Here is a 461,373-nt window from a genome sequence, read left to right as displayed (position 1 = left end):
GAACTGAAGGTATGACACATCCAAATGTGACTAATTATACAATTGATGCTATTTCAAGTGATTTGCCAGAATTAGGAGATGAAATTAATGGCTTGGTCTATTGTCCTGGAAGCATTAATTTAAAACCTATTAACAGATTGTCTTTAGACGATTTTAGAAAAGATTTCGAAATTAATGTTATTGGAGCGGTAAGAATAATTCAAAATTATATCAAACAATTAAGAAATAGTGATTCTAGTGTAGTTTTATTCAGTACGGTTGCTACAAAGTTGGGAATGCCATTTCACGCAAGTGTTGCCGCAAGTAAATCCGCTGTAGAGGGTTTAACAAAATCATTAGCAGGTGAATTTGCAACTAAGGTAAGATTTAATTGCATCGCTCCAACAGTTACTGATACCTCTTTAGCTGAAAAGCTTCTTAGAAATGATAAACAAAAGGAAAACATGGAAAATCGTCATCCTTTGAAAAAATATTTACAAGCAGGAGAAGTTGCAAATTTAGCTTCTTATTTACTATCTGAGCAATCAAATGCAATATCAGGTCAGGTTTTTCCAATTGATGCAGGAATTATAAGCTTAAAATTATAATATGAAATATCTATACGCCTTATTATTTATGATACAATTCACCCAAGATAAAACGGTTTTATTCGATTTTGAAAAAGGTTGTAATATTTCTAATTGGCAAATAACTAATGATACAGTTATGGGAGGAATTTCTTCCTCCCAAATTTATTTAAATGATGCCGGCAATGGTGTTTTTACCGGTATGGTGTCAACCGATAATAACGGAGGCTTTGCTATGACTAGATATCCTTTATCTGTCGATTTCAATTCTTCATCGAAGTTCATAGAATTAAGAGTTAAAGGAGATAACAAGAAATATCAACTAAGACTTAAATCTAATAGATATCAGCGTTATTGGCACATACAGACTTTTAAAACTTCTAACACTTGGGAAATAATCAAAATACCATTAGAAGATTTTTATGCCTCTTTTAGAGGATATCGATTAGATATCGATAACTTCAGTGGAAATAAAATCAAAGAAATCGCAATCCTCATAGGAAATAAAAAGGATGAAAAATTTAAACTAGAGATTGATTATATTTCAGTTAATTAAATCTTCCAAGTAAATTTAAAGGTAGTTCCTTTTCCTTCATCTGAATCAACAGTTATTGTACCTTGATTTTTAGCGACCAATTTTTGAACAATGGCTAATCCAATTCCTGTGCTGGTCTCATCATTTTTATCGAGCTGACTGAACATTTCAAATATTTTTGAGTGATATTTATCATCTATTCCTGGTCCATTATCTTTTACAGAGAAAATATATTCGCTATCCGTTGTAATTGCTGATATATCGATACATGCTTTTTCCTTGTCGTTATATTTTATAGCATTGCCAATTAAGTTTTGAAAAACATGCTCTAATTCTAATCTGTTTGCAAATACTTGAATATCTTCATCTGGTAAATGAAAAGTACTACTGTCTGAATAATTTAAAATTTCAATTAGTTCGATTAGTAAACTATTTAAGCTAAATATTTCTTTGGACTTTTTTCCTTTAGCAATTTTTGAATACTCCAATAATCCGTTAATTAAAGAATCCATTTTTAAAACTCTACCTTTTAGCAATTCAAAATGTTTCTTTGCATTTTTATCTAATTCCAAATCTAAATCTTCTTCAATAAAAGTGATAAGACTGTGCATAGCAACTAATGGCGCTTTTAAATCATGAGATACAATATGATTAAAACTATCGAGCTCGGCGTTGTAATTTTCCAGTTGTATTAAGTTTTCTTTTAGTTCCTTATTGACATTCGTTAATTCATTGGACTTACGTGAAATTTCTATTCTTTGATTTATTGCGAGTTCTCTTGATAATTCTAATTGAACAAAAGATCTTGAAAATCGAAACATTAAAAGCATCGAAAGCATTAAAAAAACTAAAACATAACCGAAATTCACGTAAATGATAAGATTTTCCAACTTCCCAATAAAGATAAATATGTGTAAAAAGAAAACTATTAAACCAAGAAGAACCCCCGAAATTAATAAAATTGAGTCGTGCTTTTTTTCTTTAATAGATTTGATAGTTATATAAAATGCGTAAAGAATATTCAACAGCATATAAATTAAAAAGGGTAAAACAAACTTTGTAAAATGTGGAGCAGGTAACACAATTACTAGAAAACTTAAAGTATAAAACCCAACTATTAATATCTTATAATACAACTCATGCGTGTAGTCTTTAAAAATAGTATTAAAAAAAAGGCTAACCGCTGTTCCAGAGTAAAATAATGATATATATTCTACCTTTGTTAATAATGCCCAACTCATTGTGGGAAACAATTCTGCTAGAGGAGCATATCTACTGCTTAATGCCATATATGACAAAGACACACAAGCAATACCTATATAAAATATAGCTTTGTCCTTATTCCAATAAAAGAAAAAGAATAGGAGAAAGAATAATCCTATAAAACCAAGGCACCCAATAAATAACATATCCGCTATTATTTTGTTACGGTTTTTGGAATTAAGATATGAACTTTCGGCAATTGATAAAGGTTTATCCAAACCACCTTTATTATGATAGAAGTTTACCACTTGAATAATTATCTCAAAATTTGATTCGTGAATATCTAATGGAATTGTTTGACGATATCTTCTATGAAGTACATCGTTTCTTACATTAGTTACTTTTCCAATTTCAGAAATTAGTTTTCCATTAACCCATGTTTTTGAAGCAGCATAAGCTGGTGGTATAAAAATAGAAGAACTAGGTCTATTTAATGGTAAGGTAAATCGTAATCTATAAGTGGCATAACCAAAAGAAGGTAAGTGCTTTTTATTTAGTTTAAAGAGAGTCCAACTCTTTAATTCAACTATACTATCTGGTTTCGATAACTCTGAGAAGTCTTCAGGTTCAATTAATTTATTCCAATAAAATTCCCATCCCGAATCAAGTAATGTTTCGGTATTTTGTGAAACAACAGGATTTTTTGAGTGTTCTTGTGCTTCGCCTTTATGAATTGAACTGATACCATACCCAGAATGATTAAAAAATAAAATAGATATACAAAAGAGCGTATACCATAAAAACGTTGAGTTTAATCTATACATCAAGAAGAGTCTGTAATAACAATTGTATAATTCATATTAAATTACAATTTAGTTAATATTAATGACTTAGTGAAATAAGAATTGCAAACTTTTTTTGATACAAGTAAGTGTTTTCATAGGTTATTTACATTGGAAAAATCTTAATTATATACTTTTTTACAGTTCAAATTGAAATAACGATGTTTCAAATTAATTAGTTTCCATGACTTGTTAATTATGCAGAAATTTGATTCATAACCAAAGCTTAAAACTTACACTATGACAACATCAGAAATATTTTCAATGGCAAATTTTATAGCTATTCCAATGTGGCTATTATTAGTTTTTGTGCCGAAATGGAAAATAACAAGATTTCTTATTGATTATAAGTTAATTCCTATAGCACTATCACTTGTATATGCTGTTTATATTATTCATTATTTAAGAACCGAAGGAATGATGGATTTTGGTAGTTTAAATTCTGTAATGGGTTTATTTACTAAAGAAAATGCTGTTTTAGCGGGTTGGATTCATTATTTAGTCTTTGATTTATTGGTTGGTATATGGATTGTTAATCAGAATAATAAATATAACATTCATCAACTTTTAATCGCTCTTTGTTTATTTGGAACTTTTATGTTTGGACCAATTGGTTTTCTATTATTTATGATTATGAAATCTTTAAAAAACTCTGAAAATGAAATATCTTAAAACAATTATTAACACAGTAAAAAAAGAAAGCCCAATACTATTCAGTATTGTGTTGATACATTTATTCTTTGCTATTATAGCCACTGTAGGATTATTGATCGATGAAAGGACATTGTTGGGAGTAAACGTATGGATTAAACCTTTAAAATTCTTGATATCAGATGCTGTATTTTTACTGACTTCTGGATATTTAATTACGTTCTATCCTTATTCAAAAAAGAAAAGGAATATTATAAATAATATTGTTTCATTTACGATTTTCTTTGAAACTGCAATAATTGTGATGCAAGGTGCTAGAGGAGTTCCATCGCATTATAATCAATCTTCTTTATTTGACGGTATTTTATTTGCAATGATGGGAGTTTTAATTGGTATAAATGTTTTAATTATGCTATTAATGTTAATTGATTCTATCAGGCTAAAGCTTAGAACTCATAAATCAATTCAATTAGGAATTATTTTAGGATGGATCATTATAATAGTAGGAAGTTGGATTGGTGGGCAAATGATAAATCAAATGTCACATAGTGTTGGAATTTTAGATGGAGGAGAAGGGTTGCCATTTGTAAATTGGAGCACAATTGCTGGAGATTTAAGAGTAGCACATTTTTTTGGGTTACATGCCATTCAAATAATACCTTTATTTGCAATGATAACCTCAAAAAAAATGAAATTTACTATGAACAAACAAATATTATTAGTTTTATTTTTTGGATTTTTATATGCAAGTTGGATTGGTTTTACATTTTATCAAGCTAAACAGGGAATTCCATTATTAAGATTATAAATCATGTTAATATTCAACAAAAAAAAACGAATACAATATTTAGGTTTTAATGACTTTTGGTTCAGTTTAATCGGAATTTTAATTCTAAGTTTTATAACCGACTATTTATTTAGCAAATCGTTTATCAGATTACCATTTTCTATTGCAATTTGGAGTTGGAGTGTTTCATTATTTTATACAGTTTGTGATTGGATAATTCTTAGAAGTGTTTTAATATTTTTGAGAAAGAAATTTCCTAATTTTAAAGATGATACCAAGAGAATTATCTTATTTATATCGTCAATAATTATTGTGGTTACCTTAGTTGACTACCTTGGAGGAAAGTTTATTAAATTCTTCTTTTCATTACTAGGAGATAATATAAATCATACAACTCAATTAAGAATTTTACTCCCAGTTACTATTATTACAACCATGACAATGGCTATTTATGAAGCCATATATTATTACATTCGGTTAAAGAAATCTATTCGTGAAGAAGAACAAACTAAACAAATAATTATACAGGCACAGCTTGATGCACTTAGAAATCAAGCGCAGCCACATTTTCTTTTTAATAGTTTAAATACTTTGAGAGATATTATAGATCAAGACCCTAAAGAAAATGCTAAAACATTTGTAGATAATTTATCGAATGTTTACCGTTTTATAATTGAGTCAGGAAACTCGAATTTAATTTCTTTGGAGAAAGAAGTCAAATTTGTTAAGGCATACATTCATATTCAAAAGGAAAGATTTGGTGATAATTTAAAGGTTTATTGGAATATTCCTACTCAGAATTTACATCAACTTATTGTTCCAATGAGTTTACAGCTTTTAACGGAAAATGCTATAAAACATAATATAGTATCAAAATCAAAACCGCTTGAAATTTATATTGCACTTACAGATAATAAAATATCAGTTTCCAACAATATCCAATTAAAATCTACCAAACTTTCATCTACTAAAATTGGATTGAAAAATATTGAAAAACGATACAGTTTAATTACTAATATACCTGTGCAAATCGAAAAGGATAATAATTGTTTTAGAGTATTTTTACCTCTACTAAAGACATCTGATTTAAAGTGCTAGTTATGAATATACTTATTATTGAAGACGAACCAAGAGCTGCTCGACAATTAGAAAATCTACTAAATGAAAGTGCTTTAAATTTCAATGTACTGGATGTAATTGATTCTGTGGAAGAAGCTATTTCTTGGCTTAAAATAAATAAAAATCTAGATCTAATTTTTATGGACATTCAATTAGCGGATGGCTTAAGTTTTGAAATATTTCAGCATCTGGAAGTAGAATCACCAATAATTTTTACTACAGCTTTTGATCAGTATGCAATTCAAGCATTTAAAGTGAATAGTATAGATTATTTGTTGAAACCAATTCAACGAGAGGATTTAGACGCCGCCTTAACTAAATTCAATAAAACAAATTCTTCTAACACTATTCAACCAAAAATTTTAAAACAGCTTCTTGAATCCGTGCAGGAACCACAATATAGGTCTGGTATATTGGTAAAAGAAGGTAGTGGATTTGTTCAAATCAAAATATCAGAAATTCTTTATGTGTATTCCGAGAATAGCATCTCATTTGGAGTTACTCATAACAAACGATTCATAATAGATGAAACAATTGATCAATTGTATTCTTCTCTAAATCAATCTCAATTTTATAAAATTAACCGTGGACAAATTGTTTCAAAATCGTCAGTTGAAAAATTAAATCCATACTTTAATCATAGAGTTAAACTTTCCATTACTAATCCGAGAGATCAAGAATTTATTGTAAGTAGACAAAAATCCAGTGATTTTAAACGATGGTTAAACTCCTAATTTTAGTAGAGTAAAGAATTAATTTTACTTTAAAATTGAATGAATACCATTTTTTAATTTGTATAAAGCCATAATCTCTGTTTCAGTAAGACTTCTATTAAAAATTGACAATTCATCCATTAAACCAATATATCCCAGTCCTAAATAGATATTAGACTTATTGAGTTCCCAAGTAAAAGGAGTATCAATATTTACTCTAGTTCCTTTTAACTCACCATTCATATATAAAGATGCTTTTCCTTCTTTAGTGTTTAAGCCAGAAAAGTTAATTAAAATGTGAGTCCATTGACGAGTTCCAAATGGAGGGTTTTTAACTCCAGTTAATCGCTTATTAAAAATAGGATTTTCATTATCTGGTCCTTCTGGATTTGGGTTCCAAACATTTCTATCACCAATTACTCCTAATCTAAAATCACGAGGGTTTTCCTTTGTGAAATCAACCCAAATTGCAGCATCATTATAACTCACATCTGTAATTTGAATAGGATCACAATAGCCTGGTTCTAAATCTTTAGCTGGATCTAAACTTAGCCAAAACGAAATAGCTCCATTCCAATTAATTGAATCATAAGAAATATTCTTTGTACTAGGATAATAGATATAGCCTTTACTTCTTTCTGTAAAAACTAAACCTGATCCAAATTTTCCTTTATTTTCTTCAAGTTTAATATCTGGTTTATGCAGTCCTAATTTTGCTGAATCAACGCTGTTTCTATTAGGAGCTGTATACATTTCGGCATCTCCCAAAGCAAAGTCAGCTTTAACACCATTATCAAAAGAAGCATAAAAGGTCAATGATTTTTTTAATTCTAAATTTGTTGTATTCACTACTTTTTCTTCATTTTTATTTGTGTCTTTCTTTTCTTGTTTGCAAGAATAAAAAATAGATATAGATAGTATTGAAAGTACAAGAATTCTAATCGTTGCTAAACAGTTGAACATGGCATATTTGATTTTAAAGATAGTAATCAAATGTACTAATTATAAAGTGTAATTTATTTATGAAAGTAATATATAACAATTTCAAAGGTCCTGTTAAATAATTGTTTGTTTTGAATTTAGAGTATATTCTTTAGTATTTTAGAGGCACAAATAAAATCTGAAAGCGCATACTTATGAGAAAATTACTTCTTATGGCTTTTTGTATTACAATGAATTTACAATACACAGAAGCTCAAGATAGAATCACAGGTGAACCATTTGCAACTCGTTCTGAAGTTTTAGGACAAAATGGAATGGTTGCCACGAGCCATCCTTTAGCTACACAAATTGGTTTAGATATCTTAAAAAAAGGTGGTAATGCAATTGACGCTGCCATTGCAGCTAATGCTGCATTAGGATTAATGGAACCAACAGGTTGTGGAATTGGAGGTGATCTATTTGCTATAGTTTGGGATGGAAAAACAAAAAAGATATATGGCTTAAATGCAAGTGGACGTTCACCTCAAAAATTGACTTTGGAGTATTTTGAAAAAAATAACATGACTAAAATTCCATCTCACGGACCAATTCCAGTGAGTGTACCAGGTGCCGTTGACGGATGGTTTGAACTTCACAATAAGTTTGGATCTAAACCAATGTCTGAAATATTAGCTCCTGCTATCAATTATGCGGAGAATGGTTTTCCTTTAACTGAACTAATTGCATGGTATTTACAAAGAAGCATTCCTTTTTATAAATCTAAAAATTTCCCAAACATTACTGAAACCTATATCACACAAAACGGAGGGAAACTGCCTAACGAAGGAGAAATTTACAAGAATCCATATTTAGCAAACACATATAGAAAAATTGCTAAAGGCGGAAGAGATGCTTTTTACAAAGGAGAAATTGCTAAAACTATTGGTAAGTTTATAAAAAACCAAGGAGGCTTTTTATCTGCAAAAGACTTAAATAAACATAAATCTGAATGGGTAGAGCCTGTTTCTGTAAACTATAGAGGTTATGATGTATGGGAATTACCACCAAACGGACAAGGCATTGCGGCTTTACAAATGTTACAAATCCTAAAAGGATATGATTTTTCAAATATCGAATTTGGTAGTACAGAACACTTACACCTTTTTACGGAAGCTAAAAAATTAGCTTTTGAAGATAGAGCCAAATATTATGCAGATATGGATTTCTTTAAAGTTCCTGTTACCGAATTACTTTCAGATTCATACGCTGAGAAGAGAAGAGCTCAAATTGGGAAACGAGCAGGAAAATATAATGCGGGTAAAATTTCTGCGGGTGAAACTATTTATATGACGGTTGCAGATAAAAACGGAACAATGATTTCATTGATTCAAAGTAATTATAGAGGAATGGGATCGGGAATGGTTCCTCCTGAATTAGGATTTATGCTCCAAGATAGGGGAGAATTATTTAGTTTAAAAAAAGGGCAAGCAAATACCTATGAACCAAACAAGAGACCATTTCATACAATTATTCCTGCTTTTATTACTAAAAATGGAAAACCTTTTGTTAGCTTTGGGGTTATGGGTGGAGATTTTCAACCCATGGGGCATACTCAGATTGTTATGAATTTAGTAGATTTCGGAATGAATTTACAAGAAGCTGGAGATGCACCAAGATTTGACCATACTGGCGGCGCTAACCCAATGGGAGAAACAACTACGAATACTGGAACCATTCGAACAGAATCTGGGATTCCTTACACAACAATTCGAGGATTAATTGACAGAGGTCATCGAATTGGCACTGTTAGAGGAGTTTATGGTGGATATCAAGGAATCATGTGGAATGATAAAAATAAAGTATATCATGGAGCTTCTGAAAGTCGTAAAGATGGACAAGCTGCAGGTTATTAAAAATATAAATTTATTATAACGGAAAAGCGACCTTGATTACAAGGTCGCTTTTCTTTGTAAAAATTGATTGAATTATCTTCTTTTTGATTTATACTTTAGATCTTTTGCTTGAATTTGCTTTATCCAAAGTTCCTTTCCATCCTTATCTAAAATTTGAATACTAAGCACTCTTTCCTTTCTTGGGCCACTTACTTTGAGCATTCCAAAATTATGTTGACCAACAAGAGTTTCTTGAAGTTTATATACATTTAACTCTTCTTTATTGGCGTGTGCCCCCGCAGTTAAAGAAGAACATGTTAGGTCGTATATAGGATACACTCTATTACTTTCTTGCATTTTACTTAATGCTGTATGATGACGATCACCATCTAGGAAGATGACTCCTTCGATTTTCGCTTCACGAATCTTCTGAATTAAATAAGTACGTTCGTTCTGATAAATAGCATGATTTTCATACATTGCTTCAGAACTAATGAATTGTCCACCAACAGCGATAAATTTAAATGGGGCTCGACTAAAAGTCAATGCATTAATTAACCAATCAATTTGTTCTTTACCTAGCATTTGACGCTCTTCTGTTTGATTGTTATTTGCGGTTCTATAATAGCGATTATCCAATAAGAAAAAATCTAAGTCAGCCCATTGAAAATACCCTGTTATCCCTCCTTTATCAATAACATCATAATTTGGATTTCCCCAAAATAATTTAAAGATTTCAGAGGCTGTTTTTTTCATTGGAAAACTTCCGTCAGCATTGTTGGGTCCGAAGTCATGGTCATCCCAAATTGCATAATGATGTGTTGATGCTAATAATGGTTGAAGTTCTGGTAAAGATCTAGTATGTGTGTACCTATGAAGAAAACCTGTTCGTGAATCCCAATCAACTTCTCTTAAATATGTATTATCACCTAACCAAAGCATGAAATCCGGTTTCTTTCTATGGATTGTAGTGAAAATTTCATGTTCACTCCCATAAGGTTTTCCAGGTCTATCAACTTCTTTTTCGTTTACATAATTACAACTTCCAACAGCAAAATTCACCTCAGGTGGATCTGTTCTCCATTGCCAAAGCGTTTGCGCTTGAAATTCCATTGGATAATCTCGTTTTATCCTTCTACCATTAACAAATACTTCATAGGTATATTTCTTTCCTGGTTGAATTTCATTTGCAATTAATTTCGCAACGAAACCAAATTTCTTTTCAGTTGTATATTTTTCTGTTTTAAATCTCTTTTTAGGTTCTTCTTTGTTGAAATACTCAAAATGTACTTCGGCTGCTTTTTTAGTCTGCACCCATAATAAAGCTTCCTTCATTGAAGAATAACCAACCATAGGTCCAGATTGAACTAAATCTTGAGCTATAATCGTCAAACTGTTCATAAATAAAATAGCTACAAAAAATATCGTCTTTACCATCTGAATGTATTTAACTAGTTAATTAAGTAATTGAGCAAATATAATAGTACTGAATTAACTAATGTTTTTTAAATCTTAAGAAATTCATAATTATATGAGTAACTGTAGTAACCGTTCAAGTTTTAAAGCAGCAATTACTATCTTTATAAAACTTAAAATCTAACCCAAATGAAACTAATTAAATTTTTTACAGTATTAATTGCAATTGCAGTACTATTTTCGTGTAAAAATGAAAACAAAAAGAAGGAAGAAAATTCTGCAAATTTGAAACAAGCAATAGTAAACGTTAAAGGTAAAGAAGTAATCTATGCCACTGATTCAACAAAATTAAAGGGATATATTTCTTTTGATGAAAATGTAGAAGGAAAAAGACCTGGTATAGTCATAGTGCATGAATGGTGGGGACATAATGATTATGTTCGAAAACGTGCAGACATGTTAGCCGAATTAGGTTACACTGCTATTGCCATTGATATGTATGGTGACGGAAAACAAGCAAGTCATCCTGAGGATGCTGGTAAATTTGCAAATAGTGTAATGTCTAATTTACCCGTGGCAAAAGCACGCTTTAAAGCAGCGTTAGATCTATTAAAAAAGCATGAATCTGTGGATGTTGATAAAATTGCTGCAATCGGATATTGTTTTGGCGGTAGTGTTGCTTTAACAATGGCTAATACTGGAGAAGATTTAGATGCTGTTGCCGCTTTTCATAGTGGAGTGCAACTTCCTGTAATGCCAAACAAAGAATTAAAAGCTCGTGTATTAGTATGTAACGGAGCTGAAGATCCATTCATAAGTCCTGAATCAGTAAAAGCATTTACTTCTGCATTAGATTCTTTAGGAAAAAAGTATGAATACGTTTCTTATCCAGGAGCAAAGCATAGTTTTACCTCTAAAGAAGCAGATGCAAATGGAGAAAAATTCAAACTTCCGCTAGCATATAATGCTGAAGCTGACCAAAAATCTTGGGAAAGTTTACAGCAATTGTTAAAAGATGTTTTTACTAACTAATCTTTATTAATCAAATAATTTTAAGAATCTTTTATTCATGAGAAAAACACTCATTGTCTTTTTGAGTATTTTTTTGAGTACGAATCTTTTTAGTAATGCTCAAAAGAACAAAAACAAAAAATCTGAATTAAGTAAAATCAGTATTTCTGGATTAAAATGGCGTAATGTTGGTCCAGCTTTAACATCAGGACGTATAGCCGATTTCGCCTTCAACCCTAAAAATCCGTTTGAGTATTATGTGGCTACTGCAGCTGGAGGTGTATGGAAAACTGTAAACTCGGGAGTTACATATCAACCAATCTTTGATTCACAAGGATCATATTCCATTGGATGTGTTAGTGTTGACCCTAACAATCCCAATATTATATGGGTTGGAACAGGAGAAAATAACAATCAACGATCAGTCGCCTATGGAGATGGTGTATACAAATCTCTAGACGGAGGAAAATCTTGGAAACATATGGGACTTAAGAATTCTGAGCATATCGGAAAAATTATAGTTCATCCAGAAAATTCAAATATTGTCTATGTCGCTGCAATTGGTCCGTTATGGAGCAAAGGTGGAGACAGAGGTTTATATAAAACTGAAGACGGTGGTCAAACTTGGAAATCTGTTATAAAAGTAGATGAACACACTGGAGTAAACGATGTTGTTATGGATCCTAGAGATCCAAATGTTTTATATGCATCAACATTACAAAGAAGACGTCACGTCTACACTTATGTTGGTGGTGGACCAGGATCTGGTATGCACAAAAGTGAAGATGGGGGAGAAACTTGGACCAAAATTAACAAAGGACTACCTGGTGTTGAATTAGGAAGAATTGGATTAGCAATTTCTCCTGCAAATCCAGAAATTATTTATGCAATTGTAGAGGCTGCTAATCGTAAAGGTGGTTTTTACGCTTCTACAAATAGAGGTGCAAGTTGGGAAAAACGCAGTTCCCATGTAACAAGTGGTAATTATTACCAAGAAATAATTGCAGATCCAATAGATGAAAACACGGTATATTCAATGGATACTTGGATGGCAGTAACTCATAATGGAGGAAAGAGTTTTGAATTAGTTGGAGAAGATACTAAGCATGTTGATAATCATTGTATGTGGATTAATCCAAACAACAATAAACATTGGTTAGTAGGATGTGATGGGGGTATTTATGAAACCTTCGATGGAGCTAAAACATGGGACTTTAAAAAGAATCTTCCTGTTACTCAATTTTATAAAGTTGCCGTAGATAACGATGCACCATTTTACAATATTTATGGTGGAACTCAAGACAATTTCAGTTTAGGTGGACCATCAAGAGTATTAACCAATCACGGTATTCGTAATTCAGAATGGTTTATTACAAATGGAGGAGATGGTTTTGAGTCTCAGATAGATCCGAATAATCCAAATATTGTGTATGCGCAATCTCAATATGGAGGGTTAGTACGTTACGATAAAAAAAGTGGTGAAACTGTAGGAATCAAACCTAAAGCAAGAAAAGGTGAGAATGCCTATCGTTTTAATTGGGACGCACCTTTAGTTGTGAGTAGACATGTTCCTGGAAGATTATATTTTTCTGCCAATAAAGTATTTAAGTCAGATGATTATGGAAATAGTTGGGAAGTGATTAGCGATGATTTATCTCAACAAATTGATAGAAATACTTTAAAAGTGTATGACAGAGTAGTAAGCATGGATGCTGTTATGAAAAACGGATCGACTTCGCTTTTTGGAAGTATCGTTGCCTTTTCTGAATCTCCATTAAATAAAAACTTGTTAGCTACTGGAACCGATGATGGATTAATTCATATTTCTGAAGATGGTGGACAAAACTGGCGTAAAATTTCTAAGATTTCTGGAGCACCAGAACAATCTTATGTAAATAGTGTATTCTTATCTAGACATAATGAAAATATAATTTACGTGGCTTTTAACCATCATAAATATGGAGATTTTAAACCTTATATATTTAAATCAACAAATAAAGGTAGAAGCTGGAATCCGATTCAGTCTAATTTACCAGAAAGAGGAAGTGTTTATGCTATTGAGGAAGATCACATCGATAAAAACTTATTATTTGTAGGAACTGAATTTGGTGCATTCTTTTCACCAAATCAAGGATCAAACTGGAAACAGTTAAAAAAAGGTTTACCTACAATTGCGGTTAGAGATATTGCTATTCAAGAACGCGAGAATGACCTAGTTCTGGGTACATTCGGACGTGGATTTTATGTTTTAGACGATTACTCTGTTCTTAGAACTATTGAGAATGCTAAACCTACCGAAAAAGCTAAAATATATCCAATCAGGACTGCATTAATGTGGGAGCAAAGTAGTCCTTTAGGTTTACCTGGAAAATCTTTCCAAGGTGATAATTTCTATACTGCTGATAATTTAGGTCCAGAAGCTTTAATCACATATTACTACGATTCAAGCTACAAAACCTTAAAAAGTAAGCGTCAAAAGAAAGAGAAAGAGCTTACTAAATCTGGTTCGGACACTCCCTATCCTTCATACGAAGCTTTAAAGGCGGAAACTGACGAAACCAAAGATGAATTAGTTTTTGTTATTAAAGATTCAAATGGAAAAGTAATTAAAAAGCAATTTAAGCCAGCAGTAAAAGGCGTTCAAAGATTTCACTGGGATTTAAGATATACACCGCAAAATCCTATTAATTTAAGAAAATCATCTTTTTATAACCCTTTCAGTGGTAAAGATGAAGGAACATTGGTTGCTCCTGGACAATATACAGTTGAAATGTCTTTATACAAAAACGGAGAACTCACTAAGCTAAGTGATCCAGTACGTTTTGAGGTTAAAGCATTAAACAATGTAGAAATGCCTGCTAAAAACCGTGCAGAGAAAGTAGCATTCCAAAAGGATTTAGCAAAGTTACAAGCTGATATGGGAATCATTAGAAATTTAATGTCTGAATCAAATAATAAATTACGTTATATCAAAGTTGGTATTAAAAAGTCTGAACAACCAATTGGATCGTTAATGACAGATGTATTAAATATCGAAAAACAGTTGATAAAAGTAAGACTTTCTTTATATGGTGATGCTGTTAAGCGTAGATTAGATATTGATCAACCTTTACCTGTAGCTAATCGTTTAGGAGCAATTGGATATGAGCAAAAATATTCAACTGCGACTCCAACAAAAACACATCGTGATAATTACGAAATAGCTAAAGATGAAATTATTGTTCTTAAAAAGAGAGTAGAGCAGATTTATAATATTGATATCAAAACATTAGAGAAAAAATTAATTGATTTAGGAGTTCCTTACACACCAGGAAGAGGTTACGAGCCTAAAAATTAGATATAAAAGTATACTTAACATCTTAACGAATACGATTATCCTTATTGGGTAATCGTATTTTTTTACCTAGCTCTAAGTTTGAATATTGAGTCGAATATCCATTGATTTAATTTTGTTTATTGCTAATTAACAATTTTGTAATCAAATAAATCGAATTGTAAATCATTTGTAAATCGAAAAGTAAAATGCGTTTAAAAGAACAACAGACGATTCAAGAAGAAGATGTGTACATTAGAAATTGTTTTATAATTAAAGGAAAAGTAATAAACTTTTTATACGATAGGAGATGGGAATTAATATGTTATTTTTTTTAAAAAATGTGATAGAACGATTAATTGTTTAAGTTTATGACATAAAAATGTCTGCTAAGTCTATTACAATGGGACTTGAAAACCTTAAGTTGAATAATTCATAAACGAAGTAACAAATTACTAATATACAAGGTTGCATAATCAAATAAAGACAGGTTAGAAGTTATTCAAGAAGGAAAATTATTTGAATTTAGATTATTTTTTTATGTTCAAATAATTAAAAAATATTAATAATTAATTTCTCTGGAATTGTGTTATTTCATTGGAGCTTTACATTAAAAGATAAAGAATAAGTTTTGGTAGAGAAAGATTTCCTTTTCCACTATGCATCAATTCACATTTTGAGGTTAAGAAAAAGAAACAAACCAAGTGATTAATTAATAATATTTTTTTAAGGAGTCTTAAAATAATTCATCCTAACATTATTCTTTTTGAAAAATAAAAAACCAGAATTACTATTACTAATTTATCGTAAAACTACGCTCTAAAGTAGGAGTTACCTTTTGTTCTTGTACATCTCTATCAAAGAGACGTTCTAAGTTATTCCCAGCTAAATCTTCTATTAACTTATTACACTTTAAAACGTACGTATTAGGTTTCCATTTATGAAATGGTGTAAAAATAACTTTATTGTTATTGCTATCGATAGTAAAAACACCTTCAATTTGTTTATTATTATATAGTATAAGATTATTAATTAAACTACCATAATCTAACTTATCATTTAAATGTATAACTAATTCATCTTTTGTATTTCTTTTTGGAGGATTCAATTTCCAATTATTTATATCGGGTTGAGTCCTATCAGCCTCAAAAACTTCAAAGGAAAAAGTAAAATTAGACCTCATTGGAATTCCTTTCGAATCCTTTAAATTTCCATCAATCATTAATGTGTATGATTTACCAATTTCTAAAACTTTTCCTAAATGTTTATTTGGACCTAAATCTCTTTTTTGTCTTCCTGGTTCTATCCATAGAGTAAGGAGTTTTCCATCATTTGAAAGCAAAGGATTTTCTAATGGCAAAAATGCTCTATCTACCTTTTTTTGAGTTATATTATCTATTAAGGAAATATGATCGTAGATATTCGTTGGATTTACAGGTTTTGAAAACTCTACATACCATTTTAATAAATTTGATGGAAGTTCAGAATAATTAGGATATAAATTTTTAACACCAAGAATCTTATAATTAGATTCTAAAGGAATAGAAAACTCATAAAGTTTCCTACCATAAACTACGGTATAATTAGTCTCTACTTGAAATGGAAGTAAAGGAGAAAACGTTAATTTATCTCCTTGTCTTTTTATATTTCCTATAATAGATTTTCTATTATTTATTTCTTGTAAATTTTTAAAAGTACCTTTATAGACTTTAATAACATTTTGCACATCAGTAGTTACAACTTTTATAGACGTTCTATAAAAAGAAAACTTTGGAGATTGTGAAAACAACTCCAAAGTCATTATAAAAAATAATAGTGTTATTAATCGCATTAAATTGTGGCAATTAAAGTATTACAACCAACGGTTAGAACTTGTTTTTAAAGCTAGTTTACCGTTAGCTTCTCTCTGAATAAAAACAAATTGCGTATCATTCAATTTATCTAATTGTTGAACATTAACAAAAGGTAAATTAATAAAATCAACACCGCTCGTTCCTGCACGTTCTTTAACACGAGTGTTCACAGAAGTATTAAACGCTTCAATATCTGAAACTTTAATTTTCATTAAAGCTCTATTGGAATTTGCCATTAAAATATAGCGTTTTCCATCTTTAGTCATTTCAATAATATCTAAAGGAGTATTCCAATTTCCCAATTCCGCTACAGTTCTTCCTTTTGTGTGTGCACCAGGGTTTAAGCTATTCATAGGAAAAACAACTAATGGTGTGCACGTATAACTTGCAATTATATGTGGTTGATTGTTTATGGTTGTCGTCATGAATGTCTTAATCGGGGCATGGGTTTCATACTTTCCATGAGCCGCATGGTAAATCTCTAATGAACTATCTTTTTGATTATTTGTAAAAGGAAATGGAATTGATCTAAACGTTGACGCAAATTCAGCATTATTTAATCCTGAAATCATTACTTGTCCATTACCATATTGAATATCCGTAATGGCTAGTCTTCTTAAAGGTCTTCCTCTTCGATCTTTAGCATCAGCTTTGATTACATTTGATACGGCTGTTTTTGAAAATGAAACAGAACTTAAAGACACATTTTCCAATGTATTATTATTAACAAGGAAAAGAAGTGATTTTCCAGAGCTATGTTGTGCTCCTAAATACACATTTTGATTTACAGGATTTACAACCAGATCTATAATTTGTAGCTGATCACTATCAGCACCCAATAAATCACTTAAAAGAGATTCAATATCTTTTATATATAACTTCTTGTTTGTTGCTTTTTTGGCTGAACTCATATCAACTGCAACAATTTGTGAATTTTCACTATCTCCTAAAAATAATATTCCGTTTGGGCCAAAAGTCATGGCATTTATTGAACCTATTTCTGGATTACCCGTTGTAAAGTCTTTTGTTAATGAGTCGTTTGCAAACGAAGGTAAACAAAACAACCCTACTAGTAGTGTTAGTATTAATTTTCTCATGGTTTGATTTATTTCTACCAAATTTACGGATAACCTAAGGCCTTAATCGTGAAAGAAATGTTAAGGTTTCTCAATGTAAGAGTATTTAACATGCTCAAACAAAATTGTTTAATTCTATAATAAAGAATTAAAGAACTTAAATAATTCCTTTATTTAAATCAAAATTATATTTTCGTATAACTTGAATTTTAATTTAACATGTCTAAACTTCCTAATACTTCAGCTAGTATATTTTCTGTGATGTCACAACTGGCAAATCAGCATAATGCTATCAATTTATCTCAAGGTTTTCCAAACTTTCCCATAGATAATAGGTTATTAGAAATTTCTGAATGTTTACTCAAAGAAAATATTCATCAGTATACTCCAATGGTAGGTTTACCGTCATTATTAGATAAATTAGCTGGGTTAACTTTAAAGAATTATGGTAGATCTATTGATACTTCTTTTGAGTTATTAGTAACTTCTGGAGCTACACAAGGTATTTACACGGCAATAAATGCATTAGTTGCATCTGGAGATGAAGTCATTATTTTAGATCCAAGTTATGATAGTTATGAGCCATCTGTATTGGTAGCAGGAGGGAAGCCAGTTAGAATTTCTTTAAATGATGATTATTCTCCAAATTTCAATAGAATTGAAGATGCAATTACTTCACAAACGAAACTCATTGTAGTAAACAATCCACACAATCCTACGGGGAAAATTTGGTCAAAAAGTGATTATGAAAATCTAGAATCAATACTTGAGAAACATCCAAACGTTATCTTACTGAGCGATGAAGTCTATGAATATATTTCATTTAAACATCCTCATATTTCAGTAAATAGTAGACCTAAATTGAGAGATAGAGCAATTATTGCTTCCTCATTTGGAAAATCGTTACATGTTACTGGTTGGAAAGTCGGATATTTAATTGCTCCTGAACACCTGATGAAAGAAATTAAAAAGGTACATCAGTTTTTAGTTTTCAGTGTAAATAGTATTTCACAACATGTAATTTCAGAGTATTTAGACATTGTTAATTTTGATGAAGTTGCAAAAATGTATTCAAATAAGAGAACTTTATTTCGAGAAGCTCTGAAGGATAGTCGTTTTGAAGTACTGCCATCTGAAGGAACATACTTTCAAATCGTGAACTATAAAAATATTAGTACTAAGAACGATTTAGATTTTGCGAGAGAGTTAGTCACTGAACACGGAGTTGCTGCAATTCCGATCTCAGTTTTTTACGAAGATGCTACGGACAAACATATGTTACGTTTTTGTTTTGCAAAAACAGACGAAACGTTACTAGAAGCAGCAAAAAAGTTGAGTAAAATATAATTTATCCACCTGCAAACGGTGAAAGAATAGCAACTTCATCCTTATCTTCAAAAGAGATGTCAATATCCTTTGAAACAAGATTATGATTTACAGCAATTTGAATGTCCTTGGTTAGAATATTGTATTCATTTTCAAGATAAGATATTAATTCAAACAAACTTTGCTTTTCCATACTAATAGATTCATTGGTCTTATTAGTTTTCTCAGCTATTTCTCCAAAGTATTTTATTTCCATATTTCTAAATTAAGAATAATTTTACTGCGGCGATTGTTAAAACTCCGGCTAAAACATATTTTAATACAAATCCATTAAATTTTTTACTTCCGTATAAAGCACCTAGACTTCCACCAATTACAGCAATTGGTATAAAAAACCATGCTTCATTTGGAATCACACCACCTTTTAAAATAAAACCTATAATTCCTGATATAGAATTAACAAAAATAAATAGAGCTGAAACAGCGGCAGCTTGCTTCATAGTTCCCCATCCTAAAAGTATTATAACGGGACTTAATATAATTCCTCCGCCAATACCAATCATTCCCGAGAACAGACCTATGAAAGCTCCAATAAGTAAGGACAATCTCAAATTATTTTCTGTGATACTAGATTTCTCCTTTCCAAAAACATTTAACATTTTTAAAATAGCAAAAGCTAAAAACACTCCTAATATTTGCTTATACAAGGTAGCATTTATAGAAATATATCCTCCTACAAATGCCATTGGTATTGATGTTAAAGCAAAAGGATAAAAAAGATTCCACTTAAAATGATTGTTTTTCTTAAAAAACCAAAATGATATTCCAGAGACAAAAATGTTTAGTAATAAAGCTGTCGGTTTCATTACAGTAATTGGAAATGCAAATAAAGCCATTAGGGCCAAATAACCACTAGCACCACCATGGCCAACGCTAGCATATAAAAAAGCTACTATTGCAAGAATTACAAAAAATAGAACGAGAACGTCCGCTTGAATAAACGCCATTAAATCAATTTTATATATTCAATTTTTTGTCCTTTTTCAATTAGTGTTTCATCTTTAGGTACTACAAGTAACGCATTACAAACGGCAAAAGATTTGAGCATTGAAGAAGCTTGTCCGTCTAGTAAAGTTGCTTGACCATTTTCAACAGTTCCTTTTAAAAATAACGTTTTACCAAATTTATTTTTAATGTCTGAATTTAGAATTGCTTTTTCTTTTGGTAAATATGGATTTGAATAACCTAAATGAGCTTTTAACAGAGGAAGAACATACATATAAAAACAACTTAAACTAGATGCTGGATTTCCCGGCAAAGCAAAAACTTTAGTTGTATCATTATATCCGAACCATAAAGGTTTTCCAGGCTTTTGATTTACTTTGTAAAAAACTTCTGCAACTTCGTTATCATGTAATGCCTGTTTTACAAAGTCGTAATCACCTACAGAAATTCCACCTGAAATTAAAACTACATCAGATTTTTTGAGTTCTATTTTAATAGTTTTGAAGATTGCTTTAAAAGTATCTTTAACCTTAGAAATACGAACTTTTTTAATACCTAATTGTTTCAGCGCAAGTTTTAAAGTAATAGAATTACTATCATATACTTGACCTTCCTTTAGTTTTTTTCCAACTTTTTGAAGTTCATTTCCTGTGACTAAAATACTAACCTTTGGCTTTTTATAAACCTGTACTTTAGTAATTCCTAAACCGGCTAAAAAGCCAATGGCTCCTTCATTTAAATAAGTTCCAGTTTTTAAAGCAACATCGCCAATTTTTATTTGATTTCCCAAAGGTCTTACGTTAGCGCCTTTCTCTGGAAGGGTTGTTATCTTAAGATTATCACCTTTTCGTTCGGTATGTTCTTGCATTACAACAGTATCAGCATCATCGGGAATACGTGATCCTGTAAAAATTCTAATAGCTTCATCATAGTTCACGGGGAAATTTTCATTACTTCCTGCTGGAACTTCACCAGACACTAAATAATCGTTATTATTTGAATGCACAAAGGCGTAACCATCCATCGCAGACTGCTTAAATGGAGGCATATTAATCGGGGAAATAATATCTTCTCCTAGGATGTATCCTAAGGTTTTTTCAATTGGCTTTATAACCAAAGGCATTTTCGAAAAATGATTTTCAATATGTTGTATTGCTTCGGAAACTGAAATCATAGTGTTTTATTAATCAAAGTTTGATAGTCATTTTGGGTGTCAACATCAAATAAATCGATATTTGAGTTTATTGTAAAAATAGGAAATTCATCACTGTTTAAAATATTTGAGGCACCTTTATCACCTTCTAAATTTTCCAAAAGAGTAAAATGTTTTTTAGGAAATAATGCTGGAACACCTTTTCGTGAGGGGTAGTTCGAAGCAATAATAAAATCCTGAGAACTTTTCCATTTCTCGATAATTTTCTGGAAATAATTAATTTGTATGTTTGGTTGATCTCCCAAAACAATTAAGACAGCATCGTAATCTAAGTTTTTAATATGCCGAATACCTGAAGCTATGCTTGTTGATAATCCTTTTCTATAATTTGAATTAGTTAAAATAGTCAAATCATATTTAGCTATGGATTCTTTAATTATATCTGCATTTGACCCGAGTATACAGTAAATGGAATTATTATTTAATAAAAGTATTTTTTCAATTACTGTGCCTAATAATGTAGTATTCCCTACAGACAATAACTGTTTAGGACTTCCCATTCTTGAAGAAGACCCTGCTGCTAAAATTAAAGTGGCGATTTTCATGAAATTACGCGTGAATTTTACCCGTTAAAGTTCGCAATGAAACAGGAGTTTTCTTCCTTGTTATTGCTAATATTTCTGATAAAATAGATAATGCAATTTCTTCTGGGGTAATTGCTCCAATATTTAATCCTGCTGGACTATAAATCGTATCTAAAAACTTTTCTGACAGGTCTGTAGTATAATGAAATAATTCATTTTGTAATTGTTCTCTTCTTTTCGCAGATCCTAAAATTCCTATATAAAATGGATGTAAGGGTTCAAGTTTTATAAGATACTTTAAGTCCTTTACGTAATTATGATTCATCAAAACTACAGCTGTTTCATTATCAACTGACAATTCTGCAATTTCAGGAGAAACTGCAATAATAGAATTTGCACCAGGAAAATCAGTGAGTTGTTTTGGGTCTTTTTCCGAAGTAATCACATCTACTTCCCAACCTAATAAGCTTGCAGAAGCACAAAGTTTTACAGCATCATGTTCTCCTCCAATTATTAATAATCTGAAACAAGGTTGTAAAGTTTGCTGAAATATTTCATGTGTGTCAAAAGTTTCTTCATTTAGACTAGGAGAGAAGGAGTACGAGTTATTTTTTAATTTTATCATAGAACCGATATTAAAAATGTACTCATCTTCTTTTTTAAAAGATGAATCTATTTGAAAAGGATCTCTATTTTTTAACGAAACTTCAAAATCCTCGAAAAACTCTGGAGATAGATGAAATGGTTCTAAAAGAATGTATAAGATTCCTTCACATCCTAATCGATAACGACCATCATAGGTGATTACTTTTGAATTACTTGTTTCAAATACTGATTTAGCTCTTCTTTGCACTTCCTTTTCAACACAGCCGCCACTAACGGCGCCAACCATTTTTCCATCAGAAGATAACAACATTCTAACTCCAGGTTTTCTGTAGGAGGAACCTTCTAGATATACAACGGTAGCCAAAACATTCTTAATTCCTTTGTTTTGATTTGTTATTGCTTGATTTACAATGTTTTTAAATTCGTGTGTCAAAATGATTTATTTTCTTTAGAATTGAGTTTTCTATTTTGTAATCTAAGTAGAAAAATACATAAAACTAAGATAATTTTAAAGGAAGATCTGTTAATCTTTTCCCAGTTAGTCTTCTAACTGCATTAGCTACAGCTGCGCCAATTGGTCCCATTGGTGGTTCTCCAACTGGTAATGGAATATCTACTCCTTGTATAAAATGAATATCAATTTCTTTTGGAGCATGTTTCATTAAAGCCATATCATAAGGACCGTAGATCGTCGGAGAGAGTTGACCATTTTCAAGAGTCATTTTTTCAAACATAGCACCGCTCATTCCCATAATTATAGATCCTTCACATTGTGCTTTTACTTGATCTGGATTTACGGTTACACCACAATCGAAAGCACAAACAACTTTGTGAACTTTAATTTGACTATTTTCTATTGAAACTTCCACAACATGGGCAGAAGGCGAATTTGCATCTGTAGACGCTGCGAATCCTTTAGCGATTCCATTTGAAGGTTTATCATTATAGTTGCCTTTTTCAGCCGCAAGTTTAATAATATCATATAGTCGTTTTTGATTTCCCTCGTTGCTAATACTAGCTAATCGAAATTCAACTGGATTTTTTCCTGATTTAATAGCCATTTCATCAACAAAACTTTCAATTGCAAAAGTATTCGCCAATAAACCCAAACTTCTCCACCAACTTGTTGCAAACGGTAAGGTTGTATGCCACTGAACTGCTCTATGATTTGGAATTTTATCATACATAATATTACCACCTCGCATTGCACCGATATCTGTTCCTAAGATTGAATTGACAGCATTTGGAAATAGAATAGATCCTGTAGCAACATCTCCACTTGCATAATGATGTTCTAAACTATCTAAGAAGCCTTCAGAATTTAGTTTACCACGCATTACATGATGAGTAGGAGGTCTAAATAAATCATTTTGAAACTCTTCTTTCCTTGTGAAAATGTATTTAACAGGTTTTCCTACTTCTTTTGATAATTGAACAGCTTGAATCGCATGATTTGTATTTAATCGCCTACCAAATCCACCGCCTAAGTAAGTAGGAACAACATTCACTTTTTCTTTATCAACACCTAAGGCTTTCGCAACATATTCTTGGGTTTTACCTGGAACTTGTGTAGAAAGTATAATAGATATATTCCCATCATTATAATCTGCAAGAGCACCGTTGGGTTCAATTTGTGCGTGAGCTCCAATAGGACTTGTAAATGCTATGGAAACTGTGGAATCATCATTTGGGTCAAGTGCATTTCCTTGTTTTTGGGTTATCATTTCGTCACCTTTACCGACTTGTAATAATCCACGAATTTCTTCTTCAGTCCACTTTTTAGATATATCCCATTCTACGTCAATTTCAAATTTAGCTGCTAAAGCTTGCGGATAACTTTTTGCCACTACGCCAACCCAATCATCTATTTGAACAATTTTCACGACACCTGGCATATTTTCTGCCTTATTTGTACTAGCGCTTTTGAATTTAGCTCCAACAGTATTGGAACGAATTATTGTAGCATGCAACATATTTGGCATTTCAGCATCTAAACCAAAAATAGGATCTCCAAAAACCTTTGCATTTAAGTCAATTCTACGAATTGGCTTTCCTATGAACTTGTAGTCTTTCATAGGTTTTAAATTTGGAGTGTCTGGAACGATCCATTCCATAACACCTTCAGCAATTTCAGCATAAGTCATTGATTTACCTCCGCCGGAAACAATTCCATTTTTAGTGGTTAAGGTAGAAGGATTTACATCTAACTTTTTAGCTGCTTCAATTTTTAACATTTCTCGCATTGTTGCTGACAATTCACGCAAAGGTTTCCAGAGTCCTCCGACAGATAAACTTCCACCTGTACTTAAGGCATCAATAACACCTGTCTTCGTGGCTGCTCCGATCACCTCGATTTGATTTATGGCTACATCCATTTCATCCGCAATCATTTGTGCAAAACTTGTAAAGGAACCTTGTCCCATTTCAACTTTTGGCGAATGAAAAATAACTTTATTTTCTTTTGTTAACTCAAACCATAGGTTAGGTTTTGTTCCGCTTCCAATATACGAAGGAGGAATAGTTTCAGTCATTTCAAGAATAGATCTTCTTAAAGGGTTTCTTAAAACATAAGTCCCAACTGCCAAAACTCCTAATGTTCCTAAACCACCACGAACTAAAAATTTACGACGAGAAATTCCTTTGTTTTGTTGTTTTGTATTACTCATAATCGAAAAATTAGTTGGTAATCGTGTTCTTTATTTCGGCTGCACGATGTATTGCTTTTCTCATTCGATAATACGTTGCACAACGACAAACATTAATTATATTTTGGTCGATATCTTCGTCTGTTGGGTTTGGAACTTTTTCTAATAATGCTGCTGTAGCCATCATGAAACCAGGTTGACAATAGCCACATTGAGGAACTACTTTTTCAATCCAGGCTTGTTGAACAGGATGCGGATTTTGAGGTGTTCCTAAACCTTCAATAGTTATTACTTTTTTTCCTTCTGCAAATTTTACCGCATAAGAACATGAACGAATTTCTTCACCATTAATCATAATTGTACAAGCTCCACAAGCCGCTTTACCACAGCCAAATTTAGTTCCTTTTAAATCTAGAACATCTCTAATTACCCAAAGTAAAGGTGTGTTGCCATCTTCAATATCGATAGAAGTAGGTTGATTATTTATTTCAAATGAAATTCTCATAAAAAGGGATTTAGTCATTATTATGGATTAGATGGAATTATGGCTCCGTCTTTAAACCATTGTTTTACAGCTTTTATATATTCATCCACAGGAACAGGAGGAGGATTTCTTTTAGTTCCATCGGCACGTATACCTGGCTCCCAAGCCCAAAGAACTAATTCGTGTTCGGTTAAATGATGCATTAATTCTTCATGATTTCTTCCTCCATTTCGTTTAGGATCTAGCATTGATTCTGCAATCTCATTTCTAGTTACGCCTTCCCATTTCATACTTTCTGGAGCTAATGACCATCCTGGAGCACCAGGAACTCCTGAATAATTATTATTTTCTGATTGGTGACAAGTAGTACATTTTGTTGCTTGATATCCTAAATTATTTTCTCCACGAGACATGCCAAAATAATGAGGATGTGCATCATCTCCTTGTTTTGGAATATTATCATTTGGGTGACAATTAACGCATCGAGGACTCATTAATACGTCCATCATTTTAGTGTAATTGTCATTGTTGTTTTTTGAAGAAGCTATTTCTTTTGAAACAAGAACATATACTGGCGAGTTGTTTAAATTAGAAGCTAAAATTATTCCAGTAAGAAGTAATAAAGGTATTACAAGTAATTTTACTGATTTCCTCATAAGTAGGTTGTAGTTGATACTTAAAAATACAAAAATTACTTTAAATCAGTTGTTTGAGTTAGTTGTTTGAAATCGTTCAATTTTGTGAAAAGAAATCGTTATGTAAAATAATGATATTTCCAACTGTATCAATTCCTCCTACATTTCTGTAGTTGATATTTGAAAATGATTAGATGATATTTTTTGATTTTATACTGTACTTCTATTTCTAATCTTTGATTAAAATAATTAGTGAAGAAAAATCCAACTTATTTATCAATTTCTTTTTAGTTGGTCCGAGATGTACAATATTTAGGTTCAGTATATTTCCTTTTATAATTTTATATTGTTCTAAGCAATATCTGTATATAGTCTTCATGTTGGGACAAATGATATTCTATAATTAGGATAACAAATTTGTGATACTATAAGTAATTTGTTTCACAAGAGACAGCCAAGTGGTTATGAACAATTTAATCCATATAATAAAACATGAATGATACAAGAAAACAACATAAACTTGTCGAAAAACATGAAATTTATCCTTTACATTTCATAGAAAGAGTTACTATCTTCGGAAATTGAAGTTTCTTTATTTTCAATTAATTCTTTTATATTTAGTTCAATAGTTTTTGAAATAGAGCCGATTGGACAATCTGTAGGTCGATTACTAAATGGATCTTGAACATTTTTTGCAATTTTTTCTAACAGCAAAAAAGGAATTGAAATTACGATTAGAACAGGAATTCCAATCCACATTTTGAAATTCATAAAAGACAACGATAAAAGAAACAAAAAGACAAAGATGAAGAATCTTAATGTAAGTCTATATGTTTTTGGGAAAATTGTTTTTTTTATTCTTTCCGCTTTTCCCATTGATTCACATAATCTGACAATAGTACTATCGATTTGCATTTGTTGAAAGTCGTTTAAATTGCCGTTTTTGTGAAGATTATTAAGGTCATTAGAATGCTTGTTAAGAATAGAAAGAGGAAGGTGATTATGACCACGTAAAATGTCTTTTTCATCTTCAGGAACATATTTTACAATTGAGTTTTCTGGATCTTTTTCTCGCAAATTATCAGCAAACAAATAACACCAAGCTATTTGTCTTAATGCCATTTTCGTAACTGTAGCTTTCGCATTCTGATTTGTGTAATTTAATAATTGAGTAACAAAAGACCTTGAATCATTTACAATTGCTCCCCAAATTTTTCGTGCTTCCCACCATCGATCATAAGATTGACTTAATTTAAAAGAAAGTAAAAGAGTAATTGATGTGCCTAAAAATCCACTAAAAGATAAAGGTAATTCAATTTTTAAATATTGTTGTTCTAGCACATAACTAGCTGATACAAAACAAGCAACTAAAACTATATCCCATTTAATAAGGTTAAACCAATATTTTAAGGGTACTCTCTTTTCTAAAATCATAATGTTAAATAAATTGTTGATGCTAAATGTAGTAAAATCAAATTTGTTTTGAATAGAAAATTTTTGTTGATAACCTATAACATTGTAGCGCAATATAAGAGAGGATAAAATTGGTTTGCTTTTGACTATAAGAATCGTTTTAATTACACATAACTAGTTTTCAAAGAAAAATTCATTTACAATACGTAAGAACTTAATCTGACTCTTTTAGTTTCTAACTTGATTATATATTTATTTCTAATAAGTAGAAGAAAAAAAATAAAATGTAGAGTTATGCCATTAAATTTAAAAACCATTAAAAGAGGGTTAAAATGTACATTTAAAAATTTTCTAGTCAAAAAGTATTTTTCATTCCGTATGAAGTGAAAAAATGTTAACCGAAAATGTAGCCATATTAAAATGTAGATCACTTATTATTTAGAAATGGAATTGTAGACTAGTTTAATAGCAATTATATTCCTGAGAAAAAATCATTATATCGGTTTGAAATTCATTGTATTCTAAAATAGCTATAAATCCAACTAAAAGTTTGTAGTTAATTCAAGGGCTGCCACATTTGATATTTAATTGGGAATTGTTTTTTTGGATAATTTATGTTGGTGTTTAAATCAAAGTAGATAGAATCAAAACTAAAAACTATATTTAGTTAAAGAGCTTCAAATTTTCCATTTAATGGTAGATTCAATGCTCATATTCCGTATTTTTTTGATAATAAATTGTGCTAAATAGTATAAAAATGATTTTTTCTATGAAGGGTTGTTAATTGAGATATAATTATACCATTAACATTAGCTTATTTTATTACTCATATTACAGCTGGAATTAAAGGAATATTAGCATACTTTAAAGCTCGTCTTTTTTTATCCAATTTACGTCATTTAGAATGTTTCATCTAGTTTTAATTTTGTGTCATTATTAAGACTAAATAAAAATAATGATTATAAACGAAGCTCCTCCTTTTAAAGAATTATCACTAAATAGTTACTTATTTAATGATGAATCTCTTGCATTATATGAAGAGTATATTTCCAAAACATTAATTTATGTCCAAAAATATTTGGCAAAGCGAAAGTTTTACAAAGGTGATGATATTGAGGAAATCAGGAGAAATAAGAAGAAAGCAAGATTAACAGATATCAATTCTTCCAGTCCAATTCATAAAGCATTAGAAGAATTAAATGAGTTGTACTTAGAAAATGCAATTGCATTCCATAATCCTAATTATGTTGCTCACTTAAATTGTCCAATTACCCTACCTTCAATTGTTGCAGAATTAATTGCGACAACTGTTAATACGGCAGTTGAAACTTGGGATCAAAGCACTTCGGCAACTTTTATAGAGCAAGAAGTAATTCGTTGGATTTGTAATGAGTTCAAATTTGATGAATATTCAGATGGTGTTTTTACTAGTGGTGGTACTCAATCAAACTTTATGGCATTATTAATGGCAAGAGATCATTATGCCTTCGAAAAATTTGGAATCAACATTAAACAAAATGGATGGTCAGAACAAGTAAGTAAGTTTAGATTCTTTTGTTCTGAAAAATCACATTTTAGTATAAAGAAAAATGCCGCACTTTTAGGTATGGGATATGACGCAGTTGTTCCTATAAAAGTTGATAGCAGAATGCGCATGGATACTGAGGAATTAGTTCTTGCTATAGAAAAAACCAAACAGGAGGGAAATATTCCAATTGCGGTTGTAGCTACTTTAGGAACAACGGATTACGGAAGTTTTGATCCAATAAAAACGATAGGGAAAATTGCAAAAGAACAAGATCTTTGGTTGCATGTTGATGGAGCTTATGGTGGTTGTTATGTATTAACAGAGACTCATAATCACTATTTTGATGGAGTTGAATATGCAGATTCTATCACCATAGATTTTCATAAAACATTATTCCAACCGGTAAGTTGTAGTGCGTTTTTAGCAAGGAACAAAAAACATTTTCAGTATGTTTCTTACTATGCAGACTATTTAAATCCTTTAGAAGATAAAGATTCAGAAAGACCTAATTTAATTGAAAAGTCTATTCAAACCACAAGACGGTTTGATGCTTTAAAAGTTTGGTTAACATTAAAAACATTAGGAACAAAAACTATTGCTTCTTACTTAGAAGAAGTACATCATTTAGCAAAACAGGTGTATAATAAAATGCTTAGTAACCCAAATTTTGAATTAGCACATGTTCCTGAATTAAGTACAGTTGTTTTCAGATACAAAAACTCCGAAGCCGATCATGAACCTACGCATAATGAAGTGAATCTACATATAAAAAATACTTTATATAAAACTGGAAAAGCATCTATTGCAAGTACTAAATTAAATGGAAATATCTATTTAAAGTTCACATTGTTAAACCCAAAAAACACTATTAACAATTTATTGAATATTGTAGATATGATTGAAAAAACAGGTAGACTTTATCAACCTAAAACTGAAGCATTATGAAGCAGAACAATGTAGCTGATTTTATTGCAATTGGAGTTGGTCCTTTTAATTTAGGATTAGCTTGTTTAACAGAACCTATAGAAAATTTAAATGGAATTTTTCTAGACAAAAAAGAAAGTTTTGATTGGCACCCAGGAATGTTGCTGGAAAACACAACATTACAAATTCCGTTTATGGCTGATTTGGTAACCTTGGCAGATCCTACCAATAAATTTAGTTTTTTGAACTATATAAAAGAGCGGGGGACAATGTATTCTTTTTATATCCGTGAAAACTTTCTGTTATTGCGTAATGAATACAATCAGTATTGTCAATGGGCTATTGAAAAGTTATCTAATGTTTATTTCAATACGGAGGTAATTCATATTGATTACGAAGAAGAAAGTGGTTTTTATATCGTAACCAGCAATTGTACAAAAACTCAAGAAATTAAAATTTATAAGTCAAAGAAGCTGGTATTTGGTACTGGAACACCTCCATATATTCCTGAATCTTGCAAGAAATTGAAAGAAAAAGCTATCCATTCTTCTCAATATTTAGATTTTAAAGAAGAGTTGCAGAAGCAAAAGAAAATTACAGTTTTAGGAAGTGGACAAAGTGCAGCAGAGATATTTTATGATTTATTACAAGAGGCAGATTCGAGAGGATATGAACTAAATTGGATTACACGTTCACCTAGATTTTTCCCGCTTGAATATTCTAAGTTGACTTTAGAAATGACATCACCTGAATATGTAGACTATTTCTATAATTTACCTGACGAGAAAAGAGATGATTTAATTAAAAATCAAAAGCATTTATATAAAGGAATTAACAGCGATTTAATTGCTGCAATTCATGATACGTTATATACAAAGAGAGTTACTAATAAAGTCCCATTGAAGGTATCACTCCGTACTAATTCTGAATTAATTAAAACACAATTATTAGAGGATTCGATTCAGTTGGATTTACATCAAATTGAGCAAGACAAGTATTTCAGACATATAACTCAAGGTTTAGTTTTAGCAACTGGATATACTTATCAACTTCCTGATTTTGTTGATGGAATTTTAGATAGGATTAAATGGGATTCTAGGGAACGCTTCGATGTAGGAAGAAACTACAGTATTGATATTTCAAACAAAGAAATATTTGTTCAAAACGCTGAGTTACATACACATGGTTTTGTGACTCCAGATTTAGGAATGGCGGCTTATAGGAACTCTTATATTATCAAAGAACTTACTGGAGTTGAACATTATCCAATCGAACAAAAAATTGCTTTTCAACAATTTGAAGTTCATGAAGATGAAGAAATACCAGTAACTATTTTAAATGAATATGAAACTTAAAACTTTTTTAATAGTTATGACGTTGGTTGCTGTAGTTAGCGATTATCTATTGCATCCATTTTATCCTCAATTTTTTGAATTACGTTTTGGGATAGAGAATCCTGAATTGGTAGGTTATTATTTTGCTGCAATTTGTTTCATGGTAATGATTGCATTTCCGTTTTGGGCATATGTTTCAAAAAAAGTGTCAGAATTAAATATTTTGGTTTATACACAGTTTGTAGCAGGAATTCTAGCTTTACTTTGTTTTTATACAGAATCATATATAGCTTTTTGGATTATTTCATTAATCATGGTGATTTTTAAGGGTAGTTATTTATTGGTGTATCCCTATATATTAAAAATTATCACTAAAGAGGAACATCCAAGTACAATTGGTCTTTTATCAGTAGTTGTCCATTTAGGAGGAATTCTTGGCGCTGTTATTGGCGGATTGACAGTAGATTTAATTGATCCTAGAAATATATTTCTAATAATGGCTTTGGGAGATTTTGTTCAAATGGGAATGAGTATCTATTTATTAAGAAGTAAAAAATACGCAACAGGTTTAGTAGTTTCCGAAGAACTAGAATCAAAAGAAGAACGTTTTTTACCTAAAGGATTTATTCTAAAGTTAGGAATTATTACTTTAATTTTATATTTCAGTGATTTTCTAATAAGACCATTTTTCTCGCTGTATTGGGAAAGTTTCTCAAGTTTTAAAACTAAACTTGTTTCAGGTACAATTTATGCTATTCCTGGTTTTATTGCTCTAATTGCCCTTTGGATAAATAATAGAAGAAAAACAAGTGATGGTTACAAAGGAATTATAAATGCCTTATTTATTGCTTTAATTGGACTGTTTTTGCAAGGAATACCTTCTGAGTTATTTGTGATTTCAGGAAGAATTATTTATGGTTGGGCAATTTTTCAAGGTGTAGTAAAATTCGATGTGTTGTTGTTTGAATTAAGTTCCCCGGAATCTTATGCTATTGATTATAGTAAAATTCACTTTTTCCAAAATTTAGGCGTTTTATTAGCTTCCTTGAGTGTAGGAATTGTTGTAGAGGACTTTGGACTACAAATTCCATTTACTATCGCATTTATGGGATTCATAATAACACTACTGTTATATTTCTTTGTTTTTAAGTCTGTTAGAGTTCATCATAAACAACTAGCTAAAAACTAGAGCATGATAGAAAATCTTAATTTTAATAAAGAATATAAAAGTTTTGGAAATATTGAAATTAGACCGTTCAATATAGAAACTGATTCTGATTTTTTGCAATCATGGGTCACTCAGGACTATGCAGTTTTTTGGGGAATGCAAAATGCTTCTTTACAAGATGTAAAAGAAGAATATACAAAATTACAGGAACCCGAACATTATAATGTTTTTGTAGGACTTTATAATAATAAACCAGCATTCGTTTTAGAAAGATATGATCCTAGAAAGGATATAATTGGTAAATTTTATGAGGCTAAGTATACTGATTGTGGAATACACATTATAGTTGCACCTCCAACAAAAACAAAAATTGAGAATTTTACTTGGTTCATGTTTAGAGCTATAATGGATTTTGTTTTTACAAACCTTATGGTCTACAGAATTCTAGTAGAGCCAGACATAAGAAATAAAAAAATGTTTGCCTTGTGCCAGCGAATAGGTTTTCAATTAGATAAAATTATTGAATTACCTCATAAAACAGCACAGCTAGCATTTTTAACTAGAGAAAATTATCAACAAAAAATCAAATCTCTTTTACCTTCAAAAAGAAGTACTATGAACACAATAGATAACGTGGTTTCCCCACAACAATCAACTCATCATATACAGCCTACAGCATGGGAACAAGCTAATCGTTTATTAATTAAAAAAGCATTATGTGAATTTTCACATGAGTTATTAATTGAACCAGTAGTTCAAAATGATTTAGAAAATGGTTACAAAGAATTTATAATAAAGGCTGACGATAATAACATTATTTATTTTTTTAATGCAAAGCCCTTGGCGTTAAATCATTATATGATTGATGACAACTCGATCAGAAAAACTATCAACAATCAAGTAGCTGAATTAGACGCAATTTTCTTTATTAAAGAATTTAGAAAAGCATTGGGAATTGCAGACGAAAAAATGCCTATTTATCTTGAAGAAATTATCAGTACCTTATATGGTAGTGCTTTCAAAATAACCAAAGGAAATCCGACTGCGAAAGAATTAGCTATTGCTGATTTTCAAACTATTGAACAATCAATGACTGAAGGACACCCAGGTTTTGTAGCTAATAATGGAAGAATTGGATTTGACAGTACAGATTATCGCACTTATGCACCAGAAGCAGGAAACTCGTTTTCTTTGTTATGGTTGGCTGGTCATAAAAGTAAAGCAGTTTATGCCGCGATTGAAAGTTTACCCTATGAAAAATTAATCCTTCAGGAATTAGCTGCTGCAACAATTGAGAACTTCAATGCAACCATCAAGGAAAAAGGTTATAATCCTGAAGATTATTTGTTTTTACCGATTCACCCATGGCAATGGTTTAATAAACTTGCGAATATATTTGCTCCTGAAGTGGCAAAAGGTGATCTGATATGCTTAGGCTATGGACCCGATCAATATTTAGCTCAGCAATCTATTCGAACATTATTTAATACTAGTAATCCCCAAAAATTCTATACCAAATCTGCCCTATCAATCTTAAATATGGGATTCATGAGAGGACTACCTCTATATTATCTTGGAACCGCACCTAAGATGGCAGTTTGGTTGGAGAATTTACTATATAGCGATTCTTATATTAAAGAAAACGGATTTAGAATGCTTAGTGAAATTGGTTCAGTAAGTTATGTTAATCCGTACTTTGAAGAATTTGGTCCACATAATGATTATAACAAAATGTTAGCTTCATTATGGAGAGAAAGTCCATACTCTAAAGTTAAGAATAGTCAAAAGCCGATTACAATGGCAGCCTTATTACATATTGATCATCATGGTAATGCTCTTTTACCCGAAATGATAAAAGATTCTGGTCTTTCAATAGATGACTGGATTCGTAAATATTTACAGGCATATTTAAGTCCAATGTTACATTGTTTCTACTATTATGACTTAGTATTTATGCCTCATGGAGAAAATATAATTCTTGTTTTAGAAGATAATATTCCAGTATATGCTTTATTAAAAGACATCACTGAAGAAGCCTGTATTTTAAGTACAGATGTAGAATTACCAGAGCATTTAAAACGGATGTATGCACCTGTTCCCGAAGATGTGAAGTTATTATCAATTTTTACAGATATGTTCGACGGTTTTTTCCGTTTCCTATCACCAATTTTAGAAGAACATGCAAACTATAGTGAAAATAGATTCTGGGAATTAGTTGCTGAAAATATTTCTGAATATCAAGATAAATTTCCTGAGTTAGAGCAAAAATTTATAAAGTATGACTTGTTTGCTGATGATTTCAAATTATCATGTTTAAATAGATTACAATTAAACAATCATAAACAAATGATTGACTTAGATGATCCGGTTGCTCTATTACAATTTGCTGGAAAACTTGTAAATCCGATAGCTCAGTTTAAAAATCAAGAAGTATAGTATGATTTCAACGAATCAAATAGTATTTAGCAGGGAAATTGAGAAAATAGGTACAATAAGTATAAGACCTATTCAATTAGATTCTGATATCGATATACTTTTCAGTTGGGTCACAAAACCATATGCAAAATATTGGGGAATGTTAGGACAAACTATAGATGAAGTAAAACAATCATATCAAGAAATTGAAGATAATAATTATCATCATACTTATATAGGATTATTAAACGAAAGACCAATTTTTTTAATGGAGAGATATAAAGCTTCACAAGATATTATAGCCTCTCATTACAAAGCTCTAGATGACGATTATGGAATGCATATTCTAGTTGCGCCAGTTGAAAAAAGAATACCAAATTTTACTTGGGAAGTTTTTAGAACTGTAATGGAATACTTCTTCAGTTTGTCCTTTGTAACTAGAGTAGTGGTAGAACCTGATAAAAACAATAATAAAATTCATTTGTTAAACAAGAAGGCAGGCTTTGTATACCATAAAGAAATAGAATTGCCACATAAAGTAGCGTCATTAGCTTTTTGTACTAAGAAATTATACCAAGAAGCAATTAAGAAAATTTAAAATGTTTGATACTAATATATCACATTTACAACCTCACATTTGGGAAATTGTAAATCGTAATTTAATAAAGAAAGCTCTTAGCGAGTTTTCACATGAACTGATACTTAAACCAGAATTTTTAAAATCTGAGAATGGTTGGAATCGTTATCGAATTACTTCTGATTGTAAGCAATTCACTTATGAATTTAATGCTAAAAAATATCTGTTAGATCATTGGTATATCGACAATAAAAGTATTACTAAACGTGATGGAAATACATATAACAGATCTCTAGACGCATTGTGTTTTATAACAGAGTTTAGAAAAACATTAGGTATACCTGATCAATTCTTAGGAACATATTTAGAGGAAATTACAAGTACATTATTCGGGGCGGCCTACAAATTGGCTAATGAGAAATTTTTAGCACATGAGCTATACAATAAAAGTTTTCAAGATATTGAACATGCCATGACTGAAGGTCATCCTTGTTTCGTTGCCAATAACGGTAGAATTGGATTCAATACTAATGATTATCACTTATATGCACCTGAAACAAATAAACCTTTTCATATAGTTTGGATTGGAGTTCATAAAAATTATGCTTCTTTCACAGGTGTTAAAGATTATGATTACGACAGTCTTTTACGTATTGAATTGGGAGAGGAAAAAGTTTATGAATTTTCTCAAATAATTGAGGACATGAATTTGGATAGAAACAATTATCTATTCATGCCTGTTCACCCTTGGCAATGGACAAATAAGATTACTCATGTATTTGCTGCTGATATTGCACAGAAGAATATAGTTTTTGTTGGAGAAAGTGAAGATGAATATTCGGCACAACAATCTATACGAACACTTTTTAATTTAACAAATCCAGAAAAATTATATACAAAAGGAGCTCTATCTATTCTAAATATGGGATTCATGCGAGGATTGTCTCCTTACTATATGAAAAGTACCCCACCAATTACTACTTGGATTACCGAACTTCTTTCAGAAGATACATACTTGCTGGATAATGGTTTTTCAATGCTCGGTGAAGTCGCCACGATAGGATATAAAAATCACTATTATGAAGTTTTGGGCAAAACTAATCCTCATAATAAAATGCTCTCGGCACTTTGGAGAGAAAGCCCAATTACTAAAATATCTTCGAATCAACGAGTATTAACAATGGCCGCTTTATTGCATCTTGATTCTGAAGATAATTCATTATTATCATCCCTAATTGAAAATTCTCCATGTGGAGCTACAAATTGGATTAAAAATTATTTAAGAGCGTATTTATCACCATTGTTACACTGCTTTTATCAATACGAATTTGTGTTCATGCCTCATGGAGAAAATATAATAATCGTGCTTGAAGAGCACACTCCTGTTTATGTGCTAATGAAAGACATTACAGAAGAAGTAATCGTGTTCAATACAAAAATGGAATTACCTGAACATGTTGACCGATTATTCACAGAAACGACAGATACAATGAAGGTATTATCAATTTTTACCGATGTTTTTGATTGTTTCTTCCGATTTATGGCTGAACAACTAGAAACCCAAATCGGATTTTCAGAACATAATTTCTGGCAGCTGGTAGCAGAGTGTATTTATGAATATCAAGATAAATTCCCTCAACTCAAAGAAAAATTTGAACGATACGATTTATTTGTTGATGAGTTTGACCGTTGTTGTTTAAATAGATTACAGTTAAGTAACACCAGACAAATGTTAAATTTAGCTGATCCTATTGAGAGTCTAAAGTTAGATGGGACCCTTGAAAATCCTCTAGCTAAATTCAGAAAAGAAAGAAAAATTTCTAACTCTATTTCAGTAACTGTATAAAATGAATTTTGAAGAATTATCACAATTAATTAAAGAAAGAAAAACAACTTATGCTTATGATTTTTCAGAGCAAAAAATTAGTAAAGAAACTATAGAAGCTGTTGTATCAAATGCTCTATGGGCTCCTACACACAAACTTACACAACCCTGGCGGTTTGTTGTTCTAGAAGGTCAACATAAACATGAATTAGGCCAATATATGGCGGACTATTACAGAAAACGATATACAGAAGAAGAGTTTTCTAACGAGCGTTATGAAACTACAAAATCATATGCAAAAAATGCCACATTACTTGCCTTAGTATTTCAACCTAGCAAAAGAGCTCAGCTTCCTGAATGGGAAGAGATAGCTGCTATATCTTGTGCTATTCAGAATATGTGGTTGAGTTGTACAGCCATAAAATTAGGTTGCTATTGGGATACCGCAGAAGCTACAATGGAATATGGTAAATGTATACGATTAGAAGAAGGAGAAAGATTTCTTGGAATTTTCTTTATGGGACATCTTAAAGCAGATATAGAATCAGGAAACAGACGAAGAAAGCCTTTATCTAAGAAATTAAGTTGGATAAATTCATAATTACTGAAAAACAACTAGATACTAAATGGAAAAACAAAATAGAGTTAGAGTAGTAGACTTTGGAAGAGGACTTAGTGTATTAATGATGATACCAATACACGTATTAATGCTTTTTGCTACCGTTGATACATGGGAAAACTCATTTACAGGAAGCTTTGGTCAACTTTTAGAAAGAGGATCACCTAGTTTTCTTATTGCTATGGGGATATCTTTCGCTTTTTCAAAAAAATCAAATAGAAACGGAATACTAAAAAAGGCATTACTCATCATTGCTCTTGGTTATGTATTAAACTTTCTACGATTTATTGTTCCTATTTTATTTTTTGGTGGTTTCCCACAGAGTTTTGTAGAGGCAAGTGGCTTAGAAATGAGCAATATCAAAGTAATGATGGATTATTTATTAAAAGGAGATATGTTTCAATTGGTAGGGCTTTCCTTATTTCTAATTGGTTTATCCTATAATTTCCTAACAAAAAACAAATATGTTATTATTATACTTTGCCTTGCAATACTATGGTTATCAAAAACTGTAAGTGGTATTCAATTAGGAATTCCAGTAATAGATTACCTATTAACCTTAGTTTGGGGTAATAACTTTGATGTATACTTTCCTTTATTTCCTTGGATGGCTTTTATTCTTATAGGTCTTTTCTTAGGTTTAAATTATCAAGAAAAGAATAATTATGTTAATAAGGGATTAGCACTACCATCATTATACATAGGCCTTATTTTTGCTATCATTGGAAAATTACTTTGTGATTATAATTATGAATATCATTTTGGTGATTACTATCATTTAGGTCCTGGTGGGGCTCTTGGTTTAATGGGTGTATTACTAGTTATGCTATGGATTATTTATCACATTGAAAGATTATTGCCAAAAGATAATTTAGTCTCTAAATTGTTCTTCTACTGTAGTAAAAACGTAACAAAATTCTATATACTGCAATGGGTTCTAATTTATTGGCTACTTGCTTTCACTAGTTTTTCTATGTGTAGTGAATTGACTGTAATCTCAATTATTATTGGAATTAACATTGGGACTTTTGGATTACTTTATCTTTTAAATAAAGCTTTAATTTCAAGGAATGAAAGGAAAAAGAGAACGTTACAAGCTACTATTTAACATGAAAAAACACTTATTCTTAATACTGTTAATAGCTTTTCATATTAAAATTTCTAGTCAATCAAAACTAGCAGGTAGTTATGGATTAGATTCTGATGTTCAAGAATTTTTGAATGTCATTCATTCTTATGAGGGACTACCATTACAAGATTTGGAATTGGAAATTGGAAGGAAAGTTATGGAAGGAATGCAACAAGATTCTATATTGAATTTTGATAAAATAATTTTTGAAAAACAAACGATAACTATCAATCAAAAATCTGTTAAAACAGTATTTGTAAAACCGAGAAATTCTCAAAAGGAAATATTACCTGCTTTAATCTATTTTCATGGCGGTGGTTGGGTTTATAATAGCTTTGATACTCATAAAAGATTAATGCGTGATATTGCGCTTAGAGCAAATATTGGAATTGTATTTGTCGAGTATTCAAGAGCTCCTGAAGCTAAATTTCCAATTGCAAATGAAGAAGGGTATTTAACTGCTTTATATCTATCCAAATATGGAAATAAACATGGTCTAGATCCAAATAAAATAAGTGTGGGCGGAGATAGTGCTGGAGGGAACATGGCTGCTGTAATCAGCTTAATGGCTAAAGAAAGACAAGAATTTGAATTAGTCTCACAGGTATTAATCAACCCAGTAACGGATACAAATACCAATACAAAATCATATGAACAATTTTCAAAAGGACATTATCTTTCTAGAGACATTATGATATGGTTTTGGAATCAATATGCTCCAGATAAAAGCCAGCACTATTCAAGTAAAATTGCTCCTTTAAAAGCTACAAACGAAGAGCTAACAAATTTACCTCAAACATTATTGATAACTGCCGAGTATGATGTTTTAAGAGATGAAGGTGAAGCATATGCTAAAAAATTAAGAATGGCTAAAGTCCCTGTAACTTCAACAAGATATGGAGGAACAATTCATGATTTTGTTGTGTTAAATGCTTTGAAAGACACAAATCCTTCTCGGGCAGCATTAAATCAAATATGTGATTTCCTTAGAGAAACATTTTTAACCCCCGAAACCAATAACCTAAAATGATAAAGACGTATAAATATTTTGATATCGATTATTATCCAGAACATGAATTACTGTTGTGGAAGATTAAATCCGATGGTATCCCAAACTTCTCACTAGAAGGTTTAAAAGAATTTACAGCTTTTGCAAATGACTTGAAGATGATTTTAGCTGATAATGGATATCCCCTAAAATATATAGCTTCATCTTCCATGCATCCAGAAGTTTATAATATGGGAGGAGATTTACCATTCTTTTTCGAGAATATTATAAATCAAAATCGTGAGGTATTAACGGAGTATGCACATTTGTGTATTGAGGTTATTCATAATATCTATAATAGTTTTGGTCTTCCTGCAATTAGTATTGCTTTAGTTGAAGGAAATGCATATGGTGGCGGCTTCGAATGTGTTGCAGCTCACGATATTATATTAGCAAATAATGATGCAAAATTCTGCTTACCAGAAAATAAATTTAATCTTTTTCCTGGAATGGGAGCTTATAGTTTTCTATTTAGAAAGCTAAACTTCAAAACAGCATCAGACGTTTTATATAATGGAGATATTTATGACGCTTCTCAAATGAAAGAACTAGGGTTAGTAAATCAAATATTTAAAAATAACAGAGGAATTGATAGACTGGTTGAATATATCAATAAAACCAGTTATAATTTCATTTATAATCATCACAAATGTTTAAAAAGAGTTTTCCCTTTACAAAAAAGTGAACTAATCGATATAACAGATATATGGGTAGATGCTTGCTTAAATTTAGATAATAAAAGTCTACGGAGAATGGAGTTAATTATAAATGCTCAAAATAGAAAACTAAAACAAAAAGTAATTAAATAAATATTTTAGATATAATAGAATATGAACTTATTAGACGTTGAATCTTTTGCTATTCAGTTACAACACATGAGCTTTATTGTTCTCGTGTTAATGATTGTGGAGTGGGGGATACTTATTTTCTCTAATTATATCGAAAGTAAAAAAGAAGGTGTTGTTAGTATTGTTTCTTATCTGATACAAAGTATTCCTTACTTTTTACTTTCTAAGGTACTAATTGTTGGGGTTATGTTCGGACTATATAACTTTCGAGTATTTGAACTCGGATTTGAGTGGTATTACTGGATTTTAGCATATTTATTATACGATTTCACTGTTTTTTTTATTCATTTCTTGGGACATAAAGTAAGATTTCTTTGGTGCATTCATGGAGTTCATCATACAGCAGAAGAAATGAATTTAACTGTGGTTGCAAGAGGATCTATTTTTGATGTGTTTTTCACTCCATTTAATTTCATTTGGTTACCGATTTTAGGTTTTCATCCATTTATGATATTTGTAATTGAACCAATTGCGAGATTATATGCTACATTAACTCATATTAGTGAAAAATATGTAGGTAAGCATAAATGGCTAGAATACATTTTTGTTACACCTTCGGTACATCGTGTTCATCATGCGAAAAATCATATTTATTTAGATAGAAACTACGGTGAAACCTTTAGCATCTGGGACAGAATTTTTAAAACATTTCAGAAGGAAGTCGACAATGAAAGAATCGAATATGGAATTATGCACGATGAATTAAATAGTGAGAGCTTTTGGCACGTTCAATTTTTAATGTGGAAAGAACTTTGGTTCGATGTTAAAAATGCTCCAACAATTATTGATAAAATTAAATACGTACTAATGCCACCTGGATGGAACCATATTGATGGCGGGAAAAGATCAGAAAGTTATAGAGAAGAAGCTTGGAAAAAAAAAGGAATTAAGAACTAAACGGTATTTCGATATTGTTTCGGAGTCTGTTTTACGATTTTTTTAAAGGCTGCTGAAAAATGGGTTGGATTCTTATATCCGACTAATTCGGCAATTTCATAGATGGGTTTTGAGGTTTTAGAGAGTAATTTCTTCGCCTCAACTATTCTTTGCTGTAAAGCAAAATCAAAAATTGTGGTTCCAAAATTCGACTTAAATTCTTTTTTTAATTGAAACTCATTTAAAAACACCTTCTTAGAAAGTTCTTGAATAGAAATTTGAACGTCTAAATTATTTACAATAAAATCTTTGGCTAAATGAACTTTTTTCAAAATCGTTGAATTCTTTAAGCCCGAGCTTTTACTATCAAGACGTAACATTAGTAATTCTAAAACTTTAGATTCTAAGAACAATCTTTTCAGTAAACCGTTTCTATTATCTTCTAATAATTCATTTACGATTTGCTGCGTTTTATAATCTAATTGATTAGAAAAATTATTTTTTAAGTTACGTACATCATAATCCTCGTATATTGGGAAGTCCTTGTCTAGCTGATGTTTTTGAATAAAAGCATCTGACATTTTAATAACAATTTCTCTTATCAGCTTTCCTTTCGGGTAAACTACACAGCCATTGGCTAAGTTTATAAATGAGATACAACTCTCTAGTTCTTCTTGTATTAATTCAATATTAGATTGTGGCAGGGAAATCACTTTCTCGCCATTAAGTAATATCGAAAAAATAAGCGCATTAGTTTTCTGTTCACCTCTAACTTTAATATCAGATGAAAATAAAACCTCTCGATGTCGTATCATTAAACCATCGAAATTCCAACTCTTTACAAATCCAGAACCAAAACTTTCTTTTACGATATATTCTTTGGTTGCTAAACCACAGTGATTATTTATACTTTTAAGTATCAAAATCTCATCTAAAACATATTTATTATCGATACTAATATCAATATCAATAGTATACATAGCTCGTCATTTTTTATCCCAATTACGTCATTTTGTAATCACTATAGTTGGTAGTTTTGCACTTGCAAAATCAATTATTTATACTAATTCTAAATAATTAAAGTTCTTGGGGAACATAATTCCAACAAAAATAATATATAATAAGTCTAAATAAAAATAAATGAAACGATTTATACTTTCATCTTTGCTATGTTTTTATAGCTTAATCAATTATGCCCAAATAAGCGGTAATGTAATTGATAATAATAATCAACCATTAGTCGGTGCAACAGTTTTAGTTAAAGGAACACTAAATGGAACAGATACTGATATTGATGGTAATTTTAAAATTGAAAATATATCTGGTCAACAAACATTAGTTGTTTCTTCAATTGGATATAAAACAAAAGAAATAACCATAACTGCACCTAATAATTCAGTGTCTATTATATTATTTCAAGGAAACGAGATCCTACAAGAAGTAGTTGTTGCAGGTAGAATTAATAAATTCTCAAGAAAGAAAACTGCTTATGTTTCAAAACTTCCTTTGAACGATTTAGAAAATGCACAGGTTTATTCTACTATAACGTCTGACTTATTAGAGTCCCAAATTGTTACCAACTTAGAAGACGCTTTGAACAATTCAACTGGTATAAGTAAATTATGGGAAGCTACTGGTCGTGCTCCAGGAGAAGGAACAGGTTATTTTTCTGTAAGAGGTTTTGCAACTCAACCCAAGTTAGTTGATGGAATGCCTGGATTCACTTTAAGTGCATTAGATCCTTCATACATTGAAAGAATAGAAGTTGTAAAAGGTCCATCTGCAACATTATTCGGAAGTACAGAAACTTCTTTAGGTGGTTTAATTAATATTGTTACTAAAAAACCATTCAAAGGAGAAGGAGGAAGTTTATCTTACACCGCAGGATCATTTGGTTTAAATCGATTTTCTATTGATTTTAATACGCCAATGGCTAACAGTGACAAAACATTCTTAAGAGTTAATGCCACGTATTTAACGCAAGATAGTTTTCAAGATGCTGGTTTTAAAAATACATTCTTTGTAGCTCCATCAATCACCCATCGAGTAAATAATAGATTAAACTTATCATTCGGATTTGAGTTTGCGCAAACTTCCCAAACAAACCCATCTATGTTATTCGTTAATAGGTTGGGTCAAGATCGTTTAAATGCAATTCTTACTCCTTTTGGTGTAAGTGCTCAAGTTCCAACAAATGTTGAAGAATTAAATGTTAATCCAAACAAATCTTTTACATCTAATGATGTTGAATTAAATACAATTAACTTCAATACAAGATCTATTGTTGATTATAAAATTTCTGATCAATGGACATCACAAACTATATTTGCAAGCAGTTACGCTTCAACTAAAGGATTTTATCAATATAACATTGATGGTGGAGCAGCTGGATTATTGCAAATTTCAGGAGCTCTTGGAGCACTATTGGCAGATCCAACTTTAAATGCTGCTTTAGGTCCTGTGGTGAACCCTTTAATAAGTGAAGCAGTATCGTTAACTGCTACTCCTTCTTTTGCTCGAATTTTTGATAAAAGAAATGCCAATGCCACAAATTTAAATTTACAACAAAACTTTATTGGAGACTTTAAAATTGGTGATTTTAGAAATCGCTTTGTTGGAGGATTAGATTTCGTGGATAGATCTCAGCATTCAAGAAATAAAAATGGTAGTCCAGTAATTGATGAAAATTCTAACTTAGGAAATGTGCTGTTTTTCTTGGAAAACCCATTGTTTTTCGCTCCTGTTGATCCAGCAACGGTTAGTTTTTTAGGAGCTGTTGCAGGCCAAGTTAGAGATGGGTTCGCTGGTTTTCCTTATTATGACGCTTTCTTAGATGCACAAGGAAATGTAAAATCACCTGTATTTACACCAAACGCAAGTTATAGTGTTTCGGCTTCTGATTTAGAAAATGTATTTAGAAATGTTCCAGTAAATGATATCAAAACGAACTCAAGAACTTATGCAGCTTATGTTTCTAACGTTATTAACGTAACTCCTGAGTTAACAGTTAATTTAGGGCTTCGTGTAGATCACTTCGATCAGGATGGAGATACATCTACAACCAATGACGATTACACAAAAACAACTTTATCTCCAAAAGCTGGATTAGTATATCAAGTGATTCCAAATGAATTATCTGTATTTGGTAATTATCAAACTGGATTTGTTAATAAGGATCCTGTAATTGCTACAATTACTACAATTAATCCTACAACTGGTCAGCCAGAAACAAATGTTGAAGTCCAAAACTTTCAACCGGTAAAAGCAAATCAATTCGAAGGAGGAATTAAAACAAATTTATTCAATAACAGATTCAATTTAGGAGCTTCTTACTACCATATCATTGCCAATAATATTACAACAACAGATCCAATGGCATTTTTAACAACTGCCCAAATTGATCTTAAAGAAGTTGTAAGTAAAGGAGTTGAGATTGAAATGAATGCAAATCCTTTTAGTGGTTTAAATATTAGAGGTTCATATGCATATAACGACAGTAAAGTTACTGATGCATTCAGTAGTATCGCAGAACGAACAATCATTGATCAAAACGGTCAAACTGTTGTACAAAAAGGAAATGAAATAACAGAGTTATTAAATAGAAGACCTGAAGAAGCGGGCCCTCAACATAATTATAATTTTTGGGTAGATTACAGATTTGGAGAAGGAACATTCTTAGAAAATTTCGGAATTGGAGCAGGATTTAATGGAGCGTCTGAACATCTAACAATCAATAATGCAATCTCTGGAACTTTTGAATTACCTAGTTATACGGTTTATAATATGGGTGCTTACTATGAAGCTAAAAAGTTTAGAATTGGATTTAAAATTAATAACCTAACAGATAAAGTGTATTATAAAGGTTGGAGTACTGTTAATGCGCAACCATCAAGAGCATATTTAGGTTCTATTAGCTATAAATTTTAATGTCCTGTAATTAATAATTTGAATTATATAATGTGTTAACCACCATAGAACTCTGAGTATATATTCAGAGTTTTATGGTTTTAAAGTTTAAAAATGATAACACTAATCACTCTTACTAATTTAGTAGCATGTTATGCTTTTTATAACACATCTAAACGAGCATTGTTAAATAGAACAACTTTTTTGGGATATTGGTTTCAATCAAATAATAAAATTTCAAAGTTTGTTGGTATTACTTTGATATTAATTGGTATGTTATTGTCTGTTTTATATTTAGGTGTTACCAGTGGGATTTTATTTTTTTTAATACTTTTTATAACAGTTTTAAGTCTCTTAATAATAGTTATTCCTATGAAAATAGTCAACATTGATAAAATTCTATTACTATTACTATTAGGAATTTTTACTGAAATTATAATTGCTTATGCCAGCTAATCCAAAATATTTAAATCCATCACCTTGGCATCAGTTTGCTAAGATTTCAGCTGGAGTATTAGGCGGTTATCTAATTACTGCTCTGTTTCACATGTGTTTACCTTTATGGTTTCCTTATCCAAAAGAAATTCTAATTAGTTCAGTTTTCACTGTATTTATTTTGTGGGCAATTCTACTTATTGTTCCTTTTTTATTTCGAAATGGCTGGAAAGTTTGGGGATTATATCTTTTACTTATGATTGTTTTATATATGATTTATCATTTTGGAAATCAAAATAATCCGTTCTTATAATGAGTAAAAGAAATTATAATGTGTTTTTCAATACACATACAGTAAGTGGTATTGTAATTAGTGTTGCTCTTTATGTTATATTTTTCACTGGTGCATTTTCATTATTTAAGGAAGAAATAGAACTATGGGAAGCTCCTAAAACCGAGAAACGTTCTTCTAAAGCAAATATTAACGTTGATAGCGTTTTAAATCATCTAGATGAAAAATATAGTTTAAAAGGAAGGGATATTCAGTTAAATCTTGATGTTAAGGGAAATACAATTTATAGCTTTTTAGGTGAAGTAAAAGATTCAACGGTAGCTAAAAAAGAAGTTCATGGCGAATTTTTATATATCAATACCGAAACTTTAGAAAAGAGAACATACGAGGAGAATTACAGCTTAGGAGAATTTTTGTATCGATTGCATTTTTTTGCTCAAATACCTTATGTAGGTGTATATTTAGCTGGATTTGTAGCGCTTTTCTTTTTGTTTGCCATTGTTACAGGTGTTATCGTTCACTGGAAAAAGATAATTCCTAATTTCTACCATTTCAATCCTAAAATAGCCTTAAAAAGAGTTTGGACCGATGCACATACCGCATTAGGAATTATTGGATTACCTTATCAATTCATTTTTGCTGTAAGTGGTGCTTATTTTGCACTTAGTATACTTGTTTTACTTCCTGCGAACTTTCTATATGGTGGTGATCAGGGCAAACTCATTGGAGATATGCGTCCTGAAAGAAAAGTTGTAAAATGGATAGGAGAGAAGGATCATCATCAAAATGCTATTGGTTTTAATACTGCATTAAATCAAGTTTCAAGCGAGTGGAAAAACTTCCATATTTCACAATGTTTTATAAAAAACTATGGTGGAAAAAATATGCAGTACGTAATTACTGGTGAACTTGAGGATCAAGATCGTTTCGTTGGTATTGGAAGAATGGTAATTGATAGCTATTCAGGTGATATTTTAGATAAGAAAATTCCCAATGAATTAGATTATCTAGTAGATTCTCAATTTGTAATGAGTAGACTACATTTTGCCAGTTATGGTGGAACTCCATTAAAGATTATATATTTTGTTTTGGCATTAATTACATGTTTTGTAATTATAACAGGAGTTTTAATTTGGATTGAAGCTAGAAACAAAAAAAGTAAAACACTCAAACAAAGATTGTATACTACGAAAGTCGGACATATTTATCTTGCCATTTGCTTGACGTTGTTTCCTGTTACAGCTTTATTTTTTATTATTGTCAAAATACTTCCAGAGGTTTATGAAACTCAAAAAATGAGTATTCTATATACCTGGTTTTTTGGTGTTTGGCTTATACTCACTTTATACTATCGATTTAAAAGAAATAATTATTTCACTAATAAAACCACCCTTTTAATCGGTGGAATTCTTGGATTTATAGTTCCCGTAGTTAGTGGATTAGTTTCTAACAACTGGATATGGAAAACTTATGCTAATAAACAATTTGAAATCTTTACTATTGATGTTTTATGGTTGTTTTTATCTATAACAGCATTATTAATTTACTTCAAAATTAAACCATCTATAAAAGAACAAAGTAGTTATTCGAAAAATCCGATTAACTATAAAAACTTAAAAACTCTCTTAAAACAAGAAGAGAACCGAACTACGATAAACCAAAATTTACCAATCAAAAAAAACAAAAATTTTATTACTATGAGAACAAAAGTTATTTCATTGTGGACTCTTTTAGTCATTGGATTCATACTTCATCACGTTTACGGAATTGCCAATGTTTATTTTCAAGAATCCTTAGTATTAGAAGGATCAAAAGGAGAAATTCCAAGCTGGGCACATCAATGGAGAATTATATTGGAAGGAATGGCATTTTTATTTGCTGTTTTAACCGTTTCTCTTTCACAAAACTGGTTTAAATGGACTTCATTAATTTGGGCGTTCTTGTTGGGTTTATTTAATGTTTATCATTTTATAACAGCCTTAATTTATGAACCTTCGAATATTTCAGAGATTTTAATATTGCTTTTAATGGCAATTGCTAATGTATTTTTAGTACAAGAATTATTAGTATGGAAATCTCATGTATCTTCTCACGAGTAGAAGATAGAATTTTACGAATTTAAAAACCGATTTAGTTGAATCTGAATCGGTTTTTTTGCTTTAAATCAATAACTTATTCAAATTTAACTTATACGTTTTCCCAATAGGAATCCTAAAATCCCGAATTAAAATTCGATTACCTTCAATTTCATTTATATGATTTTTTGCTACAATAAAAGACTTATGAACCTGAAAAAACGCATCAGTAGGTAATAAATCTAATACGTCTGAAATCTTTTCTCTAACTTTTATTTCTTGTTCAGTTGTTGTAACTCTTACATAATTGCCGGTGGCCTCAATAAAGAGAATTTCATCTGTTTTCACCTGAACTAATTTTTTATTCGATCGTAAAAACAAACTGTTTGTTTCTTTACTAACATTTACATTAGAAACTGTTGTAGTTGATCCTTCTATTTTATTAATGGCTTTTATAAATCGATCAAAACCAAATGGCTTCAATAGATAATCAATAATATTAAGTTCGTAACCTTCTAATGCATATTCTTGATACGCAGTTGTGACAATTACTTTAGGAGGATTTTGTAAGGTACGCAGAAACTCAAACCCTTTTAATTTCGGCATATTCAGATCCAAAAAAATCAAATCCACCTGATGGTTTCGCAAACATTCCATAGCTTCTATAGCATCATAACAATGCTGCACAAAAGAAAGATTTGGCAAGGCATCACAATATCCTTTTATAATATCATGAGCAATATGTTCATCATCAATTATTATATATTTAATCATAATTGTATCGAAAGTTTTGATGAGTACACTTCATTTTCAATCAAAGTTGAGTATTCATGCTTTTTCGGGTATGCTAATTCCAACCTTCTTTTTAAATTTTCTAATCCAATTCCTTGAACCGATTTGTCTTCGGAATCAAAGTTATTTTGAATACTAAAGGTAACCTTATTCTGAATAGTTTTAATAGCGATAGTTACAAAAGCATCATTACGTAATACTTCAACTCCGTGTTTAAATGCATTTTCAACTAAAATGATAAACAATAAAGGCATTATTTTCAACAGATCATTATCAACATCAATTTCGAATTTCAAATCAATGTTTTTGTGATAACGCATTTTATGAAGTTCAATATAATTGTGAATAAAATCTATTTCCTTAGCTAAAGTTACATACTCTTTTTGTCCTTCATAAATACTGTAACGCATCATATCAGACAACTTTAAAATCAAGGCTTTTGCTTTTTCGCTGTCTTTATCTACCAATCCATAAAGGTTATTCAACATATTAAAGAAAAAGTGCGGATTTACTTGAGATTGCAAATGCATTAACTCCGTTTTAGCTTTTTCATTCTTAAGATTGATAATGAACTTTATATTCACAAACAACCAATGCGCTACTGCAATACAAACTGAAATAAAGTATAAAAACAAGAATTCTATAAATCCTTCTATTTTACCAAATACATCGTTAAATAGAACAATTATAACTCCAATTACCAACAGTAAGAAACGTATGTTTCTCAATGTAAATAGCTTTTTGACATGTTTAATTTTTGTAATCACAATTCAATATTAGGTAATAAATCTAGTGCAGACAAATAAGTTGATAAACTATCAAAAATCAGTTATAAAACTTCTTATTATTGGGACAAACGTACTTTAAACTTTCTAAATAACAATTCACATTCAACTCTTTCTAATTCTTCCCTAAAACTTTAAAGAATTTGAGATTCCAAATAGGTTTGGCATATAATTTTAAAAGTCAACTTATGGAACTCGTTATAAAAAACGTAAGTAAAACCTATGATAATGGTGTAAAAGCATTGCAGAATGTATCTCTAGAAATCCCTAAAGGGATGTTCGGATTATTAGGTCCGAATGGAGCTGGAAAATCTACTTTAATGCGAACGATAGCCACATTACAAGATGCAGATCAAGGAGAATTATCATTTAACAACATTAACATTCAAAACGATAAACACTCACTTCGAAAAATACTTGGGTATTTACCTCAGCAATTTGGAGTTTATCCTAAAATGTCAGCAGAAATTTTATTGAATCACCTCGCTGTTTTGAAAGGAATTACCATCAAGAAAGAACGCAAAGCAATTGTTGACGCATTACTTCATAAAACCAACTTGTATGAGGTACGAAAACAAAATTTAGAGGGATTTTCTGGTGGAATGAAACAAAGATTTGGAATCGCACAAGCTTTACTGAACAATCCGAAATTATTAATTGTAGATGAACCCACAGCAGGTTTAGATCCAAAAGAGCGAAACCGATTCTATAATTTGTTAAGTGAAATTGCAGAAAACATTGTCGTCATTTTTTCAACTCATATTGTGGATGATATAAAAGAATTGTGTTCGAATATGGCTATTATGAATAGAGGAGAAGTAGTTCTTACAGGAAAGCCATTAGAACTGATTCAGCAATTAGAAGGAAAAGTATACCAAAAGAGTATTAAAAGAAAAGAATTGGAACACTACAAACAGGAATATCATGTGATAAATGATAAACTATTTCTAGGAAAACCAATAATTCGTGTGTTCAGTGAAGTACATCCAGGAAACGGTTTTATTCCTGTAAAGGCAACTCTAGAAGACTTATACTTTTCAAAAATCAACAATTAATCTTTTCTAATTATGTGGTACGAAATATTCAAATTTGAATTAAAATATAGAGTTAAAAGACCTGAAACGTATGTGTTTTTAGTTTTTCTACTATTGTTTTCCATGGTAGGTGTAGATTTTATTTTTCAAGGTGTTGATTTAGGAATTATGAAAAAAAACGCTCCATTAGTCATTGGAAAAACTATGGGAGCAATTACTGGAATATTTATGATTCTTGTATCAATGATTATGGGAGTTCCTGTATTGAGGGATTTCCAATACAATACCGAATCCATTTTATTTGTAAATCCAATTTCAAAAAGAGATTATTTACTTGGTAGATTTTCAGGTTCATTTGTCATTTTACTTTTCATTTTTAGTGGGGTTTTATTTGGAATAATGATAGGATCTCAAATGCCATGGCACAAAGCTTCTGAAATGTTAGCCTTTGATCCTTGGACATACATACAAACATTTATAGTAGTCGTTTTACCTACGTTATTTTTTGGAGCTTGTACCTTTTTTGTAACAGGAATGTTAAGCAAAAACCTAATGGTTGTTTACACACAAGGAATTATATTATTTGTAATTTTCTTATTAACCAAGGCGATTACGAATGAATATTTACAAGGAATTTTCGATCCTTTTTCACTAACAACTCTAACACAATATTCTAAAGATTGGATTAACGCCGAGCGAAATATGATGTCAATAGCTTTTAATGGTATTCTATTGCATAACAAGGTTTTTTGGAGCTTAATTGGAATTTTAGTTGCTATTTATGGTTATAGAAAGTTCTCTTTTAGTCAATTAGTTAGAAAGACGAAAAAGAAGGAAAAGAAAAGGGAAGTTCACGCAAACAACTCAACTGTAACTACTATAATTCCAAGTATTTCATTACAGTTTAGCTTGAAGTCTAGATTGATTCAATTAAAAGAATTGACCAAATTTTATACGCTATCTATTCTTAAAGAAACAGCATTTTGGGCGATCGTAATTTGCGGAATTATAATTATTTTGATTAACTCAATTAGTTTAGGAACTGTTTATGATGTTGATAGTTACCCTGCCACTCATTTTATAATGGCCGAGTTACAAGAAATGTCAATGTATTTCTTCATAATTATTTTACTTTTTTATTCAGGTGAAATCATTTGGAAAGAACGAACTATCAAACAGAACGTTTTAAGTGATGCCACTCCCATTCATAATTTAATAACACTTGTTTCCAAACTTTTAGCTCTAAATGCTATTTATGTTTTTCTTATGCTAAGTTTAATTTGTACTGGGATTCTGTTTCAACTAAGTCAAGGGTATTATCAGTTAGATTTACATGTATATTTTACTGGATTCTTTATTGAAATTTTACCTTATCTGTTTTTATACACCGTTATAACCTTCTTCTTTCAAATTACAAGTAAGAATAAGTTCATTGGAATTTTCCTAACCTTACTATTTTTCATTGGTAATATCGCTTCTGAATACTTTGGTTTTAATCATAGTTTATACAAGTACGGTGGAAAAACATTAGGAATATATTCAGAAATGAATGGTTACGGACATTTCTTAAAACCCTATTTATGGATTAAAACGTATTGGATCGTTTTTGCTGGATTACTTTTAATCCTAAGTTCTTTAATCATGAACAGAGGAACTGAAATTAGTTTATGGAAACGTATTAAAAATATGAAATCAGAAATGACAAAATCTATACAAATCCTTCTGATTTCATTGACAACGCTGTTTATTCTAATTGGATCATACATTTTTTACAACACCAACGTTTTAAATGAATATTGGACTAATGAAGAAGAACAAACCTTTCGTGCCTCATATGAAAAAGAACTGAAACAATTTGAATATAAACCCCAACCGAAAATAACGGATGTAACGTTGAATCTAGAGTTATATCCTGAAACAAGAAGTTATGAAGTAGATGGAAATTACACACTGAAAAATACTTCTACTGAAACAATCAGCGAAATTCATATTCAAAAAAGAATTGCTTCTCATTTACAATTAAAAAATGTGAAATTCGATAGAGATGTAGTTATTAATTCAAAATATCAAAAGTTCCATTATACTATTTACCAATTACAGAAACCTTTGAGTACAGGTGATTCTTTAAAAATGAATTTTACGCAAACGTTTTATCCCAAAGGCTTTGAAGAGGACGGATCAAAAGGAGATGTAATTTATAACGGAACATTTTTTAATAACAATGTATTTCCAACTTTAGGTTATAACAAGAAATATGAACTTTCTGATGACGAAATACGAACAAGTTATGCATTACCCCAAAGACAAAGAAAAGCTGAGATAAACGATATTAATGAACTTGTAAATGCACGTACGGGAAGTGATTCAAATGGAATTTTACTTGACATGACTATAGGAACTTCAAATTCACAAACTGCTGTTACTTCAGGTAAGTTAGTTAAACATTGGAAAGCCAATAACCGTAATTATTTTCACTATACCAATGAGAATCCAATTATCAATTTTTTCCCAATTGTTTCTGCCGAATATGAAGTTAAAAAAGATGTTTGGAAATCGAATAATACTAAGGTAGATTTAGAAATTTATCATCATCAAAATCACACTTATAATTTGGATCGAATGCTTCATGGAATGAAAGCTTCTTTAGATTATTTCAGCTCGAATTTAAGTCCTTATCAATATCAACAATTAAGAATTATGGAATTCCCTAGATATGCTGATTTCGCACAATCTTTACCAAACGTAATTCCATTTTCGGAAGCTATGGGATTTGTATTAGATATTGATAATGAAAAGGATGTGGATATGGTATTTTATATCACAGCACATGAAATTGCACATCAGTGGTTCGGAATGCAAATAGAAGCTGCAAATGTAAAAGGACAAAATTTTGTTTTAGAAACATTAGCTCAATATGGAGCCATTATGGTTTTACAGCAAGAATTTTCTGAAGAGAAAGTACATCAGTTTCTAAAGTTGCAAAAAGAACGATACCTAAATGAAAGTTGCAAAGCTATTGCAGAACCAACGCTAGCTCTTGTTGAAAACGAAGATTATGTGTATTACTACAAAGGTGTATTAGTAATGTACGAATTACAAAAACTAATAGGAGAGGAGCAAGTTAATAAAGCCCTCCAAAAGTTTTTAAAAGATTGGAATACACACGATGGAATTATAAAAACAAATACAAATCGTTATCCAACTTCTGAAGATTTATTAGAGTATTTTGAAGAAGTTACTCCAAATAATCAAAGATTAATCTTACATGAGTTACTCAGAACAACCAATACCAAACTACTAAACCTTAAATAATAAATAAGCAATGAGGATTATAATAAACAATTCTATAAAATTCATTTTTATCCTCATTTTGGAGCATTAAACTAAATAGATTTTTATAGTGATGAAGAACAATTTGTTAGGTACTGCTTATTAGATTTTATTCTTTTTGCAGTTGCTAAATGTCTAATAGTATAATCAATTCACTTATATTTAAACTATTAATTATTAACCATCATATAAAATGAAATCTAATTTATCTAAATTCAAAAAGTATCAAATCAATAATCCTGAATTATTAAAAAGTATTGGAGGGGAACTTACACCATATCAAGAATGCATGTTTCTTGCAATGATTGGAGATGATGATTTTGATAAAAATCAGAATAAGTGGCAAGATATATGTGCCAAGCAATATGGAAGTCCAACTGCTAGTATAAGCAATTAAAGATTTAAGAAAAACTCATAATATTACTCGTAATTTGTGAGTTTTTTTCTGTTCTTAAAACCACTATTATACCTATAGATAGGTATATAATAGATCAAAAAGATTAAATACTTTTACAATTAATAAGTTTAACTATATCCAAAAAACTTCCTATGTCACAAATTACATTAAAAGAATTAGTTACTAATAAGCGATTAGCTTCTTTAGAACTGCAAGTATATAATTATGTAAAAGAATCACAAAAATCGATAAAAGAAATAGAACGTGGTTTTCAAGGTCTTGCTAGTTCTAACACAATTAAAAAAATTATAGAAGTCTCTCCATTTATCGAGAAAGATAATCAGCAAGTTACTATAAACAGCACAAGTAATTTAGCAACAATAACTTATGATTTTATACCAGATAGTCCAAGCGCTGAGTTATTTTTATCGGGTATATCTTGCGTTAAAGGATCAGGTAAAACAAAAACTAATATTCCACTTTCTATTGGTACTTACGACATAACCATAAAAGTTATAGTTGAAGGCGTTGGAAATTGGACCTTAGATATCAAAAAAATAGAGATCACAACACCAGGTAAAGAGCATGAACGTAAATTAGAAGGCAATCCTCTTTCAAATAATGGAACTTATCCTGAGCAAATTCATTTTACAGACTTAAAATTATGAAAAAGTTAATTTTTACAATTCTCATCGTTCTCTTTCTATTCGAAGTTAAAGGTCAATCCTTATCACAAGATTCAGAAGGATACAGCACAATTATTTTACCATCAACTAATTTCAACTTAGATGTAGCGGATAAAAAAGCTAACTTTAATATAAGTTCTTATCTAAATAAAAAAGGAGAAAAACTTAAATCAACTCAAGCAGGTTGGTTAATTGGTGGAGAAATTAATGCAGAAGTTGAAAATGAAATAGGTTCATTATTTTCAGGAGGTGATATTGCTTCTAATGCAGAAATCAATATTCTTTTCGGTAGAAAATGGTTTGGAGAAAACGTTCCAGAATTAGGTGAAAAATTGAAAAAACTTCGAAAAGGAAGAAAAAATTTACAGAATGAAATTGCTTTATTTAACGATAGATATGATGCATTTCTAAAAGACTTATTAGACAATAACAAAATAGACTTTAAGCTTTCTAAAATGGTTCAGTTTTATGTTTCTACTACAGATGAGAATCGTGAAATTTTGGACAAAAAGTTAGATTCGATACAAAAAGGAATTGCAAACGGAACTATCCTAGATCGTGAAATAAGTAATGACTCCTATGATAAAATTAAAAAATATAATATTAAAGAGCATCAAAATAATATAAAGAAAAATAGAGTAATTAGTGATTCTATCAATGTTTTAGAAAAAACATATAGGTTCAGTTTTAAAAAATTATTTATTCGTAGTGGAATTAGCGGAACTAACTTTAGATATGATTTAGGTCAAGATTCAACGACCGTAGATTCTAGGTTCGAAAAAAGGAATTTTGAAGGTTGGAATCTCGAGGTTGGATATAATATACAATATATGCAAGATCATTTCTTCGGTTGGAGTTATGAAATCAGAAAAACTAATAATTTAAGCGATTTAAAGGAACGAGAATACACTTTAACTAAGGTAGATCCCACAGTTACAGATGGTACTTTTAGTAATTCAACAAATGTGAAAGCATTTTCAGGAACTTTTGATTCTTTCAATAGACATTCATTAAATTTCGATTACATCTGGGTGACTCCAATTAAAAAAGATGATAAGAACTCTAATACCTTTTTATCTTTAAATCCCTACTTTAGACATCGCATATATGACAATAGCCTAAAATTTAGAAATAATACTGTACTGGGAATCGCATTAAATGTATTTAATAGTGAAAAACAAAAAATAATGGGTGGTATTTCTATACAAACCAATGATTTATTCGGAGTTCATGCAAAAGACGAATCAGTTCTTGGAGATCGCATAAGTATAGGTTTAGTGGCCAAATTTTCATTCTCAGGAATTAAATTAGATGATAAATAATTAAATATTATGTTCATATAAATGGAATAATAACTTAGAAACTAATTCTAGGTTATTATTTTGTAATAACATCACAGGTGTTTTATTTCTTAATCACCTTGATAATCTTTTTGGAATTTTTATGATGAAGATTTACTAGGTAATTTCCTGAACTAAGATTTTTAATTGAAGTTCCATTCTCAGGATCTTCGATTTTTCTAACCAATTTACCATTCATATCATATATTTCAATTAAATCAAGTTCTACTTTACTGTTAACTGTTATAATATCATTTGTTGGATTTGGGTACACTTTTGTTGATTCTGATAAAAATTCGTCTATAGAAAATATACTCCTACAGTTTTTTGTTCTTAATTCTTCATGACAATCAGCTGCTAAATATTCGTTACTAGAAGCTAAACCAAATATATTATTGGCTGGTACTTTAATCGAAGATATAGCAATTTCTCCTGTTTCTAAATCTACTGTGTATAAGTTTTCCCAAGGATAATTCAAGTTTGTAAAATATACTTTATTAGATTTGCAATTGCTAAAAACATTAGTAATTCCGAAAGATACTCCAAACAAATCGGAACACGCAACTTCTGATATTAAACCACTCTTTAAGTTATAGGCCAAAATTCTCGAATAAGATTCACTTCCATCAATTGGAATGATACTATTTGGGAAAATTATATTCCCTTTATACAGCGTTAAATCACCAGGTGTTCCAAGATCAAAATTACTTATGAGCTCAACTGCTTCAGAATTTACATTATAGCGGTACAAAGATTTTTTATGGATGTAATATAAATCTCCAGAACCTGCATAAACCAACGAATTACCATACATTCCTTCTGTATTGGGTAGAACTTCATGTGTTCCTTTTTTAATTTCAATTAAACCATTTGCTGTAATTCCATAAATTATACCTTCTTCAGATATTGCTATATCATTTGTAGTAACATCTGTACTTGTAAAGTATGAAAATGTATCTTCTCTATTTAACTTATAAACATCACCTTCCGAATTAATCATATATATGGTTTGAGAAAAAATTACGGAAGTGTGCAAAACGGTAACTAAAACTGTAACTAATAGGGTTAACTTTTTCATGAGATTATATTATTTGGTAATTATTTAATAAAGATGAAAGTAGTTGTTACACACATTTTATGAGTCCAGAATTTTCCAAAATGCTGAAAATTGGATAGATTTTTAAGGTATTTTTAAAACCTTCTCATTTATCAAGAGTTTCAAATTTGGATACTATTGATTTTTTTGTTTCTTTGATTATAATTACAAGACATTCAATTCGTTAATATCATATTTAAACGATATTGAGAATATACTTTCTCAGAAATTTCAAGTCTATACATACCAAATCAACCATGAGTATAAAAGCAATTATAGTAGACGACGAAAGACATAGTAGGGAAACTTTAGAAAAGTTATTAGATTCTTTTTGTAAAGATATATCTGTTATAAAATCTGTCGATAATATTAAAGATGCCATTCAAGCCATTAACCTTGTAAAACCTGATGTAATATTTCTAGACATAGAATTACAAGAAGGAACAGGATTCGATATTCTTACTGAAATCGATTCTATTAATTTTGAGGTTATATTTATTTCTGCATTCGAACACTATGCTTTAAAAGCAATAAAATACAGTTCCTTAGATTATCTTTTGAAACCAATTGATTCCGATGAACTTATAATTGCTGTAGAAAAATTAAAGCGCAAAGACAATATTGTCTACAAAAAACAATTAGAAGCGCTTTTACACAATTTACAGCACCACACTAAACTGAGTAAAATTTGCCTAGCAACAAGTGGTGGAATTGAATTTGTTGCGATTGACAATATCATTTACTGCAAGGCGGACGGATCTTACACAACATTTTATTTGAAAAATAAATCCACCATAATTGTTAGTAAGCATTTAAAAGTCTACGAAAATCTCTTAGTAGATCATCAGTTTATGAGAATTCATAATCGATTTTTAATTAATCTTAGAGAAGTAGAAGGTTATATGAAATCAGATGGAGGTTATATTTTAATGAGTAATCAAGATCATTTAAGTATTTCAAATAACAAAAAAGATACCTTTCTTAGTGTTATGAATCAGCTTAGCTTTTAGTATGTTAAAGCAGTTAAAATATCCTTTCTTTCTTTTTTATTATTTATCGGCTATAGCAATCTTAAGTCTTAATAGTCAAAATGCTGAATTTTATAAGAGTGAGAAAATTCCAGTTACCGTTTTCAAAAGCGATTTAGATACAATTTCTTTTAAAAATTTAAATCAGTCAGATCAATTGTTTGTTCCTTTGAAAGAGTTACCTAAAACAGATAATGTAGGAGCTTTGTTTTGGATTAAGTTAGATTTTAGGCAAGAATATGAACAATTACAGAACGATACAGTTTGGTATTTACGATTTCGTGGTTTTGGGTATTGCTCATTATTTTTTTCAGAAAATGGAAGAATTGAAGAGAAGAAGTTAGGTTTATTTCAAAAAACTATCGAACGTGAATCTGTATTATATAATTCTGGAATCCCTTTTAATTCAAACTCATTAATTGATAAGAAATTTCTGTATTTAAAAATTAAAGGATTAATAAGCATTGATCCACTTAAAAGCTTTCAATTCCATTATGTTTCCAAGAAAAATGAAGAATTAAAAACTAAGCTTTATAGTTGGAATGATTTAAAAACCCTAATTCCTAAGTATCTTTTCTCTGGAGTATGTTTAGTTCTTTTTATCCTAACCTTATTTTTCTATTTACTGTCTAGGAAAAGGGAGTTTATATATTATGCATTCTATATTTTCTGGTTATTTGTTTATCTAAATGGTAATGTATTTCGAACGAATAATATATTTTTCGGTGGGAATAATTTGTTTAGTTATTCATTTCAACAAATTGCCCAAGTTTTCATAAATCTTTGTTATTTACTTTTTGTCAAACACTATTTAACTACAAATTCTAATTATCCTAAACTACATCGAATCTTACAATTTGTTATTTATATTCTTATTGTTATTATAATTCTTGATGTTAATTTTTTACTTTTTGAAAATATTGTCATGCATGTAAATATGATGAATATTCAACGCTTAATTATGGCGTTATTCGGCATATGTGGAATGTTATACTTAGCATTCAATGCGAAAAATAAACTGGCTTATTTTGTAGTAATAGGATCGTTTTTATATATGTCTGGAGCATTGGGCTTATTATTTCTTAAAAACCCTTTATTTATGATCTTTGGGGCATTTTTAGAGATTATAATTTTTACATTAGGATTGGTTTATAAAATTAATCAAGAACAACAAGAAAAGCTGTATTTCCAAAAAGCTTCATTTATCAGCAATAACAAGGCTTTAAGAGCACAAATGAATCCACATTTTATTTTTAATTCCTTAACTTCTATTCAACATTTAATCGTTTCTGATAAAAAGGAAAAAGCCATGCAGTATTTAAATAAATTCAGTGCGCTTACTAGAGGTGTTTTAGAAAGTACGATGGAATCTACAATAATATTATCCGAAGAGATTACACTTCTTAAAAAATACATTGATTTAGAAGCACTTCGATTTGATGCAAATTTTGAATATTCTATTTCTATTTCAAACACCATTGATGTTGACGCAGTTGAAATTCCTATGTTTATTGTACAACCTTTTGTGGAGAATGCAATTAAACACGGCTTGTTGCATAAAAAAGAAGGCGCCAAAAACATTAAAATTCATTTTGATAAAACCGATGCTCACATCATCTGTACTGTTGAAGATAATGGGAAAGGAAGGCAACGTTCTTTAGAAAACAAAACTAAATATCAAGATACTACTAAATCCAGAGGAATTAAAGTAACTACTCAAAGATTACAATTGCTAAACCCTTCTGAAAATAATCCTATCACGATCATAGATAAGCACAATGAGCAAAACCATTCAACTGGTACAAGGGTAATTATAAAAATTCCTACTGAGTTGTAATCTAGAAATTACTTATCAATTGAAATCACTAATCCATCAATCCAAAGTATAAAGACATCAATTGATTCATCAAGTTTGAGTTGAATACTTATAACTTTAAGTGAGTAATTTTTTACTAAAAAAATTAATAACCATTTAAATAATCAAAACTCAAATTATGATTAAAAAGATTTTAAATTTAGAAAACGTCAAAAAGCTTGAAAAGCAAGAGCAAGAATCTATTAATGGTGGCTATATTCTAGGAATATATTGTGGTACAGGTCATCCTTATTGTTGTAGAACGTGTAATGCACAAGGATCTCCGGGAGGGTTTCTATTTAGAGGAATTTGTAATTGCTTTTAAAAATGACAACTAGATTCTTGATATAATTTTAATGCATGCCAATTAATATTCCCCCCAAAATTGGCATGTGTTCTTAGTTTAAATTTTAAAAAATATACTCTTTATTCATCCATCCATAATTTAAAATTTGTAACCTTTAATTTACTTATAATTATATGAGATGAATACTCTTGATGCAACATCAGTTTTAACTTTCTATGTTCAAAAGGAGTGGCATATTTTATAGCTTTTTTTGCGACAATACATTGTCTGTTAGCTCTGAAAAATAACTTTGGATTTAATTGTTGTTCTAGCTTTTCTAATGTTGTAGATACTTTAAACACTTTATTATCTATAGTTTTGCAATATAACAACTGATTTTCAATGTAAAACACAGCAATTTCTTCAACTTTTAACGGAATTAATTGATTCCTGTAGTGTACAAGAAAAGATTTCTTATACATATGAGATTTAGAAGATTCTTTTATCTCTTTCAATGTTTTAATCAGCTTCGAATTGTTATCTATAATAATCTTATCACGAGTATATAAGTTTTGATATTTTAAAATTGCTTTCTCTAAACGAACCTTTTGAATGGGTTTCAATAAATAATCAATGCTACTGTATTTAAAGGCTTTAAGCGCATATTCATCAAAAGCTGTTGTAAATATTATGGGGAAATTAGGAGTAATCTTTTCTAAGATTTCAAAAGAACTGCCATCTGCTATTTTAATATCGAAAAATGCAATGTCTGGAGATTCGTTTTGCTCAAACCAGAAAATACTATCTTTTACTGTTTCTAATACAGTTAACACCTTAATCTCTGGATTCACTTCAAATAGTAAATCACAAAGATTTTGAGCTACACTTGTTTCGTCTTCAATAAGTACTACATTCATGTTAATAAAGGAAGTTTAACAGAAAACAAATCTTCTTTTTTCTCAATATAGATCTCTTTCTCTGCAATTAATTTATATCTATTATTCAAATTCATCAATCCTATTCCAAAGCTTTCTACATTTTCTTTTTCTATTATATTATTTTCAACATAAATGGATTTCTCTTTATTGTAAATCTTTATCTGTAAAGGATTCTCTGAAGTAATAATATTATGCTGTAAGGCATTTTCACTCAATAATTGAATCGACATAGGAGGGACCTTATAGTCATAGTTATCCTCAGATATCTCGATATTAATCTTTAGTTTATCTCCAAAACGTTTTTGTAACAGATCCGAATACGATTCAATAAAATCGAGTTCTTCTTTAAGCGTAACTACATCTGTTTTGGCTGAAGACAGTGAATATCTGTAAGTATTCGAGATATCATTAATAAATTCAAGACTTGCACTTTTCGATTCATTTCTAACGATTGAACTCAACGTACTTAAAGTATTGAAGAAAAAATGCGGACTGATTTGCTCTTTCAAAGCAGACAATTCAGCAGTAGATTTTTCCTCTTTCATTTGAATTAAATTCATTTCCATTTCTCTTGCTTTTTCCATTCGGAGCAACATATACGGAGCCACAATAGCAATAATTAAAACCAAAGAATGATTGATTAAATAATCCTTTAAATAAAAAACGGATAACACCAAGTTAGGATGCGTTTTTGTAACGTATTTGAAAATAAACATATCCATTGCTATAAAAGCTATAAATAATATTAGATTACCTAGAATTATTAGAAAAACAGAATTATTTCGAAATAGCTTTTCTTTCCATGAATAATTATAAAAAGCAAATACGAATAACATTAATAATTCTGTAGCTACACCAACAAAACCAATGCGAACTGTGAAGTAATACTCTTCTTGATTCGCAGGTGTTGGATCTTTCATTGTATATAATTTATGGAAATGATTAAACAATCCAACGTTAGCTAAAATTGTAATTACAAAAGCCGAAATTATTATTACCCAAATGTAATTGGTTTTTCTTTTCAAAAGTTAGGTATTTAACAATGTTAATTTACTATAAAATCATTTATGACTTTAATTTCATTATACTTTTTGTAGATACCCAAAAGATACTTCCTTCTCTGTTAAAGAATAAATATTTCCCGTCAGGAGATAGGCGAGGAGCGAATTCTATGGTTCTGGTATTAATTAAATTCCCCATATTCTTTGCTTTTCCCCAATTGCCTTCTTTATCTTTAAAGCTGATATATAAATCAACAGAGCCAAATCCTCCAGATCTGTTTGAAGAAAAAATAATAAAACTCTCATCAGGAGCTATTGTAGGATCATAATCTCGACTTTCGGAATTGACGTTTTTACCTAAATCTACAGGTTTCTGATACTTACCAGCTTTATACTTGGAAAGTACAATATTACTTGTTCGATTTGGACCGGTAGAATAATATAAAGTTCCATCATTTGAAGTTGTTGGAAACCAATCGTGATGTTCATTACTGTTCACTTCATTACCTAAATAGATTGGATTACTCCAAGAATCATTCTTACGTTTTAACATCCACATATCACAATTAGCTCGAGTAGAATCATTCTTTACAATTGGTCGATCTGTACAATAGTATAACGTATTGTTATCAGCAGATAAAAACGGATCTATTTCTCTGTAATCGCCATCAAGTTCTAGAGGTTTTGGTTGTGTCCAAATTCCATTTTTTTGTTTGGTTACGAATATAGTTCCTCCATGATATCTCCAAGATTCAACAGTGTAATATAGTTCATTTCCATCTGAAGTAAATGTTGGACTATGCACAAAATTCTCAGTAGAAATAAAGCTTTTTGCAAATACTAGCGGAATACTATCTGGCTGTTTTTGTCCCAAATATTCTCCTTTAAACCTATACTTTGAGACCTTTTTTAGATCTGCTCCTTTAGTAACTAAGTATTCTGCAATTTTAGGATTATCCTCTCTAATTGCTAAAGCTAAAGGTGTGTTTCCATAATTATTAATAGCATCAATTTGGGTGTTATCATCTATAATTTTCTTGACTACTTCCAAACTCTTATTCAAAACAGCTTTATGGAGTAGGCTAGAACCTAAATTCACATCTGCTTTTGCTGTAAGCAATAAATCAACCAATTCTTTATTATCAGATTGCACAGCATTATACAAAGGAGTGAGATTATCTCTATTCACCGTATTTACATCAGCATCCTTAGCAAGAAGTGATTTTACCATATTGATATTTCTTCTTAACACAGCATACATTAAAGGAGTATCTCCAAATTTATTCGTTTCGTTAATTTGTATTCCACGTTCAATCAAAAAATTAAACATGGCTTCTTGTCTACAATATGTTGCAAAATGTAAGAGGTTAGAAGCATTTTTACTTTTAATATTAAGGTCTACCGTTTTTAATAAGGAGTCCACCTTTTTTATATTTCCATCACAAGCATGGTTAAAAATTGTTTTTGTTTGTCCGTTTAGTAGAGTAGAGGTTGCAAATACGAGTATGGCTAAAATTATTCTGTTCATTTGAAAATTATTTGTAGTCATAAAACTACAATCAAATGCATTTCAACTATTGAAAATTAATTTAAAGTGGACAATTATAACCTTTAAATGGACTGATTATAATCTAGAGTTTTAACAATTCATCGTTACATAAATAAACAAGTTGTTTTATTTTTGCTTCTGACTTATTTAAATCCCGAAATTTGTTAGAAAAAAGACGTCAATTACCACATAGCCAAGTTGTGGATCCAGATTATTTCATTTTCTGTTTAGAATCAGTTTTAGATGTGGAAGTGGAAAGTATCACACCAACTCAGCAAAAATTAGAAGAATTAACTATGGATTTTGGTATTGCAAGTATTTATAAAACCTGTGATACTATTGAAGGGTTAGAAGAAAGCTTAAATACATTGGTGTTAGACGATCATAATTTTCAAAATTATGAAATCATTTATTTAGTAATGACTGGCGAAGCTAACAGTGTTTGCTTAAACGGTTATTTATATAATCTGCAAGAAATTGCTGAAATTTTTGAAGGGCGGTTGAATGATAAAATTTTACATTTCGCGAATTCAAAAGTTTTGGATTTAGATGAAGACGAAGCTCAATACTTCCTGGATATAACAGGGGCAAAAGCCATTTCTGGCTATGGAAATCAGTTTAATGGAATTGCCAGCTCAAACTTAGATAAGGTTTTCTTCAACTTATTTAATGAGGACGATAATATGTTCGAAGTTGTTGAGCAACTGCATAGAAAACATTACAAAATGTGCAAACTCCTTGATTTTAGATTATATTATTAAAGAACTCTTGAATAACAATCAATAAAAAATGAATATTTTAAATTTAACAGTTTTATTTTCTAGTGGAGCCTTTTTTTTCTACGGTATAAATTGCCTTATATCTCAGAAAATGAAAGATGAATTTCATCGGTTCGGTTTAGCTAAACAAAGAATATTGACTGGATGTTTACAACTACTAGGAGCGCTAGGATTACTATTTGGTTATTTCTTGTTAACACCTTTGATATTTATTTCGTCAATCGGTTTAACAATTCTTATGTTTGCCGGATTTGCAGTTAGATTAAAAATAAAAGATTCCTTTATTGAAGTATTACCATCTTTACTGTTTGCATTTTTGAATTTATATATTTCTATTGCATATTATCATATTATTTTTAGCTAAATAGTTTAATAATATGCAATGAATAAACACATTGTTAAAAATAAAGCTGCTGGAAACGATTTAAGTAAAGGGTCCTTTATTTTAATATGCATAAATACCGAACCTAATAAAAGAATTGCCAATCCTAAAGCTGCATTTTGTTTTAACACTGGAAACCAGATAGCTAAAATTAACAAAATGGCTAAGGTAACTTTTAAAACACCTATGACGTAACAAAAAGTTTTTGATAAACCATATTCCTCAAATTCCTCTATAATACTTGTTGCATTACCTCCTCGCCATTTGGTGGCCTTATTATTTTGTACTAGCCACACATTTAGAATACTGACACCTACAATAACTTGAAAAGCGATAATTAAATAATTCATAGTTGTTTGAGTTTTATACTCTCTAATTTAATTAATATATCTAAAAAAAACTAATTTTTACTGTTTCATTATTTGTTATCGTTAAAGAAATTAAGTCAAAAAGTATTAAAAACTTAATTTTTTTGTTAAAAAATCAAGTTTTTAAAACACCAATAAAATGAATTAATAATAACATATTATATCAGAAAATATCTTTAAGATCTGACAAACTTTGAGATTAAAAAAGATAAGCTTATCGTAAATTTATTAATGTTCGGTATGTATTCAATACTTCTCCTAATAATTTACAACGCTGAGATAGTTAACGCTCCACTAACAAACATTATTTTTTAAGTATTATAGTTAGTAGACTTCAAATTTTTATTACAGTTAAATATGAATAAAGTGTAATGGATAAAGTAACACTAATTACCTTTGCAAAAATTATATTCATGTCTAAAAGTTTTACCGACTTAGGAATTCTTCCTGAAATCCAACAGAGTTTAAATGATTTAAAAATCTCTGTTCCAACAGATATCCAACAAAAAGCGATACCTACGATTTTAAACAAAAACGAAGATATAGTCGCCTTAGCAAAAACAGGAACTGGAAAAACTGCAGCTTTTGGATTACCATTACTTCAATTAATTGACACAAATAATTCCAATATTCAAGTAATTATATTGGCTCCAACAAGAGAATTAGGTCAGCAAATTCACGCAAATTTGGTTTCTTTCGCTTCACATATTCCTTCAATAGCTATTGAAGCTATTTGTGGTGGAACTCCAATAAAACCACAAATTGAACGACTACAAAAAGAGACGCATATAGTTGTTGCGACACCAGGAAGATTAGTTGACTTAATAAAACGTGAAGCGATTAACATCAAAAATATTTCATATTTTGTTCTCGATGAAGCTGATGAAATGGTCAGTGCATTAAAAGATGGACTAGACACAATAATCAAAGAAATACCTAAAAAAAGAAGAACATTATTGTTTACAGCAACGCTTTCAGGAGCGATCAAACAATTGATAAACAATTATATGTCTAAAGATGTTATTCAACTTGAAGCCGATATGGAAACTATTGGTCATCAAGGAATAAAACATCAATATGTGGTTGTAAAACCCATAGAAAAACTAGAAGTTTTATTACATTTTTTAGCTTCCAAAGAAAGAGAAAGAGGAATTATATTTTGTAAAACCAAAGCGGCAGTAAATAAACTAGCAAAAAAATTGGCGATTAACAAATTCTCTTCTGGTGCCATTCATGGAAGCTTAACGCAAGGAATTCGTGATCGGATTATGGAACAATTTAGAGCTGGACATATTAATATTTTAGTAGCTACTGATTTAGCTGCACGTGGTATAGATGTAAAAGAAGTTTCTTACGTTGTAAATTATCATTTACCAGACACTTATGAAACGTATGTACATAGAAGCGGACGAACAGCAAGAGCAGGAGGAAAGGGACTTTCTTTAAGTGTTATTCAAGAAGAAGAAATTGAAGAAATTCCTGAGTTTGAAGAAGAATTAGGTATTACTTTTCGTCAATTTAAAAAAGCTGATGCACAAAGTATAGAAGAAAACAATACCTTGTTATGGGCAAAAAAAATCTTTAAAACTAAGCCCAATAGAAACGTTTCAGAAGAATTTAAAGATAAAGTTAAAACGGTATTTCATCATTTGACTAAAGATGAATTAATTGAAAAAATTTTGGGCTATCATTTGGCAGAAATGAATACAAATAAATTGAAACAAGATTCTCAAAGAAATAAGAAATAGTTATGGCAAGTAGCATTAAACAGCAGCAGGATATATTAGCTAAACTGAATATTCAAGAGTTAAATCCGATGCAAGAAGAAGCTTTAGCTGTTATTGAAAAAGAAACAAATACCATACTACTTTCTCCAACGGGGACTGGTAAAACGTTGGCGTTCTTGTTGCCATTACTAAAGACTTTAGATGCCAATAATCCTGAAATACAAGCCTTAATTTTAGTGCCTTCGCGTGAATTAGCAATACAAATAGAACAAGTAGCGAGAAACATGGGATCTGGTTTTAAAATAAATGCTATTTATGGAGGAAGACCAATTGCTAAAGATAAAGCAGAATTACAGCATTTACCTGCAATTTTAATAGGAACACCAGGAAGGATTTCTGATCATTTTAGTAGTAATCGTTTTTCTAAAAATAGTATAAAAACAGTAGTTCTTGACGAGTTTGATAAATCTCTAGAAGTTGGGTTTGAGAATGAAATGAGAGGAATTATACATCAAATTCCTACTCTAAATAAAAGAATACTAACTTCAGCAACCCAAGGTGTTGAAATTCCAGAATTTGTTGGTTTAGTTAAACCTAAAATTATTAACTATTTAAAAAACAAGAAAGATTCAAAATTAGAGATAAAGACAGTCGTTTCATTAAAAGCTGATAAAACACAAACGTTAGTGGATTTATTACTACATATAGGAAATAAGCCCGGTATTATTTTTTGTAACTTCAAAGATAGTATTGCCAAGGTTAGTGATGTTTTGCAGAAAAAAAATATTCATCATACATGTTTTTCAGGAGGAATGGAACAGAGAGACCGTGAACGTTCTTTAATTAAATTTAGAAACGGAACTTCTCAATTATTGGTTGCAACCGATTTAGCAGCGAGAGGCATTGACATTCCTGAGTTGAAATATATCATTCATTACGAACTACCCATGGCAATTGAAGAGTTTACCCATAGAAATGGTAGAACGGCTAGAGTAAATGCTGAGGGAATAGCTTATGTTTTACATTCAAAAGAAGAATTTTTACCCGAATTTATAAAGAAAACAGAAGCAATAGATATTACGGAAAAAGCAAAATGGAAACCTCAATTTTGGACAACTTTGTTTATTTCAGGTGGAAGAAAAGATAAAATATCAAAAGGAGATATTGCAGGACTTTTCTTTAAACAAGGAAACTTAAATAAAGAGCAATTAGGCATTATCGAGTTAAAGCAAGATTGCGCTTTTATTTCTGTTCCGTTAAATATTGCAAACTCATTGGTTGAAAAATTGAATAATTCGCGTTTAAAAAAGAAAAAAGTAAGGATATATCGTATTTAAAATCAATATAATAATTAGTAGTTAAATACAGACAGTTTAAAAAAATGGTAGTATTTTTGAAAAATAAATCTAAATAAAATAAAAACACATTACATTCAAATGATTACAGGTACAGTAAAATTTTTCAACGATTCAAAAGGTTTTGGTTTCATCACAGAAGAAGGAAGTAACAAAGAACATTTTGTTCACATTTCAGGATTAATTGACGAAATTCGTGAAGGTGATAACGTTGAATTTGAGCTTAAAGAAGGAAAAAAAGGATTAAATGCAGTAAACGTTAGAGTTATCTAAACTAGTTTACAAATAAAATTTTGTAAAAGTTCATCATTTATTGATGAACTTTTTTTTGATTAAATATTTAAGTAACTCCCCAATAATAAGCTAGGATAAAGCGTAGGAGGGAAGCAAAACCTATCTGGAATTTAATAGTTTATATTTGATAATTATCATACTTTACATCAATCTTTTTAGGAAGTTTGCGTACTATTATTTTAAATATCTTTAAGCTTATTTGTAAAAGTTAGAAAAATGGCTAGATAAAATTTTAGTTAGTATTTTTAGTTTTAACATTCAACAAAAAGCTTACATCTGCTATAATAATCAAAAGTATTATGAAATTTGAAGTATTTAAAAAAAGAAAAAATTGGTTACGGTTAATTGCTTCCGTAATACTTTTACCTATACTATTTGTTATTGTTACAGTATTATATATCAATGCTAAACAAAATAGTATTATTAAAGATCATATAGCTGAGCTTAACAAAACTCACAAAGGTTTTATTGATATTGGAGACACGCACTTATCACTCTTTAGTAATTTTCCTAATATTTCTTTTAAAGTAGACGATCTAAAAATAAACGAAACTAAAAGTCATAACTCACCGGTTATTCTTGACGTTAAAGATATTTACGTAGGTTTTAATTTGTGGGATATTTTAGAAGGAAATTATACTATTAAATCACTAATTGTAGAAGAAGGTTTCTTTGACATTGTAATTCATGAAGATAAAAGTCTAAATCTGTTAAACGCATTAAAATCCTTTGATGAAACAGAAAGTGAAGAGCCGATAGATTTTAAACTTCAAAAAGTCAAATTGCATAATTTAGATATTCATAAAAAAGATGAAGGTCAAAATACTGACTTAGAAACGTTTATTTATGAAGCTGATGGGGGTTTTAATATTGATAATGAAGTTATTTCAGGACATATTGATACGAATTTTGAAATGAACTTAATTCGTAATGGTGATACTACCTATGTAAAACACAAACACTTTGATGTTCATACAGATGTTAGTTTAAATAAGGATACTGGATTGCTTACTATCGAACCTTCAGGAGTAACTATGGAGCACGGTGATTTTGAGTTGGAAGGAAAAATAGATACAAAAAATGATTTTGATCTTGATCTTATTATAAAAGGAGCGAAGCCAAATTTTGATATGCTTATTGCCTTTGCTCCGGAGGATCTTATCCCTGTTTTAGAACGTTATAAAAATGCAGGGAAAATTTATTTTAATGCAGTAGTTAATGGATCCATACTTAATCAACAAGCACCTTTTTTTGATGTGAATTTTGGTGTTAGTGAAGCTTTTTTAGAAAACACGAACAAAGGAAGGCGAGTAAATAATATTGGCTTTAAAGGACATTTTACGAATGGTAAAGAACGAAGTGCTCGCACCACAACATTCTCGCTTGAAGATATGACTGCCAAACTTGGAAAAGGAAAAATTCTAGGAAATGTCGTGATCAATAATTTTGATGAGCCAGAGATAGATATGCGATTGAATACAGATTTTAATCTTGAGTTTATAGCCGATTTTTTAAACTTAAGTGAAGTAGATATTGCATCTGGGAATGTTTCCTTAAAAATGAATTTTCATGATATTGTAGATATTAATAACCCAGAACTAGCGCTCAGCAGGTTAAATCAGGCTTATTATAGCGAGTTAAAGATTGATAGCCTTAGTTTATCTTCCAAAGATCTTCCTGCACCATTAAAAAAACTGAATGCACATATAGAAATGAAAGGGAAAAAAGCGACTATCAATCAATTTGATATGCTTTTAGGTAACTCTGATATTTCAATAACTGGGTATTTGTCAGATCTACCTGCTATTGTGCATCATACAGATACACTTGTCGTTACGCATTTAGATATTAAATCAAACCTATTAGATATTGCTGAACTTACACGATTTTCTGCTACGGATAGTATAAAAACCGGTATAGATGAGCAAATTAAAGATGTAACTGCTGGATTTTCATTTAAATCCTCAGCAAAAGCTTTTACCGAAAGTAAATATTTACCGAAAGGAGAGTTCTTTGTGGACAGTCTTAACGCAAAACTAAAGCATTATCCGCATAAATTCCATGATTTTCATTTAGATGTATTAATAGATGATAAAGATCTTAAAATCAAAGATTTTACTGGTTTTATTGATGATTCTGATTTTCATTTTAACGGATTGGTACATAATTATGGTTTTTGGATGCAAAAAGAATTAAATGGAGATGTAGATTTAGATATTACGTTAACTTCCGATCTATTACGCTTGGAAGACATTTTCTCGTATCAAGGTGAAAATTATGTTCCTGAAGAATATAGACATGAAGAATTTGAAAAGCTAGAATTACATGTGAATTCTAGTATGCATTATAAAGCATCGGCATTACATTCTATAGATTTAGAATTAGACAAGCTAAATACCAAAATGCATGTACATCCTTTACGTTTTGAATACTTTACAGGTGATTTTCATTATGAAGATGATCATCTTGTAGTGAAAGATTTTATCGGTAAAATAGGAAGAACTTCTTTTAATATAGGTTTGAACTATTATTTAGGAGATGATGAAACGATTAAAAAACGAGACAATTACCTTAGTTTCAAAGCAAATTATATTGATTACGATCAGCTATTTCCTCCTGATAAACCAACAGAGAAGGCAACTATAACTGTAAAATCAAAAACGGCAGATGTTCCTGCACACGCAGATGCTTTTAATTTATACGAGCTACCATTTACGGATATGAAATTTGATGTTGATGTAGATTATTTTATGTATCAACGAATTCGTTTACAAGACATCAAAGCAAAATTACGTACAACTCAGAATCATTACATTTATGTAGATACCTTACATATGAATGCCGCTGGAGGTAATTTTAACATGTCTGGTTATTTTAACGGTAGTAATCCAAAGAAAATTTACCTGAAACCGAATATAAAAACTACTAAGATTGATTTGGATAAGTTCTTATTTAAGTTTGAAAATTTTGGACAAGATCATTTGGTATCCGATAATTTAAAAGGACATGTGTCTTCCAACATAACTGGAAAAATTAGAATCTATCCTGATTTAGTTCCAGATTTAGATCAATCTGAAGTTCATATGGATGTAAAAGTTTTTAATGGAAAATTACAGAATTATGAACCTATGAAATTGTTGTCTAGTTATATGGGCGATAAAAACTTGAACAATATCAAATTTGATACCATTCAAAATCATATTGATATACACAACGGACGTATAACGATTCCTAACATGACTATTGAATCCACCTTAGGACATATGGAATTATCTGGAACACAAGATTTGAATAATAATATTGAATATTACTTAAGAATTCCTTGGAAAACTGTTAGAAAAGCGGTTTGGTATAAATTATTTAAGAACAAAAAAAATAGTGGAACTAAAGAAGAAGAGGATGAAATTATAGAAGTTGATCCTAATAAGAAAATAAGATATCTAAACTTAAAATTACATGGAACTGTTGATGATTTTAAAGTGTCCATGAAGAAGAAACCTAAGAAGAAGTAAAAGGGATAATTTATATATTATTAAGTTGCAGAGTAAGTTTACGTTGGTTAATAAAATGTAAATATTCCAAATTTTAGTAGGAATTATTATTTAGTGTCCGTAAATTTGTCCGTGTCCGTAAAAACGTCCGCAATTAATATATGGCTACTATAAATTTCTATCTTGACAAATCTGATAAAAAAGGATTTTCTCCAATTCATTTAAGAATTAATTGTAATTCTGAACAAGTAAAATTATCAACAGGAGAAAAAGTACAACAGGATGACTTTGATAAAGAAACACAATCTGTAAAAGAGAACTCTGAAAGAGCAACAGAAATAAATTACTACTTAGCCTATTTGAGAGATAGAGCGGATGAATTATTAAATAATTCATATAAAAAAAGTTACACGAATAAAGAATTAAAATTAAAACTAACTGGTTTTGTAAAAGCATATAAAGAAAACCATAATGTAAATATTGTTCGAGAGCAAGTTTCTTTATACGGCAAACCTTTTACGTTTGTAGATTTATTTGCAGGAGCGGGAGGATTCAGTGAGGGCTTTTTACAGGCTGAACATAATAATAAGTTTTTTGATTTTTTGCTTGCAAATGATATTAATGACAATTCTGAGCTTACTCACGTAGTTAGATATAATCATCAATTAGGTTTAGATGCTGATTTTTTATGTCAAGATATTACTGAGCCTGATTTTTTAGATAATTTACTTTCCAAAATAAATGGAAAGAAAGTTGATGTTGTATGTGGTGGGCCGCCTTGTCAAAGTTTTAGTTTAGCAGGAAAGAGAAAAAAGTTTGACAAAAAAGACGATTTATTTTCACACTATTTAGAGGTAATCAAAGTACTTCAACCTAAGTATTTTGTGATGGAAAATGTGAAAGGAATATTGACTAAAGAGAAAGGAAAAATAAAAGAATTAATTATAAAAGAAATTAATTCTATTGTTGATATTAATGAAATTCCTCGTCTATCGTCCTTTGTAAAATCTTTAAAAAAGACAAATCTTGATAATAGTTTCTTAATTGATTGCTTAGTTAAAAGAATTGAAATAGAGCAATTCATAGACTCTAAAGCTGAAGAAGTTAAAGAGCTATATATAAAGACGATTGATTCAAAGTTTAAGAAACTAACTCCGAATATTGCTGACTATAAAACTAGTAAAACTGATGAAAGAATAAGTACTATCAGACACGGATTTAATCTTTTAGTTAGAAATAAAGAATGGGAAAAATTAAAAAGAGATATTATTCGAGAAAAAGACTTTTGCAATATCGATAATGATTACTTCATAGATTCTTTTACTCAATTTCTTACTGAGATAGATTCAAACGAAATTATAAATAAAATAGAAATTGCTTTTAGCAAACTAAATATTGCTAAAGACTATAAAAAAGCCTGTGATGATATAATAAATGCTTTAAAAATTTATGTATTGAGCATTGACGATTGTCTTTCATTAATACGTGATTATTGCAATGAAAACCAAAATAAAGAATTAGGTGTAATAATTAACGACATAAGGCTTTATAAGATTGAAGCTCCATTTGTAGCAAATTCATCTAACTACGGAGTTCCTCAAAATAGAGAACGAGTATTATTTATTGGGTGCAGAAAAGACCAAAAATTCATATCAGAAATTCCAGCAACAGTAAAGGAAGAAGAAAAAGTTTCTGTATTTGAAGCTTTATATGATTTAGATTTTATCGGAAATAACGAAGAAGCACATCAATATCAACTGGTTGATATTTCTAAGCAGTATAATGGTACAGCTAAGAAAATGAAAGGATTATTAAAAAAACGTTCCATTGATGGTAAACCAATAAAAACTAAAGGTAAAACTTTTGCAGAATGGAGTAGGAGAGGTAGACTAAATGGGAGATTTGAAAAATCAACCAAACCATTTTATGTAAGAAATGAAGAGGCTCTTAATAATGGAGAAAAAGTATATGATATTCTTCATAATCATAAAACTAGCAATCAAGGTAAAGATGTCATCAAAAGACTTGACATAATTTTGAAAGAGGGGGATTATAAAAAAGCTAAAGAAAAGTTGAATGAATGCGGTTTATCTTCAAATAAAAGGAATTATAATGTTCTCAAACCAGAAAGTCAAAGCCCAACGGTAATGACTATTCCTGATGATTATATACATTACAATTCTCCAAGAGCTTTAACTGTTAGAGAAATGGCTAGACTACAATCGTTTGATGATTCTTTTGTGTTTCAAGGAAAACGCTCAACAGGTGGTAATAATAGAAAATCTGAATTGCCACAATATACTTTAGTTGGAAATGCAGTACCTCCATTAATGGCGAGAGCTGTAGCTTTGGAAATTCTGAAGAATATTAGATAATATTTACCAAAAATTCTTAATGGCTTTTAATTCTGAAAACCACTCGTTATATGACATAACTGTTTGACTCTTTTTTAATCTACAATCAATTGCGTGTTCAAAAATCACAAATTTGACTCCATTTTTCTTAGCTTCTTCTAATTTATTATCAGATAAACTATCAGGGCCTAATTTTTTACCAAAATTCGCATTTCCTATTGCAGTACAAGCTCTATTTCTTGTATCGGCAGGCATCTGAGCAAATGTTAATCTAAATCTATCATTTGATGTAGTTTGACAAGCGACAGAACAGCAATTTTTTGGTTCATCCTTATAATTATCAATATCAGGAAAGAAAAAATCAAGTTTACACCCTTCTTTTAAAACGTACTCTCTTTGATAATCTTTTTTAAATTCAAAACCGTGTTTTCCTAAGAGAAATGATATATGATGCATTAAGCTTGAACCTGAACGAGAAACTCTAGATTGTCTATTAGAATCAGCAAGAGCAATAATTACATTCGTAACACCTGAAAGAATCTTTGTCGGCTCAGCATTAGTCAGAGATAATTCTTTGTATTCATCAATTACTGACCTAAGTACTGGAAATTCTAGTTCATTGGCTTCTATATCTGCATAATCTATAAAACCTTCTGTTATTAATTTTTGTTTTTCAAGATATATCTCGTACTCCAACGCCAAAAGATTGTCTAATGCAAAATCTACATTTTCGTATGAGTCAAACTTAGAACTATATGCTTCTTGAGCAAGTTCAGACATTCTCACTGTATCTGGTAAGTGAACTTTACGAATTCTTTTTATTAGACCTTTATTTCCCTGTAATTCTTTTTTTATATTTTCAAATGAATGATTAGTCATTTATTGTAATAGCTATTATTATTCCTCTTTTTTTAATTTAAGTTCCTTACAGACTTCTTTAAGTATTTCACAAGGGTCTACATCAATTGCTAAAGCTATAAGATATAATTCATCAACTCGTAGTTTAGTTCGATCATTATTAGCCAACTCACTAAGTCTAGTTTTACTAATTCCTGTTTTTCTTGAAACATCGGAACGATTAACCGATTTTCTTGCTAAAAACAACCCTAATTCTGTCATTAATTTCCTGATTTATGGAACATAAATTTATAGAATAAGATAATTCATTCCGATTTTATGAATAATTGATTTTAATTTTATCCGGATTTCAGTATATTTGTTCTGATTATCGGAATTTTCAATTCAAATCCAAGAATTATGCCAAGCAGAAAATATACTAAAGGTCAATTAGAACAAGTGGTTCATACACAATTAGACAATCTAAATGCAATTCACGATATAATTAGGATTATGAAACTCCAAAATGAATTGATAAAAAGTGTTAATAAGAAGCTTAAGGATGAAGCCTTGGATTTTAAAAAAAGAGTGAATTATGGAACAGGAAAGTTTGAATAAACTGTTAACTCGTAATATTATGTAAAATAGAATTTATGTTTTTACCCTGATGAAGCGTTGGCAAAACGGCCTCAGAAAACTTTGGTTCAAACAATAGGTGATGAGCGCGCATATTTTAGAAGGTTAGCAATACATATTCTTGATAATAACAAGGTTTAAAACAATTTCTAAACAGTCTCCAATGTTTTCTAAAATATAGCGATTGAGCCGTATATTATTTCCAAAGTTTTCTGCAGTCTTGATTTTTTTGTTTCTTTTTGTATCAAGACAAAAAGATATGCAAACTCTAAAAATGTTTAATTATAGTTCTGTAGTGAACAAGTGTATAGAAATTATCTCGCAGAGTAATTTTATACTCTTGCGGAACGCTTTACGAGAATGTCGTGGAAAAAATCTTGCGGGATTTTATAGAATTATAGCTTTCAAATGGCAAAACCACATATAAATTAAATCACAAACAATTGTCCTATAATTTATATTATGTTAAATAAAATATTTTAAAACCTCTATTCTCACGTTATTTTGCCTTAAATATGATTTCGTCTTCAAATGCGAAAATATTCCCCTTTTCGATGTCAAAGTTTGTATTTAATCCTGTGAACAAACTAAACGCAGGTAAAATCAATTCTGTATGATTCACATAATAACATGGCAATTTTAAATATTGTTTCCCACGAATTTTTAATTTAACACCAGGATGAATATGTCCAGAAATTATAAATTCATTTGCATCTGCGTGATCCACATCGTGTTTAAAAGTGATATTTTGAATCTTTAATTCATTTACGACCGTGAAATTTAAATCTTCAGAAACCAATGAATGAATTCTATCATGATTTCCTTTGACTAATATTTTCTCTAATTCTGTATAATCCGTTAACCATTCTTTAAATACGGTAATATTTGAATTATACTCTGCATGAAATAAATCACCAACTACAACTAACTTTTTAGGTGAAAAATAATCTATTAACGCTGCTAATCGTTTTAGGTCTTTATGCAAAACACTATCAGATATAGCAATTCCATGTTGTCTGAAATGTGCTGTTTTTCCAATATGAACATCCGACATAATCAATGTTTCTTCTGATTTCCAATAAATTACTCGTTGATTTGTTAGCGTTAAACTCGTTCCACCAAATTGAATTTCCTCTGTTAAAATGTTCATTGAATTAACTTATAATGCTGATTTTGAAGTCTTTTTACTCGATCTATTAATTTCTCATTACTCATGGTATCTCGTAAACTGTCTACTTTTATTGGGAAACTCAATGGTGTATAGCCACTCGCCTCTTTTAAAATGATGTTACTCTTCGCAATTCGCTGAAAAGCTTCTTGTAATCTGGCTTCTTCTAATTGTTCGTTAAATACTTCGGTATATGCTTGTCGTACTAACAAATTATTCGGTTCGTGATCTTCTAAAACTCTAAATATCAAACCAGAAGATGATTGTAAACTTTTATTCGTCTTTCTTTTTCCAGGTTGTGATTGCACCACTAACCCAGCAATTACGGCAATATCTCTAAATTTTCTATTCGCCATTTCTGAAGCATTTACACTGGCAATTGCATCTTGCATAAGGTTTTCTTTAGAAAGGATCTCTTTAATATTCAATTCATCTACAGGAATTTCTTGATCACTTAACAAATCAAAACCATAATCGTTCATGGCAATAGTAAAAGTAATCGGTTTTATTTTACTAATTCGATAGGCAATTAATGAGGCCATAATTTCATGTACTAATCTACCTTCAAACGGATAAAAAAACAAATGAAATCCTTCTCGAGTTTTAATCTTTTCTACTAAAAACTCATCGGATTTTGGAATATGAGAATTACTATTTTGCGCTGTTAATAAAGGATTTAAAAACTTTAATTCTCGTTCTCGAATTCCAGGTTCTAAAGCATCATTTAGTTTTAATCGTAAATAATGACTTAGGTAGGAAGTTAGTGGTAACCTCCCTCCTTTCCAACTTGGCGTAATTGCTTTTTTAGATGAACTTTTACGCACAAAAACAGTCATTTCTTTGATATGAACAATCTCTAAAACTCTACCTGCTAGTACAAACGGAGTTCCATTTTTTAGTTTTGAGATGAAATATTCTTCAATCATTCCAACAAATCCGCCTTTCATAAATCGAACTTTCAACATTGCGTCACTCACAATAGCACCAACATTCATACGGTGTAACATACTAATTCGTCTACTTGTTACTTTGTATAACTCACTTTCTTCATCAAAGACAACTTTATGAAACTCTTCGTAGGTTTTTAACGTATTTCCACCTTTGGTAATAAACAACATTGCCCATTTAAAATCTTCTATCGATAATTGTGAATACGCATGCGTTTGCCGCAATAATTCAAAGGTTTTTGTGTCGTCAAATCCTTCTCCAACGGCTAATGACACTAAAAACTGAACTAAAACATCATACGATAAAACTACTGGAGTTCTAGATTCTACATCTTTACGTTTTACGGCTTCTTTTAATGCAGAAACTTCTATTAATTGTAAAGAATGTGTTGGTAAACAATATACTTTTGAAACTTCATAAGGAGAATGACCACTTCTTCCCGCTCTCTGTATAAATCTTGCAATTCCTTTTGCCGAACCAATTTGAATAACACAATCCACAGGTTTAAAATCGACTCCTAAATCTAAAGAAGATGTACAAACAACCGCTTTGAGTAGTTGATCATTAGTGGCATCTTCAATCCAGTTTCTCAGTTTTTTATCAATAGAACCATGATGAATAGCGATTTGTCCAGCTAAATCAGGATCAGAATCTAATAATAATTGATACCATAATTCAGACTGACTTCGTGTATTGGTAAAAATTAAAGTGGTGGTATTCTCGTAAATTATAGGCAACACTTTTTTAATCATATGTGCTCCTAAATGTCCGGCCCAAGGTAAAACTTCCACTTCATCTGGTAATAATGAAACAATTTTTAGCTTTTTCTTTTCTTTAGAGGTTATGATGGTTGTTTTTACACCCGAATAAGGAATCAACACTTCTTTCGCTTCTTCCAAATTTCCAATCGTCGCTGAAATTCCCCAAATACGAACCTTTTTCGACAATGATCGTATTCTAGCCACTGCTAATTCGGTTAAAACGCCACGTTTTGTAGATAACAGTTCATGCCATTCATCCACAACAACACATTGTATGTTTTTAAACCATCTAGAGTTGTTTTTCTGCGTAAACAATAAATGCATGGTTTCTGGTGTCGTCAACAGAATATCCGGCATTTTTCGTTCTTGTTGTCTACGGACATTTTGAGGCGTATCACCATTTCTTACCGAAGCTACCCAATCTAAACCAATCTCATCAATCGCAGTTTGCATCGCTTTTTGTAAATCTTTTGCTAGAGAACGAAGCGGACTAATCCAGAGTAATTTACATCCTTTTTTATAGGAATCTGGATTGTTCAAATAATCAATAACAACCGCCAAAAACATCGAATATGTTTTTCCAAAACCTGTTGGAGCAACTACTAAACCACTATAATTATTGGCATATTTTTTCCAAGCTTTCAATTGAAAATCAAAAGGTGAAAAGGATTTTGAAGCCATCCAATCTTCGATAATTTGGTAACCACTGGTTTCTTCTAATTTTCTCATTGCTTGAAAATTAAATCTTTTACCGATTCAATCGTATCGATTTCATCTACTTTTTTATCTCTTCTCCAACGTTTTATTCTTGGAAAACGTAAGGCAACTCCAGATTTGTGACGATTGCTCAAAGCAATTCCTTCAAATGCAATTTCAAACACTAACTCAGGTTTTACTGTTCGTACCGGTCCAAATTTTTCAGTCGCATTCTTCGTTACCCATCTACTGATTTCTGTAATTTCTGCATCTGTTAATCCTGAGTATGCTTTTGCAATGGTAACCAATTGATCCTCTTTTTTAACAGCAAACGTATAATCTGTATACTTTGAACTTCTTCGTCCACTACCCTTTTGTGCGTAAATCATTACAACATCAATAGTTAACGGATCAACTTTCCATTTCCACCAAGTTCCTTTTTTCCTTCCAATATGATAGGTAGAACTCTTTTGCTTTAACATTAATCCTTCAGAATTCAACTTTCGAGATTCATTTCGAATCGCATTCAAATCGTTCCAATCTTGAACATGTATCGTTTCTGATAGTTTTACATTCGTCGAATTATTATGTTCAAAAAGACTTTCCAATTGAAGTCTTCTAGAAGATAAAGGCGTTTCTCTAAGATCTTCTTGATTCAATTCCATAATATCATAGGCATAAAATCCAATAGGAACTTCTTGTAATAACTTCTTACTTATGTTTTTACGATTCAATCGCTTTTGTAAATCATTAAATAATAACACACTGGAATCCTTTATCGCCAAAATTTCACCATCAATTACAAAATCTCCTTCCCAAGTTTGAAATGCTTCAATTAACTCAGGAAACTGATTCGTAACCAACTCTTCTCCTCTACTCCAAATGAATATTTCGTTATTTCGCTTAACAAATTGTCCACGAATTCCATCCCATTTATACTCTACTTGCCAATCCTCAATGGTTCCTAATTCGTTCAATTCTTTCTCTAAACTATAAGCCAAGGCAAACGGATAAGGTTTTGAATTATCATAATTAATATGCGCTCCAGAAAGCAGTTCATTAAAAGTAATAGTGTTGATATCCCAATTCCCTATAATGCTATGCATCAATTGATTTACATTTGTATTTGTAAGTTTTGCTAAAGCATTTACCAGTGTTTTTTTAGATACACCAATTCTAAAACTTCCACCAATCAACTTATTAAAAATCAAACGTTCCTGCGGTTGTAATCCGTTCCACGCTTCGAGCACATACTCTTTTTTCTCTTCTTCTGTTTTAGGTTTTAATGCTACCAATTCGTCCATCCATTCATATACCGGTTTTTCAATAGAATTCGATGGATCAGGTAATAACAAGGCCAAAGTTTCCCCTAAATCTCCAACAGTACTGTAACTCTCTAAAAAAAGCCATTCTGGAATTTTGGAAATTTCCATACACCAGGCTTTCATTAATGAAGATTTTACAGGCCTAGAAGGACGTTTCCCTGTAAATAAAGCAATCATCCACAACTTATCTTTATCCTCAGCAGTTTCAAAGTAACGAACCAACGCTTCAATTTTAGCATTGGTTTTATTCGTTATTTCGATACTATTGATAAGTTGCGTAAAGGCTTTCATTTATTATGATGCTGTTGTTTCTACTGTCTTTTTTTCTTCTGAATTGATTTGTTCTTCTCCGTATTCCGTAATTACTTCTTCAGATTCAATTCCGATTTCATTTAAATACCTAGAAAATGAAGCTTGTGAACCATGAGTCACATATACTTTTTGTGCTTCTGAAGATTTAACCGCTTGTAATAAACCATCCCAATCCGCATGATCACTAACAACGAATCCTGCATCAACACCGCGCCAGCGTCTATTTCCACGAATTTGCATCCAACCAGAACAAATGGCAGTTGCTGCATTCGGAATTCTTTTCAATAATTTACTTCCCAATAATGCTGGTGGCATGATGACAATCTTGTTTTTCATGTCGTCTTTCTTAAAATTACCATCCAATCGAATTGTTTTTGGCAAAGTAACTCCTGAAGTTTCTATAGCATTATTAATATGATGAATGGCATTGTGTACATAGATTTCATCAAAATCTTCCAAGAGTTTCATGATTCTTTGAGATTTACCTAAAGAATAACCAAAAAAGACACTGGTTCTATTGTTGGAGAGATTCGTCTGAACCCAATCGTGAATTTGAGCTTTTAACAGATGCTCTGGTTGCCATTTATAAATCGGTAAACCAAACGTACTTTCAGTTATAAATTCATGACATTTTAAAGATTCAAAAGGTGTTGTTAGTCCATCTTCTTTAATTTTGTAATCTCCAGAAAACACTACAACTTTACCTTTATATTCTAAACGAATTTGACAAGAACCAATAATATGTCCTGCTGGATGAAAACTAACTTGTACACCATTTATCGTTTTAGGTTCATTATAATTCAGAGTTTCTACAGAGATATCCGCGCCAATTCTGTGTTTGATAATGTTTTTCGTCAGCGTATGACACAAATAATGTTTCATTCCCCAACGTGCATGATCTGCATGTCCGTGTGAAATAATTGCATAATCCACAGGATACCAAGGATCTAAATAGAACTTACCGGGAATACAATAAATACCTTTATTTGTGAATTTGATAATTTTCATGTTTAACAAATTTAAAAAAAGATTAAACAAAAAATAGTTTTGTGAGTAATTAAATTTGATTCTTATCTGAATATGCGATTAAAACCAATAAATATACTGCGTCATTACGAAGAAGAATAACGACGCAGTCTGTACATTGGAGAATTCTTGATTTATTTCCGAATATACAGGTTACTTAATACCGTTTAATTCTATTCACAATTACGAATTTACTTTGTTATTACGAGGAAGAATGACGAAGTAATCTGTACAATGGACTTTTCTAATCTAATTTTGAATATAAAGATTGCTTCTTTCCGCCTCACTCCATTCGCAATGACGAATTTACTTTGTCATTACGAGGAAGAATGACGAAGTAATCTGTACAATGGGCTTTTCTAATCTAATTCTGAATATACAGATTGCTTCTTTCCGTCTTACTCCAGTCTCAATGACGAATTTACTTTGTCATTACGAGGAAGAATGACGAAGTAATCTGTACAATGGGCTTTTTTAATCTAATTCTGAATATACAGGTTACTTCATACCGTCTTACTCCAGCCTCAATGACGAATTTAAATTGTCATTACAAGGAAGAATGACGAAGTAATCTTTACCATTGAGAATTCCTGATTTAATTCTGAATATACAGATTGCTTCATTCCGCCTCACTCCATTCGCAATGACGAATTTACTATGTCATTACGAGGAAGAATGACGAAGTAATCTTTACATTGGAGAATTCTTGAATTAATTCTGAATCTACAGGTTACTTCATACCGTCTAATTCTATTCACAATTAAGAATTTACTATGTCATTACGAGGAAGAATGACGAAGTAATCTTTACCATTGAGAATTCCTGATTTAATTCTGAATATACAGATTGCTTCATGCGGTCTAATTCTATTCACAATGAAAAATTTACTATGTCATTACGAGGAAGAATAACGAAGTAATCTTTACATTGGACTTTTCTAATCTAATTCTGAATATACAGATTGCTTCATTTCGTCTTACTCCAGTCGCAATGACGAATTTACTATGTCATTGCGAGGAAGAATGACGAAGTAATCTTTACCATTGAGAATTCCTAATCTAACTCTGAATATAAAGATTGCTTCTTTCCTTCTTACTCCGGTCTCAATGACGAAGTAATCTTTACATTGGAGAATTCTTGATTTAATTCTGAATATACAGGTTACTTCATACCGTCTTACTCCAGCCTCAATGACGAATTTAAATTGTCATTACAAGGAAGAATGACGAAGTAATCTGTACAATGGACTTTTCTAATCTAATTCTGAATATACAGATTGCTTCATTTGTCGCATTCCATTCGTAATGAAGAATTTACGTTGTCATTACAAGGAAGAATGATGAAGTAATCTGTACAATGGACTATTTCTGATTTAATTTTGAATATACAGATTGCTTCATTCGTCGCATTCCATTCGCAATGAAGAATTTACTATGTCATTACGAGGAAGAATGACGAAGTAATCTTTACAATGGACTTTTCTAATCTAATTCTGAATATACAGATTGCTTCATTTCGTCTTACTCCAGTCGCAATGAAGAATTTACTTTGTCATTACGAGGAAGAATGACGAAGTAATCTTTACAATGGACTTTTCTAATCTAATTCTGAATATACAGATTGCTTCATTTCGTCTTACTCCAGTCGCAATGAGGAATTTTAAAATGATTTCTTTTTAAATAAAATTAGTTGAATTAATAAGTCTATTTGACGAAAGAATTCTCATTTTTATACTTTTGAACTCGCATGCATCCAAGAAATATACATAAGAAATCATCTTACGATTTTGATAGTTTAATCAAAGTTAATAACGCTTTACAAGAGTTTGTGACGTTAAATAAACATACAAATTCACTAACAATTGACTTTTCAAACCCTAAAGCAATTATAGAATTAAACAAAGCACTATTAATTCATCATTATGGATTGGCAAACTGGGAGCTTCCTGAAGGGTTCCTCTGCCCTCCTATTCCTAGTCGTGTAGATTATATTCATTATGTGGCGGATATAATTACCAATGAACAAGAACCAATAAAAGGACTAGATGTTGGTGTTGGTGCCAATGCCATTTACACTATTTTGGGTACTCAAGTATATAATTGGCAAATGGTAGGATGTGATATTAATGCTCAAAGTATTGAAGCAGCAAAGCAAAATATTGATTTTACACCTAATTTAAAGGACAAAGCAAATATCATTCACCAAAGGGATAATGCTAATATTTTTAAAGGAATTATTCAGCAAAATGATTATTTCCATTTTACGATGTGCAATCCTCCATTTTATACTTCGGAAGAAGATGCTTCGAAAAATGCCAGTCAGAAGCTCAAAAATTTAGGTAAAGGAGCCTCAGAATTAAATTTTGGTGGGCAACATAGCGAATTGTGGTGTAATGGCGGAGAAGCGCTGTTTTTAAAACGTATGATCAAACAAAGTGCTGATTTTAAAATGCAAGTAGGTTATTTTACAAGTTTAGTTTCAAGAAAAGAGAATTTACCAAAACTTGAAAAACAATTGAAAAAATTAAAAGCTAACTATACTATAATTCCAATGGAACACGGAAATAAAAAAACCAGACTTATCGCCTGGTCGTTTATGAAAAGTTTTAAATATTAAAGAGATTACTTCAGCCATTCTGCTGGCTTACTAATTACGTCATTAATTTGGACGTCATTGTGAAAAACGAAATATTATTGAGTTTTGTAGTAATCTAACTAAATATCTTTTGTATCAAGTTCTTTCAATTTTCCACGGTACTCAATTTTAAAGCGACTAGAGCTAAATACATTAATTTTAGCCGACATATTGTTGTAAATTAAAAGATTGATATTATAAGTTTCTGTTGACGCATTCTTATCTTTAATTTTAAAGCTAATTTTATAATCTCCAGCTTTTGTTTTTGTCATGGAATAATTTTCAGGGACATCATTAAATTCAATTCCTCCTCCATTTGATCGAGAGTACGCAGCTCCCATTTGTCGTTCACCATAATACGGTAAACTAGCACGAACAGAATCTTTTTTAAATTCAAAATATTGATTATGTCCTGTGATGTCAATCATACTTGCCGTGCTATTATTTGGAAACATACCTGCATTTTGCGCACTAATCATAGAACTCGTCACCGTTGGGTATGCCCATTCAGAATCAATCTTAAATGTTTTGGTAGTAACAAGTTTTTCAACTATTCGTTTTTGCTCTTCTGAAACAACTTTTTTGGCTGAAGAACATCCAATTAAGCAACTAATGCAGAAAAAAAATAAAAAAATGGTTCTCATGACTTCCTAATTTTATTAAAAATACTAAAAAATGAAATATGCACTCGAAAACTAAGTGTTAAAATCGCTAATTTATTTTTGGACGTTATCTTTATTTCTTTAGATAGATCGGGTGATACCTTCGAAGCTTATAAAGGTATCATTTAAGAAAGATAAACTGTTAAACCAACAAGAAATGATACAACTGTTATTGTAAGCTTATCTTCTTCAATCGGCTTTATATTTTTTTGACTTTTTGAAGTTTATACAAATTACTTAATTGTACTACTTTGCATTTTTGAATTCATAAAATATCTCTGATTTTTTTTGAATTGTCGCATTTAGTAGTATTCTGAAGTTAATTAGAAAAATATCAGTTTCTAACTATTTTTCTTATCTGAAATTAAATTTCAATTTTTCTTGTAGAAAACATTACAATAATTATTTTACAAATAAATAAGGATTTAACTATGTTTAATTGGTAGGTTTTACAAATAACTAAACTTTAATTAGATTAATCCGAAAATCTAATCTATCGTAATTTTTTTTTTAACCATATTTAAAAAGTAAACAATCTAAATTACTAAAAAAATTAACCCGTTAAAAATTGACTTTTTTGATTTTAGCTAGACATTTTTTTTTATTATTATTTTTTACACCACGTTATAGTCGATAAAAAAATTCTAGGCTAAAAAATATGGATAACTATACATAAACACACTTCCAAATATGATAATTGTATTTGTACTAAATGAAAAAAAACAATACTAAACATTACCTCATTAAGAACTTATTCTTCTTCAATATCTTTTGTCAATTTTAAATTTGAAACGAAATACGTGATAAACTTCTATAAACACTGAGTAAATGATAATTTTGTCAGAGTAAATTATCAGAAAATAAAAAAGAGAACGTTACAAAACGCTCTCCTTATTAAATTAATTAACTTTAATTTCAAACAATATTTTATTTTGTTAAGACATAAAACTCCCAAGGTTTTAATTCTATACTTTCTTTGCTTTTTAAAGAAACTTTATTTCCTGAATTGTAATCTGTAAAATTTCCATCAATTTGTATGGTTACAGATTGTTTTTCTTTAGATAAATTTCCAATAAATACAATAGCATCATCTGCCTTTGATCTAGTGAATGCTAATACATTTTCATTGTTTACCTCAAGAGTCTTGTATGCCGCACTTTCTTTACCTCCGTTAAGTGCAGAATTTCCTTGTTTTAATGAAGCAAGTTTTTTCAATAAACTCCACTCCTTACCTTTTGTTTTTGGAATTGAATCCTTCTCAAAGAACTTTAATCTATGGTTTAAACCATATTCTTGACCAGAATAAATTAATGGCATTCCTGGAACTAAGTAACTTAATGTTGTAAATAAACCAGCACTTTCACCCATTCTCTCTTCAATAGTCCCATTCCATGAGTTTTCATCATGATTTGTCACGAAAGTCATTAAGATATCATCTGTAGCATATCTCTTTGCATCTTTTTCATAGTTTGTATGCCAAGCAGCAACCTTTTCTTCTCCTTTTGCAATATGATTCATCGTATGGTGACGATCCCAACCATATGCCATATCAAATAAGTTACCTTCGAGTAATTCAGGTTCCCAAGCTTCTGCTAACATGAAAATATCTTTCAATTTTCTCAGTTCAGGTACAGCCTCATGCCAAAATGATGTTGGTACCGATCCAGCTACATCACAACGGAAACCATCAATATTTTCTTTAGTGATCCAATATGACATATCGCTGATCATTTCTTTTCGTAATTCAGGATTATCATAATTTAAATCAGCAACGTCTGTCCAATCCGTTCCGTCAGGATGAATAACTTCTCCATTTTCATTTTTTGTATAAAAATCAGAATTCGTTATTAACCAAGTATGATCCCAACCTGTATGATTTGGCACCCAATCTAAGATTACATAAATCCCGTTATCATGAGCTGTTTTCACTAATTTCCTGAAATCTTCAATTGTTCCAAACTCCGGATTGATTTTTTTGAAGTCAGAAACGGCATAATAACTTCCCAAATACTTAGCTCTTTCTTCTTCTGGAAATTCAGAAGCGAACTTACTGTCTTTTCCTCCAGTAGCTTTACGCTTTGTTTCAGAAATTGGAAATACAGGCATTAACCATATAATCTTTACTCCTAATTCCTTTAACTGAGGAATGTCTTTCGTAAACGCATCAAAAGTTCCTTCTTTTGAATATTGACGAATATTAGCTTCGTAAATAACTGCTGTTTCTAGCACCTCATTTGTAATAGGCTTTATTATGTTTTTATCTTCAGTTTTTGTCTCTACTTGTGCTGTTGTTTCCTTAGTTTCTTGTTTACAAGAAATCATGGCAGCGACAACTGCCATTGCAAGAAGTTTTTTCATTTGAATTGTAGTTATTGTTTTAATAAACTTATTGCGAAACCACCACCTTCGGCAAGTTTTATCGTAAGTTTAGAATCTTTTGTTATTGTTTGTTTTTCTATATCAATTGCAGTTGGATTATCATTCCAATGAGCATCATTTCCATCTTTATAAATTACTGCATCATAAGTTACTCCTTCATCTAGAAATTTGAAATCTATTGTGATTTCCCTTGAGTTTTCATCTGTAATACTTCCTACGAACCAGTTTTCTGTATTTCGTTCTTTACGAGCAATAGTGACAAAATCACCGACTTCACCATTTAAAACTGTAGTCTTTTCCCAATCAACACCAACATCTTTAATAAATTGAAGTGGTTCAGGATTTGCTTCATAATGCTCAACCAAGTCTGCCGCCATTTGCACCGGACTATAAATAACCACATACAAAGCCAACTGTTGAGCAAGTGTTGTATTTACCTGATTTGTTGTTCTGTATTTATCAAACTTGATGTTAAAAATACCAGGAGTAAAATCGATTGGTCCAGCTAACATTCTTGTAAAAGCCACTATTGGAAGATGTTCAGGAGGATTTCCACCATCTGGTGACCAAGCATTAAATTCTTGTCCACGTAAACCTTCTCTAGAAATTATATTAGGATAGGTTCTTCTTAACCCCGTTGCTTTTATAGGTTCATGAGCATTTACGGCCACTTGATATTTTGCCGCTTTAATCGCTGCTTCATTGTACTGATTTACCATGTACTGTCCGTGATGATATTCTCCTTTTGGAATAATTTTTCCAACATATCCTGATTTCACAGCATGCATTCCATACTTTTTCATTAACGAATATGCCGTATCCTGCTGTTTTTCGTAGGTTTGAGTTGCTGCAGAAGTTTCATGATGCATAATGATTTCTACACCTTTTTCTTTGGCGTATTTTGTTACTTCATCTAAATCATAATCTGGATATGGAGTTACAAAATCAAATACTCCTTCCCTATCTTCAAAACCAATCCATTCTTCCCAACCCGTATTCCAACCTTCCACAAGAACCCCCTTAATATTATTCTTAGCGGAAAAATCGATAAAACGTTTTACATTTTCTGTAGTTGCGCCATGTTTTCCGTGTGCTTTTCCTGTATCAGTCCATTTCCCATTGACTTTCTCCATACCATAATCCCACGAAGATTTTCCTAAATGCATTTCCCACCAAACACCTGTATATTTCATTGGAGTAAACCAAGAAACATCACCTATTTTATTAGGTTCGTTTAAGTTAATTATCAGATTAGATTCGATTAATTCTGGTGCGCTTTTTGTAATCTGAATAGTTCTCCAAGGTGTTTTAAAAGGGACTGCTTGTTTCACTTTATAATCGCGATTATTAGAGCCAACCAATATACTTTTTAACGAAAGTTCATTAGTATCTACTCCTAAAGTCATTCCTGAATAATTTAACAAACTAGCTTCATGAAAACTTAAATGTATTCCATTTGAACCTACCATTGTTACTGGTGTATTTACCGCTTTATTAGGAATTGAAGTTTGAGCAAGAGCACTATTAACTGGATAATTATCAGTGTCAATTTCTGAAAGTTTCGTTGTACTATACAAATGCTCGTAGATATCCCAATCTCCTGGTATCCAAAATGTTTTGTAATCCTCTGTAAGTTTGAAATTGGTATGTTCTTCTGTGATATAAATATCTTTCAGATTATCTTGTTCTGGAAATTCATATCTAAATCCGATTCCATCGTTATAAACTCTAAAAACGATATTAAGTTTTCTTTTTAACTCAGAACTCTCTTCTAGTTCAATTTTTAGTTCGTTGAAATTATTGTCTACATTTAACTGTTCTCCCCAAGGCATCTGCCATGTTTCTTTGAAGGACCTTGTCGCTGATTTAAGGATAATAAAATTATTATTTAAAGCCTCTTGATCCTTTAAATCAAAACCAAGCGAAGATGGTTTTATAATTATTTTTCCATTAAAAGAAACTGTATACTCCGGTTGTCCAGACTTATTTAAATTAAATTCTAAATTCAATTCAGAATTCGGTGAAGTAACACTTTTGTCTGTAACTGCTTTCTGACAGGAAATAAAAACTATTAAAAAACAGATAAACAGCACTTTTAACACAATCCTCATTCTCTATTTCTTCTCTAATAAAACAATTGAATATATAGTCGATATATTCACTTTTCCATTTTTAACCTCTGTTTCCTTATTTGAATATGCATCACAAATTAGATCACCATCTTTAAATATTGTAGATACATCGATAATTTTCTCCCCTGTTGGTAATTCTAAACCAATAACAACTTGGTCAGAATAATCTCCTTTTTCAAAAGATCTAGAAAAAACATGAGGAGTTCTTGAAATCATTTTGTGCTTTCCAGCACCAACTGATGGATGATTTTTTCTAAATTGTCCTAATTTCATCCAATGAACTAAAACTTTCTGCTTTTCTTGATCATCTTTTAACTCCTGCCAATTCATATTAGAACGTAACGTAGCGTCTCCAATAGTTCCATCGACAACAAGACTTCTTGCTGATTCATCTCCATAATAAACCTGAGAAGCTCCTGGAGTTAATAATAGTATTGTTCCCGTTTTATATGGTGATTCACGCTTCGGATCAAAAGGTTGTCCATCGTCATGAGACGACAAATAATTCAATATACTATACTCCTTCAAATTAGTGTTAAGCAGACTATCATAACGATTAAAAACATCTGCTAAAGCCATTTGCTTTGCATTCCACTTAATCTCAAAATTGATTAAGCTATTAAAACTATTATCGAAATAATTTACTTTTTTATCTCCAAAATCAAATGCTTTACCCGAGCTAATTCCGTAGTTATAAACTTCTCCCACTAAATAGAAGTCGTTAGTATCTAATACTTTGTCGGCATTATTTCTCTTCCACGTTTCAAATGCATAATCACATTCTTTTCTAAATTCTTGCCAAACAGACTCTTCTGTGTGTTTAACCGTATCAACACGATAACCGTCAATTCCAAATTCTGTAATATAGTCTGTTAACCATTTCATGATATAAAAACGAGGAGCTCTTGGATGACCAGTTCTTTTAAAAAATTCATCCAATTCTGCCACTTCCTGCTCATATCTTCCCTCAGCTTTCCATTTTTCAACTAATTGAGGAGGTAATTGAACTTCTTCATTACTCTCAGTCTTAATATCTGGTAAATTCTTTACCAATGTACAGGTAACGGTATTTTCGTAGTTGTCGTATTTACATTGAGGTTCAGTTCTAACCCATTCAGAAGGCCAAACAGGATCTTTCTCTGTAACTGGACCTGTGTGATTTATTACAGCATCTAACAATATCCTGATTCCTTTGCTATGAGCAGCTTCAACAAGATTATTCAAATCTTCTTTTGTCCCATAATTCGGATCAATAGCTGTCCAATCTTTAGTCCAATATCCATGAAAACCATAGGTAACTCCTGTACCTTCATCAGTTCCACCATGTATTTGTTCCACAATTGGAGTCATCCAAATGGCATTGATTCCTAAATCAGTAAAATAACCTTGATTTATTTTTTCCGTAATTCCTTTTAAATCACCACCTTCGAAACCACGTAACTTTCCAGTTTCCTTAGTTCTGTCAAAATTTATATCGTTTGTTTTATCTCCGTTATTAAATCTATCTGTTAATAAAAAATACACATTTGCAGCCTCCCAATAAAAAGGTGTTTCTTTCTTTTCTAATACTACTTCCTCTTTTTGACCTTTACAACTTTGTAATAATAAACCTGTAACGACCAGTAATATGACTCTTCTCATACTATAATTTTATAGTTAATTTAGTTTGTTCGTTTTGTTTCCAAGTAAATGGAATTCTAAGCTCATTAGATGTTGAATTCCAGTTGAAATCAACTCTTTTTCCTTGAACTTTAACCTTCTTAGGTTGTTTTGTTATGTTATGAATTATGAATTCGATTTCTCTAGATGAGGCTTTATAATTTTCACCAGATTTTGAAGTAAACTTGAAGCTTAATTTCTTATTTGAAACCTTCGATTCAAAAAGCATTAGTTCATAATTTTCTTTCTCTATTGACTTATTAGTGTTTCCATCATCATTGAATAAATTTCGTTCACTATTTTCGATAGATTTGTGATGATAATAATGTAACTTGAAGTTGTTTAATGAATATTCATCTGTATTTTGAATTACATCAATCATAGGAATAAAACTTCCCGCTCTTACAAATGTTGGAATTGAGGTTTCTATAGTTTTTTCCTTTTGAGAGGTCTTGATAGTTATAATTTCATCTGTATAAAAATTAAACCATGTTGTATTCTTTGGAAAATAAACTTCTACTTCTTTTGCCCCAGAATTTAAAATTGGAGTGATTAAAAAATCATTTCCCCACAAATAACTTTTTGAATTCTCAAATAAATCCATACTTGAATCTTCAAAAAACAAAGGACGCATCAACGGTTTTCCTTCTGAATGGTTTTCGTAAGCTAAGTGATAATTATAAGGAAGTAATTGATAACGTAATTCAATAGATTTTTTAGCCAATTCTCTTACTCGACTTTCTCTAAAAACAGGTTCACTAGGAACTTCTTCCTGAGCATGTGGTCGGAAAATGGGTTGGAAAACTCCATATTGCAACCAACGAGTATACAACTCATCATCTAAATTTGCACCAGCAAAACCTCCTAAATCTGAATGCATATATCCTAATCCTTGTATTCCCATTTGTAAACTAATTTCAGGTTGACTTTGTAGTCCTCCCCAAGAACGATTTACATCTCCAGACCAGGGAATTAAACCAAAACGTTGAGAACCTGAGTAACCAGCACGCATTAAAATAAATGGACGTTCATTTGGGAATTCTTTAGCATACCCTTCCTGTATTAATCTTGCCCAATCGTGACCATAAATATTGTGAACTTCATTTGCTGTTCCTGTAGCATGTAATAGTTTGTGAGGATGAACTTCTGGTTCACCTAAATCTCCCCATAAACCTTTTACACCAAGATTGGCAATATCTTTATAAATATTCCAGAACCAATCTTTTCCTTTTGGATTATAAATATCTACTAATCCTGTATTTCCAAAGTAGAAATCAAATTTAAATGGCTTGCCAAGAGTATCTTTAGCCAAAACATCTTTCTCAACTGCTTCATTCCATTTTTTTGATGTTGTTAATACAAACGGTTCGGTAATTAGAACGGTTTTTACACCATCCTTTTTGAAGTCTGAAACCATTTGTTTCATATCTGGAAAAGAGTCTTTATAAACTTCTAAATTCCCCATGGTTCCCTTGATGTCTTTTCCAAACCAATATAAATCTAGAATTACCGCATCTACAGGAATTTTATAATCCTTAAACTTCTGAATAGTTGATCTTGTTTCTGTATCTGAATGATAGCCAAATCTACTTGAAAAGTTACCTAATGCCCATCTTGGAGGCAAAGGTTGTTTACCAGTCAAATTCGTGTAGTTTTTTATTAAATCTAACCATGAATCACCAACGATAATTTGATACGTTTTTCTTCCTGAGATAGTTTCATAAGTTAGAGTGTTATTATCCTTACTATCTAAATCTAAATATCCTACGGGTGCATTATCAAAATGAAGCATATACTTTTTAGAAGAAATAACAATTGGCATTGTATAATTCATCAATTTAGAATCCGATTCATATCCGTAATGTGCTCTATTAAACAACGGTAGTCGATTTCCTCTACGATTCATTCCTAAAGCTCTTGCTCCTCCACCAAATAAAACTTCATCTTTGGTAATATTGAACTCAATTTTCTCCGTTTGATCAGCAATAATATTACCACTTACCATCTCCATAGGTTCATGTTCACTTTTAAAATATCCTCTCCTCTCTGATATTAAGTTCTTTCCTCTGTAGGTGTAAGAAATTTGAAAAGGTTTAGTTAAAACATTAATGACAAGATCTTTTGTTCCGAAAGAAATTGTATTTCCTACATATTTATAGCTGATTTTTACTTTTCTAGGTTTGATGATTACAGCATGGGAATCATCAATTAATTCCTCTCCATTCGGAACAAAACTAGTTTGTAATATTTCAGAATTAAAGAATTGAAAAACGTATTTACCATCATTTGTAGTTACTGAAAAAATGCCATTTTCTTCATTATGAGATATATATTTTCTTTCAGAATTTTGACTATTTATCGTAATAGTGAAGACTAACGATATCAGAAATAAATAAATACGTTTCATGTTTTAGTTAAGCTAAATTTGAGATTATATCCCCAATAAAAAGGTTAAAGGCTGATCTAATCTTACATTCCAAGAGTTCTCAGAGTGATCGGCTCCTTCAAAAAATATGTTTTTAGAATTTATTTCGTTGTATCCTTTAGATTCCAAAATTTCATCAACTTGAGAAGCATATTTTGGATAATACGCATCCAATGTTTTATCACCATAATCAAAGTATAACTTTTGATCTTTCGATTCAGGTAAATTAATTTTCATGTATTCGAAAATTGCTTTTGGATATGGGTTATCTGCCATTGGCATTGAACCAATCCAGTGTGTTGAAATACAAGCCGCACCTCCGAAAATAGTAGGATATTCACTTATTGCATACATTGACATTAAACCTCCCATACTCGAACCCATAACAAATGTGTGTTCTTTATCAGTATACACAGAGTATTTCTCATCGATTAATGGTTTCAACTCATTTACCAAGAAACGTAAATAATCATCTCCGCTTAATTTAAACTCAACAGCCATTGGAATACTTTTCAATTCGGCTTGCTTTTGTGCGTCTATAAAATCAAAAGCTTTCTTCGGAAATAAATCTAACCAGCGAATATTGCTAATATTATGAATTGCTACCACAATAAAGTCTTTAACTTTCCCTTCCTTTTGAAGGTTTGTAGCCCATTCATCTACTTTCCACTCTTGTTTGTTCCAGGTTGTTTTTGCGTCAAACAACATTTGTCCATCATGCATATATAGAACGTTATATTTTTTATCAGCAGAATAATTATCAGGTAACCAAACATCAACTGGACGTGGTGTAATATAACTAGAAGGGAATAATTCTGCTCGATATAACGTACCTCCTGATAATTCTACATTATCAACAGGATTAAACTTTACAGTTGGCTTTTCAACCACTATTGACTCAGTATTCTTTTTAGCGTCGTCACTTTTATTTTTACAAGCGACCATAAATAAACTTAAACAAATACTGATTTTTAATAATTTCATAGATTATAATTTAGTTGTAAATAAATAACTTCCTTTATGATTTAAAGTTAGTGTATTTGACCAAGTTATTGTTTCTCCTGTAAAAACATTTTTCAAGACTTTACCGTCTAATCCTAATTCTTTGAATCTATCTAGTTTTAAATCAAAAGGCTTTTCATTTTTGTTTAAAATATGAACGATAGATTCATCATCAGTGTATCTTGATAAAATGTATGTGTTATTTTCTGGTGCAAAATGCATTGTTTTACCATTATGGATTGCCTTAGAGTACTTTCTAAAATTCATTAATTTAGAAATATACGTTTGCATTTCTTTTTTTTCTGAAGCCAAATTTTCACCTGTAAAAGCGTTCACTGAATCACCTTTCCAACCACCTGGAAAATCAGTTCTAATTAATCCGTGATCACCAGGTTTATCGAAATCATTCATCAAAATTTCGGTTCCGTAATACATTTGAAAAATTCTTGGAATAACTGCTAAATAGCTTAGTGCCATTTTTGTGTTGGTAATATCCCCATCTAACTGAGTAAATATTCTACTCATATCATGATTATCAGGAAAAACCATGATGTCTAGAGGACGTTTATAATGAAAATCATTAGCCAAAGCAACATAGATTTCTTTTAAACCAGTCCCCCATGTTTCCGTATTTTTTAAACCAGCAACAATTTTTTCTTGCATGGCAAAATCCATTGTAGAACGTAGATTAGAATCATAACAATCTGTATTTTGTTGACCATCTTGCCAATATCCAATTAATAATGGGTTTGAAGACCATTCCTCTCCTACAATATTAAAATTTGGATATTCTTTCATAATGGCGCCTGCCCAATCACTCATGAAATCTTTATCCGGATAAGGATAAGTATCTTGACGAATTCCTCCAAGTTCAAGAAACTCAATCCACCAAATACTGTTTTGAATAAGGTACTTAGCCATAAAAGGGTTTCTTTGATTTAAATCAGGCATTCCTTTTACAAACCAGCCATCTGTCATTTCTTTTTTATCAGTTGTTGATGCGTAAATATCTTGATTTATCGTTCTCCTGTGAGATGAATGTTTTACTATTTCACTACTCCAATTTTCTTTGTTTTTCTCATAATATTCTTGATAATTCACCCAATCTTTAAATGGTAAATCTTTCATCCACCAATGTTCTAATCCACAATGGTTTGCAACTTGATCCATGATGAGCTTCATTTTGGTTCTTTGAAAACCTAATGCCAATTGTTTATACTCATCTAAAGTTCCAAATCTAGGGTCAACTTGATAATAATCAGTAATCGCATATCCATGGTAAGAACCATTAGGCATATTATTAGTCAACAACGGTGAAGACCAAACTGCAGTAAAACCCAAATCCATGATATATTTAAGTCCGCGAGCAATTCCTTCAATATCACCACCATGTCGAGCATAATTATCATTTCTATTGATACCTTTTTCGTTTAAATTATTAAAAGAATCATTTTTTGGATTGGCATTCCTGAATCTATCAGGTGTTATTAAATAAATTGCATCTGAACTATTGAAACCTATAAAATCTTCCGATTTTTTAGTTCTTTTTTTCAGTTCATATGTTTGAGTCAGTTTCTCTCCATCTTTTGCTTTGAAAAGGATATTAAACTTGCCCGGAGTTGCTGAATTTTTAATTAATAAATCTAAAAACAAATAATTAGGACTATCTGCTTTATTAATTTTTTCTAAGTAAATATCTTCATTAAGAATTTCTACACTATAATTTGAAATATTTGGATGTTTTACCAAAAGTTGAAGCGAATTATTTTTAAAACCTGCCCACCAAAAAGGCGGCTCGATTTTCTCTATTTCATTCGCTTCAACTATTATTGATTTATAAGTAAAAGACTTAGTTGTCTTTTTCTCACAAGATAACATTAAAAATATGATTACTATTGCTGATGCTAAAACGATTCGTTTCATAATATTTTTAATGTTCTTTTAGTTTGTTATTTAAACCGTTACTAAGTTATTTGGAGAAATAGTAATACTTTCACCATTTACTTTAATATGTAACTCATTATCACCATCTAATTCAAAATGAGTCTTACCTTGGTTTACGATTACTTTTAAAACTTGATTTCTAAAATTCACTTTAAAAGAATAACCTTTCCATTGTTTTGGAATTTGTGGCGTAAAGCTTAAACTTCCTTCTTCAACTCTCATTCCACCAAAACCTTCAACAATACTCATCCAAGTTCCTGCCATAGAGGTGATATGAAGACCTTCTTCTACTTCTTTGTTGTAATCATCTAGATCTAAACGAGAAGTTCTTAAATAGAATGTATAGGCTTGGTCCATTCTTCCTAGTTTAGCAGCTTGAATACTGTGAACACAAGGAGAAAGTGAACTTTCATGAACTGTAAATGGTTCATAGAAATCAAAATGCTTTTCAAGTTCTTCTGTAGAGAAATGATCTTCGAAGAAGTAAAATCCTTGTAAAACATCTGCTTGTTTAATGTAAGGTGAACGAAGAATTCGATCCCAACTCCATTTTTGATTAATTGGACGCTGCGATTTATCTAAATTTTCAACAGTTACTAAATCTTTATCTAAAAAACCATCCTGTTGTAAAAAAACTCCATATTTATCAGAATATGGGAAATACATATTCTCTGCTACTCGTCTCCAACTTGATAATTCTGCCTCACAAAGAGTAACTTTTTCAACGATACGTTTAAAATCAAAAGGATATTCTTCTTTAACCTTTTCAATGTTATCTAAGGCATAATCAATACACCACTTTGCGATGTAATTAGTATACCAGTTATTATTTATATTGTTTTCATATTCGTTAGGACCAGTAACTCCAAGCATTACATATTTTTGCTTGTCTTCTGAGAAATTCACTCTTTGATGCCAAAAACGTGCAATTCCAATAAGAACTTCTAATCCTTTTTCTGGAATATAACTGTAATCATTTGTAAATCTGTAATAATTAAAAATAGCAAAGGCAATAGCTCCATTTCTATGAATTTCTTCAAAAGTAATTTCCCATTCATTATGACATTCTTCACCATTCATAGTTACCATTGGATATAATGCCGCTCCATTCGTAAAGCCTAAACTTTCAGCATTTTCAATAGCTTTATCTAATTGGTTATATCTGTATGTTAAAAGGCTTTTAGCAACTTCTTGGTTCTTTGTTGCCATATAAAATGGTAAACAATACGCTTCTGTATCCCAATAAGTACTTCCTCCATATTTCTCTCCAGTAAATCCTTTTGGTCCAATATTTAAGCGTGCATCCTTACCTAAATAAGTATGATTTAATTGCATAATATTAAATCGAATACCTTGTTGAGCTTTTACATCTCCATCAATAGTAATATCAGCCATTTCCCAAATGTTAGCCCAAGCTTGTTTTTGTTGATCTAAAAGGTTCTGATATCCTAAATCAACAGCCAACTTTAACGTGTTTTTTGCAGCTACAATTAATTTATCTGATTCATGATTTCTATCAACAACATATCCTCCAAATTTGTGAATTGTATATGTTTCATTAGCTTTAACGTGAGCTGGGTAGTAAAAAGAAACTTTAGTTTCTGAAGATTCTGTTTTTGGAAGTGAACTTTGTTCTTTGCCATTCACGAAAACCTTAGACTCCATAAAAGTACACGTATGAAAATTAGTTTTCATCGTATGTGCTTCTATAAATGCCTGTGAAGAATCTTCTAATACATTAGTAGTATTCCAGAATTGATCATCCCAGTTACTATCCTCATTATGGATCCCACTATCAAGATAAGGTTGAAAGGTAATTTCAACATCATTTGCAATTGGAGTTACATTATATTCAATAGCACCAACTTCATCTAAATCGATACTTAAAAAACGTTTTGTTTCTACTTCAACGATAATATCATTTACTAAGGTCGCTTTGAAACTTCTCGACAACCAACCCTCTTTCATATTCAATTCACGTCGGAAATCAACAATCTTTTTACATGTATGTAAGTCTAATTGAATTTCGTTAACAAATACGTTGATTCCAATCCAATTTGGAGCATTAAGTACTTTTGCAAAATATTCAGGGTATCCATTTTTCCACCATCCTACTCTTGTTTTGTCTGGATAATAAACACCTGCTATATAACTTCCTTGAAAAGTTTCACCAGAATACTTTTCTTCAAAATTTGCACGTTGCCCCATGGCTCCGTTACCTATACTAAATAAACTTTCTGAAGATTTTACTCTGCTTTCATTAAATCCTTCTTCGATAATTGACCATTCATGTGGTATTATATAATCTTGATTCATCTCTCTCTCGTTATTTTATTTTTTGGGGAATTATTGTTTGTTTATTAATTGTTTTAAAAATTCTATAGAAACCTCCGAAAAGTCTTTAAAAACAAAATTAGCTTCATTTAAAACCTCTTGGTCTCCAATACCTATTGATATCATGTCCGCTTTGTTCGCTGCTTGAACTCCGGCAATAGAGTCTTCAAAAACAATACACTCATTTGGTTCCATGTCTAAATCTTTTGCTGCAATTAAAAAGACCTCTGGGTCTGGTTTAGCTTTAGAAACATTGGTTCCGTCAACTATACTGTCGAAAGATTCGTATAAAGCGACTTTCTTTAGAATTTTTCTAGCATTTTTACTTGCTGAACCTAAAGCAATTGGTTGTTGTTCTTTTTTCAAGAAAGTAAGTACTTTGGGAACATCAACAAGAATTTCGTTCTCCTTCATGGTTTCTATACATGATAAATAATCTGTATTCTTCTTGTTCATTTGGTATTGAAAAGCTTCATCAGAAAGAGAAATTCCTCCCCAATCCAAAATCTTTTCTAGTGATTTTACTCTACTTACACCTTTCAATTGCTCATTTTGGTGTTCTGTAAAATCAATTCCTAAATCATTAGCCAATTTTTTCCAAGCTAAAAAATGGTACTTTGCAGTGTCTACGATTACACCGTCCAAATCAAATATGAATCCTTTTTTATTCATTTTCTACTTCGTATGTAATTGCTTTTTTATTGGTAATAAGGAAATTTGATAAACCAGCTAATACAAGACAAATTCCTGCAATAGTCATTGCGTTTATTGCTTCTTTTCCAAGTAAGTTTGATATGAATACAACTCCGCCAAGAGCTGCTACGATTTGAGGGATAACAATAAACATATTGAAAATCCCCATTATCACTCCCATCTTTTTAGGATCAACAGAACTTGACAACATTGCATATGGCATAGATAAAATACTTCCCCATGCAAATCCTATTAAAGTGAATGATAAGTATAAGTATTCCTCCGTAGGAATGAATTTCATCATTAAAAATCCAACCCCGCCAAGAATTAAAGAAGTCATATGAACATATTTCCTATTAATTCTTCTTTTTGAAGTGTATACTACTAATAATAATGCAAAAACCATTGAGGACAAACCATAAGTTCCCATGTAAGAACCTACTGAATTTGAAGCTTTTTGAAACTTAGTATTCGCTAAATCATAAGCTGCTTTCTGCTCAACATTTGACAAGTCAAATTCTTTTTCTACAGGTGCAGGAGCATCAAATACATGTTCGGTTAATGCTGGGTTTGCCATACTCCACATTGTAAAAAAGGCAAACCAACTAAAAAACTGGATTACACCAAGTCTCTTCATTGTAATGGACATACTTCCTATGTTGTTTAAAATATCTGGAATGAACTGATTTTTCTTTTCTTTTTCACGCTGAAACTCTTCCATATCTTCCGGGGGATATTCAGATGTCGTAAAAACTGTGTACAGAATACTCACTAAAAAAACAAATGCACCAGTCGCAAAAGCCACCTTAACAGACATCGGGACTACACCTTTAGCCGCAGCATCACTGACACCTAATGCAGAAACAAAACTGGGTAAATTACTAGCAACCCATGTTCCTATTCCAATTATTAATGTTTGAACTACGAAACCATAAGATCTCTGAGATTCTGGAAGTTTATCGGCAACTAAAGCTCTAAAAGGTTCCATGGAAATGTTAATAGAAGCATCCAAAATCCATAAGAAACCAGCAGCTACCCACAATGCTGGAGAATGTGGAACAAAAAACAATGCTATCGAGCTTAATACAGCACCTATTAAAAAATAAGGTCTTCTCCTTCCCCACCTTGGACTCCAAGTTCTATCACTTAAATAACCTATTATGGGTTGAACAACCAAACCTGTCAAAGGTGCAGCAATCCATAACAAGGGTATATCGTCCTTTGCGGCTCCTAATGTTTGAAAAATTCTCGACATAAATCCACCCTGTAAGGCGAATCCAAATTGAATGCCTAAAAATCCGAAACTCATGTTCCATATTTCTAGGAAACTTAATTTACGCTTGTTCATTATCGTATTAATTAATTAATAGTACGATAAGCGCTAAGACTTATCATTTTTTTGCAGAAAAGGTTATTGATAAGCCTTGTATATGTCCCAAAGATATAAAAAAATCTTTAGGCCGTTGAATTTTTCTACTACAACGATTTACTAGATTCCCTAACTTTAATGTTACTTGAAATCACTTTTGTTTGAGGTGAACGTTGATTTTCTCCGTTTTCAATCTGATCAATTAATAATTCTGCCGCTTGTTCTCCCATAGTTAGTCCATGCTGCACTACAGTTGTAATTGAAGGAGAAGAATATTCAGAAATTAAACCATCTGTAAACCCAATTATAGAAACGTCCTCAGGTATTCTTTTACCTTTTTCCTTTGCAATTCTTATGGCAATTGCTGCATAAATTTCATTAACCGCGAATATTGCATCGATATCCTGATCAAATAATACTTTTATTTGAGTGTAAATATCATCTTCTTCATCAACATTAATAACTAAGTTTTTATCTATTGAAACCCCGGCCTCTTTCAATGCTCGTTCATATCCTTGGTATCGGTCTAATCCTACCGTAACATGTTCCGGAGTAGTGACAATACCAATTTTAGTACATTTCGTGTTCAATAAATGTCTTGTCGCCTTATATCCAGCTCCAATATCATCAACAATTACTTTATCACAACGAATAGAATCATGAACTCTGTCAAATAATACTAAAGGAACTTCATTACTTATTAACTGGTAAAAATGTCCTAATTCCTTATTTCTAAGTGTTTCTTTGGCAATTGAAACTATTAACCCATCGACACTACCATTAGTTAAAACATTAATAGTCTCTTTTTCTTTTTCTTGATCTTCATTAGAGAAACAAACCATAATATTATAACCTCTTTCATTTGCAACTTTTTCGATTCCACTAATAACCGTAGAAAAGAAATGATGTACTATTTTTGGTAAAATAATACCTATTACTTTTGTTTTTTGATTTCGTAGTTGTAGTGCTAAGTTGTTCGGTCTGTAATTATAGTAATTGGCATAAGCTTTAATTCGTTCCTTTGTTTCGTGACTAATTTCATGACTATCACGTAAAGCTTTTGAAACTGTAGAAGTAGAAACTCCTAATTCCTTGGCTATAATTTTAATAGTAATTTTTTGTTTCATACATAGAGGTTAAAAAGAGGTTAACGTATCGTTTAAAAAGAGAGTTTGGATATATCTCAAAAAACCACTATTTTAATCATTGAAAAAACAAAAATACTGCAGTTTTTTTATTTATGCTTTAATAAGCTGATTTAACTCTAATTTTAACACGAGTATTTTACAAAATTCATAAAAATTTTAGTGAATATTACGAATACATTAAGTTAAAGTCAGAAAGTTATTAACACGAAATCGTTTTCGTAGTGTTTTCAATGGCTTGAGGAAGGTTTTAATAGCTATATTCACCACGCAGAACAAAGGTTATTGATATAACAAATAATTCAAATTTCACTTATTTATTTAAGAATTTACACATGAATAAAACTAAACAATTACTCAGCTTAACGCTATTTCTTTTTTGTTTGTTCGCCCATGCCCAACAGACAATAACAGGAACCGTTACTGAGAAATCCACTGGAGAACCTTTACCTGGTGTTTCTATCATCATTAAGGGTCAAGTAAAAGGCACAGAATCAAATTTTGACGGGAATTACGTAATCAAAGATGTAAAATCAACTGATATTCTTGTTTTTTCTTTTGTCGGTCTAAAAACAAAAGAAGTTTCTGTTGGGAATTTAACTACGATAAATGTTGAATTGGAAGATTCAGCACAGGTACTAGAGGAAGTTGTTGTTGTGGGTTATGGTACAACTACTGTAAAAGATGCAACTGGTTCTGTTGAGGCCATTACGGAAAAAGAATTTACCAAAGGTAATATTGTTACACCGGAGAATTTATTGAGTGGTCGTGTTTCAGGAGTTGACATTAGAACGAGTGGAGCACCTGGATCTGGTTCTCAGATAACTATTCGTGGAGGGTCTTCTATTAGCGCATCTAATAGTCCTTTAATTGTAATTGATGGATTACCAATTGAAGAGAACAGTGTTGCAGGATCGAGAGGAGTTTTAGCTAACATTAATCCAAATGATATAGAATCATTCTCAGTGTTAAAAGATGCTTCAGCGACGGCTATTTATGGTTCTAGAGCGTCAAATGGTGTTATAATTATCACAACTAAAAAAGGAAAATCAGCTTACACTTTAGATGTTGATTATCAATATACATTTGGAGAAGTATTAGATAGAGTGAATGTTTTCTCTGGTGATGCATTCAGAAGTATTGTACAGCAACAGCGTCCAGGTGATGTTGGTTTGTTAGGAAATGCTAATACAAACTGGCAGGATGAGATTTTTAGAACTACGGGATCTTCTTTGATAAACGCTACTGTTAAAGGTGGAATACTTGGGTTTATTCCAACTCGTTTATCTGTTGGATTTACGACACAGGAAGGTTCTTTACTAACTTCTCAATTTGACAGAAAAAATGTTTCATTATCAATGAACCCTTCGTTCTTTAATGATCATTTAAATATTAACTTAAATTATAACAGAAACTTCGAGGATAGTAGATTTGCAGATTCTGGACAAATTGGAGCAGCATTACGTTTTGACCCAACACAACCGGTATACGATTCAAGCTCTCCTTTTGGTGGCTTTTATGAACATAGAAATGGAAACAACTTATTAAACACGACTAAAAATCCAGTAGCAGCGTTATTATTAGCGAATAGCCGCGGTAAAGTTTTTCGTCATTTTGGAAACTTAAATTTTGACTATAAATTCCATTTTTTACCTGAATTAAGAGCAGTATTAAACTTAGGTTTTGATAAAGCCGAAGGTGAAACTAGCTTTTTAAGTAATTTTAACTATGGAAGAGCTGCAGATATAAACTTATTGTTTGCAGGTGTAAACTCAACTGGTTTTTCTGAAAGAAGCAATAGACTATTAGATGGATATTTAAATTATAAAAAAGCATTTGATAAAGTTACTTTAGATGCTACAGCTGGATATTCTTATCAAAAATTTGAAGAATTTGGCGGAACTTCTGGAAATATTTTAGATCCGGCATCATTTGCTGATACATTCACTGCCACAGATGTTGTGAATATTGGTTTCTTTGGAAGATTAAATGTAGACTTCTTAAATAAATACTTATTAACTCTTAACTACAGAAGGGATGGTACTTCCCGTTTTAGCGCTGACAACCGTTGGGGTAATTTCGGAGGTGCTGCATTTGCGTGGAAAGTTAGTAATGAAGATTTCTTAGCTGATTCAAATGTAATATCTGATTTAAAATTAAGAGCAAGTTACGGTTTAACAGGACAACAGAATTTACCAAACGTAAATGATGTCTATTTAAGTAGATATCGTTTTGGAAATCAAAACTCTCAATTCCAGTTTGCAAATAATCCAATTAGAGCAATTATTCCATCTGTAATAAACCCAGATTTAAAATGGGAAGAAACTACAACGTTAGAATTTGGTTTAGACTACGGATTATTTGACAACAAATTTTCTGGATCTTTGAACTGGTTCAACAAAGTATCTGATGATTTATTATTTAATGCCGCCTTACCAGATGGTGTAAATTTTGCTAATAGTGTAATTCAAAATATTGGAAAATTAGAAATAAACGGTATTGAATTCTCATTAAATGGAGATATTTTAAATACTGAGGATATCAATTGGAATTTCAACTTCAATGCTACTTATTTAGATAGAGAAATTACGGAATTAGCAAACGGACAAGATGTAAGAACTGGTGGTACAGCTGGTGGTACAGGAAATACAATTCAAATTTTAAGAGAAGGATTCGCTCCTAACTCTTTCCACGTATTTAAACAATTGTATGACAGTGCTGGTAACCCAATAGAAGGTGCTTATGCTGATTTAAATGATGATGGTGTAATCAATGATGATGATCGTTATTTGAAGGAAGATCCATCTGCCGATTTAACTTTTGGTTTCCAATCTAACTTTAATTACAAAAACTTCGATTTATCTTTCAATTTAAGAGCAAGTGTTGGTAACTATGTTTATAATAATGTAAATTCTGCCAGAGCACAATTGGCTTTATTACAAGATAATGAAGTATTAGGAAATATTCCTACCTCAGTATTAGACACTAATTTCATCAATACTTCTGATGTTATTAATTCAGATATTTATCTTGAGAATGCATCATTCTTAAGAATGGATAATATTACCTTAGGGTATACTTTCGATAGACCAATTAAGAAATTTACTAAGAACTCTGTTAGAATATGGGCAGGTGTTCAAAATGTATTTATTATCACTAATTATAGTGGTTTAGATCCAGAAGTGTTTGGAGGAATTGATAACACAATTTATCCAAGATCAAGAAATTTCATGCTTGGTGCTAATGTTAAATTTTAATTCAGTAGAAAAATGAAAAAATATTATAACAAAATTTTTACGGTAGTATTTACCTTCATTGGATTAACATTTATTTCTTCTTGTACTGATGATTTAAATATTACTCCTGAAGATGATCAAACAGTTTTAAGTGAAGAATTATTTAAGGACGAAGGTGCTTATAAAGAAGTATTAGCTGGTGTTTATGCTAACTTCTCATTAACTGGTGTTGATGGAGCTGGAAGTTCTAATATTCAGGGATTAGATGCAGGTACTAGTCAGTATGGACGAACTTTGATGTATCTTCAAACCTTAGCTGCAGACCAAATGATTTGGTCTTACGAAAACGATCCAGGTGTACGCGAAATCCAAAGAAATATTTGGACTGCTGCAAACCCTTTATTATATGGTATGTTTGGTAGAGCAAGTGTATCAGTTGCATTAGCAAACAATTTCTTAAGAGAAACAACCGATGCCAAGTTAGATGCTCGTAATGTTTCTGCTGCTGTAAGGAGTGATATTATTACTTACAGAGCAGAAGCACGATTAATCAGAGCTTTAGCATATTATCATTTAATGGATTTATTTGGAAAAGCAGGTTTAGTAACTGAAAACGACCCTGTGACTAATTTCAATTCTCCACAAGCTGAAAGAGCGCAATTATTTGAATTCATTGAAACTGAATTAAAAGCTATAGAGGGAGATTTATTAGATCCTATGGCTAACGAATACGGTAGAGCTGATAAAGGTGTTGCTTGGATGATTTTAGCGAAATTATATTTAAACGCTGAAGTGTATACAGGAATAGATAGATTTACTGATTGTGTAGACTATTGTAATAGAATTATCGCAGGAGGATATTCTTTAGCTCCAAACTATTTAGATTTATTTAAAGCAGACAATAATGTAAGTGCAGCTACAAATGAAATCATTTTCCCAATTATTTCTGATGGACTAACTACACAGAACTTTGGTCCCACTACTGTTATGGTTAATGGAGCAGTAGGTAGCTTGGAGAAAAACGGAGTTTCTCTTGGTGTTGGTGAAGGTGGTTGGGGAGGTGCCATACGTGTAAGAAAGCAATTTGCTGACTTATTTAACGGAGGAGCTTTTTTAACTGATACAAGAAACACTTTAATCACTCAAGACAGAAGTGATATTATTACTGACATTTCCGATAGAGACGAAGGATTTATTATTGCAAAATATTCGAATGTTGGATCAACCGGAACTCCAGGTGTAGATCAAACTTTTGTTGATACTGATTTCCCTTTATTTAGATTAGGAGATGTTTATTTAATGTACGCTGAAGCTGTATTAAAAGGTGGTTCTGGAGGAACAATAGGACAAGCTTTAACTTATGTAAATGCATTAAGAACAAGAGCGAATAACCCACAACAAATAACAGTTACTGAATTAACTGAGGAATTTATCTTAGATGAAAGATCAAGAGAATTACATTGGGAAGCTCATAGAAGACAAGATTTAATTCGTTTTAACAAGTTTACAGGTGGTAATTATAATTGGGCTTGGAAAGGAAATGCAAGTAACGGAATTGCAATTCCATCACATTTTAATGTATATCCTATTCCAGCGAATAGTTTGGCTTCAAATCCAAACTTAACACCTAACCCTGGGTATTAATCAAAAAGATAGAACTAATATGAAAAATATATATAAATTAACTTACATCACGATACTTACCTTAATGGTAAGTATCGTAGGATGTGATGATACAACCGATACATTTTCGGTTTCAGATAATCCTACTGCCCCAGTTTTACAAGGTTTAAATATTTCTGATATTGAACTTGATCCAGTAAATACTTCTACTCCTGCTCTAACACTTAGTTGGCAGAGTGCAGATTACGGACAACAAGCTGCTGTTGTATACAATATAGAGTTTGCAAATGATGAAAACTTTACAAATCCAGTTACAGCTTCATCAGTAACGGGTGAAAACGCTGTAACTTTTTCCATGGCCGAATTAAACTCTGCTGCTGGTAATGCAGGGTTAAATCCGTTTGAATGGTCAACTTTACACGCAAGAGTTGTGTCCTCTTTAGGTACTCAGAATGCCGTACCTTCAACGTCAAATAGTATTAGTATGAATGTTTATCCATATTTCAATTATGTATTCGAGGATTATTATTTAGTTGGAGATGGTACTTCACCAGGATGGGACAACAATAATAATAACCCAGCATTATATAGAGATGCTAATGACGAAAATTTATTCACATATACAGGATACTTTAGTGATGGACAATTCAAAGTTCTTGAAACAAAAGGATTATGGCAACCACAATGGGGAACTAATGATGGGACTAGCATTGAAGTGAATCCAGGTGGTGGAAACGATCCTGAAAGATTCCCAACAGCAGGAGATGCTAATATTACTCCTGGTTTCTATACTTTCACTATTAATTTTGCTACTAAAGATTTTTCATTTGTACCATTTGATGCTTCAGGAATCACTAGTCCAGGAACTTTAACAGCTCAAGGATCTTCTCTAAACACTGCTACACCATTATCTGCTTTAACTTTTGATGGACATATTTGGTATGCAAGTGCAGTACGTTTAAAGCCAGGTAATTTTCAATTTGCAACAGATTCAGGTGCATTATGGGGAAGTAATACTTCATTCTCTGGAGTAGCTACTAGTGGTGGTGCAAGTATTCCTGTAATTGTTGAAGATGATTATGATATCTGGTTCAATGATTTAACAGGTCAGTATATTCTTGTTCCATTAAATCTATAATTTAAATTAAGGAAAGATGAAAAAAATTATAAATAAAATTGGTTTAGCATTAATCGCTACCGTTTTCTTATTAGTTTCTTGTGAAACTGAAGAAAGTTTAAACTTAACACAAGCCGATCCTGCATTTGAATTAGAAATGCCTGGAATTTCTAGTGTATTTTTAAATTACTCTTTACCCGATAATCCAGCTTTTACAGTTACATGGAAAGATGAAGTTACGGGAAGTAGTTCTTATGAAATAGAAATGTCTACAGACGAATCTTTTTCTAATCCGAGTAGTTTGGGTACGTCATCTGAAAAAGCTTTTTCAATGACTGTTGCAGCATTTAACGATGCTATCAATAATGCTGGAATTACAAATTTCTCAGATGTTCCAGTTTATTTAAGAGTAAAGGCAAGTGAAACTGTAAGTAATTCAGTTTTATTGTTAGTTACGACTTATCCCGTAAATCCTGCATCAGTAGAAACTGGATTATCAGATGGAGATACATTTACTTTAACATTAGAACAAAACGATGAAAATGCTTTAGATATTACAATTAATGATCCTATTCTAGATTCTAATTTAGGAGTTACAGTTGAATACTATTTAGAAGCAGACACTGAAACTGGTACTTTTGATAGTCCAGTAGAAGTAGCTACAGCAACAAATAATAAATCAATTACTGTAACACATGCGAAATTAAATTCGGTGGCTCAAGGATTAGGAATTGCTCCTGATACTACAGGGAAAATACAATTGAGATTACGTTCAGTAATTACAAATTCAACAAATGATGTTTTAGAAAGAGTTGGAAATCCAATGACAGTTTCTATAACTACTTATTTAACAGTTTTAGATTTATCTACAACATGGGGAATTGTTGGTTCTGCAGCGAATGACTGGGGAGCGACTCCTGATTTACCATTCTTTAAAACGGATGTAGATGGCGTTCTTGCTGCTTATGTTACTTTAATTGACGGTGAAATTAAATTTAGAGAAAATAATGATTGGGCAAATAACTTTGGAGATAACGGAGCTGATGGTTCAATCGAAGCTGGTGGTGCTAATATTGCCGTAACTGCTGGATCCTATAAAATTACATTAGACTTTAATAATAATACGTACACTATTGAATCATTCTCTTTAGGAATTGTTGGTTCTGCCTATAATGACTGGGGAGCAAGTCCTGATTTCATGTTAGAATATGATCAATACTCTGATGTATTTAGAGGAATTGTTACTTTATTAGATGGTGAAATGAAGTTCAGAATGAACAATGACTGGGCTGTTAATTATGGAGATGATGGTGCTGACGGAACTTTAGATGATGGAGGTGCTAACATCACAACTACGGCAGGAAACTATATTGTTACTGTTGATTTAAATGACAAAAGCTATACATTAGAACAAATTGATAACATTTGGGGATTAGTAGGTGGTGCATATAATGACTGGGGAGCTACTCCGGATGCACAATTTACTAGAGATTGGTCTCGTCCTTTCGATGATATTTGGATTTTAAATGATGTTACTTTAATTGATGGTGAATACAAGTTCAGATCAAATAACGATTGGACTGTTAACTATGGTGATAATGGTGGTGACGGTGTTTTAGAAGAAGGTGGGGCTAATTTATCTACTGCAGCTGGAACATTCTCATTCGTTCTTGATTTTTCAGATCCAGCGAATCCAACATATACGAAACAACCTTAAAAAAGTTTATAAATATATGTAATAAAACTATCCATACACTAATATACTAGTTATGGATAGTTTTTACGTTTAACAAAATAGAAAATGAAAAAAATCTTTATACTCTTATCATTTTTAATCCCCTCTATTTTAATTGGGCAACAACAAAACGTTACGTTTTCTGTAAGTCCTAGTACATTTAACGAAGACGAACAAATTACAATAACTGTATCTGATGTCAATCCTGCATCTTGGGGTGTTACCGATATTTACTTATGGTCTTGGTCATATGATACAAATGATGGCAATATTATAGACTCACCAACAAACGGTAGTTGGACAAATTCAAATGAAGCACAAAAGCTTACAAATAATGGCGATGGTACATACTCTATAAGCTTTACTCCTACTACATTTTACAATAGAAGTGGTATTGGTAGAATTGGAATGTTAGTTAAAGCAAAAGATGGAAGCGGTGATAAAAAGTCTCAGGATAAACTATTCGAAGTTGGAAAATTCCAATTAACACTTAATACACCTGTATCGTCTTCTACGATTATTAATTCAGGAGATAATGTTTCTATTTCTGCGACTTCTTCATTAGTTGCTAATTTTAATTTAAAAGCTAATAATACTTCAATTGATACTAAAAATAGCATAACTAATTATAGTTACAATGCTAACGTTACAGAAAATACTACTTTTGAATTAGATGCTACAAATGATGGAGATAAGAAAACAGTTTCGTTTGAAGTAATAGTTAGGCCAACTGTTGTTGAAGAAGCCTTACCAGACGGACTTAAAGATGGATTAAACTTAAATGAAACAGATCCTACTACGGCAACTTTAGTATTTTATGCTCCAGGTAAAGAGTTTGTTCATGTTATTGGTGATTTTAATGACTGGCAATTAGATAATAATTACTCAATGAAAAAGGATCCATCTAATGATAGATTTTGGATTGAGTTAACAGGTTTATCCTCACAAACAAATCATATGTATCAATACCTAATTGATGCAGAAATAAAAGTTGCAGATCCTTATTCTACAATAGTCTTAACTGAAAGTAATGATCAATTTATTGATGCTGTAACTTATCCAAATCTTCCAACGTATCCTACAGAAAAAACAAATCATGCTGTCACCTTATTTAGAACTGGTGATACTCCTTTTAATTGGGAAGTAACAAATTTTGTAAAACCTGCTAAAACTGACTTAGTAATTTACGAATTATTAATTCGAGATTTTGATGCTTTACATAGTTTTGATGCTGTTAAATCTAGATTAGATTATTTACAAGATTTAGGTATTAATGCTATCGAATTTATGCCAGTAAGTGAATTCGATGGAAATGAATCTTGGGGTTATAATCCTTCTTTTCATATGGCATTAGATAAATACTATGGAACAAAGACTGCTTTTAAACAATTGGTAGATGAGTGTCATAAAAGAGGAATTGCGGTAATTTTAGATATAGTTTACAATCATGCTACAGGTCAAAATCCTTACTACAGAATGTGGAATACAGACGATGGGAATTATGGAGGACAAGCTTCTGCTGATAGTCCTTTTTTCAATGAAACTCCTCGGCATTCATTCAACGTTTTTAATGATTTTAATCACAGTCAACAGGCAACTAAAGATTATGTAAAAAGAACTACTCAATATTGGATTGAAGAATACAAAATAGACGGTTTCCGTTGGGATTTAACAAAAGGATTCACTCAAAACTGTACAGCATCAGATGAAAGTTGTACAAGTGCTATGCAGGCAGACCGTGTTGCAGTTTTAAAGGAATATGCAGATTATCAATGGGAAATTGATAATGATTTTTATGTCATATTTGAACACCTTGGAACAAATCAAGAAGAAACAGAATGGGTCAATTATCGCTTAAGTGAAGGTAAAGGAATTATGATGTGGAGTAATTTAAATCCTAATTATAGTGAAACTAATATGGGTTATCACGACAATGGAAAATCTAATTTTTCATGGATTAATTATAAAAATAGAGGTTGGACAACTCCTGCGAATATTTCCTACATGGAAAGTCATGATGAAGAACGAATCATGTATAGAAATTTAAACTTTGGAAATTCGAACGCTTTTTATGACACTCAAGAATTGTCAACAGCTTTAAACAGATTAGCTGGTGCTGGAGCATTTTATTTTACGGTTCCTGGTCCAAAAATGATTTGGCAATTTGGTGAGTTAGGCTATGATGTTAGTATTGATTTTAACGGAAGAACTGGAAACAAACCAATTCGTTGGGAATATGCAAATGATACAAATAGAAAAAGTTTATATGATACTTGGGCAAAATTAATTGCATTAAAAAAGCAAGAAGATATTTTTAGAACAAGTAATTTTACTTTAGATGTAAATGCATCAACTGGAATTAAAACAATTCATTTAACTAACGATAATAGTTCTGATGATTTACAATACGTTACAATAATCGGTAATTTTGGAATCACTGAACAAGCCGCTATTCCAGGTTTTCAACAAACTGGAACTTGGTATGATTTATTAGATGCAAATACCACTATGGAAGTCACTAATGTAAATACTAGTATGTTGCTACAGCCAGGAGAATTTAAAATATTTGCTAGTTCTGCAGTAACACTATCTGATAGCGATATAATTCTAAATAATAATAATTTAACATGTTATCCTAATCCAAGTAGCTCCTTTATCAAATTCAACAAGGAAGTAGAAAATGTTACTATATATGATATCTCAGGAAAACAGGTTTTGACTTTTGAAGGACGTTATTATCAAAATAATAATTTCGACATCGAAGGCTTATCTCGAGGCTTATATTTTGTTAAAGGAAATACGAACGAAAAACAATTCACACTTAAATTGCTGGTGAAATAAATTCCATTAAACACTGAAGGCTCTTTATTAAGAGAACCTTATCCACAAAAAAGGAGTAATAGTTTATATTACTCCTTTCTTTTTATACATTTATTAACTTTACACATTAAAAGTCTTGAAATATAGCATGCATCATTCTCTTTTTATCGTTGATGCTTTCTTCTAATGAAATCATAGTTTCAGTTCTACTTACACCGTGAATTTCATCAATTTGATAAATAATATCTTTTGCATTGTTTGTATCTTTCGCACGAACTTTACAAAAAATATTATACTTACCAGCCGTTACATAAGCAACAGTAACATTTGGAATATGACGTAAATTATCGATCACGTGCTGCGTCATAGAAGTCTTTTCTAAGTAAATACCTACGTGTGCAATAAACGAATATCCCATTTTTTCATAATCTAACGTTAATGTAGATCCTTGAATAATTCCCTCATCCTCCATCTTCTTAACACGTACATGAATTGTACCTGCTGACACTAATAACTTTTTAGCGATATCTGTAAATGGAGTTCGAGCATTTTCGATTAGTATATCTAAAATTTGATGATCGATTTCATCTAATACAAATTTCTTCATTTTTAAATTTTATTCATAGTATTCGACAAAAATATAAATTATTATTAGTAAACACTAATACCAAGCGGTATAAAATTTAATATTTAATAAAAATTTAATGTCCGAAAACGATTTCGTGGTGACCATAATACTCTTCTAAATTACCTGTTTTCTCCTTTTGTAATCTAGAAGTAAGTTGATTATCTATTAATTCATCTTTATATAAAAAACCAATATCATTACCATTTGGTTTGCGATGTATAACATCTAAAAATGATTTCTCGTTATTAGGAATTGAGAAATAAGATTCATGCTCTGTGAAGTTATTACTCACTGCAATATGAAAAATTCCTTGTAATAAAGAATAAAAATTAAACTTTCTTGTTTTTTCCCTCTTGTAATCATCAGGAAAATGACCCGCTTCAATTAATATAGTATTATGACCTAATTTTTGAAAATTATCTCCCGTTGCTGTTGGGTAAAATTCATCTGTGTATCTTCCAATGTGATTAGGTATTATTTGTTGTAATAATTCATTCATTGCAACAATTACATTCATCGTTTCTTTTCTACCTTTCGTAAGTTTCCTTGTAACTTCTTCTGAGGGAGCTAAAAAAGATATGGTAGCAGGATTTCTAGTTCCTTCTACTCCAAATATTGTTCGTTGATCATGTAAATTAAAACAGAACTTCGGATTGAAACTATCTAATACCTTCCTTAAAATTTTGCTTTCACAAGCTTTTTGATCAACAGCATCTCTATTTAAATCTACATTATTTGAATTTACTCTTGTATAAGCCAGTGCTCCATCAGGATTTAACATTGGTACAATTTCGATAGTGCAATTTTCAACAATCCTTTGAACAATCTCATTATCGGGAAATAATTTATAAAAATTTAAAAAATCAAAAATAGCTTTTGTACCAGTACTTTCATTTCCATGCATCTGACTCCAAATTAAAATCCGTTTTTTTCCATTCCCGATTTTTAATTTAAAAATGTCTCTTCCCTGTTCCGACTTACCAATAACTTCCCTGGAAATAGAGTCATCCAATTTATCATATAATGGGCGAACATCACCAAGAGTAATCCATTTCCCGAAAAGCTGTTTCTCTTTAACTTCTGAATAGCTATTTTCTAAAAAATTTATATCTAGTAAACTCATTTAATGTTATATCATTTTAAAATGAAAACCATTCTTTAACTAGTTTCTTTTCAACTGCTTCAACCGATTTATGAACGTAATCATTTTTTATAGGATCGTAATCATAATCCAAAGACCATTCTTCAATATTTTGACGTAATTCAACTAATGAATCACAGATAAAACCTAATTCTTTATTCGTAATTGTAGGATGAATAGATAATCGTACCCAACCTGGTTTTTCTAAATTACAACCTTCAAGAATTTGGTTGGAAATGGATTTAGAAGTTTCTTTATCTACATTTAATAAGAAATGACCGTACGTACCAGCACATGAGCATCCTCCACGTGTTTGAATTCCAAATCGATCATTTAATAGTTTTACAACTAAATTAAAATGGTACTTTTCAAAGTAAAATGAAAAAATACTCAACCTATCTCTGTGATCAGGAGCTAAAATATGTACATCTTTCAAAGAATCTAAACAATCAAACATAACCTCGTTTATTTCATCTTCTCTATTTTTCATATTTTTAGTTCCCATTTGATCTTTTAATTGCATTGATAACGCAATACGAATGGTTTGTAAAAACGCTGGTGTACCTCCATCCTCACGAGTTTCAACATCATCAATATAATCATGTTCTCCCCAGGGATTTGTATAAGTAACCGTTCCTCCTCCTGGATTATCAGGAATCACATTTTTATATAATTTCTTATTAAAAATCAAAACACCAGAACTACCTGGACCACCTAGAAATTTATGTGGAGAAAAGAATACAGCATCTAAATATTCATCTTCGTTTTCTGGATGCATATCTATATCTACATAAGGAGCTGAACAAGCAAAATCAACAAAACAAAGTCCATTATACTTATGAATTAATGCTGCTACTTTATGATAATCGGTTTTAATTCCAGTAACATTAGAACCACCTATAATCGAAGCTATTTTAATCGGTCTGCTTTCATATTTTTTTATTACTTCTTCAAATATTTCCAAACAAACCAAACCTTCTTCATTACAAGGAACAACTTCAACATCAGCGATTGTTTCTAACCAAGATGTTTGATTCGAGTGATGTTCCATGTGACTTACAAAAACTATTGGTCTTTTTTCATCAGGAATCTCGGTGTAATCCTTAAGATTTTCAGAAACCTTTAACCCTAAAATTCGTTGGAATTTATTTACAACACCAGTCATTCCAGAACCTTCGGTTATTAACACATCATCATTCGAAGCATTTACATGACGCTTTATAATGTTTCTAGCTTCATGATAGGCTAAAGTCATAGCCGCACCTGAAGTTGAAGTTTCTGTATGTGTATTCGCCACAAATGGTCCGAATTCATTTATTAATTTCTCCTCAATTGGCCTGTATAATCGTCCACTTGCTGTCCAATCGGTATATATCAATTTTTTGACACCATAAGGAGTTGTAAACTCTTGATCAATACCGATGATGTTTTTTCTAAACTGTTGGAAATATTTTTCTAAACTCATGTCCATCAAATTCTAGTTATACGAATTTCTGTAATTTTTTTGAATAATTACTAGCATGTTTCATATTTAACACCCTAGTAAAATGATATAGTAATAAAAATTCCCGCACAAAAGCGGGAATGAATTAAATAATTTCTTTTATTTCTGTTATGAAGCGTTCTGCCAAATTATCTGCTTTTTCTTGACATTTAGCTTCTGTATAAATTCTAATAATTGGCTCTGTATTAGATTTACGTAAATGAACCCATTCTTCCTCAAAATCAATCTTCACACCATCAATTGTGTTAACATCTTCATTCTTGTACTTATCCGCCATTGTTGCTAAAATATTGTCAACATTGATTTGCGGTGTTAGTTGAATCTTATTCTTACTCATAAAATAACTAGGATAAGAATCTCTTAAAGCTTTACAAGAAATTTTCTTTTTAGCTAAATGAGATAAAAATAATGCTACTCCAACTATAGAATCTCTTCCATAGTGTGATTTAGGATAAATAATTCCTCCATTTCCTTCACCTCCAATTACCGTATTAGTGTCCTTCATCATTTGAACAACGTTCACCTCTCCTACTGCACTTGCCGTATATTTCCCTCCATGAGCTTGAGTAATATCTCTTAAAGCTCTTGAAGAAGATAAATTTGAAACCGTATTACCACCTTTCAACTCACCTAATACATAATCAGCACAAGCCACTAAAGTATATTCCTCCCCAAACATAGAACCATCTTCACAAATTAATGCTAAACGATCTACATCAGGGTCTACAACAACTCCTAAATCCGCTTTTTCTTTCACAACTAATTCCGAAATATCAGTTAAATGCTCTTTTAAAGGCTCTGGATTGTGTGGAAAGTGACCATTAGGCTCACAATATAATTCAACACACTCAACATTCAGCTCCTTTAATAAAGCTGGAATTGCTATTCCACCAGTGGAATTAACTCCATCAACTACAACTTTTAAATTAGCGTTTTTGATTGCTTCGACATCTACTAACTCTAACTCTAAAACTTCATGGATATGCTTTGCTATATATTCATTATTCTCTGAAACTGTTCCTAAAGAATCAACATCAGCAAAGTTATAATCATCATTTTCAGCTATAGCTAAGATTTGTTTTCCATCTTCACCATTTAAAAATTCTCCTCTTTCATTCAATAACTTCAGGGCATTCCATTGTTTCGGATTATGTGAAGCTGTTAAAATAATTCCTCCATCAGCCTTTTCAATTGGCACAGCTACTTCAACCGTTGGTGTAGTAGATAATCCTAAATTAATAACATCAATTCCTAACCCTATTAAAGTATCTGAAACCAAGCCACTGATCATTTTACCAGAAATACGGGCATCTCTACCTAAAACGATTGTTATTTTTTCCTTTCCTTGATTTTTATTTTTTATAAATGTACCATAGGCCGCTGCAAATTTAACTGCATCAATTGGAGTAAGATTCTCTCCTGTTTCGCCACCTATTGTTCCTCTAATTCCAGATATGGATTTTATTAATGTCATTTTAATTCATTATTTAGGCAAATATAAAATTTCTCTTTCATATGGCGGAAAATATATGCTAAGGAATCAAAGAAAATAAATAGTTAAATAAACTTATATTTGGCTTAAAATATAAAAATCAGTTATGGAAAATATTATATCTTACAAGGAAAGTTTATGTTCTTTTTGTAAAAAACCAATTCAGTCAGATGTGGTATTCTGTTCACATTGTGGTCATCCTGAAAACGGCACTGATAAGGAAAGAGCGCAATTCTTTGCTAAAAGAGCAATAGCTAAAAAAAGAAAGATAGATGCAAAAAATAAAATTTCATCTGCTAGAAATACTTTATTTGTTTTAGCTGGAATGATGGTTCTTTTTGGAATCATTAATCACGGTAATTCTAATAGTGTTTTAGACTTAGGAATCAACTTATTTTTTGCATTTATGTATGTAGTCCTTGGTTTTTGGTCAGAACAGAAAGCTCTTATAGCTCTATTAATTGGACTATTCTTATATGTAACACTAATCGTAATTAATGCAATAATAGATCCTGTTACCTTGGTAAAAGGTATAATTTGGAAGGTGATAATTATTTCGTATTTAGGGAAAGGTATTTACTCAGCATTAGAAACAAAGAATAAAGAAGATAACTCTTTTTAAAAATGGAGTTTTGCAAAAAATGTAAGCAAGAAGTTAGTTCACAGGATAACTTCTGTCAGTATTGCGGCAACTTAATAAACAAAAAAACAAACGAGTATAATCGTGAAGTTTTAAACTCTATAATTGGTTTTTACACGATTATAATCTGTTATATAGGTTTATCCAGTGTAATTTACTTAACATATCCAGAGAATATTATAACAGAAATTATTGTTGAGACTATTTTTATTGGAATTGTACTTGTGTTTTGTGCATATAATTTAAACGAGATGATTTCTCTCTCTAAAATACCTCAAATTAATTTGCGCTTCTTTACAAAATTACTACCTCTAACAATTCTCTTTTCTTATTTGATTTACTTTGGAATTGGTGGATTGAACGAATTACTTTTTTTTGAAGATAGTCTTAATTTAATTTATCAATATACTTATACAGGGTATCCCTTGTTTTGGAGTATTATTTTTATAGCTATAATCCCACCAATTTTTGAAGAACTAGCTTTTAGAGGGTACTTATTTAATCAACTTTCTAAGATTATTTCAATTGAACTAACCATAATAGCGACAGCAATTTTATTTGCTTTGGTTCATTTATCTTTTATCTCAATTATTTGGATTTTCCCATTTGGACTATTTCTGGGATATTTAAGAAATAAATATAATTCATTATGGATTCCAATGTTAATTCATTTTGTACATAACTCTATTGTACTAATGACTGATTATTACTATTACCATAAAGAAATTACTGAAATTATATAAAAAAAGACGCTAGGAAATCAACGTCTTTTTTTATTATTATTTAATGCTTAAAGTCTAAACATTACACCTGCATTTAGGAATCCTCCTGAATCTACACCAGAATAAGAAGCTCTTAACGATATCTTATTATCTAATTTATATTCAAAAATTGGTCGAAAATAAAAACCATTGCTAGCATTATTGATTCCAATGGCATATCCCATATCTAACCCTAAATCAATTTTGTTAGTTGCGTGGAATCGCCCCGCACCAGCTAATGGTAATATAATAGAATTACCTGTTGTTATAACCACTAAACCAGTTGCTGCACCAACTTCGAATTTAGTATCTACATCAAACAAATAATCAACATCTCCCCCTATAACAAAAGAAGAATTACCATTCCCTGTAGTAAATCCGATATTGGCACCAATTCTTAGATCACCATCTTGAGCGTTTGCTGTAAAAGAAATAGCCACTAAAGCTACAATACATAAAATTTTTTTCATCATTATTTAGATTTTTAAATTAAGTTATGAGATAAATACAATTCCAAATGAAATCATATTTCATCATTGAGTTAAACAATATAAGCGAAATAGATATATACGAGAAATATTCTTAAAAAAAAACCACTACAAATTGTAGTGGTTTCATATTTCGTATGAAGAGAGGATTATTTTCCTTGCTCCATTTTTTTCTTTAATTCAGCTAATCCACCGATATCACCTAAAGTAGTTTTTTCGTTTTCTTGGGCTTTCTTAGCTGCAGCTTTTACATTTCTTTGCTCTTCTTGTCTGAATATAGAAGTGTGAGAAACAACAATCTTACGATACTCTTTACTGAATTCAGTTACCATAAATTCAACTGTATCTCCTTTCGCTAATTTACCACCATCTTCTTTTTCTAAGAAACGAGAAGGTGCAAATGCTTCAATTCCGTCTTCAAAAGTAACTGTAGCTCCTTTATCATTCTTTGCAGTAATTGTACCTTCAAACTTAGATCCGATAGTATACTTAGCTTCGTGAGCATCCCAAGGATTTTCTTGAGTTTGCTTATGCCCTAGGTTTAATTTACGATTTTCAACATCTAATTCTAATACTTGAACTTTTAATTTATCACCTACTGTTACAAATTCAGATGGATGCTTAACTTTCTTAGTCCAAGATAAATCAGAAATGTAAACTAATCCGTCAATACCTTCTTCTAATTCCACGAATACTCCAAAGTTAGTATAGTTACGAACAGTTCCTTCGTGAGTAGATCCTACTGGGTACTTCGTAGTAATGTCAGTCCATGGATCTGGATGTAATTGTTTCATACCTAAAGACATCTTACGCTCTTCTCTATCTAAAGTTAAGATTTGAGCTTCTACTTCGTCTCCTACTTGTACGAAATCTTGAGCTGAACGTAAGTGAGTAGACCAAGACATTTCAGATACGTGGATTAATCCTTCAACACCATCTTCAACTTCAACAAACGCACCATAATCAGCTAAAACAACAACTTTACCTTTTACTTTATCTCCAACTTTTAAGTTAGAATCTAACGCTTCCCATGGATGAGCAGATAATTGCTTTAATCCTAACTGAATTCTAGACTTGTTATCATCAAAGTCTAAAATAACAACGTTTAACTTTTGATCTAATTCAACAACTTCACTTGGGTGATTAATACGAGACCAAGATAAGTCAGTAATGTGAATTAATCCGTCAACACCTCCTAAATCAACAAATACACCATAAGAAGTTACATTCTTTACAACTCCTTCTAATACTTGTCCTTTTTCTAATTGACCGATAATTTCACGTTTTTGCTCCTCTAAGTCAGCTTCAATTAACGCTTTGTGAGAAACTACTACATTCTTAAATTCGTGGTTAATTTTAACAACCTTGAATTCCATAGTTTTTTCAACGTATTGATCGTAGTCACGGATAGGCTTAACATCAATTTGAGATCCTGGCAAGAATGCTTCGATTCCGAAAACATCTACAATCATACCACCTCTAGTTCTACACTTAACAAAACCGTTAACGATTTCTCCAGTTTCGTGTGCATTGTTAACTCTATCCCAAGCTTTAATTACACGTGCTTTTTTGTGAGATAATACTAATTGACCAGAAGAGTCTTCTCTTTTATCAACTAATACTTCTACTTTGTCACCCACAGCTAAATTAGGATTGTAACGGAATTCATTTAATGAAATAACTCCTTCTGATTTAGAGTTAATATCGATGATAGCATCACGATCAGTAACACGAACAACTACACCTTCAATAACGTCACGCTCGTTCACGAAACCAACAGTTCCTTCTAAAGCTTTTTCGAATTCTTTTAATTTAGACTCATCAACTTCATCAATACCTTCTTCGTATTTATGCCAGTTAAAGTTTGCTAAAAATTCTTCTGGGTTTACTGCTTCAGCAGCTTTTTTAATTTCTTCAGACATGTCTGAGAATAATTTTGTATCTTTTTGTTAGTCAGATTTTTAACGATACCAACGCCAAGAGATATTAAACTTAAAAATATTATTTAAACCTTTTTATAATCTGTTCTCGTAAAAAGGAGTGCAAATTTATAAAAAACTATTATAATTTCCTAAAATGTTTTGTAGTTAAGTATTTTACATTTGTAGAATATACCTTTATAATTTTATTAATTCATCTAGGATAAATCTGTAAGTAAGTAAAACACTTATATTTTGTTTGGTTAACCCTTTTAAATTTGGTGTTAACTTACCAATATCTCTTAAATATTGAAATCCAATTTCATCTGGGGTATCATATAGAGTACCCCAATCTAATCCTAGCAAAACATTATGTCTTTTGAATTTAAATCTAGTACCCACTACAAAATGTATATGATTTCCATCCAAAATAGTATTTCTTAATTCTTTGGCCGTAACTGGTTTATTTTTATATGCAAAATTGTTTGTACGTAAACCTCCTGATAGTTCCAACTTGTCATTCAACACATGAGAATAACCCACTCCGATATTAAAAACATCTTTATTTCCATTGACCCAAGAGATTTTTCTAGAACCAGAACTTATAGTAGCAACTTTATATTCGGAAATGCCAGAATAATAATCAACATTTAACCATAATTTGTTTTGTTTTTTGAACGAATAGCTATACCCAAGAGAAAACTCCCATGGAGTTTTTATTGCTGGAGAAAGATTATTATCTAAAATTTGCTCTCCTATATTTTGAGTATTGTCTATATTGGTTAGTGTTCTTGTATAATAACCTCCTTCTAAGATTCTTAGATATTTCGGAGTTGTTATAGTTAATCCAATATCGTGTTGATCCGTATCGTATAAAAAGCCAAGTTTTGTTATAAAACCTGTATTATCAAAGCTACTTGTTTGTTCAGAATTGAAAAAACTATCTGTATTGTTATTATTATTGACTCTATCTCGTTCTTCTATGATTACTCTATTTTTATATTCAAAATTAGTAATACTCAAGAATTGACTAACACCTACATATATTTCTGGAGTAATTTTAAAACTTGTTCCTGCGCCAAACCAATCATCTTCACCTTTATATTCGTATTCAAAATACTGGGTGTTTAGTATGGTATTATTTATTTCTTCTCTTTTAGCATTAAAAGAATCGGACAACTGACTTTTACTAATTTTTATAAAGGCAAAATCTAACTTATCTAATTTAAATTTGAAAGATATTAAAGATGGTTTTAAACCATAATTTTCATTTATTTCACTTTTTTCATTTATTCCCCAAAAATTGTTAAATCCAAAAGTTCTTACAGAAGGTTGAAATAAAGAAATACTTACTTGAGACGGCACTTTATGTATTCCTGCAGGATTATAAAATGTCATACTTTCATCATTTGCTCCTGCAGTAATTGATCCACCAAGCATAGCTCCTCGTATACCGAATTGTTCAGTATTGTATAAAAAGTTTTGTGAACGTACAAAACTACTCGATGTTATAATTAAAAGGAGACTAACTACATGTGATATTTTTACTTTCATATGATGAAAAATAAATTAGGGTTACCTATGAGAAATCATTTATTTACCAAGTTTTTTTATTTCCACTTTAAACATATTGGTAAACATTTCAAAAATAATCGTTGCATCTTTCTTTCTAACAGATATTATATATTGGCAATTTAATTCTAATTTTTGATTCAAAATTTCTAGTTGATTCTTTTTAATTACTTGTTGAACCTTGTTCATCATATCGTAACCGAAAATTACTTTAAATTGAATATCTATCGTTTTTTGAATAATCTCAGACTGCTCCAAAGCCATTTTTACGGATGTTCTGTAAGCGTTAATCAATCCACCTACCCCTAATTTTGTCCCACCAAAATAACGAACAGAAACAATTAAAACATTCGTAATATCAAAAGCTTGAATTTGACCATAGATTGGCTTTCCCGCCGAATTACTTGGTTCTCCGTCGTCATTCGCTCGAAAGGAAACTTTCTCAGTTCCTAGCTGCCATGCATAACAATGATGACCAGCATTCGGATGTTTCTTTTTTAATTCATCCAAACATTTTTTTATATCATCTTCGGTTGTAACAGGAAAGGCATAACTAAAAAACTTACTATTTCTATCTTTATATAGTATTTCTTCCGAAGGTTTTTCCAATGTTTTGTAAGTGTCTTTTTCTGCCATCTATTAATCCTTAGTAATTAAAATAATACTAATTACTGCAAGCAATATACCTATCCAATTCTTATTCTCTAATTTTTCTTTGAACAAAAACAAACCAAAAAGAGTAGTCAACAAAACTATACTCACGTTATTTATGGTAAAAAGCACAGAACTTTCGATTCCCTCTATCTTTAAGGCTCGTATTAAAAACTCAATTGAAAAATAATTAGGAATTCCTAAGGCGATACCGCCAAGGATACTTTTCATTTCAAATTTTTCTCTTTTAACCAAAATTTGGTAGATTAAAAATAGAATTCCTAATACAAAGGCAATTCCAAAAATGTATGCAGAAAAAATAGACACACTTTCTTCTGGGACAAAATGTAATTCTGTGTACTTCAATAACGTATCAATCGCACCTGAACCTAAAAATAACATAATAGGTAGTACCAACGAACTTCCTTCAAAACTCTGAGAGTGATTACTTTTCACAGAAGTTAAATACACGGCAACTAAAGCCAATAATATTCCAATAACTTTAACTAATGTAATACTTTCGTTATACAATACAATTCCAAAGATAATTGGAATAACAACAGCCATTCTACCAGAAACAGAAGCTACTGATAGACCGTTTTTTTGCGAAGTAATAGCCATAACATTGAAAATTGTTATAAATAAAAACCCCAAAAAAAGTGCACCATAAAACCAATCTTGTTGTGAGATTGAAGTAATGGAAACCTTTACATCTGAATACGTATAACCAATAATAAAAGCAACAACATAATTTACAACTATTGCTTGAAATGTATTTATTTTAAAAATATCGAATAGTTTAAATATTACATATAAACTACTCGAAATTAAAACACTTAAAATTAAATAAATCATACTAAAAACTCCTCTCTTTTAAGTAAATCAATAACATTTTCCTTCACTCTATCAATCGTCCAAGTTTTGATACCTAATTTTTCAGCTGCAGCAGTATTGTCAAGTGTATCATCAATAAAAATTGTTTGTTCAGGAACTAATTTATTCTCATTTAAAACAAACTCATAAATATCTGAATTTGGTTTTCTCATGTGAATTTCATGTGACAAATAAAATTGCTCAAAAGAGTTTTTAAATTCTTGATACAAATTCATTCCCCAATTATTCTGAATCCAAGAAATATGTAAATCATTGGTATTACTTAAAAGAAATAATCGATAGTTATTTGAAGCGGCTAGCTCCTTTAAAAACTTTAAACGATCTAATGGAAAATCTAATAAGATAGCATTCCAAGCCTTCACAAGATTCTCTTTATCTATTTTAAATTCATTATGAAAATATCCTACAAACTCTTTCGTTGAAATCAATCCCATTTCATAATCATAATAAACTTGTATCATTTTTTCAGAAATCTCCTCTACTCCTAATTTATACAACTCTTTATAAGTTGCCTTCTTATCTAAATTAATGAATACATCACCAAAATCAAAAATGATATTTTTAATCATTTATAAACGTCCTTAATGTGTTGTTTGTTAATTGTTCTTCTTTTTCCAATTTAGCATTTAAAATCGGAGCCTTAATTCCGTCTTCAAAAGTATTATCCCCGATAAAAATTCGAGCCTCATCCCAAAGATTATCATCAATAAAAGATTGTAAAGTAACTGCACCACCTTCAATAATTACTGATTGTATTTTATGTTTTGATAAAACTTCCAATATTTGTTTTGGAACATCAGACTCGAAATTAATCCTTTCATAAACTAAGTTTTCGTTTGTACTTTCTCGTTCAAACTGACTTACAATAATAGTTTTTATTGTTGTATCATAAATAGATAAATCTGAACTTAACTTAAATGTTCGATCTAAAACTATTCGAACCGGATTTTGACCAGTCCAGCTTCTAACGTTTAGCTTTGGATTATCTGTTAACACAGTATTTGTTCCAACTAAAATTGCCTGTTCTTCTGATCTCCATTTATGAACAAGTTGTTTTGCATATTCATTTGAAATCCAAACAGGTGTTTGGCTTTCTCTATATTTTGGAGCGATAAATCCGTTAGCTGTTTCTGCCCATTTTAAAATTACAAATGGTCTTTTTTTATTTTGAACTGCAAAAAAACGTTTGTGATGTTTTTTACATGCTTCTTCTAACACTCCTACAACAACATTGCATCCATTAGATTTTAATCTTTCAATACCCTTTCCTGCCACAACACTATGAGTATCTACCGTTCCAATAACAACATTTCTTATTCCTTTTGAAATAATTAAATCGGAACAAGGTGGTGTTTTACCAAAATGAGAACAAGGTTCTAACGTTACATAAATAGTAGATTTAGAAAATAATGATTCATCTTTTACAGAGCGAATAGCGTTTACCTCCGCATGAGGTCCCCCATAAGGACTAGTAAAACCTTCACCAATAATTTTGTCGTTATACACTACTACTGCTCCTACTGAAGGATTTGGACGTGTACTTCCAATTCCTCTTTTGCCTAGTTCCAGGCAACGTCGCATATATTTTTCATTAAAACTCAATCGCTATATTTTAATTTTTACTACTTGTGTTTTGTCAACAATATAAGTATTCGAAAACCCTAAAACTTTGTATTTAATATTTCCTTTAAACTGAACATTCACTTTCTTATTCAGTAATGTATTTATAAGTCCACCGAGAAGACCTCCTTTACTTTTATCAAATACTTTGTCAGCTGGAATAATGACGCTTAACGGAATAAAAAATTCTTGATTTGCAGGAACTTTAAATTCTTCAGAAGAAACATTTGCAACTTCTGCACCGTCTAAAAAAACCTTGATTTCATCTGTTGAAAGCTTCCCTCCTATATCATTCTCATTTTTGAAAAAAGCTTTGGCTTGTAAATAAATGGTATCTCGTTTCAAAGACAAAAACTGAATATCGTCAACTTTAATGAATGTAGGTTTCTTCTTAACAGAACAATTCAATAAAAAAACAGAGATAACAATAAGATATAGTATGTTCTTCATTTGTTTTCTATACTTTTGAAATGCCAAAAATACCATTTTTACATTGATTATATGAAGCTAAAAGACTTCAGAACATTTTTCAACAAAGAACTGTCGAATTTATATCCTAAAACTGAAATTGATGCTTTTTTCTTTAGAACGATTGAGCATACTCTAAACTTACAATTAACAGATGTTTTCACTAAACAAGATCTTTTAATCACTGATGATAATATGACTGTTTTGAAATCTGTTATAGAAAGACTTAAAAAAGAAGAGCCTATTCAATATATTTTGGGAGAAACAGAATTTTATGGATATACATTTAAAGTAAATTCTGATGTTTTAATTCCAAGACCAGAAACCGAAGAACTAGTCAGTTGGGTAAAAGAAACGGTTGAACATAAAAAAACTAAACTTTCTATTCTTGACATTGGAACTGGTTCTGGGTGTATTGCTATTTCCATTCAAAAGGAATTACCAACTACTAAGGTTACCGCTTTTGATATCTCTGAAAAAGCACTGGAAACTGCAAAGAAAAATGCCGAACTAAACAAAGTCAATGTAAATTTTATACATCACGATATTCTTTCTAATACTACTATTAATGACAAGTTTGATGTTATTATTTCAAATCCTCCTTATGTAAGAGAACTCGAAAAAGATGAAATAAAAAACAATGTTTTAAATAATGAACCTCATTTAGCGTTATTTGTAGATGATAATAATCCATTATTGTTTTATAAACGAATTGCAGATATTGCTTTAACTAATTTGAATGAAAATGGAGTTTTATTTTTTGAAATCAATCAATATTTAGGGAAAGAAACAAAACAAATGTTACTGGATAAAGGATTTAAAAATGTAGTTTTAAAGAGTGATTTATTCGGTAACCACAGAATGATAAAGGCTAATTTTTAAAAGTATTCTTATTTATGGAAAATAATTTTCAAGAAGAGTTAGAAAAATTAAAAAAGGAAAACGAAGCTTTACGAAATGAAATGAGTAAAGCCTCAGAGAAAAAAAAACGTAAACAAGAACGAACCAAGAAAACATTGTCTTGGACTTGGAGTATGTTCGCTGGTGCATCACTAAAAAATAATTTCAATCAGTGGTTTACAGAATTTCACACTCAAGAAAGGGTTTCACCGAATACTTCAGCAAGTTTGTTAACTTCTCTTGTTAGAAGGTTTGTAAGAGTACGTTTATTAAGTGTAATTCTGCTTTTATTTTCAATATTTCCTTCATTAGTTTCTTTATACATCTTAATAAAACAAAATGAACTAATTAAAACGCAAAACTTACTAGTTGAAGGCTCAAGAAGATCTTCCTACAGTTATCAATTAGCACAAGTTTTAGATGATATTGATGACGGTTACTCAACAAAAACAAGAAGAAGAGTTATCTCACTATGTAATGTTTTAAAGCCATACAGGTATTTAGACGAAGATGGACAAACCACAGTTTATTATAGCCCAGAACGTACGCAAGTTTTGATTTATTTAATCAACTCAAAAATGACAAATGCAGAATTGAGTGTGTTATTTGATAATATAGATTTTTCTTATTGCGATTTACGAAACGTAGATTTATCTGGTAGATATTTATCCGGAATCAATTTATCACATTCCAATTTAGAAAACTGTGAATTGAATACGGCCAACTTAGATAATGGTGATTTTTCCTACGCTAATTTGAAAAATGTTCAATTTTCTAATGGTAGAGCTAAAAATACTTCTTTTCATAATGCCGATTTAACAGGGGCTAAATTCACCAAAGCTAAAGAATTATCTGGCGCAGATTTTACAGATGCAGAAGTTGATGATATTAGTTTTAATCTCTCAGATATAACTAAAGCTAAAGGATTATAATAAACAAAAAGCGACTGATTTTTAGTCGCTTTTTTTATGTCTTTCAAAAATGGTTGAAGATTTTACTTAACTGTAACAGTAACTCTGGATATTAAAAACACTCCTAAATTGGAATTATCTTTTGTTAAATCAAAATTCATGTATAAAATTCAATAAATAATAAGTTAACAACATTGGAAATTTATCACCGATTTTCCTACAAAATTTTATTGGATATCATCCTCAAAAGTTAATTATAATCTCGAAAATTCTTGGTGCATGAACCGAAATTACACTATTCACTATATTATATGAAGATGAAGTTGTATTCACTTTTCCTTTTGCCTCTATATTTCCGCCTATTCTTGTTTATAAACTTATTATTATCAAAACTTTAAAAGAAATCTTATACATCTCAAATAAAGAGTAATAATAGCTTTTTCTACAAAGAATATTAGATACTAGAAGTGATGGAAACCCATATGTTTTTAGTGATATATTCGTTAATTCAAACACATAATCAACATCTAATTCAATTTCAACTTTATCATAAAAAAATTATACTCTAGTAATTTGTATGTATGATTATTCTTCATCAGTTCCTTTTAACATCGGTATGAATCCAATGCATTTTCATGAGTCATTAACGCATATTCTCCGATAGTACAAACATAAAATAGAGTTTGAATAGTAATGCTTGTAATTAATAGTATTACTGCTGTTTTTTTGATTGATAAGATTTGTTTGAAAAGTAGACGAAGAATTCCTAAATATTATGAGTACTTTTGGTGTTACTTGATAATAATTTTTTCTTTTTTGAATTCAAAAATTTTAAATACTGAAGTACAAGATTTTATAGATTATAACTTGAATCAAGATATCTCCAAAATCATATTTAAAGGTAGTCCTTTTTCCGAAATTACTATTCAGGAGCTCGCTAATCAAATAACTGCAAAAAAGAAAAGCGAGCGAAAATTACCTACTTGGTTTCAATGCAAAAACATTTATTATCCTCCTAAAATCTCAATAGAACAAACATCTTCTGAAATTACAGCGAAATATAAATCCGAAATTGTGAAAGGAGAATCTCTTATTGACTTAACTGGAGGTTTTGGAATTGACTCTTTTTATTTTTCAAAAAGAATAACTCATGTAACTCATTGTGAAATAAATTCTGACTTATCCAAAATTGTAGCTTGTAATTATAATGTGTTAGGCGTCAATAATATTGAAACCAAAGCAACAGATGGAATTAGGTTTCTTGTAGAGCAAAATGGAATTAAATTTGACTGGGTATACATCGATCCATCTAGGAGAGACGATTCAAAAAACAAAGTTTTCCTTTTAAAAGATTGTGCACCAAATGTTCCAGAGGAACTAGATAATTTATTTTTAAAAACAAATAATATTCTTATAAAAGTATCTCCAATTCTTGACATTACTTCAACTATAAGAGAATTGAAATACGTAAAAGAAGTACACATTGTAGCTATTCAAAATGAAGTTAAAGAATTATTATTCGTTTTAGAAAAAAACTTTTCTAATGATCCAAAAATAATTGCAATAAATATTAAAAAATCAAATATAGAAGAGTTTGAGTTTAATTTATTAGAAAAGAATTCAACAGGTTCATACTCTATGCCTTTAAAGTATTTATACGAACCTAATTCTGCGATATTGAAATCAGGTGGTTTTGAAATTGTTACTCACAAATTTAACGTAAATAAAATTCAACAACACTCACATTTATACACTTCAGATAAACTTACTAATTTTCCAGGTAGAAGTTTTTTAATTGAAAAAGTAATTCCATACAATAAGAAGGAAATAAAAAAACATTTACCAAGTAAAAAAGCAAATATTACAGTTAGAAACTTCCCAAAAACTGTAGCTCAAGTAAGAAAAGAAACTAAACTATCAGACGGTGGAAATATATATATATTTTTTACTACACTTAACAATGGTAGTAAAGTCATGATTATCAGTGAAAAAATTAATTAGAATTTAGTATATTTGAAATGGTTACATCTTTTATGAAGAGTAACTACTAAGAGTGTTTAAAGGGGGAAACACGGTGAAGCCTTGATTAAAGTCAAGGCTTCAAACCCCTTTTAAAGACATTTTCCTCCCTATTCCGAAAAGATTTGTATTTTAGCTCAATAGAATTATTAAAATAGACCAATCATATGCCTTTTTTAAATGATCAAGAATACGAAGACTTACAGGAACAAATAAAGATTCTTAATTCAAAAAATGAGGATTTAGAAACCCAACTTTCCGAAAAAGAAGAAGAGCTAGGTGATGTTAAAAGTACGGCAAGAAATAGAAATATCTTATTAAGTTTTTTATCTGGTGTTTCAATTGCCGCTGCAGTCTATTTTTCTCAAAATCAATCAGGCAGTAATTTGGAAGTCTCAGAAATTAAAAGAGCTGAAGCAACAAGAATATTAGATAGTATTGCTGATGTAACTGCAGATAGTGACTACAACGATGACTTGGATGTTGATGCAAATGAGGGAAATAGTTCCGAAAGTGAAATTAGTAAAATCAAGACAAATATTGAGAACGAAATTGTTTATTCGGTTCAAATTGGAGCTTTTACAAATAAAAAGTATCCTTTACTGTCTAAAACAATCGCGGGTACACTCTCTAATGAAGAGTACTTAAGATATTCAATTGGTTTATTCTCTACATTGAAAGAAGCTCAAAATTTTAGACGTCAGTTGTTAAGATTAGGATTTGATGATGCCTTCGTTGCTTCTTACATAAACGGAGAAAGACAAGAAATTCATAAACCTTATTAAAAATTAATAATGGTAAATAACATACCAAGAGCGCTATTGTTAGTTCTAACATTTAGCGTTCATTTTTTTTACGCTCAAAATGAAAATTTAGAAAAGAAAAGTCAAATTAGTTTTGCTCAATTAGATTTTCTTTCCATTGATATGCCAAACGCAAATGAAGCAAATATGGACTTCACTGGTATTCATTATAATGTAATGCTAAACAACTGGAGCTACGCTGGACTTGGTTTTTATGGTGCCGTTGGTGGAGAACGTGGTGGTTTTTTTACTCTTGGTTTAAATGTAGGAGTTAAAAAAGAGATTTATAAAAAACTTTTTGTGGATGCTGGATTACATTTCGGAGGTGGTGGTGGTGCCGCAGCTCCTGATGGAGGTGGCGCATTCATTTTGCCGCACATAAATCTAGGTTATGATTTCAAATACTTTTCAATTTCAGGTGGATGGAGTTATATTGATTTCTTCGCTGGAGGTGAGATTAAAAGTAATCAAGTTTATGCGTCTCTTCAAATCCCTCTAAATTATGATTATTCAAATTTTAATACTAGACAATTAGAACTTGACACGGAAAGTTTAAAAAACACAGAATGGGATAAAAAATCTCACCGCATTAGCGCTATGGTTCATCTTAATAACCTCTCAGTTAAAGGTGATTCTAAATTTGTAGATGGAAGTTCTATGGATGGTAGAACAATGAGATTAGCAGGATTTGAATTTACATCATATGTAAGTGACGACTGGTTCTATTTTATAAAAGCAGATGGTGCCTATAGTGGAATACCAGCAGGTTACATGGATATTTTCATTGGAGGTGGTTATCATTTATCAATGAATAAAAACAGAACGAATATTCAAGCTAAGTTCGGAATTGGTGCCGGTGGTGGTGGTGGAGTTGATACAAAAGGCGGCTTCTTAATTTATCCAGATCTTTCTTTAGAACAAAAAGTGTATGATAATTTATACTTTTCGATAAATAAAGGATATTTAATGAGCCCTGATAGTCACTTCCTATCTTCTACCCTAGGTTTCGGATTAAAATATTATGTAGAAAAAGATGGTATCCAAACTGAAAATAGTTCACAAAATAAAGCTGTATTCAAAGGAATTCAAACCATCTTAAAGCAGGATTGGTATTTAAACGCAAGTCGTAATGGCGGATTTGAACAAGATATGCATCAAATTTCGTTACAGATCAATGTGTTTTTTAACAAATATATTTATGGAGCTGGTCAAACTTCCTTTGCAAACTTTGGAGATGCAGGGGCTTATGCCGAAGGAATAGTCGGGTTAGGTGTTCAGTCTAATAATTATTTTAATAATAGATTTAGTATTTTCGCTCAAGTATTGGGTGGAGCTGCAGGAGGTGGTGGAATTAGTACAGGTGAGGGTTTAATTGTTAAACCAAGTGCTGGAATTAATATAAAACTAACAAATTTTTTAAACTTAAGAGGTGGAATTGGTTATGTGAAAGCTAGAGGTGGTTCGTTAAGCAATATCTTTGCTAACTTTGGTTTGTCCTACAACCTCTCATTTTTAACCTTAAAATAGATTTCATTTAAGTTATCTTTGTACCCTTTGGACGAAATTGATCTATGCAAAAAAATATAAATATTCAAAATAAGAAGGCTCGTTTCGAGTACGAAATTTTAGATAAATACACCGCAGGAATTCAACTTACTGGGACTGAAATTAAATCTATTAGACAAAGTAAGGCGCGAATTACTGAAAGCTTTTGTGAATTTAATGAAAGAGGAGAGTTATTTGTAGTCAATATGTATATAGAGGAATATGCATTTGGACATCATTATAACCATAATCCAAAAAGTGAAAGACGTTTATTATTGAATAAACAAGAGCTAAAAAAATTAGCTAGAGAAGTTGAAGCAAAAGGAAATACTATTGTTCCTCTTCGTTTATTTATTAATCAAAATGGTTGGGCTAAATTAGAAATAGCCTTAGCTAAAGGAAAAAAGACGCATGATAAACGTCAATCAATTAAGGACAGAGATAGTAAACGAGATTTGGCACGTCTTAAAAAGAGTTTCTAATACATGTTAAAAGAAAAGCTAGCCAAGTTTAATATTATTCTTGCATCAGGATCTCCAAGAAGGCAACAATTCTTTAAAGATTTGGATTTGAATTTTGAAATCCGAATAAAAAGCGTAGACGAAATTTACCCAAATCATCTTGAAGGATCGGAAATCACTGATTATATAGCAGATTTAAAAACTGTTCCTTTCAAAGATGAATTAAACACCAATGACTTGCTTGTTACATCTGATACAATTGTTTGGCTAGATAATAAAGCTCTTGGTAAACCTAAAGATTACCATGAAGCTTTTAAGATGATTGAAAGTTTATCAGGAAAATCACATCAGGTAATAACCTCAGTAAGTCTTAAAAGTAAAAATTTTCAAAAAGTATTTAATGATACCGCTACTGTATACTTCAGAGAACTTACAAAAGAAGAAATAGATTATTACATAAAGATGTATCAACCTTATGATAAAGCAGGCGCCTATGGAATTCAGGAATGGATCGGAAAAATAGGTATTCATAAAATTGAAGGAAGCTACTTTAATGTTATGGGATTACCTGTTCATAAATTATATAAAGAATTGATGAATTTATAAACGTCATCTTTATTAAAAGTTTATTTTTGATCCGAATTTACAACACAACAATGAAAAAATATACATACACAGAAAAAAAAGACACTCGATCTGGTTTTGGAGATGGTTTAACTGAATTAGGAAAAACAAATCCTAATGTAGTTGCTTTATGTGCTGACTTAACAGGTTCATTAAAAATGAATGAATTTGAAAAGAACCATCCAGAACGTTTTTTTCAAGTAGGAATTGCTGAAGCAAATATGATGGGTATTGCTGCTGGTTTAACTATTGGTGGTAAAATTCCTTTTACAGGAACTTTCGCTAATTTTTCTACTGGACGTGTTTATGATCAAATTCGTCAATCAATTGCATACTCTCATAAAAATGTGAAAATTTGTGCATCGCACGCAGGTTTAACTTTGGGAGAAGACGGTGCAACACACCAAATATTAGAAGATATTGGTTTGATGAAAATGTTACCAGGAATGACAGTAATCAATACTTGTGATTACAATCAAACGAAAGCAGCAACTATAGCTATTGCCGAACATGATGGCCCTGTATACCTTCGTTTTGGTAGACCAAAAGTTCCTGTATTCATGCCAGAAGATCAAAAATTTGAAATTGGTAAGGCTATTAAATTAACCGAAGGATCTGACGTTACAATTGTCGCAACTGGACACTTAGTATGGGAATCTTTATTAGCTGCCGAAAAACTAGAAGAGGAAGGAATTTCAGCTGAAGTTATTAATATTCATACAATTAAGCCATTGGACGAAGAAGCTATTCTAGGGTCTGTAGCTAAAACTAAATGTATTGTAACTGCCGAAGAACATAATAAATTTGGTGGACTTGGAGAAAGTGTAGCTCGTTGTTTAACTCAAAACGCCCCTACTCCACAAGAGTTTGTCGCGGTAAATGATAGTTTTGGTGAATCTGCAACACCAGCTGAATTAATGAAAAAGTATAAAATAAACAATGAAGCTGTTATAGAAGCAGTTAAGAATGTTTTGAAAAGGAAATAATCAATCAGAAAAAACGTTTTTATACAATTACTCAAATTAAAAGATTATGAAAAAACTAATTTTAGCGTTATGCTTAATCTTCGGTGTTACTCAATTAGCTGACGCACAAATTCATTTTGGTATTAAAGGAGGAATCAATTATAATTCTGATTCCTTTATTGATTCAGCTGATAATATTATCAATGGAAATGCTGAAGGTCGAACTGGTTACCATGCTGGTATTTGGTTGCGTTTTAAACTTCCAGTAGTTGGCTTGTATATTAGACCTGAATTAGTATACACCTCATTAAAAAGTGAAGTAGACTTTAGAACTGCAACAAGTTCTCAAAAAGTTGGATATGATTTCCAAAAAATTGATATTCCTGTATTGTTAGGTAAGAAATTTTTTAAAATCGCTTATGTTCACATTGGCCCATCGTTCCAATATTTATTAGATGGTGATTTAGATATTGATGCAGTATCAAACCTTAAATCTGACGGTTTTACACTTGGTATGCAACTAGGTGGTGGAATTGAACTAGGAAAATTCGGAATTGACGCTCGTTGGGAAAGAGGATTTTCTGATATCGAATCAAATTTCATTTCAAATGTTGCAGGAACACAAAATTTTGATACAAGAGTAAACCAAATTATATTCGGTTTATCATATAGATTTTAAAATAAAAGAATCTTAAAATTATATTTTTAAAATGAAGCAACACAAAAGTGTTGCTTTTTATTTTTTCATTATACGTTACTAGAATAAGTTGACAAAAATTAACTTAAAATAAATAAAATAAAAAATCAAATAAAATAGCTCTCCTATTTAATTAATTATTTTTAAAATCTATCAATCTATTTCTTTTTAAGACTCATCTATTATATTTGATTTGAAAAATTGTTTTTGACATTCAATAAATATGTCTTTCACAAACTATCTTACTTATATCCATAATTTATTCTTTATAATTCGATAACAATAAGAGGTAAACTAACAATTATTAAAACTTCACGGTTTAATTATTATCAATGATATTAATAGCTAAAAAAATATATCTAAAGCAAGTATAGATTATTAAAGTTTTAATTAATAAATAAAAAAAAGCAACACCAAAGTGCTGCCCATATTTTTGAAATATACTTTTCTATTCGTTCGAAACACGAATATTTGGGTTCAAATAATCTGGTAATGTAGGATTTTCAGGATCACTAAAATCATTACTTGGATCCCCATCTTTATTAGCATCTTCATTTCTTGTTAAAACGCCATCTCCGTCATCATCATTATCAGCAAAATTAACGATACCGTTTTCATCGGTATCATCGTTCCATGGTTTTCCGTCACCATCGATATCCTCTAAGATATTCGCAACTCCGTCTAAATCTGAATCTGTATTTTCTACAATATCATTCAACTCTACATAAAATAACAAACTCTCATTTGGTAAAATCGTTCCTCTACCAGCATTTCTATATGCCAAACCTGATGGAATGAATAATATAATCTTTCCTGTTCCAGTAAAAGTTAAAGGTTCATTAGGCAAAGTAACATTAATACCACATTTAATATTAGGAATGCCGTAAGTCCAACCTCTAATTACTCCTGCTCCTAATACAAACCATAAATTGTTGTTGCTGTCAAAATCAGTATCATTTAAGGTAGAACCATTCAATATCCTTCTTCCTGAATAATTAACTAATACTGAATCCACGACTGTTGGAAAATCCTTAGACGAAGTTCCTTGTTCAATAGTGTAGGAATATAATTTATAATCAATATCAACATCATTAATTGTCTCTTCCACATCTTGTGATACTAATTTAGGATCATCAAAAAGAGCTGTCTGACCGTCTTCTAAAGGTTTTACGATCCCTTCAGCAGTATCATAATAATGACTTTTAAAAAAATTTACAAGAGTATCATTATCTCTAACTGCTTGAGCAGCAAAATCAAAATCATCAACTGGTGCTACTCCATCACTTCCGCAAGCATACGTTAAAAGTGAAATAATTCCTATTAAAAAAAGATGTCTAAATTTTATCATTAATCGTAATTTTGTCGCGCAATTTACCATTTTTATAACTTTGTAAAAAGCAAACGCAAAAAAATTAACTTTTTGTATGAGAATAGATAAATATTTATGGTGTATTCGACTTTTTAAAACTAGAAGTATCGCCACAACTGCTTGTAAGAAAGGGCAGGTAAAAATCGAAGAGAACACGTTAAAACCTTCACGAGAAGTATATGGTGGGGAAATTATTATAGTTCGAAAAAATCAAATTAATTATAAGATTAAGGTTATTGATATTCCAGAAAGTCGTGTTGGAGCTAAACTTGTTGATTTATACAGAAAAGATTTAACTCCTAAAGAAGAGTTTGAAAAAACAGAATTATTAAAATTTGCTAAGGACTATTACCGCAAAAAAGGTACTGGAAGACCCACAAAAAAAGACCGAAGAGATATTGAAGATTATTATGATACTAATGAAGAAGATACTTAAATTTGCATTATGATAGACACGAACAATATTATTTTAAATAATACCGAGATATCTCAGAAGATACGGAGAATCGCATATCAAATTTATGAAGTAAACTACAATGAGTCTGAATTAATAGTTGCTGGAATAGCTGATAATGGATACTCATTAGCAGGAAAAATTGTTTCCATTATAAGGGAAATATCTGACATTCAGGTTTCTCTATGTAAAGTTAATATGGACAAGAAAAATCCCTTAGGTCCTATTTCAACTGACATTAGTTCAGATTTATACCAGGATAAATCAGTTATTTTAGTTGATGACGTTTTGCATTCAGGGACTACTTTAATATATGCTATCAAACATTTTCTCGAAGTACCTCTTAAAAAGTTTAAGACAGCTGTCTTGGTTAATAGAAACCACAAAAAATACCCTGTAAAAGCTGATTTTAAAGGGATTTCTTTCTCTACTTCTATTAAAGAACATGTTGTAGTTGAATTTAAAGATGACGAAATTATTGCATACCTAGAGGAGTAACATTTCCAACTCCTCTATTGTTTTTTTTACACTTTTGTTATTAGTGAGTAATTTAATTTTTGCTTGCTCATAAAAAAAACTTCTCTCAAATAAATGCTTAGCTATAAATTCTTCCAATTCATCTGTTGGAATTTTAGAAACAATAGGTCTGTGATCTTTTTCAGCAATAAGCCTGTTATAAATAGTATTTACAGATAACTTTATGTAAACAGATTTCACATCTTCATGACTATTGATTAAATCCATATTTCCTGCATAGCAAGGTGATCCCCCTCCAAGCGACAAAATAAATTCATCTTGTTTAGCTAAAATTTCCTTAATAGCTTCATGTTCTTGAAGTCTGAAGAAAATCTCTCCTTCATCATTAAATATGTCACTTATGCTCTTTTGAAACTTATTTTCAATGTAATCATCCAAATCAATAAATAATAAATTCAGTTTTTCAGCCAAAACTTTACCTATAGTTGACTTACCACTAGCCATATATCCTAATAAAACAATCCTCATAAATAGAAATAAAGCAAATATCTATAAAAAAATATTAAAAAAGTTTTTTTTCATTTGAAAACCCTTGTATATTTGCACTCGCTTTGAAAAAGGTTAAGACCGGGTAGCTCAGTTGGTAGAGCATCTCCCTTTTAAGGAGAGGGTCCTGGGTTCGAGCCCCAGCCCGGTCACAAAAAAAAGAGTTAAGCATAGGCTTAACTCTTTTAGTTTAAGCGCATATGGCGGAATTGGTAGACGCGCTGCCTTGAGGGGGCAGTATTCTTTATGAATGTGGAAGTTCGAATCTTCTTATGCGCACTTTAAAATAAAAATAAACTTCAAACCATTAGCAGTCAAAATGTTAATGGTTTTCTATTTTTTCAATGTCCATTTATATTCTAATTTTTTTAAAAAATATTCTGATTTAAAAGATTATTCACTATCTTTATTTTAACAATTATCCTCCTTCCCTCGAGATCTCAACAGGAGATCAATAAGGCCTTTCATTCCTGAAAGGTCTTATCTTTTTAACTATAAATCTTTTGATATTACTTTTACATATAATTAACTATTATACTAGTAAATATGCGTATTATTGCAGTATGCGTAAATGTATCCTTATAATCTCAATTTTATTTAGTTCAATTTGTCTTTATGGTCAAAATAAACTTAAAGGACAAATAATTCATTCTGAAACCAAAAAGGTGCTTAGTGCAGCACATATATTAAATTTAAATTCTGTAGAAGGTACCATTACGAACGAGAAAGGTCTTTTTGAATTAATAGCCAAAGCTAATGATACAGTTCTAGTTTCATATTTAGGATTTGAATCCATAAAATTAAAAGTAACGAATGATTTATTAAAAGGAAATGAACTTGTTATTTCTTTAAATGAAAAACCTGAAGAAGTTAAAGAAGTTATTATTAACTCTACCAAATTAATTGGTGTTTTAGAAGTCGATGTAAAGCAGGTTCCAAAAGATCGTTTTACTAGAATCCATTTAAATGGTTTAAGGCAAACATATGAGGTAGGACGACCACAAAAGATTTCTTCTCCAATTGCTAAACTTCTAAATCCTGTTGATTTAGTGTATGGATTATTTGGAAAAAAACCTAAACAGCTTAAAAAATTACAGAAACTTAAAAAAGAGGATGATCTCAGGAAAATGCTGGCTGGTAAATTTGATCGAGAGGTTATGATGGAATATTTAGAAATGGACAAACAACAATTATCTAAATTACTTGGTGATTGTAGCTATTCTGAATACTTTATTAAAAAAGCCAGCGATCTACAAATGATCGAAGCTGTTCTAAATTGTTACGAAAAATATAAAGCTATTAAAAAGGGAAAAATTGAAAGGGATAGAATTCCCGATAAAAATTAAGTCTATTTAGACATAACCTAACACTCTTTACATAATCATTATATCTAAATGATGAAAAATTTACTCTTTACCCTATTTAGCTGTTTTATAGTTATTTCAGCTCACTCCCAAGAAACTTATTATAATGATGTCAATTTAAATTTGACTGGTGTTTCTCTAAAAAATGCTCTTGCTACTAAGATCATTAACACACACACAAATCCTTTGGATTACACGCCAGGAATTTGGAACGCCTCGAAAGTTACAGATGTTAATCCTGAAAACAATACAGAAGTTTTATTAATTTATGGATATAGCTCTTCTGGAACTACTGCTAGAACCAGAGGGATTGACCAAAATGGAGGTAATAATGGTGATTGGAATCGAGAACATGTTTTTGCAAACTCTTTAGCAAATCCTGATTTGGATGCAGGAGGAAATAATGGAGCTCCGTATGCTGATGCCCATAACCTTCGCCCTTCTGACCCGCAAAGAAACTCTAGTAGAAGTAATAAAAAATTCGCTGGAGGATCTGGAAACTCAGGTTCAGTTACAAACGGATGGTACCCTGGAGATGAATGGAAAGGTGATGTTGCACGTATTATAATGTATATGTATCTGAGATATGGAAATCAATGTAAACCAACATTTGTCGGTGTTGGTGATTCTTCTCAAACTCCTGACGATATGATCGATTTATTTCTTCAATGGAATGCTGAAGATCCAGTTTCAGATATTGAAAAGCAGAGAAATCCATTTCATGAAAATACTACCAATACCTATGCTCAAGGAAATAGAAATCCGTTTATTGATAATCCTAGATTAGCAACCAGAATCTGGGGAGGACCAGAAGCTGAAGATATTTGGGGAATTTATTCAACAAATGACACAGAAGCTCCTACTGCTCCGACAAATGTAACAGCAAGTAATATTACAACTTTTTCGATTGATGTATCTTGGAATGATTCATCTGATAATATAGGTGTAACAAATTATGATGTATATGTAGATGGTATTTTAACATCTAATACTACTAATACCAGTATTACTTTAAATAATTTGGATTCGAATACAACATATTCAATTACAGTAAAAGCAAAAGACGCTGCAGATAACGAATCTCCGTTTAGTGCTGCTATTGCTCCAAAAACATTAGAGGATACTGAAGCACCTTCTACTCCAACAAATATTGTCATAAGTAATGAAACTGATACAACATTAAAAGTTACGTGGGCTCCTTCTACAGATAATACCGCAGTGACAGCATATGAAGTTTACGTTAATGGGATTTTAAATGCAGAACCTACAACGAACACGTATACAATAAATTCTCTTACTGCTTCAACAACTTATAGTATCCAAGTATTGGCGAAAGATGGTGTTGATAATAAATCCCCATTAAGTACAGCTATAAATGGAACAACAACAGATGGAGGTACTGGAAGCGCTAATGAATTATTCTTCTCTGAATATGTTGAAGGTTCTAGTAATAACAAAGCCTTAGAAATTGCAAATGTTACCTCTAGCGCTATTGATTTAAGTGTTTATAGTATTAAAAGAAATGGTAATGGTGGATCAAATTGGTCTGCTCCTCTTAATTTAACAGGAACAATTGCCGCTGGCGACGTATTTGTTATTATAAATGGAAGCGCTGGACTTCAAAAATTAATTGATGAAGCAGATTATGTTCATCCAAATAATAGTAGTACTAATAATGGTGAGCCAATGAACTTCAATGGAAATGATCCTGTTGGATTATTCAAAAATGATGTATTAATAGATATTATTGGACTCTTTAATGGCGGAACAGGAAACTTTGCTAAAGATGTAACTTTAAGACGTAAAAGTAGTGTTGTCAATCCAAATACAACTTTTGATAAAGTTAATGAATGGGAGGAACTCGCAAGAGATGTGGTTGACAATATTGGTATTCATGGTAGTGCTACAGCAAGTGTTACAGATAATCTTCTAGAGATAATCTCAATATATCCAAACCCAATATCAAACAATACAATATTCATAAATAATAATTCGAATATTCTTATTAAAGAAATTATAATTTATAATATAAACGGACAAGAAGTATACAGAACTTCAAAAGATGTAAATAATAAAGAAATAAAAATCAAAAAGTTAAGTTCTGGAACCTACTTTATAAAAATAAATAGTGACCTCGGAATATTAGCAAAAAAACTTCTAGTGAAGTAGAAAATAAAAGCAGCAAATTTTGCTGCTTTTTTTACACTCTTAATTCAATTAAAAAAGTAAATTTGTAGCTTTTAACAACACAACCTAAATAACACATAATGATTCATTTCTTTGGAAACATAAACAGTAAAGTCTTTGCTGTTCAAACATCAAAAGAATTAGCAACGGAAGATATTTCAAAACTTACATGGTTATTTGCGAATAAACCTAAACTTGATATGGCGTCTATTGACGCCTTTTTTGTTGGGCCTAGAGCAGCTATGATTACTCCTTGGAGTACTAACGCTGTAGAGATTACGCAAAATATGGGGATTAAAGGAATTATACGCATCGAAGAATTTGATGCTGTAGATGATGATTTTACAAATTTCGATCCGATGATTTCTCAAAAATTCAATGCTCTTAACCAAGAAGTTTTTACTATAAATATTACACCAGAACCTATCTTAGAAATTGAAGATATTAAATCTTATAACGAACAAGAAGGTTTAGCATTGAGTGATGAGGAAATTGATTATTTAAATGAAGTTTCTGAAAGAATTGGTAGAAAATTAACTGATTCAGAAGTGTTTGGGTTTTCTCAAGTAAACTCAGAGCACTGTCGCCACAAGATATTTAATGGAACTTTTGTTATTGATGGAGAAGAACAACCTACTTCCCTATTTAAAATGATTAAGGAAACATCAAAACAGAATCCTAACGATATTGTTTCAGCTTACAAAGATAATGTTTCGTTTATTAAAGGACCAAAAGTTGAGCAATTTGCACCGAAGTCTGCAGATAAACCAGATTATTACGAAACAAAAGAATTTGAATCTGTTATTTCATTAAAAGCAGAAACTCATAACTTCCCTACTACTGTTGAACCTTTCAATGGTGCAGCAACAGGTTCAGGTGGAGAAATTAGAGATCGTTTAGCTGGAGGAAAAGGTTCTATTCCTTTAGCAGGTACAGCGGTTTATATGACATCATATTCCCGCTTAGAGGAAAATCGTCCCTGGGAAAAAGGAATGAATGAGCGTGATTGGTTGTATCAAACTCCAATTGATATTTTAATTAAGGCTTCAAATGGAGCTTCTGATTTTGGTAATAAATTCGGACAACCTTTAATTTGTGGATCTGTTTTAACTTTTGAACATGAGGAAGAAGCACGAAAATTAGGTTTCGATAAAGTAATTATGCAAGCCGGAGGAATCGGATATGGTAAAGCTGAGCAAGCATTAAAAGATACTCCAAAGAATGGTGATAAAATTGTAATTCTTGGTGGTGAAAATTATAGAATTGGTATGGGAGGAGCAGCTGTTTCTTCTGCTGATACTGGTGAGTTTTCTACTGGAATTGAGTTAAATGCAGTTCAACGTTCTAATCCAGAAATGCAAAAACGTGCAGCAAATGCAGTACGTGGAATGGTTGAAAGTGAGGAAAACTTAATCGTTTCTATTCACGATCATGGAGCTGGTGGACATTTAAATTGTTTATCTGAATTAGTTGAAGATACGGGTGGTAAAATTGATTTAGATCAATTACCTGTTGGTGATCCTACTTTATCTGACAAAGAAATTATCGGAAATGAATCTCAAGAAAGAATGGGATTAGTTATTTCTGAAGAAAATATTAATACATTAGAGAGAATTGCTGAAAGAGAAAGATCTCCTATGTATACTGTCGGTGATGTTACCAATGATCATAGATTTACCTTCGAATCTCAAACGAAAGGTAATAAACCAATGGACTTGGCACTGAACGATATGTTCGGAAGCTCACCAAAAACTATAATGAACGACGTAACAGTTTCTAGAAACTATGGCGAAGTAAATTATTCTAAAGAAAATTTCTACGATTATTTAAACCAAGTATTACAATTAGAAGCAGTTGCTTGTAAAGATTGGTTAACAAATAAAGTAGATCGTTGTGTTGGTGGTAAAGTTGCGAAACAACAATGTGTGGGTCAATTACAAATTCCTTTGAACAATCTTGGTGTTATGGCTTTAGATTTTAAAGGAAAAGAAGGAATTGCTACTTCTATTGGCCACTCTCCTATCTCGGGTTTAATTGATTCTACTGCAGGAAGTTTAAACTCAATTGGAGAAGCTTTAACTAATATTATTTGGGCTCCATTAAAAGATGGGTTACAATCAGTTTCTTTATCAGCTAACTGGATGTGGCCTTGTAAAAATGAAGGTGAAGATGCAAGATTGTATAAAGCAGTAAAAGCAGTTTCTAAGTTTTCTATTGATTTAGGAATTAATGTTCCTACCGGAAAAGATTCTTTATCAATGAAACAAAAGTATCCAAATGAAGATGTAATTTCTCCAGGTACTGTTGTCATTTCTGCCGCTGCAAATTGTAATGATATTACAAAAGTAGTAGAACCTGTTTTCCAACAAAATGCAGGAAGTATATACTACATTAACTTATCTCAAGATACTTTCAAATTAGGAGGAAGTTCTTTCGGACAAGTAATTAATAAAATAGGAAATGAAGCTCCTACAATTAAAGACGCTTCATTCTTTAAGAAAACATTCAATGTAATTCAGCAATTAATTAAAGACGATAAAATTGTTGCTGGTCATGATATCGCTTCTGGTGGTTTCATTACTACATTACTTGAATTATGTTTTGCTAATACAAATACTGGAGCCAACATCGATTTATCTGTATTAAATGAAGAAGATTCTATTAAATTATTATTCTCTGAGAATAATGGAATTATTATTCAATCAAAAGATGACTCTATAGAATCTATCTTAAATAAAAACACAATTGAATTCTTTAAAATTGGTTCAGTTGTAGAAGCAGATAGATTGAATATCAAGAATAACGAAGATTTATATTCATTATCTATAAGTGAATTAAGAGATACTTGGTATAAAACTTCTTATTTATTAGATCAAAAACAAACAGCTAATAATTTAGCAGAAGACAGATTTAATAATTATAAGAATCAACCTTTAGAATACACTTTCCCAAAAAGCTTTACGGGAAAGCTTCCTAAAGTTGATGGTTCATCGACAAGACCTAAAGCTGCAATTATTAGAGAAAAAGGATCTAACTCTGAGCGTGAAATGGCTAATGCAATGTATTTAGCTGGATTTGATGTGAAGGATGTTCATATGACTGATTTGATTTCTGGAAGAGAAACTCTTGGAGATATTCAATTTATTGGAGCTGTTGGAGGTTTCTCTAATTCAGATGTTTTAGGTTCAGCTAAAGGTTGGGCTGGAGCTTTCTTATATAATGAAAAAGCAAATACCGCTTTAAAAAACTTCTTCAATAGAGAAGATACATTATCTGTTGGTATTTGTAACGGATGTCAATTATGGATGGAATTAGAATTAATCAATCCAGATCATGATGAACATGGAAAAATGGTTCATAATGATTCTCATAAACACGAAAGCTCATTTACATCTGTAAAAGTTCAAAAGAACAACTCTGTAATGTTATCTTCATTAGAAGGTACTACTTTAGGGGTTTGGATTTCTCATGGTGAAGGTAAATTCAATTTACCAAAAGAAGAAACTGAATACAATATTGTCGCTAAGTATGCCTATGAAGGATATCCACATAATCCTAACGGATCAGATTTCAATACTGCAATGATGTGTGATAAGTCAGGTAGGCATTTAGTTACTATGCCACATATTGAAAGATCTACATTCCAATGGAATTGGCCTTACTATCCTGAAAATAGAAAAGACGAAGTTTCTCCATGGTTGGAAGCATTTGTAAATGCGAAACAATGGATAGATAAAAAAAATGAGAAGTAAACTACATTGTTTACAATCTTAAACAATATTAAGTGCTCAATTTCTTGAGTACTTTTTTTTTGAACTAAATAAGTGGGTTTACGTATGTAAACAAGTATTTATTGTATTATCTACATATCGATTTTCTATAAGAATATCTAGACCAGACTATATAATTAGGCTTAAAGCTCACAATAATATTTGTAAGTCAATATAAATAATCTTTTCGAAATAATTATCAATGGAATGTAATGTTTAAGACTAATTCTCTCCGATAATACCTTCAATTCATTTGAAAATAAAGCCTCAATTATCTCAATCTGGCTGATCTGATCCACTATTTACATTTGTAACACACAATAAAACTCTTGAATCCTTTAAAACTAAAAATTACATTTGTAAACAATCAAAAACCACTTCTATATAGTTTTTTCTTATAATAAAATTTTAATGTACTGTTTTTAAGTCTTTTACAAATTTTTATTTGATGTATTACTTTAATATTTATACTTGTTTGTTTAAAATATATTCAATTTTACTTGTTTACAATTATAAAATATCTTATGTTTACATTATTAAACAAATATATTGTTTACATTTGTAACATGATAGACCGACTAAAACTAATATTAGAATATTACAATTTGAGTTCGTCGAATTTTGCAGAAAAAATTGATGTACCCCGATCAAGTATATCCCATTTATTATCTGGGAGAAACAAACCAAGCTTAGATTTTATACTTAAGGTTGATAAGGCTTTTGAAGATGTAACGTTAGATTGGCTATTATATGGTAAAGGAAGTTTTCCTAAAAAATCTGATGAACCTACTTCTCCATCATTATTTAACCAAACGGAAAAAAAAGAAAGTAAAACAGAAATATTAGAATCTCAGCCGATAATTAAAAAACAAGATGATTCCGTTACAAAACTAAAGAGATTAATAAAAGTTATTCTTCTATATAGCGACGGAACATTTGATGAATTTGAAAAATGATTTTTCGTTAATCATTATTTTAATAATCCCTAAGTTAAAAAAAGTAAGTCTGTATGTTAATACAGACTTATTTATTTATTTGAATATCGAAACTATAAAATTTCAAAAGAAATCTTCGAAAATTATCCTAGGTTCAAAATCAATTATTCGGGAATATGTACAGATCAATTTCAAATACGCGATTCTCATAGACGTTGAAAATTACTCAAAAAATAAGAATTAGTTATTATTAAAATTAAAAAAATAGATTATACTTATTCTTTTGTTTTTTGATTTACATCGACAATTACTTGGTAAATCCATCCAATCAATAAAGTTTGTTGAAAATTAGAGAATATCAAATGAAACAGATCAATCATTATTTTCAAACAGACTTATTTCTTTTAGATTTCAATCTAGAATTTAAAATCCATAAAATTACTTAACACATTTTCAAAATTTATCCTGTGTTCAAAATTAATTATTCGGGAAAATGTACAGATCAATTTCAAATACGCGATTCTCAGAGAATAACAAAATCAATTTAAAAATAACAATTACTTATTGTAAAAATTATAAAAATTGATTGTAATTAATTTTTTGCTTTACGATTTACATTGCCATTTTACCAGCAATTCCAGTCAATAAAGATTTTTAAGAAATTAGAGGCTATTACATAAAACAAATGAGTCTGTATTTTCATACAGACTCAATTGCAAAGTAATAAATAATTAAAAATATTGGGGGTTAATCTAATCGATCAAAGCAAACCTCCCTATTATGACACAATCGATTATGTTTTATTAGTTACACTCTTTTTTAAGTTTAAGTGTGTTTTGTTGATAATCTACCAAATGAACTTTCTCATTATCATCAAACGTAACTATATATTCATCAACTAATTGCGATGGTAAATCAGAAGAGTTAATTACAACTCCAGTAGATCCATCATTTAACATCATCACATCCCACTCTCCGCTGTAGTTTGCTCCATTTCCTTCTGCAACGAATGTTCCGTCTTCTTTAAAATCAAAGAAAATTGGAAATTCTTGTGTTACATCAACACCATCTAATTCAAAGTAATACACATACCAAGCACATTCTTTCATCGCATTTTTAACTCTTGCAACTTGATTTCCAGATCCTGAATTATCATCACAAACTCTTTCTAATTTCAAAGTATGCTCTTGCTCACCTTGAAGCACCATTTTATCATCATCTAATCTTGCTAATAAGTAGTAATCATTAATATCTCCCGTTAAAGTTTGCGATGATAAAGTAATTGCAATTCCTCCTGTTGCTATTTCCTGAATAACCCAAGTTCCTTCGTGTAAATCCTGATCATTTCCAGTTGTCATAATAAATGTCCCATCTTCTTTAAAATCAAAGTGATAGTCGTGATATTGAGCAGTTAAATCTTCACCACCTACTTTTAAATAGTACATATACCACTTACATTCTTTAATAAATTCTTTAACCGCTGGTAAATTAGAATTATCTGGACAATCTTTAACTAACTTAGTGAAGTTACCTGCAGCGTCAGTCATTTCTAAGAAGTTATCTCCACATTCAACAACTTTCCAGCTTCCGTTAAAGTCTTGGAAATTAGAATCTAACTGAACATAAGCGTAATCTCCATCTTGTGTAACTGTCCAAGCTCCACTCGCTTCTTCAACTCCATTTGGATTCGTAACTACGAAAGTAAAGTCTTCATTAAATTTAGCTTTGAAACCTGAAGCTCCATTATCATTTCTGATTTCCCAGAAACATTCTTTTAAATTTCTCTTGATAGAATTCACATCACAATCTAAATCATCATCTCCATAATCATAGTCATCATCTTCATCACAAGAATCTTTTGCTTGATTAATTGTACTGATTAATTCTTCATTATTATTCACCGCTACTGTAGAACCATCAGCTAATACCATAGTAACTGGGAAATTTAAACTTGCCAATGTATTATCATCTAAGTTTTCAATAAATACATATAATTCTTGATCGTTATTTATCTTCTTAGTTTCAATTACATCAAAAGAAGTATTAAAAATTGAAATTGAAATAGGATACTGAAAATCAATACATTCGATATCATCATCTGTTTCATTTTCACCAGCACATAATTGAATTAACTCTTCTAATTCTGCTTGGCTATTAATTGTAGTTTCAGTAAAATCTCCTGAAATAATTGTAATTGGATATTGAATATCTAACTGATCAATATCATTATCGAATTGATCGAAAATATCTTCAATTTCTTGGAAGTCATCTTGAGAATCAATGATGATTTCAATATTATTAACTACTACAGTTACAGGTAATTTTACCTCTAAACAGTTCGCTTTATCAATAATATTATCTACTGAACCATCATTAGTTGCAGTTCTTGACATTAATTGACTAATTTCTGAACTTGCTTGAAACGTTTGATTATCATTAGGTTGCGAAATATCAACAGCTTCTTTCTGACAAGAGAAAAAACTCATCAACATAAAAGCTGATATCGCTAAAAATTTTAACAGTTTAGGATTGTTTGAAGTTTTCATGATTATCATTTATTTTTTTTAGGTTTAAATTATTAAATGAGGCCTTCTTTATTCTGAAACAATTCTCTTTTAAAAATTCCTACCCTGCTATTCATTTTTTTTTAATTTTAGAGAAATTTTTAAAATTTTAATGGAAAAACCTATAGACAAAGACATTTGTAATGAAACACTTTTCTCGTCTTTCTTTAATAAATACTCTAAATCACTTTATACTTTCCTCTATTATAAGTTTGGAGAAAAATTGAATCCCGAAGATAAGGTACAAGAGGCATTTTTAAAAGTTTGGCAAAACTGTCATAAAATTACCCCAGACAAAGCGAAGAGTTTTTTATATACTACAGCTAATAATTTGATGATTAATCAGGCTAATCATGAAAAAGTAAAATTAAAATATGCTGAAATTCCCCAAAAAAGTCATACCAACGAATCTCCTGAATTCGTTATGGAGGAAAATGAATACTTAGATAAAACACAAAATGCGCTTTCTAATTTAACTGAAGCACAACGTGTTGCGTTTATGATGAATCGTATTGAAGGCAAGCGTTTTAAGGAAATTGCTGAGATTTTAGGGATATCTGTAAAAGCCGTTGAGAAGAGAATTTACGGGGCTTTGAAGAAATTAAGAGAAGATATAAAAGAATTATAATAATATAAGGGTAGGAATTTTAGAAACTAACCTGTTATATTTTTGAGCGTTATTATGGAGAAATCAGAATTGATAAAAAAATGGTTGGATGATAACTTAAATCCAGAAGAGCAAAAACTATTTGAAGCTCTTGAGGATTATAATGAATTGATTCAACTTTCGGATAAATTAAAACAATTTAAGGCTCCTGATTATAAATCAGATGGAGTACTTGAAAATATTGTGGCGACTAAACAATCGAAAAAAGGTAAATTAATTTCGTTTAATTTTATAAGTAAAATAGCAGCGATTTTTGTTATTGGATTTAGTTTGTTTTACTTTTTTAAAGACAACGACACCAGGATTAATGCACAAGCTGCTAACAAAATAAATGCAAAACTACCTGATAATTCTGAAGTAAGAATTAATGCACTTTCTTCAATTTCTTTTAATGAGAAAACATGGAAACAGAGTCGAGAAGTATCTTTAAAAGGAGAGGCATTTTTCAAAGTTGCTAAAGGATCCAAGTTTAATGTGCATACCAGTAATGGAACTGTAACTGTTTTAGGTACAGAGTTTAACGTTAAAAATAGAAACAATGATTTTGAAGTTATTTGTTATGAAGGTTCCGTATTAATTGAATCTAATAATATTTCAGAAATCTTAGCACCAGGTGATTATTTCAAATCAGGTAAAGTAATTAGTAACAAAATAAATACTAGTGCTCCAAGTTGGATTAATAATGAAAGTAGTTTTACAAGTGAACCTTTTATTAAAGTTTTACAAGAATTTGAAAGGCAATATGATGTGAAAGTTAAAGTTAAAAATATGGATACTTCCCTCCTTTTTACTGGTAAATTTATTCATAATGATATTGAAACAGCTCTAAAAGCATTAACATTACCATTCAATTTAGTTTCTGAACAAAACAACAATACTATAATATTAAAAGGTGAACCTAAAAAGTAGACTGTTTTTATTGCTTTATCTACTGATTTTCAACTTCTTTACTTCTTTTCCTCAGCGACAAACACAGGATAAAATTCCGCTCCGTGAGGTTTTAGTAGTACTTCAAAAGAGGTATGAAATTAGTTTTTCGTACGCTGATAATACAATAAAGAACAAGTACTTAAAGCTTCCAAAAGAGAATATTTCACTTTCGAAAGCTCTGTCTTTCATAAGAGAAAATACAAAGCTTCAATTCGAAAAATTAAACGACTCTACATTTGTAATCAGAAACACAAAACAGCAAAAATCAAAACGTAACTTCATCGAATTTGAACCTCTTGATGAAGTTTTAGTTCAAGGTTATTTGACTTCTGGAATTAGTAAAAACTCCGATGGATCAATTGATTTAGAAACAGATAAACTAGGAATACTACCTGGTTTAATTGAACCAGATGTTCTACAAATAATAAACTCATTCCCAGGTGTAATTACTGTAGATGAAAGTATTTCCAATATCAATATTCGCGGTGGAACTCACGATCAAAATCTAATTTTTTTTGATGGAATACGCATGTATAAATCTGGTCATTTTTTCGGCTTAATTTCTGCATTTAATCCGTATTTAGATTACGATATTAATCTTTCTAAAAGTGGAAGTAGTTCAAAATATGGAGAAAGTATTTCGAGTGTGATTGACATGAAATTGCCTGATAATGTTAGTGAAGAAACAAAAACACAATTCGGAATCAATATGATCAATGTTGATATTATGTCTAGAATTCCACTCTCACAAACAACAGAAATTCAAATTGCTGCAAGAAGATCTGTCACAGATTTCATTAAAACTCCTACGTATAATCAGTACTTTAAGCGTGCTTTTCAAGATTCTAATTTAAGTGCATTGCTAAATAATAATAGCGTACTAGTGAAGGATGAAAACTTTAAATTCCATGATATTTACAGCAAGTTTATTTGGGATATTAGCAAAGACGATAAACTTAAATTAGTATTTCTTAATATTGAAAATGATTTATCTTATAATCAAAAATTAACAGGATCAACTGGAGATTTAGAAGTAAGCAGTAAATTGAATCAACAAAGTTTTACATCTGGAATTACTTATGAAAAACAAATTCATGATGATTTTAAAGTTTCAGCTCAGAAATATTTCACTCACTACGATTTATCATCAAGCAATGCTGATATATTAAACGATCAGAACTTAATTCAAGAGAATATTGTTCAAGATAATGGTATAAAGATCGATGCTAGATATAATTTCAATAAATCAGCCTCTTTTCTTTCTGGTTATCAGTTCTCACAAGTTGCAATTAGTAATTTAGAAGATGTTGATAAACCAGAGTTTAGAAGATATATAAAGCAAGTTTTACTATCTCACGCTTTATATGGTCAATTTAATTATACAACAGACAGAATTCAGCTTAAAACAGGAGCACGATTGACTTATTTTGAAAAGTTTAACAAGTTCTCTCTAGAACCTAGAATCACCTTTAATTATAAGTTTGTAAATAATTTCAATTTATTAATTACAGGAGAACTTAAAAGCCAATCTGTATCACAAATTATTGATTTACAGGAAGATTTTCTTGGGATTGAAAAAAGACGTTGGGTTTTAGCAAACGATAACGAAATCCCATTAATAACAAGTAAACAAGCTAGTATAGGTGTTTTTTATAAAAAAAATGATTTTCTTATAAGTGGTGAATTTTATTTAAAAAATGTCAATGATATTAGTGCGAGAAGTCAAGGATTTCAAAATCAGTTTCAATTTGTAAATGATATTGGAAACTTTAACGTTAAAGGTTTTGACTTTCTAATTAACAAACGATTTCAAAATTTTAATACCTGGATTAGTTACAGTTATAATGTAAACAATTATGAGTTTGCTAGTTTAAATAATGCAGAAAGCTTCCCAAATAATGTAGATGTTCGAAGTGTTATAAATATTGCAGCAAATTATACTTACAATGATATTAAAGTTGCTCTAGGGTTAAATTGGCATACCGGTAGACCATATACCAAACCATTGCAATCAGATAATTCGATTATTAGAACAATCAATTATGATAATCCAAATAGCTCACGTTTAGATGATTATTTACGATTTGACGCTTCATTACAATATCAATTTAAGATAGGAAATACTCGTGCTTCCTCAGGTGTTTCGGTGTGGAGTGTTTTAGATAAAAGAAACATTTTAAATACTTATTTTGATTTAGACAATAATCAAATAAATCAAATTGAAAATACTTCTTTGCGCATTACACCAAATGTAAGTTTCAGAATTTATTTCTAATGTATAGTGCATAAAAAAAACACCATCAAGAATGACAATGTTTTTTTCTATATATTTAACTTTTTTGCTTTTTAAGTGAGCATTCCTCCGTCAACAGATAATGTTTGACCTGTGATGTAAGCACTCATATCAGAAGCTAAAAACACACATGCATTTGCAATATCTTCGGGAGTTCCTCCACGTTTTAAAGGAATTTCATTTCTCCAACCTTCAACTACTTTCTCGTCGAGTTTAGCAGTCATTTCTGTTTCAATAAAACCAGGAGCAACTACGTTACTACGAATATTTCTTGAACCTAATTCTAAAGCAACAGATTTAGAAAATCCAAGAATTCCTGCTTTAGAAGCTGCATAATTCGCTTGCCCTGCATTTCCTTTTAACCCAACAACAGAACTCATATTAATTATTGAACCCTTACGTTGTTTCATCATTGGACGGATTACTGCCTTTGTTAAGTTAAAAACAGATTTTAAGTTTACTTCAATAACTTTATCAAAATCATCTTCAGAAATTCTCATTAATAAATTATCCTTTGTGATTCCTGCATTATTTACTAAAACGTCAATCGTTCCGAACTCTTCTAGTACGCTTTTAGCTAAATCTTGGGCTGCATCAAAATCAGCTGCATTCGATTGAAATCCTTTAGCTTTTACACCTAACTCAATTAATTCGTTTTCTAAAGATTTTGCAGCATCTACAGATGAACTGTAGGTAAAAGCTACGTTAGCTCCTTGTTTCGCAAACTCTAACGCTATTCCTCTACCGATTCCCCTAGTGGCACCAGTAACTATAGCTGTTTTATTTTCTAAAAGTTTCATTTTATTTAATTAGTTGTTTGTAAATATAAAAAGAATTCCCGCTAAAAAACGGGAATTAATGTTATGTATAAATATTTAAATGGCTTATCCTAAAACCTTTGCTACCATCTCTCCTATTTTAGCTGGTGATTCAACGACGTGAACTCCATTTTCTGCTAAAATCTTCATTTTTGCTTGAGCAGTATCATCAGCTCCTCCAACGATTGCTCCAGCATGTCCCATTGTTCTACCAGCAGGTGCGGTTTGACCAGCAATAAATCCAACAACTGGCTTACGATTTCCGTCAGCTTTGATCCAACGAGCAGCTTCAGCTTCTAATTGACCACCGATTTCTCCAATCATTACGATTGCTTCAGTCTCTTCGTCATTCATTAATAACTCTACAGCTTCTTTAGTAGTGGTTCCAATAATTGGATCTCCACCAATACCAATTGCAGTAGTAATACCGTAACCTTGTTTTACTACCTGGTCAGCAGCTTCATACGTTAAAGTTCCTGATTTAGAAACAATACCTACTTTACCTTTTTTGAAGATAAATCCTGGCATAATTCCAACTTTAGCTTCTTCTGGAGTAATAACTCCTGGACAGTTAGGTCCAACTAAAGTACAATCTTCTTTAGCATCAATATAAGATTTCACTTTTACCATATCTGCAGTAGGAATTCCTTCAGTAATACAAATAATTACTTTGATTCCTGCCTCAGCAGACTCCATAATTGCATCAGCTGCAAATGCTGGTGGTACAAAAATAATAGATGTATCTGCTCCTGCTTTATGCACTGCTTCATCAACAGTATTAAATACAGGTTTTCCTAGGTGTTCTTGTCCGCCTTTACCTGGTGTTACACCACCAACAATGTTAGTACCGTAATCAATCATTTGACCGGCATGGAAAGTACCTTCACCTCCTGTAAAACCTTGTACAATAATTTTTGAATCTTTATTTACTAAAACGCTCATCGGTTTGTTTTTTATTTTATAGTGTAGCAAAAATAGTTTTTTAATTGAGTTTAACCAATTAAATTATTGTTACTTTTTATCTTTCTTTACTTCGTTTTTAACATGGACGATTTCTCGCATTTTTTGTCGATATTCTTCTTGTGGTGTCCCGAAATAAATTCCCTTTTTAAGTGATTTCATCACACCTGTTTGCGCCATAAGAACTGTTCCTTTTTCAATTCTTAATCCGCTCACTATTCCTACCTGCCCCCAAATGGTTACTTCATCTTCTATTACAGTACAACCAGCAATTCCTGTTTGTGCTGCAATTAAACATTTTTTACCAATAATTGTATCATGACCAACATGAACTTGATTATCAATTTTCGTTCCCTCTCCAATTGTCGTGTCTCCTGTAACTCCTCTATCAATAGTACAAGAAGCTCCTAAATCTACATTATCTTCTATCACAACTCTACCTCCAGAAATTAAGGTATCAAAACCTTCTGATCTTTTCTTATAATAGAATGCGTTACTTCCTAGAACCGTATTTGAGTGTATCGTGACATTATTACCAATTACAATATCATTATTAATGGAAACATTAGCATGAATAATACAATTTTTACCAATTTTCACATTTTCACCAATAAAAACATTTGGTTGAATAATTGTATTCTCCCCAATTATTGCTGAATCGGCAATACTATTTTTAGAAGCTATAAATGGATTGAAATGTTTTGTTATTCTATTAAAATCTCTAAATGGATCTTCAGAAATTAATAATGTTTTTCCTTCTGGACACTCAACTTCCTTATTGATTAATATAGTAGTTGCCTTTGAATTTAATGCCTTATCGTAATATTTAGGATGATCTACAAATACAATCTCTCCTTCTTCTACGACATGGATTTCATTGATTCCTGTGATTTCAAAGTTCGGATTTCCAACATAATGTAATCCAAGAAGTTCTGAAATTTGCTTTAGTGTTTGTATCGTTTTAAATTTCATGACATAAAAAATCCCGCTAAAGCGGGATTTACTATTTTAAAAAGTTACGCTTTTATTCTCTCTGAATACGCTCCTTTTTCAGTATCAATTTTAATTTTATCTCCTTCATTAATAAATAAAGGAACATTAACTCTAGCTCCAGTTTCAACTGTCGCAGGTTTTGTTGCATTTGTTGCTGTATTTCCTTTAACACCAGGCTCTGTATGAGTTACTTCTAAAATCACATGAGATGGCATCTCTACTGATAAGGGCATGCTATCTTCCGTATTAATTAAAATTGTAACTACTTCTCCTTCTTTCATAAATTCAGAACCATCTACAACTTTTCTTTGTAAAGTAATTTGGTTGTAATCATCCGTGTTCATGAAATGTAAATCATCTCCCTCTGCATATAAATATTGAAATTTATGAGTTTCAACACGAACATCTTCAATTTTGTGACCTGCAGAAAATGTATTATCAATTACTTTTCCTGTTGTTACACTTTTTAATTTAGTTCTCACGAAAGCAGGTCCCTTTCCTGGTTTTACATGTAAGAATTCTATTATTTTAAATATATCACTATTGTACTTAATACAAAGTCCTTTTTTAATATCTGAAGTTGATGCCATTTTTTATTGATTAATTTGCATTGTAATATCCTTTCATTATACCTCTGTGAGAATCTTTGATGAACTGTACAATTTCATCTCTCTCTGAAGTTGCTTCCATTTCTGCTTCGATAATTGCAATTGCTTGCGAATTATTATAGTTTTTCTGGAATAATATTCTGTAAATATCTTGAATCTCTCTAATTTTATCTGTTGTAAACCCTCTTCTTCTTAAACCTATAGAATTAATACCAACGTAAGATAAAGGTTCTCTAGCAGCTTTAACAAATGGAGGTACATCTTTTCTTACTAATGAACCACCAGTTACAAAAGCATGATTACCTACAGATGCAAATTGATGCACAGCAACCATTCCTGCTAATACAACATTGTCTCCTATGGTTACGTGTCCAGCAAGTGTTGAGTTATTGGAAAATATACAGTTATTTCCAACAATGCAATCATGAGCTACATGGCAATATGCCATAATGAGACAATTGTCACCAATTACGGTTTTATGTCTGTCAGAAGTACCACGATTTATTGTAACACACTCTCTAATGGTTACATTATTTCCAATTTCGACAATAGTTTCCTCATCATTAAATTTTAAATCTTGCGGAATAGCGGAAATAACTGCTCCAGGGAAAATTCTACAATTTTCTCCAATTCTAGCACCTTCCATTATGGTTACATTAGAACCAATCCATGTACCAGAACCAATTTCAACATTTGCATGAATCGTTGTAAAAGGTTCTATTACCACATTTCTAGCTATTTTAGCCTGAGGATGTACGTAAGCCAGAGGTTGATTCATATTATTTTACTTTACTTATTTGAGCCATTAATTCTGCTTCTGCAACTAACTTTCCGTTTGCATAAGCATAAGCTTGCATATGTGCAATACCTCTTCGAATTGGCGTTATTAATTCACTTTTAAATATTAACGTATCACCTGGAAGTACCTTTTGTTTAAACTTTACCTTATCTATTTTCATGAAATAAGTTAAGTAATTTTCTGGATCTGGCACAGATTTCAAAACTAAAACTCCTCCAGCCTGAGCCATCGCTTCTATTTGAAGAACTCCAGGCATTACAGGCGCTCCAGGGAAGTGACCAACAAAAAAATCTTCATTCATTGTCACATTTTTCATACCAACTACATGCTTATCAGATAATTCTAGAATTCTATCAATTAATAAGAATGGTGGCCTGTGAGGTAAGACATCCATAATTTGATGAATATCCATTAAGGGAGGTTGATTTAAATCATAAGAAGGAACATTATTTCTCTTCTCTTGTTTAATAATTTTAGCTAATTTTTTAGCAAATGTAGTATTAATTAAATGACCTGGTTTGTTAGCTATAACTTTCCCTCTAATTCGTGTTCCAACTAGAGCTAAGTCACCAATTACATCGAGTAATTTATGTCTTGCTGCTTCATTAGCCCAATGTAATTCTAAGTTATCCAAAATTCCATTAGGTTTAATTTTAATGTCGTCTTTATTAAAAGCTTGTTTCAACTTTTCCGTTGTTCCTTCAGAAAGCTCTTTATCAACATAAACAATTGCGTTATTTAAATCTCCTCCTTTAATTAGATTATGATCTAAAAGCATTTCAATCTCATGAAGGAAACTAAATGTTCTTGCTGAAGATATTTCTTCTTTAAAATCAGAAATAGTATTCAAAGTAGCATTTTGTGTTCCTAATACTTTGGTTCCGAAGTCAACCATAGTAGTAACCTGATATTCTTCAGCAGGCATTAGGATAATTTCACTTCCAGTGCTTTCGTCTTTATAGGAAATTATTTCTTTTACTATATACTCTTCTACATCTGCATCTTGTTCTTCAATTCCAGCTTTTTCTAAGGCTTCGATAAAATATTTTGAAGATCCATCCATAATTGGAGGTTCTGATGCATTAATTTCGATTAATAAGTTGTCGATATTTAGACCTACAGCTGCCGCTAATACATGTTCTGAAGTATTAATTTGTACTCCATTCCTTTCCATATTAGTTCCTCGCTGCGTATCTGTAACATATTCAGCCTTCGCCTCAATTGTTGGTGCACCCTCTAGGTCTACTCTTTTAAATGCGAAACCATGATTCGTAGGAGCTGGCTTAAATGTCATTACCACTTCATTACCAGTATGCAGTCCTACACCCGATAATGTGATTTCATTTTTAATGGTATTTTGTTTCTTACTCATTTCGGTTTTTTAGAGAATTTAATTCCTTCTCTATTCTATTTAGTGTTGTTATTGTTTTCGGTAAATTTTTAAAATGAACGTATGATTTATTCCAATCAGAATATCCAAACGCAGGCGAACCTTGAACAACATCTCCATCCTTTAAATTTCTTCCAATACCCGATTGAGCCTGAATTTTAACGTTATTACCTATGGTAATATGTCCTACAATCCCAACCTGTCCACCAATCATACAATTTTCTCCAATCTTAGTAGATCCAGCAATACCTGTTTGAGAAGCAATTACTGTATTTTTACCAACTTCCACATTATGTGCAATTTGAATTTGATTATCCAACTTCACACCTTTTCTAATAACTGTGGAACCCAAAGTTGCTCTATCAATTGTAGAATTTGAACCAATATCTACATTATCCTCAATTATAACATTTCCTGTTTGTGGAACTGCCTTATACTCTCCATTTTCATCTGGAGCAAAACCAAATCCATCAGAACCTATTATACTTCCTGAATGAATTTTACAATTGTCTCCAATAATGGTTTCTGAATAAATTTTAACACCCGCAAATACAACACAATTGTCACCAATTGTAACGTTATCCCCGATATAAGAATTAGGATAAATTTTCACGTTATTTCCAATTTTTACATTTTCTCCGATGTAAGAAAACGCTCCAATGTATTCATTATCGCCAATAATTGCTGAATCGGACATGAAATGAGGTTCTTCTCTTCCGACTTTATTATTTTTTACTTGATTATAATATTCTAAAAGTGTGGAAAAAGACTTATATGCATCGTCCACTTTTATCAACGTAGTTTCTATATCCTTCTCAGGAACGAAACTTTTATTTACAATCGTAATAGAAGCTTTTGTAGTATAAATATAACTGTTATACTTTGGGTTTGCTAAAAAGGTTAACGATTCCTTTTCGCCTTCTTCTATCTTAGATAATTTAGATACTACCTCATCATGGTTACCTACAACTTCACCTTGTAAAATCTCTGCTATCTGTTTTGCTGTGAATTTCATTATGTGCAAAAGTAATTATTTTTTTTGTTTAAGGTTGCTTTTGAAAATATAGCCCCTTAGAATTTTTTAGGATAGCAACAATAATATTTAACAACTGGCTTCGATAAAGTCTTTAAATTAAGATGATCAGAAGCTTTAAGGATGTCTTTTGTTTTTCCATTTTTATTTAAAATTTTTATTGGTTTTTCAAGGTCATAAGTTTGATTTGAAGCTGTATCCAAGAAAACAAAGTAATCTATATGTTCCTCGTTAATATCAAATTTTTCTTGAAGTTTCACTTTTAACTTTTCTATTTTTTTCTCAGAAAAAGGTTTGTCCTGAATTTCAATACAGAACAATTTTCTTTCAATAATCATCTTAGATAAGTTAGACAAAACAATATCATCATGGTAACACCATTGTTTCATTGAAGCAAACACATCATAATCATCTAATCTCGAAAACACCTCTAATGCTTCATCACTAAAATTATGATCTGTGATTGCATTATACAGGAAATAACGTAATGATTCCGTAGTTGGTAATTCCTCTCCTTTTTTCGCTAATTCTTTCGCTCTCTGTAATACTTTCACCAGTAATGTTTCAGCAGATAAAGAAGTTTTATGTAAATAAACTTGCCAATACATTAATCTTCTTGCTATTAAAAACTTTTCAACAGAGTAAATACCTTTTCTTTCAATTACTAATTCATCATTTTTTACATTCATCATTGTAATTAAACGATCGGAAGAAATATTACCTTCTGTAACCCCTGTGTAAAAACTATCTCGTTTCAGATAATCTAATCGGTCAATATCAAGTTGACTAGAGATTAATTGATTAAAAAATTTTCTTTCATATTTACCTTCAAAAATATTAATAGCTAAATTTAACTGACCACTAAATTCCTCATTCAACTTTTTCATAAACTTTAAGGAAATTTCTTCATGGGTAATTTCATTAACAATACTATATTCTAGAGCATGCGAAAACGCACCATGACCAATATCGTGCAATAAGATAGCTATGCTTAGCGCTGTGGCTTCATCTTCTGATATAGAAACATTTTTCGTTCTTAAAATTTGAATAGCTTTCTGCATTAAATGCATACAACCGATGGCATGATGAAATCTTGTGTGATTGGCGCCAGGATACACCAAATTTGTAAGTCCCATTTGACTCACTCGTCGTAATCGCTGAAAATAACGATGCTCAATAATATCAAAAATTAAAGAATTTGGAATTGAAACTAATCCATAAATTGGATCATTAAGAATTTTAAGTTTATTCGTTTTAGAAGTCGTCAATCGTTAATATTTATGATATTTACTTCAAGCAAAAGTAATTAAATATAAAGAGGCTTCTCGGAATTGACCGATTTATTTTAAATATTTTGTTAGATATTGTCAACTTTAATAAATTCTTTAGATAACGAGAAGTATATTTTTCGTTCTTTTACACTAAACGATCTTTTTATTCGTTGATTTTTTTTAGTAAAAAACATATGAGAAAAATAGACATACTTTGGGTTGATGATGAAATTGATTTATTAAAACCGCATATCCTTTTCCTTGAGAAGAAAAATTATAATATAGAAACTTGTACAAATGGAGCTGATGCTGTTGATTTGGTTGGTGAAGAAAGTTTCGATATTGTATTTTTAGATGAAAATATGCCTGGAATTTCTGGACTGGAAACACTTAGTCAGATAAAACAGCTACAACCAAATCTTCCGGTTGTTATGATTACTAAAAGTGAAGAAGAGTATATTATGGAAGAAGCAATTGGTTCTAAAATTGCCGATTATCTTATAAAACCTGTAAATCCAAATCAGATATTATTGAGTTTAAAAAAGAACTTAGACCATTCCCGATTAGTATCTGAAAAGACGACTCATAATTATCAACAAGAATTTAGAAAAATAGCTATGGACCTAGCTATGGTAAATTCATATGAAGAATGGATTGATTTATACAAAAGACTAGTTCATTGGGAGCTAGAGCTTGAAGGTATTAATGATTCAGGAATGTTAGAAATTCTAGAAAGTCAAAAATCAGAGGCCAACTCTCAATTTTTTAAATTCATAAAGAAAAATTATCAAGATTGGTTAACTGGCAATGATAAACCAACCATGTCTCACACTTTATTTAAGGATTATGTTGCGCCGAATATCGATAAAGAAAACGGAACATTATGGGTGGTTATTGATAATTTACGATACGACCAATTTAGAGTAATAGAACCGTATATCAATGAGTTTTATAAGAAGGAAAATGAATATTCTTTTTACAGTATTCTTCCTACGGCAACTCAATATGCAAGAAATGCAATATTTTCTGGTTTGATGCCTTCTGAAATGGAGAAACGTTATCCAAATTTTTGGAAGAATGACACTGATGAAGGAGGTAAAAACTTATTCGAAGCAGAATTCCTAGAAGAACAAATTAAGCGATTAAACCTAAATCTTAAACATGAATATTATAAGATAACTTCTTTAAAAAATGGAAAAGATTTAGAAGAAAATTATAACGGAACTAAACAAAACGATTTGACTGTTGTAGTTTATAACTTCGTGGATATGCTTTCTCATGCTAAGACGGAAATGGAAGTAATTAAAGAATTAGTTGGTGATGATAAAGCCTACAGATCACTAACTGTAAGTTGGTTTAAAAACTCACCTTTGCTTTCTATCATTCAAAAAGCAAAAGAATTAGGACAAAAACTTATTATTACCACGGATCACGGAACAATTAATTGTAGTAATCCAACAAAAGTTATTGGTGATAAAAATATTAGTGCTAACCTACGATACAAAACTGGAAGAAGTTTAACGTTCGAGGAGAAAGATGTTTATTCGGTAAAAAATCCAAAGGATATTTTTTTACCGAGTGTAACTATAAATAGTCCTTTTATTTTTGCCAAAGAAGATTTATTTTTCGCATATCCAAACAATTACAATCACTTTGTTAAATATTACAAAAACACTTATCAACACGGAGGTATATCATTAGAAGAAATTATTATACCTTGCGTTGTATACAATACGAAATAAGTGTTTTTTATGAATAAAAATTATTCTTTAGAGCAGCTACATGAAATTGCTGAAGAAGTTATTCAACTTTCCAAGCATAAAGTATTATTATTTAACGGTGAAATGGGTGTTGGTAAAACTACACTTATTAAGGAAATTTGCTCGCTTTTAGGAGTTCAAGATACTATTAGTTCTCCTACATTTTCTCTAGTAAACGAATATATGACTTCCAATAAGGAAACTGTTTATCATTTTGACTTTTATAGGATAAATAATGAAGAAGAAGCTCTTGACATAGGAGTTGAAGATTATTTCTACAGCAATAATTGGTGTTTAATAGAATGGCCTAATAATATCAAAAATTTATTACCTTTAAATTCCGTTAATATAAATTTAACGTTAAACGCCGATAATCTAAGAAATATTCAACTCAACTATAATTAATGAGCTTATCTCCTTTCACTAAAGAACAATTATTACCACAGCCAGAAATGCTTGAAATAAAAAAGCAAAAAGGCGAATTATTTATTGGTTTACCTAAAGAAACGCATTTCGAAGAAAAACGAATTAGTTTAACACCTGATGCTGTTGCTGCATTGGTTGCACATGGACATAGAGTTGTTGTTGAGACTGGTGCTGGAGAAGGAGCTAATTATTCCGATAGAGAATATTCAGAGGCTGGAGCCAAAATATCATACGATATTAAAGAGGTTTTCGGTTGTAATTTACTCGTGAAAGTTGAACCACCATCACTGGATGAAATAAAATTGATGAATCCTCAGGCTTTTTTAATTTCAGCTTTACAATTAAAAACTCAAGATAAACAATACTTTAAAGCATTAGCAAAAAAAAGAATCACTGCAATTGCTTACGACTATATTAAAGACGAAGATGGTGTTTTTCCAATTTTAAAATCGTTAAGTGAAATTGCAGGAGCAGCCGCCATTCATATTGCTTCAGAACATATGACAACAGTTGGTGGAGGTAATGGACTTTTATTAGGAAATATTAGTGGTGTTCCTCCCACTGATGTTGTTATTCTTGGTGCAGGTACAGTTGGAAAATGTGCAGCAAGAGCTGCTATTGGTTTAGGTGCTCGAATAAAAGTGTTCGATAATTCGATCACTAAATTACGTCGTTTACAAGAAGCAGTTCCAGGTCCAATATACACATCTACATTACAACCAAAATCATTACTAAAAGCACTAATGAGATGTGATGTTGCAATTGGGGCAATTCGAGGTATCGATAGATCTCCAATTATTGTCACGGAAACAATGATTGAACAAATGAAATCTGGTGCTGTTATCGTTGATGTTTGTATTGATCGTGGAGGATGTTTTGAAACTTCAGAAGTAACAACACATAGTCAACCTACATTTTTAAAACATGAAATTATTCATTACTGTGTTCCAAATATTCCTTCGAGATATTCAAGAACAGCTTCAGTTTCAATAAGTAACATTTTAACCCCGTATTTATTAAACATTGCTGAAGAAGGCGGTTTTGAAAATGCCGCTAGGTTTGATAAAAGTTTACGCAATGGTATGTATTTTTATCATGGTGTTTTAACAAATAGAACAGTTGCTGACTGGTTTGATTTACCATACAGAGATATTAACCTGTTGATTTTATAAATTATTTACTTTTTTAAGTATTTTTGTGGTCTAAATTGGAACCATGCAATTACTAAAGAGAATCGGATTTTACATGATCGGCCTAGCATTAGGAACTTTAGCAGTTTCTTTCTTTTGGAAGAATAAAAAAGTAACTTTTGAATATGGCATGGACGCTCGCACTCTTAAAACAATTCGAATTAGAAAACGTCTGTTCTCTGAGGAAGCTATGAAAACAATGCAAATGCATAAAATAGATACTGCTCAAATTTCTTTGATTCTAAGAAAAGGAGATGTTTATTTTGGTAAAAGTAAACCTAGACAAAAGCCATGTGCTGAATATTATGTTACCGGAGAAAATCTAGATTTATATATTATCCGTTGTGATAGTACAGCAACTATTGATAAAGTATTTATTAAAAGTAAGTAGCTTATTGGTGATATTATTTAACAATATAATGTTATTGTTTTTTAGTAAATCTTACACTGCAGCTTCTTGTTTGACTTTTGTTTTATAAATACAACTTTCTTTTTTTAGGTAACTAAGGAAATTCAAAATTCTATTTTTGGTTATTGATTATCATTATGATCAGAAATTTAAAAAATTATGATACATCTGAAGCCTTTGTTTTCTGCAAGGTTTCATTTCTTAAACATGATTTAAATTTTTAATCCCTTAAATTATAAATCTTAAATTAGTATTATATTACTCATCTGTGGAGTTGTACCCTCTAAAAAAATAATTTTATTTCCTTCTTAATGCGTAATTTACATTAAAACTAAGTTAGCATGATTTAGAAAAACCCGTTAATGAAATCAAAAAGTAATTTTTAAAGACGTGTATTTTTATCAAACTTCTTTTTAGATTTCTTCTGAAATTAGAATTTTTATTTCTCATTCTATCTAACACAAATAAAAAAACGCATAAAACTTAATTTTTGCGTCCAATTGTATCGTTTCAAAATTGAATCTGTAATAAAATTACTGATATTATTTATACCTATACTTAATTAGCTACATCACTAGTAAATTTTATCCTCATTAATCGTAATTCTTCATCATCAAAATCACCATCAAACTCATCTAATGCATCTTGTATTTTATCTGTATCAGCTTCCATGAAGTAATCATAAATTTCCTCTTGCTGATCTTCATCTAATAAATCCTCAATGGCGTAATCAATATTTAACTTAGTTCCTGAGAATACAATAGCTTCCATTTCCTTGATTAGCTCATTCATTTCTAATCCCTTTGACTTCGCAATATCGTCTAGTGGCAACTTCCTGTCTGTATTTTGAATAATATACAGTTTTAAACCAGAGTTAACTCCAGTACTTTTAACAACCAAATCATCTGGTCTAACAATATCGTTATCTTCAACATACTGAGAAATTACTTGAATAAAATCTTTACCATATTTCTTAGCTTTACCTTCACCAACGCCGTGAACCTTTGAAAGTTCATCCAAGTTAATTGGATATTTAAGTGCCATATCATTTATGGAAGGATCTTGAAATACAGCGAAAGGAGGCACACCTAATTTTTTGCCTACTTGTTTTCGCAAATCCTTTAAAATATGTACTAACTTCTGATCTGTTCCAGCATTGTTTGCTTTAGCATTGGTAATAATAGAGCCATCATCTCCTCTCTTGTATTCATGATCTTCTGTCATCATAAAAGACTTTGGATGTTCTAAATACTCTTTACCCTCTTTAGTTATTTTAATAACTCCATATTGCTCAATCTCCTTACGGATTAAATCGACCACAAGAATTTGACGAATTAAAGCCATCCAATAACTGGAAGTTTTATCTTTTCCGACACCAAAAAATGGTTGTTCAGTAGTTTTATGAGATTTTAGAAGAGCATTTTCTTTTCCAATAAGCGTACTAACAATATCTTTTGCTTTGTACATCTCATTTGTTTCCTTTATCACTCTTAGAATAATGGCTACTTCTGCTTTTGCTTCATGCTTTTTCTTTGGATTGCGCATATTGTCATCCATATCGGCTCCTTCTCCATTCACTTCATCAAATTCTTCTCCGAAATAGTGTAAAATATACTTTCTTCGATTCATTGATGTTTCAGCGTAACCAACAACCTCTTGCAATAAAGCATGCCCAACTTCCTGTTCAGCAACAGGTTTATTCGCCATAAATTTTTCAAGTTTCTCTATATCCTTGTAGGCATAAAATGTTAAACAGTGACCTTCACCTCCATCTCGACCAGCTCGTCCTGTTTCTTGATAATAACTTTCTAAACTTTTAGGAATATCATGGTGAATTACATATCTCACATCGGGTTTATCAATACCCATTCCGAATGCAATAGTAGCAACAACGACATCACAATCTTCCATTAGGAACATATCCTGATGTTTTGCACGAGTTTTTCCATCAAATCCTGCATGATAAGGAAGTGCATTAATACCATTTACTTGCAGAACTTGAGCAATTTCTTCTACCTTTTTTCTACTTAAACAGTATATAATACCTGACTTACCTTCATTTTGCTTTATGAATCGGATGATATCTTTTTCTACTTCCTTGGTTTTAGGACGTACCTCATAGAATAGGTTTGGTCTATTAAATGAGGCTTTAAATACATTGGCATCTGTCATACCTAATGTTTTTAAAATATCTTCCTGAACTTTTTCAGTAGCTGTAGCTGTTAAACCGATAACAGGGACATTATCAATCTGCTTTATAATATTTCTTAAGTTACGGTATTCCGGTCTGAAATCGTGTCCCCATTCAGAAATACAATGAGCTTCATCAATAGCTACAAAAGAAATCTTTTGCTGCTTTAAAAAGTCAACATATTCTTCTTTTATTAAAGATTCTGGTGCCACATAAAGTAGTTTTGTAATACCATTTGAAATATCTGATTTTACCTGATTGATTTCAGATTTGTTCAAAGAAGAGTTTAAAACATGAGCAATACCATGTGTTTCAGAGATGCCCCTGATAGCATCTACTTGATTTTTCATTAATGCAATAAGTGGGGATACTACAATTGCTGTACCTTCCTTCATCAAGGCTGGTAATTGGTAACACAAAGACTTACCTCCACCTGTCGGCATAATAACGAACGTATTCTGATCGTCTAAAATGCTTTTAACCACATCTTCTTGTAGTCCTTTGAAATTATTAAAACCAAAGAACTTTTTTAAAGCATCGTATAAATTCATTTTCATATTGTTCCCGAAAGGTAAAGTTAAAAAATCAAACTAATACACAAAAATATTTACATAAAAGTTAGAAATAAGTTTCTTCTTAAATGAAAGTTCTAGTAGCTAAAATATTCCTATTTTTACAGCTTGGAATCAAACTTTGTTTTACTTGAAAAATTCAAACTTAATTATATCCAGAGCAAAAGAAACTATTCTACTCCAAAGTAATAGTATAGCTAATTTAACTAATTTTTTGGATAATTCGTTTGCTGATGCAGTTAACTTCATATTAAATTCAAAAGGAAGGGTGATCATAACAGGAATCGGAAAAAGCGCCAACATTGCAAATAAAATTGTCGCTACTTTAAATTCTACTGGTTCCCCAGCTATATTTATGCATGCTGCAGATGCTATTCACGGAGATTTAGGAAATATTCAAGAAGATGATGTAGTTATTTGTATTTCTAAAAGTGGCAATACTCCAGAAATTAAAGTGTTAGTTCCGCTAATTAGAAGCGCTAAAAATAAAATAATTGCAATTACTGGAAATCCTGAATCATTTTTAGGAAAAAATGCCGACTTTGTTCTAAATTCTCATGTAGAAAAGGAAGCTGACCCAAATAATCTTGCTCCAACAAGTAGTACAACAGCTCAACTTGTTTTAGGAGATGCTCTAGCTGTTTGTTTATTAGATTTAAGAGGTTTTACCAACAGTGATTTTGCTAAATATCATCCAGGTGGAGCATTAGGAAAAAGATTGTATTTAAGAGTATCTGACTTAGTTAAAAACAATCAATTACCAAAGGTTTTAGTTTCAGACAAAATCGCTAAAGTAATTGTTGAAATTTCTGAAAAGAGATTGGGTGTTACAGCAGTGGTTGATAGAAATAATAAAATTTTAGGAATTATTACGGATGGAGATATTCGAAGAATGTTAAATAAAACAACAGATATAAATAGTTTATCCGCTGCTGATATAATGAGTTCAAATCCAACAACTATTGATATCGATGCTATGGCTATTGATGCTCTTGAAGCATTAGAAAATAATAGTATTTCTCAAATATTAGTTACTGACAATAATAATGAATACGTTGGTGTTGTTCATTTACATGATTTAATTAAAGAAGGTATTTTTTAGTCATGGCAGAAAAAGAAATGTCATTTTTAGACCATCTTGAAGAACTAAGATGGCACGTTATAAGGAGCTTTTCCGCAATATTTATTATTGCTATCTTAGTTTTTGTATACATTAAAACAGTTTTTGATACCGTTTTATTAGCTCATTTAAAACCTGATTTTGCAACTTATAAATTTTTCTGTAATGTTTTTTCAACCATAGGAATTGACAGTAGTTTCTGTGATATACAATTCAAACAAACGCTACAAGCTCTAAATCCTACGCAACAATTAATGACTGCAATTTGGTCATCATTAATATTAGGGTTCATTCTTGCATTTCCTTATGTCTTGTGGGAGATATGGCGATTTATTTCACCGGGGTTACTTGATAATGAACGAAAAAAGTCTAGAGGTTTCATTTTTTGGGCTTCTTTCCTATTCTTCTTAGGAATATTATTTAGTTATTATGTAATAATTCCAATGTCAGTATATTTCTTTTATAACTTTACTATTGGAGATGCTGTGGTGAATAACTTCAAGCTTGATGCTTATATTGGTTTAGTTACAAATACTTTAATTGGGGTAGCTATTTTCTTCGAGTTACCAATAATTATATTTTTCCTATCTAAAATTGGTTTAATTACACCAGCATTTTTAAGGAAATACAGAAAACATGCTTTGGTAATTGTACTCGTGTTGGCTGCCATCATTACGCCTCCTGATATTGCTAGTCAAGTAATCGTTTCCGTTCCGATTATGATATTATATGAAATAAGTATTTACATCTCTAAATATGTAATTAAAAAAGAACAACAAAAGAATGTCGAAAAAAGTCCAAGAGTTCAATAATTATCGTTCTAAGATGAACGAGAAAATTCTTTCTTCTGATAACAAAGTTATTAAGAGAATTTTTAACCTTGACACGAATGCGTATGCAGAAGGTCATTTATCAGTAAAAACAAAAGAATTGTTAGGTTTAGTTGCTTCAGCTGTTTTACGTTGTGACGATTGTATTGCATATCATCTGGAAACAGCTCATAAAAATGGAGTGACTACAGAAGAAATGATGGAAACAATGTCTATAGCAACGTTAGTTGGTGGAACTATTGTGATCCCTCATTTAAGAAGAGCTGTAGAGTTCTGGGAAGCCCTTGAGGAAGAAGTTTAATACGTTTTTAAGACGCAAATTCATAAATTTTAAGCACTTTTAAAAAAATTATATTTTACAATAATCATGAAATTAAGAGCTGATAACATCCAAAAAATCTATGGGAGTCGTAAGGTAGTAAAAGGAATTTCTCTTGAAGTGCAACAGGGAGAAATTATTGGATTACTTGGACCAAATGGTGCTGGGAAAACAACATCTTTTTACATGATTGTTGGTATGGTAAAACCAAACGATGGTAAAATTTATCTAGATGAAAATGAAATTACCGAAGATGCAATGTATAAACGTGCTCAAAAAGGAATTGGATATTTAGCTCAAGAAGCTTCTGTATTTAGAAAACTATCTGTTGAAGATAATATTCTATCGGTTTTAGAATTTACTAATAGATCCAAAGAACAAAGAAAGAACAGACTTGAGGAACTTATTGAAGAGTTCAGTTTAGGTCATGTTCGAAAAAATCGTGGAGATTTACTCTCTGGTGGAGAACGCCGAAGAACTGAAATTGCAAGATGTTTAGCATCAGATCCTAAATTCATCTTACTAGACGAACCTTTTGCTGGAGTCGATCCAATTGCAGTGGAGGATATTCAAAGAATCGTTGCTCAATTAAAAAATAAAAATATCGGTATTCTAATAACAGATCATGATGTTCAGGCTACTTTAGCCATTACAGATCGTTCCTACTTAATGTATCAAGGAGGTATTCTAAAGGAAGGTATTCCAGAAGAATTAGCAGCTGACGAAATGGTGAGAAAGGTATATCTTGGAAAAGACTTTGAATTAAAGAAAAAGAAGTTTAATTAACAGCTTCCTTTTTCATATTCTTTACCATTGACATTGCTACATATAACAATATCACTATTGGAATAGCAATAAACTTTAACACTACTAATAGTAAAAGTGATAAGAGTAAATAAATATATTTTATACTATTATTCTTGAAAGAGTAATCTTTAAACTTCAAAGAGAATAGCTTTACTTCAGAAACCATCAAAATACTTAGTAAAATCGTTATAACAATTAAAACATATTTATGATGTATAATATCTTGAATTATTTGGTTAGAAGTGTATTCTGAAATTAAGGGCAACGAAAGAACAAATAGGTTCATTGCTGGAGTTGGCAATCCAATAAAACTATCTGATTGCCTTTCATCAATATTAAATTTAGCCAATCTATATCCTGCAAACAAGGTTAATAATAAACCGATTGCTTCGTAAGTAAACCAGTTATCAATATTTAATCCCATATCTAAAGCGGCATCCCAAGAAGAAATTCCTAGATCATTATAATGGGAGCTGTTCAACATATACTGAACCATAACAATTCCTGGTACTACCCCACTTGTTACCATATCTGCTAAACTATCTAATTGTTTACCAAATTCTCCTTGCACTTGTAATAATCTGGCAACAAAACCGTCAAAAAAATCGAATACTATTCCAATACCAACTAAAATTGCTGTGGTATAAAAATCACCTCTTACTGCATAAATTGCTGCGATAGTACCGCATAATAAATTACCTAAAGTGATTATATTTGGGATGTGCTTTTTAATATTCATGTTTTCGATAGATTATTCGTCTAAAATATGAAATAGATTTTTTTAAACAATTAATTCAACTAATAGATTTAGAATGCCACTACTCGAAAGTCAATTAACCACTAAGTTTCCTTTTAGAAACCCGCACGTTAACACACTTTATAAATTTTTTGCTAACAAAGAAAAACCAACTTATGAACGAAAAAGAATTACAACCTGGGATCAAGATTTTATCGATTTAGACTTTTTACTGTCTGATTCATTCTCTGCTATTTTATTAATTCACGGTTTAGAAGGAAGTTCTGAGTCGAGCTATATAGCATCAACGGCAAATTACTTAAAGGATAATGGATATGATGTCATTTCTATGAATTTAAGAAGCTGCAGTGGTGTAGATAATAATATTTTGAAAACATACCATGCTGGTAAAACCGATGATGTCGAATTTGTTATAAATTACTTAATCGAAAATTACAATTACAATAATATCGTTTTATGTGGTTTTAGTTTAGGAGGTAATCTTATTCTTAAATATTTAGGAGAATTCAGTAAAACCATTCCTCCTAGCGTAAAAGGAGGTATTGCAGTTTCTGTTCCTATAGATTTAACAAGTGCTCAGGCTGAATTAAGTAAACTCAAAAACAAAATTTACATGAAGGAATTTCTTAGAACATTAAAATCTAAAGTTCTATTAAAAGCTGAAAAATTCCCCGAATTTAATCCTAATAAGAAATTAATTGCAAAAGCTTCATGTTTTAGAGATTTTGAGGAAATATATACAGCACCAGTTTTTGGTTTTAACAGTCCTGAAGATTATTGGGAAAAAGCAAGTAGTAAACCATATTTATCCAAAATAAATCAGAAAGCTTTGTTGATTAATGCAAAGGACGACTTTTTCTTATCTTTAGATTGCTACCCTTATGAAATTGCAGAAAATTCAGAGAACTTTTATTTAATGACGCCTAAATATGGTGGACATGTTGGATTTGTTTCAACATTTAATGATGAAGTATTTTGGATTGAAAATCAAATTATAAGTTTTATTCAGAATCAATTAAATACATACTCTTAATACAATAACTAGTTAAATTATCTGTTATTTCACAAGGAATTAAGATATTTGTTCTTTAAATAATTTGAGATCTTGAGAATCAAACTACTATATTTTTTCTTATTTGCTTCTATTCTTTCTTATAGTCAGTTTAGAAACTATTCAAATGAATTCTTAAATATTGGTGTTGATGCTGCTGCATTAGGAATGAGCAAAGCGGTCGTTGCAACAACTAATGATGTTAATTCAACTTACTGGAATCCTGCTGGTTTAGTAGGAATTGAAGATTATCAAGGATCATTAATGCATGCTTCTTATTTTTCGGGCATTGCCACTTATAATTTTGCTGGTTTTGCAATGCCAATTAATAAAGATAGCTCCGTAGGATTATCAATTATAAGATTTGGTGTAGATGATATTCTCAATACAACAGAATTAATTGATAGCCAAGGTAATATTGATTTTAATCGAATTAATTTGTTTTCGGCTGCCGATTATGCTTTAAATGTGAGTTATGCCCGAAGAATGCCTTTAGATGGATTTACTATTGGAGGAAATGCCAAGATAATTAGAAGAATTATTGGTGATTTTGCAACGTCATGGGGTTTCGGTTTTGATTTAGGAATTCAGTTTGAAAAAAATAGTTGGAAGTTTGGTATAATGGCCAGAGATATTACCACCACTTTTAACACTTGGACTATTAACGAAACAGAATTTGAAAAAATTAGAAATGCTATTCCTGGTCAGAATCAAGAGCTACCTGAGACCACTGAAATTACGAAACCAAAGTTACAAGCTGGACTGGCAAAAACTTTTAATATTGGGAGATATTTTCATTTATTAACCGAGTTTGACATCAATATGCGTTTCGCTGAAACAAATGATATTATTTCTACATCTTTTGTTAGTATAGATCCAGCTTTTGGTTTTCAATTGGATTACGATGAATTAGTTTATTTACGAGTTGGTGCAGGTAATTTTCAAAATGTGCGAGAATTTGATAATAGTGAATCTTTATCTGTTCAACCAAATTTTGGATTAGGATTTAAATACAAAGGAATTCAGATAGATTACGCTTTAACCAATATAGGAAGTGTAGGTAATGCATTGTTTTCGAATATCTTCTCAATTAAAATTGATTATAGTTTTTATCGCTAATTATGTTTAAAAAACACTTTCTTCTTTTACTTTTCATAACTCAATTTAGTTATTCTCAAAAAGTACAGCTATCCGTTTATTCAGAGATCAGCATCATTACTTCGGGTCCTGGAGATAATTTATATGAGAAATTCGGACACACAGCTATTCGAGTAAAAGATCCTCTTCTAAATCTTGATTTATTGTATAATTACGGAATTTTCGATTTTAGTGACCCAAATTTCTATACAAATTTTGTAAGAGGTTTCATGAAGTATAAACTTGCTAGATATCCTTTTCATTATGCTTTAAAATCGGCAAAAGAAGATAAAAGATGGGTTAAACAACAAGTTTTAAATTTAAATCAACAAGAAAAAACAGAATTTTTCTATTTCTTAGAGAATAATGCGAAACCTGAAAATGCCAATTATTTTTATGATCCTTTCTTTGATAATTGTGCTACTCGACCAAGAGATCTTGTAAAATCTATTTTAAAAAATAAACTTTTATTAAATGAGGATTTCGCTCGTAATCCTAAGACTATTAGAATTTTGATGAATAAAAAAATCCATCCTAATTCTTGGGGAAGTTTTGGAATTAATATCGCCTTAGGGAATAAATTAGATAAAATTGCTACTCCCGAAGAATATCTATATTTACCTGAGTACTTATACTTAGCTTACAAGAATTCTAAAATAAAATCTGCAAAAGGTGAAGAAAAATTAATTACAAAAGAAACTACACTAATAGAATTTGAAAATAAAGAGGTTTTATCAGATAGTTTTAGTCCGTTTCTAGTATTTTCGATTCTTTTTATTTTAGTTGCTATAATTACTTATCTAGACTACAAAAAGCAACGTCAATCAAAATTTTTAGATTTTCTCCTGTTATTCAGTAGTGGATTAGTGGGAATTTTAATTGTATTTCTATGGTTTTTCACAAATCACTCAACTGCTCCTAATAACTTTAATTTTTTATGGGGGTTTGCTCCAAATCTTATTGTATCTTTCCTTTTCTTAAAAAGGAAAAAGCCGAATTGGATACACCGTTATTTTAGTTTTATAACAATTCTTTTATTATTTATACCTATAATACATTTTACAAAAATCCAGCAATTTACGTACCCAATAATTCCATTAACCGGATTACTATTTATTAGATATATATTTCTTTACACGTTAACTCAAAACAAAAAATTGAATGGGTATTAATTTTGTTTCGTTTTTTACAAGAAACTTTGAATTGCGAGCACATAGCTATTTAAACCAAAACCACTTATCACACCTTTCGCGTTTCCAGCTATGTAGCTAACATGTCTAAAGTCTTCTCGAGAATGAACATTTGAAATATGTACTTCAACCACTGGAGTTGAAATTCCCTTAACAGCATCTCCTATACCAACGGATGTATGTGTGTAAGCAGCTGCATTTAATATAATTCCATCATAATTAAAACCAACTTCATGTAATTTATTAATGATTTCACCTTCAATATTAGATTGAAAATACTCTAATTCAGTATCAGGAAATTTACTTTTGAGCTCTTCGTAATACTCTGTAAAAGTTTTAGAACCATAAATTTCAGGCTCTCTTTTTCCCAGTAGATTTAAATTTGGTCCGTTTATAACTATAAGTTTTTTCATAATTCTTTTTAAATTGTAAGAGCTGTTATCTCCAAAGACGTTAAATAAGATTCCTCAACCAACATAACCATGTTTCGGTCCACTTTTAACACCTAAATAAAATAAGTTGATATTAAAATTTTGATTAGTATTATACCCTCACCTTGCTTTACATAAATTCCACCTTAATCTATACTAGTATACAACAATAGCATAAGTCGTATTTACAAATACTAAAAATCAACTCATTCAGTATGAAACTTAACTGTTCGATCAATTGATAATTAAAATAGTGTTTCAGGTTTAACTCCGTTTGTTTCTTAAGCTAAAGAATACATAAGATTACCACTAATTCAATATTTACTCCTTCAAAAACATGAAAGAAGTAATTCAAATCTAAGCCTTTCGCTCCGTTTGAAAATTTTTCAAAATTTCCAATTTTTACTCAACCATTAATTGCCTCGTTAAACTCATTTTACTCAACTACAAGTGTTGCAAGGAATGAACAAAGTAACAGAAAGAGCGTATTATTTTCTAATATAGGTAATATAAAAAATGAATCTAATTAAAAACAAAAAAGGAGTAGTCTTACTACTCCTTAGGATAAATATTTTTGAGGACTAAAAGTATAAGGCAAATCCAATTAAACCTTGAAAAAGACCTTCATCTTCTACATCTCCGTCCATTCCTATGTTATATCTTAACGCAGGTTTGATACTTACATTTTCACCTAAAAATATTGCATAACCAGCCTGTAAACCTAACCAATTTACACTTGTTGTATCATTATCTGTTCCTGTAATGTCAATTCCAATTGGAAATCTTCCGTCTATGTACATTTCTGCACCGACTTTATAAACAAGGCTGGTATTTTCGTTAGCGTCTTCAGAATAGCCTAACCCTACTTTAATAGCAATATCATCTACTATAAAATACCCTCCATCTAAACCAACAGAAAAACTAGTTGCTTCATCTTGAGATGTAAAAGAAAAAGAAGTATTACCAGTTGTTGCTGAACCAGTATTGGCTTCGATAACAAATTTTCCCTTAGCAGTTTGACCACCTTCATCTTGTGCTTTAACAGTTAAACAAAACGTTACCAAAGCAATAGTAAGTAAAATTTTTTTCATAAATTTTGAATTATAATTATAAGTTGTGAAACAAATATAATGTTATTTTATTTGACAACCATTTTCAATGATTTCACACGGATTTAATTACCTAATAATTAGATCATAGACATTAGTTTTTTTGCATAAAAAAAGGAGCTCGAAAGCTCCTTTTGTTTTCATAATTTCTATTAAACTTATTAGAAAGAATAATAAGCACCTAATCCGATATTAGCAACAGATCCACCGTCTAAGCTAATACCAGCATAAGTAGCTTGTAAAGTTATGTTCTCCATAACTTTATAACCTACCATAGGTCTATAATAAAATCCACCATCATTTCCTTCGTCAACACCTATAGCAAAACCTAAATCAGCTCCTACTACGAATTTGTCAGAAAGGTTATAACGACCTGCTGCAGCAACTGGTAAAAACGCAACATTAGGTACGTCAAAACCATTTACTTCTTTTCCTAAATACTGGATGTAAGAAAATGAAGCTCCTAAGTTAAAATCTTCAGATAAGTTAAATAAATAATTTACCTCTCCTCCGTAAGAAAAAGAATATGCATCTCCTGCATCTCCAATTGGTAAAGCGATATTACCTCCTACATTTAAAGTACCTTCTTGTGCATTAGCAGCAAATCCGAATACTGCGATAGCAATTGTTAAAAGAAATTTTTTCATAAATTTTAATTGTAATTATAATTATAGAAGTGCGAAAGTAGGTGGATTTATTCCTTCAGTAAAGCTTTTTCTTACTTTTTTTATGTTAAAAAAACTTAAGTATTATAAGACAAGTAGTTACTTTTTTTACATTAAAAAAAGGAGCTCGAAAGCTCCTTTTGAAAATATAATGTGATTATGGTATTATAATGCGAACATGGCTCCTACACCGAGATTAGAAAAAGAGCCTCCTGTAACACTAATACCTGAAAAAGTTGCCTGTAACATAATTTTTTCAGAAATATTATAACCTACCATTGGTCTGTAATAAAATCCACTTTCGATTCCTTCAGGGCTAAGACCAATCCCATATCCTAAGTCAGCACCTAAAGTGAACTTTTCTGATACAGCGAAACGACCAGCAGCAGCTATAGGTAAGAAAGAAACATCCTCAAGAGAAACAGTTCCAAATCCTGGTACATCAACATCTTGCCCAAAATAGTTTACAAAACCTAAAGAAGGTCCTACTTTAAAATCGTCTGAAACTGGAAATAAATAGTTTACTTCAGCACCAATAACAAAAGAATAACCATCACTGGAATCACCAACAGGGAAACCTAAGTTAACACCTGCGTTTAATTCTCCATCCTGTGCGTTAGCAGTAAATCCAAAAGCTACTATAGCAATTGCTAGTAAAAATTTTTTCATAATTTTAATTTTATAATTATAAGTTTGCTTAACAAAAGTAACCTTATTTTTGAAATAACAAAGTATTTTTAAGGATTTTACATGAGTTGGAAAGCTAAAATTGTAGATTACAAGCATTATCTAAAAATAGAAAGGGCTCTATCTAATAACTCAATTGAAAACTATGAAAGAGATGTACAAAAGCTAGTCAATTTTATAAATCAATTTGAATTAGACTTCTCTCCTCTATCTATAAGAAAAGAAGATATTCAGCAATTTATTTATGAGATTTCAAAAGTAATTAGTCTCAGAACACAAGCTAGAATTATATCTGGATTGAGAAGTTTCTTTGAGTATTTGGTATTTGAAGATTATAGAAAAGATAACCCTTTGGATTTAATAAAATCTCCAAAAATTGGAAGAACATTACCAGATGTTCTATCAAATGAAGAAATTTCTAAAATTATACAAACAATAGATTTAAGTCATCCACAGGGTGAAAGAAATAGAACAATTTTAGAAACCATGTATGGATGTGGTCTTCGTGTAAGTGAATTAATTAATTTAAAGCTCTCTGATTTATTTTTTGAAGAAGGCTTTATTAAAATTAAAGGAAAAGGAAATAAGGTACGATTTGTACCAATTCACAGTTCAACGATGAATTATATTCATATTTATCTAAACGAAATAAGAAATAAATTAATTCCAGCTAAACAAGATAGCGACATTCTTTTCTTAAATAGAAGAGGAAAACGTTTAACACGACAAATGATATTTATAATATTGAAGGACCTATGTACAAAGGCTAATATAAATAAAAATGTTAGTCCACATACTTTAAGACATTCTTTTGCAACTTATTTACTGAAAGAAGGAGTCGATCTTCGAGCAATACAACAATTATTAGGTCATGAAAGTATTACTACAACTGAAATCTATGTTCATTTAGATGCTTCGTACTTAAAGACAGTAATTGAACAGTTTCATCCGAGAAAAGAAATATGAGGAAACAAAAAATGGCAAGCTACCTACATCACACCGCTACGACCTAATACCCTTGCTGCGTTCCCGCCCTGGGGGATTCAAAGGGAGCTGGTTGTGTAGAACTTGCCGAGGCAAATTTACAATCATTTTTTTAATCTAAACCAAAAAAGTTACATGAAATTTTCATGAAAATTTTGTAACGTTTTTAAAACATTGAATACTAACAAGATGTTTTGTATACTTTTTTTAATAAATTAACTAATCAAATTAACAACAAATGGAAAATCAAGTAAACAGTAAGAATATTATACTCAATTATGGGGTAATTTATGGTATAATCATCGTATTTGTCAACTTAATAATTTACGCTTCAGGAATGTTATTCGACACAACTGCAGGATTTTTATCTTTGGTTATTACTGCACTAAGTCTTATTACAATAATCGTATTAGGTATTAAAAAGTTTAAATCAGAAAATCAAGGATTCCTTTCTTTTGGACAAGCAATTAAAGTAGGTATTGGTATTGCTGTTTTAGGTACTTTAATTATACTTGTTTATCAACAAATTTTCAATAATCTCATAGAACCAGAATTTACACAACAGGTCCTAGAAAAGACTGAGCAAGCTCTTTACGATGCTGGATTAAGTGATGAGCAGGTTGAAACACAACTTGCTATTCAAAAGAAAATGTCAGGACCATTAATTTCGAGTGCGATGGGAATTCTATTTTGGACATTTATTGGATTTGTTATATCAGCTATAGGTGGAGCGATTATGCAAAAAAGAGAGGAGGACACTTTTTAACAATATTAAAATTGTAACTTTACGGCTTTATATGTACATGTAATAATTATTATGAATATATCGGTAGTAATACCACTTTTAAACGAAGAAGAATCTTTACAAGAATTATATGATTGGATTGCACAAGTTATGCAGTCCAATCAGTTTTTATATGAAGTTATTTTTATCGATGATGGAAGTACCGACAAATCTTGGAGTATAATTAAATCTTTATCAGAAAAAAAACAGGAGGTTAAGGGAATTCGTTTTCAAAAAAACTATGGAAAATCACAAGCCTTAGATGCTGGGTTTAATGCAGCTAAGGGAGATGTTATCATTACCATGGATGCAGACTTGCAAGATAATCCAGAGGAAATTCCAGAGTTGTATAATTTGATTATCAAAGATGATTATGATTTGATTTCTGGGTGGAAAAAGAAACGTTATGATAATGTTGTAACTAAGAATATTCCATCTAAATTATTTAATTGGGCAGCTCGAAAAACTTCTGGTTTAGAATTAAATGATTTCAACTGTGGTTTAAAAGCTTATAAGAAGCAAGTAGCGAAAGCTGTAAAAGTAAATGGTGAAATGCATCGTTATATTCCTGTTTTAGCAAAGAACGAAGGTTTTTATAAAATTGGTGAAAAAGTTGTTCAACACCAAGCAAGAAAATATGGCGAAACAAAATTTGGGATAGATCGATTCGTAAATGGCTTTTTAGATTTAATTACTATATCTTTTTTATCTAAATTTGGAAAAAGACCAATGCACTTTTTCGGTTTATGGGGAACTCTAATGTTCCTTGCTGGAACTTCAATGGCTTTTTATGTTGGTATTGTTAAATTATATAGACTTTTTAACAAAATACCTTCTATTTTAGTAACTCAAAATCCATGGTTTTATATTGCCTTAACTTCAATGATATTAGGTACATTGTTGTTTTTAGCCGGCTTTTTAGGAGAATTAGTTATTAAGAGTAATCCTAATCAAAAGCACTATAAAATCAAAGAAAAACAAAATTTATAACCACTACCAAAAAATTATTAAATGGAAGAAATCTTACAGAAGGCTAAACTTTGGTTGTCTTCTACTTTCGATGAAGATACAAGAAATGAAGTGCAAAATTTAATTAATTCTAAATCAGAAGATTTAGCGGATCGCTTTTATAAAGACGCAGAATTTGGAACGGGTGGTATGCGAGGTATTATGGGATCTGGTACTAATCGTATCAATAAATATACTTTAGGAAAAGCTACTCAAGGTTTATGTAATTGTCTTCATAAAGCATACCCAACTGAGGATTTGAAAGTTGCCATTGCTTACGATTGTAGACACAATAGTAAAGAGTTTGCCAAACTCGTAGCTGAAATTTTATCTGCAAATAATATTAAATCTTATGTTTTTGAAGATTTAAGACCAACACCAGAATTATCTTTTTGTGTAAATCATTTAAACTGTCATGCAGGAATCGTTCTTACTGCATCTCATAATCCTCCAGAATATAATGGTTATAAAGTATATTGGACAGATGGAGGTCAAATTGTTCCTCCTCAGGACAAAGAAATAATTGCAGAAGTTAATACATTAGATTATTCAGAAATTAATTTTGATAAAAATGAAGAACTAATCTCATACATCGGAGAAGAAGTTGATGAAGCTTTCTGGGATGCTTCTATCAAGAACGGAACATTTGACGTAAAAGGAAGAGAAGATTTAAAAATTGTATTTACCTCGTTACATGGAACTTCAATTAAGTTAATTCCTGAAGTTTTAGAACGTGCAGGTTATACAAATATTCATGTAGTTGAGGAACAGGCAGAGCCTAATGGCAATTTCCCTACGGTTAAATCTCCAAATCCAGAAGAGCCAGAAGCTTTAGAAATGGCGATAAATTACGCTAATAAATTAAATGCTGATATTGTTATTGGTACAGATCCTGATAGTGATCGATTGGGAATTGCTATTAGAGATTTAAATGGAAATATAAAATTACTAAATGGAAATCAGACCATGAGTGTAATGACAGATTTCTTAATTAAACAATGGAAAAAGCAGGGGAAACTAAATGGCAAACAATTTGTTGGATCAACAATTGTCTCTACAAATTTAGTAAATGATATCGCCGCCAGTTATAATGTTGAAACTAAAGTTGGACTAACTGGTTTTAAATGGATAGCCAAAATGATTAAGGATTATCCTGAACAAGAGTTCATCGGTGGTGGAGAAGAAAGTTTTGGGTTCATGGTTGGTGATTTCGTACGTGACAAAGATGCTGTTACTTCTACCCTACTCGCCTGCGAAATTGCAGCTGATGCAAAGAGTAAAGGAAGTTCTTTTTATAAGGAATTATTAAATATTTATGTAAACAATCGTTTTTACAAGGAACATTTAGTTGCATTGGTTAAAAAAGGAATGGATGGAGCCACTGAAATCAAACAAATGTTAGTTGATTTACGGAACAATCCAATGACAGAAATTGATGGTGAAAAAGTAACTTTTGTAGATGATTATAAGAGCTCAATTCGTAAAAATATCCTTACGGGTGAGGAATTTGAAATAAATATTCCAAAATCAAATGTTTTAATTTACGAAACTGAAAAAGGCACAAAGGTAGCTTGCAGGCCAAGTGGAACAGAACCAAAAATTAAGTTCTACATAAGTGTTCAAGACGATTTAGCGAATGTAGACAGTACCGATAAAGTGGAACGGTTATTAGACGAACGAATATCAAGAATAAAAAAACAATTAGGAGTTTAAATGGAATACTTCCAAAAAATTTTAAAATACGCGAATCCCTATAAAAGATTCGCGTTTTTAAACATCTTTTTTAACATATTATATGCTGTTTTCTCAGCACTTTCATTCATTGTTATTATGCCTTTGTTAAAAGTGCTATTTGGTGATGAAAAAAGGACAGAAGCTATTAAAAAACCAGTTTATGAAGGTTTTACTCAAATTAACAGCTACGTAAATCAAAGTTTAAGTTATTATACAGATCAGTTAGTTCAAAAAGATGCATCTAACGCCCTTTTCTTAGTAATTGGATTAATCGTAATAACATTCATTTTAAAAAATATATTTAGCTATCTAGCCTTTTATTACATCACTTTCTTAAAAAATGGTGTATTGAAAGATTTACGTAACGATTTGTACGATAAAACTATATCTCTACCAGTATCTTACTTTTCTGAAAAGAAAAAAGGTGATATAATGGCTCGAATTGGAAATGATGTAATCGAAGTTCATTACTCATTTTTATCAATCTTAGAGTTAATTTTCAGAGACCCTTTAATGATTTTAATTTCAGTAGGAATGATGTTAGTTTTTAGTGTTAAACTAACAATTTTCATTTTCGTATTTATTCCTGTTGCAGGTTTTATTATAAACATTATAGGAAAAAACTTAAAGAAAACATCTGATAAAGTTCAAGGTGAGCAAGGTATATTCTTGTCTATATTAGACGAAACACTACAAGGCTTAAAGGTTATTAAAGGATTCACAGCTGAGAGTATCTTCAATAAAAAATTCCAAAACTCTACGAGTCGTTTTGAAAAATTAATGAACAAACTAATGATTAAAACACAATTGGCCGGACCTGTCAGTGAAATTTTAGGTGTTACTGTATTTTGTGTTATAATATGGTATGGAGGACAAATTGTATTAATTGACAAAACAATAGAAGGAGAAACATTATTGAGTTTCCTTGGTTTAGCATATAATATAATTACTCCAGCAAAATCAATTTCTAAAGCAAGTTTCACTATTAAGAAAGGTAATGCTGCAGCTGATAGAATTCTTCAAATTTTAGAAACCGAAGATGAGTTAGAAGATCTACCAAGCGCTCAAAATAAATTGACCTTTGATAGTGATATTGAATTTAAAAATATTTGGTTTAAATATCAGGATGATTATGTATTAGAAGACTTTTCTTTAAAAATTCCAAAAGGAGAATCTGTTGCTTTGGTAGGACAATCTGGAAGTGGAAAATCTACTTTAGCGAATCTAATTACCCGTTTTTATGATGTTACTAAAGGTGAAATTCTAATTGATGGAGTTAATATTAAAAACCTGACAAAGAAATCGTTATTAAACTTAATGGGAATTGTTACACAAGACTCAATTTTATTTAATGATTCTATTAAAGAAAATATCAAAATTGGTGATCAAAACGCAAGTGATGAAGAAATTCATAAGGCTGCTGAAATCGCCAATGCCTATGAATTCATCAAAGATCAACCTGAGCAATTCGATACTAACATTGGTGATAGTGGAAATAAATTATCTGGTGGACAGAAACAGCGTTTATCTATTGCGAGAGCTGTATTGAAAAATCCACCAATTATGATTTTAGATGAAGCTACTTCTGCCCTAGACACTGAATCAGAAAAACTCGTACAATCTGCTTTAGAAAACATGATGCAAAATCGTACTTCTATGGTTATTGCACATCGTTTATCTACCATTCAAAATGCTGATAATATTGTGGTTTTACACAAGGGAAAGATTGTTGAACAAGGGAAACACGATGAGCTACTAACAAAAAAAGGAGAATATTACAAGTTAGTTACTATGCAAAATATTGATTCTTAATTATGAAGGAATATTTAATATTCAACATCATCTATAAGTGGAAATATTTATTGGCCATCTTAAAATCTAAATTTATCAAGATTGAAAATAAAACATTTATTGATACTTTAGTTTATGTTGCCAGAGAGGCCGACAAGTCGTGGATTTTTGGAACCAAAGTTCGGAAACTTTCCCAGCATTCAGGTTTAAATGCATCACCCTATTTCCATGCTAAATTGAGAGATTTACCAGATTCAGACGGATATTACTTTATTTACCCTCATTATTTTTGCAGAGCAATGCGGCATAATCCTCAAATTCTGAGGAAGAAAAACATTGTTATGTTTACGCATGCACATTATACCACTTCTTATTCGAAAACTCATATTGCTTGGTGTTTGAACTTAGCTGACAAAGTAATTTGTTTAAACTCTCAAGTAAAACAAGATTTAATTGAAATTGGAATTAAACCAGAAAAATTAGAAATTATACATATTGCCTCTGATCCAGATTTTTTCTATTCACATGAAAGAAATGGCGGAGATGTTGGATTCTGTTCAAATTTTGGAGAACGTAAAAACCCAGAATTAGTTTATCAGATTATTAAAAACATGCCAGAAAAGCACTTCCATATTTTTGGGAAAAATTGGGAAAAATTTGATAAGTTCAATGAACTGAAAAAACTACAAAATTTTACTTACCATAATAATCGAGACTATTCAGAATTTCCAGATTTATATGCAAAAATTGATACGTTTGTCTCTCCATCTCTGTTAGAAGGAGGACCAGTTCCTATTTTAGAAGCTATGCTTTCTAATTGTGTTCCTGTGGCCTCGAAAACAGGTTTTTGTCCAGATGTCATAAAGCATGGAGAAAATGGTTTTTTATTCGATTTAAATGCTTCTCATGAAGTTGTAATTCCTTTGATTAAAAAAGCAGATGAAATCAAATTAAACATCAGAGAAACTGCCTTAGAGTACTCTTGGGAAAACTGTTCAAAAAAGATTGATGACTTGTTTAAAAACGCATAAGAAAACCACTCAAATTTGTCCTAAATAATGCAATTAAGATAATATTGGATATTTAAAAAATAGCCGTTTTTACTTTTGTTTCATTATAATTTATGAAAAATGCAAAAACGATTTACTTTAATAGCAATTTTATTTTCTATTTATTTAAAAGCTCAAATTTCCTCAGATAAGTCTTCAATTTCACTAGGAGTAGGTCCTTATAAATCCGAAAAAACAGATGGTCTAATTGCTGCTCAACTTAGCTTACAATTCTATCACAAAAGAAATATTTTAGGCCTTAACCTGGAATATGGAGGCCAGATCGGACAAAATCCTAATAACTATATTACTTCAAATTTACTATATGGAAGAGATATTAAAATTGCTAATTTCCTAAATATAGAATTAATTTCAGGTATAGGATATTATAGTTTTAGTCTCAATAATTATGCATATAACAAACAAATAGAAACAATTAATTTTCCAGTAAGAATAAATCTAATTTTTGACTTATATCGAAACTCTATCTTCAAAGGAATTAAATCAGGATTAGGCTTCGGGTTTAACCTAAATAGTGAAAATATAACTGGTAATGCTCTAATTTTACTTCAAGTTAACTTCTAACCCTAAACTTTTTGCCTTTTCAAACATAAATTTGTGAGAAGCTTCATATTCATTTGGAATTATTCCTTCTAAAATTGCTTCTTTAATCGCCTCTTTAATTTGTCCGATTTCACGACATGGTTTTAAGTTAAATGTTTTCATAATTTCTTCACCAGTGATTGGAGGCTGGAAATTACGAATACGATCACGTTCTTCTACTTCTTTAATTTTCTGACGAACGATTTCGAAATTCTTATGATAACGTCTAAACTTCTTTGGATTTTTAGTTGTGATATCTGCTTCACATAAAGTCATTAAACTATCAATATCATCACCAGCATCAAAAATTAATCGACGTACAGCAGAATCTGTAACTTCAGAAGCTAATACTATAGGTCTTGAACTTAATAAGACCATTTTTTGAACAAACTTCATTTTGTTATTTAATGGCATTTTTAAGCGCTTAAATAACTTGTATACCATTTTAGAACCAACAAATTCATGAGAATGGAACGTCCAACCATTTCTTTTATCAAACTTTTTCGTTGGAGCTTTTCCTATATCATGTAATAAAGCAGCCCAACGTAACCAAATATCTTCAGTGTGTTTAGAAATATTATCTACAACTTCTAAAGTATGATAAAAGTTATCTTTATGTGTTTGCCCTTCTACTTCTTCTACTCCTTTCAAAGCGATTAATTCAGGTAGAATTTTATTTAATAAACCTGTTTTCTCTAACAATAAAAATCCGATAGAAGGAACTGGCGAAGCCATTATTTTATTTAATTCCTCGACAATTCGTTCTCTTGTAATGATATCAATACGATTTACATTTTTAGTAATGGCATCTAATGAGCTTTTTTCAATTGTAAAATTCAATTGAGAAGCAAAACGAACAGCGCGCATCATACGTAGAGGATCATCTGAATAAGTAATATCTGGATCAAGAGGAGTTCGAATGATTTTATTGTCCAAATCATTAATTCCACCAAAAGGATCTAATAATTTTCCAAAAGATTCTTTATTTAAACTTAATGCTAATGCGTTAATCGTAAAATCTCGACGATTTTGATCGTCTTGTAAACTACCTGTTGTAACTTCTGGATTTCTACTATCTTCATGGTAAGATTCTCGACGAGCACCTACAAACTCGACCTCAATTTCTTTGTAACGTAACATTGCCGTTCCGTAGGTTTTAAAAACTTGAACTTTTGGTTTATTCGGTAATAAACTTGCTACTTTTTGTGCTAATTCAATCCCGCTTCCAACAGTAACAACATCAATGTCTTTTGCGTTGCCTCTTCGTAAAATAAAATCTCTTACAAAACCACCAATTACATAACTTTTTAGTTGTAATTCTTCTGTAGCTTGTGTAATGTATTCAAATATTTTATTCGAAATTGCTTCTTTGTAATACTTCTCTGGCATAAACTCTATTCTCGGATCACTATAATTTCTTCTCCTTCAATTTTTAATATGGTTGACGACCTTTTTGAAACTTTGTTTTGCTGCAAATTTACTATATAATCTACGCTATCCAAAATTACTTGTTCCACATCTATAAAAGACTTGGGTGTTGGGTTTCCACTCAAATTCGCAGAAGTTGAAACAATCGGTTTATTAAATTTCTCAATCAATTTTTCACAAAATTCATTTTGAACTACACGAATAGCTATAGTATTATCTTCTTTATTAATAATATTAGCTGCGATACCTTTAGGATTTCTGTAGATAATGGTTGTTGGTTTTACTGCTTTATTTAAAACTTCTATAGCTTGAGCTGGAACATTTACGTACTCCTGAAGCATTTTTAAAGAATTAACCAATACGATTAAGCTTTTGCTTTCTTCTCTATTTTTAATTTTATAAATCTTTTTAACAGCCTCACTATTCGTTGCATCACATCCTAATCCCCATACAGTATCTGTTGGATATAAAATTGTATTACCGTTTACTAAATGTTCTAGTGTTTCTTCAATCATAATCTATAAAAATTAATTAAAAAAATCGCGGTGCAAATTTAAACATATCTAATCTATTTTTCTATTTATAACTCAAAACAAGAATTTTGAAAACTTATTTCTACTATTCAAAAAGTCTGAATAACTAAACTCTGTAAATTCCTTATGTTTGTGAATGAAAAATTTCGCTAATGCAAAAACACCAAATTAGTGCCGCTCTGATTACTTTCAATGAAGAAAGTAATATTGCTCGTACACTAGAAAAACTTTCTTGGTGTGATGAAATTGTAATTGTAGATTCATATAGTACCGATTCAACAGTTGATATTGGCAAGGAATATGGAGCAAAAGTATTCTTTAAAAAATTTGAAGGATATGGAGAACAAAAACGTTTTTTAGTTGAACAATGTCGAAATCATTGGATTTTATCAATTGATGCTGATGAAGTTCTAACTGATTCATTGATTAATGAAATTAAACATGAATTTTCAAAAGAAACTCTTCCATATAAAGCCTACTATTTAAATAGAAAACATGTTTACTTGGGTAAAGTGTTTAAATATGGTTATTTAAAAAATACACCTGTACTTCGTTTATTCAATAAAAATTATGCCAATTTTTCTAATAAGAAAGTTCATGAAACAGTAGTATACAAAGGTAAAAAAGGACGATTTAAAAATATATTTTTTCATTATACAGTTGATACTGTTGAACAAATAAATTATAAGAAAAATAGATACGCAACTTTAGTATCAGAAGAGTATTTTAATAAAAATAAAAAGGTAAACCTATTATTATTACTTTTTAAATATCCATTAGCATTTTTTAAAGAATATTTTATTCGAGGAAATATTTTAAACGGATATGAAGGTTATGTTTGGAGTACTTATATCGCAGAATATAGCGTTTTAAAATATTTGAAACTAAGAGAAAGGAATAAAAAAGCTAAGTCTTAGGACTGTAAGAACTCTTTAACTTTATTCTGAATTAAAGTACTATTGAATTCATTTTCTATTTTCTCTCTTCCGTTCTTCCCCATTCCATCTATTTGGTCTCTGTGATTTAAATACCATTCAATTTTATCACAAAAAGCCTTAAGATTTTCAAATGGAACTAAGAACCCATTATTGTTGTTTTCAACTATTTGAAAATTACTACTGATTTCGAAAGCTATGCAAGGCTTTTCACATAACATTGCTTCTGCCAGTACATATCCAAATCCCTCCCATCGCGACGGCAATAAGAAAACATCTAAACTACTCATGAAACTTTTAGGGTTATTTATAAAACCTAAAAATTTAATTTCACTATCTAATTTTTCTTGAGCTACTTTATCTTTTAATTCTTTCTCTAACTTTCCGTCACCTCCAATTAACATTTTGAAATTCAGATTTCTTTTTTTCAATTCTTTAGCAACTTCTATTAAAAAAGTTTGATTCTTTTGATAAACCATTCTTCCTAGATTACCTAAAACAATTTCTGAATTTTCTCTCTTGTATAGATTTCTGAATTGTAAATTATCAAAGCTTGCTATATCAATAGCATTCGGAATAACCGTAATTTTTTCTATTGGAAATAAGGCTGAATTTTTAGCATTAATTGTTTTTTTAGTAGCTTCAGAATTAGCTAATACTTCAGTTAAAACATTTTGAAAAAAATAACGGTTTATAAAAGAATTCTTAATTGGTATTGCACTTCCTCTTCGGTAAATAATACGATTTATCCCAGCCTTTCGAGCCGCTAATCCTCCTAATTTCATATCTTCAGAAGAATTCATGACTACAGTTTTAACATGATGCTTATTATAAAATCTAACAACTTTATTCACCTTCGAAACATTTACGTAGCTAAAATTTGAAACGCTAATTTCTTCGATAGGAATACCTTTTAATTTTAATTTTTTACTTAATTCGCTGTTAGGAGAAACTATTACTAAAACTTTTTCACCTTGAGAATGTAAAAAAGATGACATCTCAAAATGCCACTTCTCTCCTCCTCCCCAGGTTTTGGTTGAATTAAAAAAACAAATAGTCTTAGCTTCGCTCATCTAAAATAGATCTATAAAGTTTCATAACATTGTTGGCAATAACATCATCATTAAATTTCTGTACAAATGTATAACCTTTGTCAGCCATTTCATTCTGTAAACTTTTATCATTTAAAATATCTTCAATAGCTTTAGATAATTCTTCTGAATCATTTGGGTTTACATAACATGAATTTGGTCCGCCCGTTTCAGGAAACACACCTCCTTTTGTTGTAATAACAGGAGTTTTAGAATATAAAGCTTCAATTATTGGAATACCAAAACCTTCAAATATACTCGGGTAAATAAAAATATTTCCAATTTGATAAATAGCTGCCAATTCCTTTAATGTGACTCCTTCTAAAAAGTGAACTCTATTATTAAGTTTATTCTCATTTATATAATTTTCTATTGTTTTATAATATTCAGTTTTCCTTCCAACAACTACTAATTCGGTATTCAAATCCTTAATAGCTTTTAAAATACTGAGTAAATTTTTTCTTTCTTCAATCGTTCCAACATTCAGAATAAAGTTTTCCGGTAGATTTAATTTTTCTTTTACTCTTGTCTTAAAATCATCAGAGACTTTTTCTTTAAAAACTGAATGACACCCTTGATATATTACTTGAATTTTTGATGCTTCAACTTTCAAAAATTTAATGATATCGTTTTTGGTCTGTTCACTAATTGCAATAACCTTGTCTGCCTTTTCCGCAGCATATTTAAATTTATTGAAGTGAATCTTTCTATCAAAAAATGAATATAATTTAGGATAACGAACGAAAATTAAATCATGAATAGTAACTACCGTTGAAATTTCAGTTTTTTCAATTCCTCTTGGCATTTCTCCAGATAACCCATGATATAATCGAATTTGATCTTTTTTTAATTGTTTAAGAATCGGACCTTGCCTCCAAATTGATGAAAATTTCTTCCAAAAATTTGATTCTGGAAGTTTCTCCATTACATTTTTAAAACCACTTAATCTATCAATTTTCTTAGGTTTTGTATTGTAAACTAAGTATTCGTTATCAGAAAAATGAGTAGCAAGAATTTTCAGTAAATCTCTACTGTAATTCCCAAGTCCTGTGGCATTATGAAATGCTCTTTTTCCATCAAAACCTATTTTCATTTACGAACGTTTTTCTAGACCGTTTAAACAAACATAATTGTCGGCTTCAATCTTTTTTCTTAGTAACTCTCTATTTTTTTCAACTCCTTCATTTGAATAACTTCTTTCATGATGTAAATGGTAAACAATAGCTTTATTTTTCATTGATTTACTTCCAATTCCGTTTCGTTTCAGTCTCCATTCAATATCAGTGTCTTCTCCAACAGCAGCTCGAATGTAATCTTCATCAAAACCGTTTACTTCAACTAAATGTTTCTTTTGAATGCCCCAATTACAACCGAGTAAGCCTTTATCTTTCATTGTTAGAAGTAAACTTTTGTTTCCTAAATAAACAGCTTCTTTTTTCTTCCCCGAATCCGATAGAAAAACTGATATACCTTTTAAAGGTGATAATGTTTTATTTTTTTGAATGTTCTCGGTAATTTTTTGACCCAACATAACTCTTCTTCCTTTCAACATTACATTTTCTTCAGAATTTTCAATATAAGCTTTTACGAAATGTTCATGTGGAATACAATCTCCATCGATAAAAACAAGTGTCTCAGTGGTAGAGATTTTAATTGACTTATTAAGCATTTGGTTTTTTCTAAAACCATCATCAATCTTCTGATTTACGTGAAGAATTTCAAATTTGCTTTTTTTTCTATTTGCTTCTAAAAACTCAATAGTGTCTTGATTATTATCATCTTCTGAAACAATCACTTCAAAATCATTTGAACTCTGATTATTCAGTGCTTCTAAGATTAATTTTAAATTATCTAATGCTTTGTAATAAGAAATAATAATTGAAATTTTCGCCATTTGAAACCAAAATAAAAGAGACCAAATATAAAATTATATTCGGTCTCTTTATAAATATATTTAACTATGATTTTTAAACGGCTACATCATATTCTCTAAGAGCGTCGTTTAAAGAAGTTTTCTTATTTGTACTTTCTTTACGTTTTCCGATAATTAAAGCACATGGAACGTTGTATTCTCCTGCAGCGAATTTCTTTGTATAACTTCCTGGAATTACAACAGAACGTGCTGGTACTATACCTTTCATTTCTACAGGTTCATCACCAGTAACGTCAATAATTTTTGTTGATGCTGTTAAAACAACATTTGCTCCTAGAACAGCTTCACTTTCTACTTTTACACCTTCAACTACAATGCAACGAGAACCGATAAAAGCATTGTCTTCTATAATTACTGGAGCTGCTTGTAAAGGCTCTAAAACTCCACCAATTCCTACTCCACCTGACAAGTGAACATTTTTTCCAATTTGTGCACAAGAACCTACTGTAGCCCATGTGTCAACCATCGTTCCTTTATCAACGTAGGCACCAATATTTACATAACTTGGCATTAAAATAGTTCCAGCTGAAATATATGCCCCATGACGAGCAACAGCATTTGGTACTATTCTAATCTCTTTTTCTTTATAGTTTCTCTTTAATGGAATTTTGTCATGATATTCAAAAATTCCAGCTTCTAAAGTTTCCATTTTTTGAATTGGAAAATATAAAACAACTGCTTTCTTCACCCATTCATTTACTTGCCATCCGGCAGCTGTTGGTTCTGCTACTCGTAATTCTCCTAAATCTAATAAATCCACAACTTTTCTTATAGTAGCAATAGTTTCTTCTTCTTTTAACAAGTCTCGGTTATCCCAAGCTTTTTCTATAATTGAACGAATTTCTGTCATATTTAAAATATTTTGAACAAATATAAATCAGTATCTATTTTTGAATTGCGAAAATACATTTTTTAAACAGAAAACATTTCCTTGTTTAAAATGAGTATTTTTGCCAAAAATAAAATAATTTGGCGCGAATACTTGCTATAGATTTTGGATTAAAGAGAACGGGAATTGCCGTTACTGATGAATTACAGATAATTGCCTCTGGTTTAACTACCGTTCCTACTGAAAATTTAATATCATTTTTAAAAGATTATGTATCTAAAGAAAATGTAGAACTTTTTGTTGTTGGAAAACCTAAACAAATGGATAATTCTGATAGTGAAAGTGAACAGCTAATTGTTCCTTTTCTTCAAAAGTTATCGAAGGAAATTCCAGCAATTACTATTGAACGTGTTGATGAACGTTTTACGTCTAAAATGGCATTTCAAACAATGATCGATGGAGGGCTAAAAAAGAAACAACGAAGAAATAAAGCTCTGGTTGACGAAATTAGTGCTACAATCATTCTACAATCATATTTATATAGCAAATAATTTATAGAAATAAACGTTATTCGTACTTTTGCATGCAATCAAAAAATTAATTTGTTTATGATTTTACCAATTGTTGCATACGGTGATCCTGTTCTTAGAAAGGTAGGAAAGAAAATCGATAAAAATTACCCGAACCTTACCGAACTGATTGCCAACATGAAAGAGACAATGTACAATGCTTCAGGTGTTGGTTTAGCTGCTCCTCAAATAGGAAAAGATATTCGTTTATTTATTATTGATGCATCACCTTTTGCAGCAGATGAAGATTTGAGCGATGAAGATCGTAAAGTATTAGAAGGATTTAATCGAGTATTCATAAATGCACAAATCCTTGAAGAAGATGGAGAAGAATGGGTTTTTAACGAGGGATGTTTAAGTATTCCTGATGTTAGAGAAGATGTTTGGAGAAAACCAACTATTACAATTGAATATCAAGATGAAAACTTTGAAACTAAGACAGAAGTGCTATCTGGATTAGCTGCTAGAGTTTTTCAACATGAATATGACCATATTGAGGGAGTTCTATTTACTGATAAACTATCTTCATTAAAGAAAAGATTAATCAAGAAAAAATTAGAAAATATTTCAAAAGGAAAGATTCGATCTGACTACAGAATGCGCTTTCCTAAATTAAAAAGATAATTATATACATGGAATTTAGTAAAATTATAGCTGTATCTGGTAAACCTGGATTATTTGAAATTTTGTCACAAACAAAAAGTGGTGTTATCGTAAAATCTTTATTAGAAGACAAACGTATGCCAATTACAGCAACTCACAATGTCAGCTTATTAGAAAATATTGCCATTTTTACATATACTGAAGATATTCCTTTGGCTGAAGTTTTTAGCAATATTGCCAGTAAGGAAAATGGTAAAGAGGCTATTTCTCATAAAGAAAGTGCTACTAAATTAACCGAATATTTTTCTGAAGTTTTACCTGAATATGATGAAGAAAGAGTATATACTTCAAATATTAAAAAAGTAATTCAGTGGTATAACATTTTAGTGAAAGCTAATTTCGATTTCTCTACTTTAACGCAAGAGGAAGTTACTACTGAGGAAGAAGAATAGCATATGTTAAATTCTCGTGAACAACAATTAGAAGCTTTCAACCGTCTTTTAGATATAATGGACGATTTACGTGAAAAGTGTCCTTGGGATAAAAAACAAACACTTGAAAGCTTAAGACATTTAACAATTGAAGAAGTTTACGAATTAGGAGATGCTATTTTAGATAACGACTTAGAAGAGTTAAAAAAAGAATTAGGCGATGTGCTTCTGCACATCGTTTTTTATGCTAAAATCGGAAGCGAAAAAAAAGCTTTTGATATAGCAGATATTGCCAATGCTATTTCTGATAAGCTCATAGACAGACATCCACACATTTATGGTGATGTTTCTGTAAAAAATGCAGAAGAAGTAAAACAAAATTGGGAAAAGCTAAAACTTAAAGAAGGAAAAAAATCTGTATTAGAAGGAGTTCCTAGAAGTTTACCCGCATTGGTAAAAGCAAACAGAATTCAAGATAAAGTTGCTGGCGTTGGTTTCGATTGGGAAGAACCGCAACAAGTTTGGAAAAAAGTCCAAGAAGAATTAAATGAATTGAACGCAGAAATTAACCATGGTAATCAAGATGACATTGAAAAAGAATTCGGAGATGTTTTGTTTTCTATGATTAATTATGCACGTTTTATAAAGGTAAACCCAGAAAACGCACTAGAACGAACGAATAAAAAATTTATAAACCGTTTTCAATATCTTGAACAAAAAGCTAAAGAAGCTGGCAAAGAATTGTCAGATATGAGTTTAGCTGAAATGGATGTTTTTTGGAACGAATCCAAAACTTATTTTAAGTAAAACACATGAATGTACTTTTTGTTTTAGGTGGTGGTAATTTAAACACACAAATTGCTCAAGTTGCTTTGTTTCTTGGTTTAAAAGAAAAAGGAGTAAACATACACTTAATTGGTCCGATTGCTGACGATGTTCGTGAGTTTATAACTTCGCAAAATAAAAATGCTACTTTCCTTAACTTGCATCCAAAGAAGAAAATAGATTCGGAATATCAAGAAGCTTTTTCTAAATTTATTTCCGAAAAAAATATTCAATTAGTTCATTTTATAAGTGGAAAAGCAGCAAGAAGCGGATTGATTGCTTTGCGCAAACATCCAAAAGTTAAAAGTGTTATCTATTTTGGTTCTGTGAGTTTACATTGGTACGATCCGAGTTCATACCTTACATATTTACATCCAAAAATAGACGCAATTATAGGTAACAGTAATTTTGTTTACAATCATGTGAAAAATCAACTTTTTGGGAAACATAAGAATAAAGCAGTGAGAATATTTAAAGGGTATAGTTCTGAGTGGTTTGCTGAAGTTAATCCATTTGATTATACAAAAATTGGAATTCCTAAAGAAGCTACTGTAGTTTGTTCTATTGGAAATCACAGAAAAGTGAAAGGAACAAAGTACTTTTTAGAATCTTCTAAGTATTTGAAATCTGATCAAGAAATACACTATGTATTAATCGGAGAAAACACAGATGCTCCACATCTTGACAGTATTCGAAATAATAGTAAAATTAGCAATCGTATTCATGTGCTAGGAAAACGAAACGATGTTCCCGATTTACTTGCTGGTTGTGATATGTACGTTCAAACTTCTTTAAGTGAAGGATTCGGTCGGGCAATTAGTGAAGCTATGAGTATTGGAAAACCAGTAATTATGACTAATGCTGGGGGATGCACAGAGTTAATTAATGAAAACTCTGGTATTGTAGTTCCTTTAAAAGATTCTAAAGCTATTGGTGAAGCAATTTCTAAATTAGCTAACGAAAAAGAGCTTTGTAAACAAATGGGAATAAATGCGAAGAATAGAATTTTAAATATATACAGTATTAAACGTACTGTAAATGAAACATTAGATTTATATAAAAAATTATTAAGTGAGTAATATTGTAATTATAACTGGAGGAAGTAAAGGAATCGGAAATGCTTTAGCAAAGAAATATAGTTCCGAAAATTATATTGTTTATTCTCTTTCAAGATCAATTACAGGAAATAAAAATCTTAAAGAAATCTCAATTAATCTTTTAGATTTTCACTCTGCTACTAGCAGTTTCAGCTTATTACTGGATGAAATTAATCTTCAACATCCTAAATCAGTTACCTTAATAAATAATGCTGGTCGATTGGGAGAGATAAGTAATTTAGAAAATATTCCGAGTGATGATATTAATGCCTCTATCCTCTTAAATACAACGATACCACTTGCCTTCTCTGGCATATTTATAGAGAAACTTAAAAATTCAAATTGTATAAAAAAAATCATTAGCATTTCATCAGGAGCGGCTACAAAACCATATAACGGCTGGAGTGTTTATTGTAGTTCAAAGGCTGCTTTAGATATGATGACCGCAACGATAGCACAGGAACAAAGTGAAATATCAAACGGAGTAAAAGCATATGGTATTCGTCCTGGAGTTGTTGATACAAATATGCAGACTCAAATACGAGAAACATCTATTGACCATTTCAAAAATGTACAGAGATTTATTGACTTAAAAGAGAATAAAGAATTATATACTCCTGAATTTGTTGCTAAGCGAGTTTACCAATTAGATACTTCAAACAAATTGGTTAATGGGGAAACTATTGACTTAAGAAACGTTTAATTTTTTTCTTTAAAATGAATAATTATGGCTTTAACAGAATCTAACAATCTTTCAATTGGAACAGTCGCTCCGAACTTCGAATTATTAAATACTAAAGATAATACAACCGTAAATCTTTCTGAAGTAAAAGGATTAAAAGGAACTGCTATATTTTTTATATGTAACCACTGCCCTTTTGTTGTCCATGTAAATGAGGAATTAATAAAGTTGGCAAATGATTATTCTAAAAAAGGGATTTCTTTTATTGCGATAAGTAGTAACGACGCCAATAAATATCCCCAAGATGGACCGGAGAAAATGAAAACGCATGCCGAAAAAGTTGGCTATCCTTTCCCATACTTATTTGATGAAACTCAAGAAGTAGCTAAAGCTTATGATGCTGCTTGTACTCCAGATTTATATTTATTTGATGATGAATTAAAATTGGTGTATCATGGTCAACTTGATGATTCTCGACCAGGAAACGAAAAGCCTTTAACTGGTAAATATTTCAGAAATGCAATTAATAATCTTTTTGATCAAAAGTCTCCTATTGAAAATCAAAAACCAAGTATCGGTTGTAATATTAAGTGGAAATAATTCAATTATAATTGAAAGATAATAACTCCATTGTAAACTTGTTAGTCTAAATTACTTTTTCGTGAATCAAATTAACATATGTTTATAAAACTACTCTATTTATTGCATTATTGACAAAGTGTTGATAAAATTTTTTGTGGTTAGGGATTTAATTATGTAATTTTAAATTGTAATCCCTAAATCCCCTAAACATGTATAAAACTATATTTATACTGCTTGCGCTTATTTGTTTCAATTTTTCTTTTAGTCAAAACAAGGATGCTATTTTAATTAAACATGCATTAGAAAAAGCCCAGAGAGAAAACAAACACGTATTTATTAATTATTTATCCTCTTCTTGTAAACTCAGCAAAAAAATGGAGACTTTGATGAATACAGAAACATTTCAAAAGGTTTTTAATACTAATTATGTCGTGGTGAACATAACTGTGTCTAAAGAAGAAACTTCAGAATTTGTTAATTGTTCTAACCCAGTTAAAACTTTCGGGAAAAGTAATTGTAAACCGATACAATTCCCTTTCTGGTATGTTTTAAACGACGAAGGTAACATAATAGGGACCTCGTTTATTGATGGAAATCAAAACATTGGATATCCAACGAAGAACAATATGGAAAGTTTCTTAGCCATAATTAAGACTACTTCTGACTTTACGAAAATAAACTTAGAATTGCTTAGTAATTTTATCCAGAACAAAAAAGATCAACAATTGTACACAAGTAAATAATTTGTATTTCAATCAATTATTAACTAACGAAGAACCCCTTTTTATAAAGGGGTTTTTTATGTTTAAGAAAAAAGTTCCATAATTGGGAACACATTTTCTTTACAGTTTTTGTGCATTTTTGACTTTTTGCTTTGTCAAAGCGATATCAATTACTTCGCTCATTTCAGTTACATAATGAAACTTTAAGCCTTTTAAGTAACTTTCTTTAATTTCATCAATGTCACGCTTATTATCAGCACACAAAATTATTTCCTTAATATTTGCTCTTTTGGCTGCTAAAATCTTCTCTTTAATTCCGCCAACAGGCAGCACTTTTCCTCTCAATGTAATTTCACCTGTCATAGCTATTCGGTTTTTCACCTTACGTTGTGTAAATACCGATACTAGTGAAGTTAACATGGTAATACCAGCACTTGGTCCATCCTTTGGAGTCGCTCCTTCTGGCACATGAATATGTACATCATAATTATCTAGGGCTTCAGGTTTAATACCAAACGCTTCTGATTTAGATTTTATATACTTCATGGCTATTGTTGAAGATTCCTTCATTACAGTTCCTAAATTACCTGTAATAGTAAGATTTCCTTTACCTTTAGAAAGAATTGATTCTATGAATAAAATGTCACCACCAACACTTGTCCAAGCTAATCCTGTAACTACTCCAGCAGTATCATTATTTTCGTACTTATCACGTTCTAATCTTGCTGGGCCTAAAATTGCCTCAATATCATCATTAGATAATGCAACGTTATATTCATCCTCCATTGCGATTGATTTTGCTGCATAACGGACTACTTTAGCTACTTGTTTTTCCAATCCACGAACTCCTGATTCTCTTGTATAACCTTCAACAATCTTTTCGATTTGAGTTTTTCCTAATTTTAAATGTCCATCATTTAATCCGTGCTCTTTTAATTGTTTAGGTAATAAATATTTTTTGGCAATTTCAACTTTCTCCTCAATAGTATAACCCGTAACATTAATAATCTCCATACGATCTCTTAATGCCCATGGAATTTGATTTATATTATTTGCTGTTGCAATAAATAGAATCTTTGACAGATCATAACCAACCTCCAGGTAATTATCGTAGAACTCAGTATTTTGTTCAGGATCTAAAACTTCTAACATTGCTGAAGATGGATCTCCTTGATGACTTTGACCTAGTTTATCAATTTCATCTAAAACGAAAACAGGATTTGAAGTTCCTGCCTTTTTAATATTTTGAATTAATCGACCAGGCATCGCTCCTATGTAAGTCTTTCTATGACCACGAATCTCAGCTTCATCCCGTAAACCACCTAAAGACATACGAACATATTTTCTACCAAGAGCTTCCGCTACAGATTTACCTAAAGATGTTTTACCAACTCCAGGAGGTCCGTACAAACAAATAATAGGCGATTTCATATCTCCTCTTAACTTTAAAACAGCTAAATGCTCAATGATACGCTCTTTTACTTTTTCAAGTCCAAAATGATCTCTATCCAAAATCTTTTGAGCCTTTTTTAAATCAAATTTATCTTCAGAATATTCTCCCCAAGGTAATTCAAGTAATAACTCTAAATAATTTCTCTGTACACCATATTCTGCCATTTGAGGATTCATTCTACGAAGCCTATTTACTTCTTTTTCGAAAACCTCTGCTACTTCTTTCGTCCATTTTTTCTTCTTCGCTTGTGAACGCATTTCTTCCAATTCTTGATCGTGAGAAACCCCTCCAAGCTCTTCTTGAATAGTCTTTAATTGCTGATGCAAATAATATTCTCTTTGCTGTTTATCTAAATCAGATCTTGTTTTAGATTGAATATCGTTACGTAACTGAAGTTTTTGTAACTCTTTATCTAAGTTTTTTAACGTTAATAAAGCTCTTTCTTTTAAACTATCTTTCTCTAATAAAACTTGCTTCTGACCAACACTCAAATCCATGTTAGATGAAATAAAGTTCACTAAAAATGAGTTAGATTGAATATTTTTAATTGCAAATGAAGCTTCTGAAGGCAACATTGGATTTTCTTTTATAACATCTAATGCTAATTCTTTAATTGAATCAATTATCGCATCAAACTCTTTCTGATCGTCGATAGTTCTTTCTTCTTTAGCTTCCGAAACCTTTGCCTTCATATAAGGCTCTTGTTGAATTAATTCGTCAATTTCAAAGCGTTTTTTACCTTGTATGATGACAGTAGTATTACCATCTGGCATTTTAAGAACTCTTAAAATCTGAGCAACTACACCTGTATGGTATATATCATCTAACGTTGGATTTTCAACTTCACTATTTCGCTGTGCAACAACACCTAAAGTTTTGTTTCCTTTATTCGCATCCTTAATTAACTGGATTGATTTGTCCCTTCCCGCAGTAATAGGAATTACAACTCCTGGAAATAATACAGTATTTCTTAAAGGTAATATTGGTAATTCACTTGGAACATCTTCCTTATTGATTAACTCCTCGTCTTCTGGAGTTAATAATGGAATTAATTCAGAATCTTCATTTATCATATCTTGTAAAGACAAGTTGTCTAAATGTATTATTTTGGATCTACTCATATCATGTTTATCTGTCAATATGACATTAATATCTTAATTCAAATTTCTTTAAAACCGAAGGAAACAGCTCAAAAACCTAACAACCAGTCCTTTAAAATAAAAAAACACTTTCCTTCGACTTAAATAAGTCAATAGTTATGCCAATATTATACTTTTTAAACATGTAAACTGTAACATATTTTTCAAAGTTTCGTCATACATTTAACATGAAAACTACAACTATGAAAGCAAAACTTATATTTACCTTATTAATTACGGGATTCTTAATGAATTGTACTTCTAAGAAAAATAGTTCTGAATTTATTGAAAATACATCAGGACGCTATTTTTTTAATGCTGATGAAGTTATTGAAGTAGTTTTCAAAGAACAAGAATTATATTTAAATTGGAGGAATACTGATTTAAAACCATTGAAACTTAATGATAGTATGTTTTATGCACGTGAATTAAACGAGAAATTGATTTTTAATTCTAAAGAAAATAAAATTGTTTTAGCTGAAAAAAGAGAACATAAAGGAGAAAAATACATTTTTCTGAAACTAAAAGAAGGTGAAAAAACACCTAGCGAGTATTTAGCAGAGAATAATTATAACCTAGCTTTAAAGGGTTATAAGGAAATTCAACAAAGAGATAGTTTAAATCGTTTGATCCGAGAAAGAAACCTAAATAGAACAGGTTACAGATTTATTAGAAATAATGAAATCGAAAAAGCTATAAATATTTTTAAAATTAATACAGAGTTATACCCGAATAGTTCAAATACATTTGATAGTTTAGGTGATGCTTATTTAAAAAACAACGATACTTTAAATGCAATAGATAGTTACAAAAAGGCCTTAAGCATTAATCCTGAGAATAGAAGTTCCAAGAGAAATCTAAAAGAACTAACTGATAAAAAATAGAATGGAGAACTTACGATATCCTATTGGAAAACCAAACATTCCCAAAGAAATTTCAGATAGAAATATTAAGGAATGGATTGAAATAATAGAGCTCTTTCCACGTAAATTAAAAAAGTTAGTATCTAATTTGTCAGATGATCAACTGAATACTAAATATAGGAACGAAGGATGGACAATAAGACAAGTTGTTCATCACTGCGCTGATAGTCATCATAATTCTTACACAAGATTTAAATGGACCTTAACGGAAAATAAACCAATTATCAAAACCTATTATGAGGATCGATGGGCTGAGTTAAAAGATTCAAAAGACGGACCCATTGGTTTATCAATAAACTCTTTAATAGCATTGCATGACAAATGGGTTTACTTTCTCAAATTATTAACTTTTGAAGACTTAGATAAGTATTTTATTCACCCTGAAGGAAATGAAATAGTCACCCTCAAAGAAAACATTGGGATTTATGCTTGGCACTGTAATCACCATTATGCACACATTGAGCACTTAATTAAACGTAAAAATTGGTAGTTATTTAGATTCTGGTAAAAGAATAAAAATTGCAATTCCGACAAAAACCACGATTTGAAGCCACTTTAAATATACTCCTACATTCTCATTCTTCTTTATGAAATCTGAAATAGCACCTGCCAAAATTGCTATTAAAGAAAATATGATAAAAGAAACTAAAATGAAAATTCCACCTAAAACATAAAACTGAACTACTGTCGATGTACTCTTTGAGAAAAGAAATTGTGGAAAAAATGCTAAAAAGAAAATTGTAACTTTTGGATTAAGAATATTCATCCAAAATCCAGTTTTAAATAACTCTAACGTTGATTTTTTTTCTACATTTTCAGTAGAAAAAGCAATTTTTGCGTCGCTATTATAAACTACATAAGACAAATAAAGTAAATAACCTGCCCCAAATAATTTTATTAATAAGAATATATTTTCATTTGCCTTAATAGCTTCTGAAACACCAAAAGCAACTAATGTCGTATGAATAATACACCCTGTCATTAAACCTAAAACAGTAGCTATTCCAAACTTTTTACCATTTACAATACTTTGAGTTAATACAAAAATATTATCTGGTCCAGGAGAAAAAGCTAAAGCCGCAGTGGACAAAGCAAAAGAAAATAACGTTTCAAACATAAGTTAATTTCTTTTTAAAATAGCCTTGTTTATTCTTTTAATCAACGATGGTCCCTCATAAATAAAACCAGTATAAACTTGAACTAAATCCGCTCCTGCATTTATTTTTTCCAATGCATCTTTTTCTGAATGAATTCCTCCTACTCCAATTATTGGAAATGATTTATTTGAATTATCTGCTAAATATTTAATGACCTTAGTACTCTTTTCTTTAATAGGTTGACCACTCAAACCACCATTTCCAATTTCTTTTAACCTTTCTTCGGAAGCCTTTAAACCTGTTCTATCAATAGAGGTGTTTGATGCAATTACACCATCAATTTTAGTATCAGCAACTAAATCAATAATTTCATCTAATTGATGTGTATTTAAATCTGGTGCAATTTTTAATAAAATTGGTTTTTGAGCCGATTTTGAATTGTTAATCTTTTGAACTTCAGTGATTAATTCTTTCAAATAATCTGCATCTTCTAACTTTGCATGACTAGATACGTTTGGACAACTTACATTTAAAACAAAATAGTCAACATAAGGATGTAATTCTTCAAAACACTTTGTGTAATCAGCTGTATAATCCTCAGGATTTGTAGCTGTGTTCTTCCCTATATTTCCTCCAATAATTACTTTTCCTTTATTTTTCTTTAACTGAGAAATCGCAGCTTCCAATCCTTCATTATTAAATCCCATTCGATTTATAATTCCCTTATCGTCTTTCAATCTAAATAAACGCTGTTTAGGATTTCCTACTTGACCTTCAGGTGTAACGGTTCCAATCTCTATAAAACCAAATCCAAAATCAGCTAGTTCATTATATAAAACCGCATTTTTATCAAAACCAGCTGCTAGTCCAACTGGGTTTTTAAAAGTTAAACCAAATAAATTACGTTCTAACTTCCTATCCTCAACTTTGTACAAACCTCTAAAAATTGAACTTACAAAAGGTATTTTGGATAAAAATTTAACTAAAGAAAAAGTGAAATAATGAATCTTTTCAGGATCAAAAAGAAAAAATATTGGACGGATTATTAATTTATACATTTGGTTTTATTTTATAAAAAAAGCTCCCGAAAGGAGCTTATATTATCTTAATTCTGCACCAACATTCTTTTCGAATGTTTGCTGTAATTTTTGCATGATTTTATCAATCTGTTTGTCGTTAAGAGTTTTGTTTTCATCTTGTAACACGAAACTAACAGCATATGATTTTTTACCTTCAGGTAAATTCTTTCCTTCATAAACATCAAATAGGTCAACTTCTTTTAAAAGTTTACGTTCTGATTGGAAAGATAAATTATAAAGCTCCTTAAATTCAACTTTTTCATCTAAAAGTAAAGCTAAATCTCTCTTTACTGCAGGAAATTTAGGTAAATCACTCACCTTAATCTTCTTTTTACCAACCAATGGTAAAGTTACATCCCACTTGATATCAGCAAAAATAACTTCTTGTTTGATAGAAAATTCTTTTAAAATAGAACGTTTAACAACTCCAAAATCTACTAACTTAATCTTACCTAAACTAAGTGTTAAACCTTCTGAAAACAAATCAGATTTAACTGGTGAAGTTTTTAGATTTGTAAGTCCTAATCTTTCAAAGAGACTTTTAATAACACCTTTCAAATAAAAGAAATCCGCTAGCTTATTCTCCAATTTCCAAGTGTCTTTAGCTCTATTTCCTGTAATGAATAATGTCAAATGCTTTTGTTCTTCATATCCACTTTCGAACTTGTGGTATGTTTTACCAAACTCAAAAAACTTTAAACTATTGTTCTTTCTATTAATGTTGTATGCAATACTTTCCAATCCACTAAACAATAATGACTGACGCATTACTTTTAAATCACTACTTAAAGGATTTAACATTTCAACATTAAAGTTTCCATTTAAATCATCAGATAATTCAATGTAATCCTCTTTTGTTAAAGAATTAGACATAGTTTCATTGAATCCCATAGCAACCAATTGATTAGCTATAGTATTCTCCACTTTCACTTGTTTATCGTCATCAAATGAAATTGAGGCATTTAACTTATGAGAAAATTCAATATTATTATATCCATAAACTCTTAAGATTTCTTCAATAATATCAGCTTCTCTTTGAACATCAACTCGATAAGAGGGAATTACTAAGCCTAATCCAGCTTCTGTAACACTGTTAATCTTTATTTCTAAAGAAGCTAAAATCTTCTTTATCGTTTCTTTTGGAATCTCTTGACCAATTAATTTATAAACACTGTCAAAAGACAAGAATACTTCAAAATCGTCTACTTTCTCAGGAAAGAAATCTAGAATATCAGAAGATAATTTTCCTCCTGCATATTCTTCAATTAATAACGCAGCACGTTTTAAAGCGTATTTTGTTTGATTAATATCAATTCCTCTTTCGAAACGGAAAGATGCATCTGTATTTAATCCATGACGCTTTGCAGTTTTTCGAATTACAACAGGATTAAAATATGCACTTTCTAAAAATATCGTTGTCGTATTTTCGGTAACTCCCGATTTTAAACCTCCGAAAACTCCACCAATACATAAAGGATTATCCTCAGCATCACAAATCATAATATCTTCAGAAGACAACTCTCTTTCAACTTCATCCAAAGTCAAAAACTTTGTGCCTTCTTCTAAAGTTTTTACTACGACTTTATTTCCTCTTATTTTTGAGGCATCAAAAGCATGTAAAGGCTGACCTAATTCATGTAATACATAATTTGTTATATCTACTACATTATTTTTAGGAGCGATACCAATAGCTTTTAATCTATTTTTAATCCACTCAGGTGAATCTTTTACTTCAACATCAGTAATTGTAATTCCACAATATCTAGGAATTAACTCCTTGTTTTCAACCTCAATATCGATTTTTAAACGTCTCTCATCAACATGGAAATCAGAAACTGAAGGAGAAATTAATTCTAGATTTATATCTTTTTGCATTAATCCTGCTCTCAGATCTCTTGCAACACCATAATGACTCATAGCATCTGCTCTATTGGGAGTTAGACCTATTTCAAAAACATGATCTTTTTCAATTTTAAAAACTTCAGCACAAGGAGTACCAGGAACTAATTCTTTGTTTAAAATCATGATTCCATCATGACTCGCTCCAAGACCTAATTCGTCTTCTGCGCAAATCATTCCGTGACTTTCTTCACCACGAATCTTTCCTTTCTTAATTTTAAAACCTTCCCCTTTCTTATCATATAATATCGTTCCGATTGTAGCAACAGGAACCTTTTGGCCAGCATCAACATTTGGTGCTCCACATACAATTTGTAAAGGTTCACCATTCCCTAGATTTACGGTAGTAATTTTTAATTTATCGGCATTAGGGTGTTTTGCACATGTTAAAACTTCTCCAACGACAACACCTTGTAAACTTCCTTTAATATTTTCTTTTAACTCAATACCTTCAACTTCTAATCCTAAATCTGTTAAAAGTTCTCCTATTTTTTCGGGAGACCAATCTAATTGTAAAAATTGTTGTAGCCAGTTATATGATATCTTCATGTTGTTTTTCCTCTTTTGGCTTGCAAATTTACACTTTTATATAGAATTATTAAGGAATTTTCTCAGAGATAAGATTTACATTCCTAAGATAAAATAAAGTGTTATCCATAAATGTTAATAACTCGCTAACACATAACATTTAATTAACAATACATTAACATTTAACGCAGACATTTGAATTGTTTTAACAAAATATAAGATGAAAAAATTACTACCCTTACTCCTACTGATAATATCGTTATCAGTTAAAGCTCAGATTCCAACCTATTACAATGATGTCAATTTAACATTAAATGGATCTGCTTTAAAAGATCAACTTGCTACAAAAATCATCTCTACACACAACATTTTCTTAAGTTACACTCCAGGTGTGTGGGATGCATTAAAACAAACTGATTTAGATCCAAATAATTCTAGTAAAGTACTCCTAATTTATGGTTGGAATGATTCTGACTCTAACAATACGAATGATAGAACTAGAGATAGAGATCAAAACGGAGGGAACTCTGGAGATTGGAACAGAGAACATGTCTACCCAAAGTCTTTAGGTAATCCAAATTTAGGAACATCTGGAGCTGGAGCAGATGCTCACAGTTTACGCCCTTGTGACGGTTCAAGAAACTCTTCTAGAAGCAATAGAAAGTTCGCCGCTGGTAGTGGTGCTGCTTCTTATATTACTCCAGAAGGAAATTGGTATCCAGGTGATGAATGGAAAGGAGATGTTGCCAGAATGATGATGTATATGTATTTACGTTATGGTAACCAAACTTTACCTACAAATGTTGGTGTTGGGAGTTCTGTTCCTACAGATACTAATATGATTGACTTATTCTTACAATGGAATGCCGAAGATCCTGTGTCTGATTTAGAAAAACAACGTAATCCTATTTTACAAGTTGAACAGGGAAATAGAAATCCATTTATTGACAATCCAGCTTTTGCGACTCAAATTTGGGGAGGTCCACAAGCTGAAGATTTATTTGGAAATACTGGTGGTGGGAGCGATACACAATCTCCTACAACTCCATCTAATTTAGTTTCTTCTAATATCACACAAAGTACCGTTGATTTAGCATGGTCTGCTTCAACAGATAATATTGCCGTTGCAGGATATAGAGTTTTTAGAAACGGAACTCAAATTTCAACAACGCAAAACACTAACTATAGTGCCCCTGCCTTAAGTTCAGGTGTTACTTATTCATTTTACGTAACAGCCTATGATGCAGCAGGAAATTCTTCTAGCAATAGTAACACAGTTTCTGCGACAACTCAATCTGGTGGAGGTTCAGGCGTAGGAAATGCTTCTGATCTATTAATATCTGAGTATGTTGAAGGTTCCTCATATAATAAAGCTATTGAAATTGCTAACTTTACAGGAGTTTCTGTTGACTTATCTTCTTATTCGTTAAGAAAAGCAACTAATGGTTCAGGAAGTTTTACTAGTATCTTAAACTTAAATGGTCAGTTAGCTAATGGAAAAGTTTATATTGTTGCAAATAATAGTGCTTCTTCTGCAATCACTAGTGCTGCTAATATTACTGAAAATAGTGTCACTACTTTCAATGGAAATGACGCTGTTGGTTTATTTAAAAACGGTGTATTAATTGATTTAGTTGGAAACCAAAATAGTAGTGCAACATTTGCACAGGATGTAACTTTAAGAAGAAAATCAACTATTACTGCTCCAAATAGCAGCTTTATTACTTCAGAATGGGATACATTTACAATTGATACATTTTCGGATTTAGGAACTCACACAATGGATACTGGAACAGCTGATACAACTGCTCCTTCTACTCCATCTGGATTAATTGCTTCAAATACTACTCAATCATCAACAGATTTAGCTTGGTCTGCATCAACAGATAATATTTCAGTAACTGGTTATGAGGTATATCAAGGAAGCACAAAAATAGCTACTGTAACCTCTACTAGTTATACTGTGAATAACTTAACTGCCAATACTAGTTATAATTTCTATGTTAGAGCTTTTGATGAAGCTGGGAATGCTTCAAACTCAAGTAATACAGTTGGTGTAACTACATTACCAGAACCATCTTCAAATGGAGATCTAATTATTTCCGAATATGTAGAGGGATCATCAAACAATAAGGCAATTGAAATTGCTAACTTATCTGGAGCTACTGTAGATTTATCTGAATATTCATTAAGAAAAGCTACAAATGGATCAGGTAGTTTTTCAAGTGTATTAAATTTAACTGGTCAATTAGCTGATGGTGATGTTTATGTTGTTGCCAACTCAAATGCAACTGCTGTTATTTTAAATGTAGCTGACATCACTGAAGCAAGTGTTACTACTTTCAATGGAAATGATGCAATAGGATTATTTAAAAACGGAGTTTTATTAGATTTATTGGGTGATCCGAATAGTAGTGAAAACTTCGCCCAAGATATTACTTTACAAAGGTTTTCTAGTATAATTACTCCAAATGATGTATACACCACTTCTGAATGGAATGTATTAAGCACTAATACTTTTAGTGGTTTAGGTAACCTTGATAATGGAGGAGGAACTGATCCTACTGGACCTGTTGTATTATCTGAATCTTACTTTGAATCGGGATGGGATAACTGGACTGACGGAGGAAGCGATGTGGCTAGATATTCCGGTTCTAGATCTTTTGAAGGACTTTTCTCGATACGTTTAAGAGATAACTCAGGAACTGCGTCTGCAATGACTTCTGAAACTTTTGATTTAACATCTTTTGAAACAGTTGAAGTTGATTTCTACTTTTATGCCTATAGTATGGAAATCGGAGAGGATTTCTGGTTAAGATATTACGATGGTAGTTCTTGGCAAACTGTTCAAGTTTGGGCTAGAGGAACTGATTTTAACAATAATACTTTCTATAATGCAACAGTTACATTAAACAAAATGAACTTTAATTTTGCTTCGGGTGCTCGATTCCGATTACAAGCAGATGCATCTGGAAATAAGGATTACATATATATTGATGAGATTACTATAACAGGAAATTCCACATCCACGATGGGTAAATCTTCAAAAGTTGCTTCTAGTTCGTCATTAACTGAATTAAATTTTCTTAACACAGATGATTACAACGATAATAATAGGGATTTAAAAATCTATCCAAATCCCGCTATTGGAAAATTTTTGAATATCAAATTACAGGACACACAAGATGAGGATATGACATTTAAAATTTCTTCCGTTTTAGGACAAGTAATTATTAGTGGAAATCTAGATGAAAATTTCATCAATATTGAAAATCTTAAAACTGGAGTTTATTTATTGGAAATTAATGATGGTGAAGAAGGAATAATTAAGAAGTTTATCAAGAAGTAAAGATCAACTATATGAAATTAAAAACTCGGAAGTTAGCCTCCGAGTTTTTTTATCAGTTATATTAAAAAAATTATTTGATTGTAATTAAAATAGTGAAGTAATAATTTCTTTAATAGTTATTCCTTCTGCTTCTGCTTTATAATTCTTGACAACCCTGTGGGATAAAATAGGAACTGCAATAGCCTGAACGTCGTCAATATCTGGGGAATATTTTCCATTTACCGCTGCATATGCTTTGGCTGCTAGAATAAGATTTTGTGAAGCTCTTGGACCAGCTCCCCAATCAATATAACTTTTTACTAAATCCGTAGCTAAATCTGAATTTGGCCTTGTTTTACCTACTAATGATACAGCATACTCTACAACATTATCAGCTACAGGAATCTTTCGAATTAACTTTTGTATTTCAACAATTTCAGTTGCACTAAATAACGCATTCACCCTTTGTTCATCAACAGAAGTTGTACTTTTTACAACTTGAACTTCTTCTTCAAAAGTAGGATAATCTAAATTGATAGAAAACATAAAACGGTCTAGTTGTGCTTCTGGTAGAGGATATGTTCCCTCCTGTTCAATTGGATTTTGTGTTGCTAGTACAAAAAATGGTAAATCTAATTTATATTGCTTTCCAGCAATGGTTACAGATCTCTCCTGCATAGCCTCTAAAAGTGCAGCTTGTGTTTTTGGAGGTGTTCTGTTAATTTCATCCGCCAAGATTATATTAGAAAAAATAGGTCCTTTAATGAACTTAAACTTTCTAGTCTCATCTAAAATTTCACTTCCAAGAATATCGGAAGGCATTAAATCAGGAGTAAACTGAATTCTATTAAAATTTAAACCCAATGAACTAGAAATTGTATTAACTAACAATGTTTTTGCCAGTCCTGGAACACCAATTAATAAAGAATGGCCTCCACAAAATATGGAAAGTAGGGTAAAGTTAACAGCTTCATTTTGCCCTATGATAACTTTACCAATTTCTTGTTGTAATTGGATATACTTTTTTACAAGTTTATCTACTGCTGCAACTTCAGACATATTCTTAGTTTTCTTTTTTCCAGTTAGCTTTAAAAGTACATTTTTTATAGTCGTTTCCTAACTTAACATAGGTTTCTGTAATCTTTTCCTTAGACCATTTTTCTATCGTCTCTTCTTTTTTCTTTGCTAATGCTAATTGCTGAATTTTAACATAATCTTTGATCAAATCAGCTTTATGAGTATCAGTTCTATTTCTCATTAAAATAAGCATATACATTTTCTCTTGCGTACGAGTTTCTTCATAAAAAACATCAGAATATTCTCCTGTTTTTAACTCATTAACTCGACCATATAATGCAGGATCCATTCTAGTTAATTCCCAAGTAGGCTCACTTGTGTAAGGATTGATGTATAATCCTCCGTTATTTTTTGTCGCCTTGTCTTCAGAATAATTACTAACCGCATCCTCAAAGGTAATTTTACCATCTACTAAATCCTTCTTGATTCCTTCTAACTTTTCCTTGGTTTCTTTAAGCTTTTCATCGGTAACTTCTGGAATAATTAAAATATGAGATACTTCTCTGGCCTTTCCCCTGATTTTATGAAGAAGGACAATGTGATATCCAAAATCAGTTTTAAAAGGTTCCGAAATCTCTCCTTCATCTAAAGAAAAAACAACCTCTTTAAACTCCTTAATAAACTGTGTATCCTTAGTTACTGGACCTAAAAACCCACCATTTTGGGCGACACCTGGTTCGTCAGAATTTATAATAGCCTTTAGTTTAAAGCTTGCTCCATCTTCAATAATCTGCCTTCTAATTTCAGTTAATTTATCAATTACTCTCTTATTTTCTTCCTCTGTAGGTTCTGCTTTTAAAACAATCTGAGCTAATTCAACTTCTGCAGCAAACTCCGGTAAATCTTCTGCGTCTCTTAAACCATTGTAATACAACCTTACTTCTTCTGGGGTAACATCAACATCTTCTGTTACTTTAGCCTGCTCTCTTTCTATAAGAACGTTTTCTTTTTGTACTCTAGATAATTCCTTTTTTAAATCTTCAAGATCGTTAAAACCGTAAGCAGCAACAACCTTTTCAATAGTTCCATATTCTTGTGTAAAATATTGAATACTTCTTTCTACTCTCGAGTCAATTTCAGCCTTGGAAACCGTAACACTATCTACAACTGCATGATGTGCTAATAATTTTTGTTGCATTAACTCCTCTAACATTTCGCAATCAGAAAACTTTACTTTTCCTTCACTACGTAATTCAACTTCCTGCTTAAATTTATCAATATCTGAATCTAAAACAATATTTTTACCAACTACTACGGCAACACCATCAATTTTAACATTTTGTGCACACAAACTAAGTGTTGAACACATTATAACAAGTGAAAAACTAATACTCTTTAAATTCATTATTCTTAATTGCATCATTAATCAACGTTTTTTCTATATCCCTAACTAATTCTATCTTACGTTTATGTAAGATTAATTGTTTAATATTATTTTCAATATAACTTAGTGGAGCAATGTCGTTTCTCAGCAAAACATTGTTCACAGCGACCAAATATACTCCTAAACTGTCTTCCTTCTTTATGAATTTTGATTTTTTTAACAATTTTTCTTTTGGTTCGTATCTAAAAGGTGGAATTTTTTGAAGAACATTATCATAAGTAATCCAGGAAGAGTCTCTCAATTGATAATCTTTAAAATTAATTGTTAAAGACTCTAAATCTTCTAAATCTTCTTCTTCTTCAGATTTAAATTTATCTATGGCTTCCTTTTTATCTAAAAAGTCATTTCCAAAGTACACGTATTTTATCTGCAATAACTCTTCGTTAAGTTTGAAGTTCTCCTTATTATTTTTATAGTAATTTCTTATAGACTCATCACTGATGACGGTATCCAATTGTTGTTTTATTAAACTTTCTTTGTAACCATTTATGTACAAGCTTTCTCTGTAAGCTTTTATCAATTCATCAATTTTATTATAATTTACTTCAGAAATATTCTCTTCAGCCTTTTGCAATAATAATTGTTGTTTCGCCCAAGTATTAATATAACTCTTGGCCAAAACAATACTATCACTTTCTAATATTCCTTTTGGAATTACCTCATTTAATTCCGATAAGTATAAGTTGGTTTCTCCAACTGAAGCAATTATTGGTTCTTCACGCTCTTCTTTTTTTGAGAATACATCTAATGATTTAATTTGCTCACAAGAACATAAAATAACAAGAATAACTAAAAATAAAGCAGACTTTTTCAAACTCATTATTGATTATATGATTTCTTTAGTTTCTTTATCTCTTTACTCTTAATCTTAATTTTATTTTCTTTTCTTAACGTTTTTACCCAATCATCTTCCAGAAATCTTTGATAATCATTAATCACTTCACCCTTAATTTCTGCTAATTCTTTTCCTTTATATTTTGATTTATTTTTTTCAAAGTACATTGTTAGACCTTCATCGTCTTTTTGAGAAGCATCCCAAATTTTAGTCTTCATTAAGTCAAATAGCAATAAACCATCTTTATATTCTTGAAGCGTATTCTTATACTCTGGATATATATATTCCAGGTTATCCTTGTAATAATTTAATACACTATCATCTTTGAAACTTTCCCAAAGACTTTCAACACTTAAATACTTTTTATTTTTTATATAGTTTAAAAATTGTAAAAAATTAATGTCTCTATTTTCAATACTCAAAATAGAATTTTGCTCCTGCTCTTCTGGAAATTCAAAATCTCTATCCTGAATTACTTGATTCAACAATTGTTTATTAACGGATATTTTATATTTCGATTTTAAATCACTAATCAACTTATTAATTGATAATTTTCCTCTGCCGCTAGTTCTAATTCTTGCTTCTAGTTGCGGTTTTAACTCTTCAAAAGTCTTAACAGGATAATTTTTAATCAACTTTACAATGTGCCACCCATAACGAGTTTTAAAGGGTCTACTAATCTCTCCTGATTTTGTCAATTTAAACACTTCATTTTCAAAAGATGGAACCATTCTTCCTGAAGTAAATCTAGGTAATACTCCCCCCTTTACAGCTGATCCTTTATCTTCTGAATATTTCTTAGCTAACTCCGAAAAATCATTGCCTTCTAGAATTTTTTGATAAATTGAATCAACTTTTGTTTTTGTAGAATCATTCATATCTCTGATTAATATGTGTGCAACTTCAAAAGCTCCTTTTGATTTTCTTTTATCTGTAACTTTCAAAATATGATAGCCGAATTTGGTTTTGAAAACTTTAGAAACTTTACCAACTTCGGTTTTATAAGCAGCCTCTTCGAAAGGGTAAACCATTCTAAAAGCTGAAAAGTAACCTAGATCTCCTCCATTTATTTTAGCAGAAGGGTCATCAGATATTTTTTTCGCTAATTTTTCAAATGGAACACCTTCTTTAATTTTTGTTACAATTGAATCCAACCTTTTAACCAGTATAGTTGTATCAATCTTCGTTTTATTTTTGGGAGGAGTTATTAAAATATGACTAGCTCTAACTTCATTTATAGTTCTATCATACGCTTCTTGTAACATGATTTTCTTAAAATCTTCATCCTGTAAATAAGGAGTCATCAATTGATTCTTATAACTCTTATATTCACTAATATATGTTTTAGAAGTGTCTAATTTCAACTTGTAAGCTTCATTTAACTTTAATTTATAATTTATAAAAAGATCTAAATTCTTGTCAATGCCTTTTTCACTATCATTAATCTGATCTAGATTTTTCTCATAAATTCTTTTGAACTCTGAAACATAAATAGGTTCATCGTTAATAGTTAATAAAACTTCGTCTTTCTGAGCAAAACTGTTTACTCCTAAAAACAAAAAAACAATTGCGATAATGTTATTTTTCATAAAATTATAATGATATGATTCCTTCAATTTTTTCGGCGTCTTTGTAATATGAAATAATTTCGTCAGCACTTTTCATTGTGATATGAATTGAAACGCTCACATACTTTCCTGTTCTCGACTTTTTGGTGTTAATTACAGCACCTCCTTTATTAAATAAATCTTGAACTTGATTTACTTGATTTCCATTAGATGGAACGATAAATTTGTATAAGTATTTTGTAGGAAAGGTAGTTGTTTCCTCTAATTTTGCTTTTAATTTAATATAAAAAGAGTCTCGCTCCGACATGTATTTTTATTTGTGTGATTATTAATTTATTCGAGATAGGAAATATTCAAAAAAAATTATTAAGAAAACAAAATTACACTATTTATTACATATAACTAACGAAACTTCTATTTTTGCCCCATGCAACAAAAAATTGTTTTCATAGGCGGTCCTGGAACTGGAAAGACTTCGGTATTAAGATTTTTAAACCGCCAAGGCTTCAAATGTATGCCAGAAATTTCGAGAGAGGTAACTAAAAAGGCTCAGGAAGAAGGAATTGAACAATTGTTCTTAACCGACCCTATTTTATTCAGCACCAAATTATTAGAAGGAAGAGAAAAACAATATATTGAAGCTGATAATTCGAAGGACAGAATTGTTTTTTTTGATAGAGGAATTCCAAGCATTCATGCTTATATGAGATATTTTAATACAGAGTTCCCTTCTGTTTTCATGGAAAAAAGTGAACAATATCGTTACACAAAAATTTTTCAGTTTCTTCCGTGGAAAGAAATTTACAAGTCAGATAATGAGAGATACGAAACTTTTGAACAGTCGGAATTGATTAGTAAATACCTTCATAAAGCTTACACAGAACTTGGTTATGAAATTATTAATGTACCTTTTGATAATGTTAGAAATCGTTGTAATTTTATTTTGAGTCACATGTAAAATGTCAAAACCAAAAGACTTATTAAAAGAATATTGGGGCTTTTCATCTTTTAGACCCAAGCAGCAAGAAATTGTAGACAGTATTCTTGATAAAAACGATACGGTAGCTTTATTACCAACAGGTGGCGGAAAATCAATTGCTTTTCAAGTTCCTGGTCTTGTATTTGAGGGAGTTTGCATTGTAGTTTCTCCTTTAATTGCTCTTATTGAAGATCAAGTTTCCAATTTAAAAGATCGCGGTATAAAAGCTACCCAAATACCTTCTGGCTCTTCTACAGATGATATTGTTCGTATTTTTGACAATATAAAATATGGAGGATACAAATTCTTGTATTTGTCACCTGAAAGAATTCAAACCAAACTAATTCAAGAAAAATTAAATGAATTACCCATTTCTTTAATTGTTATAGATGAAGCACATTGTATTTCTGAATGGGGACAAGATTTTCGTCCTTCTTACACGAAATTAAATATTTTAAGAAAATTAGCTCCAGAAGCAAAAATTGTAGCTTTAACAGCCACTGCAACGAAAAAAGTATTGACAGATATTGTAACCATTTTAGAATTAGAAAATCCTACAATACTTCAAGAGTCTTTTTACAAAGAAAACCTTTCCTTAAATGTAATTTATACAAATGATAAATTAACTAAACTTCATAGAATATTCGAGAAAAATCAAACACCAAGTATTGTTTATGTTACCTCAAGAAAGAGAACTAAAGAACTTTCTAAATATCTTAATCAAAACGGATTTAAAAGTGGGTATTATCATGGTGGATTAAACATAAATGAAAAAAAAGATGCTTTTGACTCCTGGATGAGTGAAGAAAAACCCATTATGGTAGCAACAAATGCATTTGGAATGGGAATTGACAAAGCTAATGTTGGATTAGTAGTGCATTATAACATTCCAGCTTCGTTAGAAAACTATGTTCAAGAAGCGGGAAGAGCCGGTAGAAATAAGAAGCAAGCTTTTGCCTTAATGTTAACTAATGATTCAGATATTCAAATATCAAGGGAAATCTTAAAACGAACACAACCTAGTATTCAAGATTTAAAAGAAATCCATAAAAAACTATATCAACATTTTCAAATTTCCCTGGGAGAATCCAATTTGGAAACGTATAAATTTAATATTCTAGAATTTTGTAATAAATACAATTTTATCCCAGCTAAAGCATTCGGTGCTTTCCAAATCTTAAATAATTACGGCATAATTGAATTCAATCAAGGTAAAAGAAAAACATCGACCATTCAATTTTTAATTAGTAGTAATCAGTTAATACATTACAAAGAAACAAATCATCTTAGAAAAAAGATAATTGATATTATCTTAAGAATGTATGCTGGATCTTTTGAAAACGAAGTAAAAATAAATGAATTTGAAATTGCTACTAATGCTAATATAACTTCTTTTACAGTTATTGAAATTCTTGAAAAACTTGAAAATGAAGGAATAATAAAATATCAAAAAACCAATACAGATAGTGAAATTGTTTTTCTTGTTCCTAGGGAAGACGATAAAACTATTAATAGAATAAGTAAAAATGTCTTTAACTTTATGAAGCACCGTTTTCAAAAAGCTGATAATATGATTTCTTATATAGAAAATAAGGAGGTTTGCAGAAGTATTCAAATATTGAATTACTTTGGCGAAAAGTATGTTAAAGCTTGTGGACATTGTGATGTTTGTCTCAATAAAAAAAAGACTCATAAGAAGGACGTTTCTATAAACATTATCAACCTTTTAAATAAGAATCAACCACTTTCATTAAAAGATATCAGCGGTCAATTACATTACACAGAAAACGATATTTTAATACATTTGCGAAAGTTAATTGCTGAAGAGATAATATCAATTACAAATACTAATACTTACTTTTTAAACTAAAATGAAAGATTTAAGAATTGTTTTTATGGGAACACCTGATTTTGCGGTGACCATCTTAAAAAAACTTATTGAAGATAAATATAATGTCGTTGGAGTAATTACTGCACCAGATAAACCGGCAGGTAGAGGAAGGAAAATAAATCAATCAGCAGTAAAAAAGTATGCTTTATCTCAAAACTTACCGATACTACAACCTACGAATTTAAAGAACCAAGACTTTTTAAAAGAACTTCAGGATTTAAATGCGGATTTGCAAATTGTAGTTGCTTTTAGAATGTTACCTACTTTAGTTTGGAAAATGCCTAAAGAAGGAACTTTTAACTTGCATGCGTCATTATTACCAGAGTATCGTGGAGCCGCTCCTATTAACTGGGCTATCATAAATGGAGAAACTAAAACTGGAGTTACTACATTTTTTATTGATGATAAAATTGATACTGGTGAAATTATTTTAAAAAGAGAAATTGATATTAAAGAAGATGAAATTGTAGGTGAATTACATGATCGATTAATGCATTTAGGAGCAGATTTAGTTACAAAAACAGTAGATCTAATTGCTTCAGGTGAAGTAATTACAACAAAACAACCTGAGTTAGAAGAAAAAGCTGCTCCGAAATTATTTTCAAATAATTGTAAAATAAACTGGAATAAGTCTCTTTCTGAAATATACAATCATATTAGAGGATTAAATCCTTACCCCGCTGCTTGGACCAATATAAAAAACGGTGAAGAAGAAATAAGTGCAAAAATATATGCTGTTGAAAAAGAAAAGGCTGATCATGATTTGGAAATAGGTAAAATTGTAACTTCTAAAAAAGAATTAAAGGTTGCAGTAAAAGACGGATATTTAATAATTAAAGAAATAAAACTTTCAGGTAAAAAATTATTAGATATTCCAAGTTTGTTAAACGGTTTTACCTTTGAAGAGAATGCAACAATGCTGTAGCCCTTTATTCACGTGGCATTAGAGGATTTTAACTATTTTTCTATAGGGTTATTAACAAATTGGTATAACTTATTAACAAAATCTTGGTTTTTCACACTCTAAACTTGCGCAATATCCCATTAAATCTATATTTGTTGGGCATTAATGCAACAAAACATTAATTAATTTTAAAAATCTATAAATTATGAACAAGTCTGATTTAATCGACGCAATGGCTGCTGACGCAGGAATTTCGAAAGCTGCTGCTAAAGCTGCTTTAGATTCATTAACTTCTAATGTAACAAGCGCTTTAAAAAAAGGTGATAAAGTTGCTTTAGTTGGATGGGGAACTTGGTCAGTATCTAAAAGAGCTGCTAGAAACGGAAGAAACCCACAAACTGGTAAAGAAATTAAGATCGCTGCTAAGAATGTTGTTAAGTTTAAAGCTGGTGCTGGATTAAGCGATTCTGTAAACTAAGAACATATAGTTTAGAATATACTGAAAACACTCGATTTTTATCGAGTGTTTTTTTTATTCTGTAACAATTCAAAAAATGATGTGTCTTTATATTAAACGAAATAAAAATATAACATCATGAAATATATAATTTCTTCCCTAGCCTTATTTGTAGCGTCAGTTTCTTTTGCTCAAAAAACAGTGAATGCTTCTGACATATTGAGCGATATTAAAAATGGAAAAAATATTAATATTAGTAATGCAACTATCGAAGGTGTTTTAGATTTAACTTACATGGACGATGCTTTACCTTCTCTTCCTAAAAGGAAAAGATGGTGGAATAGCGGTGGATCAAATACTGTTGAAAAAGATATTTCAGGAAGCATTTCTTTTGTAAACTGTACTTTTAAAAATGATGTATTAGCTTACATTCCTCATGAAGAAAGTGGTTACACTTTTATAGCAAATTTTGAAGATTATGCTATTTTCAAGAATTGTACTTTCGAAAGAAAAGCCATGTTTAAATACTCTGATTTTGATGAAAATGCAGATTTTAGCGGATCTAAATTTTTAGAGGACAGCACTTTTAAATATGCTGAATTCTCAAGAAATATTTCTTTTGCAAACACTTTATTTGAAGAGCCAGCTACGTTTAAATATGCAGATTTTAGAAACTTTGTGAGTTTTGCTAATTCTGTATTCAAGGAATCAGCAACTTTTAAATACACTAAGTTCAAAAATGGGGTTTCTTTTAAAAATGTAAAATTCGAGGAAGACTTGAATTTAAAGTATACTAAGGTTGATGGAGAATTCAATATTCAAAATATGGAAGTTGGCTATGATATTGATTCTAAATACACGAAAATTAACGGAAAAAGTTTTAGTAAATATTTACTAAAGAGTAAATAGAGCCTATACCCGACTGACTACTATTTATAAAAAAAAAGAAGTGCTTAATTAGGCACTTCTTTTTTTAGTTTTTTACTTCCTTCGTACAATTCATACCTTACAAAGCGGCAATCTAAATCACCATTTTTTATAGGAACTCTTTTGGAAGTTCTTAATCCTACAAATTTCAATGCTGAAATATCTGAGGTTATTAACCAAGCTGTGGAATTTGGATAACCATGTTTAAGTGTATCGCCAATACTTCTGTAAAATTCCTCAACATTGATATTTAAACGCTCTCCATAAGGTGGATTAAATAATATCGTTGTTTTACCAAACACTTCTTTCTTAGAATTAAAGAAGTTAACATGATGTACACCGATAAACTCTTCTAAATTCGCATTAATAATATTTTGTCTTGCTTTTTTTACTGCTGAAGGTGCTTTATCAAATCCCATTATTTTAAAATGAGAGTTTCTTATCTTTTTAAGAAGGGAATCTTGAATTACAAAATATAAATCCTCATCATAATCTTTCCAGTTTTCAAAAGCAAAATGCTTACGATTAATATTTGCAGGAATATTATTGGCGATCATGGCAGCTTCAATTAAAAGTGTACCAGAACCACACATTGGATCAATAAAATTCTCTTCCCCTTTATAACCTGATAATAATACCAAACCAGCTGCTAAAACTTCATTAATAGGTGCAATATTCGTTGCACTTCTATACCCTCTTTTATGTAAAGAATCACCAGAACTATCTAGAGAAATTGTCAACCACTCTTTATGAATATGGATATGAATTTTTACATCAGGTGTTTTTAAATCAACATTTGGGCGCTTCTTATATTTAAACATGAAATAATCAGCAACAGCATCTTTTGATTTTAAAGAAATATAATGAGAATTTGTTGTGAAATTTCTTGAAAATACAACCGCATCTATAGCAAATGTTCCATCAACATCTAAAAAACGTTCCCATTTAATACGCTGAATTGCCTCATATAAATCTTCTTCATCGAAAACCTTGCTTCTTTTAATTGGCTTCAAAATACGTATAGCGGTTCTTAAAGCAATATTGGCTTTATACATAAAACCTTTATCTCCCCTAAAATAAACACTACGAATTCCTTCTTTAACTTCTCTTGCTCCTAACTTCCTGAGTTCATCAGCCAAAACGCTTTCAAGTCCAGAAATGGTAGTAGCTACCATTTTAAAATCTTTATCCATTCATGATATTTAAGGCTACAAAAATACATTTAAAACTGTAAGTTTTCATTACTTTTGCGTCCAACTTATCCTTATGAAGACAAAAGATTGGTTTACTTCGTGGTTTGACACACAATATTATCATATACTTTACAAGCATAGAGATGATAATGACGCGCAACTTTTTATGAAGAATATTACAAATTATTTAGAGCTTCCTAAGAATTCTCATATCCTAGATTTGCCTTGTGGAAAGGGAAGACATTCTATTTATTTGAATACCCTAGGATATCGTGTCACAGGTGGAGATTTAAGTAAAAATAGCATCGAATATGCCAAACAATTTGAAAATGAATCACTTTATTTTGAAGTTTGGGACATGCGTAAATCACTGGAGCACAAATACGATGCTGTTTTCAATTTATTTACAAGCTTTGGATACTTTGACGATGATGCCGAAGATTTAAAAGTTTTAAAAGCAATGAAATCAGGTTTAAAAGAATCTGGTGTTATTGTTCTTGATTTTTTAAATGTTCAAAAAACTAAAAAGAACCTTGTTGAAAAAGAAACTAAGGAAATTGATGGAATTATCTTTAATATTGAAAGAGAAATAAAAGATGGCTTTATTTTAAAGCACATTTCTTTCTATGCAAATGGAGAAATACAATCGTATACTGAAAAAGTCAAATTTTTGGATTTTGATAAGATGCAATATTATTTTGAAAGTATTGGTTTAACAATTATAAATACTTTTGGAGACTACAATTTGAACAAATTTGATGAGGATAACTCGAGTCGATTAATCTTGATTGCAAAATAAATGACTTACTTTCTCTTAATTGGATCAGTACTTTTAGGTGGTGCATTTGTGCTCTACAAAAAACCTAATAAACTCTACACTAGATTATTATTATCCTTCAGTGGGGCATACTTATTATCGGTAACCATATTACATTTACTGCCAGAAGTTTACTCTGGAAATCAAGATGAACATCGGCTTCATACTTTAGGTATTTTAATTTTAGTTGGAATTTTAATCCAATCTGTTTTAGAATCTTTTTCAAAAGGAGCAGAACATGGACACGTTCATTTACATTCAAGCACAAATTCTTTTCCATGGCTACTTTTCGTAAGTTTATCGTTACATGCATTTTCAGAAGGATTACCTATACATAGTGCTAATGACAATTTGTTATGGGCTATAGTTGTCCATAAAATTCCTGTAGCTATTATTTTAACTACCTTCTTATTACATTGTAATTTCTCAAAGACAAAAACTTTTACTTTCCTTTTTATGTTTAGTTTAATGAGTCCTTTCGGTTACTTTTTAGGGGAAAACAACACTTGGTTTCAACAGTTTAATCAAGAAATAACAGCTTTAATAATAGGGGTGTTTTTACATATTTCAACAATTATTTTATTTGAAAGCTCAGAGAACCATAAATTCAATTTTCAAAAATTTGCGGCTATTCTTTTAGGTATACTTCTTACCATTTTTACTTTACATTAAAATTATCTACTTATATTTAGAGAGATAAAATTACCTAGTTGTAGGTAATATTAATCTATATCAAATTTTTATATTTAAATGTACTAATTTTAAAATTATGAAAAACAAAATCAAAAACACCTTACTAATATTAACTTCTATTTTAACACTTTATTTTGGCTACTCCATTTTTGAGAGACCCAGTAATATAGAAGAAGATGTTTACTATAATATCAATCCTTACTTATCAGAATTTCAAGTACTACATACTACTAAAACTTTCGGTACAAATTACGCAATATTAGGTAAATTTGATTGTAAAAATGATTCAATTAAGAAAGCCCAATTTAAAATAGCAAATTTTGGTGGGCCAGTAAACTTTTATCTAAAAAAAGTGACGTTTGATCCAGAAACTGATTTTTTTACCTTTGATATTGGGGTATCTTTATTTTCAAAAGAAGACACAGCATTAACATCTAATTGTAGTTTTGTTTTTAAATCCGGTGAGGAATACGATAGTCATATCAAAATCCATACTCTTTTTGGTGTCATAGATGAAACCAATTACCTAGATGACAAACCTAGTAGAGACAAGTGGTGCTGTGGAAGAATGTGCCGATATATGTATACACCTGAGCAAACAAATTAAGATTGAGAAAACTTTTACTCATAATAATTTATTTAAGTTTTACTCCTACCAATTGTCAAAATTTTAAAAATCGTATCGATAAACTTTATAGATACGATTTAAATTTTGAGGGAAATAATATTGAATCTTTGTTTTTAAGATTGCAAGCTGAATTAATCGCTAATTCCAATTTTGATAGCATTCTGAAAATAAAATTAAAGAATACCATTACCAGTAAAAAAGATTCAATTTTTCTTTATTTAATAAAAGGTGATAGTATTAGAAATGAAATTTACTTTAAAAAAGAATCGAATGCATTTCAACAATACTTTAAGGCTTACAAGAAAGCTCTTGAAGTGAATGATTCAACATTAGTTTGTGAAAGCTTAAATAGAATTAATAAATACTGTATTACTTTTGAAAATAAAGACTATTTAAAGTATTTTAATCATTATTCTGATGAATATTTATCCTTTGCAAATACTGACCATCAAAAAGCGAGGGCTAAGTATTTTAGGCTTTCATATATTTTACAGAAAAATTTTAAAACAAAAGGAACATTACCGAAAAATATACTTTCTCAGTTTCATGAGAATATTCATTTTTGTAAAAAAACAAAAAATCTATTTATTGAAGCTGAGTTTTATAATCTAATAGGTGTTACTCATGATGTCTACTTTGAAGAACTCGATAGTTCTTTATTTTATTATAGAAAAGCAAGGAATATTTATAATAAACACAGAAACCTACAATTTTTTAAAAATAAGTTATTTGATTTACTGATAAATGAAGCTTTTGTAAATAGTAAAAAGGATAGACTAAATAATTCAAATGATAAACTTCAAGAAGCATTTAACTTAGACATAAAAGAAATGCGATATTTAGGTGCTATGAAAGCTCATAAATTAGCCTCTAGAAACTACGAACTTTTAAAAAAACACGATAGTTCATTATTATCTCTGAAAAAAAGTAATATACTTCGTGATAGTATTGAACTATTAAGGAATGCAGCAACCGTTTCTTTTAATACAGAACAACATAAAGCGCAGGAAAAAGAAAAAGAGAATTTAGAATTAAAGGCTAAAAGAAAGCAATATCAATTAATCTTTGTTATTGGTGGAATTTTTATCGTTTTGGGAAGCTTAATCGCTTATTTGAATCTTAAGAACTCACGTAAAAAGCGCTTATTAGCTGAACAACAAAAAGAATTAGAAAAACAAAAAAATCTGACTCTTTTAAAGGAACAAGAAATAACTACAATTAATGCAATGGTAGAAGGCCAAGAAAAAGAACGCATTCGTATTGCAGAAGATTTACACGATAATATTGGTAGTGTTTTAGCAACCCTAAAGCTTCATTTCGAAAACTTAAAATTAAATAGAGAGAAAAAACATTTCAATCAAGAAGAATTGTATAATAAAACTGAGAAGTTAATTGATGAAACTTATTTAAAAGTAAGAAGTATTGCTCATGCAAAAAACGCTGGTGTTATTGCCAATCAAGGGTTATTGGTTGCCATAAAAATAATGGCTGAAAAAATTTCGTCTGCAAATAAATTGAAAATTGAAATTGTAGACTTTGGTCTAGATCAGCGAATTGATACCAGTAGTGAAATAACAGCGTTTCGAATCATTCAAGAATTAATTACCAATATTATGAAACATGCTGAAGCCACAGAGGCAACTATTAATATATCTCTATTTGAGGATAATTTAAATATTATTATCGAAGATAATGGTAAAGGCTTTTATCCTAAACACATAAATTATGAAAATAGTATGGGAATCGGATCTATTAAAAAAAGAATAGAACATTTGTCCGGAACATTTCAAATTGATTCCGTTATAAACAGAGGAACTTCTATTATAATTAATATACCTACCTAATACCCATTTGTAAGTATTTATATGACCTACTCATTTTCTATATTTGATTAAAAGAACGATTAACTATGATAACAATAGCTATGGCTGAAGATCATCAAATGCTAATTGATGGTGTGAAATCATTTTTCGAATACGACGAAAATATAAATATAATTGGAACTGTTAATAATGGTGACGATTTAGTAAAACTTGTACTTTTAAAACAACCAAAGTTGGTAATTACGGATATTCGAATGCCAAGAATGGATGGAATCGAAGCAACTAAAATTATAAAAACCAAACTTCCTCACATACATGTTTTAGCATTAACAATGTTTGATCAACCAGATGCCATAAAACAAATGCTAGACGCTGGAGCATCAGGTTACTTATTAAAAAATTCTGGAATTAAAATGCTCTCTAAAGCTATTACCACGATCTCTGAAGGAAATACTTTTTTTGATCCTAATGTTGCCTTTAATTTTATGAATAACTACATAGATCAAAATGTTATGGTAGGAAGATCTGACAAAGTAGTTCTTTCAAATAGAGAAAAGGAAATCCTTCAATTAATTGCAAACGGACATACATCTAAGGAGATTGCTGAAAATTTATTTATAGCAAAAACCACAGTAGATACTCATCGTAAAAACATGATTCGAAAATTGAATTTAAAAAATGGAAATGAGTTGGTTAAATATTCAATTGACATGAAATATCAATTCTAAAATAACTCCTTCTCCTCTACTTCATTTGTCTTCAATAATAATCTAAGTATCAATTATTAATTTTATACATTAGTACATTATTATTTTTAATGATGTCGAAAAGTATTTTCTTCGTAGTTTTTATTCTTCTTTATTTATCTTGTAATGACCAAGTAAGAGATAGTAGGCAAGCGAAAACTAACTTAATAGAATTACAACAAAAATCAACTAAAAATAAAGATTCTGCCTATTACTTTCTAAAGAAAGGAGTTGAACTCATTAAGCATTTTCCTGAATTGTCTGATTCTTTAAAAGCGGAAAACAATTTTGCGCTAGGCGCTTACTTTTATGGCAAAGGGATAATGGACAGCGCTGCTCATTATTCTCATAAAGCCACTGATTTTAGTGGTGATTCTTTACAATACGATCGTGAAATAGATTACTTCTACCAAAGTTGGTATGTGTATTATTCTCAAGGAAAATATGGCGATTGTATTTCTATAGTCAACAAATTAGAAAGCTTATTGGATGACAAAGACTATAATAATCAAGTGTTTGTTAACTATTTATTTGAAAATACGTATAAAGCGAATGAAGACTTCAAACAAGCTATCTTTTACAATAAAAAACAAATAAAAGCGTACAGTAATATTCCTAATACCATGCCCTCTGTTAGAGAAGCAATAATATTTCAATCGGAATACGAATATCAATTAAAAAATAAAAATAGAGCTTTCAAATTACTGGACAGTTTACTTAATATTGAGAATCGTTTAAATGAAACCACAAAGTATAACTTGTACAACAGATATGGCATTCAAACCTTTGATGAAAATAAGTTCAAGACATCATTGGATTTCTTCATTAAAAGCTTATATCATCTAAAAAAAGTTTCTAAAAACAGAACTTCAGCAGATCAAAAAGCTCGATTATACTATAATATATCTGAGGCTTATTTCGCTTTAAAAAAATATAATAAAGCCTATACCTATCTAGATTCTGCCTTTTATTTAAATTCTAAAAATGATAATGAAACGGTCTTGAGGAGTATCTTACAAAAACAATTAGAATTAGCAGTAGTAACAGATAAGGATCCTACAAAACTAAGTAACAGTCTGGATAGTATTTTTAATTACCAAAAGGATCAATACACGAAAAAATATAAAGAAGATTTAGTTGCTTTAGAAAAAGCCTTAAAAAAGGAAAATGAAATTTTAGCAGAAAAAAAAGATATTGAAATTAAAAGTATTAAACGGTTATTTACATTAGTCATAATAGTTTCGATCCTAATTATTTTGAGTATATTCTTTTACAGACAACGAATGTATAAAGTCAAAAAACAAAGCTTGCAGATGCAACAGCGTTTATTAAGATCACAAATGAATCCGCATTTTACATTTAATACCTTATACACCATTCAAAATTTAATTAAGGACACGCCTTTAAAGGCTAAAAATTACCTTATAAAGTTTTCTAGATTATTACGTTTAATTTTAGAAAATTCAACTCAAAACTATGTGCTTTTTAAAGATGAACTGAAAGCTTTAAAAGAATATTATGCATTACAACAAGTACGATTCCCTGATAAATTCAATTTTTATATTCAATTGAATAATTTAGAGGAAGATAGCTTTATTTTCATTCCTCCAATGCTTATACAACCTATGATAGAAAACAGTATAGAACACGGTTTTAATGGCATTAATTATAAAGGAAAACTTGTATTAACTCTTACACAAAAGAAAAGTTTTCTTGAATGTAAAATTGAAGATAATGGTCGTGGTTTACAATCTAAAAATTTAGAAATTAAAAAATCCACTTCATTGGAATTAATACATGATTATTTAAAAAAATCAACAGGAAAAGGAATACAAATTACTGATAAAAATACACTAAACACGAACGAAACTGGCGTAATTGTATCTTTTAAAATCCCATTTAAATTGACTAAGAATGATTAATGTTATTGTTATTGATGATGAAAAACTTGTAAGATCAGATATAATTGATCGGTTAACCTCAAACTTTCCTAAAGAAATTACAATTGTTTCTGAAGCTTCTAGTGTCGCAGAAGCTAAAATTGAAATAGAAAAATATAATCCTGACTTGTTATTATTAGATGTTGATTTAGGAGATGGAACGGGTTTCGATGTGTTGAAGCAAATTAGAAACAAAAATATTCAAGTAATTTTTATCACAGGATTCGATACTCATGCAATAAAAGCGATAAAAGTTGGTGCATTAGATTATATCCTAAAACCTGTAGATGATGAAGAATTCAAAACAGCAGTTAAAAAAGCGATTAACAATATGAGTTCTGACAATAACATTGAACAACTTATAAAAGTATCAAACGACTATTACAACGGTTTAAATAAACGTATAATTCTTAGAACCTCAAATACAGTCTTCGCAATAAATGAAGATGATATTCTTTATTGTAAATCTGATGGAAATTATACCACTTTTTATACTATTTTGTCTGAAAAAATTGTGGTTTCAAAATCCATGATGAAAATAGAAGAACTTCTATCAGAAAGTACATTTGTTCGCTGTCATCAATCGTATATAGTAAATAAAAACAAAGTTGTTAAGTATCAAAAACAAGGATTTTTAATACTAAAAACGGGAGATAAAATTCCAGTAGCAGCAAGAAGAAAAGAATACACACTTCAAAAAATTTTTTAAATTCATTTACAAAAATGAAATTTTCAGTAACGAATATGAAATTTTAGATTACACTAGCATTTTTCGCAACTGTTCTATATTTATTTTCGTTTCATACAATAAGTTAAATTCCATATAAATGAATCTTAAAAAACCTTTATTATTCCTCCTTTTTGTTGCCTTAAGTTGTAATAATGAAACCGAACTAATTGAATCTGAAAATAAATTTAACTCAAAACAAGAATCAGTTGCGCGTGGTTTAATGCATCCCACTTCTCAAGAAAATGATAATTTTGAAAAAACATTACAATGGGTTTCTTTTATTAGTACTAGAGCAATAATGAATAATCCGATATTGAGAATGGAAATGTATTCGATTCTTCAAGGGAGGAATGCTGTTTCTATACAAGAGTTATTAGGACCTAATGTCAATTCTAATTTTAAAACGAAGTTTATTCAAGAATTAGAGAACTATTCAGGGTCTAACAATTCGAATCAAATTGTACACAATACTCTTCCCGGAATTCAAACCCCTCCTCGACCGATAAAAACTTGCGAAGACAATTCACAAATTTGTTCTTCTCCATATCCAGGAGATCAAATTTTCGATATCTTCTGGAATGAAATATTGGTTGATCATTGCATTGAATTGTATTTCCCAAAAGGATTTAGTCCTTTAATTTCAAATGTTGATAATAACTCTATTACATCAACTGCCCATCCACTAAACACTAGTAACTTTAATGATGGATTTAAACACAATACAATTATTACAGATGATACTGACATTTATGGTGTAACTACAATTAGTACAATTAATACATCTTATTTAAATACTCCTAGAGATTTTGTTATTGTTGCACGACCAGTGCGCACCATTAGTAAATGTAAATATGATGAGTATAATCTCAATTTTTTAAGTTTTTTACCTTAAATTTAAAATACTAAAATAATATAAGAAAGCTACCGATGGTAGCTTTTTTTGATTCTATCAATTTGTAAATGATTGTAAAATCATTTACTTAAAAATTACCTCAACGAATTTGAAAAAAAGAGATACGCTTTTACAATCACTATTGTAAAAGGCTTTAATCTTCACAACCTTTACCTTAATTAACAAAATAAATTATTCTAAAATGAAAAATAACATTTTAAATTTCGGAAAAACATTAAGTAAAGTTGCCCAACAAGAAATCACTGGAGGAAGATTTACTATAATAGATCCAAGGCAAAAATGTATCAGGTTCTGTAAAACAGCAATGAACGGAGAAAGATGTCAATACGATCACTGTGGAATTTTAGTTTGTGATGGTAATGGAGGATATAACGAGGCTTAATATTTAAGTTAAAAAATCAACCAAAAAAATTAAGGATTGTAAGAATTTCTTCTTGCAATCCTTTTTTATTTACCTATTACTAGGTAAAGGCTGTACTGAAAAATAATTTATTTTTAAGCGTTACTAACTAATTTAATTTTCCATGAATTCAAGTAAACTTTTACTTTCATTTTTAATCTTATTTTCAATAAGTGCATTTAGTCAAACTTCAACAAATACTAAAAAAAAGAAACCCCAAAAAACAACAACGTATTATTATAAAAATTCTAATGGTATAGGCGAAATAGGGCGAATAAAACCAAAATCAACTTTAGTCCTAGGGTCTAAAATAAAATTAAAGGAGATAGATAGTGTTGGTATTAAAACCATAGGAACTCAAGCAGCTATTATTATTGTTAAGGAAGTAATTAATCATATTGGTACTGTCGTATATAAGCCTGAAAAATTTGCTAAAGAAAATAGCGCAGAACAAAAATTTATTTCTTTAAAAACAACTATTGACTTTAAAAAGTTGGATAATGAAAAACTTTACTATTTCAATCATAGCGAAAAACCTGATAGTAATAAGATAGTTATTGACTCTATGAATCAAACTTTTGAATTTTCAATCCATAATAATCCAGATAATGATCAATTCAAAATTCTAAAATTTGATGGTTATTTATATAAGTACACTGGTGTTAAATTAAAAAAGAAACACCATAAGGTAAATGTACTTCTAGATTTTAAAGTTAATTATTTTGACGAAGATGGATTTCTACAAAGCATTGATTTAAAAACAATCGAATTAAAAAAAATAACACCTGGAGGAGCAAAAGCAAAATTTACGCCTACAAAAAATGATATTTACAGATTTATTTCAACAAAATATCAAATTGCATCAATACAATTAACCGTGAACGAAGTTAACGCAAAAAAGAAAACATGGGACAAATGGTTAAAATTGTATAACGACAATAAAGATAAAATTAAGGATGCAATTGTAGATCAAATAGAAGGTGATGATGAAGAGGAATGAGTTCATTCCTCTTCTCTATTTACCAAATCCATAGAAAATGCGGGTAAGCAAATCGCTATGTACTCGCATTCTTCTTTAAAAGGGTTAGAGTACTGAATTCTTACATTTTTCTCGATTTTAATTGATTCTCCCGCTTCCAAAACAACGGTGTCTCCATCCACAATAAATTGCTTCTTCCCTCTAATAATATAAGTATACTCCTCAAATTCTGGTGTTTGAAAAGGTTCACTCCATCCTGGAGGTGCAACCATATGTGCAATACTTATTTTAGTTTCTTTGGTAGTAGCATTCCCAAAATGCTCTTCTATTAATTTCCCATCTGTTGTTGGAATCACAAATGGTGACTTTTGAATAGTATATTTTTTCATGTTAAAAAGAAAATATGTGTAACAAAAATAAAAAATGGAATACCAATTGTGCTATATAGAAGAAATAAATTAATTATAACTAAACAGCTAAAAAACGGCGTAGTTTTGCTACATTTGTCGCGTTTTTCTCAACCAACTTTTGAGAAATGACAAGTTGACATTTAATATTTATCGATGGAAGAAAAAAAATTTGACTTTAACTCTTTTATAGGAATGTTGTTATTAGGAGGGATTCTACTTTGGTGGATGAATTCTAATAAACCTGCAGTTGAAGAAGAACAAACTGAAACAACACAAACTGAACAAACAGTTGCGAAAGAAACAAGCACACCTGTATTAACGGATAATACAATTGCTAATGATTCTTTAAAACAAATCGCTTTACAAAATCAATTGGGTGCATTCGCTTATGGAGCGGCTAAAACAAATGAAGGCGATACTACAATTGAAAATGAATTAGTAAAATTGATTGTTAGTAATAAAGGTGGTCAAATTAAAGAAGCCTTAATTAAAAACTACAAAACTTACGACTCTTTACCACTTCATATTGTAAAAGATAAAAATGCATCTTTTAATATTACTTTCGGTACTACAGATAACAGAATCTTAAATACGAAGGATTTATTATTTAATCCCGAATTAACTAAAAATGGAGAGAACACAATTCTTTCGATGAAATTAAAAGTCTCTAAAACTAAATTTTTAGAATATCGATACGAGATTAAACCAAACGATTACAGAATTGGATTTACAGTTCGTTCCCAAGGCTTAAGTAATGTTATTAACACTGGACAACAAATTAACTTAACTTGGGATTTACAAGCATTGCGTAAAGAAAAGAGTATGCGTACAGAAAATATGTATTCATACTATTATTATAAAGAAGATGGAGATGTTGAGTATTTACAGATGAAAGATGATGAAGTAGCTAGTAATATTGACTGGATAGCCTATAAGCAACATTTCTTCTCAGCTGTTTTATCTACAGAAACTCCTTTTAACGACGCAAAATTAAAATCAGTTGATTATTTAGGTGAAGATCAGGATTCTGTTTTTACTAAAACTTATAGTTTAAATACACCTCTAGCTTTACAAAATGGGGAATTAAATTATAACATGGAATGGTTCTATGGACCAACTGAGTATAATTTATTAAAAACATATAAAGGAACTGACTTAGCAGAAATTTCTGATTTAGGTTGGGGAATTTTTGGGTTTTTGAACAAAACCGTGTTTTACCCTGTATTTAACTTTTTAAAAGGATTTATTGGAAACTACGGTCTTATCATCATTTTAATGACAATTGTTACAAGAATTATTTTATCGCCTGTACTTTACAAGTCTTATTTGTCCAGTGCAAAAATGAAAGTAATTCGTCCGGAAATGGAAGAAATCAACAAGAAATATCCAGGAAATGAAAATGCAATGAAACGTCAACAAGAAATTATGGCGGTACAACGAAAAGCTGGAGTAAATATGATGTCTGGATGTATTCCTGCATTACTTCAAATGCCGGTATTTTTTGCTTTATTCAAGTTTTTTCCAACGAATATAGATTTTAGACAAAAAGCATTTTTATGGGCTAACGATTTATCATCTTATGATATTGTTGCTAAATTACCTTTCGAAATTCCTTTCTATGGGGATCACATCAGTTTATTCCCAATATTAGCTTCTATTGCAATCTTCTTCTACATGAGGATGAATCAAAGCCAACAATCGGCGATGCAAGCTCCTCCTCAAGAAGGTATGCCTGATATGAGTAAAATGATGAAGTATATGATTTACTTCTCTCCTATTATGATGTTATTCTTCTTTAACAACTATGCAAGTGGATTAAGTTTGTATTATTTTATATCTAACTTACTTACAATCACAATTATGCTTGTAATTAAGAACTATGTAATTGACGAGGCGAAGATTCATGCTCAAATTGAAGAGAATAAAAAGAAACCTGTAAAAAAGAGTAAATTCAGGGAACGTCTTGATGCTGCTATGAAACAAGCTCAAGAACAGCAAGAAGCTCAAAAGCGCGCTACAAAAAACAGAAAAAAGTAAAAGTTAATATATCTTACGAAAAAGCTGCATTTGTTATGTTTAACAATGCAGCTTTTTTGTTTAACACACTTTTAACATCAAGTAAATAAACCTTTATAGAACTTCGCAGTCAAATTGTAATTAATTAACAATCATTACTGAAATGAATAAAATTACTATTCTATTTTTACTTGTTTGCTCCACCATTTTTGCACAAAATGACTCTAAAGTTAGTGTAAGCGGAAAAATTATAGAAGCAAGTACTAAACAGCCTTTAGAATATGCAACCTTCATTCTAACGGACATAAAAACAAAAAAAGTAACAGGAGGAGTTACAGATTTGAAAGGTAACTTTTCTATAAGCGTTCCTAAAGGACTTTATGATGTAAAAGTTGAATTTATTGGTTTTAACACCAAACAACTTCCTCAAAAACAGCTTTCAGAAAACATTAATTTAGGTATTATTACACTTTCTGAAGATGCAGAAGCTCTAGATGAAATTGAAATCATTGCTGAAAAATCTACAGTTGAGATTCGTTTAGATAAAAAAATCTATAATGTTGGAAAAGACATGACGATTAAAGGAGGAAATGCATCTGATGTTTTAGATAATGTTCCATCTGTAAATGTAGATGCTGAAGGAGCTGTGAGTTTGCGTGGTAATGAAAATGTTAGAATTCTTATTGATGGTAAGCCATCTGCTTTAGTTGGTCTAAATGGAACTGATGCTTTACGTAATTTACCATCAGATGCAATTGAAAAAGTTGAAGTTATTACATCACCATCTGCAAGGTATGATGCTGAAGGAACAGCGGGAATTTTAAACATAATTTTACGTAAGGGAAAAATAACTGGATTTAACGGTTCATTGAACTCAACAATTGGTAATCCTGATTTACTTCAACTTGGTGGAAATATAAATTATAGAACTAAAAAATTTAATATTTTCTCTAATGTAGGATATCGTTACAGAAAAGGTCCAGGGAATTCTCAAAGTTTCTTTACAAATTTTGATGATACAGGAGCCATTACAGACTACCGAAACGAAGATAGAGTATTTGATAGAAGAAGTAATAATTTTAATGGTTCTATTGGTTTAGAATATTACTTAACTAAAAATAGTTCTTTAACGGGAACCGTATTTTACAGAAAATCTAAAGATGATGATATTGCTACCAACTTTACTGAATTCTTTGATGCAAACTTGACAAGAATAGATACGCAAACAAGAATAGAAAATGAAAAAGAAGACGGAGTTGACAAGCAATATTCTTTAAATTACACCAACAATTTCGATGGTAAGGGTCAAAAATTAAATATTGATTTACAATATGGAAATAGCGATCAGGATGAACCTGCTTTAATTACAGTTGACGATGTTTTAAATGAGCAGAACTCACAAATAACAAGTACGGAAACTAAACTATTACAAATTGATTATGTATTACCACTTGGTGAGAAAAGTCAATTTGAAATCGGACACAAATCAGATTTACAGGATTTTTCTTCAGATTTTAGAGTTCGTGATGGTAATGGAAATGTTCTACCTGAGGATCCTTCAAATGCTATTACTTTCAAACAGAACATTTATGCCTTCTATGCGCAATATGGTAGTAAAATTAATAAATTCTCATACTTATTAGGTTTACGTTCAGAAATAACTGATATTGATTTATTAGTCCTTACAAGCAACCAGTTTTCTGATAAAAACTATACCGAGTGGTTTCCTACTATAAATTTTGGATATGAATTAAATGAGAATGATAATTTCACTCTTGGATATGCCAGAAGACTAAGAAGACCACGTTATTGGTTTTTAAATCCCTTCGAAAGTAGAAGTTCTGCCACGAATGTTTTTAGAGGAAATCCTGATTTAGATCCGACTTTCACAAGTTCTTTTGATCTTGGTTACAATACGAGAATCCGTAAATTTAATTTAGGAGCTTCTCTTTATTATCAATACTCTACTAATATTATTCAACGTGTTTCAATATTAGAGGAAAGAACAATTTTAGGCGTTCCTACGGATATTACTGTAAGACAACCTGTAAACTTAAACGACGAAACTAGATATGGTTTTGAGTTTACAACAAATTACAACCCTAGTAAAAAAGTTAGATTGAGTGCTTCTTTCAACTTTTTTAAATTTAATACAGATCCATTTACGTATGTTTATACTGCAGCAAATGGTAGTGAAGTAACTACAGAGTTAGATGAAGTAAATGAGAGTAGTTGGTTCACTCGTTTTAATGCTAGAATTACTCTACCTGCAAAAATTCAATGGCAGACTCGTATATTATATCGTGGTCCACAATCTTCTGCTCAATCAGATAGAGAGGGTATTTTTTCAACGAACTTAGCTTTTAGTAAAGATTTGTTCAAAGAAAAAGCAACTCTTGTTTTAAATGTTAGTGACTTGTTTAATACACGTAAGAGAGAAAGTATTACATATTTAGGAGAAAGAGAAAACCCAAGCTCAATTGTTGACGGAGCCTTTCAATGGAGAGAACGTCAGATATCTTTAAACTTTACATATAGATTTAATCAAAAGAAAAAAAGAGAACGTCCAGAAAGAGAATATGACGGTGGCGGTGAAGGATTTGGTGGATAATATATGGATTTATAAAAGTAAAAAGGCACACAAATTGTATGCCTTTTTACTTTTATTCTAATAATTTTCTTATCCTTAAAATATAATCTTTAGCATTTGTATTGGTAGCATCTGAAGCAAAAGATTTTTCATAATTTACTAATGCTTTTTTATAATTCTTATTCTCAAAATATCCTTTGCCTAGACTATCATATACGTAAGGATTTTCCGGAAATTCAGATACCATTAACTCAAATACTTTGATAGCATCATCTACTCTATTTTCATTTAATAATTGGTAACCTATAATATTCAAATCTCTAGCTTTCGAAAAATACTTTGAACTATTTAAAACCTCACTTTTGTAGTTTGCTATTGCTTTATCAGTTTCTTTAATAAAATCTTTTTTTAAAGTAGAAACTAAATTAATTTGAGGGAACTTTATCAAATCAGACTCTATTCTATCATATAAATTTGCCCAATCATAAAAAGCTTTTTCTGAAGTATTATTTACGATTAAAATCAATCCATAATTTGTATCAGGACAAATAAGTAAAACACTTTGAACTCCATCTGAAGTTCCAGTTTTCTTGTAATAAAATCCTTCTTCCTCTGCTAAATCAACATCCCATAAATAATCCGTTTTATCTCCTTCTCTGTCTGAATACAACTCTTTTGTGGATTCTTTGATTAATGGATCTTCGCTTTCTAATTGAAATTTCATAAACTTAATCAAATCAGGTAATGTCGAAATCATGGCCCCTCCTGCACCTAAGAGTATTTTTCTTGTTTTTGGAGCTTGATTTCCTTTATCATTATAACCTGTTATTAAAAATCTGCTTTCTTCTCTGCAACCTTCTAAATATGTGTCATTCATTTCTAAACTTTTCAAAAAAGATTCCAGTATGTTCTCAAAAGAATCTTTATAAACCTGTTCTAAAATGTATGCTATTAACTCAGAGCCAACAGAGTTATAGGTATAAAAAGTCCCTGGCTTCTTATCAAGTTCTACTGTTTTTAGTTCATCAAGAAATTCATCTATAGAATACTCAATTGGTTTAACTTCATATTTACCCTCAGATACGTCATTCCAAATCTTATCTAATTTTGGAGGTCTCCTTTCTTTGAACCCAAGAGTATGGGTTAATAGGTTTTTTATCGTAATAGGGATTCCTTCAAATTCTAAATTTGGATATTCTCCTTTTAAAAAACTTCTAATATCATCATCTAATCGAATCTTCCTCTCGATAACTGCTTTTGCAACAAGAGATCCTGCAAATACTTTTGAAATTGAAGCTATTTCAAAATGAGTACTATCATTAGGCTTTCCTTGATTTTCATTAATCTTGCCATAAAAATTATGATACGTCTCCCCATTCTTGTACACCGCAAGAGAAATAGAATTTACATTTCCTTTCTTCAGTGTTTCATTTGCATAATCTTCAATAAATTGTTTTTGTTGAGCGAAACTAGATTAACTCTCTATATTCTCCTTCTTTTCTGACTTTGGAGTTTGGAAACTTATTATTATCAAACTAATTAAGAACAGTACTATATTTTTCATAATGTAATTTTGATTCTTATAAATAAAAAAAGCCCGCAAATTTGCGGGCTTTTCATAATATATTTTAAAACTACTTTCCTTCAGCAGCTTTCTTAGCTTCTTTCTTTAATTTTAAGTTTTCCCAAATAGTTCCACCTATCCAATAAGGAACTACAAACGTTAGTAAAAAAATTAACAACCAAAAACCAGTTGTAAAAATAAACATGAATAATACTAATCCTGAAAATTGTGAAAAATCTAACATTTAATTTTGTAGTAAATAATTATTGAGACAAAAATAATATATATTTTCTTTATTATCTATCATTTTTATGAAATATTTCGACAATTATTTAAAGTAACAATTCTACTAGTTTTATTAACTTTGAAACCATTTATAAATTAATATTACAATAATGGAATATAGAATTGAAAAAGACACAATGGGTGAGGTAAAAGTACCTGCCGATAAGTACTGGGGAGCACAAACTGAGCGTTCTAGAAATAACTTTAAAATTGGTCCTGCTGGAACCATGCCTTTAGAAGTTGTTTACGGTTTTGCTTATTTAAAGAAAGCTGCTGCTTATACTAATTGTGAATTAGGTGTTTTAGCTGAAGAAAAACGCGATTTAATTGCACAAGTTTGTGATGAAATTTTAGCTAAAAAACACGATGATCAATTCCCGTTAGTTATTTGGCAAACTGGTTCTGGAACTCAAAGTAACATGAACGTTAACGAAGTTGTTGCAAACAGAGCTCATGAAATTGCTGGAAAAAAAATTGGTGAAGGTGAAAAAACGATTCAACCAAATGATGATGTAAACAAATCACAATCTTCAAATGATACATTTCCAACAGGAATGCATATTGCAGCGTATAAGAAAATAGTAGAAGTTACTATTCCTGGTGTTGAGCAATTAAGAGATACTTTACAAAAGAAATCTGAAGATTTTAAAGATGTCGTAAAAATTGGACGTACGCACTTAATGGATGCTACTCCCCTAACCTTAGGACAAGAATTTTCCGGTTATGTAGCACAATTAAACTTTGGTATAAAAGCTTTACAAAACTCATTAGCACATTTAAGACAATTAGCTTTAGGTGGAACTGCTGTTGGAACGGGATTAAATACACCTGCTGGATATGACGTTTTAGTTGCCAAGTATATTGCAGATTTTACTGGTTTACCATTTATAACTGCTGAAAATAAATTTGAAGCTTTAGCTGCACACGATGCTTTAGTAGAAACTCATGGAGCATTAAAACAATTAGCTGTTTCTTTAAATAAAATAGCAAACGATATTCGTTTAATGGCCTCTGGTCCACGTTCTGGTATTGGAGAATTAATTATTCCTGCAAATGAGCCAGGATCTTCTATTATGCCTGGAAAAGTAAACCCAACACAGGCAGAGGCTATGACTATGGTTTGTGCTCAAGTTATGGGTAATGATGTTGCGGTTACCGTAGGAGGAACTCAAGGTCACTATGAGTTAAACGTATTTAAGCCAATGATGGCTGCTAATGTTTTACAATCTGCCCAATTAATTGGAGATGCTTGTATATCCTTCGATGTAAATTGTGCTGCTGGAATTGAACCTAATTACGGAAGAATTAACGAATTAGTAAATAACTCTTTAATGTTGGTTACAGCTTTAAATACTAAAATTGGTTATTACAAAGCTGCAGAAATTGCTAATACTGCTCACGCAAACGGAACTACTTTAAAAGAAGAAGCTATTAATTTAGGTTACGTTACAGCTGAACAATATGACGAATGGGTTAAACCAGAAGACATGACTGGAAGTTTAAAATAGAAACTACCACATTTGAATAGAATATAAGAACCACAACATAAGTTGTGGTTTTTTTAATCAAATAAAACCACTGAAAATCAAACTAATAAAACAAACACAAAACAAATTTTTAATTAAGTTTAAATTATTGGCATGCTGTTTGAACGTATGGAACCGATAATTAAAAAACAAAACTTATGAAACTAAGAATACTATTAATATCAACTATGTGTCTCGTTGTTTCATCATTTGGACAAAAGAAGACGAAATACGAATCATTCAAGAATGAACTTACTCAGAATAAATATACAATAGAAGCAGTTTTAGATAAAGCGTTAAGATATTCTTCTAATAACGATATCTACGTTTCAGAATTACTTGACGCTTGTAAATATTTTTCTAGCGATAGACAAAAATTTAGAGTTTGTATGAATGCATATCCGAGAGTAATTGATAAAAGAAACTTTTTTCAAGTTTATGATCTTTTCAATAGCTTTTCTTTCGCTGTTAGGTTATATCATAATACTCAAGGAAACCAAAACACTATTTCAACAATTAATTATCCAAATGCGGATTATTACCATGGTGTTACAACAAATGCTTGTAATCAACCTTTGTCAGAATATCAATTCAGAAGTATTTTAAATGGAAGAAGAAATAACTCGAATTTAAACTTAAGAGAATTGAAAGATATCATCTCTAGAAATTGTTTCAGTACCAGTCAAATTATGAAACTTACAGAAACTTTACAATCGAACAGAAGCAGATTTGAACTATTACAATTTGCCTTTCCTTATTCATTTGATTTAGAAAATTTCTATTACACGGAACAGTTAATAAATGAGAATTATATAAAACAAAGATTAATCAGATTTATTGATAGAGAAATCGCTCAAATTAATCAGCAAGGATCTAATTTTAGTAACTGTAGACCTTTATCTCAAAATGAATATAATTATGTATTAAATTCTATAAAAGATGAGAATTTTAACAAAGAAAAACTAAAATTAGCAAAGCAACATTTTGAACGTAACTGTTTTTCAATTAATAGAATTAAAATTATTCTTAAAGAGTTTAGTTTTGATAAAGACAAACTAAACCTATTAAAAATAAGTTATCAAAATTGTCCTGATAAGGATCAATTTTATAGATTAAAAGAAACTTTAAGTTTCTCTAAATATAAAAGAGAATTTGATCAATTTTTATTAAATCGATAAAATTCATAATTCCACTTCATAAATAAAAACCACAACGAAATGTTGTGGTTTTTTTATTTCTATAACTGAATTACCAAAATTTTCATTGTAATAAATAAAGAGTATTTCCAGCTAACAAAAAAACAAAACACTCTTGTTCAGTTCTTTATAAACTTAATGTCATCTCTTTTTTTTAACAAATACAAAAATTAAAATAAAATAACTCGTTAAGGTTGGGTAAAACTATGGTTCCAACGTACTACAATAAATCACTTTATATAATAAACAAATTAATTCCACCGAAACACATGAAAAAATATCTTGTTCTATTTCTACTATTTTCAGTTATTTTTATTTCTTGTTCAAATAATGAAGAAGATGAATATGTAGATATCATAGCTGATAATCCAACAGATGATATCAATATTTTAAGTCTTCCAGCAACACCTTTTAATTACGCCAATATTGTCTTACCGAATTCATTTCAAAATAACGCTGTACGAAATGAGGATAACACACCAATTAATAATCCTATAACAGATCACGGTGCTACTTTAGGTAGAGTTTTATTTTATGATAAGAATCTTTCGAAAAATAGCACTATTTCTTGTGCTTCTTGTCACGTACAAGCGAATGGATTCTCTGACCCTAACAAATTCAGTACTGGATTTGAAGGTGGTTTAACTGGTAGAAATTCAATGGGATTAGCCAATGCTAGATTTTATCAAAATGGACGCTTTTTCTGGGATGAAAGAGCCGAAACTTTAGAAGAACAAACCTTAATGCCTGTCCAAGATTTAGTAGAAATGGGATTAACACTTACAGAACTTGAAGATAAACTTTCACAGGAAGAATATTATACTTCATTATTCACAAACGCGTTTGGTGACGCAACCATTACTAGCGAAAGAGTTGCCTTAGCATTATCACAATTTATTCGTTCCATGGTTTCTTTTGAATCTAAATTTGATGAAGGGTTAGCACAGGTTAATAATATTATAAATGACTTTCCAAATTTTACAGCTTCAGAAAACAGAGGAAAAGCGCTTTTTATTAGTAACCGTTCACGTTGTTTTGATTGCCATAATACTACAGTTTTTGTTGGAGACGCTCCAAGAAACATTGGCTTAGATTCAATTATTACAGATGGAGGTGCTGGTGGAGGAAGATTTAAAGTTCCTTCATTAAGAAATATTGAATTAACAGCTCCATATATGCATGACGGTCGTTTTTCTAATCTAGAACAAGTAATTGAGCACTACAATAGTGGTGTACAAAACAGTCCTAACTTAGATAACAGATTAAGACAAGGAAATGGTGTACGTCGCTTAAACTTATCCGATGCCGAAAAACAATCTTTAGTTGATTTCCTATTAACACTTACAGACAATAATTTTATTACTGACGAGAAATATGGCAATCCTTTTATTGAATAAAATAATCTGTCTTCTATTAAAAATCAATTTAAAACTCAGTAAAATTAAAAAACTCTAAAAATTAAGTGTCCTTTATTTTAAATCCAATGATTATTTCACTCTTCCTTTAAATTAAAGAAAAACGTGAAGTAATCTTATTTTTAGTCAGAACACAAGTTCATAAACATAAAAATTACTTTTTTGAATTCTCTGATTACAAAAACAGCAATCCTCAAAAATTATTCTATATTTACTTGCATCAATTTGGACACAATGAAGAGCAATTTCTCTGTTTGCGAGGAACATGTTTATGATAACTTATATAATACTCATGCTGAAAGTTTGAGAAACCATCTATATTTTAAGTTTGGAGATTTAAATCAGGCTGAAGACATTGTTCAAGAAGCTTTTATTAAACTTTGGCAAAAATGTAGCAGTGTTATTTATGAAAAAGCAGCAGCTTTTTTATATACTGTTTCTAAAAACTTGTTTATTGATGTGATTCGATCTAAAAAAGTAGCATTGAAATTCGAAAAAAACAGTATTACTACACATGATCTTGAGGATCCTTATTTTCATTTGAGGACAAAGGAATTTCAACAAAAATTAGAAACTGCAATTTCTGAGTTACCAGAAAAACAAAGAGAAGCTTTTTTATTAAATAGAATTGAAAAACTAACTTATAAAGAAATAGCTGAACGACTTGAAATTAGTCAAACCGCTGTTGAAAAGCGTATTTCCAAAGCATTAATAAAACTTAAAGAAATAACTGAATTACAAAAACGTTCGATATAAAGTTGGGTAATTGAACTTATAAAACGTTCTAAAATTGAATAGCAAAATGTTTAAGCGTGAATAAAAAATTACTTAAAGATAATTTAATTGCTAAATGGCTAGATAATAGTTTAAGTGAAGAGCAAAGAAAGGAACTGGAAAGCTCTAGAGAACTAGATGAGCTTAAGATTGTTTTGGATGAAATTGATAATTGGAAAGTTAAAAAATTTGATACTGAAAACGGTTTAGCCAAACTTAAGGAACGAAAAAAACTCGTCATTGCTCCTACTCCTCCAAAGAAAGCTAACATTACTAATCGTTGGTTACAAATCGCTGCAAGCCTGCTAATTTTATTAAGCGCTGGGTATTTTTCATGGGATCTCTTTTTTATTCAAACCATTACAATAAAGACACAAATTGCAGAAAACAAAACTGTTGAGTTACCTAGTGGTTCTAAAATAAAACTGGACGCACTATCTGAAATATCTTACAAGGAAAAAAACTGGAATGATAATCGAACTGTACATTTAGATGGACAAGCATTTTTTGATGTTTCTAAAGGATCTTTGTTCAAGGTAATTACAGATAGAGGAAATATTAATGTTTTAGGTACACAATTCAATGTAAATACTTCTGATACTGCTTTTGAAGTAATCTGTTATGAGGGTAAAGTAAAAGTAACTTATGAAAGTGACGAGTTAATTTTAACCAAAGGTAAATCTGCACTCGTTCAGAAAAATCAACTAAAAGAAACAACTCATGTAAATACAGCTCCAAACTGGACGAATGGTTATAGTAAATACAATAAGACTAGCTTACCTGATGTCATTAAAAATTTGAAAAAATACTATAACATAAATATCCAATTACCTAAAAAGTACGAACATTTAGAATTCTCAGGAACTTTAACTCATAAAAACTTAGATACGGCATTAGAAACTTTATTTGTTACTATGGAAATAAAGTATGAAATTGGTAATGATAATACCGTAATATTTGAATAAATGAATTTGAGATTTTTCTCTTATCAATTACTTTTTTTTATTTGTTGTTTAGCCATATCTAACGCTCTTTTAGCACAGAATAGTAATCGTATTACACTTTCAAATAAACTGTATCAAATTGAAAAAAAATTCAATATAAACCTTTCTTATAATCATACCTTCTTTAATACTATTCTTTTAGAGGATGATTTTAACTGTGCAAGTATTTCAGAATGTATTACCATAATTGAGGGGAAGATTCCGGTTAAATTTGAGAAAAAAGACACGAATTACCTAGTTATTCCTCTTCGAAAAGATTTCAGTTTTTCAATCATTGAAGATGAAACGAATGAATCTATTACTTCTTTAGTATATCAAATTCAGAACAAGCCGAAACAAAATTTAGAACTTTCCAATGAAGTTTTTACACTTAAAAATATATTTCCTTTAGATTCAATACATTTAGAATCCTACTTTCATGAAACTATTCATATACAAGCAAGAGATTTAGAAAGAAATACTCCTTTGAAGTTCTACACTAAACGATTTCGTTTAGATGAAATTGTTTTAACGAATTATTTAACTAAAGGTATAGACTCAAAAATTGGTGATCATAGTATACAAATTCAAACTAAAAGATTAGGTTTATTGGCGGGAGAAACAGACGGTGATATATTTAATGTTATCAGTAATATTCCTGGCATACATTCACCAAGTGGAAAATCGGGAAATTTGAATTTTAGAGGTAATACTTATGATCAAAATTTAGTTCAAATAGATGACATTCCTATTTACCATTCAGGTCATTTTTTAGGCGCAATCTCACCTTATAATGCGGCTGTAATAGATAATATCGAAATCCAGAGAAATATGCTACCTGTGAAATTTGATGGTCGCGTTGGAGGTTTAATTAATATGAAAACTAAAAATAAAATTCCTAATAAAAATAGTTATGAAATTATAGGGAATACTTTATTTACAGGTATTGCGGTGAACACAAAACTAATAAAAGATAAACTTTCACTTTTAGCTGCATACAGAAGGAGTTACCCAGGATTTAATTCTCCTAAGTTAGAAACCATTTCAACATTAATATTTCAAGGTAGTCGAATTGAAAATGTTGTAGGCTCTACAAATCTTGATATTGGTTTTTCGGATATGAATATAGCTCTGAATTATAAAATCAATGAGCGACATTCTGCATCAGTAAGTTTTATAAATATTGAAAATGATTTATTTGCTGAAGTAAGAGAAGTGCAAAATCCAAATCAAACTGATTTTATAGATTTAGACTTAGATAACTGGGGAATAACAGGTAAATGGAAAGCACAACACTCTGATAAATTTAATACTGAATTAAGATTTAGTAAATCGAATATGCGTATTAATAACATTAGTGAAGGATTTAACCGAGATCAACGTAACAGTTTACTTAAATATGAAAATACAATTACTGATACCCGTTTTATCGCAGAAGCCAGTTATAATTTTAATCAAAACACAAAACTAGATGCTGGTTATAATGTGATTAACCATGAATTGACTAGAAATGAAATGGAGCAAGAAAATAATCTGGATGTAAGAAGAGATCAAAAAGCAATCATTCATTCAACTTACCTTTCATTACACAAAAACTGGAAAGATAAATTAGATGTCAATTTGGGAATTCACAATAATTACTATGTTCCATCTGGTGAGTTCTTCATGAACCCTAGGCTTACAGCTAGTTATGCCATAAACAATAAATTATATCTAAAATCTTCTTTTGGAACTTCAAATCAGTTTATACAAAAGAAATTCGTAAATGATTTTGATGATTTTAATATTACCAATCAATTTTGGTTTTTACCAAATAGAGAAATTGCTCCTTTAAAAGGAACACAGTTTATGGTTGGAGTTGTATTGAATAAAAAAAAATGGTTAATTGATTTAGAATTTTTCACAAAAAGATCGAATAATATAACATTAAAAATAGAAGATATTCGCGGAAGTATTTCAAGTATAGGTGCCGATATATTTGTAAAAAAGAAATGGAATAATATAGAAGCATGGGCTAGTTATTCTTTAAGTAAAACAGAAACAACCTTTCGACGCACTACTTCGGATGCCTTTTTCGACCAGCGACATATTTTAAACTTAACAAACTTGATAAATGTTGACCGATGGAAATTTGCAGTTTCTTGGCGTTATTTCTCAGGAATGCCCGTGATTTATCCTGATGATCCTAATATTGATACTTCTAACTTATCACTTTCAAATCGTTTTGACGGGTCTCATCAACTAGATTTTTCTTCTTCTTATACCTTCTACAATACTTCTAAAAGTTTTAAAACAGTAATAGGTTTATCCATCTTAAACGTTTATGACCAAGATAATACGGTGAATATTTTTCAAAACCCGACTCCTAATACATTTCGAAAAACAAGTGGCTTTGCTCCTAATCTTCAAGTTAATTTTTCATTTTAACGAAGTAGGTATTTCATACTACATGGAATAATTTAAAAACTGATTACTTTTAAAAAAATAAGAACTTTAATAATAGCAAACCTTCACTTAAAACTAAATCATGATGATAACACAAAAAAGTTTTTAAAACATAGGTTGGATAAAACCATTTCAAATGTACAATAAACTAATGCATAAAATATTACTTTTGGTTTAGACCTAGGTTTGATGAATTAGCTATAACTTGAAAACTCTAGCTAAAATCGATCTGACGCCAATAAAATTTTAAATACTAATTGATAATTAATATTTAAGAAGATACAATTGAAGGGTTGCAATTAGGATATCAAATCATATAATCTTAATTTTTAAAATTTATATTGAATTGAAGCCTTTAAGAAAAACGGTGTTCCTGGTGTAAAGTGAATCTCTTCTACTGGATTAACTTCATTCTGTAATCTCGATTCTGTTGCGAATTGAGTTTCATTCCAATCTACATCAAATAGATTCTGAACTTGAACTCCCAAACTTACATCTTTCCAACGGTAACCCATATTTAAATCTGCAACAGTATAACCTTCTGCAACAATAGAATTATCCTTATTCGCTGGACGATCATCGATATGACGAATATTTATTCCTCCATAAAATCCATCTTTAAAGTTTACATTTATTCCACTAACTAAAGTAAAATCTGGAGCTAATGGAATAAAATTTTGTCCGTCAGGATCATTAATTGATCTTGCATGAGTATAATTTGCATCAACGCTCCAGTATAGCCAAGATAATGGCTGGTAACGATAACTTACATCAATTCCTTGACGTCTTGTTTCTCCACTCGGTTCTACAATTCCAGCATCCCCAACGTAAACAAATTCTTGTTCTACATATAAATACCAGTAAGCTAAATTGAAAAACATTTTCGATGTTGGCTTCCACACTAAGCCAGTATCAAAACCATAAGTTGCCGGTAAAATCTCTCTACCTTCTTCAGCTACTACTACCCTAGTATCATTTGAATGAAATCCTTTACCCGTTTTTACATAAAATTGTAAATTATCTAAATAATCATAAATAACATTAAACTTAGGACTAATTATTGCTTTTGATTCTTTCTGAGTTTCATATTGAGTTTGCAAGGCATCGTTATATTGGAAATTAAAATAGTCTAATCGAGCAGATGGATTAAATGTCCATTTACCAAATTCTATAGTTGTACCAATGAAACCACCTAAGTTAGTCTCGTTAATATCTCCAAATTGTATTCTCTGAAGTGTTTGACGACGATTCAATGTTCTAGATAACTCGTTACCAAAGCTTCTGTCATTTCTTAAACTGATGCCCGCATTCCAATGTCCATTAAATTTATCTCCTGAAAATACCTTTTTATATTCACTCGAAACTCCAAAAATTGTTCGATCCTCCTTTTGTTTTATTTGATCTCCATTTACAGGATCTTCAAGGAAAAAAGTGAAATTAGAGAATAACTGGAAATCATATTTACTGATGTATCCAAAACTTTTCAACGTTTCAGAATCGCTTATCATTTTATCATAATTAATTAAGATATTACTTCTAGACGTATTACCTCCTTCAGTATCATCAATTGCTCCAAAGCGGGTAATTAACCCTCCATCAACTGCTCTTTGCGGAATCTGTCCAGAAGCATCCCATTTACTAATAAAGTGAGATAGAGTAACTCCTAATTTATCCGTTGGGTTTAAATATCCTGAATACTTTCCAAAAACGTTTATTCTACTAAAATTCTGAGGACTTTCAAAAGCTCCATCTGTTGCTAAATATTCTGTAGAAATATATGCATTATGCTTGGCCCCATTCAAAACATTAAACATTCCTAACAAACGAAACGTATCAAATTGCCCTCCTTCTAGTTTTATAGAACTTTTATCTAATCTTTCTTTGGTTTGAAATTGTACATAACCTGCTGTTGTAAAATTTCCTTTGTCTTCATAATATGCTCCTTTTCCAAAATCAATTTTATCTACAGTTTCCGGAATTACAAAATGTAAATCAGAATACCCTTGTCCATGCGCATGAGAAACCATATTCACAGGTAAACCATCTACAGAAAGATTAATATCAGTTCCATGGTCTATATCAAAACCGCGTAAAAAAATCTGTTCAGCTTTACCTCCACCAGCATGTTGACCGATAAATAAACCTGGAACTTTGTTTAAAATTTCCTGAGAGGAATTAACAGGATTTGTTTGAATATCTATATCTATTATTAAATTTAAAATATCTACTCTTGGTGCTAATACTACTTCTTCAAGAGCTATTGATTTCAACTTTAACTTAATCACTAGTTCTTTAGTTAAGCTTTTAACTACATATGATTTGCTCTCAAATCCTATGTGAGAAAAATACAGCGTGTCTCCTATGGAAACGTTTTCAAGTATAAAACTCCCAAACTCATCAGAATGGGAATGCTTATCTGCTTTTTTATTTAAGATGTTAACCTCTTGAAGTGGTTGGTTTTTATCATTTACAACCTTTCCTTTGATCGTTTGAGCTATGAGTGTAATAGAGAAAAAACACGATACAATCGTGTATACTATTGTTTTCATTTTCAGGTAATATTTGATTAATAGAACTAAAGAAACCATCCCTTAAAAATTATGATTACTATAGGATACTCACTTACTATTTTATCATAATCTTGTAGACAATTAACTCTTTGTAGTTAACTGGCGAATCTACAAAACAACCCAAATCAAAGTCTCATAAAACTGTTAAAAAAAATATTAAAAAGGCACCTAAATGTTAAATAATATAAGCTTTACTAATTACTATTTACATTAAATCCTAAAAAGGAGACACCCATTACTAAAATGGACACGTTCGGGGATAATCCCTTATAACATTCACGTTTTAAAATTTAATTTTAAAACTAATTATTCTCAAAACTTTAAACTGCAAAATCAATGGAAAATTCTATAAATGATAAATCATCAAAATGTTGGAACTGTGATGGTGATATTGAAATTGTAACACAACGTCTAAAAGAGATGTTTGTTGAAATGGGACAAAAAACACGAATTGAAAGAGGGCAAAAACCTGCAGAAAGAGCTGTTTTTAGAAAACAACATGGAATTGCTTATGGTAATTTTGTTGTTAATAAAGATATTGAAGAACGCTTCAAACTAGGAATATTTGCTGGAAATTCTTACGAATGTGCTGTTCGATTTTCTAGTGACACTACTCCTACTTCACCGGATTTACATTCTACTTTGGGTGTTGGACTTAAACTTTTTGGAGTGGATGGTGAAAATATTTTAGATGGTGGAACAAATGCGGATTTCATTATGCAAAATATTGATCGATTTTTTGCAAGAGACGCGCAACAAATGTGTAGTTTCACAACGGCTGGTGTAATTGATAGAGATTATGATTCTTATATCGAAAAACATCCAGAGCTTGCTGCAATTCTTCAAGCAATGACTAAAGAAGAAGCGAGTGTTTTAAGTGCAAGTTACTGGGCGATACTTCCTTTTAAATTAGGAGATAACCAAATTGTAAAATATCGTTTGGTTCCAGAAAATACATATAAAGGAACTCCGTTTAATGAAAATGATTACTTAAAAATCGATCTTGAAAAACGTTTACTACAAGGTGATGCTACGTTCAGATTTGAAATTCAATTAAGAACAAATCCTGAAACAATGCCTATTGATGATGCTCAAGTAGTTTGGAGTACTGAAGAAAGTCCATACATCTGTATAGCAAAACTTCATTTACCTCAACAAAACGTTGCTGCTATCGGTCAGGCAGAATTCGATAGTAATTTAGCTTTTAATATTTGGAGAACATTATCTCAACATGAGCCATTAGGATCAATCGCAGAAGTTAGAAAAGTTGTTTATGCTGCAAGCGCAGAAGCTCGTCATCAAGCGAATGGAGAACTTTTAGAAGAGCCAAAAGAGCGAAATCCGGAGTTTCAAGGAAATACTGATGAGAATGATGATTGCATTATAACTGCTGGTATTTATCCACCAATAGGAATAATGAGGGTTGGAAATAGTCAAAACGAATATTTCCTAGGACCATTAACAGATGAACCTATCGCACAAGAAGACCCTTACGCTTATAGAGATGAATTAGGAGCTTTAAAAAGACAAGCTGCACAATTTAGAATCTATGGTTTTAACGCTGCTGGAAAAGCTATAAAAGAACTAACCGCTGAAAATGCAAATATCACATGGCATTCACATTTAGCGAATCAAAAAGCATCTTGGTATCAATTCCAATTGGCATTAGATATACCTGAAGCTGCCGATGCTCCACCTTCATTTTTAAGAAATATAAATGTTCCAAATCGTGAAACCTTATTAATTGATGGTGGTGCACAATCTATTTCTGGTACAAATATTCAAGATGGACCAATTTTCGAAGGTGAGTTTTTATCTAAAAAAGTGTATTTAGGTGAAATGAGAACTGACGAAAAAGGAAGACTAATCATGTTGGGAGGTCATGGAAAATCTGAAAACATAGACGGTGATATCGCAATTACTTTTGCCAATAATGAAGGATGGTATGATGATACTTCTGACGGACCAATTACTGCCGAAGTTGAATATAATGGAACAAAATTAAAGGTTGATCCTGCCTGGGTTGTTTGTGCTCCACCAGATTATGCTCCAATGCAAAAATCGGTAAGAACAATGTGGGATTTAATGAGAAGTGTTGCTGTAAAATCTGGAATGTTAACAAGACCACAACGTCCTTCTTTTACAAAAGATATATTACCAATATTTCAACGTATGACAGATTTACAATGGGTAAATGCTGGATTTGCTGGAGCTTTTGGATGGGGAGGACAATTCAATTACACTTCGAAAGAATGGGTTAAGAAGCTTGGGAATCCATCTCCAGCCTTTTTAGAAATGAGAAGAACTATTTCTAATAATTTTAGAAGAATTGATGTTACTGGTGCTGAAGCTCCTCAATTATGGCCTTGGTTATATGGAGATGCGATTAGTATTCCTTCAACAGGATCTGTGCGTCAACATGCTACTTTATCAGAATTACAATTAGAGTTTCTAGATCAATGGGTAACTGGAGATTTTGATGCTGATTATATGGATACAGAAGGTTGTCCGTTTCATGAACAACAAAAAACCATAGATGATTTACCTGTTCATGAACAGCCTGATATGTTAACTAAAGCTGCAATGGATTTTTGTTTAGCAGATGCATTCCATCCTGGTTGTGAAATGACTTGGCCTATGCGTTCCTCTGGAATGTATATGGCTCCGTTTAGAGTGAAACATGCAAAAGCTACTCCCCCTGTAAATAATGTTTATTACGGACCAACAATGAATAGTGATACATTAACCTTGGCAAAAGGTCCAATATTAGGAGGACAAGTTGCTGGTGGAATCACACGTTGGATGGCAATTCCTTGGCAAACGGATACTGCAAGTTGTAGAGATGGATATACTACAACTTATGATCCGTATTTACCTACGTTTTGGCCTGCAAGAGTTCCTAATAATATTTTAGATGAAAAACGATACGATCAAACAATAGATAAAAGCTTAGCTGAAGAAACTCGTATGGAAGCTTTTGCGGATAGAGCCGATTGGCTGAGTGATCTTCCGTTGGATGGCGCTGCTCCAAACTACACGAATCAAATTAACAGCATGGTTAAGTATTTTGATAAACTTGCTGTTGTTCAAAAACGACCTGGAGTTTTAAATGATCCAAATTTCCCAGAAGAAATGCAAGTTGGAATTACGCCTACTCCAGAACAAGAACAAGCTTTACTTAGAGCTACTTTAGATGATTTAATGATTACATCAGGAATTGAAACATTAAATAATGACTCTAAAGATTTACTATTATCTGCAATGGATAATTTGTCTCACAAAAATTTACTGAATGAAGAATTGCTATTAAAACGAACTCAAAATGATTTAATTACTCTAGTGAAAAATGAGTTAACTAAAGACTATACTCAGACACCAAATATTATTCAAATGATAAGCTTACTAGCTTCAAAGTTGCATACTATCAATAGAGTCAAGAGTAATTCTCATCAAGGTATAATTCCTAAGAAAACAACAGTTGGTATTCCTGAAAAAATGACTCGTTTCTCGAGGTTTATTCCAAAATAATGAACAATTGTACTATGAACATAAATCATAATACAGAATTCTTAATTATAGGTGGCGGCATTGCGGGTTGCATTGCTGCCATTTCTTTATCTGAAACCTATAATGTAACATTAATAGATAAACTAAAAGAACCAGTAAATAAAGTTGGAGAATCTTTGGCTCCAGCTACACACCGTATTTTTAATGCTCTTGGATTTTCTTTAAATGATAATCAATATAAAAACTTATTTCTAAATAATTTAGGAATGCAATCCTACTGGGGAAGTGATCAATTACAAATACTTGATCATTTGAGAAACCCAGATGGATTATCTAAAAGTGTTGACCGCAAAAAATTAGGCAAATTTCTAAGAGAAAAAGTCTTGGAAAAAGGTGTAAATGGATTTTGGGGATATCGATTATTCAGCAGTGAGTATTCTAACCAAAAATGGAAGATTATTTGTAAAAAGGATAATCCTAAAAACAGAACATCAATTACTATTGATGCTAATTTTGTATTAGATGCTACAGGCAGAAATTCTCATTTTGCTAGAAGTTTAAGTATAAAAAGAACACATTTTGATTCTTTAATATCTTGTTGGTTAACAGTACCAAATACTTCTAAAAACACTATGAGTTCTATTATAAGTGATGAATTTGGCTGGTGGTATTCTGCGGTTTTACCGGAAAACAAACGGGTAATTTCTTATCAAACAGATTCAGATATATTTGATAAAAAAGTATTCAAAAACTTTAACTCATTTTCGCAGCTTTTACGAAAGAACAATACTATTAATAAACTAGTAGAGCATGATACTGACGAAGTTGAATTTCATGGTGTGGTAAGTGCTAATTCTACAAAACTAAATACGGTAGTTGGTCAAAAATGGTTGGCATTAGGTGATGCTGCTATAAGTTTTGATCCTTTGTCTTCTCAAGGAATGTTTAATGCCATGGCTAATGCCATGCAAGTTTCTGAATTATTGAAAACATATCAACTTTCCGATTTATCCGACTCTGAAAAAATGGATCAATTTTCAAAACAATATAATTCACAAATAGAATCCGTTTGGGCGCACTATTTAAAACATAAGAATATTTTTTATGGAGCAGAAACACGTTGGATAAATTCGATTTTTTGGAAAAGAAGGCTCGAAAATGATTTCGTATTATAAAATCTGCTATTTTTGTTGCCCTTTTTTCTTTAAAATAAAAACATGAATACACACGAAGAATATATGAGCGAAGCAGTAAAAGCTGCTTTAAGAGGAATGCAAAACAATGAAGGTGGTCCGTTTGGATGTATTATTGTTAAAGACGGAGAAATTGTTGGTCGCGGAAATAATAAAGTTACATCAACAAATGATCCTACAGCACATGCAGAAGTTACTGCCATTAGAGATGCTTGTAAAAACTTAGGAACTTTTCAATTAGACGGTTGTATTGTATATACCTCTTGTGAACCTTGTCCGATGTGTTTAGGAGCAATTTACTGGGCAAGACCAGATAAGGTTTATTATGGAAGTAATCAAGTGGATGCTGCCAATATTGGATTTGATGATGAATTCATTTATAAAGAAATTCCTTTACCATACGAGAAAAGAAGTATTCCTTTTGAACAAATAGGAAGAGATATCGCATTAGAGCCATTTCAAAAGTGGTCAGAAAAAGACGATAAAATCGAATATTAAAATTTATAATCCTTACCTTATTGGTAAGGATTTTTTATTTCAAAGAAAAAGAAATGATTGTATTAGAAAACGATAAAATTAAAGCAAATATCGCATTATTTGGAGCAGAATTAACTAAACTTTATTCAAAAGAAACTCAATTAGATTATCTATGGCTCGGGGATCCTAAGTTCTGGAAACGCCACGCTCCTATTCTATTTCCTATTGTTGGAAAATTAAAAGATCATACCTATTATGTTGCAAATAAAGAATATCATTTACCACAACATGGATTTGCTCGCGATAACAAATTTGTAATTATTTCTCAGTCTGAGAATAAAGCACTGTTTGAATTAGCTTTTTCTGAAAAAACCTTAGAAATATATCCTTATAAATTTAAGCTACAAATTACCTATGAATTGAAGGCAAATATTTTGGAAATAACCTATCAAGTTATAAATATTGATAAACAGTCTATATTCTTTTCAATCGGAGCACATCCAGCTTTTAAATGTCCAATAGTAAATGATACTTCATTTGCTGATTATTATATAGAATTTCAATATCAAGAGAAACCTCTTCAATATTCATTAAATAAAGAAAATGGATTACGAATAGAAAAGCCCGCATCTATAGAATTACCTACTCAACTTTCTCTTGATTATACTTTATTTGAAGATGATGCTTTAATCTATAAGAATATTAAATCGAATATCATTTCATTACAATCTTCGAGACATAAGCATGGAATTAACTTTCATTGCTCAAACTGGGAATACTTTGCCTTTTGGACAAAAAAAGATGCGCCGTTTATTTGTTTTGAGCCATGGATGGGAGCAGCTGATTTAGAAAATACGAATCAAGACTTTACCAATAAAGACGGAATTATTGAATTACCTGTAAATAAAGAATTTAAGCAGCATTATGCTATTGAGTTATTTTAATATTTTATGATATTTGAAATTAATCTTTAATGAAACTTGTTTCGGTTTCTCCATCTGGTGATATATCAAGAAAATTACGATTTATCCAAAGAACACCATTACCTTGTTTTTCAAAATTATTTCCTAACTCGTTATAATTATACCATTCACTAAATTCTAAAATACAACTATTCTCAATTCGTTTCCAATTGCCTATATGTTTCAATTCAATGTCTTTCTCCCTATAAATATGTTCAAATGTTCCATCCTTGTTCAATAACAAAAAATTCTCAGCATCTAGATTGTTTTCACATTTATATATCCCATATACTTCATTAGTACAATCCCTTAAGTCAAGACAACCTGACATAGGAAAAATTAGAATCAAAAAGAGTAAGTATTTAAATCTCAAAATATGACAACTTTATAAATAACGCTCTTTTACAACATTTAAATGGTGTTGTTGATGACCAGCCAGAACCATTCCTAAGGCTCTCACAGAAATCTTATTTCCTGAACCTGTTCCTGTTTTTAGTAAATCATCGTGAGTAAAACTTTTAAATAATTGAATAGTTCCTTTTCTTAAAACATCCATTTCATCTAACAATTCGTTATAATCTCTTTGCTGTGCAACAGAATTAACAACAAATAAGTCCTGGTCAAAACCCGGTAAATCTTGTTGATCATTTCTTGCAAAACTCAGTGCACGATAACAAAAAACACGTTCAGTATCAATAATATGCTGAATAAGTTCTTTTATAGTCCATTTTCCCTCAGCATAAGCAAAGTTCTCTTTTTCTTTTGAAATGTTTCTAAGTGTGTTTTCAAAATCAGTTTGTGCTGCTTCTAAATTCTCTATAATTGAATTTTATTCTGGTAATAATGAAATAAATGGTGTGTAATACGGTACGTATTCTGTAGTTGGTATCATTTAAAAATATTTGTTCCAACTAAATTAATCAATTTCCCAAGATTACAATTAAAATTCCAGCTATTCCTAGAAATACACACAAAGGCGAAAAATACTTTGAATCATTCTTAGCAAATTTTGTTCCTTTTATTTTTTTAAAGAAGCCCACATATTTAAAATCACCTATAGCTCTAATAATAAAAATTGAGGAAAAAATAATTACCCCAAATTCTTTCAAAAACTTTGGTAGAAAAGAAACCTTATAAACTTTAGCGGCGTCTGCATAAACCAATGCAACTAAGAATAGAAATACAGCTACTAAAAAAGTTAAGAAAGGTGGTGCTTTGAAAACTTTATTTTCATTTTGTGCTGTAGGAATAACTCCACCTAAAGCATAAACCCCTCCAAAAGCCCAATACACATGCAAAAGTGATAAGACTAAAAATATGAAACCACTTGTAATCCCTAGAAAAAATACCATAATAATTCGTTTTTTAATGTAAGTTTGTCTTTACTCAAAGTTAAAAAGCTTTTATGGTAACAATATTGACAAATATCAAGGAATTAATTCAGGTTAGAGAAAGTAATATTCAGAAAGTCTCTGGTGAAGATATGAAGAGTCTTCCAACTCTTAAAAATGCGTTTTTAGTAATTGAAAATGATAGAATTGCTGATTATGGTACAATGAACAAAATTCCTTCTTATCAAAGTGCTATGATTGTTGATTGTAAAGGAAAAATGGTATTTCCTTCTTGGTGTGATAGTCATACACATATTGTTTATGCTGGAAATAGAGAACAGGAATTCGTCGATAGAATTGATGGATTGACTTACGAAGAAATTGCCAATCGCGGTGGTGGTATTTTAAATTCAGCAAAAAAACTACAAGAAACTTCAGAAGAAGAATTGTATGAGCAATCGAGTAAAAGACTAAAAGAAATCATAAGTTTAGGAACTGGTGCAGTTGAAATTAAATCTGGTTATGGTTTAACTGTTGAAGCTGAACTAAAAATACTTCGCGTAATTAGAAAGTTAAGAGAAACTTTTTCTTTACCCATAAAAGCAACATTTTTAGGAGCACATGCCTTTCCATCTGAGTACAAAGAAAATAAAGAAGCCTATATTGATTTAATTATTAACGAAATGCTACCTGAAATAGCTAAGGAGAAATTGGCTGATTTCATTGATGCTTTTTGTGAAACTGGATATTTTTCAGTGGAACAAACAGGAAGAGTAATTGATGCGGGTAAAAAATACGGATTAATTCCAAAAATTCATGTGAATCAGTTTACCTCTATTGGAGGATTACAAGTAAGTGTTGCTAAAGGAGCTTTATCTGTTGATCATTTAGAAATAATGACTGAAAGTGATATTGAAGCTTTAAAAGGAAGTGATACAATGCCTGTAGCGCTACCTTCTTGCTCTTACTTTCTGAGTATTCCTTATACTCCAGCAAGAGAAATAATGAATGCTGATTTACCATTAGCTTTAGCAACGGATTATAATCCTGGTTCAACTCCTTCTGGTAATATGAATTTTGTAGTTTCTACGGCTTGTATAAAAATGAAAATGACTCCGGAAGAAGCAATTAATGCAGCAACTATAAACGGAGCATATGCAATGGACTTATCTAACGAAGTTGGTTCTATCACAAAAGGAAAAAAAGCAAATTTCTTTATCACGAAAGAAATTCCTTCATATGGATATTTACCATACAGCTTCGGTTCTAATGTAATTGAATCTGTATATCTTAACGGAAAACGTATCTAATCATGTTACAAACTTTTTCTCAAGAAAATATTAATGAGTTTGTTTCCACTAGAAATGGAGAAACAAAATTGGGTGAATATGTTCAATGTATTTCTAATAATAAGAACGTTGAAGACGAATTGAACAGCTCAAATGCCAAATTCGTTATTATTGGTATTCCTGAAGATATCGGTGTGCAGATGAATTATGGAAATCCTGGTGCTCATACAGCATTTATTCCTGCGTTAAAAGCTTTACTGAATACACAACAAAATCAGTTTATAAATGGGACTGAGATTTTGGTACTAGGATATTTGGATTTCTTGAATGAAGTTGCGAATTTTAATCCTTCCGATCGAAAAAAGGGAAATGAACTTGTTGAAGCCATAGATACTGAACTTTCGAAATGGATTAGAATAATTTCTTCAAGCGGAAAAACACCGATTATTATCGGAGGTGGACATAACAATGCTTATGGAAATTTAAAAGGATTATCTGAAGCAAAAAAAGATGCCATAAATGTGGTGAATCTTGATGCACATACTGATTTAAGAAAGTTAGAAGAACGTCATAGTGGGAATGGGTTTTCGTATGCTTTAAAAAATCAATTTCTCGATAAGTATTTCATGTTTGGTTTACATGAAAATTATACTCCACAATATATATTCGAATACATACATGATCATATTAATTTAGATTATAACATGTATGAAGAAATGGAAGTGTATCAAACTACATCTTTTAATAGTGAATTGCAACGAGCTTTAAACTTTGTTTCTGAAAAATCATTTGGTATTGAAATAGACTTAGATTGTATTCAATACTTTCCAAGCAGCGCAATGACTCCGAGTGGTTTTACTCCGAAACAAACAAGACAGTTCGTAAATTACTTTGGAAAACATGAAAACGCATCTTATTTACATATATGTGAAGGAGCGCCATCTGTTTCTAATGAAAATACGGCTACAACTCAAGTTGGGAAATTTATAAGTTACTTAATTACAGATTTTATTAAGGCTACAAACTTTGGACAAAACAAATAGTTTACTGGATGTCAAAATTTTAAAAAGTTCTTTTTTTGAAGTTAATTTTGATAATCAATAAATATTTTGTTACCCTTAAATTAAAAAAACTATAATACTTAAGCATATTTAAAAAAAGCTTACTATATTTAAAATGGTAAGTTTTTTCCCTAAAATTGAAACTTTGCATAGGAAAGTCTTTTTTTTAATTATAATAGTTACTGCTCAGTTTCTATGTACCTCATTATGGTTCGCAGGTAATGGAGTGATGAGTTATTTAATAGATGAATTTAATTTATTAGAAAACTCTTTAGCAAATTTAACTTCAGCTGTTCAACTTGGATTTATTTCTGGCACCTTAATTTTTGCATTACTCAATATTGCAGATCGTTTTTCTCCTTCTAAAGTATTTTTCTTTTGTTCATTAATTGGCGCCTTATTCAATTTAGGTATTATGATTAATTCTAATACTATTGTTAGCTTAATCGTATTACGCTTTTTTACGGGGTTCTTTTTAGCCGGAATTTATCCAATTGGGATGAAAATTGCTGCAGATCATTTTAAAAAACAACTTGGGAAATCTTTAGGTTTTTTAGTTGGTGCTTTAGTATTAGGAACTGCTTTTCCTCATTTATTATCCGTTTTAAAAACATCTTTTCCTTGGGAATCAGTAATTGCGAGTACATCAATTCTTGCTGTTTTAGGAGGAGGTGCTATTTTAGCTTTTGTGCCTGATGGTCCTCACCGAAAGAAGAGCTCAAAATTAAAATTAGGTGCAATAATCCAAGTATTTAAAAACAAACCTTTTAGATCTGCCGCTTTCGGATACTTTGGTCATATGTGGGAATTATATACTTTTTGGACATTTGTTCCTATAATTCTTAAGATGTATAATGATTCACATGCTAATGATACAATTAATATTTCCTTGTGGGCATTTATAATCATTTCAATTGGAAGTATTGCATGTGTTAGCGCAGGTTATCTATCCTTAAGATGGAAAGAAAAAAGTATTGCAATGATAGCATTAAGCATCTCTGGAATTTGCTGTTTAGTGTCTCCCTCTATTTTTTACCTAAATAAAGTATCACTGTTAATATTCTTATTAATTTGGGGGTATACTGTGATAATGGATTCTCCCTTATTTTCTACTTTGGTGGCAAAAAACGCGGATTCTGAAATTAAGGGAACTGCCTTGACTATTGTTAATTGTATTGGTTTTTCATTGACAATATTAAGTCTACAAACTATTAATATAATTGGAAATTATATACCTAAAGAATACTTGTTCACTGTGTTAGCAATTGGACCAATATTCGGGTTGATAATGTTATCGAAAAAATTAAATTAAACATAATAACTATAACGTATTTACTATCTTTGAACAAAAAGTATAGTTTAAAGTTAAATTTAGTATTAAAAATGTAAGCTATTTATTTACAACTGATTAAAAAATATAAAATAAAAGCACATCAAGCTAGTCTATTAAATGCTATATTACTAATCGTTTTATCTTCTTGGGGATATTTTTCTTCAGAAACACCTTCTATTACTGCTATTATTCCTGCAATAATTGGAGTAATTTTATTTTTATTAAATAAAGGAGTTAAAAATGAAAACAAAGTAATTGCACACATTGCTGTTTTATTAACTTTATTGATTTTATTCGGTCTAGTAAAACCTCTAACAGGTGCTTTAGATCGTGGAGATAATCTGGCGGTAATCAGAGTTGTAATTATGATTGTAAGTACCATATTTGCAATGGTATTTTTTATAAAGAGCTTTATTGATGCTCGAAAAAATAAAGAAGCATAAAATTTTCTTCTAAAAAAATTAAAAGCCATTGTTTAGCAAGACAATGGCTTTTTTATTCCATTAATCTATCCAATTTTTAAAATCTTTTACTCGCTCTCTACTAACTATAATTTCTTGTTCATCATAAGAATGCAAAACAAGTTTTAATCTAGAATTACTATAAGCTACAATATCTTTTATAGCATTAATATGAACAATAAATGTTCTATTTACTCTAAAGAATACCTCTGGGTTAAGCTGATCATGCCAATGTTCTAAAGAATGATCTATAAGGTAGTTTCTATTTTCACTTGTATGAATGTAAGTAGATTTATTTTCAGAATACAAACATTCTATATTATCAGTGTGTATAATTTTAATATGTTGTCCGATTTTAATAGTAAAACGTTTCTTATACTTTCTATCAATCGGATTTATTAAAAGCTTACGAATTTCATCAATGTTCACTTGTAAACTACTTTCCGTAGGCTGTTGCTGCTTATACTTATCAACAGCAACTTTTAACTCATCGTCGTCGATGGGTTTTAATAAATAATCAATAGAATTTAGTTTAAACGCTTTTAACGCATATTCATCATAAGCAGTGGTAAAAATAATTGCCGACTTCACAGGAATTTCTTCAAAAATCTCAAATGACAAACCATCTGATAATTGAATATCTAAGAATATCAAATCTGGATGTTCATTAGATTCGAACCAATTTAATGCTTCCTCAACAGAATGCAACATGGTATTCACCTCAATATCAAGATGATTTAACATTCTATTTAATCGTCTTGCTGCTGGCTTCTCGTCTTCAATGATAAGTACATTCATGATAATCTGTTTTGTAGTAAGCTTTTTTAAAACTATAAAATTTTATCTAATTTTATTTATTTGTTTTTCAATTTGTCTTTCCTCCCAATCTTTTCCAAGAAAAAAATTCATTCCAAATAATTTAAACGCTTGAATTACAATTGCAATTCCCCAAAAAAACCATACCGTATAGATATTCAAATCATATATAGGTAATTCAACGGTTTCTCCGTTTGAGAGGTTTTTAGAAATTTTTAAAATTGATATCATCAAGTTAACAGCTGCATAAACAATTAGATGTTTATAAAACTTCTTAAGATCTTCTAATCGATTTTTTGCAAGTAAATACTGAGTTTCTTCTATATGATTTTCTGCAAACATAAATTATTTCTTTAGTAATTTTTGATCTCTTCTATTGTCTACTTCCATCAACTCTCTGATTTTCCTTTCTTCCCAGTCCTTAGAAATTACATTTCCAAAACCAAAAACCCCTAACCAATGAAAACACAAACCTATTCCCCAAAATATCCATGTTGAATATGCTCCAAAATGTGTAATAGAATCTATAAAACTATTTCCATCTTTCATTAATCCGAAAACAATAATTGCTGTTAAAAAGATATTTACGCCAACATATGAAGCTAAATGTCCGTAAAATCCTTTAATATCTTTCACTCTTTTTTTCGCTTTCAAATAGCGTTGTTCTTCTGAATAATTTGATTTCATTATTGATTATTTTTGTTCATTAATTCACGAATCTTCTTTTCTTCCCAATCTTTCCCTAAAAGGTTTTCATTAAATGCTAAAAACCCATGAATTCCTATAGCAGCACCCCATCCTAATACCGAAAACCAAAACCATTGAAACTGTGGTGATGTTAGTAAGTTTACCGCAATAATTATCGGAGTATTTAAAAGGAAAAGTGTTAAGTGAATATAAAAACCTTTAATTTCTTTGACTTTCTTTTTTGCTTTTAAATATTTATGTTCTTCTATGTATTTATTTTCCATTTCTATAATCTTGTTCCTTTAATTCTTTAATTTTTATCTCTTCCCAATCTTTTCCTTAAAAGATTTTATATCCTTCAAAAGTTTGAAGTGCATGCAGTGCTTAACCTTCTCCCCATCCTATTATTAAAAACCAAAACCAGTGTTGCTTAGATGTGAATTTTAAATTGATTCCTATGATTACTGCAATATTCACTACGTAAACGAAAAGGTGACTATAAAAGTCTTTGATTTTCTTTACTCTTTTTTTGTGCTCTAATATATCTCAACTCATCTTCTTCCCTTCTCATCACTAGAATTTATCTTTCCTCATTAATTCTTTGATCTTCTTTTCTTCCCAGTCTTTTCCTAAGAACAAGCTATAGTTATAAGCTTCTAATCCGTGGAATAAAACTCCGATTCCCCATCCAATAATTGGAAAATAAAACCAATGAAATTGTGGTGAAAAACGTAAGTTAATGAAGATGAATATTGGAATAAATATCAAGTACGTAATTAAGTTTTGATAAAATTCTTTCATCTTTTCTACTTTCTCAACTGCTTTTATATATCTACTATTTTCAAAATCGTCTATAATTTTCATTGTATTGTTTGTTTTAAGTAACAGTGGCAAACTCACCGTAAATATTTTGTTGTTATTTTCAATATGCACCTCTTCTTCAGAAATCAAACCATATCTATCAGCAATATTTTGTAATCCAACTTTGGTGCTTTTCTTGCCAATAGCTTCTTTTGGGTTGACATTATTTTGAATTTTTAAATATCCTCGATCTTCAAATATTGAAATCTTCAATGGTTTTGAACTGGAAACTACATTGTGCTTTACAGCGTTTTCTAGTAATAACTGCAACGATAACGGAACTATTTTCAACTCACTATTACTCACCGAACTTGGAACCTCAAATTCTAGTGCATCTTCAAAACGCATTTGCAATAATTCCATATATGTTTTCGCAAATTTCAGTTCCTCGGAAATAGGAATTAACTCTTTATTTCTCTGTTCTAAAACGTATCGATAAACTTTAGAAAGTTTTGTTGTAAACTTCTCAGCTTGCATTGGATTCTCTCCAATTAAGGAAGTCAATACATTCAAACTATTGAATAAGAAATGTGGATCAATTTGACTCTTTAATGTTTCAAACTTTGCGGTCTCAGTTTTTGCTACAATTTGTTGTTGTGTTGTTTCCTGATTCAATGTTTTTTTCCATTCATTCATGAAACTTTTCGCATGGAAAAACGCTGCAACACCAAGAGAAAGAACTATCGCGAATAAGTGAGCAAATAATAGTCTATCACTGAATAAAACATTAAAATCATTATTAAAAACTAAGACATACTGGATATAATGAATTAAGAAAACTCCTAAAGTTGTATAAATTACTGTTGCAATAATTCCTGCCCAAACTCTACTATTTGTTTGTTTGACCCAATCCCATTTTCCATTTAAAAATTCATTTATAACACCATTACCTAAACCCAGAATAAAAGAGTATAAAGCTGAAAACAAAAAGACTATACTTGCTCCTCTTACACTAAACTGTCTGTTAATTAGAGTGAATAAAACCCCAAAAAATAAAGTCATTTTTAAACAAACAATTAAGTCTTTTTTAAACTCACTTCTAAAGTAATTTGCTATACTCATATTCCAGCTTTAAAATTCTATTATAATCTAATATCTAAAGATACATCTTTATCAGAAACTGTAAATTTTGCATCATCATATCTTGGAGGCCCAAAGTTCATAACATTGTTTGATGCTCCATAAGCTTCCATAGGCATTCCATTTGGTTGAAAATCCATTTTACCATTTTCATTTTTATCATGAAAACAAGTAATTGCATACTCTCCTTCTGGAACATTCTTAAATACGATTTTACACTTTCCGTTTTCAATTTTACTTTCTGCGACTAGAAGAGGTTTTTTAACCATAAATGTTTCTTTATTATGCAAACCAAATTTAATTGATCCTTTATCAGAAGTTGCGTTTGAAATAGTTACTGTAATAGTTTTTGTGTCTTGCATTACGTTCGTAAACAATGTTGTTAATGCTATAGTTAATGTGACTAAAATTTTCATTTGTTATTAATTTTAAGTTTAATTACACAACAAAGATGCGTACATATTGTAGCATCTAAAACTAAATGGTACCGAGTTGTAATTTTTTCATGACGAATTGTATTTTTTTCAAATTAAAGTTTTGTGTATCCATTTTTTTTATATTTTTGAAACATGCATTTAAACAATAAGACAAATCAAATTTACATTCGCCGACGCCGCCCCGTGCGACGCAGCTAGTTATTCTGACTCAAGAATCAAGTAATATTTGAACCATCTTATAAATCCAATTATGCATTTTACAACTACATTTTACACTTTACCTTTAGAAGTTATCACAACAGATAACACCATTATTGTACGACGCTTTTTCCCACGCCCGTAAGGGCAATTCTACTTTTAGAACTTAGGTGAGTCCGGTTCTCTTTCAAACCCACAATTAAGAAAAACAAAATAATTAAACATCAAAAATAATGGAGATCATTATTGCCGATATTTCACATAGTGTTTATGCACAAGAAATCTGCGAAACTATTGAAAATGCTGCTAAAATCAGAGGAACCGGTATTGCCAAAAGAAAACCAGAATATGTTATTTCGAAAATGAAAGAAGGAAATGCTGTAATCGCTTTAGATGGTAAAAAATTTGCCGGATTTTGTTATATCGAATCTTGGAGTCACGGAAAATTTGTAGCCAATTCTGGATTAATAGTACATCCGAACTACAGAGGTCATGGTTTATCTATAAAAATCAAACAAAAGATTTTTGATCATTCTAGGATGAAATTTCCAGAAGCTAAAGTATTTAGTATTACAACAGGATTAGCTGTAATGAAACTAAATAGTAATTTAGGTTATAAACCCGTTACCTTCTCCGAACTTACTACAGATGAAACCTTTTGGAATGGATGCAAAACTTGTGTGAATTATGATGTTTTAAGAAGAACGAATCAAAAAATGTGTTTATGTACTGGAATGTTATATGATCCAGCTACAGAAAATAATAGTCAGCCTAAAAGAAGAATTAAAGAAAAAACATTCTCTAGGTTGAAAAGCATCAAACAACATTTATTCTTAAAAAAAGAGAAAAAATGAAAAAATTAGTATTAGCATATAGTGGAGGATTAGATACCTCGTATTGCGCTGTTCATTTATCAAAAGATAAAAACTTTGAAGTGCATGCTGTTAGTGTAAATACAGGAGGATTTACTCAAAACGAAATACAAAATATAGAAAATAAAGCATATGAATTAGGTGTAAAAACCTACAAAAACATAAATGCTATTGATAATTACTACGAGAAAGTAATTAAATATTTGATCTTTGGTAATGTTTTAAAAAACAACGCCTACCCTTTATCTGTAAGTGCAGAAAGAATTATTCAAGCCATTGAAATCATCAATTATGCAAAGAGCATTGGAGCTCAATATATTGCTCATGGAAGTACAGGTGCAGGAAATGATCAAGTTAGATTCGACTTAATTTTTAATACACTGGCTCCAGAAATTAAAATCATTACACCAATTAGAGATCAAAAATTAAGTAGACAAGCTGAAATTGAATACTTAAAAAGTCATGGTGTTGAGATGAAATGGGAAAAAGCAAAATATTCTATTAATAAAGGCTTGTGGGGAACTAGTGTTGGTGGAGATGAAACCTTAACCTCTCACCTACCTTTACCAAATGAAGCTTTTCCATCTCAACTAGAAACCACAACTGAACAATCCATTTCAATTAGATTTAAAAATGGAGAACCAATCGCTTTAAATTCTAAAGAAGGGGATCCATCAACAATTATTGAAGAACTAAATAAACTCGCTTCTAAATTTGCAATTGGTAGAGATATTCATGTTGGAGATACTATTCTTGGAATAAAAGGTAGAGTCGGTTTTGAGGCTCCTGGAGCGTTAGTACTTATAAAAGCACATCATTTATTAGAAAAACACGTGCTAACAAAATGGCAATTACAACATAAAGATTATATCGCGAATTGGTATGGAACACATCTCCATGAAGGATTATACTTAGATCCTGTTATGAGAGATTTAGAAGCCTTATTAGGTAGCAGTCAAAAACATGTTACAGGTGAAGTATTTATTACTTTAAAGCCATATCATTTTTCTTTAGATGGAATTACTTCTCAAAACGATTTATTACAATCAAAATTCGGAAGTTATGGTGAAATGAATAATGCTTGGACTGCTGAAGATGCTAAAGGATTCATAAACATCTATGGAAATCAAACTAAAATCTTTCAAAACACCGTAAATCATGATTAAAGTTGGAATTATAGGTGGTGCTGGCTATACGGCTGGAGAATTAATAAGATTATTAATACATCACAAAGAAGTAGAAATAGATTTTGTTTTTAGTACTTCCAATGCCGGAAATAAAATTAGCCACATACATCAAGATTTAGTGGGAACTACAGAGCAAAAGTTCACAGATTCAGTAAATACACAAGCAGATGTTGTTTTCTTATGTTTAGGACATGGAAATTCAGGGAAATTCTTAGCACAATATGAATTTTCGAACAACACTAAAATCATTGATTTGAGTAATGAGTTCAGATTGGTAAACGACTCGGAATTCCAAGGAAATTCGTACATCTACGGTTTGCCTGAACTTCACAAAACTGAAATTCAAAAAGCAAAGTATATTGCGAATCCTGGTTGTTTTGCTACTGCAATTCAACTGGCTATTATTCCATTAGCTCATCACAAGTTAATCAAAACAGACGTTCATATAAACGCTGTTACAGGAGCAACGGGCGCTGGAACAAGTTTATCTAAAACAACACATTATACTTGGAGAGATAATAATTTTTCATATTACAAACCTTTTACACATCAACATTTAGGTGAGATTTATCAAACTATTGAGCACTTAAATGGAAACAATAATAATAAGGTATATTTCTTACCTAATAGAGGAAACTTTTCAAGAGGAATATTTGCTACGGTGTACACCAAATTTGATGATTCTTTAGATACAGCAATTGAACTCTACAAAGACTTTTATAAAGATGCCGCTTTTACTTTTGTTTGTGATGATTTTCTTCATCTCAAACAGGTTGTAAACACCAATAAATGCTTACTTCATTTACATAAACATGAAGATCAATTATTAATTACAAGTTGTATTGATAATTTATTAAAAGGTGCCTCTGGACAGGCGATTCAAAATATGAATTTGATGTTTGGGTTTGTGGAATCAGAAGGATTACAACTAAAAGCTAACTTTTTCTAAACTATTGAATTATGAAAATAGCAATCATAGGAACAGGAAATTTAGGAAAATCAATAGCCAAAGGTTTAATTATTAATAATGCTATTACAACCCTATATCTAACTAAAAAGAATATTCAAGAAATAGAGGAATTCAATGGATATGGAAATGTTACGGTAACAACTAATAATCTGGAAGCAGTTCAAAATTCTGATATTTTAATCTTTGCCGTTCAGCCAAAACACTTTGAAAGTATTTTGAATAGCAGCAAAGATTCGCTAACGGATAAACATGTTATTATTTCTACAATTACTGGATTTTCAATTGAAAAGATTGAAGCTGTTGTAGGTCAAGATCATCATATCATTAGAGCAATGCCAAATACTGCCATTGCGGTTGGAAAGTCAATGACTTGTTTATGTGCAAATGCAAAAGGAAACAATCGTATTGAATTGGCCAAAGCTATTTTTAATAGACTCGGAAATTCAATGGCAATCTCAGAAAACTTAATGCAATCGGCAACTGTTGTTTGTGCAAGTGGAATAGCTTTCTGGATGCGTTTGATAAGAGCTACAACACAAGCTGCAATCCAATTAGGTTTTGATGCGAAAGAAGCTCAAGAATTGGCCATGTTTACAAGTGAAGGTGCAGCTAATTTACTTATAGAATCTGGAAATCATCCTGAACAGGAAATAGATAGAGTTACTACTCCTAAAGGATGCACTATTGAAGGACTAAATGAAATGGAACACAAAGGTTTAAGTTCCTCATTAATTCAAGGGATGGTAGCATCATACAATAAAATTAACACGATTAAAAAAGAACAAATATGAGTTTATTTAATGTTTACCCATTATTCGATATTACACCTGTAAAAGCTAATGATGTTTACGTGTACGATGAAAACGGAACACAGTATTTAGACTTATATGGTGGACATGCTGTAATTTCAATTGGTCATTCACATCCTACTTATGTTGAAAAGTTAACCAAACAGCTTTCCAATATTGGTTTCTATAGTAACTCAATTCAAAACCCGTTACAACAGGAACTAGCAAATAGATTGACTGTACTTTCTAATTGTGAATCTTACGAATTATTCTTGTGTAATTCAGGTGCCGAAGCAAACGAAAATGCAATTAAATTAGCTTCTTTTCATACAGGAAAACACAAAATTGTTGCTTTTAAAAATGCGTTTCATGGTAGAACTTCTGCTGCAGTTGCCGCAACTGATAATACTAAAATTGTAGCACCCGTAAATGCGCAACAAGCGGTAGAATTTATTGAATATGGAGATGTCGCTTCTCTGCATGATGTATTGGCTAAAGGAGATGTTTGTGCCGTAATTACCGAAATTATTCAAGGTGTTGGTGGATTAGATGAGGCAACTACTGAATTCTATAAGACAGTTACAACTTTATGCAACACATATGGAAGTTTATTTATTGCAGATGAAGTTCAATCTGGATTCGGAAGAACAGGAGATTTCTTCGCTTTTCAAAAGCACGGAATTGAACCAGACATTATTTCTATAGCTAAAGGAATGGGCAACGGATTTCCTGTTGGAGGAATACTTATTCATCCGAAAATTAAAGCCTCTTTTGGTTTGTTAGGAACAACTTTCGGTGGAAACCATTTAGCATGTGCTGCTTCATTAAGTGTTTTAGAAACCATAGAAAAAGAAAACTTATTAGAAAACGTAAAAGAAATTTCATCTTATTTTATAAATAAGGTTCAACAAATATCAGAAATCAGAAACATAAAAGGTCGGGGATTAATGCTTGGATTGGAGTTTGACTTTCCAATAGCAGAACTACGGAAAGATTTGATTTTTAATCATCATATCTTCACGGGAAGCTCAAAAAATCCGAACCTACTGCGTATTCTTCCTTCATTAACAGTTAAGAAAGAACATGTAGATGTATTTATAAATGCATTAATAAAAGCATTGACCAATATCACTTCTAATATACCCAAGAAGTAGATATTTCTAAAGATTAACCGTCATTGCGAGGAGGCAATGACACTAACCATTAATCATTTGGACATGAAAAAATATACTGATATAAATGATATAATCAACATATCGCAAACTATAAACGAAGCAATTCAAATTAAAAAAACTCCTTTTAAACATAAAGGTTTAGGAGTTAATAAAACACTAGTCATGTTATTTTTCAATGCTAGTTTAAGAACTAGACTAAGCACTGAAAAAGCAGCTAAAAACCTTGGAATGGATGTAATGTGTTTGCAAATAAATAATTCTTGGAATTTAGAATTTGAAGACGGAACTATTATGAATCTTACTACTTCTGAACATATTAAGGAAGCGGCAAAAGTTATTGCTCAATATGCAGATATTATTGCTGTAAGAGCTTTTCCTACCTTAAAAAACAAAGATCAAGATTACGCAGAAACAATCATTACAAGTTTTACGAAGTATTCTGAAATTCCTGTTGTGAATTTAGAAAGTGCAACGGCTCATCCTTTACAAGCCTTGGCTGATGCTATCACTATTAACGAATTTGCTAAAGACAAAAAGCCTAAAGTAGTTCTTTCTTGGGCTCCACATCCGAAAGCGTTACCTCAATCAGTTGCGAATTCTTTTGTAAATATGATGCAACAATTAAATGTTGATTTTTCTATAACACATCCTGAAGGTTATGAACTAAATTCAGATATTACTAAGAATACAACAGTAAATTACAATCAAGAAGAAGCTTTAAAAGATGCCGATTTTGTGTATGTAAAAAACTGGAGTGCTTATGGCGATTATGGTAAAATACTTACTCAAGATGACAATTGGATGATTACCCAAAAGAAACTCAATGATGCTAAGTTTATGCATTGTTTGCCTGTAAGAAGAAATGTGGTTGTTGAGGATGCTGTCTTAGATTCAGAAAACTCAATTGTTATTGATCAAGCGAATAATAGAACTTACGCAGCACAAGTAGTTCTGAAAAACATTCTTGAAAACTTATAATATGAAGTCTCTAAAAATTATAAAAATTGGTGGAAATATCATCAACAATAAAATTCTCTTGAACGAATTTTTGGATGACTTTGCTAAACTCAATTCACCAAAACTATTGGTTCATGGAGGAGGAAAATCAGCCTCCGAACTTTCCATTAAAATGGGAATTGAACCTAAAATGATAAATGGTAGGCGGATTACAGATAACGAAACATTGGACATAATCACAATGGTTTATGGTGGAAAAATCAATAAAAACATCGTTGCTCAATTACAAGCAAGAAATTCAAATTCAGTTGGTTTTTCGGGTGCTGATGGAAACAGTATAGTTGCGATTAAACGTCCAGTTAAAGATATTGATTATGGTTTTGCAGGTGATGTCACTCATGTAAACACGCAAACAATTACTATTTTATTACAAAACGATATTTCACCTATTTTTTGTGCAATTACTCATAATAAAAACGGACAGTTATTAAATACAAATGCAGACACCATTGCATCGGAATTGGCTATTGCTCTATCCAAAGACTATAAAGTTTCTCTTTATTACTGCTTTGAGAAAAATGGAGTTTTAAAAAGTATTGAAGACGATGATTCGGTTATCGAACACATTAACAATCAAAAATTTGAACAATTAAAAAAAGAAGGTATTATACATGACGGAATGTTACCAAAAATACACAATTGCTTACAATCCATACAAAAAGGAGTAGCAACTGTACATATTGGAAACAATAAAATGCCTTTTGAACAGGATATAAAATGTACAACATTTCAACAATAATGACACAGAAAGAACTTACCTATAGTGCTATTGATTTACTGAAGAAACTCATAGAGATTCCTTCATTTTCTTCGAAAGAAGATAAAACAGGTGATTTATTAGCCTATTGGTGTACTATTCATAATATTGAATATAACAGAAGTAAGAATAATGTTTGGGCAGTAAATAAATACTTTGATGAAAGTAAACCCACAATTCTTTTAAACTCGCATCATGATACGGTGTATCCAAATAATGGATATACTAAGGATCCTTTTAAAGCCATTGTTGAAGATGGAAAATTATATGGATTAGGAAGTAATGATGCTGGAGGATGTTTAGTTGCTCTTTTGGCGACGTTTAGTTATTTCTATCATCAAGAAAATTTAAAATACAATTTAGTGTTTGTTGGTTCTGCCGAAGAAGAAAGTAGCGGGCCAGATGGTTTAAATAGTATGTTATCAATTATTCCTAAGATTGATGTTGCAATAGTTGGTGAGCCAACGCAAATGCAACTCGCTATTGCAGAAAAAGGATTAATCGTTTTTGATGGAAAAGTTAATGGAACTCCTAGTCATGCTGCTCATCCAAATTCTGATAATCCAATTTACAATACTATTGAAGTTTTAGAATGGTTCAAAAAATATCAGTTTGATAAAACTTCAGAAGTTTTAGGTGATGTTAAAATGACAGTTACTCAAATTAATGCTGGAAAACAACACAATGCAGTTCCTTCCGCAGTTGATTTAGTTATAGATGTTAGAGTAAACGATAAATATTCTAATCAAGAAATCGCTGACATTCTAGAAAAAGAGGCTCCTTGTGAAATGAAGCCTAGGAGTTTACGATTAAATTCATCATCAATAGACAAGAATCATCCATTGATTAAAGCTGGAATAGCAATTGGTAGAACAACATATGGTTCTCCTACCCTTTCGGATCAATCGGTATTAAGTTGTCAATCTGTAAAATTAGGCCCGGGAGATAGTACGCGTTCACATACTGCTGATGAATTCATTTATATGGATGAAATTAAAGAAGGAATTGATATTTATATCAAAATTTTAGAACGAGTAATAAAGTAAATTAACGTCATTCTATATGAAGAATGAATGAAGGAATCTAAAGATTGCTTCAAGTTTAAAACTTTCGTAATGACTAACACATATAACAAATGAAACTTTGGAAAAAAGAATTTTCTTTGGACAAAGCCATTGAAAACTTTACTGTTGGAAACGATAGAGAAATCGATATCCATATAGCAAAATACGATGTAATAGCTTCAAAAGCTCATGCAAAGATGTTAGCATCTGTAGGTATTATTTCATCGGAAGAATCAGAAGCTCTGATTAAAGAACTTAATTTGATTTTACAACAAATTGAAAACAATGAATTTATCATAGAACAAGATTTTGAAGATGTTCATTCTAAAATTGAATTTGAACTCACTAAAAAACTCGGAGAAACTGGTAAAAAAATTCATACTGCAAGATCGAGAAATGATCAGGTTTTAGTGGCTTTACAATTATATTATAAAAATGAATTATTAGCTATTATTGAACAAGTTAAAACACTTTTCAACACACTTATTTCATTAGCTGAACAATATAAGAACAAGTTACTTCCAGGTTATACTCATTTACAAGTAGCAATGCCATCTTCTTTTGGTTTATGGTTTTCAGGGTATGCAGAAACGCTGTTAGATGATATAGAATTACTAAAATCCTCACTTAAAATTGTTGATCAAAATCCGTTAGGCTCAGCTGCCGGTTATGGTAGTTCTTTTCCTATTGATAGATATATGACGACGGAAGAACTTGAATTTGCAGGGTTAAAATATAACGTAATTGCCGCTCAAATGGCAAGAGGAAAAAACGAAAGAATTATTGCTAATTCTTTAGGAAACTTAGGGAATACCTTGAGCAAATTTTCTATGGATATTTGTTTGTATATGAGTCAGAATTTTGGCTTTATTACATTCCCTGATGAATTAACCACCGGAAGTAGCATAATGCCTCACAAGAAAAATCCAGATGTATTTGAATTGGTTAGAGGAAAATGTAATCAAATTCAAGCTTTACAAACAGAAATGCTCTTACTTACTAATAATCTACCAAGTGGTTATCACAGAGATTATCAATTGCTTAAGGAAAATATGATGAATGCTTTTGAAAATATGAAGACTATTTTAGACATTTTCAATTATAGTATTAATCAAGTAATTGTAAAAGATGTTGATATGAATGATGAGAAATACAAATACCTTTACACCGTTGATAATATCAATACATTAGTTACAAATGGCATGACTTTTAGAGATGCTTATTTAAAAGTAAGCAGTGAAGTAGAAAATGGAACTTATGTACCTGATGCTTCAGAAGATCACAGTCATATAGGTAGTATTCATAATTTATCCCTAGATAAAATAAAGAAAAAGCTAGCTGCTAAATTTTAGTTAAAGTTATTTATCTGAATATTTCGTCAACATATTTAAATGTACTTTGGGAAAAATCAACAATCATGAAATCGATCATCTCAGGGTACATTTTTTTATTCCCTTTCATATGCTTTTCTCAAACAGAGAAGGTTCTTCCTATAGACGAGTCTTTTAAGCAATTTATTAGCTGTAGAGATTTTACACTTTCATCAAACGGTAATGAAGCCTATTTTACAATTCAAAATTTAAATGAAAGCAAAGGAGCGATTGTAAAAGCTAAAAAAATAAATAATACTTGGACCAATTTTGAAATTGTTTCTTTCTCTGGAACTTATAGAGATATTGAACCATTTCTTTCTCCAGATAACCTAAGACTATATTTTTCTTCGAATCGTCCTCATGGAAAAGACAATCAGCAAACGGATTATGACATTTGGTTTGTTGAACGAACATCAGTTAACTCAAAATGGTCTCAACCTAAAAATATTGGAGCTCCCATAAATACGAAACACAATGAATTCTTTCCATCATTAAGTACGAATAATAATTTATACTATACTTCAGATCAATTTACAGTTACGACAAAAGATGATATTCTTTATGCAAAATGGAATAACATAAAATATGAAGAACCTTTAAAACTAAATGAAAATGTAAACGGAAAAGGTTATGAATTCAATTCATTTATTTCTCCTGATGAAAATTTCTTAATTTATACAGTTTATAAAGCTAAAGATGGAGTTGGTAGTGGGGATTTGTACGTGAGCTTTAAGGATAAAAACGGACAATTTACTGAACGACAAAACCTTGGCAAAACAATCAACTCCTCTAGAATGGATTACTCTCCTTTTTATGATGCAACTTCAGAAACACTTTACTTTACCAGTAAAAGAGATAATACGAAGGATATTAAAACCGCTGACTTCAAAAGCTTTCAAGAAATGGCAGAAAGTTATATGAACGGACAAAGTAGAATTTATAAAGTGAAAATTAACCTTAAATTATTAACAGAAGACTAATCTTTCTTCTTAAACATTTCAATTAAAAATATATTTCCAAATAACATTGTAAATGCATAACCAATATCTTCTATGGGAATTGTTACTAGACGAATTCCTAAATTTTCATCATTATTATACCAAACCACAGGCTCTTCCAGCCCGGTTCCTGTTAAAACTCCATTTACAATGAAAAAAGGTATTAATATGATTAAAAATGCAATGTAGAATCGTCTTAAATGTTCAATTCCATAAAAAAGGCTTATAATTAATAAAGCTATAAGAAATAAATAATTCACTGTAGTATACGCCTTTCCAAAATTGTATATTAAAATTGGAATAAGAATTACAATTATTGTTATAGTAATTGCTCTTGTAATTTTGGATGGAATTAAAAGTTTGGGTTTAAAATACTCAAGTGAATAATGAATGAAAATACTTGCATATGGAATACAAAAAAAGAACATCCACTCTTCTATTGGCATTCCAAATAGTAAATAAGGTAAGTGATAATCTGGATTAAACCCCCAAACTCCATTCTGAGTAAATATGGCATCCCAAATTAAAAATACTGTAGCTACAATTGTTAATGATAATAAAACAGCCTTCCAATGCTTGATAAAGCGCATATTTTTTTCAAAAGAATACAGTAAAGGAATGCTTAAAGAACCTAAATTAAGAAGTAAATACAGGTATATCACTATTTTAAATATTCTTTAAAATACTTCATAGGAACATACAACATCCCAAAACATTGACTTTCGTGTTTACCCATATTTTTGTGGTGGATTTTATGAGCCTTACGTAAAGCTTTAAAATACCAATTATCAGTTTTATCGAACCACTTAAACCTTCTGTGGATTAACACATCATGAATAAGAAAATATGCTACGCCGTAGCATAATATACCTAAACCAATGAAAAATAAAAAGTTTAATTCTGGTCTAATTCCAAAGAAAAACAACATCATACTCGGAATAGCAAAAACAATAAAGAATGCGTCATTTTTTTCAAAAACATGAGGATAGCCTGGTTGATGATGATCTTCATGTAAAAACCATCCGAAACCATGCATTACGTATTTGTGTGTACACCAGGTGATTCCTTCCATTAAAATAAATGTACCTAATGTAACTAATGCAAAAACAATCATTAAATAAGATTTAGTTTATATTTTACATAACTTCTTGCCAACAAATTTATCTTCATTGGATTAGAAATCCTAATTCTTGTATCCATAATTTTAGAAGAAGGAGTTGCTTTTAATTTAACCAATAACTTTTTGTAATATCTATAAGCCATATACACTCCGAACTTTGCTTCCACTGGTAATTGTAAAATTCCATTAGAAAAGGCGAATTCAAAATCAGCTTCTATTTCTTTAACAATTTCTTGTTTGGATGCATTATCCAACTCTTTTAAATCTATATTTGGAAAGTACGAACGATTTAATAATTCTACATCGTCTTTTAAATCTCTAAGAAAATTAACCTTTTGAAAGGCAGAACCTAGGCGCATTGCTGGTTCTTTTAACTTATTATATTTCTCCTCATCACCTTTTACAAAAACTCTTAAGCACATTAAACCTACAACATCTGCTGATCCATAAATGTATTGATTATACTCTTCTTGTGTTTTATATTCAGTTTTTGATAAATCAGCTCGCATACTGCGCAAAAAAGCTTGTACCAAATCATCAGTGATATTGTTTTCTTTTACAGTATGGATAAAAGAATTCAAGATTGGATTTAAGCTTATTCCTTGATGTAATGATAAATAATAATCTTTCTCAAAACGATCTAACAATCCCTCCTTATCATAATCATGAAATGTATCTACTATCTCATCTGCAAAACGAACAAATCCATAAATATTATAAATATGATCCCTAATAGATGGAGCTAACATTCTTGTTGCCAAAGAAAACGAAGTACTGTAGCTAGTTGTCACCAACTTGCTGCATTTGTAAGAAACATTGTCGAAAATACTTTTCATTAGAGGGAAGTTTTAAGAATTAAATCTGACGCTATTTTACCAGAAATCAATGATGGTGGAACGCCGGGCCCAGGAACTGTTAATTGTCCCGTAAAATATAAATTTTTAACCTTTTTACTTTTTATCTTAGGTCTTAGGAAAGCAGTTTGGGTTAATATATTTGCCAATCCATATGCATTTCCTTTGAATGAGTTGTAATCCTTTATAAAATCATTTACACAATAACTCTCTTTAAAGATAATATTTTCTTTGACATTTTGGTCTGTTAATCGCTCTAATCTTTCAATTATAATATTGAAATACCTTTCTCTCAACTCGTCCGTATCTTCTAAACCAGGTGCCAAAGGAATCAGAAATGTGGCTGCTTCTTTTCCTTTCGGAGCTAGTATATCATCTGTGATACTTGGGAAACTGGCATAAAATAATGGTTTTTCAGGCCAAGTAATTGTATCATAAATGGATTGTGCATGAACATCGAAATCTGTATCAAAAAATAAAGTGTGATGCTCTACATTTTTAAGCTTTTTATCAAAACCAACATAAAATAATAATGAAGAGGGCGCGAAAACTCGATTGTTCCAATAATCAGTTGTATATTGTCTAAATTTTTGTGGTAATAGCGTTTCTGTATGTGCATAATCTGCTCCACTAAGAACCAAATTCAGTTCGATATTTTTTCCATTAACAATCAATCCTTCAACCTTATCCTGAGAATTGACAACTATTTCCTCAACATTAGCATTACTAACAAAATTTACACCTAATTGCTTTGCAAGACTTACCATTCCTTCAACAACTTTGTACATCCCTCCTTTTGGATGCCAAGTTCCCAGACCGAAATCTGCATAGTTCATAAAGTTGTAAAAAGCGGGCGTATTACTAGGCTTTGCTCCTAAAAATAAAACAGGGAATTCTAAAATTTGTATGAGCTTTTTACTTTTAATATTTTTTCGAACTTCCTTTCTTATAGTAGAAAAGAATTGGCCTACTCTAACAGCAGTTTTTGGGGTAACTAATTCTAAAGGAGAAACACCTGGTCTATATACAATGTCCTTCACAGCAATATCATAATTATCTTTTGCCGCTTTTATAAATTTTCTCAAATGTTTTGAACTCCCCGGTTCTTCTTGTTCGAAAACTTCACAAATTTCTTCAAAGTCACCTGGAATTGTAACACTATCATTATCTCCAAAATAAACTTGATATGCTGGATCTAGTTTTTCTAATTGATAATAATCGGAGGGTTTCTTACCAAAATCTGCAAAAAACTTTTCGAAAACATCTGGCATCCAATACCAGGTTGGTCCTATATCAAAAGTAAAACCATCATTAATATACTGTCGAGCTCTACCACCGAAATTTTGATTTTTTTCGTAGACAGTTACTTCATATCCAGCTTTAGCCATATAACTTGCAGCTGATAGGGATGAAAAACCGGATCCTATTATTGCTATTTTGTTATTCAAGAGAAAAAAATTTTACAATATAAAAGTAAACAAAAAATATAAATGTTTAATGTTTTTAACTAATATTTAAACAAAATAAATTAAAAATTCTCTATCATCTCAATAACCGACTGATATAAAGTAATATTTGAATTAAATTCTGTGGATTGAAGTTCTGTTGTTTTCTTACCAACCGCTATTAACTTATGCTCGGTCCCATTAAGAATATCATCTATTTCGGCGAAGTATTCATCAATTTTATCTTCATACGGTTTAACTGTCATGGAGGTAATAAAGCAAACCTTTAATTCGCCTTCAAAAAAGTAGTTCAAATTATCTAAAGGAAGACTTTGCCCAAGGTATATTGTCTGACAACCACGAAGTACCAATTCATAATTTAAATACATTAATCCAATTTCATGTATTTCTCCATCAGGTAAAAATAGAACATATGTGTAATCTTCATTCGTAGCTGCATACTCCAATTTTTCAGTGTTTAGCTGAATTTTTTGAATAATTAAGTTTGAAATAAAATGTTCGTGAGCCGGCATCAAAGTATTTGTTTGCCACAGCAAACCAATGTGATTTAAAAAAGGTAGAAAGACTTCTTTAAAAATTTGTCTGAATGTTTTTTTGTGTAGTAATTTATTGTATGTGTTGTTAAATAAAACTTTATCAAATTGAAACATCGACATTTTGAAAGCATTTATTGCTTCATCATTCACTGCATATTTAAACGCTAACTGTCTTGCACTAATATCGATTTGTTCGTCAGACATCTCAGCGATTTTCGAAATCTTAAAATTGTGCTTGTTCAAAAGAGCAACATTTAATAATTTCAATAAACTGCTAGACGAATAATAACGGATGTTTGTATCTGTTCTATTTGGTTTAAGCAAATTATAGCGTTTTTCCCATATCCTAATGGTGTGAGCCTTGATTCCTGATATGTTTTCAAGGTCTCGAATGGTAAAAACTGTTTTTATATTGTTCAACTTTACATACTTTTTATTAAACAAATATACTAAATTTCTAGCTTTTTAATAAATTTTAAGTGTTAATATGTAACATTTTATATATTCGGGCTACTTATTGTTTAAACTAACCTGAGAAAATAGTGTCAGAAAGTCTTGAAGACAAATTTTTAAATGACTTTGAAACTAATCAAAATATAGTTCATAAAATTTGTAGAATTTATACTACAAATGCCAATGATCACAACGATTTGTTTCAAGAAATCACGATTCAAGTTTGGAAAAACTACTCCAAATTTAGAGGTGATGCCAAGTTTAGTACATGGATGTACAGAGTAGCGTTAAATACTGCCATTTCGTTGTATCGAAAATCGACTAAAAGTGTAAGAACTCAGGATATTTCCGACATAGCTTTTAAGATTAAATCTGTTGATTATGACGATACAGAAGAACAGCAGTTAAAAGCATTGTATAAGGCTATCCAAAACTTGAATGATATTGATAAAGCATTGGTTTTCCTCTATTTGGAGAATAAATCATATCGTGAAATTTCTGAAACCTTAGGTATTAGTGAAGTTAATGCTCGTGTTAAGATGAATAGAGCAAAAGATAAATTAAAAAAAATATTAAACCCATAACGAGTCCTATGGATTTATTAGACCAGTATAAAAAAGCTTGGGAAAATCAACCTGAGAATGACAAAAAAGTATCCAAAATGGATATTTATAGAATGACGAAATTACGTTCCTCTTCAATTATAAAATGGATTTTTTTAATTGGAATTATGGAATTTGTTTTTTGGGGAATTTTAAATTGGTTGATTTCAAAAACAAAGTATATAGACGTGTATAGTGAATTAAACATGTTAACTCTATTAAACTATACTTACTATATAAATTTAGCTGTTGTGGTAGTTTTCCTATATCTATTTTACAAAAATTTTACCTCAATTAATACTTCCGACAATACAAAAAGTTTAATGGTTAAAATTATTCAAACCAGAAAAACTGTTAAATACTATGTTTATTATAATATAATTGGTGGAATATTATTGATGATTATTTTCAATATTGTAATCTTAAATACACCAAATGGTGTTGAAATGCTAATGAACAGTGAAGAATTGAATATTACTGATCCATCAAAATTAGTTACAATGTTTTTAATTTCTCAAGGAATTCTGATAATTTTTATGGTAGGTTTCTTAAGTTTATTCTATTATTTACTTTATGGTATTTTACTTAAAAAACTTAACAAAAACTACAAATATTTAGCTAAATTAGAATCTGAAGAATAATGAAAAAAGCTTTCTTATTAATATTCGTATCTCTTTCTTTTTATGGATTTTCTCAAGATAAAAGTTCGACAAAATTTTGGGACAATGTAAGGTTTGGAGGAGCTTTTGGTTTAGGGTTTGGTAATAACACAACAAATATTGCCATTATTCCATCTGCAATCTATGATTTTAATGAATACGTTTCTTTAGGAGTAAGTTTAGGATATCAATATGCAAAAAGAGATAATGCAAAGTCTAATGTTTATAGTGCTGGACTACTTAGTTTCTTTAAACCCATTAATCAAATTCAACTATCCGCAGAATTTGAACAATTATTTGTGAATACTAGTTTTGGAAATCTAAATGAAAAATACAACTATCCATCACTTAACTTAGGTGCCGCCTATCAAGTAAGTAAAGGAATTGCTATTGGTTTAAGATATGATGTTTTATTCAACGGAAATAAAAGTATTTATGTTTCTGCCTTCTCCCCTATTGTCAGGATTTTCTTTTAAAAACCCTTTAATTCATTTAGGAGTTTATCATGCATTTCATCCGTATAATCCAAATGTGTAACAATTCTAATTTTTCCCTCACCCATTGGTGTTAAAAGAATTCCTTTACTTTTCATTTTTTCAATGAATTCCATTGGATTTAACCCATCTTTTACATAGAAAATAATAATATTTGTCTCTACTGGCTCTACTTTTTTAACATATTGTAAATCAGATAAAATCGTCTCTATTTCTTTTGCCTTTTTATGATCCTCTGCTAATCTTTCAACATGATTATCCAAGGCATAATTTGCTGCTTCAGCTAAATATCCAGCTTGACGCATACCACCTCCAAATAGTTTTCTAATGCGTAGTGCTTTTTCCATATGTTCTTTACTTCCAATTAAAATAGAACCAATTGGTGCTCCTAATCCTTTCGATAAACAAATGGAAATAGTATCAAACAATTCTCCATATTGCTTTGGCGTTTCGTTTTTTGCTACAAGTGCATTAAATAATCTTGCACCATCTAAGTGATAAGCTAAATTAAACTCTCTAGATACCTTCTGTATTTTCTGAAGTTCTTCAAAATCCCAACAAGCTCCTCCTCCTTTATTTGTAGTATTTTCAATACAAACTAATCTTGAATATGGAACGTGAATATCAGATCTTCCTTCAGCAGAATAGCGTAGTTGATCTGCCGTAAACATCCCACGATTTCCATCAATTAACTTACAAGAAACTCCAGAGTTAAAAGCTGCCCCTCCACCTTCATAATTGTAAACATGAGCCCATTTATCACAAAATAACTTATCTCCAGGCTGGGTGTGTAACTTTATTGCTGTTTGATTTGCCATGGTTCCAGATGGGAAAAATAATGCGTCTTCCATACCGAACATATCTGCCACTTTTTCTTGTAACATATTCACCGTAGGGTCTCCTTTAAAAACATCATCTCCAACGTTAGCATTCATCATTGCCTTCAACATTCCTTCAGTTGGCTTTGTAACAGTATCGCTTATTAAGTTTATTTCCATTAGTAGACTTTCTTCTTTAAATTTTTAGTTGATTTATTTATTCTAATTTGAACCTATTGGAGAACCATCAGGCATTTTTAATATTTCTGATTTCTTCTTATACTTTGAAGGGTTTTCTTTGAAATCCTTCATTAATAGTAAAAATTCATTATTAACTGGATTTCTATTCTTTAATAGATACTTTTCTAACTCATTTAAACTTTCACTAACAATCGCTTTTCCCTCGAAATAAATAGAACTATTGTGCAAATAAAATAAATTTAAAATGATTTCTTTTGATACAATTGTATTCAGTGAATTATAATAAGAGTTCTTAAATTTCTTCTTGAAAGAAGCATCAATTAAAGAAGTTATAATTTCTTGTAAGCCCAATTGTTTAGAATCTAAACTATGATGCTGTAAAACTCTATTTACACGTTGCGGATGCAATAAATAACTTAATGTATAAGCTACATTAGTTTCAACAGCTCCATATGGATCAAAAGCTACACCCGTTTTACTTTTAAAACTCTCTCGACTTCTTGAATATCCATAAGCTCTTGGTGGAAAAAGCTTTAACAACTTGGGTGGTATCGCAATTTCATTTACATCTATTGTATTCAAAAGAGCTTTTAATGCATTTCTTTCTGTTTTACCATCAATTCTCTTAACAATTAAATCTTTCTGACCTTTTACCGCGTACGTATAATCTAAACCTCCTATAAGTTTTGATGTTGCATCCGTTTGATATCTATGAAAAAAATACAATGGAACAAAAACATCTTCCAAAACAGAATAAGGCTCATTACTTTTAATGTTATCAGTAGAAAATTTACTTATTGCTAATTTTCGTATTGCTAAAACATTATTTAATTCTTCTGAAGCTTCTTTTCCATTATCCCATAAATGTGCGTAGGCATGTGCACTTCCTTTCGGCCTCGCATCGGCATCTGAAATAAATCGTAATCCTTGATCAGAAGCTTCTTTCAAAATTTGCGTCAATCCTTCTTCTTCATTACTAGGAAAATCCTGATAAGCGTAGGCAACGGTAATTTTATCCCAATCTCCAATCTTTATATCATAGGCTTGAGAAAAATCTATTTTGCCATTTTTTATCGACAATTGTGGATGTGGATAATCCATTACAGAAGATCTATTGTTTGTGCTTGCAGCAAAATTATGTGCAAAACCTAGGGTATGTCCGATTTCATGAGCTGATAATTGACGAATTCTTGCTAACGCCATTTCTAAAGCAAACTTATCATTAGCTTCTCCATTCTTATATGGAGCTTGCAAAGCTTGAGCTATTAAAAAATCTTGACGAATTCTTAACGATCCTAAACTAACATGACCTTTTAAAATTTCACCTGTTCTAGGATCCGAAATATTTCCACCATAACTCCAACCTCTTGTTGATCGATGAACCCACTGAATAACATTATATCTAACATCTAGGGGATCTGCTCCTTCCGGTAACATCTTAACTTGAAAAGCGTCTTTGTAACCAATTGCTTCGAATGCTTGATTCCACCATCTTCCACCTTCTAAAAGAGCAGAACGAACAGGTTCGGGTGTTCCTCTATCCAAATAATAAATAATTGGTTCAACCGCTTCACTAACTTCTGCATTGGGATTTTTCTTTTCTAAACGATGCCTATATATAAATCTCTTTCGAATTGGTTCGTCAACTGGAGTTGCATAATCTAAATATGTCATTTGCCAAGAACCACAACGAGGATCGTATTTTCTTGGTACATATTTATTATCTGGTAATTCTACAAAAGAATGATGTTGATTTACTGTTACTAAAGAAGCATTAGGGGTTACGCTTTTAATGTTATATCCTTTTGGTTGCCCCTTGAAAGTAAGCATGATATCAAACTCTACATTTTTGGGAAACGCTTTTGTTCTATCCAAATTAAACGCGCTTTTACTTTTATCCAAACGATAATTACCTTGATTGTTCGATGCTAACCTTCCAATTACTCCATGTGCATCTCTCATTAAAAAATCTGTTGCATTTACTAAGAAATTACCATTCTTTTCTGTTTTAATTATAAAACCATGTAATACTGATTTTGCAAATGCTTCTTTAACAGACTGCTTTTCCTCTTTATTATTCGTTACAGCTCTGTAATCTTGATTTGGTTGAATTAATAACAACTTATCTCCTGCTTTTATAAACTTAACTATTACACCTCCACCAAGTTGACCTCTATCCAAACCAATATCATTTGAACCTAAACCCTCAGATAAAGCATTTACATATAGGAATTCTTTATTTATCTCTTTGATTTCAAGGAAAACCTCATCGGTCTTTTCGTTATAATAAAAAGGAATGAATCCATCATATTTTGTGACTTTTTTCTCTCCTTCGAAAAACTGAGCATACGCTGAAAAAATAAAAAAACAGCAAAAAATGTATAGCAGATTTCTCATGAATTTATTTGGTTTAGATTTAAAGGTTGATAAAAATAGTAAATCTTTTTTTTACCTTATTTTTGCCCTTATGATAACATTCGACCAATTAAAAAATATAAAAAAACGCGTAGAAAAGCTCAGAGGATATTTAGATATCGATCAAAAATTGATTGAGATTTCTAATGAGGAAGAAAAAACGGCTGATCCTAACTTTTGGAATAATCCAAAAGAGGCAGAAACTTTAATGAAATCTCTGCGCTTAAAAAAAAAGTGGGTTAATGATTATGAAGAAATTGTGACTTTAAGTGAAGACTTAAATGTACTTTATGATTTTTATAAAGAAGGCGATGTAGAAGAAACTGAAATTGCCGAACAATTCGAAAAAACAAATTCCTTTCTTGAAGATATAGAATTTAAAAACATGCTTTCCGAAGAAGGTGATAGTTTAAGCGCTGTTGTTCAAATCACCGCTGGTGCTGGTGGAACGGAAAGTTGTGACTGGACGGAAATGCTCACTAGAATGTATACAATGTGGGCTGAGAAGCAAGGATTTAAAGTAAAAACATTAAATTTTCAAGAAGGTGATGTGGCTGGAATAAAAACGGTTACCTTAGAATTTGACGGAGATTTTGCTTTTGGATGGCTAAAAGGTGAAAATGGAGTTCATCGTTTAGTTCGAATTTCTCCTTTCGATAGCAATGCAAAACGTCATACTTCATTCTCTTCCGTTTATGTCTATCCGGTTGCTGACGATTCTATTGAAATAGAAATAAATCCCGCGGATATAGAAATAACTACTGCAAGATCTAGTGGAGCGGGTGGACAAAATGTAAACAAAGTTGAAACGAAAGTTCAGCTATTACATAAACCAACTGGAATTCAAATACAATGTTCAAATTCAAGATCACAACATGATAACAGAGCAACAGCCTTACAAATGTTAAAATCTCAATTATACGAAATTGAACTTCAAAAAAGACAAGCAGCAAGAGCTGATATTGAGGCAAACAAAATGAAAAACGAATGGGGAAGTCAAATACGAAATTATGTTATGCATCCTTATAAGCTTGTAAAAGACGTTAGAACTAGTCATGAAACAGGAAACGTAGATGCAGTTATGGACGGAAACATCAACCCGTTTTTAAAATCTTACTTAATGATGATGGGACAAAAAGATAATTAACCTAAAAACTAAAGAAATGATTAAGATATACCATAATCCAAGATGTTCAAAATCGAGACAAGCATTAGCTATTCTAGAAGAAAGTGGAAAAGAATTTGAAGTAATTAAATATTTGGACTATAATTTAAGTGAAAAAGATTTAACAAACATTATAGAATCCCTAAACATCACTCCTATTCAACTAGTTAGAACAAATGAAAAAATTTGGAAGGAAAATTATAAAGGAAAAAAGTTATCTGACAAGGATATTATCAAGGCTATGATAGATAACCCAAAGTTAATTGAAAGACCAATTGTAGTAAACGGAGAACAAGCCATTGTAGGTCGCCCACCAGAGAATATCAACTCAATTATATAAATCAATTTTAAAACATTAACACTTATTAACATTGAAAGTTATTTGTTAAATAACTTTCAATGTATATTCGTAATTGTTAAATCTTTTTATACTATGAAAAAATTTCTAAAATTATTAATTATTGCTTTATTAACTTCCCAAGTTACTATTGCACAATCAACCAAAAAAATACCAAATGATCCTTCCGTTAAAACAGGAATACTTTCAAATGGTTTAACTTACTTTATCAAGCAAAACCCTAAACCAGCCGATAAAGTTGAACTTCGTTTAGCTATAAAAGCTGGTTCGGTGTTAGAAGATGAGGATCAATTGGGACTAGCTCACTTTATGGAGCATATGAACTTTAATGGGACTAAAAACTTTAAAAGAAACGAATTAGTAGATTATTTGCAGTCTATCGGTGTAAAGTTTGGAGCCCATTTGAATGCTTACACTGGTTTTGACCAAACTGTGTATATTTTACCAATACCAAGTGATGATGAAGCCAAATTAGAAAAAGGTTTCCAAATTATTGAAGATTGGGCTGGAGGAGCTTTATTAGAAGCAAAAGACATTGATGAAGAACGTGGAGTTGTATTAGAAGAATTTCGTTCTCGTAGAGATGCAAACTCTCGTATGATGGAAAATTACTTAGATAAAGTAGCCTACGGATCTAAGTATGCAAAAAGGCTTCCTATTGGAACAAAAGAAAACATTGAAAATTTTAAGTATGAAAGTATCAGACGTTTTCATAAAGACTGGTATCGTCCTGATTTAATGGCCGTAATAGCTGTTGGTGATGTTGATGTAGCCACGTTAGAAAAGAAAATTAAAGATCATTTTGGAAAAATTCCTGCGGTTAAAAACCCTAGAAAAGTTCCAAATTATACTTTAAAAAATCACAAAGAAACTTTTATTGCTATTGAAGCTGATAAAGAAGCTGCTTTTTCAAGAGTACAATTAATGTACAAAGATTACGAGGATAAGAAGCCTAACACAACTGTAAACGATTACAGAAATTCTTTAATCAACAATCTATTCGATCAAATGATCAACAATAGATTTGATGAATTAGCAAATTCTGAGAATCCTCCTTTCGTATATGGTTATAGTTACTATGGAGGTACGTACGCTAAAAACAGAAGAGCTTTTCAATCTGTAGCAAGTACAAGTGCTGACGGACAACTAGATGGTTTTAAAGCATTATTAACTGAAAACGAAAGAGTCAAAAGATTCGGTTTTCGAGCAGGAGAATTTGAGAGAGCAAAAAAGAATATTGTTTCTCGAATGGAGAAGGCTTTTAAAGATAAAGATAAAAGAGAATCTGAAAGAATTACTGGTGGTTTAGTTTCAGGATTTTTAAGTAATCGTCCTATTCCGAGTGTAGAATGGAGCTATAAAGCTACTTTAAGCTTGTTACCAACCATTAGATTAGATGAAGTTAATGGATTAATTAAAAACTTCTTACATGATGATAACAGAGTTGTTGTAATTACAGGTCCGAAAAAAGTAGTGACTCAAGCAGAAGTGACAAAAGCATTAAACGATGTTAAAACTATGGAATTAAAGCCATATGAAGACAAAGTTGTGGCTTCTTCCATGATAACAAAAATGCCGACTCCTGGTACAGTTATAAAAGTGACTAAAAATGAAAAATTAGGAACTAAAACTTTGGAGTTAAGCAACGGAGCTAAGGTTACATTTAAGAAGACAGACTTTAAAAACGATGAAGTTTTATTCACCTCATTTAGTTATGGAGGTACATCTCTATATTCAGATGAAGAATTACAGGCAACTTCATTTGCAAATGGAGGTTTAAGTGAAGCTGGAATCAATGGTTTCAATTTAAATGACATGAATAAAATGATGTCAGGAAAAATTGCCCGAGTTAACCCTTACATCAGAAGTTATAGCGAAGGATTTAATGGTTCTGCTTCTCCAAAATATTTAGAAGAGCTATTCCAAATGGTTCATTTATATTTTACAGCCTTAAACAAGGATGAAAAAGCGTATAATTCATTTGTTAATAAACAAAAGAGTTTCTTAGGAAATTTATTAGCGAATCCTAATTTCTTCTTCCAAAAAGAGATGAGTGATTTCACAAATAAAGGAAACCCACGTTACACTGGATTCCCATCTCCTGAAAAGTATGAAAAGGCCGATTATAATCTAGCTTATAAAAAATATCAAGAACGTTTTGCTGATGCTGGAGACTTCAACTTCTATTTTGTAGGAAATATTGATGAAGCTAAATTAACAAAGTTAGCTACTACATATATTGCGAGTTTACCAGGAAAAAATTCTAATGAGTCCTATAAAGTAAGTTCTTTCCGTCCTTTATCTGGAATGCATAAAAAAGTAGTTGAAAAAGGTAAAGATCCGAAAAGTATGGTACGTATCATGTATCAAGGAGAAGCTGATTACAACGCCAAAGATGCTTTAACTTTCGACTTTATTGGAGAAGTTGTTAGCATTAAGTTAATTGAAAAATTACGTGAAAAAGAAGGAGGAGTTTATTCTGCTGGTGCTAGAGGTAACATGCGTAAACTTCCTTATGGTCGATTTGGCTTAACCATTTCATTCCCTTGTGCTCCTGAAAATGTTGAAAAGCTTAAAAATATTTCAGTTGCAGAAGTAGAAAATGTAATCAAAAATGGTCCGTCTGGAGAAGATCTATCAAAAGCTAAAAAGGCAATGATTAATGACCATAAAGAAGATATTAAAACAAATAGATTCTGGTTAAATACAATTCAAAACATGGATTATTCAAAAGGTAATCCTGATAATTTATTAAGTTTTGAAGAAAGAGTGAATGCAATCACAGTTAAAGACATTCAAAAGGTAGCAAAGAAATATCTTTCTAGTGGATATATTTTAGGAATCATGAATCCTGAAAAATAAAATTCACCTTATTATTATATAAAAAGCTCGCCAATGGCGAGCTTTTCTAATTTATATATCTTGTAATTGGCTAGTTTTTGTCTTAGTTCGACCATAATAATAAATATAAATATAGCACATCATTATTAATACAAATGCTAATTTAAATCCTAACCCATCAACCAACATTCCAAATAACGGTGGTATAACCGCTCCTCCAAAAATAGCAGTACACAAAATTCCAGAAGCTTGAGGTTTAAGATCTTCTAATCCCTCTAGACTTAAAGAAAAAATGGTTGGAAACATAATTGAATTGAACAAACCAACAGCTAAAATTGCCCACATTGACATTAATCCAGTTGTTGAAACAGAAATAATAATCATTAAAATTGCTAAAGAAGCAAACAAGCCTAGTACTTTTACAGGAGATAAAATCTTGGTCAAATACGCACCAACAAAACGTCCAATCATTGCACCTCCCCAATAAAAGACAACAAATACACCTAATAAAGATTTTGGATCTGAATTTGTAAATGTTTTATTAAATAATGTAGCAATTTTATTCGCTATAGACATCATTGTTTCATTAGATGAAATTAAGGGAGCCAAATTCATTTCCATAAAATAACTCACTAAATAACTTCCAATTGAAACTTCTGCACCAACGTAAACAAATATTGCAATAGCTCCCATAACAAGTGATTTTTTACTCAGCAAAGCTTTATATCCTTTGTTAGGAATTTTCTCCATTATGGTTGGAAGCTTTACAAATATAAATGTGACTGCTAAAAGAACAACGAAAAAAGCTATACTTAAAAATGGTGACTGAACTGCGGAAGCTTCCGAAACAAAATATGCTTCTTTTTCTGCAGCTGCTAAAGATGCTATTTCCTCTTTTGTTTTAACCTTATCACTTAATATTAACATAGCTCCAATAGCGGGAGCAATAGTTGTTCCTAATGAATTAAATGCCTGAGATAAATTCAATCGACTACTTGCTCCTTCCTCAGAACCTAAGACTGCAACATAAGGATTAGCAGCTACCTGAAGTATTGTCATTCCTCCGGCTAACACAAAATAAGCTAACATAAAAATTCCGAAAATTCTGTAAGAAGCTGCTGGATAAAATAATAAGCAACCCAATGCCATTGTTACTAATCCTAATACAATTCCTTTCTTGTAACCAATTTTCGCTAAAATATTACCTGCTGGAATTGAAAGTATGAAATAAGCACCAAAAAAAGCAAACTGTACTAACCCAGCTTGAAAATAAGATAAAGTAAATACTTCCTTTAATCTTGGAATTAAAGAATCAACTAACACCGTAATAAATCCCCAAAGGAAAAATAACGATGTTAGAAAGATAAAAGCTGTTTTGTAGGATTTATTGGTTGTTGTCATAAAGTATTATTTAGTTTTTAAATAAAAATCTGATTTTATATTTTTTGTTTCTCCGTTTTTAAAAATGTTATAACTGAACCATTCGTGAATAGAATAACTACCAACTTCACCTTGTTTATTTAAAGCAATATAACACACTTGAAAATCTTTAAAATTACTATTTGGTTTACTAACAATTCTGCGAATTGCTTCTTCACAAGCTTCTTGTGGTGATTTTCCTTGTCTCATTAATTCAACAATTAGAAAACTACCGACAGTTTTTAAAACTTCTTCTCCCAAACCAGTTGCAACAGCACCGCCAACTTCATTATCTATAAATAAACCTGAACCAATGATTGGGGAATCTCCAATTCTTCCTGCCATTTTATAAGCCAATCCACTAGTTGTACAAGCTCCTGAAATATTTCCCTCCTCATCTAAAGCTAACATTCCGATGGTATCATGGTTTTCAATATTAATAATTGGTTTGTATTCAGACTTTATTTTCCATTCTTCCCAAGCTTTCTTAGAATCTTGTGTTAACAAATCTTCCTTTACGAAACCATTAGCCTGCGCAAACTTTTCAGCTCCTTCTCCTGCTAAAATTGCATGGGGTGTTTCTTCCATCACCTTCCTTGCCAAAGAAATTACGTGCTTTATTTTTTTTACTCCAACTACAGCTCCGTAATCACCTTTATGATTCATAACACAAGCATCTAAAGTAACATCTCCATCTCTATCAGGTAAACCTCCAATTCCTACAGTTTGGTTTTTAGGATTAGCTTCTTCCTTTTTACAACCTTCAACAACTGCATCTAAAGCCGTCCCTCCATTTTTCAAAACTGTTGCGGCTGCATTAATTGCATCTGGAAAATTCCACGTTCCGATGGCAATTGGCGAAACTTTAGTAGAACTGATAGCTTTCTCTAATTCTGTTTTTGAATCTGACTTTTCATTAGCACAGCCGAAAAAGCTGAGAAACGAAAGTAAACATAGATTAAATAAAAGTATACTTTTTATAATTTTTCTTCCTTTCATTCTATTATTTTATCATTATTTCGTCTATAAAAATCCATGATCGTCCATCATGAGGATACCCCATATGCCATTCTGGCAACTTTCCTAGTTTCTTTGCAACTACCTTAATATATTTTGCTTTAATCTTTTGAGAAGCAATAACACTTGATATTTCCACATCATCCGTGTTAAAAGGTTTTGGCGCTTTCCAATCTTTAATTTTTCGAAATCTTTTTCCATCTATAGAATAATGAATTTCAACATTGGTTGGTAAGAAAATCCAAGAACGCTGATCTCTTAAAAAGTTAACTTGAATATTAGAAACAGTTTTAATTTTGCCTAAATCAACTATTGCTTCTACATCTTCATTCCAGTATCCTTGCCATGTTCCTGTTCTAAAATCTTCTGTTCCTAGAATTCCATCAATTAATGCATTGTCGCCTCCGGCATTATACTGATTCGCATATTTTGTCTTTAATTCAATTTTAATATTTGGATCAATTTTATAGAAATCTGTAGTGATTACTGAGCTTTTAATATTTCCTTTTTGAGAATAAACCTGCAGTGTTGACTTTTCTTCGATGCTAAAAGGGCTCTTATATTCTTGAAATGCATTTCCGTTTAATGAATAATAGGTACTTACATCTTTTTCTACGTTAGATAATACAACTTCTGTATTTCCTTTAAAAGCAACTTCTCCTTTTTCAATAAAAGGTGCAGGAACTATTATATGTTCATCAATATTTGTTAGAGGAAGTTCTTCTTCTTTTGTTCCCCAATCAGAAGGAGAATTTGCCATTTCAAAAACTAAAGATCCTCCATTAATAATTTCTTCATGAGTGATATACGTTCTATTCAAAGATTCTCCATTTAGGAATGCTTCTTTTATATAAATGTTACCATCAATAAGATTCTTAGCTTGAATCGTAAATACTTTACCATTTTCCAAATTAATTGAAGCTTTCTCAAACAATGGTTTTCCTATGATATATTGATTTGATCCAGGAGTTACTGGATAAAACCCTAAAGAACTAAAAATATACCAAGCACTCATTTGTCCACAATCTTCATTTCCTGAAATTCCATCTGGTGAATTTGTATATTGTTCAGTTAAAATTTGTTGAATCTTTTCTTGAGTTTTATATGGTTTTCCAACAAAATTGTACAAATATGCCATGTGGTGACTTGGTTCATTTCCATGAGCATACTGACCAATCAAACCTGTAATATCAACTTGATGACGACCAGAGGTTTCTGCTTCTGCTTTAAATAGCGTATCCAAATTCTTTTCTAAGACAGACTTTCCTCCCAGTAATTTCAAATACCCAGAAATATCTTGCGGAACATAATTACTATACTGCCAAGCATTGGCTTCTGTATAATTAAAATTTACTTCGTAAGGATCAAATGGAGCAAACCAAGTATTTCTAAATCGACCTCTCATAAATTGAGATTTAGGATCAAAGATATTCTTATAGTTTTGAGCTCTTTCTATGTAAGTTTTATAATCATCAGACTTATTCATTGCTTTTGCCATTTGAGCAATAGTCCAATCATCGTATGCATATTCTAAAGTTTTAGAAACCGATTCACTTTCTTTCTCCACAGGAATATAACCAAGACTCTTATACGATTCTAATCCGAGCTTATCTCTAGTTGCAGAATGTTTCATGGCTTGTAATGCTTTTTCTTCGTCATATCCTTGAATTCCTTTTAAATAGGCATCAGCTATTACAGGTACTGCATGATAACCAATCATACAACCTGTATAATTTCCAGATAAATCCCAAATTGGCATTATTCCACCTTCATCATACTTCGCTAAAAATGTGTTGATAAAATCATTCGTTCGTTCTTGTTCAATAATTGTGTATAAAGGATGTGTAGCTCTGTATGTATCCCAAAGTGAGAAAACAGTGTAGTAATTAAAATCTGTAGTTTCATGAATTTTCAAATCCATTCCTCTATATCTTCCATCAACATCTTGATAGATATTTGGAGCAATCATTGCATGATACATGCTTGAGTAGAAATTGGTTTTATAATCTTCATTATTACTTTCTACTACAATTTTTTCTAATTGTTTTGACCAAGCTTTTTTGGCCTCATTTTTAATATCTTCAAAAGATTTATTACCTATTTCTTGCTCTAAATTATTTTTAGCTCCTTCAATATCCACCGCAGAAATTCCAATTTTAACATAAACAGGCTCGTTGTTTGGATTTTCAAAAACATACCCAGCAATTTGTTCTCTATTTTTTGGAACTTGATGATCTAGTTTACCTTCAATTGAATGCGAAAATTTAATATAATAGAATAATTTCTGATTGGTGGCCCATGCTTTTGAAAATCGATATCCAGATATTTCTTTATCAGAAATCATATTAATAACTCCATCTAATAATTCATCACGGTGAATTAAATCGAGAATTACAACTTGGTTTTCACTAGAAGGAAACTGATATTTATGCACTCCACTTCTTTCCGAAACCGTTAATTCAACATCAATATTTGTATCATCTAAATGAACTTTATAATAACCTGCCTTTGCAACTTCTTTCTCATGAGAAAACTTTGATCGATAGCCTATTTTTCCGTTTGCCCCATTATTAAAAATAATATCGTTAGTAGGCATTAATAAAACATCACCATAATCAGAAACTCCAGTTCCGCTTAAATGTGTATGAGAAAAACCATAAATATATTTATCGGAATAATGATAACCAGAACATCCATCCCATCCATCTAATCGAGTATCAGGACTTAATTGCATCATTCCAAATGGCATTGTTGCTCCAGGATATGTATGTCCGTGGCCACCCGTTCCAATAAACGGATTCACATAAGAAATTAAAGGTTTGGTAATTTTTGCAGGAGTAATTATTTCTTTTTTACAACTATACAGTAATAATCCTATTAAGAAAAGGAATATTGTTTTAAGTTTCATTTGGTTTAGATTCTTATTTTTAAATTTCTAATATACTAAAATGAAAATTCTAAACTACATCTTACCAGTTCTATTTCTATTAACATTCTTTCAATGCAAAAAAGAGCAGAGAAGAACTCTTGACCCAGCAGTGATACCAATACCAGCATATCAAGAAATTAAAAATGGTTTTTTTATCCTTTCAAATGAAACTTTTATTTCAGGTGATGACAACTTATTAAAAGTAATTAATTATTTCAAATCATATTTAGAAACTAATCTTCACATAAAACCAAATACTAGTTCTGAAAATAACTCTATCAATTTTATAATAGATAAAGCAATAAAGAACAACGAAGAATATCATTTATCAATAACAGAAAAAGACATTCAAATAAAGTCTAAAACTGCTAAAGGAGCTTTTTATGGAGTACAAACGTTACTTCAGTTGCTTCCTTCAAAAAGCAATTCTAAAGAAATTGCTATACAAAGTATAAAAATTAAAGATAAACCAGAATTTGCTTATCGAGGAATGCATTTAGACGTTGCTAGACATATGTTTCCTGTAGCTTTCATTAAAAAATATATAGATGTAATCGCCTCATTAAAATATAACACTTTTCATTGGCACTTAACGGAAGATCAAGGTTGGAGAATTGAAATAAAAAAATATCCGAAATTACAGGAAATTGCTGCTTTCAGGGGTGAAACTTTAATAGGACATTACAATGATCAACCACAAGAATACGATGGAAAAAGATATGGTGGTTATTATACTCAAGAAGAAATAAAGGAAATTGTACAATATGCATCTGAACGCTATGTAGAAATTATTCCCGAAATAGAAATGCCAGGACATTCGCAAGCTGCAATTACCGCTTATCCAGAATTGGGATGCACTGGAGAAAAAGTTGAAGTTGCTACTAAATGGGGCGTTTTTGATGAAGTTTATTGTCCTTCAGAGACAACTTTTAAGTTTCTTGAGGATGTAATTGATGAAGTTGTTGAACTATTTCCTGGAAAATACATTCATATTGGTGGTGATGAAACTCCGAAAACAAAGTGGAAAAACTCAGCTTTCTGTCAACAATTAATCAAACAAAAAAATCTAAAAAATGAACATGGTTTACAAAGCTATTTTATTAAGAGAATGGAAAAATATATTAACTCTAAAGGAAAACAAATCATCGGTTGGGATGAAATTTTAGAAGGTGGATTAGCTCCTAATGCAACAGTAATGTCTTGGCGTGGAACTGAAGGCGCAGTTCAAGCTGCAAAAGAACATCATAATGTCATATTAACACCATTATCTCATTGTTATTTTGATTATTATCAATCAGAAAACGAAAATGAACCACTAGCTATTGGTGGTTTTTTACCACTTGAGAAAGTCTACAGTTTTAATCCTATACCCGAAGAATTAACCGAAGAAGAATCTAAATATGTTTTAGGTGCTCAAGGAAATGTTTGGACTGAGTATATAAAAACTCCCGAAAAAGTTGAATATATGGCTTTCCCTAGAGCGATTGCACTCGCAGAAGTCCTATGGTCTAAACCTGAACATAAAAATTTTATTGATTTTAAAAATAGATTAATTCAATTTCAAGAAAGATTAAGATTGAATAGTGTCAATTTCGCTAATCATTTATATGAAATAACAGGAAACTTCGCAAGAAATGATGATAATAAGCTCATGTATTCTCTTTCATCTGCAACAAAAGACGCTGAAATTAGATATACTTTAAATGATAAAAATCCAACTGGAAAATCAACTATTTATACCAAGCCTATAAATATTAGTAAAACAACAAAAATAAAGGCTGCAAGCTTTCATGGAGGAAATCAAATAAGTCATATTCATCAAAACAAAATTAACTTACACAAAGCTGTTGGTAAAACCATTGCACTAAGCGTAGAACCCAACGAATCCTATAATGCTGGAGGAAAACAAGCCTTAATTAATGGAATTTCAGGAAGTAATAAACGCTATGGAGATAAAGAATGGCTTGGTTTTTTTGGGAATGATGTAACTATTACTATAGATTTAGATAGTGTAACAACAATCAACTCAATTAAAACAAGATTTTATAACGGAAATGGTCAATGGATTTATGCGCCTAAACAGCTGACTATAAAATTTGATAATACGGAAAAACAAACATTCAATATTACTAATGAAGGATTGTTAGTAAATTTCCATGCCAACTTTGAGAATGCGAAAACCAAAACGATTAAAATTGAGATTCCTAATTTTGGTGTTATTCCTAAAGGAAAACAAGGTGGTGGTTACCGAGCTTGGACCTTTATTGATGAAATACTTATTGAATAATGAAATTAGAAATTTGTGCAAATTCATATCAATCGGCATTAAATGCAGAACAAGCTGGAGCTCATCGAATAGAATTGTGTTCTGAATTAAATTCCGGTGGAATTACACCTTCTTATGGATTGATTAAAAAAGTGATTTCAGAACTATCGATAGAAACATTTGTTCTAATTCGACCAAGAAGTGGAAATTTTGTGTATTCCAAAGCTGAATTCGATATTATGAAACAAGATATAATTAAGTGTAAATCGTTAGGTGTAAACGGTATTGTTTCAGGGGTTTTAAAAGATAATAACACAATTGATGAAAAAAGAAGTAAAGAATTGATTTCATTAGCTTATCCGCTTCCTTTTACTTTTCACAGAGCTTTTGATTTGATTACAAATCCAATTGAAGGAATACAGCAGTTAATTAATTTAAACGTAAATCGAGTATTAACTTCGGGTCAAAAAAACAAAGCCTTAGAAGGATTAACGTTATTAAAAGATTTACAAAAAGAATATAGTAATCAGATTATTATTCTCCCAGGATCTGGTATAAACTCAAAAAACGTTGGTAAATTGAAAAAATCTGGTTTTATCGAAGTTCACGCATCAGCTTCAATTAATGTAGAAGAAAGCTCGGCTTCAAACTTTGATAACATACCTCAAACGGTTTCTGACTCAGAAGAAATAAGGAAAATTTTAAACGTTATAACTTCTTCATAAAATTCTTATAAATCAAAAATGTAATTACTGCAAAGATATTTTATCGTCATTGCGAATGAAGTATGACGAAATGAAGCAATCTGCAAATCAAAAGTAAGATTACATCGTCGCTATTTTCTCGTGATGACATGTGGTTTTGATTTGTTATAATTTAAACATTATTCAGAACTCTTAAATAAAAAGGACTTCAAAAATCCTAATCCATATCCATAAAATTGAGTGAGCGTCGTTATAATACTTAAATGAGCCACTTTAATACTTTTATTTTGTAATAAAGAATCTGAGAACAACACAACAAAATATACTATGTAGAACAGTAAAAATTGCCAATAACCGAATAAAGCTAATATTAAAGACACATCTATTCCCAAAATAAAAACACTGGGAAACCAATAAGTAATTTTCTTTGTATTTGGGAATCTTCTATTTAATTCAGGACGAGCAGTTCCAAAACTAAAGGTTTGTTTGAAAAATTGTTTGACACTTGTTCTTCGTTTGTGATAAACATAAGCATCAGAAATTAGTTGCGTTTCGTAACCTTCTCCCCATAATCGGAAAGATAGATCAATATCCTCTCCTACTTTATAAGGATTAAACCCTTTTGTTTTGTTGAAAGCTTCTTTGGAAATTCCCATATTGAAACTTCTAGGTTGGAATTTACCAACACTTTTGTTCTTTCCTCTAATTCCTCCTGTAGTAAAAAAAGAAGTCATAGAATAATTAATTGCCTTTTGTAAAGGAGTAAAGCTTTCATGAGCTTTATCCGGCCCACCAAAAGCATCCGTAAAGTTTTGTATCAAAGCCTTCTTTACACTTCTCAAATAAGTATCTGGTAAAATAACATCAGAATCTAAAATAATGAAGTAGTTTCCTGTTGCTCTTTCCATTCCAAAATTACGCGACATCCCAGCTCCTGAATTCTCCTTGTAATAATATTTGATATTTAAATCTGAAGTGTACTTATCAACTATTTCTTTAGCAGAATAATAGGAACCATCTTCCACAATTATAATTTCATAGGCATCTTCAAAATTTTGTTGAGTCAAACTAAATAGCAGCTCATCAATCTCCTTAGGACGATTATAAACGGGTACAATTATGGAAAATGTTAAATTCATTTATACCAATGTAGACTCATTTATTTCCTGAGTAATTCCATTCCAAAGGTGAATTCTCATTTTAAGTGCTTTTTTAGCATAAAATAACACATCTTCCCACTTCTGTTGATCTTCTCCACATAATTCTTCCATCATTTCCAATGATAATGGACCATGATCATCTCCATCTAGTTCAATATGCCTTTTTAAATAATAAGTTAACTTACTGTAATGAACATTACTCTCTTCTTCTGTATTCTTTACAATTTCCAAGAACATATCAGGAATTAAATCTTCACGACCGAAGGTAAAAACTGATGCTATTAAATGAGCTTCATGTGTTTTAATTACTTCAAAAGTAAAAGAAATAAAATCTTTAACAGCCTCATTTATATCACTTTTTTGAAGAGCTTCTTCTATAAATGTTCCATCATAAACTTCAGAAATAAAATTAGCTATTGGTGAAGTACTTGCACCAATCTGCTTCATTGCATCAACATACATTTCGAAGTGACTTCTTGGCTCTCCTAATTCATTTACATCAGTTTCCTCTGCTAAAACAATTTCATTTATAAATCGAGCAGTTTTTGTATTTACTTTAGGAAACCATGGTAAACTAACACATGTCAGTTCTCTTTGCAATGCTTTCAAAAGAGACATGAAATCCCAAACTGCAAAAACGTGAGACTCCATAAATATTTTTACGTCATCTAAATTTTGAAGTGATGCATATAACTTATGTTCTCTTAACTCTATTCTTAAATCTTCTAACTCCTCTTCTATGTAAGAAATACTACTCATAAAATACAAACAATAAAAAATGCAAATCTAAAGATTTGCATTCTTGTATTTCATTTCTTTCGATAATAAATATTTATTCTTCAATAAACCGTTCCATTACTGCATCACTAACTCCCATGTTTGAGAACCCTCCATCATGAAATAAATTTTGCAATGTTACTTTTTTAGTCAAGTCAGAAAATAGTGAAATAGTGTAATCTGCACATTCCAAGGCTGTAGCGTTTCCTAATGGAGACATTTTTTCTGCGTAACTAATAAATCCGTCAAATCCTTTAACTCCTTGACCAGCTGTCGTTGGTGTTGGTGACTGAGAAATTGTATTTACACGAACTTTGTGATCTCTTCCGAAGAAATAACCAAAACTTCGAGCAATAGATTCTAAATATGCTTTGTTATCAGCCATATCATTATAATCTGGGAAAACTCTTTGCGCTGCCATATAAGTTAAAGCTACAATACTTCCCCAATCATTCATTGCTTGTTTGTTGTATAAAACATTCATTGTTTTGTGAAACGATACAGCCGAAACATCCCAACCTTTTGTTGTGAAATCGTATTTAGGATCTGTATAATGTTTACCCTTACGAACATTTACAGACATTCCTATTGAGTGTAAAACAAAGTCTAATTTACCTCCTAAAATTTCCATAGATTTTTCAACTAAATTAGTTAAATCTTCCATAGATGTAGCATCAGCAGGAATCACTTGCGATCCAGTTTTCTCAGCTAATTCATTTAATTGCCCCATTCTAAGAGCTATTGGTGCATTAGTTAATACAAACTCTGCTCCTTCTTCATGAGCTCTTTCTGCAACTTTCCAAGCGATTGAATTTTGATCTAAGGCTCCGAAAATAATTCCTTTCTTACCTTTTAATAAGTTATACATGTTTTAGTGTTTATTTTCCTATTGGTTAATTAATCTCAAGCGCTGTATTAGGCTCATTTTTCTTTTTACCCTATTAACAGACGCATATATCGAGTCTAAAGTTTTGTTGTTTAGTGTTTCTTGAATCGCCAATTTATAATATTTATGAGCACTCTTTAAATCTTTCTTTAATTCAAAAGCTTGTCCCATTTTGTTATAAATTGTTGATTTATCTACAACAGAACTATTTATGACCTTGTTGCCAAATGTAATCATTTCATCATTAAGATTCATATCAATTAATAAATATGCATAATTACTATAAGCCGCATGATAATCTGGCGCGAACTTAATGGCTAATTCTAAATGTTTTTTTGCTTTTGGATAATTATTAAACTTCAAATTATATAACCATCCTAAATGATTGTGAGCTCTTCCATAATCAGGAAACTCTTCCAATAAATCATATAATCTTTCTTTAGCCTCAACTATTTGGTTTTCCTCAATCATTTGATCTGCTTCAAAAAATAAATCCTCCGCTCTGTTATCACTCATAACCTGTTAATTTAATAGTTCTTTCGCATGTGTTAATGCACTTTCTGAAAAATCCTTTCCACTCAACATTTCAGCAATTTCAATTATTCTCTCATCTGTTGAAAGTAATTTTAAATTAGATGCGGTTTTACCGTTTTTATCTTCTTTAAATACTTTGTAATGAGATTTTCCTTTTGAGGCTATTTGAGGTAAATGCGTAATCGCTATTACCTGCATATATTGACTCATTTGTTGCATTATGTTAGCTATTTTATTAGAAACTTCACCGGAAACTCCAGTGTCTATTTCATCAAAAATAATGGTTGGCAGTTTTATATTTTCTGATAGAATTTTCTTGATAGAAAGCATAATTCTGGATAATTCACCTCCAGAGGCAACTTTTTTCAGCTCTCCAAAATTCCCTCCTTTATTTGCTGAAAATAAAAATGCCAATTCGTCCTTACCGTTGTTAAAATATTGTTCTGAAGGATTTACTGCAATAGAAAAGCGAGCATTTGGCATTCCTAATTCTGACAATAAAAACTCTAATTCTTTCTTTAATTTAGGAACTGCCTTATTTCTCTGATTTGAGATTAATAATGCAACTTCATCTAATTTTTTAGCAACATCATCTACTTCTTGTTGCTTTTTATTAATAATGTCAGAAGCATTTTCTACACCGCTTACTTTGTCCGCTAATTCTTGATGAATTGTTGATAATTCTTTCAACGAAGAAATCTGGTGCTTTTTTTGTAAAGAATAAATTAATTGCAATCGTTCGTTAACAATCTCTAATTCATTCGGATTGAAATCAACCGTTTCGTTAGAGCGTTCGAGCTCAACAACAACATCATCTAATTCTATTTTAATGCTTGCAACACGATTATACAATTCTTGATAATCTTTCGAAAATGCACTTACCTTGTGTAAAGTATTTTCAAGAGAATACAATAAATTTTGAGCTCCAACTTCTTCATTAGTCGTTATTTGCAATGCTTCCGATAAACTAGTTTTTATATCCTCCACATTATTTAAAACATCTAGCTTTCCTTCTAAAACTTCTTGTTCATTCTCTTTAAAATTAGCCTCCTCTAACTCTTTGAATAAATGTAAATTGTATTCGTATTGCTGTTTCTCATTCTCCTGATTTTCTTTTAATAAACGTAGTTCCTTTAAAAGTTTATTGTATTTCTTCAATCCTCTTTTATATGAGGCCACTCTTTTATCATTTTTTGCTAAAGCATCAATAACAGAAAACTGAAACAACGCATCCGAAATTTGTAATGTTTGATGTTGCGAATGAATATCTACTAATTTCGATTTTAACTCACTTAATGAACTTAAATTTACAGGAGTATCATTTACGAATGCCCTTGATTTACCAGAAGGTAAAATTTCTCTTCTAATGATTGTTTTATCTTCATAATCCAAATCATTTGCTTCAAAAAAATCTTGAAGTACGTATGCCGTTAAATCAAATTCGGCTTCAATTATACATTTTGAATCGTTATTCTTTAAAGAGCCTAGATCTGCTCTATTACCCAGAACTAATCCTAAAGCTCCTAAAAGAATTGACTTTCCCGAGCCTGTTTCTCCAGTAATTATAGACAATCCATCAGAAAAATCGATAGATAATTCATCTATTAAGGCGTAATTTTGTATTGATAAATGATGTAACAAAAGCTATCTTTTATAGCCCGTAAAAATAAGGAATTTTGTAAAAATAAAAAGTATACAATTTGATTTACGTAAAAACTTTAAACTAGTAACTATAGCTTAATTTCTTTCCACTTACTGTTTTGCGTAGGTGCAATGCGTTCTAAGGTTTCTTTTAATTTTAATTCGCTACCAGAAGATTTTCCGTTCGAAAAAATATTAACAACTTCATCGGATTTGGCATCTAGGAAAATACGAATCATATAATTACCTACTGTAATATTAAAAAGCTTCTCTAATTCTATCAAACTATCAGCAATGACTTTCTTTGCTTGAGCTTCTTTCTCTGTAAAAGTATCCATTCCTTTACGATGGTAATTGTAATAAATGGTTCTTAAAACACTAAACTTAGAAGATAACAAGTTGTCTATCAACGTAAATCTATTTTGTTCACCAACATCATTCTGCCATGCCGCATCACCACTTTGTTGAGCTTGAAGCATTACATTTTGAGCTTGTTTCAAATAGTTATCACCACCTTTTAAAGCAAAAGTATCAGCATCCACTCCTAAGATTGTATATACATAAAATACAATTACTGAAACTAAATTAGAATCAAAACTGTTTGGATTAAAAATTAATGGTTCAAACTCGTTGTACTGAAAACTAAAATTTGTGTCATTAATATTTAATAACGTAGTTTCATAAGAAGCATTATAAACTGGTCTTGCCGATTGTACTTGAATACTTCCTGTGAAATTATTCCCATTTTGTTCATTTATAATAATCGTAAAAGCACAATTTATTCTCTCTTGTGGAAGTACTTTCTTATTGGTCCATCTAGTTTGATTGATGAATTCTGTTATTGATTGTTCCAAAGTAGTATAAACCTGTTTGTTTGTGCTTTGAACTCTATCTGCATTAACAACTACAACAGCATTCAACTCTTCCTGAGCAATACTAATTTGCATGGATCCAAGTAAAACAAAAATAAAAAAGGCTAATTTACGCATTGATTCTTTTAATTATTTCATTAATAATATCCACAGCTACATCGCTTTTTGATTTCAAAGTATACACTGTTTCATTAAAATCCGAATCAATAATAGTGATTTTATTTGTATCTCCTGCAAAACCAGCTCCTTTATCTCTTAAAGAATTAAGAACAATAATGTCTAGATTTTTACTTTCAATTTTCTTTTTAGCGTTAGAAACTTCATCATTTGTTTCTAGAGCAAAACCGACTAGAAATTGATTCTTTTTTACCTTCCCTAAAGATTTTAAAATATCTTTAGTTGGCTCTAATTCTATAACTAACGAAGCATCTTTCTTTTTTATTTTCTGATCTGCAATATTTTTTGGTCTATAATCAGAAACGGCTGCTGATAGTATTGCAATATCAACATCATTATAATATTCATAACAGGCATCATACATTTGTTCCGCAGAAGTTACATCAATTCTGTGAATTAAAGAATGATTTACACTTTGATGAGATGGTCCTGAAATCAAAAATACTTCTGCTCCCAAATTTGCAGCAACCTTTGCTATTTCAAATCCCATTTTACCAGAAGAATGATTACCGATAAAACGGACAGGATCAATTGCTTCAAAAGTAGGACCAGCTGTTAATAATAGTTTCTTCCCTTTCAATGGTAATTTTGAAAGCATATCTCTTTCAATAAAACTAATAATATCCTCAGGTTCCTCCATTCTTCCCTCACCGACTAATCCACTAGCTAATTCCCCAGAGGTTGCAGGAATCATGATATTACCAAAACTTTGTAAACTTTCTAAACTGTTTTTCGTTGACTGATGTTTATACATGTCCAAATCCATAGCAGGAGCAAAATAAACAGGACATTTCGATGACAAATAGGTTGCTAACAATAAGTTATCACAAACACCATTTGTCATTTTAGATAACGTATTCGCTGTAGCTGGGGCAATTAACATGAAATCTGCCCAAAGACCTAATTCAACATGATTATTCCAAAGTTCATTTTCATCCTCTTGATCATAAAAAGCAGAAAGAACAGGATTTTTTGAGAGTGTAGAAAGTGTTAGAGGTGTTATAAAATCTTTAGACGCAGGAGTCATAATTACTTTGACTTCTGCGCCTGATTTTATAAATAAACGTACTAAACTAGCCGTTTTATAAGCCGCAATACCAGCTGTAATACCTAGTAGTACTTTTTTTCCTTGAAGTACAGACATTTAATTACTTATTGTCTGGAGACCTATGATAAACTCTTTCGTTTAACCATTCCTCAACAGCGATTGCCGTTGGCTTTGGTAAACGCTCATAAAATTTAGAAACTTCAATTTGTTCTTTATTTTCGAAAACTTCTTCTAAACTATCGTTATAGGTAGCAAATTCATCAAGCTTATCAACTAGTTCTTTTTTTAAATCAGAATTGATTTGAGTTGCTCTCTTTGCTATAATAGAAATCGCTTCGTAAATGTTATTAGTCGATGCTTCTATGGCTTCTCTATCATAAGTTACCGTTGTAGCAGCTGCTTTCGTTTCTTTATAATTCATATTTAACTTTTACTATTAACTATTAATTGCTTTAATTTATCTTGCTCTGTATTAAGAGTAGAAACCATTCCTTCAGTTTCCTTTCCGTACTTCGTTTCTGGAAAATTACGTTTTAATTTTTCGTATGCTTTTAAAGCATTTTTAATACGTTCTTCTTTTCTTCTTACTTTACTTTTCACAGCTAAATCGTGTGCTGCCTTGAATCGTAAATACAAAGCTTCCTCTTTGTAACGAGTACCTAAATAATCCGTCAATAAATTATCGAAAGCTGTTATTGCCGCTCTATAATTTCTTGGATCTGTTTGTGCAGTTCTGTAATAACCTTTTGCTATCTCAAAGGCTTTGGTTTCTAATTTATACTGCAACTCGTTATAGTATTTATTCGCTTCACTTAAACGAGGAGAATCAGGATACGCATCAATGAAAGATTGAAAAGATTCAATGGCTTTGTTTGTATCTGTGGGATCCTTACTGTAAACTGGTGCAGCCTTATAATAACTTAGTGCAGATAAAAAGTCAGCTTCCTCTTTTTTACTACTTTTTGGATAGTTTTGAGAAAAACGATTAAAATAGTATCCTGCTATACTGTAATTCTTTTCATTAAAGTTTGAATTAGCTACCATATACTGTATCCTTTCCATTTGAGGTTTATTACGGTATGCTGGAGTAACTTTTTCAAATAAGCGTAATGCTTTACTATACTTCTTCGCTTCGTACATTTTCACAGCCATCTTATACTGCTCTTCGATTGTACCTTTGTTCAATACTTTTTGGTACTCTCCACAAGAAGCAAGTACAAGTAAAGTTAAAACGAAATATATATTTCTATTCATTTTTTGCATTTTGCAAAATTAGTAATTAATTATGTATTATTAAAATGAATTCGTTCGTGCGAGTTCGTGTACAAGAACGCATAATTAAAGCTAAAATGTTATAAAACTTTTGTTAAATGTTTATTGCGGAGCATTTTCTTGACCTACCAGTTGCTTGACATCATTATCAAACAAGTATAATCCTCCTTTATCATCTCCAATTAAATTAATCTTATCCAAAATTGTTCGAGCTAAAGCTTCTTCTTCAATTTGCTCAGCAACATACCACTGTAAAAAGTTATGTGTCGCGTAATCTCTTTCTTGCAATGTAACATGTACTAAATCATTAATTGACTTGGAAACCATTACTTCGTGATCAAATAAATTTTGAAACATGTCTTTAAAAGAACCAAACTTAGGTGATGGAGCTTCTAAAGCAGGAACCATAGCATGCCCACCTCTTTCATTTATAAACTTTACTAACTTCAACATGTGCATACGTTCTTCATCTGAGTGCGCATACATAAACTGTGACACTCCCTCAAAACCCTGAACTTCAGCCCATGACGCCATTGCCAAATATACTTGTGATGATTGTGCTTCTATTTGTACTTGTTTGTTTAAAGCAGACTCTATTTTTTCTGATAACATAATTCTAAATTTACTATAACAAAGATGCAAAAAAGCTCATAATTCTAGACTATGAGCTTAATATATTTTCTTATGATACAAATGTATTTACTGATGGTCAATAAAATCTGAAATTTGTGTTTGTAATTCTTCCGAAGCCTTCACTAATGGTAATCTTACCTCATCTTCACAAATCCCTAACTTTTGCAGCATAGATTTTATTCCTGCAGGATTTCCTTCATCAAAAATCAAATCAATACTATCAGCAACTTTGTAATGAAACTCATAAGCCTCGTAAGGCTTTCCTTGTAAACCAAGTTGTATTAGCTTAGAGAACTTTTCAGGTAAACCTTGTGCAATTACACTTATTACTCCTGCTCCACCTGCTAAAACCATTGGAAGAGCGATCATATCATCCCCTGATATGACTAAAAAGTCTTTTGGAGCATGCTGAATTATTTTCATTGCTTGTACCATATCACCTTTTGCCTCTTTCACTGCAATAACGTTATCGAAATCTTTTGCTAAACGAACAACTACCTCAGGTGACATATTTGAAGATGTTCTACCTGGTACATTGTATAATATGATCGGTTTATCGGTTGACTCTGCCACAACCTTAAAATGCTGATAAATTCCTTCTTGAGTTGGTTTATTATAATACGGAGAAACTGAAAGAATAGCATCAAAACTTGACAAATCTGTAGTTTTAATCTCTTCAACAACAGCAGCTGTATTATTCCCTCCAATACCTAACACTAATGGTAATCTACCGTTATTCACTTCAACTATTTTTGTCTTTACAGCTTCTTTCTCTTCTCTAGTTAAAGTTGCTGGCTCTCCTGTGGTTCCTAACACAACTAAATAATTTATACCATTATCAATTTGATAATTTACTAATCTCTCTAATCCATCAAAATCAATAGAACCATTTTCCAAAAAAGGAGTTACCAATGCAACTCCTGTCCCTTTAAATTTTTGCATTACTCTTTTATAATTTGAGGATAAAATTACTGCTTTATTTCAGAAGTAATTATGTTTGTTTAGAGAATATACATTTTTTTTTATACTGTTAAATTTTATTGATTTTATTCATTTCGCTAAATAATCATGATAACTTTTCTTTCTTCTATAATATCGTATTTTAGCCATATAATTCTCAACAAATATTACAATTAATGAAAAAAATACTTTTTTCTTTTTGCCTACTTTTCCTTTTCAACTGTGAAGAAGCGAAAAAGTCATTGGTAAAAATTACAGCGAAATCAATTAAAGTTGATTCTACTTTATCCCCAGATAATAGTATTGAAAATATAATTGCTCCTTTTAGAGATAAAATGGAAACGTCTATTAACACCGTAATTACTTATACTAAAAAAGACTTAGTTAGAACCGATGGTGAATTAGAAAGTAGTTTAGGAAATCTAATGGCAGACTTGTCCTTCGAAAGAGCAAATCCTATTTTCAATAAAAAAACAAATAAAAACATAGATTTTGCAATGTTTAATTACGGAGGAATTCGTGCCGGAATTCCTGCGGGTGAAGTAACGAATAAACATGCTTTTGAGTTAATGCCTTTTGAAAATAGTTTAGTTGTTGTTGAACTTAAACCAGAAAAAATAAAAGAATTAGTGACCTATCTGATTAAAAATAATAAAGCTCATCCTTTATCAAAACAAATAAAGCTTAGTGTAAAAAACGAAAATTATTCATTATCAATAAATGGTGATTCTTTTGATAACAGCCGTAATTATTTCGTTTTAACTTCGGACTATTTACAAAGTGGTGGTGATAAAATGGATTTCTTTAAAAATCCAGTGACCTTGCACAAACTCGATTATAAAGTTAGAAATGCAATTATCGATTATTTTAAGAGTAAAGATACATTAATAAGTAATTTAAACGAACGATTTAAAAAACAGTAAAATGGATAGAAGAAAATTTTTAAAACAAACTACTGCTGCTTCTGCATTCACTGCTCTAGGAGGATTAACTCTACCTAGTTTCACGACTAAAAAGCAAACGAAAATCACCATTTTACATACAAACGACACACATAGTCACATTGACCCTTTTGAGGGCTCTCATTACAAATACGCAAATCAAGGTGGTGTAGCTCGAAGAGCTTCCGTTGTAACTGAAATTAGAAAAAACAACCCGAATACTTTACTACTAGATGCTGGAGATATTTTTCAGGGAACACCATATTTCAATTATTTCGGTGGTGAATTAGAGTTCAAGTTGATGAGTATGATGAAATATGATGCGGCAACAATCGGAAATCATGATTTTGATAATAGTATCGATGGATTATACAAACAATTACCTCACGCGAAGTTTAGTTTTTTATCTGCGAATTACGACTTTAAAAACACTGTTTTAGACACTCACGTAAAACCTTACGAAATTTTTGTTCGTGATGGAATTAAAATTGGTGTTTTTGGTTTAGGAGTGGAGTTAACTGGCTTAGTTGACCCAAAAATGTTTAAAGAAACTACTTATTTAGATCCAGTTGAAATTGCTCAAGATATGAGTAGAGTTTTAAAGGAAGAAAAGCAATGTGATTTAGTTATTTGTTTATCTCACTTAGGTTATTATTACAAAAGAAACCCAGAAAAAATTTCAGACTTAAATTTAGCTAAATCAACAAAAAATATTGATTTAATTATTGGAGGACATACGCATACATTTTTACCAAAACCAACTTTAGTAAAGAATCTCAATAATGAAAATGTATTGGTGAATCAGGTAGGTGCTTACGGTGTAAATCTTGGTAGAATTGATTTCTATTTTGATGCTGACAAAAATAAATCTTCAGATGGAAAAGTGATTATAGTGTAAGTTAGATAGGTTTCAGAATCTACATTTTTACATAATATTGGCATTAAAAAAATTAATACGAACTCCTAAAATTAATCATCGTAGTCATTGTTTTTAAAACTTTATTCTTAAAGTTTTCTGGACACAAAGAAATTTTGATTTATTTACAGAAGTCGCTTAGGAAAGAGAACAGTTAATGCAAATTAGAATGGGAATTTTAAACCAACTTCTCAAATCGTATTAATTATTCCCAAAGGAGTTTGGTTAAGAACTGATTTAACCGTTGGTTTAATGAGTGGAGCTATTTTTTCTCATTTGACCATAATTGGAATTTAACACAATAATGATGATGGTTTACTTTTCATTATGGCTGTAATTACTTTATTAGCTGGAGGGATTTATAATTTCAAGATAGAAATACAATTCCTTTTTTAAATTTATAATTCAGAATTCAAGGATTTAGAAATTATGGCTTTACAAATAAAATACTGGGCAACAATATAAGTAATCATAATAATCATTCCTAAATCTGCCTGAATCAAATAAAACTTATTTATAGCAATTGTGCTATCAGATAAAATAAAAATTATAGCACCAATAAACAACCAAAGATTTTCGGTTGCTTTATTCTTTAAATAGTTAATCAAAGCAAAAGTTCCGAATGATGAAATCACTAAACCATAGACAATAACAGGAATAAGTAATTCATTCAAATTATCTTTAATAAAAAATACAATTGCTCCAAAATAAACCAAAAAGATAATACCATACTTCATAAATGTGATAATAGATAACTTTTGTAAAAAACCTTTTATAACCTTAATGTAAATAAGGTGTGTGATTAAAAAAGAAACTAACCCTAATACAAAGAATTTTTCAGGAAAAAGCAACAATAGATCGCCCCAAAAAGAGAAGAATAAGGCAGAAAGATATAAAAAACTTGGTTTCTTAACAGAAACTAAATAGAAAGCCGCCAATGAAACCATTAACAATGGTTTAAAAATGAACTCTAAAACTATTTTTTTCTGATAAACTCCAGTAAGTTCCAATACAGAAACTAAGAAGAATAAAATTGAAAAAACTAATACTTTTTTACTGTTATGTTGATTTACCTGTACCATTAATCTATTAATTTTTCTTCTCTTAAAATAAACGACTTATAAAATAAAAAACATGAAATTAACCATATTGATAATGATACTAAGTCGTAATAAATATTTGATATGTTAAAAATTACCACTGCATAAATACAGTCGGATATAACTCTAATACATATTGTATAAAATAGTAATCCATTTGCATAAATCATTTTAAACTTGAAATTCAATAACCCGACAGTGAATAATAGAGAAGTTGTTATTCCATAAAAAAGTATAGAAAAATAACAATCACCTTTATCCTGAATTACGAATACAAATACAATTAAAAATAAAATAACAGACAAAACAAAATAAGCTGGGACTTCCTTCTTACCTTGCTTAGATAATGTTTCTAACATCATTTTAACTAATAACAAATTACTGATTCCATAAATAAATATTGCTAACCAAAACAAGTCTAAAGCAGAACTAATAATATCTGCAATAACAATCAAAAGAAACATAGAGGTAATCAAAGAGTCTCTTTTATTACTGCTAAAACTATACATTAGTAATAAAACAATAATAGGAATTGGCTTTGTCGAATTTCTCAAAATATTATTACTAGTTTCCACTGTACCAATCATGTACAAATACAGGAAACTTGTAAAAACAAAACCTAACAATAATACTATTTTATAGAATAATCTCAATAATGCTAAAAATTAATTAAACCCATGGCGGTTATTTTATTCCATCAAAAAAATCAGTAACTTTTTGTTCATTGAACAGGAAACCACGGTAAAACATAAAGTTTGATATCAATAAAGTACTCAATGAGAAAATATCAAAATAAACATCTGTTTTACTGAATAAAACAATCGCGTAAATAGAATCTGAAATGATACGGAAACCTATTGCAATTAACAATAAAAAATTAGCGTGTTCCATATTTTCAATATAATTAATAAGAATGAAAGATGTTACCAAACAAATACAAATACCGTAAAATATAATTGGCAGCATAGAGTTTCCCGGATCATTTAGCACAAATATGTAAACAACTGAAAACAAAAATCCAAAAAGTATCAGATAAGAAAAGAGCATCTTATACGTTTCTTTTTTTAGGTATTTTCGAATTTCATTTGCCAATAAAAGATAGGAAATTCCGTAAATTATAATACCAAGATTAAAACCATGTGAAATAGACGTTAAAACATCACCTATTAAACTCAACAGTAAAAAACCAATATAAGTTAATGTATATTTCTTTGTTTCAACCGAGTATAATGTAAACAAAATTAAAGTTGGAAACGGCTTAATTTCAAACTTATATTTATGATTAATAATAATTAAATAGAAGCTTAGTATACATATAAATCCATATAGTACAAAAAGTGAATATTTTATATTTTTAAACTTCAACAAGCTTATTATTTAATCATATTAATAAAGTCGTCTTCTGAAACAATATCAATTCCTAAATTCTGAGCTTTTGTTAATTTACTAGGTCCCATATTATCTCCAGCTACAATAAACGAAGTTTTCTTTGAAATAGAACTACCCACCTTTCCACCATTATCTTCAATGTTTTTTTTAAGTTCACTTCTACTCATCTGATGAAATACTCCTGATACAACAATAGTTTTTCCCTCTAATTTATTAGTCTGGTTTTGTAACTGTTCTTGTGATATTTCTAATTGAATTCCATAACATTTTAAACGTTCAATTATTGCCAAACTCTTTTCATCTTTTGAAAAGATCAATACACTTTCAGCTATTTTCTCTCCAATCTCATCAACAGCAATTAATGTGTCAAAGTTAGCATTCAGCAAATTATCAATTGATTTAAAGTGCTTTGCTAATTTTTTTGCAACGGTTTCTCCTACGAATCTAATTCCCAAGGCAAATAAAACCTTTTCAAAAGGTATCTTTTTTGATTTAGCAATTCCATCAATCATATTCTGTGCTGATTTCTCAGCCATTCTCTCTAATGGAATAATTTGTCCCACTTTCAGCTCGTATAAATCAGCAAAATTCTCAACCAATCCTTCTTTATAAAGTAATTCTACTGTTTCACCACCTAAACCATCTATGTTCATAGCCTTACGACTAATATAATGTTGAATTCTTCCTGTGATTTGCGGTGCACAACCAAATTCATTCGGACAATAATGTTTAGCATCTCCTTCATTACGAACTAATTCTGTTCCACATTCTGGGCAATGAGTTGCATATTGAGTCGGCTCAGAATCTGAAGGTCTCAATGTTAAATCAACTCCCATAATCTTAGGAATAATTTCTCCTCCTTTTTCCACATAAACCGTATCACCAACTCTAACATCTAATTTCTCAATTTGATCTGAGTTATGCAAAGATGCTCTTTTGACAATTGTTCCTGCTAAATGAACTGGCTCCAAGTTGGCAACCGGAGTAATTGCTCCTGTTCTTCCGACTTGATAGGTTATTTCATTTAATACAGTTGAAACTTGCTCTGCTTTAAACTTATAGGCAATTGCCCATCTTGGAAATTTTGAAGTATATCCTAATTCATCTTGTTGTTGTAAAGAATTCACCTTAACAACCACACCGTCAGTTTCATATGGTAAATCATGTCGTTTTTCATCCCAACGATTTATAAAATCTAAAACTTCATCGATCGATTTTGCTAATTCTATCGTATGCGGAACTTTAAAGCCAAATTTTCTAGCAGCTTCTAAACTTTCAAAATGAGTTTTATATTTTCTTTCGTTAGTAACCACCTGATAAAGTAAACAGTCTAACGGTCGTTTTGCCACTTCTCCACTATCCTGTAACTTTAAGCTACCACTAGCGGTGTTTCTTGGATTTCTGTATGGTTCTTCTCCATTTAACACTCTTTCTTCATTCATTAAATTGAAGCCTTCTAGAGGAAGAATTATCTCTCCTCGCATTTCAAAATCAGCAACAAAATCCTCTGACAAAACTAAAGGAATAGACTTTATAGTTCTAATATTTGTAGTTACTTCATCACCTTGAACACCATCTCCTCTTGTTACTGCACGAACGAATTTTCCGTTTTCATAAGTCAGATTTATTGAAGCTCCATCATACTTTAACTCGCAAGTGTATTCAATATCTGTAGTACCCAACATTTTTTGAATACGTTTTTCCCAATCTAATAAATCTTCCTTAGAATAAGAGTTATCTAAAGAATACATTCTATTCTTATGCGCAATGGTATTAAAGTTTTTAGTGATTTGACCTCCCACTCTTTGTGTAGGAGAATTCTCATCAAAAAATTCTGGATGCTGTTCTTCTAATTTTTGGAGTTCTTTCAATTTTATATCAAACTCATAATCAGAAATTGTAGCACTATCTAATACGTAATAATTATAATTATGTTTGTTTAGCTCTTCTCTTAAAGCTAATACCTTTTCTTCCACTGTCATTATTTTCTCAATTTACCTGTAAACACACTAACTCCTTTTGGAAATGGATTTCCTGATGATCGTCTGAAAGAAACAATCTGTCCGCAATGCCACAAAGCATCGGCAATCGGACCATTAATTGCATTCCAAAAAGGATATGCTTTGTCTCCAAAAATTATTTTAAATTCTGCTAAATCTGTTTGTATCTTTAAAATATCACTTGCCTTTTTCAAATTATTAAGAATCTTAACTCTTTTTTCTGCAAAAGACAATTCTAATTGTTTAGCACCATTTGGTCTATTTTCAGCCGCATTTAAAATCACTTGTGATAAACCTAATATATGATCAATTGTTTCTCTTGAAGATCTAGATTTTGAGGTTGGTTTAAACTGTAAATCCTTTTCTGTTAAACCTTCAGAAGCCCAATAAAATCTAAAACCTAACCCATCAATCATTCTACTCGCTACTGCTCCGGCAGAATAATTCTCCGAACTTTCCGGAATTTCATAATAAGGTAAATCTTGGGCTTTAACCTGATTAAACATAAACAAAAATGCAATTACAGATACAAAGGACTTCATCATTTTAGCTTATAAAATTTGAAGTGCAATTTACTACTTTTAAACAAAAAAAATCCGAAGTTAACACCTCGGATTTTGAAAGTTGAAATACTAGTTGTCTACTAATAATAGGTATATCGACGAACTTTTGCTATGTGCTTAGCCAAACGCATCACTTGGTGAGAATAACCGTATTCGTTATCATACCAAACGTAAATTACAATTGTATCTCCATCTACAATCGTAGCTTTACTATCAAAAATAGAAGGAGCTGTTGTACCAAGAATGTCAGAGGATACCAATTCATTGCTTAATGAATATTTAATTTGCTCCACTAAATCTCCCTCTAAAGCATATTGCTTCATTATTGCATTAACTGCTTCAACAGTAGTTTCTGAATTTAACTGTAAATTTAAAACAGCTAGCGAACCGTTAGGAACGGGCACTCTAATTGCATTAGAAGTTAATTTTCCTTCTAATGCAGGTAATGCCTTAGAAACTGCTTTCCCAGCTCCTGTTTCAGTGATTACCATATTTAAAGCTGCCGCCCTACCTCTACGGTATTTTTTATGCATATTATCCACTAAGTTTTGATCGTTCGTATATGCATGAATAGTTTCTAAATGTCCTTTCTTAATTCCGAAATTATCTTCTAATACTTTTAAAACTGGTGTTATTGCATTTGTAGTACAAGATGCAGCAGAGAAAATATCTATTAAATCTGGATTATTTTCTAAATGGTTTACTCCATGAACAATATTTGGAACTCCCTTACCTGGGGCAGTTAATAAAACTTTACTCGCTCCTTTAGCTTGTAAATGACGACTTAAAGCTTCCTTATCTCTAAAAGCTCCTGTATTATCAATAATTAAAGCATCATTAATTCCATATTCTGTATAATCAATATCTTCAGGCCCTACAGCAGAAATCATATGCACTGTAGTTCCATTGATAACCAGAGAATTGTTATCTGCATCAATCTGAACGGTTCCTAAGAAATCTCCATGAACAGAATCAATACTTAAAAGTGATGCTCTTTTTTCTAATACCGACTGATCAATTTTGCCACGAGTAACAATAGCTCTTAACCTTAATTGAGAACCTTTGCCCATTTTAGAACTTAATTCTCTTGCTAATAAACGACCGATGCGACCAAAACCGTAAAGTACAACGTCTTTTGGTTGAATAGCATTTGCATCAGTTGCATCTTTTAACTGATTCTTTACAAAATCAATAGTATCTACGTCAGTATTTTCGATTAGATAATACTCATATGCTAATTTTCCGATATCTAATTTAGAAGCTGGTAAGTCAATTGATTGAATAGCCTTTGCGATGTTTAAAGCATCTTCTATTGTAATGGGCTTTGTAACAAACTCCTTAGCGTAATTGATCAAGTTTAAAACTTCACTAGCTCTTTTATCCACTAATGGGTTTCTAAACAACACTAATTCAATTGATTTATCATACCATAAATCGTTTACAATATTAATAAATTCAGTAGTAGCTCTTCGAACCTGAGCTTGATTTACCACTTCTTTTTCGTAATTTGTTATTGTTGACATAGTTGTGTTAACTAAATTTTTAAAAATTTGGTGCAAAAATAGTTATTTCAAACGATTTCGTAACCTAAAAAACCTAAAAAAACTCGATAGTAATATTATCGAGTTTTTGATTCTTCTAATTTTTTAAAATTTATATCTTTCTATTTCTCCGTCTAAATTCAGAATCTCTAAATACATTCTATTCATCGAAACTCCATATTTGTTTAGTATATTCACAGCTTCTGATGCATTTTCAATATTTTCACCATTAATTTTAACTATAATGTATCCTTTCCCTACATTATAATATTCAAAGGCTTTATTATCAGTTACTACAATTTTAGCTCCACCTTTAATGTCGTATTTCTTCTTATCATCATTTGTTACATCCTTTAACACTACACCAAAATTAGCAGATAAATATGTATCTCTTTTACTTAATACAACGGTCTTAATCAATGGCTCCCCATTTCTATTGACAGTTATATTTACTGACTCCCCAGGTCTTTTAGCTGTTAATTGGCCTTTTAAATCAGAGAACTTGGTAATTTTAACATTGTTTATTTTAGTTATAATATCTCCAGCTTTTATTCCAGCCTTAAAAGCTCCACTATCCTCATTAACAACTTTTACTTTCACACCTTCAATTTCTTTAGACTTCTTGTAATCAGGTTCAAAACCGATCAATGCCTCTTGAACATTACCAAATTCTAATAAGTCATCTATTATTTTCTTTGCAATATTTGAAGGTACAGCAAAAGAATATCCAATAAAAGACCCTGTTCTTGAACTAATTGCTGTATTGATTCCTATTAACTCTCCTCTGGTATTTACTAGTGCTCCTCCACTATTTCCAGAATTCACTGCAGCATCCGTTTGAATAAAAGCATCTATATTTGAATTTCCTTGCAAATCTCTTCCTTTGGCACTCACGATCCCAGCTGTTACAGTCGAATTTAAATTATAAGGATTTCCAACTGCTAAAACCCATTCACCTATTTTGGCGTTATCTGAATTACCGAATGTTATATATGGTAAATCAATTTCAGATTCAATTTTTAATAATGCAATATCATTTTTATCATCCGAGCCAATTAACTGAGCTTTGTATTTCTTTTTATTATTAAGTGTAACTTCTAATTCTGTTGCTCCTTCAATTACGTGGTTATTAGTAACGATATAACCATCAGATGATATAATTACTCCACTTCCAGTTCCAATTCTTTCTTGTTTCCTTTTACCATTTCCTGTTCCAAAAAACTCTTCAAAAGGATTATAAACTTCTTTAATAGCTGTATTTTTTACATGAACTACAGTATTCACTGTTTTTTCCGCAGCTTCCGTAAAATCTGTTGGAACCGAAGATGAATTTAATACAGCCGGTGTATAATTAGAATTCACTGTTTGAAGTTCCGGCTCGACAGTTCTCTCAACAATAACTTGTGGTTTTTCAATAAAAGCTTTGTAAGCTCCGAGTGATGAAACTCCTCCCAAAAATGCAATAGTCAATATTCCTAAAACTCTTTTCATAATTATTAAATTTTTAAGCTAATCAAATATACAATTTTAACATTTTAACACAATCTGTTTAACTTCTCTTTAACGGACTTTAACCGCCATTTAACAATCCTATTTTCCTATGTAAATACGTATATTTGCTCTAATGAATTTAGAGTTTTATAAGTACCAAGGAACTGGTAATGATTTTGTAATGATTGATAATAGAACTTCTTTTTTCCCAAAGGAAAAGAAGGAGCTTATCAACAAATTGTGTGATCGTAATTTTGGAGTAGGTGGGGATGGATTAATCTTACTGGAAAATGACGAGCATACTGACTTTAGAATGGTGTATTTCAATGCAGATGGTAACCAAAGTACCATGTGTGGAAATGGTGGGCGATGTATTGTCGCTTTTGCAAAGCAATTAAACATTATTGAAAACCAAACTACTTTTATTGCAATTGATGGTTTGCATCATGCAACTATTAAGAACGGAATTGTTTCATTACAAATGGTTGATGTGAATGATGTTAAAAATGAGAACGGATTTGTTTTTACTGACACAGGGTCTCCTCATCATGTCGAAATTGTAGAACACATCGGTTCTTTCGATGTTTATGAAAAAGGAAAACAAATTCGTAATGATATTTATGGCTCAGAAGGTAGTAATGTTAATTTTGTTGAACAACTCAATTCTAATTCGTTTAGAATAAGAACATATGAACGTGGAGTTGAAGACGAAACTTTAGCATGCGGAACCGGAGCTACGGCTGCAGCAATTGCAATGCATAAAACCAATAGAACGAAAGCTACCGATATTAACATTCAAGTAGAAGGTGGACAACTTGCTATATCTTTTGATGTAGAAAACAACGTGTATAAAAACGTATTTTTAAAAGGTCCAGCAGAATTAGTTTTTAAAGGACAAATTAAGATTTAATGCGAACATTAGTTGGGCAAAACATAAGTTTGAGAGCTATTGAACCTGAGGATTTAGATTTTCTTTTTCAAATTGAAAACAACGAACTCTTTTGGGAGGTTAGTCATACACAAACTCCTTTTTCAAAATTTTTATTGAAACAATATATCGAAAATTGCCATTTGGACATTTACGAGGCGAAACAATTAAGATTAGTTATCGAAGACTCATCTAATAAACAACCAATTGGTTTAATTGATTTATTTGATTTTAATCCACAACACAAAAGAGCTGGAATTGGAATTGTAATTCATGAAAATTATCAGCACAATGGTTTTGCTAGTGAAGCTTTGAAGATCTTACTAAATTATAGTTTTACAAATCTTAATTTACACCAATTATTTGCTAATATTGCTATTGATAATAAAAAAAGCATATCGCTATTTAAAAAACATAACTTTAAACAGGTTGGAGTTAAAAAAGACTGGTTATTTTCAAAAGGATACTTTAAAGACGAAATATTATTTCAATTCATCAATGAAAAATAAAATCATCATTATACTTGGAATCTTACTTTTTACATCTGGAGTAGTAGGAATTTATTTTTACAACAAAATTTTTTCAAATGCAGTAAAAAAAGAAACTTCAATATTTATTAAATCAAACAGTACAATGAATGATTTAAAAACCTCATTAGAAGGAGTTATAAATAATTACGAAGATTTTCTTTGGGTGGCAGATTTGAAAAAATTCAACAAACCTAAAGGAGGAATGTATGTTGTTAAAAAAGGAATGAATATGAATGAATTAGTTAATCTTTTTCGTTCTGGAAATCAAACAGCAATCAAAGTAACATTTAATAACCAAGATACATTAGAAAAATTTGCTGGAAGAATTGCTCAACAAATAGAAGCAGATAGTATTTCTTTATTAAATGTATTTAGAGAACCAAAATTTCTACAAGAAAATGATTTTACGGATAAATCTGTTCTTGGAATGTACATCCCTAATCAATATGAAATTTACTGGAACACCTCTCCTGAGAATTTCAGAAAGAAAATGCTCAATCAATACAACAAGTTTTGGAATAAATCGAGATTAGATAAAGCTAGCAAACTTGGTTTATCAGAAGATCAAGTAATTACTTTAGCTTCAATCGTTCAAAAAGAAACCGCACAAGTTTCAGAACGACCTATGGTTGCAGGCTTATATTTAAATCGTTTTAAAAATAAATGGCCTTTAGAAGCTGATCCAACAGTAATTTATGCGTTAAAACAAATTAACGGACAAGACTTTATGGTAAAACGTGTATTATTTAGAGATATTGAGAACACCAAAAACTCTCCATATAATACTTATAAGAAAGTGGGCTTACCTCCTGCTCCAATATCAATGCCTGATATATCATCAATTGAAGCTGTTTTAAACCCAGTCGAGCACGACTACTATTTTATGTGTGCTAGTGTGGATAAAATTGGTTTTCATGAATTCGCTAAAACCTTAGGGCAACATAACAGAAATGCTAAAAAATATCAGCGATGGATTAATAATCAAGGAATTAAGCGATAATTTTAACAAAAAATTATCTCTAATTTATAGACCTGAATTAAGATAATTTAACAATAAACTCTTTATCTCTGTTATTTTATCTTCAAAATTTACTCTTTAAAAATATAAATTCAATAAAACCTATAATTATACGAAATTTCAACTTTTGTTTTAGAGCGTATTTTTGTCATATATTTGCGCCCGCTAAACAGAAAGTATATTAATTATCAGAAAATTAGGGGCATTTTTAATTTTTATAACACTATTCAGTTTTACAGATAAAAAGGGAAAAACATCTGAAAAAACGAAGCCAATAAACTACAACACTACTGTTACCAATACAGAGCTATTAATCCTTGAAAAGAATTTCATAGGTTTTAAAGAAGCATTAGCTTTCAAAGAATCACAAGGAAGATATACAGTAGTTAATACATTAGGGTATTTAGGGAAGTATCAATTTGGAAAAGGAACATTACGCCGTTTTAAAATTTATGATACACAAAAATTCCTGAAAAACCCTGAACTACAAGAAAAGGCTTTCACTGCTCTTTGTAAGGTGAATAAATGGATTTTAAGAAGGGATATTTCCCGTTTCGTTGGAAAACGTATTAAAGGAATTTCCATTACTGAGTCTGGAATACTTGCAGCGGCGCATTTAGCCGGCGCGGGAAATGTTAAAAAGTTTTTACGTTCTTACGGTAATTTTGAGTTTAAAGACTCCTATGGAACTTCAATTGAATCCTATTTAAAGAAATTTGCAGGATACGATGTATCTCACATCAAGGCTGACAAAAAAGCTACTGTTTAAAAATAGAAAATTACTTATTAATGAATAATATTAGGCCTGTATGATGAAAATCGCGGGCCTTTTGTGTAAGTCTGGATTTTCTGATTTCCATTTTGAAACAGGTAATGTTTTAATGTATTCTGAAGGCAATGTAATATCACAAGCCACACACAATCTTGTATTTGCTTGTAATGTAGCTCTTAAATCATCCAACATTTTTCCATTACGATAAGGAGTTTCTATAAATATTTGGGACTGCTTTTTATCTCTAGACAATCTTTCAAGTTCTTTAATTGCTTTTTTCTTGTCTGATTTATCAATTGGTAAATAACCGTTAAAAGCAAAATTCTGTCCGTTCATTCCAGAAGCCATCATAGCTAATAAAATTGAAGAAGGACCTACTAAAGGAATCACCTGAATTCCTTTCTCATGAGCTTGTTTCACAATAGTTGCTCCTGGATCCGCTACTCCAGGAACCCCAGCCTCAGATAAAACTCCCACAGAAACTCCTTCCTGGCAAACATCAAGATAATTTCTTGTTTCTAATTCATGTGAAAATTTATCAATTTTCATGAAATGTAACTCTGCTTGCACTTTACTAGGTGTGATTCTTTTAATATATCTTCTCGCCGTTTTCTCATTTTCAACAATAAAATGATCTAAGGTCTCTATTACTTTCTTTACAGAAATTGGCATAACCTCTAAAGGTTCAGTATCTCCTAAAGTTGTTGGAATTAAATAAAGTTTACCTAACATAAATTATCTATTGAATTTTTGAAGCTATAATTGTACAAGCTTCATCAAGCATTCTAAAAACATTATCAAAGCCTTTGTCTCCTCCATAATATGGATCAGGAACATCTAAGTTTTCTCCAGGATTTGATTCATTCAAAATCATTTTAACTTTAGATTCATCGTCGCTATTTCTCGCAATATCTAAAATATTTTGATAGTTACTTTGATCCATAACATAAATTAAATCAAAATTATCAAAATCATCAACTTTGAATTTACGTGATCTTTGATCTGTAATGTCTATTCCGTTTAATTTTGCTACAGCAATTGATCTTAGATCAGGTAATTCGCCTTCATGTAAACCTGAAGTTCCTGCTGAATCAATGCTTGTAGCACTAGTTAAAATTTTGGATCTTAGAATACCTTCTGCCAATGGCGAACGACAAATATTCCCCAAGCATACCATAAGTATTCTCATATAAATACGTGTTTTATTAGAATGTTAATTTCTTAGTTAAGTCTTCAACGTACTTTCTAAATTGCTTATCAGTTTCAGTTAAATTATCAACTGTTTTACAAGCATGTAATACTGTCGCGTGATCTCTTTGTCCTATTTGACTTCCAATACTAGCCAAAGAAGATTTTGTCATACGTTTTGCAAAATACATTGCTAATTGTCGAGCCTGAACAACATGACGTTTTCTTGTTTTTGATTGAAGCGTTGCAACATCCATATCAAAATACTTAGAAACTACCTTTTGAATATAATCTATAGAAACTTCTTTCTTCGTATTCTTAACAAACTTATCTACAATTTGCCTTGCTAACTCTAAAGTAAATTCTTTTCTATTAAAAGAAGCTTGTGCAATCATAGAAATAATTACACCTTCCAATTCTCTAACATTGGATTTTACATTCTTAGCAATATATTCAACTATATCTTCTGGCATTTCTACACCATCTCTAAACAACTTACGCTGTAAAATTGAAATACGTGTTTCATAATCCGGATTTTGCAATTCTGCAGACAATCCCCATTTGAAACGAGATAATAAACGTTGCTCAATATCTTGCATATCAACAGGTGCTTTATCTGAAGTTAAAATTACCTGTTTTCCATTTTGATGTAAATGATTGAAAATATGGAAGAACACATCTTGTGTCCCTGCTTTACCCGATAAAAACTGAACATCATCAATAATTAAAACATCAATCATTTGATAAAAATGAATAAAATCATTTCTGGTATTTGACTTTACAGAATCAATAAACTGCTGTGTAAACTTTTCAGATGAAATATAAAGAACGGTTTTATCTGGATACTTATCTTTTATATCAACACCAATTGCATGTGCTAGGTGTGTCTTCCCTAATCCAACTCCACCATAAATTAATAATGGATTAAATGAAGTTCCTCCTGGTTTATTCGCAACAGCAATTCCTGCTGAACGTGCAAGTCTATTTGAATCTCCTTCCACAAAATTCTCAAAATTGTAATTAGGATTTAATTGTGATTCAATTTTAACTTTTTGTAAACCTGGTATTATAAACGGATTTTTAAGTTCTCTTTTAGATTCTAAGGGAACCGTAACTTTTTGAGGTTTTAAAGGGTTTCTGTTAGAACTAGGAATCTTTACTGTTTGAGGACTATTACTACTGTAAGTATTCTCCATACGAACATCGTAAATTAACTTAGCATGCTCCCCCAACTCTTTTATAAGAGCAACTCTTAATAACTTAATATAGTGTTCTTCTAACCACTCATAAAAAAACTTACTAGGAACTTGTACAGTTAATGCCTCTCCAGACAACTTAACAGGTTTTATAGGTTCGAACCATGTTTTGTAAGCCTGAGGTTTAATATTGTCTTTTATAAAAGACAAGCAATTGAACCAAACTAATTCAGCAGATTTATTCATTTAAGTTTTTAAGAAAAAAAATTACGTTCGCAACAATAATAATTGCAAAAAAAATATATTATTTACCCTCCCTACGGGTAAACAAAAGTGTGAATAAAATTCAGTAAAAAAAAATCAAATTGGTATTGATTATTATTTTTTTTTTACGTAAGATTCGCATAAAACATTAAATGAAAATTACACACAATTCAATTGTAAGGGTTCGATATGGCGAGACTGATCAGATGGGGGTAGTTTATCACGGAAATTATGCACAATACTTTGAAATTGGTCGAACAGAATGGCTCCGCTCCCTCGGAATTACATACAAATATATGGAAAAAACAGGAATTATACTTCCCGTAATTTCATTGAATTGTAACTTTAAAAAATCAGCATATTACGATGATGAATTAACCATTTCAACCATACTAAAAAACAACCCAAGTGTTAAAATAGAATTTGATTATGAAATTAAAAATCAATATCAAGAAATAGTATGCACTGGAAGTACGATTTTAGCATTTCTTAACGGTGAAACGATGAGACCTATGAGATGTCCTGAATTTATTCTAGAAAAGCTAAAAGTTTCTTAAACTTAGAGTACATAATGAAGAAAATTAATATCTTCATCTAACGTTAATAAAGATCAAACGAAATTAATGAAAATTTATACAAAAACTGGTGATAAAGGAACTACAGGTTTATTTGGAGGAACAAGAGTTCCTAAATATCATTTGAGAATAGAAAGCTATGGAACCGTTGATGAATTAAATTCTTACGTAGGGCTTATTAGAGATCAAGATATTGATGATATTTCTAAAAGCGCTTTGATTAAAATTCAAGACGAATTATTCACTCTTGGAGCTATGCTTGCAACTCCTCCAGAAAAAGAAATTTTAAAAAATGGAAAAGAAAGATTAAACATTCCTAAAATCGATATAAGTTCAATAGAATTTCTTGAACAAGAAATGGACACTATGAACGAACAGCTTCCGCAAATGACCCACTTCATTTTACCTGGCGGTCATCAAACCGTGTCATTCTGTCACATAGCACGCTGTGTATGTAGAAGAGCAGAGCGTTTAAGCGTTTCCTTAAATGAAGAAGAACCTATTGATGGAAGTATTTTAATATACCTTAACCGACTTTCTGACTATCTTTTTGTGTTGGCACGAAAGTTGACTCTGCTTTTAAAAGCGGACGAGGTAAAATGGATTCCTAAGAAGCTTTAAAGTTCTTTTTTTATTAACTCTTACATTTTCAAAAAAAAACTTGACTTTTTCAGTTTAAATTTTATTTTTGCAAAACACTAAAAACATTTAGAAATGTATTGGACACTTGAATTAGCATCTTATTTAGCAGATGCACCTTGGCCAGCTACTAAAGATGAGTTAATCGATTACGCAATTCGTACCGGTGCTCCGTTAGAGGTGGTAGAGAATCTACAGGATATCGAAGATGAAGGTGAGATTTACGATTCCATCATAGAAATTTGGCCAGATTATCCTACCGAGGAGGATTATCTTTGGAACGAAGATGAATATTAAAAACATAAATTCAAAAAGCCTCTAATAGAGGCTTTTTTTTTGCTTACTTTTAAGCACTAAATAACTAATTTACACACTGAATTAATTCAGATTAAAACATACTCAAAATGAGCATTTTAAATTCTTTTATTAAACTATTTGTTGGAGACAAACAACAGAAAGATTTAAAATCACTACAACCAATTGTGGATAAAGTGAAGTCTTTTGAAGATCAAATAGCCAGTCTTACCAACGATCAACTAAGAGATAAAACAATTGAATTCAAATCAAAAATTAAAGAGGCAACTCAACAATTTGATGATGAAATTTCAAAACTAGAAGAGGAAGTTAAGACTGCTGATATTGATCGTCAAGAAGCAATTTACAGCGAAATTGACAAACTAAAAGACGACGCTTACAATGCTTCAGAAATAGTTTTATCTGATATTATGCCAGAAGCATTTGCAGTAATTAAAGAAACTGCTAAGCGATTCGCGCAAAATGAAGAAATTGAAGTAACAGCAACCCCTTTTGATCGTGAATTATCTGGATCGAGACCACATATTACGTTAGAGGATGACAAAGCTTATTGGGCAAATTCATGGGACGCTTCAGGTAAAGAAGTTACTTGGGATATGATACATTACGACGTTCAGTTAATTGGTGGTTCTGTTTTACATCAAGGTAAAATTGCAGAGATGATGACTGGAGAAGGGAAAACTTTAGTTTCAACTCTACCTGTTTATTTAAATGCTCTCTCTGGAAAAGGAGTTCATGTTGTTACCGTAAATGATTACTTAGCAAAACGTGACCGTGCATGGATGGCTCCTATCTTCGAGTTCCATGGTTTATCAACCGACTGTATTGATTTTCATCAACCAAATTCTGAAGAAAGAAGAAAAGCTTACAATGCAGATATTACATACGGAACAAATAATGAGTTTGGTTTCGACTATTTGAGGGATAATATGGCTTCTTCTAAAGAAGACTTAGTTCAAAGAGCTCCAAATTACGCAATTATAGATGAGGTTGATTCTGTATTGATTGATGATGCTCGTACTCCGTTAATTATTTCAGGTCCAGTACCGCAAGGTGACCTTCATGAATTTAATGAACTAAAGCCTTTAGTATCCGATTTAGTTTCACTACAAAATAAATATTTAGTCGGTGTTTTAGCCGAGGCTAAGAAACTTTTAAAAGAAGGTAACACAAAAGATGGTGGATTTCTATTGTTGCGGGTTTATAGAGGATTACCAAAAAATAAAGCGTTAATTAAATTCTTATCTCAGGAAGGAATTAAACAAGTTCTTCAAAAAACTGAAAACTTCTACATGCAGGATAATAATAAGTTAATGCCCGAAGTAGATGCCGATCTTTGGTTTACTATTGAAGAAAAAAATAATCAAATAAACTTAACAGATAAAGGTGTTGCTCATTTATCTGACAAAACTCAAAACAGCACCTTTTTTGTATTACCAGATATTAGCATCAAGGTTGCTGAAATTGAGAACGCAGAAAGCACACCTGAAAAAAAAGCAGAACTTAAAGAAGATTTATATAGAGATTTTAGCGTAAAAAGTGAAAGAATTCATACTATGAATCAGCTTTTAAAAGCTTACACACTATTTGAGATAGATGTTGAGTATGTTGTTGTTGATAATAAAGTAATGATTGTTGATGAGCAGACTGGTCGTATTATGGACGGACGTCGTTATTCTGATGGTTTACATCAAGCAATTGAAGCAAAAGAAAATGTAAAAATTGAAGATGCTACTCAAACTTTCGCTACTGTAACTTTACAAAATTACTTTAGAATGTATCGTAAACTTTCTGGAATGACTGGTACTGCAATTACGGAAGCTGGAGAATTCTGGGAAATTTATAAGTTAGATGTGGTTGAAATTCCAACAAATAAACCTATTGCTCGTGATGATCGAGAAGATTTATTATACAAAACTACTCGTGAAAAGTATAACGCTGTAATTGATGAAATTGTAAAACTTGTAGGTGAAAATAGACCAGTATTAGTAGGTACAACTTCAGTTGAAATTTCAGAATTATTAGGAAGAATGTTAGCAATGCGCAAAATTCCTCATAATATCTTAAATGCGAAATTACACAAGAAAGAAGCCGACGTTGTTGCAGAAGCAGGAAAACCAGGACAAGTAACTATCGCAACGAACATGGCTGGTCGTGGTACTGATATTAAATTATCAGACGAAGTTAAAGCTGCAGGTGGTTTAGCTATCATTGGTACAGAGCGACATGATTCTCGTCGTGTTGACCGTCAGTTACGCGGTCGTGCTGGTCGTCAAGGAGATGTCGGTTCTTCTCAATTCTTCGTTGCTTTAGATGATAACTTAATGCGTTTATTCGGTTCGGAAAGAATTGCAAAAATGATGGATAGATTAGGATTAAAAGAAGGAGAAGTAATTCAAGATCGTTTAATCACAAAATCAATCGAAAGAGCTCAAAAGAAAGTTGAAGAAAATAACTTCGGAATTCGTAAGCGTTTATTAGAATATGATGATGTAATGAATTCTCAACGTGAGTTTGTTTATAAACGTCGTCGTCATGCTTTAGATGGTAAGAAACTTCAATTAGACATCGCAAATATGATTTATGATACTTGTGATGCTGTTGTTCGTCAAAATAAATTAAATAAGGATTTCCAAAACTTCGAATTTGAATTAATTCGTTTTTCATCAATGACTTCCCCTTTCTCCGAAGATGAATTCAATAGCAAAGATGAACAAGTTTTAGTAGATGAGTTATATAAAATAGTTTCGGCAAACTATAAAAAAGACGCTGATAGAAATGCAGTTCAGGCATTCCCTGTTATTAAGAATGTTTTCGAAAATGAAGGGGATCGATATGAGAGAATTGTAGTTCCTTTTACAGATGGCACTAAAACTATTCGTGTCGTAACTAATTTAAAAGAAGCGTACGAAACAGAAGCTAAATCTTTAGTTAATGATTTTGAAAAGAATATCACATTAGCAATTATTGATGAGAACTGGAAAGATCATTTACGTAAAATGGATGAATTAAAACAGACAGTTCAAAATGCTACATACGAACAAAAAGATCCTTTATTGGTTTATAAATTCGAAGCTTTCGAACTTTTCCAAGAAACTATTGATAAAATCAACAAAGAGGTTCTTTCGTTCTTATTCAAAGGAAAACTTCCTACTGAAGATGAATCTCAGATTTCTGAAGCTCGTGAACAACAAAGAGAAAAATTAAATTTACGTAAAGACGAAGTTCAAAACTCAACTCAGCAAGCATTTAGTAATGCTCGTAATCAACAAACACAAGAACAACAAGTTGTTGAAACAGTTGTAAGAGAACAACCTAAAATCGGACGTAACGAACGCGTTACTATTAAAAATGTAATGTCTGGTGAAGAGAAAGAAGTTAAATATAAACAAGCACTTCCTTTGATAGCAAAAGGAACTTGGGTTTTACACAACAAATAAAATCAAAATATATTAAATTATAAAAGCTCGGATAAAAATCCGAGCTTTTTATTTACACATAATTTACAAAACTTACATTCTCTTCAGTTTTATATAACAATCTATTAATTAAATCTTTACCAATCCATTAAACTATAAACATACTTTAGTACAAATTAATTACCCAAATAATGTTTTCAAGCTAAACCGTGATTAACTCAAATTGAAGACATGTAGAACTAAAGAATGAAAAAAAGTAAAAAACGTAAGCTAGATATTGTTGTAATATCGGATGTTCATTTAGGAACTTTTGGTTGTAGAGCAACAGAACTTCACAATTATTTAAAAACCATTAATCCGAAAACTTTAATTCTTAATGGTGATATTATAGATATCTGGCAATTCAATAAGCGTTACTTTCCAAAAGCTCATATGAAAGTGATTAAACAATTAATGTCTTTTATTACTTCTGGAACTAAGGTTTATTACATCACAGGAAATCATGATGAAATGTTACGAAAATTCAAAGGTTTTCGATTGGGGAGTTTTGAAATCGTGAACAAAGTTGTACTCGATATAGATGGTAAAAAAGGATGGTTTTTCCATGGAGATATTTTTGATGTTACCATGCAACATTCAAAATGGTTAGCAAAACTTGGAGGAATCGGTTATGATTCTCTAATAATGTTAAACACTGGTGTTAACTGGATTAGTGAAGCTTTAGGATACAATCGTTTATCATTTAGTAAAAAGATTAAAAACAGTGTTAAAAGTGCTGTTAAGTTTATCAATAATTTCGAGACTACCGCTTCTGATATTGCAATTGATAATGGTTATGAATATGTTGTTTGTGGTCATATTCATCAGCCAGAAATGCGAGTTATAAAAAATGAACAAGGAAAAACATTGTATTTAAATTCAGGTGATTGGATTGAAAATTTGACTGCGTTAGAATACAGCAATAAAGAATGGAAATTATATGAATATGAAAAAGATGAATTAGCAAAAAGAGTCCCTGAAACTATTGAAGTATCGAACGTAGAATTTGTAAAAGATGAACAAACTAATAGTCAGCTTTTTGAAGATTTACTTATGGAATTCAATATTAAAAAATCCTTCAAATAATGAGAATACTATACGCAATCCAAGGAACAGGAAATGGACACGCAAGTAGAGCGTTAGAAATTGTTCCGTATTTACAAAAACGGGCTGATGTTGACATTTTAGTCAGTGGATATCAATGTGAATTAAAATTTCCGTTTGAGATAAAATACAAACTTTATGGTTTGAGTTTTATTTTCGGTAAAAAAGGCGGTGTAGATTTGTGGGAAACTCTGAAAAAGACAAAATTCAGAAAACTTTGGAAAGAAATTAAATCTTTACCTATTAAGGAATATGATTTAGTAATTAATGATTTTGAGCCTGTTTCTGCTTGGGCTTGTAAACTGAGGAATGTTCCTATTATTTCATTGAGCCATCAAAACGCAGTAGCCGATGAAAAAGCTCCTAAATATGGAAGTTTCAAGTTTGAAAAGCTAATCTTGAAATATTACGCCCCAGCTAGAAATAAATTCGGTTTTCACTTTAAAACGTATTCTTCTGCGACTTTCTTACCTATTATCAGGAAAGAAATCCGACATAAGAATATTACAAAAAAAGAACATTACACCGTGTATTTACCTGCTTACGGTGACAAAAAGCTAATTAAGATACTTTCTCAATTCAAAAAAGTAAAATGGGAAGTGTTCTCAAAACACACCAATCAATTTCAGTTACATAATAATGTAATTATTCGTCCGATTGACGGAAAAGAATTCATAAAAAGTATTGCCTCCTCACGTGGCATATTCTGTGGCGCAGGATTTGAAACACCGGCAGAGGCTTTGTTTTTACGTAAAAAACTAATGGTTATTCCAATGAAAAACCAATATGAACAACAATGCAATGCTTTGGCTTTAAAAGAAATGGGAGTTCCTGTATTAAAAAAACTCAACAAAAAACAATTACCAAAAATTGAGAAATGGATAAAGTCTGATAAAATAGTAGAAGTAAATTATCCTGATGTAACAGAAGATATATTAGATGCGATTACACTGCCCTATTATAATCAAACAATTTTACCTCAAATTGCAATGGAATAAAATTCAAAACTAAATTTTCTTATTACCAAAATAACATTTCTTATACCCAAAAAATACACTCTCATAGTTTTGAAGAATAACTTTCTTTTGTGAAATCAATAAGTTTGATTGAATTTAAAAGTCCATCAAAATGAAATCAACTATTAGTATTTTCACATTTTACTGCTTTTTGTTTTTGTGTTTTTTTAATGTACAATCACAAAACAATTACGACGTAAATAAAACTGGATATATAAGTTTAAGTATCGCGAACAGTACATTACCTCATAAAAGTAAACAACAAATTTCATTGTATGGTTGTAACACCAGCATTATCATCGATAGTGGTAAAATTGTTAGCCCGAGATATAAAGACGGTATAATTTCAGTAAAAAAACAGAATGGTTTTAGCTGGAATACCAAAAACCAAGAAGTCTCTGGAATTCCTTTTGGACATCAAAAAAATAAATCTAAAAAAAAGAAGTTTAAAGACTTTTACGTTTCTAAATATTATATCTCGTCTCCTCCAGTTGTGAAAAAATCGAAGACTGGTAATAAAGATAACGATATATATGATATTGGATTAATTACTCCTGACAACTTCACTTTTGACGGTTTAAATCCTAATCAACTTGTGTACCTAGATTATTCCATACTTAAAGAAACCCATATTGATTACATTCCTGTTCATTATGATGATTCATTCGATAAGTTAAACGTTTATTTAATTCCATTTAAAGTGGAATCTCCTGACTTTCCTTGGAGGAACACTAGGATCATTAAAAACGCAAAAGGTGCTTCTGGAGTTGGAGCTTTGAATAAAAAAGATAACATCAATAAATTATTCTTACCCTATAATTACATCAATAAAGAAAAGAAGCATTTACAATTCAACGTAACTATTTTGAACGATATCTTACTTGATCATAAAATATTCTTCATGGTTGATGGTAAAAAAAGAGAAACTCTCAACTTGAATGAATACTACAAAAAGTACGGTAAAAAGAAAATAGTTTTAAAGGTAGTAAGACGCAAAAAGCCACCATGTGGATGTTTACCTCCAAAAGCTAAAAAACACTAATACTTTACCAATTTATAACCGATATTTTTTTGCGAGACAAGATCTCATTGGTTTGCGAAAAATGTTTATTTCCAAACCAGTAACCTCGATTTGCACTTAAAGGCGAAGGATGCCCTGAAGTTAACACATAATGTTTTTTCTTGTCAATCTTCGCTCCTTTTTTCTTCGCATAACCTCCCCAAAGTAAAAACACTACATCTTCTTTTTGCTGAGAAATAGAAGCGATTACTGCGTCTGTAAATTGCTCCCAACCTTTCTTTTGATGACTTCCCGCTTCATGAGCTTTTACAGTTAAGGTTGCATTAAGTAATAAAACTCCTTGTTTTGCCCAACGAGATAAATCTCCAGATTCTGGATATGCAATTCCCAAATCAGTTTCAATCTCTTTAAAAATATTAATTAAAGAAGGTGGATGTGAGATTCCATCATGAACTGAAAAACAAAGTCCATTTGCTTGACCAACTCCGTGATAAGGATCTTGCCCGATGATAACCACTTTCACATCGTCAAATGAACAGAAATTAAAAGCAGCAAATACATTCGATTTATCAGGATAACAAGTAAAATTTGCATACTCTTCATTAACAAATTCTGTTAAGTTTTGAAAATAAGGCTTTTCAAATTCTGGTTGTAAAATATGTTTCCAACTTTCCGCGATATTTCCTTGCATTCTTGTTATTTTTGTTCTTCTCAAAAATAGGAAATTGAAAAAAAATATATCAGAAAAAACATTACAAGATTTAGAGTTTGCAACCGTTTTAGAACAAGTAAGTGAGTTTTGTATTTCAGAACTTGGTAGAAATGCCGTTTCTAATATTGCACCGTATGGAGATACTGAAGAATTGTTTTTTGAATTACAGCTAGTTAATGAATATTTGGCATCATTTCAAAATGAGAATAGAATTCCAAATCATGGTTTTGACAACATTACAGAATCTATTAAAAGACTCAATATTGAAAATAGTTATCTCGAACCAGAAGCTTACTTAAAAATCGCTTCTGTTTCAGAAACTGTGAATGAACAGAAGAAATTCTTAAAAAAATTCAAAGAATATTATCCTTCTCTTTTCAATTTAAGTGAAGAAATTGAATTCACAACTTTCGTTTCGGATGCTATTGGAAAAATCATCACTTCTTATGGAGAAATAGCAGATAACGCCTCTCCTACTCTAAAACAGATTAGAAAAAATATTAATTCTGTAAGAGGAAAAATATCAGGTAGTTTTTCTAAAGCTTTAGGAAGTAGTTTAGCAAGTGGATATTTAGATGACATTAAAGAATCAATCATTGATAATCAGCGTGTTTTAGCTGTTTTGGCGATGCATCGTAGAAAAGTAAAAGGAAGTTTATTAGGATCTTCGAAATCAGGAAACATAGTTTATATAGCTCCGCAAGCAACTCTCTCTTTTAGTCGAGAATTACAAAATCTACTTTATGAGGAAAAACAAGAAGTTATTAAGATTTTAAGGACTTTAGCAGAAGAAATTAGACCATTTACACCTTTATTAGAAGAATATATTTCATTTCTAATTCATTTAGATCTAGCCGCCGCCAAAGCAAAATATGCACAAGCTATCAATGGATTATTGCCTAAAATTACAAAAGAGAAGAAAATCTATTTCCGAGATGCATATCATCCAATATTATGGAGAAAGAATAACGAGCAAGGAATTGATACTATTTCTCAAACGTTAGCTTTAAATGAAAAACAGCAAATCATTGTAATTTCCGGCCCAAATGCTGGAGGAAAAAGTATTACATTAAAAACCATTGGATTATTACAAGTAATGCTTCAAAGTGGAATATTGATTCCAGTTCACGAAAGAAGTGAAACTAGTTTGTTCAATACTATATTAACAGATATTGGAGATAACCAATCTATAGAAAACCAATTAAGTACTTATAGTTATCGATTGAAAAACATGCGTTATTTCTTAAGAAAATGTAACGATCGAACGTTATTCTTAATTGATGAGTTCGGAACTGGTTCTGATCCTGAATTAGGAGGAGCTTTGGCTGAAATATTTTTAGAAGAGTTTTATGAGAAAAAATCTTTCGGAATTATAACTACGCATTATGCCAATCTAAAAGTATTAGCAAATGAATTGGAAAATGTAACGAATGCCAATATGCAATTTAATGAACGAACATTAGAACCAATGTATAAACTGTTTATTGGTCAAGCTGGAAGTTCGTTTACTTTTGAAGTTGCTCAGAAAAACGGAATTCCATTTAGCTTAATTAATAGAGCAAAAAAGCGAGTTGAAAGTGAAAAAGTTCGTTTAGATAAAACCATTTCTAAGCTTCAGAAAGAACGAAATAGGTTACAGAAAACTTCCGATACTCTGGAGAAGCAAAAATCTAAAGAACAAGAACATTTAGAAAGTTTACAAGAAAAAGAACTTAAGATTAGAGAAAAACTAGAAGGTTTCCAAGAGTTATATGATAACAACCAACGTATGTTATCTTTAGGAAGAAGACTCAACGAATTGTTGAATAAATACTTCCAAACGAATAATAAAAAGGAATTATCTACAAATTTCTTTAAATGGGTAGCTGCTGAAAAAACGAAATACACGAAACGTAATCCGCCTAAAAAGAAAACGAAAACAGAGAAAGTAAAAGAAAAAGAAATCGCTGAAAAACAAAAAGAAGCGATTAAAAAAGTAGAACAAGAAGTTTTACAAAAAGTTGTAAAAGTAAGAGAGGAGAAAAAACAAGAAGCGAAGAAAATCGCAAAGGCAAAAGCAGAATACGTTTTTAAAACTGGTGATCGTGTGCGCTTAGTAGATGGAAATGCTGTTGGTACAATTGATAAAATTGAAAAGAAAAACGCATTTATCAATTACGGTTTATTCACTACAAAAACTTCAATTGAAAAATTAGAATTAGTTCAGAGAGCGAAATAAGTTTATAATAAAGAATAAGAAACTATGGGAATTGATTTAGATTTATATGTTGATGTTGATAGTATCGAAAGTTCATATTTATCTTGACGATTTTTGGAAGAAATAATATTTGACTATTATCTCAAGTTTTCTTCATTTTTGAGTAAAAGTGAAATAGAAATTATTACTCCAAATTCTTATGGGGAAATCATTATTAACAGCGATAAATCAATTCCTACCAAAGAAAAAAGTAAAATTTTAAATCAAATCTCTGATTTACTCACGGGAAAATCCAATAAAAGAAGCTTTGATGAGTTAATTTCGAAATTTGTTAAAAAAAGTGAAAAACTAGAAGACAGAGAAAGAAACCCATTAAAGCTTAAAAACGTATTGCAAAAAGTAGAAAATCAATTAATATCTGAATACCACAAACTACCTTTAGTGCATTTACTTTACGATGAAAATGATTTAGAGAATGAAATTTTATCTATAAAAATTAATGACATTGAAGCTTCAATTGAAGGTGATTTATACTTTGAAGATAATTACGAATTTCTAAGAGAGAAAATTCAAATAAAAAGCTATTCAGAGGATTATGGAAAAATAGACTTGTTATTAGATGTTACTCCGACAGTGGAAATAAACAATAAAAATTACATTATAAAAACACTATCTAAAGCAGAACAATTTAAATCTGAATTTCAACTTTGTTATACGTTTTTAAATGAAGCTATTTCTAATCGGAAAAAAATTCTTTGGGAATTTGAATAAAAAAAGCTGCCCTATTTGGGCAGCTACTTAGGCCTGAGTTTTCATTAATTCAAATAAATAAACCAATATTTTTAGTTTATAAGTTATAAACAAACCTAAATGTTATAAATCGGGGTTGGATGAATGTTTCAGAACTAAATACTGAAATGTTATTCGCACTATTTCGCACCTGGGAATCAATATCTAATAAGTTGGTGGCTTTGATTTCATATTCCCATTTTGCGTCTCTATCTTTCCTGTACGATATGGTTGCATCCCAATTTTGGAATGACTGTGAGTTTCCGTCTCCTAAATCTTGATTTGTATACGTATAATTTGTTCTAAACGTTACAGATTTCCATAAATAAGCATCAAATTCAACCGATGGAGCGTTTGTTATAAAAGTAGTTTTTCTGCTTCCTTGGTTATTATTAGTAACGCTATATCTATATCTAAAACTTACATTTGGAGCTTCTAAATAATTTGTTCTTACTCCTGGTGTATATGTTTGTGTAAATCCTTCATTTAAAGACTGAATTCCTTGAATAAACTGATTAATTTTGCTGTAGTTCAAATTAACATTCAAACTTGTTCTAAATTTTCCAAATGTTCTTTGAACTCTACCAAAAAGATTAACATTTTCATCTGCAAAATTTGAATTGAAAAATGTACTGGTTCGAATTACATTTTCGAATGTAGTTAAACTTCTAATTTGATCGATATTACTTGAATAGGAAGCTCTAGCAAATACGTTTGTATAATTGAACAAATTAAAACTACTGTAAAATAAACTTAAATTGTGAGATAATGCATTCTGCAATTCTGGCTCTCCAAACTGAATACTATTGAAGTTATTAAAAACCAAAGCTTCAGCTAAACGAGTTACATCAGTAAACTGATTTCTCATCTCGTATCTAAAAGTTAAAGCTTCGCTTTTCTTAAATTGAATTCTTGTTTCAAAATCTGGTAAAATTCTAAAGAAATCTTCTCCAAATTCCTGACCAAATTGTGTATTTTGATTTCCATAAGCGTGCAATGAAAATCCTGAAGTTATGGTAAATTTTCCGGCTTTCAATCGGTAATGAACTCCTAAATAAATATCACTGAAATTGTATTCAATATCGTTAACAATTTTAGAGTCATTAATTATTGGAGTTGGATTAAAAGCAGTACCGTCGTTCAAAAATTGAAAGATATTAGAATTGAATTTTTGACTACTAATAATGGTTCCAAGTGTTAGGTTGATATTACTTTTTGTATTAATCAAATTATAGTAATCTAATTTCGCGTCCAATTGGTTCGATTTTATTCTTCTATTTTGATTAATGTTATAATTATCCTGAGTAGTATCCAATCCTAAAGCATCCGCAGTGGAATCAAAAGGATCTGTGTTTCCTGCTGTATTAGTCAAAACCGCATTATAGAAAGGGTCTTCATTTTTGATTAAATGTTGAGCTTCAAAAGCGAAAATATTGGTTTCATCTAATGTATAGTAATAATTCAAGTTTTGATTTATACTGTAAGGCGTTACCTCATCTAATTGAGCTGTTGTACCTATGACAGATGAAAATAAATTTTGATCTTGGGTATCTTTTGAAATTCTACCAATTATATCATAATCAACTTGATTGTTTACATTTGGTTTATAAGAAGCACTTAACTTCACTAAACCTTGGTCTGATCTCTCTGTACTCGATTGATCTGTTCGTTCATCAGGAATACCAAGTTCTTGATTCGTGTATTGAACAAAACTGGTTTCTCTAGATAAAATCTTACTGTTGTTGTAAATAACAAATCCGCTTAAGTCTAATGTTGATTTGGGAGAATAACTAAAGTTTGCAGTTGCTAAGTTATTCTCAATCTTTAATGCATTATTCTGACTTGTAAGAAAGTTTAGACTGTTATCCCCAAGATTAATACTTGTTCCACTGCTTCTACTAGGAGCTCTGAATCCACCTCCGAATCCACGAATATCACGTCTATTTAAAGCTACTTCACCAATATTATTTACATCTCCAATAAAATTAATACTGTATTTCGGGCTATAATAAAAGAGTTTTGGTTGTACTAGGTATAATCCCTCATCTGGAGAAGAACCTCCCCCAACAGTAACATTTCCAAACCAAAAGTTTTCTTTTCCTTTTTTTAACTTGATATTTAATGCAACATTATCTTGATTATTACGTACGCTACTTAATTGTCCAACTTCAGCATAATTTCGAAGGACTTGAATTTTATCTACAGCATTTGAAGGAATATTTTTAGTGGCTAGTTTTGTATCACCGTCGAAAAAATCTTTACCATTTACCATAAGTTTATTTACAACTTTTCCTTCTACCTCAACTTGTCCATCTTCATTAATTTCAACTCCAGGTAATTTTTCAAGCACATCTTCAAGTTTTCGCTCTGTCCCGTTTTTGAAAGAATCTGCATTATAAATTAACGTGTCACCTTTAATCGTTACTGGCATTTCATAAGTTATCTCAACCTCGTCTAATGAATTATCTGGCTGTAGTATAAAATCTTTTGTAAGATTATTTTCTTTAACAGAAATAACCTGTTCATAAGTTTTCATTCCTATAAAACTTATTTGAATCTTGTAACTGTTATTCTTTTTAAGTTTTAAAGAATAGGTGCCTTTTTCATCAGTAATTCCGTAGGATTCTAAGGCACTTGTTTCTTGGTTTATGGCGATAATATTGGCTAAATCTAATGGATTTTTCAGTGTATCTCTAACCACTCCTTTCATTGTTATCTGACAGAAAATACTGTTCATTGCAAGAAGGAAAAGTAGCAACGTAATTTTTTTCATATTGATTAATTTGATTTGATGAGTCCGAGTTTTAACTACTTGTTATCTTCTTCTTCTACCTCGGTTATTTCTCATTTCAATCATCTTTCCTTTGATAACTTCTTGATATGCTACTTTTGTTATTTCTTTACCTTTCTCAGGTGCTATAATTTCAATTTTATCTTTTGGATTAATCACCACCTTAGAACATAACATAACTCGATTACCTGCAGTAACTTCCAATATTAATCCTGGTAATCCCCAATATTCGCCTGGACCATGACTTACAGGTATTTGTGGAGTATACCAAGCCTCTACAGTAGTCATTTCAATTTTTGGCTTAATATCATTTCCTAAAGAATCTTTTTTCACTTCTGCTTTTCTAAGATCGCTCCATGAAAAGTCATACCATGTTAATTCTTTCGTAGGTAAAACCGCAGTTGCCTTAAAGCACAAATAGTTTCCTATTTTTTTTGATTCTTTTTCAATTTTCCAATTAATTTTTTGCAAGGCATCTTTAACTAAAAAGCGTTTGCCATAAAATTCTTGACTCTGTACCAATTCATTATCTTGTACATTTTTATATTGGTCTCCTTGAGAAAAGTTCTTCCCCCATGAATCAGTTGCTCCCGAAATTGCATCAATTTTTTCTTCTTCCTTGAAAAAAGACTCTTTTTTGTTGAAGTTTAAAACGTATTCTTTCTCCAACCTGTTTTTTAAACGAGCTTTGATCTGTTTTTTTTGCGCTTCACTCATTCTTGCTCCCCATCTGCCTAACTCCATTTTAGCTTTTGAAAAATAAATAGCCATACCCTGAAATTGTTGTACTTCTTCTGGTTTTGTGAACCCTAAAACAAGTAGAACCGCAAGGGATTTTAATAGTAAAGATTTCATAATTTGTTAGTTTTGTTTAACAAATATATGTATTAAGTGAACAAAAATAGATTTTTTATTAAAGTTTTAACATTCCCTTGATTAAAGTATATAGTTTTAATCCTCCTTAAAAAAATTATATTCGCAAAAACAATCAACCAATGGAAAACTCTGAAAAAGCTAAATCTAAGCTATGGCTACAACGTTTAAAAGACGAAAGTTGGGAAGCTGAATTATTAGTATCTGCCGTAGCAGTATTCGGGACTTTCAAGTTATTTGTAATTATTAATTGGATAACAAATGTTTTTATAAACATTCTTAACCCTAAATTATATTCTTTTGCTTTCTTAATTGTATTTTTTGGGCTATTTGGAATAAGCATATTAGCGGCAATGTTTGTAATTCACTTTTGCCTAAGAGCTTATTGGATAGGGTTGGTTGGTTTAAATTCTGTATTTCCTGACTATAGTATTGAAGATAGCGCGTATTCTAAAATTTACACTGAAAAAATTGTATCTGTTTTACCTAAAGTGAAGGACTCAATTGAAAAAGTTGATGAGTTATGTAGTGTAATATTTTCGGTAGCATTTACTTTTCTTTTAATTTACACAAATACTGCAATCATATTTAGTATTTACTTATTTGTTTACAATGGCTTGATCGATTCAGTTCCTTCTTATTTATTATTGATACCTATATATGCATTTATTGCTATTTTAATAATACAAACAGTTATTGGCATTCTTGCAAATCTTAAGATCAACCATAATAAAGCTAAACTTCAAATAATAGCTTTTAAAACAAATAAAATAGCTTCAATTATTATGTTCGGACCGTTAAATAAATCTATACTTCAAATTAGTATGGTTTTTGGCTCTAACTTTAAAAAGAAAAAAAAACTTGTATATCTTTTAATAGTGTTTTTAATTTTTGGAAGTTTAGTTGCAAGTTACCAAATGAAGAATACCAATATTGATTACATGGCAAATAATTCTAGATATTTTAAGAAAACCATTATCTCACCTACTTTCTACAAAACAAATAATGAGAATAATGATTATTTGCTTAATCCAGAAATTGATGCTGATATCATTACTAAAAAACTGCTGAAAGTTTTCATTCCAATATTTAAATATGAACATAAAACATTGGCTAAGCTTTGTGGTCACGATAATAAAAAATTAAGTAAAGCAGAAAGTAATGAAGCTAATAGAATTTGCTACACCGAATATTTGACCGTAAAGGTTAACGAGAACACTATTTCACCTGATTATTTAACTGTTAAACATGAAAGAACCAATCAATTAGGAGCAGTTTTTTATCTTAAAACTGAAAAATTTAAAGGTGGTAAAAATATAATTTCAATTTCAAAAAAAGAAAACCCTTTCTGGGAATTCCCATTCTTTTTAGAAAAATAGACAACATGTCTATTTTTTATTGCTCATTTCACTATGAAAAGAGATTTCAGAAAATATTTTACTAATACGGTTTCTAATCTATTCTAATTCAATTAATATAACCCTTAAAAAATTACTTGTTGTAATTTCTTCTACTGAAATAAATAGAACTAATTTGTAAAATCTCTAAAATTAAAACAAGATATTTGTTTGGTGTATTAACATTACAGTCCTACTCTATTTTTTTAGTATTTATTTTAATTAGTGGGAATAACAAGTTTATCATACTCCAACAAAACAAAGATTTTCCAATTTTTAAAAAGTATTACCAGAAGAGATTATTACTTTCTGGAACTAAAAAATCTTCCAAGTATGGCAAATAAATGGAGGGACCTGTACGGAGTGTTTTTAATGCGGTAAATAAAATTAAAAATATAAACCAATCTCTAATTACTGGAGGAAAAGTGAGCGAAAAAAGAAAAGTTAGATTGTAAAAATCTAATCTTTTTATTTATTCAAGACCTTCCATTTCTAAGTCATAAAACTTTCCTGCCTGTTCTATCAAACTTTCAAGCTCATTTGCTAATTCTTGTTCATTCTCTCCTTCTAAGTCCTCAAACCATTCTACTGAATCATCTTTCAAATTGATTAAAAACCTCGGATATTCAGTATGTAATACAAAAATATCTTCTGGATGATTGCTATTATCAGCTAATAAAAATTTAGGTAAGTTCATTATGTTTAGTATTAATCAATTTTTTTGTTAAATAATTAAAGCGCAAAAATAGTAATATTGATGCAGATGTTAATCCCGCTAAAAGTCCTAACCAAATTCCAAAGCTTCCATAAGCATCTTCTTTTCCTAAGAAATAACTCACAGGAAACCCTATCAGCCAATAAGCAATTAATGTAATTACTGTTGGAATAGCAACATCTTGTAATCCTCTTAAAGCTCCCAGCACCATTACTTGTATACTATCACTAATTTGAAAAAAGGCTGCAGCTATGAGAAGTTTGGCAGCAATCTTTACAACTTCCATATTGTCAACAAAATTTTTAGCATCACTTAAGTCAACATATATATTTGGTAAATTTTTATGAAATAAAAAGAAAATTATTGCAAATCCTATTGCTAGTAGCACACCTAGAAAAAAAATCGAAAAAGCAATTCGTCTTAATTCAATATAATTTTGGAGTCCTTTTTGATTTCCAACTCTAACCATTGCTGCTACACTCAATCCCATAGCTACCATAAATGTCATCGAAGATAAGTTTAATGCTATTTGATTAGCTGCTTGTGGATTTTTTCCTAACAATCCACTTAACCAAATTGCAGCAGTAAAAATAGCCACTTCAAAAAACATTTGCATAGCGCTCGGTGCTCCTAAGTTTATAATCTTTTTGAGCATCTTACTATCTAGAACGAATATTTTAATGTTTGTTACCAACTTTTGAATTCTCTCTTTCTTTGTTAGTAACCACCATAAGTATAAAATCATTATAAATCGAGACAATAATGTTCCGTAAGCTGCACCAACAATTCCTAATTTTGGAAAGCCGAATTTTCCAAAAATCAAAAGATAGTTTAATATGACGTTGGCTACGTTTGCTACAATAGTAGCATACATTGGATAACGTGTCATCGACATTCCATCACTAAACTGTTTAAAAGCTTGAAATACTATTAAAGGAATTAGAGAAAAAGCTACCAAATTCAGATAAGGAATGGCTAACTCAACAACTTCATCAGGTTGCTTCATAAAATACAACAATGGTTTAGAAAATAATACCATTAAAAACATAAGAATCCCTAATGTTGTACATAAAAACAAACCATGTTTAAATGTAGATTTTGCTTCTTTAAAATTTTCTCCAGCATCTGCAGCTGCAATTAACGGGGTAATTGCTGTAGAAAAACCAATACCTAAAGACATTGCTATGAACATAAAACTATTACCCAAAGAAACTGCAGCTAATTGAGCTGTTCCTAGTTGACCAACCATAATGTTATCAATAAAACTCACAAAAGTATGTCCTAACATTCCCAACATTACTGGAGCTGCCAATTGCCAATTATACTTAAATTCGGATGTGTAATTTGTTAAATTCACAGAATAGTTCATTCAATTTAATAAGTAAGCGAAGATAGGCTAAAGTTGATATATTTTGGTTATTTTTGAGAGGAATAAAAAATCAAAAAACATGGCTACAGTAACACTCCAAGGGAGTAAAAGTAATACAAATGGAACATTACCAAACGTAAATTCCAAAGCTCCAGATTTTAATTTAGTTGCTACTGATTTATCCGTAAAATCATTAAGAGATTACAAAGGAAAAAAATTAGTCTTAAATATTTTTCCGAGTGTTGATACGGGTACGTGTGCAACTTCAGTTAGAAAATTCAATAAAGAAGCGGCTGAATTAGAAAACACAAAAGTACTTTGTATTTCTAGAGATTTACCTTTCGCACAAGGTCGTTTTTGTGGAGCCGAAGGAATCGAAAATGTTGAAATGCTATCTGACTTTGTTTCTGGAGACTTCGGTAAAAGTTATGGATTAGAATTTATTGACGGTCCATTAAACGGCTTACATTCTCGTTGTATTGTTGTAATTAATGAAAATGGTGAAATTACTCATACAGAACAAGTTCCCGAAATTGTTGATGAACCTAATTATGAAGAAGCTTTAAAAGCTTTATAAATGAATGAATACAAAGATGGTTTTATAAAAAGAAGACTTAAAGGAGTTAAATATGCTCTCAAAGGAATTCTTATTCTTGCAACCACTGAAGATAGTATTAAAGCCCAATTTTTTATTGGGCTTTTTGCCATTATCCTGGGATTTATTTGTAATATTTCGGCTACAGAATGGATGATTCAATTAACCGTTACGGGACTTGTTTTAGTTGCAGAAGCTTTAAATACGGCTGTTGAAAAAATTGCCGATTTTATTCATCCTGAGTATCATAACAAAATTGGAACTATAAAAGATGTTGCTGCAGGAGCAGCTGGCTTTGCGGCAATAATTTCCTTAATTGTGGGTTCTATGATATACATTCCAAAAATAATCGCGTTATTTTTGTAATATTTCTATATTTACCAGTCTAATTTTTTTTCAATTAAATGGCTAAAAAAAGCGTTTCAAAAAAGACAAAAAAAGTAACAAAACCATCTGTTTTTAAACAAATTTTAGATTTTTTTAAAAACAGGCAAACACAAACGATATTAGGAGCATTTTTCATTTTGTTTGCTGCTTTTTTGTGTATTGCTTTTATTTCTTTTTTCTTTTCATGGGAAGATGATCAAAGTATTCTTACTGAATTTTCTAACAAACAAATAAAAGCTAAAAATCTTTTAGGTAAAATTGGTTCTAGTTTAAGTCATATATTTATTTATAATGGTTTTGGTTTAGCAGCATTTATTCTACCTTTTCTTATTTTTTTGACCGGATTAAGCTTTTTATTCCAGACAGGAATTAAGAGTATTTTGTCTAAATGGAATTGGGGACTTTTTAATATGCTTTGGGTTTCTGTTGCTATAGGTTTTGTTGAGAAGAAATACGCACTTCTTTCTGGAGTTGTTGGTTTTGAATTAAATGAATATATCAGAACTTTTATCGGAAAAACTGGATTGGCTATTGTTTTAGCCTTCTTTTTGATTATGTATTTAGTTGTTCGCTTTAAACTAACTCCAGAAGGAATTAGTGAACGATTAAAACATAGAGAAAATGAAGAAATTGAAAACACTAAACAAAACGATAATACGACCATTATTGAAGCATCTGTAAAGGAAAATATAACTACAGAAAAAACTTTAGAAGATAAATCTGAATTCGAGTTATCTGTAGAAAATATGCAGCCAACTATCAGTGATCATTCAAATATTCCTAACAAAAAAGAAAATATAGAAAAAGGAGAAGATGTTTTACTTGATATCAAGAAAACTGAAAAATCTAAAGAAGAAGAAAGAGAGGTAACCATTGCAATTGAGCATATTGCTGAAGAAAAAAGTGTTACAGAAAATTTATCTGATCAATTGGTTAAAGATTTTGGAGAATTTGATCCAACGCTTGAATTAGGACAATTCAGGTTTCCTACGTTTAATTTACTAAAACAGTATAACGATAGTATTTCAATTGACCCAGAAGAATTAGAAGCTAATAAAAATCAAATTGTTGAAACTTTAAAGAATTATAAAATTGGAATTGATCAGATTAAAGCAACCGTTGGACCAACAATTACACTATATGAAATAGTACCAGAAGCTGGGGTTAGAATTTCTAAAATTAAAAACTTAGAAGATGATATTGCTCTGTCTCTTTCAGCTTTAGGAATTCGTATCATTGCACCAATTCCAGGTAAAGGAACCATTGGTATTGAAGTTCCAAATAAAAAATCCACAATAGTTTCAATGCATTCGGCGATTACTTCTAAAAAGTTTCAAGAAAGTCAAATGCAATTACCTTTAGCATTAGGAAAAACAATTTCGAACGAAACATTTGTAGTTGATTTGGCAAAAATGCCTCACCTATTAATGGCCGGAGCAACTGGTCAAGGTAAATCTGTTGGTTTAAATGCAATTTTAACTTCACTTTTATATAGAAAGCATCCTGCTGAAGTTAAGTTTGTTTTAGTTGATCCAAAGAAAGTCGAACTTACTTTATTTAATAAAATTGAGCGTCATTATTTAGCTAAACTTCCTGATAGCGAAGAAGCTATTATTACTGATACTTCAAAAGTTGTTAATACTTTGAACTCTTTATGTATTGAAATGGATAATCGTTACGACTTGTTAAAATCGGCAATGGTTCGAAACATAAAAGAATATAACACAAAGTTCAGAGCAAGAAAATTAAATCCTGAAAACGGACATCAATTTTTACCATATATAGTTTTGGTAATTGATGAGTTCGCTGATTTAATTATGACAGCGGGTAAAGAGGTAGAAACACCGATTGCACGCTTAGCGCAATTAGCTAGAGCAATTGGAATACATTTGATTGTTGCAACTCAACGTCCTTCTGTAAATGTAATTACGGGTATTATTAAAGCAAACTTTCCTGCTCGTATCGCCTTTCGAGTAACTTCTAAAATTGATAGTAGAACTATTTTAGATGCTCCTGGAGCAGATCAGTTAATTGGACGCGGAGATATGCTTTATTCAGGAGGAAATGATATTACACGCATTCAATGTGCATTTGTAGATACACCAGAAGTTGAAAAAATAACCGATTTCATTGGTTCTCAAAGAGCTTACCCTGAAGCACACTTATTACCTGAATATGTTGGTGAAGATAGTGGCACAAATCTTGATATAGACATTGCAGATCGTGATAAACTGTTTAATCAAGCAGCTGAAGTTATCGTTACAGCACAGCAAGGTTCGGCCTCTTTATTACAGAGAAAGCTAAAATTAGGTTATAATAGAGCTGGTAGATTAATAGATCAATTAGAAGCAGCAGGTATTGTGGGTCCATTTGAAGGAAGTAAAGCAAGACAAGTTTTAGTTCCTGATTTATTAGCTTTAGAACAATTATTAGAAAACGAGAAAACTAAATAGACCATTTTAACGAAAGGAAAATACATATGAGAAAAATAGGATTATTATTAATCGTACTGTTTGTAGGAATAAATGTAACAGCACAAGACACTTCAGCAAGAGCTAAAACGTTATTAGATGAAGTCTCTTCTAAAATGGGAGCATATAAAAATATGACAATTGGCTTTACCTCTACTCTAGTTAATGAAGAAGCTGGAATTACAAACGATCCACCAATTCGAGGTAGTATTATAATTGCTGGAGAAAAATATAATTTAGATTATTTAGGAAACAACTTCGTATTTAATGGTAAAAAACTTGTTGTTATTAATAAAGAAGAAAAGGAAGTTACAATTACCGATGGAGATTTAGAAGAGGAAGACGGATTTATTTACCCTTCTAAATTATTAACTTTTTATAAAGAAGGTTATAGCTATACAATGGGAACAACTCGAAATAATAAAGGTCGTAAAGTACAATATGTTGATCTCACACCTATTGATAGTAATTCAGACATTATAAAAGTCCAGTTAGGTGTTGATGCTAAAACCAAACACATTTATAAATTAATTCAAATTGGTTCAAATGGTGCGGTGACAACCTTTACAATAAACAAATTTAAAAGTGATCAGCCAATTTCAGAAAATTTGTTTTCTTTTAATAAATCGAAATACGAAAAACTAGGTTATTTAATAGATTAGCCATTTAAATAATATGTTTACAAAGTTTTGTTGATAGCTTTTTAGGCAATTAACAAAACTTTTGTGTTTATTATAATTAAGCTCATTACCTTTGTAATCGTGAAGCGACTCGATAAGTATATTTTAAAAAGTTTTTTAATTCCTTTCTTAGCAACCTTCTTTATCATACTTTTTGTTTTGGTAATGCAAGCACTTTGGCTAGCTTTCGATGATTTGGCCGGAAAAGGAATTAGTATAGGAATTATTCTAAAATTTTTATGGTACACCACACTTATTGTTGCGCCTCAAGCACTTCCAATTGGTGTTTTACTATCTTCAATTATGACATTGGGAAGCTTATCTGAAAACTATGAGTTCGCAGCAGCCAAATCAGCTGGTGTTTCTTTACAAAGAATGGTTCGTCCGCTTGTTTTCTTTGCCCTTATCATGAGTGGATTAAACTTTGTTTTCTTAAACTATGTTTATCCCTACGCAATTTTGAAACAAATTAATCTTAAAATTAATATTCGTAAAAAGCAACCGGCACTGGCTCTAGTTCCTGGGAGTTTTAATGCTGATATTCCTAACTATCAAATAAAATTTGATGAAAAGTATGGTAAAGAAAATAACCTACTAAAAAAAGTTTTAATTTATGATTTATCTGCAAAAAAGGGAAATAACAAAATCATTACTGCTGAAAACGGGGAATTAGTTTCTGAGGAAGGAAGCCGCTATATGACGTTAAAACTATATAATGGTCATTTTTATGAGCATCACGTAAATAATAAAACAGCTTATAAAGAACGCTTTAGAATGAAAGCTTCTTATGCTGATTTTGACGAGTATGAAATGAATATAGATATGGCATCTCTTCAAGATGATGACTTATTAAAAATTAAACATACTAGAAACTTTAATATGCTGAGTCTGAAGCAGCTTAAAGACACTCTACCGAGTTTAAAAGTTAGTTATGATGATTATGTGAGTTCTAGAGCAAAAAGTTTATACCGAAATAGTGAAGCAGAAAATCTCCGTCGATTACCTGATTCCTTAATTAATAAAAAACTTTCGAGCAATATTCTAGAGAATTTTGAACTACTAAAACAACGAGATGTTATTAATTCTGCCATTTCGAAAATTGATAGAACCATTAATAATTTTACTGCCAACAAGAACTCTTTTAAATACAGAAGAAAAGTATTGAATTTATATGATATTGAATTTTATAATCGAGTCGCATTTTCATTATCCTGTTTAATTCTTTTCTTTATTGGAGCTCCTTTAGGTTCCATTATTAGAAAAGGTGGAATGGGATTACCTATGATACTCGCCATTGGTATTTATGTTTTGTATTTCTTCACAAATACGTTTGGAAGAAATATGGCAGAAGAAAGTACATTATCTGCCATTGCAGGATCTTGGTTAGCTGTGACTATTATGTTACCTTTGGCATTAATCTTAACAATAAGAGCAACACAGGATAAAGGATTATTCGATATCAATGGTTTATTCCTAAAAATAAAAAGCTTTTTTATAAAAATACTTCCTAATAAAAGGAAAACATCATAAAAATCCATGACAACACAAACTAAGCAAAAGATTCAATTAAACACCATTGAAGAAGCAATCAATGATATTAGAGCTGGTAAAGTAATTATTGTAGTTGATGATGAAGATAGAGAAAATGAAGGAGACTTTTTAGCCGCAGCTGAAAAAGTAACTCCAGAAATGATCAACTTTATGGCAACTCATGGTAGAGGATTAATTTGTACACCTCTCACAGAAAAAAGATGTAAGGAATTGGAGCTAGGTATGATGGTTAACAACAATACCGATCCTATGGAAACTGCATTTACAGTTTCTATTGATTTAAGAGGAAGCGGTGTTACTACAGGAATTTCCGCCTCTGATAGATCTAAAACTATAGAAGCTTTAGTAAATAAAGACACGAAGCCTTTTGATTTAGCTCGACCTGGACATATTTTTCCATTAAAAGCTAAAGAAGGTGGTGTTTTACGTAGAACTGGACATACGGAAGCTGCCATCGACTTTGCTCGTTTAGCTGGGTTACAACCTGCTGGTGTTATTGTAGAAATCATGAATGAAGATGGAACAATGGCTCGTTTACCACAGTTGATTGAAGTTGCCAAAAAGTTTGATTTAAAAATTGTTTCCATTGAAGATTTAGTTGCCTATAGAATGGAACATGATTCTTTAATTGAAAAGAAAGAAGACTTTAATGTTCAAACACGTTTTGGTGAATTTAGACTAAGAGCGTATCAACAAACAACAAACAATCAAATTCATATTGCTTTAACCAAAGGTGCTTGGAGCAATAATGAACCTATTTTCACAAGAGTAAACTCTAATTTGGTTAATAATGACATCTTAGGAACTTTAACTAATGATGCTGACAAAAAGCTCGACAGAATGTTTAATGTGATTAACGAAGAAGGTCGCGGTGCAATTTTATTTATAAATCAGCAAAATCAATCCTTAAATCTTTTAAATAGATTAAAAGGACTGAAAGAAAATCAAGAAAACGGTGAAATGAAAGCTCCTGGAATTGCATTTGACAATAAGGATTTCGGTATTGGAGCTCAAATTTTACATGACTTAAATATCCACAAACTAAAACTCGTATCAAATACCAAACAAGAAAAACGTGTTGGTATGATTGGGTATGGATTAGAAATTGTAGATTATGTCAACTTTTAAATATAAAAAAAGAGCTTCGAATGAAGCTCTTTTTTTATAATAGACTTTTAACATCTTTATAATCAGAGATAATTTCTTCTAACACTTGTTTAGCAGGTTTTATTTTATGAATTAAACCCGCAACTTGTCCGATTTCTAATTCACCCTCTTCTAAATCTCCTTCAAACATTCCTCTCTTTGCTCTGGCTCTTCCCAGTAAAGTTTTAAGATCTTCTACCGATGAACCTTTTTGATATAACTCTTGCACATCATTGAAAAACTTATTTTTTACTAAACGTACTGGAGCTAATTCTTTTAATGTAAGATATGTATCTCCATCTTTTACTTTTACAATTGTATCCTTGAAAAGATCATGTGCAGAAGATTCTTCTGTGGCAGCAAATCTGCTTCCTATTTGAACTCCATCAGCTCCTAAAACCATTGCTGCTAGCATTCCTCTTCCCGTTCCTATTCCTCCAGCTGCGATAACAGGTATCTTTACTTGTTCTTTCACCATTGGTATTAAAGTAAACGTAGTCGTTTCTTCTCGACCATTATGACCTCCAGCTTCAAATCCTTCACAAACGACTGCATCCACTCCTGCTGCTTCGGCTTTTAAAGCAAACTTTACAGAACTCACCACATGAACAACTGTAATTCCTTTTTCTTTTAAAAAACTTGTCCAAGTTTTAGGATTACCAGCGGATGTAAAGACAATCTTTACTCCTTCCTCAACTATAATATCCATTATTTGTTCAATATCTGGATATAACATGGGTACATTAACCCCAAAAGGCTTTTTTGTTGCTCTTTTACATTTTTGAATATGCTCGCGAAGAACATCTGGATACATAGATCCTGCTCCAATTAATCCTAATCCACCTGCATTTGAAACCGCCGATGCTAATTTCCATCCTGATACCCAAATCATTCCACCCTGAACAACTGGATATTCAATATTAAAAAGTTCTGTGATTTTATTACTCAATGTTCAAATTTTAATGAATTAAATATAAAAAAAGTAACAGAACTGACAGAGATAAAAAGCAGAATATAAATATCGGTACTTGTACTATTTTAAACGAAAAATTGACAAAGCTCTCTAAAGTATCTGAAACCGAATTAATTGTATTAACATAAGAACTTAACACTTCATTCTTTGGATGATCTGGATTATTAACAAAATCATTAATCTTATCCTCTGAAAATTTTAATCGATCAGAAATCACAATTAATATTCGTTTGATTACACTACTTATTATAAATCCTATTAATGGAATTCGTCTTGCTATAACTTCACAAAATAATGGAATGGTAACAATATGTATAACACCTTTAAATAATAAAGAGAGAACTTCTTTTTTATTTTCCTCATTAATTTGGCTATTCACTTTGGATACATCTGATATAGATTGCTTTAAAATATCAAGAGAATAATCTGTTATTCCCCAAATATCCTTTTTCATTTTAAAAATTAGCAATACCAATCCAAATGAAATGCCAAAAAATAGAAAAAGAACAAAACCAATAGTTGCATATATAACATATTCGACATGAGCTAAATCAAAAATTTTAAAACCACTGAAATAAATAAACAGAATAAAAATTATTGGACGGATTACCCATGAAACTACATATTGAGGCAACAATATTAGTTCTGCAAAATTCTCCGCTACTTCTTCATTTCTATACTCACTTACATCAATACCAAGTTCATTCTTTATTTTTTCTTGTAATGCAGCTACATCTTTTTTACTTCTAACCTTCATAACTCTCCTTCACAGAAAACTTTAATTTACTAGTAATTCTAAACACCAAATATCTTAATAATTATCTTTTAATAAGCTTTATCACCTTTTTACTATTTCCATTCGATAAACTCAACAGATAAATTCCACCATTAAGTGAAGAAACATTTATTACGTTAGTTTGAGTATTATGAAACTTTAATACTTCTTTTCCTAAAATGTTATAAATTAAAATTCTGTAATCTTGTATGTTACTATTGGCTATATTAATAGTTAGATTATCTCCTGCAGGATTCGGAAAAATTGAAAAACCATCTAATTCAAATTCATCCGCAGAAAGTGTTACATTAAATGCAGCCTCAAAATCTGGAACACCATATCCGTATTGATCTGTAGGATTTGAATATCTATCAGCAGATTTTCTAACAATATCCATTATTTCCATATTTGTTTTATTAGGAAAAGCTTGCCAAAAACAAGCAATGACACCAGTCATTACTGGAGAAGAAAATGAAGTACCATTTGACAATGCATTACTTCCAGAGATATAATTTACAATATAAACGTTTTGTCCTTGACCTAATACATCAGGTTTTACCCGGCCATCAGCTGTTGGACCATACGAACTAAATGAAGCAATAGTTTCAACAGAATTTACAGCTCCAACAGTAAATACAGAATTGGCATCGGCTGGTGCACTTATGTATTTCCAGGGACTGTTTCCTGAATTACCGGCAGAAGTTACCAATAACATTCCTCTACTCGATCCAATCTCAGCTCCTCTAGTGATAAATGTAGTTTCACCATTCATATCGCTGTAAGAATAATTATAATTTGAGTTATCAAAAGTTGTATAACCTAATGACGTATTTATGATATCAACACCTAAACTATCTGATCTTTCCGCTGCTTCTACCCATAAGGTTTCTTCCAATGGTGTTTCACTAGCTGCATCTTCCGTTCTAAATAAATAAAAAGATGCATCTGGAGCAGTTCCAATAAAATCGTTCTCTTTATAAGCAGCTATATCAGACAGCACATGTGTTCCATGAGAATTACCCGTGTAAAAATTAGTACTTCTATTTACAAAATCGTAACCACCTAAAATTTGATTATTCTTTCGTAAACCTGAAAAAGCTCCAAGTGTATTTACATTCGGAAAACCTGCATCAATAACTGCGATATGAATTCCTGCACCTGTGTATCCATTTTCATGTAAGAAATCTCCACCTAGCATTTCTATTTGGTTAGTAGCATCACCATAATTATATGTTGGCTTTCCACTTTGGAATTTACTTTTATGATTGTTAAGTACTTGCTTTTGCTTTTTGAAATTTACAGTTCCTTTTGCATTTAAAGAACGATTTGCAAAATCAATCCTATCAATAAATGTAAAACTCGTGTTTAAATTATTAATATCGTTAATTTGACCAATTACATGAATAGCGTTAAGCCATTTTGATTTTCCTAATACAGTAATTCCTGTTGCGGATTTTATTTGATTGTAGTAAGAAGCTTCAATAGGAACATCTTTATTGTCGAGTGAAATTCCTTGTTTAGTTCGTCGATCTAATGCTCTTTGAGATAACATTGTTAATGGTGACGCAATATACGTTGCCTCACTTGGTTTATCTTTTAAATAAACCCAAGCATGTTCCTGAGCAAATAAGTTTGTACTTAATAGTAGTGGTAAAAAAAACAGTAACTTCTTCATGATTGAAAGTTACTGTTTTTATTTAATTATTAAATCAAAAGTTCTTATGAAATCACTCCTGATCCTAAAAGTTCTTCATTATTGTACCAAGCAACGAATTGCCCTTCTTGAATGGCTGATTGAGGATTTTCAAACTCCACAAACAATCCATTTTCTACTTTATGTAATATTGCTTTTTCTAAAGGCTGACGATAACGAATTCTTGCTTCAACTTCCATTGTTTCATCATTAGCTAAAGCTAAATCTTCACGAACCCAATGCAGTTCTTCATTGGAAACAAACAATACGTTTCTATATAACCCTCTGTGATTTTTTCCTTCTCCTGTAAAAATTACGTTTTCTTCTACATCTGTTTCAATTACAAACAAAGGTTCCTTAGTTCCTCCTACTGCAAGTCCTTTTCTTTGTCCTTTTGTAAAATAATGAGCTCCTTGATGCTTTCCTACAACTTTTCCATCAGCAACATCATATTCGAACTTTTTTGACTTGTACGTTAATTCTGCCTGTTTATTTTCAAAACGTGGTAATGGTTTATTATATGCCTCCAAAGAATCTGGAACTTGAACGATCACTCCTTCTTTCGGTTGAAGTTTTTGTTGAAGAAAATCTGGTAAACGAACTTTACCAATAAAACATAATCCTTGAGAATCTTTTTTCTCAGCAGTAATTAAATCTGCTTCTTTTGCAATTTCTCTTACTTCAGGTTTTGTTAATTCTCCAACCGGAAATAAAGCTTTGGATAATTGCTCTTGAGATAACTGACACAAGAAATAAGATTGGTCTTTATTTCCATCTTTCCCAGCTAATAATTTATAAACTGGTTTTCCGTCTATAATTTCCTCTTCTTTTCTGCAATAATGTCCAGTAGCAACGTAGTCTGCTCCCAAACCAAGTGCAATGTCCATAAAAACATCAAACTTAATCTCACGATTACATAGAACATCTGGATTTGGAGTTCTTCCTTTTTCGTATTCATCAAACATATAATCAACAATACGTTCTTTGTATTGTTCACTTAAATCGACAGTTTGAAATGGAATTCCTAATTTTTCAGCAACAATCATAGCATCATTGCTATCTTCTAACCAAGGACATTCGTCAGAAATAGTAACAGAATCGTCATGCCAATTCTTCATAAAAAGGCCAATAACTTCATATCCTTGTTTTTGCAATAAATAAGCGGTTACACTGCTATCTACTCCTCCTGAAAGTCCGACCACTACTCTTTTCATATTTTGCCAAATTTAGACAGCAAATTTACGAATAAGAATCTGTTTCTTTAATGGGAAAAATTGATAAGTATATAAAATGAATTTATAAAAGAAAATTACTACTCTTCCTCCTCTTGTTTTGGTTTAGCATCATCTTTTAGCATGCTTTTTCTCGGTCTTCCTTTTGCAGAAACCTCACCATCGATGTAATATTCCCATTTCCCTTTTCTTGCACCATTTTCATATATTCCTTTCTCTTTGATAACACCTTTTAAGTCGTAATATTTACCTAAACCATTCAGTTTTCCATCAACATAAATTACATCTTCAATTAAAATCCCTTCTTCTGTATAAATTTTTGAAGTTCCGTGTTTCCTTCCTTCTTCATAGAAAGTTTCTTCAGTTACATTACCATTATCATAGTAATTTTTAACCACTCCATCTAGAAGTCCGTTCTCATAATTTTCTTCGGAAAAAATTCTTTGACCATCTGCGAAGTAATAAATCCATTTACCAACACGTTTTTTACCCACCATTTTACCTTTGGTTTTTACACGTGTTTTATTGTAAAATTTTACTGAAGCTGTGTCTGAAGTATTAGAAAAAATCTTCACAATTTCTGGATACGATGAGCCTTGATTATAAAAAGAAAACGTTCCTATTTCTTTTCCATTTTTAAATTCTCCTTCGTATCTAATATCACCGTTTTCATAATATTTCTTCCAAATTCCTGTTCTTCTTCCTTGAGAATCTAACTTATTTATTTTTTGACCAAATGCAGTAAAAGAAGCTACTACAAAACTTAAGACAAGTATCACGTTAACTTTGCTCATTGTTTCTCTCTTTTGTCCTTATATTTAGTTTTATAATTGTAAAAGTACACAAACCCTACTAATATGAGTATCGATTTTTTAATTTCTGTATTAAACAATATTGAAAACCCTAAAAAAGTAAATCGTATTAAAGCTGCAAATATTGTATTGAAACAACCAGAATTAATAGAACTACTGGTAGATTTAACATTTAAAGTGGATAATCCTATTTCGGTTAAAGCTAGCTGGATTTTAGAATGGATTTGTACACATCATGGAATTAATCATGTTTTACCATATTTAGATACTTTCACAAAAGGACTATCTCACTTATATTTTGATGGTTCTATAAGAACCTGCGCTAAAATTTGTGAGCACTTAGCTAATAACTTTTCAAATAAGGAAGAAAATAGAACTAAACAGCTTCTCACCAACGATCATATCACGAGAATCATAGAAACTGGATTTGACTGGTTAATGACTGATAAAAAAATTGCTGTAAAAGCTTACACTATGACTACTTTATATGTTTTCGGTAAATATCAAGATTGGGTTCATCCTGAATTAAAATATATTATTAGAAGTAAAGTTATTCATGAAGGAAAAGGATGTACAGCACGTGGTAGAAAAATTCTTGAATTACTTGACATGGATGCACAATTGGAAAAATAAACAAATCAGAAACTCTCTGCTACATTTCAGAAAATATTACAATCTCAGATATTACTTTGGAGATACTTTTACAGTATTAACCAAAAATTTTAAAATCATGTCAAAAAACATTTTAAACTTAATCGATATTCAGCAATTAAGTACTGAAGAACAAAAGGCAATTAACGGCGGTCATTTAGATGGTATTATCGACGATAACCCTAATGTTTCATTTAAGTGTTATAGAAATAACTCTGGTAACAGATTCTTTATTTCACCAATAGATTTAAGTTCGCCTACAACCGTTTGTTTTCCATTTAATCCAAATTACCAATTTGATGATTCAATTTCTGATCCTTTAGGACCGGTATTAAATTAAAATTTGGGCGAACTACATAGTTCGCCTTTTTTATTTATACTCTTAAAAAATAAATACGTCCTTTTATAAACTAAAACGACAGTTTCGGAAAATATTAATTTACTTAAGGCTGGCGTTTCGATAACTTTAAAATATTAACCTAAAAATAAAATCAATCATGTTAAAAAGAATTTTAAAGTTAGATGGAGTACAAGAATTGACCAAAAATGAAACCGAAGCTGTGAAAGGAAAAGGTGGAAGAGGTTCTGGAACAAGTTCTACCGTTTCTGTTGGTTCAACGCTAAGTGAGGACGATAAAGATTATTGGACCCCTGGTGGTAAGTTCGCATGTTACACAAGATATCAAAATCCGAATAGTTTTAGTCATATTTCTTATTATGACGAAACTGGTAGTGTATATATCTGTTGGCCATATTAATTCCTGAAAATTATCACTCTAAAATTTAGCGAACTTTAAAAAGTTCGCTTTTTTTATGCTGTTTTTGTATATTTCATTAAAATTTGAAAATGAAAAAATTGCTATTCATAGGATTTGTTTTAGTCTTATTATCATGTTCTCAAAAAGTTTCAAAAAAAGATTTGGAGGGAAGTTGGAAATCAAATCCAATTTATGATTCTGAACATGAAGAAAATTACCCATTTTTTAATCAAATCAATTTCAAAGGGAATAATGCTATACTAATCGATTATTTCGGTTTCTCATTACCCGGTACATTTGAAATAAGAAAAGATTCAATAAATATTTTTTTTAAAGACTCGCTAGAATATAATTTCAATTTTTATAAATGTGATTCAATATTAGAATTTGATAGTAATACATATGAAAAGTATCAATCTTCATTAAAAAATGAGTTGAATTATAACTTAATTGACCTAGAATCTGATATTAAAATGTCTGCCAAAGAATTAAAAAGCTACATCAATACTTTTCATTTATTAGACAAATCCTTCAAGCCAACTTACTATATGTATAATGAATATTTACCCTTAAATGAAATTTTTCATCATAATTCAATTCATTTTGAAAAAGGTGGTTGGAATGTATTTTTAAGTGACAAAATATCAAACTTAAAACTATTGAAATCATTCTATATTGATATGGCAAAACACAACGCTCTTAAAGTAAACTTCATAACTAAGGTTGATATTAGTAAGAAAACATATGATATTTATACTTGCTATGCAGATGTTTGGAATGAAGAAATTCCTCCAATCCAAAAAGAGGAAAAAATAAATCCGCCTCCAAGTTTAATTCAATATGAAAACAAAAAAGCTTATATAAAATACTTCAAACCTAAATTGCTTCAATTAAAATCTGAAAGAGATTTTGAAAAATTAGATAACATTGAAATAAATTCTAATTATTTAATAAGTATCAATATTGATATTCCAATTAAGAAATACTTCAAACTAATCCATAAAATCAACAATATTCGAACAAACAAAAACATAAAAATTAGAACAGAGTTAATTGAGATAAAAAACTAAATCAAAAGAAAAAGATATCATGAAACAAATAATTGTAGTAATACTTTCTTTATTCATATTATCATGCTCTCAAAAAGTTTCAAAAAAAGATTTGGAAGGTGTTTGGTGGTTTTATGATGGAACTGGTGATGGTGAACTCACATTTAAGAACGACTCTATTACAATAGACAATGGTTATGGCCTTCCAAATAAAGCGAGATATAAACTTAAAAAAGATAGTATTTTAATATCTTTTGAAGGAAACACTAAAACTGACTTTTTAAAATATAATTATAAAGATTCAATACTTTCATACAAAAACGCTAGATACTACAAGAGATTCAACGCTGCAGATTCATCCGGCATCGTTCATAAAAAATTTGATCTCATAAATATTAAATCAACTAAAACAATGCATTCTGACAGTCTAAATTTAAGTCACTCCAGTATTTTTCGAGCATTTAAAAACGGAAGAAATGAATTAAAACTAGTACTAAATGACGCAACAACATCGGTCGAAGATTTATCTTCCTTTCTTCTTGTAACTAATTGCTTTGGTGACAACCATATAAATCATCCTCCTTATTTACTGTTAGGAGAAAAAATTAACTTAGAAGATTTAAAAGAAATTTATATCTATTCGAATGTTGTTAATTATGATAGCATTCATATTTTGACTCATTACGATTTTCTAAATCGGTTATTTCATTCGTATAAAGTAAATATTGAGATTTTTAGAGAACAGACTTTAGAACTTGTTCCTCATACCAAAAAAGATATTTATCGAAAAGACTATATCAATAAATTCAAACCAGAAAACGTTGTCATAAAATCTAAAGAAGATTTTGTAAAACTAGATACTCTAAAAACTGACTTAAACTATTTAATAAGTATTGATTTAGATTTACCTATTGAGGAGTATTTACATTTAAATCAGAAAATTAACACTCTTCGTAAAAAGCAAAATGGCAATATTAGAACAGAGTTAATTGAGACAAAAAACTAATTAAAAAGAAAAAGCTATCATGAAACAAATAATTGTAGTAGTACTCTCTTTATCTATATTATCATGCTCTCAAAAAGTTTCAAAAAAAGATTTGGAGGGTAGTTGGAAATTTAATCCAATTTATAATTCTGAAAATGGAGTAAATTATCCATTTTTTAATCAAATTATCTTCAAAGGAAATAATGCCAAACTAATAGATTATTTTGGCTATTCATTTCAAGGTACATATAAAATTAAAAAAGATACAATATGTATTTCTTTTAAAGACTCGCTAGAATATAATTTCAATTTTTATAAATGTGATTCAATATTAGAATTTGATAGTAATACATATGAAAAGTATCAATCTTCATTAAAAAATGAGTTGAATTATAACTTAATTGACCTAGAATCTGATATTAAAATGTCTACTAAAGAATTAAATAGCTACATCAATACTTTTCATCTATTGGATAACTCTTTCAAACCAACTTATTATATGGTAGATGAATATTTACCCTTAACTGAAATTTTACATCAATATTTAACTGATTTCGATAAAGGTGGTTGGAATGTCTTTTTAAGTTCTGAAATATCAAATTTAAAGCAATTGAAATCATTCTTTATTGATATGGCAAAACACAACGCTCTTAAAGTAAACTTCATAACTAAGGTTGATATTAGTAAGAAAACATATGATATTTATACTTGCTATGCAGATGTTTGGAATGAAGAAATTCCTCCAATCCAAAAAGAGGAAAAAATAAATCCGCCTCCAAGTTTAATTCAATATGAAAACAAAAAAGCTTATATAAAATACTTCAAACCTAAATTGCTTCAATTAAAATCTGAAAGAGATTTTGAAAAATTAGATAACATTGAAATAAATTCTAATTATTTAATAAGTATCAATATTGATATTCCAATTAAGAAATACTTCAAACTAATCCATAAAATCAACAATATTCGAACAAACAAAAACATAAAAATTAGAACAGAGTTAATTGAGATAAAAAACTAAATCAAAAGAAAAAGACATCATGAAACAAATAATTGTAGTAATACTCTCTTTATCCATATTATCATGCTCTCAAAAAGTTTCAGAAAAAGATTTGGAAGGTGTTTGGCGGAATTATGAGAATTCTAGTGACTATCAAATCAAGTTTATTAAGGACTCTATTATAATAAATAACAGTTTAGGATTCAGCTCATATGGAAAGTTTAAATTAAAAGAAGATTCTATTTCCATAATTATTAATAATGAAATCTATGAAGAATATTTAAAATACAATACTAAAGACTCTTCACTCCTTTTAAATAACTACACTTACTTTAAGTTATCATATAATGTAAACGAAGTCTACGAGAAAATAGATTTTATAAATATTAAATCAAAAAAACTAGTTCATTCTGATAGTATAGATCATTATTCATCTATCTCTTTTAAATTATTTAAGAATGAAGAAAATGAGCTAAAAGTTATATTAAATGATAAAATTACAACTATTGAAGATATTCCTCTTTTTTTAAACTCTACAACGTGCAGTGGAGGAAAACCAGTACACTATAGACCATATTTAATTTTAGGACAAAATTTAACAACCAAAGATTTATCAAAAATCTTCCCTTATTTAGATGCTATGAATCATAATGTCATAACACTTGTTACACAATATGATTTTCAAAATAGACTATTCCATTTTTACGACATTAGAATTGAGTTATTTAAGGAGCAACTTTTAAAAAATGGACCACCTCCAAGAGAATCTGATATTACTAGAACAGATTATATAAACGAATTCAAACCAGAAATCGTTGTTATAAAATCTAAAGATCATTTCGCAAAACTAGATACTCTAAAAACTGACTTAAACTATTTAATAAGTATTGATTTAGATTTATCTATTGAAGATTATTTACATTTAAATCAGAAGATAAATTCCACTCGTAAAAAACAAAAAATCAATATTAGAACAGAGTTAATTCACCTATAAATTCATTTTTTATACCTAAAATTTTTAGCGATAAATACTATAATAATTAAGGCAAATTCCTTGTCTATGCTTTTTTAATCTGCACTAATTTGCAACCAATATTAATTAAAAAATTAAATCATGAAAAAAAGCATTTTAAATGTAAAGGGAGTGGAAAAAATTCCAGCAAAAGATCAAAAAAGAATTAACGGTGGTGGTGGTTTTGGAAATCCTTATAATTCAACCCCAATAAATCCAGGGGATCCAGACGGTCCTGTAACACCGAATTGGCAATTTATGTGCTACTCAGCAAGCACAGCGTCTTACAACCACGTGCAGTATTTTAAATCTGAAACAGATTTAAGTTTGACAGATAGAAGATATAAGTGTTTTAGAATCTAACAAAAAAGCGAGCAAAAATGCTCGCTTTTTTATTATTATAACTTTTCCAAGTTCGTCGGTTTTCGATATCCCTGAAACGGTTGTTTTAATAATTCTGCCAAGTTTGAATTTTTTACTTCATCTGGGAATGTATCAACTCCATATACGATTTTATCCCTATCTAGCTCCATGTAAGTTCCTAATAATCGATCCCAAATAGAAAAGATATTTCCAAAGTTCGAGTCGGTATAAGGCAACAAATTATGATGATGCACTTTGTGCATATCAGGAGAAACTATTACATAACTTAATACCTTATCTAATGTTCTTGGCATTTTTATATTCGCATGAGTAAATTGTGTAAATATTAAAGATAAAGACTGATATAACATAATAATATAAAAAGGAGTGCCTACTAAAAAGACACCTAATAATGTAAACGCAAAACGAATTACGCTTTCTATAGGATGATGTCTGTTTGCTGTTGTCGTATCAACTTTATGATCTGAATGATGAACTAAATGAACCATCCATAATGGAATAAACTTATGCTCTACTAAATGAGCTAAATACGCTCCGAAAAAATCTAAGAATAAAACACCTATTGCAATGTAAGCCCATAAAGGCATTTCTGGTAGCCAATTAATTAAACCGAATTGATTTTCTTCTACCCAAAAAGAAGTTTGTAATAAAAGAAACGCGAGTGCAAAATTGATAATTACTGTAGTTCCTGTAAAAAATAAATTCGGCCAAGCATGTTTCCATTTGTTATAGCCAAATTTAAATAAAGGTACTCCACTCTCTATGAGCCAAAAAAATGAAATTCCTCCAACCAATAGCATACTCCTATGTAGCGTTGGCATGTTTTCAAAATAGGTCTTAATTACTTCCATGTTATGTTTATTTACATAACAAGTTTACTAAAAAAGGTGCGGATTATTCCTATAACTACGTTAATAAAATTAAGAAATCGGTAATTTTTTCTTTAATTCTTCAATAATTCTATAAGTAGCAGGACAAATTTCTGTGTTTTTGATAGTTAAATTAGCTAATTGTATGAATTTCTTACGATTGGTATGTGGATATTCAGCACAAGCTTTAGGACGAACGTTATAAATAAAACAAGAATTATCGTTTAAGTCTAAAAACGGACATGGAGAGGTTTGTAATACATGAAAATCATCTTCATCAATACGTAAATATTGAGAAACAAAAGCTGAAACTTTCATTTTTAAATGCTTCGAAATACGCTCAATATCTTTATAGGTAAACATTGGACTTGTAGTTTTACAACAATTCCCACAATTCAAGCAATCCGTTCGTTCAAATTCCTCTTCATGAATTTCCTGTACAATTAAATCAAGGCGCTTTGGTGTTCGCTTTTTCAGTTTTTGAAAATATTTCTTGTTTTCAGCAAGTTTCTCTTGTGATAATTCTTTAAGATTTTCAAGGTCTTTATCCATATTGCAAAGCTACGGGAATATGAATAGAATTCGGCTATATAAACCAATAAAATTGTGTAATTTTGCTACTCGATTTAAATGAAATAAGTCAACTAATGAGCATACAATCGTTACTAGAAGCGAACGTTAAAGAAGGGTTTAAAAAATTATACGATACAGAAATCCCATCTGTAGAATTTCAAGCAACAAGAAAAGATTTTGAAGGAGATATTACTGTAGTAATTTTTCCACTACTTCGATACAAGAAAGGAAATCCAGTACAAATTGGTGAAGATTTAGGAAACTACTTGGTAGAAAACATTCAAGAAGTGTCTAAATTTAATGTAGTAAAAGGATTCCTAAATTTAGTTATTGATGATAGTTTTTACATTAACTTCTTCAATGAAATTTCATCAAACAAATCATACGGATTTGTAAGCTCAGAATCGGATGCGAGAATGGTTGAATATTCTTCTCCGAATACAAACAAACCATTGCACTTAGGACACGTTAGAAATGTTTTATTAGGATATTCGGTTTCTGAAATTTTAAAAGCGGCGGGACATAAAGTATATAAAACACAAATTATTAACGATCGTGGAATTCATATTTGTAAGTCAATGTTGGCTTGGAAACGTTTTGGACACGGAGAAACTCCACAATCTACAGGATTAAAAGGAGATAAATTAGTTGGTAATTACTACGTAAAATTCGATAAAGAATACAAGAAAGAAATTTCAGAATTAGTTGAACGAGGAATTTCTGAGGATGATGCTAAAAAGCAAGCTCCAATTTTTGTAGAAGCTCAAGAAATGTTACGTAAATGGGAATCTGGAGATTCAGAGACTGTTGAACTTTGGAAAACAATGAACGGTTGGGTGTATGAAGGATTTGACGTAACATACGACAACATTGGTGTAAACTTCGATAAGTTATATTATGAAAGTGACACCTATTTATTAGGTAAAGATGTTATTGAACAAGGATTAAAAGATGGTGTTTTCTTCAAAAAAGAAGATGGATCTGTTTGGTGTGATTTAACTGAAGATGGTTTAGATGAGAAATTAGTATTACGTTCAGATGGTACTGCAGTATATATGACTCAAGATATTGGTACGGCTATTCAACGTGCTAAAGACTTTACAGATTTAAACGGAATGGTTTATACTGTGGGTAATGAGCAAGATTATCACTTTAAAGTATTATTCTTAATCTTAAAGAAGTTAGGATATAACTGGGCTGATCAATTATATCACTTAAGTTACGGAATGGTAGATTTACCTTCTGGTAAAATGAAATCACGTGAAGGAACAGTGGTAGATGCTGATGACTTAATGGATGAAATGACGAATACTGCTCGTGAGATTTCTCAAGAATTAGGAAAATTAGAAGGATACTCTGATGAAGAAAAGGAGTCTTTATATAAAATCATTGGATTAGGCGCTTTAAAATATTTCATTTTAAAGGTAGATCCTAAAAAGAGAATCCTATTCGATCCTCAAGCTTCTGTAGATTTCCAAGGAAATACTGGACCTTTTGTGCAATATACGTATGCTAGAATCCAATCTATTTTAAGAAAAGCTGATTTTAATTACAATTCTTCTGTTTCATCTGTTGATTTACATGATAAGGAGAAAGAATTAATTAAGCAATTAGAATTATATCCAGAAGTGATTCAACAAGCAGCTAAGAGCTATTCTCCTGCTGTAGTTGCAAATTACACGTACGATTTAGTAAAAGAATTCAACTCTTTTTACCAGAATGTTTCAATTTTAGGTGAAGAGAATCAAGATAAAAAAGTATTTAGAGTTCAGTTATCTAAAAAGGTGGCGGATACTATTAAATCAGCATTTAGTTTATTAGGAATTAATGTTCCTGATAGAATGTAAAGAGTAGTGCAAAAAATCTTAATTAAAAATACAATCAAATTAATTATTGGCGGGATAGCCATAGGATTATTGTACCAATACGGTTTATTATTAGCCATATTATTGATCTTAAAGATTGCACACTCATTCTACAAAAACATAAAAAAACAAACCTTGAGCATTGCCCTTGTTATTGGTTTTGTAGTAACTGGAATTATTGGAATTGCTGTTGAACATGCTGGAACATCCAATGGATACTGGGAATATCATGATATTTCAAGACAAGTTCCTTTATGGATTTTCTTTGCTTGGGGTGGCGCTTTTATTTTGATGTATCAAATTGAAAATCAAATTTATAAATCTACCCCTGACCTCTCTGATAGTTCAAAAAAACACTTAACATTATTCATGGTAGCCTTTTTTCCTACGTTAGGTGAAATAATTGCCATAAATTTGGGGACGTGGAAGTATTATGTTTCTTATCAAATTTTAGAAATCCCTTTGGCTGCCATTGCAGCTTTAATAATAATTCACAGTTCGACAAATGCCTTTTTAGGTGTTACGAGCAAAAAATTCGGAATTAAAGACATGGTTTTTAATCCACAAAAAATGTAAATAAACAACTAATAGATAAATACAAATTATGAAATACGACATCATAGTGATTGGTTCAGGACCTGGAGGATATGTTACGGCTATTAGAGCTTCTCAATTAGGTTTTAAAACGGCTGTAATTGAGAAAGAAAGTTTAGGTGGTATTTGCTTAAACTGGGGGTGTATTCCAACGAAAGCATTATTAAAATCGGCTCAGGTATACGACTATTTAAAACATGTTGATGAATATGGTTTAAAAGCAGAAGCTATTGATAAAGACTTTGAAGCTGTAATCAAAAGAAGTCGTGGTGTAGCTGAAGGAATGAGTAAAGGTGTTCAATTCTTAATGAAGAAAAATAAGATTGATGTTATCAATGGTTTTGGAAAAATTAAAACAGGAAAAAAAGTTGATGTTACTGTTGAAGACGGAACAATAACGGAATATTCTGCCGATCATATTATAATTGCAACTGGAGCTAGATCTCGTGAATTACCAAGCTTACCTCAAGATGGTAAAAAGGTAATTGGATATCGTAAAGCAATGACGTTGCCAACTCAGCCTAAATCTTTAATTGTTGTAGGTTCTGGTGCTATTGGAGTTGAGTTTGCTCATTTCTACAATTCTATGGGAACTGAAGTTACTATTGTAGAATATATGCCAAATATTGTTCCTGTTGAAGATAAAGATGTTTCTAAGCAAATGGAGCGTTCTTTCAAAAAAGCAGGAATAAAAGTTATGACAAACGCTTCTGTAGAATCGGTTGATACCTCTGGAGAAGGAGTTAAAGCTACTGTTAAAACTAAAAAAGGTGAACAAATTTTAGAAGCAGACATCCTATTATCAGCAGTAGGAATTAAAACAAACATTGAAAACATTGGATTAGAAGATGTTGGAATTGTAACAGATAGAGATAAGATTTTAGTAAACGATTGGTATCAAACAAATATCCCAGGATATTATGCCATTGGAGATGTAACTCCCGGACCAGCTTTAGCACATGTTGCTTCTGCTGAAGGAATTACCTGTGTTGAAAAAATCGCCGGATTACATACAGAAACTATTGATTACGGTAATATTCCTGGTTGTACCTATGCTACTCCAGAAATTGCGTCTGTAGGATTGACTGAAGAAAAAGCTAAAGAAGCTGGTTACGATATTAAAGTTGGTAAATTTCCATTCTCTGCATCAGGTAAAGCAAAAGCTGCTGGAACTCCAGAAGGATTTGTAAAAGTAATTTTTGATGCAAAGTATGGTGAATGGTTAGGATGTCATATGATTGGAGCTGGTGTTACAGATATGATCGCAGAAGCTGTGTTAGGTAGAAAATTAGAAACTACTGGTCACGAAGTATTAAAAGCAATTCACCCTCACCCAACAATGAGTGAAGCGGTTATGGAAGCTGTAGCTGATGCTTACGATGAAGTGATTCACCTATAGAACATAACATATATAAATTTAAAGGCCATCATAAAAATGATGGCCTTTTTTTATGTAATTCTAAATAAAAAAGAATTGTATAATGTTCATTCCGAATGAAATGAAGGAATATATTAAAATGTTTACTCTTAAGGCTCAGATTACTTCAAAATTAAAATTTTTCGTAATGTCGTTCTCTAGAAGAGGAACATGACAAACTTATAAAAAACATCCAATTATAATCTATTGTTAATTATGCAAACACTTCACTAAAACTGACGTTTTTGGTATCATTCTTGCACTATCTTGGACTTAACCATATAAATAAATTTAAAATCAAAAATTATGAAAAAAACACTATTAACTTTATTGCTATTATGTGCTACAATTAGTACAACATTTGCTCAAGGAGAAGGAAAAAGACAAGAAGTTGGAATTGACTTTTCTTCATTAAACTCCTTTGGTTTAACTTACAGAACAGGTACAGCAACAAATTTATGGCGATTTAACATCTTAACTTTGAATGCCGCAAAAACTAATACATCTAGCGATTCTTCTGAGACAGACCAAACAAATATTGGTGGTAGTATTAGTATCGGTAAAGAATTTAGAAAAGAGATTACCAAAAATCTTGAATTGCGTTATGGTGCTGATTTAGCATTTGAATATAATCACTATAACCAAGAAAGTGAAAATAGCACTGATATTTCTGAAACTAATAGGAACACTTATTCCCCTTCAGTTGCTGGTGTAATAGGTTTAAACTATGTTTTTAATTCTAATTTAGCTTTTGGTGTAGAACTACTTCCAAGGTTTACCTATACTACTGGTAAGAGTGTATCAACTTTAAATTCAGTTGAAATAGAATCTAAAATATCAAGCTATTCTTTCGGATTAACTAATAACTTCGCAAGATTATCATTAGTATACCGATTCTAAAAAACGAAAATAATAACCAAGAAGAAACAAGAAAACCTCACAAATTGCGAGGTTTTTTTAATATATTTAAAACAAATAAAATTTTTACAATATGAAATCAAAATATCAAAGTGTTTTAAACCTAGGTGAACAATTAGAAATTCAAAACGGAGATGTAAAAGAAGAAAATGGAGTTTTACATGTCTCAGGAATTGCAAAGAATCAGTATGAGAAAAATCTTTTATGGGATGAAATAAAAAAAATTGGAGGAGAAAATCCAAGTGATATCGTAGCTGACATTACTGTTGCTGATACATCTATTTTTGCCAATCATACTGTAAAAAGTGGAGAGACTCTGGGAAAAATTGCAAAACACTATTATGGAGATGCAATGAAGTATAAAGAAATTTTCGAGGCTAACACGAATATTTTAAAGTCTGCAGATTTAATTCATCCAGGACAAGAATTGGTAATTCCAAATCTTTAGTATCAAGTTTAAAACTATCTACTATATAAAAAAACCTCGCAAATTGCGAGGTTTTTAAATTTTGAGGACTATCCATTAATTAAATATGCATACTCTTCCTCCCCATCCTGTCCAACTATTTCTACATGAAACGTCTCCAGGTCCTAAGAAAGGATAAGCATTCCAGCAATCTCTGTTTGTTCTACAAGGTATGTTTCCGAAACCACCTTCTACTTGCTTTTGTTCTTTTTTACTAAGGGACTTTCCTAAATTTTCAATGTTTTTTAACATAATAATAAATTTTTAGATTTTTATTTGGTATAATAAAATTTAATTACTCTAAATGTATGAATCTATTTTTAAATACTGAAAAAGTTTTAGAAAAATTTTGAATTTCGTATTAAAAACTAGGATTATCAAAAAAAAGAGAATGTAAAGGATGTTAATAAAAATTTTTAACATTATAACTAAATTATTCTTTAATAAAAATCGAATATTTTAACAATTATATAATTTAAACCTTTTTCGGCATCATTATTGTTATTTTTTATTCAACGAAAAAACTACTATTATGCAATTATCAATTACTTTTAAAGGAAAGTTGATGGGGAAGTTGCTATAAATGAAAAAGGAAGGTTACAAAACCAAAAAAACCGAAACATGCTAGTTTCGGTTTTTTTAGTTTCTATGTAATTATCAAACTCACATTCTATGAAAAAAACTATAGGTCATTGCAAATGAAACGAAGTGAAATGAAGTAATCTGTAAAAGCGATAGTGGGATTACTTCGGCTAGTTATCAAAACAAATTTGGCACATCCCTCGTAATGACGGTAACAAAACGTCATTGCGAACGTAGTGAAGCAATCTTAACATTTCGAACTCAGAATAGAAAGATTACTTCGTTATTTCATTCCTCGTAATGACGAGAACAAAACGTCATTGCGAATGCAGTGAAGCAATCTCAACATTTAGAACTCAAAAAATAAAAGATTACTTCGTCATTTCATTCCTCGTAATGACGGGAACAAAACGTCATTGCGAATGCAGTGAAGCAATCTCAACATTTCGAGCTCAAATTAAAAAGATTACTTCGTCATTTCATTCCTCGTAATGACGGGTACAAAAGGTGTTAAGAAAAACCCAACGTCATTGCGAATGCAGTGAAGCAATCTCAACATTTAGAACTCAAAAAATAAAAGATTACTTCGTAATTTCATCCCTAGTAATGACGGGAACGAAACGTCATTGCTAACCTAGTGAAGTAATCTTAATATCTTGAACTCAAAAAAAAAAATTACTTCGTCGATTCCTCCTCGTAATTACGGGAGCAAAAGGTATAAAGAAAAAACTAACGTCATTGCGAATGCAGTGAAGGAATCTGTAAATCGATAGTGAGATTACTTCGGCTAGTTACCAAAACAAATTTGGCACATACCTCTTAATAACGGGAGCGAAACATCGTGTAGCAATCTCAACATTATAACCCTAAAATAAAAAAACTACCTCAATTATTTAAATTAAGATCGTCTACTTATACTGTTTTGCTAAGCTGATACGGTACTCGATACAATCGAGCACTAGCCGTTGCTTTTATTTGTTCGAGCGCGAGCGGGTGGCTATTTAGTTATTATTGGAAAAACCGCATAATCAAAATAATCATAAGTCTGTTCTTCGAAGAATCTATTAGCCTTATTAACTATAAAAATACCCCTATCAGAGGATAAATTATTATCACAAACAATGGAAATTTTACCGTTTTTTAATCTTAAAAAAATGATTTTATCATTATCTAAATAATTGCCATTATTTGTTATACTTTTTTGAAATGACTCTATTAAAATCTTAAATTTTGCTATTAAATCAATAGATACCTTTTCGTTTTTATAATATAACTTAAACAAATCACTATATTGTGATAGTTTCTTTCTGTCTTTTAAATCACTATATTTTTTCAAACCACATATATCGTATCCCCATTTATTTTGAAATAACTGATAAATTACAATATTTGAATTCCACATTTTTAAATATTCCTTAATACCAAAATCTTTGATTTCTTTTAAAGAAATTAAATTTTTAGAATTATTCCTATTTATGGATACTTTAGTAGTTTTTTCAAATTGATCATATGTTACGTTTATATCATAATTAAAATGATTCTCAGTTGTTTTATTAATGTATTTTAATAATGGAATAATATCACTTTTATTTTTAGGAAAAAAATCTGCTTTATTTATAATTTCTCCTGTTAACATGTAAGTAAATTCTTTATTCTCTCGTTTTAGTCTTTCAACAAAATCTTTTTTACTTTTAAAATCAAAATAAAAAAAGATAACAATCACTATTAAACTAAATAAAAAAAATTTTCTTCCCATTATTAGTTTTTAAGTTTTTCTTGTCCTTTAAAATACTCTTGTAATATAGTGTTCTCATTTCTACCATTAATGTAATCTTCTGCAAAATGAAAATCTTTATTAGTTTTAAAAGTTATCCACAAAACCCCTATCTCTTTTCTATCGTAATTAGTAAAATTAAAACCTCTTCTTGATTTTCCTTGATCTGCATATAAGGCACTGTCTCCAGTAAATCCTTCTCTACCATTCAACCTTGGCCTCAGATGATTTATATATCTTTCATCTGATATAGTTAAAGTAACCGATAATGTAACCTCAAACTCTACACCCGATATCATTATTGTATCTTCCCAATCTCCTCCTAGGAATTCCAAATCAGCAAAAGATACTGCTTTAAAATGAGGGTATGAACTTCCTTCGCCATACTCTCTTTCTAGCATATCTGCTCTTGAGGATTTCAAAAGATTCTATATCAAAGGACTATAATGTGTTTTAAAATAATCTGACATATCCACAGTATAATTCGCAAATCCTAATAATCTACTCAATGGATTAAATTGATTTATATAATTTTTAGTAGCTTCAGCTAATGTTTTTCCTCCATATATAAGTCCTTTAGAAACAGCATCTTTTTCAGAGTTAATACTTAGATCATAATAAAAACGATTACTCCCATCTTTTCTAACCCAATCATCAGTACTTCCTCCATCAGGATCAATTTTATTTAACGGATTATTTGCCATTCCCAAATACAGTGAGGCAAATTCATGTTTTGGGTCAGTCGTCAACCATCTACCAATTCTCGCATCCCATAAACCTAATTGAAAGGCCTCTTTCTCAGTTTCTTGGTCAACTTCTTGTCCTTGGTAACCGTAGCGATAAACTTCTCCATCCTGAGTTATTCTACCAGGCATTGGCATACCAAATGTATAATAATCGGTAGTACTTGTTAATGCCATTGCGCTTGTTCCTTGCTTAGCAATTACCGCACGTACATTTCCTAAATGATCTGTTAACTGGTAAACACTTGTTGCCGAGTTTTTATTATAAATACCTAATCTACTCTTTCCATAAATAGGATGCTCAACATCTGCATCTTCTATTGTTTGTCCTACTTCTGGTGTAACAATAGCCATTGGATTACCAGAAGCATCACGTACATAATACGTTGGTTTGGTATACGTTCCTGCAATATTAGATTCTTTCTTTATTCGCTGACCTTTATCATCATAATAAATGGCTACATTTGGTTCGGTAAGTATAGCTACTTGTTCATTATCTAAATAAAACTTTACTTGTTCACCAGAACTTAATATCCCACTTATCTCTACGGTAACTCTATTAGTACTTGACACTGGTGTAATATTAAAAGTAACTGGCTTATGTGAAAACTGTTGCCTTGATTTAATTAATTTTTACCTGATTTTATCATGGAAATTACAAAGCAAAATACCGAATGTTACAATCATCGAGAATTACAACAAAAAACTACCTGAGTTTAACTAAATTCAGTTAACTTAATTATTCTTTTTGAAAAATCTTAATAATCGAATTCTATTCTTGCTTTTTTTCGTTTTTCTAATTCTTCAATTGGGTTTCTGACACTCTTATTTAGACACAACTCTCCTTCTTCAACTAATCCAACAATGTCTGTACCCCTCAATTCATCAACATTCCAACAAAAAGAAGCTACATCATATTGAAAAACTTGAAGTTCAGAGGTATTTATATCTTGAATCACCTTACCTTTTTTATACACCAAAATATGTGATTGATTATTATCTTTTGTTTGTAAGTAAAATGCTTCTCCTTGTTTTAATTGCTCTACTATTTTAGTATTAGCTACAAATTTTATCTGTGTAATTAATGTAAGTTCAGGATTGTAATACAAATACCTTTTAACCTTAGTATTATATTGTTTTTCCTCTATTTGATCTACAACACTAATTTTATCATTGATTTTAAACTCAAAATATTTGGGCTTAAACTCTAAAGAATCAACGAAATTAACTATTTGTTTTTTCGTAGTAGTTTTTAAAAAGTTGTTGTAACTCTTGAAGTTTTGTTTATCGAAACTTTTCGCAGAAAAATCCAGCTTAATCGGAGTTAAATAAGTGGGTATACCAGAAACTTCGAAACCATTTTTTCTTACAGTTTTCTTTTGTTCTCCAATAACTCCTAGATCAACTGAATTATAAGCTTGATAAAATTTAGTTTTTTGCGGCAATGTATAGCACGAAACTATTAATACGCTAAGTATTAAGTAGAAATATTTTTTCATAAACAATTTTTTTTCCGTTAAAATTATTAGAGTTCAAAAATATACATTTTTTTCAAAATGAAATGATTCAAAAAAAATGATTTACTTTTCAAATATTAACAACATATTAATAAGGTATTCAAGCCTATATATTTAGAATACTCTATACTGTTGAGTCTTTTGAAAAACAGCAGATAATATTTTTTGCTCTATTTCATCATACTCTATATTTCTTCTTTTCATAACTACCTCAGCAACTTCATTTACTTTATTCATTTTATATTCTGTGAACCCAGATGCTCCGCCCCAACTAAATGATGGAACAAAGTTTCTAGGAAATCCACTTCCAAAAATATTAGATGAAACTCCTATTACTGTTCCTGTATTAAACATCGTATTAATTCCACATTTCGAATGATCTCCCATCATTAAACCACAAAACTGTAATCCCGTTTTAGCAAACCTTCCAGTTTCATAATTCCATAGTCTTACTTCTGCATAATTATTTTTAAGATTTGAATTATTAGTGTCCGCACCGAGATTACACCATTCACCTAACACAGAATTTCCCAAAAAGCCATCGTGACCTTTATTGGAGTATCCAAAAAGGACTGAATTATTTACTTCTCCTCCAACTTTACAATATGGACCTAAAGTTGTTGCTCCATAAATTTTCGCTCCGAGCTTCAAAACTGAATTGTCACACATAGCAAGTGCTCCACGCACAACAACACCTTCCATTATTTCCGCATTTTTACCAATATAAATTGGACCTGTTGTTGCATTTAAAGTTGCAAAAGTCAATTTAGCACCTTCTTCTATAAATATTTGCTCTCTTCCAACACAGTTAACTGTTTCTGGAATTAGTTGTGATTCTCTACCTTCTGTTAATAAATTAAAATCTTGACGAATAGCAAGATCATTTTTTGAAAAAATATCCCACGTATTTTTAATTTGAACAATATCTTCTTCAAATTCAATTTGAGAATAAGAATCAAAATCTACTTCATCCTGATCTTGAGTTGTATAAAAAGCAATGACATCTTCTCCTTTAAAAATTGCTTCATTTTGTTTTAATTTTTTTATCCTTTCCACTAATTCTGGTGTTGGTAAAAACGAAGCATTAAGCATAACATTCTCTTCCATTTCAACCATAGGAAACTTTTCTTCCAAATATTCTTCGGTAATTGTTGTTGTAGTTAAACCAAGGTACTTTTCCCATTTTTCTCTAATCGTCAAAATTCCAACTCTAATATCGGCTACAGGTCGTGTAAAGGTAAATGGTAAAAGAGATGCTCTTACATCTCCATCGAATAAAATATAGTTCATTTTAGATTTTTTTGAAGCAAAACAAACATACAACAAAAAACCGATTACCTTGAGACAATCGGTTATTGAGTAAGGATTTTTTTACACTATTTAAGAACAATCATCTTGCTACCAGTTTTATTTTCAGAACTCACCTTAATGAGTATATCCTGCTTTCTTTTTCATCAGTATTAAAATTAATTTCACTGAATAAACTCCCTTGTTTTATTCTTACCAATCTTCCAGTGAATTCATAGCATATTAATTCCGCAATTTTAACAGAAGTTGATAACTGAATATTTACATTATTTAAATATCGATTTGGGCATACTTCAATATCTGACGTCTTAAACTTTTTATTATTTAAAGTTACTCTTAATGAAGTTGCATTTCGATTTTTACCTCTACTGCAATCATGATAATTGAACTTCCAAATACCCAAATAACATTAATACTACGATCAGAAATACTAAAAATAAAATCATTAGCATCTCCATAATTATTGAGTCTTTTCAATACTTTAATTCTAAATTTACCGAAAACAGTTTTTGAAATTAAATTCTAATATAGACTTAAAGATTCCATAACCAACTATTTTTTAACTATTGTTGCATCGGTAATCGTAGAATCATTTATCCTTAAGAAATCAACACTACAAAATATATTTTTTGCCCTATTGTCAAGTCCAACTACAAACTATGTACTTAATGGATCGTTTAATGTTAATTTGGTTTTAGTATCTTCAATTTCAAAATTGATATTTAAATTATCTTTTAAGATTTAGATTCCTATTGAAAATACTTGTCCTGATAAAGAAGAACTCATGAAAATGAGTATGAACTTTTTAACCATAATTTTAGACTTTAATTAAGGTTCGTATTTTTTTACTATTTAAATTAGCATAATTTTTGCTGTATTTTTTCTATTATTATTGAAGTCAAATTTTGCTCCAAATTCTGTCATAAACACAACTAATTCATATGAATTAAATACTATTACATAGTGTCATGCAATTTTGCTATTTGCATATACCAATCCAATATTTCTTCATCGTTGAAGCCATAAAAGCAATTCCATAACCATTATTAACATTTATATTATATACTTTTTGAACAATATGCTTAAAAACTTACACATTAATTTAACAGCAAGCCAAAGTAAGTGAGTTATAACAATCATCATTTGGATATCTATCAAGATAGAATAAGATTTTAATAACTCTTTGAGTTCTTGCAAAGAGCTTTTCCTGACAATATCAAAATTTTAATTCGCTTTAATTTGGTGGGCAATTACTAAGAGACGAACAACAAATATCATTTAAGCCTTTTTTTTGAATTCATAATGTTTATGGTTTAGCGGGTTTACACTTTTGAAAATAACATCATAACGTAGAATATATTATTAGATAAAGTAATTGAAAAATAAAAAAGTAATCTCTAGAAGTAAAAGTCATCATAAAAAATTAGCAAGTTTTCTTTTTGACTTTAAGATTATTTTAAAAATTCCTAACTTCGTACAATACAATTAAATTGTAATTTTATCTTATGAAAAAAATACTTGCTATAATTCTTACATCGATCTTACTATTAGCAACCATTTATTATACGTTTATATATTTCGCAACTTTTAGCGAAGGCGAAAGGTCTGGTGAACTTATTAAATTCAGTCGGAAAGGAATTTTATTTAAAACATGGGAAGGAGAAATTAGCCAAGGAATTTCAGGAGCTCAAATTTTTAAGTTTTCCGTAGAAGACAAACAGAAAAAAGCAATTGAAAATTTGAAAAAACTACAAGGTAGATACGTAAAACTAACATACTTTGAACGATTTAATAAAATTGTTTGGCTGGGTGACTCGAAATATTTTATAAATAAAGTTGAAGAAGAAACCTCTCCTCACTTCAACCAAATTGAAAATAAAACAATTGGAAAATAACTTTGTATATGTAGAAGATACCAAAATTACCATATCTGAACTTATGCTTCCATCACATGCAAATTTCAGCGGCAAAATCCATGGAGGTTATATATTAAATTTGATGGATCAAATTGCTTTCTCTTGTGCCGCAAAACATTCAAGAACTTATTGTGTTACAGCATCTGTTGATACGGTTGATTTTTTAAATCCTATTGAAGTTGGTGAATTGGTTACAATGAAGGCATCCATAAATTATGTTGGTAGAACTTCCATGGTTGTTGGTATTCGAGTAGAATCTCAAAATATTCAAACTGGAAAGGTAAATCATTGTAATTCATCGTATTTTACAATGGTTGCGAAAAATGATCAAGGAAAATCAATTCTTGTTCCAGGCTTAATTGTTACAAACGATCTCGAAATAAGAAGATTTTTAAAAGCGATAAAACGTTTGGAAATGAAAAGAAAGAGAACTGCTGAATTCGATAGTGAACATTTTACTCCAGAGACTTACTTGAAAGAATTAGAAAATCAAAATGTAAAAGTTGAATTGAATAACTGAAAAATTGATTTAAATAACAACGTTTATAATAGATTGTCTGCTTTTAAGAGTTCATGACAGGAAATTAGATAATTCAAATAACGCATGAATATGGAGAAAATGAACTCAATGCTAACTTCAAAACTTTTGCTCTTTATAAATTATAATCGGAAAAATACATTAGAGCTAGTTTGGAAATCTGCTATCATTTAACAACATGATAAAAACCCCAATCTATTAAGGTTATGCTTTATACTTTCTTCTAATTAATTTATCTCATATAATATTGGAGTACTCGATCTAAATAAATGATTCTAAAAGAACCTTGTAGAAAGGTTATTAAGAATAAAAGGAGATAATACTTTAACTTAAATGAATCATTTAAAAACTATTTAAACAGGTGATTGACAAAAGCTCTAAAAATTTCAGCTAAATGGATTAGTTGGCCTATATCACAAAAAAATTTTGGCTTCAGTGTTAAAAGAATATGTTTAGAAGTTAAAAAGTTTCTTGTAAAGCGACAAATCAAATTGTGTTACATCAGGTTATTCCCAATTTTAAGAAATAATAAATTTAAATAACCTTGTACTGGTAGTAGTAGATTTCAATTTATCCGATTACATTATAAAATTAAATGAGTAACAGACTTTTCTGTTGGAGCTGTTATGATTTTTAAAAATAAAAAAGCCGAAGCAAATACTTCGACTTTTATTTTATATCCTAGTGTTACTACCAACGAATAACCACAGATCCCCAAGTGAATCCACTACCAAACGCTGCTAAAACAACTAAATCATTATCCTTAATTTTTCCTTCTTCCCAAGCTTCCGTTAATGCGATAATAATCGATGCTGCGGTTGTATTACCATAACGCATAATATTATTATAAACTTTCTCATTCGGTAGTTGGAATTTCTTTTGAATAAATTGAGCAATTCTCAAATTTGCCTGATGCGGAATTAACATGTCAATATCATCCTTTTCTAGTCCATTTGCCTGTAAACCTTCTATGATTGCCTCTGAAAAACGAACAACGGCATGTTTAAATACAAATTGACCATTCATATGTGGGAAATAAGAAGTATCCTCTGGATCGTTGGCTTCGATTATTTCAGGGACCCAACGATTTGTAGATGGACCTATTAAAGCCAACTCTTCTGCATGCTTTCCTTCCGAATGTAAATGAGACGATAAAATACCCTTTCCTTCTTCTTCACACCTTGAAAGTACAGCTGCTCCTGCTCCGTCTCCAAAAATTACAGTTACACCTCTTCCTCTTGTAGATCTTTCTAATCCTCCAGAATGATTTTCAGCACCAATTACCAAAATGTTTTTATACATTCCAGTTTTTATGAACTGATCCGCAACAGATAAAGAATAAATAAAACCAGAACACTGATTACGTACATCTAACGCTCCTATTGTAGGCATATCTAGCATATCTTGAATTTGTACTCCTCCGCCTGGGAAATACATATCAGGACTTAATGTTGCAAATACTATAAAATCAATATCATCTTTAGTTAAACCTGCTCTTTCAATTGCTATTTTAGCTGCCTTTGCACCCATAACAGCAGTTGTATCGCCTGATTTAGGATCAATCCAACGACGTTCTTTGATTCCTGTTCTTTCCTGAATCCATTCATCACTTGTCTCCATCCACTGAGTCAAATCATCGTTAGTAACCACATTTTCAGGAACATAATATCCTAAACCAGTAATTTTTGAACTATACATAATATATATCGGTTATAATTTAGTTGTTTTCAAAATAAAAGCCTGTAAAAGTATGAATTTTATCATTTTTGTACAAAAATGCCTTATAATAAAATGAGATAAATGTCATGATGTCATAATATCTTCTTAAAGTTAAAATTTACAATTTTAAACTACTGAATTACAATTATTTTTTCATCTAACAATTACAAGAATAAAAATAATTTTTAGATCTAACCTAAAAATACTTACCTTTTCTCGAAATTTGAACTTAACAACTAAATCCTAAATCTCAAACTAAAAGTCTTTAAACTGGCTACATGAATTACAAAAGAGCTCTTCAAATTACTTTTTTAATTTTAGCTGCAGAAATTATTTATGCCCTACCTTTTGTTTTGGTTAGAATATTTCGTCCTACATTTTTAAGTGCTTTCGATATTACTAATAGGGATATTGGATTTTGTTACACGTTGTATGGCATCACAGGAATGATATCTTACTTTCTTGGAGGTTTAATAGCAGACAAATATCCTACAAAATACTTGATGGGAATAGCTTTATTTCTAACAAGTATTGGTGGTTTTACTTGGGTAATGTATCCTTCCTTATCAACTTTATATATGTTATACATTTATTGGGGATTTACAACTATTATGCTTTTCTGGTCTCCATTAATTAAAGCAACAAGATTATGGGGAGGTAACAAACAAATTTTTGCATTCGGAATATTAGAAGGTGGTCGTGGATTGGTCGCTGCTATAATCGGGACCATTGGAGTTTACATTATTTCCTCGATTTCTTCAGTTGATAATTTTTCTAAAGTAGTCATCCAAAATGCAATGAATCAGGTATATTTAATTACTTCGATTTTGACTATGCTAATGGCTTTTATTGTTTTATTTCTTCCTGATTTCTCTAAATCACCTAGAGCAATATCGAAATCTTCTATTCGAAGAAATATTAAAAAAGCCTTAGGTTACCCAGTAGTTTGGATATTAATGATTATTATTTTTACGTCCTATGTTGGGTATAGAGTTGCAGATATTTTTACTCAATATGCTAGTGAAATTTATGGTTACAATTCAAAAGAATCAGCAGAACTTGGTACTTATTTCTCGTATTTAAGACCTATAATATGTATGCTTGTTTTCTTCTTTGCTAAAAATTCTAATCCTTCAAAATGGCTCATCATTGGGTTTTCAATGATGACTTTAGGAAGTTTACTGTTTATCTTTAATATTGATTTTTTGAATATTTCGCTATTAATTCCTTTAGTAAGTTCATTAATTGGAGCATACACATTAAGAGTATTATATTTTACTGTACTTGAACAAGCTAAAATTCCTATTACCATTACTGGAACCGTGGTTGGTATCGTTTCTGTAATTGGATTTTCACCAGATATATTTCTAGGTGCAATTGAAGGCTATTATTTGGATGAAGTTGGCGGTGCTGTAGGATATCAATATTTATTTATTTTCTTTTTAGTAAGTTCTTTGATAGGTTTATTAGCTTCTATAGTTTTCAATAATTCTGTAAAAACTAAAAAGAGAACTCTGACATCCTGACACTTTTTAAACTTTTGGTATTTTTTTTGACCAAGAAAAAGCCGAACATTGACTAAAAATTAAATTATAATATTATGAGTAAAGGAAGTATTAATGTATCGGTTGAAAATATTTTCCCACTAATTAAAAAGTTCTTGTATTCTGATCACGAAATATTTCTTCGTGAATTAATTTCGAATGCTACAGACGCAACTACAAAGTTAAAACACCTTATTTCTATTGGTGAAGCCAAAGTTGAGTATGGAAATCCACAAATAGAAATAAAAATTGATAAAGAAAACAAAACACTTCATATCACCGATCAAGGTTTAGGTATGACGGCTGATGAAGTTGAAAAATATATTAACCAAATTGCCTTTTCAGGTGCTGAAGAATTTTTAGAAAAGTATAAAGATTCTAACAATGAAACAGGTGTAATTGGTCACTTTGGATTAGGATTTTACTCAGCTTTTATGGTTGCTGATAAAGTAGAAATCATTACTAAATCATATAAAGAAGAACCGGCAGCTCATTGGACTTGTGATGGTTCCCCTGAGTATACATTAGAAGCGCATAATAAAACAGAAAGAGGAACTGAAATTATTTTACATATTTCAGAAGACGAAAAAGATTTCTTAGAAGATTCAAAAGTTTCTGGATTATTATCAAAATACAATCGTTTCAACCAAATTCCAATTAAATTTGGAACTAAAACTGAAACTTTACCTCTTCCAGAAGATGCAGCAGAAGATGCAAAACCAGAAACACAAGAAGTAGATAATATTATTAATAATACTACTCCTGCTTGGACTAAAAAACCAGCTGATTTAGAAGGAGAGGATTATTCAAAATTCTATAGAGAATTGTATCCAATGCAGTTCGAAGAGCCTTTATTCCATATACATCTAAATGTCGATTATCCATTTAATTTAACTGGGATTTTATACTTCCCTCGTTTAACTCAAAACATGGATATTCAAAAAGATAAAATTCAATTATACCAAAACCAAGTTTTTGTAACTGATAATGTGGAAGGAATTGTTCCTGACTTCTTACAAATGTTGAAAGGTGTAATCGATTCTCCAGATATTCCATTAAACGTGTCTCGTTCTTATTTACAAGCAGATGGAGCTGTAAAGAAAATATCAGGATACATCACTAAAAAAGTTGCTGATAAATTGGCTTCTTTATTCAAAAAAGATCGTGCTGACTTTGAACAAAAATGGAATGATATCAAAGTTATTATCGAGTACGGAATGTTATCTGAAGAGAAATTTTTCGATAAGGCTAAAAAATTCGCTTTATATCCAACTGTTAACGACACCTTTTTTACGTTTGACGAATTAGTTGAAAAAACTAAAGAAGCTCAAACCGATAAAGATGGAAATCACGTGATTTTGTATGCAGCTAATAAAGATGCACAGCATAGTTATATTGAAGATGCTAAAGCGAAAGGATACGAAGTATTATTGCTAGATACACCAATAGTTCCTCACTTAATGCAAAAATTAGAGATGGAATCTGGTGATGCTAAAATTCAATTCAAACGTGTTGATGCTGACCATATTGACAATCTAATTAAGAAAGACGACACGATTATTTCTAAACTTTCTGAAGGAGAAAAAGAAAAACTAAAACCAGTTATTGAAGGAGCTGTAAACAATTCTAGTTATACAGTCCAGTTAGAAGCAATGGATTCTTCAAGTTCTCCGTTTTTAATAACTGTTCCGGAATTCATGCGCAGAATGAAAGAAATGCAGGCTACTGGTGGTGGAATGATGGGAATGGGTAATATGCCAGAAATGTACAATCTTGTTGTAAATACAAACCACGAACTAGTTTCTGATATTTTAAATGCTGACGAGGATAAACAAAAGCAATTAATTTCTCAAGCTTTTGACTTAGCTAAATTATCTCAAAACCTACTTCATGGTGAAGAATTAACAAACTTTATTAAACGTTCTTACGATTTGATTAAGTAAGGTTAAAACTTTTATAAATTTTTAAGAATCTCTTTGTTATACGCAAAGAGATTTTTTTATTGAGAAAAAATATAAAATGAAAAGATTTCAACTAGTAATAGTATTCATCATAATTACCTCTTTTAAAACAAAAAATGATTTCGTCCATCAAGACTTTTCTATTGTTGAAAATTATGGAAACATAACTACAAGAATAAAAACTGGCTTTCAATATGAGGAAATTAAAAAAGTAGAATTCATCGGAAAATATGCTGAAAAACTTTGTAAAAGAATCAACTTCAAAAAAAACATTCTTTTAGATTTTGATCATTTTTATGTTGATTATTGTGAACCTGACTATTTTATATCAAAAGGAAAAAAGACTTTAAATTACCTCAAGGGACAAGAAAAGGATTTTTTAGAAAATAATATTGACGAGGAAATTGTTGTCATCAGACAAATTCGGAGGAAATTCAACATAACAAATACTCTTAAACTTATTGAGTATGCAGCAGCCAATGACAATAACATTGTTAAAAATCACAAACTTTACAATTACAAAAAAAATTACAGCGATCTAAAAACTTATTCAATTGATACTTTAAAAGTTAACACTATTATTAATACTAAAGTCTCAAATAACATACTTAAAGTTATTAGTGCTAAAATCACCCGCGAAGAAACAATTAAGAATAAATATATATCAATTAGATACTTTTCAAAGAATGGTAAGTTTACTATTTATTATTATTTAAACAAAAAGCGGGAAGCATTAATTCTTGAAGATGTTTATGATTTTAAAAGAACTAATAGCTCAAAAGCATTAATATTTGACACAGATTCAAGCTTTTACTACATTGGACCAAAACTAAAAAATCATCCAGAAAAATTCATAATTAAGAATTTAAAAAACTGTTATCGTCCTTTTATTGTTAATAAAATAGATAACAAAAGAATTTCAATCCAACCCAAGCTTTATGCTCAAAAAGACAGGACACTAATTTACGATTCCGAATCTCAAATCTTAATTCAAAATTTTGATGATATTTTTAAAAAACACCAAAGACTAGAAAAATAATTATTAAACCAAATTTAGAAAGTATCAAACAATCATCTTAAGTCATTCATACAAACCGATAAATTAATCTAAATTTTAAACTCTTCATTCCCACGTATATTTGAAACAAAACAATAGCAAATAGCAAATAGCAAATAGCAAATAGCAAATTAGCTCTAGTAATTAAAGATAAGAAACCATTTCGTTCATTTTCGAAGTGGTTTTTTGTACTTTTATTTTAACCAAATAATTCATAATGAAAAAAACACTTGCTTTAATATTCTTCCCAATAATATCATGGGCACAAACAAATACAGAGATTTACTTATTTGATATCAAATCTGAAAATGAAAAACTAAAAGTCGTCAATGGAAAAAATATTTCTAATAATGATGGATACGATAGTCAGCCTCATTTTTACAATGACAATTTAGTTCTGTTTGCTTCAGCAAAAAATAGCCAAACAGATATTGGAAAATACAGTATTAAAGATGGTAAATTATCCTACATAAATAACACACCACAGGGTGGAGAATATTCACCGCAAAGAATTCCAAATTCTAAAAATGTTTCAGCTGTTAGACTTGATAATGATGGTAAACAAAGGTTTTATGAATATAATTTCAAAAACGGAAAAAACACAGAATTAATTAAAGATTTAGTAGTTGCATACCCGATGTGGTACAACAAAAACACATTAATTTCCTCTGTTATTGTAAATGATAGTTTACAATTATGCATTAGTGATGTAAAAAAGAAAACAAACACAATAATCGCTAAAAATGTAGGTCGATCTTTTCATAAAATTCCGAATTCATCTTTAGTTAGTTTTATGAAAAAAAATGAAGAAAACTGGGAAGTTTGGTCTTTAAATCCTCAAACTAAAGAAACCAAATTTATTACAATTACTGGACAAGCACAAGATATTTGCTGGTTGCCAAATGGTACTATTTTAATTCCAAATGAAAATACTATCTATAAATTCCATCCTACTAAGGACAAAGGCTGGAGTGTATTCCATCAATTTCAAGATGAAAATATAAATAAAATCTCAAGAATAACAGTAAACGATAATGCTAGTAAGTTAGCAATCACGGCGGAAGTATCACCAAGATATTTAGCTGAAGAACAATTAGAAGCTTATAATAATAGAGACATTGAAGCATTTTTAAAGCCATTCGCTAAAAATGTAAAGGTTTACACATTTCCTAATACATTAAACTATCAAGGTATTGATGAAATGAGAAAACGTTATACTCCTTTTTTCGAGAGCACACCTGATTTAAACTGTAAGGTTTTGAGGAGAATCGTAAATGGAAATAGAATTATTGACGAAGAGTATCTTACCATGAATGGCAACAACTTCAAAGCAGTAGCAATTTATGAAGTAGCCAACGGAAAAATAAGCAGTGTATACTTTTTTAGATAAATAAAAAAACACCGAATAAAAGTTAATTTATTCGGTGTTTTATTAGGTTAAAATCCTATTATCTTGAAGCTTTAATTCCTCTCAATTCTCTTTCTTTCGAAAGAACATCTGACTGTAATTTAAAAATATTATCGTGTTGTTTTTTTATCCTTTTATCCATCTTTGAAACCTTTTCCATTTTCTTTGTGTATTCTTCTTCCGAAATCTTATTACTTTCTTTTAAGGTTTCGAGTTTCTTCATAACTTTTTGTACTCTATCCATAGAAACAGCATTTCTCTTTTCTAGCAATAATAATTGACTCTTTCTCTTTTTTAATTTTTCAGAAATTGAAAATTCAACATGCTCCTCTTTCTCTTTTTTTGTTTCTTTTACCTCTTGTGCATTTGTAACTCCTACAAAACTAACAAGCATTACAACTAATACAAATTTAAATAATTTCATGATTTTGAGTTTTATAGGTTATCTAATTCTTTTAACTCCTCTTCAATCTCTTTAGCTTCTTTTTCTAAAGACTCCAAATCCTTTTCAACTTCTTTACTCACTTCTTCAATTTTTTGATCTATTTCAATAACAGCTTTTTTTTCTTCTTTAGCCTTTGTATTTACACAAGAAAAACCAATTAAAGAAAACAAGAGTAGCGATAAAATACTTCTTTTCATTTGGTATTTGTAATTTATAATTAAGTTCAAAAGTTACTAAATTTAAATACATAACAATAACTTTTGCATTGAATTATTCATAAATCATGAATTTAAATCTTTTTCGAAACGATTTTTAAAAAGATAAATTTGAATAAAAATTAATAACGTAAAAAAGAAACAAGCCGTTAACATGGTATTTGAAACCGTAATTCCTTGAAATAAATCCGGAAATTCAATTTTGGTTGAAATTTTAAACTTCTCAGGGATTTTCCAACTAGAAAAAATAGACTTTCCTTTTGATACATAAACCATACAAATAGTTAATAAAGAAAATAATAAAACCCAAACTTTTTTAGAAATTAAAGGAGTGGTTTTATAAACTGAACTCATTTCTACTTCCTTTATTTTGTGCATTACACTTGAAGTAAAATCAAATGTTGGCAACTCTTGTTCTACATCTTTCACATACTTTTTTGCAAAAGCATCTAATTCTTCTATGTGTTTATTTTCTCCCATAATGATTAATCAATTCTGGTTCTACATTTTGTTCAACTACTCTTAATAATCTTTTTCTAGCTCTATGTAATTTGACTTTTAAGTTAGATTCTGAATATTCGGTTACTTCAATTATCTCTTTCAAACTAAGCTCATCATAATAAAACATCCAAAGTAAAGTTCTTTCTTCTTCTGGAAGTCTATTTAAACATTCCTTCATTAAAATAGCTCTTTCATTCCTCGAAATGTCTTCAAGAATATTGTCGGTACTATTAATTTTATCAATCGTTATTTCATCAATAGTACTTGTTTGATACTTTTCTTTATTCTTCTTTAAATTATCTAAACAATTTCGATAGGCTATTTTATATATCCAAGTAGAAAATTTAGAATCTCCTTTAAATTTAGACAAATTTTTATAAGCTTTTATAAAAGTATCTTGTGAAACTTCTTCTGCTTCTTCCCTACTTTTCAACATTTTCATAGATAAACTAAATACCATTACTTTATACTTTTCTACTAAATGAGAAAAAGCATTAGTATCGCCTTTAATTGTTTTTTCTATGTAAGTTTGATCGTTGATAGTTGTCATTTTATACTATGACAATGCATTCTTTTAAAAGGTTACAAAAAAATCAAAAAAATATTTTTTTCAAAAAAAGTGTAACCTATTTGAAAAGTATCCTGTCATACTTGAAAACACATTAAAAATAATATTTAAAAAACGATAATATGGAAGTAGCAATTGTATTTATGTTCTTATTCGCAGTAATTTTTGGAATATTTTATCTTTTTTATTCAACTAGAAACAAAGAAAGGTTAGCATTAATTGAAAAAGGAGCAGATGCTAAAATATTTATGCAAGGAGAAAAGAAAAAGTCAACATTAACAGGAAGAATGATTGTTCTAAACTTTTCATTATTATTAATGGGAATTGGTTTAGGTGTTTTCTTAGCTTTATTATTAACAACTTACACAAGATTAGATGAAGAAGCTGTGTATCCAGCGATGATATTTTTTGTAGGTGGTTTAGGATTGTTTTCTGGATTTTTTCTTACTAAAAAACTGGAAAAAGAAAGTTAATAATTGATAACATATCTAAAATATAACGAACCGCTTTTATTTAAAGGCGGTTTTGTTATTTTTGGGTTATCCAAATATTTCTAACAACTTTTTTATGAGTAGTAACTTTAAAACTAAAAAGTTTCAAGAACTTTTAGATCGTTTACAACAGGATAGTTGGCAACTGGAATTAATTATTTCTGGTTTTGCCATATTTGGTTTATTTACTGCTTTACCCGAAATAAAACTAGCCTTAACTATAGCAGAAAACGATAAGCAAATTGTAACTTTTGTAGTTTCAATCGTAGCATTGCTTGCTTGTTATATACTTATTTTTAACTTGCTATTTCATGTTACCTTAAGAGGTCTTTGGATTGGTGCTCTTGGTTTACGCTATGTTTCTGGAGATATAGACTTCGAAACTCTCAACTACCACCCTAGATTTAGCAACTATTTAAAGAAAAAAATTGTTTCTTTCGACAGGTACGTGGCTATTTTAGAAAACTACTGTAGTGTTCTTTTTGCTATCTCTTTCTTATTAATTTTCTATGTCATTGCTATTACTTTAACAATTGTACTATTAATTACAGTTATTAACTATTTAATGAATAATGAATCTTTCTCAAAAGGTTGGAGAGTTTTCGTAGGAATTTCTTTTATAACTTTTATAGGAATCGGATCATTTTTGACTTTTATTGATTTTGTCACACAAGGTTATTTAAAAAAGAAAAGAATTTTATCTAAAATATATTTTCCTTTCTATTGGGTTTTTAGTTTTATTACATTATCCTTTTTATATCGTCCTCTTGTTTATAATTTTTTAGATAATAAATTCACCAAAAGAATCAGTGTATTATTAATTCCAATATATTTCTTAATAGCTTTCATCGGCTCTATAAAATTTCAAACTTCAAATTATATCGAGAGTACTAAACGTAATTCAAACATTTATTTGAATAACAAGGAATATGAAGATTTACTAATAAAAGAAAATGATTTGGTAGATAACGCGACTATCCAATCAAAGGTAATTACTGAACCATACATAAATCTATTTAAAGTATTTAGTGAAAACTTAGAAAATAGAATCTACAATTATCATCCTTCGCTTAAACCTGAAAATGATCGAAGGGGTTTTCAAACTGGTGTAAAATTCACAAATAGAAAAAATAATATTTCTACTAAAAAAAGAGACAGTTTAGCGAGAAAATACGTTGAAGTTTTTAACGAAATGTATGAGGTTAACATTGATTCAGTAACCATTGATACCGATTTTTTAATAACTAAAAACACCAAAAATCAAATAGGTTTTCAAACATTCATTCCTACAAAAAATTTAAAGGATGGTAAACATGTTTTGAGGCTTAAAAGAAAGCTTATTCGTAAGAAAGATACTTTAAAAAGAATCGATGTTATTATACCATTTTGGTATTTTAAAGATTAATTTGAAATATTTCATAAATTCTTACGTCCAATACTCACGATATCAAATAATATCTTATGAAACGAATCATTTATATAATACCTATTCTATTAATTCCACTACTTGGCTTTTCTCAAACAGATACTAAAATTTATGATATTATAAACAGTATTTCTGCTGATGGAATTCAAAGTGATATTGAAACTCTTGCGAATTTTGGGACAAGACATACTTTAAGTGATACTATTTCTGAAACACGTGGAATCGGAGCTGCTCGTAGATGGATAAAAAAGGAGTTTGATAAAATTTCAAGAGAGTGTAATAATTGTTTAGAAGTTTTTTATCAGAAAGATTTAGTTAAAAAAGGAACGAATAAAAGGATAACGAAGGATGTTTGGGTTGTAAATGTAGTTGCTATTCAAAGAGGAACTAAAAATCCAAATAGTTTTATTGCTATGAGTGGAGATATCGACTCAAGAATCACAGATCCAAATAATTTTACAGATGATGCTCCTGGCGCAAATGATAATGCTACAGGAATGGCAGGAGCTTTGGAAGCAGCTAGAGTTTTAAGTAATTATAAATTTGATAATAGTATTATTTATGTGGGCTTATCTGGTGAAGAACAAGGACTATTTGGAGGAAAAGGTTTGGCAAACTTTGCTATTGAAAAAAATTGGAACATTATCGGTGTTATGAATAATGATATGATTGGCAATATAAAAGGTGTGGATGGAATTATTGATAATAGAACTTTTAGAATTTTCTCTGAACCTACTCCTCCGACTGAAACAGCAAACCAAAGACGCGCTAGACGTTTTTATGGTGGTGAAGTTGATGGAATCTCAAGACAATTGGCTCGTTACATTTATAAAACAACGAAAACTTATATGCCAGAAATGAACCCTAAAATGATTTACAGATTAGATCGTTTTGGTCGTGGAGGTCATCATCGTCCGTTTAATGATGTAGGATTTGCTGGTATAAGAATAATGGAAGCTCATGAAAATTACACACAACAACACCAAGACATTCGTACTGAAAATGGAATAGAATATGGTGATAAACTAAAATTCGTGAACTTCGAGTATACCAAAAAATTAACGGCTGTTAATGCTATTAACTTAGCTAGTATCGCTTCTGCTCCACTCGCTCCAAAAAATGTGGGAATTGGAGGAATTGTTCAAGCTTCTGCAAAGTTATCTTGGCAACCAGTTAAAGAAGCTAAAGGATATAAAATTTATTGGCGGGATACTACATCTCCCACTTGGGATCATTTTAAATATGTAGAAGATATTACTGAATTTACATTAGACGGAATTATTCTTGACAATTATTTTTTCGGTGTGAGTGCCATTGGTAAAAATGGTCATGAAAGTATTGTGAGTTTTCCGACAAAAATAATTCGCTAGTATGCAGTTAAGAGTATTTATAATTATCGCTATTGTATTATGCAGTTATTTAAATGCTCAAAAAAAGCCAAGTTATCTCTTTTTTGAAATTAACAATAATAAAACTAAAGTTTTTGCTCATAACAAACTTGGCTGTCCAACGCATGTTAAAGTTTTACATAACACAACAAAATCTTTAAAAAGCTATAATGTAAAAGCTTATGAGAAAAAGAATATCCTTAGTTTCGATGGAAAAGACACAATAACTTTTTTAAAAGACTATCAATTCAAAATGCGATACGGACCAGTAAAGTATATCAGTAATTATGATACACTCTATAATTACGCATTACCATTTTTAAAAGGAAAACGATACAAAATAATTCAAGGACATAATACAAAATTTACACACAATGGTTTATCTAAATACGCCATTGACTTTAGAATGAATGTGGGACAAACTATTTGTGCAATGAGAGATGGTGTTGTTGTAGGATTAAAAAAAGATTCGAACAAAGGAGGAAGAAATAAAAAATATCGAAGCGATGGTAACTACATTCTTCTCTATCATGAAGATGGATTATTCACACAATACATTCATTTGAAAAAAAATGGTGTTTTAGTAAAAAATGGTGATTCTGTAAAAAAAAATCAACCAATTGGTTATTCAGGAAATACTGGGTATAGTACAGAACCCCACTTACATTTCGGTGTTTTTAAAATAACAAAAGAAGGGTTTACATCAATTCCCTATCTCCTTGATTCCATTCCTTCTAAAAAATATAGAAAAGGAAAGTATGCATATAAAAGGTAAATCTGATGGTATTTTGATCGAAATATTGAACGGTATTAACGGTATTAGTGGTTAGTAAATAATCATGATAAATTCAATTTTGTATGTCTTATTATTCATATAATGATAAGGAAATACTTTCCACGAATTGGTCAGTAGCGGCAAAAGTTGCTTTTTTAGAGCCGGATAAATTTAACATTTAAAAGTTTAGGTAATGAAACAATTATATTTCTAAATAAGAAAATCTAAAAGTGCTTACAGGAAATAAAATATATGTTATAAAATTACTTTTTGGAAATTTAATTTAATAAGGTGAATTAAATTCAAATGATCCCTAAAAATTAAATGAAATACATGAAACCTTTCATAAGGTAATAAACTAGTCTTGACTTAAATATTGATGTTAGTATTTCTAGAGCAGAATATTATAAAGCATTTATAAATAAACTATTAGCTAAAATAAGGATCTATTATCCCAATTATCTCCAACAATAATAAATGAAATAAATTTCTATCTCTTTTTATACACTAGAAGAATAAATTTATTTATTAAATCGTTAACATTCTTCTTAATGAAATAATAATAACTTCACATATTATTAAAAAATTTTAAAACCATTTTAACATGTTCACTAAACGACCAAGATTGGTCTTAACCGCATTCTTGGCGCTTTTTATGTTAAGTATTACTGATGTAAATGCGCAAAGAAGAAAAAAGAAAAAAGAAAAAGATTCTAAGGCAAAAACTGAAATACCCAAAAAAAAGAAAAAACCAAAAAAGACTATTGCTGATTTAACTAAAAAGAGTAATAAGATTGAAGGACTTTTTACAGTTTATCAAGACTCCATTACTGGTGATGTAAAATTATTAGTTAAAAAAGATCAATTAAATAAAGATTTCATTTACTTCTCTCAAATCGCAGATGGTGTAACTGAAGCAAACGCATTTAGAGGTTCTTACAGAGGCTCTACTGTTTTCCACATTAAAAAACATTTTAATAAAATTGAGTTCGTAGCCCCGAATACTTCATTCTACTTTGATAAAAACAATGCTATTTCTCGATCATCAGTTGCAAATACGAGTGATGCATTAATTGAAAGCTCTAAGATTTTAGCAACAGATGAAGAAAAAGGAGAATACTTAATCAATGCTAACGGATTATTTTTATCTGAAGCATTAACTAGAGTAAAACAACCAAGTTTTCCTGGTAGATCTCCTTTCTCATTTAAATTAGGTCGTTTTGATAAAAACAAATCGAAGATTAATAGTATTAAAAACTATCCTGAAAACACCAATATTAAAACAGAATATGTTTATAATAATCCAACTGTTTTAAATAGAGGTTCTAGAGCAATTAAAGATGGAAGATACGTGTCTATAAAAGTTTTCCATACGTTCATGAACATGCCAGAAGATGGATACGAAGTTCGTTTTGATGATCCTCGTGTTGGTTTCTTTACAACAGAAGTTAATGATATGACAAGTACAGAAACTATTAATTATAGAGATTTAGTTCACCGTTGGAGATTAGTTAAAAAAGACCCTTCGTCAGCAGTTTCAGAACCTGTGACTCCAATTACTTGGTGGATTGAAAATTCTACACCTTTAGAATGGAGACAAACCATTACAGAAGGAGTTTTAGCTTGGAATGAAGCTTTTGAGAAAGCAGGGTTTAAAAATGCTATGATTGTAAAAGTACAGCCAGATAATGCAAATTGGGATGCAGGCGACGTTCGTTACAATGTTTTACGTTGGACTTCTTCTCCAAATCCTCCTTTTGGTGGATACGGACCAAGTTTTGTAAACCCAAGAACTGGAGAAATTTTAGGAGCTGACATTATGCTTGAATTTGTACATTTTACCAATAGGGTACAATTGGATAAAATTATAAATAGTGTTTCAAGCTTCGAAAACAAAGAAGAAACAATTGAATATGCTTTCTTAAATAAAGATAACCATATGTTTTGCTCTGCTGGACATTTAATGCATGAAAATACTTTGTTTGGACAAACTGTGCTAGCTGCAACTGGAGCAACTGATATGGAGATGGAAGGAATGAAAAAAGAAGCGATGAAATCGTTAATAATGCATGAAGTTGGACATACTCTAGGATTAAATCATAATATGAAAGCCAGTCAATTATTTAGTCCTGCCGAATTAGCAGATGCTAAATTAATTGAAGGAAAATGTTTAACTGGTTCTGTTATGGATTATGCCGGAATTAACCTAACACTTGACAGAACTAAGCAAGGTCAGTATTACGATATGGCGGTTGGACCATATGATATTTGGGCTATTCAGTTTGGTTATACTCCATTTAATAATAAAACTGAAATGGATGCTCTTTTAGCACAATCGACAAAACCAGAATTAATCTTTGGTAATGATGCTGACGATATGCGTTCTCCAGGAAAAGCAATTGATCCAAGAGTTATGACTGGTGATTTATCGAATGACCAGATTGGTTATTCAGTTGATCGATTTAAAATCGTAAACAATATGATGAAAAAATTGAAGTCGAGCATGACATCAAATGGAGAATCATATGAAGAATTGCGCAACGCTTATTATATATTAAATGGACAAACAGCTCGTGCCGCTGATGTAATTTCGAGATTTATTGGTGGAGTTTACGTAGATAGAGCAATGCACGGACAAGAAGGAGCTACAAAACCCTACACTCCTGTTAGTTATGCTGATCAAAAGAGAGCTATGAATGCTTTAAAAACATATATTTTCGCACCAAATGCCTTTAAAGCACCACAAGATTTATACAACTATCTAGCAAGACAAAGAAGAGGATATAACTTCTTTAGTGGACCAGAAGATCCGAAAATTCATGCACAAGTGTTAGGATATCAAAGAAGAGTATTACGTCATATTTTACACCCGAATACGTTGCAAAGAATCTCTGATTCTGAATTATACGGAAATAAATACAAGTTATCAGAATTTATGACTGATTTAAACAATGCTATTTTCAAAAATGATATTTATGCTTCTGTAAATTCTTTCCGTCAAAACCTTCAAACTGACTACACCAAAATGCTTTTAAACATGATCGATGGAAAAAACAAAAATCGATTTACCAATGCTTCAAAAGCAATGGCTTTATACAACTTAAAAAGAATTAAAACTTGGGTTGGAAACGCAACTGGAGATGTTATGACAAAAGCTCATAAGAACCAATTAAAAACTTTAATCACGAATACTTTAAAAGACGTGAAATAAGTTTAATTTACTATAAATAATTAGAAAATCGTGATGAAAATTCATCACGGTTTTTTTATTTTTATAATATGGCAAAAATCTTAATTACAGGAGGAACCGGATTAATTGGAGAAGTTCTTGAAAATAAACTAATTCAAAAGAATCATGAGGTACAAATTTTAACGAGAAACCCAAGAAAGGAAAATCATTTTAAATGGGATATTAAGAACAATTACATTGATGAAAAAGTCTTCGAAAATCTCGATTATATAATACATTTGGCAGGTGCAGGCATTGCCGATAAAAAATGGACTAAAACTAGAAAAAAGGAATTAATTGATAGTAGAGTAGAATCAGCTAACCTCTTATTTTCAAAAGTAACAGAATTAAAAGTGCCTTTAAAACGTTTTATTAGTTCTTCTGGAATTGGATTTTATGGAGCTATTACTACAGAAAATATTTTTACGGAAGAAGATAAACCTGCCTCTGACTTTATTTCTGAAATATGTATTAAGTGGGAAAATGCTGCCCAACAGTTTCAAGATTTGGATATTCCTGTTACTATTTTAAGAACTGGAGTTGTACTGAGTAAAGACGGTGGAGCTTTACAAAAAATGAATACACCTCTATTATTATCAGCACTAGGACATGGAAAACAATATGTTCCTTGGATTCACATTGAAGATTTATGTAATTTATATGTTAAGGCTACAGAAGATGATACGTTTATTGGAATCTATAATGGTATTGCCCCAGATCATCAAACCAATTCAACCTTTACCAAAGCTTTAGGCAAGGCACTCAAGAAAATAGTTACACCAATTAATGTTCCTGGTTTCATCTTAAAAACAGTATTAGGTGAATTAGCAGTAATTGTTTTAGAAGGTAGTCGAATTTCAACAGTAAAAACTGAAGAAGAATATAATTTTAAATTTAAAACACTTAAAAGTGCTTTCGAAGATATTTATAATAAAAAAAACTGTCTAAAGTAAACTTTAGACAGTTTTAAATTGATCTATTTATCTTTTTAGAATAAAGATACTCCTGATCCTAAACCTTCACAATCTTTTTTACATTGAGCTACATCGATTGGATCAAACTCACAAGCTGATTTACATCGCTCTACTACAGTTGAATCACTCAATCCTATTCCTCCTTTAACATTTTTTTGTTCTTTACTTGATAATTTCTTACCTAAATTTAATACGTTTTTCATTTTTAAAGTTTTAAATTATTTTTCTTCTTGTTTTATAGATAAAGAAGATATATATCTACTCTTCGCGAATGAGATTTTAGTTACAGCTAATATATAATGTGAAAAAGCAACTTTAAATTTGTACTCTTAATTTGTGACGAAATCATTTAATATGATACATGAAATAACTAATCAATCACGATTTTAATAGAGTTATTGGGATGAAATGAATGCATTTGGGACAAAAAAAGATATCAAGAAAATTAAGATTACATATACTTTAAGCTGAAATCCGCTTCAAGTTATCTGCATAAGTTTTACTAACTGGGATCGCATTATTAAAAATATATACTTCCTTATTTCCTTTTATCTCAGATATTTTATCCATTCTAACATAATAAGAACGATGTACTTTAGTAAATTCAATTGAATCTGGTAAATCTTTATAAAAATCATCTAGTTTTTTTCTTACTAAATACTTTTTATCCTGAGTAAAAATCTCTATGTAATTTCTAGACGACTTAAAATAACCAATTTTATTTGAGAAAAGTTTAACTATTTTTCCATTACTTTTGATATTGACGTAAAGATGCTGTTCTTTTGATCGTAGTCTATTTAAAAGTGCCTTATATATTATTTTTAACTGATAATTTCTAAATACTAATACTTGAAATTTAAAAAAGATATAAATTAAAACTCCTACACACGAAGCAATAAGGAGGAAAAACCAAGATGTCTTCCAAAATGGAGGATATACAATAATCGACTTTTCTATTGATTCTAACCATTTTCCATTTGTACTTTTAACTTGCAAAATAAGTTGATATTTTCCAAAGGCTAAATGTGATAAATCTATAGATTCACTCTTAGTATAATACCAAGGTTCATTTGATTTTAGTTTATAACGGTATTCATTATTCCCTTCACTTTTAAACGATATCGCTTTAAAGTGTATTTTACTATTTTTTTTGAAAGGTTCTATTTCAATAATATCTTTAACCGAATAATGTTTTTGGTTAGTGACTATCTTGTCTATATGTAGCCATTTCCTATACTTTTTCCTTATTCTATCAAATATATTTTTAGGAAAACTAAATAACCCTTCTCTTGAAGCGATCCAAACTTGCTTATCAATAATTTCAATATCTAGAATTTCACTACATACAAGCCCCTCTTTAGAAGATATTGAATCTATATCAAATGTGTTATTCTTATATAATGTTATACGATTAATTCCTCTATTGGTTCCCACCCAAAATGTATAAGGATCTTCTACGTAAATCTCGGTACAAATATCACTTAGTAACCCTTCTTTTTTATTAATATTTAAAATAGTATCTTCTTGTTTTATAACGATACCTCTTCCCATCGTGGCGATATATGCTTTGTCATTTTTAATATCTATATCTGAAATACGATGCCTGAATAAATCTGACTCACCTTTTAATGATTTTAATTTCGAATTATTATATTGATAAAGACCATTCTGTGTTCCAATTAATATATAATTTTCCTTTTTTGAAATGTCATAAATTCGTTCAGGTACTTTTATCTCTTTTTTAGTATCATTCTTGTAAATTTTAACATAACTTTTCCCGAAGCTATCTGTAAAAATCTCATCATCAGAAATACCATAAACCTGATCATTATTAATTTTCATTCTACTATTGTTAATCTTAGGAGAATTCAACTCTTCTATATATAATTGATTAACACTTTTATCATGACCTATGAATACAGGAAACATATTATTTGAGTTGTATAAAATCTCAAAATCACCTTCTTCATTTTCTTTAGTTTTGACCTCACCGTTATGAAAAGCAACAACTAAATTGTCATCATTATCTTTTGCTAATTCCGTAGGAAAACTAGAACAAGAGTGATAATCTATTAAAGGTTCTTTACAATAAAAAACTCCTGAATTTAAGGTACTTACCCAAACACCTCCTTCGTGATCTTTAAAAACTTTTGTAACAGATTTATCCTTAAGAAAATGTTGTTTTATATCCCCATTTAAATCCATTATTATAGCTCCTCCATACTGATATCCAATCCATAATAAATCATCCTCAATTTTACCTGCTTTGATGGCTACTTTTTCCTTGTAAAAAGGAACTTCTCTTTTTTCAACATCATTATTTGGATAAATTATGAAATACCAGTTTCTAATATAGACACATCGTATATTGTTAGTTTTATTGTAGTTCACTATTCCATTAAAGCTTGGACCGGCTATTCCTGTTAATAAATCCTCTATTGTTAGCGCCCCTTTAGTATTAAAAACATCATGTCTATCCACAAAAACGACACCAGCTTTATCTTGAAGAATCTTTATGTTGACTAGTTTATTTTCACTTACTTGTCTGACTGGTCTGTTGAGAACATTACCTTTCCTATCAATTTCTAAGAATAGATCTAAATTATTAAACGTGAGTAGGAGCTCCTTTTCTTCAGTTATCACTAGATTATTAATAACCCTATTATTGGAAATATTTTTAGATAAAATTTCATTGTATTTGTAAAGATTAAAACCATCCTTTTCATTCTTGAAGTAGAAAATTTTGTGGTTCATCGTTGAACACCATATTGTTCCATCTGGTTGCTCGTAAAAATTAAGAATGGTATTATCAGGTAATCCTTCAGAAATTGTGTAACGTTTAAAGTTTTTACCATCAAAACGGGTTAAACCTCTATCTGTGGCAAACCAAATATACCCTAAATTATCTTGGGTAATATCATACACTTCCGAACTAGATAAACCATCTATTGCTGTATAGTTCTTGAATAGACCATTTTTATAAGATGAGTAGGTATGACTACTAATAAAAAGCATAAAAAGACATATGAATTTCGTATGTCCATAATTATCTTGTATCATATAGTTTGGGTTTAGTTAAAAAAATATCCATCGTTATATAGATGAATGAATTCAGATTCTTCATTTAAAAATCAACTTGACTAAGTTTGATAACATAAATACCATTTATTCTCTAGCTTAACTGCATTTTATGTATGATTCGGATAATTAATTTCGTCAATAATAATTGAAGAGTTTCTTCCATATCTATTAATCAACATACACTCAATTCCAGCTATAAAATCCATTTTTTGTAACAAATAAGCATATTCAGTAAAAACAGTTTTTTTGCTTTCTAGTAATTGTTTAAATATAGTTTTTCTATAATCGATATTCCATTTGATGAATTTTTCTGAATTATATTTATAGGTTTCTCTTTTTAGGTTGATACGTCTATAAGTTTCATAATCGTAATCTATATTTTTACATATCCAAAGATAAATTACGTGAAATTTTTCAACTTTTGTTTGAAGTTCGTCTGTTAATTTATGAGTTAAAGTTAAAATGTTTTTAAGGCTTTCTCCTTTGTGGAATCTGACGTTTTTATTAACTTTTTTAAAACTAATATGTTTAAGATCTGAAACCTGAGCTCCAACTTTAAATGTTATTAGAAAAACTACTAAGATTAATTTATTTTTCATTTTTTGAATTTCTTTTAGATTTAAAAGGCTTTTTAACAATAACTTCTCCTAAAAATAATAATCATGCCATTTCAATATTTACCTTTAGTTCAATATTTGAAATAGATGTGTCATTTTCAATTTTAATGTTTTGAGTATCCATTCCAACAAAACTAAAGATGAGTATATCTCCTTTTTTTAGTTTTTGTGAGAAAACAAATTTTCCATCAAAGCCAGATTCAGTTCATAAGATTGATTTTCTAATTGTACAGAAACACCTGATAAAGGTCCTGATTCATCGGAAACAATCCCTGAAACGGTGAATCTATGTTCAGTATTTTTCTTTTTAAATTTGTTATGCTTTAATTGTAATGTTTCAACTTTTGGACAGCTTTTTTGTGCATTAGCAGTATTTAAAGAAAATAAGGATCATGCTATGCCAATATGTTTAAAGATACTAAGGCGTTTAATTTTAGTTGGTTTGGCGTAAGTTCCCAACTGATAATCATTGAATCGACCACACGTTTTTTGGTTGCTATTATTATTGAAGTAATTAATAATATCATGAAAACTCCAACCTGTAAAAGCTACAACTTCTTTTTGATAAGAACCGCAAAATCCATCAAGTTCAGCTTTTTTAAAACCGCTGAATTTTTCAGAGCATGGTTTGTTAATTTCTAGAGTAAATTTACTTTTCATAATTTAATTTTTAATGTTGATTTGATTCAAACATACAGAGTAATGAAAAAATTTAAAATCTAGAATGAGTTAACGTGTTGTATTAATGAGTGAATGAGTCGAAGAAAATAACGTCCCAGTTTTCTTCAATTTTTTCATAAAACTAACTAAAGAAGAATTCGGAATTGTATGAAAAGATCGACCTACATTTTTAGCGATTATTGTGTTTGTTTTCTTTTTTAAATCATTAATACATAATTGTAGACTATCATTTACAATAACAGAGGAAATTAATATGTTTTTGTTGTACCACATCGGGTACACAACTACGAAATCTTTAATTAACTATGTGTCTTTTCCGTTTTTGAAATTATATTCATAAAACCTTTGTTTACCATCATTATCAAGTCTAACAGCTGAAATATTTTTAGAATTTGGATATTCCTATTACTATTTTAAGTACTGGAGTTGCACTAAGTAAAGACGGTGGAGCTTTACAAAAAATGAATACACCTCTATTTTTATCAGTACTAGAAAATGGAAAACAATATGTTCCTTGTATTAACATCGAAGATTTATGCAATTTATATGTTAAAGCTACAGAAAATGATACGTTTATTGGAATCTATAATGGTATAGCCTCAGATCATCAAAGCAATTCAACTTTTACCAAAGCTTTAGGGAAGGCACTCAAGAAAATACTTACACCAATTAATATTCCTGGTATCATCTTAAAAACAGTTTTAGGTGAATTAGCTCTAATTGTTTTAGAAGGTAGTCGAGTTTCATCAGCAAAAACAAAAAAAACATGATTATGAATATACAGAGTTGGGACATGCTTTAAAAGAAGTATATGAATAAAAAAGACCTAGCTTCATACTAAGTTTTTCCTTAATTTATGCTTTCCGTATAACGTTAAATCTTCTTTATGCTAATATCAGATTTTGTTTTCATATTTACCCCCATCATACTAACATCAATATTCATTGTCATAGTACTCGGTAAACCTGATTTTCTATCTATCTTTAACTTTCCTGTAATTATAGCGCCAGTTAAAACACTAGATTTTCCTGTTATATCTGCAAAAACAAAATCCTTCTCAATCTTAGTAACCTTATATGTTAATTCCATATCAGCACCATTTGACTTTTGAACATTTACCCAAGTAGAACCTATACCTACAGCATCTTCAGGATAAGTAACTGAACTTATTTGATCCTTTAATTGAGTAACTTCTGGAACGTCTGGCACTAATTTTATTAACTCACTTTTACCTAACCTATCCATATTTAAATAGATTGAAGTTTCTAAAATCGGTTTCATCTTATCTGCAAACTTTTTATCTTGTGGCGTTAACTCTTCTTCTTTCATGTTAGAATTGTAGTTAATTTTAATTGCTCCATGCTTATTTAAAGCAGATAAATATGTAAAGTTGTTCTTAACTTCATAGTTAATAGATTTCTTCGCTTCAACTAACATCTCCATTTTCATTTCCATTTCCATTATCGTTGGTTCTGTGACTTGATTTATTTTCATGTGAGTTTGATACTTCTCTCCTTTATTCAAATTAAGACGTAACTTAACTTTTTCTTGTCCAAAACTTATTGTTGAACCCAACAATAACCCTATAACTGCTAATTTTTTCATTATAATTTGTTTTTTATTTTGGTATATAAAGATATAAAAGAAAAGGCTCAAGTAAACCTTGAGCCTTTAATATAATTTTATATTTAATCTTAGAAGTCTTGATTCACATCCCAAGCTTCAATAATGTCTTTAAACGTTTTTATAAACATTCCTCCTAAAGCACCATTCACAACTCTATGATCATAAGAATGAGATACAATCATTTTATGACGAATTCCAATTAAATCTCCCTCTGGAGTTTCAATTACAGCTGGTTTCTTAACAATCGCTCCAAGCGCTAAAATAGCAACTTGAGGTTGATTGATAATTGGAGTTCCTGTAATACTACCAAAACTACCAACATTTGTTACTGTATATGTTCCGCCTTGAATTTCATCGGGTTTTAATTTATTAGCTCTAGATCTTTGAGCTAAATCATTCACCTGCTTTGTCATTCCTACAAGACTTAATTGATCAGCATTTTTTATTACTGGTACAATTAAATTTCCATCAGGCAGTGCTGCAGCCATTCCTAAATTGATATTTCCTCTTTTAATGATATTATCACCATCAACTGAAATGTTAATTAATGGATGCTTTTTAATAGTTTGTGCGACAGCTTGCATAAAGATTGGAGTAAATGTTAACTTATCCCCTTCTCTTTGTTGGAATGCCTTTTTAACCTTATTTCTCCAGTTTACAACATTGGTAACATCAATTTCGATAAAAGATTGAACATGAGCCGAAGTCTGAACTGAGGCAACCATGTGCTTTGAAATCAATTTACCCATTCTACTCATTTCAATAATTTCATCGTTTCCAGAAATTGAAACAGGTGTAGAAACTTCTTGCTTAGGTTTAGCAATATTCGTCTGCACTGGTACAGACTTTGCTTCTGGTGTTGATTGGGCTCCTCTATTTTCAAGATAACCTAAAATATCACTTTTTGTTACTCTTCCCTCTTTACCAGTACCTTTAATATTTTCAAGTTCAACTACTGAAATCCCTTCAGTTTTTGCTATACTCTTTACCAATGGAGAGTAAAAACGATCGCTACCCGAGGTATCTAAAGATCCTACTGACTCCTTCACTTCAGCTATAGATTCCTCTATCTCTTTAGCTGTAGTAGGAGTTTCGCTGACAACCTCTTTCATAGTTTCTTGGACTACCGCTTCTCCTTCTTCTCCTTCAGTTTCAATTATTGCAATAGTCTGACCAACTTGTACTACATCATCTTTCTCGAATAAAATCTCAACAAGTTTTCCTTCAACTTCACTAGGTACTTCACTATCTACTTTATCAGTAGCTACTTCCACAACGGTATCATCCATTTCCACCATATCTCCTACTTCTTTAATCCAAGAAGTAATTGTTGCTTCTGCAACGCTCTCACCCATTTTAGGAAGTTTTAATTCAAATCTTGCCATAATATTGATTGATTTCTTTTGCTGTGCAAAAATAGTAAATATAATTCATTTATTTATTATGAAATCAGTTACAAAATGATGTTTTTTTTACGAAAATCATAAAAAAAATTATTTTCATCAAGGTTTTTTTATGTATTATTCAAGAAAAACTCAATTTTTAAACAGTTAAAAGACAATGATTTACGCCTATCACTGTCTTTTACTTATTTCATTTTAAGCTAATTAACCTAATTACTTCAAATATGAGTTATATTTGAGTGTATCCAATTCGTAAACTTAGTAACAACCTCATTACATCATCTTATGACATTTTCTTCTTTCGATTTTTCATTAAAACTATGATCTAGTTCAGTGTTAACTTTAAAGGTTTAATTCATTTTTTTCAAAGAAGAAATCCATTGCTTTTTTTGATGCAATTACAAAAGTACGCTTCAATGAAATACTAAAAAAATTAAATGAAAAAGTCCTTCTTCTATACTTTTTACCGTTTTTATCGAAGATCTCATAAAACGGTTTTGAATTTGATCCATGAATAAAAACGAAGAAGCTTTCTTTACTCTTAATTCCATCTTGAGTAAAATATCATAATTGATTGTATCCTTTTTCTCTATTAACTTACAATGTTCATACAAACCATATGTAAAACATGATGAATTTTCTAGAAAAATATAAATTGATGAAATGATAAATATTCAGATTTTCATATTTATCCTATTTTTCATTATCTCTTTTGACTTCTTCTAAGTTTTTTATAGAGTTTTCAAGTTCTCTTTTAGCTCTTTCTAATCTTTCCTCTGCACGTGAAACTGAAATTCCTCCTCTACTAGCAAAATTGTATCTTTTATGTGAAGATATATATTCCTGTATATCCTCTCCTAATCTTTTAATTCTACGATTGAATTTCCCTGTAGACAATTCTTTATCTACAAAAATTGAAAGCCTGTTTTTATTTAATGTACATTCAAATAGAACATCGCCTCCTTGCAAAATTTCCCACTCTAATTTTCTATTTCTTTTTCTCAACTGAATTCCATCTAAAGCCTCTGTAAGTATATTTTCAATTCCTTTTCTTTTAGAAGAATGAAATTTCGCTCGAAACTTATAACTTGTATTTTCATCAGAAACACTCGTTGAACTACTATTTCGTGAAGAAGATGAAGATGAAGAAGATGAGGTTACAACTTCTGTGTGTGAAGAACCAATAGTATTTGGGGGTGTTGGTGGCGTTGGAATACCTGGAGTTTGCGCGCATGCAGTTAATGTAATAAAGAAAAATACGAATGTTGTTTTAATTAATTTCATGATATAGATTTTTTAAATTTATACCTCAAAATTACTTCGAACATTTATTTAAATATAGCTTTTGCAGCTTGTTAACCCTGTATTAACTGTTAACGAAAGGCTATTAACATTCGTTATTTTTTAATCTTAAATTCTAATCCTATTCCTCTTGAACTTTCAATGGAAATATTAGAATCCTTTTTAAAGTATTTACGAAGTCTACTTATAAAAACATCCATACTTCTACCAGAAAAATAATCTTCATTTCCCCAAACTTCTTTTAGTATCTCTTCTCTTTTTAGCATTTGATTTTTGTGTTCAACCAAGAATTTGATCAAGTTGGCTTCCTTTTCTGTTAATTGCTGATTTTCTTCTTTATATAAAAGTTCTAATCTCCTTTGATTAAAAGTATAAGCTCCTATTTCTATACTTTCTTCTTTGATAATTGACTTTACCGAATTTGTAGATCTTTTAATTATATTTTTTAATCTTAGAACTAGTTCATCAGCATCAAACGGTTTTACGATATAATCATCAGCACCAAGTTTTAATCCTTTAATTTTATCTTCTTTCAACTTTCTTGCGGTTAGAAAAACAAAAGGTACTTCTGGGCTTATGTTTATAATATCTTCCGCCAATGTAAATCCATCTTTTTTAGGCATCATAACATCTAAAACACAAACATCGAATGTTGAGCGAGTAAATAACTCTAAAGCTTCTACTCCATCTTTTACCCAAGTAACTGTATAACCCGACATTTGCAGATATTGCTGTAATAAATTACCAAAATCCGGATCATCTTCTGCTAGTAAAATCTGATACTTTTCCATGACTTTTAATTCTTTAAAGGTAATTCAATTGTAAATTTAGTTCCAATTCCTTTTTCACTTTCTACTTTAATAGTTCCCTTATGAGCCATTATGACTTGATGCGTATAATATAAACCAAGACCTAATCCTTTCACATTATGAACATTTTGATTTTCTGCACGAAAAAACTTATTAAATAATAATTTTAGATTTTTTTTATCGATTCCAATACCGTCATCTTCAATAACTAAAATCCACTTATTAGTATCTATATTTTCAGATACAAGAATTTTTGATGCTCCATACTTCACTGCATTCTCAAGAATATTAACAATAGCTGTTGCGGCATAAAACTCATCAATATTTAGAAAGCTTGATGTATTTGATAATTTTCTATTTAATCTAATATTCTCTTCGTGGGTAATATCAAAATCGTTTAAAATTCCGTTTAAAAATTCAGCACTATTTGTTTGCTTTTTATTCAATACCAAATCTTGATAGCCAATGCTATTATTTAAAACTTGATCAATTAAGTTTTGCAATCTTACATTTTGTCTATCTATGGTTCGAATAGTGTTTTCTGTATCTGCTGACATTCCTTCCTGTTGTTTCAGAATTTTTGTAGCTAAAGATAATGTTGATAAAGGTGTTTTTAATTCATGTGTAATATTATTCACAAAATCTGTTTTAATATCAGCTATATTCTTTTGTGTTATTAAGTTTTTGATAGAATAATAAAACAATCCAATGACAAATAAGAAAATACAAAATGAGAAAATTAGTAGACTTCTCATTTCCATTAAAACGATTTTCTCCCAATCATTAATATTCATGTAGTTTGAAGTTTCGAAAATTATATGATAATTTACTTTTTCAGATTTCCCATTATTCACCTCCTCAAATGTTCTGTTAGTTTCCCATGTTGAAGTTCCTAGATGTAAATCGGAATTACTCTGAAAATCGTAACCAATTAATTTCAATCCTTTCTCTTTCTTTTTCCTTTCGAATATCGTATCAGTTTTTAAACTATCTAACATTACTAAATTTTTAAGCTGACGATGATATTTTAAATTGTACCCCAATTTATCAAAATTGACTTCTTTCTCATATTCTTTAATAAATTTTGGATTTAAGGAATCTGATATTGTTTTTAAACGAATTAACAATTGTTCACTTGTAACTTTTCCTAAATTATACTTATCAAGATCCTTAACAAATGTATCTGAAATTGCATCAAAAATAGAATCTATAGGAGAACCATAACTACCAATTTTACTTACCTGACTACTCGCCTTGTCTGTAAAAGCCTCCTTTCTTAAAGAATAGGTGTTTTTTATTAGTCTGGCTTGAATATATGATAATGCCAATAATCCGATGACGGATGCTACAATAAGAAGAATAATTTTTTTCGACATCGTTCAAAAATAATTGGAGTTTTCCAATTTACAGAAATCATTGTTTCCATTAACCTAGTATTAACTTAAAATTTATAGAATTCTTTATTCAATCATATACTTATTTAGTAATTATTGATTTTAATATATTTGACTAAACGAAGAAGATAACTTGGAAGATAAAAATACTACTCGAAAATTTTTCTTATTGTTTACTGGATTATCTGGCGCAGGTAAATCTACAGTAGCAAATGCATTAAAAAGAAAACTTACAGCAAATAATAAAGCAACATATCTCTTAGATGGAGATGTATTAAGAAAAGGAATTAACAAAGATTTGTCATTTTCTCCAGAGGATAGAAAAGAAAATTTAAGAAGAATGGCTGAAATAGCCTCATTATTTTTAGATACTGGTTATATTGTTCTATCGGCCTTTATAGCTCCATATAAAGAAAGTAGAAGCATGATTCAGGATATTATTGGAAAAGAGAATTATTTAGAAATCTTTATGAACACCAGTATAGAAACCTGTATCAAAAGAGATGTAAAAGGTTTATATGAAAAAGCTCGAAAAGGAGAGATTTTAAATATGACAGGAATTAATGCTCCTTATGAAACGCCTGAGCATCCATTTTTAGAAATAAAGGAAGATAGCTCCTTAGAAGAAACAGTAAATCTGATTTTTAACTCCATTAAAAACAAACTATAAAGCTCTGTTTTAAAGATACTCAACTGCTATGTTATTCGAAGATTTATGTTTTACCTTACAATGGAGACCTTATCAAGCAACTGTATTAGAAAACTTTGATGATCATATTGAAGATAATCATTTTCATATTGTCGCTCCACCCGGTTCAGGAAAGACGATATTAGGAATTGAAATTATAAAAAGACTCCATAAAAAAACCCTGGTTTTAGCACCAACTTTAACCATTCGAAATCAATGGGAAAATCGTTTGCAGACATTTTTTGCGGACAATCAAAAATTCAATAATTTATCTTTTAATCTAAAAGAGCCTTCTGATATTACCTTTTCAACTTACCAGGCTCTGCATACGTTTTATAAGACATTTGATAATGAAGAAGACTATTATACTTTTTTCAAAAGACATGAGATAGAAGTATTGTTATTGGATGAAGCACATCATTTAAAAAATGCCTGGTGGAAATGTTTATTTAACTTAAAAGAACAACATTTACAAACTGTTGTAGCGTTAACAGCAACTCCGCCGTATGATAGTGATAAATTGGAAATTATAAAGTACTTTAAACTATGCGGAGAAATTGACGATGAAATTGTAATTCCAGATTTGGTAAAAGAAAAGAATCTTGCCCCACACCAAGACTTAGTCTATCTTTCCAAACCTGAATTAGAGGAATCAATTTACCTTGCAAACTTTAAAGAAAAAATCAAGGAATTCGTGTACTCTTTATTCCATGAAAAGGACTTTCTTAAGCTTATTGAAAATCATCGCTTTTATATTCACCCGCAAAGACATCTTGAGGAAATTTACAAAAATCCAGACTTTTTCTCATCCATCCTAATCTTTTTAAATGCGTTACAACATGAAATTTCGAATGATAAATTAGAACTTCTAGGATTTGATAAAAATGATGAAACAAAATTTCCTGAAGCTTCATATGAATGGATTCAAATATTATTACATGGAATTTTAGTAACAGATAGGGAAAATTTAGAAGAAAGAGAATCATATATAAATTCGCTTGAAAAAAAATTAAGAGAGCTTTCAGCATTTAGCAGAAATAAAGTTGATTTAAATGGCAATGAACTCATATATAAATCTTTAAGTAATAGTCCGAGTAAATTAAAAAGTATTAAAGATATTGTTCGACAAGAACAAAAGAATTTACAAGAAGAATTGAGATGTGTAATTTTAACTGATTATATACGTAAGGAATATTTAAATACTTCGGAAAATAAAATTGATATTATTGATAAAATCGGAGTAATTCCTATTTTTCTTCAACTAAAAAATCAAGTTTTTTTCCCGAAAGCATTAGCCGTTTTATCGGGATCCATTGTCATTATACATCAAACTTTAATTTCAAAAATTGAAGAAATAGATTCTCTTGACAACTACAAATTTTCTTATTTAGAAATAGATAATAACTACGTACTTGTAAATGGTACATCCTCCTCTTCAAAAAATATTGTGGAAGTTATCACAAAGCTATTTGAATTAGGATATATAAAAGTACTTATTGGAACAAAATCCCTATTAGGTGAAGGTTGGGATGCTCCTTCGATTAACAGCTTAGTTTTAGCTTCTTTCGTTGGTTCATTTGTAACCTCGAATCAAATGCGTGGGCGAGCTATTCGTATGAACCCTAAAAACCCGAATAAAGTTGGTTTAATTTGGCATTTAGCTTGTATTGATCCTACAGATGACACCGGAGGGAAAGATCTCAAATTATTATCGCGAAGATTTAATTCTTTTTTAGGAGTTTCTAATGATTCGGATGTGCTTATTCAGAATGGATTATCAAGATTAAATCTACCAGAAAAAATTTTTATTAATGATGTAGAAAGTCTAAATCTAACGACAACGCTTCAATCTGAAAGAAGAGAAAACATTGCCGTAAAGTGGTCTAAATCAATATTTAATGGAAGAAAAATTCATGATGAAATATCTTTAATTAGTCCAAAAAAGAAAGCTACGAAATTAACAAAACTAGATTATTTAAATGCTTTACTTTATAGCTTTAGAGAAACTTCGATGGTAATTGGGATGTTTGTAATATATTTTTTTCTCCTTTTCATTATAGAAGATCCACAGATAACTAAAATTTTATACTTATCTCTTGCCAGCTTATTTGTTTGGTTTTTCTTTAGTATTTACAAAAACACAAAAAGTTATGTAAAGTATGGCTTGTATGATACAAGAATCCACAAAATAGCTAAAGCAGTTATAGACACTTTAATAGACTTAGAAATAATAACAACTTCAAAGAGAAATCTTCAGTTAAAAACTCGTTTAAAAGGGAAAGGTGAAGTTGGAATAACTATTTATGGTGCAAGTAGATTTGAAAGTAAAACTTTTATAAATATCCTGGATGAAATTTTACAACCAATTGATAATCCTAAGTATCTATTACGACAAGACAAAAAATATTGGATCTCCAATAATTTCAAAAAACATAAATATAGTGCCATTCCGGAACTTTTTGCTTCTAACAAAAAACAAGCTAATATTTACTTAGATAACTGGAAAAAGCGATTTGGAATGGCCAATATTGTTTATACAAGAACATTAGATGGCAGAAAACATCTGCTCAAAGCTAGACTACAAAGAATGAGAAACCGAGATAAAATAATTATAAAAAAGAGTGTTATATGGAGATAATGTAATACTTATACCCATTTTTTAGGATTCGCTAAAACTTTTATTAACTTAAACTCTTCTGTTCCTTTTTCGGGAACATGGTTATATTTCCATTGAACAGTTGGTGGCAAACTCATTAAAATACTCTCAATTCTACCATTTGTTTTCAAACCGAACAATGTTCCTCTGTCGTGTACTAAATTAAATTCAACATATCTACCTCTTCTTACTTCTTGCCAATCTTTATGTTCCTTAGCATAACGAGTATCCTTTCTTTTTTCTACAATAGGAACATAACTATTCAAAAAACTATTTCCAACTTCCGTTACAAAATCGTAACGATCTTGCATTGAAAATTCATCAGTTTCCTTTAAATAATCGAAGAATAAACCTCCTACTCCTCTAGCCTCATTCCGATGAGAATTCCAGAAATAATTATCACAAGTCTCTTTAAACTTTGGATAAAAATCTTCATGATGCTTATCACATGCATTCTTACAAATCGTGTGAAAATGTACTGCATCTTCATCGAAAAGATAATACGGAGTCAAATCTTGACCTCCACCAAACCATTGTGTAACGATTTCTCCTTTTTCGTTATACATTTCAAAATAACGCCAATTCGCATGAACTGTAGGCACAAACGGATTTACTGGATGCAATACTAAACTTAAACCACAAGCAAAAAAGTTTCCTGTTTCAACCTTAAACTGTTTTCTAAGTACTTCTGGTAATTCACCATGTACAGCAGAAATATTTACGCCTCCTTTTTGAAATACTTCACCATTTTCAATAACACGAGTTCTTCCTCCTCCACCTTCTGGTCTTTCCCATAAATCTTCTTGAAAAGTAGCTTTTCCATCTATCTTCTCTAACTTGCTAGTTATAGTCTCTTGTAATTGTTGGATATATGCGTAAAATTGGTCTTTCATTCTATTTCTATTGTTCAACAAAAATAAATATAATGGTGCTTTCTAGTGAATTTTTTTCATTGTTTCTGTAGTTGCTGCTGTAACTGAAAAAGGCAGCACTAAAACTACACCAATAACTGGAATTAATAAAAAAAGAATGAAAATCAAACCATTTCCAATAGCTGTTCCTCTATGCCTTTTAACAAAAGTTACACTGTCTTTATAACTATAATGTCTTTCCAATGTATAATCCATATTACCAAATCCTGCATAATAAGCTTGGACAAGTATTAACAAAACAGAAGAGAAAATTCCGATTAATGGTATTAATCCCAAAATTAAGATTACTAACGTTAAAAGTAATTCTCTGATTATATTTCTTGTACTTATTCGAATTCCTCTTGCCAAAGATTCTTGGAATGAAGTTTTTTTATGCATATGTCGGTTTCCATAAAAATGACTTTCAATTTTTTGGGATACTGGCCCCATAAAAGGAGACGACAAGGCTAATACAATATGCTTATATAAAATAAAACCAATTGTAACAATTGCAACACCACTTAAAAAGTTTCCAATAGCTGTAAATGTTTCTTTACCAAATTCCCAAGGCCATAATTTAGCGATATAATACCCTAAATCATCAGCCAAAAAATATGTGATTGATGCTATAATCAAGGCAGTAGCCGCACTAATTATTACCGGAATAAGAAAGTACTTCCATAACTTTAATTTATTAATAATTTCAAATGAATCGAAATATGCTTTTACTGCATTAATAGTTGACGGTATCATAGCTTTGAAAATAAAAAACCTCCTTCAAAGTTAAGAAAGAGGTTTAAATATTTTATAAAAATTTATCTTATTTCAATACTTGTTGGATAAAAGCCTCCAAATCAGAAGCATTTGTTTCATTAGCTTCTTCCCGAGTTACTGTTTTAGAAGGAATAACTGCACCTCTTTTAACATCGACAAATTTTTTAGTTTTATCAATTAAATAGGCTGTAGGATAATCTAATTTATGAACAAATCCACTAATATCTAAATTACCTTTCTCTACTTTATCAGAATCTCCTGCTGGAACTAAAAGAACTCTTGAGTCTACTTTGCTCTTAAATCTTTCAATTTTACCTTTCTTATCCCAAAAAATCATGATAAACTGTATGTCATTATGATAAATATCTACAATTTCATTTAACGCTGGGATTTGCCCAATACAAGGAGCTGACCAACCAGCAGCAGCAAGGATTACAATTGGTCTCTTAATATCTTTAGTACTTATTACTTTACTTTCATCAGTCGTAAAATCATAATTTAATAGATAGCTATCTTTGATACATTTGTCAATTAATTCATCGGATGATTTACCCGCACAGCTATTAACTGCTTGGTTATAGTATTTTTTTTGTGCAAATACACTTGTCACAAGAATAATTAACAGAAATGACAATAATCTTTTCATGGGAATTATTATAATATTTTTATTTATTCAACTTTGTACTCTTTAACAGCATCGATAAATGCTTTTGCGTTTTCAACTGGTATATTAGGCAAAATGCCGTGCCCTAAGTTAACAATATATTTGTCCTTTCCAAAATTGTTGATCATTTCAATGACCATTTTTTTGATTTCAGTTGGTGGAGAAAGTAGTCGTGATGGGTCAAAATTACCTTGTAACGTTACATTTCCACCTGTTAAATATCTTGCATTCCTTGGAGAGCAAGTCCAGTCAACTCCTAAAGCTGATGCATTCGATTTAGCCATTTCTTGTAAAGCAAACCAACATCCTTTACCAAAAGCTATTACTGGTGCATCATCTTTTAATGCTTCAATTATTCTATTGATGTATTGCCAAGAAAACTCTTGATAATCTGTTGGTGATAGCATTCCTCCCCAAGAATCGAAAATTTGGACAGCATTTACACCTGCTTTAACCTTTGCTTTTAAATAAGCAATTGTAGTATCTGTAATCTTCATTAACAATTGATGCGCCAAAACTGGTTGAGTAAAACAAAACTCCTTAGCTTTATCAAAGTTTTTAGAACCTTGACCTTGCACCATATAACATAAAATTGTCCATGGAGAACCAGCAAATCCAATTAAAGGTATGTCATTATTCAATTTTTCTTTTGTTACCTTAATGGCGTCCATTACATAACCTAATTCCTCATTAACATCGGGATTTATGACTTTATCTAAAGACTTTTTATCGCGAATTGGATTTGGTAAATAAGGACCAAAATTTGGCTTCATCTCAACCTCAACATTCATAGCCTGAGGTACAACTAAAATATCTGAGAATAAAATTGCTGCATCCATTCCGTATCTACGAATTGGTTGAACTGTAATTTCTGAAGCTAATTCAGGAGTACGGCAACGTGTAAAGAAATCATATTTTTCTCTTATTTCCATAAACTCAGGCAAGTATCTTCCTGCTTGTCTCATCATCCACACTGGTGGTCTATCAACCGTTTCTCCTTTTAAGGCTCTTAGGAATAAATCGTTCTTTATCATGTTATTTAGTTACAAAAATTATCTTTTTGTTTGTTTTATTAATTACTATTATGTCTATTGGTTGCATTAGTGCCATTGCAACCATATCTGTTGGTTTAGGACCTTTATTAGTAACATTTATGATTAGTTTATCTTTCTCATCTTGGGCCTTAGTTAGCTTAATCGAAAAACCACTAGTACTCCTTACACTATCGACAGCAACTATAACATAATTTTTTGAAAAATCAATTATTGAATTGAACTGTCCTGATATATTATTTACACTATTTATCTTATTCAGAAATGATTCCCAATCTGTAGCAGACTTAATTACTAATGTTCCTTCTGCTAAGCCTTCTTCTCCCGCCCCGTGCAAAGAACCTTGATATAAATCAATAAAATTAATTTGACTAGATTGACTCATTGATTTGTTTGAGCAAGACAATATTATTAAACTAAAAATTAAGGAAATTATAAACTTCATATACTAAAATTATATTTCAGAAACGGCTCTCAATGACTTATCAATAGCCCTCTTAGATTTTTCTAAATCTTTCGAACTTATTGCACTTGATAAAAACCAAGCTTCAAATTGCGATGGAGGTAAGAAAACTCCATTTTTAATCATCTCCCAGAAAAACACTCCAAACTTTTTAGTATCGGAAGATTGCGCATCTTCAAAATTCGTTACGTGTTTACTTGTAAAAAACGGATTAATCATTGAACCGAATCTATTTACTGAAAGTTCAACTCCATATTTTTTCGCAGATGCTAAAAGACTCTCTTCTAACTCAGCAGCAATTTTATTAAAGAATTTATAGGGATTCTGTTTCTTTAATTCTGTTAAGGTTGAAATACCAGCAGCCATAGCAATAGGATTACCACTTAATGTTCCTGCCTGATACATTCCCCCTAATGGTGCTACATTCTCCATTATCTCATTCCGAGCTCCGTAAGCTCCTACAGGAAAACCTCCTCCAATTACCTTACCGAGACAAGTAATATCTGCCTCAACTCCCAATAACTCTTGAGCACCACCAAATTTAGAACGGAAACCTGTCATTACTTCATCTACAATTAAAAGAGCCCCTTTCGATTCTAAATAAGCTTTTAACTCTGTTAAAAATCCATCTTGTGGAACAACAACTCCCATATTACCAGCAATAGGCTCAAGAATAACACCAGCAATATCATCGTGATTCTCAAAATGGGCCTTTACACTATCTAAATCATTGTAATTTGCGATCAAAGTGTTTTTTACTGCTCCTTCAGGAACTCCTTTACTTCCCGGTAAACTTAATGTCGCTAAACCAGATCCAGCAGCCACTAACAACGAATCTTGATGACCGTGGTAGCAACCAGAGAACTTTATAATTTTATCCTTTCCTGTATAAGCTCTTGCCAATCGAATACCGCTTAAAACAGCCTCGGTTCCAGAGTTTACAAAACGTACTTTATCCATTCCAGGAAATGCATCACAAACGATTTTCGCTAATTTAATTTCATTTGCAGTAGAAGCTCCAAAGGAATATCCATTTTTTAATGCTTTTGTAATGGCTTTTTGAACTTTCTTGTGACGGTGACCTAAAATCATTGGTCCGTAAGACAATACTAAATCGATATAAGAATTACCATCAACATCTTTTATTTTACTTCCTTTAGCTTTTTCAATAAATAACGGATTCCCTCCAACTGAAGCAAATGCTCTTACTGGAGAATTTACGGCACCTACTAAATTTACTAATCCTTTATTATATAATTTATGTGATTTTTTAAATTCCATTTTTATTGATTTTGTTCTATAAAAGTTAAACAATCCTCTATTTTTTCATCGTTCACTTTCCAGTTTAAACCTTTATTTTCATAAAGAAAAACTAAAGCTCATAATTCGATTAAATCATAAGCCTTTAATTCAATATTTTCATTCTTGGCTAAAATAAACTCACCACTATATCTAATTTTATATCCTTTTTCAATGATTAAATCATATAACGGAGGTATTACATTTCCAGCTACTGATAACGAATTCATTTACTTTTGAGCTAAAATTTGAGCAGCCTCTTTTGCAAAATATGTAAGGATTATATCTGCTCCTGCTCTTTTTATACTCAACAAACTTTCCATCATTACTTTTTCCCCATCAAGCCACCCTTTCTCAGATGCTGCTTTTAACATTGCATATTCTCCACTAACATTATAGGCTGTAATTGGAACGTTATAGTTATCTTTCAATAATTTGATGATATCTAAATACGCTAAAGCCGGCTTTACCATAATCATATCTGCTCCCTCTGAAATATCTAAATCTGCTTCTACTAAAGCTTCATTCTTGTTAGCAGGATTCATTTGATATGTCTTTTTATCTCCAAATTTAGGTGCTGAATCTAAAGCATCACGAAATGGTCCGTAGAAAGCACTAGCATATTTTGCTGTATAAGACATAATTGAAACATGAGTATATCCAGCTTTATCAAGAATATCTCTAATATAACCTACTCGGCCGTCCATCATATCTGAAGGTCCAAGAATATCTGCTCCTGCTTTGGCTTGAGCCAATGCCATTTTACCTAATATATCTAGAGTTTCATCATTTAGTATTTCTCCATTTTCTACAATTCCGTCATGACCATCACTTGAATAAGGATCCATAGCTATGTCTGTCATTAAAGCAATGTTTGGAAATTTAGTTTTAATCTGCTTTAATGCTGTATTATATAAACTTTCTGGATTATGACCTTCCGTTGCATACTTGTCTTTCTTATCATCACCTAAAGAAGGGAAAACGCAAAAACCTTTAATTCCTAGGTCAACACATTCCTGAATCTCATCCATTAATGAATCCAGAGTATATCGATAAATACCTGGCATAGAAACAATCTCTTCTCTTTTACCTGAACCTTCTATCAAAAACACAGGATAAATAAAATCATTTACAGATAATGTTGTTTCTTCAACCATTGCTCTAATTGCAGCAGATTTTCTGTTTCTTCTTGGTCTTCTGAACATTCTTTATTCTTTTACAAAATGGGTATTCACTAACTCAATAACACTTTCAACAGTTGGTAATTTTGCAATTTTTACTTCTGAAAAATATTTAGAAGCTTCTTTTGCTGTGGTATCACCAATACAAAAAGCGATTTTATCAGTTTTATTTTCTCTCATGTAACTCTCGACGGTGGACGGACTATAAAATAAAACACCATTTACGCTATCATCAACTTTTATTGGACTGTACATGGTTTTATACGCTTCAACTTCGGTAACTGAAATATTATTTTCTTTAAGCTTTATTGGTAATGTATCTAATCGTAAATCACTACAGAAATAAGTTACTTCTTGTCCTGAGATTTCTTCTGCAAGGTACTTTGATAACTTTTCAGCATTTCTTGCAGAAAAAACTACTTTACCAATTTTTTGTTCAATAAGCTTTTTGGTTCTTCTGCCTACACAAAATATTTTTTTAAACTGTATTTGATCAGCTGTAAAATTGTGTAAAAGTGCTTCTACTCCATTTTTACTTGTGATAATTACATTTTCTATTTCTTCCTTTATGAACTTTGGTGCGATTCTATTGAATCTTACTTTTATGAAGTCACTATCTTCAACTTTTACAGTTGTAGGAAGTAATTTTTTCTGCACTTCGGAAAGCTTTCTAGTGGAAAAAATAGAGAATTCTTTCTCTACTCCAAGATCATTTATCATTATCAACTTCCCTCCTCTATCAATAATGTAATTAGCACAATCTTTTGCGACATATTTATGTCTTCCAATTGGTACTTTCTTACTTACCTCAATTTTCTTTTTCCCATCTCTACTCAATAAAACACCTTTAAAAACCAACTCTTTATCAACTTCATTAATATAAGCTAAAGCTCCAATAGGAGCTGTACACCCACCTTCTAAACGATTCAAAAACTCTCTTTCTATAGTTGTACAAGTTTCTGTATCAACATCATTTAATTGATTACAAGCATCTAAAGAAAACTCATCATTAGCGAGAGCTGTAACCATAATTGCACCTTGCGCTGGAGCAGGAATCATCCAAGAAAGATTAACTGCCCCTTTAGGTCTTTTTCCGATACGTTCTAATCCTGCCGCAGCAAAAATAGCTCCGTTCCATTCATTATCTTTAACCTTTTGTAAACGAGTATTTACATTTCCTCTTAAATCTTCAATTTTATGAGTCGGATAACGATTTAACCATTGAGCTCTTCTACGTAAGCTACTTGTTGCGATTACTCCTTCAGCCTGAGCCATAAACTCTTCATTATCTTTCAATACAAGGATATCGTTATAATTTGCACGCTTTAAAACAGCAGCTTGAATTATTCCTTCTGGTAAAACTGTAGGAACATCCTTCATTGAATGTACAGCAATATCAATATCGCCATTTAACATTGCTATATCTAAATTCTTCGTGAAAATTCCTGTTATTCCTAATTCGTAAAGAGGCTTATCTAGAATTATATCACCGGTCGACTTAATCGGAACTATTTCAGTATTGTATTCTAGTTCTTCTAATAATTTTTGAACTTTTTTAGCTTGCCATAAAGCTAACTCGCTTTCACGAGAACCGATTCTAATGATTTTCTGCATCAATTGTTTCTAAATTTGTGCCAAACACTTTTGCCATTACTTGTATGCTCTGATTCACAGAAGTTTCTTCTGTTTTTAAGTGTTTTACAAATTGTGTAGTTATTTTTTGAATAAATCGTGATGTAATTGCCTCCGCTTGATCTACATCAAAATTATCAATCTTTTTTTTATGAAAATTTATTTCATTTCTTTGAATTACCTCAAGAGATTGTTTCAAAGCATTAATTGCTGGTGTAAAACGACGATGATTTAACCATTCGTTAAATTCTTGTTTATGCTCTTGTATAATTTGTTTAGCATAAGGAATTTCATCCTTACGCTTTGCTAATGTTTCATCAGTAACTTTTGAAAGTTCATCAACATTAACCAACTTAACATTCTCGAGATTTTTAATACTTGAATCTACATTTGCAGGAACTGATAAATCTAAGATTAAAAGATTACGATCTAAAGGAATATTTTCTAAAGTAACAGTGGCTTCTGCTGCTCCTGTAGAAACAATTAAAATATCTGCCTTATCAATTTCATTTGTTAAATCTTCAATTTTAGCTTTTTTAATTGATGGATATTCTTTGATAAATGTATCAACCTTCTGTTCCGTTCTATTTATTATAGTAACTTGTTTGTTTTGTGCGTACTCTGTTAAATTCTTACAAGTATGTTTACCCATTTTACCTAATCCATACACCAAAATATTCTTGTTTTGGTAATCGTCTAGATTATCAATCAGGTATTGAACTGCTGCATAAGAAACAGATGTCGTTCCTGAACTCAGTTTTGTTTCGTTCTTAACTCGCTTACTGGCTTGCATTACATTATTAAGTAATCTTTCCATGAAGGCGTTGGTAGTTCCTTGATCTTTAGCAATTTTAAAAGCAGTTCGCAATTGACCGACTATCTCATAATCTCCAAGTATTTGACTATCTAATCCAGTTCCTATATGAAATAAATGTTGAATTGCTTCTTGATTTTTATGCACATAAGATATTTTGGCAAATTCTTCAACGGAGCCGTTTGAATGCTTACATAGCATGCTAATTAATTGAAAAGGATGCTCTGCAAAACCTATAATTTCTGTTCGATTACAAGTAGATAACACAAATACTCCTTCAAAGCCTTTTAACTTTGCCTCATTTAATAAAGCTATTTTATCATCAGCAGCTAAAGAAAACTTACCCCGAGTTTGCGCATCTGCTTTTATGTAGCTTACTCCAATACTGTAAAAATTTTTATGTGTTGTACTTTCCAATATTTTATATTTTACACAAAACCTCGACAAAAATATAAAGTTAGTTTAGATAAAAATATCGCTAGAAGAACTTAAAATGTCGTTTTTGGTTTTTATATGTTATTTTTTCAGAAAACAGTTGATTTTCTTTACTTTTGTAGTATAATCGGGGAATCAGATGTTAATTATCTAGAACTATTCTAAATAAAAGAGTCTTTAAATTAAAAAATCATTATCTTGAAAAATATCGCTGAAAGCACTTTTGTTGAAACCAATTTAGAAAATGGATTTATGCTATTAGAGTTCTCGAACGACACAATGAAAACCCAACGTTTTGAACGAGAAATAGATAGCTCTTTTATCCAATTACATTTTTGTATTCATGGAAATGCGAAATTCCACTTTAATAATGGTAATTATACTTTTGATGTTTTAGAAGAGCATTCAATTTTATTATACAATCCACAACAAAATCTTCCTTTGAATTTAGAGATTCAACCGAAAAGCTCGTTGGTTTCTCTATTAGTTTCTATAAAAAAGTTTCACTCTTTATTTTCTAAAGAAGCAGGTTATATTTCATTCTTAAGTGACGAAAATAAGAACAGAAAGTACTACGATAATGCCACTATCAAACCAACTGTTCTAATTGTATTAAAGCAAATTATTAATGCCAATGTGAATAGTTCGTTACGAGAATTATACATCAAAGGAAAGATATATGAATTATTAAGTCTGTATTTTCAAAAAGACGAATCTATTGAAGGAGACTATTGTCCGTTTTTAGTTGATGAACGTGATGTTTCAAAAATTAGAAAAGCAAAAGACATTATAATTTCTCGCATGGCAGAACCTCCTACTCTACAGGAATTATCGAACGAAACTGGATTAAACTTAAAAAAGCTAAAAGAAGGTTTTAAACAAGTTTATGGTGATACTGTTTATAGCTTTTTATTCGATTATAAAATGGAACACGCACGTAAATTACTGGAGAGTAATCAGTATAATGTGAATGAAGTTGGACTTCAAGTGGGATACAGTACAGCAAGTCATTTTATAGCCGCCTTTAAAAAGAAATTTGGAACTACTCCTAAGCAATACGTTTTATCTTTAAATAGTTAAATGAAACAACTTACACACTACGAAATAGAAAACAACGAAACTAAATTCCCTATCACTATTGTTTGTGATGCAATTCGCACTCCAGAAAATATCGGAATGTGCTTTAGAATTGCGGAAAGTTTTGGTGTTCAAAAAATATATTTACATGAAAGTTCTCCTTCTATGGACAACAGAATTGTAAAAAAAACTGCTAGAAATACTTTGAATCAAATTGAATCAGAACAATACAGTGATTTCAACAACTTGATGAGTACATTAAAAGAAGAAGGCAACACCATAATTGGCATTGAAATTACTGATAAGAGTATAACTATTCAAGATTTTGATTTTAAAAATCATGAAAAATTGGTATTACTTTTAGGTAGTGAAAGAAACGGAATAGAAAACATCGATTTAGTTGACGCAACTGTCTCTATTCCAATGTATGGACGTAATTCTAGTATGAATGTCATTCATAGTTTAGCAATTACATTATACGAAACAACGAATCAGTTAAAATCAAAGTTAGAAGTTAGAAGTTAGAAGTTAGAAGTTAGAAGTTAGAAGTTAGAAGTTAGAAGTTAGAAGTTAGAAGTTAGAATATACATGAAATACCTATTCTTGATATTTTTATTTTTTACGTTAAGTCTTTATAGTCAAAATACTATTAAAGGCAAACTTATTACTTCAGAAAGTTTCAAGGAGCAGTTTCCAGTTATACTAGTTTCAGTAGATGGGTTTTCCGGAAAATCAACAATCGATAAAAAGGGATTATTTGAATTACCTATTGAAAAACAGCAAACAGAATATTTATTAAACTTTTTCATAAATGATAGTTTAGTTAAAAGATATACTTACAAAAACAAATGGAGTCAAAGAAAGAGACCTAAATCAATTTCTTTTCATGGTGAATGTTCTATAACTCAAAAAATGGTAGGTCAAGATTGGAAAAGCGACAAGCTAAAATTGTATGTTTTTCAAGAGTATGAATTATCTCAAAATGATCTTAAATACCAGAAAAAATATAATTTCACTTATAGTTTAGTTAGTAAGAAAGATTCAAAAAACTATGATTGTTATAAAAACTATAATAAGAAAGCTTTAAAATATTTAGTTCTTGTAAAAGAATTATCACTACAAAAATTAAACAAAAACACAATTGGTAAAAATAGATTTAGTATTACAGACAAATCTTGTATCCGATAAATTATAAAAAATGAAAGGAGTTTTATTAGTAAACTTAGGATCACCAGACAGCACAAATCCTAAAGATGTAAAGAAATATTTAGATGAGTTTTTAATGGACGAACGCGTTATTGACGTTCCTTATTGGTTAAGAGCTTTTCTTGTTAGAGGTATCATTTTGAATACACGTCCGAAAAAATCGGCAGCAGCTTATCAAAAAATTTGGTGGGAAGAAGGTTCACCATTGATTGTTCTTTCAGAAAGATTACAAGCAAAAGTTCAAGATCAAACAGAATTACCTGTAGCCTTAGCGATGCGATATGGAAATCCTTCTTTAAAATCTGGCTTACAGGAGCTACATGATAAAGGCGTTAGAGATGTTTTAATGATTCCTTTGTATCCACAATTTGCTATGGCAACTACAGAAACAATTGTTGTGTTGGCAGAAGAATTAAGAAAAGAATTTTTCTCAGACATGAAAATAACAGACGTACCTGCTTTTTACAACAAACCAGAGTATATAAAAGCTCTTTCAAACAGTATAAAAGATTATTTATCTGACAAAGATTATGATCATATTATGTTCTCATATCATGGAGTTCCAGAACGTCATATTCGTAAGTCAGATATTACAAAATCTCACTGTAAAATAGATGGAAGTTGTTGTAATGCACCTTCTAAAGCACACGAATTTTGTTATAGACACCAATGTTTTCAAACTACCAAAAACGTTATTAACGAATTAGGTTTAGCTGAAGATAAAGTTACAACTACCTTTCAATCTCGTTTAGGAGTCGACCCTTGGCTACAACCGTATACAGACAGAACACTAGTTAAAAAAGCGGAAAAAGACGGAATTAAGAAGTTAGCCATTGTTACTCCTGCATTCGTTTCAGACTGTTTAGAAACATTAGAGGAAATAGCTATGGAAGGTAAAGAGGAGTTTATTGAAGCAGGTGGAGAAGAATTCCATACAGTACCTTGTATAAACGATAATGATGAATGGGTAGCTGTTTTAGCGAAATGGATTAACGAGTTTAAAGATAACTAAATATGGATTTTTTATACGTTAAATCACTTCATATTATTTTCGTAGTAACTTGGTTTGCTGGGTTATTTTACATTGTTCGTCTTTTTATTTATCATGCAGAAGCTGAAAAGAAAGAAGAACCTGCAAAGGAAATACTCCAAACACAATATAAATTAATGGAAAAAAGGCTTTGGTATATTATTACTTGGCCCTCTGCTATTTTAGCTAGTATTTTCGCATTTTGGATGCTTATTGAAAACCCAGTTTATTTGGAAATGCCATGGATGCATGTGAAACTATCTTTTGTTTTAGCTCTTTATTTTTATCATGGAAAATGTCATTCTATGTACAAACAATTTCAGAGAAACAAAGTAAAATATGGCTCGCTAAAACTTCGAATTTGGAATGAAGTTGCAACAATCATCCTTTTTGCTGTTGTATTTTTAGTGGTTCTAAAAAATGCAATTAATTGGATTTGGGGTGTTGTTGGAATTATTTTAGTTTCTGTTTTACTTATGATAAGTGTTAGACTTTACAAAAAAATTAGAGCTAAAAAGAGTTGGGATAAGTATGAAAAATCATTAATTGAAAAGAACAAAGAAGATGATGGTAATTTGAGTTAATTATTTATCTTTCCCTTTTTAATTTTTAAATCCCCTAAACATGAAAAAATTCATTTTAATTTCATTTGCACTTATTTCTTTTATCTCTTGTTCTTCTAACAGCTCTTCTGATGGGGGAGATACAACTGATCCTGGACAAACATTAGACCCAATAATTGGTGTCTGGAATTTATCAAAAGAAAACGGTTTCGATGTAAACTCTTGTTCAGCTCAAAGTAGATATATCTTTACGAATGATGGTAAGTTTACCTTTACTCAACATAGTACAATAAATAATGAATGTACTTTAGACTCACAAAACTCTTACAATGGAGAGTGGACTAATAATGATGATGGAACGTACTATATAAAAAGACACGGATTTACATCGGGCACAGATGCTCCAATTAGTTTTACTAATGAAAACCAAGATATGATTATTGGAAAATTTACTTGGGCAAAACAATAAAGTTCAATAAATTAAAATGATCTAAAAGGATAAAGATTCGCAATAATTTTTATCCTTTTATTGATTGTTCAAAAGGTATACGATTAATTATACTTCTACCTAAAGTTACTTCGTCAGCATATTCTAACTCATCTCCCACAGAAATTCCTCTCGCAATTGTAGATGTCGTTATATTATATTTTTCAATTTGTTTATAAATGTAAAAATTCGTGGTATCTCCTTCCATTGTAGAACTCAAGGCAAAGATTAACTCCTTAACTTCACCACTTTTAACTTTATCTACTAAAGACTCTATATTTAAATTTTGAGGTCCTACACCATCTATTGGTGAAATCTTTCCTCCTAACACATGATACAAACCTCGAAACTGTCCTGTGTTTTCAATTGCCATGACATCGCGAATATCTTCAACCACACAAACCAACTCTTCCTTTCTATTAGGATTACTACAAATATCACATATAATTGTATCTGAAATATTATGGCATTTTCTACATGACTTTACATCATTTCGCAATTGCGTAAGTGCTTCAGCTAAATACTTTGTATTATCCTTTGGTTGCTTTAATAAATGTAACACTAATCGCAATGCAGTTCGCTTTCCTATACCCGGTAATCTACTCACCTCGTTCACTGCATTTTCAAGAAGTTTTGAAGAAAAATCCATATTGCGAAATTACAACAATCTACAAGAAGAGAAAAGATAAAACGTACTGTTGTCTTTGTTTGTTACTATCTTAAAATGTACCTTTGATTCGTCAAATAAACTTCAACAAGATGAGCATAGAAATTAAAGATATAGAACCAAAAGTTGTTTGGAATCACTTCGCAGATTTAAACGCTGTTCCTCGCCCTTCTAAAAAAGAAGAACGAGTGATTCAATTTATGGTAGACTTTGGAAAGAAATTAAACCTTGAAACTTTTGTTGACAAAGTTGGAAATGTAATTATCAAAAAACCAGCTACTGCTGGAATGGAAAATAGAAAAACCATTGTAATGCAAAGTCATTTAGATATGGTTCACCAAAAAAACGCAGATACAAATTTTGATTTTAATACTGAAGGAATCAAAATGTTCATAGATGGAGACTGGGTAAAAGCTAAAGGGACTACTTTAGGAGCAGATAATGGTTTAGGAGTTGCATCTATTATGGCAGTTTTATCATCAACTGATATTGCTCATCCGGCAATTGAAGCTTTATTCACAATCGATGAAGAAACTGGAATGACTGGTGCAATGGGACTTGAAGGTGGAATTTTAACAGGAGAAATATTATTAAACTTAGACACGGAAGAAGATGATGAAATTGGGATCGGTTGTGCTGGTGGTGTAGATATTACAGCAACAAGAACTTATGAGCAAGAAAAAACACCTGAAAACACTATCGCATTTGAACTTTCGGTAACTGGATTAAATGGAGGACACTCTGGAATGGATATCCATAAAGGGTTAGGTAATGCCAATAAAATTATGAATCGTTTGTTGTTTGATGGATTTACAAATTATGGTTTACGAATCTCTGAAATTAACGGTGGAAGTTTACGCAATGCTATTCCTCGGGAAAGTTTTGCTACTGTTGTAATTGATACGGTTTCAAAAGAACCTTTCTTGTTTGAATTAAATGAATTAATTAATGATATTACATCAGAATTCTCTTCTTTAGAACCAAACCTATTAATTGAATTTAAAGAAGTTTCATCTCCAGAATTTGTTATGGATTTAGGAGTTCAAATGGGATTAATAAAATCGGTTTACGCAGCTTTAAATGGAGTTTACAGAATGAGCCCTGATATTGCTGATTTAGTTGAAACTTCAAATAATATCGCTAGAGTTATTGTCAAAGACGGAGCAATTAAAATTGGTTGTTTAACTCGTTCTTCATCTGAGACGAACAAATGGGATTTAGCCAACTCTTTACGTTCTACTTTTGAATTAGCTGGATTTGATGTAGAGTTCTCTGGATCATACCCTGGATGGTTACCAAATATGAATTCAGACATTTTAAAAGTTTTAAAAAGTTTATATCTTAAAATGAATAGCGAAGAACCACACGTTGCAGCGTGTCATGCTGGTTTAGAATGTGGTATTTTGGGGCAAAATTATCCAGAGATGGATATGATTTCTTTTGGACCAAATATTCGAGGAGCTCACTCACCAGATGAAAGAGCTCAAATTTCATCAATGCAAAAATTTTGGAAGTTCTTACTTGAAATTCTGAAAAATATACCTAGTGCAAACTAGTGGTATTTCAACTATTACTCATAAAAGCCATTTTATTAAGAAAATGGCTTTTTTTAGTTAAAAAATAATAGTCGTTCTAATTGAGAATTAGTGAAATTCTGAATGAAGTAAAATATTAGCAAAATCTTAGAATTTAACATTTTCTACAAAATTAAATTTTATATTTACCGCCCCCTTACCAAGTTTAATTTAAAAATAACATATAGATGAGAAAATTGCTATCAATCTTGGTATTAGTTTCTTGCCATTTCATATCATTTGCACAAAATCAATCTCTATTCGAGAAATTTGATCAAGCTGTTGGTCAAAATAACACACAACTTAGCTACGGTGTTGTTTATAAGGAACGATATCGTAAAAAAATTAAGAATAACCATAACTTTTATAAAGACGAAAGTTTTAAAAAGGGAAGTCTCATTTACAAAGACCAAGTGTTTGACAACGTAAATATAAAATATGAATTGGTTGATGATTTCATCGTAATAAATCTTAAAAATCAAGATCAACTTATTTCTATTATCCCTGAAAAATCGTTGGTTAATTTATTTGTTATTGACAATTTACGCTTTGTTAATTGTGGTAGTAGGGGTTTTTTACAAGAACTTCTAATACAAGATTTATTTGCAGTTTACAAAAAACATAAAAAATTTAGTAAAGAGAATCGAGATGCCGATTATCGTTATCATACTTTTAGAAAAGAAGAAAGTTTCATCTTAAAGTACAAAGACGAGTATTACCCTATTGATTCTAAAAGAGATTTTAACAAGATTTTCCCTCAAAATAAAAAAGATATCTCAAAATTTTATAAGTCTAATCGATACTTATTAAAAAACAACTACACAAACTTCGTTGCTAAACTAATTACATCTCTATCACAAGAATAACCAAATGAAATCAGCTATTAAAAAAACTATATTATCGCTAATTTTTTTAATTGTTTCTGTAGGTCTTTTCGCTCAAGAAAAAAACGAAACTGTTACTATTAGTGCTGATAATTTAACCAAAGAACAGGTTATTAATCTTATCGAAAGTAAAACTAACTATCGTTTCTACTATCTTAAAAACTGGTTAGATCAGGAAAAAGTAAATTTCAATTTCACTAATGCCAAATTATCACACGTTTTAGATACGCTATTTGGAGGATCTAGTGTAAATTATTTTGTTTTTGAAGAGAACAAAGTAGTACTTACTAATGGTAATTTAATTAAAAAAAGTATTTACGATACAGAAGAAATAACCTCTGATAATATTGAGGATGCTCCAGTTTTAGTAAACTCTAATGGTGCTTCTAGAATTAAAATAGGTAAAGAGGTTACTCACAAAAAAGAATTTTATACTGTAACCGGAATAATAAAAAATGATAAAAACGGAGAGCCTATTGAAGGAGCAACTATTTTTGAGAGAGGAAAAAATATTTATGCTACTTCTAACGAAAAAGGTTTCTTTAAAATTAAACTTCCTTTCGGGGAAAACAGTCTGGAAACGTCATTTGTTGGATTTGACATTGAATATAAAGATGTTATTATTTACAACAACGGAAATTTAAACTTTTCAATAAGTGAAAAATCTGAACAACTAGAAGAAGTAGTAATAAGTGCCAGTAGAACTCGTAATATTCGACAAACAATATCTGGGATTAGTCAAATAAAAGCGAAAGAAATAAAGAAAATTCCGTTGGTGCTAGGGGAAAGAGATATCTTAAAAGTAGCTATTACACTACCCTCTATAAAATCCACAGGTGAAGGATCTGAAGGAGTTAATGTAAGAGGTGGAAAAGTAGATCAAAACCTCTTTCTTTTGGACAATGGAGTTATTTATAATCCAACACATTTCTTAGGATTATTCTCTGCCATTAATCCTTTTACTACCAATGATTTAAAAATATATACTGGAAACATTCCTGCTGAATATGGAGGAAGATTAAGTTCTGTTTTTGATATTAGAACCAAAGACCCAAATACAAAAGAGTTTAAAGGTGAAGCCTCTATTGGACCTGTTACGGGAAATGTGAATATAGACATTCCTGTAGTTAAGGAGAAATCTGGATTAGTTTTAGGTATAAGAAGTACATATTCTGATTGGATTTTAGGATTAGTTAACAACAAAGAAATTGAAAACAGTAGTGTTTCATTCTATGATATTATCGCTAAATACAAACACCAAATTAATGATAATAACGCTATAAGAGCAACTGGATATTTTAGTAAAGATCAATTTCAGATTGCCTCAGATACTATTAATAGATATGGAAATGTGATGGGAGCTTTAAATTGGGAACATGTTTTTAATGATAAGAATAGAGGAAATTTAGGAGTTTCTCATAGTCAGTATTCTTTCGATATAGATTATGAAAATCAAGAAACTAATAGAAGTTTTGACTTAGCCTATAACATTAGTGAAACCGATTTAAAAATTAAATTACAATACGACTATTCAGATAAACACAAATTTGAATATGGTTTGGAATCAAAGTTGTATCAAATTAAACCTGGAACCATTCAACCGAAAGGTAATAACTCAACGGTCGTCCCACTAAATATTCCAGAAGAAAGAGCACTAGAAAATGCATTGTTTATTTCTGATGAATTTACCGTAAACAAGAAACTTAACTTCAATATTGGGCTTCGTTTAAATCAATACCTCGCGCTTGGTCCTTCAAGTCAAAGAGAATATAGAAATGATGCACCAAAAAACGAATCAACAGTTATAAATACAGTTGAATACGACAATAATGAAATTTTCCAAACCTATCACGGATTAAGTTACCGTTTAGCCGGAAGATATGCTCTTAATAATACTTTATCACTAAAAGCAAGTTTTAATAAGTCTTTTCAATATATACATCGCTTAAACAATAACACAACTGCTACACCTATTGACACTTGGAGATTATCAGACACCAATATAAAACCTCAAGAAGGTACTCAAATTTCTCTAGGTTTATTTAAAAACATTAATGGAAATGATTATGAAATTAGTCTCGAAGGATATTATAAAAGATATCAAAATCTGTTAGACTATAAGATTGGGGCTAACTTATTATTAAATGAAAATATTGAGACGGAAGTTTTACAAGGTAAAGGTAAATCTTATGGAGTAGAATTTTTATTAAGAAAGAACAAAGGAAAGTTAAATGGATGGTTAGGATATAGTTATTCAAGATCTTTAATACAATTAAACAGCATGTTTGATGAAGAAACTGTGAATAATGGTGAGTTTTTTCCAACGAATTATGACAAACCTCATGATTTAACAGCAGTTTTAAACTATAAATTCACTGAGCGATATAGTTTCTCAGCTAACTTCACATATCAAACTGGAAGACCCATTACATATCCAACAGGGAAATTTATTTTTAACGGTGCTGAATTTTTAACTTACAGTGATCGTAACCAGTTTAGAATTCCAGATTATTATCGTCTAGACATAGGCATAAATATTGAAGGGAACCATAAAATAAAAAAGTTTGCTCATAGTTTTTGGAATATTTCAGTTTACAATGTTTTGGGAAGAAACAATCCTTACTCGGTATTTTTTCAAACAAATGCTAATGGTAATGTAGAAGCTTATCAAAGCTCTATTTTCTCAGTTCCGATACCAACAATTACTTACAATTTTAGCTTTTAACTGATATGAAAAAGGTTTTAATATATTTAATTTTCATTCTCAGTTCAATCTTAATTAGTAGTTGTATTGAGCCAGTTGAGTTTTCTGCAATTGAAATAAATTCTAACTTAGTAGTAAATGCAAGAATAACAAATGAATTTAAATTTCATACTATAGAATTATCTCGAACAATACCTGTAGATTCATCGAATGTTTCTCCTGAAAGAAATGCAACTGTTTCAATTTTGGATGAATCTGGGCAAATTTATAGTTTCGAAGAGTCGTCACCAGGTATATACAATTCAATCAATGAGTTTGCCGCAGAGGCAAATAAAACATACACTCTAAATATCGAAACTAGTGATGGAAGAAAATATTTATCCTCAGCAGAAACTCTTCCTTCTACTAATGCTTCTATAGGAGATATTAGAACTAGTGTGGAAAATAATGATATTACTGGTATTCCAGAGCTAATAATTAAGGTAAATAGTAATATTTCGGGAGCTGAAGGAAATTATTACAAATACGAATATGATGAGACTTACAAAGTAAAAACTCCTATTTGGAGTACAAAAAAGTTACTCATTATTTCCGATACACCTCCATATCAATTTCAATTAGTTGATAAAACAACTGAAGAAGATGGAATTGGCTTTTGTTATGGAAATCAAAAATCGAAAAACATTTTAGTTACAGAAACACAGTCTTTAGCACAAGATCAAGTTATAGGATTTCCTATTCGACAAATTCCTTTAGATAATTATATTATTGGAATCCGATACAGCATACTCGTAAAACAATATGTTATTAATGAAAATGCATATAATTTCTTTTCTTTGTTAGAAACCTTTTCAAATCCAGATGATATATTTTCTCAAACTCAAGTTGGGAACTTAACAAGTAATATTAAATCTACCGATCAGCCGTACAAAGATAAAGTAATTGGATTTTTCGAAGTTTCCTCCCTTTCAACAAAACGTATTTTCTTAAATAGAAATGAAATAACAGATAATATATTATATACTAATTATAGAAGTCTACTTGGCTGTATTGAAAGAGTAAATCCAGATATCATTGAACCATCTGGTAACTCTCCACTTTTAGTAAGGTTACAAACAGGCTGGATTTATCAAAGTCCACCTGATATGCCAATTATTCCACCAAATAATTTATATCAACTAGTTCGAAAACAGTGTGGTGACTGCTCTCATTTAGGGCCGGTAAATCCTCCAGAATTTTGGATTGAATAAAGAATATAAAAATGAAAAAAAATAAATATTTACGCTATTTTCTGGCTACAATTATCCTTGTAAGTTGTGTTGATTCAATTGATTATTCATCAATCAATTTTAAGAGTAATTTAATTGTAAAAGCCATAATTACCGATGAGTTCAAAAACCATACAGTTGAACTTTCAAAAAGTGTTCCTATTGATTCAGAAGAAATTATCAAAGAAATAAATGCCGTGGTTAAAATCAAGGATGACTCTGGTAATATTTATGATTTTAATGAAACAGAACAAGGAATTTATACTTCTATTTCTCCTTTTAAAGCAGAACCAAATCAAAGTTATACACTTGAAATTCAAACATCAAATGGTGAGAAATATAGCTCTTCAAGCCAACAACTCCCAACCCTAGCGAATATTAATAATTTAACTCCAAGTATTGACAATAATTTGGATAATAACAAAGTTATTGTACTTACTTTAGATGCCTCAGGAAATAGTGCAAATGGAAGTTATTACAGATATGAATATGATGAAACTTATCAAATTAGACCAGTAGTTTGGAATCCAAAACGAATAGAAGTAGTCTCTGATACTCCTCCATATGCTTTCAAAATCGTAGAAAAGGAACCTGAGATCTATGGGAATGGGTTTTGTTATGGAAATAACAAGTCAAAAAAAATTTTATTAGCAGAAACAACGTCTTTATCTTCAGATGAAGTTAAAGGTTATAAAATTAGAGAAATTCCTGTAAGTAGTTATGTCTTGGGAATTAGATATAGCATACTAATTAAACAATATGTGTTAAATCAGAATACGAATAATTATTATCAACTTTTGGATAAATTTTCAAATAATGATAATATTTTTACTCAAACACAAGTAGGAAATATACCGAGTAACATTACTTCAGAAACAAATCCTATCGAGGATAAAGTAATTGGTTATTTTGAAGTATCTTCATTAACTAAAAAAAGATTTTACTTTAACCGTGAAGATATTACCAACTTATCATTTGTTAATTACTTAGGATTAACAGGATGCAACGAATTTCCTAATCCACCACTTGAAGACGATTCAGGAGGCTCTCCTCTGCTTGAATATTTACAAACTCATATTCTTTATGATGAACCACCAGGAGGAATTGGAGGAGGCTCTGATGCCCCTTACGAATTAATTTTAAGAGAATGCGGAGATTGCTCTCAGGCAGGATCAGTTATAAAACCAGATTTCTGGGAAGACTAAAAAAAACATATGATGAAAAGAACACTAACGATAATTTACTCTTTAGTAGCGTTAAATTTATTAGCTCAAACCAGCTCTAGCTTAACTTTTACAAATAAAATTAATTCCTATCCCAAAGAAAAAATCTATGTTCATTACAATAATGACTTCTTGCTCTCAGGTGAAAAATTATTCTATAAAATTTACTGCCTAGAAAATAATAATCGCTTTTCTTCTTTCAGTAAAATAGCTTATGTAGAATTAATAGATTCAAATAATAATAGCGTTGTACAACAAAAAGTTTCACTTACAAATGGTAAAGGTTACGGAGATATTTTTATTAATACCAAAATAAAATCGGGAGCTTATAAACTTGTATCATATACCCAATGGATGAAAAACGAAAAATCTTTATTCGAAAAAGACATTGTGATTATCAATCCATTTACCACTAGATTAGCGTCAACTGAAAATCAAAATCCGACCAAATTATCCAACAATAACAATACTTCACTATTCAAGAACTTAGGAAAAACTTATAAAAAAAGGGAAAAATTAGCTTTAAAACTAAACAATGAAATCATCTCTAAGTTAAATGGTGAATTTTCGGTATCAGTTAAGCTGAAAGATAATTATTCTAGCAAGAGAAGTACATTTCGTACCAATGGTCAAAATACAGCTAATAAATTTTTCCTTCCTGAATTAAGAGGTTCTCTTTTAAAAGGAAAAATAACAACAAAAAATTCAGCTAAATTATCAGACATTAAACTGTCTTTATCTTTATCAAATAGTAAAAGTATTCCCCTAACTGCAATTACAAATAATGCTGGGGAGTTTTTCTTTAACATCGAAGATTTAAATACAGATGTGGTTTTTATTAATATTCTTGATAACAAACCATCTAATTATAGAATTGAATTAATGCCTTTTGATAACGGTAACTACAAATTCAATGATTTTAGAGAGTTACAATTAACGGAAGAAATGGTTAATAGTATTAAAGTAAGAAGTTTATACTCCCAAATAGAAAACGCTTACTATACCGTAAAGAAAGATTCCTTATTAATCACTCCAATGACAAATCCAATTCTTGATAATATAAAAAAGGTTTACCTTCTTGATGATTACACACGTTTTAATACGGTTAGAGAAACATTTGTCGAAGTAATTGAAGGTGCTGGTTTTTACAAAAAAGGAGATACTTATCAAATCAATGTTACCGATACTGACGCTTCAGAAACTTTGAGTTATTTACCTTCTTTATTAATAATTGATGGAAGAATCGTTACCGATCATACAAGCTTTAGAAGCTACAACTCACGAAATATTAAATCTATTTCTTTAGTTACAGATAAATACTTTTATGGAAATGCCATTTACCAAGGTGTTGTTATAGTAGACTCTTTTAAAGGAGATTACATTGATAGCAGTGATTCTTATAAAAAATTCATCGTAATGCCAGTTCAACCTAAAAAATTATATTTCTTCCAAGATCACAATTTAAAGAACGATCGTATTCCTGATTTTAGAACACAACTGTACTGGAATCCAAGTATCAATTCATTAGAGGAAAAACTAACCTTTTTCACTTCTGATGTTGCCGGTCAATATGAAATTAATATTCAAGGTTACAATAAAATTGGACAATTGATTAATTTAACCAATGAGTTCACGGTGAAATAGCGATAAATCTATCTCACCTTTTTTCGCTACATTTAAGGAATGAATTTTTTGGCGCATTTGTATCTATCTCCAAACAATCATCACATTATGCTCGGCAATTTTATTGCTGACCATATTCGGGGTAATAAATTCAAACACCTGACAGAAGATATTCAGAAAGGAATTTACCTGCACCGAAGTATTGATACTTTTACTGATTCAAATGAAATCGTGAGAATTAGTAAACGCAGACTACATGAAAGATATGGTCATTACGATGGTGTGATTATAGATATTTTTTATGATCATTTCCTTGCAAAAAACTGGGAGAATTATTCGCAAATACCTTTAGATATTTATACTAAAAGTATTTATCACTATTTAGAAAGTCAAAAAGAAATTTTACCCGAAACAACAAAAGAATTACTTCCATATATGATTCAATACGATTGGTTGTATAATTATCAATTTATTGATGGTATACAACAAGTTATGAACGGAATGAATCGAAGAACAAAAGGAAAATCTCAAATGAATCTTGCTGTTGAAGATTTAGAATTACACTACAACGAACTTGAAAATGATTTTCAAACTTTTATGTTTGAGTTAATCGAATTTGTTTCTAATGAACTTGACAAACTATGAAGCTACGCAAACTACTATTTTTATTTACAATCACAATCTTATTCAATTGTCAACCTCAACCTGAAATTGGTTTAATCACCGAAAAAGCTATGGTTGTTTCAGCGAGAAAAGAAGCTTCCAAAATTGGTTCAGAAATTTTAAAAAAAGGTGGAAATGCATTTGACGCCATGGCAGCAACTGAATTAGCTCTTGCTGTAGCTTATCCCTACGCTGGAAATTTAGGTGGCGGTGGATTCATGGTTTACAGAAAAAATGATGGAGAAATTGGAGCTTTAGATTATCGAGAAAAGGCACCGTTAAGTTCAACAAAAGATATGTTTTTAGATTCATTAGGAAATGTAATTAAAGGAAAAAGTACCTTAGGAGCGATGGCTGTTGGTGTTCCTGGAACTATTGCAGGTGTTTTTGAATCTCATAAACGATTTGGAAGTTTACCAATTGAGGAAATACTACAACCTGTCATTGAACTAGCTAAGAAAGGTGTTATTGTAACCGAAAAACAACAAAACCGTTTAGAAAAACATACACCAAACTTTAGAAAAGCCAATAAAGAAACTATTCTTTTAGATAATAATTGGAAAAAAGGAGATACAATAAAATATCTGTCATTAGCAGAGACTCTAATTAGAATTCAAAAAAATGGTAGAGATGAATTTTACAAAGGAGAAACTGCGAAAATCTTAGCTAAATTTTTACGAGACAACGGTGGAATAATTACAGAAGAAGATTTAGCCAAATATGAAGCTAAATGGAGAACTCCGATTGTTTTCACTTATGACGATTTAAAAATAATTTCTATGGCCCCACCTTCAAGTGGAGGTGTATGTTTATCTCAAATTATGAATGGAATTGAAACATATAATTTGGAACAATATGAGCATAACTCAACAAAATACATTCAAATTATTACCGAAGCTGAACGCAGAGCATATGCAGATAGGAGTTATTATTTAGGAGATCCTGATTTCGTTTCAATTCCAATTACAAAACTCACTAGCAAAGAATATTCGCAAGAAAGAATGAAAAATTTTTCTTTCGAAAACCCAACCTTATCAGCATCAATTTCACATGGTTCAATAGAGTTTATTGAAAGTAATGAAACTACCCACTACTCCATCGTCGATCAATTTGGAAATGCTGTTTCAGTAACTACAACTATTAATGGCGCTTTTGGTTCTAAACTATACTGCTCAGAATTAGGCTTTTTCTTAAATAATGAAATGGATGATTTCAGCAGTAAACCAGGAACTCCAAATATGTTTGGATTAATTGGTGCAGAAGCTAATAAAATTGAACCAGAAAAAAGAATGTTAAGTTCTATGACACCAACTATTGTTGAGAAAAACGGGAAGTTATTTATGGTTATAGGAACTCCAGGAGGTTCTACAATTATTACTTCGGTTTTACAAACAATTTTAAATGTTCATGAATATAAAATGGGAATGCAAGAAGCTGTGAACAAACCACGATTTCATCATCAATGGTTACCAGATGATATTAAAATGGAACCGAATGGATTCGATACTAAAGTTAAAAAGCAACTCCAAGAATTAGGTTATAAAATTGATGAAACAAACTCTCCAGTAATTGGTAAAGTTGATGCTATTTTAGTTTTACCTAATGGAAAACTTGAAGGTGGTGCAGATCATAGAGGTGATGATACAGCAATTGGGTTTTAATATTCTCAAATCTGTTGTATCATTTTTTACACCTTTAACAATAGATTTCTCCCAATTAATTACACACTGTAGTAAAATTTTGTATTATTGACATATAATGATTAATCAACTATTCATCTACATATTAATTGGGTTTACCTCTTTTTAATACGATTTATTAGGATCATAGCTGTATTCATTAATGAAATTTAATATTTTTTATTAAACGGTGTAGGAACTTAAAAGTAAACCTTTGATTTTCAAAATAAACACCTGATAAAAACAGTTATTTATTCATGAATAACTCTCTATTAGCATTAAATATTAATTATCATTAATTTTTAATGTTTACTTTAAAACTTTTATTTACGATTATAAATATTTTGTAAATTCCAAAAATTATTATATAACTCATGGTTTTAACTACAACAAACTCAATAGAAGGATTTCGAATATTAGAATATCAAGGAATTGTAACAGGAATTTCTTATGGTTCATCATATTCTTATAATGGTACAAAGATGTCTTTTAAAGATATGTTTAGTACAAAAAAATATTATGAAGCATACTCATTAGGTTTGGCCTCCTTAAAAGAAGAAGCTTTTCAAAAACTTAAAAAAAATGCCAAAGCTTTAAATGCTAATGCAATCGTAGGAATCAAAATTGATATTGAAACAGTTTCTAATTCAGCGGTATTGGTTGTTTCTGTAACAGGAACAGCTGTTTACGTTGCTACAGATAAATAATGATATACTCAACGATTTTTTAGGTTTTTTATATTATAATCCGAAACCACCTTCTCATTAAACACAACCTTATCGTAACATTTTTTTAGACTAATCGTCTTATCTTGTAAATTATAGAATTAGAATAATAATTGCCTTATAAACCTTTAGTTGAAAAACCTATGTTAAGAACTGGAAAAAAATTCTTTTATATACTCTGGGGAGTATTATTAATTTATTTGTTCTACCGCTATGTAAAAAATCCTGAGTTATTCTCTGTAACTTATATTAAAGACTTCATTAGTTCCTATAAGGGGCAAATTATGACTGTTTATATTATTCTTTCTTCTGTTAGAGGTTTTTTCTTAATTCCTAGCACTCCATTTGTAATTACTGGCGTTTTATTATTTCCTGATAAATTATTTCTTGTGCTCTTAATTTCTATGTTTGGAATTATGTTATCTGCAACATCTTTATATTATTTTGCTGATATATTAGGCTTTAGTGAGCATCTTGAAAAAAAGTATCCGAATAAAGTAAAAAAATGGGAAAGTAAATTACAAAGTTCTAAAGCTACGTTTTTGGTTTTAGGATGGTCGTTTTTCCCTTTTGTACCTACAGATATTATATGTTATGTTGCCGGGATTATAAAGATGCCTTTTAAATATATGTTTACAGGAGTGTTCTTAGGGGAATTAATACTAGTTTCCCTTTACGTTTACTCTGGTTCTTTCCTTAATTTGTATTAAAAAGTTTAAATCAAAATTTCTTTAATGTTTAAATATTAAACATGTAATTTAAACGAGTCTTTGGTAACTTTGACAAGTAATACTTTCAATAAGCAACTTATGATACAACCATTTCACTTAGCAATACCAGTTCAAGATTTAGAAAAATGCAGATCATTTTATAGAGATATTCTAGAATGTGAGGAAGGAAGAAGTTCTGATTACTGGGTTGATTTCAATTTCTTCGGGCATCAATTGGTAATTCATCAAAAAGATTCCTTCTCCCCTAAGGAGGCAACTACGAATCAAGTAGATGGACATGAAGTTCCTGTTCCACATTTTGGTGTTGTTTTATCTTGGGAAGATTGGACGAGACTTTCTGAGAAGCTCAAAAATATTGGAACTAAATTTGTTATAGAGCCTACTATTAGATTCGAAGGAAAAGTTGGTGAGCAAGCAACTATGTTTTTCAACGACCCTGAAAACAATTCATTAGAGTTTAAAGCGTTTAAAGATATGAGCCAACTTTTCGCTAAATAATTCAATAAAGCTAATATTAAAACGCCACTATGTTGCATTTTTAACATTAGCTTTAACACAACCTTTAGGTTTTTAACTTTTCTTTTTGGTTACCTTTATTTCACAGATAATTAACCAAAAAACATAACATGAAAAAAATATCTTTCGTGTTCGCTTTGTGTATTACATTTACTTCAATTGCACAAGGAACACGACTATTAAGACAACCTACATTATCACAAAACGAAGTTGTTTTTGTTTACGCTAATGATTTATGGAAAGCTTCACTAAACGGTGGTGATGCAATTCGTTTGACAAGTGATGATGGATACGAATCTAATCCGCATTTTTCTAAAGATGGTAAAATGATTGCTTTTACCGCTCAATACGATGGAAATACTGATGTTTACGTAATTCCGTCTGAAGGTGGAGAACCAAGAAGATTAACTTATCATCCTTCGGGAGATTTTGTACAAGGATGGACTTCTGATAATAAAATATTATTTCGATCTGGTAGAGAAGCAAGACCTACACAAACAAATAAATTCTTTACAGTTTCTCCTAACGGTGGAATGCCAGAAGATGTTGGAATTCCTAGAGCTGCTTATGGTGAAATTTCTACTAATGGAAAATATATTGCCTACACACCAATTACAAGTTGGGACGCTGAATGGAGAAACTATAGAGGCGGACAAGCAATGCCAATTTGGATAGTCAATTTAAAAACTAAAGAATTACAAACTACTCCTCAAAAAGATAAGGAAAGGCATCTAGACCCAGTTTGGCATAAAGGAGTTGTTTATTATTTATCTGAAAGAGATTATACAAGCAATATTTGGTCTTATGACATGAAAACAAAACGAGAGCATCAAATAACTTTTCATAAGAAATTTGATGTGAAAAGTTTAAATGCGAATTCAAACGGTATTGTTTATGAACAAGGTGGATATATTCACTTATTGAATCCAGAAACTAAAGAAACACGACAAATTCCAATTAATGTAAAAGGAGATTTAAATTACTCTAGAACTCGTTGGATGAATGTTTCTGCTAGAAACTTAACAAACCCAAACGTTTCTCCTAAAGGAAAGCGAGCAATTTTTGAATATAGAGGAGAGATTTTTACGATTCCAAAGGAAAATGGTACATGGAGGAACTTAACTAATTCTCCTGGAGTTGCCGATCGTTCTCCGATTTGGTCACCTAAAGGTGATAAAGTTGCTTGGTTCTCTGATAAAAATGGAGAATATGAAATTGTTTTAGCAGACCAAAATGGTACTAACCAAGAATATATTTCATTGCCAAATCCTACCTTCTATTTCAGACCAGATTGGTCTCCTGATGGAAAACATATTGCGTATACTGATACTGACTTTAATATTTGGATTATTAATCTTGAATCTAAAAAAACAATTAAAGTTGATACAGATCGTTACGCACACCCGAACCGATCAATGAATCCACAATGGTCTCCTGATAGTGATTGGATTGCTTATGCAAAACAAAATGACAGTCATTTTAAATCGATTTTTGCATATCAATTAAGTACGAAGAAAAAAATTCAAATTACCGATCCTATTGCCGATGCGATAACTCCAGTTTGGGATGCATCTGGTAAATATATTTATACTTTAGCTAGTACCGATTACGGTTTGCAATCTGGATGGTTAGATATGAGTTCTTATGACCCAAGTGTTTCTAGAAGTTTATACGCAGTGGTACTAAACTCTAATGATAATGCTCCTAACCTGCCTAAAACAGATGAAGAAGAAGTAAAAAAAGAAAAATCTTCATCTAAAAAAGATGCAAAGGATAAAAAAGACGGAAAGAAATCTACTAAAAAGGATGGTAAAAAAGTTACCGTAATTATTGAAGAAAACGGAATCTTCGACAGAGCAGTAGCTTTAAAATTGCCTGCTAGAAATTATGTTTCTTTGGTAAAGGGGCCTAAAAATAAAGTATTTGTTAGCGAAGCTGTTCCAAATTCAAGAGGAATAACAGTTCATTCTTATGATGTAACTAAAGAAAAAGCGACTGAATTTTCTAACGGTGTTAGCGGAATAGTCACTACTGAAGATCGTAATTCTGTTTTAATTTATAAAAGTGGAAGCTGGAGTATCGTAAGTACAAAAGCTCCAGTAAAAGGACCGAAAGGAAAATTAAAAACTAATCTTAAAATTAAAGTCGATCCAAAAGCTGAAGCTCATCAGATTTTCAAAGAAGGATGGAGATATATGCGTGACTTTTTATACGTAGATAACGTTCATGGTGCACCTTGGGATGAAGTATACAAATGGTATGCTCCATGGATTGATTATGTAAGACATCGTACAGACTTAAACTACGTAGTTGATATTATGAGTGGTGAAGTGGCTATCGGACATTCTTATGTTTCTGGTGGAGATACTCCAAGACTTGAAAGGGTTCCCGTAGGATTATTAGGTTGTGATTTAGAACAGCATAAAGGATTATATCGTTTTACCAAAATCTTTAAAGGAGAACGTTGGAACCCAAATGTATCCGCTCCTCTAGGATTGCCAGGAATCAATGTAAACAAAGGTGATTATTTAATAGAAATAAATGGAATTAAACTAACAAGTGATATGAATCCTTATCAATTGTTAGAGCAAACTGCTGGACGTGAAATTTATATCAAAGTAAACTCTAAACCGAATGAAGATGGGGCCAAATCCATCTTAGTAAAACCAACATTCAGTGAACGATTTTTAAGAACTGTTGATTGGGTTGAAGGAAATAGAAGAAAAGTAGATGAATTATCTAACGGAAAATTAGCTTACGTATATGTGCCAAATACTTCGGGAGCTGGTTTTACCTCTTTTAATCGCTATTACTTCTCTCAACAACAGAAAAAAGGCGCTGTAATTGATGAAAGGAATAATGGTGGCGGTTCTGCTGCTGATTATATGATTGATATTATGTCTCGTGATTTAATGGGATATTTCAATAGTAAAGCAAATGATCGTAGACCATGGACTACTCCAATGGCTGGAATTTGGGGACCTAAAGTTATGATTATTAATGAGCGTGCAGGATCTGGAGGAGACTTACTTCCATATATGTTTAAATTCAAAAAAATTGGACCCTTAGTAGGAACTCGTACTTGGGGTGGATTAGTTGGAACTTGGGATACTCCAAGATTCATTGATGGTGGAAGAATGGTTGCTCCTCGTGGTGGATTTTTCGATGTGAATGGAGAATGGGCTGTTGAAGGTGAAGGTGTTGCTCCAGATATTGAAGTTATACAACATCCTAAACAGGTTTCAAATGGAAATGACCCTCAATTAGAAAGAGCCGTTCAAGAAGCTTTACGCTTATTAAAAGGAAATGAATTCCAATTGAAACCAGAACCAAAAGCTCCAATTCGTTCAAAAAGACCTAAAGGATATCAAAACGAAAAATAATTATTTAATAAAACCATATGCCACACTTTGTAATTGATTGTTCAAAGAATATCATAAACCTTAAAAATCCTGAAGAAATCATTCAGAGAGTTTATGATACAGCAGACTCTAGTAACTTATTTGCTAAAGGAGATATCAAAGTAAGAATCAATCCTTTTGAATATTATACCGTAGGAAATACTCAGGATGATTTTATGCACGTTTTTGCTAACATTATGGAAGGAAGAACAATTGAACAGAAAAAAGCACTTTCAGAAAGTATTGTTTCTGCGCTAAAAAAGATGTTTCCTGATGTTCCAATTATTTCAATTAACATTAGAGATTTTGAAAAGGCAACATATTGCAATAAATCAATGGTGTAAACATATGGGTTAAAACATAAAACGAGGTAAAAAGTATTTTTAACCTCGTTTTTTTATGTTAGTATTCTACATTAAAACAAAATAAAGAACCTAACCTACTTTTTTAAATATTTAAGTAGCTGATTCTTTATTTCTATTATTTTTTCCTTACTTATTTGTCTTTTTAGTTTTCCAAGGTCCTAGCACCAATTTTAATTGTATTGTTCCTTTTGGATAACTTCCTGTAAATTCTGAAGGTACAAGTGGCTGATTTGTTCTTTTGAACTCCATAGGATTTTCATCATAAGAGAATCCATATGCTTGGCCTATTTTAGCTCCTGTTACTGATTTAACTGCGTTAGCTGGTAATGAAAAGATGTTTTTCCCTTTTACCGTTGCTGCATGCATAAAATATGAGAATAAGTTTTGTATCGTTCCTGATGGATACCAACTCGTTTCTTTTCCCCATAAAGTAGTTGTTCTCCCTTTTTAGTTCCAACAGCTTTTGTAAGAGCTACTCCTCTATTCAAAGCAGTACTTAATTGATTTTCTAAACCATTTAAAATGACATGTAAATTTTTATTATTTGAATATCTAATTCCACCGTCGGCAAATAAACCACTTCCTGCAAAAGTCATTTGACCAGAAGATTGGTAATAACTTGTTGGTGCTTTTGAAAACTTAAATTGTTTACTGGTTGAAGTACATTTTGGTCCTGTGCTAATATTTACAGAAACTATTTTTCCTAATGAATTTGTATTGATTTTAGAAATCGTAACTGATGTATTGGGTTTACAACTAGTATTACTTAGATACATTCCATTAAGAATACCGACTGAACTCGGTAATGGAGTGTTAAATGTTAGAACATTATTCGCAATAATACCTTTGATAGGTAATCTTTTTTTAGTTTGAGTATCTTCATAAGAAACGACTGAAAATCCTTTAGGACTGAAAACATATAAGCTTTCAGATAATCCAAGTGATGTAAACTCTAAAGCATCGTGTTTATTCGTAGTTCCAGAAAAAGTAACTCCTGATTTTGGCGTTACATTAAAATAATACGGAGTTCCGTCTTTATCTTTTTGCCAAATATTCATATTTAAAGTCTTATCTGTAAATAATGAGGTTAATGCATCATCAAACACTGTTTCTAAAGAACTGGTATTTTTAGCTAGATATAATCCTGGATTTAATAATACTATCAAGTTCTTATCTGCTTTATAAGATAAATCATCATATCCACTTGAATTTTTATATTTTTTCTTAAATGGTTTATAAGCATTAGAAACTTCTTCTGCACTAATTCCCGCGGTTTGACCAGCCGTAACCAATTCATTACCTTTCTTATCTTCTGCAAGTAATGATATTGGAAAGAAAAATCCGTCTACCAAAGAAACATCTATAAATAAACCCTGACCTGATTCAAAGGTAGGTTCAATATAACTATACTGAGGAAAATCAATTTGTGATGGATTCCCTACCTGTTGAACAGCTGAACCATAACCGCTATAAGAAAACCCTAAATTACCATTACCAGTTTTTCCTGAATTATCTTTATATGTTTTCGTAGTATTCACGACAAAAAAATAAATCCTTAATCCAATTATAAGATTGGTATTATTTAATTGAATACTTGTAATATCTTCACCTAATTCGTAAGATTCTACAAAACCCTTTTTAGTTTTTACTTTAGTAAACACTCCTTGTCTATTAGCATTCACCGTAAGTACTTTTTGAGAGCCTATACTATATCCTAATACATAAACTTTATAATTAAATCTAAACCTGTCAAATTCTCTAGTGCCAATGAATAAGAACCAACTATGGTATTTTTCTTTTTCTTCTTTTTAGATGAACTAGTATATGATAACTTTTTTTTAGCATAAAAACATATTAATCAAAAACACAGAATCAAATCTCTTTTAATAACGATACAATTTTGTCTTTTTCATCTCCTTCCAAATCCTTCAAAAATTCAAAAAGCTTTGATTCTTCTTCTTTTTTAATAGCATTAAAATTTGGTTTAAAAGGTGTACCATCATAGTATCTCGCAGCGGTACCTGGACCATCAGGAGAGCCATGATCTGCATCAATAGATTTCCTCCATTTCCAAGCATGCCTCGCCCATTCATTTTGATTTACAAGTTCTGGTTCTGTAAACCAAACATTCCATGTAAGCACATTTGATTCTTGTAACATATTTCCTGAACCTAAATTAAAAACATCCATAACTAACTGATTAAATGTATCAACTAACGGATATCCTGTTTTAACAATTGGTCCTATCTGCACTTCAAGATTTCCAACAGTCCAAGCAACATCTTCATGGGTGGCAAAATCTGGTATTGGAAATCCTGTACTTTGTCCTTTTCTGACTGGAAAAACAGGTTGACTTGGATCTCCTTTCTTATGTGTAGTCACCATAATTGCTTGAGATTTATTGAAAGGGAAAGGAAAATCACTATTCTTTAATTTATTCCATAACAACTCTTGGATTCCTTTAAGTAAAATTCCTTCGTTTCCCTTTGGTGGACTAAACCAAATTTTACCGACAACCCCGATTTCAGCCGCTAATTCTTTATTACCCTCATTCACCCATCCTCTTGTTCCTGTTACAGTAACCTCAACATTTAATGTTCCCAATAATGGAGAAGTTATTCCTTGTTGAGGACAAATAATGGAATAAACCCTACCTGTATTTGTATATCCAATTCTTGATATATCTGGAGCAAACATTTGGTAACATCTTTTAGGATCTGGCTTTCCCATTTGTGTTTCCCAGCTAAACTCGGGCCATTTTACGGCTTGTTGACGATCTAATTTATCTATGTTTAACATATTATCTGGCATTGGTAATGATGTTAAATCTGGATTTGGATATGCAAATGCTGGGTTTGATGATTCAAAACCACCTACCCATCCCGCTGGGATACTTTTAACTGTTTCGTTAGCTTCCATATTATGTTTATTTAGTTAATAAAGGTAAGTTAACAAAAAGTACAATATGAGATTTTAAAAAATCTATAACCGTAAAATGAATAAGCATAAAAGCATACTATTTTAGTACGGAATTGTCTCGATTTAATTTTTCTTCTACTAAATTACTTTTAAGTATTTTTGCTTCATATCAAAATAACCTGTGAAACTAAAGGAAAAACACATATCACCACTTCAAGAAAAACCTATTAGACTGCAAGAATACGCCGTTGGTATTTTCTGTACAAATCCAACAAAATCTGGAATAAAAAAAGCAATAAAAAAAGGATTAGTAAAGGTCAATGGGAAAATTGCTTCAACAGCATTATATATAAGAGGTGGAGAAACTATTGAATTGTATCAAGAAGAAACCAAAGTTTCTGATAAGCAATTTATTTTTCCTTTAGAGGTAATTTATGAGGATGATTTTTTAGCTGTAATTTCTAAACCTTCAGGTATTGTAGTAAGTGGAAATTCTTTTGCTACTATTAATAACGCTTTAGAACAAAATCTTAAGGTTAGTTCTTTAAAAGACGCCGTAATACCAAGAGCTGTACATCGATTAGATTATCCAACAAGTGGTTTACTACTCATCAGCAAAACAAATGAAGCATCACACTATTTATCTAAATTATTTGAGGAAAAAAATATTTCGAAAACCTATCATGCCATAACTATCGGTCAAATGAATGATTCTGGCCTCATAGATATTCCAGTAGATGAAAAAGAATCGAAATCTGAATTTAAAGTTTTACAAAGTATTCCATCGGAAAAATATGAATTCCTAAATTTAGTAGAACTTAATCCTAAAACGGGAAGACGTCACCAATTAAGGAAACATTTATACGGAATTGGAAGCCCGATTTTAGGTGATAAGGATTATTATATTAAAAATCTTATTTCTTATGGAAATGGGTTGTATTTACATGCAACATCTATAAAGTTTATACACCCTTCAACTAAGGAAGAAATGAAATTCACTAAAGAATTACCTAAAAAGTTTAAACGTCTTTTTCCAAATTTTTCATTGTAAGTTTTAATTTCGAAATAAGCTCTTTTATTTCGAATTCATTAAAGCTCGCGAATCCTACACGAATACAATTGTGATTTGTATTAGAGTAGTCATAACGTCGATAATCTCCGATTTCAAGGTTATATTTTCTTGCTGTTTTAGAAACAGTTTCCCATTTATATGGTTCTTTTAAATGTAACCAAACAGCCATTCCTCCTTTGGGGATTTCAAACTCAAAATAGTTCTTTAATTTATCTGATAAAAGCTTACAAAATAAATCTCTGCGACTTTTATATACCTTTAAAACTTTACGGATATGACTATCCAGTTCTCCCGACTGAATGAAATCAGCAAAGGTTAATTCTAATAAAGCATCTCCTTGTCTATCTACAATTCGTCTTAAATTAGCCGCTTCATCGATAAAGGACTTTGGAGCCACTAAATATCCAACTCTGAAAACTGGTGCAACCGTTTTACAAACGGAACCGATATAAACAACATTTCCAATAGCATCATGACTTGCCAGTGGTAAAATCGGTGCATGATTATAATTAAAATCATAATCGTAATCATCTTCTAAAACCGCAAATCCATATTCCTTAGCAAGGTTTAACAAATGAATTCTTCTTTCGGCAGACATTGTAACAGTAGTTGGATGATGGTGATGTGAAGTAACGTATACTGCCTTAACCGATCCTTTCTTACATAAACGCTCTAAAGCATCCGTAACCAAACCACAATCATCAACCGCTACTCTTTTTATAACAGCTTTTGCATTGAAAAAAGTTAAGTCAGCAGAAATATAATTTGTTTTTCCAACCACAATTACATCACCTTCTTTCAATAGCAATTGAGTACTCAAATAAATTCCGTTTTGACTTCCTCTTGTAATTAAAATATTGTCTTTGGTAACACTCAAACCACGAGTAGAATTCAAATAATTCGCTAGAACTTTACGTAATTTTATATTCCCGTATGTTGAACCATAAGATAAATGAGGGAAAATAGATGTACGATCAACAATTCTTCGATATGTTTTAGCAATCTCTTTTACAGGAGTTAATCGTGTATCCGATATTCCATCGTTAATGTACATAACCTCAACTTCATTATTAATAGAAATTCTTTTAAGAGCAGGATTTTTATAAAAAGTAAACCCCAATTTATTCTCAATAATTGTTCTATTATTAAAATCTAGTGGTAAAATATCTGGTAAGTTACGATTAACAAAAGTTCCTTTTTTAGGTATACTTTCTACCCACCCCTGAAGTATCAACTCCTCATAACATGCTACTACTGTTTTTCGATGTACACCCAGTAATTCTGACAATCCTCTTGTTGCAATTAGTTTCGTTCCTGACGGAATTTTTCCTTCTTTGATTAAATTAATTAATTGATTTGTTAATTGTAAAAACAAAGGTTCTTTGCTCTTTCTATCAATTTCTAAACTTGTTTTATAAGGAAACATCTGGACTACTAATTAAATCTATTCTGGACTAAACTAATACACCATAAATATATTATTTTTGATACGACTAACACACACAACATGAAGAAAAACGTCGGTATTTTTATTTTTGACAACGCAGAAGTATTGGATTTTGCGGGGCCTTTCGAAGTATTCTCTGTAACTTCTGAATTAAATAATTTCGAATTATTTGATGTATTTACAATTGCTAAAGCAAAAAAGGAAATCACAGCGGTAAATGGATTATCAGTAAATCCTAAGTACGACTTTAACGATTGTCCTAAAGTTGACATTTTAATTTTAGCAGGTGGAGATGGAACCAATCAAGTAATTAAAGATGAAGAAGTAATTAATTGGATTACTAAACAACATAAAGAAACTGAAATTACAATGAGTATTTGCTCTGGTTCTCGATTTCTTGCATTAATAGGTGAATTAAACAACAATCCATATTGTACCCATCATCAGGTTTACGACGATATGAAAAGGTTAGTTCCGTCTGGAATTCCAATTAAAGACAAGCGATTCACAAAAGCTAATGAAAAGACTTATACATCTGGTGGAATTTCCGCAGGAATTGATTTGTCCTTTCATATTATTTTCAAATTACATGGAAAGGAAACTATAGAAAATACGGCTAAATACATGGAATATCCAATTAACAAAGAAGTGTATAATTCATAAAATTAAATGGAAACTATTACTAAGGATATAAGATTAGCTACATCAAAAGATACTTCCTTATTAGCTTTACTTGGTCGAATTACATTTAGAGAATCACATGGAGGTTATATTGAGGATAAAACAAATTTAGATGCTTATTTAGATCGAGCATTTTCATTTGAAACTACAGCCAAAGAATTAAGTGATGATAACAACATTTACTTTATTATCTACAAGAATAATTTTCCAGTTGGTTATGCTAAGTTAGTTAAAAACGCTACTTCTGAATTTATTTACAATCATAATATCTGTCGATTAGAAAGAATTTATGTTCTGGAAGAATTTATTTCACAAAAGTTCGGAATAGACTTATTAAATAAAACAGTAGATAAAGCTAAAGAACTTGATTTCGATATAATCTGGTTATCTGTTTACATTAAGAATATAAAAGCAATTAAATTCTATCAAAAAAATAATTTTGAGACAGTTGGAAGTATTTCATTTCAAATTGGTAAAAAAGGATATGAAAATCCAATTCTAGCTAAAAAATTATAACATGAAAAAGCACAACTATAAAGCGCAAATTACTTGGACAGGCAATGAAGGTTCAGGAACCTCAAAATATAACGAATACAATAGAAATCATCATATTGAAATTGTTGAAAAGTATGATGCTATAAAAGGATCGAGTGATCCTTCATTCTTAGGAGATAAAACAAGATATAATCCGGAAGATCTTTTCATTTCTTCCTTATCTTCTTGTCATATGCTTTGGTATTTGCATTTATGTTCTGTAAATGGGATCATCGTAACGAAATATATTGATAATGTAATCGGAATAATGGAAGAAGCAAAAGATGGAAGCGGAAAATGCACAAACGTTACTTTAAATCCAATAGTTACTATTACGGAAGCCTCTAAAATAGATTTGGCAAATGAATTACATAAAGAGGCCAATAAAATGTGTTTTATAGCGAACTCATGTAATTTCAAAATTGAACATAATCCGATAACAATTTCAAATTAAAAAAATGGTAGAATTCGAAAAAACAAAACTAAACAGAGTTAAGAGAGGTGCAAAAAGAGCTATTTATGATGAAAAAAAAATAAACGAAATTCTTGATGCGGGATTTATAGCTCAAGTTGGTTACATTTACGATGGTTATCCCATAAGTATTCCTATGGCTTACGCGAGAAAAGATGATAAAATTTATTTACATGGATCAACCGCAAACAGAATGCTTAAGGCTATTTTAGAATCTAGTAAAACATCTATTAATGTGATGCATTTAGATGGATTAGTGGTTGCTCGTTCCGGACTACATCACTCAGTTAATTATCGTTCTGTTACATTGTTTGGTGATTTAAAAGAAATAAAAAACAATAGTAACAAAACTAGCATTTTGAAAAACATTGTTAATCAGATGATTTCAAATCATTGGGATACACTGCGTCCAATGCATCAAAAAGAACTGGACAGAACAATGGTTGTCGAGTTCACAATTACCTCAGCTTCTGCCAAAATTAGAGCTGAAGGCGTAAATGATGAACCAGAGGATTATAAATTACCACATTGGGCAGGAATTATTCCTGTAAAACAAAAGTTAGAACAACCTATTCCAGATAAAGGTTATCCTTTAACTATAGATGTTCCTGAACATATTCAAGTTCATTACAACAGATTTAAATAAATCTTTCACATAAATAAAACAAAAAAGACGACTCTAAAATAGATGTCGTCTTTTTGATCATTAGGGGAGTTATTAACTCAAATTATTTACTGTGGCAAATGTATTTTATTGACTGTTTTCTAATGTAAATAAATTGTTACTTAATTACTACAAATAACATTTATAAACATAGTATAATACTGGGCTAAACACAGTATAAAGAGATATAAAAAAGCACCTAGTTTATTAAAAACTAACTAAATAGATTTGTATAATAAATGAGTATCATAGCAATGATGACAAGTGCATAAACAATTATTCTAGAAAGTCCTTCTGCTAGCTCTCTTTTTTCTTCATTTATAAGCTTTGAAACAATAATACTTCTAACCGTAAATAAAGCTAAAACTACAATTGTAAAATAAGTTAATTTATCATTATTCCTTCTACGAAATTAAGTAGATTTACATTATGAAAAAATACGATGTTGTTATTCTTACAGAAAGAAGATATGTAAATCCAACCAAAATTGATAATTACATTTCAAATGTCTTATTAGAAGATGATTTAGTAAAAAAAGGTCTAGAGAAAGACGGCCTAAAGGTTATACGTTTATCTTGGGATGATTGCGATTTTGATTGGAGTTCTACAAAATATATTTTGTTTAGAACTACTTGGGATTACTTCGATCGTTTTGAAGAGTTTTCAACTTGGTTAGAAAAAGTGAGAAAATTGACTACTTTGATTAACTCTGAAGCTATTATTCGTTGGAATTTAGACAAACATTATTTACTCGATTTACAAAATGATGGAGTTCATATTTGTGAATCGTATTTTGTAGAAAAAGGAGAAAATACCAGTTTGGAAGAATCATCTGAAAAATACAATTTAACAAACTTTGTTTTAAAACCTTATATTTCTGGTGGCGGAAGACATACTTATAAAATCACACCAGAAAATCTTCAAGAACACGAAGCATTATTTAAAGAATTAATAACAAAGGAAGCTTATATCCTACAACCATTTCAATACAATATAGTAGAAAAAGGAGAAATTTCATTAATGATCATGAATGGTGAGTTTACTCATGCTGTTTTAAAAGTTGCTAAACCAGGTGACTTTAGAGTTCAAGACGATTTTGGAGGAACAGTACATGATTATAAACCAACAGATGAAGAAATTGCCTTTGCAGAAAAAGCTATAAATGCTTGTTTAGAAAAACCAATGTATGCAAGAGTTGATATTTTTACTGATAATAATAATAAATTAGCCATAGCAGAATTAGAATTAATCGAACCAGAACTTTGGTTTAGAAATTATCCTGAAGCTGCATCAAAACTTTCAAAAGGAATAAAACAATTAATCCTTAATTAAATTAAAAATATGAGAAAATTTTTCAAAATAATAGGAGTTCTAGTTGTATTACTAGTTATCACTTTTCTGGTAATCTTCTTTTCTAAAAATGAAGCTTTACCTACGGGAAATAAAGGTGAAAAAGCCGAAGAACTTGCACAAAAAATGCTAAGTGCGATCAATCATGAAGCATTTGAAAATGCAGAGTTGTTAGAATGGTCATTCAGAGGTACTAACTCTTACAAATGGTACAAACAACAAGGAAAAGTAGAGGTTTCTTGGAATGAAAATAAAGTTATATTAAACACCAATTTTCCAGAACAAAGTGAAGTTTATGTGAAGGGACAAAAGGTGACTAACAATGAATTGATCACAAAAGCTCAAGCCTATTTTAATAATGATAGTTTCTGGTTAATTGCTCCACATAAAATAATGGACAATGGAGTTGAAAGAAGTATTGTGAAAGTAAACAATAAAGATGCATTAATGGTAACATACACATCTGGTGGTACAACACCTGGAGATTCTTACTTATGGATGTTAAATGAGAACTACTTCCCTACTTCTTATAAAATGTGGACAAAAATTATTCCAATTGGTGGTGTTGAAGCAACTTGGAGTGACTGGAAAGATACTGAAGCTGGTTTTAAACTTCCTACAAGGCATACTGCAAACTTATTCGATTTATCAATTGATATGGGAAATCCAAAAGCTTCTACCCCAAAAGCAGATGCTTTGGCAAATAAAATTTTGAAGGCTATTAAACACGATGCCTATAAAACAACAGAAAATATTGAATGGAGTTTTGGAGGGAGAAGATCTTACAAATGGAACAAGAAAGATCATATTGTTGAGGTAAAATGGGATACCACGAAAGTTGTTTTGCATCCAAACAGTTTAGAAAAAAGTACAATTTATTTTAACGATAATTTGAGTGAAACTAAAAATGAAGATATTATTAAAAAAGCAGAAGCTTACTTCAATAATGATAGTTTTTGGTTAGTTGCGCCTCACAAACTTTTTGAACCAGGAATTCTACGTTCTGTGAAGGAAATTGATGGTCAGGAAGCCTTGTTAGTAAAATACACGACTGGAGGAACAACACCTGGAGACTCTTATTTATGGATATTAGATGAGAATTATGTTCCTAAAAGTTATAAAATGTATGTTCCAAGTATGAAAATGGAAGGAGTTCCATCCACTTGGGAAGGTTGGATTACTACAGAAAGCGGAACGTTACTTCCTAAAATACATCGATTTGGTAATAATGGTGAATTAAGTATGGGAGATGTAAAAGCCAACTAGTTTTAGAACTACATAACAAAAACATAAAGAAGCTCTTAATTTTTATTATGAGCTTTTTTAATGAGAACTATTTTAAGATATGAAATAAAAAAGTCAGGAGCACTGAAAGTATTTCAATACTCACCCAAATTATAATCGTTCCAAAAAGCCAGATTTTATAAAAATCAATAAATCTATTAATGTAAGAATACAGTTTACCCGCACCATATTTTAAAAACTCAGTAATTCTTTTCATAACTTCCGCAAAAATAAAAAATATGAATTTAGAAAAGTACATCATTTTTCCGAGGAAAGAAGGAATAGAGCTTGAAAAGATAATTCAAGAAATGGCAGATTTATACTACGATGTAGAATATACATCAGGCATTGAAATCTATGCTTCTAAAAAAGAAACTGATTTTTACATCATAAACTTCTCACAGATACCCGATTTTGAAAGATTTAAATATTTTGTAAACTATTTAGCCTGGGGAGAAAATCATGCGCTTCAAAATGAAGTATAAGGATACTGGACAATTAACGAAAATGACGAAGTCCCTTCCAAACATATTAACGAAAGAATCATGTTATTTGTTTCTGAATTAGACGAAGATGGAGATAATGTTTATGCTGCATTTGAAAACAATGCTCAAAATTTCAAATTAGGCTTTGCAGTTGGACATGAATATGAGCCTTTAAATATCAGAGATAAACAGTTTGTTGAAACTCTAATAAACCAGAATGATTTCAGTTTAATTAAAACTGTAAATCCAAACCCTGAATTAAAAAAGAAAGAATTAAATTCTGGATGTTCATTATTGTTTATTATTATTGCGTTTTTAAGCGGTTGCTTATATTTTTAAAAAACAAGTACTTTTACAAAATGCGTGTAGATATAATTACTGTTGAACCAGATTTAATTAAAAGTCCTTTTCAGAACTCGATGATGAAAAGAGCAATTGATAAAGGTTTAGCTGAGGTACACTTCCACAACTTAAGAGAATTCGGACAAGGAAATTATCGTCAAATAGATGATTATCAATTTGGTGGTGGTGCTGGAATGGTTTTAATGATAGAACCTATTGCAAATTGTATTGAAGGATTATTAGCTAAAAGAAGTTATGATGAAATTATCTACATGACACCAGATGCGCCAACTTTAAATCAAGCTACTGCAAACACTCTTTCTTTAAAAGAAAATATGATCATTCTTACCGGTCACTACAAAGGAGTTGATCAACGTGTGAGAGACAAATATATTACCAAAGAAATATCAATTGGAGACTATGTTTTAACGGGAGGTGAATTGGCTGCAGCAGTTTTATGCGATGCGGTAATTCGATTAATTCCTGGGGTTTTAGGTGATGAAACCTCCGCTTTAACAGACTCTTTTCAGGATAATCTTTTATCCCCACCTGTTTACACAAGACCTTCAGAATATGAAGGCATGAAAGTTCCTGATGTTTTGTTATCAGGAAATTTTCCAAAAATTGAAGAATGGCGCTCAGAACAAGCATATGAAAGAACCAGAAAAATTAGACCCGATCTTTTAGATGAATAGAATTATAAATCTTATTAGAAAGTATCCAGCTTTAAGTATTGTTTTAGGTTTTCAATTATTTCGCTTTATACTTTTACCTTTCATGGGATTAATGCCTCAGGATGCTTACTACCATTTTTATGGTGAAAACTTTTCTTGGTCTTACTTCGATCATCCTGGAATGATCGGTTATCTATTGCGAATTTTCACGCTTACATTCGGAAAAACTGTTTTCGTAGTAAAACTTGCAGATTTTATAATTACTTCATTAACATTACTAAGTTTTTATAAACTTGCCGAATGTTTCTTATCAAAGAATAAATTAAATCGGGCTGCGATATTGATAGCTTCAACATTCTTTATTTCTATTCTTTCATTTAATTCAACACCAGATGTTCCTCTATTGTTATTTTGGACTTTAAGTGTTCTTTTCCTTTATAGAGCTATTTTTGAAAATAAAAAAGCATCTTGGATTTATGCAGGTGTAACAATGGGATTAGCTTTTGATAGTAAATACACCGCTGTATTACTACCATTTGGATTAATTTTATTTTTAATTTTTTCCTCTGAAAAAAGAAAATTATTAGTTTCTCCCTGGCTATTTTTATCATTAATTATTGCTGCACTTGTAACATATCCTGTTTGGTATTGGAATTATGAAAACGAATTTGCCTCTTTCCTTTTTCAGTCTTCAGAAAGAGCTTCTAGTATGTCAGAATTAAACTTCAAACCCAAAAATTTCTTTGGAGCATTAGGTCACCAATTATTACTATTACTTCCAATATTATTCAGCGCATTTCTCATATTTACGCACAAATACATAAAACGATTTTTAACAAAGTTTAAGTTACCTGGTAGCAAGATTTTATTTCTGTTAGCATTTTTTATCCCTACATTTTTAGGTTTTTTGTCATTAACTCCAATTTACTGGGTAAAATTAAATTGGTTAATGCCCTCCTATATAACAGGAATTATTATTGCAAGTATCTTCATTTCTGATAAATGGGTGAATCGCCAAGTCATATTTTCAATTGTAATTCACTTAATTGTATGTGTTGAAATTTTATTTTACGTAATCCCTGTAAAAAGTGATGATACCTGGGTGGGATGGAGAGAATTAGCAAAAGAAATCGAACTAATACAAGAAGCTCATCCTAATACTTTTGTTTTTGCAGATGATGGTTATAAAACCACTTCAGCACTCAATTTTTTTATGGAAGATAAAATTTACGCAAGAAATATAATTGGTTTACACGCTTTGCATTATAATTATTTGGGAGATGATTTTAAAATCTTAAATGGTAAAAATGCAATTTTTGTAGATTCTGATAAACGTTTTAAAAACGACGATAAAAGAGGCCACATTTCCCCTCTAGTAAATCCTTATTTTGAAAGATGCACTGAACTTGAGCCAATAATTATTTCTAAAAACGGACGAAAAGTTAGAAAGTTTTGGGTTTATTTTTGCGAAAACTATAAAGCTAAACCTTAGACAGTTTATAAAGAAAAACATACTTAACCACTACTCCACTTCTTTCAATTGGTAATGTCCTAAGTAAATTGATTTTACTGTAACTATGTTCAAATAAGGTTTCTGGATTTTTAAAATTCCGACTATCTGTTATATATAAAACTTCATCACCTAACTCAGAATATGTTTGATTAATCCAATAATATTTATGAATTTCATTTAAATTACCAATACCATACACTTTCATATCATTTGGTCTCGCTATATAGTAATCTATATGTGCTGCAGGATACCATCGATTTGAGATTATTGGTAAATCTGAAACATATTCCTCTTTAAAAACTTGAGTAATTTTTTCTGATGCTTGTTCCCAACCATACATATCTAACAAAGCATCTTTTCTTCCCAGTTTTTCTTTTTGAACTGAATTCTCTTCTGGTAAAAATAATCCATTATTTATCACAAAAGTTGTCGTTATCATTAGTACAGAAAACACTACAATCCCAATACTTAATCTCTTTGTAATATTCTTCTTTCTTTCAGAAAGAAATGTCGCTATCAAAGGCAAGAATGTTAAATAACTCACTCCAGACCAATGTGGTAATGTATTTCTGGATATTGATAAATAAATAGTAGTTAAAATCAATGGAAACGAACAATAAAAAAAGAATGCTATGTAGTTTTTACTGAAATGAAACTTTTTCTTCCAAATAGCAATTAACAATAAAACTAATGTGATAACGATATATGGATTGTTATAAATAAATTGTCCAAGTATTTCTCGAATAAATGAATTCTTATTGAATTGTGAACTAAAAAACGAAACACGATTACCATGAAACTTGTAACTAACAAAGTCGTTTGTATAATTCCAATAAAAAACTAAAGCAATTGCTGTCAAAGGAAAAATGAATCCTAAATAAAAGAATGCATTTTTTAGCCACTTTCGATTACTAAATAAAACATAAATACAAACCCCAAACAATACATAAACGCCTTGATATTTCGAATAAATTGCAAGTCCAGAAAACAAAAAACCTAATAATAACTTGACATGGTACTTTTTTTCAGGTGTATTCGGAATTGTTTGTATGAAAAAGTAATAACTTAACAACCAAAAAAGTACTAAAGGTGAATCTGGTAAAATTAAAATTCCCGAGATAATAAATCCATAAATACTTATACAATAAAGTAAACAAGCAATAAATCCTGTTCGAGAATCTTTAAGATAAGAACCAATTAAGAAAACGACATACATACTTAGTCCAGAAGGAATGATGGCTGCTAACCGAATTGCCAATTCAGAATCAAAATAAAGGTTTCCTGTAAAAAATTGGATAAAAAAACCTACCATTGGTGGATGATCAAAGTGACTGACATCTGGATATTTAGCGTATAACCAATAATATACTTCATCATTTCCAAACTCTAATACTCCCGCTAAAAATAATCGCAACAGAACACTAATAAGTATTAAGACTAATACTTTTTGTTTATAAGAAATATTCATTAATGAACTCGTTTTCTTTCAGGGAAGAATAAACTCATGCTTATAAAAGCAATGACAATTCCTAAAATTGATCCGACGAAAATATCAAGAAGAAAATGCTGAGATAAATACACTCGAGACAATCCAGCAATCATTGCTAGGGTTATCCAAAGATATTGTGAAACACATCTTCGGAAGTAAATACATAAAATTGTAAAAATTACAAATGCCGTCATGGTATGTCCTGACGGAAAAGAATTCCAAAAAGCCATTTTTACTCCATCTATAATATGTAAATTTTCTACTCCTAAGAACTCCGCTGGCCTAGGGATTCCTTTAAACATGATTTTCTTAAAAAAATGAGTTACCAGTAATGTTAATATTCCTCCTATTCCAAATACTAAAGACATTCTTTTATTGATGAAAAAGAAAATTACAACCAAAACTCCAAACATCGCTCCATCTCCCAAATGTGTCGAATATTTAAAAAACCAATCAAAGAAACCTGTGTGATATTTATTTAGTGTTAAGTGTAAATCAGATTTATTATAAATACTAACGAGTAAAAGAGACAAAATAAAAAAGAGTAAATAGGTCATAAAAACTTCCAATCGTATCACTTTAATATGTGAATTAATTGTTCTAAATATCTTTTCTAACCAAAGTTGTAAAGGTTTTTGCGTAGTTTTTATAACGTTATCCATCGATAGTTTTGTTTAGCATTGAAATATATTTTCAACATATATCCTTAGCCTTAACTAGGTTTTAAGGAATCTTTATCGATGATTACAGTTATTAACTATTAATCAATAATTTAGTAAACTGTTTTTCTGAATTATTTACATAAATTTAATTGAATATTTTATTTTCCATTTTAGAAAAACATACTATATTTGCACACGCAAAATCAACCTCTGACGAAAATCGTGAATGTTGCTTTGTAAAATCTCAAAGATTTTTGAAATAATGGATTTAATTAAATTTGTTCAAGACGAATTCGTAACAAAAAACGATTTACCAGAATTCGCAGCAGGAGATACAATTACTGTATACTACGAAATTAAAGAAGGAAACAAGACTCGTACACAGTTTTTTAGAGGAGTTGTAATTCAAAAAAGAGGTAACGGATCTTCTGAAACTTTTACTATTAGAAAGATGTCAGGTACTGTTGGTGTAGAGCGTATCTTCCCTATCAACTTACCATCAATTCAAAAAATTGAAATAAACAAAAAAGGTAAAGTACGTAGAGCTAGAATTTTCTACTTTAGAGGACTTACAGGTAAGAAAGCAAGAATCAAAGAAAGAAGAAATTAATTCTTTGTACAGAATATGTAAAAACGATGTTAAATTAACATCGTTTTTTTTTGCTCTGAAAAAATTCAAAAATCTTCAATAAATCACATATTTTAATAAAAATTTAATATTTAATAAACCATTTGTAATACGTAAATTTGCACCACTTCAAACAAAATAACTAGTTAATATATGAGTACAACTGCAAAAATTATGTACACAAAAACAGATGAGGCTCCAGCGTTAGCTACTCGTTCGTTTTTGCCGATCGTAAAAGCATATACAAAATCATCTAACATAGAAATTGTAACTAAAGATATTTCATTAGCTGGAAGAATTCTGGCAAACTTTTCTGATTATTTAACCGAAGATCAAAAAGTTGAAGATGCATTAGCCTTTTTAGGTGATTTAGCTACAAAACCTGAGGCAAACATTATTAAACTTCCAAATATTAGTGCTTCTGTTCCTCAGTTAAAAGCAGCTGTAAAAGAATTGCAAGCTTTAGGTTACAATATTCCCGATTATCCAGAAGAACCAGAAACAGATGAAGATAAAGCAGTTTTAGCTCTATATAATAAGGTTAAAGGTTCTGCAGTAAATCCTGTTTTACGTGAAGGAAATTCAGATCGTCGTGCTCCTAAAGCCGTAAAAAATTACGCAAAAAAGAATCCTCATTCAATGGGAAGTTGGAGTTCTGACTCTAAAACTCACGTCGCTACCATGAGTGAAGGAGATTTTGCTCATAATGAAAAATCTGTTACCGTCCCAAGTGCAACTCACATAAAAATCGTTCATACTAATACGAACGGAAGCGAAACAGTTTTAAAGGCCAATATAAAATTATTAGCAGAAGAAATCATTGATGCTTCTGTCATGAACAAAAAAGCATTATTAAAGTTCTTAGACGAACAAATTAAAGATGCTAAAGATAAAGGCATATTGTTTTCATTACATATGAAAGCCACTATGATGAAAGTATCTGATCCAATTATTTTTGGTCATGCCGTTCGTGTTTTCTTCAAAGAATTGTTTGATAAGCATAGCGCTACGTTCCAAGAAATTGGAGTTGATGTTAATGATGGTTTTGGAAATTTATTAAGCAATTTGGAAGAACTTTCTGCTGAAAAGAAAGCTGAAATTTTAGCTGATATAGCTACCGTTTACGCAAATAATCCTGATCTAGCAATGGTGAATTCAGATAAAGGGATTACAAACTTACACGTGCCATCGGATATTATTATTGATGCATCTGTTCCTGCAATGATTCGTACATCAGGACAAATGTGGAACAAAGAAGGAAAACTACAAGATACGAAAGTTACGATTCCAGATAGTTCTTATGCTTCTTTATACCAAGCTACTATTGAATTTTGTAAAAAGAATGGTGCCTTTGATCCTACAAAGATGGGAACTGTTCCTAACGTAGGTTTAATGGCTAAGAAAGCTGAAGAATATGGATCTCATGATAAAACGTTCGAAATTACAGCAGCTGGTAAAGTTTCTGTAATTGATAGTGAAGGAAATACTTTAATTGAACATTTTGTTGAACAAGGAGATATTTGGAGGATGTGTCAAACAAAAGATGCTCCTGTTCGTGATTGGGTTAAATTAGCAGTGACTAGAGCGAGAGCAATGCAAGTTCCGGCGGTTTTCTGGTTAGATAAAAACAGAGCACACGACGCTGAATTAATTAAAAAGGTAAATGATTATTTGTCAAATCAGGATACTGATAATTTAGAGATTTTAATTAAATCTGTTTCTGAAGCCACAGAATATACATTGGAAAGAGTTAAAGCTGGTCAAGATACAATATCTGTTACAGGAAACGTATTACGTGATTATTTAACTGATCTATTCCCTATTTTAGAGTTGGGAACTTCAGCTAAAATGTTATCAATCGTTCCTTTAATGAACGGTGGTGGTTTATTTGAAACTGGTGCTGGTGGATCTGCTCCAAAACACGTTCAACAATTCATTGAAGAAAACCACTTACGCTGGGATTCATTAGGAGAGTTTTTAGCTTTAGCTGTTTCATTGGAACACTTAGGCGATACAACTAAGAATGATAAAGCCTTAGTTTTAGCTGAAACTTTAGATAATGCAATTGAAAATTTATTAGATAATAAAAAATCTCCTTCTAGAAAGGCCGGAGAGTTAGACAACAGAGGAAGTCACTTTTATTTAGCAATGTATTGGGCAAAAGAATTATCTAATCAAAATAAAAATATTGAATTAAAAAATCAATTTTCTTCAGTAGCCAAATCAATGGAAACTTATGAAGAAAAAATTGTTAATGAATTAAATAAAATTCAAAGAAAAGCAATTGAAATTGGTGGATATTACCTTCCTAATGATAAATTAGCTGACAACTTTATGAGACCAAATGATACTTTAAATGCTATTTTAGCAGAGGTTTAAAATATCATTTTAAACAACAATGGAAGCTGGTAAAATTTACCAGCTTTTTTATTTCAGTTTATTTTGACATGTTTGGAGTTTCCTATTTAAATAATAGTTCAAAACGCGCATTTCAAAGTGCATTAATTATTTTTAGTAAACAAAAAAATTATATCATCTTCACAACTAACATATGGTAACAATAATAACTTAACACAACTTAACACTAAACTGTTAGCAGAACACTCTGATTTTTTTTCACTCTTTCTAACCTAAGAGTAACACTCTTAAACATGTTCATAAAAATTTCTTTTACTTTTTCAACATCTAAATCATATCTAACTTCAAAAGACATATTTACCATGATAGAATCAATAGATGTTAGATTAGCGATTTTATTAAAATTTATAATTTAACTTTCTTTAATTGAATCAATTTTGAATAATTTAAAATTATACTTCTAACTCAAAAATCTCTCTTGTATAAACAAAAGTAGGATTTGTCTTTATCAAATCCTTCCCTGCAAATATCCAAAAGTTGACAACATCACTACTAATCCCTTATATCCTTTTAATTCATTAAAAATATTTATTTCTTGCAAATACAAGAGCTTAAAGAATCACATCTAAAGGAGAATCAGAAACTCCTGTAAAACCAGCAATTGTAATTAACAAAAAATCTTTAAACAAAACTTATTACTGTTGATACTCCTCTTGTAATCATTTCAACAAGACATAAACAATAAATAAACTAGCAAGAGCTCCCAATAATTTAATTCTAAAATCTACAAAACCGGGATCTATATAATCATAAAAAAATGATAATAAACAAATTAAATTATAAGTTACTTTGGTTATTTTTGGTTTAACTCTATGATACTAAAATGTAGATTTTTCAATTAATAAACCATAAATAATTGTAACTTTGAGGCATGGATTTTATCAAAACCACAGAACAGGACTCAAATTATAATAATCTCGAAAAAATGTCAATTAATCAATTGTTAATTAACATAAATCGAGAAGATCAAACGGTTCCTCTCGCTGTAGAAAAGGCAATTCCACAAATAGAAAAACTTGTTTATATAATAGTTCAAAAGCTTAAAAATGGTGGTAGATTATTTTACATGGGTGCTGGAACTAGTGGTAGATTAGGTATTGTTGACGCTTCAGAATGTCCTCCTACTTTTGGAGTTTCACATGATGTTGTGATTGGATTGATTGCTGGTGGAGATAAAGCAATTCGAAAAGCCATAGAATTTGCTGAAGATTCTGAAGATCAGGGTTGGAAAGATTTACAAGCTTATGATATAAATAAAAAAGATATAGTAATTGGGATTGCAGCATCAGGAACAACACCTTACGTAATTAATGCCTTAAGAAAATGTAATGAAAACAACATTATTACAGGATGTATAACCTGCAACGCAAAAAGTCCACTAGAACTTACAGCTAAATTCCCTATTTCTGTGGTAGTCGGACCAGAATTTGTTACTGGAAGCTCTAGAATGAAAGCTGGAACAGCCCAAAAATTAGTCCTAAATATGATTTCAACGGCTGCAATGATTCAACTAGGTAAAATTAAAGGAAACAAAATGATAGATATGCAACTATCAAATAATAAATTGGTAGAGCGTGGTGAAAAAATGTTGGTTTCTGAATTAAATTTAGATCAAGCAACTGCAAAAGTTTTACTAAAAAAATACGGAAGTGTAAGAGACGTAATTAAAAACTTCGCAAATGAGTGAAAAAGCCTACGATAAACCAATTAAAAATTTTCTAATTCTATTATTATTATTAATGGTTTCTCCGTTATTGTTAAGTCTATCTTTTAGAATGCTTAGAACTTTTAAAGAAATGCCGAAAATTTTAATTGCTTACATTGTTTTAGGAATTTCAATATTTCTAGTTTTATTTACGGTCTATTTTGGTTTTAAATCCTTTAAAACTTTATTAAATTATTTATTTGAAAAATAAATTTTGTCTACGAAAATTAACATAGAAAAATATCTAAAATGGGAATATTGGCCAACATCAATGTTCTATATTCCAAATTTACCTTATGCTTTTTATTTAGCTTTTAAAGCAAAGCATGCAACTTTCTTCAGTGCAGCAAATCCAGCAATTAAGAGCTCTGGTAATGGAACTGAAAGTAAATATGAAACCATTCAATTAGTTCCAGAGAAATTTAGACCTAAATCAATTTTAGTTAAAGCAAACTCTGATATTTCGGATATCATAAAAAGAATTAAGGAGGCGAAAATTGAATTTCCATTTATAGTGAAACCCGATATTGGGTTTCGAGGATTATTAGTTAAAAAAATTGATTCTAACGAGGCTCTAAAAAAATACGTTATTTCATACCCCATTGACATTATCATTCAAGAATTCTTGGATTATGAGAATGAATGCGGTGTTTTTTATCATAGAAATCCAAATGAAAATGAAGGTAGAATAAGTTCAGTAACATTGAAAAAATTTTTATTTGTTATCGGAGATGGTAAAACTCCATTGAAGGAATTGATCTTAAATGATAATCGAGCCAAACTATATTTCGATTTATTTAAATCCATTCACAAAGAGAAGTTAGATGAAATACCTGAAAAACATAAAAAAGTGAAACTTAGTATCATTGGAAATCACTCTAAAGGAACACAGTTCATTAATGGAAATCATCTAATTTCAAAAAAATTAACAAAAACATTTAATGAACTAAGTCATGCTATCGACGGTTGGTATTATGGTAGAGTCGATCTAAAATATAACAACTTTAGCGATCTTGAAAATGGTATAAACTATAAAATTTTAGAAATAAATGGAATTATCGCAGAACCTACTCATATATACGATACAGAAAATTTTACTTATCTTCATGCCCTGAAAGAAATTAGGAGTCATTGGAAATCGTTGTTTCAAATTTCCACCCTAAACCATAAAACAAGAAATATCCCCTACAAAAGTGTTATAAATTTTGTTAACGAAATGTTAGAATTAAGAAATTACATTTCGTCGATAAAAAGACTTCAATGAAAGAAGTTATTTCACCTTTAATCTAATGTTAAATGATTATATTGAGATTTTGTGATTATTTTTTACGTATGTGTCCTTGTAATAACGTATTAATTACTTATAATAGTAAAATTTCCCCGTTTATGAAGAAAATTATTACCCTACTCATCTTTTTTATCGGATTCTTGGGATATTCTCAGGTAAAAGTTGGAGATAATCCAAACGTAATTGATGTTAGTTCTCTTTTAGAACTAGAAAGTAGCGATAAAGCTTTCGTTCTAACACGAGTTACTACAACTCAGATGAATAGTATGACTCCTCTTGAAGGAGCTATCGTCTACAATACTGAAATACGTTGTGTTTATCAATATGACGGAACGTCTTGGATAAGTCTTTGTGAAACTGGAGGAAATCGAGAATTAGGATTCGACCCAAACACAAATATTTTAACGATATCAGATGGGAATTCTGTTGATTTATCTCCTTTAATAGATGATAATGATGCGGATCCAAGAAATGAAGTTAACTTATCTTTCCGAGTAGTTGGTGGGAATTTAGAAATTACAGATGCAAATGGTACCCTATCGGTTGCTATTTCGGACATAGCAGCACAAGGAGCAACTGGACCAACAGGACCACAAGGTATTCAAGGTGTACCAGGTAATAATGGTACTGAC

Annotated in this window: 410 protein-coding genes, 2 tRNA genes, 1 other RNA gene and 1 pseudogene (1 of these 414 cut by a window edge); 233 read left to right on the top strand and 181 right to left on the bottom strand. The window is 30.5% G+C overall.

The genetic code is table 11. The features are described from left to right. A protein-coding gene (locus tag BTO06_RS07375; RefSeq protein WP_100924684.1) for an SDR family NAD(P)-dependent oxidoreductase crosses the window boundary here: on the top strand, positions 1 to 587 show its 3' portion. Its footprint begins 94 nt before the window's first position; only the last 587 of its 681 coding nucleotides appear in the window; the start codon falls outside the window, past its left edge; the stop codon is at positions 585 to 587. Position 588: 1 nt separating this feature from the next. Next, positions 589 to 1,122, top strand: a complete 534-nt coding sequence (locus tag BTO06_RS07370; protein WP_100924683.1) for a CIA30 family protein — start codon at positions 589 to 591, stop codon at positions 1,120 to 1,122. Here the strand turns inward: BTO06_RS07370 and BTO06_RS07365 are convergent. Further along, positions 1,119 to 3,128: a sensor histidine kinase gene (locus BTO06_RS07365; protein WP_100924682.1), complete on the bottom strand. Its 2,010-nt coding sequence runs from the start codon at positions 3,126 to 3,128 to the stop codon at positions 1,119 to 1,121. The two genes, BTO06_RS07370 and BTO06_RS07365, sit on opposite strands and share 4 nt — an antisense overlap. Before the next feature lie 258 nt (positions 3,129 to 3,386). Here BTO06_RS07365 and BTO06_RS07360 point away from each other — a divergent pair, with 258 nt between their 5' ends. Genes BTO06_RS07360 through BTO06_RS07345 form a run of 4 tightly spaced genes read left to right on the top strand, consistent with a single transcriptional unit; the run spans position 3,387 to position 6,437 of the window. Continuing rightward, positions 3,387 to 3,818 carry an ABA4-like family protein gene (locus BTO06_RS07360; protein WP_100924681.1) on the top strand — a complete coding sequence of 144 codons (432 nt, stop codon included), beginning with the start codon at positions 3,387 to 3,389 and terminating at the stop codon, positions 3,816 to 3,818. Further along, on the top strand, positions 3,805 to 4,605 hold the full coding sequence (locus BTO06_RS07355; RefSeq protein WP_100924680.1) for a hypothetical protein: 801 nt from the start codon (positions 3,805 to 3,807) through the stop codon (positions 4,603 to 4,605). The genes BTO06_RS07360 and BTO06_RS07355 overlap by 14 nt, the downstream gene beginning before the upstream one ends. Before the next feature lie 3 nt (positions 4,606 to 4,608). Next, entirely contained in the window at positions 4,609 to 5,682 is a 1,074-nt protein-coding gene (locus BTO06_RS07350) for a sensor histidine kinase (protein ID WP_100924679.1), read from the top strand. 2 nt (positions 5,683 to 5,684) lie between these two features. Continuing rightward, complete coding sequence (locus BTO06_RS07345; RefSeq protein WP_100924678.1) at positions 5,685 to 6,437, top strand: LytR/AlgR family response regulator transcription factor; 753 nt, start codon at positions 5,685 to 5,687, stop codon at positions 6,435 to 6,437. A 24-nt stretch (positions 6,438 to 6,461) separates the two neighbouring features. Here the strand turns inward: BTO06_RS07345 and BTO06_RS07340 are convergent, their stop codons facing one another. Further along, a complete protein-coding gene (locus BTO06_RS07340; protein ID WP_100924677.1) occupies positions 6,462 to 7,379 on the bottom strand; it encodes a LamG-like jellyroll fold domain-containing protein in 918 nt (305 codons plus the stop codon). Between the two features lie 173 nt (positions 7,380 to 7,552). Between BTO06_RS07340 and ggt (BTO06_RS07335) the strand changes: the two genes are divergently transcribed. After that, the gene (ggt, locus tag BTO06_RS07335) at positions 7,553 to 9,250 is read left to right on the top strand and encodes a gamma-glutamyltransferase (protein ID WP_100924676.1); all 1,698 of its coding nucleotides are present in this window, start codon (positions 7,553 to 7,555) and stop codon (positions 9,248 to 9,250) included. Positions 9,251 to 9,322: 72 nt separating this feature from the next. Here the strand turns inward: ggt (BTO06_RS07335) and BTO06_RS07330 are convergent, their stop codons facing one another. Further along, positions 9,323 to 10,666 (bottom strand): alkaline phosphatase D family protein, encoded by a 1,344-nt coding sequence (locus BTO06_RS07330; protein WP_100924675.1) that lies wholly within the window; start codon positions 10,664 to 10,666, stop codon positions 9,323 to 9,325. A gap of 168 nt (positions 10,667 to 10,834) precedes the next feature. Here BTO06_RS07330 and BTO06_RS07325 point away from each other — a divergent pair, with 168 nt between their 5' ends. Next, positions 10,835 to 11,677 (top strand): dienelactone hydrolase family protein, encoded by an 843-nt coding sequence (locus tag BTO06_RS07325; RefSeq protein ID WP_100924674.1) that lies wholly within the window; start codon positions 10,835 to 10,837, stop codon positions 11,675 to 11,677. Between the two features lie 37 nt (positions 11,678 to 11,714). Then, positions 11,715 to 14,993, top strand: coding sequence for a VPS10 domain-containing protein (locus BTO06_RS07320; RefSeq protein WP_100924673.1), 3,279 nt, complete (start codon positions 11,715 to 11,717; stop codon positions 14,991 to 14,993). 772 nt (positions 14,994 to 15,765) lie between these two features. On the opposite strand, the gene BTO06_RS07315 is transcribed toward BTO06_RS07320, so the two are convergent. Both BTO06_RS07315 and BTO06_RS07310 read right to left on the bottom strand, forming a co-directional pair. Further along, complete coding sequence (locus BTO06_RS07315) at positions 15,766 to 16,800, bottom strand: Ig-like domain-containing protein (RefSeq protein ID WP_157811766.1); 1,035 nt, start codon at positions 16,798 to 16,800, stop codon at positions 15,766 to 15,768. Between the two features lie 21 nt (positions 16,801 to 16,821). Next, a complete protein-coding gene (locus tag BTO06_RS07310; protein WP_100924671.1) occupies positions 16,822 to 17,919 on the bottom strand; it encodes a hypothetical protein in 1,098 nt (365 codons plus the stop codon). A gap of 198 nt (positions 17,920 to 18,117) precedes the next feature. Here BTO06_RS07310 and BTO06_RS07305 point away from each other — a divergent pair, with 198 nt between their 5' ends. After that, the gene (locus BTO06_RS07305) at positions 18,118 to 19,245 is read left to right on the top strand and encodes a methionine aminotransferase (RefSeq protein WP_100924670.1); all 1,128 of its coding nucleotides are present in this window, start codon (positions 18,118 to 18,120) and stop codon (positions 19,243 to 19,245) included. A 1-nt stretch (position 19,246) separates the two neighbouring features. Here BTO06_RS07305 and BTO06_RS07300 read toward each other — a convergent pair whose 3' ends face one another. The 9 genes from BTO06_RS07300 to BTO06_RS07260 form a co-directional block, all read right to left on the bottom strand. Continuing rightward, the gene (locus tag BTO06_RS07300) at positions 19,247 to 19,480 is read right to left on the bottom strand and encodes a MoaD/ThiS family protein (protein ID WP_100924669.1); all 234 of its coding nucleotides are present in this window, start codon (positions 19,478 to 19,480) and stop codon (positions 19,247 to 19,249) included. A 4-nt stretch (positions 19,481 to 19,484) separates the two neighbouring features. Beyond that, positions 19,485 to 20,231, bottom strand: a complete 747-nt coding sequence (locus BTO06_RS07295) for a sulfite exporter TauE/SafE family protein (protein ID WP_100924668.1) — start codon at positions 20,229 to 20,231, stop codon at positions 19,485 to 19,487. After that, positions 20,231 to 21,403, bottom strand: a complete 1,173-nt coding sequence (locus BTO06_RS07290) for a molybdopterin molybdotransferase MoeA (protein WP_100924667.1) — start codon at positions 21,401 to 21,403, stop codon at positions 20,231 to 20,233. Before BTO06_RS07290 ends, BTO06_RS07295 begins: the two co-directional genes overlap by 1 nt. Then, positions 21,400 to 21,987: a nucleotidyltransferase family protein gene (locus tag BTO06_RS07285; protein ID WP_100924666.1), complete on the bottom strand. Its 588-nt coding sequence runs from the start codon at positions 21,985 to 21,987 to the stop codon at positions 21,400 to 21,402. The genes BTO06_RS07290 and BTO06_RS07285 overlap by 4 nt, the downstream gene beginning before the upstream one ends. Positions 21,988 to 21,991: 4 nt before the next feature. After that, complete coding sequence (locus tag BTO06_RS07280) at positions 21,992 to 23,005, bottom strand: XdhC family protein (protein WP_100924665.1); 1,014 nt, start codon at positions 23,003 to 23,005, stop codon at positions 21,992 to 21,994. Positions 23,006 to 23,069: 64 nt separating this feature from the next. Further along, a complete protein-coding gene (locus BTO06_RS07275; protein ID WP_100924664.1) occupies positions 23,070 to 25,238 on the bottom strand; it encodes a xanthine dehydrogenase family protein molybdopterin-binding subunit in 2,169 nt (722 codons plus the stop codon). A gap of 10 nt (positions 25,239 to 25,248) precedes the next feature. Next, positions 25,249 to 25,722 carry a (2Fe-2S)-binding protein gene (locus BTO06_RS07270; protein WP_100924663.1) on the bottom strand — a complete coding sequence of 158 codons (474 nt, stop codon included), beginning with the start codon at positions 25,720 to 25,722 and terminating at the stop codon, positions 25,249 to 25,251. A gap of 20 nt (positions 25,723 to 25,742) precedes the next feature. Further along, positions 25,743 to 26,357, bottom strand: a complete 615-nt coding sequence (locus BTO06_RS07265) for a hypothetical protein (RefSeq protein ID WP_100924662.1) — start codon at positions 26,355 to 26,357, stop codon at positions 25,743 to 25,745. Between the two features lie 525 nt (positions 26,358 to 26,882). Then, the gene (locus tag BTO06_RS07260) at positions 26,883 to 27,770 is read right to left on the bottom strand and encodes a bestrophin family protein (RefSeq protein ID WP_100924661.1); all 888 of its coding nucleotides are present in this window, start codon (positions 27,768 to 27,770) and stop codon (positions 26,883 to 26,885) included. 934 nt (positions 27,771 to 28,704) lie between these two features. Here BTO06_RS07260 and BTO06_RS07255 point away from each other — a divergent pair. Genes BTO06_RS07255 through BTO06_RS07205 form a run of 11 tightly spaced genes read left to right on the top strand, consistent with a single transcriptional unit; the run spans position 28,705 to position 42,061 of the window. Continuing rightward, positions 28,705 to 30,222 (top strand): pyridoxal phosphate-dependent decarboxylase family protein, encoded by a 1,518-nt coding sequence (locus BTO06_RS07255; RefSeq protein WP_100924660.1) that lies wholly within the window; start codon positions 28,705 to 28,707, stop codon positions 30,220 to 30,222. After that, positions 30,219 to 31,556 (top strand): lysine N(6)-hydroxylase/L-ornithine N(5)-oxygenase family protein, encoded by a 1,338-nt coding sequence (locus BTO06_RS07250; RefSeq protein ID WP_100924659.1) that lies wholly within the window; start codon positions 30,219 to 30,221, stop codon positions 31,554 to 31,556. Before BTO06_RS07255 ends, BTO06_RS07250 begins: the two co-directional genes overlap by 4 nt. Next, the gene (locus BTO06_RS07245) at positions 31,546 to 32,724 is read left to right on the top strand and encodes an MFS transporter (RefSeq protein ID WP_232731535.1); all 1,179 of its coding nucleotides are present in this window, start codon (positions 31,546 to 31,548) and stop codon (positions 32,722 to 32,724) included. Before BTO06_RS07250 ends, BTO06_RS07245 begins: the two co-directional genes overlap by 11 nt. A gap of 3 nt (positions 32,725 to 32,727) precedes the next feature. Continuing rightward, the gene (locus BTO06_RS07240; RefSeq protein WP_100924658.1) at positions 32,728 to 35,139 is read left to right on the top strand and encodes a GNAT family N-acetyltransferase; all 2,412 of its coding nucleotides are present in this window, start codon (positions 32,728 to 32,730) and stop codon (positions 35,137 to 35,139) included. Between the two features lies 1 nt (position 35,140). Beyond that, positions 35,141 to 35,716, top strand: a complete 576-nt coding sequence (locus tag BTO06_RS07235) for a GNAT family N-acetyltransferase (protein WP_100924657.1) — start codon at positions 35,141 to 35,143, stop codon at positions 35,714 to 35,716. Position 35,717: 1 nt separating this feature from the next. Continuing rightward, positions 35,718 to 37,541, top strand: a complete 1,824-nt coding sequence (locus BTO06_RS07230; protein WP_100924656.1) for an IucA/IucC family protein — start codon at positions 35,718 to 35,720, stop codon at positions 37,539 to 37,541. 1 nt (position 37,542) lies between these two features. Next, entirely contained in the window at positions 37,543 to 38,121 is a 579-nt protein-coding gene (locus tag BTO06_RS07225) for a nitroreductase family protein (protein ID WP_100924655.1), read from the top strand. A 25-nt stretch (positions 38,122 to 38,146) separates the two neighbouring features. Continuing rightward, a complete protein-coding gene (locus BTO06_RS07220; RefSeq protein ID WP_100924654.1) occupies positions 38,147 to 39,247 on the top strand; it encodes a heparan-alpha-glucosaminide N-acetyltransferase domain-containing protein in 1,101 nt (366 codons plus the stop codon). Continuing rightward, a complete protein-coding gene (locus tag BTO06_RS07215) occupies positions 39,210 to 40,298 on the top strand; it encodes an alpha/beta hydrolase (RefSeq protein WP_100924653.1) in 1,089 nt (362 codons plus the stop codon). The genes BTO06_RS07220 and BTO06_RS07215 overlap by 38 nt, the downstream gene beginning before the upstream one ends. Further along, positions 40,295 to 41,125, top strand: a complete 831-nt coding sequence (locus BTO06_RS07210) for a crotonase/enoyl-CoA hydratase family protein (RefSeq protein WP_100924652.1) — start codon at positions 40,295 to 40,297, stop codon at positions 41,123 to 41,125. Before BTO06_RS07215 ends, BTO06_RS07210 begins: the two co-directional genes overlap by 4 nt. A gap of 21 nt (positions 41,126 to 41,146) precedes the next feature. Continuing rightward, a complete protein-coding gene (locus BTO06_RS07205; protein WP_198517142.1) occupies positions 41,147 to 42,061 on the top strand; it encodes a sterol desaturase family protein in 915 nt (304 codons plus the stop codon). On the opposite strand, the gene BTO06_RS07200 is transcribed toward BTO06_RS07205, so the two are convergent. Beyond that, positions 42,058 to 43,020, bottom strand: coding sequence for a helix-turn-helix transcriptional regulator (locus BTO06_RS07200; protein ID WP_100924651.1), 963 nt, complete (start codon positions 43,018 to 43,020; stop codon positions 42,058 to 42,060). The genes BTO06_RS07205 and BTO06_RS07200 overlap by 4 nt on opposite strands. Before the next feature lie 160 nt (positions 43,021 to 43,180). On the opposite strand from BTO06_RS07200, the gene BTO06_RS07195 reads away from it, so the two are divergent. The 4 genes from BTO06_RS07195 (at position 43,181) to BTO06_RS07180 (ending at position 48,772) form a co-directional block, all read left to right on the top strand. Then, entirely contained in the window at positions 43,181 to 45,967 is a 2,787-nt protein-coding gene (locus BTO06_RS07195) for a TonB-dependent receptor (protein WP_100924650.1), read from the top strand. A gap of 93 nt (positions 45,968 to 46,060) precedes the next feature. Next, entirely contained in the window at positions 46,061 to 46,402 is a 342-nt protein-coding gene (locus tag BTO06_RS07190) for a hypothetical protein (protein WP_100924649.1), read from the top strand. Further along, positions 46,392 to 46,694 (top strand): hypothetical protein, encoded by a 303-nt coding sequence (locus BTO06_RS07185; RefSeq protein ID WP_100924648.1) that lies wholly within the window; start codon positions 46,392 to 46,394, stop codon positions 46,692 to 46,694. The genes BTO06_RS07190 and BTO06_RS07185 overlap by 11 nt, the downstream gene beginning before the upstream one ends. Beyond that, on the top strand, positions 46,694 to 48,772 hold the full coding sequence (locus BTO06_RS07180; protein ID WP_100924647.1) for a PepSY-associated TM helix domain-containing protein: 2,079 nt from the start codon (positions 46,694 to 46,696) through the stop codon (positions 48,770 to 48,772). The genes BTO06_RS07185 and BTO06_RS07180 overlap by 1 nt, the downstream gene beginning before the upstream one ends. A 60-nt stretch (positions 48,773 to 48,832) precedes the next feature. Here BTO06_RS07180 and BTO06_RS07175 read toward each other — a convergent pair whose 3' ends face one another. Further along, entirely contained in the window at positions 48,833 to 49,522 is a 690-nt protein-coding gene (locus tag BTO06_RS07175; RefSeq protein WP_100924646.1) for a LytR/AlgR family response regulator transcription factor, read from the bottom strand. Beyond that, on the bottom strand, positions 49,519 to 50,268 hold the full coding sequence (locus BTO06_RS07170; protein ID WP_232731534.1) for a sensor histidine kinase: 750 nt from the start codon (positions 50,266 to 50,268) through the stop codon (positions 49,519 to 49,521). Before BTO06_RS07170 ends, BTO06_RS07175 begins: the two co-directional genes overlap by 4 nt. Before the next feature lie 245 nt (positions 50,269 to 50,513). On the opposite strand from BTO06_RS07170, the gene BTO06_RS07165 reads away from it, so the two are divergent. The 5 genes from BTO06_RS07165 (at position 50,514) to BTO06_RS07145 (ending at position 57,094) form a co-directional block, all read left to right on the top strand. Then, positions 50,514 to 51,380, top strand: coding sequence for an ABC transporter ATP-binding protein (locus tag BTO06_RS07165; RefSeq protein WP_100924645.1), 867 nt, complete (start codon positions 50,514 to 50,516; stop codon positions 51,378 to 51,380). Between the two features lie 12 nt (positions 51,381 to 51,392). Continuing rightward, complete coding sequence (locus BTO06_RS07160) at positions 51,393 to 54,671, top strand: ABC transporter permease/M1 family aminopeptidase (protein WP_100924644.1); 3,279 nt, start codon at positions 51,393 to 51,395, stop codon at positions 54,669 to 54,671. Positions 54,672 to 54,882: 211 nt separating this feature from the next. After that, complete coding sequence (locus tag BTO06_RS07155) at positions 54,883 to 55,086, top strand: hypothetical protein (protein WP_100924643.1); 204 nt, start codon at positions 54,883 to 54,885, stop codon at positions 55,084 to 55,086. A gap of 152 nt (positions 55,087 to 55,238) precedes the next feature. Then, positions 55,239 to 55,754, top strand: coding sequence for a hypothetical protein (locus BTO06_RS07150; protein ID WP_100924642.1), 516 nt, complete (start codon positions 55,239 to 55,241; stop codon positions 55,752 to 55,754). Beyond that, a complete protein-coding gene (locus BTO06_RS07145; protein ID WP_100924641.1) occupies positions 55,751 to 57,094 on the top strand; it encodes a hypothetical protein in 1,344 nt (447 codons plus the stop codon). Before BTO06_RS07150 ends, BTO06_RS07145 begins: the two co-directional genes overlap by 4 nt. Positions 57,095 to 57,176: 82 nt before the next feature. On the opposite strand, the gene BTO06_RS07140 is transcribed toward BTO06_RS07145, so the two are convergent. Then, positions 57,177 to 58,190 carry a T9SS type A sorting domain-containing protein gene (locus BTO06_RS07140; protein ID WP_100924640.1) on the bottom strand — a complete coding sequence of 338 codons (1,014 nt, stop codon included), beginning with the start codon at positions 58,188 to 58,190 and terminating at the stop codon, positions 57,177 to 57,179. A gap of 275 nt (positions 58,191 to 58,465) precedes the next feature. On the opposite strand from BTO06_RS07140, the gene BTO06_RS07135 reads away from it, so the two are divergent. The 3 genes from BTO06_RS07135 (at position 58,466) to BTO06_RS07125 (ending at position 61,416) form a co-directional block, all read left to right on the top strand. Then, positions 58,466 to 59,218, top strand: coding sequence for a LytR/AlgR family response regulator transcription factor (locus BTO06_RS07135; RefSeq protein ID WP_100924639.1), 753 nt, complete (start codon positions 58,466 to 58,468; stop codon positions 59,216 to 59,218). 1 nt (position 59,219) lies between these two features. Continuing rightward, positions 59,220 to 61,073 (top strand): sensor histidine kinase, encoded by a 1,854-nt coding sequence (locus tag BTO06_RS07130; protein ID WP_100924638.1) that lies wholly within the window; start codon positions 59,220 to 59,222, stop codon positions 61,071 to 61,073. Between the two features lie 157 nt (positions 61,074 to 61,230). Further along, positions 61,231 to 61,416: a hypothetical protein gene (locus BTO06_RS07125; RefSeq protein WP_100924637.1), complete on the top strand. Its 186-nt coding sequence runs from the start codon at positions 61,231 to 61,233 to the stop codon at positions 61,414 to 61,416. A gap of 101 nt (positions 61,417 to 61,517) precedes the next feature. Here BTO06_RS07125 and BTO06_RS07120 read toward each other — a convergent pair whose 3' ends face one another. From BTO06_RS07120 to BTO06_RS07110, 3 genes are read right to left on the bottom strand one after another with little or no spacing between them, the layout of a single operon-like run. Then, a complete protein-coding gene (locus BTO06_RS07120) occupies positions 61,518 to 62,294 on the bottom strand; it encodes a LytR/AlgR family response regulator transcription factor (RefSeq protein WP_100924636.1) in 777 nt (258 codons plus the stop codon). Then, entirely contained in the window at positions 62,291 to 63,340 is a 1,050-nt protein-coding gene (locus BTO06_RS07115) for a sensor histidine kinase (protein WP_100924635.1), read from the bottom strand. The genes BTO06_RS07120 and BTO06_RS07115 overlap by 4 nt, the downstream gene beginning before the upstream one ends. A 40-nt stretch (positions 63,341 to 63,380) precedes the next feature. Further along, positions 63,381 to 64,844, bottom strand: coding sequence for an ankyrin repeat domain-containing protein (locus BTO06_RS07110; RefSeq protein WP_198517141.1), 1,464 nt, complete (start codon positions 64,842 to 64,844; stop codon positions 63,381 to 63,383). A gap of 182 nt (positions 64,845 to 65,026) precedes the next feature. Between BTO06_RS07110 and BTO06_RS07105 the strand changes: the two genes are divergently transcribed. Further along, positions 65,027 to 65,626: a DUF6642 family protein gene (locus BTO06_RS07105; RefSeq protein ID WP_100924633.1), complete on the top strand. Its 600-nt coding sequence runs from the start codon at positions 65,027 to 65,029 to the stop codon at positions 65,624 to 65,626. 28 nt (positions 65,627 to 65,654) lie between these two features. Beyond that, positions 65,655 to 66,008, top strand: a complete 354-nt coding sequence (locus BTO06_RS07100; protein ID WP_100924632.1) for a DoxX family protein — start codon at positions 65,655 to 65,657, stop codon at positions 66,006 to 66,008. Positions 66,009 to 66,013: 5 nt separating this feature from the next. Here BTO06_RS07100 and BTO06_RS07095 read toward each other — a convergent pair whose 3' ends face one another. Continuing rightward, on the bottom strand, positions 66,014 to 66,376 hold the full coding sequence (locus tag BTO06_RS07095) for a DoxX family protein (protein WP_100924631.1): 363 nt from the start codon (positions 66,374 to 66,376) through the stop codon (positions 66,014 to 66,016). 431 nt (positions 66,377 to 66,807) lie between these two features. Here BTO06_RS07095 and BTO06_RS07090 point away from each other — a divergent pair, with 431 nt between their 5' ends. The 5 genes from BTO06_RS07090 to BTO06_RS07070 all read left to right on the top strand — a co-directional run bounded on the left by BTO06_RS07090 (position 66,808) and on the right by BTO06_RS07070 (position 75,636). Further along, entirely contained in the window at positions 66,808 to 68,142 is a 1,335-nt protein-coding gene (locus tag BTO06_RS07090) for a DEAD/DEAH box helicase (protein ID WP_100926736.1), read from the top strand. Between the two features lie 2 nt (positions 68,143 to 68,144). Next, complete coding sequence (locus BTO06_RS07085; protein WP_100924630.1) at positions 68,145 to 69,458, top strand: DEAD/DEAH box helicase; 1,314 nt, start codon at positions 68,145 to 68,147, stop codon at positions 69,456 to 69,458. Positions 69,459 to 69,557: 99 nt separating this feature from the next. Next, positions 69,558 to 69,749 (top strand): cold-shock protein, encoded by a 192-nt coding sequence (locus BTO06_RS07080; RefSeq protein ID WP_100924629.1) that lies wholly within the window; start codon positions 69,558 to 69,560, stop codon positions 69,747 to 69,749. 320 nt (positions 69,750 to 70,069) lie between these two features. Beyond that, positions 70,070 to 73,282 (top strand): AsmA-like C-terminal region-containing protein, encoded by a 3,213-nt coding sequence (locus tag BTO06_RS07075; RefSeq protein WP_100924628.1) that lies wholly within the window; start codon positions 70,070 to 70,072, stop codon positions 73,280 to 73,282. A gap of 140 nt (positions 73,283 to 73,422) precedes the next feature. Beyond that, positions 73,423 to 75,636, top strand: coding sequence for a DNA cytosine methyltransferase (locus BTO06_RS07070; RefSeq protein ID WP_100924627.1), 2,214 nt, complete (start codon positions 73,423 to 73,425; stop codon positions 75,634 to 75,636). 3 nt (positions 75,637 to 75,639) lie between these two features. On the opposite strand, the gene BTO06_RS07065 is transcribed toward BTO06_RS07070, so the two are convergent. Together BTO06_RS07065 and BTO06_RS07060 are read right to left on the bottom strand one after the other, a co-directional pair. Next, positions 75,640 to 76,494 carry a type II restriction endonuclease gene (locus BTO06_RS07065; protein WP_100924626.1) on the bottom strand — a complete coding sequence of 285 codons (855 nt, stop codon included), beginning with the start codon at positions 76,492 to 76,494 and terminating at the stop codon, positions 75,640 to 75,642. An 18-nt stretch (positions 76,495 to 76,512) separates the two neighbouring features. Further along, a complete protein-coding gene (locus tag BTO06_RS07060) occupies positions 76,513 to 76,734 on the bottom strand; it encodes a helix-turn-helix domain-containing protein (RefSeq protein WP_100924625.1) in 222 nt (73 codons plus the stop codon). A gap of 138 nt (positions 76,735 to 76,872) precedes the next feature. On the opposite strand from BTO06_RS07060, the gene BTO06_RS07055 reads away from it, so the two are divergent. Beyond that, positions 76,873 to 77,070 carry a hypothetical protein gene (locus BTO06_RS07055; protein ID WP_100924624.1) on the top strand — a complete coding sequence of 66 codons (198 nt, stop codon included), beginning with the start codon at positions 76,873 to 76,875 and terminating at the stop codon, positions 77,068 to 77,070. A 517-nt stretch (positions 77,071 to 77,587) separates the two neighbouring features. Here BTO06_RS07055 and pdeM read toward each other — a convergent pair. Genes pdeM through BTO06_RS07035 form a run of 4 tightly spaced genes read right to left on the bottom strand, consistent with a single transcriptional unit; the run spans position 77,588 to position 83,306 of the window. Continuing rightward, entirely contained in the window at positions 77,588 to 78,238 is a 651-nt protein-coding gene (gene pdeM, locus BTO06_RS07050; RefSeq protein ID WP_100924623.1) for a ligase-associated DNA damage response endonuclease PdeM, read from the bottom strand. Continuing rightward, positions 78,235 to 80,694, bottom strand: a complete 2,460-nt coding sequence (locus BTO06_RS07045; protein ID WP_100924622.1) for a ligase-associated DNA damage response DEXH box helicase — start codon at positions 80,692 to 80,694, stop codon at positions 78,235 to 78,237. The genes pdeM and BTO06_RS07045 overlap by 4 nt, the downstream gene beginning before the upstream one ends. Further along, the gene (locus BTO06_RS07040) at positions 80,691 to 82,277 is read right to left on the bottom strand and encodes an ATP-dependent DNA ligase (protein ID WP_100924621.1); all 1,587 of its coding nucleotides are present in this window, start codon (positions 82,275 to 82,277) and stop codon (positions 80,691 to 80,693) included. The genes BTO06_RS07045 and BTO06_RS07040 overlap by 4 nt, the downstream gene beginning before the upstream one ends. Positions 82,278 to 82,280: 3 nt before the next feature. Then, positions 82,281 to 83,306: a ligase-associated DNA damage response exonuclease gene (locus BTO06_RS07035; RefSeq protein ID WP_100924620.1), complete on the bottom strand. Its 1,026-nt coding sequence runs from the start codon at positions 83,304 to 83,306 to the stop codon at positions 82,281 to 82,283. Positions 83,307 to 85,070: 1,764 nt separating this feature from the next. Between BTO06_RS07035 and rlmF the strand changes: the two genes are divergently transcribed. Next, positions 85,071 to 85,940, top strand: coding sequence for a 23S rRNA (adenine(1618)-N(6))-methyltransferase RlmF (rlmF, locus tag BTO06_RS07030; protein WP_100924619.1), 870 nt, complete (start codon positions 85,071 to 85,073; stop codon positions 85,938 to 85,940). Positions 85,941 to 86,038: 98 nt separating this feature from the next. Here the strand turns inward: rlmF and BTO06_RS07025 are convergent, their stop codons facing one another. The 11 genes from BTO06_RS07025 to BTO06_RS06975 form a co-directional block, all read right to left on the bottom strand. Then, positions 86,039 to 86,602 carry a DUF4251 domain-containing protein gene (locus BTO06_RS07025; RefSeq protein WP_100924618.1) on the bottom strand — a complete coding sequence of 188 codons (564 nt, stop codon included), beginning with the start codon at positions 86,600 to 86,602 and terminating at the stop codon, positions 86,039 to 86,041. Between the two features lie 945 nt (positions 86,603 to 87,547). Continuing rightward, a complete protein-coding gene (locus tag BTO06_RS07020; protein WP_100924617.1) occupies positions 87,548 to 88,978 on the bottom strand; it encodes an alpha-amylase family glycosyl hydrolase in 1,431 nt (476 codons plus the stop codon). Between the two features lie 11 nt (positions 88,979 to 88,989). After that, positions 88,990 to 91,110 (bottom strand): glycoside hydrolase family 97 protein, encoded by a 2,121-nt coding sequence (locus BTO06_RS07015; protein ID WP_100924616.1) that lies wholly within the window; start codon positions 91,108 to 91,110, stop codon positions 88,990 to 88,992. Between the two features lie 3 nt (positions 91,111 to 91,113). Beyond that, complete coding sequence (locus BTO06_RS07010) at positions 91,114 to 92,772, bottom strand: alpha-amylase family glycosyl hydrolase (RefSeq protein ID WP_100924615.1); 1,659 nt, start codon at positions 92,770 to 92,772, stop codon at positions 91,114 to 91,116. 1 nt (position 92,773) lies between these two features. Beyond that, the gene (locus BTO06_RS07005; RefSeq protein ID WP_100924614.1) at positions 92,774 to 95,197 is read right to left on the bottom strand and encodes a glycoside hydrolase family 31 protein; all 2,424 of its coding nucleotides are present in this window, start codon (positions 95,195 to 95,197) and stop codon (positions 92,774 to 92,776) included. Between the two features lie 24 nt (positions 95,198 to 95,221). Then, positions 95,222 to 96,199, bottom strand: a complete 978-nt coding sequence (locus BTO06_RS07000) for an alpha/beta hydrolase (protein WP_100924613.1) — start codon at positions 96,197 to 96,199, stop codon at positions 95,222 to 95,224. Between the two features lie 3 nt (positions 96,200 to 96,202). Next, on the bottom strand, positions 96,203 to 98,140 hold the full coding sequence (locus BTO06_RS06995) for a glycoside hydrolase family 13 protein (RefSeq protein WP_100924612.1): 1,938 nt from the start codon (positions 98,138 to 98,140) through the stop codon (positions 96,203 to 96,205). A gap of 30 nt (positions 98,141 to 98,170) precedes the next feature. Next, positions 98,171 to 100,477, bottom strand: coding sequence for a glycoside hydrolase family 65 protein (locus BTO06_RS06990; RefSeq protein WP_100924611.1), 2,307 nt, complete (start codon positions 100,475 to 100,477; stop codon positions 98,171 to 98,173). 30 nt (positions 100,478 to 100,507) lie between these two features. Continuing rightward, entirely contained in the window at positions 100,508 to 101,167 is a 660-nt protein-coding gene (pgmB, locus tag BTO06_RS06985) for a beta-phosphoglucomutase (protein ID WP_100924610.1), read from the bottom strand. After that, positions 101,160 to 102,536 carry an MFS transporter gene (locus BTO06_RS06980; protein WP_100924609.1) on the bottom strand — a complete coding sequence of 459 codons (1,377 nt, stop codon included), beginning with the start codon at positions 102,534 to 102,536 and terminating at the stop codon, positions 101,160 to 101,162. Before BTO06_RS06980 ends, pgmB begins: the two co-directional genes overlap by 8 nt. A gap of 128 nt (positions 102,537 to 102,664) precedes the next feature. Continuing rightward, positions 102,665 to 103,684, bottom strand: a complete 1,020-nt coding sequence (locus BTO06_RS06975; protein WP_100924608.1) for a LacI family DNA-binding transcriptional regulator — start codon at positions 103,682 to 103,684, stop codon at positions 102,665 to 102,667. A gap of 353 nt (positions 103,685 to 104,037) precedes the next feature. Between BTO06_RS06975 and BTO06_RS06970 the strand changes: the two genes are divergently transcribed. From BTO06_RS06970 to BTO06_RS06950, 5 genes are all read left to right on the top strand, one after another. After that, the gene (locus BTO06_RS06970; protein ID WP_100924607.1) at positions 104,038 to 106,959 is read left to right on the top strand and encodes a SusC/RagA family TonB-linked outer membrane protein; all 2,922 of its coding nucleotides are present in this window, start codon (positions 104,038 to 104,040) and stop codon (positions 106,957 to 106,959) included. Positions 106,960 to 106,971: 12 nt separating this feature from the next. Then, complete coding sequence (locus tag BTO06_RS06965; RefSeq protein ID WP_100924606.1) at positions 106,972 to 108,582, top strand: RagB/SusD family nutrient uptake outer membrane protein; 1,611 nt, start codon at positions 106,972 to 106,974, stop codon at positions 108,580 to 108,582. A gap of 19 nt (positions 108,583 to 108,601) precedes the next feature. Then, positions 108,602 to 109,699, top strand: a complete 1,098-nt coding sequence (locus BTO06_RS06960) for a SusE domain-containing protein (RefSeq protein ID WP_100924605.1) — start codon at positions 108,602 to 108,604, stop codon at positions 109,697 to 109,699. A 16-nt stretch (positions 109,700 to 109,715) separates the two neighbouring features. Then, complete coding sequence (locus tag BTO06_RS06955) at positions 109,716 to 111,395, top strand: SusE domain-containing protein (protein ID WP_100924604.1); 1,680 nt, start codon at positions 109,716 to 109,718, stop codon at positions 111,393 to 111,395. 84 nt (positions 111,396 to 111,479) lie between these two features. Continuing rightward, positions 111,480 to 114,254 (top strand): alpha-amylase family glycosyl hydrolase, encoded by a 2,775-nt coding sequence (locus BTO06_RS06950; RefSeq protein WP_100924603.1) that lies wholly within the window; start codon positions 111,480 to 111,482, stop codon positions 114,252 to 114,254. Between the two features lie 106 nt (positions 114,255 to 114,360). Here the strand turns inward: BTO06_RS06950 and BTO06_RS06945 are convergent, their stop codons facing one another. The 4 genes from BTO06_RS06945 to glmM form a co-directional block, all read right to left on the bottom strand. Further along, positions 114,361 to 114,840, bottom strand: a complete 480-nt coding sequence (locus BTO06_RS06945) for an Lrp/AsnC family transcriptional regulator (RefSeq protein WP_100924602.1) — start codon at positions 114,838 to 114,840, stop codon at positions 114,361 to 114,363. A 94-nt stretch (positions 114,841 to 114,934) separates the two neighbouring features. Further along, entirely contained in the window at positions 114,935 to 115,984 is a 1,050-nt protein-coding gene (locus BTO06_RS06940; protein ID WP_100924601.1) for a M14 family zinc carboxypeptidase, read from the bottom strand. A 16-nt stretch (positions 115,985 to 116,000) separates the two neighbouring features. After that, positions 116,001 to 117,467 carry an aminotransferase class V-fold PLP-dependent enzyme gene (locus BTO06_RS06935; RefSeq protein WP_100926735.1) on the bottom strand — a complete coding sequence of 489 codons (1,467 nt, stop codon included), beginning with the start codon at positions 117,465 to 117,467 and terminating at the stop codon, positions 116,001 to 116,003. Between the two features lie 124 nt (positions 117,468 to 117,591). Further along, the gene (gene glmM / locus BTO06_RS06930) at positions 117,592 to 118,980 is read right to left on the bottom strand and encodes a phosphoglucosamine mutase (RefSeq protein WP_100924600.1); all 1,389 of its coding nucleotides are present in this window, start codon (positions 118,978 to 118,980) and stop codon (positions 117,592 to 117,594) included. Positions 118,981 to 119,104: 124 nt separating this feature from the next. Here glmM and BTO06_RS06925 point away from each other — a divergent pair, with 124 nt between their 5' ends. Together BTO06_RS06925 and BTO06_RS06920 are read left to right on the top strand one after the other, a co-directional pair. Next, on the top strand, positions 119,105 to 119,620 hold the full coding sequence (locus tag BTO06_RS06925; protein ID WP_100924599.1) for a zinc ribbon domain-containing protein: 516 nt from the start codon (positions 119,105 to 119,107) through the stop codon (positions 119,618 to 119,620). A 2-nt stretch (positions 119,621 to 119,622) separates the two neighbouring features. Next, entirely contained in the window at positions 119,623 to 120,381 is a 759-nt protein-coding gene (locus BTO06_RS06920) for a CPBP family intramembrane glutamic endopeptidase (protein ID WP_100924598.1), read from the top strand. A gap of 47 nt (positions 120,382 to 120,428) precedes the next feature. Here the strand turns inward: BTO06_RS06920 and BTO06_RS06915 are convergent, their stop codons facing one another. The 8 genes from BTO06_RS06915 to BTO06_RS06880 all read right to left on the bottom strand — a co-directional run bounded on the left by BTO06_RS06915 (position 120,429) and on the right by BTO06_RS06880 (position 127,993). Next, positions 120,429 to 120,872, bottom strand: a complete 444-nt coding sequence (locus BTO06_RS06915; RefSeq protein WP_157811764.1) for a hypothetical protein — start codon at positions 120,870 to 120,872, stop codon at positions 120,429 to 120,431. Between the two features lie 164 nt (positions 120,873 to 121,036). After that, positions 121,037 to 122,809, bottom strand: a complete 1,773-nt coding sequence (gene rpsA, locus BTO06_RS06910) for a 30S ribosomal protein S1 (RefSeq protein WP_100924596.1) — start codon at positions 122,807 to 122,809, stop codon at positions 121,037 to 121,039. Positions 122,810 to 123,004: 195 nt separating this feature from the next. Further along, a complete protein-coding gene (locus BTO06_RS06905) occupies positions 123,005 to 124,360 on the bottom strand; it encodes an OmpP1/FadL family transporter (protein WP_100924595.1) in 1,356 nt (451 codons plus the stop codon). 39 nt (positions 124,361 to 124,399) lie between these two features. Continuing rightward, the gene (locus tag BTO06_RS06900) at positions 124,400 to 125,014 is read right to left on the bottom strand and encodes an IMPACT family protein (RefSeq protein ID WP_100924594.1); all 615 of its coding nucleotides are present in this window, start codon (positions 125,012 to 125,014) and stop codon (positions 124,400 to 124,402) included. Between the two features lie 3 nt (positions 125,015 to 125,017). Next, positions 125,018 to 125,884: an EamA family transporter gene (locus tag BTO06_RS06895; protein ID WP_100924593.1), complete on the bottom strand. Its 867-nt coding sequence runs from the start codon at positions 125,882 to 125,884 to the stop codon at positions 125,018 to 125,020. After that, a complete protein-coding gene (locus tag BTO06_RS06890) occupies positions 125,881 to 126,492 on the bottom strand; it encodes an HAD-IA family hydrolase (RefSeq protein ID WP_100924592.1) in 612 nt (203 codons plus the stop codon). The genes BTO06_RS06895 and BTO06_RS06890 overlap by 4 nt, the downstream gene beginning before the upstream one ends. Then, positions 126,485 to 127,525 (bottom strand): bifunctional diaminohydroxyphosphoribosylaminopyrimidine deaminase/5-amino-6-(5-phosphoribosylamino)uracil reductase RibD, encoded by a 1,041-nt coding sequence (gene ribD, locus BTO06_RS06885; protein ID WP_100924591.1) that lies wholly within the window; start codon positions 127,523 to 127,525, stop codon positions 126,485 to 126,487. The genes BTO06_RS06890 and ribD overlap by 8 nt, the downstream gene beginning before the upstream one ends. Positions 127,526 to 127,528: 3 nt before the next feature. Next, the gene (locus tag BTO06_RS06880; protein WP_100926734.1) at positions 127,529 to 127,993 is read right to left on the bottom strand and encodes an LEA type 2 family protein; all 465 of its coding nucleotides are present in this window, start codon (positions 127,991 to 127,993) and stop codon (positions 127,529 to 127,531) included. A 51-nt stretch (positions 127,994 to 128,044) separates the two neighbouring features. On the opposite strand from BTO06_RS06880, the gene prmC reads away from it, so the two are divergent. The 9 genes from prmC to BTO06_RS06835 all read left to right on the top strand — a co-directional run bounded on the left by prmC (position 128,045) and on the right by BTO06_RS06835 (position 136,918). Then, positions 128,045 to 128,893: a peptide chain release factor N(5)-glutamine methyltransferase gene (gene prmC, locus BTO06_RS06875; RefSeq protein ID WP_100924590.1), complete on the top strand. Its 849-nt coding sequence runs from the start codon at positions 128,045 to 128,047 to the stop codon at positions 128,891 to 128,893. A 14-nt stretch (positions 128,894 to 128,907) separates the two neighbouring features. After that, on the top strand, positions 128,908 to 129,843 hold the full coding sequence (locus BTO06_RS06870; protein ID WP_100924589.1) for a pentapeptide repeat-containing protein: 936 nt from the start codon (positions 128,908 to 128,910) through the stop codon (positions 129,841 to 129,843). A 795-nt stretch (positions 129,844 to 130,638) separates the two neighbouring features. Continuing rightward, complete coding sequence (locus BTO06_RS06865) at positions 130,639 to 131,823, top strand: THUMP-like domain-containing protein (protein WP_100926733.1); 1,185 nt, start codon at positions 130,639 to 130,641, stop codon at positions 131,821 to 131,823. 185 nt (positions 131,824 to 132,008) lie between these two features. Then, entirely contained in the window at positions 132,009 to 132,626 is a 618-nt protein-coding gene (locus tag BTO06_RS06860; RefSeq protein WP_100924588.1) for an SPOR domain-containing protein, read from the top strand. Positions 132,627 to 132,635: 9 nt separating this feature from the next. Continuing rightward, positions 132,636 to 134,171 (top strand): hypothetical protein, encoded by a 1,536-nt coding sequence (locus BTO06_RS06855; RefSeq protein WP_232731533.1) that lies wholly within the window; start codon positions 132,636 to 132,638, stop codon positions 134,169 to 134,171. Positions 134,172 to 134,215: 44 nt separating this feature from the next. Then, entirely contained in the window at positions 134,216 to 134,671 is a 456-nt protein-coding gene (gene smpB, locus BTO06_RS06850; protein WP_100924587.1) for an SsrA-binding protein SmpB, read from the top strand. A gap of 3 nt (positions 134,672 to 134,674) precedes the next feature. Further along, positions 134,675 to 135,256 carry a Maf-like protein gene (locus BTO06_RS06845; RefSeq protein ID WP_100924586.1) on the top strand — a complete coding sequence of 194 codons (582 nt, stop codon included), beginning with the start codon at positions 134,675 to 134,677 and terminating at the stop codon, positions 135,254 to 135,256. Between the two features lie 50 nt (positions 135,257 to 135,306). Further along, positions 135,307 to 136,260, top strand: coding sequence for a transketolase family protein (locus tag BTO06_RS06840; RefSeq protein WP_100924585.1), 954 nt, complete (start codon positions 135,307 to 135,309; stop codon positions 136,258 to 136,260). 46 nt (positions 136,261 to 136,306) lie between these two features. Beyond that, positions 136,307 to 136,918 (top strand): porin family protein, encoded by a 612-nt coding sequence (locus tag BTO06_RS06835; protein WP_100924584.1) that lies wholly within the window; start codon positions 136,307 to 136,309, stop codon positions 136,916 to 136,918. Positions 136,919 to 137,384: 466 nt separating this feature from the next. On the opposite strand, the gene BTO06_RS06830 is transcribed toward BTO06_RS06835, so the two are convergent. Further along, on the bottom strand, positions 137,385 to 138,284 hold the full coding sequence (locus BTO06_RS06830; protein ID WP_100926731.1) for an FKBP-type peptidyl-prolyl cis-trans isomerase: 900 nt from the start codon (positions 138,282 to 138,284) through the stop codon (positions 137,385 to 137,387). A gap of 76 nt (positions 138,285 to 138,360) precedes the next feature. Here BTO06_RS06830 and BTO06_RS06825 point away from each other — a divergent pair, with 76 nt between their 5' ends. Together BTO06_RS06825 and BTO06_RS06820 are read left to right on the top strand one after the other, a co-directional pair. Beyond that, positions 138,361 to 138,741: an RNA-binding S4 domain-containing protein gene (locus BTO06_RS06825; protein WP_100924583.1), complete on the top strand. Its 381-nt coding sequence runs from the start codon at positions 138,361 to 138,363 to the stop codon at positions 138,739 to 138,741. Positions 138,742 to 138,750: 9 nt separating this feature from the next. Beyond that, the gene (locus BTO06_RS06820) at positions 138,751 to 139,257 is read left to right on the top strand and encodes a phosphoribosyltransferase family protein (RefSeq protein WP_100924582.1); all 507 of its coding nucleotides are present in this window, start codon (positions 138,751 to 138,753) and stop codon (positions 139,255 to 139,257) included. Here the strand turns inward: BTO06_RS06820 and BTO06_RS06815 are convergent. Beyond that, positions 139,246 to 139,764 (bottom strand): shikimate kinase, encoded by a 519-nt coding sequence (locus BTO06_RS06815; RefSeq protein WP_100924581.1) that lies wholly within the window; start codon positions 139,762 to 139,764, stop codon positions 139,246 to 139,248. The two genes, BTO06_RS06820 and BTO06_RS06815, sit on opposite strands and share 12 nt — an antisense overlap. A gap of 97 nt (positions 139,765 to 139,861) precedes the next feature. Between BTO06_RS06815 and BTO06_RS06810 the strand changes: the two genes are divergently transcribed. From BTO06_RS06810 to BTO06_RS06785, 6 genes are all read left to right on the top strand, one after another. After that, positions 139,862 to 139,934 (top strand) — tRNA-Lys (locus BTO06_RS06810). Positions 139,935 to 139,976: 42 nt separating this feature from the next. Continuing rightward, positions 139,977 to 140,061: transfer RNA gene (locus BTO06_RS06805), tRNA-Leu, on the top strand. A gap of 284 nt (positions 140,062 to 140,345) precedes the next feature. Continuing rightward, complete coding sequence (locus BTO06_RS06800; protein ID WP_100924580.1) at positions 140,346 to 141,128, top strand: carboxypeptidase-like regulatory domain-containing protein; 783 nt, start codon at positions 140,346 to 140,348, stop codon at positions 141,126 to 141,128. A 48-nt stretch (positions 141,129 to 141,176) separates the two neighbouring features. Further along, complete coding sequence (locus BTO06_RS06795) at positions 141,177 to 143,315, top strand: endonuclease (RefSeq protein ID WP_100924579.1); 2,139 nt, start codon at positions 141,177 to 141,179, stop codon at positions 143,313 to 143,315. Between the two features lie 98 nt (positions 143,316 to 143,413). Then, positions 143,414 to 147,085, top strand: a complete 3,672-nt coding sequence (gene purL / locus BTO06_RS06790; protein WP_100924578.1) for a phosphoribosylformylglycinamidine synthase — start codon at positions 143,414 to 143,416, stop codon at positions 147,083 to 147,085. Positions 147,086 to 147,669: 584 nt separating this feature from the next. Then, positions 147,670 to 148,059, top strand: a complete 390-nt coding sequence (locus BTO06_RS06785; protein WP_100924577.1) for a helix-turn-helix transcriptional regulator — start codon at positions 147,670 to 147,672, stop codon at positions 148,057 to 148,059. A 782-nt stretch (positions 148,060 to 148,841) separates the two neighbouring features. On the opposite strand, the gene BTO06_RS06775 is transcribed toward BTO06_RS06785, so the two are convergent. Next, positions 148,842 to 150,584, bottom strand: a complete 1,743-nt coding sequence (locus tag BTO06_RS06775; RefSeq protein ID WP_100924575.1) for a hypothetical protein — start codon at positions 150,582 to 150,584, stop codon at positions 148,842 to 148,844. A 130-nt stretch (positions 150,585 to 150,714) separates the two neighbouring features. On the opposite strand from BTO06_RS06775, the gene BTO06_RS06770 reads away from it, so the two are divergent. The 3 genes from BTO06_RS06770 to BTO06_RS06760 are packed head-to-tail and all read left to right on the top strand — an operon-like array spanning position 150,715 to position 154,474. Further along, the gene (locus BTO06_RS06770) at positions 150,715 to 151,230 is read left to right on the top strand and encodes an RNA polymerase sigma factor (protein ID WP_198517140.1); all 516 of its coding nucleotides are present in this window, start codon (positions 150,715 to 150,717) and stop codon (positions 151,228 to 151,230) included. A gap of 54 nt (positions 151,231 to 151,284) precedes the next feature. Continuing rightward, complete coding sequence (locus BTO06_RS06765) at positions 151,285 to 152,178, top strand: FecR family protein (protein WP_100924573.1); 894 nt, start codon at positions 151,285 to 151,287, stop codon at positions 152,176 to 152,178. Between the two features lie 10 nt (positions 152,179 to 152,188). Continuing rightward, positions 152,189 to 154,474 carry a TonB-dependent receptor plug domain-containing protein gene (locus tag BTO06_RS06760; RefSeq protein WP_232731532.1) on the top strand — a complete coding sequence of 762 codons (2,286 nt, stop codon included), beginning with the start codon at positions 152,189 to 152,191 and terminating at the stop codon, positions 154,472 to 154,474. A gap of 71 nt (positions 154,475 to 154,545) precedes the next feature. Here the strand turns inward: BTO06_RS06760 and fabG are convergent, their stop codons facing one another. From fabG to BTO06_RS06720, 8 genes are all read right to left on the bottom strand, one after another. Continuing rightward, positions 154,546 to 155,292, bottom strand: a complete 747-nt coding sequence (gene fabG, locus BTO06_RS06755) for a 3-oxoacyl-[acyl-carrier-protein] reductase (protein WP_100924572.1) — start codon at positions 155,290 to 155,292, stop codon at positions 154,546 to 154,548. Positions 155,293 to 155,376: 84 nt separating this feature from the next. Next, positions 155,377 to 156,252, bottom strand: a complete 876-nt coding sequence (gene sucD / locus BTO06_RS06750) for a succinate--CoA ligase subunit alpha (protein ID WP_100924571.1) — start codon at positions 156,250 to 156,252, stop codon at positions 155,377 to 155,379. Positions 156,253 to 156,321: 69 nt separating this feature from the next. Continuing rightward, positions 156,322 to 157,242: a UDP-3-O-(3-hydroxymyristoyl)glucosamine N-acyltransferase gene (locus tag BTO06_RS06745; protein ID WP_100924570.1), complete on the bottom strand. Its 921-nt coding sequence runs from the start codon at positions 157,240 to 157,242 to the stop codon at positions 156,322 to 156,324. A gap of 44 nt (positions 157,243 to 157,286) precedes the next feature. Continuing rightward, the gene (gene efp / locus BTO06_RS06740; RefSeq protein WP_100924569.1) at positions 157,287 to 157,853 is read right to left on the bottom strand and encodes an elongation factor P; all 567 of its coding nucleotides are present in this window, start codon (positions 157,851 to 157,853) and stop codon (positions 157,287 to 157,289) included. Between the two features lie 10 nt (positions 157,854 to 157,863). After that, entirely contained in the window at positions 157,864 to 158,649 is a 786-nt protein-coding gene (gene lpxA / locus BTO06_RS06735; protein ID WP_100924568.1) for an acyl-ACP--UDP-N-acetylglucosamine O-acyltransferase, read from the bottom strand. 1 nt (position 158,650) lies between these two features. Continuing rightward, complete coding sequence (locus tag BTO06_RS06730) at positions 158,651 to 160,042, bottom strand: bifunctional UDP-3-O-[3-hydroxymyristoyl] N-acetylglucosamine deacetylase/3-hydroxyacyl-ACP dehydratase (RefSeq protein ID WP_100924567.1); 1,392 nt, start codon at positions 160,040 to 160,042, stop codon at positions 158,651 to 158,653. Further along, on the bottom strand, positions 160,035 to 161,075 hold the full coding sequence (gene lpxD, locus BTO06_RS06725; protein ID WP_100924566.1) for a UDP-3-O-(3-hydroxymyristoyl)glucosamine N-acyltransferase: 1,041 nt from the start codon (positions 161,073 to 161,075) through the stop codon (positions 160,035 to 160,037). The genes BTO06_RS06730 and lpxD overlap by 8 nt, the downstream gene beginning before the upstream one ends. Positions 161,076 to 161,131: 56 nt before the next feature. Further along, complete coding sequence (locus tag BTO06_RS06720) at positions 161,132 to 162,361, bottom strand: HD domain-containing protein (RefSeq protein WP_100924565.1); 1,230 nt, start codon at positions 162,359 to 162,361, stop codon at positions 161,132 to 161,134. A gap of 197 nt (positions 162,362 to 162,558) precedes the next feature. Here BTO06_RS06720 and BTO06_RS06715 point away from each other — a divergent pair, with 197 nt between their 5' ends. From BTO06_RS06715 to BTO06_RS06700, 4 genes are read left to right on the top strand one after another with little or no spacing between them, the layout of a single operon-like run. Next, positions 162,559 to 164,106: a T9SS response regulator signal transducer PorX gene (locus BTO06_RS06715; protein ID WP_100924564.1), complete on the top strand. Its 1,548-nt coding sequence runs from the start codon at positions 162,559 to 162,561 to the stop codon at positions 164,104 to 164,106. 9 nt (positions 164,107 to 164,115) lie between these two features. After that, entirely contained in the window at positions 164,116 to 164,529 is a 414-nt protein-coding gene (gene tsaE, locus BTO06_RS06710; protein WP_100924563.1) for a tRNA (adenosine(37)-N6)-threonylcarbamoyltransferase complex ATPase subunit type 1 TsaE, read from the top strand. Further along, on the top strand, positions 164,529 to 165,722 hold the full coding sequence (locus BTO06_RS06705; protein ID WP_100924562.1) for an alanine dehydrogenase: 1,194 nt from the start codon (positions 164,529 to 164,531) through the stop codon (positions 165,720 to 165,722). Before tsaE ends, BTO06_RS06705 begins: the two co-directional genes overlap by 1 nt. Before the next feature lie 43 nt (positions 165,723 to 165,765). Further along, positions 165,766 to 166,131, top strand: coding sequence for a DUF4258 domain-containing protein (locus tag BTO06_RS06700; protein ID WP_100924561.1), 366 nt, complete (start codon positions 165,766 to 165,768; stop codon positions 166,129 to 166,131). Between the two features lie 576 nt (positions 166,132 to 166,707). Here BTO06_RS06700 and BTO06_RS06695 read toward each other — a convergent pair. Then, positions 166,708 to 168,891: a RecQ family ATP-dependent DNA helicase gene (locus tag BTO06_RS06695; RefSeq protein ID WP_100926729.1), complete on the bottom strand. Its 2,184-nt coding sequence runs from the start codon at positions 168,889 to 168,891 to the stop codon at positions 166,708 to 166,710. 151 nt (positions 168,892 to 169,042) lie between these two features. Between BTO06_RS06695 and BTO06_RS06690 the strand changes: the two genes are divergently transcribed. From BTO06_RS06690 to lptB, 4 genes are all read left to right on the top strand, one after another. Continuing rightward, on the top strand, positions 169,043 to 170,014 hold the full coding sequence (locus BTO06_RS06690; protein ID WP_100924560.1) for a KpsF/GutQ family sugar-phosphate isomerase: 972 nt from the start codon (positions 169,043 to 169,045) through the stop codon (positions 170,012 to 170,014). A gap of 2 nt (positions 170,015 to 170,016) precedes the next feature. Further along, positions 170,017 to 170,844, top strand: coding sequence for a twin-arginine translocase subunit TatC (tatC, locus tag BTO06_RS06685; protein ID WP_100924559.1), 828 nt, complete (start codon positions 170,017 to 170,019; stop codon positions 170,842 to 170,844). After that, positions 170,816 to 171,163: a carboxymuconolactone decarboxylase family protein gene (locus BTO06_RS06680; RefSeq protein ID WP_100924558.1), complete on the top strand. Its 348-nt coding sequence runs from the start codon at positions 170,816 to 170,818 to the stop codon at positions 171,161 to 171,163. Before tatC ends, BTO06_RS06680 begins: the two co-directional genes overlap by 29 nt. Positions 171,164 to 171,229: 66 nt before the next feature. Continuing rightward, entirely contained in the window at positions 171,230 to 171,967 is a 738-nt protein-coding gene (gene lptB / locus BTO06_RS06675) for an LPS export ABC transporter ATP-binding protein (protein ID WP_100924557.1), read from the top strand. Here lptB and BTO06_RS06670 read toward each other — a convergent pair. After that, positions 171,960 to 172,727, bottom strand: a complete 768-nt coding sequence (locus tag BTO06_RS06670; protein ID WP_198517139.1) for a CDP-alcohol phosphatidyltransferase family protein — start codon at positions 172,725 to 172,727, stop codon at positions 171,960 to 171,962. The two genes, lptB and BTO06_RS06670, sit on opposite strands and share 8 nt — an antisense overlap. Before the next feature lie 73 nt (positions 172,728 to 172,800). Here BTO06_RS06670 and BTO06_RS06665 point away from each other — a divergent pair, with 73 nt between their 5' ends. From BTO06_RS06665 to BTO06_RS06655, 3 genes are all read left to right on the top strand, one after another. Then, positions 172,801 to 173,778 (top strand): YheT family hydrolase, encoded by a 978-nt coding sequence (locus BTO06_RS06665; protein WP_100924556.1) that lies wholly within the window; start codon positions 172,801 to 172,803, stop codon positions 173,776 to 173,778. 69 nt (positions 173,779 to 173,847) lie between these two features. Further along, complete coding sequence (locus BTO06_RS06660; RefSeq protein ID WP_100924555.1) at positions 173,848 to 174,915, top strand: PorV/PorQ family protein; 1,068 nt, start codon at positions 173,848 to 173,850, stop codon at positions 174,913 to 174,915. A 2-nt stretch (positions 174,916 to 174,917) separates the two neighbouring features. Beyond that, positions 174,918 to 176,105 carry a lipoprotein N-acyltransferase Lnb domain-containing protein gene (locus tag BTO06_RS06655; protein ID WP_100924554.1) on the top strand — a complete coding sequence of 396 codons (1,188 nt, stop codon included), beginning with the start codon at positions 174,918 to 174,920 and terminating at the stop codon, positions 176,103 to 176,105. Between the two features lie 14 nt (positions 176,106 to 176,119). Here the strand turns inward: BTO06_RS06655 and aroQ are convergent, their stop codons facing one another. The 4 genes from aroQ to BTO06_RS06635 form a co-directional block, all read right to left on the bottom strand. Beyond that, the gene (aroQ, locus tag BTO06_RS06650; protein ID WP_100924553.1) at positions 176,120 to 176,536 is read right to left on the bottom strand and encodes a type II 3-dehydroquinate dehydratase; all 417 of its coding nucleotides are present in this window, start codon (positions 176,534 to 176,536) and stop codon (positions 176,120 to 176,122) included. A 599-nt stretch (positions 176,537 to 177,135) separates the two neighbouring features. Continuing rightward, positions 177,136 to 177,645, bottom strand: a complete 510-nt coding sequence (locus tag BTO06_RS06645) for a hypothetical protein (RefSeq protein ID WP_100924552.1) — start codon at positions 177,643 to 177,645, stop codon at positions 177,136 to 177,138. 179 nt (positions 177,646 to 177,824) lie between these two features. Next, complete coding sequence (locus tag BTO06_RS06640) at positions 177,825 to 178,310, bottom strand: outer membrane beta-barrel protein (RefSeq protein WP_100924551.1); 486 nt, start codon at positions 178,308 to 178,310, stop codon at positions 177,825 to 177,827. Positions 178,311 to 178,493: 183 nt separating this feature from the next. Continuing rightward, a complete protein-coding gene (locus BTO06_RS06635) occupies positions 178,494 to 178,997 on the bottom strand; it encodes an outer membrane beta-barrel protein (protein ID WP_157811763.1) in 504 nt (167 codons plus the stop codon). An 81-nt stretch (positions 178,998 to 179,078) separates the two neighbouring features. Here BTO06_RS06635 and xerA point away from each other — a divergent pair, with 81 nt between their 5' ends. Then, positions 179,079 to 179,981: a site-specific tyrosine recombinase/integron integrase gene (gene xerA, locus BTO06_RS06630; protein WP_100924549.1), complete on the top strand. Its 903-nt coding sequence runs from the start codon at positions 179,079 to 179,081 to the stop codon at positions 179,979 to 179,981. A gap of 9 nt (positions 179,982 to 179,990) precedes the next feature. Here the strand turns inward: xerA and ffs are convergent. Then, positions 179,991 to 180,089: signal recognition particle sRNA small type (ffs, locus tag BTO06_RS06625), an RNA gene on the bottom strand. A 148-nt stretch (positions 180,090 to 180,237) separates the two neighbouring features. Here ffs and BTO06_RS06620 point away from each other — a divergent pair. From BTO06_RS06620 to BTO06_RS06595, 6 genes are all read left to right on the top strand, one after another. Continuing rightward, the gene (locus BTO06_RS06620) at positions 180,238 to 180,765 is read left to right on the top strand and encodes a DUF4199 domain-containing protein (RefSeq protein ID WP_100924548.1); all 528 of its coding nucleotides are present in this window, start codon (positions 180,238 to 180,240) and stop codon (positions 180,763 to 180,765) included. Positions 180,766 to 180,816: 51 nt separating this feature from the next. Next, entirely contained in the window at positions 180,817 to 181,773 is a 957-nt protein-coding gene (locus tag BTO06_RS06615) for a glycosyltransferase family 2 protein (protein WP_100924547.1), read from the top strand. 21 nt (positions 181,774 to 181,794) lie between these two features. Next, entirely contained in the window at positions 181,795 to 183,504 is a 1,710-nt protein-coding gene (locus tag BTO06_RS06610) for a phospho-sugar mutase (RefSeq protein WP_100924546.1), read from the top strand. Then, positions 183,505 to 185,337 (top strand): ABC transporter ATP-binding protein, encoded by a 1,833-nt coding sequence (locus tag BTO06_RS06605; protein WP_100924545.1) that lies wholly within the window; start codon positions 183,505 to 183,507, stop codon positions 185,335 to 185,337. Between the two features lie 2 nt (positions 185,338 to 185,339). Then, positions 185,340 to 186,347 (top strand): glycosyltransferase family 4 protein, encoded by a 1,008-nt coding sequence (locus BTO06_RS06600; RefSeq protein WP_100924544.1) that lies wholly within the window; start codon positions 185,340 to 185,342, stop codon positions 186,345 to 186,347. A 99-nt stretch (positions 186,348 to 186,446) separates the two neighbouring features. Then, the gene (locus BTO06_RS06595) at positions 186,447 to 186,950 is read left to right on the top strand and encodes a hypothetical protein (RefSeq protein ID WP_100924543.1); all 504 of its coding nucleotides are present in this window, start codon (positions 186,447 to 186,449) and stop codon (positions 186,948 to 186,950) included. On the opposite strand, the gene BTO06_RS06590 is transcribed toward BTO06_RS06595, so the two are convergent. Then, positions 186,930 to 188,357, bottom strand: a complete 1,428-nt coding sequence (locus tag BTO06_RS06590; protein ID WP_100924542.1) for a CCA tRNA nucleotidyltransferase — start codon at positions 188,355 to 188,357, stop codon at positions 186,930 to 186,932. The two genes, BTO06_RS06595 and BTO06_RS06590, sit on opposite strands and share 21 nt — an antisense overlap. A 5-nt stretch (positions 188,358 to 188,362) precedes the next feature. Beyond that, positions 188,363 to 188,911, bottom strand: a complete 549-nt coding sequence (locus BTO06_RS06585; protein ID WP_100924541.1) for an L-threonylcarbamoyladenylate synthase — start codon at positions 188,909 to 188,911, stop codon at positions 188,363 to 188,365. A gap of 170 nt (positions 188,912 to 189,081) precedes the next feature. Between BTO06_RS06585 and BTO06_RS06580 the strand changes: the two genes are divergently transcribed. Next, on the top strand, positions 189,082 to 189,846 hold the full coding sequence (locus BTO06_RS06580) for a glycosyltransferase family 2 protein (protein ID WP_100924540.1): 765 nt from the start codon (positions 189,082 to 189,084) through the stop codon (positions 189,844 to 189,846). Here BTO06_RS06580 and BTO06_RS06575 read toward each other — a convergent pair. From BTO06_RS06575 to BTO06_RS06560, 4 genes are all read right to left on the bottom strand, one after another. After that, positions 189,843 to 190,937 carry a glycosyltransferase gene (locus BTO06_RS06575; protein ID WP_100924539.1) on the bottom strand — a complete coding sequence of 365 codons (1,095 nt, stop codon included), beginning with the start codon at positions 190,935 to 190,937 and terminating at the stop codon, positions 189,843 to 189,845. The two genes, BTO06_RS06580 and BTO06_RS06575, sit on opposite strands and share 4 nt — an antisense overlap. After that, positions 190,924 to 192,048: a glycosyltransferase family 4 protein gene (locus BTO06_RS06570; RefSeq protein WP_100924538.1), complete on the bottom strand. Its 1,125-nt coding sequence runs from the start codon at positions 192,046 to 192,048 to the stop codon at positions 190,924 to 190,926. Before BTO06_RS06570 ends, BTO06_RS06575 begins: the two co-directional genes overlap by 14 nt. Beyond that, on the bottom strand, positions 192,049 to 192,849 hold the full coding sequence (locus BTO06_RS06565; RefSeq protein ID WP_100924537.1) for a glycosyltransferase: 801 nt from the start codon (positions 192,847 to 192,849) through the stop codon (positions 192,049 to 192,051). A gap of 73 nt (positions 192,850 to 192,922) precedes the next feature. Beyond that, positions 192,923 to 193,738, bottom strand: a complete 816-nt coding sequence (locus BTO06_RS06560) for a 2,3,4,5-tetrahydropyridine-2,6-dicarboxylate N-succinyltransferase (RefSeq protein WP_100924536.1) — start codon at positions 193,736 to 193,738, stop codon at positions 192,923 to 192,925. Between the two features lie 119 nt (positions 193,739 to 193,857). Here BTO06_RS06560 and ruvX point away from each other — a divergent pair, with 119 nt between their 5' ends. From ruvX to BTO06_RS06520, 8 genes are all read left to right on the top strand, one after another. Then, positions 193,858 to 194,268, top strand: a complete 411-nt coding sequence (gene ruvX, locus BTO06_RS06555) for a Holliday junction resolvase RuvX (protein ID WP_100924535.1) — start codon at positions 193,858 to 193,860, stop codon at positions 194,266 to 194,268. 57 nt (positions 194,269 to 194,325) lie between these two features. Further along, a complete protein-coding gene (gene def / locus BTO06_RS06550) occupies positions 194,326 to 194,910 on the top strand; it encodes a peptide deformylase (RefSeq protein ID WP_100924534.1) in 585 nt (194 codons plus the stop codon). 8 nt (positions 194,911 to 194,918) lie between these two features. Beyond that, a complete protein-coding gene (locus BTO06_RS06545) occupies positions 194,919 to 195,341 on the top strand; it encodes a DUF5606 family protein (protein WP_100924533.1) in 423 nt (140 codons plus the stop codon). 3 nt (positions 195,342 to 195,344) lie between these two features. Beyond that, a complete protein-coding gene (mazG, locus tag BTO06_RS06540; protein ID WP_100924532.1) occupies positions 195,345 to 196,127 on the top strand; it encodes a nucleoside triphosphate pyrophosphohydrolase in 783 nt (260 codons plus the stop codon). 5 nt (positions 196,128 to 196,132) lie between these two features. Beyond that, the gene (locus BTO06_RS06535; protein ID WP_100924531.1) at positions 196,133 to 197,224 is read left to right on the top strand and encodes a glycosyltransferase family 4 protein; all 1,092 of its coding nucleotides are present in this window, start codon (positions 196,133 to 196,135) and stop codon (positions 197,222 to 197,224) included. Beyond that, positions 197,217 to 197,945 carry an SDR family NAD(P)-dependent oxidoreductase gene (locus tag BTO06_RS06530; protein WP_100924530.1) on the top strand — a complete coding sequence of 243 codons (729 nt, stop codon included), beginning with the start codon at positions 197,217 to 197,219 and terminating at the stop codon, positions 197,943 to 197,945. The genes BTO06_RS06535 and BTO06_RS06530 overlap by 8 nt, the downstream gene beginning before the upstream one ends. Before the next feature lie 24 nt (positions 197,946 to 197,969). Further along, positions 197,970 to 198,524: a thioredoxin family protein gene (locus BTO06_RS06525; RefSeq protein WP_100924529.1), complete on the top strand. Its 555-nt coding sequence runs from the start codon at positions 197,970 to 197,972 to the stop codon at positions 198,522 to 198,524. 368 nt (positions 198,525 to 198,892) lie between these two features. Beyond that, positions 198,893 to 199,249: a hypothetical protein gene (locus BTO06_RS06520; RefSeq protein ID WP_335755677.1), complete on the top strand. Its 357-nt coding sequence runs from the start codon at positions 198,893 to 198,895 to the stop codon at positions 199,247 to 199,249. Between the two features lie 99 nt (positions 199,250 to 199,348). On the opposite strand, the gene lon is transcribed toward BTO06_RS06520, so the two are convergent. After that, complete coding sequence (lon, locus tag BTO06_RS06515) at positions 199,349 to 201,802, bottom strand: endopeptidase La (RefSeq protein WP_100926727.1); 2,454 nt, start codon at positions 201,800 to 201,802, stop codon at positions 199,349 to 199,351. 221 nt (positions 201,803 to 202,023) lie between these two features. Between lon and BTO06_RS06510 the strand changes: the two genes are divergently transcribed. Together BTO06_RS06510 and BTO06_RS06505 are read left to right on the top strand one after the other, a co-directional pair. Beyond that, entirely contained in the window at positions 202,024 to 202,704 is a 681-nt protein-coding gene (locus BTO06_RS06510; protein WP_100926726.1) for a tetratricopeptide repeat protein, read from the top strand. Position 202,705: 1 nt separating this feature from the next. Continuing rightward, on the top strand, positions 202,706 to 203,233 hold the full coding sequence (locus BTO06_RS06505) for a YfiT family bacillithiol transferase (RefSeq protein WP_100924527.1): 528 nt from the start codon (positions 202,706 to 202,708) through the stop codon (positions 203,231 to 203,233). Here BTO06_RS06505 and BTO06_RS06500 read toward each other — a convergent pair whose 3' ends face one another. From BTO06_RS06500 to pheT, 3 genes are read right to left on the bottom strand one after another with little or no spacing between them, the layout of a single operon-like run. Continuing rightward, a complete protein-coding gene (locus BTO06_RS06500) occupies positions 203,234 to 203,860 on the bottom strand; it encodes a LysE family translocator (RefSeq protein ID WP_100924526.1) in 627 nt (208 codons plus the stop codon). Positions 203,861 to 203,863: 3 nt separating this feature from the next. Beyond that, a complete protein-coding gene (locus BTO06_RS06495; RefSeq protein ID WP_100924525.1) occupies positions 203,864 to 204,898 on the bottom strand; it encodes a quinone-dependent dihydroorotate dehydrogenase in 1,035 nt (344 codons plus the stop codon). A gap of 42 nt (positions 204,899 to 204,940) precedes the next feature. Beyond that, positions 204,941 to 207,367 carry a phenylalanine--tRNA ligase subunit beta gene (gene pheT, locus BTO06_RS06490; RefSeq protein ID WP_100924524.1) on the bottom strand — a complete coding sequence of 809 codons (2,427 nt, stop codon included), beginning with the start codon at positions 207,365 to 207,367 and terminating at the stop codon, positions 204,941 to 204,943. Between the two features lie 199 nt (positions 207,368 to 207,566). Here pheT and BTO06_RS06485 point away from each other — a divergent pair, with 199 nt between their 5' ends. After that, positions 207,567 to 210,695 carry an endonuclease gene (locus BTO06_RS06485; RefSeq protein WP_100924523.1) on the top strand — a complete coding sequence of 1,043 codons (3,129 nt, stop codon included), beginning with the start codon at positions 207,567 to 207,569 and terminating at the stop codon, positions 210,693 to 210,695. Between the two features lie 84 nt (positions 210,696 to 210,779). Here BTO06_RS06485 and BTO06_RS06480 read toward each other — a convergent pair whose 3' ends face one another. From BTO06_RS06480 to BTO06_RS06460, 5 genes are read right to left on the bottom strand one after another with little or no spacing between them, the layout of a single operon-like run. Next, positions 210,780 to 211,733, bottom strand: a complete 954-nt coding sequence (locus BTO06_RS06480) for an AAA family ATPase (RefSeq protein WP_100924522.1) — start codon at positions 211,731 to 211,733, stop codon at positions 210,780 to 210,782. A gap of 4 nt (positions 211,734 to 211,737) precedes the next feature. Further along, positions 211,738 to 213,114 (bottom strand): peptidylprolyl isomerase, encoded by a 1,377-nt coding sequence (locus BTO06_RS06475; protein ID WP_232731530.1) that lies wholly within the window; start codon positions 213,112 to 213,114, stop codon positions 211,738 to 211,740. Continuing rightward, a complete protein-coding gene (locus BTO06_RS06470; RefSeq protein ID WP_232731529.1) occupies positions 213,077 to 213,955 on the bottom strand; it encodes a hypothetical protein in 879 nt (292 codons plus the stop codon). The genes BTO06_RS06475 and BTO06_RS06470 overlap by 38 nt, the downstream gene beginning before the upstream one ends. After that, entirely contained in the window at positions 213,955 to 215,559 is a 1,605-nt protein-coding gene (locus BTO06_RS06465; RefSeq protein WP_157811762.1) for a peptidylprolyl isomerase, read from the bottom strand. The genes BTO06_RS06470 and BTO06_RS06465 overlap by 1 nt, the downstream gene beginning before the upstream one ends. 4 nt (positions 215,560 to 215,563) lie before the next feature. Continuing rightward, complete coding sequence (locus BTO06_RS06460; RefSeq protein WP_100924519.1) at positions 215,564 to 215,845, bottom strand: DUF493 family protein; 282 nt, start codon at positions 215,843 to 215,845, stop codon at positions 215,564 to 215,566. Between the two features lie 120 nt (positions 215,846 to 215,965). Here BTO06_RS06460 and BTO06_RS06455 point away from each other — a divergent pair, with 120 nt between their 5' ends. The 5 genes from BTO06_RS06455 to BTO06_RS06435 all read left to right on the top strand — a co-directional run bounded on the left by BTO06_RS06455 (position 215,966) and on the right by BTO06_RS06435 (position 220,678). Next, entirely contained in the window at positions 215,966 to 216,496 is a 531-nt protein-coding gene (locus BTO06_RS06455; RefSeq protein WP_100924518.1) for an AAA family ATPase, read from the top strand. Position 216,497: 1 nt separating this feature from the next. Further along, a complete protein-coding gene (locus BTO06_RS06450) occupies positions 216,498 to 218,387 on the top strand; it encodes a RecQ family ATP-dependent DNA helicase (protein WP_100924517.1) in 1,890 nt (629 codons plus the stop codon). Between the two features lies 1 nt (position 218,388). After that, complete coding sequence (gene fmt / locus BTO06_RS06445; RefSeq protein WP_198517138.1) at positions 218,389 to 219,333, top strand: methionyl-tRNA formyltransferase; 945 nt, start codon at positions 218,389 to 218,391, stop codon at positions 219,331 to 219,333. A gap of 184 nt (positions 219,334 to 219,517) precedes the next feature. Next, positions 219,518 to 219,790, top strand: a complete 273-nt coding sequence (locus tag BTO06_RS06440; protein ID WP_100924516.1) for an HU family DNA-binding protein — start codon at positions 219,518 to 219,520, stop codon at positions 219,788 to 219,790. Positions 219,791 to 219,907: 117 nt separating this feature from the next. Continuing rightward, on the top strand, positions 219,908 to 220,678 hold the full coding sequence (locus tag BTO06_RS06435) for a pentapeptide repeat-containing protein (protein WP_100924515.1): 771 nt from the start codon (positions 219,908 to 219,910) through the stop codon (positions 220,676 to 220,678). Positions 220,679 to 220,722: 44 nt separating this feature from the next. Here BTO06_RS06435 and BTO06_RS06430 read toward each other — a convergent pair whose 3' ends face one another. Next, positions 220,723 to 221,889 (bottom strand): THUMP domain-containing class I SAM-dependent RNA methyltransferase, encoded by a 1,167-nt coding sequence (locus BTO06_RS06430; protein WP_100924514.1) that lies wholly within the window; start codon positions 221,887 to 221,889, stop codon positions 220,723 to 220,725. 73 nt (positions 221,890 to 221,962) lie between these two features. Between BTO06_RS06430 and BTO06_RS06425 the strand changes: the two genes are divergently transcribed. From BTO06_RS06425 to BTO06_RS06380, 10 genes are all read left to right on the top strand, one after another. After that, positions 221,963 to 222,688, top strand: coding sequence for a class I SAM-dependent methyltransferase (locus tag BTO06_RS06425; protein ID WP_100924513.1), 726 nt, complete (start codon positions 221,963 to 221,965; stop codon positions 222,686 to 222,688). Next, the gene (locus BTO06_RS06420) at positions 222,689 to 223,378 is read left to right on the top strand and encodes a ZIP family metal transporter (protein ID WP_100924512.1); all 690 of its coding nucleotides are present in this window, start codon (positions 222,689 to 222,691) and stop codon (positions 223,376 to 223,378) included. A 97-nt stretch (positions 223,379 to 223,475) separates the two neighbouring features. Beyond that, on the top strand, positions 223,476 to 224,006 hold the full coding sequence (locus tag BTO06_RS06415; protein WP_100924511.1) for a hypothetical protein: 531 nt from the start codon (positions 223,476 to 223,478) through the stop codon (positions 224,004 to 224,006). Between the two features lie 2 nt (positions 224,007 to 224,008). Next, positions 224,009 to 225,871 (top strand): sensor histidine kinase, encoded by a 1,863-nt coding sequence (locus BTO06_RS06410; RefSeq protein ID WP_100924510.1) that lies wholly within the window; start codon positions 224,009 to 224,011, stop codon positions 225,869 to 225,871. Positions 225,872 to 225,936: 65 nt separating this feature from the next. After that, on the top strand, positions 225,937 to 226,578 hold the full coding sequence (locus BTO06_RS06405) for a response regulator (protein WP_198517137.1): 642 nt from the start codon (positions 225,937 to 225,939) through the stop codon (positions 226,576 to 226,578). Between the two features lie 92 nt (positions 226,579 to 226,670). Next, complete coding sequence (locus BTO06_RS06400) at positions 226,671 to 228,518, top strand: histidine kinase (RefSeq protein WP_157811761.1); 1,848 nt, start codon at positions 226,671 to 226,673, stop codon at positions 228,516 to 228,518. Then, entirely contained in the window at positions 228,511 to 229,245 is a 735-nt protein-coding gene (locus tag BTO06_RS06395; RefSeq protein ID WP_100924508.1) for a LytR/AlgR family response regulator transcription factor, read from the top strand. Before BTO06_RS06400 ends, BTO06_RS06395 begins: the two co-directional genes overlap by 8 nt. A gap of 118 nt (positions 229,246 to 229,363) precedes the next feature. Continuing rightward, positions 229,364 to 230,158, top strand: coding sequence for a hypothetical protein (locus BTO06_RS06390; protein WP_100924507.1), 795 nt, complete (start codon positions 229,364 to 229,366; stop codon positions 230,156 to 230,158). Between the two features lie 202 nt (positions 230,159 to 230,360). Beyond that, the gene (locus BTO06_RS06385; RefSeq protein ID WP_100924506.1) at positions 230,361 to 230,561 is read left to right on the top strand and encodes a hypothetical protein; all 201 of its coding nucleotides are present in this window, start codon (positions 230,361 to 230,363) and stop codon (positions 230,559 to 230,561) included. Between the two features lie 142 nt (positions 230,562 to 230,703). Beyond that, positions 230,704 to 231,579, top strand: coding sequence for a hypothetical protein (locus BTO06_RS06380; protein ID WP_100924505.1), 876 nt, complete (start codon positions 230,704 to 230,706; stop codon positions 231,577 to 231,579). Positions 231,580 to 231,581: 2 nt separating this feature from the next. On the opposite strand, the gene BTO06_RS06375 is transcribed toward BTO06_RS06380, so the two are convergent. Continuing rightward, complete coding sequence (locus tag BTO06_RS06375; protein ID WP_100924504.1) at positions 231,582 to 231,947, bottom strand: cupin domain-containing protein; 366 nt, start codon at positions 231,945 to 231,947, stop codon at positions 231,582 to 231,584. A 174-nt stretch (positions 231,948 to 232,121) separates the two neighbouring features. Here BTO06_RS06375 and yidC point away from each other — a divergent pair, with 174 nt between their 5' ends. Further along, positions 232,122 to 234,005 carry a membrane protein insertase YidC gene (yidC, locus tag BTO06_RS06370; protein ID WP_100924503.1) on the top strand — a complete coding sequence of 628 codons (1,884 nt, stop codon included), beginning with the start codon at positions 232,122 to 232,124 and terminating at the stop codon, positions 234,003 to 234,005. A gap of 142 nt (positions 234,006 to 234,147) precedes the next feature. Continuing rightward, positions 234,148 to 236,595 carry a TonB-dependent receptor domain-containing protein gene (locus BTO06_RS06365; protein ID WP_100924502.1) on the top strand — a complete coding sequence of 816 codons (2,448 nt, stop codon included), beginning with the start codon at positions 234,148 to 234,150 and terminating at the stop codon, positions 236,593 to 236,595. 52 nt (positions 236,596 to 236,647) lie between these two features. Here BTO06_RS06365 and BTO06_RS06360 read toward each other — a convergent pair whose 3' ends face one another. Together BTO06_RS06360 and BTO06_RS18670 are read right to left on the bottom strand one after the other, a co-directional pair. Continuing rightward, the gene (locus BTO06_RS06360; RefSeq protein WP_232731528.1) at positions 236,648 to 237,961 is read right to left on the bottom strand and encodes a serine hydrolase domain-containing protein; all 1,314 of its coding nucleotides are present in this window, start codon (positions 237,959 to 237,961) and stop codon (positions 236,648 to 236,650) included. Between the two features lie 247 nt (positions 237,962 to 238,208). Then, on the bottom strand, positions 238,209 to 238,382 hold the full coding sequence (locus BTO06_RS18670; protein ID WP_198517136.1) for a hypothetical protein: 174 nt from the start codon (positions 238,380 to 238,382) through the stop codon (positions 238,209 to 238,211). Positions 238,383 to 238,533: 151 nt separating this feature from the next. Between BTO06_RS18670 and fumC the strand changes: the two genes are divergently transcribed. The 6 genes from fumC to BTO06_RS06330 all read left to right on the top strand — a co-directional run bounded on the left by fumC (position 238,534) and on the right by BTO06_RS06330 (position 246,744). Beyond that, a complete protein-coding gene (fumC, locus tag BTO06_RS06355) occupies positions 238,534 to 239,931 on the top strand; it encodes a class II fumarate hydratase (RefSeq protein ID WP_100924500.1) in 1,398 nt (465 codons plus the stop codon). A 176-nt stretch (positions 239,932 to 240,107) separates the two neighbouring features. After that, complete coding sequence (locus BTO06_RS06350) at positions 240,108 to 241,127, top strand: DUF4476 domain-containing protein (protein ID WP_100924499.1); 1,020 nt, start codon at positions 240,108 to 240,110, stop codon at positions 241,125 to 241,127. A gap of 287 nt (positions 241,128 to 241,414) precedes the next feature. After that, on the top strand, positions 241,415 to 242,542 hold the full coding sequence (locus BTO06_RS06345; protein ID WP_100924498.1) for a cytochrome-c peroxidase: 1,128 nt from the start codon (positions 241,415 to 241,417) through the stop codon (positions 242,540 to 242,542). A 252-nt stretch (positions 242,543 to 242,794) separates the two neighbouring features. Next, a complete protein-coding gene (locus BTO06_RS06340; protein WP_100924497.1) occupies positions 242,795 to 243,316 on the top strand; it encodes an RNA polymerase sigma factor in 522 nt (173 codons plus the stop codon). A gap of 56 nt (positions 243,317 to 243,372) precedes the next feature. Then, positions 243,373 to 244,299 carry a FecR family protein gene (locus tag BTO06_RS06335; RefSeq protein WP_100924496.1) on the top strand — a complete coding sequence of 309 codons (927 nt, stop codon included), beginning with the start codon at positions 243,373 to 243,375 and terminating at the stop codon, positions 244,297 to 244,299. Then, positions 244,300 to 246,744 carry a TonB-dependent receptor plug domain-containing protein gene (locus tag BTO06_RS06330; protein ID WP_100924495.1) on the top strand — a complete coding sequence of 815 codons (2,445 nt, stop codon included), beginning with the start codon at positions 244,300 to 244,302 and terminating at the stop codon, positions 246,742 to 246,744. Between the two features lie 347 nt (positions 246,745 to 247,091). Here the strand turns inward: BTO06_RS06330 and BTO06_RS06325 are convergent, their stop codons facing one another. Beyond that, positions 247,092 to 249,311: a TonB-dependent receptor gene (locus tag BTO06_RS06325; protein ID WP_100924494.1), complete on the bottom strand. Its 2,220-nt coding sequence runs from the start codon at positions 249,309 to 249,311 to the stop codon at positions 247,092 to 247,094. A 357-nt stretch (positions 249,312 to 249,668) separates the two neighbouring features. Here BTO06_RS06325 and BTO06_RS06320 point away from each other — a divergent pair, with 357 nt between their 5' ends. Genes BTO06_RS06320 through BTO06_RS06305 form a run of 4 tightly spaced genes read left to right on the top strand, consistent with a single transcriptional unit; the run spans position 249,669 to position 255,453 of the window. Beyond that, a complete protein-coding gene (locus tag BTO06_RS06320) occupies positions 249,669 to 252,860 on the top strand; it encodes a LodA/GoxA family CTQ-dependent oxidase (protein ID WP_100924493.1) in 3,192 nt (1,063 codons plus the stop codon). A gap of 14 nt (positions 252,861 to 252,874) precedes the next feature. After that, on the top strand, positions 252,875 to 254,014 hold the full coding sequence (locus tag BTO06_RS06315; RefSeq protein WP_157811760.1) for a tryptophan 7-halogenase: 1,140 nt from the start codon (positions 252,875 to 252,877) through the stop codon (positions 254,012 to 254,014). Between the two features lie 42 nt (positions 254,015 to 254,056). Beyond that, positions 254,057 to 254,530, top strand: coding sequence for a nucleoside deaminase (locus BTO06_RS06310; protein WP_100924491.1), 474 nt, complete (start codon positions 254,057 to 254,059; stop codon positions 254,528 to 254,530). A gap of 53 nt (positions 254,531 to 254,583) precedes the next feature. Continuing rightward, a complete protein-coding gene (locus tag BTO06_RS06305; protein ID WP_100924490.1) occupies positions 254,584 to 255,453 on the top strand; it encodes an aldose 1-epimerase family protein in 870 nt (289 codons plus the stop codon). Between the two features lie 19 nt (positions 255,454 to 255,472). Here BTO06_RS06305 and BTO06_RS06300 read toward each other — a convergent pair whose 3' ends face one another. The 3 genes from BTO06_RS06300 to BTO06_RS06290 all read right to left on the bottom strand — a co-directional run bounded on the left by BTO06_RS06300 (position 255,473) and on the right by BTO06_RS06290 (position 256,823). Next, the gene (locus tag BTO06_RS06300; RefSeq protein ID WP_100924489.1) at positions 255,473 to 255,802 is read right to left on the bottom strand and encodes a hypothetical protein; all 330 of its coding nucleotides are present in this window, start codon (positions 255,800 to 255,802) and stop codon (positions 255,473 to 255,475) included. A gap of 54 nt (positions 255,803 to 255,856) precedes the next feature. After that, a complete protein-coding gene (locus tag BTO06_RS06295) occupies positions 255,857 to 256,240 on the bottom strand; it encodes a DinB family protein (RefSeq protein WP_232731543.1) in 384 nt (127 codons plus the stop codon). Between the two features lie 151 nt (positions 256,241 to 256,391). Then, positions 256,392 to 256,823 carry a DUF3995 domain-containing protein gene (locus tag BTO06_RS06290; RefSeq protein WP_100924488.1) on the bottom strand — a complete coding sequence of 144 codons (432 nt, stop codon included), beginning with the start codon at positions 256,821 to 256,823 and terminating at the stop codon, positions 256,392 to 256,394. A gap of 53 nt (positions 256,824 to 256,876) precedes the next feature. Here BTO06_RS06290 and hutI point away from each other — a divergent pair, with 53 nt between their 5' ends. The 3 genes from hutI to BTO06_RS06275 all read left to right on the top strand — a co-directional run bounded on the left by hutI (position 256,877) and on the right by BTO06_RS06275 (position 260,464). Continuing rightward, a complete protein-coding gene (gene hutI / locus BTO06_RS06285; protein WP_100924487.1) occupies positions 256,877 to 258,112 on the top strand; it encodes an imidazolonepropionase in 1,236 nt (411 codons plus the stop codon). A gap of 2 nt (positions 258,113 to 258,114) precedes the next feature. Further along, a complete protein-coding gene (locus BTO06_RS06280; protein WP_100924486.1) occupies positions 258,115 to 259,134 on the top strand; it encodes a formimidoylglutamase in 1,020 nt (339 codons plus the stop codon). Between the two features lie 133 nt (positions 259,135 to 259,267). Further along, entirely contained in the window at positions 259,268 to 260,464 is a 1,197-nt protein-coding gene (locus tag BTO06_RS06275) for an MFS transporter (protein WP_100924485.1), read from the top strand. A gap of 121 nt (positions 260,465 to 260,585) precedes the next feature. On the opposite strand, the gene BTO06_RS06270 is transcribed toward BTO06_RS06275, so the two are convergent. From BTO06_RS06270 to BTO06_RS06235, 8 genes are all read right to left on the bottom strand, one after another. Beyond that, positions 260,586 to 260,957 (bottom strand): hypothetical protein, encoded by a 372-nt coding sequence (locus BTO06_RS06270; protein WP_100924484.1) that lies wholly within the window; start codon positions 260,955 to 260,957, stop codon positions 260,586 to 260,588. 31 nt (positions 260,958 to 260,988) lie between these two features. Next, complete coding sequence (locus BTO06_RS06265) at positions 260,989 to 261,744, bottom strand: LytR/AlgR family response regulator transcription factor (RefSeq protein ID WP_100924483.1); 756 nt, start codon at positions 261,742 to 261,744, stop codon at positions 260,989 to 260,991. 42 nt (positions 261,745 to 261,786) lie between these two features. Continuing rightward, entirely contained in the window at positions 261,787 to 262,104 is a 318-nt protein-coding gene (locus tag BTO06_RS06260) for a 2TM domain-containing protein (RefSeq protein ID WP_100924482.1), read from the bottom strand. Between the two features lie 3 nt (positions 262,105 to 262,107). Further along, complete coding sequence (locus BTO06_RS06255; protein ID WP_100924481.1) at positions 262,108 to 262,449, bottom strand: 2TM domain-containing protein; 342 nt, start codon at positions 262,447 to 262,449, stop codon at positions 262,108 to 262,110. Further along, complete coding sequence (locus BTO06_RS06250; RefSeq protein WP_100924480.1) at positions 262,449 to 262,733, bottom strand: 2TM domain-containing protein; 285 nt, start codon at positions 262,731 to 262,733, stop codon at positions 262,449 to 262,451. The genes BTO06_RS06255 and BTO06_RS06250 overlap by 1 nt, the downstream gene beginning before the upstream one ends. Before the next feature lie 100 nt (positions 262,734 to 262,833). Then, positions 262,834 to 262,926 (bottom strand): hypothetical protein, encoded by a 93-nt coding sequence (locus BTO06_RS18980; protein WP_232731527.1) that lies wholly within the window; start codon positions 262,924 to 262,926, stop codon positions 262,834 to 262,836. Between the two features lie 96 nt (positions 262,927 to 263,022). Then, a complete protein-coding gene (locus BTO06_RS06240) occupies positions 263,023 to 264,372 on the bottom strand; it encodes a 2TM domain-containing protein (RefSeq protein ID WP_100924479.1) in 1,350 nt (449 codons plus the stop codon). A gap of 20 nt (positions 264,373 to 264,392) precedes the next feature. After that, positions 264,393 to 264,806 carry a DUF2141 domain-containing protein gene (locus BTO06_RS06235; RefSeq protein WP_100924478.1) on the bottom strand — a complete coding sequence of 138 codons (414 nt, stop codon included), beginning with the start codon at positions 264,804 to 264,806 and terminating at the stop codon, positions 264,393 to 264,395. A gap of 452 nt (positions 264,807 to 265,258) precedes the next feature. On the opposite strand from BTO06_RS06235, the gene BTO06_RS06230 reads away from it, so the two are divergent. The 10 genes from BTO06_RS06230 to BTO06_RS06185 all read left to right on the top strand — a co-directional run bounded on the left by BTO06_RS06230 (position 265,259) and on the right by BTO06_RS06185 (position 275,208). Beyond that, positions 265,259 to 265,879, top strand: coding sequence for a GNAT family N-acetyltransferase (locus BTO06_RS06230; RefSeq protein WP_100924477.1), 621 nt, complete (start codon positions 265,259 to 265,261; stop codon positions 265,877 to 265,879). Further along, on the top strand, positions 265,876 to 267,063 hold the full coding sequence (gene argG, locus BTO06_RS06225; protein WP_100924476.1) for an argininosuccinate synthase: 1,188 nt from the start codon (positions 265,876 to 265,878) through the stop codon (positions 267,061 to 267,063). Before BTO06_RS06230 ends, argG begins: the two co-directional genes overlap by 4 nt. After that, positions 267,056 to 268,033 (top strand): N-acetyl-gamma-glutamyl-phosphate reductase, encoded by a 978-nt coding sequence (argC, locus tag BTO06_RS06220; RefSeq protein WP_100924475.1) that lies wholly within the window; start codon positions 267,056 to 267,058, stop codon positions 268,031 to 268,033. Before argG ends, argC begins: the two co-directional genes overlap by 8 nt. An 11-nt stretch (positions 268,034 to 268,044) precedes the next feature. Further along, entirely contained in the window at positions 268,045 to 268,845 is an 801-nt protein-coding gene (gene proC, locus BTO06_RS06215) for a pyrroline-5-carboxylate reductase (protein ID WP_100924474.1), read from the top strand. Then, positions 268,842 to 269,996 carry an aspartate aminotransferase family protein gene (locus BTO06_RS06210; RefSeq protein ID WP_100924473.1) on the top strand — a complete coding sequence of 385 codons (1,155 nt, stop codon included), beginning with the start codon at positions 268,842 to 268,844 and terminating at the stop codon, positions 269,994 to 269,996. The genes proC and BTO06_RS06210 overlap by 4 nt, the downstream gene beginning before the upstream one ends. Before the next feature lie 63 nt (positions 269,997 to 270,059). Next, positions 270,060 to 270,995: an acetylornithine carbamoyltransferase gene (locus BTO06_RS06205; RefSeq protein ID WP_100924472.1), complete on the top strand. Its 936-nt coding sequence runs from the start codon at positions 270,060 to 270,062 to the stop codon at positions 270,993 to 270,995. A gap of 1 nt (position 270,996) precedes the next feature. After that, a complete protein-coding gene (argB, locus tag BTO06_RS06200; RefSeq protein ID WP_100926721.1) occupies positions 270,997 to 271,773 on the top strand; it encodes an acetylglutamate kinase in 777 nt (258 codons plus the stop codon). After that, complete coding sequence (locus BTO06_RS06195) at positions 271,773 to 272,837, top strand: M20 family metallo-hydrolase (RefSeq protein WP_100926722.1); 1,065 nt, start codon at positions 271,773 to 271,775, stop codon at positions 272,835 to 272,837. Before argB ends, BTO06_RS06195 begins: the two co-directional genes overlap by 1 nt. Before the next feature lie 89 nt (positions 272,838 to 272,926). After that, on the top strand, positions 272,927 to 274,207 hold the full coding sequence (argH, locus tag BTO06_RS06190) for an argininosuccinate lyase (RefSeq protein ID WP_100924471.1): 1,281 nt from the start codon (positions 272,927 to 272,929) through the stop codon (positions 274,205 to 274,207). Positions 274,208 to 274,272: 65 nt separating this feature from the next. Further along, the gene (locus BTO06_RS06185) at positions 274,273 to 275,208 is read left to right on the top strand and encodes a PD40 domain-containing protein (RefSeq protein WP_100924470.1); all 936 of its coding nucleotides are present in this window, start codon (positions 274,273 to 274,275) and stop codon (positions 275,206 to 275,208) included. On the opposite strand, the gene BTO06_RS06180 is transcribed toward BTO06_RS06185, so the two are convergent. The 5 genes from BTO06_RS06180 to BTO06_RS06160 all read right to left on the bottom strand — a co-directional run bounded on the left by BTO06_RS06180 (position 275,205) and on the right by BTO06_RS06160 (position 279,622). After that, positions 275,205 to 275,888, bottom strand: coding sequence for a lycopene cyclase domain-containing protein (locus BTO06_RS06180; protein ID WP_232731526.1), 684 nt, complete (start codon positions 275,886 to 275,888; stop codon positions 275,205 to 275,207). The genes BTO06_RS06185 and BTO06_RS06180 overlap by 4 nt on opposite strands. Beyond that, positions 275,888 to 276,340, bottom strand: a complete 453-nt coding sequence (locus BTO06_RS06175) for a sterol desaturase family protein (RefSeq protein ID WP_100924469.1) — start codon at positions 276,338 to 276,340, stop codon at positions 275,888 to 275,890. Before BTO06_RS06175 ends, BTO06_RS06180 begins: the two co-directional genes overlap by 1 nt. Beyond that, positions 276,340 to 277,182 (bottom strand): phytoene/squalene synthase family protein, encoded by an 843-nt coding sequence (locus tag BTO06_RS06170; RefSeq protein ID WP_100924468.1) that lies wholly within the window; start codon positions 277,180 to 277,182, stop codon positions 276,340 to 276,342. The genes BTO06_RS06175 and BTO06_RS06170 overlap by 1 nt, the downstream gene beginning before the upstream one ends. Continuing rightward, complete coding sequence (locus tag BTO06_RS06165; RefSeq protein ID WP_100924467.1) at positions 277,182 to 278,648, bottom strand: phytoene desaturase family protein; 1,467 nt, start codon at positions 278,646 to 278,648, stop codon at positions 277,182 to 277,184. The genes BTO06_RS06170 and BTO06_RS06165 overlap by 1 nt, the downstream gene beginning before the upstream one ends. 80 nt (positions 278,649 to 278,728) lie before the next feature. Then, the gene (locus BTO06_RS06160) at positions 278,729 to 279,622 is read right to left on the bottom strand and encodes a MerR family transcriptional regulator (protein ID WP_198517135.1); all 894 of its coding nucleotides are present in this window, start codon (positions 279,620 to 279,622) and stop codon (positions 278,729 to 278,731) included. Between the two features lie 122 nt (positions 279,623 to 279,744). On the opposite strand from BTO06_RS06160, the gene BTO06_RS06155 reads away from it, so the two are divergent. From BTO06_RS06155 to BTO06_RS06145, 3 genes are read left to right on the top strand one after another with little or no spacing between them, the layout of a single operon-like run. Continuing rightward, positions 279,745 to 280,239: an RNA polymerase sigma factor gene (locus tag BTO06_RS06155; protein WP_100924465.1), complete on the top strand. Its 495-nt coding sequence runs from the start codon at positions 279,745 to 279,747 to the stop codon at positions 280,237 to 280,239. Between the two features lie 8 nt (positions 280,240 to 280,247). Next, complete coding sequence (locus tag BTO06_RS06150; RefSeq protein ID WP_100924464.1) at positions 280,248 to 280,898, top strand: hypothetical protein; 651 nt, start codon at positions 280,248 to 280,250, stop codon at positions 280,896 to 280,898. Next, positions 280,898 to 281,392 carry a hypothetical protein gene (locus BTO06_RS06145; RefSeq protein WP_100924463.1) on the top strand — a complete coding sequence of 165 codons (495 nt, stop codon included), beginning with the start codon at positions 280,898 to 280,900 and terminating at the stop codon, positions 281,390 to 281,392. Before BTO06_RS06150 ends, BTO06_RS06145 begins: the two co-directional genes overlap by 1 nt. Here the strand turns inward: BTO06_RS06145 and BTO06_RS06140 are convergent. Together BTO06_RS06140 and BTO06_RS06135 are read right to left on the bottom strand one after the other, a co-directional pair. Then, a complete protein-coding gene (locus BTO06_RS06140) occupies positions 281,389 to 282,408 on the bottom strand; it encodes a threonine aldolase family protein (protein ID WP_100924462.1) in 1,020 nt (339 codons plus the stop codon). The genes BTO06_RS06145 and BTO06_RS06140 overlap by 4 nt on opposite strands. A 42-nt stretch (positions 282,409 to 282,450) precedes the next feature. After that, positions 282,451 to 284,826 carry a zinc-dependent metalloprotease gene (locus BTO06_RS06135; RefSeq protein ID WP_100924461.1) on the bottom strand — a complete coding sequence of 792 codons (2,376 nt, stop codon included), beginning with the start codon at positions 284,824 to 284,826 and terminating at the stop codon, positions 282,451 to 282,453. A gap of 70 nt (positions 284,827 to 284,896) precedes the next feature. On the opposite strand from BTO06_RS06135, the gene prfB reads away from it, so the two are divergent. From prfB to BTO06_RS06120, 3 genes are all read left to right on the top strand, one after another. Then, the gene (prfB, locus tag BTO06_RS06130) at positions 284,897 to 285,991 is read left to right on the top strand and encodes a peptide chain release factor 2 (protein WP_100926720.1); all 1,095 of its coding nucleotides are present in this window, start codon (positions 284,897 to 284,899) and stop codon (positions 285,989 to 285,991) included. A 16-nt stretch (positions 285,992 to 286,007) separates the two neighbouring features. Then, positions 286,008 to 286,349 carry an arsenate reductase (glutaredoxin) gene (arsC, locus tag BTO06_RS06125; protein ID WP_100924460.1) on the top strand — a complete coding sequence of 114 codons (342 nt, stop codon included), beginning with the start codon at positions 286,008 to 286,010 and terminating at the stop codon, positions 286,347 to 286,349. A 93-nt stretch (positions 286,350 to 286,442) separates the two neighbouring features. Further along, a complete protein-coding gene (locus tag BTO06_RS06120) occupies positions 286,443 to 289,229 on the top strand; it encodes a M16 family metallopeptidase (protein WP_100924459.1) in 2,787 nt (928 codons plus the stop codon). 51 nt (positions 289,230 to 289,280) lie between these two features. Here the strand turns inward: BTO06_RS06120 and BTO06_RS06115 are convergent, their stop codons facing one another. The 3 genes from BTO06_RS06115 to BTO06_RS06105 are packed head-to-tail and all read right to left on the bottom strand — an operon-like array spanning position 289,281 to position 294,552. Further along, on the bottom strand, positions 289,281 to 290,609 hold the full coding sequence (locus BTO06_RS06115; protein ID WP_100924458.1) for a sugar MFS transporter: 1,329 nt from the start codon (positions 290,607 to 290,609) through the stop codon (positions 289,281 to 289,283). A 6-nt stretch (positions 290,610 to 290,615) separates the two neighbouring features. Further along, positions 290,616 to 291,626: a N(4)-(beta-N-acetylglucosaminyl)-L-asparaginase gene (locus BTO06_RS06110; RefSeq protein ID WP_100924457.1), complete on the bottom strand. Its 1,011-nt coding sequence runs from the start codon at positions 291,624 to 291,626 to the stop codon at positions 290,616 to 290,618. A 4-nt stretch (positions 291,627 to 291,630) separates the two neighbouring features. After that, a complete protein-coding gene (locus BTO06_RS06105; RefSeq protein ID WP_100924456.1) occupies positions 291,631 to 294,552 on the bottom strand; it encodes a GH92 family glycosyl hydrolase in 2,922 nt (973 codons plus the stop codon). A 40-nt stretch (positions 294,553 to 294,592) separates the two neighbouring features. On the opposite strand from BTO06_RS06105, the gene BTO06_RS06100 reads away from it, so the two are divergent. Further along, positions 294,593 to 296,860, top strand: coding sequence for a beta-N-acetylhexosaminidase (locus tag BTO06_RS06100; RefSeq protein ID WP_100924455.1), 2,268 nt, complete (start codon positions 294,593 to 294,595; stop codon positions 296,858 to 296,860). Next, positions 296,860 to 297,564, top strand: coding sequence for a copper homeostasis protein CutC (locus tag BTO06_RS06095; protein WP_100924454.1), 705 nt, complete (start codon positions 296,860 to 296,862; stop codon positions 297,562 to 297,564). The genes BTO06_RS06100 and BTO06_RS06095 overlap by 1 nt, the downstream gene beginning before the upstream one ends. Before the next feature lie 158 nt (positions 297,565 to 297,722). Here BTO06_RS06095 and BTO06_RS06090 read toward each other — a convergent pair whose 3' ends face one another. The 11 genes from BTO06_RS06090 to dapA all read right to left on the bottom strand — a co-directional run bounded on the left by BTO06_RS06090 (position 297,723) and on the right by dapA (position 307,485). Beyond that, positions 297,723 to 298,682: a glycosyltransferase gene (locus BTO06_RS06090; RefSeq protein ID WP_100924453.1), complete on the bottom strand. Its 960-nt coding sequence runs from the start codon at positions 298,680 to 298,682 to the stop codon at positions 297,723 to 297,725. Then, positions 298,683 to 299,462, bottom strand: coding sequence for a DUF3050 domain-containing protein (locus BTO06_RS06085; RefSeq protein WP_100924452.1), 780 nt, complete (start codon positions 299,460 to 299,462; stop codon positions 298,683 to 298,685). A gap of 73 nt (positions 299,463 to 299,535) precedes the next feature. After that, the gene (locus tag BTO06_RS06080; RefSeq protein WP_100924451.1) at positions 299,536 to 300,348 is read right to left on the bottom strand and encodes an enoyl-ACP reductase FabI; all 813 of its coding nucleotides are present in this window, start codon (positions 300,346 to 300,348) and stop codon (positions 299,536 to 299,538) included. An 18-nt stretch (positions 300,349 to 300,366) separates the two neighbouring features. Then, positions 300,367 to 300,882: a tetratricopeptide repeat protein gene (locus BTO06_RS06075; RefSeq protein WP_100924450.1), complete on the bottom strand. Its 516-nt coding sequence runs from the start codon at positions 300,880 to 300,882 to the stop codon at positions 300,367 to 300,369. 6 nt (positions 300,883 to 300,888) lie between these two features. Next, positions 300,889 to 302,541, bottom strand: coding sequence for a DNA repair protein RecN (gene recN, locus BTO06_RS06070; RefSeq protein ID WP_100924449.1), 1,653 nt, complete (start codon positions 302,539 to 302,541; stop codon positions 300,889 to 300,891). Positions 302,542 to 302,630: 89 nt separating this feature from the next. After that, positions 302,631 to 303,530, bottom strand: coding sequence for a type IX secretion system protein PorD (locus tag BTO06_RS06065; protein ID WP_100924448.1), 900 nt, complete (start codon positions 303,528 to 303,530; stop codon positions 302,631 to 302,633). Beyond that, on the bottom strand, positions 303,523 to 304,734 hold the full coding sequence (gene coaBC, locus BTO06_RS06060) for a bifunctional phosphopantothenoylcysteine decarboxylase/phosphopantothenate--cysteine ligase CoaBC (protein WP_100924447.1): 1,212 nt from the start codon (positions 304,732 to 304,734) through the stop codon (positions 303,523 to 303,525). The genes BTO06_RS06065 and coaBC overlap by 8 nt, the downstream gene beginning before the upstream one ends. Positions 304,735 to 304,738: 4 nt before the next feature. After that, on the bottom strand, positions 304,739 to 305,059 hold the full coding sequence (locus BTO06_RS06055) for a DNA-directed RNA polymerase subunit omega (RefSeq protein ID WP_100924446.1): 321 nt from the start codon (positions 305,057 to 305,059) through the stop codon (positions 304,739 to 304,741). A gap of 2 nt (positions 305,060 to 305,061) precedes the next feature. Further along, positions 305,062 to 305,892, bottom strand: a complete 831-nt coding sequence (locus tag BTO06_RS06050) for an outer membrane protein assembly factor BamD (RefSeq protein ID WP_232731525.1) — start codon at positions 305,890 to 305,892, stop codon at positions 305,062 to 305,064. Between the two features lie 120 nt (positions 305,893 to 306,012). After that, the gene (locus BTO06_RS06045) at positions 306,013 to 306,522 is read right to left on the bottom strand and encodes a ferritin (protein ID WP_100924444.1); all 510 of its coding nucleotides are present in this window, start codon (positions 306,520 to 306,522) and stop codon (positions 306,013 to 306,015) included. An 87-nt stretch (positions 306,523 to 306,609) separates the two neighbouring features. After that, on the bottom strand, positions 306,610 to 307,485 hold the full coding sequence (gene dapA / locus BTO06_RS06040) for a 4-hydroxy-tetrahydrodipicolinate synthase (protein ID WP_100924443.1): 876 nt from the start codon (positions 307,483 to 307,485) through the stop codon (positions 306,610 to 306,612). A gap of 194 nt (positions 307,486 to 307,679) precedes the next feature. On the opposite strand from dapA, the gene BTO06_RS06035 reads away from it, so the two are divergent. Both BTO06_RS06035 and BTO06_RS06030 read left to right on the top strand, forming a co-directional pair. After that, positions 307,680 to 308,426, top strand: a complete 747-nt coding sequence (locus BTO06_RS06035; protein WP_100924442.1) for a 5'-nucleotidase C-terminal domain-containing protein — start codon at positions 307,680 to 307,682, stop codon at positions 308,424 to 308,426. A gap of 1 nt (position 308,427) precedes the next feature. After that, positions 308,428 to 309,342: a bifunctional metallophosphatase/5'-nucleotidase gene (locus BTO06_RS06030; RefSeq protein ID WP_100924441.1), complete on the top strand. Its 915-nt coding sequence runs from the start codon at positions 308,428 to 308,430 to the stop codon at positions 309,340 to 309,342. 416 nt (positions 309,343 to 309,758) lie between these two features. On the opposite strand, the gene BTO06_RS06025 is transcribed toward BTO06_RS06030, so the two are convergent. The 7 genes from BTO06_RS06025 to BTO06_RS05995 all read right to left on the bottom strand — a co-directional run bounded on the left by BTO06_RS06025 (position 309,759) and on the right by BTO06_RS05995 (position 317,444). Next, entirely contained in the window at positions 309,759 to 310,442 is a 684-nt protein-coding gene (locus BTO06_RS06025; protein ID WP_100924440.1) for a lysoplasmalogenase, read from the bottom strand. Then, a complete protein-coding gene (locus tag BTO06_RS06020) occupies positions 310,442 to 311,014 on the bottom strand; it encodes a hypothetical protein (RefSeq protein ID WP_157811758.1) in 573 nt (190 codons plus the stop codon). The genes BTO06_RS06025 and BTO06_RS06020 overlap by 1 nt, the downstream gene beginning before the upstream one ends. Positions 311,015 to 311,144: 130 nt before the next feature. Then, positions 311,145 to 311,699, bottom strand: a complete 555-nt coding sequence (locus tag BTO06_RS06015) for a lysoplasmalogenase family protein (protein ID WP_157811757.1) — start codon at positions 311,697 to 311,699, stop codon at positions 311,145 to 311,147. A gap of 134 nt (positions 311,700 to 311,833) precedes the next feature. Further along, a complete protein-coding gene (ligA, locus tag BTO06_RS06010) occupies positions 311,834 to 313,831 on the bottom strand; it encodes an NAD-dependent DNA ligase LigA (protein ID WP_100924437.1) in 1,998 nt (665 codons plus the stop codon). Continuing rightward, positions 313,831 to 314,394 carry a DinB family protein gene (locus BTO06_RS06005; protein ID WP_232731524.1) on the bottom strand — a complete coding sequence of 188 codons (564 nt, stop codon included), beginning with the start codon at positions 314,392 to 314,394 and terminating at the stop codon, positions 313,831 to 313,833. The genes ligA and BTO06_RS06005 overlap by 1 nt, the downstream gene beginning before the upstream one ends. Positions 314,395 to 314,492: 98 nt before the next feature. Continuing rightward, positions 314,493 to 315,935, bottom strand: coding sequence for a glyceraldehyde-3-phosphate dehydrogenase (locus tag BTO06_RS06000; protein WP_100924435.1), 1,443 nt, complete (start codon positions 315,933 to 315,935; stop codon positions 314,493 to 314,495). A gap of 123 nt (positions 315,936 to 316,058) precedes the next feature. After that, positions 316,059 to 317,444 carry a trypsin-like peptidase domain-containing protein gene (locus BTO06_RS05995; RefSeq protein WP_100924434.1) on the bottom strand — a complete coding sequence of 462 codons (1,386 nt, stop codon included), beginning with the start codon at positions 317,442 to 317,444 and terminating at the stop codon, positions 316,059 to 316,061. A 133-nt stretch (positions 317,445 to 317,577) separates the two neighbouring features. On the opposite strand from BTO06_RS05995, the gene dapF reads away from it, so the two are divergent. The 4 genes from dapF (at position 317,578) to BTO06_RS05975 (ending at position 320,689) form a co-directional block, all read left to right on the top strand. Further along, entirely contained in the window at positions 317,578 to 318,354 is a 777-nt protein-coding gene (gene dapF, locus BTO06_RS05990) for a diaminopimelate epimerase (RefSeq protein ID WP_100924433.1), read from the top strand. Continuing rightward, positions 318,354 to 318,881 carry a GNAT family N-acetyltransferase gene (locus BTO06_RS05985; RefSeq protein WP_100924432.1) on the top strand — a complete coding sequence of 176 codons (528 nt, stop codon included), beginning with the start codon at positions 318,354 to 318,356 and terminating at the stop codon, positions 318,879 to 318,881. The genes dapF and BTO06_RS05985 overlap by 1 nt, the downstream gene beginning before the upstream one ends. After that, on the top strand, positions 318,871 to 319,902 hold the full coding sequence (gene mltG / locus BTO06_RS05980; RefSeq protein WP_100924431.1) for an endolytic transglycosylase MltG: 1,032 nt from the start codon (positions 318,871 to 318,873) through the stop codon (positions 319,900 to 319,902). Before BTO06_RS05985 ends, mltG begins: the two co-directional genes overlap by 11 nt. A gap of 202 nt (positions 319,903 to 320,104) precedes the next feature. Beyond that, on the top strand, positions 320,105 to 320,689 hold the full coding sequence (locus BTO06_RS05975; protein WP_100924430.1) for a peptidoglycan-binding protein LysM: 585 nt from the start codon (positions 320,105 to 320,107) through the stop codon (positions 320,687 to 320,689). 30 nt (positions 320,690 to 320,719) lie between these two features. On the opposite strand, the gene BTO06_RS05970 is transcribed toward BTO06_RS05975, so the two are convergent. From BTO06_RS05970 to dnaA, 3 genes are read right to left on the bottom strand one after another with little or no spacing between them, the layout of a single operon-like run. Next, the gene (locus BTO06_RS05970) at positions 320,720 to 321,424 is read right to left on the bottom strand and encodes an SAM-dependent methyltransferase (RefSeq protein WP_100924429.1); all 705 of its coding nucleotides are present in this window, start codon (positions 321,422 to 321,424) and stop codon (positions 320,720 to 320,722) included. Positions 321,425 to 321,431: 7 nt separating this feature from the next. Next, a complete protein-coding gene (locus BTO06_RS05965; protein ID WP_232731523.1) occupies positions 321,432 to 321,881 on the bottom strand; it encodes a low molecular weight protein-tyrosine-phosphatase in 450 nt (149 codons plus the stop codon). A 16-nt stretch (positions 321,882 to 321,897) separates the two neighbouring features. After that, positions 321,898 to 323,322, bottom strand: a complete 1,425-nt coding sequence (gene dnaA / locus BTO06_RS05960; RefSeq protein ID WP_100924427.1) for a chromosomal replication initiator protein DnaA — start codon at positions 323,320 to 323,322, stop codon at positions 321,898 to 321,900. Positions 323,323 to 323,492: 170 nt separating this feature from the next. Between dnaA and BTO06_RS05955 the strand changes: the two genes are divergently transcribed. From BTO06_RS05955 to BTO06_RS05925, 7 genes are all read left to right on the top strand, one after another. Continuing rightward, on the top strand, positions 323,493 to 323,897 hold the full coding sequence (locus BTO06_RS05955; protein WP_100924426.1) for an acyl-CoA thioesterase: 405 nt from the start codon (positions 323,493 to 323,495) through the stop codon (positions 323,895 to 323,897). A gap of 66 nt (positions 323,898 to 323,963) precedes the next feature. Next, positions 323,964 to 324,536 carry a cob(I)yrinic acid a,c-diamide adenosyltransferase gene (locus BTO06_RS05950; protein WP_100924425.1) on the top strand — a complete coding sequence of 191 codons (573 nt, stop codon included), beginning with the start codon at positions 323,964 to 323,966 and terminating at the stop codon, positions 324,534 to 324,536. A 93-nt stretch (positions 324,537 to 324,629) separates the two neighbouring features. Beyond that, positions 324,630 to 324,851, top strand: a complete 222-nt coding sequence (locus BTO06_RS05945; protein ID WP_100924424.1) for a DUF2795 domain-containing protein — start codon at positions 324,630 to 324,632, stop codon at positions 324,849 to 324,851. 107 nt (positions 324,852 to 324,958) lie between these two features. Beyond that, complete coding sequence (gene secA / locus BTO06_RS05940; RefSeq protein ID WP_100924423.1) at positions 324,959 to 328,309, top strand: preprotein translocase subunit SecA; 3,351 nt, start codon at positions 324,959 to 324,961, stop codon at positions 328,307 to 328,309. A gap of 225 nt (positions 328,310 to 328,534) precedes the next feature. Continuing rightward, entirely contained in the window at positions 328,535 to 329,413 is an 879-nt protein-coding gene (locus BTO06_RS05935) for a UDP-2,3-diacylglucosamine diphosphatase (RefSeq protein ID WP_100924422.1), read from the top strand. Continuing rightward, positions 329,413 to 330,429, top strand: a complete 1,017-nt coding sequence (locus tag BTO06_RS05930) for a glycosyltransferase family protein (RefSeq protein ID WP_100924421.1) — start codon at positions 329,413 to 329,415, stop codon at positions 330,427 to 330,429. The genes BTO06_RS05935 and BTO06_RS05930 overlap by 1 nt, the downstream gene beginning before the upstream one ends. Before the next feature lie 130 nt (positions 330,430 to 330,559). After that, on the top strand, positions 330,560 to 331,489 hold the full coding sequence (locus BTO06_RS05925; RefSeq protein ID WP_157811756.1) for a hypothetical protein: 930 nt from the start codon (positions 330,560 to 330,562) through the stop codon (positions 331,487 to 331,489). Positions 331,490 to 331,493: 4 nt separating this feature from the next. Here BTO06_RS05925 and ung read toward each other — a convergent pair whose 3' ends face one another. Continuing rightward, complete coding sequence (ung, locus tag BTO06_RS05920; RefSeq protein ID WP_100924419.1) at positions 331,494 to 332,159, bottom strand: uracil-DNA glycosylase; 666 nt, start codon at positions 332,157 to 332,159, stop codon at positions 331,494 to 331,496. Positions 332,160 to 332,193: 34 nt separating this feature from the next. Between ung and BTO06_RS05915 the strand changes: the two genes are divergently transcribed. Both BTO06_RS05915 and BTO06_RS05910 read left to right on the top strand, forming a co-directional pair. Beyond that, a complete protein-coding gene (locus tag BTO06_RS05915; RefSeq protein WP_100924418.1) occupies positions 332,194 to 334,398 on the top strand; it encodes an endonuclease MutS2 in 2,205 nt (734 codons plus the stop codon). A 138-nt stretch (positions 334,399 to 334,536) separates the two neighbouring features. Then, positions 334,537 to 335,148 (top strand): hypothetical protein, encoded by a 612-nt coding sequence (locus BTO06_RS05910; protein ID WP_100924417.1) that lies wholly within the window; start codon positions 334,537 to 334,539, stop codon positions 335,146 to 335,148. Positions 335,149 to 335,224: 76 nt separating this feature from the next. On the opposite strand, the gene BTO06_RS05905 is transcribed toward BTO06_RS05910, so the two are convergent. Continuing rightward, positions 335,225 to 337,939 (bottom strand): carboxypeptidase-like regulatory domain-containing protein, encoded by a 2,715-nt coding sequence (locus BTO06_RS05905; RefSeq protein ID WP_100924416.1) that lies wholly within the window; start codon positions 337,937 to 337,939, stop codon positions 335,225 to 335,227. 42 nt (positions 337,940 to 337,981) lie between these two features. After that, positions 337,982 to 338,812: a GLPGLI family protein gene (locus tag BTO06_RS05900; protein ID WP_100924415.1), complete on the bottom strand. Its 831-nt coding sequence runs from the start codon at positions 338,810 to 338,812 to the stop codon at positions 337,982 to 337,984. A gap of 140 nt (positions 338,813 to 338,952) precedes the next feature. Here BTO06_RS05900 and BTO06_RS05895 point away from each other — a divergent pair, with 140 nt between their 5' ends. Next, a complete protein-coding gene (locus BTO06_RS05895) occupies positions 338,953 to 340,209 on the top strand; it encodes a hypothetical protein (RefSeq protein WP_100924414.1) in 1,257 nt (418 codons plus the stop codon). Between the two features lie 490 nt (positions 340,210 to 340,699). Here the strand turns inward: BTO06_RS05895 and BTO06_RS05890 are convergent, their stop codons facing one another. After that, the gene (locus BTO06_RS05890) at positions 340,700 to 340,924 is read right to left on the bottom strand and encodes a hypothetical protein (protein ID WP_100924413.1); all 225 of its coding nucleotides are present in this window, start codon (positions 340,922 to 340,924) and stop codon (positions 340,700 to 340,702) included. After that, the gene (locus tag BTO06_RS05885; protein ID WP_100924412.1) at positions 340,911 to 342,311 is read right to left on the bottom strand and encodes an MATE family efflux transporter; all 1,401 of its coding nucleotides are present in this window, start codon (positions 342,309 to 342,311) and stop codon (positions 340,911 to 340,913) included. Before BTO06_RS05885 ends, BTO06_RS05890 begins: the two co-directional genes overlap by 14 nt. A 79-nt stretch (positions 342,312 to 342,390) precedes the next feature. Here BTO06_RS05885 and tpx point away from each other — a divergent pair, with 79 nt between their 5' ends. From tpx to ribB, 6 genes are all read left to right on the top strand, one after another. After that, a complete protein-coding gene (tpx, locus tag BTO06_RS05880; protein WP_100924411.1) occupies positions 342,391 to 342,888 on the top strand; it encodes a thiol peroxidase in 498 nt (165 codons plus the stop codon). Then, positions 342,889 to 343,272, top strand: a complete 384-nt coding sequence (locus tag BTO06_RS05875; RefSeq protein ID WP_100924410.1) for a diacylglycerol kinase — start codon at positions 342,889 to 342,891, stop codon at positions 343,270 to 343,272. Between the two features lie 38 nt (positions 343,273 to 343,310). Next, positions 343,311 to 345,746, top strand: a complete 2,436-nt coding sequence (locus BTO06_RS05870) for an FtsK/SpoIIIE family DNA translocase (protein ID WP_100924409.1) — start codon at positions 343,311 to 343,313, stop codon at positions 345,744 to 345,746. 26 nt (positions 345,747 to 345,772) lie between these two features. Next, complete coding sequence (locus BTO06_RS05865; RefSeq protein WP_100924408.1) at positions 345,773 to 346,426, top strand: LolA family protein; 654 nt, start codon at positions 345,773 to 345,775, stop codon at positions 346,424 to 346,426. A gap of 99 nt (positions 346,427 to 346,525) precedes the next feature. Next, on the top strand, positions 346,526 to 347,974 hold the full coding sequence (locus BTO06_RS05860) for an LptF/LptG family permease (protein ID WP_100924407.1): 1,449 nt from the start codon (positions 346,526 to 346,528) through the stop codon (positions 347,972 to 347,974). 6 nt (positions 347,975 to 347,980) lie between these two features. Next, the gene (gene ribB / locus BTO06_RS05855; protein WP_100924406.1) at positions 347,981 to 349,123 is read left to right on the top strand and encodes a 3,4-dihydroxy-2-butanone-4-phosphate synthase; all 1,143 of its coding nucleotides are present in this window, start codon (positions 347,981 to 347,983) and stop codon (positions 349,121 to 349,123) included. 34 nt (positions 349,124 to 349,157) lie between these two features. Here the strand turns inward: ribB and BTO06_RS05850 are convergent, their stop codons facing one another. From BTO06_RS05850 to BTO06_RS05830, 5 genes are all read right to left on the bottom strand, one after another. Beyond that, positions 349,158 to 350,090 (bottom strand): NAD(P)H-dependent flavin oxidoreductase, encoded by a 933-nt coding sequence (locus tag BTO06_RS05850; protein ID WP_100924405.1) that lies wholly within the window; start codon positions 350,088 to 350,090, stop codon positions 349,158 to 349,160. Positions 350,091 to 350,100: 10 nt separating this feature from the next. Next, complete coding sequence (locus BTO06_RS05845; RefSeq protein ID WP_100924404.1) at positions 350,101 to 350,871, bottom strand: hypothetical protein; 771 nt, start codon at positions 350,869 to 350,871, stop codon at positions 350,101 to 350,103. Between the two features lie 61 nt (positions 350,872 to 350,932). After that, positions 350,933 to 352,564, bottom strand: coding sequence for a S8 family serine peptidase (locus BTO06_RS05840; RefSeq protein WP_100924403.1), 1,632 nt, complete (start codon positions 352,562 to 352,564; stop codon positions 350,933 to 350,935). Positions 352,565 to 352,608: 44 nt separating this feature from the next. Continuing rightward, positions 352,609 to 353,796: a tRNA 2-thiouridine(34) synthase MnmA gene (mnmA, locus tag BTO06_RS05835; protein ID WP_100924402.1), complete on the bottom strand. Its 1,188-nt coding sequence runs from the start codon at positions 353,794 to 353,796 to the stop codon at positions 352,609 to 352,611. A gap of 98 nt (positions 353,797 to 353,894) precedes the next feature. After that, entirely contained in the window at positions 353,895 to 354,608 is a 714-nt protein-coding gene (locus BTO06_RS05830; protein ID WP_100924401.1) for a toxin-antitoxin system YwqK family antitoxin, read from the bottom strand. Positions 354,609 to 354,671: 63 nt separating this feature from the next. Here BTO06_RS05830 and BTO06_RS05825 point away from each other — a divergent pair, with 63 nt between their 5' ends. The 8 genes from BTO06_RS05825 to BTO06_RS05790 all read left to right on the top strand — a co-directional run bounded on the left by BTO06_RS05825 (position 354,672) and on the right by BTO06_RS05790 (position 360,444). Then, a complete protein-coding gene (locus BTO06_RS05825) occupies positions 354,672 to 355,259 on the top strand; it encodes an adenylosuccinate lyase (RefSeq protein ID WP_100924400.1) in 588 nt (195 codons plus the stop codon). 97 nt (positions 355,260 to 355,356) lie between these two features. Further along, positions 355,357 to 355,617, top strand: coding sequence for a hypothetical protein (locus BTO06_RS05820; RefSeq protein WP_157811755.1), 261 nt, complete (start codon positions 355,357 to 355,359; stop codon positions 355,615 to 355,617). A 157-nt stretch (positions 355,618 to 355,774) separates the two neighbouring features. Beyond that, on the top strand, positions 355,775 to 356,035 hold the full coding sequence (locus BTO06_RS05815) for a hypothetical protein (RefSeq protein WP_100924398.1): 261 nt from the start codon (positions 355,775 to 355,777) through the stop codon (positions 356,033 to 356,035). A gap of 89 nt (positions 356,036 to 356,124) precedes the next feature. Beyond that, entirely contained in the window at positions 356,125 to 357,105 is a 981-nt protein-coding gene (locus tag BTO06_RS05810; protein WP_100924397.1) for a hypothetical protein, read from the top strand. Between the two features lie 19 nt (positions 357,106 to 357,124). Then, the gene (locus tag BTO06_RS05805; protein ID WP_100924396.1) at positions 357,125 to 358,090 is read left to right on the top strand and encodes a hypothetical protein; all 966 of its coding nucleotides are present in this window, start codon (positions 357,125 to 357,127) and stop codon (positions 358,088 to 358,090) included. Positions 358,091 to 358,109: 19 nt separating this feature from the next. Next, entirely contained in the window at positions 358,110 to 359,090 is a 981-nt protein-coding gene (locus tag BTO06_RS05800; RefSeq protein ID WP_100924395.1) for a hypothetical protein, read from the top strand. Positions 359,091 to 359,109: 19 nt separating this feature from the next. Next, entirely contained in the window at positions 359,110 to 360,063 is a 954-nt protein-coding gene (locus BTO06_RS05795) for a hypothetical protein (RefSeq protein WP_100924394.1), read from the top strand. Between the two features lie 120 nt (positions 360,064 to 360,183). Then, entirely contained in the window at positions 360,184 to 360,444 is a 261-nt protein-coding gene (locus BTO06_RS05790; RefSeq protein WP_100924393.1) for a hypothetical protein, read from the top strand. Positions 360,445 to 360,479: 35 nt separating this feature from the next. On the opposite strand, the gene BTO06_RS05785 is transcribed toward BTO06_RS05790, so the two are convergent. Further along, the gene (locus tag BTO06_RS05785; RefSeq protein ID WP_100924392.1) at positions 360,480 to 361,316 is read right to left on the bottom strand and encodes a sterol desaturase family protein; all 837 of its coding nucleotides are present in this window, start codon (positions 361,314 to 361,316) and stop codon (positions 360,480 to 360,482) included. Between the two features lie 69 nt (positions 361,317 to 361,385). Beyond that, a complete protein-coding gene (locus tag BTO06_RS05780; protein ID WP_100924391.1) occupies positions 361,386 to 361,886 on the bottom strand; it encodes a YkgJ family cysteine cluster protein in 501 nt (166 codons plus the stop codon). A gap of 95 nt (positions 361,887 to 361,981) precedes the next feature. On the opposite strand from BTO06_RS05780, the gene argS reads away from it, so the two are divergent. From argS to BTO06_RS05755, 5 genes are all read left to right on the top strand, one after another. After that, complete coding sequence (gene argS, locus BTO06_RS05775; protein WP_100924390.1) at positions 361,982 to 363,754, top strand: arginine--tRNA ligase; 1,773 nt, start codon at positions 361,982 to 361,984, stop codon at positions 363,752 to 363,754. Between the two features lie 6 nt (positions 363,755 to 363,760). Continuing rightward, positions 363,761 to 364,348, top strand: coding sequence for a hypothetical protein (locus BTO06_RS05770; protein ID WP_100924389.1), 588 nt, complete (start codon positions 363,761 to 363,763; stop codon positions 364,346 to 364,348). Between the two features lie 28 nt (positions 364,349 to 364,376). Next, a complete protein-coding gene (gene lpdA, locus BTO06_RS05765; protein ID WP_100924388.1) occupies positions 364,377 to 365,765 on the top strand; it encodes a dihydrolipoyl dehydrogenase in 1,389 nt (462 codons plus the stop codon). A 324-nt stretch (positions 365,766 to 366,089) separates the two neighbouring features. Next, positions 366,090 to 366,683, top strand: coding sequence for a hypothetical protein (locus tag BTO06_RS05760; RefSeq protein ID WP_100924387.1), 594 nt, complete (start codon positions 366,090 to 366,092; stop codon positions 366,681 to 366,683). A 91-nt stretch (positions 366,684 to 366,774) separates the two neighbouring features. Further along, the gene (locus BTO06_RS05755; RefSeq protein ID WP_100924386.1) at positions 366,775 to 367,149 is read left to right on the top strand and encodes a LysM peptidoglycan-binding domain-containing protein; all 375 of its coding nucleotides are present in this window, start codon (positions 366,775 to 366,777) and stop codon (positions 367,147 to 367,149) included. 75 nt (positions 367,150 to 367,224) lie between these two features. Here BTO06_RS05755 and BTO06_RS05750 read toward each other — a convergent pair whose 3' ends face one another. From BTO06_RS05750 to BTO06_RS18425, 7 genes are all read right to left on the bottom strand, one after another. Beyond that, positions 367,225 to 367,419 (bottom strand): hypothetical protein, encoded by a 195-nt coding sequence (locus BTO06_RS05750; RefSeq protein WP_100924385.1) that lies wholly within the window; start codon positions 367,417 to 367,419, stop codon positions 367,225 to 367,227. Between the two features lie 1,327 nt (positions 367,420 to 368,746). Further along, entirely contained in the window at positions 368,747 to 369,505 is a 759-nt protein-coding gene (locus BTO06_RS05745; protein WP_100924384.1) for a hypothetical protein, read from the bottom strand. Positions 369,506 to 369,507: 2 nt separating this feature from the next. Then, positions 369,508 to 369,945, bottom strand: coding sequence for a hypothetical protein (locus BTO06_RS05740; RefSeq protein ID WP_157811754.1), 438 nt, complete (start codon positions 369,943 to 369,945; stop codon positions 369,508 to 369,510). 6 nt (positions 369,946 to 369,951) lie between these two features. Further along, entirely contained in the window at positions 369,952 to 370,839 is an 888-nt protein-coding gene (locus BTO06_RS05735) for an RHS repeat domain-containing protein (protein ID WP_100924382.1), read from the bottom strand. A 185-nt stretch (positions 370,840 to 371,024) separates the two neighbouring features. Further along, positions 371,025 to 371,765 carry a hypothetical protein gene (locus BTO06_RS05730; protein ID WP_157811753.1) on the bottom strand — a complete coding sequence of 247 codons (741 nt, stop codon included), beginning with the start codon at positions 371,763 to 371,765 and terminating at the stop codon, positions 371,025 to 371,027. 132 nt (positions 371,766 to 371,897) lie between these two features. Continuing rightward, positions 371,898 to 373,073 (bottom strand): GlmU family protein, encoded by a 1,176-nt coding sequence (locus BTO06_RS05725; RefSeq protein WP_100924380.1) that lies wholly within the window; start codon positions 373,071 to 373,073, stop codon positions 371,898 to 371,900. Between the two features lie 354 nt (positions 373,074 to 373,427). Then, a complete protein-coding gene (locus BTO06_RS18425; protein WP_157811752.1) occupies positions 373,428 to 373,568 on the bottom strand; it encodes a hypothetical protein in 141 nt (46 codons plus the stop codon). Positions 373,569 to 374,596: 1,028 nt separating this feature from the next. On the opposite strand from BTO06_RS18425, the gene BTO06_RS05715 reads away from it, so the two are divergent. Beyond that, positions 374,597 to 374,986, top strand: a complete 390-nt coding sequence (locus BTO06_RS05715) for a 6-phosphogluconate dehydrogenase (protein WP_100924378.1) — start codon at positions 374,597 to 374,599, stop codon at positions 374,984 to 374,986. Continuing rightward, entirely contained in the window at positions 374,976 to 375,527 is a 552-nt protein-coding gene (locus tag BTO06_RS05710; RefSeq protein ID WP_443081488.1) for an acyl-CoA thioesterase, read from the top strand. Before BTO06_RS05715 ends, BTO06_RS05710 begins: the two co-directional genes overlap by 11 nt. Positions 375,528 to 376,235: 708 nt before the next feature. Here BTO06_RS05710 and BTO06_RS05705 read toward each other — a convergent pair. Continuing rightward, a complete protein-coding gene (locus tag BTO06_RS05705; protein WP_100924377.1) occupies positions 376,236 to 377,243 on the bottom strand; it encodes a 3-oxoacyl-ACP synthase III family protein in 1,008 nt (335 codons plus the stop codon). A 299-nt stretch (positions 377,244 to 377,542) separates the two neighbouring features. Here BTO06_RS05705 and BTO06_RS05700 point away from each other — a divergent pair, with 299 nt between their 5' ends. From BTO06_RS05700 to BTO06_RS18665, 4 genes are all read left to right on the top strand, one after another. Beyond that, on the top strand, positions 377,543 to 378,790 hold the full coding sequence (locus BTO06_RS05700) for an MFS transporter (RefSeq protein WP_100924376.1): 1,248 nt from the start codon (positions 377,543 to 377,545) through the stop codon (positions 378,788 to 378,790). A gap of 74 nt (positions 378,791 to 378,864) precedes the next feature. Next, positions 378,865 to 380,751 carry a molecular chaperone HtpG gene (htpG, locus tag BTO06_RS05695; protein WP_100924375.1) on the top strand — a complete coding sequence of 629 codons (1,887 nt, stop codon included), beginning with the start codon at positions 378,865 to 378,867 and terminating at the stop codon, positions 380,749 to 380,751. A 76-nt stretch (positions 380,752 to 380,827) separates the two neighbouring features. Then, positions 380,828 to 381,808, top strand: coding sequence for a hypothetical protein (locus BTO06_RS05690; RefSeq protein ID WP_100924374.1), 981 nt, complete (start codon positions 380,828 to 380,830; stop codon positions 381,806 to 381,808). A gap of 235 nt (positions 381,809 to 382,043) precedes the next feature. Continuing rightward, the gene (locus BTO06_RS18665) at positions 382,044 to 383,216 is read left to right on the top strand and encodes a nuclear transport factor 2 family protein (protein ID WP_198517134.1); all 1,173 of its coding nucleotides are present in this window, start codon (positions 382,044 to 382,046) and stop codon (positions 383,214 to 383,216) included. 58 nt (positions 383,217 to 383,274) lie between these two features. On the opposite strand, the gene BTO06_RS05680 is transcribed toward BTO06_RS18665, so the two are convergent. The 4 genes from BTO06_RS05680 to BTO06_RS05665 form a co-directional block, all read right to left on the bottom strand. Continuing rightward, positions 383,275 to 383,658: a hypothetical protein gene (locus BTO06_RS05680; RefSeq protein ID WP_100924373.1), complete on the bottom strand. Its 384-nt coding sequence runs from the start codon at positions 383,656 to 383,658 to the stop codon at positions 383,275 to 383,277. Positions 383,659 to 383,669: 11 nt separating this feature from the next. Next, a complete protein-coding gene (locus BTO06_RS05675) occupies positions 383,670 to 383,876 on the bottom strand; it encodes a hypothetical protein (RefSeq protein WP_100924372.1) in 207 nt (68 codons plus the stop codon). Between the two features lie 84 nt (positions 383,877 to 383,960). After that, positions 383,961 to 384,374 (bottom strand): hypothetical protein, encoded by a 414-nt coding sequence (locus BTO06_RS05670; protein ID WP_100924371.1) that lies wholly within the window; start codon positions 384,372 to 384,374, stop codon positions 383,961 to 383,963. After that, the gene (locus BTO06_RS05665; protein ID WP_100924370.1) at positions 384,361 to 384,945 is read right to left on the bottom strand and encodes an RNA polymerase sigma factor; all 585 of its coding nucleotides are present in this window, start codon (positions 384,943 to 384,945) and stop codon (positions 384,361 to 384,363) included. The genes BTO06_RS05670 and BTO06_RS05665 overlap by 14 nt, the downstream gene beginning before the upstream one ends. Positions 384,946 to 385,085: 140 nt before the next feature. Between BTO06_RS05665 and BTO06_RS05660 the strand changes: the two genes are divergently transcribed. From BTO06_RS05660 to BTO06_RS05635, 6 genes are all read left to right on the top strand, one after another. Then, complete coding sequence (locus tag BTO06_RS05660) at positions 385,086 to 385,436, top strand: DUF6249 domain-containing protein (protein ID WP_100924369.1); 351 nt, start codon at positions 385,086 to 385,088, stop codon at positions 385,434 to 385,436. Positions 385,437 to 385,530: 94 nt separating this feature from the next. Then, entirely contained in the window at positions 385,531 to 386,859 is a 1,329-nt protein-coding gene (locus BTO06_RS05655; RefSeq protein ID WP_100924368.1) for a hypothetical protein, read from the top strand. 56 nt (positions 386,860 to 386,915) lie between these two features. Further along, positions 386,916 to 388,250 carry a M28 family peptidase gene (locus tag BTO06_RS05650; protein ID WP_100924367.1) on the top strand — a complete coding sequence of 445 codons (1,335 nt, stop codon included), beginning with the start codon at positions 386,916 to 386,918 and terminating at the stop codon, positions 388,248 to 388,250. A gap of 1 nt (position 388,251) precedes the next feature. Then, the gene (locus tag BTO06_RS05645) at positions 388,252 to 389,043 is read left to right on the top strand and encodes a M23 family metallopeptidase (protein ID WP_100924366.1); all 792 of its coding nucleotides are present in this window, start codon (positions 388,252 to 388,254) and stop codon (positions 389,041 to 389,043) included. A 604-nt stretch (positions 389,044 to 389,647) separates the two neighbouring features. Next, positions 389,648 to 392,254 (top strand): zinc-dependent metalloprotease, encoded by a 2,607-nt coding sequence (locus BTO06_RS05640; RefSeq protein ID WP_100924365.1) that lies wholly within the window; start codon positions 389,648 to 389,650, stop codon positions 392,252 to 392,254. Between the two features lie 68 nt (positions 392,255 to 392,322). Next, complete coding sequence (locus BTO06_RS05635; protein WP_100924364.1) at positions 392,323 to 393,225, top strand: TIGR01777 family oxidoreductase; 903 nt, start codon at positions 392,323 to 392,325, stop codon at positions 393,223 to 393,225. A gap of 35 nt (positions 393,226 to 393,260) precedes the next feature. On the opposite strand, the gene BTO06_RS05630 is transcribed toward BTO06_RS05635, so the two are convergent. The 4 genes from BTO06_RS05630 to BTO06_RS05615 form a co-directional block, all read right to left on the bottom strand. Beyond that, positions 393,261 to 393,449 carry a hypothetical protein gene (locus BTO06_RS05630; RefSeq protein ID WP_100924363.1) on the bottom strand — a complete coding sequence of 63 codons (189 nt, stop codon included), beginning with the start codon at positions 393,447 to 393,449 and terminating at the stop codon, positions 393,261 to 393,263. Positions 393,450 to 393,708: 259 nt separating this feature from the next. Next, entirely contained in the window at positions 393,709 to 396,306 is a 2,598-nt protein-coding gene (locus BTO06_RS05625; RefSeq protein WP_100924362.1) for a ligand-binding sensor domain-containing protein, read from the bottom strand. Positions 396,307 to 396,434: 128 nt separating this feature from the next. Then, on the bottom strand, positions 396,435 to 396,926 hold the full coding sequence (locus BTO06_RS05620) for a hypothetical protein (RefSeq protein WP_100924361.1): 492 nt from the start codon (positions 396,924 to 396,926) through the stop codon (positions 396,435 to 396,437). A gap of 408 nt (positions 396,927 to 397,334) precedes the next feature. After that, positions 397,335 to 397,604, bottom strand: a complete 270-nt coding sequence (locus tag BTO06_RS05615; protein ID WP_100924360.1) for a hypothetical protein — start codon at positions 397,602 to 397,604, stop codon at positions 397,335 to 397,337. 413 nt (positions 397,605 to 398,017) lie between these two features. Between BTO06_RS05615 and BTO06_RS05605 the strand changes: the two genes are divergently transcribed. Continuing rightward, complete coding sequence (locus BTO06_RS05605; RefSeq protein ID WP_100924358.1) at positions 398,018 to 398,395, top strand: DUF1731 domain-containing protein; 378 nt, start codon at positions 398,018 to 398,020, stop codon at positions 398,393 to 398,395. Positions 398,396 to 398,498: 103 nt separating this feature from the next. Here BTO06_RS05605 and BTO06_RS05600 read toward each other — a convergent pair whose 3' ends face one another. The 5 genes from BTO06_RS05600 to BTO06_RS05575 form a co-directional block, all read right to left on the bottom strand. Then, the gene (locus tag BTO06_RS05600) at positions 398,499 to 399,230 is read right to left on the bottom strand and encodes a hypothetical protein (RefSeq protein ID WP_100924357.1); all 732 of its coding nucleotides are present in this window, start codon (positions 399,228 to 399,230) and stop codon (positions 398,499 to 398,501) included. A gap of 89 nt (positions 399,231 to 399,319) precedes the next feature. Beyond that, positions 399,320 to 400,636, bottom strand: coding sequence for a dihydrolipoamide acetyltransferase family protein (locus BTO06_RS05595; RefSeq protein WP_100924356.1), 1,317 nt, complete (start codon positions 400,634 to 400,636; stop codon positions 399,320 to 399,322). Positions 400,637 to 401,347: 711 nt separating this feature from the next. Beyond that, positions 401,348 to 401,938 (bottom strand): hypothetical protein, encoded by a 591-nt coding sequence (locus BTO06_RS05585; protein WP_100924354.1) that lies wholly within the window; start codon positions 401,936 to 401,938, stop codon positions 401,348 to 401,350. Positions 401,939 to 402,051: 113 nt separating this feature from the next. Continuing rightward, a complete protein-coding gene (locus BTO06_RS05580) occupies positions 402,052 to 402,747 on the bottom strand; it encodes a response regulator transcription factor (RefSeq protein WP_100924353.1) in 696 nt (231 codons plus the stop codon). 5 nt (positions 402,748 to 402,752) lie between these two features. Further along, positions 402,753 to 404,141 (bottom strand): sensor histidine kinase, encoded by a 1,389-nt coding sequence (locus BTO06_RS05575; protein WP_100924352.1) that lies wholly within the window; start codon positions 404,139 to 404,141, stop codon positions 402,753 to 402,755. 151 nt (positions 404,142 to 404,292) lie between these two features. Between BTO06_RS05575 and cysC the strand changes: the two genes are divergently transcribed. Continuing rightward, entirely contained in the window at positions 404,293 to 404,829 is a 537-nt protein-coding gene (cysC, locus tag BTO06_RS05570; RefSeq protein ID WP_100924351.1) for an adenylyl-sulfate kinase, read from the top strand. A gap of 28 nt (positions 404,830 to 404,857) precedes the next feature. Beyond that, the gene (locus BTO06_RS05565; RefSeq protein ID WP_100924350.1) at positions 404,858 to 407,485 is read left to right on the top strand and encodes a DEAD/DEAH box helicase family protein; all 2,628 of its coding nucleotides are present in this window, start codon (positions 404,858 to 404,860) and stop codon (positions 407,483 to 407,485) included. Positions 407,486 to 407,493: 8 nt separating this feature from the next. Here the strand turns inward: BTO06_RS05565 and hemF are convergent, their stop codons facing one another. From hemF to hemA, 10 genes are all read right to left on the bottom strand, one after another. Then, positions 407,494 to 408,396 (bottom strand): oxygen-dependent coproporphyrinogen oxidase, encoded by a 903-nt coding sequence (hemF, locus tag BTO06_RS05560; RefSeq protein ID WP_100924349.1) that lies wholly within the window; start codon positions 408,394 to 408,396, stop codon positions 407,494 to 407,496. Between the two features lie 42 nt (positions 408,397 to 408,438). Further along, positions 408,439 to 409,167, bottom strand: coding sequence for an EI24 domain-containing protein (locus BTO06_RS05555; RefSeq protein WP_100924348.1), 729 nt, complete (start codon positions 409,165 to 409,167; stop codon positions 408,439 to 408,441). A 67-nt stretch (positions 409,168 to 409,234) separates the two neighbouring features. Beyond that, the gene (locus tag BTO06_RS05550; protein ID WP_100924347.1) at positions 409,235 to 409,834 is read right to left on the bottom strand and encodes a TlpA family protein disulfide reductase; all 600 of its coding nucleotides are present in this window, start codon (positions 409,832 to 409,834) and stop codon (positions 409,235 to 409,237) included. Between the two features lie 23 nt (positions 409,835 to 409,857). Continuing rightward, a complete protein-coding gene (gene hemE, locus BTO06_RS05545) occupies positions 409,858 to 410,886 on the bottom strand; it encodes a uroporphyrinogen decarboxylase (RefSeq protein ID WP_100924346.1) in 1,029 nt (342 codons plus the stop codon). A 1-nt stretch (position 410,887) separates the two neighbouring features. Continuing rightward, a complete protein-coding gene (locus BTO06_RS05540) occupies positions 410,888 to 411,289 on the bottom strand; it encodes a protease complex subunit PrcB family protein (RefSeq protein ID WP_157811751.1) in 402 nt (133 codons plus the stop codon). Positions 411,290 to 411,358: 69 nt separating this feature from the next. Then, positions 411,359 to 412,648: a glutamate-1-semialdehyde 2,1-aminomutase gene (hemL, locus tag BTO06_RS05535; RefSeq protein ID WP_100924344.1), complete on the bottom strand. Its 1,290-nt coding sequence runs from the start codon at positions 412,646 to 412,648 to the stop codon at positions 411,359 to 411,361. A 98-nt stretch (positions 412,649 to 412,746) separates the two neighbouring features. Beyond that, the gene (locus BTO06_RS18420) at positions 412,747 to 412,896 is read right to left on the bottom strand and encodes a hypothetical protein (protein WP_157811750.1); all 150 of its coding nucleotides are present in this window, start codon (positions 412,894 to 412,896) and stop codon (positions 412,747 to 412,749) included. Continuing rightward, entirely contained in the window at positions 412,897 to 413,871 is a 975-nt protein-coding gene (gene hemB, locus BTO06_RS05530) for a porphobilinogen synthase (RefSeq protein WP_100924343.1), read from the bottom strand. 3 nt (positions 413,872 to 413,874) lie between these two features. Beyond that, positions 413,875 to 415,461 (bottom strand): hydroxymethylbilane synthase, encoded by a 1,587-nt coding sequence (gene hemC / locus BTO06_RS05525; RefSeq protein WP_100924342.1) that lies wholly within the window; start codon positions 415,459 to 415,461, stop codon positions 413,875 to 413,877. After that, complete coding sequence (gene hemA, locus BTO06_RS05520; RefSeq protein WP_100924341.1) at positions 415,445 to 416,710, bottom strand: glutamyl-tRNA reductase; 1,266 nt, start codon at positions 416,708 to 416,710, stop codon at positions 415,445 to 415,447. The genes hemC and hemA overlap by 17 nt, the downstream gene beginning before the upstream one ends. A gap of 213 nt (positions 416,711 to 416,923) precedes the next feature. On the opposite strand from hemA, the gene BTO06_RS05515 reads away from it, so the two are divergent. From BTO06_RS05515 to BTO06_RS05490, 6 genes are all read left to right on the top strand, one after another. After that, a complete protein-coding gene (locus tag BTO06_RS05515) occupies positions 416,924 to 417,808 on the top strand; it encodes an AraC family transcriptional regulator (RefSeq protein ID WP_100924340.1) in 885 nt (294 codons plus the stop codon). Continuing rightward, complete coding sequence (locus tag BTO06_RS05510) at positions 417,809 to 418,330, top strand: TrmH family RNA methyltransferase (protein WP_100924339.1); 522 nt, start codon at positions 417,809 to 417,811, stop codon at positions 418,328 to 418,330. Positions 418,331 to 418,393: 63 nt separating this feature from the next. Next, positions 418,394 to 418,993 carry a hypothetical protein gene (locus tag BTO06_RS05505; RefSeq protein WP_100924338.1) on the top strand — a complete coding sequence of 200 codons (600 nt, stop codon included), beginning with the start codon at positions 418,394 to 418,396 and terminating at the stop codon, positions 418,991 to 418,993. A gap of 10 nt (positions 418,994 to 419,003) precedes the next feature. Beyond that, complete coding sequence (gene hemH, locus BTO06_RS05500) at positions 419,004 to 420,023, top strand: ferrochelatase (RefSeq protein WP_100924337.1); 1,020 nt, start codon at positions 419,004 to 419,006, stop codon at positions 420,021 to 420,023. A gap of 2 nt (positions 420,024 to 420,025) precedes the next feature. After that, positions 420,026 to 420,625: a CopD family protein gene (locus BTO06_RS05495; protein WP_100924336.1), complete on the top strand. Its 600-nt coding sequence runs from the start codon at positions 420,026 to 420,028 to the stop codon at positions 420,623 to 420,625. A 40-nt stretch (positions 420,626 to 420,665) separates the two neighbouring features. After that, on the top strand, positions 420,666 to 421,073 hold the full coding sequence (locus tag BTO06_RS05490; protein WP_100924335.1) for a lipocalin family protein: 408 nt from the start codon (positions 420,666 to 420,668) through the stop codon (positions 421,071 to 421,073). 49 nt (positions 421,074 to 421,122) lie between these two features. Here the strand turns inward: BTO06_RS05490 and recR are convergent, their stop codons facing one another. Further along, positions 421,123 to 421,740, bottom strand: coding sequence for a recombination mediator RecR (recR, locus tag BTO06_RS05485; RefSeq protein ID WP_100924334.1), 618 nt, complete (start codon positions 421,738 to 421,740; stop codon positions 421,123 to 421,125). Positions 421,741 to 421,850: 110 nt separating this feature from the next. Here recR and BTO06_RS05480 point away from each other — a divergent pair, with 110 nt between their 5' ends. The 13 genes from BTO06_RS05480 to BTO06_RS05420 all read left to right on the top strand — a co-directional run bounded on the left by BTO06_RS05480 (position 421,851) and on the right by BTO06_RS05420 (position 439,093). After that, positions 421,851 to 423,314 (top strand): aminoacyl-histidine dipeptidase, encoded by a 1,464-nt coding sequence (locus BTO06_RS05480; protein WP_100924333.1) that lies wholly within the window; start codon positions 421,851 to 421,853, stop codon positions 423,312 to 423,314. Between the two features lie 206 nt (positions 423,315 to 423,520). After that, the gene (locus tag BTO06_RS05475) at positions 423,521 to 424,198 is read left to right on the top strand and encodes a hypothetical protein (protein WP_100924332.1); all 678 of its coding nucleotides are present in this window, start codon (positions 423,521 to 423,523) and stop codon (positions 424,196 to 424,198) included. Between the two features lie 4 nt (positions 424,199 to 424,202). Then, the gene (locus BTO06_RS05470) at positions 424,203 to 426,941 is read left to right on the top strand and encodes a TonB-dependent receptor (protein ID WP_100924331.1); all 2,739 of its coding nucleotides are present in this window, start codon (positions 424,203 to 424,205) and stop codon (positions 426,939 to 426,941) included. A gap of 5 nt (positions 426,942 to 426,946) precedes the next feature. After that, positions 426,947 to 428,170 carry a DUF4249 domain-containing protein gene (locus BTO06_RS05465; RefSeq protein ID WP_100924330.1) on the top strand — a complete coding sequence of 408 codons (1,224 nt, stop codon included), beginning with the start codon at positions 426,947 to 426,949 and terminating at the stop codon, positions 428,168 to 428,170. An 11-nt stretch (positions 428,171 to 428,181) separates the two neighbouring features. After that, positions 428,182 to 429,393, top strand: a complete 1,212-nt coding sequence (locus tag BTO06_RS05460) for a DUF4249 domain-containing protein (protein ID WP_100924329.1) — start codon at positions 428,182 to 428,184, stop codon at positions 429,391 to 429,393. 9 nt (positions 429,394 to 429,402) lie between these two features. Beyond that, entirely contained in the window at positions 429,403 to 431,055 is a 1,653-nt protein-coding gene (locus BTO06_RS05455; protein WP_100924328.1) for a hypothetical protein, read from the top strand. Between the two features lie 87 nt (positions 431,056 to 431,142). Then, on the top strand, positions 431,143 to 431,679 hold the full coding sequence (locus tag BTO06_RS05450) for an acyl carrier protein phosphodiesterase (RefSeq protein ID WP_232731522.1): 537 nt from the start codon (positions 431,143 to 431,145) through the stop codon (positions 431,677 to 431,679). Next, on the top strand, positions 431,676 to 433,358 hold the full coding sequence (ggt, locus tag BTO06_RS05445) for a gamma-glutamyltransferase (RefSeq protein ID WP_100924326.1): 1,683 nt from the start codon (positions 431,676 to 431,678) through the stop codon (positions 433,356 to 433,358). The genes BTO06_RS05450 and ggt (BTO06_RS05445) overlap by 4 nt, the downstream gene beginning before the upstream one ends. A 392-nt stretch (positions 433,359 to 433,750) precedes the next feature. Then, complete coding sequence (locus BTO06_RS05440) at positions 433,751 to 434,083, top strand: YbjQ family protein (RefSeq protein ID WP_100924325.1); 333 nt, start codon at positions 433,751 to 433,753, stop codon at positions 434,081 to 434,083. A gap of 161 nt (positions 434,084 to 434,244) precedes the next feature. After that, on the top strand, positions 434,245 to 434,811 hold the full coding sequence (locus BTO06_RS05435; protein WP_157811749.1) for a TVP38/TMEM64 family protein: 567 nt from the start codon (positions 434,245 to 434,247) through the stop codon (positions 434,809 to 434,811). A 99-nt stretch (positions 434,812 to 434,910) separates the two neighbouring features. After that, entirely contained in the window at positions 434,911 to 435,330 is a 420-nt protein-coding gene (locus tag BTO06_RS05430) for a VOC family protein (RefSeq protein ID WP_100924323.1), read from the top strand. Positions 435,331 to 435,458: 128 nt separating this feature from the next. After that, positions 435,459 to 438,731, top strand: coding sequence for a S41 family peptidase (locus BTO06_RS05425; RefSeq protein ID WP_100924322.1), 3,273 nt, complete (start codon positions 435,459 to 435,461; stop codon positions 438,729 to 438,731). Positions 438,732 to 438,748: 17 nt separating this feature from the next. Then, on the top strand, positions 438,749 to 439,093 hold the full coding sequence (locus BTO06_RS05420; RefSeq protein ID WP_100924321.1) for a 5-carboxymethyl-2-hydroxymuconate Delta-isomerase: 345 nt from the start codon (positions 438,749 to 438,751) through the stop codon (positions 439,091 to 439,093). 147 nt (positions 439,094 to 439,240) lie between these two features. On the opposite strand, the gene BTO06_RS05415 is transcribed toward BTO06_RS05420, so the two are convergent. The 3 genes from BTO06_RS05415 to BTO06_RS05405 form a co-directional block, all read right to left on the bottom strand. Continuing rightward, positions 439,241 to 439,480: a hypothetical protein gene (locus tag BTO06_RS05415; protein ID WP_100924320.1), complete on the bottom strand. Its 240-nt coding sequence runs from the start codon at positions 439,478 to 439,480 to the stop codon at positions 439,241 to 439,243. After that, entirely contained in the window at positions 439,462 to 440,796 is a 1,335-nt protein-coding gene (locus BTO06_RS05410) for a beta-1,3-glucanase family protein (protein ID WP_232731521.1), read from the bottom strand. Before BTO06_RS05410 ends, BTO06_RS05415 begins: the two co-directional genes overlap by 19 nt. 190 nt (positions 440,797 to 440,986) lie before the next feature. Further along, the gene (locus BTO06_RS05405) at positions 440,987 to 442,033 is read right to left on the bottom strand and encodes a hypothetical protein (protein ID WP_100924318.1); all 1,047 of its coding nucleotides are present in this window, start codon (positions 442,031 to 442,033) and stop codon (positions 440,987 to 440,989) included. A 181-nt stretch (positions 442,034 to 442,214) separates the two neighbouring features. On the opposite strand from BTO06_RS05405, the gene BTO06_RS05400 reads away from it, so the two are divergent. Further along, a complete protein-coding gene (locus BTO06_RS05400; protein ID WP_100924317.1) occupies positions 442,215 to 443,084 on the top strand; it encodes an RluA family pseudouridine synthase in 870 nt (289 codons plus the stop codon). Here BTO06_RS05400 and BTO06_RS05395 read toward each other — a convergent pair. Beyond that, positions 443,053 to 444,531, bottom strand: a complete 1,479-nt coding sequence (locus BTO06_RS05395; protein WP_100924316.1) for an aminotransferase-like domain-containing protein — start codon at positions 444,529 to 444,531, stop codon at positions 443,053 to 443,055. The genes BTO06_RS05400 and BTO06_RS05395 overlap by 32 nt on opposite strands. Positions 444,532 to 444,612: 81 nt before the next feature. Here BTO06_RS05395 and BTO06_RS05390 point away from each other — a divergent pair, with 81 nt between their 5' ends. The 10 genes from BTO06_RS05390 (at position 444,613) to BTO06_RS05340 (ending at position 452,530) form a co-directional block, all read left to right on the top strand. Next, a complete protein-coding gene (locus tag BTO06_RS05390) occupies positions 444,613 to 445,215 on the top strand; it encodes a DJ-1/PfpI family protein (protein WP_100924315.1) in 603 nt (200 codons plus the stop codon). A 6-nt stretch (positions 445,216 to 445,221) separates the two neighbouring features. Further along, a complete protein-coding gene (locus tag BTO06_RS05385) occupies positions 445,222 to 445,749 on the top strand; it encodes a GNAT family N-acetyltransferase (protein ID WP_100924314.1) in 528 nt (175 codons plus the stop codon). A 1-nt stretch (position 445,750) separates the two neighbouring features. Further along, positions 445,751 to 446,221: an OsmC family protein gene (locus tag BTO06_RS05380; protein ID WP_100924313.1), complete on the top strand. Its 471-nt coding sequence runs from the start codon at positions 445,751 to 445,753 to the stop codon at positions 446,219 to 446,221. Positions 446,222 to 446,225: 4 nt separating this feature from the next. Next, on the top strand, positions 446,226 to 446,885 hold the full coding sequence (locus tag BTO06_RS05375; RefSeq protein WP_100924312.1) for a pyridoxamine 5'-phosphate oxidase family protein: 660 nt from the start codon (positions 446,226 to 446,228) through the stop codon (positions 446,883 to 446,885). A gap of 447 nt (positions 446,886 to 447,332) precedes the next feature. Beyond that, the gene (locus tag BTO06_RS05370) at positions 447,333 to 448,235 is read left to right on the top strand and encodes an ATP-grasp domain-containing protein (protein WP_100924311.1); all 903 of its coding nucleotides are present in this window, start codon (positions 447,333 to 447,335) and stop codon (positions 448,233 to 448,235) included. A gap of 9 nt (positions 448,236 to 448,244) precedes the next feature. Next, positions 448,245 to 449,519 carry a hypothetical protein gene (locus tag BTO06_RS05365; RefSeq protein WP_100924310.1) on the top strand — a complete coding sequence of 425 codons (1,275 nt, stop codon included), beginning with the start codon at positions 448,245 to 448,247 and terminating at the stop codon, positions 449,517 to 449,519. A 257-nt stretch (positions 449,520 to 449,776) separates the two neighbouring features. Beyond that, the gene (locus tag BTO06_RS05355) at positions 449,777 to 450,022 is read left to right on the top strand and encodes a hypothetical protein (protein WP_100924308.1); all 246 of its coding nucleotides are present in this window, start codon (positions 449,777 to 449,779) and stop codon (positions 450,020 to 450,022) included. A gap of 60 nt (positions 450,023 to 450,082) precedes the next feature. Beyond that, complete coding sequence (locus BTO06_RS05350; RefSeq protein WP_100924307.1) at positions 450,083 to 450,361, top strand: hypothetical protein; 279 nt, start codon at positions 450,083 to 450,085, stop codon at positions 450,359 to 450,361. Between the two features lie 20 nt (positions 450,362 to 450,381). Then, positions 450,382 to 451,059, top strand: a complete 678-nt coding sequence (gene trmD, locus BTO06_RS05345) for a tRNA (guanosine(37)-N1)-methyltransferase TrmD (RefSeq protein WP_100926717.1) — start codon at positions 450,382 to 450,384, stop codon at positions 451,057 to 451,059. Continuing rightward, positions 451,052 to 452,530, top strand: coding sequence for a glycosyltransferase family 39 protein (locus tag BTO06_RS05340; RefSeq protein WP_100924306.1), 1,479 nt, complete (start codon positions 451,052 to 451,054; stop codon positions 452,528 to 452,530). The genes trmD and BTO06_RS05340 overlap by 8 nt, the downstream gene beginning before the upstream one ends. On the opposite strand, the gene BTO06_RS05335 is transcribed toward BTO06_RS05340, so the two are convergent. Then, positions 452,520 to 454,019 (bottom strand): glycosyltransferase family 39 protein, encoded by a 1,500-nt coding sequence (locus tag BTO06_RS05335; protein ID WP_100924305.1) that lies wholly within the window; start codon positions 454,017 to 454,019, stop codon positions 452,520 to 452,522. The genes BTO06_RS05340 and BTO06_RS05335 overlap by 11 nt on opposite strands. Further along, the gene (locus tag BTO06_RS05330) at positions 454,019 to 454,702 is read right to left on the bottom strand and encodes a phosphatase PAP2 family protein (RefSeq protein WP_100924304.1); all 684 of its coding nucleotides are present in this window, start codon (positions 454,700 to 454,702) and stop codon (positions 454,019 to 454,021) included. The genes BTO06_RS05335 and BTO06_RS05330 overlap by 1 nt, the downstream gene beginning before the upstream one ends. 259 nt (positions 454,703 to 454,961) lie before the next feature. On the opposite strand from BTO06_RS05330, the gene rplS reads away from it, so the two are divergent. The 6 genes and pseudogenes from rplS to BTO06_RS18660 form a co-directional block, all read left to right on the top strand. Then, positions 454,962 to 455,312, top strand: a complete 351-nt coding sequence (rplS, locus tag BTO06_RS05325; protein ID WP_100926716.1) for a 50S ribosomal protein L19 — start codon at positions 454,962 to 454,964, stop codon at positions 455,310 to 455,312. 171 nt (positions 455,313 to 455,483) lie between these two features. Next, positions 455,484 to 457,709: an NADP-dependent isocitrate dehydrogenase gene (locus tag BTO06_RS05320; protein ID WP_100924303.1), complete on the top strand. Its 2,226-nt coding sequence runs from the start codon at positions 455,484 to 455,486 to the stop codon at positions 457,707 to 457,709. 910 nt (positions 457,710 to 458,619) lie between these two features. Next, positions 458,620 to 459,435 (top strand): N-acetylmuramic acid 6-phosphate etherase, encoded by an 816-nt coding sequence (gene murQ, locus BTO06_RS05315; protein ID WP_100924302.1) that lies wholly within the window; start codon positions 458,620 to 458,622, stop codon positions 459,433 to 459,435. Continuing rightward, complete coding sequence (locus BTO06_RS05310; RefSeq protein ID WP_100924301.1) at positions 459,428 to 459,664, top strand: DUF6095 family protein; 237 nt, start codon at positions 459,428 to 459,430, stop codon at positions 459,662 to 459,664. Before murQ ends, BTO06_RS05310 begins: the two co-directional genes overlap by 8 nt. A 3-nt stretch (positions 459,665 to 459,667) precedes the next feature. After that, on the top strand, positions 459,668 to 460,717 hold the full coding sequence (locus BTO06_RS05305; protein ID WP_100924300.1) for a D-alanine--D-alanine ligase: 1,050 nt from the start codon (positions 459,668 to 459,670) through the stop codon (positions 460,715 to 460,717). A 122-nt stretch (positions 460,718 to 460,839) separates the two neighbouring features. Beyond that, positions 460,840 to 461,373: pseudogene (locus BTO06_RS18660) on the top strand (hypothetical protein); the annotation flags it as partial.

Source organism: Tenacibaculum sp. SZ-18 (assembly GCF_002813915.1).
In the GTDB taxonomy this organism is placed as follows: domain Bacteria; phylum Bacteroidota; class Bacteroidia; order Flavobacteriales; family Flavobacteriaceae; genus Polaribacter.
Note: the sequence above shows the minus strand (reverse complement) of the source record. Positions and strands in the feature narration are given on the sequence as shown.

Excerpts from the sequence above, each read along its gene's own strand:
- BTO06_RS06495 (WP_100924525.1), bottom strand. The coding sequence starts at position 204,898 with ATGTATAAATTAATAATCCGTCCAATATTTTTTCTTTTTGATCCTGAA.
- BTO06_RS06385 (WP_100924506.1), top strand. The coding sequence starts at position 230,361 with ATGAAAAATAACATTTTAAATTTCGGAAAAACATTAAGTAAAGTTGCC.
- BTO06_RS06210 (WP_100924473.1), top strand. The coding sequence starts at position 268,842 with ATGAGTTTATTTAATGTTTACCCATTATTCGATATTACACCTGTAAAA.
- BTO06_RS06000 (WP_100924435.1), bottom strand. The coding sequence starts at position 315,935 with ATGTCAACAATAACAAATTACGAAAAAGAAGTGGTAAATCAAGCTCAG.
- def (WP_100924534.1), top strand. The coding sequence starts at position 194,326 with ATGATTTTACCAATTGTTGCATACGGTGATCCTGTTCTTAGAAAGGTA.
- BTO06_RS05805 (WP_100924396.1), top strand. The coding sequence starts at position 357,125 with ATGAAACAAATAATTGTAGTAATACTTTCTTTATTCATATTATCATGC.
- rpsA (WP_100924596.1), bottom strand. The coding sequence starts at position 122,809 with ATGTCTGAAGAAATTAAAAAAGCTGCTGAAGCAGTAAACCCAGAAGAA.
- sucD (WP_100924571.1), bottom strand. The coding sequence starts at position 156,252 with ATGAGCGTTTTAGTAAATAAAGATTCAAAAATTATTGTACAAGGTTTT.
- BTO06_RS06320 (WP_100924493.1), top strand. The coding sequence starts at position 249,669 with ATGGAAAATTCTATAAATGATAAATCATCAAAATGTTGGAACTGTGAT.
- BTO06_RS06900 (WP_100924594.1), bottom strand. The coding sequence starts at position 125,014 with ATGGCAGAAAAAGACACTTACAAAACATTGGAAAAACCTTCGGAAGAA.
- tpx (WP_100924411.1), top strand. The coding sequence starts at position 342,391 with ATGGCTACAGTAACACTCCAAGGGAGTAAAAGTAATACAAATGGAACA.
- BTO06_RS06330 (WP_100924495.1), top strand. The coding sequence starts at position 244,300 with ATGAATTTGAGATTTTTCTCTTATCAATTACTTTTTTTTATTTGTTGT.
- BTO06_RS06880 (WP_100926734.1), bottom strand. The coding sequence starts at position 127,993 with ATGAAGAACATACTATATCTTATTGTTATCTCTGTTTTTTTATTGAAT.
- BTO06_RS06600 (WP_100924544.1), top strand. The coding sequence starts at position 185,340 with ATGAAGGAATATTTAATATTCAACATCATCTATAAGTGGAAATATTTA.
- aroQ (WP_100924553.1), bottom strand. The coding sequence starts at position 176,536 with ATGAAAAAACTTATAGTTATAAACGGACCAAATTTAAATCTACTGGGA.
- lpxD (WP_100924566.1), bottom strand. The coding sequence starts at position 161,075 with ATGAAATTCACAGCAAAACAGATAGCAGAGATTTTACAAGGTGAAGTT.
- BTO06_RS18420 (WP_157811750.1), bottom strand. The coding sequence starts at position 412,896 with ATGAATTCGTTATCAGTAGCTGGAAATGTAATACCTCCGTTATATGAT.
- BTO06_RS07230 (WP_100924656.1), top strand. The coding sequence starts at position 35,718 with ATGTTTGATACTAATATATCACATTTACAACCTCACATTTGGGAAATT.
- BTO06_RS06005 (WP_232731524.1), bottom strand. The coding sequence starts at position 314,394 with ATGATGAAGTCCTTTGTATCTGTAATTGCATTTTTGTTTATGTTTAAT.
- coaBC (WP_100924447.1), bottom strand. The coding sequence starts at position 304,734 with ATGTCTGTACTTCAAGGAAAAAAAGTACTACTAGGTATTACAGCTGGT.
- BTO06_RS05425 (WP_100924322.1), top strand. The coding sequence starts at position 435,459 with ATGAAAAAAATATCTTTCGTGTTCGCTTTGTGTATTACATTTACTTCA.
- BTO06_RS05700 (WP_100924376.1), top strand. The coding sequence starts at position 377,543 with ATGAATTACAAAAGAGCTCTTCAAATTACTTTTTTAATTTTAGCTGCA.
- pheT (WP_100924524.1), bottom strand. The coding sequence starts at position 207,367 with ATGAAGATATCATATAACTGGCTACAACAATTTTTACAATTAGATTGG.
- BTO06_RS06025 (WP_100924440.1), bottom strand. The coding sequence starts at position 310,442 with ATGGTACAGGTAAATCAACATAACAGTAAAAAAGTATTAGTTTTTTCA.
- BTO06_RS06430 (WP_100924514.1), bottom strand. The coding sequence starts at position 221,889 with ATGGATAAAGATTTTAAAATGGTAGCTACTACCATTTCTGGACTTGAA.
- pdeM (WP_100924623.1), bottom strand. The coding sequence starts at position 78,238 with ATGAACATTTTAACAGAGGAAATTCAATTTGGTGGAACGAGTTTAACG.
- BTO06_RS06035 (WP_100924442.1), top strand. The coding sequence starts at position 307,680 with ATGAAAAAAATACTTTTTTCTTTTTGCCTACTTTTCCTTTTCAACTGT.
- BTO06_RS06255 (WP_100924481.1), bottom strand. The coding sequence starts at position 262,449 with ATGAAATCAAATTATTCAGAAGAACAACGCTATTTGAAAGCGAAAAAA.
- BTO06_RS05970 (WP_100924429.1), bottom strand. The coding sequence starts at position 321,424 with ATGTTAGGTAAACTTTATTTAATTCCAACAACTTTAGGAGATACTGAA.
- ribB (WP_100924406.1), top strand. The coding sequence starts at position 347,981 with ATGACAACACAAACTAAGCAAAAGATTCAATTAAACACCATTGAAGAA.
- BTO06_RS06585 (WP_100924541.1), bottom strand. The coding sequence starts at position 188,911 with ATGATTGAAGAAACACTAGAACATTTAGTAAACGGTAATACAATTTTA.
- BTO06_RS07010 (WP_100924615.1), bottom strand. The coding sequence starts at position 92,772 with ATGAGAAGAGTCATATTACTGGTCGTTACAGGTTTATTATTACAAAGT.
- BTO06_RS06170 (WP_100924468.1), bottom strand. The coding sequence starts at position 277,182 with ATGAAAAGTATTTTCGACAATGTTTCTTACAAATGCAGCAAGTTGGTG.
- BTO06_RS06485 (WP_100924523.1), top strand. The coding sequence starts at position 207,567 with ATGAAAAAATTACTACCCTTACTCCTACTGATAATATCGTTATCAGTT.
- BTO06_RS05565 (WP_100924350.1), top strand. The coding sequence starts at position 404,858 with ATGTTATTCGAAGATTTATGTTTTACCTTACAATGGAGACCTTATCAA.
- BTO06_RS06135 (WP_100924461.1), bottom strand. The coding sequence starts at position 284,826 with ATGAGAAATCTGCTATACATTTTTTGCTGTTTTTTTATTTTTTCAGCG.
- BTO06_RS07155 (WP_100924643.1), top strand. The coding sequence starts at position 54,883 with ATGAAATCTAATTTATCTAAATTCAAAAAGTATCAAATCAATAATCCT.
- BTO06_RS07285 (WP_100924666.1), bottom strand. The coding sequence starts at position 21,987 with ATGAAAATCGCCACTTTAATTTTAGCAGCAGGGTCTTCTTCAAGAATG.
- BTO06_RS05890 (WP_100924413.1), bottom strand. The coding sequence starts at position 340,924 with ATGAACTTACCTAAATTTTTATTAGCTGATAATAGCAATCATCCAGAA.
- recR (WP_100924334.1), bottom strand. The coding sequence starts at position 421,740 with ATGGATTTTTCTTCAAAACTTCTTGAAAATGCAGTGAACGAGGTGAGT.
- BTO06_RS05630 (WP_100924363.1), bottom strand. The coding sequence starts at position 393,449 with ATGAAAAACGTATTAAATTTAGGTAAGAAATTATCAAGTAAAGAACAA.
- BTO06_RS06100 (WP_100924455.1), top strand. The coding sequence starts at position 294,593 with ATGAAAATTCTAAACTACATCTTACCAGTTCTATTTCTATTAACATTC.
- BTO06_RS07025 (WP_100924618.1), bottom strand. The coding sequence starts at position 86,602 with ATGAGAACCATTTTTTTATTTTTTTTCTGCATTAGTTGCTTAATTGGA.
- BTO06_RS06375 (WP_100924504.1), bottom strand. The coding sequence starts at position 231,947 with ATGAAAAAATATACTATTCAAAAGTCACCATTTGTGATTCCAACAACA.
- BTO06_RS06800 (WP_100924580.1), top strand. The coding sequence starts at position 140,346 with ATGCGTAAATGTATCCTTATAATCTCAATTTTATTTAGTTCAATTTGT.
- BTO06_RS05845 (WP_100924404.1), bottom strand. The coding sequence starts at position 350,871 with ATGAAGGTTAGAAGTAAAAAAGATGTAGCTGCATTACAAGAAAAAATA.
- BTO06_RS05385 (WP_100924314.1), top strand. The coding sequence starts at position 445,222 with ATGGAAACTATTACTAAGGATATAAGATTAGCTACATCAAAAGATACT.
- BTO06_RS06420 (WP_100924512.1), top strand. The coding sequence starts at position 222,689 with ATGACTTACTTTCTCTTAATTGGATCAGTACTTTTAGGTGGTGCATTT.
- BTO06_RS06705 (WP_100924562.1), top strand. The coding sequence starts at position 164,529 with ATGAGCTTATCTCCTTTCACTAAAGAACAATTATTACCACAGCCAGAA.
- BTO06_RS06465 (WP_157811762.1), bottom strand. The coding sequence starts at position 215,559 with ATGAAAAATAACATTATCGCAATTGTTTTTTTGTTTTTAGGAGTAAAC.
- BTO06_RS06345 (WP_100924498.1), top strand. The coding sequence starts at position 241,415 with ATGAAAAAATATCTTGTTCTATTTCTACTATTTTCAGTTATTTTTATT.
- BTO06_RS06605 (WP_100924545.1), top strand. The coding sequence starts at position 183,505 with ATGGAATACTTCCAAAAAATTTTAAAATACGCGAATCCCTATAAAAGA.
- BTO06_RS06635 (WP_157811763.1), bottom strand. The coding sequence starts at position 178,997 with ATGAAAAAATTTTTACTAGCAATTGCTATAGTAGCTTTTGGATTTACT.
- BTO06_RS06315 (WP_157811760.1), top strand. The coding sequence starts at position 252,875 with ATGAACATAAATCATAATACAGAATTCTTAATTATAGGTGGCGGCATT.
- BTO06_RS05655 (WP_100924368.1), top strand. The coding sequence starts at position 385,531 with ATGAGTAGTAACTTTAAAACTAAAAAGTTTCAAGAACTTTTAGATCGT.
- BTO06_RS06390 (WP_100924507.1), top strand. The coding sequence starts at position 229,364 with ATGAATCTTAAAAAACCTTTATTATTCCTCCTTTTTGTTGCCTTAAGT.
- BTO06_RS05505 (WP_100924338.1), top strand. The coding sequence starts at position 418,394 with ATGAAATACCTATTCTTGATATTTTTATTTTTTACGTTAAGTCTTTAT.
- BTO06_RS05555 (WP_100924348.1), bottom strand. The coding sequence starts at position 409,167 with ATGATACCGTCAACTATTAATGCAGTAAAAGCATATTTCGATTCATTT.
- murQ (WP_100924302.1), top strand. The coding sequence starts at position 458,620 with ATGGATTTTATCAAAACCACAGAACAGGACTCAAATTATAATAATCTC.
- BTO06_RS06815 (WP_100924581.1), bottom strand. The coding sequence starts at position 139,764 with ATGAGGATTGTTTTATTAGGATATATGGCTAGTGGTAAGTCAACTATA.
- BTO06_RS05800 (WP_100924395.1), top strand. The coding sequence starts at position 358,110 with ATGAAACAAATAATTGTAGTAGTACTCTCTTTATCTATATTATCATGC.
- BTO06_RS07005 (WP_100924614.1), bottom strand. The coding sequence starts at position 95,197 with ATGAAACGTATTTATTTATTTCTGATATCGTTAGTCTTCACTATTACG.
- BTO06_RS05335 (WP_100924305.1), bottom strand. The coding sequence starts at position 454,019 with ATGAATATTTCTTATAAACAAAAAGTATTAGTCTTAATACTTATTAGT.
- BTO06_RS06620 (WP_100924548.1), top strand. The coding sequence starts at position 180,238 with ATGGAAAATCAAGTAAACAGTAAGAATATTATACTCAATTATGGGGTA.
- BTO06_RS06845 (WP_100924586.1), top strand. The coding sequence starts at position 134,675 with ATGTTAAAAGAAAAGCTAGCCAAGTTTAATATTATTCTTGCATCAGGA.
- smpB (WP_100924587.1), top strand. The coding sequence starts at position 134,216 with ATGCAAAAAAATATAAATATTCAAAATAAGAAGGCTCGTTTCGAGTAC.
- argH (WP_100924471.1), top strand. The coding sequence starts at position 272,927 with ATGAAACTTTGGAAAAAAGAATTTTCTTTGGACAAAGCCATTGAAAAC.
- BTO06_RS06670 (WP_198517139.1), bottom strand. The coding sequence starts at position 172,727 with ATGAATATTAAAAAGCACATCCCAAATATAATCACTTTAGGTAATTTA.
- BTO06_RS06955 (WP_100924604.1), top strand. The coding sequence starts at position 109,716 with ATGAAAAAAATTATAAATAAAATTGGTTTAGCATTAATCGCTACCGTT.
- BTO06_RS06415 (WP_100924511.1), top strand. The coding sequence starts at position 223,476 with ATGAAAAACAAAATCAAAAACACCTTACTAATATTAACTTCTATTTTA.
- fmt (WP_198517138.1), top strand. The coding sequence starts at position 218,389 with ATGAAAGATTTAAGAATTGTTTTTATGGGAACACCTGATTTTGCGGTG.
- BTO06_RS07225 (WP_100924655.1), top strand. The coding sequence starts at position 37,543 with ATGAATTTTGAAGAATTATCACAATTAATTAAAGAAAGAAAAACAACT.
- BTO06_RS05885 (WP_100924412.1), bottom strand. The coding sequence starts at position 342,311 with ATGAACTATTCTGTGAATTTAACAAATTACACATCCGAATTTAAGTAT.
- BTO06_RS07345 (WP_100924678.1), top strand. The coding sequence starts at position 5,685 with ATGAATATACTTATTATTGAAGACGAACCAAGAGCTGCTCGACAATTA.
- BTO06_RS07255 (WP_100924660.1), top strand. The coding sequence starts at position 28,705 with ATGATTATAAACGAAGCTCCTCCTTTTAAAGAATTATCACTAAATAGT.
- BTO06_RS07295 (WP_100924668.1), bottom strand. The coding sequence starts at position 20,231 with ATGGCGTTTATTCAAGCGGACGTTCTCGTTCTATTTTTTGTAATTCTT.
- BTO06_RS06905 (WP_100924595.1), bottom strand. The coding sequence starts at position 124,360 with ATGAAAGTAAAAATATCACATGTAGTTAGTCTCCTTTTAATTATAACA.
- BTO06_RS05795 (WP_100924394.1), top strand. The coding sequence starts at position 359,110 with ATGAAACAAATAATTGTAGTAATACTCTCTTTATCCATATTATCATGC.
- BTO06_RS07095 (WP_100924631.1), bottom strand. The coding sequence starts at position 66,376 with ATGAATTATTTAATTATCGCTTTTCAAGTTATTGTAGGTGTCAGTATT.
- BTO06_RS05310 (WP_100924301.1), top strand. The coding sequence starts at position 459,428 with ATGAGTGAAAAAGCCTACGATAAACCAATTAAAAATTTTCTAATTCTA.
- BTO06_RS06400 (WP_157811761.1), top strand. The coding sequence starts at position 226,671 with ATGTCGAAAAGTATTTTCTTCGTAGTTTTTATTCTTCTTTATTTATCT.
- BTO06_RS06300 (WP_100924489.1), bottom strand. The coding sequence starts at position 255,802 with ATGTCAGGTTGTCTTGACTTAAGGGATTGTACTAATGAAGTATATGGG.
- BTO06_RS06235 (WP_100924478.1), bottom strand. The coding sequence starts at position 264,806 with ATGAAAATTTTAGTCACATTAACTATAGCATTAACAACATTGTTTACG.
- BTO06_RS06700 (WP_100924561.1), top strand. The coding sequence starts at position 165,766 with ATGCAATTACTAAAGAGAATCGGATTTTACATGATCGGCCTAGCATTA.
- hemH (WP_100924337.1), top strand. The coding sequence starts at position 419,004 with ATGAAAGGAGTTTTATTAGTAAACTTAGGATCACCAGACAGCACAAAT.
- BTO06_RS06470 (WP_232731529.1), bottom strand. The coding sequence starts at position 213,955 with ATGAGTTTGAAAAAGTCTGCTTTATTTTTAGTTATTCTTGTTATTTTA.
- BTO06_RS06920 (WP_100924598.1), top strand. The coding sequence starts at position 119,623 with ATGGAGTTTTGCAAAAAATGTAAGCAAGAAGTTAGTTCACAGGATAAC.
- BTO06_RS06460 (WP_100924519.1), bottom strand. The coding sequence starts at position 215,845 with ATGTCGGAGCGAGACTCTTTTTATATTAAATTAAAAGCAAAATTAGAG.
- BTO06_RS06960 (WP_100924605.1), top strand. The coding sequence starts at position 108,602 with ATGAAAAATATATATAAATTAACTTACATCACGATACTTACCTTAATG.
- BTO06_RS06030 (WP_100924441.1), top strand. The coding sequence starts at position 308,428 with ATGGATAGAAGAAAATTTTTAAAACAAACTACTGCTGCTTCTGCATTC.
- BTO06_RS06275 (WP_100924485.1), top strand. The coding sequence starts at position 259,268 with ATGGTAAGTTTTTTCCCTAAAATTGAAACTTTGCATAGGAAAGTCTTT.
- arsC (WP_100924460.1), top strand. The coding sequence starts at position 286,008 with ATGATTAAGATATACCATAATCCAAGATGTTCAAAATCGAGACAAGCA.
- BTO06_RS18670 (WP_198517136.1), bottom strand. The coding sequence starts at position 238,382 with ATGTTAGATTTTTCACAATTTTCAGGATTAGTATTATTCATGTTTATT.
- BTO06_RS07325 (WP_100924674.1), top strand. The coding sequence starts at position 10,835 with ATGAAACTAATTAAATTTTTTACAGTATTAATTGCAATTGCAGTACTA.
- hemE (WP_100924346.1), bottom strand. The coding sequence starts at position 410,886 with ATGATAAAGAACGATTTATTCCTAAGAGCCTTAAAAGGAGAAACGGTT.
- BTO06_RS06565 (WP_100924537.1), bottom strand. The coding sequence starts at position 192,849 with ATGGCGAAAATTTCAATTATTATTTCTTATTACAAAGCATTAGATAAT.
- BTO06_RS07175 (WP_100924646.1), bottom strand. The coding sequence starts at position 49,522 with ATGATTAAATATATAATAATTGATGATGAACATATTGCTCATGATATT.
- BTO06_RS05840 (WP_100924403.1), bottom strand. The coding sequence starts at position 352,564 with ATGAAGAAGTTACTGTTTTTTTTACCACTACTATTAAGTACAAACTTA.
- BTO06_RS06145 (WP_100924463.1), top strand. The coding sequence starts at position 280,898 with ATGAAAAAAGCTTTCTTATTAATATTCGTATCTCTTTCTTTTTATGGA.
- BTO06_RS05415 (WP_100924320.1), bottom strand. The coding sequence starts at position 439,480 with ATGCATGCAGCAACGGTAAAAGGGAAAAACATCTTTTCATTACCAGCT.
- BTO06_RS07150 (WP_100924642.1), top strand. The coding sequence starts at position 55,239 with ATGTCACAAATTACATTAAAAGAATTAGTTACTAATAAGCGATTAGCT.
- BTO06_RS06265 (WP_100924483.1), bottom strand. The coding sequence starts at position 261,744 with ATGAATGTACTTATCATTGAAGACGAGAAGCCAGCAGCAAGACGATTA.
- BTO06_RS06590 (WP_100924542.1), bottom strand. The coding sequence starts at position 188,357 with ATGCCAGAGAAGTATTACAAAGAAGCAATTTCGAATAAAATATTTGAA.
- BTO06_RS05830 (WP_100924401.1), bottom strand. The coding sequence starts at position 354,608 with ATGAGCAAAGTTAACGTGATACTTGTCTTAAGTTTTGTAGTAGCTTCT.
- BTO06_RS05430 (WP_100924323.1), top strand. The coding sequence starts at position 434,911 with ATGATACAACCATTTCACTTAGCAATACCAGTTCAAGATTTAGAAAAA.
- BTO06_RS07070 (WP_100924627.1), top strand. The coding sequence starts at position 73,423 with ATGGCTACTATAAATTTCTATCTTGACAAATCTGATAAAAAAGGATTT.
- BTO06_RS06990 (WP_100924611.1), bottom strand. The coding sequence starts at position 100,477 with ATGAATCAAGATTATATAATACCACATGAATGGTCAATTATCGAAGAA.
- BTO06_RS05925 (WP_157811756.1), top strand. The coding sequence starts at position 330,560 with ATGAAATCAACTATTAGTATTTTCACATTTTACTGCTTTTTGTTTTTG.
- BTO06_RS05355 (WP_100924308.1), top strand. The coding sequence starts at position 449,777 with ATGAATTTAGAAAAGTACATCATTTTTCCGAGGAAAGAAGGAATAGAG.
- BTO06_RS18665 (WP_198517134.1), top strand. The coding sequence starts at position 382,044 with ATGAAAAAAACACTTGCTTTAATATTCTTCCCAATAATATCATGGGCA.
- BTO06_RS05395 (WP_100924316.1), bottom strand. The coding sequence starts at position 444,531 with ATGTTTCCTTATAAAACAAGTTTAGAAATTGATAGAAAGAGCAAAGAA.
- BTO06_RS07270 (WP_100924663.1), bottom strand. The coding sequence starts at position 25,722 with ATGAGAATTTCATTTGAAATAAATAATCAACCTACTTCTATCGATATT.
- dapF (WP_100924433.1), top strand. The coding sequence starts at position 317,578 with ATGAATTTAGAGTTTTATAAGTACCAAGGAACTGGTAATGATTTTGTA.
- BTO06_RS06085 (WP_100924452.1), bottom strand. The coding sequence starts at position 299,462 with ATGAGTAGTATTTCTTACATAGAAGAGGAGTTAGAAGATTTAAGAATA.
- BTO06_RS07340 (WP_100924677.1), bottom strand. The coding sequence starts at position 7,379 with ATGTTCAACTGTTTAGCAACGATTAGAATTCTTGTACTTTCAATACTA.
- glmM (WP_100924600.1), bottom strand. The coding sequence starts at position 118,980 with ATGACATTAATAAAATCCATATCTGGAATTAGAGGAACAATAGGTGGC.
- BTO06_RS06525 (WP_100924529.1), top strand. The coding sequence starts at position 197,970 with ATGGCTTTAACAGAATCTAACAATCTTTCAATTGGAACAGTCGCTCCG.
- BTO06_RS05955 (WP_100924426.1), top strand. The coding sequence starts at position 323,493 with ATGAAAATTACACACAATTCAATTGTAAGGGTTCGATATGGCGAGACT.
- BTO06_RS06610 (WP_100924546.1), top strand. The coding sequence starts at position 181,795 with ATGGAAGAAATCTTACAGAAGGCTAAACTTTGGTTGTCTTCTACTTTC.
- BTO06_RS06395 (WP_100924508.1), top strand. The coding sequence starts at position 228,511 with ATGATTAATGTTATTGTTATTGATGATGAAAAACTTGTAAGATCAGAT.
- BTO06_RS06855 (WP_232731533.1), top strand. The coding sequence starts at position 132,636 with ATGGTAAATAACATACCAAGAGCGCTATTGTTAGTTCTAACATTTAGC.
- BTO06_RS07200 (WP_100924651.1), bottom strand. The coding sequence starts at position 43,020 with ATGTATACTATTGATATTGATATTAGTATCGATAATAAATATGTTTTA.
- BTO06_RS05455 (WP_100924328.1), top strand. The coding sequence starts at position 429,403 with ATGATGAAAAGAACACTAACGATAATTTACTCTTTAGTAGCGTTAAAT.
- BTO06_RS06830 (WP_100926731.1), bottom strand. The coding sequence starts at position 138,284 with ATGATAAAATTTAGACATCTTTTTTTAATAGGAATTATTTCACTTTTA.
- dnaA (WP_100924427.1), bottom strand. The coding sequence starts at position 323,322 with ATGAATAAATCTGCTGAATTAGTTTGGTTCAATTGCTTGTCTTTTATA.
- BTO06_RS05785 (WP_100924392.1), bottom strand. The coding sequence starts at position 361,316 with ATGGAAGTAATTAAGACCTATTTTGAAAACATGCCAACGCTACATAGG.
- BTO06_RS07260 (WP_100924661.1), bottom strand. The coding sequence starts at position 27,770 with ATGATTTTAGAAAAGAGAGTACCCTTAAAATATTGGTTTAACCTTATT.
- BTO06_RS05715 (WP_100924378.1), top strand. The coding sequence starts at position 374,597 with ATGAAAAAAATACTTGCTATAATTCTTACATCGATCTTACTATTAGCA.
- BTO06_RS06665 (WP_100924556.1), top strand. The coding sequence starts at position 172,801 with ATGCCACTACTCGAAAGTCAATTAACCACTAAGTTTCCTTTTAGAAAC.
- ggt (WP_100924326.1), top strand. The coding sequence starts at position 431,676 with ATGAAGCTACGCAAACTACTATTTTTATTTACAATCACAATCTTATTC.
- BTO06_RS07215 (WP_100924653.1), top strand. The coding sequence starts at position 39,210 with ATGAAAGGAAAAAGAGAACGTTACAAGCTACTATTTAACATGAAAAAA.
- ung (WP_100924419.1), bottom strand. The coding sequence starts at position 332,159 with ATGCAAGGAAATATCGCGGAAAGTTGGAAACATATTTTACAACCAGAA.
- BTO06_RS05875 (WP_100924410.1), top strand. The coding sequence starts at position 342,889 with ATGAATGAATACAAAGATGGTTTTATAAAAAGAAGACTTAAAGGAGTT.
- BTO06_RS06570 (WP_100924538.1), bottom strand. The coding sequence starts at position 192,048 with ATGAAAATAGGTTTTGATGGAAAAAGAGCATTTCATAATGCCACAGGA.
- BTO06_RS07310 (WP_100924671.1), bottom strand. The coding sequence starts at position 17,919 with ATGAGAAAATTAATACTAACACTACTAGTAGGGTTGTTTTGTTTACCT.
- BTO06_RS06580 (WP_100924540.1), top strand. The coding sequence starts at position 189,082 with ATGCAAAAACACCAAATTAGTGCCGCTCTGATTACTTTCAATGAAGAA.
- BTO06_RS07100 (WP_100924632.1), top strand. The coding sequence starts at position 65,655 with ATGAATATTTTAAATTTAACAGTTTTATTTTCTAGTGGAGCCTTTTTT.
- htpG (WP_100924375.1), top strand. The coding sequence starts at position 378,865 with ATGAGTAAAGGAAGTATTAATGTATCGGTTGAAAATATTTTCCCACTA.
- BTO06_RS05820 (WP_157811755.1), top strand. The coding sequence starts at position 355,357 with ATGTCAAAAAACATTTTAAACTTAATCGATATTCAGCAATTAAGTACT.
- BTO06_RS06995 (WP_100924612.1), bottom strand. The coding sequence starts at position 98,140 with ATGAAACGAATCGTTTTAGCATCAGCAATAGTAATCATATTTTTAATG.
- BTO06_RS06380 (WP_100924505.1), top strand. The coding sequence starts at position 230,704 with ATGAATTCAAGTAAACTTTTACTTTCATTTTTAATCTTATTTTCAATA.
- BTO06_RS06775 (WP_100924575.1), bottom strand. The coding sequence starts at position 150,584 with ATGAAAACTTCAAACAATCCTAAACTGTTAAAATTTTTAGCGATATCA.
- BTO06_RS07305 (WP_100924670.1), top strand. The coding sequence starts at position 18,118 with ATGTCTAAACTTCCTAATACTTCAGCTAGTATATTTTCTGTGATGTCA.
- BTO06_RS06425 (WP_100924513.1), top strand. The coding sequence starts at position 221,963 with ATGAAGACAAAAGATTGGTTTACTTCGTGGTTTGACACACAATATTAT.
- BTO06_RS06640 (WP_100924551.1), bottom strand. The coding sequence starts at position 178,310 with ATGAAAAAATTTCTTTTAACAATTGCTATCGCAGTATTCGGATTTGCT.
- BTO06_RS05895 (WP_100924414.1), top strand. The coding sequence starts at position 338,953 with ATGGAAAACTCTGAAAAAGCTAAATCTAAGCTATGGCTACAACGTTTA.
- BTO06_RS06050 (WP_232731525.1), bottom strand. The coding sequence starts at position 305,892 with ATGAATAGAAATATATATTTCGTTTTAACTTTACTTGTACTTGCTTCT.
- BTO06_RS07060 (WP_100924625.1), bottom strand. The coding sequence starts at position 76,734 with ATGACAGAATTAGGGTTGTTTTTAGCAAGAAAATCGGTTAATCGTTCC.
- BTO06_RS06500 (WP_100924526.1), bottom strand. The coding sequence starts at position 203,860 with ATGTTTGAAACGTTATTTTCTTTTGCTTTGTCCACTGCGGCTTTAGCT.
- BTO06_RS06055 (WP_100924446.1), bottom strand. The coding sequence starts at position 305,059 with ATGAATTATAAAGAAACGAAAGCAGCTGCTACAACGGTAACTTATGAT.
- BTO06_RS07250 (WP_100924659.1), top strand. The coding sequence starts at position 30,219 with ATGAAGCAGAACAATGTAGCTGATTTTATTGCAATTGGAGTTGGTCCT.
- BTO06_RS07140 (WP_100924640.1), bottom strand. The coding sequence starts at position 58,190 with ATGAAAAAGTTAACCCTATTAGTTACAGTTTTAGTTACCGTTTTGCAC.
- BTO06_RS06655 (WP_100924554.1), top strand. The coding sequence starts at position 174,918 with ATGTTTAAAAAACACTTTCTTCTTTTACTTTTCATAACTCAATTTAGT.
- BTO06_RS07020 (WP_100924617.1), bottom strand. The coding sequence starts at position 88,978 with ATGAAAAAACTTCTTGCAATGGCAGTTGTCGCTGCCATGATTTCTTGT.
- BTO06_RS06940 (WP_100924601.1), bottom strand. The coding sequence starts at position 115,984 with ATGAGTTTACTAGATATAAATTTTTTAGAAAATAGCTATTCAGAAGTT.
- BTO06_RS05585 (WP_100924354.1), bottom strand. The coding sequence starts at position 401,938 with ATGAAATTAATTAAAACAACATTCGTATTTTTCTTTATTACATTAACT.
- BTO06_RS06925 (WP_100924599.1), top strand. The coding sequence starts at position 119,105 with ATGGAAAATATTATATCTTACAAGGAAAGTTTATGTTCTTTTTGTAAA.
- BTO06_RS06505 (WP_100924527.1), top strand. The coding sequence starts at position 202,706 with ATGGAGAACTTACGATATCCTATTGGAAAACCAAACATTCCCAAAGAA.
- BTO06_RS05490 (WP_100924335.1), top strand. The coding sequence starts at position 420,666 with ATGAAAAAATTCATTTTAATTTCATTTGCACTTATTTCTTTTATCTCT.
- BTO06_RS05690 (WP_100924374.1), top strand. The coding sequence starts at position 380,828 with ATGAAAAGATTTCAACTAGTAATAGTATTCATCATAATTACCTCTTTT.
- BTO06_RS05945 (WP_100924424.1), top strand. The coding sequence starts at position 324,630 with ATGTATTGGACACTTGAATTAGCATCTTATTTAGCAGATGCACCTTGG.
- BTO06_RS07370 (WP_100924683.1), top strand. The coding sequence starts at position 589 with ATGAAATATCTATACGCCTTATTATTTATGATACAATTCACCCAAGAT.
- BTO06_RS05725 (WP_100924380.1), bottom strand. The coding sequence starts at position 373,073 with ATGAACTATATTTTATTCGATGGAGATGTAAGAGCATCTCTTTTACCA.
- BTO06_RS05705 (WP_100924377.1), bottom strand. The coding sequence starts at position 377,243 with ATGTATAGTTCAAAAATTACTGGTTTAGGATATTATGTTCCTGAAAAT.
- BTO06_RS05815 (WP_100924398.1), top strand. The coding sequence starts at position 355,775 with ATGTTAAAAAGAATTTTAAAGTTAGATGGAGTACAAGAATTGACCAAA.
- BTO06_RS07315 (WP_157811766.1), bottom strand. The coding sequence starts at position 16,800 with ATGCGATTAATAACACTATTATTTTTTATAATGACTTTGGAGTTGTTT.
- BTO06_RS06795 (WP_100924579.1), top strand. The coding sequence starts at position 141,177 with ATGATGAAAAATTTACTCTTTACCCTATTTAGCTGTTTTATAGTTATT.
- tsaE (WP_100924563.1), top strand. The coding sequence starts at position 164,116 with ATGAATAAAAATTATTCTTTAGAGCAGCTACATGAAATTGCTGAAGAA.
- BTO06_RS07015 (WP_100924616.1), bottom strand. The coding sequence starts at position 91,110 with ATGAGGATTGTGTTAAAAGTGCTGTTTATCTGTTTTTTAATAGTTTTT.
- BTO06_RS06745 (WP_100924570.1), bottom strand. The coding sequence starts at position 157,242 with ATGAAATTTAAAACGATACAAACACTAAAGCAAATTTCAGAACTTCTT.
- hemF (WP_100924349.1), bottom strand. The coding sequence starts at position 408,396 with ATGAAAGACCAATTTTACGCATATATCCAACAATTACAAGAGACTATA.
- xerA (WP_100924549.1), top strand. The coding sequence starts at position 179,079 with ATGAGTTGGAAAGCTAAAATTGTAGATTACAAGCATTATCTAAAAATA.
- BTO06_RS07330 (WP_100924675.1), bottom strand. The coding sequence starts at position 10,666 with ATGGTAAAGACGATATTTTTTGTAGCTATTTTATTTATGAACAGTTTG.
- mltG (WP_100924431.1), top strand. The coding sequence starts at position 318,871 with ATGAAAAATAAAATCATCATTATACTTGGAATCTTACTTTTTACATCT.
- BTO06_RS06950 (WP_100924603.1), top strand. The coding sequence starts at position 111,480 with ATGAAAAAAATCTTTATACTCTTATCATTTTTAATCCCCTCTATTTTA.
- BTO06_RS06840 (WP_100924585.1), top strand. The coding sequence starts at position 135,307 with ATGAAAAAATATACATACACAGAAAAAAAAGACACTCGATCTGGTTTT.
- BTO06_RS06405 (WP_198517137.1), top strand. The coding sequence starts at position 225,937 with ATGATAACAATAGCTATGGCTGAAGATCATCAAATGCTAATTGATGGT.
- BTO06_RS06935 (WP_100926735.1), bottom strand. The coding sequence starts at position 117,467 with ATGAGTTTAGAAAAATATTTCCAACAGTTTAGAAAAAACATCATCGGT.
- BTO06_RS05965 (WP_232731523.1), bottom strand. The coding sequence starts at position 321,881 with ATGAGAATACTTATGGTATGCTTGGGGAATATTTGTCGTTCGCCATTG.
- BTO06_RS05470 (WP_100924331.1), top strand. The coding sequence starts at position 424,203 with ATGAAATCAGCTATTAAAAAAACTATATTATCGCTAATTTTTTTAATT.
- argG (WP_100924476.1), top strand. The coding sequence starts at position 265,876 with ATGAAAAAATTAGTATTAGCATATAGTGGAGGATTAGATACCTCGTAT.
- BTO06_RS07275 (WP_100924664.1), bottom strand. The coding sequence starts at position 25,238 with ATGAGTAATACAAAACAACAAAACAAAGGAATTTCTCGTCGTAAATTT.
- BTO06_RS06520 (WP_335755677.1), top strand. The coding sequence starts at position 198,893 with ATGAATACAGAAACATTTCAAAAGGTTTTTAATACTAATTATGTCGTG.
- BTO06_RS05665 (WP_100924370.1), bottom strand. The coding sequence starts at position 384,945 with ATGACAACTATCAACGATCAAACTTACATAGAAAAAACAATTAAAGGC.
- BTO06_RS05475 (WP_100924332.1), top strand. The coding sequence starts at position 423,521 with ATGAGAAAATTGCTATCAATCTTGGTATTAGTTTCTTGCCATTTCATA.
- BTO06_RS05510 (WP_100924339.1), top strand. The coding sequence starts at position 417,809 with ATGAAACAACTTACACACTACGAAATAGAAAACAACGAAACTAAATTC.
- BTO06_RS05495 (WP_100924336.1), top strand. The coding sequence starts at position 420,026 with ATGGATTTTTTATACGTTAAATCACTTCATATTATTTTCGTAGTAACT.
- BTO06_RS06450 (WP_100924517.1), top strand. The coding sequence starts at position 216,498 with ATGTCAAAACCAAAAGACTTATTAAAAGAATATTGGGGCTTTTCATCT.
- BTO06_RS06870 (WP_100924589.1), top strand. The coding sequence starts at position 128,908 with ATGGAAAATAATTTTCAAGAAGAGTTAGAAAAATTAAAAAAGGAAAAC.
- BTO06_RS06730 (WP_100924567.1), bottom strand. The coding sequence starts at position 160,042 with ATGAGTAAGAAACAAAATACCATTAAAAATGAAATCACATTATCGGGT.
- BTO06_RS06770 (WP_198517140.1), top strand. The coding sequence starts at position 150,715 with ATGGAAAAACCTATAGACAAAGACATTTGTAATGAAACACTTTTCTCG.
- BTO06_RS06365 (WP_100924502.1), top strand. The coding sequence starts at position 234,148 with ATGAATAAAATTACTATTCTATTTTTACTTGTTTGCTCCACCATTTTT.
- BTO06_RS07265 (WP_100924662.1), bottom strand. The coding sequence starts at position 26,357 with ATGAGGAAATCAGTAAAATTACTTGTAATACCTTTATTACTTCTTACT.
- proC (WP_100924474.1), top strand. The coding sequence starts at position 268,045 with ATGAAAATAGCAATCATAGGAACAGGAAATTTAGGAAAATCAATAGCC.
- BTO06_RS06945 (WP_100924602.1), bottom strand. The coding sequence starts at position 114,840 with ATGAAGAAATTTGTATTAGATGAAATCGATCATCAAATTTTAGATATA.
- BTO06_RS06765 (WP_100924573.1), top strand. The coding sequence starts at position 151,285 with ATGGAGAAATCAGAATTGATAAAAAAATGGTTGGATGATAACTTAAAT.
- BTO06_RS07190 (WP_100924649.1), top strand. The coding sequence starts at position 46,061 with ATGATAACACTAATCACTCTTACTAATTTAGTAGCATGTTATGCTTTT.
- BTO06_RS06260 (WP_100924482.1), bottom strand. The coding sequence starts at position 262,104 with ATGTTTGCAGAAAATCATATAGAAGAAACTCAGTATTTACTTGCAAAA.
- BTO06_RS05930 (WP_100924421.1), top strand. The coding sequence starts at position 329,413 with ATGAGAATACTATACGCAATCCAAGGAACAGGAAATGGACACGCAAGT.
- BTO06_RS05625 (WP_100924362.1), bottom strand. The coding sequence starts at position 396,306 with ATGATACAAGATAATTATGGACATACGAAATTCATATGTCTTTTTATG.
- BTO06_RS05755 (WP_100924386.1), top strand. The coding sequence starts at position 366,775 with ATGAAATCAAAATATCAAAGTGTTTTAAACCTAGGTGAACAATTAGAA.
- ggt (WP_100924676.1), top strand. The coding sequence starts at position 7,553 with ATGAGAAAATTACTTCTTATGGCTTTTTGTATTACAATGAATTTACAA.
- BTO06_RS07110 (WP_198517141.1), bottom strand. The coding sequence starts at position 64,844 with ATGAACAGAATAATTTTAGCCATACTCGTATTTGCAACCTCTACTCTA.
- BTO06_RS05550 (WP_100924347.1), bottom strand. The coding sequence starts at position 409,834 with ATGAAAAGATTATTGTCATTTCTGTTAATTATTCTTGTGACAAGTGTA.
- BTO06_RS05350 (WP_100924307.1), top strand. The coding sequence starts at position 450,083 with ATGTTATTTGTTTCTGAATTAGACGAAGATGGAGATAATGTTTATGCT.
- BTO06_RS07035 (WP_100924620.1), bottom strand. The coding sequence starts at position 83,306 with ATGAAAATTATCAAATTCACAAATAAAGGTATTTATTGTATTCCCGGT.
- BTO06_RS06835 (WP_100924584.1), top strand. The coding sequence starts at position 136,307 with ATGAAAAAACTAATTTTAGCGTTATGCTTAATCTTCGGTGTTACTCAA.
- BTO06_RS05380 (WP_100924313.1), top strand. The coding sequence starts at position 445,751 with ATGAAAAAGCACAACTATAAAGCGCAAATTACTTGGACAGGCAATGAA.
- ligA (WP_100924437.1), bottom strand. The coding sequence starts at position 313,831 with ATGACAGTGGAAGAAAAGGTATTAGCTTTAAGAGAAGAGCTAAACAAA.
- BTO06_RS05680 (WP_100924373.1), bottom strand. The coding sequence starts at position 383,658 with ATGAAATTATTTAAATTTGTATTAGTTGTAATGCTTGTTAGTTTTGTA.
- BTO06_RS07125 (WP_100924637.1), top strand. The coding sequence starts at position 61,231 with ATGATTAAAAAGATTTTAAATTTAGAAAACGTCAAAAAGCTTGAAAAG.
- BTO06_RS07290 (WP_100924667.1), bottom strand. The coding sequence starts at position 21,403 with ATGATTTCAGTTTCCGAAGCAATACAACATATTGAAAATCATTTTTCG.
- BTO06_RS06095 (WP_100924454.1), top strand. The coding sequence starts at position 296,860 with ATGAAATTAGAAATTTGTGCAAATTCATATCAATCGGCATTAAATGCA.
- tatC (WP_100924559.1), top strand. The coding sequence starts at position 170,017 with ATGGCAGAAAAAGAAATGTCATTTTTAGACCATCTTGAAGAACTAAGA.
- BTO06_RS05825 (WP_100924400.1), top strand. The coding sequence starts at position 354,672 with ATGAGTATCGATTTTTTAATTTCTGTATTAAACAATATTGAAAACCCT.
- BTO06_RS07135 (WP_100924639.1), top strand. The coding sequence starts at position 58,466 with ATGAGTATAAAAGCAATTATAGTAGACGACGAAAGACATAGTAGGGAA.
- BTO06_RS05340 (WP_100924306.1), top strand. The coding sequence starts at position 451,052 with ATGAATAGAATTATAAATCTTATTAGAAAGTATCCAGCTTTAAGTATT.
- BTO06_RS05420 (WP_100924321.1), top strand. The coding sequence starts at position 438,749 with ATGCCACACTTTGTAATTGATTGTTCAAAGAATATCATAAACCTTAAA.
- BTO06_RS05760 (WP_100924387.1), top strand. The coding sequence starts at position 366,090 with ATGAAAAAAACACTATTAACTTTATTGCTATTATGTGCTACAATTAGT.
- BTO06_RS05750 (WP_100924385.1), bottom strand. The coding sequence starts at position 367,419 with ATGTTAAAAAACATTGAAAATTTAGGAAAGTCCCTTAGTAAAAAAGAA.
- BTO06_RS05790 (WP_100924393.1), top strand. The coding sequence starts at position 360,184 with ATGAAAAAAAGCATTTTAAATGTAAAGGGAGTGGAAAAAATTCCAGCA.
- argB (WP_100926721.1), top strand. The coding sequence starts at position 270,997 with ATGAAGTCTCTAAAAATTATAAAAATTGGTGGAAATATCATCAACAAT.
- BTO06_RS05365 (WP_100924310.1), top strand. The coding sequence starts at position 448,245 with ATGAGAAAATTTTTCAAAATAATAGGAGTTCTAGTTGTATTACTAGTT.
- BTO06_RS05460 (WP_100924329.1), top strand. The coding sequence starts at position 428,182 with ATGAAAAAAAATAAATATTTACGCTATTTTCTGGCTACAATTATCCTT.
- BTO06_RS06535 (WP_100924531.1), top strand. The coding sequence starts at position 196,133 with ATGAATGTACTTTTTGTTTTAGGTGGTGGTAATTTAAACACACAAATT.
- BTO06_RS06510 (WP_100926726.1), top strand. The coding sequence starts at position 202,024 with ATGAAAGCAAAACTTATATTTACCTTATTAATTACGGGATTCTTAATG.
- BTO06_RS05900 (WP_100924415.1), bottom strand. The coding sequence starts at position 338,812 with ATGAAATCTTTACTATTAAAATCCCTTGCGGTTCTACTTGTTTTAGGG.
- BTO06_RS06970 (WP_100924607.1), top strand. The coding sequence starts at position 104,038 with ATGAATAAAACTAAACAATTACTCAGCTTAACGCTATTTCTTTTTTGT.
- fumC (WP_100924500.1), top strand. The coding sequence starts at position 238,534 with ATGGAATATAGAATTGAAAAAGACACAATGGGTGAGGTAAAAGTACCT.
- BTO06_RS07075 (WP_100924628.1), top strand. The coding sequence starts at position 70,070 with ATGAAATTTGAAGTATTTAAAAAAAGAAAAAATTGGTTACGGTTAATT.
- BTO06_RS05540 (WP_157811751.1), bottom strand. The coding sequence starts at position 411,289 with ATGAGTCAATCTAGTCAAATTAATTTTATTGATTTATATCAAGGTTCT.
- BTO06_RS06350 (WP_100924499.1), top strand. The coding sequence starts at position 240,108 with ATGAAACTAAGAATACTATTAATATCAACTATGTGTCTCGTTGTTTCA.
- BTO06_RS06175 (WP_100924469.1), bottom strand. The coding sequence starts at position 276,340 with ATGATTGTTTTTGCATTAGTTACATTAGGTACATTTATTTTAATGGAA.
- BTO06_RS06595 (WP_100924543.1), top strand. The coding sequence starts at position 186,447 with ATGCAAAAACGATTTACTTTAATAGCAATTTTATTTTCTATTTATTTA.
- BTO06_RS07165 (WP_100924645.1), top strand. The coding sequence starts at position 50,514 with ATGGAACTCGTTATAAAAAACGTAAGTAAAACCTATGATAATGGTGTA.
- hemC (WP_100924342.1), bottom strand. The coding sequence starts at position 415,461 with ATGCAGAAAATCATTAGAATCGGTTCTCGTGAAAGCGAGTTAGCTTTA.
- BTO06_RS05330 (WP_100924304.1), bottom strand. The coding sequence starts at position 454,702 with ATGGATAACGTTATAAAAACTACGCAAAAACCTTTACAACTTTGGTTA.
- BTO06_RS05810 (WP_100924397.1), top strand. The coding sequence starts at position 356,125 with ATGAAAAAATTGCTATTCATAGGATTTGTTTTAGTCTTATTATCATGT.
- BTO06_RS05405 (WP_100924318.1), bottom strand. The coding sequence starts at position 442,033 with ATGGAAGCTAACGAAACAGTTAAAAGTATCCCAGCGGGATGGGTAGGT.
- BTO06_RS06250 (WP_100924480.1), bottom strand. The coding sequence starts at position 262,733 with ATGGAAAATAAATACATAGAAGAACATAAATATTTAAAAGCAAAAAAG.
- rlmF (WP_100924619.1), top strand. The coding sequence starts at position 85,071 with ATGCATCCAAGAAATATACATAAGAAATCATCTTACGATTTTGATAGT.
- efp (WP_100924569.1), bottom strand. The coding sequence starts at position 157,853 with ATGGCATCAACTTCAGATATTAAAAAAGGACTTTGTATTAAGTACAAT.
- BTO06_RS05650 (WP_100924367.1), top strand. The coding sequence starts at position 386,916 with ATGAAACGAATCATTTATATAATACCTATTCTATTAATTCCACTACTT.
- BTO06_RS05645 (WP_100924366.1), top strand. The coding sequence starts at position 388,252 with ATGCAGTTAAGAGTATTTATAATTATCGCTATTGTATTATGCAGTTAT.
- BTO06_RS06820 (WP_100924582.1), top strand. The coding sequence starts at position 138,751 with ATGATAGACACGAACAATATTATTTTAAATAATACCGAGATATCTCAG.
- trmD (WP_100926717.1), top strand. The coding sequence starts at position 450,382 with ATGCGTGTAGATATAATTACTGTTGAACCAGATTTAATTAAAAGTCCT.
- BTO06_RS06785 (WP_100924577.1), top strand. The coding sequence starts at position 147,670 with ATGATAGACCGACTAAAACTAATATTAGAATATTACAATTTGAGTTCG.
- BTO06_RS06715 (WP_100924564.1), top strand. The coding sequence starts at position 162,559 with ATGAGAAAAATAGACATACTTTGGGTTGATGATGAAATTGATTTATTA.
- BTO06_RS06915 (WP_157811764.1), bottom strand. The coding sequence starts at position 120,872 with ATGATGAAAAAAATTTTATGTATTGTAGCTTTAGTGGCTATTTCTTTT.
- BTO06_RS07320 (WP_100924673.1), top strand. The coding sequence starts at position 11,715 with ATGAGAAAAACACTCATTGTCTTTTTGAGTATTTTTTTGAGTACGAAT.
- BTO06_RS07130 (WP_100924638.1), top strand. The coding sequence starts at position 59,220 with ATGTTAAAGCAGTTAAAATATCCTTTCTTTCTTTTTTATTATTTATCG.
- fabG (WP_100924572.1), bottom strand. The coding sequence starts at position 155,292 with ATGAAACTTTTAGAAAATAAAACAGCTATAGTTACTGGTGCCACTAGG.
- secA (WP_100924423.1), top strand. The coding sequence starts at position 324,959 with ATGAGCATTTTAAATTCTTTTATTAAACTATTTGTTGGAGACAAACAA.
- BTO06_RS06440 (WP_100924516.1), top strand. The coding sequence starts at position 219,518 with ATGAACAAGTCTGATTTAATCGACGCAATGGCTGCTGACGCAGGAATT.
- BTO06_RS06270 (WP_100924484.1), bottom strand. The coding sequence starts at position 260,957 with ATGGCTTTTAATTTTTTTAGAAGAAAATTTTATGCTTCTTTATTTTTT.
- BTO06_RS06045 (WP_100924444.1), bottom strand. The coding sequence starts at position 306,522 with ATGTTATCAGAAAAAATAGAGTCTGCTTTAAACAAACAAGTACAAATA.
- BTO06_RS07365 (WP_100924682.1), bottom strand. The coding sequence starts at position 3,128 with ATGTATAGATTAAACTCAACGTTTTTATGGTATACGCTCTTTTGTATA.
- BTO06_RS06090 (WP_100924453.1), bottom strand. The coding sequence starts at position 298,682 with ATGAATTTAACATTTTCCATAATTGTACCCGTTTATAATCGTCCTAAG.
- hemB (WP_100924343.1), bottom strand. The coding sequence starts at position 413,871 with ATGTTCAGAAGACCAAGAAGAAACAGAAAATCTGCTGCAATTAGAGCA.
- BTO06_RS07085 (WP_100924630.1), top strand. The coding sequence starts at position 68,145 with ATGGCAAGTAGCATTAAACAGCAGCAGGATATATTAGCTAAACTGAAT.
- pgmB (WP_100924610.1), bottom strand. The coding sequence starts at position 101,167 with ATGAATAAAAAAGGATTCATATTTGATTTGGACGGTGTAATCGTAGAC.
- BTO06_RS06075 (WP_100924450.1), bottom strand. The coding sequence starts at position 300,882 with ATGAGTGATAACAGAGCGGAGGATTTATTTTTTGAAGCAGATCAAATG.
- BTO06_RS06140 (WP_100924462.1), bottom strand. The coding sequence starts at position 282,408 with ATGGAAATAAACTTAATAAGCGATACTGTTACAAAGCCAACTGAAGGA.
- lon (WP_100926727.1), bottom strand. The coding sequence starts at position 201,802 with ATGAGTAGATCCAAAATAATACATTTAGACAACTTGTCTTTACAAGAT.
- BTO06_RS06545 (WP_100924533.1), top strand. The coding sequence starts at position 194,919 with ATGGAATTTAGTAAAATTATAGCTGTATCTGGTAAACCTGGATTATTT.
- BTO06_RS07205 (WP_198517142.1), top strand. The coding sequence starts at position 41,147 with ATGAACTTATTAGACGTTGAATCTTTTGCTATTCAGTTACAACACATG.
- BTO06_RS05600 (WP_100924357.1), bottom strand. The coding sequence starts at position 399,230 with ATGAAAAAATTAGCAGTTATAGGGTTATTGTTGGGTTCAACAATAAGT.
- BTO06_RS05670 (WP_100924371.1), bottom strand. The coding sequence starts at position 384,374 with ATGGGAGAAAATAAACACATAGAAGAATTAGATGCTTTTGCAAAAAAG.
- BTO06_RS06105 (WP_100924456.1), bottom strand. The coding sequence starts at position 294,552 with ATGAAACTTAAAACAATATTCCTTTTCTTAATAGGATTATTACTGTAT.
- BTO06_RS05580 (WP_100924353.1), bottom strand. The coding sequence starts at position 402,747 with ATGGAAAAGTATCAGATTTTACTAGCAGAAGATGATCCGGATTTTGGT.
- BTO06_RS07160 (WP_100924644.1), top strand. The coding sequence starts at position 51,393 with ATGTGGTACGAAATATTCAAATTTGAATTAAAATATAGAGTTAAAAGA.
- BTO06_RS07145 (WP_100924641.1), top strand. The coding sequence starts at position 55,751 with ATGAAAAAGTTAATTTTTACAATTCTCATCGTTCTCTTTCTATTCGAA.
- BTO06_RS06290 (WP_100924488.1), bottom strand. The coding sequence starts at position 256,823 with ATGGTATTTTTTCTAGGGATTACAAGTGGTTTCATATTTTTAGTCTTA.
- BTO06_RS05635 (WP_100924364.1), top strand. The coding sequence starts at position 392,323 with ATGGCAAAAATCTTAATTACAGGAGGAACCGGATTAATTGGAGAAGTT.
- BTO06_RS06560 (WP_100924536.1), bottom strand. The coding sequence starts at position 193,738 with ATGACAGAAATTCGTTCAATTATAGAAAAAGCTTGGGATAACCGAGAC.
- BTO06_RS07300 (WP_100924669.1), bottom strand. The coding sequence starts at position 19,480 with ATGGAAATAAAATACTTTGGAGAAATAGCTGAGAAAACTAATAAGACC.
- BTO06_RS06480 (WP_100924522.1), bottom strand. The coding sequence starts at position 211,733 with ATGTCTGAAGTTGCAGCAGTAGATAAACTTGTAAAAAAGTATATCCAA.
- BTO06_RS07360 (WP_100924681.1), top strand. The coding sequence starts at position 3,387 with ATGACAACATCAGAAATATTTTCAATGGCAAATTTTATAGCTATTCCA.
- BTO06_RS07045 (WP_100924622.1), bottom strand. The coding sequence starts at position 80,694 with ATGAGAAAATTAGAAGAAACCAGTGGTTACCAAATTATCGAAGATTGG.
- BTO06_RS06860 (WP_100924588.1), top strand. The coding sequence starts at position 132,009 with ATGCCTTTTTTAAATGATCAAGAATACGAAGACTTACAGGAACAAATA.
- yidC (WP_100924503.1), top strand. The coding sequence starts at position 232,122 with ATGGAAGAAAAAAAATTTGACTTTAACTCTTTTATAGGAATGTTGTTA.
- BTO06_RS06195 (WP_100926722.1), top strand. The coding sequence starts at position 271,773 with ATGACACAGAAAGAACTTACCTATAGTGCTATTGATTTACTGAAGAAA.
- BTO06_RS06980 (WP_100924609.1), bottom strand. The coding sequence starts at position 102,536 with ATGAACAAGCGTAAATTAAGTTTCCTAGAAATATGGAACATGAGTTTC.
- BTO06_RS07000 (WP_100924613.1), bottom strand. The coding sequence starts at position 96,199 with ATGAAATTATTAAAAATCAGTATTTGTTTAAGTTTATTTATGGTCGCT.
- BTO06_RS06065 (WP_100924448.1), bottom strand. The coding sequence starts at position 303,530 with ATGCGTAAATTAGCCTTTTTTATTTTTGTTTTACTTGGATCCATGCAA.
- BTO06_RS06280 (WP_100924486.1), top strand. The coding sequence starts at position 258,115 with ATGTTACAAACTTTTTCTCAAGAAAATATTAATGAGTTTGTTTCCACT.
- BTO06_RS06890 (WP_100924592.1), bottom strand. The coding sequence starts at position 126,492 with ATGATTAAAAATATCATTTTTGATTTTGGTGATGTATTCATTAATTTA.
- BTO06_RS05370 (WP_100924311.1), top strand. The coding sequence starts at position 447,333 with ATGAAAAAATACGATGTTGTTATTCTTACAGAAAGAAGATATGTAAAT.
- BTO06_RS05435 (WP_157811749.1), top strand. The coding sequence starts at position 434,245 with ATGTTAAGAACTGGAAAAAAATTCTTTTATATACTCTGGGGAGTATTA.
- BTO06_RS06895 (WP_100924593.1), bottom strand. The coding sequence starts at position 125,884 with ATGATTTATTTAATTTTAAGTGTTTTAATTTCGAGTAGTTTATATGTA.
- BTO06_RS05595 (WP_100924356.1), bottom strand. The coding sequence starts at position 400,636 with ATGGCAAGATTTGAATTAAAACTTCCTAAAATGGGTGAGAGCGTTGCA.
- BTO06_RS06455 (WP_100924518.1), top strand. The coding sequence starts at position 215,966 with ATGCAACAAAAAATTGTTTTCATAGGCGGTCCTGGAACTGGAAAGACT.
- BTO06_RS05320 (WP_100924303.1), top strand. The coding sequence starts at position 455,484 with ATGAGTACAACTGCAAAAATTATGTACACAAAAACAGATGAGGCTCCA.
- prfB (WP_100926720.1), top strand. The coding sequence starts at position 284,897 with ATGATAACATTCGACCAATTAAAAAATATAAAAAAACGCGTAGAAAAG.
- BTO06_RS06575 (WP_100924539.1), bottom strand. The coding sequence starts at position 190,937 with ATGAGCGAAGCTAAGACTATTTGTTTTTTTAATTCAACCAAAACCTGG.
- BTO06_RS06080 (WP_100924451.1), bottom strand. The coding sequence starts at position 300,348 with ATGTATAACTTATTAAAAGGTAAGAAAGGAATTATTTTCGGAGCCTTA.
- BTO06_RS05390 (WP_100924315.1), top strand. The coding sequence starts at position 444,613 with ATGAAGAAAAACGTCGGTATTTTTATTTTTGACAACGCAGAAGTATTG.
- purL (WP_100924578.1), top strand. The coding sequence starts at position 143,414 with ATGATTCATTTCTTTGGAAACATAAACAGTAAAGTCTTTGCTGTTCAA.
- BTO06_RS06240 (WP_100924479.1), bottom strand. The coding sequence starts at position 264,372 with ATGAGTATAGCAAATTACTTTAGAAGTGAGTTTAAAAAAGACTTAATT.
- BTO06_RS07065 (WP_100924626.1), bottom strand. The coding sequence starts at position 76,494 with ATGACTAATCATTCATTTGAAAATATAAAAAAAGAATTACAGGGAAAT.
- BTO06_RS05950 (WP_100924425.1), top strand. The coding sequence starts at position 323,964 with ATGAAAATTTATACAAAAACTGGTGATAAAGGAACTACAGGTTTATTT.
- BTO06_RS06695 (WP_100926729.1), bottom strand. The coding sequence starts at position 168,891 with ATGAATTTATACGATGCTTTAAAAAAGTTCTTTGGTTTTAATAATTTC.
- BTO06_RS05640 (WP_100924365.1), top strand. The coding sequence starts at position 389,648 with ATGTTCACTAAACGACCAAGATTGGTCTTAACCGCATTCTTGGCGCTT.
- BTO06_RS05745 (WP_100924384.1), bottom strand. The coding sequence starts at position 369,505 with ATGGGAAGAAAATTTTTTTTATTTAGTTTAATAGTGATTGTTATCTTT.
- BTO06_RS06965 (WP_100924606.1), top strand. The coding sequence starts at position 106,972 with ATGAAAAAATATTATAACAAAATTTTTACGGTAGTATTTACCTTCATT.
- BTO06_RS05450 (WP_232731522.1), top strand. The coding sequence starts at position 431,143 with ATGCTCGGCAATTTTATTGCTGACCATATTCGGGGTAATAAATTCAAA.
- BTO06_RS07180 (WP_100924647.1), top strand. The coding sequence starts at position 46,694 with ATGAGTAAAAGAAATTATAATGTGTTTTTCAATACACATACAGTAAGT.
- BTO06_RS05730 (WP_157811753.1), bottom strand. The coding sequence starts at position 371,765 with ATGAAAAAATATTTCTACTTAATACTTAGCGTATTAATAGTTTCGTGC.
- BTO06_RS05935 (WP_100924422.1), top strand. The coding sequence starts at position 328,535 with ATGAAAAAAAGTAAAAAACGTAAGCTAGATATTGTTGTAATATCGGAT.
- lpdA (WP_100924388.1), top strand. The coding sequence starts at position 364,377 with ATGAAATACGACATCATAGTGATTGGTTCAGGACCTGGAGGATATGTT.
- BTO06_RS06435 (WP_100924515.1), top strand. The coding sequence starts at position 219,908 with ATGAAATATATAATTTCTTCCCTAGCCTTATTTGTAGCGTCAGTTTCT.
- dapA (WP_100924443.1), bottom strand. The coding sequence starts at position 307,485 with ATGCAAAAATTTAAAGGGACAGGAGTTGCATTGGTAACTCCTTTTTTG.
- BTO06_RS05675 (WP_100924372.1), bottom strand. The coding sequence starts at position 383,876 with ATGAAAAGAAGTATTTTATCGCTACTCTTGTTTTCTTTAATTGGTTTT.
- BTO06_RS05575 (WP_100924352.1), bottom strand. The coding sequence starts at position 404,141 with ATGTCGAAAAAAATTATTCTTCTTATTGTAGCATCCGTCATCGGATTA.
- mnmA (WP_100924402.1), bottom strand. The coding sequence starts at position 353,796 with ATGAAAAGAGTAGTGGTCGGACTTTCAGGAGGAGTAGATAGCAGTGTA.
- BTO06_RS05440 (WP_100924325.1), top strand. The coding sequence starts at position 433,751 with ATGGTTTTAACTACAACAAACTCAATAGAAGGATTTCGAATATTAGAA.
- BTO06_RS06185 (WP_100924470.1), top strand. The coding sequence starts at position 274,273 with ATGAAATCGATCATCTCAGGGTACATTTTTTTATTCCCTTTCATATGC.
- BTO06_RS05870 (WP_100924409.1), top strand. The coding sequence starts at position 343,311 with ATGGCTAAAAAAAGCGTTTCAAAAAAGACAAAAAAAGTAACAAAACCA.
- argS (WP_100924390.1), top strand. The coding sequence starts at position 361,982 with ATGAGCATACAATCGTTACTAGAAGCGAACGTTAAAGAAGGGTTTAAA.
- BTO06_RS05660 (WP_100924369.1), top strand. The coding sequence starts at position 385,086 with ATGGAAGTAGCAATTGTATTTATGTTCTTATTCGCAGTAATTTTTGGA.
- BTO06_RS06825 (WP_100924583.1), top strand. The coding sequence starts at position 138,361 with ATGAGAATAGATAAATATTTATGGTGTATTCGACTTTTTAAAACTAGA.
- lptB (WP_100924557.1), top strand. The coding sequence starts at position 171,230 with ATGAAATTAAGAGCTGATAACATCCAAAAAATCTATGGGAGTCGTAAG.
- BTO06_RS05780 (WP_100924391.1), bottom strand. The coding sequence starts at position 361,886 with ATGGATAAAGACCTTGAAAATCTTAAAGAATTATCACAAGAGAAACTT.
- BTO06_RS05995 (WP_100924434.1), bottom strand. The coding sequence starts at position 317,444 with ATGAAAAGAGTTTTAGGAATATTGACTATTGCATTTTTGGGAGGAGTT.
- BTO06_RS05480 (WP_100924333.1), top strand. The coding sequence starts at position 421,851 with ATGAGCATAGAAATTAAAGATATAGAACCAAAAGTTGTTTGGAATCAC.
- BTO06_RS05985 (WP_100924432.1), top strand. The coding sequence starts at position 318,354 with ATGCGAACATTAGTTGGGCAAAACATAAGTTTGAGAGCTATTGAACCT.
- BTO06_RS06340 (WP_100924497.1), top strand. The coding sequence starts at position 242,795 with ATGAAGAGCAATTTCTCTGTTTGCGAGGAACATGTTTATGATAACTTA.
- BTO06_RS07195 (WP_100924650.1), top strand. The coding sequence starts at position 43,181 with ATGAAACGATTTATACTTTCATCTTTGCTATGTTTTTATAGCTTAATC.
- BTO06_RS05865 (WP_100924408.1), top strand. The coding sequence starts at position 345,773 with ATGAGAAAAATAGGATTATTATTAATCGTACTGTTTGTAGGAATAAAT.
- BTO06_RS06115 (WP_100924458.1), bottom strand. The coding sequence starts at position 290,609 with ATGACAACAACCAATAAATCCTACAAAACAGCTTTTATCTTTCTAACA.
- BTO06_RS06230 (WP_100924477.1), top strand. The coding sequence starts at position 265,259 with ATGGAGATCATTATTGCCGATATTTCACATAGTGTTTATGCACAAGAA.
- BTO06_RS06615 (WP_100924547.1), top strand. The coding sequence starts at position 180,817 with ATGAATATATCGGTAGTAATACCACTTTTAAACGAAGAAGAATCTTTA.
- mazG (WP_100924532.1), top strand. The coding sequence starts at position 195,345 with ATGTTAAATTCTCGTGAACAACAATTAGAAGCTTTCAACCGTCTTTTA.
- BTO06_RS07040 (WP_100924621.1), bottom strand. The coding sequence starts at position 82,277 with ATGAAAGCCTTTACGCAACTTATCAATAGTATCGAAATAACGAATAAA.
- BTO06_RS06205 (WP_100924472.1), top strand. The coding sequence starts at position 270,060 with ATGAAAAAATATACTGATATAAATGATATAATCAACATATCGCAAACT.
- BTO06_RS06645 (WP_100924552.1), bottom strand. The coding sequence starts at position 177,645 with ATGAAAAAAATTTTACTTACTATTGCTTTGGTAACGTTTTGTTTAACT.
- BTO06_RS07185 (WP_100924648.1), top strand. The coding sequence starts at position 46,392 with ATGCCAGCTAATCCAAAATATTTAAATCCATCACCTTGGCATCAGTTT.
- BTO06_RS06150 (WP_100924464.1), top strand. The coding sequence starts at position 280,248 with ATGGATTTATTAGACCAGTATAAAAAAGCTTGGGAAAATCAACCTGAG.
- BTO06_RS07080 (WP_100924629.1), top strand. The coding sequence starts at position 69,558 with ATGATTACAGGTACAGTAAAATTTTTCAACGATTCAAAAGGTTTTGGT.
- BTO06_RS07245 (WP_232731535.1), top strand. The coding sequence starts at position 31,546 with ATGAAACTTAAAACTTTTTTAATAGTTATGACGTTGGTTGCTGTAGTT.
- BTO06_RS07355 (WP_100924680.1), top strand. The coding sequence starts at position 3,805 with ATGAAATATCTTAAAACAATTATTAACACAGTAAAAAAAGAAAGCCCA.
- BTO06_RS07350 (WP_100924679.1), top strand. The coding sequence starts at position 4,609 with ATGTTAATATTCAACAAAAAAAAACGAATACAATATTTAGGTTTTAAT.
- BTO06_RS07120 (WP_100924636.1), bottom strand. The coding sequence starts at position 62,294 with ATGAATGTAGTACTTATTGAAGACGAAACAAGTGTAGCTCAAAATCTT.
- prmC (WP_100924590.1), top strand. The coding sequence starts at position 128,045 with ATGAAGCTAAAAGACTTCAGAACATTTTTCAACAAAGAACTGTCGAAT.
- BTO06_RS06680 (WP_100924558.1), top strand. The coding sequence starts at position 170,816 with ATGTCGAAAAAAGTCCAAGAGTTCAATAATTATCGTTCTAAGATGAAC.
- BTO06_RS06975 (WP_100924608.1), bottom strand. The coding sequence starts at position 103,684 with ATGAAACAAAAAATTACTATTAAAATTATAGCCAAGGAATTAGGAGTT.
- BTO06_RS06475 (WP_232731530.1), bottom strand. The coding sequence starts at position 213,114 with ATGATGCAATTAAGAATAATGAATTTAAAGAGTATTAGTTTTTCACTT.
- BTO06_RS06325 (WP_100924494.1), bottom strand. The coding sequence starts at position 249,311 with ATGAAAACAATAGTATACACGATTGTATCGTGTTTTTTCTCTATTACA.
- BTO06_RS07240 (WP_100924658.1), top strand. The coding sequence starts at position 32,728 with ATGATAGAAAATCTTAATTTTAATAAAGAATATAAAAGTTTTGGAAAT.
- BTO06_RS06110 (WP_100924457.1), bottom strand. The coding sequence starts at position 291,626 with ATGAAAGGAAGAAAAATTATAAAAAGTATACTTTTATTTAATCTATGT.
- BTO06_RS07090 (WP_100926736.1), top strand. The coding sequence starts at position 66,808 with ATGTCTAAAAGTTTTACCGACTTAGGAATTCTTCCTGAAATCCAACAG.
- BTO06_RS07235 (WP_100924657.1), top strand. The coding sequence starts at position 35,141 with ATGATTTCAACGAATCAAATAGTATTTAGCAGGGAAATTGAGAAAATA.
- argC (WP_100924475.1), top strand. The coding sequence starts at position 267,056 with ATGATTAAAGTTGGAATTATAGGTGGTGCTGGCTATACGGCTGGAGAA.
- BTO06_RS05620 (WP_100924361.1), bottom strand. The coding sequence starts at position 396,926 with ATGAAAAATAAATTAATCTTAGTAGTTTTTCTAATAACATTTAAAGTT.
- BTO06_RS05375 (WP_100924312.1), top strand. The coding sequence starts at position 446,226 with ATGGTAGAATTCGAAAAAACAAAACTAAACAGAGTTAAGAGAGGTGCA.
- BTO06_RS07055 (WP_100924624.1), top strand. The coding sequence starts at position 76,873 with ATGCCAAGCAGAAAATATACTAAAGGTCAATTAGAACAAGTGGTTCAT.
- hutI (WP_100924487.1), top strand. The coding sequence starts at position 256,877 with ATGGTAACAATATTGACAAATATCAAGGAATTAATTCAGGTTAGAGAA.
- BTO06_RS06310 (WP_100924491.1), top strand. The coding sequence starts at position 254,057 with ATGAATACACACGAAGAATATATGAGCGAAGCAGTAAAAGCTGCTTTA.
- BTO06_RS06305 (WP_100924490.1), top strand. The coding sequence starts at position 254,584 with ATGATTGTATTAGAAAACGATAAAATTAAAGCAAATATCGCATTATTT.
- BTO06_RS06120 (WP_100924459.1), top strand. The coding sequence starts at position 286,443 with ATGAAAAAATTTCTAAAATTATTAATTATTGCTTTATTAACTTCCCAA.
- BTO06_RS07220 (WP_100924654.1), top strand. The coding sequence starts at position 38,147 with ATGGAAAAACAAAATAGAGTTAGAGTAGTAGACTTTGGAAGAGGACTT.
- BTO06_RS07210 (WP_100924652.1), top strand. The coding sequence starts at position 40,295 with ATGATAAAGACGTATAAATATTTTGATATCGATTATTATCCAGAACAT.
- hemL (WP_100924344.1), bottom strand. The coding sequence starts at position 412,648 with ATGGAATTTAAAAAATCACATAAATTATATAATAAAGGATTAGTAAAT.
- BTO06_RS05905 (WP_100924416.1), bottom strand. The coding sequence starts at position 337,939 with ATGAAAAAAATTACGTTGCTACTTTTCCTTCTTGCAATGAACAGTATT.
- BTO06_RS05465 (WP_100924330.1), top strand. The coding sequence starts at position 426,947 with ATGAAAAAGGTTTTAATATATTTAATTTTCATTCTCAGTTCAATCTTA.
- lpxA (WP_100924568.1), bottom strand. The coding sequence starts at position 158,649 with ATGAATCAACCTCTGGCTTACGTACATCCTCAGGCTAAAATAGCTAGA.
- BTO06_RS05615 (WP_100924360.1), bottom strand. The coding sequence starts at position 397,604 with ATGAAAAGTAAATTTACTCTAGAAATTAACAAACCATGCTCTGAAAAA.